Genomic DNA, 454,734 nt, shown 5'->3' with positions numbered 1-454,734 from the left:
AAAAACGGGGCCCCGCCAGCGCAACGGTGCGCAGACGCCTTTGCGCGATGATCGAAAGTCTTGCGCGATCACCGCGCAAATTCGGATGCCCCTGGGCATAATCGACCCATGAGCACAGCCCCCCCTCCCATGGCGAAAGCCGATTTCATCGAAGGCATGCCAAGGGCATGGCGGTGCTGGAGAGCTTCGACACCGAGCGCCAGCGTCTCAACGCCACCCAGGCCGCTGAGCGCGCGGGTCTCACGCGCGCTGCGGCGCGCCGGCACCTGCTGACCCTGGCGCACCTCGGTTACCTGGAGTCCGACGGCAGCCACTACTGGCTCTCGCCCAAGGTGCTGCGCTTCTCGGGCAGCTACCTGGCTTCTGCGCGCCTGCCGCGCCTGCTGCAGCCCACCTTGAACCGGCTCGCGGCGCAGACGCGCGAGTCGTACTCGGCCGCCGTGCTCGACGGCGACCAGGTCGTGATCGTGGCGCGCAATGTTTCGCTGGGGTGCGCAGCGGCTCATGGCCTATGGCTTGCACCTCGGTGCGCGCCTGCCCGCGCACGCCACCTCCACCGGCCGCGTGCTGCTCGCGGGCCTGCCGCGCGCCGAGTTCGCCGCCTGGCTCAAGGGCCGCGAGCTGCCCCGGCTGACGCCGCACACCACCGTGGAACACAAGGCCTTTCGCGCCGTCATCGCGCAAGTGCGCAGCGATGACATCGCCATTGCGCGAGAGGAGCACGAGTTGGGTGTGTTCGCGCTGGCCGTGCCGCTGCGCAACATGCAGGGCCGCACGGTCGCGGCGCTCAACGTGGTGGCCGCGCCCGATCGTTTCGAGGGACCGGTGTTCCAGAAGGACTTGCTGCCGCTGTTGCTGGACGCGGCGCGCGAGCTGCGGCCCTTGCTCTGAGCGCGCCCACCATGCCCCTGTCCGGGTGGGACTTCACGCGCGGCTCGAGCCGCTGAGGTCCAGGTCCCACAGCATGTCCTCGCCCAGCGGCAGGGTGCGCGTGGGCGGGCGGGGGCAGTCGGCCATCACGTCGTGCGCGGGCGCGCGCAGGCCGCGCCGGCCCTGGCCGATCAGCACGGGCGCGATGATGAGGTGCAGGCGGCTGAGCACACCAGCCGTGAAGAAGCGCGACACGGTCATGCCGCCGCCTTCGACGAACAGCACGCGCTGGCCGCGCGCGGCCAGCGCCCGCGCGACGAGCGCGGGGCGGTAGCCCTCACCGCTGTCGTCGAGCAGGCCGTCCACCGCCAGCACCTCGGCGGGGGCGCTGCCCAGGCGCTCGCGGGCCAGCGCGGCGTGCCGCGCGTCGCAGACCCAGAGGGACGGGGCCTGCGCATCGCGGAACACGCGCGACTGGCCGTCCAGCCGCACGGCCGGGTCCACCACCACGCGCACCGGCTGCGGGCCGGGCACGCGGCGCGTGGTGAGCTGCGGGTTGTCGATGGCGACCGTGCCGGCACCGACCAGCACCGCGTCGCACAGCGCGCGCAGGCGGTGCAGGTGCAGCAGGCAGTGCGGGCCGTTCACGTAGTAGGAGTCGCCGGTGACGGTGGCGACGAAACCGTCCAGGCTCTGGCCGAGCTGGGCCACGGCCCAGGGCGCGCCGCCCCCGGCCTGGCGCGCATCGAGCAAGGGCTTGTAGAGCGTGAACAGCTCGGCGCTTCGCGCGTCGCCCACTGGCGCCAGTTGCCAGCCTTGCTGCGCGCACCAGCGCAGCGGCGGCGCGGCCTGGCCCGTGGTGCGGGCCTGCAGCATCTGTTGCCAGAGCGCGGGCCAGTCGGCGGGGATGTCCTGGGCGGTCGTGGCGTCCGTGGGTGATGGCATGGCGGCCATCATCGCATTGAGCGCGGGGTCCCGGGGCGTGGGGTCATTTCCACTGCGGGGTGTAGTAGAGGTCGTCGGTGGCGGTGTCGGCGGCCCCGGCGTTCCACGGCGCCATGGGCAGGGCGGCCGCGATCCACAGCGCGGCCAGCAACTGGGGCAGCAGGGCGGCCGGTGCCATCCACAGCCCGGACGAGGGCCGCCACCACGACCACAGGCCCGGCACGGCGGTGGTCACCGCCACCATCAGCGCCAGCTGGGCCAGCAGCAGCGATCCCCCGAGCCCCGCCGCCGCCGCCAGCCCCAGGCAGGCCACGGTGAGCACGGCGGCCAGGGCGATGCCGCGCCACCAGGGGCGCGGGGTGGGCAGACCCCGGGCCGCTCGCCACAGGAGCAGCGCCGCGATCACCGTGCCCGCGAGCGCGACCCAGGGCAGCTTCTGCGCGCGCGCGGTGGCCGGCCAGTCGAAACCGGGAAACCAGGCCAGCGCCACCAGCAGGCCCAGGGCGGCGCCGAGCGCGGCCCGGTTCGGCCGGTGGTGCGCAGCAGGGCCGCCACGCCGCCGATGCACAGCAGCAGGGGCAGCACAAGACTTTGAAAGGCGGGGTGGTTCAGGAGGTCCATGGCGGTATGGCAGTGGTCAGGGCTGCCCCAGGTAGAAGTAGGCCGCGTGGCGGCGGTGGTCGCCGCGCCCCAGGGCCAGGTAAACCGGGCCCAGGGGGGTGTCCATGGCGAGGTAGACGGCGAAGCCGTAGCGGCTCTTCTCGCGTTGCGGGCCGAACGCCGTGTCGCCGATGCGCGCGGCTTCCAGCGAGACGCCGGCATAGGCGCCTTCCAGGAAGCCCACGTTGGTGAGTCGGTGGCTGTAGTTCACGCGGCCGAGCACGAATTCGTTGCCGAAGACCTCGTTGGTCTTGTAGCCCGAGAGGCGCTGGAAGCCGCCCAGGAAGGAGGTCTCGTAGGCGGGCAGGGTGCCGCCGCTGGCTTTCACGCCCTGCGCGGAGAACTCCAGCGCGTGCCGGCCGAAGCCCACCGCCGTGCGGAACGCGGCGGAGAGTTTGCGGTAGTCGTCGCTCGCGCCCCAGCGCGGTTGCGACTGGTGCAGCTTCACGTCCAGCGCGTAGCCCGCGCGCGGAAAGCGCACGTTGTCCAGCGTGTCCAGTTGCAGGCGCAGCATCAGGGCGGCGGTGTCGGCGTCGGCCTCGAACAGGCCGGGCGGCAGCAGGCTGGTGTCGTTCTGCAGGCGCACGCGGCCGCGCTGCACACCGAGGCGCAGTTGCCCCTGCGTGCCGAGCTGCAGGCCCAGGTCGGCGCCGTAGCCGTAGTGCTCCAGCCGGAAGCGCGCCACGCGCACGCCCTCGTCGCTGAACAGCTCGAAGGGGCTGCGCTCGCCGCCCAGGTGGGCCGCCGCGAAAAACCGTTGCGTGGGATGCAGGGGTTGGAACCACTCGGTGCGCAGGCGGTCGGTCTGGCCGATCTGGATGTCGTTGCGCCATTCGGCGCCCAGGCGGTTGAGCCAGGTGGCGCGGTGGGTGCGCCAGCAGGTTGAAGAAGGAGCCGCCGGCGAAGTCGGACGAGAGGCCCAGGCCGAAGCGCAGGTAGTGCGGGCCCCAGGACTTTTCGGTGACGCGGGCGGTGAGCACGCGGCCCTGGCCGGGTTCTTCGCTGAAGGTGTAGCTCACCGCCTCGAAGTCGCCCCAGCCGTACAGGCGTTGCAGGTCCTGGTCCACGCGGTTCGCGTCGAACGGCTGGCCGGCCTGGGTCTGCATGCCGTCGAGCACGGCCTGCGGGTTCACGCGCTGCGTGCCGCTGACCTGGATGGCGTCGATGCGCTGCCCGCCGGGATCCTGCGCCGCCTCGCGCGCTGCCAGCAGCGCGCTGAATTCGGCCGGGCTCAGGCCGTGGGCGGCCAGGGTCGCGCTGGCCGCGCGCGCGGCGGCCTCGCCGGCCCGGGCGGCGTCGGAGAGGTGGTCGAAGTCGCTGCTGCTCACGCGGCTGAGGTCGGGCGTGATGAGCACGTCGCGCGGGCCCAACTCCTTGAGCGACTGCGCGACGTTGGTCGTGGTGAGGATGCGCAGCATCTGCTCGGAGGCCGAGAGCAGGGAGGTGATGTCCTCCCGGCGCAGCAGCGGCGTGCCGATGTTGACCGCGATCACGATGTCCGCGCCCATGCGGCGCGCCACGTCCACCGGCAGGTTGCGCGTGACGCCACCGTCCACCAGCAGGCGGCCGTCGAGCTCCACCGGGCTGATGACGGCCGGGATTGCGCATGCTCGCGCGCACGGCCTGGGTGAGGCTGCCGTGGTCGAGCTCCACCATCTCGGAGGTGGCGAGGTCGGTGGCGATGGCCCGGAAGGGCACCGGGAAGTGGTTGAAGTTCACGCTGCGCTGGCGCGCCGTGAGGCGGCGCAGCACGGCCTCCAGCGCCACGCCGGCCACCGCGCCCTTGGGCAGCGAGAGGCCATGCGGGCCCAGGCCCATCTCGGGGCCGACGTAGTTGGCCGCGTCGTCGGCCTTGCGCCGCATCGGCAGGTTGTCGCGCACCACGTCGTGGAACAGCGTGGCCGTGCTCAGGCCCTTCATTTCTTCTTCGATGGTGGCGCAGCGGCAGCCCGGTGGCGTAGGCCGCGCCCACGATGGCGCCGGCGCTGGTGCCCACGACCATGTCGACCGGCACCCGCAGTTCTTCCAGCACCTTGAGCACCCCGATGTGCGCGCCGCCCCGGGCGCCGCCGCCCGAGAGCACCAGAGCGATGCGGGGGCGCTGCGCGGCCGGGCCGCTGCCCGGGGCCACGGGGCTGCCGGTCTGGGCCGTGGCGTTCAGACAGGCGAGGGACCACACCAGTGCGAAGGCGATGCGCAGGGTCATGCACGGATGATAGGAGCGAGCGTGGCGAAAGCGAACCGGCGTTACAGTGATCTGTTCCCACAAGAGGCCGCCCCATGTACCTGCCCCCCCAGTTCGCTGCCAAGGACCCCGCCATCGCCCTGGAGCTGATGCGCGCGCACCCGTTCGCCAGCCTGATCTCCACCGACGACGAGGGCCTGCCCTTCGTCACCCACCTGCCGCTGCACCTGCTGGAGGAAGACGGTGGCCTCACGCTGCTGGGCCACTGCGCCAAGCCGAACCCGCACGGGCGCTACCTGGCGGCGCGCCCGCAGGCGGTGGTGACTTTTCTCGGGCCGCATGCCTACATGACGCCGCGCGTCTACCCGGATCTGGCCCGCGTGCCGACCTGGAACTACCTGGCGGTGCACGCCACGGTGCAGGCGCGTGTGCTGGACGGCTTCGACCACAAGGACCGCCTGCTCAAGCACCTGATCCACGACCACGACCCGGCCTACGCGGACCAGTGGCGCGGGCTGGAAGAGGACTTCCAGCACAAGCTGATGCAGGGCATCACCGCTTTCGAACTGCGGGTGACGAAGCTTCAGTGCAAGGTCAAGCTCAACCAGCACCGGCCCGAGTCGCACGCCGCCATGCTGGCGGCCTACCAGGCCGGCAATGCCGACGAGCAGGCGCTGGCCGGCTGGATGCGCCGGCTGGGCATGGCGGCCTGAGCCGTCAGCGCCGCGCGGCGGTCTGGCGCAGCGCGGTGCTGGCCGCCGCGAACTGCTGGGTCGCCTGGCGCAGCAGCGACTGGTCGGACGAGACCACGAAGCAGTCGATGCCGCGCGCGCGGAACGCGAGGGCCTCGGCCTCGTTGGGCACGAACATGGCCGCGCTCACGCCGGCCGCCTTCGCCGCCCCGATGATGCGATCGCAGGCCTCGGACACGGCTGGCGCGCGGTTGTCGTCCAGGCCCATCGACAGCGCGAGGTCGGCACGGCCGATGAAGAGGCCGTCCACGCCCGGGGTGGAGGCGATGTCGAAGGCCTCGGTGACGCCGTCGGGGCTTTCGATCTGGCACAGGATCAGCGTCTGGTCGCCCGCGTCCAGCGCATCGGCCATGCGCATCGTGCCGTAGCCGGCGCAACGCGGCGAGATGGAAAAGCCCCGGCTGCCCTGGCGGTAGCGGGCGCGCGAGACCACTTCGCGGGCCTGCGCCGCGCTGTCCACGCGCGGCACCAGCAGGCCGGCGGCGCCCAGGTCGAGCACGGACTGGATGGTGGCGGGCGCGGTGTCGGGGATGCGCACCAGCACCGGGATGCCGCCGGCGCGCCCGGCCATCATGTGGCGGTCCAGCGCGAGGCGGTCGAAGGGCGCGTGCTCGGCGTCCACCACGACGAAGTCGAGGTCGGTGGTGCCCAGGATCTCGGTGATCTGGGGGGAGTCGGTTTTCACGAACGTGCCCAGTGTGAGTTCGCGCTGGCGGATGTGGCCCCGTGTTTTCATCGAGCGGTGTTTCCTGTGGATGGCGGGCGTTGTTGCCCAAGCCGCCATGGTCATGGTGCCGGTCCGGCGCGGCAAGCGCCGCGGCGCGACTTTCCGCAGGTCAGAAAGGCGCGCCGGTGTCCGGGCTGGGCGGCAGCCGCGTGGCGTAGGCCTCGCTCACGGCGGCGGCGGCCGCCTGCAGTTGCGGCGCGTACTGCGTCACCGTGGCCGGTGTCATGAGGTTGCCGAAGGTGGTCATGCCCATGAGGCCCACGACTTCGGTGCGGTGCATCACCGGCGTGGCCAGGGTGGCGGTGCGCCGCTGCGGATTGGGCTGGCGCACGGCGTAGCCATGTTGCCGGATGGCCGCGAGTTCCTGCAGCAGCAGTTCCTCGTGGCCGAGCTGGCTGCCGCCGGGCGCGGCGCGCAGCATGTCGAACAGGATCTCGCGCTCCACTTCCGGGCAGAACGCCAGGTAGGCGCGGCCCATGGCGGTGTCGGCCAGGCCCAGGCGCCGGCCGATGGTGGTGGAGTGCGCGGCGATCGGGCTGTAGGGCATGCCGCTGTAGCGCACCACGATGGCGTCGCCGTCGAGCACGCCCAGCGCCACCGGCCACTTGATGGCCTTGGTCAGGCGCAGCGCCAGCGGCGAGCCGACCTCGACAAGCAGCGACTTCTCGGTGAAGCCGCCGCTCATCTCCAGGATTTTCTCGGTGAGCCGGTAGACGCCCACGCCGCCCTCCAGCCGCACATAGCCTTCGAGCTGCAGCGTGTGCAGGATGCGGAAGATGGTGGACTTGGGCAGCGCGGTCTGCAGGTGCAGGCTGTGCAGGCTCCAGGTCGGCTGCGTGTTCATGATCCGCAGGATCTGCAGCGCGCGCGAGATGGCCCGGATCGATCCGCTGGGGTGGTCGTCGGAGGCGTCGGGGTCGTCGGCCATGGGCATCGTCGTCGGTCCGCTCCCGCAGGGGCGGGAGGGGGGAGCGGATCATACCCTTGAGCTCCATGGCGCGGCCCCGGCTCAGTACCACAGCGCCTTGTCGACGCGGTTGACGAGCGCCTGCCCGGCGAGGAAGCGTTCGCAGTTGTCGCGCAGGATCTCGTAGCGGCGCTCGTTGTAATAGGGCCCCCACATCGCCACGTGCGGCGTGATGAACACGCCGGGCTGCGTCCACAGCGGGTGGCCGGCGGGCAGGGGTTCCTGCTCGAACACGTCCAGCCCGGCGCCGCCCACCTCGCCGGCCTGCAGCGCGGCGAGCAGGTCGTCCAGCCGCGTGGTCATGCCGCGCCCGATGTTGATGAAGAAGGCGCCGCGCTTCATGCGCTGCAAGCGCGCGCGGTCGAACAGGCCTTCGGTCTCGGGCGTGTGCGGCACGGTGACGATGACGAAATCGGCGCGCGGCAGCAACCCGTCCAGCGCCTGCGCCGGGTGCAGCTCGGCCATGCCCTCGGGCGGTGAGGTGCGCTGCGCGTCGGTGCCGATCACGCGCACGCCGAAGGCCGCGAGCAGGCGCGCGGTTTCCGCGCCGATCCCGCCCACGCCCACGATCAGCGCGGTGGCCTCGGGCAGGTAGACCGTGCCCTCGTAGCGCGGCGGCTGCAGCCATTCGCCGCGCTGCTGCTGCGGGATGAAGCGGTGCAGCGCGCGCGAGAAAGCCAGCACGAAGGACAGGATGTGCGCGCTGATGTGGTCGTTGAAGATGCCGCGCACGTTGGTCACGGTCAGGCTGTGGTCGACCAGCTCGGGGAAGAAATAGCCGGTGGGCGGTGCGGCCAGCGGCGAGTGCAGCCAGCGCAGGCGCGGCGCGGCCGCCAGCAGCGCGGGCGTGAGCGTGCCCACGGCGGCGTCGGCCTGGGCGATGGCCGCCAGGGCCTCGTCGTGGGTCTCGGCGACGACGATCTTCAGCTCGGGCAAAGCCGCGCCCAGCCGCTGCGCCCAGTCGCGGGTGGCGGGGATCTGGGGCGGAAGCATCAACAGGGTGGTCGGCATGTCGGCTTACTCCAGCTTGATGCCGGCCTGCTTGATCACCTTGCCCCACTTGTCGTTCTCCTGGCGCAGGAAGGCGGCGTAGCCGTCGGGCGTGCCGCCCACGGGCGAGACGCCGCTGGCGGCCATGCGGTCCAGCAGTTCCTTGCTCTTGAGCGCGGTGTTCATCGCGGCGTTGAGCTTGTCGATGCGCGCCTGCGGCGTGCCCTTGGCGACGTGCAGGCCGACCTGCGTGGTGGCTTCGTAGCCGGGGTAGCCGGACTCGGCGATGGTGGGCACGTCGGGGTAGGCGGAGACGCGCTTGGGGCCGGTGAGCGCGAGGATGCGCAGCTTGCCCGACTTGACCTGTGGGTCGGCGAAGGAGACCGAGGCCACCATGAAGTCGATCTGGCCGGTGAGCAGGTCCAGCACGGCGGCGGACTCGCCCTTGTAGTGCACGGTGCCGATGTCCAGCCCGGCCGCGATCTTGAACAGCTCGCCGGCCAGGTGGTTGGAGGTGCCGTTGCCCGGCGTGCCGTAGAACATGCCGCCCGGCTTGCCCTTGGCCTTGCCGACCAGCGCGGCCAGGTTGGGCGCGCCTTTTTCGGCGTTGACGAGGATGGTCTGCTCGATGCGCAGCACGTGGCCCACGGGCGGCAGGTCGGTGGCGACCTTGTAGGGCAGCTTGGCGTCCATCAGCGGCAGGATCACGGTGCTGCCGGTGGCGCAGAAGCAGATCGAATAACCGTCGGGCGCGGAGCGCGCCACGTTGCCGGTGGCGATGGAGCCGCCGGCGCCGGGCATGTTTTCCACCACCACCGTCTGGCCCAGGGCCTTGCCGATTTCACCGCCCACGAGGCGGCCGAACAGGTCCATGGTGCCGCCCGCGGCGAAGGGCACCACGAGGCGCACGGGCTTGTTGGGGAAGTCGTCCGCCTGGGCGTGCGCGGTGGCGGTGCCCAGCGCGAGGGCGGCGCCGGCCAGCGCGCCGAGCAGGGAACGTTGAACTGATGTCATGAATGTCTCCGGGTCTCGATGGAAGAAAGGGGAATGGATCGATGATTCCCGAGTGGCTCCAGGGGTGTCAACGAAACTCGGCCCGCTTTCCGGCAGGCAGAAAACGGCCGCGTTCGCATTGCCTCGCGGGTGCGGACCGGGTGATGATCACCGCATTCCCGATCCATTCCACGCACCCTTCATGCCATCCACGCCCGCTCCTTCGTCCCCCGGTGTCCGTCCGCGCAGCTTCGCGGCCTTTCTCGACCATCCCGCGCTCACTGTCGCGGGCAACCGCCACCGGCGCATGCGCGCGCAGAACCTCATCGTGGAGTGGATCGAGGCAGGCACCGAGCCCTTCGACGTCGAGAGCACGGCCGAGATGCTGCTGGTCTTTCCCGATGCGGGCGCGGTCATCTCGCCAGCCGGGCAGGGGCCCAGCGTGGTGGTGCCCAACGCGGGCAGCGTGTGCGTGCTGGCCGCCGGCCGCTCCAGCGTGCGGCTCGCCGCGCCCGGCACCTGCGCGGTGATCGCCTCGAACCGTCCCGACATCGAGCCCGCCACGGTGCTCAACGAGGCTGCGTATGCCGAGCCGGACGCGCGCATCAAGCCCACCGGCCGCCCCTTCCGCCGCAAGCCCGGCGCGCCGCTGGTGCAGGTGTTCGACATGGCCCAGGTGCCGGCACCGGCCGACAACCCGCGCCTGAAGATGCTGCAGACCGACACGCTGAGCATCAACTGGGTGTCGTACCACGGCGTGCGCGACCGCAAGGCCTTGAGCCCGCACAGCCACGGCGACCTGGAGCAAGGCTCGCTCGCGCTGGCGGGGAATTTCGTCCACCACCTGCGGGTGACCTGGGGCAAGGACGCCAACCTCTGGCGCGACGACGAGCACCTGGCTGCGCCATCGCCCTCGCTGGTGGTGGTGCCGGTGGACCTGGTGCACACCACCGAGGGTGTGGGCGACGGCCACCACCTGCTGCTCGACCTGTTCAGCCCGCCGCGCGAGGACTTCATCGCGCGCGGCTGGGTGCACAACGCCGGCGACTACAGCGCCAGCGCGGCGTCCGCGTGAACGCGCACCACGGTTGGCGGCGCGACACGCGCGAGCCGGCGGTGGCGCTGCCGCCGCTGTCGTGCGACTGCGCGGTCCACGTCTTCGACCCCGCGCGCGTGGACCTGCTGCTGCCCGGCCGCCGCTACGAGCCGCCGGTGGCCTGGCTCGACGAGCTGCGCACACTGCACGAGCGGCTGGGCGTGCAGCGCGCGGTGCTGGTGCAGCCCTCGGTGTACGGCAACGACCACGCGGTGCTGCTCACCGCCTTGCGCGCGGACCCGGCGCGCTACCGGGGCGTGGCCCTGCTCGACGACAGCGTGTCCGACGCGGCCTGCGAAGAGCTGCATGTGGCGGGTGTGCGCAGCGCGCGCTTCAACATCCTCTCGCGCTTCGGCGCGGCCTTCGACACCACGGCCTTCCGCCGCCAGGTGCGCCGGGCCGAGGCCCTGGGCTGGAGCATCTCGCTGCACGCCTCCGCCGACGAACTGGCAGCGCACGCGCGCCTGCTGCTGGACATCCGCGCCGAGGTGGTGGTGGACCACCTGGCCTACCTGAACCCGGGCGACCTCGACGGCGAGGGCTTCCGCTTCCTGCGCGAGGCCGTCACGCGCGGCCACTGGTGGGTGAAGGTTTCGCGCGTGGACCACCGCTTCGCACCGCCTTACGACGATGCGGTGGAGTTGATCCGCCGGGTGGTCGCCCTCAACCCCTGGCGCATGCTGTGGGCCACCGACTGGCCGCACCCGCTGTACGACGTCGCCACGACCACCATGCCCAACGACGCCGACCTGGTCGAGCTGCTCGCGCGCGCCGTGCCCGACGCGGCCCTGCGCGAGCAGATCCTGGTCCACAACCCCGCCCGCGTGTTCGGTTTCCCCGACGCCTGATCCCCCTTCCCGAGAAGACCCCGCCTGATGAACGCCCAACGAAACGAACCCGTCCTGATCTGGGAACGCGTGATGCCCGACGACCCCAGCATTCCCTGGCTGCGCGAGCAAGGCTTCGACGTGCGCCTGGGCAAGCCCAACCACGACCCCGGCTACCGCCGCCACCTGGAGGCCGACTTCATCGCCGACGCCCAGGGGTGCCGGGGCGTGCTGATTTCCGGCGGCATCCGCGTCACGCGCGAGGTGATGGCCGCCTTGCCCGGCCTCCAGGTGATCAGCAAGATCGGCGTCGGTGTGGACACGGTGGACGTGGCGGCCGCGAGCGACCTGGGCATTGCCGTCTGCAACACGCCCGGCGGCAACGACTCCGTGGCGGTGGCCGAGCACGCCATGACCCTGCTGCTGGCGCTGCGCAAGCAGCTGCATGTGTGGACCCGCGGCCACCTGCAGGGCGGCGGCTGGCGCAGCCCCCAGGTGTTCGCCGGCGGGCTGGACGGCAGCACGCTGGGCATCGTGGGCTTTGGCCGCATCGGCCGCGCGCTGGCGCAGCGCGTGGCGGGCTGGAACGTGCGCGTGCTGGTGCACGACCCGCTGGCCCGCGACCTGCCCGCGGGCGTGCAAGCCGTGGGCATGGACGAGCTGTTGGCGCAGAGCGACGCGGTGTCGCTGCATTGCCCGGCCTTGCCCGGCGACCGCCCGCTGCTCGATGCGGCGGCGCTGGCGCGCCTGAAGCCCGGCGCCGTGCTGATCAACACGGCGCGCGCCACGCTGGTGGATGCGCCGGCGCTGATCGCCGCGCTGGATGCCGGCGGCCTGGCCGGCGCGGCCTTCGACGTGTTCGACCCCGAACCCCCGGCGCGCGACGACCCCTTGCTCGCCCACCCGCGCGTGCTGAACACGCCGCACGTGGCCTCGTGGACCTGGGAGGGCTTCTTCGGCCGCCGCCAGCAGGCTGCCGACAACCTCGCGAAGGTGGTGCGCGGTGAAGCGGGCGCCGCCATCGTCAACGCCACGCCCTGACTCTTTTCCCGGAATTCTTCTGACATGTACATCGACCTCGACACCGCGACCGACTTCAAGCGCTCCCTCTTCAACGCCATCGTCGCGCCCCGGCCCATCGGCTGGATCAGCACCGTGAGCGCGGACGGCCGCGTCAACCTCGCGCCGTTCTCGCACTTCAACCTGGTGTCCACCGCGCCACCGGTGGTCATGTTCTCGTGCAACGCGCCCGACGACCGCGAGGTGAAGGACACCATCGCCAACGTGCGCGCCACGGGCGAGTTCGTCACCAACCTCGTGACCTGGGACCTGCGCGAGCAGATGAACCTGTCCTCGTTCAACGCGCCTCACGGCACCGACGAGTTCGAGATAGCCGGCCTCGAGAAGGCCGCCAGCCACAAGGTGCGGCCACCGCGCGTGGCGGCCTCGCCCGCCTGCATGGAATGCCAGCTGCTGCAGATCGTGAACATCGAGCCCGTCGGCCCCGGCGACACCTTCAGCAACGTGGTGTTCGGCCGCGTGGTGGCGCTGCACCTGGACGACCAGTTCATCGAGCCCAGCGGGCGCTTCGACGTGGTGCGCACCCGCCCGCTCACGCGCCTGGGCGGCAACCAGTACGCCTCCACCGGGCCCATCGTCGAGCTGGGCCGGCCCAACCCGCCCCGGGCCTGAGGCCTCAGCGCACCGCCACGCGGTGCACCGCGACGCGGGTGGCCGGCAGGGGCCGCGTGGGCACGATGTCGGCCAGCGTGACGCCGTCGAGCCGCGCCAGGAAATCCTGCAGGGCGCTGTGCAACACGCCGTTCAGGGCGCAATCGCCCGTGCGCACGCAGGTGTTGCCGCTGGAGAAACACTCGACGAGGTGGAAGTCGGGCTCCATGTCGCGCACCACCTCGCCCAGGCCGATCTCGTGCGGGGCGCGGGCCAGCCGCATGCCGCCGCCCTTGCCGCGCACGGTCTCGATCCAGCCCAGCAGACCGAGGTGGTGCGTGACCTTCATGAGGTGGGCTTCGGAGATGCCATGGGCCTGCGCGGCCTCGGCGATGGTGCACAGGCGATCCGGCTGCTGCGCGAGGTACATCAGCAGCCGCAGGGCGTAGTCGGTCATGGTGGTCAGGCGCACGGCGGGCCTCCGTCGAGCACGAGGTCGGCGGGCACCTCGTCCGGGCTGTTGCTCAGCTGGTAGCCGTACCAGAGGCTTTGCGCGATGCGCTGCGCCATGGCGAAGGCCTGCTCGCCCATGGCGCGGTTGGGCAGGGCGCCGGTGGTCTCGTGAAAGAGGGCCAGCCAGCGCTGGAACAGGGCCGGGGTGAGGCCGGGCAGGGCCGCGTGGCGCGGCATGGGCGCGCCGGTGAAGCGGCCGGTGCGGCGCAGGATGGAGGACCAGAAGTCCACCAGCTGCGCGAGGTGGTTGTCCCAGTCGTGGATGTGGGCGTTGAAGATGGGGCCGAGCACCTCGTCGCGCCGCACCCGCGCGTAGAACGCATGGACCATGCTCGAAACCTCTTCCTCGGTGCAGACCGCCATGACGCCCATGATGTTTCCCGTGCACGGACCCCGCACCCTCGGCGCGCAAAAAGATCCATCTAGAATCAATCTTATGGGAGATCGGACACCCCCGCGTGCGCCAGGGCCGCCAAAGCGGCGCTTCCTTGATCCATCTCAAGACTTCCGGAGACCCGATTGAACCCCGATGGCCAGCCTCCCGTCGCGCGCTTCGAAGGCGCCACCCGTTTCCTCGCGGCGTTCTGGCCGGCGCCGGTGCGCGTCGATGCCCATGAGCGCTGGCGCAGCGTGGCCGGGGCGGGCCTGGGCATCCTGTTCACGGCCCTGGTGAGCCGATGGTGGGCGGGGGCGAATGCCATGGGCCCCTGGCTGGTGGCGCCGCTGGGTGCCAGTGCGGTGCTGGTGTTCGCGCTGCCCGCGAGCCCGATGGCGCAGCCCTGGTCGGTGGTGGGCGGCAACACGCTCTCGGCGCTGGTGGGCGCGGCCTGCGCCATGCTGGTGCCCGACCCGGCCTGGGCGGCGGCGCTGGCCGTGGCGGCGGCGATCGCGCTCATGTTCGCGCTGCGCTGCCTGCACCCGCCGGGCGGCGCGACCGCGCTGCTGACCTCCTTGGGCGCGGTGGGCTTTCATTTCGCGGTTTTCCCGATGTTCGTGAACTCGCTGCTGCTGGTGGTGGCGGGCGTGGTCTACAACAGCCTGAGCGGGCGGCGCTACCCGCACGCCCAGGTGCGGGCCACGCACGAGCCGACCGCCGCGCCGGCCCGCTTCAGCGCGGCCGACCTGGACGCGGCCCTGGCGCACTACAACCAGGTGCTGGACGTGAGCCGCGACGACCTGGAGGAGCTGCTGCACCACGCCGAGTCGGCGGCCTACCAGCGCAACTTCGGCAGCCTGCGCTGCGGCGACATCATGACGCCCGAGCCGATCGCGGTGTCCTTCGGCACCCCGTTGCGCGAGGCCTGGGGCCTGATGCGCCAGCACCGCATCAAGGCGCTGCCGGTGGTGGATCGGGCGCGGCGCATCGTGGGCATCGTGACGGTGTCGGACTTCATGCGGCACGCCGAGCTGGACCGGCACGAGGGCATCGGCGACCGCTTCCGCGCGCTGATGCGGCGCAGCGGCACGGTGCATTCGGACAAACCGGAGGTGGTGGGCCAGTTGATGACGCGCGAGGTGCGTGTGGCAGCATCCACCGGCACGTGAGCGAGCTGGTGCCGCTGTTCTCGGAAGGCGGGCACCACCACATTCCCATCATCGACACCGAGCGCCGGCTGGCCGGCATCATCACCGAGTCGGACCTGGTCAGGGCGCTGCACCAGGTGGCGCGGCCGGCGGACTGAGCATCAGCGCGGCGGCGTGCCGCGCGGCGATCCATTCCTCGTTGGTCGGCTCGACGGCCACCGCCACCGCGCTGCCGGGTGCGGAGATGAGCGCGGCGTTGGCTTCGTTGGCCGCCTCGTCCAGGGCCAGACCCAGGAAGCCCAGGTCGCGGCAGATGCGGCGGCGCATCTCGGCGCTGTGCTCGCCCACGCCGGCCGTGAACACCAGCAGATCCAAGCCGCCGAGCACGGCCACCAGCGCGCCGATCTCGCGCACGATGCGCCGCACGTAGAGCGCCAGCGCGGCGCGCACGCGTTCGCCGGTGGGGTCGTCGCGGCCTTCCTCGGCGAACAGGCGGCGCGGCTCGGACGACACGCCCGACACGCCGAGCAGGCCCGACTCGTGGTACAGCACGCGGCCCACGTCTTCCAGACTGAGCTTCTCGATCTCCATCAGGTAGATCACCGCGCCGGGATCGAGCGAGCCGGTGCGCGTGCCCATCATCAGGCCGTCCAGCGCCGAGAAGCCCATGGTGGTGGCCAGGCTGCGCAGGCCTTGCAGCCCGCACAGGCTCGCGCCGCTGCCCAGGTGCGCGGCGATCACCCGGCCCTTCGCCAGCTCGCCATACCGCTCGGGCAGCGCCACCGAGAGGTACTCGTAGGACAGGCCGTGAAAGCCATAGCGCCGCAGACCCCGTTCCCAGGCCGCGTAGGGCAGGGGCAGCATCTGCTCGACCTGGGGCAGGGTGTGGTGGAAGGCGGTGTCGAAGCAGGCCACCTGCGGCAGCCGCGGGTCGCTGGCCAGCAGCACCTGGATCGCGTCGAGCGCGAAGGGCTGGTGCAGCGGCGCCAGCGGGATGTAGCTTTGAAGATCGGCCAGCACGGCCGCGTCCACGCGCACCGGGTCGAAGTACTGGCGGCCGCCGTGCACCACGCGGTGCGCCACCGCGCGCAGTGGCGTGGCGCCCAGGTGGGCGCGCACGCGGCGCAGGATGTGCGCCAGGGCCTCGTGGTAGGGCTGTGCGGGGTCCAGTGCCAGCGCGGTCTCGGGGGTGTCGGTGTCGGCGGTGGTGGGCCGCGGCCCGCCGATGCCGCGCACCTGGCCTTTCCAGGCCGGCTCGCGCGGCACGGTGGGGCCGCTGGCGTCGAAGATGGCGAACTTGATGCTGGACGAACCCGCGTTGAGCACGAGCACCATGCCGCTCATGGTCGGCTGACCCGGTAGCGGTGCGCCAGCAGCACGGCGATGGCGCACGAGGCCAGGCGCGTGGCGCGCGAATCGGCGCGGCTGGTGAGCACGATGGGCACGCGCGCGCCGATGGCGATGCCGGCGCTGGCCGCATGGCCCATGAACTCGAGCTGCTTGGCGAGCATGTTGCCGCTTTCCAGGTCGGGCACGACCAGCACGTCGGCGCGGCCGGCCACGGGCGAATCGATGCCTTTGACGCGCGCGGCCTCGGGCGAGATGGCGTTGTCGAAGGCCAGCGGGCCATCGAGCAGGGCGCCGGTGATCTGGCGGCGGTCGGCCATCTTGCACAGGGCGGCGGCGTCCAGCGTGGCGGGCATGCGCGGGTTGATGGTCTCCACCGCGGCGAGGATGCGCCACGCGTGGCAGGTCGATGCCGATGGTGTGGGCGAGTTCGATCGCGTTGCGCACGATGTCGGCCTTTTCCTCCAGGGTGGGCGCGATGTGGATGGCCGCGTCGGTGATGATGAAGGGCCGGGGGTAGGCGGGCGTCTGCATCAGGTAGCAGTGGCTCAGGCGGCGCTTGGTGCGCAGGCCGGCCGAGGCGGGCAGCACGGCACCGAGCAGTTCGTCGGTGTGCGAAACTGCCCTTCATGAGCGCCTCGACCTCGCCGCGCCCGGCCAGTTCGGCGGCGCGCGCGGCCGCCGCGTGGCTGTGCGGCACGTCCTCGATGCCCAGGCCCGAGAGGTCCAGGCCGGCTTGCGCGGCCAGCTCTTCCAGCCGCGCTCGCGGCGCGACCAGCACCGGCTCGATCAGGCCGGCGTCTCGCGCATCGAGCGCGCCTCGCAGGCTGAGTTCGTCGCAGGGGTGCACCACCGCGACGCGGATGGCACCGAGCGCGCCGGCCTGTGCCAGCAGGCGGGGCAGGCCTTCGGGGGTGAGTTGCACGCCGTGGGCTGGCGGGGTGTCGGGGAGCTTCATGTCGGGCGGGTCCTGGTGCGGGAAGGCGGGGCCATGGCGATGATGGCATGCGCTCCCGCCATGGAGGCACCTCCCTAATGCCACCCGAGGGCATCGAGGCCGCCAGCGGGGTGGCTGTGGTATGTTCGTTTCGCCGCCTGGGTGGGGTGTTCTCGCAGGGAACAACGGGCGGCACCGGTACTTTCTACAGCCAGTCCAACATGCCTTCATCGCTGCGAAATGTCCCGATGACCAAGCCTTTTTCACGCCACTGGCGGAGCCTTGTTTCCGTGGCCGCTCTGCTCGCGCTGAGCGCACCGGCCTTGGCGCAGGGGCTGGACTACGCGCAGGCCCTGCAACAGGCGCAAGAGGCGTCCGGCCAGGTGCGCAACGCGCGCATGGACGTGCAGGCCAAAGACCTCAAGGCCGAGGCCCTGGCCCACCTGGGGGGCCCGGCCCTGTCGCTCTCGGGCTTTTCGGGCCGGGTCGCCACCACCTTCAACCTCGACACCTCGCCGCTGGCCAATGCCGCGGGCTCGCTGGGGTCGGTCGTGCCCGGCGGCCTGTCCATTCCGCCCATTCCCAACGCGGTGTCGGTGAACCGCACCTTCAACCTGCATTCCCTGGGCCTGAGCGCCAACTGGCCGATCTACACCGGCGGCCGGCTCGAAGCCATCCATGGGCTGGAAGCGGGCAAGGCCGACGAGGCCCGGGCCGAGGCCCGGGACGTCGAAGACAAGATGTCGACCACCGTCGCCCAGCGGTATTTCTCGCTGCAGCTCGCCACGCACGCGGTGCAGTTGCGCAGCGCGGCGGCCAAGGGCATCGCCGACCACCAGCGCGCCGCGCAGCGCCTGGAGGCGACCGGCCTGATCGCGACCGCCGAGCGGCTCAAGGCCGACGTGGCGCTCGACGGCGCGCGGCGCGACCTGGCCAGGTCGCAGAGCGACCTCGAGATCGCGCAGGTGGCGTTGACGCGCCTGCTGGGCGCGGCCTCGCCCGCGCCGCTGACCACGCCGCTGTTCGTCAACTCGGCATCGGTGGGCACGCTGCAGTCCTTCATCGACGCGGGGCTCTCCCACAACCCCGCCTGGGACAAGATCGCGAGCAAGCGGACCCAGGCCGACCAGGCCCTGAAGCTGCAGACCGGCGGCCAGCTGCCGACGGTGCTGGCGATCGGCAACTACAACTTCAACCGCAGCAGCGACAAGCTGGTGCAGCCCAACTGGGCGGTGGGCATCCTGGTGTCGGTGCCACTGATCGACCGCATCGACCGGGGCAAGATGAAAGAGGCCGCCATCCTCGATCAACAGCGCGTGAGCGCCCTGGAGGAGCAGGCGCAGCGCGACGTGCCGACCCTGATCGAGAGCCAGTGGCGGGCCCTGCAGAATGCGCGCGCGCAGTTCCTGTCCATGGACTCGACCATCCGCCTGGCCCGCGAGAACCTGCGCCTGCAGACGGTGTCGTTCCAGCAGAGCCAGAGCACCTCGCTGGACCTGACCGATGCGCGCCTGAACCTGCTCAAGGTGGACACCGAGCGCGTGCAGGCCGCCTACGACTACGTCATGGCCCTGGCCCGCCTGCTGGAGGCCAGCGGCCAACCCCAGCGCCTGGCCGAATTCGCGCAGAACGCCGACATCAAGATCGCTCCCCCAGCCGAGTAAGCCCATGCCCATGCCCTCCCAAGTCCAGCGCGTCCTTCTCGCCATCCTCGGTGTGGCCGTCGTCGCCTTCCTCGCGTGGGGGCTGTGGAAGGCCTTCACGCCGCAGCCGCTGCCGCTGCAGGGCCAGATCGAGGCGCAGGAGATCAATGTGTCGTCCAAGGTGCCTGGCCGCGTCGGCACGGTGCATGTGCACCTGGGGCAGACCGTGAAGGCCGGCGATCTGCTGTTCGAACTCGACAGCCCGGAAGTGGCCGCCAAGATCGCCCAGGCGCGCGCCGCCGAGGCGGCGGCCTCGGCCGTGGCCGCCAAGGCCAATGCCGGTGCGCGGCCGGAGGAGGTCGAGGCCGCGCGCCTGAACTGGGAGCGCGCCAAGACCGGCGCGCAACTGGCCAAGACCACCCACGACCGGGTGCAGACCATGTTCGCCGAGGGCATCCTGTCCGGGCAGAAGCGCGACGAAGCCCTGGCCCAGTGGCGGGCGGCCCAGCAGCAGGCCGATGCGGCGCGGGCGCAGTACGAGATGGCGCGCAAGGGCGCGCGCCCGGAAGACAAGGCGGCCGCCCAGTACCAGGCCCAGCAGGTCGGCGGCGTGCTGTCGGAAGCGGAGGTGGCGCTGGCCGAGACGCGCATCACGGCGCCCGCCGCCGGTGACGTGAGCAAGATCCAGATCCAGCCCGGCGAGATCGCACCTCAGGGCTTCCCGGTGATCACCCTGGTCAACCTGCAGGACGTGTGGGCGGTGCTGCAGGTGCGCGAGGACGCGATGGCGGACTATGCGGTGGGCAGCCGGCACACCGCCGAGGTGCCGGCGCTGCGTCGCAGCATCGAACTGGTGGTGGCGTCGGTCGGCGTGCTGCCCGACTTCGCCACCTGGCGCGCCGCGCGACCGGGTGGGACCGATCTGCGCACCTTCGAGATCCGGCTGCGCCCAGCCAGTCCGGTGGCGCAGCTGCGACCGGGCATGAGCGTGGTCTTCCCCGCACCCTGAGCCCGCCCGTGGAGACCACCGCCAACGCGACCGGCTTCGGCCCCGTGGTCCGGCGCGAGTGGCAACGCTTGCGGCGCGACGCCTGGGACCTGGGCATGCTCACCTGGATACCGCTGGGCGTGTGCCTGCTCATCTGGTGGATGTTCGCCGCCGGCATCGCGCGCGACCTGCCGATCGTCGTGATCGACCGGGACCAGTCGAGCCTGTCGCGCTCGCTGCTGCGCCTGGTGGACGGGTCGCCGGGGGTGCGTGTGGCGGCGGCGGTCGGGAGCGAAGCCGAGGCCACGGCCTGGCTGCGCGAGCGCCGCGCCTATGGGCTGCTGGTCGTGCCGGCCTCGTTCCAGCACGACATCGGGGCCGGGCGCTCGGCCACCGTGTCCTGGTTCTACAACGGGCAGTTCTCGGTGCACGCGGGCGGCCTGACCCGCGACGTGCGCACCGCCGTCTCCACGCTGAGCGCCGGCATCGAGATCACGGCGCGCGGCAAGCGCGGCGCCTCGGCGGCGCAGGCCGCGGAGCAGTTCGAGCCGATCCGCCTGCGGCTGGGCACGCTGTACAACGAGAACGCGAACTACGAGTCCTTCCTGGTGCTCGCGCTGATCCCGTCCATGCTGCAGATCTTCGTGGCGCTCGCGGCCATCACCGCGGTCGGCCGCGAGCTGCGCGCGGGCAGCGTGCCGCAGTGGCTGGAGAGCGCGGGAGGCCGCTGGGGCACGGCGGTGGCCGGCAAGCTGGTGATCCCCGCGCTGGCTTTTGCCGTGCAGGCGGTGTTGTTCGTGGTGTTTTTCGGCTTCGTGCGCGGGTGGGCGATCGAAGGCAGCGGCGCGATGATCGTCGTCGGCCTGTGGCTGCTGATCGCCGCCTACCTCGGTCTGGGCCTGCTCATGATCGCGGTCACCCTCACGCTGCGCAACGCCTTGTCGGCGGCGGCCTTCGTCACCGCGCCGGCCTTTGCCTTCTCGGGCCAGGGCTATCCCCTGAGCGCCATGCCGCCGCTGGCGCGCGCCTGGGCCGAAGCGCTGCCCCTGACCCACTACCTGCAGCTGCAGGGCAAACACTGGCTGGCCGGCGCGCCCTGGACCTATGGCGTGGGCGATGCCCTGGTCCTGCTCGGCTTTGCGGTGGTGGCCGGCGGCGCCGGGCTGCTGATCCTGAAGCAGCGGGCGGGCCAGCCCTCGGCCTGGGGGCGCACATGAGCGGCCATCCATCGCCGGGGCCCGCCAGCCTGATCGGCAGTTTCGTGGCGACCTGGCGCGCCATGCTCGGCGATGTCGGCGCCATCATGCTGCTGTTCGTGGGCGGCATCGTCTACTCGTTTTTCTATCCGCTGCCTTATTCGCGCGAGAGCGTGCAGCAGGTGCCGGTCGCGGTGGTCGACCAGGACCTCAGCGCGATCTCCCGCCAGATCACCCGTTACGTCGCGGCGCACCCCGCCGTGGACATTCGACGGGTCACGCCCGACCTTCGCGAAGCGCAGGACCTGCTCTGGAAGAACGAGATCGCCGGTGTGCTGATGATCCCGCCCGGGCTGGAGAGCAAGGTCCTGAGCGGTCGCCGGGCGGAGGTCGACATCAGCGGCAACGGCGTGTACATGATGATGAACAAGGTGGCGCTCAACGGCCTGGCCGAGGCCGTGGGCACGGTCTCGGCCGGCATCGAACTCAAGCGGCTGGCGGCCAGCACGCCCTCGGCCGCCCAGGCCATGGCCCAGCGGCAACCGGTCAACGTCAATGCGGTGGCTCTTTTCAACGTGCGCGAAGGCTATGGCGCCTACATCGTGCCTGGTGTGGCGGTGCTGATCATCCAGCAGACGCTGCTGCTGGCGATCACGCTGCTGTTCGGCACCTGGCGCGAGCGCGGCGCCTTCCCGGTCCGACGCAGCAGCGCCGCCTACTTCGGCATGCTGCTGGCCTTCGCCACCGTGGCCTTTGCCAACAGCCTGTACTTTTTCGGCTTCGTGCTGTGGTGGCAGGACTACCCCCGGGCGGGCAATTTCGGCGGCCTGCTGCTGTTCGCGGCCCTGTTCGCGCTCTGTGTCGCGGCGCTGGGCATGCTGCTGGGCAGCCTCTTTCGCACGCGCGAGCGCAGCGTGCAACTGCTGCTGTGCACGGCCTTGCCGTTCATGTTCCTCACCGGCCTGTCGTGGCCGGTGGAAGCCCTGCCACCGGCGTTGCAGGCCTTGCGCTGGCTCGTGCCCTCGACCGCTGGCGTGCAGGGCTTCATCGCGCTGAACCAGCTGGGCGCGGGCCTGGCCCAGGTGGCGGCGGAGGCCGCCGCGCTGGCCGCCGTGTGCCTGGTGTCGACGGCGGCGGGCCTGTGGCGCTGGCGCGCCGAGGACCGTTTGGTATCTTCCAAGGTCTGAACCGACGGCCCGCTCCGCGTGCCGGTCACCTTGAAAGGAGCTTTCGCGTGAGCACACCCGCCACCCCGCGCCACATCCTGCTGGCCACCGACCTGAGCAGCCGCAGCGACCGCGCCCTGGACCGCGCCGTGCGCCTGGCGCGCGAGTGGGACGCGCGCCTGGTCGCGCTGACGGTGGTCGAGCCCGAGCCGGCCGAGGCGCCCACCTCGGTGCTGTCGCGCGCATCGGGCCTGAGCGGCGGCACCGCGCGCCGGGCGATGGTGGAGCAGCGGCTGCGCGCCGACCTCGCGGGCGAGGACGGTGACCTGCCGCTGGTGCCCCGGGTGGAGCAGGGCGCCGTGACCGACACCGTGCTCACCGTTGCGCACGGCCGAGGGCAGTGGCCTGATCGTGACCGGTGTGGCGCGCAACGAGGCGCTCAGCCGCGTGGTGCTGGGCTCGACGGTGGATGCCCTGGCGCGCCGCTCGCCCGTGCCTTTGCTCGTGGTGCGCAACCGGCCGCGCGCGACCTACAGCCACGTGATCGTGGCCAGCGATTTTTCGCCCGCGTCGCGCCACACCCTGCGCACCGCCGCCGCGCTCTTTCCCCAGGCGGAGCTCACGCTGTTCCACGCGTTCGACAACCCGTACCCCGCGATCGGCGGCGTGGACACCACCAAGGTGCGCGCCGACGGCCTGGCCCAGGCCGAACGCGAGGCCGAGGCCTTCATCCAGTCGTGCGAACTGCCCGGCGATGTGGGCCTGCGCCTGCGCACCTGGCTGGAGCATGGCGACACGGGCCTGCTGCTGCACGCCCATGGGCTGGCGCACCCGGCGGACCTGGTGGTGCTGGGCACGCAGCAGCGCCGTGGAGTGCTCGGCCTGCTGCTGGGCAGCGTGGCGCAGCGCGTGCTGGAAATGGCCGAAAACGACGTGCTGGTGGTGCCACCAGAGGCCGCCTGAGTCCAGCGGCTCCGACGAACGGGCCCGTCTGGGGCGTCAGGACAACAGTTCGGGGCGTCCGGGTGGACCGGCCCGATACCGATATTTACACTGGTGGTGTCTGAACTTTCCGCGCGCGGTGCTGTCCATTCTGCGCCCCCACCACTCCCTGACCGCCTTGCACCCATTGCCCCACCGTTCATTGCGCTTCTCGCTGCCGCTGCAACTGGCCCTGGCCGGTGCGCTGGGCATCGGCTCCCTGGCCATCGCGCAGGCCGAAACACCCCCGCCTTCCCTGGCCCCGGCGACCCAGCAGCTGGCGGTGGCCGCGCCCGCGAGCCCGACCGTGGTGGTTCCCCCGGTCGCCCAGCAGTTGGCGGCGATCGACCCGCGCTGGAGTTCGAGTTTCGAGGCCTTCGCCGCCGCCGACCTGAAGCAGGCGCCGCAACCGGGCGGCGTGGTCTTCGTGGGCAGTTCGTCGATCCGCCTTTGGAACGACCTGGAGACCAGCTTTGCCGACCAGCCCGTGGTCATCAAGCGCGGTTTCGGTGGCTCGCAGCTGCTCGACTGTGTGAAGCTGGTGAACCGGCTGGTGCTGCCCTACAAGCCCCGCATGGTGGTGGTGTACGCGGGCGAGAACGACCTGTCCGAAGGCGCCACGCCGCGCGACGTGCTGGAGCGTTTCACGGCCTTCGTGCGCGCGGTCAAGGCCGAGCTGCCCGAGAGCCGCATCGCCTTCGTCTCCATCAAGCCCAGCCCGTCGCGCGCGGGCCTGATGGCGTCGGTGCGCGAGACCAATGAGCTCATCAAGGCCTACAGCGTGACCGAGCCGCAGCTGGACTTCATCGATGTGTTCTCTTCCATGCTCGGCACCGACGGCCAGCCCCGCCCGGAGCTGTTCCTGGGCGACCGCCTGCACCTCAATGCCGAAGGTTATGCGCTGTGGCAGCGCATCATCGCCCTGCACCTGAAGGGCTGACGAGGCGGGCCGCGTTTTTCGCGGCGCGGCGATCCCGGCCGAGCGACACGCGGGCCACCACCCACAAGGCGTAGAAGCCCACGAACAGGATCAGCAGGTCCACCGACCAGGGCCTGGCGGGGTTCGTGGCGCCGAACACGGCCAGCGCCAGCAGGGCCACCACCAGGTGGGCGCAGAACACCGGCAAGGCCGCCTTGCCCAGGGTTTCCAGGGGCCGCCAGCGCGGCAGGTGCCGCTTGAGCCAGGGGCCGAAATGCATCACCAGCACCAGCAGGGCCAGCAGGTTGATCAGGCGCAATGGGCCGAGGTGCCATTTGTCGAACATCAGGTTGACCACCGAGCCATCGGGCATCGGCGTCTGTCCCACGGCGTGGCGCCAGAGGAAGGCGCAGGCCGCCAGGGCCAGGGCGGTGCGCACCATCCAGCGCGGAAAGCGCGTGGGGGTGTGGTCCGGGCGGCTGTGCTCGGTGCCCATCCACAGGCCCATGGTCCACAGGAACTGCCAGGCGAAGATTTCGAAGGCACCCATGTCGCGGTAGCGCACCGGCATGTCGAACCAGCCGAAGACCATCTGGTAGAGCGCCGGGCCCAGGCCGAACTGGGCGCCGAACCACAGCGCGAGGCTCAGCGCCATCACCGCGCGCCAGCCGTGCTCCCGACCGTGCAGCAGCACCAGCGGGCTGAGCAGCATGAAGACGATGTAGATCGGCAGGATGTCCAGCAGCGCCGGGCTGTACAGCAGCAGGCCGGCGCTCAGGGTGGCGACCACCGGCCGCTCCAGGAAGAAGGCGAGCAGGTCGGTCACGGCCCCTTCGCGCAGCGCCAGGCCCAGGCCGGCGATGGCGGTGAAGGCGAACAGCACCAGGGCCAGCTGGCAGGCGTAGAGCTTGAGCGCGCGATTGAAGAAGGCGTTTTTCATCGCCTGCGCGCCCTGCGTGTCGGCCTTGGTGGAATACACACGGCCGGCCATGTAGGCCGACAGCAGCACGAAGCCTTCGGCGGCCGACACATAGCCGAGCGGCTGACCCAACGGGTCCGCGAGCTTCGTGGGCAGGTGGGTGAGGGTCATCAGCACGAGCATCAAGCCGCGCATGGCGTCCAGTTCCCACTGGCGATCGTCCTGGCTCATGGCGGTGGTGCGGGGGCAGGTGGCGTGCCTGCCAGGTGACTCGATCCCTGATCGGGGCCGCAAAGCCTCGCAAAGTTCCCCGGTATGGGGAGGCGCGTCACTGCGCCTGGGAACGCGCGCGCCAGAACACGCCGGGTCGCCGGCCGGCGCGCTCGCGCGCCTCCACCAGCATGCGCACCGCGAACAGGCCCGCGAACGCGGCCAGCAGCAGAGCGACGTCCGTGGTCCAGGGGCGCACCACCTGGGTCGAACCGAAGAAGGCGAGGGTGAACAGCGCGATCACGATGTGGGCGCAGAAGACCGACAGGGAGTGCCGCCCCAGCAGCTCCAGCGCGTGCGGGCGCGGCAGCACGCGCACCAGCCAGGGGCCGGCGGCCATGAGCAGCACGAAGACGCTGGCGAAGTTCAGCACGCGCATGGGCCCGAGCGACCATTTGTCGAGCAGCAGGCCCACGGCGGGCAGCCAGGGCAGCGGGTCCTGGCCCGCGATGTGGCGCCACGCCAGCATGGCCCCGGCGTACACGGCCGCCGGCGCCAGCACCCAGCCCGGCAGGCGCGGCCAGGGCTGTTCGCGCGCGCCCAGCCACAGGCCCGCGACCCACAGGGCCTGCCAGGCCAGCCAGTGGAAGGCGCCCATGTCCTTGTACGGGATGGGCAGGCCGGTCAGCGCCACGACCAGGTCGTGCACGCCCCGGCCCAGGCCCCACTGTTCGCCCAGCCAGAGCAGGCCGCTGACGGCCAGCACGCCGAGCCAGCCGTGTCGCAGGCCGCGGCGCAGCAGCCAGGGGCTGGCCAGCATCATGAAGATGTAGAGCGGCAGGATGTCCAGCAGCGGCGGGTTGTGCAGCAGCAAGGCGGCACCGACCACGGCGGCCTGCGGGTCGATGAAGAAAAATTCGAGCAGGCCGGTGACGCCGCCCTGCCGGTTGAACACCCCGAGCCAGGCGATGAGGGTGAAGGCCAGCAGCAGCAGGCCCAGCTGGCAGAGGTAGAGCTTGAGCGCCCGTTCATGGAAGGCGGCCTGCATGGCGGGCAGGCCATCGCGCCGGGCGCGGCGGCCGTAGACGCGGCCGGCCATGAAGGCCGAGAGGAACACGAAACCCTCGGCCGCCGAGACAAAGCCGAACGGCTGGCCCGATGGCAACGAGTACATCGTCGGCATGTGGGTCAGCGTCATCAGGACGAGCATCAAGCCCCGCAGGGCGTCGAGCTCCCAGCGGCGTTGCGGGGCGTGTGGCATCAGGGAAAACCAGTAGAACCCGCGATCATGCCAGAGGGGCGCTGCGGCGGGCCCGCCAGGCCTGCAGAAAACCCCAGGACAGGCCGAGCACGGCCGCCAGCAGCGAGGCCAGCAGCACGCCCAGCTTGGCGGCGCCGAGCAACTGGGCATCGTCGAAGGCCAGCGTGGCGATGAAGATGGACATGGTGAAGCCAATGCCCGCCAGCAGGCCGACCAGGCCAACGCCGGACCAGGTCACGCCGTCGGGCAGGCGGCACAGGCCCAGGCGCACGGCCAGCCAGCTGGCGCCGAGCACGCCGAGCGGCTTGCCGAGCACCAGGGCCAGCACCACGCCCAGGGTGACGGCTTGCGCGCTGCCGGAGGCGAGGTCCACGCCGTCGAGCGTCACGCCCGCATTGCGCAGGGCGAACAGGGGCATCACAGCGTAGGCCACCCAAGGGTGCAGCGCCCTTTGCACGCGGGTCACCGGGGCCTCGCCGCGCAGGCGCACCGGCAGCACGGGTGTCATGAGGCCCAGCACCACGCCCGCCAGCGTGGGGTGCGCGCCGGTCTGCAGCAGGCCCAGCCAGAGCACGGCGCCGGGCACGACGTAGGCCCAGGCCGAGCCGATGCCGATGCGCTGCAGGCCCAGCACCATGAAGATGCCCAGGCCGGCCACCAACAGGCCGCTGAAGTCCAGCCCGCCCGAATAGAAGACCGCGATGATGAGCACCGCCACGATGTCGTCGATGATGGCCAGGGCCAGCAGCAGCACGCGCACGTTGCCTGGAATGGAGCGGCCGAGCAGGGCCAGCACGCCGACGGCGAACGCGATGTCGGTGGCGGTGGGCACGGCCCAGCCGCGCAGCGTGGTGGGGTCGGTGTTCAACGCGACATAGATCAGCGCTGGCACCAGCACCCCGCCCAGCGCGGCGGCCAGGGGCAGGGCGGCGAGCGGGAGGCTGGCGAGCGCGCCTTCGTGGATCTCGCGCCGGATCTCCATGCCCACGACCAGGAAGAACACCGCCATCAGGGCATCGTTGATCCAGAAGTGCAGCGATTGCACCGACACGTAGGGGCCGATGCCGAAGGTCAGGGGCGCATGCCAGAGCGCGTGGTAGCTGGCGGCGGCGGGCGAGTTGGCCCAGATCAGGGCGATGGCCGCCGCGAGCAGCAACACGACACCACTGACGGCTTCGATGTGGAGAAAACGGGAGAGGGCGGCGAATGCGCGGTCGGCAACAAGTTGGGCGCGCGGCAGGGTCTGCCGGGAAGGGGCTCGATTCATGGACGTATCAACTCCGCGCGGCGGCCCGACCAGCGCTTGAACCTGTTTCGCTGCGACAGGCAGCGCGAACACCCAGCCCTGTATTTTACCCGATGGGGTATGGGCCCTGGCCTACACTCGCCGCATGCCCGACACGCCCGTTTTCGACGACGCCCGCTTCATGCGCCTGGCGCTGGCCGAAGCCCAAGCCGCGGCCCAGGCCGGTGAGGTGCCGGTGGGGGCGGTGGTGGTGAAGGACGGCCGCGTGATCGCCACCGGCCGCAACGCCCCCATCGACGGCCACGACCCTACCGCGCACGCCGAAATCGTCGCCTTGCGCGCCGCCGCGCAGGCGCTGGGCAACTACCGGCTCGATGGCTGTTCGCTCTACGTGACGCTGGAGCCGTGCGCCATGTGCAGCGGTGCCATGCTGCACGCGCGCCTGGCCCGCGTGGTGTTCGGCGCGACCGATCCCAAGACCGGCGCGGCGGGCTCGGTGCTCGATCTGTTCGGGCATGCCCGGATCAACCACCAGACCATCGTGCAAGGCGGTGTGCTGGCCGAGGAAGGCGCGCAACTGTTGCGCGGTTTTTTCAAGGAGCGCCGAGTGAACCTCCACCCCCTGCGCGACGATGCCCTGCGCACGCCCGACGAGCGTTTTCAGAACCTGCCGGGCTACCCCTGGGCGCCGCAGTATGTGAGCGATCTGCCCGCGCTCGGTGGCCTGCGCCTGCACTATCTCGACGAAGGGCCGAAGGACGCGCCGATGACTTGGCTCTGCCTGCACGGCAACCCGGCCTGGAGCTACCTCTACCGCCACATGATCCCGGCGTTCCTGGCCAGCGGTGCGCGCGTGGTCGCGCCCGACCTGATCGGTTTCGGCCGCAGCGACAAGCCCAAGAAGGACGGCGCGCACTCGTTCACCTGGCACCGCCAGGTGCTGCTGGAATTCGTCGAGCGCCTCGACTTGCACAACGTGGTGCTGGTGGTGCAGGACTGGGGCGGGCTGCTGGGCCTGACCCTGCCCATGGCCGCGCCGCGGCGCTACCGGGGGCTGCTGGTGATGAACACCACACTGGCCACCGGCGAGGTGCCGCTGTCGCCCGGCTTCGTGGCCTGGCGCAACATGTGCGCGCAGAACCCCGAGTTCGACGTGGCGCGCCTGTTCGCGCGCGGCAACCCGCAGATGAGCGCGCAAGAGTGCGCGGCCTACAACGCGCCGTTCCCCGACCGGGGCCACCGCGCCGCGCTGCGCGCCTTCCCTCCCATGGTGCCCGAGCACGCCGACGACGAGGGCGCGGCCCTCAGCCGGCAGGCGAGGGACTTCTGGTCCACCGAATGGCAGGGGCAGAGCCTGATGGCCATCGGCCTGCAGGACCCGGTGCTGGGCGAGCCCGTCATGCAGGCCCTGCACGCGCAGATCCGCCATTGCCCCGAACCCCTTCGGCTGCCGCAGGCCGGTCACTTTGTGCAGGAGCATGGCCTGTCCATCGCCCAGGCCGCGGTGCGCCATTTCGCGGCGGCCGCACCCGGATAATCGAGCCCTTTTTCGCCCAACACCATGAGCCACGGTCATACGCACACGCCCGCCTGCAGCCCCGATTGCAACCACAGCCACCACCACGGCACCAAGCACATCTACATCTACTCGCCCTCCAGCGCGGTGCGCGACAAGGCCGCGTTCCGCCGTGGCGTTGCGCGGCTCAAGGCGCTGGGCCACGAGGTCGAGATCGACGAGGCGGCGCTGAGCAGCCACATGCGCTTCGCGGGCGACGACGCCACGCGCCTGGCCGCCATCGAGCGCGCCACCGCCAGCGGCGCGAACGTGGCGCTGATTTCGCGCGGGGGGTATGGGCTCACGCGCATCGTGGGCGACCTGCCTTTCAAGAAGATCGCCAAGGCGATCGAGCGCGGCACCCAGTTCGTGGGCCTGAGCGACTTCACGGCGCTGCAGATGGCGGTGCTGGCCAAGACTGGTGCCGTCACCTGGGGCGGCCCGGCACTGGGCGAGGACTTCGGCGCCGAAGTGCCGGACGACATCATGGAAGCCTGCTTCGACGACCTGCTCGTGGGCCACGGTGAAGGCTCGGGCTGGCGGCTGCCGGTGTCGGACGCGAAGGCGGCCCCGCGCAAGGACGGCGAGGCAGCGCCGGTGTTCCGGCTGCGCGGCGCCACGCTGTGGGGCGGCAACCTCAACGTGATCTGCGCGCTCGTGGGCACGCCTTACCTGCCTCAGGTCAAAGGCGGCATCCTGTTCCTGGAGGACGCGAACGAACACCCGTACCGCATCGAGCGCCAACTCACGCAGTTGCTCAACGCGGGGATCATCGGCCAGCAGAAGGCGGTGCTGATGGGCTCGTTCAACCGCTTCAAGCTGGTGCCGGGTTACGACCGAGGCTTCAAGCTGCAGACGGTGATCGACTGGATGCGCACGCGCACGAAGACGCCGGTGTTCACGGGCCTGCCCTTCGGGCACGTGCCGACCAAGGTGTTGCTGCCCGTGGGGCGCAAGGTGGATCTGATGGTGGAAGGGCGCGATGCCCTGATCTACTGGGGCTGAAGGCCTTGCGGGGAGATCAGGACCTGCGCGAGCGGCCAGCGTCGATCAGGCTCTTGGGCACCAGGCCCTGGAACACCGGCGAGAGGCTTTGCACGCGGTGCACCGCGAGCGCCTCGCCGTGCAACTGGCTCAGCACGGCCACCATCTCGGCGCGTGCGAACCACAGGGCGTGAGCATCGTGCAGGTACTTCAGCTTGCGCGTGAGCTGTGGGTTGGCCTTGGCGCCTTCTTCGCCCAGCACCGCGAGCATGGCTTCGCGCACCGGCTCCAGGGACTCGGGCGAGTCCTTGCGCGTCTCGGGGCTGAGAAGGGCGGAAATGCTGTTGCGGATACCGGGTTTGAACCAGCGCATGGAAGTGGCCTCAACGACTTTGTACTAATTGGATACAGGATACGTCGCGAGCGCGGGGATGTGCAATCGGGAATGTTTGACAACACTCAAAAAACAACAAATAAATCATATGTTTATCGTCGGTTTTTGATTGACTCCATGAGGTGTGTAATACCTTCTTACGCATTCGTTAACAATTTGCATCGACGTAGCGCCATCGAGCAGGCCGGGTCGGGTGCACTTTTTTTCAACCGCCAGGGCCCGCTTTCGAGGGCTCGAAACGGCGGTTTTCCGACACGCCTTCATACATTGGGTGGTGTGTTGTAATCCAGCCGATATGTCTTCTCTCCTATGGCCGAACTGACAATTGCTTTCGTGGATCTGACGGGTAGCGTCTCGGTGTTTGAAACACTGGGCAACGACCGCGCCACCAAGGCCGTCACCAAGCTGACCCAGTGGATTGGCTCCATGGGCGTGGAGAACGGGGGCACGGTGGTCAAGATGCTGGGCGACGGCGTGCTGATGTCGTTCGCCAACAACCGCAACGCGGTCGATGCGATGGTGCTGATCCAGCAGGAGCACGCCAAGCGCGTCATGCAGTGGCCCGACCGCCTCAAGCTCATGATGCAGATCGGCATGGCGCGCGGCCAGGTCGTGGTGGTCGATGGCGATTGTTTCGGCGACGCGGTCAATGTGGCCTCGCGCCTGAGCGACCTGGCCGGCCCCGAACAGATCATGCCACCGACACCGTGATCCGCAAACTCGGCCCCCGCCATGGCGTGCGCAGCCGCAGCCTGGGGCCGATGCGCATCAAGGGCCGGGTGGAGCCCTGCGAGGTGTTCCGCGTCGAGTGGCAGCCCGAGATGCTGTCCGAGTTCCTCACGCTGCCGGCCGACCTGCACGCCCTGAGTCCGATGAAGGAGTCCGTGTTCGGAGGCTTCGAGCTGGCCTGGCTCGACACCACGCAGGCCTTCAGCCTGACCGACCTGCCGATGAAGATCGGCCGCGTGCCGGAGGCCGATTTCGTGGTGAGCGACCCGCGCGTCTCGCGCATGCACGCCAGCATCGACATCCGCTCGGGCAACTACGTGCTCGAAGACATCAGCAGCTACGGCACCTGGGTGCGTTTCGGCGCGGGCGACAACGTGATCGCCCTGCGGCGCCAGGAGTGCCTGCTGCACAGCGACGGCGAGATCGCCATGGGCGCGCCCTTCAGCGATTTCAGCGCGCCCACGGTGCGCTTCCGGCTGGTCGACGGCCAGATGTCGATCGGGCCGATCGGCATCGAGAAATAAGCAGGCGCGGCAGGGAAGGCCGCAAGGCGGCGCACGGGACACCCGCGTGCCGTCGGGATCACAACAATGAGTGGGGACATTTCGTGCGCTGGATCAAACGACTCTTTGCCTTGCTGTCGCTGCTGGTGGTGCTCGCCGCCGCGCTGGCCGCCTTCTATGCCTGGCGCAGCCTGCCGAAAACCGAGGGCAGCCTCAACCTGGGTGGGCTGTCCGCGCCGGTGAAGGTGCACCGCGACGCGAGCGACGTCACGCACATCCTGGCCGGCAAGCCGCACGACGCCTGGATTGCCATGGGCTACGTGCACGCGCAGGAGCGCGGCTGGCAACTGGAATTCAACCGCCGCATCATGCGCGGCACCTTGTCCGAGGTGCTGGGCCCGACCACGCTGGAGACCGACAAGCTCATGCGCACGCTGGGCATCCGGCAGGCCGCGCGCCAGCAACTGGAAACCCTGCCAGCCGAGGCCCGCGAAGCCCTGCAGGCCTACAGCGACGGCGTGAACGCCTTCTTCGCCCACAGCGAACAACTGCCTTCGCCCGAGTTCCTGCTGCTGGGCATCAGCCCGCGCGAAGAAGCGGCCGCGGGGCGCTACTGGGACCCGGTCGACTGCGTGGCCTGGTCGCTCATGATGGCGCTGGACCTGGGCGGCAACTGGGGCAACGAGTTCGCCCGGTTCACCGCGCTGGAGGCGATCGACACCCAGGCCCTGTGGGAGCTGTTCCCGCCGTACCCGGGCGAGCAGCCAGCGGCCACGGCCGACCTCGCCAAGCTCTACCGCGAACTAGGCGTCTACCGGGGCAAGCCGGTCACGACCTCGAAGGCCGAGGTGCCGGCCGCGTCCGGCATCGTCGCCTCGGCGCGCGGGCAGATCGGCGCGGACCTGCAGCGCTGGGCCGACGAGCTGGGCAACATCGAGGGCAAGGGCTCGAACAACTGGGTGGTCAACGGCTCGCGCACCGCCTCGGGCATGCCCTTGCTGCGCAACGACCCGCACCTGGGCCTGAGCGCGCCCGCCATCTGGTACTTCGCGCGGCTGCAGGCGCCCGATGCCGACGGCATCAAGGGCATGGACGTGATGGGCGCCACGCTGCCCGGCACGCCCTTCGTGGTGCTCGGCCGCACGCAGCAGGTGGCCTGGGGTTTCACCAACACCGGCCCGGATGTGCAGGACCTCTACCTCGAGCAGATCAACCCCGCCAACCCCGCGCAGTACCGCGTGCCGTCCCCCTCCGGGGAACCGGCCTGGGCCAACTTCGGCCTGCGCATGGAGACCATCCGGGTCAAGGGACAGCCCGACGTGAGCCACATGGTGCGCAGCACCCGCCACGGCCCGGTGCTGAGCGATGCGCAGGCGCGCCATGGCGAGGTGATGGACACCAGCCGCTTCGTGCTCGCGCTGCGCTGGACCGCGCTGGACGCCGACAACCGCAACGTGGTCGCCACCCTGGAGTCGAACCGCGCGCAATCGGTCGACGAACTCCAGAAGGCGTTCCGCGATTTCCATTCACCGATGCAGAGCGTGGTGATGGCCGACCGCACGGGGCGCATCGCCTACAAGGCCGCGGGCCGCGTGCCCCTGCGCGCGCCGGAGAACGACATCCGCGGCGTCGCACCGGCGCCGGGCTGGGACTTGCGCTACGACTGGGCCGGCTGGCTGCCCTACGAAGAGACGCCGCAGGACGATGGCGCGCGCGGCTGGATCGCCACCGCCAACCAGCGCATCCACGCCGCGGACTACCCGCATTTCCTGACCCAGGACTGGGCCGCGCCCTACCGCCAGGAGCGCATCGAAGCGATGCTGGCGCAGACCCCGAAGCACACGCTGGACTCGTTCCGCGCCATGCACGCCGACCAGCAATCGGCCGCCACGGTGCGCCTGCTGCCGTTCCTGCAGAAAGCCGCGTCGGACCACCCGCTGGCGGCGGCCGCGCAGGCCGCGCTGCGCGATTTCAAGGGCGAGATGCGCGCCGATGCCGCCGCGCCGCTGATCTACAGCGCCTGGGTTGATGCCTTCACGCGCCGCGTGGTGGGCGAGCGCGTGGGCCAGGCGCGCTTCGAAGGCATGTACGGCAAGCGCCTGTTCCGCAACGCGGTGGAAGGCATTCTGGAGCGCGACGACGCGAGCTGGTGCGGCGCGGCGGGTTGCGCGGCGGCCAGCGGCCTGGCCCTGACGGACGCCTTGAACAAGCTGCAGGCCGTGCACGGCAGCGACGTGGCCGCCTGGCGCTGGGGCGATGCCCACCCGGCGATCTCGGCCCACCGCCCGTTCGGCAACGTGAAGCCGCTGGCGGCGCTCTTCGACGTGCGCACGCCCACAGGGGGCGATCCCTTCACCGTCAACGTGGGGCAGTACCACCTGGACAAGGCCGATGCACCCTATGCCAACCGCCATGCGGCCAGCCTGCGCGCGGTCTACGATCTCGCGGACCTGGACAACTCGCGCTTCATCTACCAGACCGGGCAGAGCGGCAACGTGTTCTCGGGCCGCTACCGCGACATGAGCGACACCTGGGTGGCGGTGCAGTACCGCGTGCTGACGATGAAGCCGGCGCAGTGGCGCAGCACGCTGGAACTGCGGCCACCGGCCGCGCCCTGAGCCTCTTACTTCAGGTTGCCCGAGAGGAACTGCGCGAGCCGTTCGCTCTTGGGCCGGGCCAGCACCTCCTTGGGCACGCCCTGTTCCTCGATGCAGCCCTTGTGCAGAAAGATGAGGTGCGAGGACACCTCGCGCGCGAAGCCCATTTCGTGCGTCACCACCACCATGGTGCGGCCTTCCTCGGCCAGCAGCTTCATCACGCGCAGCACCTCGCCCACGAGTTCGGGGTCGAGCGCGCTGGTGGGTTCGTCGAACAGCATCACGTCCGGCTCCACCGCAAGCGCGCGGGCGATCGCCACGCGCTGCTGCTGCGCCACCGCTCATGTGCGAGGGGTAGCGGTCTTCCACGCCTTTGAGGCCCACGCGCTCCAGGTAGCGGCGCGCGGTCTCCACCGCTTTTTCTTTCGGGATGCCCAGCACGTTGACCGGCGCCTCGATGATGTTCTGCAACACCGTCATGTGGGCCCAGAGGTTGAAGTGCTGGAACACCATGGCCAGCTTGGTGCGCAGGCGCTGCAGCTGCGCGGCGTTGACCGCGCGCAGTTCGCCGTGGCGGTCGGCCTTGAGCTGCAGCTCTTCACCACCGAGCACGATGCGCCCGCTGTTGGGGTGCTCCAGCAGGTTGATGCAGCGCAGCAGCGTGCTCTTGCCCGAGCCCGAGCTGCCGATCAGGCTGATCACGTCGCCCGCATTGGCTTGCAGGGAGACGCCCTTGAGCACTTCGTTGGCGCCGAAGCGCTTGTGGATGTCCTGCACCTCCAGAAGAGGGCGGCCGGGCGTTCGGTTGGCGGTGGGTTCTGCAGTCATGTTCGATGCCCGATGAAAAGAAAAACTCAGGCGCCCAGCAGGTCGCCCGAGCGGAACGGCGTCTCGCCAGCGATCTTGCCGACCTCGCCGCCCGAAACCACATAACGTTCGCGCACGGCGGCGTACAGCACACCGGCCACCTCGGCGCGCACTTCGTGCACGCGCGCGGCCGCCGGGGCGGTGGGGTCGATGACCTCGGCCACCACGTCGCCCACCGCCAGGGTGGCGCCGGGCTGCACGAGAAAGACCAGCACACCGGGCACGGGCGAGCGCAGCGTCTGCGAACCCGCCAGCGGCGTGGGCTGGCAGGCCAGGGGCGGCAGCGTCGCCGGTGCGCCGGCATGCAGGACACCAGCGTGCGCCAGGAAGGCGAGGATGGCTTGCGCATCCTGGCGCGCGTGGTCGTGCGAGACATCCGCTTCGCCGCGCAGCTCCACCGTCGTGCTCGCGCAGGCCTGGGGCAGGGGAGCTTTGACGCCCGCGGCTTGCAAGGCGGCGGCCAGTTGCCACCAGAGACCGGAGAGGCGTTCGTCGAACGGCCCGCCGCCCGACTCTTTCGCCAGCAGCACGGCCTGGCAGCCCAGCAGGCGCGCCAGCGGTTCGAAGGGCGGCCAGCAGGCCTCCTCGCTGTACAGGTGCATGACGGCTTCGGTGTCGCAATGCAGGTCGAGCACCAGGTCGGCGTCGTGCGAGAGCAGCAGCAGCTGCCGGCGCTGGCTGTCGAGTTCGCTGGTCGCTTGCCACTGGTTCAGCCACTGGCCGACCAGCTGGCGCACGGTGCGCACATTGGCCTTCGCGTCCGCGCCCATGCGGGGGATGGCGTCGGTCAGCACGGCGGCGGCCATGTCGGGATAGTGCCGGTTGAAGTTCTGCGCGGTGTCGAACTCGAAGCGGCCCAGGGGCCGATGGTTCAGCCGCTGGCTCAGGCCGATCGGGTTGGCCGCCGGCACCAGAATCACCTCTCCCCGCAGCGGCCCGGCCTTCTCGGCGGCTTCCAGCTGCTGGCGCAGGTGGTGGGCGACCAGCATGCCGGGCAGTTCCTCGGCGTGCAGGCTGGCCTGGATGTAGACCTTGGGCCGGGCACCGGGCGTGCCGAAGTGGAACCCCACAAGGGTCTTCTGGCTGCCCAGGCTGGGGCTCAGCAGGGGGTACTCGATGCGTTGCATGGGGCGGCCTGGTTCTCGGCGCTCAATGCCCGCGCGGGGCCAGATGGGCCAGGAAACGCCTTTCGGCCAGCTTGAACATGCCCACCAGGCTGAACGTGATGGTGAGGTAGATCGCGGCCGCGAAGATGTAGGCCTCGAACGGCAGGTAGTAGTCGGAATAGATGCGGCTGGCGGCGGCGGTCACGTCCAGCATGGCCGGCACCGTGCTGGCCAGGCTGGTGGCGTGCAGCATCATCACCACCTCGTTGCTGTAGGCGGGCAGCGTGCGGCGCATGGCGCTGGGCAGGACGATGCGGCGCATCGCCATGGCCGGGCTCATGCCCATGGCCTGGGCGGCCTCGATCTCGCCCGCGGCGGTTTCGCGGATGGCGCCCGCCAGCATCTCGGCGGTGTAGCCCGCCGTGTTCAGGCTGAAGGCCAGCAGGGCGCAGAAGAACGGTTCCTTGAAATGCGTCCAGGGCCAGACGTCGTTCCAGCGCGCCTGGATCCAGTCCAGCTGCGCCAGGCCGTAGTAGATGAGGTAGAGCTGGATCAGCAGCGGCGTCCCGCGGATCACATAGGTGTAGGCGCCGACGACCCAGCGCAGCGGCGCGATGGAACTGGTGAGGGCCAGCGCGAACAGCAGGGCGAGCACCGCGCCCACGCCCAGCGAGGACAGCAGCAGCCACAAGGTGGTGATCAGGCCCTCGCCGTACATGGCGAGGTTGGCGGGCTGGAAGATGACTTCCCACTTCATGTGCGGGTGTCCATCAGGTGTGGGCGCGTTTCACGCCGAGGCTGAAGCGCCGTTCCAGCCGGCGCAGCGCCCAGAGCGACACCGAGGTGTAGATCAGGAACAGCGCGGCGGCGAACAGGAAGAAGGTGAAGGGCTCGCGGGTGGCCGCGCTGGCCTGCTTGGCCAGGTAGGTCATTTCCTTCAGGCCGATCAGGCTGATCAGCGCGGTGGCCTTGATCAGCACCAGCCAGTTGTTGGTGAAGCCGGGCAGGGCGTAGCGCACCATCTGCGGCGCGGTGATGCGCAGGAAGGTGCGCACCGGCCCCATGCCGAAGGCCCAGGCGGCTTCCATCTGGCCCTTCGGAATCGAAAGGATGGCGCCCCGGAAGGTCTCGGTCATGTAGGCGCCGTAGATGAACCCGATGGTGAGCACACCGGCGAGGAAGGGATTGATGTCCACCGACCCCTTGCTGCCCGACGCAGCCAGCAGGTGGTTGAGACCGATGGTGCCGCCGTAGAAGATCAGCAGCATCAGCACCAGCTCGGGGATGCCCCGAACCAGCGTGGTGTAGACGGTGGCCAGCCCCACCAGGAGGGGGCGGCCGGAGAGCTTCGCCACCGCGCCCAGCAGGCCCAGCAGGATGCCACCAGCAAGGCGGCCAGGGAAACGCCCACCGTGAGGAGGGCGCCCTGCAGGATCGAGGCGAAGTAGCCGGACAAAACGGGGACGGCTTAGTTGCCGTACACGTCGAAGTCGAAGTACTTCTTGGCGACCGTGTCGTAGACGCCGTTGGAGCGGATGGCCTTGATGGCCGCGTTGAGTTCGTCCTTGAGCGCGGTCTCGCCCTTGCGCAGCGCCACGCCCACGCCGGTGCCGTAGTACTTGGCCTCGTTCAGCACGGGGCCGACGAAGCCGTAACCCGCGCCTTCGGGCTTGCGCAGGAAACCGCCATTGACTTCCACCTGGTCGGCCACGGTGCCATCCAGGCGGCCGGACTTGATGTCGAGGTAGACCTGGTCCTGGGCTTCGTAGGGGACGATGCTCACGCCCGCGGGCTTGAGTTCACCCATGGCGTACTTCTCTTGCGTGCTGCCCTTGAGCACGCCGATCTTCTTGCCCTTGAGCGAAGCCGGGTCGGTGTAGGCCGTGCCGGTCTTGACCACGATGCGGCTGGGGGTGAAGTAGTACTTGTCCGTGAAGTCCACGACCTGCAGGCGCTCTTCGGTGATGGACATGGAGCTGATGATCGCGTCGTACTTCTTGGCTTGCAGGCCGGGAATCATGCTGTCCCACACCTGTTCGACGTACACGCACTTGCGCTTGATCTGGTTGCACAGTGCTTCGGCGATGTCGACGTCGAAGCCCGTGGGCTTGCCGTCGGCGGTCTTGAAGGTGAAGGGTTCGTAGGTCGGGTCGATCGCCACCTTGAGTTCCGGCATCTCGGCCGGGGCGGGAGCGGCGGCGGGTGCCGCAGCGGGAGCTGCCGGGGCGGCTTCGGGCGCCGGCGTTTCGGATTTTCCGCAACCAACCAAGGCGGCGGCGCCAATCAGGCTCAGGGAAAGGAAGAGGTTCTTCATGAAATGTCTTTCGTTTGAACGCCGCTGAATGCGGCAGTGACGGGCTTTCACATTGTAAATCTGGGCCCATCGGCAGACGGACGGGCGATCCCGGTGTTTCCCCGTATAGCCATAGCAACAACCGAGCCGGCCCATGTTGGTGCGTCCGGATCCTGCATCAGCGCGCAGTTTATTTTTTATAAATGAGAATCAGTCGCATTTATGGGGTACACTGCATGCACTGACCACCCAGGAGCCGATGCCATGCAGACTTTGTCGATCACCCGTCCGCTGTTGCGCGTGCCGCGACGTGTTGCCGCCGTGTCCGCTGTCGATGCGGACGAGGCGCAGACCCAGGTCGCGCCGAGCGTGCTCGATGGGCTTTCGAGCATCGACAGCCTGTCGCTGCTGCAGGGTGGCAAGTGCGTGCAGATCGCGCACAACGGATCGATGTACAAGCTGCAATCCACCAAGCTGGGCAAGCTGATCCTGACCAAATAGTTTTTTTCGTGGGGCGACCCTGGGGCTTGGTTCTCAGGTGTCGTTTTTGCTAGCCATCGGTGATGCCGGCCAGCCATGCATTTTTTCCCCCGCTGAGTTCAAGCAGAATCCGGATGTCCCGCCCCAAGACATCCGAGGAACCATGACAGATTCCACTGCTTCCTTTCTGGCCGCTCGCGATTTCCTGCTCACCCACCGACTGGACTACGAGCGCGCCTACCGCGATTTCCAGTGGCCCGTGCTGGGCGAGTTCAACTGGGCGCTGGACCACTTCGACGCGATGGCGCGCGGCAACGGCGCCACCGCCCTGCACATCGTGGGCGACGACGGCAGCGAGGTGAAACGATCCTTCTCTCAGATGGCCGAGCGCTCCTCGCAGGTCGCCGACCACCTGCGCGCCATCGGCGTGCAGCGGGGCGACCGCATCCTGCTCATGCTTGGCAACGAGCTGGCGCTGTGGGAGGTGATGCTCGCGGCGATGAAACTGGGTGCCGTGCTGATCCCGGCCACCGCCTTGCTGACCGCCCACGACCTGCGCGACCGGCTGGAGCGCGGCCAGGTGCGGCACGTGGTCGCGGCCAGCGCGCAGACGGGCAAGTTCGACGGCCTCGCGGGCGACTACACGCGCATCAGCGTGGGGGAGGGCGTGGCCGGTTGGCTGCGCTTCGAGGACGCGGCGCAGGCCGCCACGGCCTTCACGCCCGATGGCCCCACGCGCGCCACCGACCCGCTGCTGCTGTACTTCACCTCCGGCACCACGTCCAAGCCCAAGCTGGTGCTGCACACGCACCAGAGTTACCCCGTCGGGCACCTGGCCACCATGTACTGGATCGGCCTGCTGCCGGGTGACGTGCACCTGAACATCTCGTCGCCGGGCTGGGCCAAGCACGCCTGGAGCTGCTTCTTCGCGCCCTGGAACGCCGGGGCCTGCATCTTCATCTTCAACTACGCGCGCTTCGACGCCCCCGGCCTGCTGTCCGTGCTGGAACGCCACCGCGTGACCAGCCTGTGCGCGCCGCCGACGGTGTGGCGCATGCTGATCCAGGAAGACCTGGCGGCGCGGCGCGAGCGCCTGAGCCTGCGCGAACTCATTGGCGCCGGCGAGCCGCTCAACCCCGAGATCATCGAACAGGTGCGCGCCGCGTGGGGCCTGGACCTGCGCGACGGCTATCGCCAGACCGAAACCACGGCGCAGGTGGGCAACCCGCCGGGCCAGTTGCTCAAGCCGGGCTCCATGGGGCGGCCTCTGCCTGGTTACCGCATCGAGCTGCTCGACGTGGACGGACAAGCCGCGAGCGAAGGCGAGGTGTCGCTGCCGCTGGCGCAGCGACCGCTGGGCCTGATGGCGGGTTACCAGGGCAGCGAGTCGCAGAACAGCAGCGCGATGCGCGACGGTCACTACCACACGGGCGACATCGCCCAGCGCGATGCCGACGGCTACATCACCTTCGTGGGCCGCGCCGACGACGTGTTCAAGGCCTCGGACTACCGCATCAGCCCCTTCGAGCTGGAAAGCGCCTTGATGGAGCACGAGGCGGTGATGGAGGTGGCCGTGGTGCCCAGCCCCGATCCGGTGCGACTCGCGGTGCCCAAGGCCTACCTGATCCTGCGGCCCGGGGTGGTGGCGCAGCCCGGAACTGGCGCAGGCCCTCTTTGCGTTCTCGCGCGAGCACCTCGCGCCGTACAAGCGCATCCGGCGGCTGGAGTTCGTGCAGGAACTGCCCAAGACCGTGTCGGGCAAGATCCGGCGCGTGCAGTTGCGCACCGAAGAGGCCCAGCGGGTGGCCGCGGGCTCGCGCGGCGGGCAGGCCTTTCAGGAAGACGATTTCCCGGCGCGCGCCCAGCGCTGACCCTCAATGCCGGCGCGAATGGGCCGGCAGCAGGTGGAGTTCGGTCGTGGCGTCCTGCGCCAGCACCACCGTGTAGCTGCGGCGGTTCTCGCCGGTCAGCGCGGTGACGTGGTAGGTGCCCGTCGGCAGCACCATGTCGATCAGAGGGGCGCCCGCGTTGGTGAGGGTGAGCAGACGGCGCCCCGGCAGATCGTGGATTTCCAGCGTGGGCAGGGCCCGGTCAGCGGGCGGCGCGCCGCGCACCCGCGCCAGCATGCGCCGCCACAGGACGGGCACGGACCAGCGGGTCTCGTCGGCACAGGCATGGATCAGCAGCCGCGATCGGGTGTCCTGGCCTTCTGCGAGGGTGTCGGCATCCATCATGGGCGCATCTTGGTCCTTGGGCTGCCGAGCCATGTGTCGCGGTCCGGGTGCTTGTGTGCCATCTGACACAAAGGCGGACAGACCCGCCCGTCAGGGGATCAGTTCGGCGAGGGTGCGAGCGAGTTCGTCGCGCCGCAGGGGTTTCATCAGAACGCGGGTCACGCCCGAGTCGCTGGCGCGGCGGGCCAGCAACGCCCCGCCGTAGCCACTGACGAGCACCACCGGCAGTTGCAGCGAGCGCGCCCGCAAGGTGCTGGCGAACTGTGTGCCGCTCAGGCCGGGCATGCGTTCATCGGTGATCACGGCGGCATACCGCTGCGGCGCCTCGGTCACCGCCTGCAGCGCGTCGCCGGCATCGTCAAAGCACACGGGCTCGTAACCCAGGCCCGTCAGCATCTCCTGGGCCAGCGCCAGCAGCCCCGGCTCGTCGTCCACCACCAGCAGGCGTTGGCCGGCGCCGGCGGGCACGGGCGTGGAAGCCGCGGTCGATTCGGGAACGGCGTCGGTGCATTCGGGCAGGTAGAGCGTGAAGCGCGCACCCTGGCCCGGCAGGCTGTCGACGTCGATCCCGCCGCCGAACTCCGCCACCACGCCGAAGACCACCGCCAGGCCCAGCCCCGTGCCGCCCTGGGTGCCGCGCGCGGAAAAGAAAGGCTCGAACAGGTGCTCCATGACCTCGGGCGTGATGCCCACGCCCTGGTCGGTCACGCCCAGCGCCAGGTAGTCGCCAGCGGGCAGCGGCGAGTGGGACAGCACCTGGGGCGTGGTGACCTGCCGGCGCTCGAGCTGGACGCTGAGCATGCCGCCATCGGGCATGGCCTGCATGGCGTTGGTGCACAGGTTCATGACCGCCTCGAAGACCTGTGTCGCGTCGCCGCGCAGCCGCGCGCCGGGCGCGGCGAGCATCCGTTCCAGCACCACCCCCGGACGCAGCGAGGCGGTCAGCAGCGTCAGCACCTCCTCGACCACCGGCTCCAGCTCGAAGACGGCCGAGGTGCGCGCGCCGCCCCGGCTGAACGAGAGGATGCGTTCGATCAGCAACTGGCCGCGCTGGGCGGCCTGCAGCACCTTGTCCAGGTGCCGGGCCTGGTCGCTGCCGGGCGCGGCGGCGTCCTGCGCCATTTCCCCGTACCCGACGATGCCGGCCAGCACGTTGTTGAAGTCGTGCGAGACGCCGCCGGCCAGGGCGCCCAGGGCCTCGAGCCGGCTGGTGCGGGCCAGTTGCACCTGAAGGGCTTGCTGCGCCGCCAGCCGCTGCCGTTCGGACCGCGTCACGAAGTGCACCGCTGCTGCCATGGTGACCAGCAGGAAGGCCAGCGCGGCGATGGCCAGCTGCAGCGCGCCACGCCAGCCCTGAAGCACGGCGGCGAGTTCCCGGGACACCACGACATCCAGGCCGTAGCGCGGCACCCGGTGCGAGCCGACCAGGTGCTCGCTGCCATCGCTGAAGCGCTGCCTGGCCAGGCGAGGGCGCTGCGCCAGTCCGGCCTCATCGGCTCGCAGCAGCCCGACGTTGACCCCCGCGAGCAGCGCGCCATCGCGGCGGAAGATGGCCATGCGCGCGTCGGCCGCGGGCAGGGCCACGCCAAAGGCGCCCAGCAACTGGTTGGCCGGCATGGCGGCGACGATCCAGCCGCCCGGGTGGCCGTGCACGGCGCCCACGCGAAACGCCAGCGCGACCTGCGCCTGCGACCCCCCGGCCGGCACGAAGGGCTGGCTCAGGGCGGTGGCCCCTTCGGCGAGCGAGTCCAGCCGTGGCAGGAAGGTCTGCAGGTCCGGCGGGGCCGTGGCCTCGGACGAGGCGATCGGCGCCTGGTCCTTGTCCAGCAGCCAGAGCGTGGTCACCAGCGGCATCAGGGCCGCTCGCGTCTGCAGCGCCTGGACGGTCTGGCTGTCCACCGTGGGCAGTCGGCGCCGGCCGAGTTCCAGGGCCAATGCCTGCAAACCCTCTTCGGCGCCCTGCAAGCCGCGATCGAGTTCGTCGGTCAGCGCCAGGGAGAGCAGGGCCATTTCCCGTCCCTGGCTCTCCAGTGCGCTGCGGTGCAACTGCCAGAGCGCCAGCGAGGTGACCGCCACCAGCAGCAACCACAGCGCCAGTGCGAACAGCCACGGGAGGCCCGAGGCTCGCGGTCGGAAGGTGGTGTCAGGGGTCGATCGGTTCAACGAGGCACCTGTGCGCATGGGTGTCCAGTATGCGCCGCCGCGTGTCCCGAGCGGTGGCTTGCGCTACATTGGGCGCCACACGATGAGCACCACCACCGTTCCCCACATTCTCGTGATCGACGATGACGCGGACGTGCGCGACCTGGTGGTCGAGTACCTCAGCAAGAACGACATGCGCGTGAGCGCCGGGTGTTCGGGGGCGGAGATGTTCGCGCTGTTCGACCGCGAGGCCATCGACCTCGTGTTGCTGGACCTCAGGTTGCCCGGCGAGGACGGCATGCTGCTGGCCCGCGCCTTGCGCGAACGGGCCACCGTGCCCATCGTGTTGTTGACCGGGCGCAGCGAGGAGGCCGATCGCGTCATGGGCCTGGAGCTGGGCGCGGACGACTACGTCACCAAACCGTTCAGCCCCCGCGAGCTGCTCGCTCGCGTGCGCGCGGTGCTGCGCCGCTACCAGGTGCAGGCCACGCTGCCCGAGCGCGACAACACGCGGCGCGCCTACCGCTTTTCGGGCTGGGAGCTGAACCTGCGCACCCGCCGCCTGGTGTCGCCGGCGGGCCAGTCGGTGGAGCTGTCCAACGGCGAATTCAGCCTGCTCAACGCGCTGTGCCGGGCGCCGCGGCGCGTGCTGAGCCGCGATCAGTTGTTGTCGATGTCGCGCCTGCATGAAGCCGAGGTCTACGACCGCACGATCGACGTGCAGATCCGCCGCCTGCGCCTCAAGATCGAAGCCGACGCCACCAACCCCACGCTGATCCTCACCGAGCGCGGCGCGGGCTACCTGCTGGCCAGCGAGGTCGAGACGCTGTTCTGATTCACGCGGGTGCGTCGTCGTCGCCGATCACGAGTTGCGTGGCGCTCGCGTAGCGGTGCGGCGGCACCTCGAGGTTGCTCGGTGCCGGCTTGTTCTTGAACACCCGTCCCGCGCCATCGAAGGTCGAGCCGTGGCAGGGGCAGAAGAAACCACCGGGCCAGTCGGCGGGCAGGCCGGGATTGCCGGTGCCTGCCGGCACCGAGGTGGGCGAGCAGCCCAGGTGGGTGCAGATGCCCACGGCGACGAAGAACTCGGGCTTGATCGAACGGGCCGGATTCCGGGCATAGGCGGGCTGCTGGTTGCGGTTCGACTGCGGGTCGGCCAGCTCGGCGTCGTGGCCCTGCAGCGCGGCCACCATCTCGGCCGTGCGGTGCACGACCCACACCGGTTTGCCCCGCCACTCGACGATGGTGGTGGCCCCGGGAGCCAGGGTCGAGACATCGACCTCCACCGGCCCGCCGGCCGCCTTGGCCCGCTCGCTCGGGGCGAACGACGCGGCGAACGGGTAGGCCGCGACCACCGCCGCCGCGCCACCCAGGCTGGCGGTGGTCACCATCCAGATGCGCCGTTGGGGGTCGGTGGGCATGGTGGGGTTCCTCGGGGTTCCAGGAGGGAGCCTGGACATGAGGGGATACTGCGCTTGCCCGGCCTGGGCGGTATTGCATGGAGCGCAAAGGCAGATGACAAGTGACATGTTGCCCAGCCATTGGCTGACACTGCACGGCCTCGCCGTCTCGTTGGCGGTCCTGGTCTACGTCTTCAGCTCGCACGCGATGCGCCAGCGCAGGCCGCCCGCGTCGGCGATCGCCTGGGTCCTGTTCATCGTGCTGCTGCCCTATGTGGCCCTGCCGGCGTTCCTTCTGCTCGGTTCGCGCAAGCTCGCCCGACCGGCCTCCCTCGCGGGCACCGCGCCGCGCCCACTGGCCTCGGGCGATGGCTGGGCGGCCGGCACCATCGTCTCGCTCGGACAGCCCGCACCCGCCGCCTACCGCGACCTGCGGCTGCACCGCGATGGCCGCCAAGCCCAGGAGGCCTTGATGCGCACGATCGACGGCGCGCAGGCCACCCTCGATCTGTGCACCTTCATCCTGGGGCGTGAGGGGCCGGGGCAGGCGGTGGTCGACCGCTTGACGGCCAAGGCCGGGCAGGGCGTTCGCGTGCGCCTGCTGCTCGACGGCATGGGCAGCCTGATGCAGCGTCCCCCGAGCCTCGACCGCCTGACCCGCGCGGGGGCCGAGTTCGTGCGCTTCGTGCCGCCGCTGCGCTCGCCGATCCGGGGGCGCACCAACCTGCGCGACCACCGCAAGATGCTGATCGCCGACGCGGGCCTGCCCTCGGCCCGCCTGTGGTGCGGTGGCCGCAACCTGGCCGCCGAGTACTTCATGGGTTCAGCCGGGCAGGCGCCCTGGCGCGATCTGAGCTTCGACCTGGGCGGTGCGCTGGTGCAGCAGGCGAGCGAGCTGTTCGAACACGACTGGCGCTTCGCCCGGGGCCTGCCGTCCCTTCCGCGCGAAGTCCTCCACGCCAGCGCGCAGGCCGGGGAAGGTGCCCAGCTCGTCGCCTCGGGGCCGGACCAGGCGGACGACACCGTGCTGGCGCTGCTGCTGACGGCGGCCTACCGGGCGAAGGCCCGCATCGCCCTGGCACACCGTACTTCGTGCCCGACGCGGCGCTGCTGATGGCGCTGTGCCTGGCCGCGCGGCGCGGTGTGGTGGTCGACCTGCTGGTGCCCGCCCGCTCCAACCACCGGCTCTCGGACATGGCGCGGGGCCGGGCCTTGCGCTCGCTGGCCCAGGCCGGCGGCCGGATCTGGCTCGCGCCCGGGATGATGCACGCCAAGCTCGCGGTGTTCGATCAGACGCTGGCCCTGTGCGGCTCGGCCAATCTGGACAGCCGCAGCCTGTTGCTGAACTACGAGCTGATGTGCGCCTTCCACCCGCCGGCCGACGTGCAGCGGTTCGCCGACTGGTTCGACCAGGAGCGCGGCACGGCACAGCCCTACGTGGCCACCGCACCCGGGCTCGCGCGCGACATCGCCGAAGGCATGCTGCTGTGGCTGGGGTTCCAGCTCTGATCCCCGCGATTGCAAGTGAAATGTGCCAACGGGTGGATTGACACCGGCGAAGCACACCGGGCCACCAGCATCGGAACCGTGGTTGACGAAACGCAGCATCGACCGCAATCCAAGACCGCTGCGAACCTGGAGCTTCGAATGAAATTACGTACCGTCCTCATCACCGCCGCGATTGCCGCCATGGGGGCCAGCGCTTTTGCGCAAAGCACCATGGACAGTTCGCCCAAACCCGCCATGCCAAGCCCGGCGGCCGCCCCCGCGACCACCGCGATGCCCAAGACCATGCCGGCCGAAAAGCACAAGGCCGCCAAGGCCCCGCACAAGAAGCACGTCGCCAAGAAGGCGACACACAAGCAGAAGGCCATGCCGACCGAGCAGAAAGCCGCGGGCTGACGCACGCAACGGGGTGGGGCGCCGGCAGCGCCCCGCCGCGCCCCACCATGCCACGGCGCCGCAAATGACATTTGTCATCTGCGGCGTTGTCGTTTGCAACCTCCCGTTCCCACGCCCGCCGCAGAGTGAACCTCATCCCAACCACCGACCAGAAAGGCCGAACATGTCCAACAACCTCCCCGCGCTCCTGCTCGTTGATGCGATGGTCGGCGCCACAGCCTACACCCCCCCGCTGCACGAGTCGGGTGCTGTGCCGCTGTCGATGCAAGCCATGGACCATGTCCGGCGGGCGCAGGTCGACGTCTATTGCAGCCACGACAGCCTGGCCATCTCGGCCATCCGCGAGGCCCGCCGCGCGCTGCATGCCACGTCCGCCGTGGGTGTGGCCGATGCCCTGGTCGCGCTGGACGAGGCGTCCTGGTTCATCCGCCACCACGAGTTCCTGCGCGCGGAGGAGGCCCTGGAAACGGCGCTGGACCTCATGCGAGCCCTGTCAGGCCGGGTCTCATGAACCCGACGACCGAGCCGTCCGCAGGCGGCGGCGATCCACGCCAGGCCCCGAATGGCAGGGCCATCCCGGAGCTGGTCGCCGAGGTGTACGACACCGCGCTGCCGGCCGAACGCGGCCACATGCTGGAACAGTTGCTGCGCCCTCTGGGCGTGCTGTCGCTGGTGGCGATCGCCGACGGCGTCTTCGCGAAGATCCGTTTTCGCGGTGGCTGGCAGGAGTTCCACGTGCGGCTGGAGGACATCCCCAACGTGCAATCCGCCGACATCGTGGCGCTGGTCGATCACGCACAGCAGGTCAGCGTCGAAGCGGTCGATGGCCTGGCGCGGCTGGTGCTCATGTCTCCCGGCCTTTCGGGTTCGGCCGCGGCCATGGTGCTCGTGGGCCTGCTGCTGCAGCGCTCGCGCCAACGCCGCGTGGAAGGTGCCCGCGACCAAGCCGGGCCAGAACGAGACGCCTAGGGCCTCGCCTGTTCTATAAATAATCAGACGCGGCGGTTTATTATTGGGATTCGACCCCCAATGAAAGACCGCCATGAATGTGCTGATCGTCTATGCCCACCCGGAACCCCGGTCCTTCGGAAAGGCGCTGCTCGACCGCTCCGTCCAGACCTTGCAGGCCTGCGGGCACCAGGTCGTCGTGTCCGACCTGTACGCGATGGGTTTCAACCCCGTGGCGACGGGCGATGACTTCACCGAGCGGCGCTTCCCCGATGCCTTGCAGTACGACCGCGAGCAGAAGCAGTCCTCGCAGCGCCAGACCTTCACGCCCGACATCCAGGCCGAGCTCGACAAGCTGCTGGCCTGCGACCTGTTGATCCTGCAGTTCCCGCTGTGGTGGTTCTCGGTGCCCGCGATCCTCAAGGGCTGGATCGACCGCGTGTTCGTCAACGGCACCGTGTACGGTGCGGGCGGCAAACGCTTCGACAACGGCGGGCTCAAGGGGCGCAAGGCCATGCTGGCCTTCACCACCGGCTGCTTCCCCGACATGATGGAGGCCGACGGCCTGCTGGGGCAGCGCGACGTGATCCTGTGGCACCTGCAGCACGGCACCTTCGGCTACGGCGGCCTGCAGGTGCTACCGCCCTTCGTGGGCTTCTCCATCCAGTACACCGACGAGGCCCAGCGGCACGCCCACCTCGACGCCTACGAGGCACGGTTGCGCGGCATCGAGCATGAAGAGGTGATGCCCTCGCACCCCCTGGCCGACTTCGGCCCCGACTGGCGGCTCAAACCCGGGATCGCTCCGCGCACGGCCGGGCACCGCCGACTGTCCACGGAGGCCTGACCCATGCCACAGGCCACCTGGAGCGATCTCGACATCGAAGCCTTGCTGACGCTGGACCGTCTGGGCGAAGGGCGCTGGCGCAGCCGCCACGGCGACGCCAACCTCAACGGCCGTTCGTACGGCGGCCAGCTGCTCGGGCAGGCCATGATGGCCGCGCTGATGGACGTGCCCGCCGGCCGCGAGGCGACCATGATGCAGTTCCTCTTCCTGCAAGGCGCGATGCCCCATGAGCCGGTGGACTTCGGCGTGACCGTGCTGCAGGAAGGCAAGCGCTTCAGCTCGCGCCACGTGCGCGCCGCGCAGGGCAATGGCCGCACGGTGCTGGACGCGCAGGTCACCTGCGCGCTGCCGCTGGACGCGCCGACCCACGCCAGCCCGAGCACCGCGCCCCTGGGCGAGCGGCCGGAGGATCTGCCCCGGTTCGACGAGGTGGACCGCGCGCTGATCGGCGACCTGACGCGGCTCGGTGGTTACTCGCAGGACCGCAAGCCCAGCATCGACTTCCGCGTGCCCGACCCCACGCGCCAGCTCGCCGAGACCCACATGAACGGGCGCTTCCGCTTCTGGATGCGCGCGATCCAGCCGCTGCCGGACGATGCGCGCTTCCAGGCCGCCGCCTTCGCCTACCTCTCCGACTGGTGGCTCAACTTCGCCGCGCTGGGCCTGCACCTGCGCGACCTCCACGGCCGGCCGCTCTACATCTCCAGCCTGAACCACGCGCTGTGGCTGCACCGCCCGGTGCGCGCCGACCAGTGGCTGCACGTGGACTGCACCAGCCCGTGCGCGCAGGCCGGGCGCGGCCTGTCCATCGGCTCGGTGCACGACCAGCAAGGCCGCCAGCTGGCGTCGATGACGCAGGAATGCCTGATGGCTTATGTGAGCCAGCCTGTCGATGCCCAGGCAGCCATCACCGCCGAGCGTGTTGCGCCACGTAGTCCTTGAGCACACCGTCCATGCGGGCCTGCCAGCCGGCACCGGTGCTGCGGAAGTAGTCGAGGACCTCGGGGCTGTAGCGCACGGAAACCAGCACTTTGGTGAAAGAGGCCTTGGGGCGACCGCCTTTGTTGATCGTGGCGCGCTCCAGCATGTCTTCTGTCAGTTCGGGCAGTTCCTCGTACTCCGAGGCCTGCAGTCGGTGGGCATCGACCTTTTTCAGATCAGATTTCAAGGAGCGGGCCGATGCGGTCTTTTTCGCGGTCATTGGCTTTCCTCATGCTGAAGATGTGGCGATCCGCGCCACGCGGCGTGTAATCCACCACCACCATGCGGCCTGCCAGCAGGCCATAACAAATGATGCGGATCTCACCGTAGTCCTTGCGCGTGTCTTCCATCTCGAGCGTGGTGCCCTCGAACACGAGGGCGGCATCGGAAAAATCCAGTCCACGCTCCAGAAGTGTTCGGTCCCGTTTGGCGGCATCGAAGGTGACACGCATGTTATTGTAGCTACACAAACCCGTTTTGGCGACCGCGTCGTTCGGCAAGGGCGCTTGCACGACGTTCGCGTGCAGTCTAAGAGTGTGAAGAGCAGGGTTCCCCCACCCGTATCGGTGGAGGATGAGGCGGGCCGCGAGAGTCCGAATGGCTCGCTGTTCAGACCTGCTCGGCCGGCAGGTGCACCACGATGCCGTCGAGCGCCGGGCTCATGCGCAGCTGGCAGCACAGCCGGCTGGTCTCGCGTGGCTCGGGCACGCCTTCGAGCATGAAGGCCTCGGTCTCGGAAATGGGCGGCAGGTGCGGCGCCCACTCGCTGCCGATGTAGCCGTGGCAGGTGGCGCAGCTGCAGGAGCCGCCGCAATCGCCGAGGATGCCGGGCACGCCGTTGTCCACCGCGATCTGCATCAGGCTGCGCTGGTTGGGGGCGTCGATGCGGCGGGCGGTGCCGTCGTGTTCGATGAAAGTGACGATGGGCATGGGAGCGATTTCCTTTTCGGTGGACCGGTGGACGATGGCTTGACATAGTCCGTCTCGTCGGACTATTATTGCACCATCGGAAACGGACAACAAGCCCGATCCGCCCCCGACACCACGGAGATGACACCTTGAGCAACTGCGCCCATGTGATTCCCATTGCGCCCGCTGCCGCGACCGGCCCGGCCGTTCGCTGGGACGACCTCGTCCGCGACGACCACGTGCACGGCTCCCTCTACACCGACCCCGCGATCTACCAGGCCGAGCTGCAGAAGATCTGGTACCGCACCTGGGTCTATGTGGGCCACGAGAGCGAGGTGCCCAACGCCAACGACTACGTGATGAAGTCGATCGGCCCCGAGCCCATCCTCATGACGCGCGACAAGTCCGGCCAGATCCATCTGCTGCACAACCGCTGCCCGCACCGCGGCAACCGCGTCTGCATGACGGAGAAGGGCAACGCGCGCTCCTTCACCTGCCCGTACCACGGCTGGACCTTCGCCAACGACGGCGCGCTGCGCGGCTACCCGTTTCCCTCGGGCTACGAGGGCGCCGACCGCTCCCAGCTCGGCCTGGGCAAGGTGGCGCGCGTGGCCTCGCACCGGGGTTTCGTGTTCGGCTCGTTCGCGCAGGAGGGCGAGTCGCTGCTGGAGCACCTGGGCGCGGCCGCCGGCGCGATCGACGCGCTGTGCATGAACTCGCCCGAGGGCGAGGTCGAGGTCACGGCGGGTTACCTCAAGCACAAGGTCAAGGCCAACTGGAAGTTCCTGGTCGAGAACGAGACCGACGGTTATCACCCCTCGTTCGTGCACGCCTCCATCTTCGAGGTGGCGCAGAGCGGCATCGGCACGCTGTACGACAGCGACTCCACCGCCGTTTCGCGCGACTTCGGCAAGGGCCACACCGAAAACGACCTGCGGCCCGAGTTCCGCAAGCGCGATGTGCCCATGGGCTGGTTCGGCACCACGGCCGACCGGCTGCCGGCCTACGTCGCGCAGATGGAAGCGGCCTACGGCAAGGACAAGGCGCGCGAAATCATGATCGACGGCACGCCGCACATCATGATCTTCCCCAACCTGTTCATCGCGGAGATTCAGCTGTTCGTGCTGCAGCCGCTGTCGGTGGACCACACGGTGCAGCACGTCACCGCCATCCAGTTCAAGGGCGCGCCCGACATCAACCGCCGCCTGCGCCAGCAGACCATGGGCTCGGTGGGCCCGGCCGGTTTCCTGCTGGCCGACGACGCCGCCATGTACGAGCGCACGCAGCTCGGTGTGCAGTCCAGCAACCCCGAGTGGCTCTACCTGGGCCGGGGCCGCCACCGCGAGCGCCTGGATGAAAACGGCTACCGCATCAGCGACAACACCGACGAAACCCCTTCGCGCGGCATCTGGCGCCACTACAAATCCATGATGGAGGCTGCATGAACGCAGTGCCGGGCCGTTCCCAAACAAGTTCGCACCGCAGCCCGCAGGGCGGAGGTATTCCTATGAGCTCCCTGGCACTCGATGCCCGTTCCCTGCTCGACGAGGTCACGCAGTTCATCTACCGCGAAGCGCGCTACCAGGACGACCACGCCTACGACGACTGGGAAGCCCTGTGGACGGACGACGGCGTCTACTGGATCCCGGCCAACGGCGAGGGCGGCGACCCGGAAAAGGAAATGTCCATCATCTACGACAACCGCTCGCGCATTGCCTTGCGCATCCGCCAGTTCCACACCGGCAAGCGCTACAGCCAGACGCCGCAGTCGCGCCTGCGCCGCGTGGTCTCGAATGTGGAGATCCTGAAAACACGAGGGCGAGGAACTGCTGGTCACCTCCAACGCCATGGTGTTCGAGTCGTCCCCGGCGCGGGGCGACACCCTCTGGGCCTCGCGCAACGAATACACCCTGCGCCGCGAAGGCGATGCCCTGCGCATGGCGCGCAAGAAAGTCGTGCTGGTCAACAACGAGACCGCGCTGTACTCGATGGCCTTCCTCATCTAGCGCACCCCAGGAGACACACCCATGGCACCACAAGACAAGAAAACGCCAACCCCCGAGGTGCTGATCGGCGAAGGCCCGGCGCTGCTGGCGCTGCATGCCGACGGCGTGGCCCACATCCGCCTGAACCGGCCCGAGGCCGCCAACGGCCTGGACATCGCATGCTCAAGGGCCTGCACGAGGTGATGACGGCGGTGCACGGCGACAGCCGCGTGCGCGCCGTGCTGATCACCGGCGAGGGCAAGAACTTCTGCGCCGGTGGCGACGTGCACACCTTCCTCTCCAAGGGCGAGGCGCTGCCGGACTACATCCGCATCGCCACGTCCTACCTGCAGATCGTTGCCTCCATGATGATGCGGCTCAACGCGCCGGTGGTCAGCGCCGTGCACGGCTTCGCGGCCGGCGGCGGCGGCATGGGCCTGGTGTGCTCGTCCGACTTCGTGGTCGCCGGTGCCTCGGCGAAATTCCTGGCCGGCGCCACGCGCGTGGCGATGGTGCCCGACGCGGGGGTCTCCGTCACGCTCACCCAGCTGGTGGGCCTGCGCAAGGCGATGGAGATCCTGATGCTCAACCCGGTGATCACCGCGCCGCAGGCCCTGGCCATGGGCCTGATCACCCGCGTGGTGGACGACGAACAACTGCAGAGCGAAGCCTTCGCGCTGGCGCGCCAGCTCGCCGCCGGCGCGCCGGCCGCGCTCGCGGGCACCAAGCGCCTGCTGTGGAACGGCCTGGGCTCCGGCGTGGACGCCTGCATGCCCGAAGAGAACCGCATGCAGGCTGACCTCTCGGGCATGGCCGACGCGCGCGAGGGCCTGGCCGCCGTGATCGAGAAACGCGCGCCCACCTTCACGGGCCGCTGAACATGGCCGCCCCCAACCCCCTCGCGGGCCGCAAGGCCTTCGTCACCGGTGGCGCCAAGGGCATCGGCGCGGCCATCGCACGGCGCCTCGCGGCCGACGGCGCGCTCGTGACCATCGCCGACCTGGACATGGAGGCCGCGCAGGCCTTGGCCAACGGCATCTGGGCGCGCGCCGTGCGGCTCGACGTGGCCGACCTCGCGCAGGTCGCCGAGGTGATGGCCGAACACGGCCCGGTGGACATCCTGGTGAACAACGCCGGGGTGGACCAGCACGCCTTCTTCACCCGCACCACGCCGGAAGACTGGCGCCGCCTGATCGCGATCAACCTCGAATCGGTGTTCGCCACCACGCACGCGGCCTTGCCGGCCATGCGGGCGGCGGGCCACGGGCGCATCATCAACATCGCCTCCGAAGCCGGCCGCCTGGGCTCGCGCGGCGGCGCGGTGTACGCCGCCGCCAAGGGCGGTGTGATCGCCTTCACGCGCTCCATCGCGCGCGAGAACGGCGACAAGGGCATCACCGCGAACGTGATCGCGCCCGGCCCCATCGACACGCCGCTGCTGCGCCAGGCGGTGGCGCAGGGCGGCGACAAGCTGCTGGAGGCCATGACCGGCGCCACGCTGGCCGGCCGCCTGGGCACGCCCGACGAGGTGGCCGCCGCCGTGGCTTTCCTGGCCTCGGCGGACGCGGGCTTCATCACCGGCGAGGTGCTGGGCGTTTCCGGCGGCATGGGGTGCGGCGCATGAGCGCCGCTGTGGAGCAAGTGATCGAGCGCGTGCGCCAGGTCTATGGCAGCTGGAAGCGCGACACCACGGTGGCGCAGATGCGCCAGGACTGGGACACGCTGTTTGGCGGCGTGCCCGTGGACGCCACCCTCGAAGACGTGAACGCCGGCGGCGTGAAGGCCCAGTGGGTCGGCGCGCCCGGGGCCGATGCGCAGCGCGTGCTGCTGTACTTTCACGGTGGCGGTTTCCAGGTCGGCTCGCTGGTCTCGCACCGCGAGCTGATGGCCCAGCTCTCCGCCGCCGCGCGTTGCCGCGTGCTGGGCGTGGACTACCGCCTCGCCCCCGAACACCGTTACCCCGCCGCGCTCGACGACGCGTCGGCGGCGTGGCAGTGGTTGATCGGCCAGGGCTTCGAGCCCAGGCACATCGCCCTCGCGGGCGACTCCGCCGGGGGTGGCCTCGCGCTGAGCCTGCTGCTGCGCCTGCGCGACGCGGGCCGGCCGCTGCCCGCCGCCGCCGTGCTCATGTCGGCGTGGACCGACCTCACGGCCTCGGGCGCGAGCTACGGCACGCGCGCCGACAGCGACCCCATCCACCAGCGGCCCATGATCGTGGCCATGGCCCGCAACTACCTGGGCAAGGAAGGCAACCCCGCCGACCCGCTGGTCTCGCCCCTGTTCGCCGACCTCAAGGGCCTGCCGCCGCTGCTCGCCCAGGTGGGCGACCGCGAGACCGTGCTCGACGACTCGCGCGACTTCGTGGCGCGCGCCAAGGAGGCCGGTGTGGACGCCACCCTGCAGGTGTGGGACCACATGATCCACGTGTTCCAGCAATTCCCCGCGCAGCTGCCCGAAGCGCGCGCGGCCATTCAAGACCTGGGCCGCTTCCTGCGGTGGCATCTGGCTCACCCCCGCGCCGCTTCGCGTCACCCCCTCAAGGGGGCGATACCAGCCGACCGGCAGAGCCGGATCGGCGGTACCTCTGGTTCGATACCGATCACCCCCACTCACGGAGACCGACACACATGACCGCAGGCATCACCGGATACGGCAGCTACATCCCGCGGCTGCGCCTGAGCCGCCAGGCCGTGGCCCAGGCCAACGCCTGGTACGCGCCGCAGTTCGCGGGCCGCAAGGGCACGCGTTCCATGGCGAACTGGGACGAAGACAGCCTCACCATGGCCGTGGCCGCCGCGCGCGACTGCCTGGGCGCGGACGACGAGCGCGGCCACATCGGCAGCGTGCAGCTGGTCTCCAGCACGCTGCCGTTCGCCGAGCGGCTCAACGCCGGCGTGGTCTGCGAGGCGCTCACGCTGGAGGAGGGCGTGGAAGCCCTGGACATGGGCGGCTCGCCCAGCGCCGCGCTCAGCGCCGTGCTCGGCGCGCTGGACCGCGTGAACGCGCGCGGCGGGAATGCCCTGGTGATCGCCACCGACCACCGCAAGACCCGCGCGGCCAGCTCGCAGGAGCTCGACTACGGCGACGGCGCGGCCGCGCTCACCCTCGGCCGCGAGAACGTGATCGCCGAGGTGCTCGGCAGCGCCACGCTCACGGTCGACTTCGTGGACCACTTCCGCAGGGCCGGCGAAGACATCGACTACCACTGGGAAGAACGCTGGGTGCGCGACGAAGGCATCGGCAAGCTCGGGCCGCGCGCCATCGCCAGCGCCCTGCAGAAGGCCGGCGTGGATGCGATCGCGGTGGACCACTTCATCTTCCCCACCACCTTCGCCAAGATGGACGCGCAACTCGCCAAGGCCTGCGGCATCCGCGCCGAGGCCGTGGCCGATTCGCTGGCCGCCACTGTGGGCGAGACCGGCACGCCGCACGCGCTGCTCATGCTCGCGGCCGTGCTGGAGCGCGCGCAGCCGGGCCAGCACATCCTGCTGGCGCAGTTCGGCGGCGGCGCGCAGGCCGTGGTGCTGCGCGTGACGCCGGCCATCGCCGCCTTCCGCCCGGCGCGCGGCGTCTCGGGCTGGCTTGCGCGCGGCGTGGAAGAGAAGAACTACACCAAGTTCCTCTCGTTCCGCGAACAGCTGCGCCTGGAGCGCGGCATGCGCGGCGAGCAGGACCGCAAGACCGCGCTGAGCACCGCCTACCGCCACCGCACGGCCATCCTGGGCCTGGTGGCCGGGCGCTGCGAGGTCACGGGCCAGGTGCATTTCCCGCCCTCGCGCATTTCCTACGACCAGGGCAAGCCGCTGCAGGACACGCAGAAACCCCACAAGCTCGCCGAGCGGCGCGGCCAGGTGCTGAGCTGGTCGGCCGAGTCGCTCTCGTTCCACCGAGCGCCGCCACACCAGTACGGCCAGGTCGATTTCGAGGGCGGCGGCCGCATCCTCATGGAGTTCACCGACGTCGCCAAGGGCGACGTCGCTTCGGGCACCGAGGTCGAGATGAGCTTCCGCATCAAGGACATCGACGAGCTGCGCGGCTTCACGCGCTATTTCTGGAAGGCCACGCCCGTGGCCTCCGGCGTCGACACCACCGCAGCATCCAAGGAGTAAGCCATGCCCATCGGCATCAAGGACAAAGTCGCCATTCTGGGCATGGGTTGCAGCAAGTTCGGCGAGCGCTGGGACGCCAGCCCCGAAGACCTCATGGTCGAGGCCTACAACGAAGCCATGGCCGACGCCGGCATCGCGCCCGAGCAGCTCGACGCGGCCTGGTTCTCCACCCACATGGACGACGTGGGCACCGGCCGGGGCGGCACGCCCATGGGCATCGCGCTGCGCCTGCCCAACATCGGCGTGACGCGCGTCGAGAACTTCTGCGCCGGCGGCTCCGAAGCCATCCGCGCGGCGGTGTACGCCGTGGCCGCGGGCGCCTGCGACATCGCCATCGCGCTCGGTGTGGAGAAGCTGAAAGACACCGGCTACGGCGGCCTGCCGGTTTCGGCCGTCGGCACCTACATCCCGCAGTGGTACCCCAACGCCGTGGCGCCGGCCAACTTCGCGCAGCTGGCCTCGGCCTACCAGCGCAAGCACAACGTGGACCCGGCGCTGCTCAAGCGCGCCATCGCGCGCGTGTCGATCAAGAGCCACGCCAACGGCGCGAAGAACCCCAAGGCGCATTTCCGCCAGGCCGTGACGGAGGAGCAGGTGCTCAAGGCGCCCATCATCGCGGAGCCGCTGGGCCTGTACGACTGCGCGGGCGTGTCCGACGGCGCGGCGGCGGTCATCGTCACGACGCCGGAGATCGCGCGCTCGCTGGGCAAGCGCGACCTGATCACCTTCAAGGCGCTGCAGGTCGCGGTGTCCAACGGCTGGGAGATGCACTCCAACGAGTGGGACGGCAGCTACGTGCACACCGCGCGCATCGCCGCGCGCAAGGCCTACGCCGAAGCCGGCATCGCGAACCCCGGGAAGGAAGTGAGCATGACCGAGGTGCATGACTGCTTCTCCATCACCGAACTCGTGACCATGGAAGACCTGGGCCTGTCGGGCGAGGGCGAGGCGGTGCGCGATGTGCTGGACGGCAAATTCGACGCCGACGGCGCCATCCCCTGCCAGATCGACGGTGGCCTCAAGTGCTTCGGCCACCCCATCGGCGCCAGCGGCATCCGCATGCTCTACGAGATGTACCTGCAGCTGCAGGGCCGCGCCGGCCCGCGCCAGCTGAAAGACCCGAAGATCGGCCTCACCCACAACCTGGGCGGCCAGCCCTCGCAGAACGTGTGTTCGGTCTCCATCGTCGGCCGCGAGGGCGTGTGATGAGCGCCACCCCCGTGGTTCTGGTGGACCGCCCCGCGCCGCACGTGGCGCGGCTGCTCATCAACCGCCCCGACAAGCGCAACGCCATCGATCACGGTGTGCGCCAGCAGCTCACCGAGGCGCTGGCCGCGCTGCTGGGCGATGACACCGTGCGCGCCATCGTCTTCGGCGGCGCGCAGGGCGTGTTCTCCGCCGGGGGCGACGTGCCCAGCATGGTGGGCCTCACCGAAGCGCAGGCGCGCGAGCGCATGCGGCACATCCACCGCCTGTGCCAGCTCATCGCCGAGGCCGGCGTGCCGGTGGTCAGCGCCATCGAAGGCATCGGCGCGGGCGCGGCCGTGGGCCTGGCCCTGATGGGCGACCGCATCGTGGTCGGCGAGGGCACGAAGATCCTGTTTCCCTTTCTCAAGCTCGGCCTGGTGCCCGACTGGGGTCAGCTGCTCACGCTGCCCCGGCGCGTGGGCCTGCCGGTGGCGCGCCGCATCCTGACCGAGGGTGTGCCGGTGAGCGGCGCCGAGGCGCACCGCATCGGCCTGGCCGACACGCTGGTGGCCGACGCCCAGGTGATTGCGCACCGCCGTGGCACAGGCCGCCGAGCTGGCGCTGCTGCCGCGCGAGGCCTTCGCGCGCATGAAGGCGCGGCTGAACCACCCGTCCACCTCGCTGGCCGAGGAGCTGGCGCGCGAGGAAAACGACCAGGCCGTCTGCCTGCTCGGCGAGGACTTCGTCGAAGGGCACGACGCCTATGTGAACAAGCGCGCCGCCGATTTCGTGGCGCGACCGGGGGTGAAGCGATGAGCAGCGAAGAAGCCGTGCTGTTGCGCCGCGAAGGCGCCGTGGGCACCGTGGTGCTCAACCGGCCGGAGAAGCGCAACGCGCTCGACCTCACGATGCGCGCCGCGATCGCACAGGCGGTGCGAACCCTCGACGCCGATGACAGCGTGCGCGCGATCGTGATCACGGGCGGGGAGGGCGTGTTCGCCGCCGGCGCCGACCTGAACCTGCTGGTGGACAAGGGCGCGCAGGACGTGGCCGAGATCGACCTGGGCCAGTACTGGGCGCCGGTGGCCGGCTGTGGCAAGCCCACCATCGCGGCGGTGAGCGGCTTCGCGCTGGGCGCGGGCTGCGAGCTGGCCATGATGTGCGACTTCATCGTGGCCGACGCCAGCGCGCGTTTCGGCCAGCCCGAACTGGCCGTGGGCATCATGCCCGGCGCGGGCGGCACGCAGCGCCTGGTGCGCACGCTGGGCAAGCAGGTGGCCTCGCTCATGCTGCTCACCGGCGAGATGATCACCGGCGAACGCGCCTGCCAGCTGGGCCTGGTGGCCGAACTGGCCGCCGACGGGAAAGCGCTGGAACGCGCCGCCGAGCTGGCGCGCAAGGCCGCGCGCATGCCGCCCAAGGCCGTGAAGGCCACGCGCCATGTGCTGCGCCAGGGCGCCGATCTGCCGCTGGACGCCGCGCTCTCGCTGGAGAACCGCGAGTTCCTGCTCCTGTTCGACACCGCCGACAAGACCGAAGGCATGCGCGCCTTCCTCGACAAACGAAAACCCGAATTCAAGGGTCGATGACCACATGACTTCCAACAACGTGAAACCGCTCACCCTGGGCGTGGTGGGTGCCGGCGCCATGGGGCGCGGCATCGTCCAGCTGTTCGCGCAGGCGGGCCACCGCGTGCGCTGTTTCGACGCGGCGCCTGGCGCGGCCGCCAAGGCCGTCGAGTTCGCGCTCGGCATGATCGGGCGCGGCGTGGACAAGGGCCGCCTCAGCGCCGAGGCCTTCGAGACCATTCGCGCGAGCGTCTCGGCCTGCGTCGACATGGCCGGGCTCGCCGGTTGCGACGTGGTGATCGAAGCCATCGTGGAAGACCTGGCCGTCAAGCGCCAGCTGTTCGGTGCGCTGGAGGCCGTGGTGGCCGAGACCACGGTGCTCGCGAGCAACACGTCTTCGCTCACCGTGGCCGACATCGCCGCCGCCTGCCGCCACCCGGCGCGCGTGGCCGGCCTGCATTTCTTCAACCCGGTGCCGCTGATGAAGGTGGCCGAGGTGATCGCCGCGCTGCGCACCTCGCCGCAGACGGTGCAGACCCTGAGCGAGCTGGTGAGCGGCGCCGGCCACCGCGCGGTGGTCACGGCCGACCAGCCCGGCTTTCTCGTGAACCACGCGGGGCGCGGCCTCTACACCGAAGGCCTGCGTGTGCTCGAAGAGCAGGCCGCAACGCCTGCCGACGTGGACGACGTGCTGCGCGAGGGCGTGGGTTTTCGCATGGGTCCGTTCGAGCTGCTGGACCTCACCGGCCTGGATGTGTCGAGCAAGGTCATGGCCTCGATCTACGAGCAGTTCCAGCACGAGCCGCGCTTCCGGCCCTCGTCGCTGGTGGCGCCGCGCGTGGCCGCCGGCCTGTTCGGCCGCAAGACGGGGGAGGGCTGGTACGTCTACGACGGCGACACCCGCCGCGCCGCGCCCGCGCGCCCCGTGCCGCCGCCACGCGCCGGGGTGGCGGTGTGGATCGACCCGCAGGCCAGCGGCCGTGCCGAACTGATTGCCCTGCTGAGCGGCGCGGGCGCGCGGCTCACCGACGGCGCGGCGCAGGCCGAGGTCTGCGTCGTGCAGCCCTGGGGCGGCGACGCCAGCCACGCGGCCGCCGCGCTCGGCCTGGACGCCGCGCGCACCGTCGCCGTCGACCCCATGGTGCCGCTGGCCCTGCGCCGCACGCTCATGCTCAGCGCGCTCACCTCGGCCGCCGCGCGCGACGCCGCCTGGGGCCTGCTGGCGGCCGACGGCGTGCCGGTCACCGTCATCAACGACAGCCCGGGCTTCATCGCCCAGCGCGTGCTCGCCACCATCGTCAACATCGCGGCGCAGATCGCGCAGCGCGGCATCGCCAGCGTGGCCGACATCGAGGACGCCGTGAAGCTGGGCCTGGGTTACCCGCACGGTCCGCTGGCCTGGGGCGACCGCATCGGCGGTGCGCGCATCCTGGAGATCCTGCGCACCCTGCAGGCACAAACCGGCGACCCGCGCTACCGGCCCAGCCCCTGGCTGGTGCGGCGCGTGGCGCTGGGCGTGTCCCTGCTCACGCCGGAGGCACCTCGCTCATGAGCATCGACATTCAACACCTGCGCGAATGGGTCGGCCGCGAGCAAGTGGCCGAACAGACACTGGAGCCCTTTCCCGCCGTCGCCCTGAGCGGCCTGCTGGACCGCGCCGCGCCGCCGGCTATGGGCGAGGCGCTGCCGCTGCCCTGGCACTGGCTGTATTTCCTGGAGACGCCCGCGCGCGCCGCCACCGGCGTCGACGGGCATCCGCAGCGCGGCGGTTTCCTGCCGCCGGTGCCGCTGCCGCGCCGCATGTGGGCCGCCGGTTCGCTGCAATGCGAAAGCCCGCTGCGCCTGGGCGCACCCGCGCGCAAGACCTCCACCGTGCGCAGCGTGGACCTGAAGGAAGGCCGCAGCGGCCCGCTGGTCTTCGTGACGGTGGACCACCTGCTGGCGCAGGGTGGCCGCGTCTGCATCCGCGAAGAGCAGAACATCGTCTACCGCGAAGCACCCACCGGCCCCGCACCCCTGCCGGCGGGCGAGCAGGCCACGAAAGCCGCGCAATGGTCGGCCGTGCTGCAGCCGGACCCGGCGCTGCTGTTCCGGTTTTCCGCGCTCACCTACAACGGCCACCGCATCCACTACGACCGCGACTACGCGGTGCGCGAGGAGTTCTACCCCGCGCTGGTGGTGCACGGCCCGCTGCTGGCCACCGCGCTGCTGGACCTGCTGGCGCGCGGCCGGCCCGGCGTGCCGGTGCGGTCCTTTTCGTTCCGCGCCCTGCGCCCCGCCTTCGACACCGACACGCTGCAGCTTTGCGCCGCCGCCGAGGGCGACACGGTCGAGCTCTGGACGCAGGACGCGCACGGCCAGGTGGGCATGACGGCCCGCGCCACGCTGGGTTGAACGCCGCCATGCGCCATCACCCGATCTGGCGATCCATGCTGTTCGTGCCGGCGCACGTGCCGCGCTTCGTCGAGCGCGCTCACGAGCGCGGCGCCGACGCCTGCGTGCTCGACCTCGAAGACAGCGTGCCGCTGGCGCAGAAGGCGCAGGCGCGCGCCGCCGTGCCGCAGGCCGCCGCCGCCATCGCGGCCCACGGCACGCCCGTGCTGGTGCGCGTGAACCAGCCCTGGGAACTCGCCGCGCCCGACATCGACGCCGCCATCGGCCCGGCCGTGAGCGCGCTGGTGCTGCCCAAGGTGAACGACGACGCCACCGTGCGCGAGGTGGCGCGGCGCATCGACCGCGCGGAGGCGCAGCGCGGCCTGCCCGCCGGCCACACGCGGCTGATCGCGCTGATCGAGGACGTGCAGGCCCTGTCCGAGCTCGACGCCATCGCGCGTTGCTCGCCGCGCATGCTGGGCATGATGCTCGGCCCCGAGGATTTTTCCGCCTCCGCCGGCATGGCGCCAGTGCGCGAGGCGCTGCTGCTGCCCAACCAGCTGGTGCTGTTCGCCTGCCGGCGCGCCGGCATCCTGCCGTTCGGTTTTCCCGGCTCCATCGCCGACTACGGCGACGCCGAAGCCTTCGCGCAGACCATCCGCCTGGCGCGCCAGCTCGGCTTCGTCGGCGGCCTGTGCATCCACCCCACGCAGGTGGCGGTGATGAACGCCGGTTTCTCGCCTTCGACGGAAGACATCGAACACGCGCGCGGCGCCATCGAAGCCTTCGAGGCCGCCGCGCGCGAAGGCCGCGGCGCGGCCGAGTACCGCTCGAAGATGGTCGATCTGCCCGTGGTGGCGCGCGCGCGGGAAATCCTGCGCCGCGCCGCCGCACCGGCCCCCCTTTCCACCCAACAGGAGACACACCCATGAACACCCACCCCACCGTGTACGACGCGGTCGTGATCGGCGCCGGCGCCGGCGGCCTCAGCGCGGCGGCGCGCCTCGTGGCCGCCCGCCGCAAGGTGCTGGTCGTCGAGAGCCTGGGCCGCGTCGGCGGCCGCGCATCGAGCGAACAGATCGACGGCTTCACCGTCAACATCGGCGCCATCGCCATCGAGCGCGGCGGCGTGTTCGAGGAAACCTTCGGCCTGCTCAACGTGCCGTTGGACATCCGCGAACCCAGCCCGGCCACCGTGTTCCTGATCGACGGCAAGGTCATCAACGTCGCCAAGGGCGGCTGGGGCATGCTGCTGGGCACTTTCACCAAGCAGGCCGCCAAGATCGGCACCAAGTTCGCCGACGCGCGCGCGGGCGACCTGCCCGAGGCCAAGATGAGCACCAAGGAGTGGCTCAGCCAGTACACGAAGAACGAGACCGTGCACGCGATCTTCCGCAACCTGTGCGCGGCCATCTTCGCCGCCAACGACGACGAGGTGCCCGCGCGCGCCTTCCTGACCTACTTCGCGGTCAAGGGCGCGTTCAAGCGCTTCGGCTTCTGCCCGCGTGGCACCGTGGGCCTGTGGAACGACCTGGCCGACGGCATCCGCCAGGCCGGCGGCGAGATCTGGCTCGACGCGCCGGTGACCCAGCTGCACACGCAGGACGGCCTGGCCAGCGGCGTGACCGTGATGAAGGACGGCGTTGCGCAGCGCGCATCCAGGCCCGCACCGTGATCAGCAACATCGGCCCGCGCGCCACGGTGGACCTGCCCGGCGGCGAGGCCTTCGGCGGCGACTACATCCGGCTCGCGCACACCGCGCCCAAGCCCTCGGCCAACATCGTCATCAACTTCGCCACGCAGCAGCGCCTGGTGGACGTGCCCGGCCTGGTCACCTTCGGCAAGACGCGCCGCCTGTGCAACATGGGCGAACTCACCGCCACCTGCCCCGAGCTCGCGCCGGCCGGCTGGCACCAGTACGTGGCCTACGCCGTGCCGCGCCCGGCCATCGGTGACTTCGACGAGAAGACCGAGATCGAGGCCTCGCTGCAGGACCTGCGCGACGAGTTCCCCGGCTTCGCGCAGGCCAAGATGCTCTCGATGCGCGTGATGCGCGACGGCTGGCCGGCCCAGCGCTCCTGCGCCGGCTTCGACCTGCCGCAGACCACGCCGCTGGCGCAACCTCTGGCACGTGGGCGACGCGGTGAAGGACTATGGCGACGGTGGCACCCAGGCCTGCGCCTACACCGGCCGCGAGGCCGCGCGCCAGGCCGAAGCCCACCTGGACGGTGCCCGCGTGGCGGCGGCGGCGTGATGGCCGTTGCCGAGCTTCAAGCGCAGGTGGACCAGGCGCGCGCGCTGCTGGCGCGGTTGCGCCCGCTGTTCGAGCACGGCGTGGCCGCGCTCGCCAGGGCCTGCGCCCCGGGCGGCCAGCTCGACGGCGCGAAGCTGGACGAGCAACAGGTCGCGACCTTCGAGATCGCCTGGGCCAGCGCCGACCTGCTGGCCGCCGAGACCACGCTGGCGCGGCTCAACGGCGATCCGCTGCAGTCGCAACTGGCCCTGATCTTCGCGGTGGACGCCATCGCCGCGCTGCTGCCGCGCCTGGAGGCGCTCTGCATCGAGCTGGGCCTGCCACTCGCGCCCCTGCAGCAACTCGGTGCCGACGCCGACTGGGCCGCGCTGCGCGGCGCGGCGGGCGGCGCGCAGGCGCTCACGGCGGCCGGCCGCGCCCTCGTGGCCGCCGGTGACGCGGTGGAGCTGGGCAGCGTGGCGCTGCAAGACCCGGTGGTGATGGCGCAGGACGCGTTCCGCCGCTTCGCCGCCGATGTGGTGGCGCCCCAGGCCGAGCATATCCACCGGCACGATACGACCGTGCCCGAATCGCTGCTGCAGCCCATGCGCGACATGGGCGTGTTCGGCCTGTCCATCCCCGAGTCGCACGGCGGCACCGGGCCCGACGAGGGCGAGGACGCGACCATGATGGTGGTCGTCACCGAGGCCTTGTCCGAAGCTTCGCTGGCGGCGGCCGGCAGCCTGATCACGCGCCCCGAGATCCTGAGCCGCGCGCTCATCAGCGGCGGCACCGACGAACAGAAGGCCACCTGGCTGCCGCGCATCGCGGCGGGCGATCCGCTGTGCGCCATCGCCATCACCGAGCCCGACTACGGCTCGGATGTGGCCAGCCTGGCCCTGAAGGGCACGCGCACCGAGGGCGGCTGGCTGCTCAACGGCGCCAAGACCTGGTGCACCTTCGCCGGCAAGGCCGGTCTGCTGATGGTGGTCACGCGCACCGACCCCGACCGCTCGGCCGGTTACCGGGGCCTGAGCGTGCTGCTGGTGGAAAAGCCGTCCTACGACGGCCACGCCTTCGACTTCCAGCAGCCCGGCGGCGGGCGCCTGAGCGGCAAGGCGATTCCCACCATCGGCTACCGGGGCATGCACTCGTTCGATCTCGCCTTCGACCAGTTCTTCGTGCCCGACGCCAACGTGATCGGCGGCGCGGGCGGCCTGGGCAAGGGCTTCTACTTCACCATGGCCGGCATGGTGGGCGGGCGCATGCAGACCTCGGCGCGCGCCTGCGGCGTGATGCGCGCGGCGCTGCGCGCCTCGATGCGCTACACGGCCGACCGCAAGGTGTTCGGCGCGCCGCTGCAGGCCTACGCGCTCACCCTGGCCAAGCTCGCGCGCATGGCCGCGCGCCTGGCGGCCTGCCGCACGCTGGCCTACGCCATCGCCGAGCAGCTCAACGCCGGCGGCGGCCGCATGGAGGCCAGCCTGGTCAAGCTGCTGGCCTGCCGATCGGCCGAGATGGTCACGCGCGAAGCGCTGCAGCTGCACGGCGGCATGGGTTACGCTGAGGAAAGCGCCGTGAGCCGCTACTTCGTGGATGCGCGCGTGCTCTCGATCTTCGAGGGCGCGGAGGAAACGCTGGCGCTCAAGGTCATCGGTCGCAGCCTGTTGGAAGACGCACTCAAACCATGAAACCCATCCTCTGCGGCATGCGGGTGGTCGAAGCCGCCGCCTTCGTCGCCGCGCCCCTGGGCGGCATGACGCTCGCGCAGATGGGCGCCGACGTGATCCGCATCGACACCCTGGGTGGCGGGCTGGATTACAAGCGCTGGCCCGTGACCCGGGACGACGTGAGCCTGTTCTGGTGCGGCCTCAACAAGTCCAAGCGCTCGGTCGCGCTGGACCTGAGCAAGCCCGAAGCCCGCGAGATCGCCATGGCGCTGATCACCGCGCCGGGCGAGGACGCGGGCATCCTGCTCACCAACTTTCCGCCGCGCGGCTGGCTGGACCACGACAAGCTGAAAGAGAGGCGCGCCGACCTGATCCAGCTCACCGTGCAGGGCGACCGGCACGGCGGCTCGGCGGTGGACTACACCATCAACTCGCGCGTCGGCATCCCCTACATCACGGGCGACGAGCGCGGCGCGGCCACGAACGAGGCCGTCAACCACGTGCTGCCGGCCTGGGACCTCGTCACCGGCCAGATGGCGGCCGTGGGCCTGCTGGCCGCCGAACGCCACCGCCTCAAGACCGGCCAGGGCCAGCACGTGAAGCTGCCACTGGAAGACGTGGCCCTCGCGGCCGTGAGTCACCTCGGCCTGATCGCCGAAGCGCAACTCGGCCAGCAACGCGAGCGCCACGGCAACGAGTTGTTCGGCGCCTTCGGCCGCGACTTCAAGACGGCGGACGGCGAGCGCGTGATCGTCGTCGGCCTGACCTTGAAACAATGGCAGGCCATCTGCGAGGCCATGGGCCTGAATGAGGCCGTGAAGGCGCTGGGCGACCGCCTGGGCCTGGACCTGGACCTGGAAGGCCACCGCTTTCGCGCGCGCAAGGAACTGGGCGCGCTGGTGGAGGCCTGGGTGTCGCGGCACAGCCTGGCCGAGGTGGCGGCCGCGCTGACGAAGCAGAGCGCCTGCTGGGGCAAGTACCAGACGCTCACGCAACTGGTGACGCAGGACGGGGCCTGCTCGCCAGCCAACCCGATGTTCCGCACCATCGACCAGCCTGGCGTGGGGCCGCACCTGGCGGCCGGGCTGCCGCTGAACTTCTCGGGCATGGATCGCATCCCCGCGGGAACCGCGCCCACGCTGGGCCAGCACACGGGCGAGGTGCTGTTTGAACTCCTGGGGGTATCCCAGGCGCAATTCGGTGATCTTCGCGACAGGGGCGTGGTCTAGTTGGGTCAGAATAGCCGCCTCAAAACTTGAGCGGAACACGATGACCCGATCGCTTGCAAGGAACCACGACGACAAACGCCAGAGGATCCTCGACGTCGCAGCCGCGCTCTTCGCGAGCACGAGCTACGAGAGTGCCCGGCTGCAGGACATCGCGGCGGCGTGCAGCATGTCGAAGTCCGCGCTGTACCACTACTTCCCTGGCAAGGAAGTGCTGCTGCTCGAGATCATCACCGAGCACATCATGAGCTCGGTGGCCGAGCTCGAGGCCATCGCGCAGGGCCCGGGCACGAGCCGGGAACGGCTGACGAACCTGGTGCGGGCCATGGTGACGCGGGCCGCGGAAAAGCGCCACGAGCACACGGTGCTGACCAACGACCTCAAGTTCCTGCCGACGCTGCAGCAGCAGGGGATCAAGCTGGCGCAGGCCAAGGCGCTGGACTTCGTGATCGATCTGCTCACCGACATCAACCCCCACCTCATGCGGCGGCGTCGCGAGAGCGCGTCCTACGCGCTGTTCCTCTACGGCTCGATGATCTCGACCGCGACCTGGTACCGCCGGGGCGGCGGCATGACGCCGCACGAGCTGGCCGACCGCCTGACCGAGGTCTACCTCAAGGGCTTCGACGGCGGGGACCATCCGCCGGGTTACAGCTGAACTGCGTGGCCGCCACGCCCACGCCGGCCATCATCGCGCCGGCGATCTTCAGGGCGCTGAAGGTCTCGCCCAGCGCCAGCCACGAGATCAGGCCCGCCACCGGCGGCAGCAGGTAGAGCAGGGGCGCCGTGCGCGCCACGCCCAGGTGGTCGTTGAGCCAGCCCCAGGCCAGCCAGCCCGCGAACGACGCCACCGCCAGCGACCACAGCAGGGCGCCCCAGACGGCCGCGCCCAGGCTGGCCCACGGCACCTGCAAGGCCTGCGGCGCGTTGATGAGGAGCATGGGCACCATCGCCAGCAGCGTGGTGTAGGCCATCACCAAGGTGACGCCATGGCGGGCGAACAGCCGGCTGGCGGCCACCGTGTGGGCCGAGAAGAGCAGGGCGGCGAGCAGCAGCAGCAGGTCGCCCAGGCCCTGCGTGCGCATGAGCGCGACCTTGTCCGACAGGAACACCAGCACGCCCGCCATCGGCCAGCGCCACACCGCCCACCTGCAGGCGCGTGAAGCGCTGGCTGTGCAGCACGCGCACCAGCAGCAGCGTGAACATGGGGCCGAGCGCGGAGATGAGCGCGCTGGAGAACGCGGTGGACAGGTGCATGGCCTGCGTCATCACGTTGACGTGAGCGATGTGGCCGAGCAGGGCAAGGCCCGCCAGGCCCAGCCAGTCGCGCCGTTCCAGCCGCGGCCAGTGCCAACCGTGGCGCCACAGCAGCAGGGCGATGGCGCAGGCCGGCGTGACGAGGTAGCGCGCGAAGACCAGGGCGCCCGGCCCGATCTGCGCCATCACCGCCTTCTGCACGCTGTAGTTGCTGCCCCACAGCAGCATCAGGGCCAGCGCCACCACCAGCGCCCACCGGCGGCGGACCGTGCCGGAAACCGGCGGATGGTTGGGGTTGATGCCCATTAAAACCGTCCCATGAGTCATATTTGCAATCGATCCAGCGGCAGAAGATTCATCTGAACCGGCCTTTGATACGGGAAATCCCTAGGGATTTTTTTTGACCAATTGTTTTGTTAAACCGTCCCGTCGGTCTATTATACGGGCTGCCAGCGTTTGGTCGTTCTCACGTCAATCCACCCAGGAGACAAGCATGCGTTTTTCCCTTCCCAGGCTCACCGCAGCCCTCGCTTTGGCCAGTGCCTTCGCCGCCAGCGCGCCCGCCATGGCGCAGACCACCGTCATCAAGTACTCCAACTGGCTGCCGCCGGGGCAGGCCATGCGCGTGGAGGTGGTGGAGCCCTGGATCGCCGAGGTCGAGAAGGCCACGCAGGGCCGCGTGAAGATCGACACCGCGCCCAAGGTTGTGGGCACGCTGCCGGCCCAGTTCGACGTGGCGCGCGACGGCCAGGCCGATCTGGTGATCTTCATTCCGGGCTACACGCCCAACCGCTTCGACCTGCTCGAGGTGCTGCAACTGCCGTTCGTGAGTGACAACCCCGAGGTGTACGCGCCGCTGGCCGACCGCTTCTACCGCAAGCACCTGGCCTCGCACAACGAGTTCAAGGGCGTGCACCCGCTGTCGGTCTACGTGGTCTCGCCCGGCCAGATCTTCAACTCCAAGCGCCCGCTGCGCAGCGTGGCCGACTTCAAGGGCCTGAAGATGCGCAGTCCGCAGACCAGCGCCACGCAGGCGCTCACGCTGCTGGGCGCGGTGCCGATCTCCAAGCCGGTGAGCGAAACCTACGAGCTGCTGTCCTCCGGCGTGATCGACGGCACCTTCATGCCGCCCGAGTCGATTCCCGCCTTCAAGCTGACCGAGCTCGTGCCCTACGCCACCATCGTGCCGGGCGCGGTCTACAACACCGTGCTGGTGCTGGGCATCAACGAGGACAAGTGGAAGTCGCTGCGCGCCGAGGACCGCGAGGCGATCACCCGCATCTCGGGCGACGTGTTCGCGCGAAACATCGGCCGCGCCTACGCCAACGGCGACAAGGCCGCCTTCGAGACCATGCGCAAGGCGGGCAAGCCGGCCGAGGTGTTCCCGGCCCCGGCGCTGGCGGAGATGAAGAAGGTGCTGCTGCCGATCGAGCGCGAGTGGATCGAGAAGGCGAAGAAGAAGGGCATGGCCGATCCGCAGAAGGTGCTGGACCAGCTGCGCGCCGACATCGCCGTCGCCAAATAAGCCGCCATGACCGCACAAGCCACCGGCGGACGCACCGTCCGCGTCCTGGAAGCGATCGGCGCGGTCGCGCTGCTGATCCTGATGGTCACCGTCTTCATCGACGTGGTGGGGCGCAACCTCTTCAACACGCCGCTGCCCTGGGGCACGGAGCTGCTGGAGATGGTGCTGGCCCTGATGATCTTCGCGATCTATCCCTTGCTGGCGCTCGGTTTCGGCCACATCACCGTGGACCTGATCCAGCTGCCGGCCAGCCTGCACAAGGTACAGCGCGTGCTCAGCGGCGCGATCGGCGCCGTGGTGTTCGCGCTGATCACCTGGTGCATGGTCCGCCAGGCGTTGCGTGCCGCCAGCTATGGCGAGGCCACGCCGCTGCTGGGCGTGCCGCTGTCCTGGGTGCTCGGCGGCATCGGCGCCATGGCCGCCATCAGCACGCTCGCGTTCCTGCTGGCCGCCGCGCGGTCCTTTCGCCATCCCGGCGCGCCTGCCGCGCCACACGCCACCGAGGTGATCTGATGCTCGCTGCCTGTCTGGGTTTTCTCGTGGCGTTCGCGTTCATCCTGTTCCAGGTGCCCATCGCCACCGCGCTGGCCCTCGCCGGTTTCGGCGGTTACGTGGTGCTCAATGGCCTCACGCCCGCGCTGAGCATGGTGGCCACCGTCACCAAGGACAGCACGCTGGTGTACTCGCTGATCGTGCTGCCGCTGTTCGTGCTGATGGGCAACCTCGTGGCCGGTGCCGGCATCTCGGGCGATCTGTTCCGCGCGGCGCAGGCCTTCATCGGCCGGCGCCGGGGCGGCCTGGCAATCGCCACCGTGGTGGCCTGCGGTGGTTTCGGCGCCATCTGCGGCTCCAGCGTGGCCACGGCAGCCACCATGGGCAAGGTGGCGATCCCCTCCATGCGCAAGCTCGGCTATGGCGACTCGCTCTCGTCGGCCGCGGTCGCCGCGGGCGGCACGCTGGGCATCCTGATCCCGCCCAGCGTGATCATGGTGGTGTACGGCGCTGCGCACGCAGACGCACATCGGCATGCTGTTCGCCGCCGGCATCGTGCCCGGCCTGATCGCCATCGGCGGCTACATGGCGGCGGTGAAGTGGTCGGTCTGGCGCCAGCCGGAACTCGCGCCGCTGGCCGAGGACAACGAACAGGTCAACAAGCTGGCGCTGCTGCGCGCGCTGTGGCCCGTGGCGCTGATCTTCGGCGTGGTCATGGGCGGCATCTACGGCGGTTTCTTCACCTCCATCGAGGCCTCGGGCATCGGTGCGACGGCGGCCCTGGTGTTCGCGCTGACGCACCACTCGCTCAGGCTCAAGGACATCTACGCGATCCTGGTCGACACCGCGCGCACCTCGGCCATGATGTTTGCCATCATCCTGGGCGCCGCGCTGTTCGGCGAGTTCGTGAACCTCACCGGCGTGCACGAAGGCCTGCTGCATGTGGTGCAGGAGAGCGGCCTGCCGCCGTTCGGGATCATCCTGCTGATGATCGTGCTGTACATCCTGCTCGGCACGGTGCTGGAAAGCCTGTCGATGATCCTGCTGACCGTGCCGATCTTCTTCCCGATCATCCTGGCCCTGGGCTACGACCCGGTGTGGTTCGGCATCCTGGTCGTGATGGTGGTGGAAATCGGGCTGATCACGCCTCCCATCGGCGTGAACCTGTTCGTGATCCGCTCGGTCATGCCCGACATCCCCATGATGACCGTGGTGCGTGGCGTGATTCCGTTCATCGTGGCCGACGTGCTGCGCATCCTGCTCATCGCCGCCGTGCCGGCCCTGTCCCTCTGGTTGCCCAACCTGCTGTTCAAGGCAGCCGCCTGACACCGTGAACCCTGTCTTCGACCCCGCGGCGCCCGAACTGCCGGCGCGCCTTCAATCGTGGCTGTCCCAACGCTGGCGCAAGCCGGTCCAGGTGAGCGGGCTGAGCCGCTTTCCGGCCGGCATGTCCTGGGTGACCCTGGGCTTCACCGCCGAGTCACCGGGTGAGGCGCCGCTGGACCTCATCCTGCGCGTGGGCGACCCGGGCGGCCTGTTCTCGCCCTACAGCTCGCGGCCCGAGTACGAGGCGCTGGCCGCGCTGGCCAGCGTGCCCGACCTGCCCATCCCCCAGGCCTATGAGCACAGCGACGATCCGGCCATCCTCGGCGCGCCCTTCGTGATCACGCAGCGCGTGGCCGGCGACACGCCCACGCCCTGGCGCGGCGCGGACGAACGCGGCGAAGCGGCCAACCAGTCGCTCGGTCACGACTTCGCCGATGCGCTCGGCGCCATCCACGCCTTCGACTGGACCACCACCCCGCTGGCCGCCTGGGCGCAGGAGGGTCCCATCACGCCGCGGACCACCGCGCTGCACGAGACGCGCTACTGGACGCGGCATGCCCAGCTGGGGACCGGTCCCACGCCGCCGCAGATGCACTACGCCATGCGCTGGCTGGAGGCGCACGCGCCCGAGGCCGAGCGCATCACCATCGTGCACGGCGACTACCGGGTGGGCAACTTCCTGCAGCAGGACGGCCGCATCACCGCCATCCTCGACTGGGAGCTGGTGCACCTGGGCGACCCGCACGCCGACCTGGCCTGGGCCGGGCTGCGCACCTTCGCCGCCGGCACCTCGCGCATCGGCGGGCTGATCGAGCGCGAGGTCTTCTACCAGCGCTGGCAGGCGAAGACCGGCCTGCGCGTGCGGCCCGAGGTGGTGCGCTACTACGAGGTGATGGTGCAGTTCAAGATGGCCGCGATGCTGATGGGCGCCATGATCCGCGTGCAGACCGGCCGCTCGCGCGACGTGCGCATGGCCGCGATGGGCTTCCAGCTCACCTCCACGCTGATGGAACTCAACAAGCTGATCGCGGAGGCCGCATGAACCAGTCGCTCGAAGCCCTGATGGGCAGCATCTGCCGCGCGCTGCGCGACGAGATCGCGCCGGAACTGCAGAGCGACCACGCGCGCTCGCAGCTGGCCGGCGTGCTGGACGTGCTGGGCAAGGTGGAGCGCATGGTGGTCTGGTCGCCGGACGTGACGCGCGAACAGCTCGAACTGCTCGACGCCTGCCTGGCGCGGGTGGCGGCCCGCCTGGCCGCGGCGGGGCAGACCGCGCCGCCCGGCCTGGCGCCCGCGTCCACCGCCCGGCCCGAAACCCAGGCCGCATTGCAGGCCGCCTTGGCGGACGCCGAGCGGCGCTTCGCCCGTTTCACCGACTGGCTGTTCTCGCCGCCGGACGGGCTGCCCGCGCCCCTGGCGGGCGAACTGCACGACCAGCTTCGCACGGCGCTTCGCCTCACGCTCAAGGCCCAGCGCCGCCTGGTGCCGAGCGCCGACTTTTCATCGATGACCGCGCCGAGCCCCGCGGCCGACGCCCAAGGAGTTTTCAAATGATGTCTGCCCAGGACGACCTGATCGGCCACCAGGCCCCCGCGCCCTTCGCGCAACGCGCCGGCCAAGGCGACCCCCGCTTCACCGAGCGCTACTGGTACACGCTGCACCCGATCACCGGCACGGTGGACGGCGTGCCCATGATCCTCGACATTGGCATGGGCTACTACCCCAACAAGGGCGTGATGGACGTGTTCGCCGGCATCACCGTGGGCCGCCGGCAGCACAACTTTCGCGCCTCGCGCGCGCTGGGCGCCACGCCGCTCGAAGCCGGCGCGGGGCCGCTGCGTTTCGAGGTGGTGGAGGGCATGAAGCGGCACCGCCTCACGCTCACCGACAACGCCTCGGGCTTGAGCTTCGCGCTGGACTTCGAGGCCAGCTTTCCCGCCGCGCAGGAGAAGCAGAACTTCCGCGAGCGCAAGGGCGTGGTCGAAGAGGACATGGTGCGCATCTCGCAGTTCGGCCGCTGGCGCGGCTGGTTCGCCCTCGGTGGGCAACGCCACGAGGTGACGCCGTCCACCTGGTGGGGTCAGCGCGACCACTCGTGGGGCATCCGCTCCGAGATGCGCACCGACGAGGCCGCGCCCCCGGTGCAGCAGCACAGCGGCTTCTTCTGGACCTGGTCCATGTTCCAGTTCGAGGACCTGGGTTTTTCCATCTTCCTGAAAGAGCGCGAGCCGGGCAAGCCGCACTACCTCTCGGCCACCGAATTCGTGCGCGAGGCCGACGGCCGCATGGCGCACCGCGAGGCCATCAGCGTCATGCACGAACTCGAATGGGCCGACGACCCGCTGGGACAGACCATCTCAGCCGGCACCTTCACCTTGCAGTTCGCCGAAGGTCCGCCGCGCACCGTGCGCATGGAAGGGCTGGAAGCCCGCTTCTACCTGAAGGGCGGCCTGTACGGCGGCTTCCAGGGCTGGAACCACGGCGACCCTAAGGGCGACTACCACGCCGAGCACGACGTGTGGGACCTCGACGACCCGGCCACGCGCGCGGCCGCCCGCACTCTGGGCGACCACGTGGTGCGCGCCACCTGCGAGGGCCGCACCGGCATCGGCATCAGCGAATACGGCGTGGCGCAAGGCTATGCTCGCTACCCCGGGCCGCAGCAGCACCCCGCGCTCTGAAGCCGCCAAGAACACGCAGGAGACGTATCCACCATGCAGATGACCCAGGCCCTGGCACGCGCCGTGCAGACCCGGCGCCACCACACCGCCACGATTTTCGCGGGCCGACAACGCAGCTGGGCCCAGGTCGGCGAGCGCGTGCCGCGCGCCGCCGCCGCCTTGCGCGCCCTGGGCCTGCGGCCCGGCGACCGGCTCGGCATCCTCGCGCTCAACAGCGACAACTACATCGAGATCTTCTTCGCCGCCGCCTGGGCCAACGTGGTGCTGGTGCCGCTGAACACGCGCTGGGCCGTGCCCGAGAACATCTACACCCTGGGCGACGCGCAGTGCCAGGCCTTGATCGTGGACGACGCCTTCGTGGCCCAGGTGCCGCAGCTGCTCGCGGGCCACGCGATGGCGCACGTGATCCACGCGGGGGAGGGCGCCACGCCCGAGGGCATGCAGGGCTACGAAGCCCTGATCGCGGCCACGCCGCCCATGGCCGACGAGTGCGGCCAGGGCGACGAGCTCTGCGGCATCTACTACACCGGCGGCACCACCGGCCACCCCAAGGGCGTGATGCTCTCGCACAAGAACTTCATCTCGGCCTCGGTGAACTGGATCGCCACGCTGCACTTCAGCGAGGACACGGTCTACATGCACTCGGCTGGCCTGTTCCACCTGGCGGGCTGCTCGCCGGCCATCGCGCTCACGCTGGCCGGCGGCACCCACGTGTGCCTGCCCAAGTTCGACGCCGTGCTGGCCTTCGAGGCCATCCAGACGCACCAGGTGAACTACTGCCTGTTCGTGCCGACCATGGTGAACATGATGATCAACCACCCGGACTTCGCCCGCTACGACCTCACCAGCGTGCGCTACTGCGAGTACGGCGCCTCGCCCATGCCGGTGCCGGTGCTGGCCGCCGCCATGGAGAAGCTGCCCACGTGGGAGTTCATCCAGGGCTATGGCATGACCGAGTCGGCCGCGCTCACCGTGAGCCTGCCCTGGCGCTACCACTTCGACCAGCCCGGCATGCCCAGCAAGCGCCTGGCCGCCGGCCGCGCCGCCTACGGGGTGGACGTGCGCATTGTGGACGAGGACGGCCAGGAAGTCCCGCGCGGCACCCACGGCGAAATCGCGGTGCGCGGCGCGCAGGTGATGATCGGCTACTGGCGCAAGCCCGAGGCCACCGCCGCCGCGCTGCGCCAAGGCTGGCTGCACACCGGTGACGCGGCCTACATGGACGAGGATGGTTTCGTCTACATCGTCGACCGTGTGAAGGACATGATCATCAGCGGCGGCGAGAACATCTACTCGCGCGAGGTCGAGAACGCGGTGCACGCGCACCCGGCGGTGCGCGACTGCGCCGTGATCGGCATCCCCAACGCGGAGTGGGGCGAGTCGGTGCACGCGGTGGTGGTGCTCAAGGACGGGCAGAGCGCCAGCGCGAAGGAGATCATCGACCACTGCCGCACGCTGATCGCGGGCTACAAGGTGCCGCGCTCGGTGGACTTCAGCGACGCGCTGCCGCTCTCGGGCGCGGGCAAGATCATGAAGAACGTGCTGCGCGAGCCGTTCTGGCGCGGCAAGAGCAAGTCGGTGAACTGAGTGAGCGGGCGGCTTCAGCCGCCGCCGCAGCGAAAGCCGTCGAGGAACAGGGCCGAGATGCGCTCGGCCAGCTCGGCGGGCGTGATCGGGCCGTCGCGCTCGTACCAGGTGAAGGTCCAGATCACCATGCCGAACAGCAGCAGGGCGTAGGGCGAGTTCACCTCGGCGCGCGCCATGCGGGCGGGGTTGATCTCGCGCAGCAGGCCAACCATCAGCTGCATCAGTTCCTGCTCCAGCTTGCGCACGTCCTCGCGCTGCACCGGCGGCAGGAACTTGATGTCGTTCATCAGCACCAGGTGGTGGTGGCGCGACTTCGCCCCTTCCTGCACGAACGAGGCCACGAAGCGCTGGAAGCGCTCCGCCGCCGGGCGCGGCTCGCGCGCGATGGCCGAGAGCTCGGCCACCTGTCCGGTGATGTGCTCCTTCACGATCGCGTAGAGCAGGTCTTCCTTGCTCGCGAAGTAGTGGTACAGGTGCGATTTCGAGGCGCCGCACGCGGCGGCCACGTCGCTCATGGTCGCGTGGTCGAAGCCTTTCTGCGCGATCAGCGCGACCGCGCTGTCGAGGATGACCTGCTTCTTCAGCTCGTAGTCGTTGGCCCGCACGCGCGTCATCTGGAATGCCCCCTGGGCCGGGTGGTGACCTGTTGCATGTTCCTCTGTTCCCTTTTATATTTAGACCGACGAGACGGACTATAAGCCCAATGCCCCAGACACACCATAGGGAAAGCATGGATCACACAGAAGAGACATTGATCGTCATCGGCGCGGGCCACGCCGGTGTGGAACTGGCCTTCGCCGCGCGCCAGCAGGGCTGGGCCGGCCCCATCGTGCTGCTGGGCGAAGAGCCGCACCTGCCGTACCACCGGCCGCCGCTCTCCAAGGCCTTTCTCTGCGGCACGGCCGACGCGGCCTCGCTCGCGCTGCGCCAGGCCACGGCCTTCGACACGGCGGCCATCACGCTGCGGCTGGGCACGAAGGTGCGCGCCATTCACCGCGCCGCGCACGAGGTGCTTCTGGCCGACGGCAGCGCGCTGGCCTACAGCAGGCTCGCGCTGTGCACCGGCGGCCGGGCGCGCGCGCTCGAGGTGCCGGGCCTGGAGGGCGCGCCGCCGCCCAACCTGTTCAGCCTGCGCACGCAGGCCGATGCGCTGGCGATCGCCGGGGCGGTGCGCGAAGGCGCGCGCGTGGTCATCGTCGGCGCGGGTTATGTGGGCCTGGAGGTCGCGGCCTCGGCGCGCAAGCTCGGCGCGGGCGTGACGGTGCTCGAATCGCAGCCGCGCGTGCTCGCGCGGGTGACCGGCGCCACGCTCTCCAGCTTCTACGAATCGGTGCACCGCGAGGCCGGCGTGGACCTGCGCACCAATGCCTCGGTGCGCGCGATCGAGCGCGATGCCACCGGCGCGGTGAGCGCCGTGCTCTGCGGCGACGACGAACGCCTGCCGGCCGACGTGGTGATCGTGGGCATCGGCATGTTGGCCGACACGGCATTGGCCGAAGCGGCGGGCCTGCGCGTGGAGGGAGGCATCGTGGTGGACGCGCACTCGGTCACCTCCGATCCTCACATCGTCGCGGCCGGCGACTGCACGGTGCACGACAGCGCGCTCTACGGCCGGCGCGTGCGCCTGGAGTCGGTGCCCAACGCGCTGGAGCAGGCGCGCTCGGCTGCCGGCTGGCTGTGCGGCAAGCCCCGGCCCAACCACGCGGTGCCGTGGTTCTGGTCCGACCAGTACGACCTGAAACTGCAGATGACCGGCCTGGCCGACGGGCACGACCAGTGCGTGGTGCGCGGCTCCTTCGTGGACCACAGCTTCTGCGCTTTCTACCTGCGCGAGGGCCGCCTGATCGCGGTCGACGCCGTCAACCGGCCGGCCGATTTCATGCTCGCCAAGAAGGCCGTGGCGGCCGGCGTGCTGGCCGATCCCCTGGCCCTGGCCGACACCGGCATCCCCCTGAAAGAGCTGCTGGCGACCGCCGCGCCGGCCTAGGGTTTGTCCTAGGGCGCGCGACAGGTCACCACCCCATAATCGCCCCAATCAAAGACCGACGCGACGGACTAATTATCAAATCCCGACCGCCTTCGCCGATACCGCAACGACCTCGAGACACACACAGCCCCATGTCGCTTCCATCCACCGCCGCCGCCCCGCCCCCGGGGACGGCGCCCGCCCAGGCCTCCGTGCTGGCGGTTCACAACATCCAGATCGTCTATGGCGGCGCCATCGAGGCGGTGCGCGACGTCTCGCTGGAAGTGCAGGCCGGCCAGATCGTGGCGCTGCTCGGTTCCAACGGCGCGGGCAAGTCGACCGTGCTCAAGGCCATCTCGGCCGTGCTCGATGCCGAGGACGGCGAGATCGAGAAGGGCTCGATCCAGCTCTTCGGCCAGCACATCGAAAAAGCCGCCGCGCCCGAGATCGTGCGCCGGGGCCTTGTGCAGGTGCCCGAAGGCCGGCGCCTGTTCGCCACGCTCACGGTGGAAGAAAACCTGCTGGTCGGCGCGCACCTGCAGAGCCGCCAGGTGCTGGACGAGGAGCGCGAGAACGTGTTCCGCCTGTTCCCGCGCCTGCTGGAAAAACGCGGTGTGATCGCGGGCTACCTCTCGGGTGGCGAGCAGCAGATGGTGGCCATCGGGCGCGCGCTCATGAGCCGGCCCAAGGTGCTCGCGCTCGACGAACCCTCGCTGGGCCTGGCGCCGCTGATCGTCTCCGAGATCTTCTCGGCCATCGAAACCCTGCGCGACCAGAACGGCCTGACCATCCTGCTGGTGGAGCAGAACGCCACGCGCGCGCTGGCGATCGCCGACTACGCCTACATCATGGAAAACGGCCGCGTGGTGCTCGACGGCACCAGCGAGGCCCTGCGCCGCAACGCCGACGTGCGCGAGTTCTACCTCGGCCTGAGCGCGGCCCAGGGCCGCACCAGCATGCGCGATGTCAAACACTACAAGCGCCGCAAGAGGTGGCTGTCATGAGCGATCCCATTCTCGACGTGCGCGGCGCGACGAAAAAATTCGGCGGCGTCACCGCGGTCAACAACGTGAGCCTGCGCGTGATGCCGGGCGAGATCGTCAGCCTGATCGGCCCCAACGGCGCGGGCAAGACCACCACCTTCAACCTGATCAGCGGCGTGCTCGACCTCAGCGCCGGCCAGGTGTTCTTCCAGGGCCAGGACACGGCGCGCCTGCGCTCGTCCGACTACGCGCGCGCCGGCATCGGCCGCACCTTCCAGAACCTGGCGCTGTTCAAGCACGGCACGGTGGTGGAGAACCTGCTCACCGGCCGCCATGTGCACTTCAACTACACGGTGCTGGAGTCGCTGATGTTCTGGGGCCGGCCCCGCCGCGAGGAAATCGCGGCGCGGCGCAAGGTCGAGGAAATCATCGAGTTCCTGGAGATCGAGGAATTGCGCGACAAGCCGGTCTCGCAACTGGCCTACGGCCAGCAGAAGCGCGTGGAGCTCGGGCGGGCGCTGGCCTGCGAGCCCAGCCTGCTGCTGCTCGACGAGATCGTCGCGGGCATGAACCGCGAGGAGAAAGAGGACATCGCGCGTTTCACGCTCGACATCCGGGACGAATTCGGGGTGGCGGTGCTGATGATCGAACACGACATGCAGGTGGTGATGGACCTGTCGGACCGCGTCTACGTGCTGGACTTCGGCATGCTGATCGCCGAAGGCACACCGGCCGAGGTGGCCGCCAACCCGGCGGTGCTGCAGGCCTACCTGGGCGGGGAGGCGGCACATGCTTGACCACAACCAGCTCATTCGCGGCGAGACCACGCTGCCCGGCCTGCTGCGCCAGCGCGCGCAGGAGCGCGGCGCCCAGGTGGCGCTGCGCGAGAAGATCCACGGCATCTGGCAGGGCCGCACCTGGCTCGAGTACTACCAGGCCGCGCGCCGCGTCGCGCACGGCCTCACCAAGCTCGGCTTGCAACGCGGCGACCGCATCATCATCGCGGCCGAGGACGTGCCCGAGTGGTTCTACGCCGACCTGGGCGCGCAGATGATCGGCGTGCAGGTGGTCGGCATCTACCCCACCAACCCCTGGGCCGAGGTGCAGTACATCGCCGGCCACTGCCAGGCGAAACTGGCCGTGACGGGCGACCAGGAGCAGACCGACAAGGTGCTCGACGCGATGCGCGAAGGCCCCGGCCTGCCGCACCTGCGGCACATCTTCTGCGTCGACATGAAGGGCCTGCGCCGCTACGAGCCCGGCCGCCCGCACGCGTTCACGCACCTGCTCGAACTCGGCGATCAGCTGGTGGCCGAAGACCCGCTGGCCGAGCAGCGGCTGGACGGGCAGATCGACGCCCTGGTGCCCGACGACGTCAACATCCTGGTCTACACCTCCGGCACCACCGGCCCGCCCAAGGGCGCGATGCTCACGCACCGCAACTTCGTCTACGGCGCCTACGCCTACATGGTGGCGCGCCAGATGGCGGACAAGCCCTTCGAGTCGGTCTGCTACCTGCCGCTGTGCCACGTGGCCGAGCGCACCTACTCCACGGTGCAGCACCTGATCTCGGGCGGCTGCATCAACTTCGCGGAGTCGGTCGACACCGTCGCGACCAACATCCGCGAGATCGGCCCGACCTTTTTCCTGGGCGTGCCGCGCATCTGGGAAAAGCTGCAGCAGGGCTTCGAGTTCCGCATGAAGGACAGCGGGCGCGCGCAGCGCTGGCTCTACCGGGTGGGCATGAAGCGCGGGCGCGCGCTGTCGGACCGCCGGGCCGAACACGGCCACCTCCAGGGCCTGGGCGACCGGCTCGAGTTCGGCTTCTGGTACCTGCTGCTGTTCCGCAACATGCAGCGCCACATGGGCCTGAACCGCACGCACACCCGCATGTGCGGCGGTGCCTCGGTCTCGCCCGAGACGCTGAAGTTCTTCGACATCATCGGCCTGCCAGTGGGGCAGGGCTACGGCCTCACCGAGGCCGGCGGCCTGGCCTTCGTGCAAGTGCCGGGGCGGCCCTTCATCCGGGGCAGCTGCGGCCCGGCCATGGAAGGCGTGGAGTGGCGGCTGGGTGACGACAAGGAAGTCTTCGTGCGCTCGCCCGGCGTGTTCAAGGGCTACCTGTTCGACGACAAGGGCACGGCCGACATCCTCTCGGCCGACGGCTGGATCGCCACCGGCGACATCGTGGAGCAACACGGCGAGGGCGAGATCGCGGTGGTGGACCGCAAGAAGGCCATCATCATCACCAGCGGCGGCAAGAACATCGCGCCCTCGGAGATCGAGAACGCGATCAAGGACAGCCCTTACGTGCGCGAAGCCATCGTGGTGGGGGAGGGCAAGAAGTTCCTCGGCGGCCTGCTGCAGATCGACTTCGACACCGTGGGCCGCTGGGCCGCCGAGCGCGACCTGCAGTACACGACCTACAAGTCGCTCACCCTGCTGCCCGAGGTCATCGAGCTGGTGCAGGGCGTGATCGACGAGGTCAACTCGCGCTTCGCCCGCGTGGAGAACGTGCGCAGGTTCGTGCTGCTCGAAAAGGAGCTCGACCACGACGACGGCGAACTCACCGCGACGCAGAAGGTGCGCCGGGGCCTCATCAACAAGAAGTTCGCTCGCGAGCTCGAGATCATCTATGGGAGCGCGCCATGAACTACTTCATTGAACTGCTGGTCTCCGGCCTCGCGGTCGGCGCGATCTACGGCCTGGTGCGCCATGGGCTTCGCCGTGATCTACAAGGCCACCGGCATCGTCAACTTCGCCCAGGGCGAGATGGGCATGCTCAGCGCCTACACCACCTGGTCGCTCGCGACCATGCTGGGCACCGGCAGCCTGGCCACGGTGGCGCTGGCCATCGTGGTCGGCGCGGTGCTGGGCCTGCTGTGCGAGCGCCTGATCATGCGGCCCATGCTGGGCGAGCCGGTGCTCTCGGTGGTGCTGGTCACGGTCGGTCTGGCGGTGGTGCTGCGCTCCATCGTCACCATCGTCTGGGGCGCCTCGCCGCACAAGTTCGAGGTGGCGGGCGCGGACGACCTCGTGAGCCTGGGCGGCATCGGCCTGCGCGTGAGCCAGCTCGGCGTGCTCGGTGCCCTGGTGCTGGCGGTGGCGGGCTTCTGGTACTTCCTGGGCCACAGCCGCTTCGGCGTGGCGATGCGCGCCGTGGCCGCCGACGAGAAGACGGCGCGCCTCATGGGCGTGTCCACCGCGCGCGTGCAGGCCGTGGCCTGGGCTTCGGCATCGGCGCTGGCGGGCCTGGCCGGCGCGCTGTTCGCGGTGATCTACGGCCTCACGCCCACGATCTACGAACTCGGCCTCAAGGCCTTCCCGGCCACGGTGCTGGGCGGCTTCGACTCGGTGCTGGGCTCGGGCGTGAGCGGTCTGATCATCGGCGTGCTCGAGAACATGACGGGTGGCTACCTGTCGAGTTCCCTCAAGGAGATCGCGGGCTTCATGCTGATCCTCGTGGTGCTCATGGTGCGGCCCTTCGGGCTGTTTGGCGAAAAACGAATCGAGAGAGTCTGATGCGCAGCGGATACTTCAAGGAGCACTACAGCGGGCTGGTCGTCCTGACGGACTCGCCCGTGGTGAAGGCGTGGGTCGCGGTCCTGATGGTGGCGCTGATCGCGGCGCCCTTCCTGCTCGGCAACTTCGCGCTCTCGCACGTGACCATCATCCTGTTCACCCTGATCGGGGTGCTGGGCCTGACGGTGCTCACCGGGTTCGCGGGTCTGATCTCGCTCGGCCACGTGGGCTTTCTGATGCTGGGGGCGTACTCGTACGCCATCGGCGTCACGCGCCTGGGCCTGCCACCCGAGCTGGCGCTGCTGGCGGCGGCGGTGGTGCCGGCCTTCTTCGGCCTGCTGGTGGGTCTGCCCTCGCTGCGCCTGCACGGCCTGTACCTGGCGATCACCACGCTGGCCTTCAGCCACATCGTGGCCACCGGCATCCTGGCCGGCGGCAAGTTCACCGGGGCAGGGCGGGGCATCATGGTGATGCGGCCGACGATGTTCGGCTTCGACCTCTCCAGCGACCGCGCCTTCTACTGGTTCTGCCTCTTCATGTGCACGCTGGCCGTGCTGGTCACGCTCAACCTGCGCCGCTCGGTGCTGGGCCGGGCGCTGGTGGCGCTGCGCGACAACGACATCGCCGCGCGCACCATGGGCATCAACCTGGTGCGCTACAAGCTGCTGGCCTTCCTGATCAGTGCCGCGCTCACTGGCGTGGCCGGCGCCATCATGGGCATGTACCTGAGCATCGTCAGCGTCGAAGCGTTCCCCTTCCTGCTGTCCATCGAGGCGCTGGCCATCATCATCGTCGGCGGCCTGGGCTCGGTGCTCGGCGCGGTGCTGGGCACGGTCTTCATCGTGACGCTGCCCGAGGTCTTCAGCTCGCTGGTGCAACTGCTCGGCGGGCGCCTGCAGGACGTGATGACCACCAGCGCGCACGAGGTCAAGAGCGTGCTCTACGGCCTGGCCATCATCGGTTTTCTGCGCTTCGACCCACGCGGCCTGCGCGGCATCTGGCACGACATCCGCCACACCTGGGTGTTCTGGCCCTTGCGTTACTGACCTGACCCTCTCACCCCAACCACCGGAGACAACACCATGATGAAAAAGCACAGCCTCACCCAACTCGCGGCGCTTGCGCTGCTCACCGCTGGCGCCTGCGCCACCGCGCAGGCCCAACAGCAGGGCGTGACCGACACCGAGATCGTGCTCGGCGACATCCTGCCGTTGACCGGCCCACCCGCGCTGCTGGGCGTGGCGCACAACCTGGGCGTGAAGGCGGCCATCGCCGAAGCCAACGCCGCCGGCGGCATCCACGGCCGCAAGCTGCGCCTGATCTCCGAAGACGACGGTTACGTGCCCTCGCGCACCATCCAGGGTGTGCGCAAGCTGATCAACAGCGACAAGGTGTTCGCGCTGACCTCGGTTTCCGGCACGGCCCAGGCCCAGGCCGCGATGCCGCTGATCCAGCAGGCCGGCCTGCCGGCGATGGCGCCCATCACCACCTACGAAGGCCTGTACAAGCCGACGATCAAGAACGTGTTCGCGGTCGGTTACGACATGTCCAACGCGGTGGAAGAGCTGGCCGCCCGCATGGCCGACCGGTACCCGGGCAAGAAGTGGGCCCTGATCTCGCAGGACGACGACTACGGCGAGAACGTGCGCGACGGTTTCGAGCGCGCGACCAAGGCGAAGAAGCTGCAGGTGGTGTCGACCCAGATCTACAAGAAGGGCCAGACCGATTTTTCGTCGGAGATCCTGAAGGTGAAGCAGTCCGGTGCCGAGATCCTGCTGGCCGGTGGTGTGCTGGGTGAGAACGTGACGATGGTGAAGGAGCTGGAGCGCATCAACCACAAGATTCCGGTGGGTGTGACGTATGTGTCGCGTGTGCCGGCGAGTGCGAAGTTGATGGGGGCCGCGGCGGAAAATGTGTACACGGTGGACTATGTGTACCTGGAGAGTTCGCCGCAGGGCAAGGCGTTCACCGACAAGATCAGCAAGCACCTGAGTCCGGAGGAGATGGGCCGCGTGAATCGCTACACCTACACCGGCTATTCGGCCACGCGGGCTTTGTTCGATGCGATGGGGCGTTGTGGCAAGGCGCTGACCTGGGATTGCACGAATGCCGAGTTGGCCAAGGTGAACAACCTGGATACCGGGGCGATGACGCCCATCGGGTTTACTGCGACCAACCACCTGGCGGCGCCCAAGCTCTTTCTGCTGAAGGCTGATCCGGCCGCTTCTACCTACAAGGCTGTCGAGTAATTTTTCTCGCCTGGGTTGCTCACCTGGGTTTGCTCGGGGCCGCTGGTGCGGGTGACCGTTCTCCGGCGCTGCTCGCGGGCGACTGCCCGGGCGCGCTCATACCCCCGCGTGAACACGGGGCGGGCTCGCCCACTCTGTGGCAACCGCGAATGGGCGCCTGCGCCCGGCCACCCGCACCATCGACCCAGTGGCATGGTGGTGGCGCAGGGCAATTCAAGTGGTTGAATTCAAGTTTCACTTGAATGGCATGCCATTCCCTCCCTCTCGACGGATGGTGGGGTTCGCGGGCGCAGGCGCCCATTCGCGGTTGCCACGGAGGGTGAGTGAGGGGGTGGTGTTGACGAAGAGGTGAAGGCGGACCCGTGCAGACGCCCGCGAGCAGCGCCGGAGAACGCGGACCACGCCAGCCGTCAGCGCGAGGTCCAACCCAGCAACCACCGAGCACCAAAAAACGGATTCGTCGGATAGGACGATATTCCGAAGCCCTGCGTTTCCTACGATCCATGCAACTCCCGCACAGCACAAGAGCGGGCCCACAACGATGCCCCGCGTGCGCAGACAAAAAAGCACAGCAGGGCCGCCGACGGAGACCCAGTTGCTCATCCTTCAAATCCTCGTCGCAGGCATCGCGCTAGGCTGCGTCTACGGCCTCATCGCCCTCGGCTTCGTCCTCATCTACAAAGCCACCGAAACCGTCAACTTCGCCCAAGGCGAACTCATGATGCTCGGCGCCTTCATCTGCCTCGCGTGCATGGGCCCCCTCGGCATGCCCTTCTGGCTCGCCGCCATAACAGCAGTGAGCGCGATGGCCCTCGTCGGCCTGGGCCTCGAACGCGCCGTCATCCGCCCCGTGCTCGGCCAACCCGCCTTCTCCATCGTCATGCTCACCATCGGCGTCGGCTACGTCGCGCGCGGCGGCGTCACCATGATCCCCGGCATCGGCACCGACACCCACACCCTCGACGCCCCCTACAAAGGCGAAGCCCTCGAACTCGGCGGCCTCGTGCTCGCCGGCGAACAAGTCCTCATCATCGCCGCCACCGCCGCCCTCTGCGCCGGCCTCTGGCTGCTGTTCCGCTTCACCCGCGTCGGCATCGCCATGCAGGCCTCCTCGCAGAACCAGCTCGCCGCCTACTACATGGGCATCCCGGTGCAGAAACTCAACGGCCTCGTCTGGGCCCTCGCCGCCGCCGTCGCCACCGTCGCCGGCATCCTGCTCGCGCCCATCACCTTCGTGCACGTCAACATGGGCTTCATCGGCCTCAAGGCCTTTCCCGCCGCCATCATCGGCGGCTTCAGCAGCCTGCCCGGCGCCATCGTCGGCGGCCTCGTCATCGGCGTGGTGGAAGCGCTCTCGGGCTTCTTCCTGCCCGAAGGCTTCAAGGACGTGATGCCCTACGTGGTCGTGCTGATCATGCTCGCCGTGCGCCCCACCGGCCTGTTCGGCGAACGCGCCAGAAAAAAAGTCTGAGGCCGGCCCCATGCGTTTCATCTTCAAGACCTCCTACAACCAGGACATCGACCTGGTTCGCCACGAAGGCCAGCGCTTCTGGTACGGCCTGCTGTTCGTGGCCCTGCTGGCCGCGCCCTGGCTGCTGCCCGACTACTGGCTCGCGCAGCTCACCTTCGTCTTCATCTACGCCATCGTCGCCGTCGGCCTCATGCTGCTGGCCGGCTTCACCGGGCAGTTCTCCATCGGCCACGCCGCCTTCATGGGCGTGGGCGCCTACACCGAGGCCTGGCTGGCCGCGCGCGGCTGGCCTTTCCCGGTCTCGCTGGCCTGCGCCATGGGCCTGTCGGCGGCGGTGGGCGTGATCGTCGGCCTGCCGGCGCTGCGCGTCAAAGGCATGTACCTCGGCATCGCCACGCTGTCCTTCGGCTTCATCGTCGAAGAGGTGCTGGCGCGCTGGGAGTCGGTCACCGGCGGCAGCGCGGGCCAGAGCGTCAAGCCCATGGCCCTGTTCGGCTGGACCTTCGACTCGGACCGCGCCTTCTACTTCGTCTGCCTGGTCTGCATGGTGCTCAGCACGCTGGCCGTTCTCAACCTGCTGCGCGCGCCCACCGGCCGCGCTTTCGTGGCGATCCGCGACTCCGAGGTCTCGGCGCAGAGCATGGGCATCCACCTGGCGCGCTACAAGTCGCTCTCCTTCGCCATCTCGGCCGCGCTCGCCGGCCTGGGCGGCGCGCTGTACGCGCACAAGATGACCTTCATCTCGCCCGACCAGTTCAACCTCGTGCAGTCCATCGACCTGCTGCTCATGGTGGTCATCGGCGGCCTGGGCTCGATGCACGGGGCCTTCTTCGGCGCCATCTTCCTGATCGGCGCGCCGCAGGTGATCGCGCTGTTCAAGGACCTGCTGCCGCCCGCCATCGGTCAGGCCACCGGCCTGCAGGCCGTGGTCTACGGCCTGGTGCTGATCGCCTTCGTGATGTTCGAGCCCATGGGCATCCACGGCCGCTGGCTGAAGATCCGCACCTGGCTGGAGCTGTACCCGTTCTACCGGCGCGGCATGTTCAAGCGCCAGAAGAGCTTCCAGAAATCGGAGCGGCTGAAATGAGCGACAACGAGTTCCTGCTGTCGGCCCGCAATCTGAGCGTGCGCTTCGGCGGCGTGCTGGCGGTGAACAACGTGAGCTTCGATGTGAAGCGCGGCGAGGTCTTCACGCTGATCGGCCCCAACGGCGCCGGCAAGACCACGGTGTTCAACCTGATCAGCCGCATCTACACCCCCACCACGGGCACGCTGGCCTTCGACGGCCAGGCGCTGAATGCGGTGCCGCCGCACGAGGTGGCCCTGCTGGGCATCGCGCGCACCTTCCAGAACATCGAGCTGTTCGAGCACGCGACCGTGTTGCAGAACCTGCTGATCGGCCGCCACATCCGCCGCCGCACCTCTGTCTGGCGCGAAGCGCTGTTCGGCCCCGGCGTGCGCGCGGCCGAGCGGGAGACCCGTGCCAAGGTGGAGGAGGTGATCGAGATGCTGGACCTGCAGCACCACCGGGACTCGCTGGTGGCGGGCCTGCCCTACGGCGTGCGCAAGGTGGTCGAGCTGGCGCGCGCGCTGTGCATGTCGCCGAAGCTGCTGCTGCTGGACGAACCCTCGTCGGGCCTGAACAGCGAGGAAACCGGCGACATGGCGTTCTGGATCCAGGACATCGTGCGCGACCTGGGCATCACCGTGCTGATGGTCGAGCACGACATGGGCCTGGTCTCGCGCGTGTCCGACCGGGTGCTCGCGATGAACCAGGGCGAGGTGATCGCGCTGGGCGCGCCGGCCGAGGTGCAGTCGCACCCGGCGGTGGTGGAGGCCTACCTCGGCAGCGTGGGCGACGTGGCCTCGCTGCGCCGGCCGGCGGAGGTGTCGGCATGAGCGAACCCGTGCTCACCCTGAACAACGTGGAAAGCGCCTACGGCCCGGTGAAGGCGGTGCGCGGCGTGAGCCTGAGCGTGCACGCCGGGCGCATCGTCACCGTGCTGGGCTCCAACGGCGCGGGCAAGACCACCATCCTCAAGACCATCAGCGGCATCCTCGATCCGCGCAAGGGCAGCATCCGCTTCGAGGGCGAGGACATCACCGCCGCCGATCCCACGCACGTGGTGCGCAAGGGATTGGTGCACGTGCCCGAGGGGCGCGAGGTGTTCCCGCTGCTCTCGGTGCGCGACAACCTGCTGATGGGCGCCTACACCCGCAGCGACCGCGACGGCATCGCGCGCGACATGGAGACCGTGTTCGGCTACTTCCCGATCCTCAAGGACCGCGCCGCGCAGGACGCCGGCCTGCTTTCCGGCGGCCAGCAGCAGATGCTGGCGATCGCGCGCGCCATCCTCGCCGGCCCCAAGCTCATCCTGCTCGACGAACCCAGCCTGGGCCTGAGCCCGAAGCTCACCAAGGACATCTTCGAGATCGTGGTGCGCATCAACCGCGAGCGCGGCACCACCATCCTGCTGGTGGAGCAGAACGCCAACATGGCCCTCAACGTGGCCGACCACGGCTTCGTGCTGGAGAACGGCCGCATCGTGATGGACGACAGCTGCGAGAACCTGCGCGAGAAGGACGACATCAAGGAGTTCTACCTCGGCATGAAGGAAACCGGTGCGCGCGGCGAGCGGCGCTGGAAGAAAAAGAAGAACTGGCGGTAACCCATGGCACAACTCTGGAACCTCGAATCCCTGCGGCCGCGCCAGCGCGAGCCGCTGCCCGGCGAGACCATCCCCGCCATGTTCTGGGCCGGCGTGGCGCGCCGCGCCGATCGCGTGCTCATGCGGCAGAAGACGCTGGGCATCTGGCGCGAGTGGACCTGGCGCGAGGTGGGCGACACCGTGCGCGAGATCGCCCTGGGCCTGGTGGACCTGGGCCTGCGCCCGGGCGACACCGCGTCCATCCTCTCCAACACGCGGGTGGAATGGGTCTGGTGCGACCTCGCCGTGCTCAGCGCGGGCGGCGTGTCCAACGGCATCTACCCGACCGACGCGGCCGGCCAGGTGCGCTACCTGTGCGAGGACTCGGCCACCAGCGTGCTGTTCGTGGAGGACGAGGAACAGCTGGACAAGGCGCTGGAGGCGCGCGCCCACCTGCCGCGCCTGGCCTGGATCGTGGTCATCGACCCCAAGGGGCTGGAGCATTTCAGCGACCCGGGTGTGATCACGCTGGACGAACTTCGGCGGCGCGGCGCGGCCCAGCCCGACACCCTGGCGCAGCGGGCCGGCGCGCGCCAGGCCGGCGACCTCGCGATCCTGATCTACACCTCGGGCACCACCGGGCGGCCCAAGGGCGCGATGCATTCGCACGCCAGCCTGCTGCGCACCGTGCGCGGGCTGGACGGCATCCAGCCGCAGGACGAGAACGACGAGCGCATGTGCTTCCTGCCGCTGTGCCATGTGGCCGAGCGCGTGATCGGGCTGTACGCCTCGTTCTACAGCGGCACGCGCATGAACTTCGTGGAGAACCCCGACACCGTGCCCGAGAACGTGCGCGAGATCGCGCCCACCGTGTTCGGCGGCGTGCCCCGGCTGTGGGAGAAGTTCTATTCGGCCGTGACCATCTCGGTGCAGGAGGCCGGCCGGGTGCAGCAGGCCCTGTACGCCTGGGGCATCGGCGTCGGCCACGAGGTCTCTGCCGCCGTGCTGGCGGGTCGGCCCGTGGGGCCCTGGCTGCGGCTGAAGTACCGGCTCGCGGGCCTGGCCTCGCTGGACCACGTGCGGCGCTTCATCGGCATTCACCGTTGCCGCTTCCTCATCACCGGCGCGGCGCCGATCTCGCCCGACCTGATCCGCTGGTACCTCGCGCTGGGCGTGCCCATGCTGGAGGCCTGGGGCCAGACCGAGTCGGGTGGCATTTCCACCATCATGCCGGCGCAGGCCATGCGCCCGGGCAGCATCGGCCGCGCCGCGCCCTGCAACGAGGTGCGCGTGGACCCGCAGACCGGCGAGCTGCTGGTGCGCGGCGCCAACGTGTTCATGGGCTACCTGAACCAGCCCGAGAAGACCGCCGAGGCGATCGACGCCGACGGCTGGCTGCGCACCGGCGACGTGGGCGTGGCCGACGAGGGCGGCTACTTCCGCATCACCGACCGCATGAAGGACATCATCATCACCGCCGGCGGCAAGAACATCACGCCCAGCGAATGGGAGAACGAGCTCAAGTTCTCCCCCTACGTGACCGACGCCGTCGTCATCGGCGACCGGCGCGCCTACCTCACGGCCATCGTGATGATCGAACAGGAGAACGTCGAGAAGTTCGCGCAGGACCACGACGTGCCCTTCAGCAACTACGCCAGCCTGGCGCGCTCGCCCGAGGTGCAGGCGCTGATCCGCGGCGAGATCGACAAGGTGAACGCCAAGTTCGCCCGCGTCGAACAGATCAAGAAGTTCTTCCTGCTCGAAACCCGCCTGGGCGCGGAGGACGAGGAGCTCACCCCCACGATGAAGCTCAAGCGCAAGCTGGTGCAGACCAAGTACGCCGAGCAGATCGAGGCCATGTACCGCTGACCCCACCCCACCTGAAAGGACCGCTTCATGAAGACGTATTCCCTCCTGGCCGCCGCCGCGCTGCTGGCGCTCTGCGGCACGGCCTCGGCCCAGTCGCTGGGCGTGAGCAAGGACGAGATCCGCATCGCCACCATCCCCGATCTCTCGGGGCCGCTCGCCGGCTACGGCAAGGACATCCGCAACGGCATGCAGCTGCGCGTGGCCGAGATCAACGAGCAGGGCGGGGTGCACGGCCGCAAGATCACCCTGCTGGTGGAAGACGCCGGCTACGACCCCAAGCGCACCGTGCTGGCCGCGCAGAAGCTGGTCAACCAGGACAAGGTGTTCGCGATCGTGAGCACCTTCGGCACCGCGCACGCCAACGCGGCCATGCCCATCATGTTCTCCAAGCACGTGCTCAGCCTGTTCCCGCTCTCGCTCTCGCGCGACATGTACGAGCCCTTGCACAAGTACAAGTACGCGCTGATCGCCTCCTACTTCGACCAGATGGCCGTCGTGGTGCCCAAGCTGTACCGGGAGAAGGGGGCGAAGAAGGCCTGCGCCATCTACCAGGACGACGACTTCGGCGCCGAGGTGCTCAAGGGGGCCGAGGCCGGCCTGCAGAAGGTCAACGCCAGGCTGGAAGAGAAAGCCAGCTTCAAGCGCGGCGCGACCGACTTTTCTTCGCAGGTGGCGCGGCTGAAGGCCGCGGGTTGTGACTTCATCGTCATGGGCACGCTGATCCGCGAATCGGTGGGCACCATCGCCGAGGCGCGCAAACTGCAGTTCAACCCGGTGTTCGTCGCCACGTCCTCCGCCTACACCGACCTGATCCCGCGCCTGGGTGGCAAGGGCATGGACGGCTTCTACGCCGCCACCACCGCGCAGCACCCCTACCTGGACGACGCCTCGCAGCCGCTGCGCTTCTGGGCCAACAAGTACCAGACGCGTTTCAACGAAGCGCCGACCACCTTCTCGACCTATGGCTACACCATGATCGACCTGTTCGCCCGCGCGGCGCAGAAGGCCGGCCCGGCACTCACGACCGAATCCTTCGTCAAGGCGATGGAAGGCATGGGCAACATCCCGGGCGACCTGTTCGGCAACCCGCCGATGTCGTTCTCGCCCACCAAGCACCTGGCGTCGGACGCCTCGCGGCTCTCGCAGATCCAGGACGGGCGCTGGAAGGTGGTGTACGACTACGCGCAGATGAAGTGAGCCCCATGAGCCGCCATGTGTTTGTGACGGGCGTGGGCATGGTGCCTTTCACCAAGCCCGGCGCCGGCGACCCCTACCCGCTGCTGGGCGCGGCGGCCATCAAGGCCGCGCTGGCCGACGCGGGGGTGGACTACCAGTCGGTCGACCAGCTCTGCGCCGGCTTCGTCTACGGCGACTCCTGCTGCGGCCAGGCGGCGGCCTACCACGTGGGCCTGACCGGCATCCCCGTCGTCAACGTCAACAACAACGGCGCCACCGGCTCCACCGCGCTCTGGCTCGGCCGCCAGGCCATCGCCAGCGGCGAGGCCGAGTGCGTGCTGGTGGTGGGCTTCGAGCAGATGCAGCGCGGCGCCATCGCGGCGCACTTCACCGACCGGCCCGACCCCTCGCAGCGCCTGCTCGACGTGATGGCCGACACCCAGGGCCGCGACGAGGCCGCGCCCATCGCCGCGCAGCTCTTCGGCGGCGCGGGCCGCATGCACATGCAGCTCTACGGCACGCGGGCCGACACCTTCGCGCGCATCGCGGTGAAGGCGCGCCGGCACGCGGCGAACAACCCCAACGCCATCTTCCGCGACCCGCTCACGCTGGACGAGGTGCTGGCCTCGCCCTCGGTGTTCGACCCCCTGACCCGGCTGCAATGCTGCCCGCCGAGCTGCGGCGGCGCGGCGGCGGTGCTGTGCTCCGAGGCCTTCGCGAAAAAGCACGGGCTCAGCCGCCAGGTGCGCATCGCGGGGCAGGCGCTGGTGACGGACGGCAACAGCAGCTTCGACGAGAACGACATGCGCAAGCTGGTCGGCTTCGACATGACGCGCCGCGCGGCCCAGCGCGTGTACGAACAGGCCGGCATCGGCCCCGGCGACGTGCCGGTGGTCGAGCTGCACGACTGCTTCACCAGCAACGAGCTCATCACCTACGAGGCCCTGGGCCTGGTGGAAGAGGGCGGGGCCGAGCGCTTCATCCTGGACGGCGACAACACCTACGGCGGCCGTGTGGTCACCAACCCCTCGGGCGGCCTGCTGTCCAAGGGGCATCCGCTGGGCGCGACCGGGCTGGCGCAGTGCGCCGAGCTGGTGTGGCAGCTGCGTGGGCAGGCCGGCGCGCGCCAGGTGGACGGCGCCAAGGTCGCGCTTCAACACAACCTCGGGCTCGGCGGCGCCTGCGTCGTTACGATGTACACGAAGGCGGGATGACATGGCAACCGAAGGCGCGCGACTGAGACTGGTGAGCACGGCGACCGAGGCCGTGGACGAGGCCGCGCGCGGCTCGCCGCTGGCGGCCAAGCTCAACCCCCCGTTGCCCACGGCCTTCGAGATCGTGCGCGCCGAGGTCGGCGAGAAGATCTTCAGCGCCGGGTCGGCCCGGCTGGTGCTGCTGCGCGCCCCGGCGGGCTTCGGCAAGACCACGGTGATGCTGCAGGTGCGCCACCGCTTCGAGGAAGCCGGCCTGCCCACCGCCTGGCTCACGCTGGACCGGGCGGACAACGACGTGGGCCGCTTCCTCACCGTGCTGGCCGCCGCGCTCGAACCGCTGGTGCCCGGCCTGGCGCGCGCGCGCGGCGCGCCCGTGGGCAACCTGGAGGAACTGGCCTTCTCGGTGATCGACCACGTGGCGGCGCACCCCGCGCCGTTCGCGCTCTTCCTCGACGACTTCGAGGCCTTGCAGAACCCGGTGGCGCTGGGCCTGGTGAACGAACTCATCGACCAGCTGCCGCGCGGCGCCCAGCTCATCGTCGGCTCGCGCGGCGCGCCCGAGCTGAGCCTGGGGCGGTTGCGCGCGCGCGGGCCGCCTGCTGGAGATCGACCCGGCGCAGCTGCGCTTCTCGGTCAGCGAGACCGAGGGTTTTCTGCGCGAGCGGCGCGGCCTGGTGCTGGAGAGCGAAGACATCGTGCGCCTGCACCGCAGCACCGAGGGCTGGGCGGCGGCGCTGTGGCTGGCCTCGGTGTCGCTCGAGCACCGCGACCACCCGGGCCAATTCATCGCCGGCTTCACCGGCTCCAACGCCGCCGTGGTGGACTACCTGGTGGAAGACGTGCTGGCGCGCCAGACCGAGGACGTGCGCGGTTTCCTGCTGCGCTCCAGCGTGCTCGCCGTGCTCAACGCCTCGCTGTGCAACCTGATCTGCGGGCGCGAGGACAGCGCCGCCATGCTGCGCTCGCTGGAGCAGTCGCACCTGTTCCTGATTCCGCTGCAGCCCGAGGGCAGCGGCTACCGCTACCACGGCATGTTCGCCGAGTTCCTGCGCGCGCAGCTGCTGCGCCAGTACCCGGACGAGGTGCCCGGCCTGCACCGCGCGGCGGCGCGCTGGTTCCTCGGCCAGGGCCGGCCGGTGCCCGCCATCGAACACGCGCTGGCCGCCGGCGACGTGCGCACCGCGCTGCCGCTGCTGAACCAGCACGCGCAGGCCCTGCTGGACCAGGGCCGCATGCGCCTGCTCTCGCGCTGGCTGGACCCGCTGCTGGAGCGCGGCCTGCTCGACGAACACCCCATGCTGCAGGTGGTGCACGCCTGGGCCGTGTGTTTCGCGCGCGGCCCGCTGGCGGCCGCGCCCCTGCTGGAGCGCCTGGAGCGCCGCGCCGACCCGGACGAGGAGGTGAGGGCGCACCGGCTCGCGATGAAACCGCTCTTCATGGTGCTGACCGACCGCACCGACGAGGCGACCGAACTGGCCTCGGCCCTGCTGGGCGCGCTGCCCAGCCACGTGAGCTTCGTGCGCGGTTTCCTGGAGATCATCCTGGCCAACCTGGCGATGATCGCGGGCCGCTACCACGAGGCGCTGCGCTACGCCGACGCCGCGCGCAGCCGCCAGCCCGAGCACCGCAGCAGCTTCAACTTCACGCTCTCCGAAGCCGCCGAGGCGGCGGTGGACCTCACGCAGGGCCGGCTGCGCAAGGCGCTCGCGCGCCTGCGGCTGGCCGTCAACGCCGGCACGCACGACGCGGGCCGCACCACCAACGGCAACGCCATGGCCGGCGTGCTGCTGGCCGAGGCCCTGTTCGAGGCCGACCAGCTCGACCAGGCCGAGCGCCTGCTGGCGGTCTACATCCCGCTGATCCGCCATGTGGGCATTCCGGACCAGCTGATCCTGGCCCACGTGGTGATGGCGCGCATCGCGCAGGACCAGGGCGATGCCGACCACGCGCTGCAGTTGCTGGCCGAACTGGAACACCTGGGCCACCGCGACGGCCTGCCGCGCGTGGTGGCCGGCGCGCGGCTGGAGCGCGTGCGCATGTTGGTGACCGAGGGCCGGCTGGGCCGCGCGCGCGCCGAGATCGACCACTGTGGCGACAAGGCGCTGTGGGCGCGCGTGAGCCGCTCGTCCTTGCGCGCCAACGAGGTCGAGACGCTGGCGCTGGCGCACGCGCGCTGGGCCGTGCAGGCCGGGCACGCGGCCGAGGTGGTGGCCGAACTGCGCGCCGAGGTGGACGCGGCCGAACGCGCCCAGCGCGAGCGCCGCGCCATGACGCTGCGCCTGGTGCTGGCGCAGGCCCAGTACAAGCTGGGCGAGCGCAACCGCGCCATGCGCGTGCTGGCCAAGGCCGTGTGCTTCGGTGCCGCCGAGGGCTATGTGCGCGCCTTCCTGGTGGAAGGGCCGCTGCTGCTGGTGATGCTGCAGGAACTTCGCAGCGGGCCGACCGATTTGCTCGACGCGGATGGCGGCGCGCCCATCGCCTTCCTGGACCGCCTGCTGCGCGCGCCCGTGGCGCCGCTGCCGCCGCCCGCCGTGGCCGGCGCGGCGACGCCCTCGGCCAGCGCCATCGACGCGCTGACCAAAAAAGAACTGCAGGTGCTGCGCCTGGTGGCCGAAGGCTTGTCCAACGACCAGATCGGCGAGCGCATGTTCGTGGCCGAAACCACCATCCGCACCCACCTGCGCAACATCAACGTGAAACTCGACACCCGCAACCGCATGGAGGCCGTGCAGGTCGCCCGGCGCGCGGGCTGGCTGGCCTGAGAAAGTTCTTACTCCCATGATGCAACGCGAGATCTTCCAACCCGAACACGAACTCTTCCGCGAGACGGTGCGCCGCTTCCTGCAGGCCGAGGTGGCGCCGAAGATCGAACACTGGGAAGCGCGCGGCGGCTTCGAACACGGCTTCTTCGAGGCGGCCGGCGCGGCCGGCCTGCTGTGTCCCACCGTGCCCGAGTCGCTCGGTGGGCCGGGCGCGGACCTGCTGTACTCCGCCGTGCTGCTGGAGGAGGCCGCGCCGTACAGCAACTTCGGCCTCTCGCTCACCATGCACTCGGAGATCGTCACCAACTACCTGCTGCACTTCGCGGGCGAACACCTTCAGCAGCGCTGGCTGCCGCGCATGGTGACGGGCGAGGTGATCGGTGCGCTCGCCATGACCGAACCCGGCGCGGGCTCGGACGTGAAGGCCGTGCGCACGGCGGCGGTGCGCGAGGGCGATGGGTTCGTGCTCAACGGCTCCAAGACCTTCATCTCCAACGCCACGGTGTGCGACCTGGTGATCGTGGTCGCCAAGACCGACCCGGCCGCCGGCGCCAAGGGCGTGAGCCTGCTGGCGGTGGACACCAGCTTGCCCGGCGTGCGCAAGGGCCAGCCGCTGAAGAAGATGGGCCTGAAGTCGCAGGACACGGGCGAGCTGTTCTTCGAGAATGTGCGCGTGCCGGCCGACGCCCTGCTGGGCGAGGAGAACCAGGGCTTCGCCTACCTCATGCGCGAGCTGCCCTGGGAGCGGCTGCAGATCGCGATCTCGGCGATCGCCGCCGCCGAAGCGGCCTACCGCTGGACGCTGGACTACGTGCGCGAGCGCAAGGCCTTCGGGCAGGCGGTGGCCGATTTCCAGCACACGCGCTTCGTGCTGGCCGAGCTCAAGACCGAGATCCAGATCGGCCGCACCTTCGTGGACCACTGCCTGGCGCTGCTGCTGCGCGGCACGCTGGACGCGCAGGCCGCCTCCATGGCCAAGTACTGGACGACCGACCTGCAGGGCAAGGTGGTGGACGCCTGCGTGCAGCTGCACGGCGGCTACGGCTTCATGGCCGAGTACCCGATCGCGCGCGCCTACGTGGACGCGCGGGCGCAGCGCATCTACGGCGGCACCAACGAGATCATGAAAGAGCTGATCGCCCGCGACCTGTGAGGCCCTCGAAGGCGGGTTTTCCGGGCTTGCCTGCCGGGGCGCGGGCGTGCCATGCTTGGCGCCATGAACACCCCGCTGCGCCGCTGGAGCACCGAGGCCGCTTCCCACGGGCGGTCCCTGGACTACTGGGTGGACGCGGTCTGCGAAGGCTTTCTGGCGATGGACGTGCGCAGCCGCGCGCCGCAGCGCTTCGAGGCCGCGCTGACCTCGGTCGCGCTGGGCGAGCTGCAGCTCAACCGCGTCGAGGGCAGCGCGCAGGACGTCTACCGCACGCCCCGGCACCTGTCGCGGGGCGGGCCCAACTACTTCTACCTGCTCTGCAAGAGCGATGAGCCCTGGGCCGGCGCCCAGGAGGCGCGCGGCACGCGGCTGGCGCCGGGCGACTGCCTGCTGGTCGATTCGCGCCGCCGGTACGAATTCCACTTCGACACCCGTTGCGACACCATCTCCCTGCAACTGCCCTCGGACTGGGTCGAGCGCTGGCTGCCCGACCCGGCGGCCGCCTGTGGGCGCGCGCTGGATGGCCGAAGCGGCTTCGGCGCCGCGCTCTCGGCCTTCGCGCGCCAGCTGCAGCCCGAGCTGGCGCTGGCGCCACCGCTGCCACCGGCGCTGCTGGCCGATCAGCTCGGTGCGTTGCTGGCGCTGGCCGCCGGCACCGAGGCGCCGCCGGCCCGCCCCGGCCTGGCCGCGCGCATCGCCGACGCGGTGCGCGAGCGCCACGCCGAGCCCGGGCTCACCGCCGCCGCCGTGGCCGCCGGCCTGGGCATCGGCGAGCGCAGCCTGCACCGCGCGCTGGCCGCGCACCGGCACACGTTCGCCCAGCAACTCATGGCCTGCCGCATGGACAGCGCGCGCCGCCTGCTGGCCGATCCGCGCTTCGACCGCCTCACGGTCGCCGAAATCGGCCGCCGCGTGGGCCTGCTCGACCCCTCGCATTTCGTGCGCGCGTTCCGCCACGCCACGGGGCACACGCCGGGCGCCCTGCGCCGCCAGCGCTGAGGCCTTCGCGGGCCGTCAGCGGCCATGGGCCTGGCGGGCAGCGGCCATCCACCGCCGCGGGCGCGGCCTACAGTGCGCTGCACTTTCACAGGAGACCCCCATGTCCGATACCTACGTCCTCGTCCATGGCGCCTGGCACACCGGCGCCGAACTCGAAGCCACCGCCGGGCACCTGCGCGCGGCCGGCCACACCGTGCACTGCCCCACGCTGGCCGGCAACCGGCCGGGCGACGACCGCGCCGCCGTGGGCCTGGCCGAGGCGGTGGCCTCGCTGGTGAGCGACATCGAAAGCCGCGACCTGAAAGAGGTGCGCCTGGTCGGCCACAGCTACGGCGGCATGGTCATATCCGGCGCGGCCGAGCGGCTGCTGCCGCGCCTGGCGCGCCTGGTCTACGTGAACGCTTTCGTGCCGCAGCCGGGCGAGTGCCTCAACGACCTGGTGCCGCCGCACTACAAGGCGCTGTTCGACCAGATCGCCGGTGCGAACGGGCAGGCCGTGATGCTGCCGTTCGAGATCTGGCGCGAGGCCTTCATCAACGATGCCGACCTGGCGCTGGCCCAGGCCGCCTACGCCAAGCTCAATCCCCACCCCTACCGCACCTTCACCGAGCCCTCGGCCCTCAGCCAGCCTTTGGCCGCGCTGCCGGTCGGCAAGTCGTACCTGAACTGCGTGCTGGACGTGGCGCTGCCGGCCAGCCTGCCGTGGCACCCCCGGCTGTCGGAGCGGCTGGGCCTGTTCCGCTATCTCGAGGCGCCCGGCAGCCATGAGGCCTGGTTCACGCGCCCGGCGGAACTGGCGCAGGCGATCATCGCGGCCGGTCGCGACTAGTCGAATCGTCCGAGGCGACGATATTCCGGGCCGGCCCCGCTGGCAGAGTGGCGGGCATGTCAACCGCCACCGCCATCCGGCCCGCCACGGGCATCACCCTGCGCACCGAAGGCGCCGTCGCCACCCTGGTGCTGGACCTCGCGCAACCCAAGAACACCTTCCGCACCGCCGACGTGCAACGCCTGGGCGCGCTGCTGGACGAGGCGCTCGCCAGCGGCGCGCGCTGCCTGGTGATCCAGGGCGCCGGCCCGGTGTTTTCCGCCGGCTGGGACATCGGCTCCATCGACCCGGCGGCCGACGACCCCATGGCCCTGATCGCGGACGTGGTCGGCCCGTTCTGCCGCCGCCTGCGCGAGCTGCCCGTGCCCACCATCTCTGCCGTGACCGGCCCGGCGCTGGGCTTCGGCTTCGGGCTGGCGCTGTGCTGCGACCTGTGTTTCGCCGAGGACGGGGCACTGTTCGGCAGCCCGTTCCGCCACATCGGCATGGTGCCCGACAGCGGCACCCACCACTTCTTGCTGAGCCGCCTGGGCCACGCGCTGGCGGCCGAGCTGATCTACACCGGCCGCCTGCTCAGCGGCACCGAGGCCGCGCGACTGGGCCTGATCAACCGCGCGCTGCCGCGCGAGCAGCTCGCCGCCGAGGTGGCGAAGACCGCGTTGGCCATCGCCGCCGGGCCGACGCAGGCGCTGCGCCTGTCGAAAGAGATCCTGCTGCAGGGCGGTGACTTCGACGCCATGTTCGCCCACGAGGGCCGCCAACTGGCCCAGGTATTCGCCACCGCCGACCTGAAGGAGGGCATCGCCGCCTTCCAGCAGCGCCGCCCACCCGTGTTCCAGGGGCGCTGAAGCGCGCCATTCCCCAACCATCCCTTTCAATATGACGGAAGCCTACATTCTTGACGCCGTGCGCACCCCGCGCGGTCGGGGCCGCGCCAGCGGCGGTCTGCACGAGGTGCCTTCGGCGCGCCTGGCCGGGGGCCTGCTGGGCGCGCTGCGCGACCGGCACGGCCTGGACACCTCGCAAGTGAACGACGTGATCCTGGGCTGCGTCGAGCCGGTGCAGGAGCAGGCGGCCGACATCGCCAAGAGCGCGGTGTTCGCCGCCGGCTACGACCAGGCGGTGCCCGGCATCCAGATCAACCGCTTCTGCGGCTCGGGCCTGGAGGCCTGCAACTTCGCGTCCGCGCTGGTGAAGTCCGGGCAGGCCGAACTGGTCATCGGCGGCGGCGTGGAGAGCATGTCGCGCGTGCCCATGTTCACCTCGGGCGGCCCCTGGATCACCGACCCGCAGCTCACCATCCCCAACCGCATCGTGCCCCAGGGCATCTCGGCCGACCTGATCTCCACGCTCTACGGCTACAGCCGCCAGGACGCGGACGCCTACGCGGTCGAGAGCCAGCGCCGCGCGGCCCAGGCCTGGCGCGAGGGTTACTTCGACCGGTCCGTGGTGCCGGTGCGCGACCTCAACGGCCTGGTGATCCTGGCGCGCGACGAGCACGTGCGCGGCGACACCACGATGGAGACGCTGGCCAAGCTGGAACCTTCGTTCACCGCGCAGGGCGAGAAGATGGGCTTCGACGCGCTGGCGCTGCACCGCTACCCGCAGCTCGGCGGCATCGAACACATCCACCACGCGGGCAACTCCTCGGGCATCGTGGACGGCGCCTCGGCCGTGCTCATCGGCACGAAGGAAGCGGCGGCCGCGCAGGGCCTGAAAGCCCGCGCCCGCGTGCGCGCCTTCGGCACCGTGTCCACCGAGCCCACCATCATGCTCACCGGCCCGGCGCCGGCCGCGCAGGCCGCGCTCAAGCGCGCCGGCATGAACGCGCGCGACGTGGACCTGTTCGAGTGCAACGAGGCCTTTGCCTCCGTCGTGCTGCGCTTCATGGAGGTGCTGGACGTGCCGCACGACCGCGTGAACGTCAATGGCGGCGCGATCGCCATGGGCCACCCGCTGGGCGCCACCGGCGGCATGCTGCTCGGCACCCTGCTCGACGAGCTGGAGCGGCGCGACCTGAGCACCGGCGTGGTCACGATGTGCGTGGGCGGCGGCATGGGGTCCGTCATGGTCATCGAGCGCGTCTGAGCGCCACAACAACAAGCAACTGGAGCGAAACAATGGTGGATTACACGGTGGACGCGGACGGCATCGCGACCCTGACGTGGAACGTGGCGGACCGGCCGATGAACGTGCTGAACACGGACTCGATCGCGGCCTTCGGCGCGGCGGTGAACCGCGCGGTGGCGGACGCGGCCGTGCGCGGAGTGATCGTGACTTCGGCGCGGCCCGAGTTCCTGGCCGGCGGTGATCTGGAATTCATCCGCACCATCTCGAGCGCGCAGCAGTCCATGGACATCACCGGGCCGCTGAGCGCCACGCTGCGCCGCATCGAGACCTCGGGCAAGCCCTTCGTGGCCGCCATCAACGGCACGGCGCTGGGCGGCGGGTTGGAGGTCTGCCTGGCCTGCCACCGCCGCATCGCCGTGGACGATCCCAAGCTGCAGCTCGGCGTGCCCGAGGTGACGCTGGGCCTGCTGCCCGCCGCTGGCGGCACGCAGCGCCTGCCGCGCATGATCGGTATCAAGGCCGCGCTGCCCTACCTGCTCGAAGGCCGCAAGGTCGGGCCGCAGAAGGCGCTGGAGGCGGGCATCGTGGACGAGGTGGTGCCGGCGGCCGAGCTGCTGGCGCGCGCGAAACACTGGCTGCTGAACGAGGGCGCGAGCGCCACCGTCAAACCCTGGGACGCCAAGGGCTACAAATTCCCCGGCGGCACACCGCAGTCGCCCGGGCCCACGCAGGTGTTCTTCGGCGTGTCCGGCCACCTGCTGAGCAAGACGCAGGCGCTGTACCCGGCGCCCGAGGCCATTCTGGCGGCCGTGTACGACGGCTGCCAGGTCGACATCGACACCGGCCTGCGCATCGAGCAGCGCCAGTTCGCGCGCCTGGCGACCTCGCCCGAGACCAAGAACATGATCCGCACGCTGTTCTACGCCATGGGCGACGCGAACCGGCTCGCGGGCCGGCCCCAGGGCGTGCCGCCGCGCAAGTTCGGCAAGGTGGCGGTGCTGGGCGCCGGCATGATGGGCGCGGGCCTGGCCCATGTGTGCTCGGTGGCCGGGCTGGAGACGGTGCTGCTGGACGTGAGCCTGGAGGCCGCCGAGAAAGGCAAGGCCTACGGCGCGAAGATCCTCGACGGCCAGGTGCGCCAAGGGCCGGCTGGACGCCGCGCAACGAGACCAGACCCTGGCGCGCGTGAAGACCACCACCGACATGGCCGAGCTCGCGGGCTGCGGCATCGTGATCGAGGCGGTGTTCGAGGACCGCGCGGTCAAGGCCGACGTGACGCGCCGCGCCGAGGCCGCGATGGACGCCGACGCCATCTTCGCCACCAACACCTCCACGCTGGCCATCACCGGCCTGGCCGAGGTGTCTTCGCGCCCCGCGTCCTTCGTGGGCCTGCACTTCTTCTCGCCGGTGGAGAAGATGCCGCTGGTGGAAGTCATCCGTGGCGGGAAGACCGGCGAGGCCGCCGTGGCGCACGCCATGGACTTCGTCAAGCGCATCCGCAAGACGCCCATCGTGGTCAACGACTGCCCGGCCTTCTACGCCAACCGCGCCTTCGGCATGTACCCCTTCGAGGCCATGACCATGCTGGCCGAGGGCGTGAACCCGAACCTGATCGAGAACGCCGGGCGCCTGGCCGGCATGCCCATGCCGCCGCTGGCGCTGATCGACGAGTTCTCGGTCGAGCTGCTGCACAAGGCCATGAAGCAGGGCCGCCTGGACCAGGGCGCGGCCTACCGCGAGCAGCCGCAGGACGAGGTGCTGGTCGCCATGGTGGACGAGCTGGGCCGCCCGGGCCGCAAGGCCGGCAAGGGCTTCTACGACCACCCCGCCGAGGGTGGCAGGACGCTCTGGCCGGGCCTGGCGCGGCGCTTCCCGCTGGCGGAAGAACAACCGAGCCTGGACGAGGTGCGCCAGCGCCTCATGTACTCGCAGTCGCTCGAGGCGGCGCGCTGCGTGGCCGAGGGCATCGTGAGCACGCGCGATGCGGATGTGGGCTCGCTGCTGGGCTGGGGTTTCCCGTCCGTGCTCGGCGGCGCCATCAGCCACATCGACATGGTGGGCGCGGCCCGCTTCGTCGAGGCCTGCGACCGCCTGGCCCAACGCCACGGCCCGCGCTTCGAGGCGCCGCAGGCGCTGCGCGACATGGCCGCGTCGGGCGGCCGTTACCACCCCGTCTGATCCACCCACCGAAGGAGACCGACATGAAGCACCGCAGCACCCTGATCCCATGGGCCGCCCTGTCCCTGGCGGCGCTGGCCTGGCCCGCGCTGGCCCAGCAGCAGGGCGTGAGCAAGGACCAGTTGCTCATCGGCTCCATCCTCGACCTCTCCGGCCCGCTCGCGGGCTACGGCAAGGACCTGCGCAACGGCATGAACCTGCGCATCGCCGAGGTGAACGAGCAGGGCGGGGTGCACGGCCGCAAGCTGGTGCTGCGCGTGGAGGACAACGGCTACGACCCCAAGCGCGCCGTGCTCGCCGCGCAGAAGCTGGTGAATCAGGACAAGGTGTTCGTGATGGTCGGCATGCTGGGCGCGGCGAGTGCCAACGCGGCCATGCCCACGCTGGCGCAGAAGAACGTGATGAACTTCTTCCCCATGGCCCTGGCCAAGGACATGTACGAGCCGGTGGACAAGCTCAAGTTCGCTTTCGTCTCGTCCTACATCGAGCAGATGACGCGCGCCACGCCGCGCCTGTACAAGGAAAAGAACGCCACCAAGGCCTGCACCCTGTACCAGGACGATGACTATGGCCAGGAGGTGATGAAGGGCGCGGAGATCGGCCTGAAGAGCATCCACGTGGAATTCGCCGAGCGCACCACCTACAAGCGCGGCGCGACGGACTTTTCATCGCAGGTGGCGCGCCTGCGCGCGGCGAATTGCGACTTCGTGGTGCTGGGCACGGTGATCCGCGAGACCGTGGGCGCCATCGCCGAGTCGCGCAAGCTGGGCTACAACCCGACCTTCCTGACCTCGGTGGGCGCCTACACCGACCTGATTCCGCGCCTGGGCGGCAAGGGCATGGACGGCCTGTATTCGACCATGATGGCGCAGGTGCCCTACGAGGACGATGCTTCGCAGCCGCTGCGCTTCTGGGCCAACAAGTACAAGACCGCCTACAACGAGAACCCCACCGTGTTCTCGACCTACGGCTACGTGATCATCGACCGGCTGGCGACCGCGCTGCAGAAGAACGGGCCCAACGTGAGCACCGATGCGCTGGCGAAGACGCTGGAATCGCTCAAGGTGCCGAGCGACATGTTCGGCATGCCGGCCATGAGCTGGTCGCCCACCAGCCACCTGGCCACCAGTGAGGCGCGGCTCTCGCAGATCCAGAACGGGCGCTGGAAGGTCGTGCTCGACTACGACCAGATGATGAAATGAACCGAGGGCCGGGGCCTACTTCTCGGCCATGAAACCGAGCAGGAACAGGCGCGTGATGCGCTCGCAGAGTTCGTCGGACTTCATCGGGCCGCCGGGCCGGTACCAGTAGTCGGTCCAGTTCAGCATGCCCAGCAGCATCATCGCGTAGGGCTTGTAGACGCCGTCTTCCAGCCCGGGGTGGAGTTCGCGCAGCAGGTCGGCCACCTGGTCGGTCACCTTCTTCTCCAGCTGGCGCAGCGGCGTCTGCATGGCCTTGGGCAGGAACTTCACGTCGTTCATTGCGATGACGTGGCGGCGGCGCGATTGCGCCGACTTCTGCGCGTAGGTCTGCACGAAGGCGGCGAAACGCTCCTTCACCGGCCGGTCGCCGGCCACGGCCTCGTCCACGCTGGCGATCACCCGTTCCAGGTGCTCCGTCAGCATGGCGCTGAGCAGGTCGTCCTTGGTCGGGAAGTAGTGGTAGAGCATGGACTTGGTCGCGCCGCAGGCCTGCGCGATGTCCTGCATCTTGGCGTTGGGGTAGCCCACCTTCGCAAAAAGCGCGGCGGCGCTGTCCATGATGGATTGGCTCTTGGCGTCGTAGTCGTCGGATCGCACGCGTGGCATGTCTGTTTCCTCTCAGAGGCCTGAGAGTGTACCCCGTTGAATTTGCCCGCCCGCCTTGCGCCCAGGGCTTTAAATAACCCGACGTGTCGGTCTATAATAGTGGCAGAACCCTTTGGAGACCGTTTCCATGACCCTGCCTTACTTCAGCGAACCCGACATCGTCGACGAGGACCTGCGCATGGTGCGCGAGCAGCTGCGCCGCTATGTGGACGAGGTGATCGTGCCCCATGGCGACGCCTGGGAAGCCAGCGGCGAGATCCCGCGCCACGTCTTCACCGACCTGGGCGCGATGGGCTTCCTGGGCATGCGCCACCCGGTCGAATATGGCGGCGGCGGGCTGGGGGCCCTGTCCTCGCTGGTGCTGGGCGAGGAGCTCTCGCGCTCGACCTACGGCGGCGTGGCTTCCGCGCTCACGGTGCACAGCGACATGTCGCTCTCGCACATCGCGCACCGCGGCACGCACGAGCAGAAGCAGCGCTACCTGCCGGCGGCTTGCGCGGGCGAGAAGGTGGGCGTGATCTGCGTGACCGAGGCGCACGCCGGCTCCGACGTGGCGGGCCTGAAGACGCGCGCCGAACGCACCGACGGCGGCTGGGTGATCAACGGCTCCAAGATGTTCATCACCAACGCGGTGTTCGGCGACATCTACATCGTGGCCGCGCGCACCGACCCACACGCCAAGGGCAGCAAGGGCCTGTCGCTGTTCATCGTGGAGAAGGGCAACCCGGGCCTGAAGATCGCGCGCAAGCTGGACAAGCACGGCTGGCGCTCGTCCGACACGGCCGAGCTCTACCTGGAAGACCTGCACGTGCCGCACGACGCGCTGCTGGGCGAGGAGGGCAAGGGCTTCTACTACATCATGAGCACCTTCCAGAACGAGCGCTTGGTGATCGGCGCGCTCAGTTCGGGCACGGCCTCGCGCGCCATCGAGCTGACGGTGGAGTACGTGAAGCAGCGCCAGGCCTTCGGCAAGTCGCTGTGGGACCAGCAGGTGGTGCGCAACAAGCTGGCCTGGATGGCCTCGAAGACGGCGGCCGTGCGCTCGCTCACCTACCAGTGCGCGCAGATGATCGACGAGGGCAAGGACATCGTGCGCGAGGTCTCCATGCTCAAGTGCTTCGCCGCCGAGACCCTGCAGGAGGTGGTGCACACCTGCCTGCAGCTGCACGGCGGCACCGGCTACATGATCGGCACGCCGGTGGAGCGCATGGCGCGCGACGCGCGCATCCTCACCATCGGGGGCGGCGCCACCGAGGTGATGCTCGAAGAAGTCGCCAAGCGCATGTGAGCGGGGGCCACGCACCATGAGCGGACCTCTGCACGGCGTCACCGTCATCGAACTCGCGGGCATCGGCCCCGGCCCCTTCGCCGGCATGATGCTGGCCGACATGGGGGCCGAGGTGATCCGGATCGACCGCATGCCCCCGCCCGGCGGCGGCAGCGCGCTCGAGGCGCTGATGCGCAACGACAGCGTGGTGGACCGGGGGCGCCGCTCCATCGCGCTCAACATGAAAGACCCGCGCGCGGTGGAGACCGTGCTGCGGCTCGTGGACAAGGCCGACATCCTGATCGAGGGCTTTCGCCCGGGCGTGACCGAAAAACTCGGCGTCGGCCCGAAGGACTGCCTGGCGCGCAACCCGAAGCTGGTCTATGGCCGCATGACGGGCTGGGGCCAGACCGGGCCGCTGGCCCAGGCCGCCGGCCACGACCTGAACTACATCGCGCTCTCGGGCGCGGTGCACGCCATGGGCCCGGCCGACCGGCCACCCGCCGTGCCGCTGAACCTGGTGGGCGACTACGGCGGTGGCGGCATGCTGCTGGCGCTCGGCGTGGTCGCCGCGCTCTATGAAGCGCAGCGCTCGGGCCAGGGCCAGGTGGTGGACGCGGCCATCACCGACGGCGCCGCCGTGTTGATGGCCGCGCAGTATGGCCTGCAGGCCAAGGGCTTCTGGCACGAGGAGCGGGCGAGCAACTTCCTCGACGGCTCGGCGCATTTCTACGGCAACTACCTTTGTGCGGACGGGCGCTACCTGTCGGTCGGCGCGATCGAGCCGCAGTTCTACCGGCTGCTGCTGGAGAAGTGCGGCATCACGGATGCTCACTTCGCGCGGCAGTGGGAGCGCGCCGAGTGGCCCGCGCTGCGCGAGAAGCTGGCGGCGCTGTTCCTGCAGAAGAGCCGCGACGCCTGGTGCGAACTGCTCGAAGGCAGCGACGCCTGCGTGGCGCCCGTGCTCAGCATGGCCGAGGCGCCGGCGCACCCGCACAACCGCGCTCGCGGCACCTTCGTGGAGCAGGGCGGGGCGGTGCAACCCGCGCCCGCGCCGCGCTTCGACCGCACGCCCAGCGAGCTGCCGGCTGCCGCGCCCGCGATCGGCCGCGACAGCCGGGACATCCTGCGCTCGCTCGGGCGCAGCGACGCCGAGATCGACGCGCTGGTGGCCGCCGGTGTGGTGCACGGGGCGCCGGACTGAGATGGCCGGCACGCCGCCGCCCCCGGTGACGCGCCGCCAGGTGCACCTGCGGCGCATCCACTGCGAAGGCTTCGAGCGCGACGACGGGCTCTTCGACATCGTGGGCACGCTGATCGACACCAAGCCGTTCCCGATCGAGCTGGAAGAAAAGAGCGTGGGGGAGAACCAGCCCATCCACCACATGAGCCTGTGCCTGACCATCGACCGCGACCGGCTGATCCACGGCGTGGAGGCGCACACGGTGGAGGGGCCGCACGCCGTGTGCGGCGCCATCACCGAGAGCTACCGCCGCCTGATCGGGCAGCGCATCCAGCCCGGCTTCATCCTGGTGCCAAGCGCCTGTTCCGGGCCGAGCTGGGCTGCACCCACATGACCGAGCTGCTGCCGCCCATCGCCACCACCGCCTTCCAGATGCTGTGGAGCGGCGCGGACGACGTGACCGACCGCGAGCAGCCCGAGCACCGCAACTCGCCCCTGGGCGGCTGCCACGCGCTGAAGACCGACGGCGAGATCGTGCGCCTGCATTTCCCCGAGCAATACACCGGCAAGGCCGGAGGAGACCCTACATGAGTGGCGCACCCGCCGTGCTGTTCGAGGTGGCCGATGGCATCGCCACCCTGACCCTCAACGAAGCCGCGCAGATGAACCCCATCAGCCTGGGCATGCGGCAGGGCTGCCTGCAGGCGCTGGAGCGGGTGCGCGAGGAGGCTTCCGTGCGCGCGCTGATCCTCACCGGCAGCGGCAAGGCCTTTTGCTCGGGCGCCAAGCTGTCCGACTTCGATCCCGACCGCCCGACCCATGGCGGCACCAGCGCGGGTGGTGCGATCGGCGACATGATGGCCGACGCGGGCAATCCGATCGTGACGGGCCTGCGCGCGCTGCGCGTGCCGGTGGTGTGCGCGGTCAACGGCGCGGCGGCCGGCGGCGGTGTGGGCCTGGCGCTGGCGGCCGACATCGTGATCGCGGCGCGCTCCGCGTTTTTCTACCTGCCGTTCGCCCCGGCGCTGGGCCTGGTGCCGGACCTGGGCGCGAGCTGGACGCTGCCCCGCGCGGTGGGCCGCGCCCGCGCGCTCGGGCTGACGCTGCTGGGCGATCGGCTCTCGGCCCAGGACGCGGCGCAATGGGGACTGATCTGGGCCTGCGTGGACGACGCGGAGCTGCCCGCCCAGAGCCTGCGGCTCGCGCAGCGGCTCGCCCGCCTGCCCGCCCATGCCGTGCACGAGGTGCGCGGGCTCTACGAACAGGGCGGCAGCCACAGCTTCGAACAGCAGGTGGCCCTGGAGCGCGAGCGCCAGATGGAACTGGCGGATCGGCCTGCCTTTGCCGAAGGCGTGCGCGCCTTTCTGGAGAAGCGCGCCCCCCGGTTCTGAGCGCGAGAAGACCAGAAGAAGAAAAAGGGGAGGGAACCGCCGCCGTGTGACGGCCACCCTGAGGAGACAGACAGCATGAAGACAGCGGGGCGCAACGACCCTTGCCCGTGCCTGAGCGGAAAGAAGCACAAGCATTGCTGCCTGGCGGGTGGCGGCGGTGTGCCTGCGCCGCAGGCGGATGCGCTGCACCGGATGGGCCTGTGGGCTCTGGAGGCGGGTGACGCCGCGGCCGCGCTGGACCACCTCACGCGCGCCACGCTGGCCCGGCCCCGGTTTCCCGAAGCCCACTACCACCTCGGCCTGCTTCACATGCAACAGGGCCTGCTCGACCAGGCCGCGGTGCACTACCGCCAGGCGATCGCGATCGCGCCCGGTTTTCTGCAGGCGCATGCCAACCTCGGCGTCGTGTTCAACCGCCAGGGGCAGCCGCTGCAGGCGCTCGATTGTTTCCTTCAGGCGCTGTCGATCCACGAGGCCGTGGAAGTGAAGATCGGCGTGGCCGAATGCCTGCAGCGCCTGCCTCTCCAGGCCTTGCAGCGCCACCTGCGGCCGGTGCTCGCGCGCGCGATCGCCGAAGCCTGGCGGCGCCCCGAGGAGCTGGCGCGCGCGGCCAGCGCGCTGATCCTGTGCGAGCCGCACCTGCAAGGCGCCATCGGGCAGGAAGGCCCGATGACGGTGCAGGCCCTGGCGCCCTGGCGCGAGGACCGCCTGCTGCTGGCCCTGCTGGAGAGCGCCACGGTGTGTGACGTGGTGCTGGAGCGTTGCCTGACCCAGGCGCGCGCGGCGCTGCTGGCCGAAGCGCTGGCGCCCGTTGCCCCTGAGGAAGGTCTGTGGGCCTTGCGGGGCGCGCTCGCGCGGCAGTGCTTCATCAACGAATACGCGTGGGTCCGCAGCGCGCCCGAAACCGGGCAGCTGGCGCAGCTCCAGGCCCGGATCAACGCCACGCTGGACACGGGTGGCCTGCCGCAGGCGCACGAGCTGCTGGCGCTGGCCAGCTACCGGCCGCTGCACACCCTGGCCCACGCCGACGCGCTGTCGGCCCGGCCGTGGCCCGAGGCGCTGCGGGCCGTGATGCGGCAGCAGATCGACGACGTGCGGGAGGAAGAACGCCTGCGCGAGCGCCTGCCGCGCCTGACCACCATCGGCGAAAACACCTCGTGTCGCGTGCGGCGGCAGTACGAGGAGAACCCTTACCCGCGCTGGACGCGCCCTTCGCTGTTCCCCGCGCCCTTGTCGCTCGACGACCGCTTGCGCGGGCAGGTCCCTCAGGCGCGCTTCCAGCCCCTGGGCGAGCGCCGCAGCATCGACATCCTGGTCGCGGGCTGCGGCACCGGGCGCCACTCGACCGAGACCGCGAACCACTACCGGGGCGCGCAGGTGCTCGCGATCGACCTGAGCGCCCGCAGCCTGGCGTATGCGATGCGCCAGGCGCGGGCGCTGGGCCTGGCGCGCATCGAATACGCGCAGGCCGACCTCCTGCAGCTCGGTGCGATCGATCGGCGGTTCGACCTGATCGAATCGGTCGGCGTGCTGCACCACCTGGCCGAGCCCGAAGCGGGCTGGCGCGCCCTGTTGCCGCTGCTGCGGCCGGGCGGCCTGATGCTGATCGGGCTCTACAGCGAACTGGCGCGCGCGCCGGTGGTGGCGGCGCGCCGCTTCATCGCCGAGCGCGGTTTCCCGGCCACGGCCGACGGCATCCGCGATGCCCGCGCCGCGCTGATGGCCTGCGATGGCCCCGAAGCCCTCCGACGGCTGACCACCTTTGGCGACTTCTTCGGCCTCAGTGCCTGCCGGGACCTGCTGTTCCACGAGCAGGAGCACCGCACCACGCTGCCCGCCATCCAGGCGCTGCTGCGCCGGCTGGGCCTGGACTTCGTGGGCCTGCACGTGGAGCCCACGGTGCGCCAGCGGTTCCGCGCGCGCTTCCCCGACGAAGGCGCGGCGCACGACCTGGGCCTGTGGCACCGGTACGAAACCGAGCACCCCGAGACCTTCGTCGGCATGTACCAGTTCTGGGTGCAGAAGCGCGCGTGAGCCGGCGTTGATCAGCCCATGAGGCGAGGCCAGGTGCTCTTGAAGATGTCGCAGAACCGCTCGGCCAGGCGCGAGAGAGGGCGCTCGCCGTGGTGCATCAGGCGCGCTTCCAGTTGCGCCTCGCAGCGGTAGGGCAGCGACACCAGGCCCGGGAACGCCTTGCCGGCGACGGCGGTCGCATCGACCACGGCGATGCCCGCGCCCGCCAGGCAGTACCAGCAGGCGGCCTGGCCTGAGCGCACTTCCACGGAGGCGCGGATTTCCTCCGCGTACTCGCCGTACAGGTCGCGCGGCGAGATGCCGTAGCTCAAGGACTGTGGGAACGAGATGATCTGCTGCCCCCGCAGGTCGGCGGCGCGGATGGAGCGCCGCGACGACAGCGGGTGGCCCTTGGGCATGACGCAGACGAGGCCGCAAGGGTACCGGGACAGAAGCTCGAGGCTCGGATGGGGCTGGACGCCCATCGTGACGCCGATGTCGGTGGTGCCGTCGAGCAGCGATTGCACCAGCAGATGCGGCACCAGTTGCTCGATGCGCACCACCGCCAGCGGTGTCATGCGGATCAGCTCCTGAACGACGGTGGGCACCACCGTGGCGCCCAGGCTCGCCGACACCCCGACCACCAGCGTGCCCCCACTGGGATTCGAGAGCTCGTGGGACAGATCGCGCACGCGTTCGACGCGCTCCCAGAGCCGCTCGACCTCGGCATACAGCCGGTGCGCTTCGGGCGTGGGCACCAGGCGGTTCTTGACGCGCGCGAAGAGCTGCAGCGCGTTGCGGCGCTCGGCCCCGGCCAGCAGCTTGCTCACGGCCGGCTGGCTGATGTGCAGCAGTTCGGCCGCGCCCTTGATCGATCCGGTCTGCATGACGTGGCGAAAAACTTCCATCTGGCGCAGGTTCATGGCATCGACGAGAGATTAACCAAAGGTTATCAGCGTACACCAAGAATTCAATTTACCCAGCGCGCGCGCCGCCCAACAATGGCCTGGCGTTCGATACATCCCAGGAGACAAACATGATCCGTTCCACGTTCCGCGCGACCGCCGGCGCGCTGCTGTTGGCGCTGGCGGCCGGCCATGCGCACGCCCAGCTCGCCGACGCCGAGAAGTACCCGAACAAGCCGATCCGCTTCGTGGTGGCCTTCGCCGCCGGCAGCGCCACCGACACCGTGGCCCGTTTCGTGGGCGCCCACATCACCAAGGTCACGGGGCAGCCGGTGGTGATCGAAAACAAGCCAGGCGGCAATGGCTTCCTGGCGGCGAGCTTTGTCGCCAAGGCGCCGCGCGACGGCTACACGGCCCTGGTCACCACCCAGACCACGCACGCCGCCAACCCCGCGTTGTTCAAGCGCTTGCCCTACGACCCCGTCAAGGACTTCACGCCCATCGCCACCGTCAGCAAGGGCGCCACGGTCCTGCTGGCCCGCAAGGACTTCCCCGCCAACAACGTGCGGGAGCTGACCGAGCTCGCGAAGAAGAGCCCAGGCAGCCTGACCTTCGCCAGTTCCAGTGCCTCCGCCCGCGCCGGTGGCGAGCTCTACAAGCTGCTGGCCGGTGTGGACCTGCTGCACGTGCCGTACCAGAGCCCCTCGCAGATCATGACGGACATCGCCGGTGGGCGCGTGGACCTCACCTGGTCGGACGGGCTGAACGCGATGACCAACATCCGCAGCGGCAAGATGAAAGCCCTGCGCAGCCACCGGCGCGGAGCGCATGAGCAGCACGCCCGACATTCCCACCTTCGCCGAACAGGGCCTGACCGACTACCAGCTGTACGCCTGGACCGCCGTCTACCTGCCGGCGCAGGCGCCGGAGGCCGTGGCGCGGCGCCTGAACGAACTGGTGCGCGAGGCCATCGTCAGCGACCCCAGCTACTTCCGCCAGAGCGGCAGCGAACCCAATCCCTTGACGCTCGAGCAGTTCGCCCGCTTCCAGGAGAAGGAGATCGCGCTCTGGGCCCGCATCGTCAAGGCCGCGGGCATGGAGCAGGAGTGACACGGCATGGCCGATGAAAATGTGCTGCTGGCTTCGCGCGACGGGCATGTGCTGCTCCTGAAGCTGAACCGGCCGGAACGCCGCAATGCGCTGTCGAAGGCCCTGATCCACGCGCTGTCCGAGGCGGTGCTGGCGGCGGGCGAAGACGGGGTCACGCGCTGTGTGGTCCTGACGGGCGAAGGTCCGGTGTTCTGCTCGGGCGCCGACCTGAAGGAGATGGGTCAGCAGGACGAACGCGCCAGCGAAGGCGAGGCCCCGCCGTGGCGCGGTCCGAACGCGCGCATCGAGCGCACGGTGTTCGAGGTCCTGCTGGACTGCCCGGTGCCCGTGGTGGCCGCGCTCAACGGAAGCGCGATGGCCGGTGGTTTCGAGTTGGCGCTGGCCTGCGACATCCGCCTGTCCCACTGGGGTGCGCGCTTCGGCTTGCCGGAGGCCAGGATCGGCCTGGGCGCGAACTTCGGCTCCGTCATGCTGGCCCGCCGCGTGGCGCCCGCGCTCGCGATGGAGCTGCTGTGCACGGGCGACGCCATGGACGCCGGGCGCGCATGGCACAGCGGCCTGCTCAACGCCCTGGTGGAAGAAGACCAGGTGCTCGCCAGCAGCATGGCGCTGGCGCAGCGGATCGCGTCGAACGCGCCGCTGTCCGTGCGGCGCATGAAGGCCAACGCCCTGAAGACGCTGGACATGCCGGTGGCCGCCGCGCTGCGCATGGAGATCGGCCCCAGCCCCTACACCAGCGAGGACCGCCGCGAAGGCGTGCGGGCCTTTCTCGAGAAGCGCGCGCCGGTGTGGCGCGGCCGCTGATCCCCACCTTCCGCCAACGACCGAACCCGATGACCCAACCGAGACCCGGTGGCGTGCCGCCACGCCTTTTCAATCCGCGCAGCATCGCCATCGTCGGTGCTTCCGCCGACCCGCTCAAGCTGAGCCACAGACCCCTGGAGTACCTGCGCCACGGCGGGTACGCGGGCGAGATCTTCGTGGTCAACGCGCGCGCCGACGAAGTGGCCGGCCTGCGTAGCTACGCCCGCATGGCCGATCTGCCGGCCGTGCCCGATGTCGCGTTCCTGGTGGTCCCCGGTGCGCAGGCCCTGCAGGCGGCGACGGAATGCGCCAAGCTCGGCGTGGGCTCGGCCGTGGTCGCGTCCACGGGCTTCGCGGAGGCGGGCGAGGAGGGCGCCGCGCGCCAGCTCGCGTTGACGGCGCTCACCCGGGAATGGGGCATCCGCTTCGTCGGGCCCAACACCAACGGCCTGTACGCCACCCACCAGCGCCTTTCGCTGGGCTACAACGCGGCGCACGCGCAGGTGCTCGCCGAAGGGCCGGTCTCCATCGTCTCGCACAGCGGCGCGCTGTTTTCCACCTTGTCCGCCCGCATGAACACGGGTGGCGTGGGTCTGTCCAAGTTCGTGGCGGTGGGCAACGAGGCGGACCTGGACATGCTCGACTTCTTCGAGTACCTGGTGAACGACCCGCAGACGCAGGTGATCCTGCTGGTGCTGGAGGCCTTGCGCGACGGCACCCGTTTCCTGGACATCGCCGCGCGCGCCCAGGCCGCGGGCAAGCCGGTGGCCGTGCTCAAGCTGGGCATGACACAGGCGGGCGCGGCGTCCACCAATGCGCATTCGAGCCGCCTGGCGGGCAGCGCGCGCGCCTACCGCGCCTTGCTGGACGCCGCGGGCGTGGCCCAGGTGAGTTCCGTCGAGGCGCTGGTGGCCTTCGCGCGCCTGGTGCAGAGCCAGCCGCCCGGTTGGCAGCCACGAGGCCTCGGGCTGGGGGTGCTCACCGCCTCGGGCGGCGGTGGCACGCTGATCGCCGATGCGGCGGTGGCCCAGGGACTCGAGGTCGCCGCCCTGAGCGACGCGGCGACCCAGGCCCTGACCCGCATCAAGGGATCGCCCGGCCTGCTGAACCCGCTGGACGTCACCAGCGTCGGCGGGACGCCCAGCAGCGGCGCGACGGCGGCCCTGCTGGCGGGCGATGGGCCGGTGGACGCCGTGGTCGCGTTCCTGCACACCTTGCCGTCGGCCGTGGGCCGGGAAACCTTCGCGCGCGCCATTGGCGATGCCCGGCGCGGCAGTGGAAAGCCGCACCTGGTCATCGCACCGGGCACGCTGCCCGCCGAGCAGGCGGCGCTGCTGGCATCCCAGGACGTGCCCGTCTTCACCGACAGCGCCAGCGCCATGGAAGCCCTGGCGGCTTTCATGAAAGCCGCGCGCAGCCGGCGATCGCGTGGGCCGGCAGACCCTGAGGTGAACCTGAGTGCCCTGCCGGCGGGCGCCGCCGGTCAGGCGCGCGCGCTCAACGAAATCGCCGCCATGCGCTTGTTCACCGAGGTCGGCATCCGCTGCGTGGCGCGCGCCATCGTGGCGGATGCCGCGGCGGCGAAGGCCTTCGCGGCGCAATGCGGCACCCCCATCGTGCTCAAGGGCGTGGTCGACGGGATCGAACACAAGTCGGACGTGGGGCTGGTGCAGCTCCATCTGGACACGCCCGACAAGGTGGCGCAGGCCTTCGAGCGCATCGGGCGCGCGATGGCGGGCTTGCCGGTGCCGGGCCACGTCTGCGCGCAGCAGATGATGCGGGGCGAACTCGAGCTCATCGTGGGTGTCGTGCACGAGGCCCCGCTGGGTCGCTTCCTGTTGATGGGCCTGGGCGGCCGGTACGCCGAAGCGATCGACGACGTGCAGCTGCTGCGCATGCCGGTGAGCCGCGACGAGATGCGGGCCTTCGTCCTGAAGGGCACCGTGGGGCGCGTCGTGACGGCCGCCCGATCGCCACGCGCCAGCACGCTGGAGGACCTCGTGGACGTGCTCGAGCGCCTGCAAACCCTGACCGCCAACCTTGGCCCCACCTTGCAGGCCATGGAAATCAACCCCTTGCTCATCGGCGACGCGGCACCCGTGGCGCTCGATGCCCTGATTGTTCTGACCACCGAAGGAGACCACCCGTGAGATTGGGCACCCTGCTGCGCGAAGGCGAGCACCACACCGTCCTGAAGCTGGACGACGACACCATCGTCGATCTGCACCTGGCCTTGCCGCTGCTTCAGCGCGAAGGCCAACTGAAGTGGCTTGCGCCTGGCGCGACCACCGACATCGTGCAACTGATCGCGCTGGATGAACGGGCGCTCGAGCTGGCCCAGGCGGTCGCGCAGGCCTTGCCCGGGCTCGGCGCCGCGCGGATCGCGCCCGATGCCTTGCGCCTGGCCGCGCCGATCCCGCGCACGCGCAAGAACGTCTTCTGCCTGGGGCGCAACTACGCCGAGCACATCCAGGAGGACAACACCTCGCGCGACAAGGCCACGCCCCTGCCCGAAGCGCCACAGTTCTTCACCAAACCCGCCACCTCGATCACCGGGCCGGACACCGACATCGAGCTGGACAGCGCGGTCACGCGGCGGCTGGACTACGAAGTGGAACTGGCCTTCGTCATCGGCCGGGGCGGCCGCGACATCCAGGCCAAGGACGCCTGGCGGCACGTCTTTGGCTACACCATCGTGAACGACGTGACCGCGCGCGACCTGCAGCGCCGCCACGACCAGTGGTTCAAGGGCAAGGGGCTGGACACCTTTTGCCCGATGGGGCCATGGATCGTGCACGCCAGCCAGATTCCCGACCCCCACGCCCTGCGCATTCAGCTGGACGTGAACGGCGAGCGCCGGCAGGACGCCAGCACCGCGGACATGATCTTCAGGATCCCGGCCATCATCGAGTCGCTGTCGGCCGGCCTGACGCTGGAGCCGGGCGACGTCATCGCCACCGGCACGCCCTCGGGCGTGGGTTACGCCATGAATCCGCGCTGCTTCCTGGCCGACGGGGATGTCGTCACCTGCCGCATCGAGGGCCTGGGCGAGTTGTCCAACCGGGTGCGGGCCCGCCCCGGGGCGGGCGTGTCCTGACTAGTTGGGCTGCGCGCCGGTCTCCTTGACCACCCGGGCCCACTTGGCCAGCTCCTTGTGCAGGTAGTCGCGCGATTCGGCGACGCTGCCGCCCAGGGGCTCGAAGCCGGTGGCGGCGAGCCTGGCCAGGAAGTCCGGGTCCTGCTGCAGGCGCGCCACCTCGCGGTTGACGCGCTGCAGGATGGCGTCGGGTGTCCTGGCGGGCGCGAACACGCCGACCCAGGTCACGTCCTCGAAGCCGGGGAAGCCCGATTCGGCCACGGTGGGCACGTCCGGCAGCGCGGCGGAGCGCTTGGAGCCGGTGACCACCAGGCCGCGCACCCGGCCGGACTTGACCAGCTCCACGGCCGCCGGCAGCGCCACGCTGGCCAGCTGGGTCTGCGCGCCCATGATGGAGTTGAGCGCCGGCCCCGCGCCCTGGAACGGCACGTGCGTGACCGGCACCTTGCCCAGCACCTTGAAGAGGTACTCGGCCGTCAGGTGCGGCGTGGTGCCCGCGCCGGCGGTGCCGTAGTTGTAGGTGCCGCCCTTGGCCTCTTCCATCACCTCCTTGAGGTTGCGCGGCTTGAGCGAAGGCGCGATCGCGATCAGGTTCGGGCTGGAGGCGACCAGGGTGCGCCAGCGTCAGGTCTTTCTCGGCGTCGAAGCCGAGGTTGCGCTGCATCGACGGGTTCACCGCGTACGAGCTGGTGTTGATGAGCAGCGTGTAGCCGTCGGGCTCGGCGCGCGCCACCAGGGCCGAGGCCACGCTGCCGCCCGCGCCCGGGCGGTTGTCCACCACCACGCTCTGGCCGAACACCTCGCCCAGCTTCTGGCCCAGCAGGCGGGCGATGATGTCCGCCGGCCCCGCGGGCGCGAAGGCGACGACGAGGCGCACCGGCTTGGTGGGCCAGGGGGCAGAGGAGGCCGGCTGCTGGGCCAGGCCGAGCGCTGGGGCGGCCAGCAGGGCGGCCGCCAACAGGGTCCGCGCAAGGGATCGACGTTGCATGGTGGTTTGTCTCCTTTTGTTGTGAGGGGGATGCGCGCGCCGTCAGACCGTCTTCAGCACATGGCGCGCCATTTCTTCCCGGGTGCAGATCCAGACGTCGTCCGCGGCTTTGACGCGCGCCATGATTTCGTCGTAGACCCAGGCGCCGGACGGCCGGCCCATGACGTGCGTGTGCGCGGTGACGTCCAGCATCAGCGGCGCGCGCTCGGCGCGCATCGCGGCGAAGGTGTCGTCGAAGGTGTCGAGCATGTGGCGCGGGCCCTGGCCGTAGCGGATGCAGGTGGGCAGGTCGTTCACATCCATGGTCAGCGGGATGCCGACGATGCGCTGGCCGCCGAAATCCATCACGTAGGGGCGGTCGTCGTCGTTCACGTCGCCGTGGTGCAGGTAACCGGCCTCGGCCAGCAGGCGCGAGCTGATCGGGCTGCCCGTGCCGCGCGGGCTGATCCAGCCCGTGGGCGCGACGCCGGCCGTCTTGGTGAGCAGGTCGTGGTTGCGCCGCAGGTTGGCGCGCTCGCCGGCCTCGTCGAAGTACACCGGGATCACGTCCATGCCCCACGAGTGGTTGATGACCTCATGGCCCAACTCGGCGAGCTGGCGCACCGTGGCCGGATCGCGCTCGCAGATCACGCCGTTGACCATGATGCTGGTCTTGACGGCGTGCTTTTCGGCGATGGCCAGCAGGCGGTGGATGCCGCGCGTCAGGCCGAACGAGGCCCACGAATGCGCGTTGGTGTCGAAGAAGCCGGGCTTGAGCACGTTGCCCATGGGGCCGATGCCCGGCGCCTGGCCATCGGACCAGGCTTCGTAGGCGATGTTGAAGATGACGGCCAGCTGGCGGCCTCCGGGCCAGCGGAAGTCGTCGGGCAGTCGGGTCACGCGGGGTTCCATCAATGGTTCTCCTGGGCAATGGGGTTGGACAGCAGGCCGACGCCGTCGATCTCGATCTCGATGCGGTCGCCGGGCTGCATCCACACGGGGGGCTTGCGCGCATAACCGACGCCGGCCGGCGTGCCCATGGCGATCACGTCGCCGGGCTCCAGCGTGAGCACTTCCGAGAGCAGCACCAGCGCCTGGGCCACCGTCACCACCATGTGGCCGGTGTTGTCGCTCTGCATCACGCGGCCGTTCAGGCGCGACTCGATCTTCAGCCCGGTGGCGCCCGGCGGCAGGTCAGCCGCAGGCACCAGCCAGGGGCCGAACGCGCCGGTGCCGTCGAAGTTCTTGCCGATGGTCCATTGCGGCGTGCGGCGCTGGTAGTCGCGCAGCGTGCCGTCGTTGAAGCAGGCGTAACCGGCGACCGCCTGCAGCGCGTTGGCCTCGGTGAGGTGGCGCGCGCGCTGCCCGATCACCACGGCCAGTTCGGCCTCGAAGTCCAGCTTGTCGGAGACGCGGGGCCGCACCAGCGGCGCCTGGTGCGCGATCAGCGAGGTGGCGCCGCGCATGAAGAAGGCCGGGTACTCGGGTGCCGCGTTGCCGCCCTCGGCCGCGTGGGCGGCGTAGTTCAGGCCCAGGCAGATCACCTTGCCGGGCCGAGGCACGGGCGTGAGCCACTGGACGCGGGCGGCATCCAGGCGTTCGCCACGGGCCAGCGCCGCCGCACTGGCGCCGCCCGCCAGCCGTTGCAGCCAGGCGGCGGGGTCGTCACCCGCTGGCGCGGGGCCCAGATCGATGAGGTCGTCGCCCTGCTGGACGGCCCAATGGGCAGGCCCACCCGCAAGCGTTGCAATGCGCGCAAACTTTGGCATGATGTCGATAAATCCTTCGATACGTTGTTTTGTCGATAAAAATTATGCAACCGTTGTTGTTGTCGATAATTAAGTGAAAACCCTATGCAGACCGATGCCCCACCCGAGATTTCGACGCCCACGCTGACCCGCACCACCTACGACCGGCTGCGGGCCGACGTGCTGTCCGGCCGCTGGCAACCCGGCCGCAAGCTGTTGATGCATGAATTGCGCGAGCGCTACCAGGTGGGCGCGAGCCCGCTGCGCGAGGCGCTCAACCGCCTGGCCAGCGAGGAATGGGTGGTGCACAGCGACCAGCGCGGCTTCAGCGTGGCGCAGGCCACGCAGGCGCAGCTGGACGACCTGGTGTCCACGCGCATCGCCGTCGAGTCGATGGCCCTGGCGCAGGCCTTCGCGAAGCGCTCGGCGGCCTGGGAGGAAAAGGTGGTGCTGGCCTTCCACCGCCTGTCGCGAACGCCGCGCTCGGTGGGCGAGGCCGACTACGAGGAGAACCCGGAATGGGAGCGGCTTCACCGGGCGTTTCACGTCTCCCTGCTCGAAGGCTGCGGCTCCCCCCTGTTGCTGGGCTTCTGCGAACAGCTGTACGACCAGGCCTATCGCTACCGGCAGCTCGCGGCGCGCAAGGCCTACAAGCGCCGCAACGAGCTCGATGAGCACCGCGCCATCTTCGACGCGGTGATGGGCTCGCAGCTGGAAGAGGCGCAGCGCCTCATGGCCGAGCACTACCGGCGCACGGCGGGGATCTTCTTCGACGCCAGCGCCTAGGCCGGGGCGGGCGGCGCACCTGAACCGGCGGGGGAGCGGCAGGAAAATAATTCAACCGCAAGGAGCGGAGTGTCGGGAAGAGGGCGGGTTCCTAGACTCACTCCACCCTTTCGACACCAAGCGCCATGGCCATGCAGACCCGTTCCCTTTTCTGTTCCACCGACGACAGCACCGCGAAGCCCGACGCCAGCGGCTGGGCAGGCATGGCGCAGCGGCTGGACGCGCAGGGACATGCCGTGCTGCCTGGCCTCCTGACGGCGGCGCAATGCGAGGCACTGGCCGCGCTCTACCCGCAGGACAAGGGCTATCGCTCGCGGATCGTCATGGCCCGCCACGGATTCGGGCGCGGCGAATACAAGTACTTCGCGTACCCCTTGCCGGCGCTGATCGACCAGCTGCGCCATGCGCTGTACCCTCGGCTGGCACCGATCGCCAACCGCTGGAACCGGCAGCTGGGGATCGCGGTGCAATACCCCGACGAGCTGGATGATTTCCTTCACCGGTGCCACCAGGCCGGCCAGACCCGCCCCACGCCGCTGATCCTTCAATACGGCGAAGGCGACTACAACTGCCTCCACCAGGATCTGTATGGCGAGCACGTCTTTCCGCTGCAGGTGGCGATCCTGCTCTCGGAGCCGGGCCGGGACTTCGCCGGCGGCGAGTTCGTGATGACCGAGCTGTCCACCCGGGGCCAACGCGCGGAGGTCGTCGGGCTGCGCCAAGGGGATGCGGTGGTGTTCACCGTCCATCAACGGCCCGCGATGGGGCAGCGCGGCATCCGCAAGCTGGCCATGCGGCACGGCGTCAGCCGCGTCCGCAGCGGTCGGCGCCACACCGTCGGCCTGATCTTTCACGACGCGAGGTGAACATGCCATCGCTCGACCTTTTCGAGGCCACGGCGCAAGACGAGCGCCAGCGCCTGGGGCCCGCCGCGGTGGTGTTGCGCGGCTTCGCCTTGCCGTGCGTGCGTGAGCTGCTGCCCGCCATCGACGCCATCGAGGCCATCTCGCCGTTCCGGCACATGGTGACGCCCGGTGGCTTCACCATGTCGGTGGCATTGACCAACTGCGGCGCGCTGGGATGGACCACCGACCGGCGCGGCTACCGCTACAGCGCGGTCGATCCGGACACCGGCGCCCCCTGGCCGGCCATGCCGGCGGTGTTGGCCCGGCTGGCCGACCCAGGCGGCGGCCGCGGCGGGATTCGACGGCTTCGAGCCCGATGCCTGCCTCGTCAATCGCTACCGGCCCGGCAGCCGGCTTTCGCTGCACCAGGACCGGAACGAGCGCGACGACACCGCGCCCATCGTCTCCGTGTCGCTGGGCATGTCGGCCACGTTCCTGTTCGGTGCCAGGCGCGCACCGACCCCGTGCTCAAGGTGCCGCTGCACCATGGCGATGTGGTGGTGTGGGGCGGTGCCGATCGCCTGCGCTACCACGGCGTGATGCCGCTCAAGGAGGCGCCGCATGCGCTGCTCGGCAGCCAACGCCTCAATCTCACGTTCCGCAAAGCGGGATGACACCCGCCGACACCGAGTTTCTGCCATGAACACGACCCTTGCTTACGACACCGAAGACACCCGCTGGGCCGCCGTGCAGGCGCGGGACGTCGCCGCCGACGGCCATTTCGTCTACGCCGTGCGCACCACCGGCGTGTACTGCCCACCGAGTTCGATGGCGCGCAGTCCCAAGCGCGAGAACGTCGAGTTCTTCGACAGCGCCGAAGCCGCCGAGGCCGCGGGTTACCGCCCCAGCCGCCGCGCCCGCGCCGACCAGACCAGCGCCGCGGCCGAGCGCGCCGCGCTGGTGGCGCGCGCCTGCCGCGTGATCGAGGCATCGCAGACGCCTCCGTCGCTCGATGACCTGGCGCAGGAGGTGGGCATGAGCCCGTTCCACTTCCACCGCGTGTTCAAGGCCGAAACCGGGCTGACACCCAAGGCGTACAGCTCGGCCTACCGCGCCCGCAAGCTGCGTGGGGAACTGAGCAGCCCGCAGGCCTCGATCACCGATGCCATCTATGGCGCGGGCTTCAATTCCAACAGCCGGTTCTATGAAGCCGCTGACGATCTGCTGGGCATGCGCGCGCGCGACTACCGGGCAGGCGGTGCCGGCGCCGTCATCCGCTTCGCGGTGGGCCAGTGCTCGCTGGGCGCCATACTGGTGGCCCAGAGCCAGCGCGGCATCTGCGCGATCCTGCTGGGCGATGACCCCGAGCGGCTGGTGCGCGACCTGCAAGACCAGTTCCCCAAGGCCGAGATCATCGGGTGCGACGGTGAATTCGAAGACTGGATCGCCCAGGTGGTGGGGTTGATCGAAGCGCCAGCGGTCGGCCTGCACCTGCCTCTGGATGTGCAGGGAACGGCGTTCCAGGAACGCGTCTGGCGTGCGCTGCGCGAAATCCCGCCGGGCACGACCGCGAGCTACACGGAGATCGCCCGGCGCATCGGTGCTCCCAAGGCCGTGCGCGCCGTGGCGCAGGCCTGCGCGACGAACCCCATTGCCGTTGCGCATTCCCTGCCATCGCGTCGTGCGCCGCGATGGCGAACTGGCCGGCTACCGCTGGGGCGTGGACCGCAAGCGCGAGTTGCTGCGCCGTGAGCTCGAGGCGTGACAGGGATTTTCATGACGTCACCCGACACCCTCATCGACCGCCTGGACTGGGCCGGCATCGGCGCACAGCTCGATGCCGAAGGCTGTTGCCTGTTGCCAGGCCTGCTGGGCGCCGAGGCTGCCCGGCGCCTGGCACGGAGGATGCCGGCAGCGGCAGACGGGGAGGGCGCATCGCGGCGCGGGGCCGATCCGGGCAACGCCGAGGTGTTCTATTTCGACGCGGCGCTGCCGGCGCCACTGGACGCCTGGCGCACGGCGTTCTACGGTCATCTGGCCGTGATCGCCAATCGCTGGAACGACACACTGGGCATGGACGACCGTTATCCCGCGACCTTGGGCGATTTCCTGCGGCGCAACCGCAAGGCGGGTCAGGCGCGAGGGCAGTCCTACCTGAGCCGGCTTGGCGTGGAAGACCATGTGCCGCTGCACCAGCGCAACGCCGGCGAACAGGTGTTTCCGTTGCAGCTCGTGGCATTGCTGTCCGAGCCGGGCACCGATTTCCAGGGCGGCGAATTCGTGATGACGGAACAACGTCCCCGCACGCAGTCGCGCCCGATGGTGCTGCCGCTTGGGCTCGGGGACGCGGCCCTCATCGCCACGGCGCAGCGCCCGTTCAAGGGAAGCAAGGGGCACTACCAGGTCAACCTCAAGCACGCCATCGGCCGCGTGCGCCAGGGGGAGCGCATCGGTCTGGAGTTGTCGTTCCACGATGCCCCGTAGAGCGGGGACTCCGGCGGCCGATCAGCCGCGCCGTTCGATCTTGTTCTTCAGCAGGTCGACCAGGGTGTCCGTGGGTGTCACGTCGGCGTACTTGCTCGCCATGTCGAACAGGTTGACCGCGTGCGAGGTTTGCGAGCGGTCGTAAACGGCGTCCTGTGGCACGACCACCTTGAAGTTGAGCGCGCAGGCGTCCACCACCGTGGCGCGCACGCAGCCGCTGGTGGTGCAGCCGGTGACCACGACGGTGTCGACGCCGAGGCTCACCAGGTAGCTCGTGAGGGCCGTGCCGTGGAAAGCGCTGGCCTGGAACTTCGGGATGGTGATGTCGCCTTCGCGGGGGGCGACCTCGGCGACGAAGGCATACGCCTGCTCCGGAACGTCCATCACCCCGGGCACCTTGGTCTCGAACTGGCCGCGGTTGTGCGCCGACTTGTGCGCCACGTACGGATACAGGATGGGTGCGTTGAGTTGGCGGAACGTCTCGACCAGCCGCGCGATGTGCGGCACCGCCCGCCAGCCGTACTCGCCGCAGCTGGTGGGCAGGGTGAGAATGGCCTCCTGGATCGGCAAGGGCTGTTCACCCATGGATCGGTATTGCACATCAATCACCAGCAGGGCCGGTCGTCGTCCGATGCCGCTGGGCATGCCCCAACCGGACTGCCGGTAGATGGCCTGCTCTTCAGGAGGGATGACCCCGTCCCAAGGGCGCGCTTGAGGATCTGCAGCGCTCATCTTCAGATCTCCACCGTGGTCGCGTCGTAGGACACCAGCCAGTCGTAGCGCTCGCGCACGGCCTGGGGCGCCCAGGCCTTCTGAATGTAGGGGCGCGCGGTCTCGATGCTTTCCAGCGCCGGGCTGTGGAACACGTGCAGCATGTCGAGCGAACTGGCCTTGGTCTGGTTGGCGCGCGAAACACGGGCGGTGTCGTAGCGCTTCAGTGCGCTCGCCACGTCATTTGGCGATTCGGAGAGGCAGCGCGCCAGCACATAGGCGTCTTCCATGGTCACGTTGACCCCCATGCCCAGGTAAGGCGTCATCGAGTGGCAGGCGTCGCCGACCAGCGTGACGTGTCCCTTGGACCAGGCCTCCAGCGGATCGCGCACGAAGAGACCCCAGCGGAACAGGTTCTCCGATTGGATGAACAGGTCCAGGATGTCCTGGTGCCAGCCCTCGAAATCCTTGAGCGCGTCGGCGAGCTCGCCGCGCTCCGACCACGATTCGGTCTGCCACAGGTCGCTGTCGACCTGCGCCGAGAAGCTCACGAACTGCTCGCCGTTGCGCTGCACAGGGTAGGTGGTCACGTGCGCGGTCGGTCCGACCCAGGTCGAGGCCAGGGGCCTGCGGTGTTGCGGTTTGAGCCGCGACATCGCCGCGAGGCCGCGCCAGGCATTGGCACCGGTGTAGCGCGCCGGCGCCTCGCCGAAGAGGGACTGGCGAACGCGCGAATGCGCGCCGTCGCAACCGACCACCACATCACCCTCGACGAAACCTCCACCATCGAGCAACAGCCGCGCACGGCCATCGACCGTGTCCGCGCCCAGCGAGCGCACACCGAAGTGCACCGCATCCGGCTTGAGCGCGATCACGGCCTCGAACAGCACGCGCTGCAGCTCGGCGCGCAGCACCTGGATCAGCGTGTGATCGGCCTTGGAGGAGGGGGCATCGCGGTTGTAGACCGAGTGTTCCTCGCCGGTCTTCCAATAGCGCACGACACGGTCCTGGGGCGGGAGGTTGATGGCTTCGACCGTCTTCTTCAGGCCCAGCGTGTCGAGCACCTTGCCTCCGTTGGCCGAGATCCACAAGCCGGCCCCCACCTCGCGCAGCTCCGACGACTGTTCGTAGACGTCGACATCCATGCCCATCTTCAGCAGCGCCACGGCGAGCGTGAGCCCGCCCATGCCAGCGCCCGCGATGATCACGTGGGGGCGCTTATCTCCTTGTACCTTGTCTGTCATTGTTGCTCCGATGAAAAACGTTCTGGGTTGTGGGCGAGGTCCAGAATGGCCTCGATGATCTTGACGTAGCCGGTGCATCGGCAGAGGTTGCCGCGCAGGTAATGTCGAACGGTGTCCTCCGTCGGCCGGGGGTCGACGGCGAGCAGCGACTTCACGGCCAGGATCATTCCCGGCGTGCAGAAGCCGCATTGCAGTGCGCCATGGGCGATGAAGGCCCGCTGCACAGGGTCCAGCCGCCCGCCGGCGGCGACCCCTTCGATGGTGGTCACACTGCGCTCGTGCACATCGCTGCACAGCGTGGTGCAGCTGGAGGCGGGCATGCCGTCCACCAGCACGGTGCAAGCGCCGCACACCTGCACGTCGCAGGAACGCTTGGTGCCCTTGAGGCGCAAGCGGTCGCGCAACACATCGATCAGCATGTCGCGCGGCTCGACGTCGACCGAGGTCGGCCGTCCGTTGAGCGTCATGTCCACGCGCGTGAGGGGGAATTCGGGGGAACTCGAATCGTTCATGTCAGGCAGGCCTCGATGGCGCGCTGGGCCAGCACCTGGACCAGATGGCGCTTGTAGTCCGCACCGCCGTGCAGATCGTCGTGTGCAGGAATGCGGGTCGCTTCGGCGGCCAGCACCGGCGCCAGGCGATTCCAGATCTCGGTCGGCGGCAGGTCGGCGGGGAGGGTGTTCGCCGCGGCCTGCGTCTCGGGCAGGGGGATGGGCACACCGGTGATGGCGCCGGCCCACAGCGACAAGCGCTGCGGCCCTTTGCGGGACCAGACAGCGGCCACGCCCACGGCGGGGCGTTCGGTGTGCCCGAAGCAGCGGTAGGCCGAGCGCGCACCGGGCGGCTGCGGTGGCACTTCGATCGCCACCAGGATTTCGTTTTCCTCGCGCGCCGTGGTGAACTCCCCCAGGTGGAATTCGCGCGACGGCAAGGTTCGCGCCGACCCGTGGCTCGCCAGCGCCATGCGCGCATCCAGCGCGCACAGCATGGTGGGTGCATCGGCATGCGGCTCGGCGAAGCACAGGACCCCGCCCAGGGTGCCGGCCACACGCACCCGGATGTTGGCCACGTTGTCGCTCAGCTCGGCGTAGCCCGGCAAGAGCCGCTGCACGAGCGGATCGCGCGCGATGGCATGGTGGGTGGAGAGCGCGCCGATCACCAGCGTGCCGTCCTCGCGCAGGTGGATGCGGCGCAGCTCCGGCACTTGCTTGAGGTCGATCACGTGGTCGTAGTGCAGCACGCGCGCCTTCAGCGCCACCAGCAGCTCCGTGCCGCCGGCGTGAAACGTGGATTCATCGCCGTACACGGCCTTGAATGCCAGGGCATCCTCCAGGCTCGTGGGGCGATGAAGTTCGAAACGGGCGGGGCGCATCAGTCCTCCTTCTGACCCAGTCCGGCCGCCACGCCCAGCAGGGGCGCCACCAGCCACCACCAGGGTGCCTGGCCCAGCAGGTGGGCGACATGCGCCACCGCAAAAGCGACCCCGACGCTCACGCCCACGCGGGGCCAGACCAACACCAGTTCGACGCGGCGTGGTCGGGTCCGTGTCGCTGCGGTCGGCGCGGCCGGTGCCGCACCGGGTCGCGGTGCGACGGCGGTTCGCGCTTCGGGCTTGTGGGCGCTTGCCGCAGGCGCCTGGGCCGCGGAGGGTGCCCGAGCGACCCCGAATGACGCCAGCTCGTCGCGCAGGCGTTGCTCGAATTCGGCGAACAACTCGTCGGATCGCTTTTTCACGACCGGGTAACCCAGCGCGGCCAATCGGCCCGCCACCTGCATCTGCGCGTCCACCGCGAGCCGGCATTGGCGCGGCTGCGTATCACTCAGCTCTTCCAGATCCACCTTCATGCGCACGTCGATCGTGGTGCCGGTGAATTTGTCGCGACCGCTGGCGCTGAGCTCGACGTGCTTTTCCAGGGTGTGCGATTCGAGAACGATGCGCGTGGGCACCTCGAGTTTGAACGGGCCGATCTTCTGCTTCATCACCGCGGAGAATTCCTTGAGCGGCTCGACCTCGGTGACGTTCTCGCAGCCGGGGATCAACCCGGCGACACGCTGCACATCAAAGAAGATGGCCCAGAGTTGAGCGGCCGTCGCGGGCAGGGTGGCGTCGATCTTGAAATCCATGCAAGTCTCTCATTGGTTGTTGGTTTCGGCCTTGGCAGCCTGCAGTGCGCGCCAGACGCGCTCCGGCGTCAGCGGCAGCTCCTTGATGCGCACGCCCCAGCCTTGGAAGAGCGCGTTGGCCACGGCTGGGGCCACCGGAAGGATGGCGCCTTCGCCGCCGCCGCGCGCGCCGAAGGGCCCGGGGCCGTCGCCGCTTTCGATCAGCGTGGTGGCCACGTGCCGCGGCGCGTCTTCCATCGTCGGGACCTTGTAGTCGAACAGGGTGCCGTTGACGACCTGGCCGTCCTCGTAGACGTACTCTTCGGACAGCGTGTGTCCCAGGCCCATGACCATGGCGCCTTCATCCTGGCCTTCGGCCGCCTTCCGGTTGATCACATGCCCCAGATCGGCCGCGCCACCCACGCGCATCACTCGGATGGCGCCGGTGCCTTCGTCGACCTCGATCTCGCAGGCGCCCGCGCCGGTTTCCCAGAACAGGGGCGCGAGCTTGAAATCGCCGTTGTGGGTGTTCGAGTTCACGCGGCCCACGCCCAGAAACTCGCCAGCGGCCATGCCGTTGAAGCGGCGCAGCAGGTCGAGGATGGACAGCGGCCCGCCCGGCCCTTCAACGCAACTCTCGCCCAGCTGGTACGCCTGCGGCGATCCGCCCAGCACCTGGGCGGCCGTTTCCTGCACCTGGCGCACGATGTCTTCGCAGGCCATCTGCACGGCCAGGCCGATGATGACCGTCGAACGGCTGGCGCCGGTGCCCCAGTCGTAGGGCGCCTGAAGCGTGTCCGGCTCGGCCACGGCGATCCTGCGCAGCGGCTGCCCGAGTGCCTTGTGCGCGATGATGCGCAGCACGCCTCGACTGCCCTGGCCGATCTCCACGGTGTTGGCCGACACGTTGATCGAGCCGTCGGCACGCAAGCGCACGATGGCGCCGCCGACCGGGACGATGCCGGGATCGCTCACTCCCACCGCCACGCCTCGGCCGCGGCGGCGCGCGTCCGTGGGCTCCGGCAGGCTCTCGAGCGCGGCCACGGCTTTGCGCAGCGAGTTGCGCATGTCGACATCCAGCGGGCGCAGGTCGGGCTTGATCGTCTGGCCCTTGTCGGCCATGTTGGCCAGGCGGAATTCGACCGGATCGCGACCGAGCGCCGAGGCCATGATGTCCATCTGCGACTCCGTGGCCCACACCGCCTGTGGCCCGCCGATGGATCGGAACGCCGCGCCGGGCACGGTGTTGGTGTACACCCCGACGGCCTCGAGCCGCAGGTTCGGGATGTGGTACGGCCCGATGGCGCGGATGGCCGCCTTGATGGCAATGGCCGGGCCCGTGTCGGCGTAGGCCCCGCCATTGAGAACGGCGCGGATCGACTTGCGCAGCGATGCGGCCCGTGCCATCGACCGCGGTCTTGAGCGAAATCTCGGCGTCGAGTCGACGGCAGGTCAGCATGGACTCGGCGATGGTGAGGCACACGCGCACCGGCGCGCGCGCCTTCCACGACAAGGCGGCCACCAAGGGGTCGATCTTCACGGAGGCCTTGCCGCCAAAGCCGCCGCCGACATAGGGCGAGTGCACGCGCACGCAGGCCAGCGGCACGCCGAGAATCTCGGAACACACGCGCTGAATGGCGGTGGGCGTCTGGCCCCCGCTCCAGATCTCCAGCGATCCGGGTTTCCAGTGCGCCACGCACACATGGGGTTCCATCGCGTAATGGAACACCATGGGGAAGGTGAAGGTGTCTTCAAAAACCCTCGCCGCGCTCGAAAAGGCCTGGTCGACATCCCCGCAGGCGTACTGCCATTGCTGGAAGATGTTGGTGCCCTCCACGGGCGCTGCTTCGCCGCGGAAGTAATAGTCCTTGAGCCGGTCCATGTCGTCATGCACCAGCGCCGCACCTTCGGCCATCGCCTCCTGCGCGGTGGTGGCATAGGGCAGGGTGTCGTAGTCGACGGTGATGGCGTCGAGCGCTTCCTCCGCCGTGCCTTCGTCCACCGCCGCCACGGCGGCCACCGGATCGCCCACATAGCGGACCTTGTCCAGCGCGATCACGGGCCGATCGCGCAGCGACAGACCCCAACGGATCTCGGTGCCGGGCAGGTCCTTCAGGTCGTCGCCGGTGAGCACCGCCACCACGCCGGGCATCGCCAAGGCAGCGCTGACGTCGATGCGGCGGATGCGCGCGTGGGGCACGGTGCTGCGCAGGATTTTCCCGTGCAGCATGCCGGGCACTTCCACGTCACTGGCGTAGACCGCCGTGCCGGTGACCTTCTGCAGGTAGTCGGCGCGGGGTTCTTCGTGAAGCGTGAGAGGGAGAGGGGCGTGCATGGCGGCGTGAATCAATCCAGCGTGATGTCGGCGCGCGTGATCACCTCTTTCCACATCGTCGTCTCGCTCGACTGGCGCTTGCTCAGTTCCTCCGGCGAGCTGGAGGCGGGTTCGACGCCGACGGCGTGCAAGCGCTCCTTGACTTCGGCCGAAGCCATGGTCTTCGCGATTTGCGGCACCAGCTTGGCGACCACGCTCTTGGGCATGCCGGAGGGACCGTAGAGGGCAAACCACGTCACCGCCTCGAAGCCGGGGAGCACCGTTTCGGCCAGGGTGGGCACGTTGGGCAAGGCCTGGGCGCGCCTGGCGGTGGTCACCGCCAGCGCCTTGAGCTTGCCGGACTTGATGCTGCGCAAGCACCGCCGGACCTTGTTCGATGGCCATCACGGTGCGGCCACTGATCAAGTCCACCACCATCGGGCCGCTGCCCTTGTAGTGAACGCTGAACGTGTCGACACCGGCGCGCTGCTTGAACAGCTCCATGAACACGTGCTGCGAGGTGCCTTTGCCGGCCGAGCCGTAGCCGAACTTGCCGGGGTTGGCCTTGAGATAGGCGATCAGATCCTGGATGGTGTCCACCGGCAGCGTGGTGGGCACCACGACATACGAGGGGTTCAGGCCCAGCAGCGAAATCGGCTCAACACGTTGCGAGACCTCTTTCATCCGCTCGTTCAGCTGGGGGAGCACGGAGAACATCGACGACGCGCCGATCAGCAGCGTGTGGCCGTCGGCCGGCTGACGAGACACATGGTCCGCGCCGATCATCCCGGACGCCCCCGCCTTGTTGTCGACCACCGTGGGCTGGCCCCACTCGGCCAGGCCGTTGGCCACCGAACGCGCATACAGGTCGGTGGCGCCGCCGGGCGGGTAGGGTGCCACGATCGTGATGAGCTTGTTGGGGTATGCCTGGGCTTGAACGCCCGTGGCGGCGAGGGCGAGGCCGGCACCACAGAGGGCCAGCGCGATTTTTTTCCATGGGGACATGCGGAAACTCCTGAAAGGTTGAGGCCAAGAAGTCTTCGATATTCTGTTTGAGGGAACATCGTTCTGCTGAAGAGAACCTCATTTTGTACAGCAGCACGGCATAATGTCAAGCAGAATGTTTGCCAATCCCCTTGCTCGTCCATGACCAAAGACCCAGAGAGTGATCCGAAGCCGGGTGGTGTCGCTGCTGTCGAGCGCGCATTCGCCATCCTCAATGCCTTTCAACCGGGCGACGCTTCGCTGCCGCTGAACGAACTCGCGCGGCGCACGGGGATGTACAAGAGCACGATCCTGAGGCTGATCGCCACGCTGGTGCAGGAGCACTGCATCGTGCGACTGGACGACGGCAGCTACCAGCTCGGCTCCATGCTGCTGCACTGGGGTGGTCTGTACCAGGCGGCGCTTCGCCTGGACGACCATGTGCCGCCCATCCTGCGCCGGCTCGCTCAGGAAACCGGCGAGGGTGCATCGTTCTTCACCCGCGAAGGATCGCTGCGCGTGTGCCTGTTCCGCGTGGATTCTTCGCGCTCCGTTCGCGACCACGTGCACACCGGTGATTTGCTGCCGCTGGACAAAGGGGCCGCGGGCCGTGTGCTGGCCGGCTTCGACCGCGCGCTGGTGGATCCGTCCCAGTTCCCGTCTCAGCCCTTGATCGCGACCGTGGGTGAGCGCGAGCCCGACATCGCGGCCATTGCCGCGCCGGTCTTCGGGCCCCAGGGCAGCCTGCGCGGCGCCTTGGCCATCTCCGGACCGGCCATGCGCTTTTCCATCGACCTCGTGCCCGGCATGTCGCAGGCCCTGCTCAAGGCGGCATCGGAGCTGACGCGCCGCCTGGGCGGCGACTCGACCCTGCTGGACCGGGCCGAGTCGATCAACATGATCTCCCGGCCGGCCCCTTGAGCCTGTCCGCGCGGGGCCCCGTCAGGCCCCGCCGCTGTCGACGCGCATCGCAGGATGGATGACGTCACCTTCGCTCAGGATCTGAACGTCGTCCAGCCACAGGCTGCAGCGGCGCAGTGGAAGATCGAGGTGGCAGGCGGTGTCGTTGGTGCCACCGAGTTCGAGATTCGGGCCCAGCGAGAACAGCACGTTGCCGTAGAAGGACAGCGCGTTCATCACATGCTCCAGCGGCAACTGGCGAGTCACGGAGAACTGGTACCAGCGCGCCTTCTCGTTCAATCCCCAGCCGATGTGGGAGACGGCATAGGCACGGGAATCGTGGAAGCTGTCGATGTAGCTCTTGATCAATTGCGCGTCCATGCCGTCGCCCTGGATGTCCACCACCATCCCCTGGCGAATCTCCAGCGTGACCGGGGACTGCACATACTGCTTGAACGCGCACAGGATGTCGCCCGGCTGCAGCACCACGCGGCCGTCCACCGCGCCGTCGTTGCCCTGCGTGAATGCAAAGCCCGAAGGGAAATGGTCCCAGCGGCCAGGCTCGTGGGTATAGCCGTACTCCGAAATCACGGGGTATTGCCCCAGGTGGTACGTGACATCGGTCCCCGCATCCGACGTGATGCGCATGCGCGTGGCTTTTTCCAGCAGGCCCTTGGCGTGCTCCACGCGGCGCGCCAGGTCTTCCGTGGGAAACATCTGTTTGAGCACGTGAAACGGCTCCATCACACGCAGAATGCGCACGCCCGCGGCCTGGATCTCGGCTTGCTCGCGCGAGAACAGCAGACCCACCATGTCGATCACCATGCTGGCCGACTTCAGCGTTTGCATCGCAAGGGCGTTGCCCACCAGGGGGTGACGGCCTTGAACCCCGACCGCGTTGCGCTGCCCCCGCCGAACGTTGAGGTTGAAGGTGCTGGCACCCAAGGTTTCCGCCGCCGCCATGAAGGCCTGGGCGTGGTCCTTCCATTCGTCCTCCGCCGTCAGCACCACGACGGTTTCACCGGGTTTGACCGCGCAAAGTGTGAGCTCGCGCGTGAACAGCTCCAGCATTTCGACATCCAACATCAATGTTCTCTCCTTGTGATCACGATCGATCGTGGCGTTCCAGGGTTTCACTCAGCAGGTGGCAGAAAGCCTCCGGGCTCTCGGCCTGCATCTGGTGACCGACGCCCTCGAGGCGCACGGCGTGAAGGTCGGGGCGCCGGCTGCGCATGTCGTCCACATCGGCATCGGCGACCACACCGCCTTCGCCCGCGCAGATCAGCGAGATGGGCAGGTCGGTTCGGGCGAGGTCGGCGAACATGTCCTGGCCATGGAAATCCTCGCTGGCGACGAAGACCGCGCGCTCGTCGCAGGTGGACAGCCACTCGGCACGCAGTTGCTGCAGCGCTTCGGGCCAGGGCGTCGCCGTGCTCGCGCGCAATGCCGCGGCCGCTTCACCGCGCTGCGCCGCACGGAGCAGCGCCAGCGTGCGCGCCAGCGGCACGGGGTAGGGGCGGCGGCCAGGGCCGCTGGTGGGGGGGTCCAGAAGGACCAGGGAATGCAGCCGCCCGGCGGCCAGTGCGGCGGCCCGCAAAGCGATGCGCGCGCCCATCGAGTGGCCTATGACGATGGGTTCTGGCGTCAGGCCGAGCGCTTCCACGAAAGCAATCAAATCCTGTGCGCACGCACCCACGCCATAGTCCAGATGCGCGCCGGACTCGGACAGGCCGCGACCTCGCACGTCCAGCACGTGGCAGTCGAAACGCGGCGCCAGCCGCTCAGCCACGTGTGTCCAGAGCACGGCGGGGCTCACGATGCCGGGCACGATGACGACCGGCCGCCCTTCACCCGGAAAGTGCAGGTAGTGCTGGCGGATGCCGTTGGCTCTGACGTGTCCGCCGCTTGCGGGGCTGATGGGCTTTCCGATGCGTGAATGGGATGGCATTCAATTCTGCTTGAAAGAATATCGTTTTGTCAAACAGAACCATCGAGCGCGACAACAGGCATCCCGCTCTGGCTTCGTGCTCACGGTGCCTGCCGGGCACCCCGTTTGCCCCGTTCACCCGATGCGCCGAGCGCAGTGCTGCCCTCACCCTTGCGACCAACTCCCGAGCTGTCCACCATCCTCATGATCCGCGCCCCCCTCTTCGAAGCCGAACTCCAGCGGGTCTTCCGCGACGCGGCCGGCCAGCCGGTCGCGGAGATCGCCAGTGAGGCCATGCGCATGGCGCAGGTGCTCGTGCCTGCGGTCCAGGGCGGCAGCCCGGTTCACCAGCTGATCCAGCAGCAGATTCAGTTGATGGCGCAGCAGTTGGCACTGCTGTCGGGCAGCGTGGCCCCCATGGTCGTGCCTACCCTCGCGTCCGCGGCCCCGGTCGTCACCGCCAACGAAGGCAGCCCGCCCGCGGCCACCGAGGCCGCGCGCGTCGACGCGGTGCAACGCGCCATGGTGGACCGCCCGGTCGTGGTGCGCGGCCAACGCCTCGAGCTGGAAGACCCGCGCGCGACCCATGTGGGCTTTGCCGTGCCAGCGAACGCCACCGAGCTGGCGATCGCCGCCGTCTGGGCGCGCCTGCTGAACATCGAGCGGGTCGGGCGCAACGACAACTTCTTCAACCTCGGCGGCCACTCGCTGCTCGCCCTGCGCGCCGTCCAGGGGATGCAGCACATCACCGGCGAGAAGATCGCGATCAGCCGCCTGATCTTTGAATCGCTCAGCCAGATCGCCGCTGGTATCGCGATCGAATCGGCCGCTGCCGCGCCCGACGCTTCCCCTGCGGCCGAAGTGCAGGCCGGGTCGCACGCCGAGAACGGGGAGGGCATGACCACCCTGCGCTTTGGTCACCCTGCGTCGTCCCTTTATGGCGTCTTCCATCCCAGTGGCGTGCGCGGTGCGCGCCCTCGCGCCGTGCTCTTCTGCAATCCCTTTGGCCAGGAAGCGGTGCGCATTCATCGTTTTTTCTGCGTGCTGGCCGATCGCCTGGCGCGCGCCGGCGTGGCCTGCCTTCGGTTCGACTACCACGCCAGTGGGGAATCGCTGGGCGAGGACCACGAAGCCGATCTCGATCGATGGGTCCAGGATGTGGTGGCCGCCGACGCAATGCTGCGCCAGCGAGCTGACGTGCACGAAGTGGACTGGGTTGCACCGCGCCTGGCCAGCGCCCTGGCGGTGCGGGCCTCGGCGCTGGCGCCGCAGGCACCGCGGCAACTCGTGCTCTGGGAGCCGGTCATCTCCGGAGCGCGCTATGTCGAGCACCTGCAGGCTGTGCATGCGTCGACGGTCGCCAACCTGCCAGACGGCGGCGCGCTCGCGGGCGATGAAGAGATCCTGGGCTTTGGCGTGAGTCGGCGCCTGTTGGAGCAGTTGCGCGCCGTGGAGCCCGCCGACTACGAGCGTGCGCGGGCCCGCCGCGTCGTGGTGGTCGCGCCGGGGCGGCAAACCGCTGGCGCCGGCGGGTGGGCCGCCGTCCTGCAGGGCAGGGGGGTCGACGTGCAGCGCCAGGCGTTAAGCCTCAACTTCGACTGGACCTCGGAGGAGGCCTTCAACACCGCGCTGGTTCCCGCCGACGCGCTGAACCTTCTTGCCGCGCTGCTCAGGGGAGGCCCATTTGAATGAAGTCTCCTTCAGCTACGGTTCCCGGCGGCACCTGAGCGCCACGCTGACGCTGCCCCCTGGCGAACGGCCTGCGCGCATGGGCGTCGTGCTGCTCAATGTCGGCATCATTCACCGCATGGGCCCGCACCGCTTCAACGCCAAGCTTGCCCGAGCGCTCGCCAGGGAGGGCTGGGCCACTTTGCGCATGGACCTCTCGGGTCAGGGCGACAGCGGCACGCCGGACGAAGCCCTGCCTTATGAACAACAGGCCGTAACGGACCTTCAGGCGACCATGGACCATTTCCAGCGCCTTTGCAAGGTCGAGAAATTCGCCATTGCGGGCATTTGCTCCGGTGCCTACAACGGCCTGGCGGCGGCCCTGGCGGACCACCGGGTGGCGGCCCTCTGGATGCTCGACGGTTACGCCTATCCCACGGCCAGGACAAGGTGGAATCGCTACACCGGCCAGCTGCGCGAGGCGCCGCTGCGCGCCCTCCGATCGTGGACGCGAAAGCTCGTCAGGCGCGCCGCGCGGGCCTTCAGAAACGTGGCCGACCAATCGATGACGCAGGAGTTGTGGGACTTTGGCCGAGACCCTCCGCCGCGTGAAGTCTTCGCCCTCGACGTCCAGGCGCTTGTCGATCGCGGTGTGGCTGTGTGTGTCGTTTACTCCGGCAGCATGCGCTGGCACTTCAACTACCCGGCGCAATGGCGCGACGCCTTCAGCGAGTTCGACTTCGTCGAACGCGTGCGGTGCGAGTACCTGCCGCAGGCCGATCACACCGCCACGACACTGGCGGCTCAGCAGCATTTGATCCACAGCCTGGCCGATTGGCTCCGTGGCCTTGATGCTGACTGAGACGCTGCAGCCGTGCGTCAGGCCGTGCTCGACGGCACTGCGTCTTTCGGGGTGTAGGCCAAGAGGGCTGTCTCGATCTTTTTAATTTGACATAATATACATCGTGGAAGATCAACCCACCACCTAGGAAACGGCCCTGCAGCCCTGAAGCCCGCATGGAACAAGCCCTCCGCTTCAAGGCCATGTACAGCCAGCTCGGGTTTTCTGTGGCCGACGCTGCGCACTTTCTGCAGGTCAGCACGCGCACGGTTCACCAGTGGATCTCTGGCCGTGTGCGTATCCCGTTCGCGGCCTACAAGCTGCTGCGCGTCCAGCTGCACTACGAGCTGCCCGGCGACGCCTGGAACGGCTGGCACCTGAGCGCTGGCCGGTTGTACACCCCTGAAGGCCATGAATTGCGCCCACAGGACTTCGTTTGGTGGGGTCTGCTGGTGCGGCAAGCCCGGTCGTTCAAAACGCTCTATGAGGCGAATACGGCCCTCCGTGCTGCCGCAGGGCCGGACGGAGACCGGGCAGCGGCTTGCCGCGACCGAGGCTCCGACCGGCCCGGAGGGCGTGACGTGCTAGTAACACGTCACTTTAGTCTCATGGATGACACTGCAAAACAGGCGTGTCGCTGGTGCCGAAGCAAGCAACGGCGCGGGTTCCGGGCCGATCAGGGGGGCAAATGGCCAAGCTAATAACTGTTGCAAGAACTGTTGCACCCGAAATCCTGAGTTCCATGGGGTCTCAGGCCCGGCTCTCGGTGACCTCGGTGGGCGCCCTCCTCGGGGTCTCCAGGCAGCGTGCGTCAAAGCTCCTGCGCGATGGCCGTATTGAGGGCGCTCACCCTGCCCAGGACAGCACCTGGTGGATTCCGACGCCTGTGCGGCTCAAGCCCGGCGCGCGCGGGCCGGTCTCTGGCTATGCCAGGGCCGGCTACTCGCCTAGGCGGCCGCGCCGCCTGGGCACTGTCTTGAAAGGTGGTCAGTGATGGCCATTCGTGAGCCCATGACAGAGCAACAGCGCCGAGCTCGAAACCGCGCTTACGTCGCGCGCTCGCGTGCCAATCGCGGCCGTGCTGACCAGGAAGATGCGGGGTTCGTGTACGGCCCAGCATGGCCGGTGCCTGTGCCTGCATTTGCGCCCGGCGCCTATGAGGCGCTGCAGCAGGTCTTCGGCGGGAGGTCTACCAAAGCCCTCTCGTAGGCGTTCACAAGCGAGAACGCCCAGGCAGGCAGGCCCGGGCGTCTCTGACCAAACCGAACTGAAATGGAGTTACGAAATGGCTATGGCCGATGTTATTACCAAAGCGGGTAACCAATTTGAAGAGTCCCTGCGTGAATTGGTGCAGTTGATCAAGTTGTGCCGAACCCTCGATGTTGAGGAAGAGCAGGCATGGCTCCTGACTGTGGGGCGTCTTGTTGACAGGGTTGAGCTTGAGGCTCACGCGTACATGAGCGAGGTCCACGTCACTGCGCTGCCCTATCTGCGCGATCTCGATTCGTTCGCAGCAAAAGGGGGTATGGGGGCCGTGGCCCCCATGGCGACAAGGGTGCTTGATCGCCAATCCGACCAGTCGCGGACGTAACTCAGTTACCGCCAATTAAGTCCCTCGCGGCTTGATAAGCGGTATTTATTTGCCTCCCGATTGCAGGAAATTCGCTATCATGACCAAATCAATTAGCTCGCGATATACATCGTGGAAGATCAACCCACCACCTAGGAAACGGCCCTGCAGCCCTGAAGCCCGCATGGAACAAGCCCTCCGCTTCAAGGCCATGTACAGCCAGCTCGGGTTTTCTGTGGCCGACGCTGCGCACTTTCTGCAGGTCAGCACGCGCACGGTTCACCAGTGGATCTCTGGCCGTGTGCGTATCCCGTTCGCGGCCTACAAGCTGCTGCGCGTCCAGCTGCACTACGAGCTGCCCGGCGACGCCTGGAACGGCTGGCACCTGAGCGCTGGCCGGTTGTACACCCCTGAAGGCCATGAATTGCGCCCACAGGACTTCGTTTGGTGGGGTCTGCTGGTGCGGCAAGCCCGGTCGTTCAAAACGCTCTATGAGGCGAATACGGCCCTCCGTGCTGCCGCAGGGCCGGACGGAGACCGGGCAGCGGCTTGCCGCGACCGAGGCTCCGACCGGCCCGGAGGGCGTGACGTGCTAGTAACACGTCACTTTAGTCTCATGGATGACACTGCAAAACAGGCGTGTCGCTGGTGCCGAAGCAAGCAACGGCGCGGGTTCCGGGCCGATCAGGGGGGCAAATGCCAAGCTAATAACTGTTGCAAGAACTGTTGCACCCGAAATCCTGAGTTCCATGGGGTCTCAGGCCCGGCTCTCGGTGACCTCGGTGGGCGCCCTCCTCGGGGTCTCCAGGCAGCGTGCGTCAAAGCTCCTGCGCGATGGCCGTATTGAGGGCGCTCACCCTGCCCAGGACAGCACCTGGTGGATTCCGACGCCTGTGCGGCTCAAGCCCGGCGCGCGCGGGCCGGTCTCTGGCTATGCCAGGGCCGGCTACTCGCCTAGGCGGCCGCGCCGCCTGGGCACTGTCTTGAAAGGTGGTCAGTGATGGCCATTCGTGAGCCCATGACAGAGCAACAGCGCCGAGCTCGAAACCGCGCTTACGTCGCGCGCTCGCGTGCCAATCGCGGCCGTGCTGACCAGGAAGATGCGGGGTTCGTGTACGGCCCAGCATGGCCGGTGCCTGTGCCTGCATTTGCGCCCGGCGCCTATGAGGCGCTGCAGCAGGTCTTCGGCGGGAGGTCTACCAAAGCCCTCTCGTAGGCGTTCACAAGCGAGAACGCCCAGGCAGGCAGGCCCGGGCGTCTCTGACCAAACCGAACTGAAATGGAGTTACGAAATGGCTATGGCCGATGTTATTACCAAAGCGGGTAACCAATTTGAAGAGTCCCTGCGTGAATTGGTGCAGTTGATCAAGTTGTGCCGAACCCTCGATGTTGAGGAAGAGCAGGCATGGCTCCTGACTGTGGGGCGTCTTGTTGACAGGGTTGAGCTTGAGGCTCACGCGTACATGAGCGAGGTCCACGTCACTGCGCTGCCCTATCTGCGCGATCTCGATTCGTTCGCAGCAAAAGGGGGTATGGGGGCCGTGGCCCCCATGGCGACAAGGGTGCTTGATCGCCAATCCGACCAGTCGCGGACGTAACTCAGTTACCGCCAATTAAGTCCCTCGCGGCTTGATAAGCGGTATTTATTTGCCTCCCGATTGCAGGAAATTCGCTATCATGACCAAATCAATTAGCTCGCGATATACATCGTGGAAGATCAACCCACCACCTAGGAAACGGCCCTGCAGCCCTGAAGCCCGCATGGAACAAGCCCTCCGCTTCAAGGCCATGTACAGCCAGCTCGGGTTTTCTGTGGCCGACGCTGCGCACTTTCTGCAGGTCAGCACGCGCACGGTTCACCAGTGGATCTCTGGCCGTGTGCGTATCCCGTTCGCGGCCTACAAGCTGCTGCGCGTCCAGCTGCACTACGAGCTGCCCGGCGACGCCTGGAACGGCTGGCACCTGAGCGCTGGCCGGTTGTACACCCCTGAAGGCCATGAATTGCGCCCACAGGACTTCGTTTGGTGGGGTCTGCTGGTGCGGCAAGCCCGGTCGTTCAAAACGCTCTATGAGGCGAATACGGCCCTCCGTGCTGCCGCAGGGCCGGACGGAGACCGGGCAGCGGCTTGCCGCGACCGAGGCTCCGACCGGCCCGGAGGGCGTGACGTGCTAGTAACACGTCACTTTAGTCTCATGGATGACACTGCAAAACAGGCGTGTCGCTGGTGCCGAAGCAAGCAACGGCGCGGGTTCCGGGCCGATCAGGGGGGCAAATGGCCAAGCTAATAACTGTTGCAAGAACTGTTGCACCCGAAATCCTGAGTTCCATGGGGTCTCAGGCCCGGCTCTCGGTGACCTCGGTGGGCGCCCTCCTCGGGGTCTCCAGGCAGCGTGCGTCAAAGCTCCTGCGCGATGGCCGTATTGAGGGCGCTCACCCTGCCCAGGACAGCACCTGGTGGATTCCGACGCCTGTGCGGCTCAAGCCCGGCGCGCGCGGGCCGGTCTCTGGCTATGCCAGGGCCGGCTACTCGCCTAGGCGGCCGCGCCGCCTGGGCACTGTCTTGAAAGGTGGTCAGTGATGGCCGATTCGTGAGCCCATGACAGAGCAACAGCGCCGAGCTCGAAACCGCGCTTACGTCGCGCGCTCGCGTGCCAATCGCGGCCGTGCTGACCAGGAAGATGCGGGGTTCGTGTACGGCCCAGCATGGCCGGTGCCTGTGCCTGCATTTGCGCCCGGCGCCTATGAGGCGCTGCAGCAGGTCTTCGGCGGGAGGTCTACCAAAGCCCTCTCGTAGGCGTTCACAAGCGAGAACGCCCAGGCAGGCAGGCCCGGGCGTCTCTGACCAAACCGAACTGAAATGGAGTTACGAAATGGCTATGGCCGATGTTATTACCAAAGCGGGTAACCAATTTGAAGAGTCCCTGCGTGAATTGGTGCAGTTGATCAAGTTGTGCCGAACCCTCGATGTTGAGGAAGAGCAGGCATGGCTCCTGACTGTGGGGCGTCTTGTTGACAGGGTTGAGCTTGAGGCTCACGCGTACATGAGCGAGGTCCACGTCACTGCGCTGCCCTATCTGCGCGATCTCGATTCGTTCGCAGCAAAAGGGGGTATGGGGGCCGTGGCCCCCATGGCGACAAGGGTGCTTGATCGCCAATCCGACCAGTCGCGGACGTAACTCAGTTACCGCCAATTAAGTCCCTCGCGGCTTGATAAGCGGTATTTATTTGCCTCCCGATTGCAGGAAATTCGCTATCATGACCAAATCAATTAGCTCGCGATATACATCGTAGAATGTGTAAAGGATATCTGAAACCCAGCGTCTCAGGTCCCCCGAGGACTCTGTCTCGGGCTGAAAACGGTCCCGCCCCGAGCTCAGCTCGCGACAGCCAGAATCACATCCGACGCTTTCACCAGCGCCGTTGCGGAGGCGCCTGGTGTCAGCGCAAGTTCGGCGACAGCGCCTTGCGTGACGATCGCCACGACCTCCAGGCCATCCTCGGTCTTGAGAGTGACTTCCGCGTTCACCGCGCCCGGCGTCAGCGCGTGCAACTTGCCTTCGATGCGGTTGCGCGCCGAAATCTTGGCGCCTTGCAGGTCGGTGGCCAGCAGCACAGACGATGCTTTCACCAGCGCGATCACCGCCTGCTCGGTCTTGAGTCCCAGGGCTTGTGTGCTTTCCCGGGTGATGATGGCCGCGAGCCGCTGTCCACCAGGCAAGGTCACTTCGACCTCATCGTTGACCGCGCCCGAGCGCACGGCCGTGACTTTTCCCATCCATTGGTTGCGCGCGCTGGTCTTCATGTTCAGTACCTTCAAAAGGGAGAATTCCTGATCCAGGTCCATCGAGCCCTGGTCCAGAAGTTCGACAAAACGTTGGTGAATGGCGTCTACCTGTTCATAGCGCTCGATCAACTTCCGGCCATGCTCGGTCAAGTGAGTGGACCCACCTCCTCTGCCCCCGACGGCGCGCTCGATCAGGGGCGTTCGAGACAGCGCGTTCATCTTGTTGATGGCATCCCAGGCGGCCTTGTAGCTCATGCCGAAGGCCTTGGCGGCCTGTGTGATGGAGCCGTGCTGGTCGACGGCGCGCAGCAAGGCCACCCGCCCATGCCCACCCAGGCTGTCTCCACCGACCGAGATCCAGATCGATCCGCGGACATCCAGCCGATCGCCGCCTTTGCGCCTTCTTGTCACCATGCCCGTTCCCGCTTGTTGTCCGCCGTCTTGACCAGATTTTGAGCATAGCAGTCACAGGCGCGGCTACTCGCGCAGTTCCGGTGGCGTTCCGGGGCTCTCGACGACTTTGCCCCCGTCGATGCAGATCACCTGCTCCGCCAGGCAGTTCACGTCGTCGTCGTCGTGGGTGATCAGCAGCATCGGCAGCTGGATCTGCATCTGCAGCGCCTTGAGTTCGTCTCTCAGGCGCCGCCGAAGTCCCTTGTCCAGGGCCGCGAACGGTTCGTCCAGCAGCAAGGCGCGCGGGTTGGTGACCAAGGCCCGGGCCAGCGCGGTGCGCTGTCGCTGCCCGCCGGAAATCTGGTGGGGATAGTGACCCGCCACCGATTCCAGGTGGAACGTCGAAATCCAGCGCTGCACGCTTTCGTCCGCGATGGCCTTGTTCGGGTTCTTCCAACCCCGGCGCAAGGCGAAGGCCACGTTCTGGACGACGGTCAGGTGGGGAAAGAGTGCGTATTCCTGGAACACGTAGGCGAGATGCCGTTCCTGTGGCGTGGCGACCATGCCCCGGGCGGTGTCGCAGAGCACCTGCCCAGCCACCACCACCCTCGCCTCGTCCGGTGTTCCAAGGCCCGCGATCATGCGCAGCGTCTGGGTTTTGCCGGCCCCCGATGGGCCAAAAATCACCACGCGCTGGGCCGAGGTCTGGAAGCTCACATCGAGCTCGAACTGCGAGCCTCCTTGCCGCAGGAGCTTGCGCAGCCTCACATCCCAGACCATGGCCGGAGCCTTTGCATCGGTATCGCCATCCATGCGAGAGGATGCCATGGCCAGAGGAAGCGTGTTGTCCCGGTACATCTCAAGCCCGCGCGGCCACGCGGCCCGGCACCAGGCGGCCCGCGCTCAGCAGCACCACCATGCAGGTGATCGAGGTCACCGCCACGAGGAAGTTCGCGGTGTGATCCTGGCCGGCCTGCACCGCTTCGTAGACGGCGATGGACAGGGTCTGCGTCTTGCCCGCGATGCTGCCGGCCACCATCAGCGTGGCGCCGAACTCACCCAGCGCCCGGGCGAACGACAGCAGCAGGCCCGCGAGAATGCCGCGCCACGCCAGAGGCAACGACACCCGGAAGAACACCGCCCACTCGTTGATGCCGAGGGTGCGGGCCGCATCCTCCAGTTGCGGGTCCACCGTTTCGAAAGCCGCGCGCGCGGCCTTGAACACCAGGGGGAAAGACACGATGGTGGCCGCGATGATGGCGGCCGGCACCGTGAAGATGAGACGCAGGCCGAAGTGTTCGAGCAGCCAGGTACCCAGCACGCCGTGGGTGCCGATGACCACCAGCAGGTAGTAGCCCAGCACCGTCGGTGGCATCACCATGGGCAGCGTCAGCGCGGCGTCCACCACCTCACGGCCGGGGAAGCGCCAGCGCGCCAGCGCGTAGCCGACACCGACACCGAGCAGCAGGTTGATGGCGGTGGCCCAGCCCGCCACCTTGAGGGTGAGTGCGAGGGGTATCCAGGCTTCGGCCACGGGGCGTTCCGGTTCTCGAAATCAGGGCTTGCCGAAGCCGTACTTGCTGAGGATGGCCTGGGCCGGCGGGGTGAACAGGAAGTCGACGAACTTCTCACCCTGCGCGGCATTGGGGCCGGCGGGCAGTGGTGCCACGGGGTACAGGATCGGCTTGGGGGTCGGCACCGTGAGCGCGACCTTCACCTTGTCCAACATGATGGCGGCGTCCGTCGAATAGACGAAGCCGGCATCGACCTCCCCTCGCGCCACGTAGTCCAGGGCCTGGCGCACGTTGGTGGCGCCGATCATCTTGGGCTCGATCGCGCCCCAGAGGTTGGCGCCTTCCAGCACGCTCTTGGTGTAGCGGCCCACCGGCACGCTGGCGGGAAGGCCGATGGCGATGCGGGCATAGGCCGGCTGGGTGAGATCGTTGGTCGATTTCGGCACGTTGGCGCTGGCGCTGGGCACGATGACCACCAGGGCGTTGGACACGAAGTTGCGGCGCTGGGCTTCCTTCACCAGACCCTGGGTTTGGGCCTGGTCCATGGTTTCCTGGTCGGCGCTGGCAAAGACATCGGCCGGCGCGCCCTTGGCGATTTGCTGCAGCAAGGCGCCCGAAGCGGCGAAGTTGAGTTGCACCTTGGTGCCCGGATTCGCCGATTCGAACAGGGGCGCGATTTCGCGGAAGGCGTTAGTCAGGCTGGCCGCGGCCGAGACCGTGACGTCGGCCGCGTGCGAGGCGAAGGCAAAGCCGGCGGCCAGAGCGAAGGCCAGAGAGCGGGTGGCGAAGGTTTTCATGGGCATCTCATGGAAGGTGGTGGATCGCAATATCAAAGTATATACAGCGATGCGCATATTTTTCTGCATGAGTTTGATTTTCAAAGGAAATATGACGAGCCTATCGAAGTATCAACATCTACCTTTCGAACGAAGATCAAGGCGAAAAAAAGCCCGGGCCACTTTGCAGCGGCCCGGGCTTGGTGAAGAGATTGGGCGCGCGATGCGCCCGGCGCTTCAGTCCTCGACGAAGGCTTCTTCGCGTTTTTTCTTGATCGATGGCAGCAGCACGATGAGCAGCAAGGCCACGGCCACGGCCAGCAAGGAGGCGGAGATCGGGCGGGTCACGAAGACCGACCAGTCGCCACGCGAGATCAGCAGGGCGCGGCGCAGGTACTCCTCCATCATCGGGCCCAGGATGAAGCCGAGCAGCAAGGGCGCCGGCTCGCAACCGAGCTTGATGAAGATGTAGCCGATCACGCCGAACAGCGCCACCATCCAGATGTCGAAGCTGTTGTTGTTGGTCGAGTACACACCGATCGCGCAGAACAGCACGATGGCCGGGAACAGCCAGCGGTAAGGCACGGCCAGCAGCTTGATCCACATGCCGATCAGCGGCAGGTTCAAGATGATCAGCATGGCGTTGCCGATCCACATGGAAGCGATCAGACCCCAGAACAGTTCCGGGTTGCTGGTCATGACCTGCGGGCCCGGCTGGATGTTGTGAATGGTCATGGCACCGACCATCAGCGCCATCACGGCGTTGGGCGGAATGCCCAGCGTGAGCAGCGGGATGAACGAGGTCTGCGCGCCGGCGTTGTTGGCGGACTCGGGGCCGGCCACGCCACGGATGTTGCCCTTGCCGAACGGGATCTCACCGGGCTTGAGCTTGACCTTCTTCTCGATCGTGTAGGCGGCGAAAGCCGACAGCAGCGCACCACCGCCAGGCAGGATGCCCAGCGCGGAACCCAGGGCCGTGCCACGCAAAACGGCCGGCAGCATGTGCTTGAAGTCTTCCTTGGTGGGCATCAGGCCGTGCACCTTGTCGGTGAACACCTGGCGCTCGCCTTCGGGGTGGGACAGGTTGTGGATGATTTCGCCGTAGCCGAACACGCCCATGGCGATCACGACGAAGCTGATGCCGTCGGTGAGTTCAGGCACGTCGAAGCTGAAGCGGGCCACGCCCGAGTTCACGTCGGTGCCCACCAAGCCCAGCAGCAGGCCCAGCACGATCATGGCCAGCGCCTTGACGAGCGAACCCGAAGCCAGCACCACGGCGCCGATCAGACCCACGATCATGAGCGAGAAGTACTCGGCGGGGCCGAAGCTCAGGGCCACCTCGGTCAGCGGCGGCGCGAACGCGGCCAGCACCAAGGTGCCGACGCAACCCGCGAAGAACGAACCCAGACCAGCGGCGGCCAGCGCGGGGCCTGCCCGGCCCTTCTTCGCCATCTGGTGGCCGTCGATCACGGTCACCACCGAAGACGACTCGCCCGGCAGGTTGACCAGAATGGCCGTGGTGGAGCCGCCGTACTGCGCGCCGTAGTAGATACCGGCCAGCATGATCAGTGCGGCCACGGGCGGCAGGCCGTAGGTGGCGGGCAGCAGCATGGCGATGGTGGCGACCGGGCCGATGCCGGGCAGCACGCCGATCAGGGTGCCCAGCAGGCAACCCACCAGGGCGTAGAGGATGTTCTGGAAAGTGAAGGCGACGCCGAAGCCCAGCGCCAGATGGTCAAAAAGTTCCATGAAAAGAGTCTCCGGATCAGGCGGTCAGGAACGCAGGCCACACCGGGAACTGCAGATTCAATGCGTAGACAAAGGCGCCGTAGCTGCCAACGGCAAGGATGGTCGCGAGGATCACCGACTCCTTGAGGCTGGAGTTGGGGCGCGCGTAGCCGGCGATGAGGACCAGTGCGTAGATCGCGACGATCAGGCCGAAGGCGGGAAGGCCCACGCTTGGCAGGCCGACGAGCAGGATGCCGAAAGCCAGGTTGGCGCCGATGATGAAGCCCAGGGGGCGCCAGGCAATGCTGCCGATGGGGTCACCATCGATGGCCTTGCTCTTGAATGACTGCAGCGTCACGATCACTCCCAGCCCCGCCAGGACGATGCCTAGCAACAGTGGGAAGTAGCCTGGGCCCATGCGCGCCGCGCTGCCAACCGTGAAGTTGGTCGCTCCGATGGCAAACGTGATGCCAACGATGGTGAACATGAGTCCAGAGAAAAAGTCCTTTTGGCTTGCCAATTTCACGGCGTCTCCTCAATTTGTGGGTGTCGGGGGCGATTTTGATGCGGCCGCGCCATTTGGCGCATGTGGGTTACACCTACTCCAGGCCAGTTCGACCAGAGGCCTGCGGGTCGCAGGCCTGGCTTCACCACTTGCCTTTGGGCTGCTGGGCGCGCACAAAGGCCGCAATGATATCGGCGGAAGCCTGCCGATTCGCCTGCCGCGCGAAATCAATCGCGGTCAGTCCCCGTTCGTTCCTGAGCAGGGGGTCGGCGCCCTCCTCCAGCAACAGCTTGACCACGCCCGCGCTGCCGTATTGGGCGGCCATCATGAGGGGCGTGGTCTTGTTGGGCGACTCGGCGTCGATGTAGGCGTGGTGTTCGAGCAGCAGGCGCACCATGGCCGCGCTGTTGTCGCCGCCGTGGCTGGCGGCGTAGTGCAAGGGCGTCCAGCCCGGCTTGTTGACCTCGGCCTTGCGCGCGATCAGCCGTTTGGCCAGATCCAGCTGGCCCTTGATCGCCGCGATCATCAGGGGGCTCTCGTCCTTGCTGGTGCGAGCTTCCACGTCCACCTTGTTCTGGCTCAGCAGAAAGTCGGTCACCTGCGGCGCGTCGCCGCGAATCGCAAGGTACAAGGCGTGTTCGCCCGCGGCGTTGCGGGTGTTCAGGTCGAAACCCCGCTGCCCGAGCTGCCGCACGGTCGCGACGTCGTCTTTCGCGATGGCGATGAAGAAGTCGTCGAACGAGTTGGCCCAGGCCGAACCCGTGCATGCCAGGATCAAGCCAGCGATCCATTTAAAAACAAGGTGTTTTTTAATATTTCTCATGTATTGGATGAGGATTTTTATGCCAATGGCGTGGCGGTCACCTGGTCAAACAGCTGCTCGAAATTGCGGCTGGTGGCTTCGGCCACGGCCTCCACGCTGAGTCCCTTGAGCTCGGCGACCTGCTTGGCGACCCAGGGCACGTAAGCCGGCGTGTTCGTCTTGCCGCGGTAGGGCACGGGTGCGAGGTAGGGGCTGTCGGTCTCGATGAGGGTGCGGTCCAGCGGCACATAGGCGGCCACCTCGCGCAGATCGGCCGCGGTGCGAAACGTCAGGATGCCGGAGAAAGAAATGAAGAAGCCAAGGTCGAGCGCGGCACGGGCCACCGACATGCTTTCGGTGAAGCAGTGAAAGACCCCCTTTGCCGGCGCCAGCCCGGCGGCGGTGTCGGAGGCGAAACCGCCCTCCTCGCGCAGGATCGCCACTGTGTCGTCGGACGCGCTGCGGGTGTGGATCACCAAGGGCAGCGCGGTCTGGCGGGCGGCGCGGATGTGGACGCGAAACCGCTCGCGCTGCCACTCCATGTCGGCCACCGTGCGGTCGCCCAGGCGGTAGTAGTCCAGCCCGGTTTCACCGATGCCCACCACCCGCGGGCGGGCCGCGCGTTCCAGCAGGTCCTCGAGCGTGGGCTCCTGCACTTCGTCGCTGTCGGGATGCACGCCCACGGTGGACCAGAGGTGGTCGTGGTCGCGGGCGAGGCTGTAGACGTCTTCGAATTCTTCCAGCGTGGTGCAGATGCACAGGGCCCGGTCGACCTGGGCTTGCGACATGGCGTCGAGGATGCCGGGCAGTTGGGCCCGGAGCTCGGGAAAGCTGAGGTGGCAGTGGGAGTCGGTGAACATACGGAAAAGGTGCCGGCACGAAAAAGCCGATGGGCACCGCATTGTGCGCCGCATCGGCTGACCGGGAATCGGGGTGTCAGAGTGTCTGGGTGGCGCGGTCGGAACCGAGGCTGGAGCCCAGGATCTCCTCGATCTTCAATTTGAGCTGGCGCGACTTCTCGTCGGCCGGGAACCGGATGCCCACGCCCTGCGTGCGGGCCCCCTGGGCCTTGGCGGGAGTGACCCAGGCCACCTTGCCCGCGACCGGGTAACGCTGCGGGTCGTCGGGCAGGCTGAGCAGCACGTACACGTCATCGCCCAGCCGGTATTCGCGCGAAGAAGGGATGAAGATGCCGCCATCGGCGAACAAGGGGATGTAAGCGGCGTACAGCGCCGCCTTTTCCTTGATGGAGAGCTGGATCACGCTCGGCCGCGCCGCCGCGGCCGATGGAGGGGGGGAGGTGCTCATGGTTGGCGAGTTTAGCGGCAATACCCTGCCGCGCGGGTGGTTTTAAGGCCGTGTGTCAGCCCTTGCGCCCCGCCCCGCCGGCCAGCACCTGCCGGGTGCGCGCCGCCCAGGCTTCCTGCATCAGGCCGGCGTTGTAGGGGTGCTCGACCGAGCGCGCGGCGCTCATGAGCTCGCGCGACCACTGCGCCAGCGCGCCCCAGCGGGGTGCGGGGGGCAGTTGATCGGTCTGGAAAAAGCGCGCGGGCGCGCCCGCGGCCCGGGCCATGAGGTCGTGGCACAGCTTCTGCAGCACGGCGAGTTGCTGGGCCGGCGGCCAGCCATTGAGGGTGCCCCAATCGCCTCGGGCCAACGCCTGGGGCAGTTGCGCCCAGGTCGCGCCCTGCAAACCGGTGGCCGCCCAGGCCAGGGCATCGTCGGGCCGGCCACCGGCGGCCTGCAGCCACACGGCGGCCTGCGCGCGGTCCACCGCCTTGTTGCCGTCGGTGGCCTGTTGCACCAGCCAGTCCAGCGCCTCGGCCTCCTCGGGCCACACCATGCTGTGGGTCTGGCAGCGGCTGCGGATGGTGGGCAGCAGCTGGTGCGCGGCTTCGGTGGAGAGCACGAAGCGCACTTCCCCCCACCGGTTCTTCCAGCGTCTTGAGCAAGGTGTTGGCCGACTCGATGTTCATGCGCTCGGCCGGGTGCACCAGGATCACCTTGGTGCGGCCGCGCGAGCGCGTGAACTGCGTGAAGCCCACCGCCTCGCGCGCCGCCTCCACGCGGATGAGCTTGCTGGCCTTGCGCTTCTTGTCGTCGATTTCTTTCTGCGCGCCCTCGTCCAGCGGCCAGCCGAGTTCCAGGCTCAGGGTCTCAGGCATAAGCGCGCACAGGTCGGCATGGGTGCGCACGTCGATCGCATGGCAGCTGCCACAGACACCGCAGGCCCCATCGGGGGGTCGGCTGCTCGCACAGCCAGGCGCGGGCCAGTGCCAGCGCGAGGTCGTACTGGCCCAGGCCCGACGGGCCGGACAGCAGCAGGGCGTGGCCGCGCTGGGCCAGCAGGCCGCGCAGCTGTTTCTGCAGCCAGGGTGCGAGCGGGCTCATGCGCGGGCCTCGGTGGGTTGAAGCCAGCCACGCTGTTCGAACGCCTGGCGCACCTGCTGCCAGACCTCGGCCTTGGGCTGGTCGGACGCGATGCGGGCAAAGCGCTCGGGCGCGCCTTCCATGCGCTGGGCGTAGCCCGTCGCCACCCGCTCGAAGAACGCCTGCGGTTGCGACTCGAAACGGTCGGGCACGCGGGCGGAGGCCAGGCGCTGCGCGGCCACGGCGGGCGGCAGGTCGAACCACACCGTGAGGTCGGGGTGGCGCAGCGCGTCCGTGCCAGGCTGCGCCTGAACCCAGCGCTCCAGCTGCCGCAGGACCTCGAGGTCGAACCCACGGCCGCTGCCTTGGTAGGCGAAGGTGGCGTCGGTGAACCGGTCGCACAGCACCACCTCACCCCGCGCCAGGGCGGGTTCGATGACCTGTTGCAGGTGATCGCGGCGCGCCGCGAACATCAACAGGGCCTCGCTCAGCGGGTCCATGGCGTCGTTCAGCACCAGTTCGCGGAGCTTTTCCGCCAGCGGGGTGCCACCGGGCTCGCGGGTGAGCGAGACGCTGCGGCCCGCCGCCCGGAAGGCGTCGGCCAGCGAGGCGATGTGGGTGGACTTGCCCGCGCCGTCGATGCCTTCGAAGGTGATGAAGAGTCCGGCCGGATGCATGTGCGGAAGTGGGGTGGGCGCCTGCACGGGATCAGCGGCGCAGGATGTAGCGCTGGACCGCGGCATTGTGCTCTTCGAGGGTGGCGCTGAACTGGCTGGAGCCGTCGCCGCGCGAGACGAAATAGATGGCGTTGGTGGGCTGGGGACGCACCGCCGCCAGCAGCGAGGCCATGCCCGGAATGGCGATGGGCGTGGGCGGCAGGCCGGCGCGGGTGTAGGTGTTGTAGGCGGTGTCGGTCTGCAGGTCGACCCGGCGCAGGTTGCCGTCAAAACGTTCGCCCAGGCCGTAGATCACCGCCGGATCGGTCTGCAGCCGCATGCCGATGCGCAGGCGGTTGGAGAACACCCCCGCGACGCGCCGGCGGTCGCTCTCGAGGCCGGTTTCCTTTTCGACGATGCTGGCCAGGATGAGCGCTTCATCGGGCGTGCGCAGCGGCGATGCCGGGTCGCGCTGCTCCCACACCTGGGTCAGGCGCTGCTCCATGGCCTGCGCGGCCTGGCGCAGCACGCTGGAGGCCGGCGCGCGCGTGACCACGCGGTAGGTGTCCGGGAAGAAGCGCCCTTCGGGATGCCGGCCCGGGTAACCGATGAGCGCCATGATGTCGTTCTGGCTCATGCCCTCGATGTCCTGCGTGAGGTCGGGCGAGGTGCGCACGGCCTGCAGCACCTGGCGGATGTTCCAGCCTTCCAGCAGGGTGATGCTGCGCAGCGCCTGTTCGCCGCGCACCAGCTTGGACAGCAGCGCCCGAGGCGTGGTGCCGGGTGCGATTTCGTAGGTGCCGGCCTTGATGTCGCGGGCCTGGCCGGAAAAGCGGAACCACGCATACAGCAACTGCGAGGGTGTGTTCACGCCGGAGGCCTGCAGGGTGTCGGCCACCGACTGGGCCGAGGCCCCGGGCTCGATCGTGACGAGCAGCGGGTTCTGTGCCGAGGTGCTTGCCGCCAGGGGCAGCGGTTGCTGCAGCCACCACATGCCGCCCGCGGCCAGCAGCATGCCCAGCAGCAGGGACACAACCAGCAACATTTTCAGGAGACGGATCACAGGCTTGGGCTCGGCAGGGACAAGGCGTGGAGGGGCGGCGGGGAACCGGGCCGGCCATGATAATCGACGCCATGAGCACCTCGACGATCCCCTCCAGCATCCCCGACGGCCTGCGCAGCAAGCGGCGTTGCCCCGCTGCCGCACCTGGGTGTGATCCGGGTGGAAGGCGAAGACGCCGCGAAGTTCCTGCAGGGTCAGCTCACGCAGGATTTCGCCGTGCTCGGCCAGTCCGAGGCCCGCCTGGCCGCGTTCTGCTCGGCCAAGGGCCGCATGCAGGCCAGCTTCGTGGGCTTCAAGCGCGGCCCCGACGAGATCCTGCTGGTCTGCAGCCGCGACCTGCTGGCCACCACGCTCAAGCGCCTGTCCATGTTCGTGCTGCGCGCCAAGGCCAGACTCAGTGACGCCAGCGAGGCCTACGCCCTCTTCGGCCTGGTGGGCAGCGCCGTGCCGCCGGCCCTGCCGCCCACCTTGTGGAGCCAGTGGCGCGATGGTGAGGCCAGCGTGGTGCGCCTGTACCCGGCCGAGGGCCTGGCGAGAGCCCTGTGGGTTGCGCCCGTGCAAACCGAGGCGCCGGCGGGGGGCGCCATGGCCGAGCCGCTGTGGCAATGGCTGGACGTTCGCAGCGGCGCTGCGCACCTTGAGCCAGCCGGTGTTCGAGGCCTTTGTGCCGCAGATGCTGAACTACGAATCGGTCGGCGGCGTGAACTTCAAGAAGGGCTGCTACCCCGGCCAGGAGGTGGTGGCCCGCAGCCAGTTCCGCGGCACGCTCAAGCGCCGCGCCTATCTGGTGCATCGCCAGACACCCATGGCGGCCGGCCAGGATGTGTTCCATGACGGCGACGCCGAACAACCCTGCGGCACCGTGGTGCAGGCGGCGGCCCATCCTTCGGGTGGTTTCGATGCCATCGTCTCGCTGCAGACCAGCGCGGCCGCGCAAGGCAGCCTGCACATCGGCGGCGCGCAGGGCCCGGCGCTGCAACTGCTGCCCCTGCCCTACCCCTTGCTGGACGACATCTGAGCAACGCGGCGGGTGCGACATGTGTCTGATCGCCTTTGCCCTGCACGCCGACCCGGGCTGTCCCCTGCTCATCGCGGCCAACCGCGACGAGTTCCTGGACCGGCCGACCGAAGCCCTGCACCGCTGGACCCTGGCCGACGGCACCGAGATCGTGGCCGGGCGCGACCTGCGCGACGGCGGCACCTGGCTCGGTTTGAGCCCTCGTGGCCGGGTCGCCATGCTCACCAATGTGCGGCAGACGCAGGCCGGCCCGGGCCCGTGCAGCCGGGGTGAGCTGGTCACGCGCTGGCTGCAGGGCCAGGGCGACGACCACGACGTGGACCAACTCGCCACCACGATCGATCCTGGCGCCTACGGCGGCTTCAATCTGGTGGTGGGCGATTTCCACCGCCACCGTTGGACCTGGCTGAGCAACCGCCATCCCGATGCACCGCACGAAGCGCGCTCGCCCGGGCTGTACCGCAAGGCGCTGGAGGCGGGTGTCTATGGCCTCTCCAACGCCAGCCTGGACACGCCCTGGCCCAAGACCCAGCGCCTCAAGCGGGCCGTGGCCGACGCGCTGGTGGGCCTGCACCAGCGCTCCGCCTCGGACGACTGGCTGCAGCCGCTGGCGCGCACGCTCACCGACCGCGCGCAGGCCGAAGTGCGCGAACTGCCGCACACCGGTGTGCCCGACGACATGGAGCGCGCGCTCTCCAGCCCCTTCGTGCACATGCCCGACCGCGCCTACGGCACCCGCAGCAGCCTGGTGGTGAGCGCGCGGCCCGGTGCCGACCAGGGCTGGGAGGTGCGCATGGACGAGTGGACGCACGACCACGCGGCACTGGGCGGCCCGTTCGAGGCCGTGCCCCACCGGCGCGAAACGCTGGTGTGGTGAAGGCCCGCCCGGATCAGAGTTTCGCGACCATTTCCTGGTGCGAGATGCCGGCCTCTTCGAAGGCCTCACCCCGGCGGTAGAAGCCCAGCCGGGTGTAGAAGCCCTCGGCGCTGCGCTGGGCGTGCAGCATCACTTCGGTGTCGCCGCGCTCGCGGGCCGCGCCCATCAATGCGTGCAGCACGTCCCGCCCCAACCGCCCGCCCCGCAACGAACGCTCTACCGCCATGCGGCCGACGCGCGCCACGCCCGGTTCGTGCGGCAGCATGCGCCCCGTGCGCACCGCGCGGCCCAGGCGGTTGTAGGCCACGGCGTGCAATGCAACCGCATCGGCTTCGTCCCATTCGAGTTCCTTGGGGATGCGCTGCTCCTCCACGAACACCGCCGTGCGCAGGCGCTGCGCGTCGGGGCCGAGTTCGCTCCAGGGTCCCACGCGCACCGAGCTGATCGGTTCGCCGGCCTCATAGCCGTTGAGGGCCTCGCGCAGCGCGGGCGGCACCGGGCGGGACTTCTGCGTGGCGGGGTCGGCGAACACGTAGATCAGCTCGCCGCTGATCAGGTGCTCGTCACCGCGAAAGATCGCGCCGGTGAAGCTGAGCGAGGAGGTGCCGATGCGGCTGCACTTCATCGCCACGTCGATCTGGTCGTCCACCCGCGCCGAGGCATGGAACTCCACGGTGGCTTTCACCACGTACAGATCGCCTTCGAGCTGCTCCATCGTCTCGTGGTACGGCAGGGCCAGGGCGCGCCAGTAATCGGTGATGGCGGTGTCGAAGTACATCAGGTAGTGCGCGTTGAACACGATTTTCTGCATGTCCACCTCGGCCCAGCGCACGCGCAGGCGGTGGAAGAAGCGGAAGTCGGATCGGGTCAAGCTCATCTCAAGCGGCTCCAAAAGCGTTGCGCAGCGCCAGGGCCGCGTGTTGGTGGGCGGTCCTGGCCTGGGGAATGGCACGACCGAAGTTGATGAAGCCGTGGACCACGCCGGCGTAGATCTCCAGGTCCACCGCCACGCCGGCATGGCGCAGGCGGTCGGCGTACATCACGCCCTCGTCGGTGAGGGCGTCGCATTCGGCCAGGCCGATCCAGGCCGGCGCCACGTCGTCGAGATCGCGCGGGTGGCCGCTTTCGTCGACCCCGTCCAGCGGGGCAAAGCGCCAGTCGTCCCGGTCGGCCGCGTCGCGCAGGTAGTGACCGAAGAAATAGCGGATGTCCGCTTCCTCGAGCAGGAAGCCTTGGGCGAAGGTCTTGTGGCTGGCCGTGTCCTGGTGGCCCGCACAACCGGGGTAGAACAGGCATTGCAAGGCCAGCGGCCAGCCCGCGTCGCGCGCGGCGATCGCCGTCACCGCCGCCAGCGTGCCGCCCGCGCTGTCGCCGCCCACCGCGATGCGGGTGCCATCCAGCCCGAGTGCGCTGGCGTGTTCACGCAGCCAGGCCAGGCTGTCCCAGGCATCGTGCACCGCGGTCGGAAATTTCGCCTCGGGCGCGAGCCGGTAGTCCACCGAGAGCACGGCACAGCCCGCGAGATGGGCGAGCTGTCGACACAGCGGCCCGTGGGTGGCGACACTGCCCACCGTGAAGCCTCCGCCGTGAAAGTACAGCAGCACCGGCAGCGGGCTCCCTGACTCGGGCGCGAAGAGGCGCGCCGGCAGGTCGGCGCCATCGCGCGCGGGGATGCGCAGGTCTTCCACGCGGGCCATGGGGTGTGAGGGCACCTCCAGCACGCCGGCACCGGCCTCGTAGGCCGCCTTGGCCTGTTCCGGCGGCAGCGCGTGCAACGGCGGGTGCCCGGCGCGGGCGATGCGGTCGAGCACACCACGCATCATGGGCGTCAGCAGGTCGCGGGGATCGGGTGCGTTCGACATGGCATGCGATTGTGGCTGTCTTTTGCGCGACCCGTGCAGGCCCAGCGCCATAGGCAAGGCCCCGGGTCAACCGTATAGTTTTCCTCGCACCACGGAGACCCACATGGCCCAGATTCTTTACGTCACCAACATCCTGATCGATTTCGGCGCCCTCGCGCAATTGAAAGCGGAGTGCGAGCGCGTCGGCATCACCCGCCCGCTCATCGTCACCGACGCGGGCGTGAAGGCCGCGGGCCTGCTCGACAAGGCCCTGGCCGCCCTGCCCGGCCTGCAGCCGGCGGTGTTCGATCAGACGCCATCCAACCCGACCGAAGCGGCCGTGCGCGCCGCCGTCGAGGTGTACCGCCAGGTGGGCTGCGACGGCCTGATCGCGCTCGGCGGCGGCAGCGCCATCGACTGCGCCAAGGGCGTGGCCATCGCCTCCACGCACGAAGGCCCGCTCAAGACCTACGCCACCATCGAAGGCGGCTCACCGAAGATCACCGACCGCGTGCCGCCGCTGATCGCCGTGCCCACCACCGCCGGCACCGGCAGCGAAGTGGCGCGCGGCGCCATCGTGATCGTGGACGACGGCCGCAAGCTCGGTTTCCACAGCTGGCACCTGGTGCCCAGGACCGCCCTGCTCGACCCCGAACTCACGCTGGGCCTGCCGCCCATGCTCACCGCCGCCACCGGCATGGACGCCATCGCCCACTGCATGGAAACCTTCATGGCACCCGCCTTCAACCCGCCGGCCGATGGCATCGGCCTCGACGGCCTGCAGCGCGGCTGGGCGCACATCGAGCGCGCCACCAAGGAGGGCCAGGACCGCGAGGCCCGCCTGAACATGATGAGCGCGTCCATGCAGGGCGCGATGGCGTTCCAGAAGGGGCTGGGCTGTGTGCATTCGCTCAGCCACAGCCTGGGCGGCGTGAACCCGCGCCTGCACCACGGCACGCTCAATGCGGTGTTCCTGCCCGCCGTCATCCGTTTCAACGCCGAAGCCGAGTCGATGAAGAAGGACCACCGCCTGCAACGCATGGCCCACGCCATGGGCCTCGCCAGCGGCAGCGACGTGCCCGAGGCCGTCAAGGACATGAGCGCTCGCCTGGGCCTGCCCAGTGGCCTGGCGGCCATGGGCGTCACGCCCGACCTGTTCGACCGCGTGATCGAAGGCGCGCTGGCCGACCACTGCCACAAGACCAACCCGCGCCTGGCCAGCGCGAACGACTACCGCGCCATGCTCGCCGATTCGCTCTGAGGCCCGCGCGGCACCGAGTCCCGCTGCGCGGCGATCTCGCCCAGGCGCTGTGCATCGATCACCCGCACCCCGCCATAGTCCAGCTCGACCGCGCCTTTCGCCACCAGTTGCTGCAGGGCCGCGTTGATGCGCTGGCGCGGGATGCCGATCAGGTACGACAGCTCCTGCTGCGTGATCTGGAAGAACGGATCGACCGCCGGATACAGCACCGGGTTGAACAGCGCGAGCAGGCTGCGCGCCACCCGGATTTCGGGATTGCGCAGGCGGTCGGTCACGCGCGCCGCCATGAACTGGCCCAGGCGCTCGTTGATCTGCGCCATGAGGTACTGGTTGAACTCCAGCGACCCTTCCAGCAAGCGATGAAACGCCGCCACCGGCAGGCAGCCCACCGTGCTGGCGCGAATGGCCGATACCGTGTACCGGTAAGGCTCCAGCTTGATCACCGTACCCTCGCCAAACCACCCGCTGGTGGGCAGGCCGGCGTAGGTGATCGGCCAGGCCGTCGCGCCGGTCGTTGCCCAGCTTGAGCAGGCCCTTCATCGTGCCGTACCAGTGCGTGGGCAGGCTGCCGAACTGGCACAGATGCTCCTGCGCGCGCAGTTGCAGAACCTGGATCTCCGCGCTCACCCAGCGCCGGTCTTCCGGTGCGAGCCGCTGCAGCCAGTGGATCTGGGCCAATTCTTCGGGAGAGGCGGACCGGCGTCGGGGCGGAGAAACGGGGGCGGGCATGTCGAGTGGGTGGACATCGAAAGGTGAAGAAGCCCTCCACGGTAGGTCAGCCTCGGGTGGTTTTTTGTCCGTCCCATCACAATTCTCGGGTCTTCCCTAGGTGGATGTCGGCGCGACGGCTCGGGCTCAGTGCTCCACGGTCAGGTCAACGAGCTTTTGCGCGTCCAGGACGCGCAGCGTGCGGTACTCCGCCCGGAGCACCCCTCGGCTTTCCAGCCGCGCAAGCGCCCGGTTGACACGCTGGCGTGAGATGCCGATCAGGTTGGAGAGGTCCTGCTGCGTGATCGACAGCACGTTGCCTGCGGAGGGAAACAGCACCGGGTTGCGGAGCCAGAGCAGGCTGCAGGCCAGGCGCTGCTCGTCGTCGACCATGCGTTCGATTTCCCGGGCCGCGATGAATTGCGCCAGGCGCTCATTGAGTTGCCCCATGGCATGGCGGTTGAAGGCAATCGAACGCCGCGCCAGCAGGTGGAAGTCGGCCGCGGCCAGGCTGCGCCACCACGCTTTTGCGCAGGGCCTGCACGCTGAACATGAACGCGTGGCCTTTGAGCAAAGTGCCTTCGCCGAACCAGCCGCCCGCTGGGATGCCGCTGAACATGAGGTGATCCTCGTCGCCATGCGGGTGCTCCACCCGCAGCATGCCTTCAAGCACGCCCCTCCAGTGGGTGGATGGATCGCCCGCCCGCACCACGAAGCGACCGGCCTCCCATTCGCGCACCCGCAAACGGGGCACCACCCACGCACGGTCCTCGCCCGAGAGCACGGCCACCCAGGGAATGCGGTCGAGCTCGCGCCCCGTGGCCGGCCGTTCGTTTTCTGCTTCTGCACACATCCGGGCAATGGTAATTCGCGCGAGGCATTAGGTGACTTCCCTAGGAATGGTGTGTCACGGACAAACTGGGCGAGAGACCCTCCCTAGCATCGGCCCAGCTCAAAACGACCCCTTGAAGGAACCGATCGATGGGAAACACCTTTCCGCTGATGCTGCTGCACCATGCGCTTGAGCGCGGCGATGCGCCGGCCATGCGCGAGAAGGAATACGGCATCTGGCAGACCACGACCTGGGCCGAACTGGCCCGACTCGTGGAGCACATCGCCTGCGGCCTGTATTGCGCGGGCCTGCGGCGGGGTGAACACCTGGCGCTGGTCAGTGGCAACCGCCCTTTCCTCTACGCCACCATGCTGGCCGCGCAGTCGCTGGGTGCCATCCCGGTGCCGCTGTACCAGGACGCGGTGCGCACCGAATGCGTCTTCCCGATCAACAACGCCGAGGTGCGCTTCTGCGTGGTGGAAGACCAGGAGCAGGTCGACAAGATGCTGGAGATCCGCGAGCGCTGCCCGCAGCTCAGCCACATCTACTACGACGACCCGCGCGGCCTGCGCAACTACGAGCACCCTGGCCTCGTGCCGCTGGTCTCGCTCATCAAGATCGGCCGGGCCTTTGCCCACAGCCACACCCAGTTCTTCCGCACCGAAATCGGCAAGACCCATGCCCACGACGTGGCCGCCATGTTCTTCACCAGCGGCACCACCGGCAACCCCAAGGGCGTGGTGCACACGCACCACACGCTGCTCAACCGGGCGCGGGCGGGCGCCCTCTTCGACAGCCTGACCGACCACGAGGAAGTTCTTGCCTACCTGCCTCCCGCCTGGATCGGCCAGAACATCTTCAGCTACGCGCAGTGGCTGGCCTGTGGCTACGTGGTGAACTGCCCGGAGTCGGCCTCCACGGTCACGATCGACCTCAAGGAAGTCGGCCCGACCTATTACTTCGCGCCGCCACGCATCTTCGAAGGCCTGCTCACCAGCGTGATGATCCGCATGGAAGACGCCGGCGCGATCAAGCGCGGCATGTTCCACCGCTTCATGGCGCTGGCCCGCCGCGTGGGCCCGGACCGCATGGACGGCAAACCGATCGGCCTGATCGACTCGATCAAGTACCGCCTGGGCGACTGGCTGGTCTACGGCCCGCTGCGCAACAACCTGGGCATGAGCCGCGTGCGCGTGGCCTACACCGCGGGCGAAGCCATCGGGCCCGACCTCTTCAGCTTCTACCGCTCCATCGGCATCAACATGAAGCAGCTCTACGGCTCCACCGAGACGGCCGTGTTCGTCTGCCTGCAGCCCGACCACGAGGCCCGCGCCGACACCGTGGGCGTGCCCTGCGAAGGGGTGGAGATCAGGCTCTCCGAGACCGGCGAGATCCTGGTCAAGTCCCCCGGCCTGCTCAAGGGCTACTACAAGAACCCGCAGGCCACGGCCGAGGTCCTGACGTCCGACGGCTGGTACCACACCAGCGACGCGGGCTTCATCGACGCCTCGGGGCACCTGAAGATCATCGACCGCGTCAAGGACGTGGGGCGGCTGAAGGGCGGCGCGCACGACGGCGCCATGTTCGCGCCCAAGTACGTGGAGAACAAGCTCAAGTTCTTCTCCCACATCAAGGAGGCCGTGGCCTACGGCGATCAGCGCGAGCGGGTCTGCGTGATGGTCAACATCGACTTCGAGGCGGTGGGCAACTGGGCCGAGCGGCGCAACCTGCCCTACGCCGGCTACACCGACCTGGCGCAGAAGCCCGAGGTGTACGAACTCATCCGCGAGTGCGTGGAGAAGGTCAACGCCGACCTCAGCCGCGACGAGCTGCTCGCGGGCAGCCAGATCAGCCGCTTCCTGGTGCTGCACAAGGAGCTGGACGCCGACGACGGCGAGCTCACCCGCACCAACAAGGTGCGCCGCGGGCTTCATCGCCGAGAAGTACGGCGTGCTGGTCGAGGCACTGTACGGCGGCAAGGCCGAGCAGTACATCCAGACGCAGGTGAAGTTCGAGGACGGGCGCACCGGCTCGGTCAGCGCCACGCTCAAGCTGAGCGACGCCAAGACCTTCACCCCCGTCAAGGCCGCAGCCTGAGCCGCCGCCCGAGCCCGAACACCCCACACCCGACCATGACACAGAAGAAGATCGGCGACGTCGTCCTCAACGTCCAGAACATCAGCCTGCGCTTTGGCGGCGTCAAGGCGCTGACCGACATCAGCTTTGACGTGCGCGAGCACGAGGTGCGCGCCATCATCGGGCCCAACGGCGCGGGCAAGAGCTCCATGCTCAACTGCATCAACGGGGTGTACCAGCCCCAGGAGGGCTCGATCAGCTTTCGCGGCCGCACCTTCAGGCACATGAACAGCCGCCAGGTGGCCGAGATGGGCATCGCGCGCACCTTCCAGAACCTGGCGCTCTTCAAGGGCATGAGCGTGATCGACAACCTCATGACCGGGCGCAACCTGCGCATCAGGAGCGGGCTGCTCGCGCAGGCCTTCCGCAACCCCTTCGGCATCGGCGGCGCTCAGAAGGAAGAAGAAGCGCACCGCGAGTTCGTCGAACACATCATCGACTTCCTGGAGATCCAGGCCTACCGCAAGACGCCGGTGGGGCAGCTGCCCTACGGGCTGCAGAAGCGCGTGGACCTGGGCCGAGCGCTGGCCATGGAGCCGCAGGTGCTGCTGCTGGACGAGCCGATGGCGGGCATGAACCTGGAGGAGAAGCAGGACATGAGCCGCTTCATCCTGGACGTGAACGACGAGTTCGGCACCACCATCGTGCTGATCGAGCACGACATGGGCGTGGTGATGGACATCTCCGACCGCGTGGTGGTGCTGGACTACGGCAAGAAGATCGGCGACGGCACCCCCGAAGAGGTCCGCCGCAACGAGGAGGTCATCAGCGCCTACCTCGGCACGAGTCACTGAACGAGAACGACACCATGGCATTTTTTCTTGAGACTCTCTTCGGCGGCCTGATGGTGGGCATGCTGTATTCCCTGGTCGCGCTGGGCTTCGTGCTGATCTTCAAGGCCTCGGGCGTCTTCAACTTCGCCCAGGGCGCCATGGTGCTCTTCGCCGCCCTGGCCATGGCCCGCTTCTCCGAGTGGATCCCCCTGTGGCTGGGCATCGAGAGCAAGTGGCTGGGCAATCTGTTGGCCTTCGCACCGTCGTGCTGCTGATGGTGGTCGTGGCGCAACTCATCGAGATGGGCGTCTTGCGCCATCTCGTCAACCAGGACGGCATCACCTTGCTGATGGCCACGCTCGGCATCAGCTACTTCCTGGATGGCCTGGCCCAGCTGGTGTTCGGCAGCAGCACCTACAAGATCGATGTCGGCATGCCCAAGGATCCGATCATCGTGCTCGAGAGCACCTTCCAGGGCGGGCTGTTGCTGAGCCTGGAAGACCTGTATGCCGCCGCCATTGCCGCCATGCTGGTGGCCTTGCTCACCCTGTTCTTCCAGAAGACGGGCACCGGCCGGGCCCTGCGCGCCGTGGCCGACGACCATCAGGCCGCGCAGTCCATCGGCATCCCGCTCAACCGCATCTGGGTCATCGTCTGGTCGGTGGGCGGCCTCGTGGCGCTGGTGGCCGGGATCATCTGGGGCTCCAAGCTCGGTGTGCAGTACTCCATCTCGCTGGTGGCGCTCAAGGCCTTGCCGGTGGTGATCCTGGGCGGCCTCACCTCCGTGCCCGGCGCCATCGTGGGCGGTTTGATCATCGGTGTGGGCGAGAAGCTCTCGGAGATCTACATCGGCCCCATGGTGGGTGGCGGGATCGAGAACTGGTTCGCCTACGTGCTGGCGCTGCTCTTCCTGCTGGTCCGCCCCCAGGGCCTCTTCGGCGACAAGATCATCGATCGCGTCTGACCCCTTCCCCCGACACACGCACAAGGACACGCACCATGTTTTACCGGGAGAACGGTCAGTTCAAGACCTCCTACCGCGCCGATCAGCAGATCTTCACGGTGGCACAGGACCGGCTCGCCATCGGTCTGCTCGCCGTGCTCGCTTTTGCTGGCCATCCCCCTGCTGGCCAGCGACTACGCCTTCCGCGCCGTGCTCATACCCTTCCTGATCCTCTCGCTCGCGGCCTTGGGCGTGAACATCCTGGTCGGTTACTGCGGCCAGATCTCGCTGGGCACGGGGGCCTTCATGGCGGTGGGGGCCTATGCGGCGTACAACCTCCAGGTCCGCATCGAAGGCCTGCCCCTGTTGCTCGCGCTGATCGGCGGTGGGCTGTGCGCCATGGCCCTGGGCATCGTGTTCGGCATCCCCAGCCTTCGCATCCGTGGCCTGTACCTGGCCGTGCGCAGCGCTGGCGGCCCAGTTCTTCGTGGACTGGTTCGTCAACCGCGCGGCCTGGGTCACCAACCACTCGACATCGGGACTGGTGAGCATCCGGTCCCTCGATTTTCTCGGCATGGCGCTGGACACGCCCGCCCGCAAGTACCTGCTCTGCCTCACGTTGCTGGTGGTGCTCGGCCTGATGGCCAAGAACCTGGTGCGCAGCGCCAAGGGCCGCGAGTGGATGGCGATCCGCGACATGGACGTGGCCGCCGCCGTCATCGGCATCCGGCCGGTGAGCGCCAAGCTCAGCGCGTTCGCGGTCAGCAGCTTCATCGTCGGTGTGGCCGGCGCGCTCTGGGGATTCGTCCATCTGGGGGCCTGGGAACCCGCGGCTTTCGGCATCGACAAGTCGTTCCAGCTGCTCTTCATGGTGATCATCGGCGGCCTGGGCTCCATCGTCGGCGCCCCCATGGGCGCGGCCTTCATCGTCCTGCTGCCGCTGGTCCTCGACCATGTGCCCCATTGGCTGGGATTGCCGATTTCCACCGGCACCGCCGCCTTCCTGGAACACATGATTTTTGGCGCGCTGATTGTCGTTTTCCTCATCGCCGAACCCCATGGGCTGGCCCGCCTGTGGTCGACCGCGCGCCAGAAGCTGCGGCTGTGGCCCTTTCCTCATTGACCGCGCAACGCCCTCGCCTTCTTCCGTTCCCCAACCCCTTGAACCTTTCAGGAGACCAGCCATGAAGACCCACACCCCTTCTTCGTTCGCCCGCGTCGCCGCCCTGGCGGCCATGAGTCTAACGTCCTTCTTGCCGCTCGCGGCAAGCGCACAGGCGTCCGAACAATTCATCCCATTGCTCGTCTACCGCACCGGCCAGTTCGCGCCGCTCGGCATCCCATGGGCCGACGGCAAGCAGGACTACCTCAAGCTGATCAACGCCCGCGATGGGGGTGTCAACGGCGTGAAACTCGTGTTCGAGGAGTGCGAAACCGCCTACGACGCGGCCAAAGGCGTGGAATGCTACGACCGCCTGAAGGCCAAGGGCTCCGGCGCTTCCGGCTTCGACCCTCAGTCCACCGGCATCACCTTCGCCGTCACGGACAAGGCCCTCACCGACAAAGTCGCCATCCAGACCATGGGCTACGGGCTCTCGCAATCGGTGGACGGCACGGTGTTCGAGTGGAACTTCCCTCTGCTGGGCACCTACTGGACGGCCACCGACATCATCCTGCAGGACATCGCCCGCAAGGAAAAAGGCAACCTCAAAGGCAAGAAGATCGCCCTGGTCTACCACGACTCGCCCTATGGCAAGGAGCCGATCCCGCTGCTGCAGAAGCTGGCCGCCCAGGACGGCTTCGACCTCTCCCTCTTCCCCGTCACGCCGCCCGGCGTCGAACAGAAGTCCGCCTGGCTGCAGATCCGCCAGCAGCGTCCCGATTACGTTCTGTTCTGGAGCGCGGGGGTCATGACGCCGGCCGGCATCCGCGAGGCCCAGGCCAGCGGGTTCCCACGCGACAAGTTGTATGGCGTCTGGTGGGCCGGCTCCGACCACGATGTCAAGGACATCGGCGAAGGCGCCAAGGGCTACAACGCCGTCACCATCCACAACAGCGCGGCACGGGACAAGGTCCACGATGAGCTCAAGAAACTCGTCTACGACAAGGGCATGGGCACCGCGAAGGACGATGGTGAGGTGGGCGTCATGGCGCACACGCGCGGCATGATGATCGCGATGCTTCAGGTCGAGGCCATCCGCGCCGCCCAGGAGAAGTTCGGCAAGGGCAAGACCATGACACCCGAGCAGGTGCGCTGGGGCTTTGAAAACCTGGATCTCACCGAGGCCAGGCTCAAGACGCTCGGCTTCGGCGAGATCATGCGGCCCGTCAAGACCTCTTGCAGCAACCACATGGGCGCCGCCTGGGGACGCATCGCCCAATGGGATGGCGCCAAGTGGGCCGTGAAATCCGACTGGTACGAAGCTCGCAAGGCCAATCTGGACCCCTTGGTGAAGGAGCACGCCGCCAAGTACGCCAAGGACAAGAACATCACGCCCCGCAGTTGCAACTGAACACCGCTTCAGCGACCAAGACATGCGCCCTTCCGACTCCACCCGCGCCGGGCCTCAGGCCACCGCATCCGTCGATGCGGTGGTGCTCAACGTCAACGGCATCGAGGTCATCTACAACCACGTCATCCTGGTGCTCAAGGGCGTCTCGCTGCAGGTGCCCCAGGGCCAGATCGCAGCCATCCTGGGCGGCAACGGCGCGGGCAAGACCACCACGCTGCGCGCCATCTCCAACCTGCTCAAGGGCGAGCGCGGCGAGGTCACCAAGGGCAGCATCGAGCTGCGCGGCGAGCGCATCGAGAACCTCTCGCCCGCCGACCTCGTGCAGCGCGGCGTGGTCCAGGTCATGGAGGGGCGCCACTGCTTCGCCCACCTCACCATCGAGGAGAACCTCATGACCGGCTCCTACACCCGCAAGAGCAAGGCCGAGGTCGCGGCCAACCTGGAGAAGGTCTACACCTACTTCCCGCGCCTGAAGACCCGGCGCACCAGCCAGGCCGCCTACACCTCGGGCGGCGAGCAGCAGATGTGCGCAATCGGCCGCGCCCTCATGACCAACCCCAGCGTGATGCTGCTCGACGAACCCTCCATGGGCCTGGCCCCGCAGATCGTCGAAGAGGTCTTCGAGATCGTCAAGGACCTCAACCAGAAGGAGAAGGTCACCTTCCTGCTGGCCGAGCAGAACACCAACATGGCGCTGAAGTACGCCGACTACGGCTACATCATGGAGAGCGGGCGCATCGTGATGGACGGCGTGGCCAGCGAGCTGCGCAACAACGAGGACGTCAAGGAGTTCTACCTCGGCATGGGCGGGGGCGAGCGCAAGTCCTTCAAGGACATCAAGAGCTACAAGCGGCGCAAGCGCTGGCTGGCGTAGGAGATACCACCATGAGCGAGCATTTCGATCACTTGGAGACCCGCTCGCAGGCCGAGCGGGAGGCCTATCTGATGAAGGCCTTGGCGCGGCAGGTCGAGCACGCCAGACGGCACACCACCGCCTATGCCGACATCCTCAAGGATGTCGACCCCGCGGCCATCAACACGCGCGAAGCGCTGGCGCAATTGCCCGTCACCCGAAAGCACGAACTGATCGCGCTGCAACGCCAAGGGCGCGCGCTGCATGGGGGCCCTTTTGGTGGCTTCTGCAGCATCGGCTACGGGCCCGGCATGTCCCGGGTCTTCGCCAGCCCGGGACCGATCTACGAACCCGAGGGCGAAGGCCGGGGCAGTTGGCGCGTCGCGCGCGCCATGCACGCCGCCGGTTTCCGGCGCGGCGACCTGATCCACAACGCCTTCAGCTACCACCTCACGCCCGCTGGCGCCATCATGGAGTCCAGCGCCATCAGCCTGGGCTGCACCGTGCTGCCCGCCGGCACCGGGCAGACAGAGCTGCAGGTGCAGACCATGGCCGATCTGGGGCCGCAGGCGTACGTGGGCACCCCGAGCTTCCTGAAGATCGTTCTGGAGCGGGCCGCCGACATGGGCGTGCCCCTGTCTTCGCTCAAGCGCGCCCTTTTCAGTGGCGAGGCCTGCTCGCAGAGCCTGCGGGGCTGGTTCCAGGAACAGGGCATTTCGGCCTTCCAGGCCTACGCCACGGCCGATCTGGGCCTGATCGCCTACGAGACCCAGGCGCTGGAGGGCATGGTGCTGGACGAAAACCTGGTTCTGGAAATCGTGCGGCCCGGCACCGGCGAGCCGGTGGCCGTGGGTGAAATCGGCGAGGTGGTCGTCACCACCTTCAACCCCACCTACCCGTTGATCCGCTTTGCCACGGGCGACCTGTCGGCCTTCCTGCCCGGCCAATGCCCCACCGGCAGGACCAATCTGCGCATCGAGGGCTGGCTGGGCCGCGCGGATCAGACCACCAAGGTGCGCGGCATGTTCGTGCACCCGACCCAGGTGGCATCGATCTCCGAGCGCTTTTCAGAGATACGGCGTGCCAAGCTGGTCGTCAGCGGCGAAATGGGCACGGACCACATGCTCTTCCAGGTCGAGGTGTCGAGACCTTCCGAAGAACTCGAGCAGCGCATCCAGGAGGCGATCCGCGAAGTCACCAAGCTGCGGGCCGAGGTGGCGCTGCTGGTGCCCGGAGCGCTTCCCGAGGACGGCAAGACCATCGAAGACCTGAGGCGCCACCGCTAGGGTCAGGCATGCGGCTCGGGCTGGCCCTCCGCACCGCCGCCTTGCCCGTCCATGCGCGCCCCCACGTGCACCTCGCCGCGCGCTTCGGCCAGCTCCACCTGGCGCTGGCGCTCCGCGAGGCGGGCTTTCTCTTCCGGGCTGCGCTGGTCGTGGCAATGGGCACAGCTCACGCCCTTGACGTAGTGGGGTGAGGCCTTTTCCTCGGGGCTCAGTGGCCAGCGGCACGAACGGCAGAGCTCGTGCGGGCCGGGCGCCAGGCCGTGGCCCACGCTCACGCGCTCGTCGAACACGAAGCAGTCGCCCTGCCAGGTGCTTTGCTCGGGCGGCACCTCTTCCAGGTACTTGAGGATGCCGCCTTCCAGGTGATAGACCTCGTCGAAGCCTCGCATCTTCATGAGGGCGGTCGACTTCTCGCAGCGGATCCCGCCGGTGCAGAACATCGCCACTTTGGGTTTCCTGCCCTCACCCTGCAAGGCCGGCTGGGCATCCAGCCAGGCCGGCAGTTCGGTGAAGGTCTTGATGTTCGGGTTGATCGCGCCCTGGAAGGTGCCGATGGCCACTTCGTAATCATTGCGCGTGTCGATCAGCACCACGTCCGGATCGGCCAGCAAGGCGTTCCAGTCCTGCGGTTTCACGTACTGGCCCACGGTCTGGTTCGGGTCCAGCCCGGGCACCCGCAGGGTGACGATCTCTTTCTTCAACCGCACCTTCATGCGGTGGAACGGCGGATGATCGCTCCAGGAGGTCTTGTGCGGCAACTGAGCCAGGCGCGGGTCGGCGCGCAGGTGGGCAAGCACCGCCAGCACCCCCTCTTCCGGCCCCGCGATGGTGCCGTTGATGCCTTCGCGCGCCAGCAGCAACGTGCCCTTGACGCCGTGGGCCTCGCAGCAGGCCAGAAGGGGTTCGCGCAGGTCGGCGTGGTCCGGCAGATCGACGAACTGGTACAGGGCGGCGGTGAGAAAGGCGGGCATGGGGGGATTATCCCGCGCCCTACAGCGGCTCGACGCGCGAGAGGTCGGGCTTCTCCAGCCACCGGGCGAACTCGTCGGCCAGCTGGCGCGCGGCGCTGGTGGCGCCGTTCCAGGCCTTCATGCGCGCCGGCAGGTCCTGCCCGTAGCGGCTGAAGTCGTCCCGGTCGGGCAGCTTGCTGTTGGGCAACTGCTTGACCCACTCCGGATCGGGCGCGATCACCAGCATGGTGTCCAGCGCCGGGCTGCTGCGGTGCCGGCCCTTCCAGGCCTTGTCGAGCCAGCCGGGCACCACGGCTTTCTGGAAGTGGGGGTACAGCACGATGGGCGATGCCGTCGGCGGCTGGTACTGCAGGTGCAGGTGGTAGTCGGTGAGACCGCCGTCCCAGTAGGTGCCCGGTGGCGCGCCCGCGATGTTGCGCACCGGGCGCAGCATGAAGGGAATCGAGCAGCTCGCCTGCAACGCGTCCATGAAGTTGTCGGCGAACATCGGTACCTGCCGCGTGCGGTAGTCGAGCGTGGCGAAAGGCAGCGGGCTCACCCCGCCCGAGCCGGACGGCACGGACGAGAACACCACCCGCTCCAGCCAGGCGCCCAACGCCTTGCGGTGCAGCGCATTGGCGGTGAAGGCGCCGAGGTAACCCAGCGGCGTGCGCAGGTGGCCTTCGTGCCGCAGCAGCAGGCGCCCCCGCGAGGTGACGATGTGCAGGCGGTAGCGGGGGTTGTGAAGGGCTTCCTCCACCCGTCCGCCGTAGAACAGCTGAAGGTTTTCACCGAAGCGCTGGCTGATCTGGCTGGCCGTGGGGCGCTTTTGCCCGGCGGGCAGGTCGTAGTGCTGGGCGATGTAGTCCCGCTCCAGCCGTTCGAAGGCTTCCACGGGGTTGTCCAGGCAGGCCGTGGCGATGCGCCAGGCGCCGATGGACGCACCGACCAGGTGCACGGCCTGATCGCTGCGCGGCAGCCACTCGCCGAACAGGAAACGATCGAGGGGGCCGAGGATCAGGCCCTTGGGGCCGCCCGCCGCCGCGGGGATGATGCCGACGTCGTGGGGACGCAGGCCATGTTGTTCGATATGCCGCCGGGCCGTGGGGCCGGCGTAGAGACGGAGCGCGGACATAGGGCTGCGATTGTCGCGCAGCCCCGGAGGTTCAAAAAGATCAGTTCGGTTCGGACGCCTCGGTGACTTCCGAATGGCGCGAAATCGACGGAATCTCTTCGGCCACCACGGTGTCGGGATCGATGCCGAGCACCAGCCCCACGGGATCCGGGTAGGTGTTGATCAGCAGCTCCGAGCGCATCTGCTGCTCTTCGGCGCGAGCGCGCCAGGAGCCGATGTGGATCACGCCGGCAATGGGCTCGTACACATCGTTGTCGAACGGCGCGGTCTGGTGGAGGATCGCGTTGATCATGCGCTTGGGGAAATGCCAGTCGCGCGCCAGCGCCGCGCCCACTTCGGCGTAGCTGTAGCCGAACAGGCCGCGCTCGGCCTTGGCGCGCTTGAGATCGAGCATGGGTACGCTGCGGTCGAGGTCGATCATGGCCTCGGGCATGCCCACGTGCATGACGAGTTCGCCGATGCCATGGATCAGGCCGGCCGTGAACGCGGTGTTCTCGTCCATCTTGATCGGCAGCGCGATGTAGCGCGAGAGGTTGGCCGTGTTGAGGCTGTAGCGCCAGAACTGATTGAGGTTGACCCCACCCACGGTGTGGAAGCCTTCGCCCAGCGAGGCGGCAATCACCAGCGCGCGCACCTTGATGAGGCCCAGCACATTGATCGCGTCGCGCGCATTGCACACCGAGCGGTGCAACCCGAAGAAGGCGGAATTGGCGGTCTTGAGCAGCTTGGCGGTCAGCACCGGATCGTCTTCGATCAACGAGGCCGCCAGCATGGCGTCGACATCTTCCTTGTCGAAGGTCTCGATCAGCTTGCGCACGACCTTGGGCGCAGACGGAAGTGCATTCGGTTGCTTGAGGAGCTTTTCGAGTTGCATGATGACCTGCCTTTGCTGAGACGTGACTGCAAGAAAGTTGTCCCTTTGTCATCGTCGCAAAGGCGACGCACTTTAGAACTTTTCAGTCAATGAATGCGCTGAGGGCCTGGCTGAATGACCATTCCGTGGGATCCTTGCCCAGCACGCTGTCCAGGTCCAGGCCCAGCGTGAGGCCGATCATGTCGGGGAAGGTGGCCACGAGGCCGGCTTCGTCGAGCTGGATTTCCTCGGCACGGGCGCGCCAGGAGGCCAGGTGCAGCACGCCGCCGAGCGTGTCGTACACCTCGCCGTCGAACGGCGCGGTCTGGTGCTTGAGGGCGGAGACGATGGTGGTGGGGAACTGCCACTTTTCGGCCATGCCGGCGCCGACCTCGGCGTAGGTGTAGCCCAGCACCGAGCGCTCCACCTCGGCGCGGCGCAGGTCCAGCGGCGGCGTGCCCATGTCGATGGGCCCGATCACGTCGGGCATGGCGATGTGCATGATCAGGTCGCCGATGGCGTGCACCAGGCCGGCGGTGAAGGCATTGCCCTCGTTCTGGCGCAGCAGGCTGGAGAGCGAGCGCGAGATATCGGCCACCCGCAGGCTGTAGCGCCAGAACTGGACCATGTCCACGCCCGGCACGTTCTTGAAGCTTGAGCCCAGCGCCGCGGCCATCACCAGCGAGCGCACATGGGTCATGCCCAGCAGGGCCACCGCCTCTTCGGCGCTGCCGATCTGGCGGCTGACGCGGAAAAAGGCCGAGTTCGACAGGCGCAGCACGCGGGTGGTGAGCGCGGGATCGTGCGCCACCAGGCTGGCGACGCGTTTGGGGCTGGGGTCTTCCTTGTTCATCTCGGCCAGCAGGTCCGAGACGGTGCGCGACATCGCGGGCAAGGCGCGCGGGTAGTTCAGGAGGGCTTCGAGTTCCATGGGGTGGTGAAGGCCGTGCGTGCAGAAGGATTTCCGATTTCCCTCCTTATCGGCGATTCAACCGAAGACTTGAGGCCGGTGGGCCTCAAGTCTGTCGCCCCTGCCCGGCCGGGCCCCGGCGCAGGCTCAGGCGCCTTTTTTCAGCTTGGCGAAGGCCGAGGCCATGGCCGATGGCGCCGGTGGCGAGGCCGGGCCGCTGGAGCGGCCGTGTCCGCGCGAGGCTTCGAAGCGGTTGTCGCGCGGCCCATCGCGCCGGGCCGGCGCGGCGTCGAGCTTCATGGACAGGCCGATGCGCTTGCGCGCCACGTCCACTTCCATCACCTTGACCTTGACGATGTCGCCGGTCTTGACGATCTCGCGCGCGTCGTTCACGAACTTGTGCGACAGCTGGCTCACATGCACCAGGCCGTCCTGGTGCACGCCGAGGTCCACGAAAGCGCCGAACTGGGCCACGTTGCTCACCGTGCCTTCGAGGACCATGCCCTCGCGCAGGTCGCTGATGTCGTCCACGCCTTCGTTGAAACGCGCCACCTGGAAGTCCGGGCGCGGGTCGCGGCCGGGCTTTTCCAGCTCGCCCAGGATGTCCTTGACCGTGATGACACCGAAGCGCTCGTTGGCGAACAGTTCGGGCCGCAGGGTCTTGAGCATGTCGGCGCGGCCCATCAGCTCGCCCACGGGCTTGCCGGTCTTCTCCATGATCTGCTCGACCACGGCGTAGGTTTCGGGGTGCACGCCGGTCATGTCCAGCGGGTTCTCGCCGCCGCGGATGCGCAGGAAGCCCGCGCTCTGCTCGAAGGTCTTGGCGCCCAGGCCGGCCACGTCCATCAGCTGCTGGCGGCTCTTGAACGCGCCATGCGTCTCGCGCCAGCGCACCACGGCCTTGCGCGACGCTGCCCGAAAGGCCGGAGACGCGCGAGAGCAGCGGCACGCTGGCGGTGTTCAGGTCCACGCCCACGCCGTTCACGCAGTCTTCCACCACGGCGTCGAGGGTGCGCGCGAGCTCGCTCTGGTTCACGTCGTGCTGGTACTGGCCCACGCCGATGCTCTTGGGGTCGATCTTCACCAGCTCGGCCAGCGGGTCCTGCAGGCGGCGCGCGATGCTGGCCGCGCCGCGCAGGCTCACGTCCACGTCGGGCATTTCCTGCGAGGCGAATTCGCTCGCGGAATAGACCGAAGCGCCCGCCTCGCTGACCACGACCTTCTGCACACCGGTCAGGTTGGCCTTCTCCAGCAGCTTGATGAGGTCGGCGGCGAGCTTGTCGGTCTCGCGGCTGGCGGTGCCGTTGCCGATGGCGACCAGGTTCACGCCGTGCTTGCGGCCCAGCAGCGCCAGGGTGTGCAGAGCGCCGTCCCAGTCGCGCCGGGGTTCGTGCGGGTACACCGTGGCGGTGTCGACGAGTTTGCCGGTGGCATCGACCACCGCCACCTTCACGCCGGTGCGGATGCCCGGGTCCAGGCCCATCACCACCTTGGGGCCGGCCGGCGCGGCCAGCAGCAGGTCGCGCAGGTTGTCGGCGAAGACCTTGATCGCCACCGCCTCGGCGCTCTCGCGCAGGCGGGCGAACAGGTCGCGCTCGCTGGAGAGCGAGAGCTTGACGCGCCAGGTCCAGGCCACGCACTTGCGCAGCAGGTCGTCGGCGGCGCGGCCCTTGTGGCTCCAGCCCAGGTGCAGGGCGATGCGGCCTTCGGCCAGCGAGACCACGGGCGCGGCCTTGCCGGTGGTGGCGGGCACCACCTCGGGCTCGGGCAGCACCAGCTTGGCGTCCAGGATCTCCAGCGCGCGGCCGCGGAACACGGCCAGCGCCCGGTGCGACGGCACGCGGGCGATCGGCTCGTCGTAGTCGAAATAGTCGCGGAACTTCGCCACCTCGGGCGCGTTCTCGTCCTTGCCGTTCACCAGCGTGCTCTTGAGCAGGCCTTCGGTCCAGAGCCATTCGCGCAGGTTCTGCAGCAAGGTGGCGTCTTCGGCCCAGCGCTCGCTCAGGATGTCGCGCACACCGTCGAGCACGGCCGGCACGGTGGAGAAATCGGCGCCGGGCTTGCCGTCGTCCAGCACTTCTGGCGGGCGGGTGAACGCGGCGGCTTCGGCCGCCGGGTCCAGCGTGGGGTCGGCGAACAGCTTGTCGGCCAGCGGTTCGATGCCGAATTCCCGCGCGATCTGGCCCTTGGTGCGGCGCTTCTGCTTGAACGGCAGGTAGAGGTCTTCGAGTTCCTGTTTGGTCGGCGCGGCGGCGATGGCGGCGCGCAGCGCGTCGGTGAGCTTGCCCTGTTCGTCGATGCTCTTGAGCACCGAGGCACGGCGGTCTTCGAGTTCGCGCAGGTAGTCCAGGCGGTAGGACAGCTCGCGCAGCTGGATGTCGTCCAGGCCGCCCGTGGCTTCCTTGCGGTAGCGCGCGACGAAGGGCACCGTGGCTCCCCCATCCAGCAGCTCGACCGCTGCGAGCACTTGTCGTTCTTCAACCCTGATTTCTGTGGCGATCTGCCGGATGATCTGCTGCATGCACCGTCGATGTGAAAACGAGAAGCGCGCGAGTTTGCCACAGCCGTTGGGGCTACCATGGGCGCTGTTTGTGGTAGGCGCCTGACCCGTTTCCACCATGCAAGACGACCTCTTCGGCGACCCGCCTCCTCCCCCCGCGCCCCCGGCGCCCTCACCCGCCCCGGCCGCGCGCAAAAGCCTGGCCCGGGTGAATCCCGCGCCGCCCGATCCGGTGCTGCAGGCGCTGGCCGCCGCCCTGCCCGCTCGCGTGCGGCTGGGCAGCTCGTCCTGGACCTACCCCGGTTGGGCCGGCCTGGTGTGGGACACCGAATACCCCGACGCCCTGTTGTCGAAAGAAGGCCTGCGCGCCTATCGCCAGCACCCGCTGATGCGCTCGGTCAGCGTGGACCGCAGCTTCTACCGCCCGCTCACGCAGGACCAGTACGCGCGCTACGCCGCCCAGGTGCCGGACGACTTCCGCTTCGTGGTGAAAGCGCCCAGCCACGTCACCGACGCGCTGGTGCGCGGCGAGGACGGCCGGGGCGTGCAGCCCAACCCGGCGTTCCTCGACCCGGCGCTGGCGACGCAGGACTTCGTGGCGCCCGCGCTCGCGGGCCTGGGCCACAAGGTCGGCGCGCTGGTGTTCCAGCTCAGCCCGCTGCCCCGGCACCTGCTGCACAACCTGCCGCTGGTGCTGCAACGCCTGCGCAAGCTCCTGCTGGCCCAGCCGCCGCTGGCGCCCACCGCGCCCGACGGCGTGCTGGCCGTGGAGGTGCGCGACCCGCAGTGGCTGGACGAACCCTTCGTGCACGAGCTGGCCGCCGTGCTGCGCGAGGCCGGTGCCACCTGGTGCCTGTGCCTGCACGCCAAGATGCCGCGCCTGCGCGACCAGTTGCCCCTGCTGCGGGCGCTCTGGCCCGGCCCCATGGTCTGCCGCTGGAACCTCAACCCGCTGCACGGCGCCTACGGTTACGAAGACGCCCAGCGCGAGTACAGCCCCTACGACCGCATCCACGACGTGGACCAGGACACGCGCGAGCTGCTGGTGCGCACCATGGCGGGCATCGCGGGCGCCGGCCAGAACGTCTTTGTCACCATCAGCAACAAGGCCGAGGGCTGCGCGCCGCTGTCGGTGCGGGCCCTGGCCGAGGGCTTAGCGGGTGGCCCTCACCCGAAGTGAGCTGCTCAGCCCTGCCAACAGCGCGCAACCCGCCGCCAGACACAGCGCGATCGTCTCGGCCCGGCCGTCGTGCTGGTTCCAGACCGCGAAGATCGCCGCCAGGATCACCGCGCCCAGCGTCTGTCCCGTGAGCCGCGCCGTGCCCAGCATGCCGCTGGCCGCGCCGCTGCGGTGCACCGGCGCGGTGGTCACGATGGTGTGGTTGTTGGGCGACTGGAACAGCGCGAAACCCGCGCCGCACAAGGCCAGGCGCCAGCCCATCTCGAAGCTGGTGGCGTGCTCGGGCCGCAGGCCCACCAGCAGCAGGCCGGTGGCGAACACCACCATGCCGATGCCGCCCAGCCAGCCCGCAGGGTAGCGGCCGATCAGGCGGCCGGCGATCGGCGCCACGACCACGGTGGCCAGCGGCCAGGCCGTCATGATCAGGCCGGCGTCCATGTGCGAGCGGCCCTGCACTTCCAGCAGCAGGAACGGCAGGCTGAGGAAGGCCAGCATCTGCGCGCAGAAGGCCCCGAGCGACGAGCCCATGGACAGCGCGAACACGGGAATGCGCAGCAAATCCAGCGGGAACAGGGGCGCCGTCAGCCGCCGCTGGCGGCGCAGGTAGACCACCCCCACCGCCACCCCGGCGGCCAGCAAGGCCCAGCCCAGCACCGGGGCGCTGTGCGCCGCGCCACTGCGCACACCCAGGTAATCGGCGCCGACGAAGACCAGCGTGAACATGAGCACGTTGAGCGCCACGTCGATCAGCGAGAACTGGGGCGCGGCCTCGGCGCGCGTGGGGTTGTAGGGCAGCGCGCGCCGCCCCATCCACAGCGTGAGCAGGCCCAGCGGCAGGTTCAGCGCGAACAGCCAGGGCCACGACGCCACCGACAGGATGGCCGCCGCCACCGCCGGGCCGGCCATGGTGGAGGTGCGCACCACCATCGAATTGAGCGCGATGCCGCGCCCCAGGCGCGAACTCGGGTAGACCAGGCGCACGAGCGCGGTGTTCACGCTCATGATGCCGGCCGCGCCCAGCCCCTGCAGCGCCCGCGCGGCGGTGAGCATGGCCAGCGAATCCGCCAGCATGGCGGCCACCGAGGACAGCACGAACAGCAGCATGCCCACCAGGTAGACGCGGCGGTAGCCCAGCCGGTCGCCCAGCGCGGCCAGGGGCAGCAGCATCACCAGCGAAGCGATCTGGTAGGCATTGACCACCCAGATCGCCTGCGAGGCCTCGGCCTGGAGCTGGCGCGCGATGCCGGGCAACGCGAGGTTGACGATGCTGCCGTCCATCACCGACATGGCGATGCCGAGCACGATCACCAGCACGGCCTTGCCGCGCTGGGGAGACGGCAGACCGTCCTGCGCCGTCACCCGCGCGCCTCGGCGGCCAGGTGCCTCGTGGGGTCGCCCGAGAGCGTGATCCAGGTCAACGCCACGCCGATCAGCGCGCCCGTGGCCATGCCCACCACCATGGGCAGGGGCTTGCCGGTGGCGAACAGGCTCACGATGCCCATGGCGGCCGCGCCGCCCAGCATCTGCAGGGTGCCCAGCAGCGCCGAGGCGGTGCCAGCGATGGCGCCGTGTTTCTCCAGCGCGAGCACCGAGGTGGTGGGAATGACCAGGCCCATGAAGGCGCTGGCGATGAAATACAGAATGATCAGCACCACGAGCTGGTCGCCGCCCGCGAGGTAGTAGGCCAGCATCAGCGCCATGGTCAGGCCCGAGGCGGTGGCCGCCACCTTCACCAGCCGCACCAGGCCGAAGCGCTGGCCGAGCACGCCGGTGAACTGCGAGGCGCCGATGAAGGCGATGGCGTTCAGCGAGAACGCCAGGCTGTACTGCGTGGGCGTAAGGCCGTAGTGGTTGATCAGCACGAAGGGCGAGCCGGCCAGGTAGACGAAAAACCCGGCCATGGCCGTGGCGCCGATGCCCACCAGGCCCAGGTAGTGCCAGTCGCGCAGCAGCAAGGCGTAGGCGCGCAGGGCGCTGCCCAGGCTGCTTTCCACGCGCTCGGCTTCGGTGCGGGTCTCCTGCAGCGTGCCGTAGACCAGGGCCAGCCCGGCCACGGAAGCCAGGGCCACGGCCCAGAACACGCCGCGCCAGCCGGTCAGCGCGATCACGCCGCTGCCCGCCAGCGGGGCCAGGATGGGCGAGACGCTGAACACCAGCATCAGCAGCGACATCAGGCGCGCGGCATCGGCGCCGGTGTGCAGGTCGCGCACCACGGCGCGCGGGATCGCCATGCCGGCGGCCGCGCCCAGGCCCTGCAGGAAGCGCAGCGCCACCAGGGTCTGGATGTCGGTGCGCCAGCGCGCAGCCGATGCTGGCCAGGGTGAACAGGCCCAGGCCGAAGTACAGCGGCGGCTTGCGGCCCACCATGTCGGACACCGGGCCGTAGAGCAGCTGTCCCACGCCCAGGGACAGGAAAAACGCGGTCAGGCTGAACTGCACGGCACCGACCTCGGCGCCCAGGCTGCTCCCGATGTCGGGCAGCGCGGGCAGGTACATGTCGATGGCGAAGGGGCCGATGGCGGAGAGCAGGCCCAGAATCAGGGCCATCTTGAGATAACGGGTGAAGAACATCCCCTATTGTCGCCAGGGCGCGAAGGCTTTGCCGGGGCACGGTTGGACCGTTCTGGTGTAAGGGCGGTCCAGGTGCGTCACAATTTCGCATCCCACCCCCCTACTTTCCCCCGGAGAACCCCACCATGGCCGTTGAAGGCAGCGCAGGCGACCTGCTCAAAGTCGTGACCCTGCTGGGCGCAGCGGTGGTCGCCGTGCCCCTGTTCAAGCGCATCGGCCTGGGCTCGGTGCTGGGTTACCTGGCCGCGGGCCTGGCGATCGGGCCGTTCGGCATGGGCCTGATCAGCGACCCGGCCACCATCCTGCACACGGCCGAGCTCGGGGTGGTGATGTACCTCTTCGTGATCGGCCTGGAGATGCAGCCCTCGCACCTCTGGAGCCTGCGCAAGGCCATCTTCGGCCTGGGCAGCCTGCAGGTGGTGGTGTGCGGCTTTCTGCTCACCGGCGTCGGCCTGGCCTTCGGTTTCCCGCTGGGCGTGTCCTTCGTGAGCGCCATGGGCTTCGTGCTGACCTCCACCGCCGTGGTGATGCAGCTGCTGGGCGAGCGCGGCGACATGGCCCAGCCGCGCGGCCAGAAGATCGTCGCCATCCTGCTGTTCGAGGACCTGCTGATCGTGCCGCTGCTGGCGGTGGTGGCCTTCCTGGCGCCGCCCGACATCGGCGGGCCGGTGGCCGCCAACTCGTCGCGCTGGGGCGCGATCGGCCTGGGCCTGGGCTCGCTGGTGGCGCTCGTGGCCGCAGGCGTGTGGCTGCTCAACCCCCTCTTCCGCATCCTGGCCAACGCCAAGGCGCGCGAGGTGATGACCGCCGCCGCCCTACTGGTGGTGCTGGGCGCGGCCCTGCTGATGCAGGTCGGTGGCCTGTCCATGGCCATGGGCGCCTTCCTGGCCGGCGTGCTGCTGTCCGAATCCACCTTCCGCCACCAGCTGGAGGCCGACATCGAGCCCTTCCGCGGCCTGCTGCTGGGCCTGTTCTTCCTGAGCGTGGGCATGTCGCTGGACCTGGCGGCCGTGGCGAGCAACTGGCCCATCATCGTGGCCGGCGTGGTGGCGATGATGCTGGTCAAGGCCCTGTGCATCTACGGCGTGGCGCGCTTCGCCCGCAGCTCGCACGCCGACGCGCTGGACCGCGCCGTGCTCATGGCGCAGGGCGGCGAGTTCGCCTTCGTGCTGTTCGCCGCCGCGCTGGGCGCCAAGGTGATCGACCCGGTGGTCAACGCCAACATGACCGCCATCGTGGTCCTGTCCATGGCGCTCACCCCGCTGGTGGTGCTGGTGCACCGGCGCTTCGCGGCCAAGGACACCGGCGTGTCCATGGACGGCATCGAGACCGTGGCCGACCGGGCCGCGAGCGTGCTGGTGATCGGCTTCGGCCGTTTCGGCCAGATCGCCAGCCAGGGCGTGATCGCCCGGGGCGCGAGCATCACCATCATCGACAACAACGTGCAGATGATCCGCGACGCCGAAGCCTACGGTTTCAAGGTCTATTACGGCGACGGTTGCCGCGCCGACGTGCTGCATGCGGCCGGCGCCCACGCGGCGCAGGCCATCCTGGTCTGCCTGGACAACAAGGAAGCCGCCACTCGCATCGCCGAGCTGGCCAAGACCGAGTTCCCGCACGCCGAGCTGCTGGTGCGCGCGTTCGACCGCGAACACGTGCTCGAGCTGCGCAAGGCCGACGTGGGCTACCTCGTGCGCGAGACCTTCGAGTCGGCCATGGCCATGGGCCGCCAGGCGGTGCTCACGCTCGGGGCCGCCGAGGAGGAAGCCGACGAGGTGATGGAGCACCTGCGCCGGCGCGACGCCGAGCGCATGGACCTCGAAGCCGCCGGCGGCCTGTTCGCCGGCCGCCAGCTGGTGCTGGGCAACCAGGTGAAGAAACAGCAGGCCGAGGGCCAGGACGCGCAGGCCCCGGCCTGAACCCTCACGGGCAGACGGCTTCGACGTTGTTGCCGTCGGGATCGATCAGGAAGGCCGCGTAGTAGGTCGGGCTGTAGTCGGGCCGCGCGCCGGGGCCGCCGTTGTCGCGCGCGCCGGCCTTCAGGCCCGCTTTGTAGAAGGCGTCCACCGCCCGGTGGTCGGAGGCGCGAAACGCGACGTGCGTGCCCGGGCCCTGGTGGCCCGGCGCCGCGTAGAGCCACAGCGCGGGGGCGTCTTTCGGCCCCAGGCCGGCATAACTGTCGTCGTGGGAGCCCAGCACGTGGCCGAGCGGCGCGAGCGCGGCTTCGTAGAAGCGGGTGCTCTTGGCGAGGTCGTTGACTTTCAGTCCGAGGTGGTCGTACATGGCGAAGGTTTCCTGCTCGATGGGTGGATGAGGCGTTCATCTTCGAGCAGGGTCGCCAGGCGGTCTTGGAGAATCTTGCGGTCTTGGGGAAGACCGTTGCGGGCGGCGCGCCGGAAGCCGCGCGGGGACAGGCCGGCCGCGCGGTGGAAGCTGCGCACGAAGTTGCTGAGGTCGGCGAAGCCCACCTCCAGCGCCACCTCGGTCACCGGGCGATCGTCCTCGGCGAGCAGCCGGGCCGCGTGCCGCAGGCGCGAGCGCACCAGGTACTGGTGCGGCGTGACGCCCAGCACCCGCGAGAACACCCGCAGGAAATGGAACGGACTCAGGGCCGCTTCGCCCGCCGCCCGGTCCAGGTCGACGGCCTCGTTCGAATGGGCCGCGATCCACGTCGCGGCCTCGACCGCGCGGCGCCGGTCGCGTTCGGCCACCGGCGCGGGCCTGAGCTCGCGGCCGCTCACCACGTCCACGAAGCGCGACGCGAACCACAGGCCCACCTCGTCCAGGCCGGCGTCGCCCTGGCCGCTGGCGCACGGCCTGCGCGAGCTCGCCCAGCACCATGAGCCCGGGCAAGGGCGGCAGGCCGCCGGTGCGCCAGGTGCGGCGGTCGCCACCGACCAGTTCGACGAAGCCGGGCGAGAGGTGAAAGGCCAGGCACTCGTCGCCGCAGACCGCGTGGTCGTGCGTGCACATGAATTCGTCGCCCGGGTGGCCCACCAGCACCGAGCCGGCCACCAGCTCGTAGGCATCGCCGCCCACCCGGTAGCCGAAGGTGCCCTTGCGCACATAGGACACCGAATGGCCCTGGTGCACCTCCGTGAACGGCCGCTCGGCCGGGCCTGTGCCGCAGCGGTAGTCCACCACGCGCACCGGGCCGGCCTGCAGCTCGGTGGCGGTGATCACGGCGGCTCTCCGTCGAACAGGCCGGGCTCGTTGCCGATGCGGGCGCGCTCGATCTGCAGCATGCGCAGCTTGGTCGGCACGCCGCTGCCGCCCGAGAAACCACCCGAGCGCCCGCCCGCCGCGAGCACGCGGTGGCAAGGCACGATGGGCGCGAACGGGTTGTGGCCCATGGCCTGCCCCACCGCCCGGGCCAGGCCGGCGTCGCCCAAGGCCTCGGCCAGTTCGCCATAGGTGCGCGTTTCGCCGGGCGGTATCGCGCGGGCCAGGGCATAGACCTCGCGCTGGAACGGGGTGAGTCCGCTCATGTCGAGCGCGATCTCGCGCAGATCGCTGCGCGAGGCGCCCGCCAGCAAGGCCTGGACGCCGTCGATGGCGGCCTGCACCGGCGCGGGCGGGTGCGCGTCTTCCGGCAGCGGCGGCAGGCCCTTCAGCAGCCGCGCCCGGGTGCGCGTGGCGTCCGCTTCGGGCAACTGCACCGCCACCACGCCGTGCGGCCCCCAGGCGATGCCGATGGCACCGATGGCGGTGTCGAACAGCGTGTGGCCGCCGTCCATCGCGGTCTCACACCGCGCGCAGCGCCGCGCGCAAACCCGCACCGATCTCGGGCCGTTCGAGGAACGGGTCGGCCGGGTTGGTCTGGTTGACGATGCCTTCCATGCGCGCGCGCACATTGCCCAGCGCGCGCGGGTGGCTGAAGATGTAGAAGCGGTCGGCGCTGATGGCGTCGAACACCAGCTGGGCCACCTCGGCGGCCGAGACCTTGCCCGAGCCCACGGCCTTGTCGGTCATGGCCTGACCGATCAGCTGGCTTTGCGTGGCTTTTTCGTCGGCCATCTCGGCCGGGCGGTTGCGGTGGCTCTGGTTGATGCCGGTGGGCACGAAGTACGGGCACAGCACGCTGGTGCTGAGCTGATCGCTCACCAGCTTCAGATCCTGGTAGAGCGTCTCGGTCAGGCTCACCAAGGCGTGTTTGCTCACGTTGTAGATGCCCATGTTGGGCGGCGTGAGCAGGCCGGCCATGCTGGCGGTGTTGACGATGTGGCCGCGCCAGTTCGGGTCTTTCCTGGCGGCGGCCAGCATCATGGGGGTGAACAGGCGCACGCCGTGGATCACGCCCCAGAGGTTCACGCCCAGCACCCATTCCCAGTCGCGCACCGAGTTTTCCCACACCAGGCCGGCCGAGCCCACGCCCGCGTTGTTGAAGACGAAGTGCGGAGCGCCGAAGCGCTGTTCGACCGCCTTGGCCAGGGCTTCCATCTGTTCCTGGCTGGAGACGTCGACCTTGCGCGAGAGCACCTGCACGCCGGTGGCCTCGATCTCGGCCGTGGCCTTGTCCAGCGCGTCCTGCTGCACGTCCACCAGCACCAGATTCATGCCCAGCTTCGCGCCGATGCGCGCGCATTCGAGGCCGAAGCCCGAGCCGGCGCCGGTGAGCACCGCCGTTTTGCCCTTGAAATCCTGAATCATGGATGTCTCCTGTGTGTGAAAGAACTCAGGCGGCCCGAACCATCTCGATGTGGTCGATGCCGTCTTCGATGTAGATCTCGCTGGCCGGTTCGAAGCCGTGCTGGCGGTAGAAGGCCTCCAATCTGGCCTGCGCGCCGATGCGGATGGGCTGCACGCCCCACAGGCCGTGCAAGGCCCGCACCGCTTCGCGCATGAGCACATGGCCCTGCGCCACCGCCGCGCGCGGCCGGCAGCGTGACCACGCGGCCGATGCTGGCCTCGGTGAATTTCAGGCCGGCCGGCACCAGGCGGGCGTAGGCCGCCAGCGTGCCGTCGGTGCGTTCACCGAGCAGGTGGAAACATCGGGCGTCGGCGCCGTCCATGTCCTGGAACACGCAGTTCTGTTCCATCACGAACACCTCGGTGCGCAGTTGCAGCAGGGCATACAGGTTGCGGGCATGCAGGGCATCAAAAGGCAGGCAGCGCCAGGTCAGGTTCGGGGTCGGGGAGCTCAAGCGCGCACTTCCCTCAACACATAACCGATGCGCGGGAAGTGCACGTGCAGGCGCCCGGCGCGCTCGTCGTTGCGTTCCAGCGTGTAGCGGGTGCGCGTGGCCGCGCGCAGGATGCCTTCGGTGGGCTCGGGGCCGAAGGACTCGGCGGTCACGGTCACGCGGCTGCCCAGGGCGATGCCGTGTTCGTCCTGGAACACGTCGTCGGTCAGCGGCGCGGGCTCGGCGGCGGCCGCGATGGCGATCGCCTCGGTGGACGTCATCTTGTGCGACGTGCCGTGGCCGATGGCGGCCATGCGGTCCAGCCACTCGATCACGTGGGGCGTGGCGTCCAGGATGCCGGCCATCGCGGGGTTGACCACGCGGCTGAACCACAGCGGGTGGTAGGCGGCGAAGTCGGCCACGCAGGGCGCGCCGCCCAGCAGGAAGGGCTGTTCCTCGACCATGGTGGAGAGGCGGCGCAGGTAGCTGCGGTAGGCGGCGGTGGCGTCGCCCGGGCGCAGGCTGGTCATGCCGCCGCGCATCGCGCCGCGGTCGGCCGCGAAGGCCTGGGCCGCTTCGGGCGGCTGGCCGGCGAACAGCGCGGCCGCGCCCTTCGGGCTGAGGCTGTAGGCCATGGCGGCCCAGAACAGCGTGGTGTCGGCCCATTGAGCCAGCACGCGCGCCACGCCCTTGTGGTGCTCGTGGTAGAGCGCGGGCTGGGGCTGGCGGTGCTCCAGCACGTCGCAGATCAGCGCGGTGTCGCAGTAGATGTCGGCGCCGACCTGCAGGATGGGCGTGCGGCGGTAGCCGCCGGTGAGCGCGACCACGTCGGGCTTGGGCATGATGCGCGGGATGTTCACGCTCTGCCAGGCAAGGCCCTTGTGGCCCAGCATCAGGCGCGCTTTCTCGGAAAACGGCGACGTGGCGTAGTGGTGAAGGATGAGGTCGGACATATCGGGGGGGCCTTGTGGGAATGTTCAGCGCGGCATGGCTCGGGCAATGATGGCATCGAAATCGGTGCCCGCACCCAGCGACCCGAAGCTGTAACCCCACTGCCCGGCCAGGCGCGACTCGCAGAAGGCGCCGAACACGGCCGAAGGCGCGGTCTGCGCCAGCAGCGCGGCCTGCACGGCCAGGGCCACGTCCTGCGCCAGGCGGCGGGCTTCCATCTCGGTGGCCATCTCTTCCACGCGAGCCGGCAGGCGATCGGCCAGGTGATCCAGCGCGGCGTGCATGCCGCGCGCGGGCGCGAGTTCCTGGGCCAGCGCGGCGGCGGCATCGGCCTTGCGCAAGGCGCGCAGCAGGTCCAGCGCCATGATGTTGCCCGCGCCCTCCCAGATCGAGTTGAGCGGCATTTCGCGGTAGATGCGCGCCATGACGCCCTCGCCGCCCTCCTCCACGTAGCCGTTGCCGCCCAGGCATTCCATGGCTTCCTGCGCGAAGTGGCTGCCGCGCTTGCAGATCCAGAACTTGGCCACCGGGGTGAGCAGGCGCGTCATCACCTGCTCGTGCGGGTCGGCCGCGCGGTCGAAGCTGCGCGCCAGGCGCAGGGCCAGCGCGGTGGACGCCTCGGACTCCAGCGCCAGGTCGGCCAGCACGTTCTTCATCAGCGGCTGGTCGATCAGCGCCTTGCCGAAGGCCTTGCGCTGCGTGGTGTGGTTCAGCGCGATGGACAGCGCCTGGCGCATCAGGCCGCTGGTGCCCAGCGCGCAGTCCAGCCGCGTCATGGTGCCCATGGCCAGGATCTGCGGCACGCCGCGCCCCTCCTCGCCCACCAGCCAGGCGCTGGCGCCCACGAACTCCACCTCGGAGCTCGCGTTGGCCTTGTTGCCCAGCTTGTCCTTCAGGCGCTGGATGAACAGCTGGTTGAGCGTGCCGTCGGGCAGCACGCGCGGCAGGAACAGGCACGAGAGCCCGCTGGCCGTCTGCGCCAGGATCAGGAAGGCGTCGCACATCGGTGCCGAGAAGAACCACTTGTGGCCGGTGACGCTGTAGCGCTGGCCCCAGGCGTCGCTGCCGGCGGGCTCGGCGCGCGTGGTGTTTGCGCGCACGTCGGAGCCACCCTGCTTCTCCGTCATGCCCATGCCCATGGTCAGGCCGGGCTTGTCGCGCCAGACCGTGAGCGCCGGGTCGTAGGCGCGGCTGGTGAGGCCGGGCGCCCAGTCCCGGTAGATGGCCGGGTTGTCCTTGAGCGCGGGCGCCACCGCGTAGCTCATGGAGATGGGGCACAGGATGGAGGGTTCCAGCTCGGTGAAGAGCATGAAACCGGCGGCGCGCAGCTGGTGGGCGTGGCCGGTGGCCTGCTGCTCGGCCGAGAACGCGGTGCCGTGCAGGCCCGCGCCCACCGCGGCCGTCATCAGCGCGTGGTAGCTCGGGTGGAACTCCACCTGGTCGATGCGGTGGCCGAAGCGGCTGTGCGTCTTGAGCTGCGGCGTGTGCACGTTCGCCAGGCGCGCGTGCGTCTGCATCTCGCCGTTGCCCACCGTGGCGCCCAGCGCCTGCAGCGGCGCGGTGTCCAGCGCGGGCGCGTTGAATTTCAACGCCGCCTGCATCGGCCGGTTGCCGTCGAACAGGTTCACATCCACCAGCGGCTCGGGCTGGTTGAAAACGTCATGCGTGGCGGGCATCTCGGGGTCTCCTCGGGGCAAAGATCCGGGTCCAGGTGTCGCTCAGGTCGCGCACCTCGGCGGCGTCCAGCGCGCCCTTGTCGCGCAGCAGCCGGTGCAGGCGCGGCAGGTGGTAGTGCGGCACGGCCGGGTACAGGTGGTGTTCCAGGTGGTAGTTCACGTGGTGCGGGAACAGCAGCGCGCGGCCCAGCCAATTGGCCAGCGAGCCGCTGGTGCGGTTGCAGCGCGCCGCGGTCAGCGGCGAGGACAGGTCGGTCACCGCGCCGTGCTCGCAGATCGCACGCAGGCGCAAGATGGGCTGCAGCACCGTGACCAGGGGCAACAGCCACAGCACCGCGTACATCAGCAGGCCTTGCGCACCACCCCAGGCGAAGGCCGCCAGCGGCGCGGTCAGCTGGAAGGCCAGCACCAGCCAGCGGTCCTGCCGCGCGGCGGCGCGCAAGGCGGGCGAGGTGTCGTCCAGCGGGCGGATCTCGCGCCGCGTGTCGTCGTTGATGGCGGGCGCACCGAAGAAGTAGGCGTAGGTCTTCCAGGCGTTGAGGCCCAGCAGGTCTTCACCCAGCTTGCGCAACAGGTACAGGCGACCGCGCGGGTAGCCGCCGTGGATGGCGGTGTCCGGGTCTTCCTCGGTGTAGAGGTGGTTGTGGTGCAGGCGGTGCGTGACGCGGTAGGTGCACATCGACAGGCCCACGGCCATGCCCATCAGCCGGCCCAGGCCGTCGTTGGCCCAGCGCGCGGCGAACAGGCGGTAGTGGGCGGCCTCGTGGATCAGGATGAAGACGGCGTGCTGCGCCACACCGAGCACCAGCACGCTGAGCACCAGCCACGGGCTGGGCCAGGTAAGCACCGCCAGCGCCACGGCCGCGGCGATCCAGCCCAGGGTCTGCGCGATCGCCAGCAGGGAGCGCGCCGTGGACAGCCGCGTCAGCGGCGCCAGCTCGGCCGTGCTGAGCAGGCGGCGCGCCTGCGCGTTGCGCGCGCCGGGTGCCCGCAGGTCCTGGCGGAACTCTTCACCTTGCTGCTGGCCCGGCGTGTCCACGCGCGACCCCGGTGGCTCAGACCAGCTTGACGAGCTGCTTGCCGAAGTTCTTGCCCTTGAGCAGGCCCATGAAGGCCTCGGGCGCGGCGGCCAGGCCCTGCGCCACCGTTTCGCGCGGGCGCAGCTTGCCGGTGCCCACCAGCGTGCCCAGCTCGGTCAGGGCCTCGGGCCAGACTTCCATGTGCTCGCTGACGATGAAGCCCTCGACCTTGAGGCGGTTCACCAGGATCAGCGCGGGGTTGGCCAGCGGCAGCGGCTGGCCGTCGTAGCCGGCGATCATGCCGCACACCGCGATGCGGCCGAAGGCGTTCATGCGCAGCAGCACCGCGTCGAGCACCATGCCGCCCACGTTTTCGAAGTAGCCGTCGATGCCCTTGGGACAGACTTCCTTCAAGGCCTTGGCCAGCGAGTACATGTCCTTGTGGACCTTGTAGTCGATACAGGCGTCGAAGCCCAGCTCTTCCACCGCGTACTTGCACTTGTCCGGGCCACCGGCGATGCCAACCGCGCGGCAGCCGCGCGCCTTGGCCAAAGCACCGAAGGCGCTGCCCACCGCGCCCGTGGCGGCGCTCACCACCACGGTGTCGCCGGCCTTGGGGTTGATGATCTTCACCAGGCCGTACCAGGCGGTCACGCCCGGCATGCCGACCGCGCCCAGGTAGTGCGACAGCGGCACGTGGGTGGTGTCCACCTTGCGCAGCGCGCCGGGCTGGCCGGCATCGACCACGCTGTATTCCTGCCAGCCGCCCATGCCCACGACCTTGTCGCCGGGCTGGAACTTGGGGTGCTTCGATTCAGCGACCTCGCCCACGGTGCCACCGATCATCACCTCGCCCAGCGGCTGCGAGGCGGCGTAGCTCTTGCTGTCGTTCATGCGGCCGCGCATGTAGGGGTCCAGGCTCAGGAAGTGGTGGCGCACCAGCACCTGGCCGTCGGCCAGCGCGGGCGTCTGGGTGGTGACGAGCTTGAAGTTGTGGACGGTGGCTTCACCGTCGGGGCGGTTGTCGAGCAGGATCTGTTGGTTGGCGGGCATGGTGTTTCTCCGTTGGGCGACAAGGACCGTCAGTCGGTCCGGATGCGGTTGAGGGGCTGCGCGCTGCTGGCGCCGGTGGCCAGGCGCGGCATGAGCTTGAAGGTGCCGGTGGCGTGGGCGCAGAGCTTGCCGGCGGCGTCGTGAATGTGGCCTTCGGTGAAGACCATCGTGGCGGTGCGGTGCAGCGTGCGGCCCGTGGCCCGCAGCGGCCCCTTGGCGGCGCGCATGAAACTGGTCTTCATCTCGATGGTGACCGCGCCCATGTCGGGCTCGGTGGAGCGCGCGGCGTGGGCCATGACCACGTCGAGCAGCGTCATGCTGGCGCCGCCGTGCACCACGTCGAACGAGTTCAGGTGGTCGGGCCCCGGGTCGAAGCGAAGCTCCGCCTCCCCGCCTTCGAACCGGTGCAGTTCGAAGCCCAGCAGCTCGACGAAAGGGATGCGGACGGAAAACTCCATGAAACGCTCAGCCTCCGGTGATCACGCTGACGCCACCGTCCACCGCCAGCCACTGGCCCGTGATGTGCTTGCCGGCGTCGGAGGCGTAGAGCACGGTCAGGCCCTTGAGGTCTTCGTCGTCGCCCAGGCGGCGCAGCGGTGCGTGCGAAGCGAGTTTTTCCTCGCCCATGGTCTTGAGCGTGCCCACGGTCATCTTGCTCGGGAAGAAGCCCGGGCAGATCGCGTTGACGGTGATGCCGTACTTGCCCCACTCGGCGGCCAGCGCGCGGGTGAAGTTGATCACCGCGCCCTTGGAGGTGTTGTAGGCGATGGTGTTCATGCCCGAGGGGTTGCCGCCCAGGCCGGCGATGGACGCGGTGTTGATGATGCGGCCCGACTTGCGCGCGATCATGCTGCGCCGGGCGATCACCTGGCTCAGGATGAAGTAGCTGCGCACGTTGAGGTTCATCACCTTGTCCCAGGCCTCCACCGGGTGGTCTTCGGCCGGCGCGCCCCAGGCGGCGCCCGCGTTGTTCACCAGGATGTCGATGTCGCCCAGGCGCTGCAGACTCTCGTCGGCCAGGCGGTGGATGTCTTCTTCCTTCGAGCAGTCGGCCGCGATCCAGCGCGCGTCGATGCCGGCGGCCTGCAGTTCGGCGGTGGCGCTCTCCAGGTCCTCGGCCTTGCGCGAACTCACCAGCACGCGCGCGCCGGCCTCGCCCAGGGCGTGGGCCATCTGCAGGCCCAGGCCGCGCGAGCCACCGGTGATCAGGGCGGTCCGGCCCTTGAGGTCGAAGAGTTGGGGAATGGTTCGGGTCATGTGGTCTCCTGTGGTGTCTGTGAAGAATCAGGTCTCGTAGTCCATGCACTGCCGCTGCTCCACCACCAGGCGCATGAACGGCTTGAGGGCGGTGTGCGAGGGATGGTTCTGGTACGCGGCGAGCGCGTCGCGGCCGGTGAAGCTGCTGTTGAGCACCAGATCGTAGGTGCATTCCAGGTCGCCGCCGGCGGTGGCGACCTCGAAGCGAACGATGCCGGGCACCAGCTTGGCACAGGCATCGAGCAAGGCCTTGGCCTTGGCGATGTTGGCCTCGTGGCTGCTGCCGTCGGCCGTGGCCTTGATCTTCCACATGACGATGTGATGCAACATCAGAAGGCCTCCTCGGGCAGGGCCGCGCAGGTCTGGTCGCGGCTGCTCACCACCTGCAGCCACGCGCCGATCTTGGGCAGCTCGTAGTGGAAGAAGAAGCGCATGGCGGCCAGGCGGCCGGTGCGGGCGTTCGATTCGGGTGCCACGTGCGCGGCGAGCGCCACGTCCAGCCAGACCCAGGCCAGCACCGTGTGGCCGAAGGCCTGCAGGTAGGGCACGGCATTGGCCAGCGCGTCGGTGGGTTCGCCGGTGGCCCAGGCGGCCTTGGTGGCGGCGCCCACCTGCGCGAGCGCCTGGCCCAGCGCATTCGCGTGGGCGGCCAGTTCGGGCACGTGGATGGCGCGCTGGATGGTGTCGTTGATGCGCCCGGCCAGCAGGCTCAGGCCCTTGCCACCTTCCATCAGCACCTTGCGGCCCAGCAGGTCCATGGCCTGGATGCCGTGCGTGCCTTCGTGGATCATGTTCAGGCGGTTGTCGCGCCAGTACTGCTCCACCGGGAAATCGCGCGTGTAGCCGTAACCGCCATGGATCTGGATCGCCAGGCTGTTGGCCTCCAGGCACCACTCGCTGGGCCAGCTCTTGGCGATGGGCGTGAGCACCTCCAGCAGCAGGCGCGCGTCGTCAGCCGTGGCGGCGTTGGCCGTGTGCTGCTCGTCCACCAGGCGCGCGCAATACAGCTCCAGCGCGAGCGCGCCTTCGCAATACGCCTTCTGCGCCAGCAGCATGCGCTTGACGTCCGCGTGTTCGATGATGCGCACCGGCGGCTGCGCCGGGTCCTTGCCGGCCGGGCCCATGGGGCGGCCCTGCGGGCGGTTCTTCGCGTAGTCCAGGCTGGCAAGGTAGCCCGCCATGCCCAGCATGGTGGCGGCCATGCCCACGCCGATGCGGGCCTCGTTCATCATGTGGAACATGCAGTGCAGGCCTTTGCCCGCCTGCCCCACCAGATACCCCACCGCGCCCGCTTCGCCCTGCACCGGGTACTTGCCCTCGCCGAAGTTGAGCAGCGTGTTGGTGGTGCCGCGCCAGCCGCACTTGTGGTTCAGGCCCGCGAGCGCCACGTCGTTGCGTTCGCCCGTCAATTCCCCGGCGGGGTTCACGATCTTCTTGGGCACGATGAAAAGCGAGATGCCGCGCGTGCCGGGCACCAGCTTGCCGTTTTCGTCCGGGATCTTGGCCAGCACCAGGTGGATGATGTTCTCGGTCAGCTCGTGCTCGCCGGCCGAGATCCACATCTTGTTGCCCTTGAGGCGGTAGCGCGGCCCGAGCGGGTCGCTCTCGAAGCCGGCGCCATCGGGCACGGCGCGGGTCGTCACGTCGCTCAGCGACGAACCGGCCTGCGGTTCGGACAGGCACATGGTGCCGGAGAACCGGCCCGAGAACTCGTTGAGCGCGAACACGTTCTTCTGCGCCTCGGTGCCGTGCACCATGAGCAGGTTGGCGTTGCCGGTGGTGAGCATGCCGCTGCCGATGCTCACCGAGGCCATGGCGAAGAAGGCGTTGGCCGCGGCCTCCACCGTGTAGGGCAGCTGCATGCCGCCCACCTCGTAATCCTGCGCGGCGCTGAGCATGCCGCTCTCGGCGTAGGCCTTCTGCGCGTCGTGCGTGGCCTGGGGCAGGATCACCTTCTCACCGTCGAAATGCGGTTCCTGCGTGTCCACCACGCGGTTGAACGGCGCGTACTTCTCGCGCGCGATGCGCTCGCAGGTGTCGAGCACGGCGTCGAAGGTCTCGCGGCTGTGGTCGGCGAAGCGCTCGCGCCCGCTCAGCGCGGGCGCATCGAGCCAGTCGTAAAGCAGGAAATCGACGGTGGGGCGCAGGCTCATGGATGTCTCTTCTTCAGTTCTTGGGTGGCAGCGCGGCGATGGTGCCCTGCGACACCGCGCAGAGTTTCTCCACCCCATCTTTGACCACGAAGACGTCGCAGCGGCAGACCGATTGCGTCCTGCCGGTGTGCACGGCGTCGGCCCGGGCGATCAGGCGCTCACCAATCGCAGGCCGCAAATAGTTGATCTTGAACTCAGCCGTGACCACCGGCAAGCCCAGGGCACTGCCACCGGCGTAGGTAAGCGCGTTGTCGGCGGCGTAGCTCAGCACGCCGCCGTGGACGAAGCCGTGCTGCTGCTTCACCGATTCGCCGATGGGCACGTGCAGCTCGCAATGCCCCTTGGAAAACGCGGCCAGCTCGGCGCCGATGAGGCGCGAGAACGGCTGCGCGGCCAGCACCTCGCGCCCCATCGCCAGAAACACCTCGGGGCTGACGCTGGCCTCGGCCATGGTGCCGGCCCTCAGAGGACTTCGAACACGCCGGCGGCGCCCATGCCACCGCCAATGCACATGGTCACGCAGACGCGCTTGGCGCCACGGCGCTTGCCTTCGAGCAGCGCGTGGCCGGTCAGGCGCTGGCCCGACACGCCGTAGGGGTGGCCCACGGCGATCGCGCCGCCGTTCACGTTGAGGCGGTCGCCGGGGATGCCCAGCTTGTCGCGGCAGTAGATCACCTGCACCGCGAAGGCTTCGTTGAGCTCCCACAGATCGATGTCGCTCACCTTCAGGCCCAGGCGCGCGAGCACCTTGGGAATGGCGAAGACCGGGCCGATGCCCATTTCATCGGGCTCGCAGCCGGCCACCGCGAAGCCAAGGAAACGGCCCAGGGGTTTGAGGCCGCGCTTCTCGGCGAGGGTCTCGTTCATCAGCACGCAGGCACCGCCGCCGTCGCTGAACTGGCTGGCGTTGCCGGCCGAGATCACGCCTCCGGGAATCGCCGGGCGGATGCCGCTGATGCCTTCCTTGGTGGTGCCGGCGCGGATGCCTTCGTCGTTCTCCACCGTCACCTGTTTGGTGCTCAGGCCCATGACCTTGTCGACCACGCCGGCGGTCACGGTGATGGGGGCGATCTCGGCCTTGAAGAGACCCGCTTCCAGCGCGGCCGTGGCCCGCTGCTGGCTGGCGGCGCCGTACTCGTCCATGGCGTCGCGCGAGATGTTGTAGCGCTTGCGCAGCCTGCTCGGCGGTCTGCAGCATGTTCCAGTAGATCTCGGGCTTGTTCTTCACCAGCCAGGGGTCGGCCAGCATGTGGGTGTTCATTTCCTGCTGCACGCAGGAAATGCTCTCCACACCGCCGGCCACGTACACGTCGCCCTCGCCCGCGATGATGCGTTGCGCGGCCATGGCAATGGTCTGCAGGCCGGACGAGCAGAACCGGTTCACCGTCATGCCCGAGGTGGTGATGGGCAGGCCGGCGCGCAGCGCGATCTGGCGCGCGATGTTGGCGCCGGTGGCGCCTTCGGGGTTGGCGCAGCCCATGATGACGTCGTCCACTTCAGCGGCTTCGATGCCGGCGCGCTGCACGGCGTGCTGCACCGCGTGGCCGCCGAGCGTGGCGCCATGGGTCATGTTGAAAGCGCCCTTCCAGCTCTTGGCCAGGGGGGTGCGGGCGGTGGAAACGATGACGGCGTTGGTCATGAAATGTTCTCCTAGTGTGGGGTTCGTGGGCTCAGGCGTTGAAGGTCTTGCCTTCGGCCACGAGTCGCGCCAGCAGCGGTGCCGGCTCCCAGAATTTCGCGTCGTCCAGCGGGTTCTTGGCGAAGCGCTTCATGCTCTGCACCACGTTGAACAGGCCCACCGTGTCGGCGTAGATCATCGGACCGCCGCGGTGGATCGGGAAGCCATAGCCGAAGATGTAGACCACGTCGATGTCGCTGGCCTTGTTGGCGATGCCCTCTTCCAGGATGTGCGCGGCCTCGTTCACCAGCGAGTACACCAGGCGCTGCACGATCTCCTCGTCGGAGATCTTGCGCGGCGTGATGCCGAGCGACTTGCGGTGGTCCTCGATCATCTTCACGACCTCGGCGTTCGGGATCGCGTCGCGCTTGCCCGGCACGTAGTCGTACCAGCCGGCACCGGTCTTCTGGCCGAAACGGCCCTTCTCGCACAGCAGGTCGGCCGTCTTGCTGTACTTCATGTCCGGCTTTTCCTGGTAGCGGCGCTTGCGGATCGCCCAGCCGATGTCGTTGCCGGCCAGGTCGCCCATGCGGAACGGGCCCATGGCCGATGCCGAACTTCTCCATCGCCTTGTCCACCTGTTCGGGCGTGCAGCCCTCGTCCAGCAGGAAACCGCCCTGGCGGCCGTACTGCTCGATCATGCGGTTGCCGATGAAGCCGTCGCACACGCCGGAGACCACCGCCGTCTTCTTGATCTTCTTGGCCACGGCCATCACGGTGGCCATGACGTCCTTGGCGGTCTTCTCGCCGCGCACCACTTCCAGCAGCTTCATCACGTTGGCCGGGCTGAAGAAGTGCAGGCCCACCACGTCCTGCGGGCGCTGGGTGAAATTGGCGATCTGGTTCACGTCCAGCGTGGAGGTGTTGGAGGCCAGGATCGCGCCGGGCTTCATCACGCGGTCGAGTTCCTTGAACACCTTTTCCTTCACGCCGATCTCTTCGAACACGGCCTCGATCACGAGGTCGGCCGAGCCGATGTCGTCGTAGCTCAGTGTGGTGCTCAGCAGCGCCATGCGCTGCTCGTACTTGTCCTGCTTGAGCTTGCCCTTCTTCACCTGGGCTTCGTAGTTCTTGCGGATGGTCGCGATGCCGCGGTCCAGCGCCTCCTGCTTCATCTCCAGCATCTTCACCGGAATGCCGGCGTTGAGGAAGTTCATGGAGATGCCGCCGCCCATGGTGCCGGCGCCGATGACGGCCACCGAGGCGATCTCGCGCTTGGGCGTGTCTTCCGGCACATCGGGAATCTTGCTCGCGGCGCGCTCGGCCGTGAACAGGTGGCGCAGCGCGCGGCACTCGGGCGTCCACATCAGGTTGATGAAGATCTCGCGCTCGAAGGCCATGCCGTCGTCGAACTTCTTCTTGGTGGCGGCTTCCACCGCGTCCACGCACTTGGCCGGCGCCGGGAAGTTCTTGGACATGCCCTTGACCATGTTGCGCGCGAACTGGAAGTACGCGTCGCCCTTGGGGTGCTTGCAGGGCAGGTCACGCACCCGGGGCAGCGCGCTGCCGTCGGCGTGTTTCGCGGCCATCTCGCGGGCCAGGGCCAGGGCTTCCTCGGCCAGGCTCTCGGGCGAGGCCGACAGCTTGTTGAACAGCATCTGGCCGGGCACCTGCGCCAGCATCTCGCTCTTGACGGCCTCGCCGCTCACGATCATGTTGAGCGCGGGCTCCACGCCCAGCGCGCGCGGCAGGCGCTGCGTGCCGCCGGCGCCGGGAATCAGGCCCAGCTTCACTTCGGGCAACGCCACGTTGGTGCCGGGCGCGGCGATGCGGTAGTGGCAGCCCAGGGCCAGCTCCAGGCCGCCGCCCATGGCGACGGAGTGGATCGCGGCGATGACCGGCTTGGAGGCGTTTTCCACCGCCAGGATCACCGACAGCAGGTTCGGCTCGGCCAGCGCCTTGGGCGAGCCGAACTCGCGGATGTCCGCCCCACCCGAAAACGCCTTGCCGGCACCCGTCAGCACGATGGCCTTCACGGCCGGATCGGCCTCGGCCTTGGCCAGCCCGTCGGTGATGCCCTGGCGGGTGGACAGCCCCAGGCCGTTGACCGGCGGGTTGTTCATGGTGATGACGGCCACATCGCCGTGGACCTGGTACTCAGCGGTCATGAAAAAGCTCCTTCGTTGTATGTCGGACAGTGCCTGAGGGCGTTGACTGTGACGCTCTTCTTTAAAAAGAACGATCGTTCGATTCTAGAAAGATTGTGCAACGCCGCAAGACCCGGGTGTCGCCGGCTTGTCTCAGGGAGGCGAAAAAAGGAATTGGCTCCGGAGGGCGTGCCCGCAACCAGGATGCCGTGGGTCCGGCTCCGCCGGCCCACAGGCATCGCCCCCCAGTGGGGGGTGCCGCCGCAGGCGGCGCGGGGGAGTCCCGGCGCCGGGCCGCCCCAAGCCGGGAAAGCCCCCTTGGGGGGCAGCGACCCGCGCAGCGGCGGAGCGTGGGGGCCACACCTAAACCTCCAGCCACTCCTTGCGGGTGTAAGGATCGGCGCGCAGGCTCTCCGGCGTGCCCTGGAACACGATGCTGCCGTGCCCCATGACCAGCGCGCGATCCGAAATCGCCATGGCAATCGTCAGCTTCTGCTCGATCAGCAGCACCGAGATCCCGCGCGACTTGAGCGTCTGCAGGTACTGGCCGACCAGCTCCACGATCTTGGGCGCCAGGCCCTCGGTGGGCTCGTCGATGATGATGAGGTCGGGGTCGCCCATGAGGGCGCGGCACAGCGTGAGCATCTGCTGCTCGCCGCCCGAGAGCACGCCCGCTTCGGTGTGCTGGCGCTCGCGCAGGCGCGGGAACATGCCGTACATGTCCTCGAAGCTCCAGCGCGAGCCCTTGCCGCGGCCCTTCTGCCCCAGCATCAGGTTCTGGTGCACGGTGAGCGTGGGGAAGATGTCGCGGTTCTCCGGCACGTAGCCCAGGCCCAGGTGGGCCACCTCATAGGCCTTCTTGCCCATGATCTGCTGGCCCTTCCAGTGGATGCTGCCCTGGCATTCCACCAGGCCCATGACGGCCTTGGCGGTGGTGGAGCGGCCCGAGCCGTTGCGGCCCAGCAGCGCGACGATCTCGCCGGGCTGCACGTCGAAGCTCACGCCGTGCAGGACGTGGCTCTTGCCGTAGTAGGCGTGGAGGTTTTCGATTTTCAACATCAGTGTGCCGCTCCCTGCGCGTCTGCCACGTGCGAGCCCAGGTAGGCCTCCTGCACGCGCTGGTTGGCCCGGACGGCGGCGGGTGTGTCGAAGGCGAGCACCTCGCCATAGACGACCACGGCGATGCGGTCGGCCAGGCCGAACACCACGCCCATGTCGTGCTCCACCGTGAGCAGGGTCTTGCCCACGGTCACTTCCTTGATGAGGCTGATGAAGCGGCTGGTTTCGCTCTTGCTCATGCCGGCGGTGGGCTCGTCGAGCAGGATCACGTTGGCGCCGCCGGCGATGGTGATGCCGATCTCCAGCGCGCGCTGCTCGGCGTAGGTCAGGTTCATGGCCAGCGTGTCGCGCTTGCGGTCGAGTTTGATCATCTCCATGAGCTGCTCGGCGCGCTCGTTGGCGTCGTCCAGGTCGGCCAGGAACTTCAGGAAGGTGTACTTGTAGCCCAGGCTCCAGAGCACGCCGCAGCGCAGGTTCTCGAACACGCTGAGCTTGGGGAAGATGTTGGTGATCTGGAAGCTGCGCGAGAGCCCGGCGCGGTTGATCTCGAACGGCTTCTTGCCGTCGATGCGCTGGCCGTTGAGCAGCACCTGGCCGCTGCTGGGCGCGAAGCGCCCGCTGATGAGGTTGAACAGCGTGGACTTGCCCGCGCCGTTGGGGCCAATGATGCCCACGCGCTCGCCCGCCTTCACAGCCAGGTTCACGCCCCGGATGATCTCGGTCTTGCCGAAGCTCTTGCGCAGGTCCTTGAGTTCCAGCGCGTAGGTTGATGGTGCGTTCATGCTCACAGCGCCTCCCGCCGCTTGATTTCTTTTTCGATGTATTCCTGGATCTCGCCCCATTCGCGCAGGAAGGCGCGGCGCGTGAGTTCGAACAGGCCCAGGCCGGTGAGCATGACCATGCCCGCGCCGAACCAGCTGTTGATGCCCTTGGCGTCCAGTGGCACGCCGAGGAAGCGCAGTTCGGAGCCCAGGGTGGTGTTGAGCTGCAGGTGGTAGACCATCTCGATCATGGCCGCCGCGCCCACCAGCATCACCAGGGCGGTGCCGGCCAGCGCGAGGTAGCTCACCCAGAGTTCGCGCAGGCGCCCGAAGGCCGCCACGCGCAGGTTCATCATGATCAGGCTGGCGATGCCGCCGGGGGCGTACATCACCATGAACAGGAAGATCAGGCCCAGGTAGAGCAGCCAGGCCTTGGTGAACTCCGAGAGCAGCACGAAGGCCAGCACCATGAGGATGCCGCCGATGATGGGCCCGAAGAAGAAGGTGGCGCCACCCAGGAAGGTGAACAGCAGGTAGGCGCCCGAGCGCGCCGCGCCCACCACCTCGGCGGTGACGATCTCGAAGTTCAAGGCCCCCAGGCCGCCCGAGATGCCGGCGAAGAAGCCGGCGATGATGAAGGCCATGTAGCGCACGCGCTGGGTGTCGTAGCCCACGAACTCCACGCGCTCGGGGTTGTCGCGCACGGCGTTGAGCATGCGGCCCAGCGGCGTGCGGGTGAAGGCGAACATGAGCCCGACCGAGATGAAGGTGTAGACGGCGATCAGGTAGTACACCTGCACCTGCGGCCCGTAGGTGATGCCCATGAAGGGCTTGCCGGCCATGCGGTCGCCCGAGACGCCGCCTTCGCCACCGAAGAACTCGGGGATCATGAGCGAGAGCGCGAACACGAGTTCGCCCAGGCCCAGCGTGATCATGGCGAAGGTGGTGCCCGACTTGCGGGTGGTCACGTAGCCGAACAGCACCGCGAAGCCCACGCCCGCGAGGCCGCCCACGATGGGGATCAGCGACACCGGCAGCGGCAGCGAGCCGGAGGTCACGCTGTTGAGCGCGTGGATCGCCAGAAAGGAGCCCAGGCCGGTGTAGACCGCGTGCCCGAAGCTGAGCATGCCGCCCTGCCCCAGCAGGATGTTGTAGGACAGGCAGGCGATGATGGCGATGCCCATCTGCGAGAGCACCGTCATCGCCAGGCCGCTGGTGAAGATCCTCGGCGCCACGATGAGCAGCAGCGCGAAGAGGCCCCAGGTCAGCCAGCGCCCGACGTTGAGCGGCTTGAATGCGTAGTGTTTGGAGGTCATCGCTCAGCCCTCCCGTTTGCCGAGCAGGCCACGCGGCCGGAAGATCAGGATCAGCACCAGGAACAGGTACGGCAGGATGGGCGCGACCTGGGACAGCGTGAGCTTGACGTACGAGTTGTTGCGCCACGGCGTCCGACAGCGGCAGGCCGATCTGCTGGGCCAGCGTCGCCAGCGAGTACTCGAAGGCCACGGCGAAGGTCTGGATGACACCGATGAGGATGGAGGCGACGAAGGCACCCGAGAGCGAGCCCATGCCACCGACCACCACCACCACGAAGATCACCGAGCCCACCGTGGCGGCCATGGCCGGTTCGGTGAGGAAGGTGCTGCCACCGATGACGCCGGCCAGGCCGGCCAGCGCGGAGCCCGCGCCGAACACCAGCATGAAGACGCGCGGCACGTTGTGGCCCAGCGACTCGACGGCTTCGGGGTGGGTGAGCGCGGCCTGGATCACCAGGCCGATGCGGGTGCGCGTGAGCAGCAGCCAGACCGAGGCCAGCATCACCACCGCCACCAGCATCATGAAACCGCGTGTGGCCGGGAACGGCGAGCAGACCACGCGGATGGCCGCGTCGGCGGCGCTGCACAGCTCGGGCGGCGCGGCGCCCCAGACCATGCGCAGGCCTTCGACGGAGTTGTTGATCAGGGTGAAGACCGGACCGCGCAGCTCTTCGGGCGGGCGGAACTCGACCGCGATGCGGCCCCAGACGAGCTGCACCAGCTCGACGATGACGTAGGACAGGCCGAAAGTCACCAGCAGTTCAGGCACGTGGCCGTACTTGTGCACCTTGCGCAGGCACTGGCGTTCGAACGCCGCACCCAGCAGGCCCACCACGATCGGCGCGATCAGCAGCGCGGGCCAGAAGCCCACGAACTGCGCCACCGTGTAACCCACGTAGGCCCCCAGCATGTAGAAGCTGGCGTGCGCGAAGTTGAGCACGCCCATCATGCTGAAGATCAGCGTGAGACCCGAACTCAGCATGAACAGCAGGAGCCCGTAGCTCAGCCCGTTCAGCATCGAGATGATGAAAAACTCCATTCCCTCAAACCTTCCTCATCGATGAATGAAAAAGAGCCCGATACGGCAACCCGCTCGGGCTCTTTGGATGGGTGTGGTGGTTTACCCGGGGCGCTTCATCTGGCAGCTCGTCGGCGTGCTCGACACGTAGTTGGGGTACTCCGCCACCGGCGCCAGCGTCATGCCGGTCTTCTCGGGGCTGTAGGGGTACTTGGCATCGGCCTTCTGCCAGACCGACATGTACAGCGGCTGCTGCAGCTGGTGGTCGTTCTTGCGCATCTGCACTTCGCCGTTGAAGCTCTTGACGGTGAGGCCTTCCATGGCGGCGGCCACCTTCACGGGGTCGGTGGACTTGGCCTTGGCCATGGCCGCGCCGAGGAACTCGAAGATGCGGATGGTGGAGCCGGTGTAGAAGTCGTCGTTGTACTTCTGGTTGAACTCCTTCATCCAGGCGTCCATCTGCCCACCCATGTTGTAGTGGTTGTAGGCGATCTGGTAGACCCGGCCGGCGCCGTTGGAGCCCAGCGCGGTGGGCGTGCCGGTGACGCCGGCGTAGTAGGTGAAGAACTTGCCGGTGTAGCCGTTCTCGTTGGCCGCCTTGATCAGCAGCGAGAGGTCGGAACCCCAGTTGCCGGTGATCACGGTGTCGGCGCCCGAGGCCTTGATCTTGGCGATGTAGGGGGCGAAGTCGCGCGTCTGGGCCAGCGGGTGCAGGTCTTCACCGACGAACTGGATGTCCGGGCGCTTGCGCGTGAGGGCTTCCTTGCCGAACTTCACGACCTGGTGGCCGTGCGAGTAGTTCTGGTTCAGGAAGTACACCTTCTTGATGTCGGGCTGCTTGGCGATGAAGCTGGCCATGGCTTCCATCTTCATGGAGGTGTCGGCATCGAAGCGGAAGTGCCAGTAGCTGCACTTGCTGTTGGTCAGGTCCGGGTCCACGGCGGAGTCGTTGAGGTACAGGACTTCCTTGCCAGGGTTGCGGGCGTTGTGCTTCTCGACCGCGTCGGCCAGTGCCAGCGCGACGGAGGAGCCATTGCCCTGGATGATGTAGCGCGCGCCCTGGTCGATCGCGGCCTTGAGCGCGTTCAGGCTTTCGGCCGGGCTCAGCTTGTTGTCGATCGGGGTGACTTCGAACTTCACGCCGGCCGGGTTGCCCTTGCCGCTGAACTTTTCGGCGAAGAACTGGTAGCCCTTGATCTGGCTCACGCCCACGGGACCGAGCAGGCCGGTCAGCGGGTCGATCCGGATCATCTTGACGGTTTCACCCGCCTGGGCAAACGACGCACCGGCGGCCACCAGCATGGCGGCGCCTGCAATCATCTTCACGGTCAGTTTCATACCTATGTCTCCTTGTTGTTGACGAATCGAATAGGCGCAGCGTAAGGGCTTCTGGTGCGGTGCAGCGTAGGGGATTGCCCGGGCTTCTATCACGCAGGCGACAAGGTGCCTTGCGATGGTGCGCCCGGGCCCCTTTTCACACGCCCGGCAGCACGTAGTCCTTGAGCTGCTCGCGCAGGGTCATCTTCTGCATCTTGCCGGTGGCGCCCAGCGGGATCGCCTCGACGAACACCACGTCGTCCGGGATCTGCCATTTGGCGATCTTGCCTTCGTAGAAGGCCAGCAATTCCTCGCGGCTGAGTTCGGTGCCGGGTTTCTTCACCACCACCACGATGGGGCGCTCGTCCCACTTGGGGTGCTTCATGCCCACGCAGGCCGCCATGCGCAGCGGACGGGTGCGCCATCGCGATGTTTTCCACGTCGATCGAGCTGATCCACTCGCCGCCGGACTTGATCACGTCCTTGCTGCGGTCGGTGATCTGCATGAAACCGTCGGCGTCGATGGTGCGCGACGTCGCCGGTGGGGAACCAGCCGTGCCCCTGCGCGTCGTAGCGCAGCGGGTCGCCGCCCTCGCCCTTGAAGTAGCTGGCGATGATCCAGGGGCCGCGCACCAGCAGGTCGCCGTAGGCCTTGCCGTCCCAGGGCAGCTCTTCGCCGGCCTCGTTGACGATCTTCATGTCGGCGCCGAAGATGGCGCGGCCTTGCTTGAGGCGAACCTTGAGCTGCTCGGCCGGCGACAGCGCCAGCTGTGCGTTCTTCAGCGTGCAGACCGTGCCCAGCGGCGACATCTCGGTCATGCCCCAGGCGTGCAGCACGTCCACGCCGTACACGTCGTTGAAGGCGCTGATCATGGCCGGCGGGCAGGCCGAGCCGCCGATGACGGTGCGGTTGAGCGTGCTGAACTTGAGGTTGTTGGCCTGCAGGTGGCCCAGCAGCATCTGCCAGACGGTGGGCACGCCGGCGGCCATGGTGACCTTCTCGGCCTCGATCAGTTCGTAGACCGATTTGCCGTCCAGCGCCGCACCGGGGAACACCAGCTTGCAGCCGACGGCCGCCGCCGCGTAAGGCAGGCCCCAGGCGTTGACGTGGAACATGGGCACCACGGGCAGCACACTGTCGCGCGCCGAGAGGCACATGGCGTCGGGAAGCGCCGCGCCGAATGCGTGCAGCAGCGTGGAGCGATGCGAGTACAGCGCGGCCTTGGGGTTGCCGGTGGTGCCGCTCGTGTAGCACATGCTCGAGGCGGAGTTCTCGTCGAAGGTCGGCCAGTCGTAGGTCGTGGGCTGTTGGCCCATCCAGGCCTCGTAGCTCCGCAGGCCGGGAATGCCGCTGTCGGCCGGCAGCTTGTCCGCGTCGCACAGCGCGATCCAGTGCTTCACCGTCGGGCACTTGGCCGCCACCGCCTTGACCAGCGGCAGGAAGGTCATGTCGAAACAGACCGCCTTGTCTTCCGCGTGGTTGACGATCCAGACCAGTTGCTCGGGGTGCAGGCGCGGGTTGAGGGTGTGCAGCACGCGGCCGGTGCCGCTCACGCCGAAATACAGTTCCAGATGGCGATAACCGTTCCAGGCCAGCGTGCGCAGCGCGGTCGCCCTGGGGCAGGTCCAGGCCGTCCAGCGCATTCGCGACCTGGCGCGAGCGGCTCGCGATCTGGCCCCAGGTGCTGCGGTGGATGTCGCCTTCCACACGGCGGGACACGATTTCGCCACTCGAGTGGTGCCGCTCGGCATGCACGATCAGCGAGGAAATCAAAAGGGGTTGGCTCTGCATCTGGCCCAGCATGGGGAGTCTCCTGTCGATGAGGGGGTTGGAATCGGCGTTCATCGTAGCGGGTTGCCCCGCACGGCTGCCCCGGGGATATCCAGGGGGAATGCCCTCGGTGTCCGTTGCGGGACACGATACCTCGGCCTTCATCAACATGGTGTTGCGTCGAATGGGGTGAATGGCGGTGGCTTGATCTGCCTCAAGGCACGGCGCTGATCTGCGCGGCCGTGAGCGAGGCGTTGAAATGCAGCTGACCGGGCCAGGCCGGCCAGGTGGCGCCCAGTGTGGCGTGGTTGGGGTTGCCGGTGCGGGCGAACTGGCCGACGCTGGCCATCATGTGGCCCGACAGCGCCTCGCGCCCTGCCCGGTTGGCGTTGCCGCCGATGGCGTTGGCGAACAGCGAAGGGCCGAAGTTGCCGAACACGAACGGCAGGTCGAAGGCGTGCGCGGCGCCATACACCGTGTTCCACGGCGCGGGTTGCTGCGCCCAGTCGAACCGGTAGTGCCAGATGTCGGCCTGCTGCGTGCGCAGCGTGTTGAGCACGTTGTCGCGGCCAACGCCGAAGGACGCCGCCGTGAGTTGCGCGGCCCGCGCGGTCCAGCCGGTCACGGCCGCGTTGGACGGCAGGTACGCGGCGTTGAGGAAGTCGCCCTCGGTCAGCAGCGTCGGCGCATTCGGGTCGAAGCCGAACAGCAGGTTGAAGAGCTGGGCGTCGGTCACGATGAAGCCGGCGGGCCCGCCCAGCAGCGTGAGGAAGCTGGGGAACAGCTTGCCCTCTTCCGCCGTGGTGCCGGCCAGAACGGGGACCTTGTTGTAACGGCCCGCCGCGAACTCGTTGATCGGGTTCAGCGGCAACACCGTGCCGTCGGGAATCGGGCCCGAACCCGTGAGGTTGTTGGCCAGCAAGGTGGTGAGCACGGTGCCGCCGGCCTTGCCGCGCAGGTAGTCCGCCACCTGCGGCGCCGACTGCGTGGCGATGTAGGCCTGCGCCGTTGGCAGGTCGACGGCCAGGCCATCGGCGATCACCAGCCGGGCCAGCAGCGCATTGCCCTGCGCCAGCGAGGCCGCTGCGTCGTTCAGCGAGGGGATGGTGCCCACCGGCAGGTTGCTCGCCAGCGAAATGCCGCCCGAGATCGGCACGGCCTTGTGGAACAGGCCCGCGCCCAGCGGCGAGGCGACCAGCGACCAGACGTTGGTCGCGCCGGCCGATTGCCCCATCAGCGTCACGTTGGCCGCGTTGCCACCGAAGACGGCGGCGTTCTGCTGCACGAACTTGAGGCCCTGCACGATGTCGAGCAGGGCGAAGTTGCCCGAATCCTCCGCGCTGTCGAGCCCGGTCTTGAGCTGCGGCAGGTTCATGAAGCCCAGCACGCCCAGGCGGTAGTTGAGCGTGACCACCACCGCATTGGCGCTGCGCGCCAGGGCCGCGCCGTCGTAGATGGGGTCGGCGGTGTAGCCGGTGATGTTGCTGCCGCCGTGCACGAAGACGATCACGGGCAGCCCGGTGGTGGCGCTGGCCGGCCGCCACACATTGAGGAACAGGCAGTCCTCGCTGCCCACCGGCGTGTTCAGCGTCGCGCCGATCGTGGCGTCGAAACGGTTGTTGGCGCCCGGCCCGTAGAGGCGGCCGTTCTGCAGACAGGCCGCGCCGAACTGGGTGGTGTCGCGTGTGCCGCTCCAGGCCGCCACCGCCGCGGGCGCCTTCCAGCGCCGCGCGCCCACCGGCGGCTGGGCGAACGGAATGCCCTTCCAGGCGTAGGTGCCGTTGGAGGCCGCGTCGTTGCGGCCCTTGATCGTGCCCTGGGCGATCTGCCGGACCTCCGGCCCCGGGACGGGCGGCGTCTCGCCGGACCCGCCGCCGCCGCAGGCCATCAAAGTCAGGCAGGCTGCGCCCGCCACCCACCACCGTGTGTTGCTGCCCATGTCTTGTCTCCTGTGATTCTTTGAAGCGATAACCCGCTTGCGCCAGCGCCTGAAATCCTTTTGAATTCCAGCTTCCCGCCGATGCCCACCGTCCTCGGAAATTCTAGGAACGGGTGCCCGATACGCCGCTATCGCAACACGACCAATCGAGTGACTTCACGACGCCACCACCCCAGCCGAAGAAGCAGTTCCGCCCTCTGGGTCAAATGCCTCGCCGACATGTTTGCCTCCCGGGGCCTGGACGCGCCGCGCCTGCTGGCCGGCGCGCGCATCGACGACGCCCTGCTGCAGGACCCGGACGGGCGGGTCGAAGTCGATGACATCACCCGCCTGTGGGAACTGGCCGTCGCCTGGTCTGGCAACCCGGCCCTGGGCATGGACCGCGAGCTGCCGGCGCGGCATGTCAACTTCGACATGGTGGGTTACGTGATGCTGGCCAGCCCGACCCTCAAGGCCGGGCTGATCAACCTCTCGCGCTACTACGCCGTGATCTCGGACGCGATCACGCTCGACCTCGAACCCGACGGCAGCAACCACTGGATGGTGCTGGGCCTGATCGGCAACACCCGGCCGCTGCCGCGCCAGCGCCTGGAATACAGCCTGCTCACGGTGGCGCACGCTGTGCCGCTGGATCACGCGGCGCGACGTGCAGCCCCAGGCCGTGGAGTTCGTCGACCCCGAGCCGGCGGATGCCCGGCCCTATGTGGCGGCGTTCGGCTGCCCGGTGCGCTTCGGCCAGCCGCGCAACCGGCTGCTGCTGACCAACCGGGACCTGGAGATGCCGCTGCTCTCCAGCGACCCGGTGCTGTTCGACATGCACCAGCGCGTGATCGAGTCGCGCCTGGTGCGGCTGGGCCATGCCAGCACCGGCCAGCGCGTGACCGAGGAAATCATCCACCGCCTGCACCTCGGCGAGCCGCGCCGCGAAGACATCGCCAGCAGCCTGGCCATGGCCGACCGCACCCTGCAGCGCCGCCTGCGCGAGGAAGACACCAACTTCCAGCAGCTGCTGGACGACGCCCGGCGCGACCTGGCGCAGAAGTACCTGGCCGAAGACCGCTACACCCTGGGCTAGGTGGCCGACTTGCTGGGTTTTGCCGACCAGAGCAACTTCTTCCGCGCCAACAAGCGCTGGTTTGGCGTGTCGCCGGGGCAGTACCGCGCCCGCCTGGCCGAGAGCGAGCCGCTGGCCGCGTCGCTGAACGCGTCGGATTGACCCTGCGCCCCGCCATGTCGGCCCCGATGCGGACAATGGTGGACATGAACCGACCCGTCGACATGGCCGCCAGCCTGGCGCTTGGCCTGGCCTGGCACAACCGATTCGCCAGCCTGGGCGAAGCCTTCTACACCCTCAGAGCCCCCACCCCCCTGCCCTCGCCCCACTGGGTGGGCACGAGCCCGGCCGTGGCCGATCTGCTGGGCCTGGACCGGACCTGGCTGTCCTCACCCGCCGCGCTCGACGCCTTCACCGGCAACCTGCCCATCGCGGGCACACAGCCGCTGGCCAGCGTGTACAGCGGCCACCAGTTCGGCCAATGGGCCGGCCAGCTGGGCGACGGCCGCGCCATCCTGCTGGGCGAGGTGGACACGCCTGCCGGCCCGCAGGAGGTGCAGCTCAAGGGCGCCGGCCTCACGCCGTATTCGCGCATGGGCGACGGCCGCGCGGTGCTGCGCAGCTCGATTCGCGAGTTCCTCTGCAGCGAGGCCATGCACGCCCTGGGCATTCCCACCAGCCGCGCGCTGTGCGTCACGGGCTCGCCCGCGCCGGTGCGCCGCGAGGAGATCGAGACCGCCGCCGTGGTCACGCGTGTGGCGCCCAGCTTCATCCGCTTCGGCCACTTCGAGCACTTTTCGCACCACGGCCTGCACGGCGAGCTGCGCCAGCTGGCCGACTTCGTGATCGACCGCTTCTACCCCGCCTGCCGCGAAGCACCGGGCAGCCCCTACGCGGCCCTGCTGGAGGCCGTGAGCGCGCGCACCGCCGAAATGGTGGCGCAGTGGCAAGCCGTGGGCTTCTGCCACGGGGTGATGAACACCGACAACATGAGCATCCTGGGTCTGACCATCGACTACGGGCCGTTCCAGTTTCTCGACGCCTTCAACCCCGGCCACGTCTGCAACCACTCGGACACCGGCGGGCGCTACGCCTACAACCGCCAGCCCAACATCGCCTACTGGAACCTGTTCGCGCTGGGCCAGGCGCTGTTGCCGTTGATGGACGACCAGCAGCAGGCGTTGGACGCGCTGGAGCCCTACAAGGCGCTGATGCCGGCCGCGCTGCAGCGCCGCATGAACGCCAAGCTGGGCCTGGGCCGCGCGGAAGATGGCGACGCCGAGCTCACCGAATCGCTGATGAAGCTGATGGCGGCCGACGCGGTGGACTTCACCATCTTCTGGCGCCGCCTGAGCCACGCCGTGGCCGGCCCGCTCGACCCGGTGCGCGACCTGTTCCTGCAGCGCGAGGCCTTCGATGCCTGGGCCATTCGCTGGCAGGAGCGCCTGCGGACCGAGCCCGGTTTCGATGCCGCCGCCACGCAGGCCCTCATGCTGCGCACCAACCCGCAGGTGGTGCTGCGCAACCACCTCGGCGAAATCGCCATCCAGCGCGCCAAGCAGGGCGACTTCAGCGAGCTTGCCCGGTTGCAAAACGCGCTGGAGCACCCATTTGAGGAAGCCCCTGGCCAGGAAGACCTGGCGGCCTTCCCGCCCGACTGGGCCAGCCAGATCGAAATCAGTTGCTCGTCCTAGGAGACCTCCCGATGAACTTCCCCGTCCAGAAAACCGAAGCCGAATGGCGCGAGCTGCTGGCCGCCAAAGGCGCCGAGCCGCGCGCCTTCGACGTGACCCGCCATGCCCACACCGAACGCCCGTTCACCGGCAAGTTCGAGCAGGTCTGGGCCGACGGCAGCTACCACTGCATCTGCTGCGGCAACAAGCTGTTCGACGCCGACACCAAGTTCGACGCCGGCTGCGGCTGGCCCAGCTTCTCGCTGGCCGTGCCGGGCGCCATCACCGAGATCACCGACCGCAGCCACGGCATGGTGCGCGTGGAGACCGTGTGCAGCCAGTGCGGCGCGCACCTGGGCCACGTGTTCGAAGACGGCCCCTCCCCCACCGGCCTGCGCTATTGCATGAACTCCGCCTCGCTGGAGCACCAACCGAAGAAGGACACGCCATGAAAGCCCAGAACATTCTCGACACCATCGGCCGCACCCCGCACATCCGCGTGCAGCGCCTGTTCGGCGACGCGAGCCAGCAGGTCTGGATCAAGTCCGAGCGCAGCAACCCGGGCGGCTCCATCAAGGACCGCATCGCCCTGTCCATGGTGGAAGACGCCGAGCGCTCGGGCGCGCTCCAGCCCGGCGGCACCATCGTCGAGCCCACCTCGGGCAACACCGGCATCGGCCTGGCCATGGTCGCCGCCGTCAAGGGCTACAAGCTGATCCTGGTGATGCCCGACAGCATGTCGGTCGAGCGCCGCCGCCTGATGCTGGCCTACGGCGCCAGCTTCGACCTCACCCCGCGCGAGAAGGGCATGAAGGGCTCGATCGCGCGCGCCGAGGAGATCGTGGCCGCCACGCCGGGCGCGTGGATGCCGCAGCAGTTCAACAACCCGGCCAACGTGGACGTGCACGTGCGCACCACGGCCGAAGAGATCGCGGCCGACTTCCCCGACGGCATCGACGTGCTCATCACCGGCGTGGGCACGGGCGGCCACATCACGGGCGTGGCGCGCGTGCTCAAGGCGCGCTGGCCCCAGCTCAAGGTGTTCGCGGTGGAGCCGTCGGCCTCGCCCGTCATCTCCGGCGGCAACCCCTCGCCCCACCCCATCCAGGGCATCGGCGCGGGCTTCATCCCCAACAACCTCGACACCAGCCTGCTCGACGGCGTGATCCAGGTCGACGCCGAACCCGCGCGCGACATGGCGCGGCGCAGCGCACGCGAAGAAGGCATCCTGGTCGGCATTTCCTCGGGTGCCACCTTGGCGGCGATCGCGCAGAAGCTGCCCGAATTGCCGGCCAAGGCCGTGGTGCTCGGTTTCAACTACGACACCGGCGAGCGGTATCTCTCCATCGAAGGCTTCCTCCCGGCATGAAAAACCTCTCCGACATCCGCCTGTCCATGCTCGACCTGGTGGCCGTGCGCGAAGGCGGCACCGTGGCCGACGCGCTGGCCGTGGCCCTGCGCACCGCGCAGCACGCCGAGTCGCTCGGCTTCACGCGCTACTGGCTGGCCGAGCACCACAACATGAGCGGCATCGCCAGCTCGGCCACGGCCGTGCTGATCGGCCACATCGCGGGCGGCACGAAGCGCATGCGCATCGGCTCGGGCGGCGTCATGCTGCCCAACCACGCGCCGCTGGTGGTGGCCGAGGCCTTCGGCACCCTGGCAGAGCTCTACCCGGGCCGCATCGACCTCGGCCTGGGCCGCGCGCCCGGCACCGACCCGCACACCATGCGCGCGCTGCGGCGCGACCGCGTGGAGACCGAGGCCGACTTCCCGCGCGACGTGGCCGAGCTGCAGCACCTGCTGGGCCCCGCCTCGCCCGGCCAGCGGCTCATCGCCAACCCCGGTGCGGGCACCAACGTGCCGATCTGGCTGCTGGGTTCGAGCCTGTTTTCCGCGCAGCTGGCGGCCGAGCGCGGCCTGCCTTATGCGTTTGCCTCGCACTTCGCGCCGCGCCTGCTGCTGCAGGCGCTGGATGTCTACCGCACGCGCTTCCAGCCCTCGCCCACGCTGGCCGAGCCCTACGCCGTCGTGGGCGTGCCGCTGGTGGCCGCGCCCACCGACGAAGAGGCCGAGTACCTCGCGAGCAGCACCTACCAGCGCGTGCTGGGCATCCTCACCGGCAAGCGCGGCCAGCTGCCGCCACCGGTGAAGGGCTTCATGCAAGGCCTGCACGCGCAGGAACAGGCGGCGATCGCCGATTTCCTGGCCGCCGCCGTGATCGGCGGGCCCGAGACCGTGCGCGCGGGCCTGCAGTCGCTGGCCCAGGTGACCCAGGCCGACGAGTTCATGATCGTGAGCGACCTGTTCGACCCCGCGCTGCGCCTGCGCTCGCTGAGCATCGCCGCCGAGGCGATGGCCACGCAGCAGCCGGTCGCCGCCTCCGCTTGACCAGAGCACCCGCGGAACCGGCTTTGCCGGGCCGCTGGGTGCGCCCCCTCGAGGGGGGAGACGCCGAAGGCGGCGCAGGGGTGCTTCTCGTCTATACCCCGCCGCGCACCATCTGCATCACCTGACCTGCATCCAGGGTCGCGGCTTTTTGCTGGATCTGCGGCAGGTACTGCGCCTGCATCTGCTTGGCCGGGCCCAGCAGGTCCTGGAAGCTCTGCTTGAGCAGCTCGGTGCTCATCACACGCCCGCCCGCGTAGTAGCGCCGGGCCACCTGGCCCAGCGCGTAGGTGGTGGCGAACGAAAACGCCATGCCGGTGGCCGCGCCGCCCAGGCGGCCCACGGTGCGCCCGGCGGCCTTGCCGAGCAGGCCGCCGAGCAGCTTGCGGCCGAACTGCTCCAGGTACTGCGAGGTCAGGCCCACGCCCACCGCCGCGATGAACTCGCGGATGTGGCCCTGGTCCAGCTCCACGCCGTGCGCCTTGCCGATCGCGTAGACCATCTTCACCTGCAGCGGGATGATGGCGATCGAGGCCCAGGACTGCGGCAGCAGCTCCAGCGCGCCGTTGAGCAGCGCGTAGTTCAGGATGGACTTGTCGAGGTCCACGCCCGGCGCCACGCTGGCGGCGACCACCGGGGGCGCCACGGGCACGGCGACCGGCACCGCCTTCTCCGCCGCGTCCAGGACGGCATCCGCCTCGCGCTCGAAGGCGGCGGCCTCGCCCGCGTCCAGCTTCAGGCGGGCCTTGAGATCGCTCAGGAAAGCCGCCTCGGCCGGGCTTTGCCGTCCGTCGGCGTCGCACACACAGACCGCCATTTCGTAGGCGAGCTGCCGTTGCCCGGCGTCCGGCAGGCCGGCCACCGCATCGGCCAGCGACACGCGCTTGAGCAGCACGTCCTGGTACAGGCGCACCAGCACGGTGCCGCCCGATTCGTGCGGCAGCGATTCGGCCATGCGCCGGATCGCTTCGCGCTCGGCGTCGGCTTTGTTGCCGTCGGCGAACGCGGCCAGCAAGGCGATGGAGAGGATGGACTGCTGTTCCTGTGGGGTCATGCGCGCGAGGCTCCTGGAGAAAGGGTGAATCGGGACCGGGGACACGATAGAGAGCCTCTGCCGGGCCGCAAGTTCCGCTCGGCCGCCGCGCCCAAAGCCCCGCTTAAGGATGCGTCATATCCAAGCCCGATAATCGCCGCATGCGTTTTCTCATCGATTTTTTCCCCATCGGCCTTTTCGTCGTGGCCTACAAGATGGCCGACATCTACACCGCCACCGGTGTGCTGATGGCCGCCACCCTGGTCCAGACCGCCCTCATCTACGCGCTCGACCGCAAGCTGCAGACCCTGCACAAGGTCACGCTGGTGCTGGTGCTGGTGTTCGGTGCGCTCACGCTGTTCCTTCAGGACGAGCGCTTCATCAAATGGAAGCCCACCGTGCTGTACGCGAGCATGCGCGTCGTGCTGGCGGCCGCCCTGTGGATCTGGAAGAAGAATTTCCTGCAGATCCTGCTGGGCAGCCAGCTCAACCTCCCCACGAACGTGTGGGCCCGGCTCACCGTGGCCTGGGTCGGCTACTTCCTGTTCATGGCGGGCATCAACGCCTATGTGGCGGCCTACTACTCGACCGAAGACTGGGTGAACTTCAAGCTCTGGGGCTATGTGTTCCCGGTGGTCTTCATCGTGGGCCAGGGCCTGTACATCGCGCGTTACCTCAAGGACGACGACGCCGTGGAGAAGAAGCCATGAGCTCCCGCCCGGCCGCTCCGAAGGGGGCTCGCACCGCAGCCCGCAGGGTGGAGGTACTCCAATGAGCGACACCGCCGTGGTCCCCACCGCCGCCGCGATCGAGGCGCGCCTGCGCGAAGCCCTCACCCCCACCGTGCTCGAAGTGCTGGACGAAAGCGCGGCCCACGCCGGCCATGCGGGCGCCAATGGCCTGGGCTATGGCACGCATTTCCGTGTGCGCATCGGCGGGCCCGCGTTCGTTGGCCGCACGCGGGTGGCGCAGCACCGCCTTGTGTATGATGCGCTGCAAAAATTCACCGAGGCGGGGCTGCATGCCCTGGCCATCGAAATCAAGGCCTGAAGGCCGACCACACCCCATTCAGCCGCTACGTTCTGATACCTGATTGCTGAAACCCTGCCCCTGGCGGCGGCTCCAACCCCCTTTTATCCCGAGGAACACCATGAAATTCTCCCTGACGGCCCTCACCGCGGCTGCCCTCATCACGGCAGCGCCCTGGGCCCTGGCACAGAACGTGGCCATCGTCAACGGCAAGCCCGTTCCCACGGCGCGCCTGACGGTGCTGGAGCAGCAGATCGCCGCCTCCGGCCGCCCGGTGGACGACAACGTGCGCGCCCAGCTCAAGGAAGAAGTGGTGCTGCGCGAGGTCTTCATGCAGGAAGCGCAGAAGCGCGGCATCGCCGCCACCGAGGAATACAAGAACCAGATGGAACTGGCGCGCCAGACCATCATGATCCGAGCCCTCTTCACCGACTACCAGAAGAAGAACCCGGTGACCGACGTCGACGTCAAGGCCGAGTACGACAAGTTCGTGGCGGCCAACGGCGGCAAGGAATACCGCGCGCGCCACATCCTGGTGGAGAAGGAAGACGAAGCCAAGGCCATCATCGCCAGCCTCAAGAAGGGCGGCAAGTTCGAAGAGATCGCCAAGAAGCAGTCGAAGGACCCGGGATCCGGCGCCAACGGGGGTGACCTGGACTGGGCGGCCGCGGCCAGCTACGTGCCGGAGTTCTCCGAAGCCATGGTCAAGCTCGAAAAGGGCCAGCTGACGCAGGAGCCGGTGAAGACGCAGTTCGGCTGGCACATCATCCGCGTGGACGACGTGCGCACCGCCGAACTGCCCAAGCTGGAGGACATCAAGCCGCAGATCGAGCAGCAGATGCAGCAACAGAAGCTGGCCGAGTTCCAGAAGACGCTGCGCGAAAAGGCCAAGATCCAGTAAAGCGTTTCGCCTCTTACACGAAAAAGCGCGGCCGGTCCGCGCTTTTTTGTGCCCGGCGCTCGTCCGCTCAGCGCATCTGGGCGGCGACCCAGACCAGGCCCAGCAGCACCGGCTGGTGCAGCAGGTAATAAGACAGGCTCCAGCGCCCCAGCGTCACCAGGCCCCTTCGCACACCGGTGGCCGCCGCGTCGGCCGTGCCCAGCCAGTGCGGCCGGTGCCACAGGGCCCACTGGCCGGCCGCCATGCCCCACCACATCACGCCCAGCCAGGGCGCCAGCGGCACATAGTCTTCGGTGATCGGCTTGCGGTTGATCAGGCCCAGCCAGTTGAGGGCCGGGGTGTTGAGCACGTCCAGCGCCGGCCAGGTGGCGATGGCGTGTGGCGCCGCGAACTTGAACGCGATGACCAGCGCGCCCAGCCACCACAGCCAGGCGCCCCACCCCGCCGTGAGCCGCACGATGATCAGCATGGCCGCGATGCCGTGCAGCACGCCGAAGTAGATGAAGCTGTTCGGGAACATGGCCACCGAGCCCGCCGTGACAAGCAGCGCCGCCCCGGCCACCTGCAGCCAGCGCCGCCAGAAGCGCGCCCAGGTCTGCCCCTGGTGCAGGGCCACGGCCTGGGACAGGCCGGCGGTGAACAGGAACAGGCTGACGATGGCGGTGCGTTGCCCGGTCCAGACCGGGTCGCGGTAGAAGTCTTCGTTGATGAAGCCGAAGAAATCCAGGTCGAAGCAGAAATGGAACGCGGTCATCCACAGCATGGCCGCCGCGCGCAGCAGGTCGATGCGGTCCAGGCGCTGTGCCACGGCGGTGCTTTCAGGCGGCGGAAGCGCGGTGGATGCCCAGCAGCATCTCGGCCAGGGCCTGCGGTTCGCTCACCATCGGGTCGTGCCCGGTGGCCAACTCCAGCACCTGCCAGCCGGGTTCGCGGCGCACGCGCTCGCGCGCGGGAGCGATGGTGGCCAGCGCGGGCGAGGTGCAGTCGATGAAGGTGCGGGGCACGGCATTCACGAGCGCGGCGTCAAAATCCAGCGGTTGCTGGTAGAGCCGGTAAGGCTGGGGGGTCTGGCGGCGGTTCACCCAATCGCGGTCTGAACCCTCCAGCCCGAACAGCTTGGCGTCGGGCGGCGGAAAGCTCAGGCCGCCGCTGGGTTTCGCGGCATCGGCGCGGGCCTGTTTGGTTTCGGCCGAATGGTGGCTGCTCCAGCTGTCGCCGGGATACGGCACGGCCGCGTCCAGGTAGACCAGGTGCGCCAGGCAGCCGGGGCGCTCGCGCTGCAGGCGGTCGGCGACGCCGGTGACCACCACGCCCGCGTAGCTGTGGCCCACCAGCACGATGCGCTGCAGTTCCTCGGCCTCGACCAGGCCGAACACGTCCTGGATGTGGGTGTGCAGGTCCACGGCCAGGCTGAGCAGGTGGGCGCGTTCGCCCACGCCGGTGAGGGTGACGGCGTGCGCCTCCACGCCCGCGCCGCGCAGCAGCGGCAGCACGCGGCGCCAGCACCAGGCGCCGTGCCAGGCCCCGTGGACCAGCACGACAGCGGTTTTTGGGGTGTCGGGGCTTGGGGACATGGACGTTCTCCTGGACAATATCGGGCTGTTTTTCCTGGCCCGATTCTGCCCGCTCCACGACCGACCGCCATGCTGCCCCACCAGATTGAACTGCTCTCCCCCGCCCGCGACGCCGAGATCGGCATCGAGGCGGTGAACCACGGCGCCGATGCGATCTACATCGGCGGGCCCTCGTTCGGCGCGCGCACCAGCGCCGACAACCGCGTGCAGGACATCGCGCGCGTGGCCCGGCACGCGCACCGCTTCGGCAGCCGCGTCTACGTGACCATGAACACCATCCTGCGCGACGACGAGCTGGAGGGCGCGCGCAAGCTGGCCTGGCAGCTGTACGACGCGGGCGTGGACGCGCTGATCGTGCAGGACATGGGCCTGCTGGAGATCGACCTGCCCCCGATCCAGCTGCACGCGAGCACGCAGACCGACATCCGCACGCCCGAGAAGGCGCGTTTCCTGCAGGACGCGGGCCTGTCCAAGCTGGTGCTGGCGCGGGAACTCACGCTGCCGCAGATCGCCGCGATCCGTGACGTGCTGGATGCCGAGCGCTGCCAGATCGAGTTCTTCATCCACGGCGCGCTGTGTGTGGCCTACAGCGGCCAGTGCTACGTGAGCCATGCCCACACCGGGCGCAGCGCCAACCGCGGCGACTGCTCGCAGGCCTGCCGCCTGCCCTACGAGGTGAAGGACAGCCAGGGCCGCATCGTCGCGCACGACAAGCACGTGCTCTCGATGAAGGACAACAACCAGAGCGACAACCTGCGCGAGCTCATCGACGCGGGCGCGCGCAGCTTCAAGATCGAAGGCCGCTACAAGGACATGGGCTACGTCAAGAACATCACGGCGCACTACCGCCGCCTGTTCGATCAGATCCTGGACGAGCGGCCCGAGCTGGGCCGGGCCTCGAGCGGCCGCTGCACCTTCGGCTTCACCCCCGACCCCGGCCAGAACTTCAACCGCGAGTTCACCGACTACTTCGTGCAGGGCCGCCAGGAGGACATCGGTGCCTTCGACACGCCCAAGAACCCGGGCCGGCCCATCGGCTGGGTGAGCAAGGTCGGGCCCAACTTCGTCGAGATCGAAACCGACGACCCAGCCACCGTGGTGCACAACGGCGACGGCCTGTGTTACCTCGACCTGCACAAGGAACTGGTGGGCCTGCAGATCAACCGCGCCGAACCCACGGGCACGCCGGGCCAGTGGCGCGTGTTCCCCAAGGACGCGATGGAGGGCCTGCGCCACCTCAAGCGCGGCACGGTGGTCAACCGCAACCGCGACGTGGACTGGGTGCGCACGCTGGAGAAAAAATCGGCCGACCGCCGCATCGGCGTCTGGCTGCGGCTGGACGACACGGCCGAGGGCTTGACGCTCACCGCCACCGACGAAGACGGCCACTGCGCCGCTGCCACCCTGCCCGGCGCGCTGGAGCCGGCCAAGGACGCCGCCCAGGCCGAGGCCCGGCTGCGCGAAGGGCTCTCTCGCCTGGGTGAGACGGTGTTCGAGCCGATCGACGTGTCGCTGCAGCTCTCGCAACCCTGGTTCGTGCCGGCCTCGCTGCTCAACCCGCTGCGGCGCGACGCCATCGCCGCGCTGGAAGCCGCGCGCGCCTCGGCCTGGCAGCGCCTGCCCCGCGCCACCCCGGTGGAGCCACCGGTGAGCTACCCGGAAGACACCCTGACCTACCTGGCCAACGTGTTCAACCACAAGGCGCGCGACTTCTACGCGAAACACGGCGTGAAGGTGATCGCCTCGGCCTACGAGAGCCACGAGGAAGAAGGCGAAGTGAGCCTGATGATCACCAAACACTGCGTGCGCTTCTCGCTCAGCCTGTGCCCCAAGCAGGCCAAGGGCGTCACCGGTGTGCAGGGCACGATCCGCGCCGAGCCCATGAGCATCACGCACGGCAGCGAGAAACTCACGCTGCGCTTCGACTGCAAGCCCTGCGAGATGCACGTGGTCGGGCGCATCAAGCCCGCCGTGATGCAGGCCGTGCCGGCCAGCCCGCTGAAGTTCTACCGCACGCGGCCTGCCACGACCGCCTGAGGCACTCAGGCGGTCTTCGCGCCGCCGCGCAGGCGCTTGCCCAGGCTCACCAGGGCCAGCACCACCCCACCGGCGACCAGGCCCGCGAGCGCGCCCGCCAGGCTGGAAGCGAGCGAGCCGATCCAGCCCAGCGTGGCGGCGAAGGCCTCGATGCCATGGCCCAGCGCTGGGATGCCATGCACCAGGATGCCACCGCCGACCAGGAACATGGCGGCGGTGCCGACCACCGACAGCGTTTTCATCAGCCAGGGCGCGGCCGCGAGGATGCCGCGGCCCAGGGACTGTTTCCAGGCCGCGGCCTGCTGGTTGAGGTGCAGGCCCAGGTCGTCGAGCTTGACGATGCCCGCCACCAGGCCGTAGACGCCGATGGTCATGATCAGCGAGATGCCCACCAGCACGGCGATGCGCTGGCCCATGCCGACGGCGGCCACCGTGCCCAGGGTGATCACGATGATCTCGGCCGACAGGATGAAGTCGGTGCGCACCGCGCCCTTGATCTTCTGCTGCTCGAACGCCACCAGATCGACGCTTTCGTTGGCCGCGGCCTCCACCAGCGCTTCGCGGTTCGCCGCGTCTTCCGCCTGGTGCGGGCCGAAGGCGTGCCACAGCTTCTCGGCGCCCTCGAAGCACAGGAACAGGCCGCCGAGCATCAGCAGCGGCGTGATGGCCCAGGGGGCGATCACGCTGATGACCAGCGCGCTGGGCACCAGGATGGCCTTGTTGAGGAGCGAGCCCTTGGCCACGGCCCAGACCACGGGCAGCTCGCGGTCGGCCTTCACGCCGGTGACCTGCTGGGCGTTGAGCGCGAGGTCGTCGCCCAGCACGCCGGCGGTCTTCTTGGCCGCCAGCTGGGTCATGGCAGCCACGTCGTCCGCCACGGCCGCGCTCTTGCGCGCCGCCACCTTGGTCATCAGGGCCACATCGTCGAGGATGGTGGCGATGTCGTCGATCAGCGCGAGCAGGCTGGTTCCGGCCATGGGGCGGCCCTTTCAGGAGTGGGTGTTGTCGTGGGAGGGCCAGACGGGCGGAAACAGGGGATCGTCGAGCTCGGCGCCATCGGCCATGCGCTCGGCTAGGCCGGGAAACGGCGGCGAGGTGCGCCAGGGCCGGGGTGCATGGCGCGCGTCTTCGCCCAGGTAGCGGGCCGAGAACACGCGACGGCGCTGCCCCGGGCCCACGCCGCTGGAGGCGTGCAGCGCGAGCATGTGGAAGGCCACGCAGTCGCCGGGCTCGAGTGCCCAGGCCAACTGGCGGAAACGGTCGGGCTCGGCGTCGATGGCCGGCAGCTCGGCCAGCGTGCCTTCGGGGAACCAGCGGGCCTGCTGGTCGCGGAAGGTGCGCGGCATGTACCAGGTGCCGGCATGCGAGCCGGCCACGAAAACGCAGCGTGCTGGCCAGCGGCACCGGGTCCACGGGAATCCAGAAGCTCACGTTCTGGCGGCCACTGACGTTGTAGTACGGCTGGTCCTGGTGCCAGGGCGTGGGCTGGCGCGTGCCAGGCTCCTTGACCAGCAAATGATCGTGGTAGATCCGGGCCGTGCGGCTGTGCATGAGCTGGGTGGCGATGTGCGGCAGGGCCGAATCGCGCAGGATGCGCTGGTACGACGGGTTGTCCTGCCAGGTGCAGAAGTCCTCGACGAAACGGCCCGGGTCGTCGGGTTCGCTCGCCACCAGCGCCAGCGGGCTCAGATGCGCCAGGTTGTGCTCGATGCCGCGTTCGAGCAGGGCCAGTTCGTCGGCATTGAACACCCCGCGCAGCACCACGGCGCCGTCGGTGGCGAAATCGGTGGCGGTGCCCTCAGGCAGAAAGAGTTCTCGGGCCATGCGTCATCTCCCCTTGGCGGGTTTCTCCCGCTTGCGCCAGTAGGTGAAAGCGTCCTCGTGCACTTCGATGTCGAGCTCCGCCACGCGCGCCTGCAGGCGTTCCTGCACATCGGCCACGGCCTGGTTGTAAACCGCGGGCGCGATCTCCTCCAGGAAAAAGCCCAGCAGGCCACCGGCGGCGATGTTGCCGATGCGCTCGTCCATGTTCGCGTCGAAGTAACGCTGGATCGAGGCGATCGCCTCGTCGCGGGTGGCTTTGGGCAGTTCGATGGCGTGGGATGCGTCCGGTCAGCCGACCCACTTGCGCGCGTTGCGCCACAGGCGCATCCAGGCGCTGAAAGCGGCCGGGTCCTGGTCGGTCCAGCTCATCTGGATGTTGCGGAACACGCGCTCGGGGTGCGGCATCATGGCCGTGAAGCGGCCGTCGGCCGTGGTCACCGCCGTCAGGCCGCCCGGGCTGCCGTTGGGGTTGAACGGGTAGGCCTCGGTGGCCGCGCCGCCGTGGTCGGTGAAGCGCATCGCGGCGATGGCCTTGCTGGCGTCGCCCCGGTGGCGGAAGTTGGCGTAACCCTCGCCATGCGCCACCGCGATGGGCAGGCGGCTGCCGGCCATGCCCTGCAGGAACAGGCTGGGCGAGTCCAGCACCTCCACCAGGGACAGGCGCGCCTCGAAGCGCTCGCTCTGGTTGGTGGTGAAGCGCGGCCAGGCCTCGGCACCGGGAATGATGTCGGCCAGCTCGGCGAACATCTGGCAGCCATTGCACACGCCCAGGCCGAAGGTGTCGTCGCGGCCGAAGAAGGCCTGGAACTGCTCGGACAGACCGGGGTTGAAGGTGATGCTGCGCGCCCAGCCGATGCCCGCGCCCAGCGTGTCGCCGTAGCTGAAGCCGCCGCAGGCCACCACGCCCTTGAAGTCGGCCAGCTTCGCACGGCCGGTCTGCAGGTCGGTCATGTGCACGTCGAAGGCCTCGAAACCGGCCTGGGTGAAGGCGTAGGCCATCTCCACGTGCGAGTTCACGCCCTGCTCGCGCAGGATCGCGACCTTGGGCCGGGCCAGGTTGAGGTACGGCGCGGCCACGTTGTCGGTGGCGTCGAACGTCAGCTTCGTGTGCAGGCCGGCGTCGTCGGGCCGGCCGGCGGCCGCGTGTTCGGCATCGGCGCCCGCCGGGTTGTCGCGCTGCTGGTTGATCTTCCAGCTCACGCTGTCCCAGACCTGTTGCAGGTCGAACAGGCTGGCCGAGAACACGGCCTTGGTGTCGCGCCAGACCTGCAGCTGGCCCTTGCCGGCGTCCATGGTGGACGAGGCCGGGCGGGTCTTGCCGACGAAGTGGCTGTGTTTGGACAGGCCGTGCTCGCGCAGGGTCTGCATCACGGCGTTGCGGTCCTCGGTGCGCACCTGCAGCAGCACGCCCAGCTCTTCGCTGAACAAGGCCTTGAGCGTGAGTTCCTCGCGGCGCGCGCTGACCTGGCCGGCCCAGTTCTTGGCGTCGCCCATCTCGGCGCGGCTGTCGCTGATGCCATCGCCTTCGGTCACGAGCAGGTCCACGTTGAGCGCCACGCCCACGTGGCCGGCGAAGGCCATTTCGGCGGCCGCCGCCAGCAGGCCCCCGTCGCTGCGGTCGTGGTAGGCCAGGATCTGGCCCTGGGCCCGCAGCGCGTTCACCGCGTTGACCAGGCTCACCAGGTCCTGGGCGTCGTCCAGGTCGGGCACCTCGCCCCCGCCCTGCCCCAGCACCTGGGCCAGCACGCTGCCGCCCATGCGGTGGCGGCCCTTGCCGAGGTCGATCAGCACCAGCGTGGTGTCTTCGAGCGCATTGTTGAGTTGCGGCGTGAGCGTGCCGCGCACGTCGGCCAGCGTGGCGAAGGCGCTCACGATCAGGCTGACCGGCGAAGTCACTTTCTTCGTCTCGCCGCCTTCGCTCCATTGGGTGCGCATGGACAGGCTGTCCTTGCCCACCGGGATGGAAATGCCCAGCGCCGGGCAGAGTTCCAGGCCCACGGCCTTGACGGTCTCGTACAGCGCGGCGTCTTCGCCCGGTTCGCCGCAGGCGGCCATCCAGTTGGCGGAGAGCTTCACGCGCGGCAGCTCGATGGGCGCGGCCAGCAGGTTGGTGATGGCCTCGGCCACCGCCATGCGGCCCGACGCGGCGGCGTCGAGCGCGGCCAGCGGCGTGCGCTCGCCCATGCTCATGGCCTCGCCCGCGAAGCCCTTGTAGTCGGCCAGCGTCACGGCGCAGTCCGCCACCGGCACCTGCCAGGGGCCGACCATCTGGTCGCGGTGCGACAGGCCGCCCACGGTGCGGTCGCCGATGGTGATGAGGAAACGCTTGGAGGCCACAGTCGGGTGGCTGAGCACGTCGATCACGGCCTGCTGCAGGTTCACACCGGTGAGCGCCAGCGGGGCCGCCTGGCGCGCCACGCTTTTCACGTCGCGGTGCATCTTGGGCGGTTTGCCCAGCAGCACGTTCATCGGCATGTCCACAGGGCTCGGCGCGCCCTCATCGGCCAGCACCAGCTGGCGCTCTTCGGTCGCCACACCGATCACGGCGAACGGGCAGCGCTCGCGCTCGCAGAAGGCCTGGAACGTCGCCAGCGATTCGGGAGCGATCGCCAGCACGTAGCGCTCCTGGCTCTCGTTGCACCAGATTTCCTTGGGCGCCAGGCCGCTTTCTTCCAGCGGCACGGCACGCAGGTCGAAGCGCGCGCCCCGGCCGGCGTCGTTGGTGAGTTCGGGGAAGGCGTTGGAGAGGCCGCCCGCGCCCACGTCGTGGATCGCCAGGATGGGGTTGTTCTCGCCCTGCTGCCAGCAGTGGTTGATGACCTCCTGCGCGCGGCGCTCGATCTCGGGGTTGCCGCGCTGCACGGAGTCGAAGTCCAGCGAGGCGGCGTTGGTGCCGGTGCGATGGAACTGGCCGCGCTGCCGCCCATGCCGATCTTCATGCCCGGGCCGCCGAGCTGGATGAGCAGCGAGCCGGCCGGGAATTCGATCTTCTTCGTCTGGATGGCGTCGATCACGCCGACACCGCCGGCGATCATGATGGGCTTGTGGTAGCCGCGCTGCACGCCGTCCACCGCCAGCTCGTACTCGCGGAAGTAGCCCAGCAGGTTGGGCCGGCCGAACTCGTTGTTGAAGGCCGCGCCGCCCAGGGGGCCCTCGGTCATGATCTGCAGCGGGCTGGCGATGTGCTCGGGCTTGCCGCCCGGCTGGTCGGAGAGGCCGCCCCAGAGCTTGCCAACGGTGAAGCCGGTCAGGCCGGCCTTGGGCTTGGAACCCCGGCCGGTGGCGCCCTCGTCGCGGATTTCGCCGCCCGCGCCGGTGGAGGCGCCCGGGAACGGGGAAATGGCGGTCGGGTGGTTGTGGGTCTCCACCTTCATCAGCACGTGGTGCGTGGCGGTTTCGGCGGCGTAGGCCGGCGAGACGTCGCCGCCGGCGCGGGCCACGAAACGCTCGACCACGCTGCCTTCCATGATGGAGGCGTTGTCCGAGTAGGCCACCACGGTGTGCTGCGGCGCCTGCTGGTGGGTGTGGCGGATCATGCCGAACAGGCTCTTGTCCTGCGCCACGCCGTCGATGGTGAACTGCGCGTTGAAGATCTTGTGGCGGCAGTGCTCGCTGTTGGCCTGCGCGAACATCATCAGTTCGACGTCGGTCGGGTTGCGATTGAGGCCGTTGAAGGCGTTGACGAGGTAGTCGATCTCGTCGTCGGCCAGGGCCAGGCCCCAGTCGGCGTTGGCGCGCTCCAGCGCGGTGCGACCACCGCCGAGCACGTCCACCTGCTCCATGGGCGCGGGGTGCAGCTCGGTGAACAGGGCCTGGGCCTGGCTGCGGTCGAGCGAGACGTTTTCCGTCATGCGGTCGTGCAGCAGGTCGGCCACGGCGCGCAGCTGCTCTTCGGACAGGCTGGCCTTCTTGCCCAGCAGGCCGGACTTGAGGCCGACCCGGTACTCGACCAGGCGCTCCACCCGGTGCAGGCTCAGCCCGCAGTTGTGGGCGATGTCGGTCGCCTTGGAGGCCCAGGGCGAGACCGTCCCCAGGCGCGGCATCACCAGCAGGGCCGGCGCGCCGGCCGTTTCCAGCTGGGCGTGCGCCGGGGTGCCAGGTTCGCCGTAGGTCAGCAGCTCGCCCACGCGCTGCAGCGTGGCCGCGTCGGGCTCGCCGTCGAAGCTCGCCAGGTGCACGAAGCGGGCCGAAAGGCCGTTGATCTTGTCGGAAATGCCCGCGAGGCGGGGCAGGAGCTGCTGGACTTTGAAGTCGCTGACGGCGTTGCCGCCTTCAAAAAAGCGCAGGTGCAGGGACACGTTGGGAGCCTGAGGTGCGTTGACCCGCCGGCGGCAGGTGGAAAACCCGGAATTTTACCCGGCCGCCCCCATGGCCTTGCCTTGCCGAGGGCCCTCCAGACGGGGTCAGATGGGATAATCGCACCCCATGAGCATCACCTACAAAGACGAAGCCGGCATCGCGGGCATGCGCACGGCCTGCCGCCTGGCGTCCGAAGTGCTGGACTACCTCACGCCGCTGATCCAGCCGGGCATCACCACGCTGGAAATCGACCGCCTGGCGGCCGAGTACATGAAGCAGCAGGGCACCGTCTCGGCCACCATCGGCTACCAGCCCAGCGGCTACCCGCCCTACCCGGGCCACCTGTGCACGTCCATCAACCACGTGGTCTGCCACGGCATCCCGAACGAAAAACCGCTCAAGAAGGGCGACATCCTCAACGTCGACGTGACGGTGATCAAGGACGGCTGGTTCGGCGACAACAGCCGCATGTTCCTGATCGGCGGCGAGGCCGCCTGCTCGGTGCAGGCGCGCCGGCTCTGCCAGGTGACCTACGAGGCGATGTGGAAGGGCATCGTGATGGTGCGCCCCGGCATCCGCCTGGGCGACATCGGCCACGCGATCCAGACCTTTGCCGAGGGCAACGGTTTCTCGGTGGTGCGCGAGTTCTGCGGCCACGGCATCGGCCAGCGCTTCCACGAAGACCCGCAGGTGCTGCACTACGGCCGCCCCGGCACGCTGGACGAGCTCAAGCCCGGCATGACCTTCACCATCGAGCCCATGATCAACGCCGGCAAGCGCGACATCAAGGAAATGGGCGACGGCTGGACCATCGTCACGCGCGACCGCTCGCTCTCGGCCCAGTGGGAACACACCGTGCTGGTCACCGAGACCGGCTACGAGGTGCTCACCCTGTCGGCCGGCAGCCTGCCCGCGCCCGCCTTCGTGACACCGGCGCCCGCCCTTGCCTGAGGCCATGGCGCCCGCGCCGGTGCCCGCCGCGCCCGACCTCGGCACCCTGCGGCAGCAATACCGCACGGACAAGGCCGCCCTGCTCGACCAGCTGGGCGTGCAGGGCTCGTCCACCCGGGGCGTGCGCAAGGCGCTGCAGCAACTCTCCCGCCTGACCGACCAGACCCTGCGCGAGCTGTGGTCCCTGGCGGGCTTCGGGCCCGGTTTCTCGCTCATCGCCGTGGGCGGTTTCGGGCGCGGCGAGCTGTTTCCCCATTCCGACGTGGACGTGCTGGTGCTGCTGCCCGACGGCAGCCGGCCCGACGACGACGCCGCGCTCAAGGCCCGCCTGGAAGGCTTCATCGGCGCCTGCTGGGACCTGGGCCTGGAGATCGGCTCCAGCGTGCGCACCATCGCCGACTGCGTGGACGAGGCGGCGAAAGACGTGACGGTGCAGACCTCGCTGCTCGAATGCCGGCTCATCGCGGGCAGCAAGAACGCCTTTTCCACCCTGGTGAACCAGCTGGCCGAGGCCATGGACCCCAAGGCCTTCTTCGTGGCAAGACGCTGGAAATGCGCCAGCGCCACACCAAGTTCGAGAACACGCCCTACTCCCTGGAGCCCAACTGCAAGGAGTCGCCCGGTGGCCTGCGCGACCTGCAGATCATCCTGTGGGTGCGCAAGGCCGCCGGCCTGGGCCGCAGCTGGGACGAACTGGCCCGCAAGGGCCTGGCGCACGCCCCTGGAGGCGCGGCAGATCAAGGCCAACGAGGCCCTGCTGAGCCTGATCCGCGCGCGCCTGCACCTGCTGGCCCACCGCCGCGAAGACCGGCTGGTGTTCGACCTGCAGAACGCCGTGGCCGAGTCCTTCGGCTTCAAGGCCCAGGTGCCGGCCGGCATCGCCAGCAGCGCCAAGGGCACGCGCCGCGCCAGCGAGGCGCTGATGAAGCGCTACTACTGGGCGGCCAAGGCCGTGACCCAGCTGAACCAGATCCTGCTGCTCAACATCCAGGAGCGGCTGCAGAGTGACGTGGCCGGCGTGGACCGCCTGCGCCCGCTCAACGAACGTTTCTTCGACAAGGGCGGCATGCTCGAGGTGGCGAGCGACAACCTGTACGTGCAGCAGCCGCACGCCATCCTGGAAACCTTCCACCTCTACCAGACCACCGTGGGCATCAAGGGCCTGTCGGCGCGCACCCTGCGCGCGCTGTACAACGCCCGCCCGGTGATGAACGCGCGCTTTCGCGCCGACCCGGTCAACCGCGCGCAGTTCCTGCAGATCCTGAAGGAGCCCGAGGGCATCACGCACGCCATGCGGCTGATGAACCAGACTTCCGTGCTCGGGCGCTACCTCTGGGTGTTCCGTCACATCGTGGGGCAGATGCAGCACGACCTGTTCCACGTCTACACGGTGGACCAGCACATCCTGATGGTGCTGCGCAACGTGCGCCGCTTCTTCATCGCCGAGCACTCGCACGAGTACCCGTTCTGCTCGCAGCTCGCGGCCGGCTGGGACAAGCCCTGGATCCTCTACGTGGCGGCGCTGTTCCACGACATTGCCAAAGGCCGGGGCGGTGACCATTCCGACCTGGGCGCGCGCGACGTGCGCACCTTCTGCCACCAGCACGGCATCGACCGCGAAGACACGAAGCTGATCCAGTACCTGGTGGCCGAGCACCTCACCATGAGCCGCATGGCGCAGAAGGAGGATCTGAGCGACCCCGACGTGATCGCCGCCTTCGCCGGGCGCGTGGGCAACGAGCGTTACCTCACGGCGCTGTACCTGCTCACGGTGGCCGACATCCGGGGCACCAGCCCCAAGGTGTGGAACGCCTGGAAGGGCAAGCTGCTCGAAGACCTGTACCGCTACACCTTGCGCGCGCTGGGTGGCCGGGCGCCCGACCCCGGGGCGGTGATCGAAGGCCGCAAGCGCGAGGCGCTGTCCATGCTGGCCTTGCACGCCCTGCCCCACCAGGCGCACAAGGCGCTGTGGGACACGCTGGACGTGAGCTACTTCATGCGCCACCAGGCCGACGAGATCGCGTGGCACACGCGGGTGCTCTCTCGCCAGATCGCGCAGGCGGCGGCCAAGCCCGCGGCCAAGCTGGAAGAAGGGGCCGAGAAGCCGATTGACAAGTGCATCGTGCGCGCGCGCATCTCGCCCGAGGGTGAGGGCCTGCAGGTGCTGGTGTATGCGCCCGACCAGCCCGATTTGTTCGTGCGCATCTGCGGTTATTTCGACAGTTCGCACTTCAGCATCCTGGACGCGCGCGTGCACACCACGCTGACCGGCCATGCGCTGGACACCTTCCAGGTGGTGGCACCGACGATGTCGGAGCACTACCGCGAGCTGATCGCGATGGTGGAGAACAACCTGGCGCAGACGATCGACGAACGCGGCCCCTTGCCCGCGCCGACCAAGGGCCGGCTTTCGCGCCGTGTGAAGAGTTTTCCGATCACGCCGCGGGTGGATCTGCGGCCGGACGAGAAGGCGCAGCGCTGGCTGCTGTCGGTCTCGGCGAGTGACCGCGCTGGGCTGCTTTATGGCATCACGCGGGTGCTGGCGCGCTACGACATCAACGTGCAGCTCGCCAAGGTGACCACCCTGGGGGAACGGGTGGAAGATACCTTCCTGATCAGTGGCGCGCAGTTGCAGATGAACAAGCGGCAGATCGAGATCGAGACGGAGCTTCTGGAGACGCTTGAGGGCTGACTTGGTTGGCGGCCCGCGAGGGCGGGTGCCCTGCTCCGCGGGTGTCCCCCGGCGGCTGGTGCCGCCTCCTCCTTTACCCCGCTGCGCAGAACACCCACCCTCGCGGGCTTGGAAGTGCTCTTGGCACACCACCGACCATGGGCCAACCCGTCGGCAGGATCAGGGGGGACGGCGGTGCGTTCAGCGCAGCGAAGTAAAGGAGGAGAGGCGGCGAAGCCGACTCGGGGGACATTCGCGGAGCTGAGCGCACCGCCGTCCCCCTGATCCCCCAACGGACTAGGCGCGAAGGGTCCCCGTCTCCACAGGGTCATGCCCATCGGCCGCCGGCTTGCGCCGGAACAAGCCGGCGAACCACAGCGACACATCGTCCACGATGGTGAACACCGCCGGAATCACCAACAGGCTCAGGAAGGTCGAGGTGATCAGGCCGCCGATCACCGCCACCGCCATCGGTGAACGGAAGCTGCCATCGGCCGCGCCCCAGCCAATCGCGATCGGCAACATGCCCGCGCCCATGGCAATGGTCGTCATCACGATCGGCCGGGCCCGCTTGTGGCAGGCGTCCAGGATCGCGTCGAGCCGGCTCAACCCGTGCTCGCGCCGCGCCTCGATCGCGTACTCCACCAGCAGGATCGAGTTCTTCGTCGCCACCCCCATCAGCATGATCAGACCGATCAGCGAAGGCATGGAAAAACTCTTGTTCGCCAGCAGAAGCGCCACGAAAGCCCCACCCAGCGACAACGGCAGCGCCGCCAGGATGGTCACCGGGTGCAGGAACGCCTTGAACAGCAGCACCAGCACGATGTAGATGCACAACACGCCGGTCAGCATCGCCAGGCCGAAGCTGGCGAACAGCTCGCCCTGCACTTCCGCGTCGCCGATCTCCAGCACCGACACTCCCGGTGGCAGGTTGCGCAGGCTGGGCAGCTTTTCCACCGCCATCTTCATGTCGCCCAGCGCGATGCCCGCGAGCTCCACCTCGAAGTTGATGTTGCGCGCGCGGTCGTAGCGGTCGATCACCGCCGGCCCGCCGCCGAAGTCGAGCTGGGCCACCTGCCCCAGCATCACCGGGCCCTTGCTGCCGGGCACCGCGAGGCGGTTGAGCACCTCGAGGTCGTGCCGCGCGCCCACGTCCAGCTTGACCACGATGGGGATCTGCCGCTCGGGCAGGTTCATCTTGGGCAAGGCGTTGTCGTAGTCGCCCACGGTGGCGATGCGCAGCGTTTCGGCGATGGCCGAGCTCGTGACGCCGAGTTCGGCGGCGCGCGCGAGGTCGGGCGTGACGATGATTTCCGTGCGCACCAGCGCGGCCGTGGACTGGATGCTGCCCACCCCCTGGATGGTGCGCAGGTCGCGCTCGATGGCGCGCGCCGCGGTGCTCAGCGCATGGGCATCGCTGCCGGTGAGCGTGAGGATGTATTTCTCGCCCGAGCCGCCCAGGCCCACCTTGCTGCGCACGCCCGGCAGGTTCGACATCGCCTCGCGCAGCTGGTTTTCAATGCCCTGCTTGCGCGGCCGTTCGCCGCGCGGGTCGAGCTGGATGGTCAGCGCGGCCTTGCGCGACTCGGCCGCGCCCTGCGGCGCGAACGGGTCGGTGCCGGCCGTGCCCGAGCCGATGGTGGTGTAGACCGAGCGCACGTGCGGCACCGCCGCCACCAGCACCCGCGCGCGCTCGGCCGTGGCGATGGTCTGTTCCAGCGTCGCGCCGGGAGACAGCTCCAGGAACACCTGGGTCTGCGAGTTGTCGTCGGGCGGGATGAAGCCCTGCGGCAGCAGCGGGATCAGCAGCAGCGAGCCGACGAAGAACAGGCCCGCGCCGATGCTGGTGATCCAGCGGTGGCGGATGCACCAGCGCGCCCAGTTCTGGTAGGTGTTGAGCCAGCCGGGCTCCTCCTGGTTGTTGACCCAGCGCCAGGCCGCGGCGGTGACGGGGTTGGACGCCGCCCAGCGCGGCATCTCCCGGGACACGAAGGGCTTGAGGATGTAGGCCGCCATCATCGGCGTGAGCGCGCGCGCCACCACCAGCGAGGCGAACACCGCGAGCGCGGCGGTCCAGCCGAACTGCTTGAAGAACTTGCCCGGAATGCCCGCCATGAAGGCCGTGGGCAGGAACACCGCGATCAGGGTGAAGGTGGTGGCGATCACCGCCAGGCCGATCTCGTCGGCCGCCTCCATCGCGGCCTGGTACGGTGACTTGCCCATGCGCATGTGGCGCACGATGTTCTCCACCTCCACGATGGCGTCGTCCACCAGAATGCCGATCACCAGCGAGAGCGCCAGCAGCGTCACCACGTTGATGGTGAAGCCCATGTAGTACATGCCGATGAAGGCCGGGATGGCCGACAGCGGCAGGGCCACGGCCGAGACGATGGTGGCGCGGATGTCGCGCAGGAAGAGCCACACCACCAGCACGGCGAGCAAGGCGCCCTCGTAGAGCAGCGTCATGGAGGCGTCGAACTCTTCTTTCACCGGCGTCACGAAGTCGAACGATTCGGTGATCTTCAGGTCGGGCCGCGCCGTCTGCAGGTCCTTGAGGCGCGCGCGCACCCCGTCGCCCACCTCGATCTCGCTCGCGCCCCGGCTGCGCGCGACCTCGAAGCCCACCACCGGCTTGCCGTCCAGGAAGGCGGCGGCGGTCGGTTCGGCCACGGTGTCGCGCACCTCGGCGATCTGGTCCAGGCGGATGCGGCGGCCATCGCTGAGCGCGATTTCCATCTTCGACAGCGCCTCGGCCGAGGCCAGTTGCGACAAGGTGCGCAGCGGCTGCTGGCTGCCGCCCAAATCCACCCGGCCGCCCGCGCTCTCGATCTGCACGCGCGCCAGCTGGCGCGACACGTCGGTGGCGGTGGTGCCCAGCGACTGCAGCTTGAGCGGGTCGAGCAGCACCTGCACCTCGCGGTCCACGCCACCGACGCGGCTGACAGCGCCCACGCCGGTCACCGACAGCAGCTGCTTGGACACGTCGTTGTCAACGAACCAGGACAGGGCCTCGGCGTCCATCTTGTCGGAGGACACCGTGTAGGCCAGCACCGCGCCGCCGGCCAGCTCCACCTTGTTGACGATGGGATCGCGCAGGTCGGTGGGCAGCTCGCTGCGCACCTTGCGCACCGCCGAGCGCACGTCGTCCAGCGCTTCCTGGGTGTTCTTCTCGATGCGGAACTCGACCGTGAGCGAGACCGTGCCGTCCTGCACCTTGGTGTAGATGTGCTTGAGGCCCTGCAGCGAGGCCAGGCTGTTTTCGATGATGCGGGCGACGTCGTTTTCGAGCTGGTTGGGCGAGGCGCCCGGCAGCGCCGCCACCACGGTGATGGTGGGCAGGTCCAGGTCGGGGAAGTTCTGCACCTTCATCTGCTTGAAGGAGAACAGGCCCGCCAGCGTGAGCATGACGAACAGCATCGCCGCCGGGATGGGGTTCTTGATGGACCAGGCGGAGACGTTCATGGCCGCGCCCTCACTGAACGACCTTGACCAGGTCGGCTTCGTTCAGGAAGCCCGCACCCTGCACCGCCACCGCCTCGTCCGCCTTGAGGCCTTCGAGCACCTCGACGCGCTCCTCCACCCGCCGCCCGGTCTGCACCTTGCGCTGGTTGGCCTTGCTCTGCGCGTCGACCACGAACACGTAGTTGCTGCCGTCGCGCACCACGATGGCCTGGCTGGGCACGGTGAGCGCCTCGCTCTGCCCGAGGTCGAAGCTGCCCTTGGCGAAGGTGCCGGCCTTGAGTTCGGCGTGGCGCGGCAGGTCCACGAAGACCAGGATGTTGCGCGTCTGCGGGTCGGCGCTGGGCGCGATGGCGCGCACCTGGCCGTTGATCTCCAGGCCGGTGGCCCCCGTGACCTGCACCTTCTGGCCGACGCGGATGCGGCCCACCTCGTTGGGCGTGACCTCGCCGCGCCATTCCATGCGGCTCTGGCGCACCATGCGGAACAGCTCCTGACCGGCGCCCACCACCGCGCCTACGGTGGCGGTGCGCGCGGAGATCACGCCGTCGTCGGGCGCGAGCACGCGCGTGTTGCCCAGTCGCACCTCGGTCGCGCCGAAGGCGGCCTTGGCGGCCTCGAACTGCGCGCGGGCCACCCGTTCCTGCGTGAGGTACTGCGCCACCTGCGATTTCGACAGCGCACCGGTGTCCTGGATCGAGCGCGCGCGGTCGGCGTCGGCCTTGGCGTTCTCGAAGCTGGCCTCGGCCTGCGCCAGGCTGGCCTGGCTCTGCAGGCTGTCGGCCTTGGTGGTTTCGTTGGCGAACACGGCCAGCACCTGGCCCTTGCGCACCACGTCGCCCACGTTCACGTTCACCGAGGCCAGGCGCAGGCCGTTGACCTCGGCACCCACGCTGGCTTCCTGCCAGGCCGTGATGTTGCCGTTGGCCTGCAGGCGGATCGGCAGGTTGCCGCGCGTGGGCTTGGCCACGGTGACGGTGAGCGAGGGCCTTGGTGCGGCTTCGGCGGCGGGCGTGGGCGCGTCGGCGTTGCCCGGCTTCTTGATGAAGACCCAGAACACGCCCAGAAGGACGACGGCCAGGGCGATGGCCAGCCAGAGCCAGCGTTTGCGCGATTGCGGAGGAACGGCGTTCATGATGGGTCTTTGAGAGCGTCGGGGTTGTTCACGGGGTCGAAGCCGCCACCGAGGGCGACGTACAACTGGATCCAGGCGTTGATGCGTTCCTGCTGCAGGGCCACGGCGCTGCTGTCGGCCGCGAGCTTGAGGCGGCGCGCCTCTTCCAGCTCGTTCAGGCTGGCCAGGCCCACGCGGTAGCGCGCCTCGGTGGCCTGGAAGGACTGGCCGTAGCCGGCCACGGCGGTGTCGGTGGAGGCCACGCGCTCGCGCAGGCTGGAGATGCTCACCAGCGCCTGCTCCACCTCGGCCACGGCCTGGCGCAAGGTGCCGGCGTAGGCGATGGCGGCGGCTTCGTAGCGCGCCTGGGCGCTGTCGGTGTTGGCGCGCAGGGCATCGCGCCCGAGCAGCGGCATGCTCAGCGTGAGCGGGCCGACCGACCAGGTGTTGAAGGTGCCCTCGGTGCCGCCGCCCGAAAAGCGGTTGCGCAGCAGGCTGCCCGAGAGCGACAGGCTGGGCAGCAAGGCGGCGCGGGCCACGCCCACATCTTCGCTCGCCGCCACGAGGTCGCGCTGGGCGCGGTACACGTCGGGGCGCTGGCGGATCACCTCGGCCGGCACGGCGTTCACCGACAGCAACTGGTCCATGCGCGGGGATTGCAGCAGTGCCTGCAGGTCGGGCGCGGCGGTCAGCCGCTGCCGCACGTCGGGCTCGGGCACGCCGGTGAGCGCGGTGAGCGACTTCACCTGGCGCTCGCAGACTTCGTCCTGTTGCCGGAAGCGCGCGGAGCCCTCGGCACCGCTGGCGCGCGCCAGCGCGGCCACGGCCGGCGCCGTGAGGCCGGCGCGTTCGGAGACCGCGTTGTTCTCGGCTGTCACGGCGCGCGAGTCGCGGTCGCGCGCGGCCACCGCCAGTTGCTCGCGGCACAGGCGCTGGGCGAAGTACAGCTGCGCGAGTTCCGAGGCCACCAGCACGCGGGCCTGGTGCCAGCCGGCGCCGGCCGCTTCCTGTTGCGCCTCGGCGCTGCCCCGGCGGGCCTCGTTGCCGCCCCACAGGTCGATCGCCCATGAGGCCTGCAGGCCGGCATTCAACGAGGTGCCCAGCGGCTGGGTCGGATCGGTGCGGCCGCGGCTGGCGTTCGCCACCGCGTTGAGCTGCGGGCCGGTCTCGGCCTCCACACCCAGGCGTGCCGCGCGGGCGGCGAACACCTGTGCGCGTGCCGATGCGGCGGAAGGGCTTTGGGCCTGCGCGCGCGCCACCCAGTCGGTCAGCACCGGGTCATCGAACCGGCTCCACCAGGCGGTGAGCTGTTCGGTGCTGCCCTGGTGTGCCAGCGGCGGTGCGTACCAGGTGGACGGCAAGTCCACCGGCACAGTGGCGGGCGGCTTGGTCACGCTGCAGGCGCTCAGTACGGCCGCGCTGGCCGCCACGACAAGCATTCGCTTCATGGAAAGGGAGTCCCTGTTCGGTTGTTATGCCGGGGACTGACTCTAGTCGATTTCGCTGACTGGATATTTCAATACGTTTCAACTGCGGCGCGGTTTGTAACAGCCGTTTGGAGGCGGTTTTTCAGTCGTCTTCGGCGGCCGCCAGACCGGGGAACAGCACCTCGGTGAAGCCGAAGCGGCGGAAGTCGCGCACCCGCATCGGGTACAGCGTGCCCCAGAGGTGGTCGCATTCGTGCTGCACCACGCGGGCGTGAAAGCCTTCGGCTTCGCGGTCGATCGAACGGCCCTGCACGTCAAAGCCCTGGTAGCGGATGCGCCGCCAGCGCGGCACCACGCCACGCATGCCCGGCACCGACAGGCAACCTTCCCAGTCTTCCTCCTCTTCGTCCCCCAGCGGCGTGATCACGGGGTTGATCAGCACCGTGCGCGGCACCGGCGGCGCATCGGGGTAGCGGGGGTTGGGCAGGCCGCTGCCGAACAGCGCCACCTGCAGATCAACCCCGATCTGCGGCGCGGCCAGGCCGGCGCCGTGGGCCGCGGCCATGGTGTCCTGCAGGTCGACCACGAGCTGGTGCAGCTCGGGGGTGTCGAACGAGGTGACGGGCTGGGCGTGCCGCAGCAGGCGCGGATCCCCCCATTTTGAGGATGGTCTGGATGCTCATGTCGCTCCGATGTGGAATTGGAAGTGGGAATGGGTGATGCCGCTGCCGTGTCAAAAGTCGCGGGACATTGGGATTTCTGCCGCTCGTTCAAATTTGACCAATTGGAAAATCATTCTATGGAAATTGAAATGAAAGACAGATTGCCCTGTTGAATAAAGTTTGCATTTCCCGTTGCAATACAGCTTTCCCTTCGTCAAAGGGCCCCATGCCGTCCGGATGCAGCGAGATTGAGCCGCTCTTTCTGAGCAAGTAAACCCTGCTGCGAATTGCAACAACAGTCTCTAGACTGGTCGCGGGAGTCAGCCATTTCGCACCGGATGTCCGCACCGGGAATTAATTCCGAGGCAAGGTGAAACAAATTAATGTTGTTTCCCGACCCGTCGATGAATTGCTGGCAACCGCCCCCGGAATTGGCCGGGGGTGTCTGCACTTGCTTTATTTTTTACCAGGAGGATATCCATGAAAAGGATTATCGATCGTTCCCACGGCCCGGCTCGGGCCGGCTTGACCGTGCTCGCTGCGGCCCTGCTGGTCCTTGGCGGGTGCTCTGGCACGGGTTCACTCAACACCGCCGGCGACGGCGCGGCCGTTTCCTCGGGCGGAGGCTCGGGTGGTGGTGGTGGTGGCGGCAATGGCGGTGGGGGAAGCGGTGGTGGCACCAGCAGCTCCCCGCTGGCCGCGGTCGTGCGCGAGCAAGGCAACACGGTCACCGACCTGGGCCAGGCCGTCTCCGGCCTGGGCGGCACGGTGTCCAACGTGGTCAAACCCCTGGTGGGCGGTGCCTCGGCGCAAGGCGTGGATGGCGTGGTCGGCCACACCGGCGGCGTGGTCAGCGCCTTGGGTTCGGCGGTGCGCAAACGGCGTCGGCCAGATCGGCAAGGTCGACAACCCCCTGGGCGTCACCGCGGCCGGCCTGGGCGGCGCGGTGGATCAGGCGGGCAACGCGGTGTCCAGCGCGGGTGACGTCGTCACCGGCCTGGGCCAGAACCCGGCCACTTCGGCCCTGCGTCCGGTGACCAACGTCGCGGGCCAGGCCGTGGATCAGGCCGGCCAGGTGGTCAGCCGCGTGGGGCAGGGTCTGGAAACGCAGTTGGGCACGGGCCCGGCCAACCAGTTGCTGGGCGGCGCCAGCAAGGTGGTGGAGACGGTGGTGAACACCGGCGTGGGCGCCACGCAGACCGTGGGCAAGGCCACGGGCCTGGGTCCCGTGGTGGACCGCGTCATCGACCCCGTTTCAGCGGCCGTGGGCCAGGCGGGCGGGAAGCTCGCAGGCAGCAACACGCCGCTCACCCGGGATGTGGGCGAGGTCCTCGGCGACACCTCGCGCACGCTCGGCCACACGGGTGACCTGGTGAGCGGGCCCGCCAACGGCGGCGCCGTCAGCCCGGTCGAACAGGTGGGCCGCGCGATCAACACCGCGATCGTGCCCATCACCACCGGTGTGACGCAAGTGGCGACCCGGGTGAACGATGCCACCGGCGTCGGCACACCCGTCGGCAACCTGCTGGTGACCACCGGCGGCGCGGTGCAACAGCTGGGTGTGGGTGTGCAGGGCAACGGCAGCCAACCCGTGGTCAACAGCCTGGGTGAGGTGGTCAACCAGACCGGCGGCCTGGTCGCCCACATCGGCGGCGCCGTGGGCGGCACCACGGGCGGTGGCGGCGGCGCGGGGGGCGTGCTGGCACCCGTCGTCGGTGCCGTGAGCGGCCTGACCGGCGGCGCCGTCGGCGGCGGCAGCACGGGCGGTGCGGTCAACGTGCTCGCGCCCGTGGTCAACACCGTCGGCGCGCTGACCGGAGGCATCACCGCCACCGTGGGTGGCGGCGCCGCTGCCGGCGGTGGAACCACCACCCCGCTGACGACCACCCTGACCAACACCCTCGGTGGCATCACCGGTGGCCTGACCGGCGCGCTGCGCCGCTGACGCACGGAGGGCGGGAGCACATGCCAAGCCAGTTCACGCGACCACTGCTGCTGGCGGGGGCCGCCTGGTGGGTGCGCACGGGTGCGGGGGCGCAAGCCCTCGCCCCGGTCGGCAGCCCGCTGGACACCCTGCCCCGCCCCGCGCTGCCCACGCAGCCGGGCGCGGATGTGCGGGTGGACGTGGATGTGCAGGCCCCCGCCCCACCAGGCGCCGAGGTGTTGAACGCGCGGCTCACACCGCGCAAGTTCGACATCGAGGGCGTGCAGTCGATTCCCTTCGAGACGGTGGCCGCGCTGTTCGCGCCGCTGGCCGGGCAGTCGGTCACGGTGGGCGACATCGTGGCGCGCGCCCAGCAGGCGACCACGCTGTACCAGCAGCGCGGCTACGCGCTCTCGTTCTTCTTCGTGCCCAAGCAGGACTTCCAGCACGGCGTGGTGCGCGTGGTGGCCGTGGAAGGCCATGTGCAGACGGTGCGCATCGAAGGCCACCCCGGCAAGGCCGAGGCCCGGTTGCGCGAGATCGCCGAGCACATCCGCCATGAGAAGCCGCTGCGCACGGCCACTTTCGAACACTTCACCGCCCTGCTCGGCCGCCTGCCGGGCATGGGCATCCAGGCGCAGGTGCAACTGCCCACGAGCACCGACGGGGCCAGCACACTGGTCATCCAGGCGAACCAGAAGCCCTATGACGTCGCCGTGGGCCTGGAGACGCGCAAGCCGAATCCGCGCGCCGTGGTCACCGGCGTGCTGAACGATCCCCTCGTGGCCGGCAGCCAGCTCGGTGTCTCCACCCTGTTGTCCACGGCGGACAACGACCGGTACAACGCCCTGCACTACGAGCAAGTCCTCGGCAGCCGGGGATGGTCGGTCAGAGGGTCGCTTTCGCATTACCGGGGCGATCCCGACGAGCAACTCGGGGTGAGCAACCCGCTGCAGCGAAGAACCGAGGTCGAGCGGGCCGAACTCACGGCCAGCCTGCCGTTGAAACTGTCACGGGAAACCAGCTGGGTGGCCAGCACCGGGCTGTACGGCGTGAACACGCGCGACAGCCTCGCCAACCCCGCCAACGGCGCACAGCTGACCGACGACACCCAGGTGCGCGCCGTGTTCGGCCAGTTGAGCTACACCGCGCAGAAGCCCAACGACAGCGTGCAGCTCAACCTGCGGCTGACCCATGGCCTCTCGGGCCTCGGCGCCGACGCGGGCATCACCAGCAACGTGCCCGGGCTCTCAGGCCCCAGCGCGGTGAAGCTGGACTTCGCGCGCCTGCAGGCCGAGGCCAGCCACCAGCACCGCTTCGCCAACCGCTTCGGCACCGCGGTGTCCTTCGCCATGCAATACAGCCCGCACAACCTGCCCAGCAGCGAGAAGCTGTCCTTCGGCGGCAACCGTTTCGCGCGCGGCTACGGCGCCGGTGAAGCGGTGGGCGACTCGGGTTGGGGTCTGGGCCTGGAGCTCAACCGCGTGTTCGCGGTCGATGGCACCTGGTTGCGGCAGTGGCAACCCTACGTGCTGCTGGAGGCCGCCCGTGTGTACGCCCGCCTGGCGACGCCGGCACCTGCGCAGCTGAGTTCGGTCAGCCTGGGCCTGAGGCTGACCAACCACCGGCAGTACAACCTCGATCTGGCCGTGTCGAAGCCGACCGGGGACATGCCGCTGGAGAACACGCAGCGCCACTGGCGCGCGAACCTCACGCTGAGCTACCGGCTGGGCGAGTGAAGCGTCAGGCCTCGGTGCCCAGCATCGCCAGCATGGCCGCTTCGTCGATCACCGCCACGCCCAGCGTCTGCGCTTTCTCCAGCTTGCTGCCGGCTTCGGTGCCGGCCACCACGTAGTCGGTCTTCTTGCTCACCGAGCCGGCCACCTTGGCGCCCGCGGCTTCGAGCAGGTCCTTGGCCTGGTCTCGGCTGAGCGTGGGGAAGGTGCCGGTGAGCACGAAGGTCTTGCCGGCCAGGGGTTGCGGCGCGCGCGCGGCGGGCTCGCCCTCTTCCCAGCTCAGGCCGCAGGCGCGCAGCTGCTCCACCACTTCGCGGTTGTGCGGCTGTTCGAAGAAGGTGTGGATGCTCTGCGCCACCACCGGGCCCACGTCGTTGACCTCCGAGAGGGCTTCGACGCTGGCGTCCATGATGCGGTCGAGCTGGCCGAAGTGGCGCGCCAGTTCCTTGGCCGTGGCCTCGCCCACGTGGCGGATGCCCAGGCCGAAGAGGAAACGCGGCAGCGTGGTGCGCTTGGATTTCTCGAGCGCGGCCACGATGTTGTTGGCGGACTTCTCGGCCATGCGGTCCAGCCCGGCCAGGGCGGTGAAACCGAGTTTGTAGAGATCGGGCAGCGTCTTGATCAGGCCACTGTCGACCAGTTGCTCCACCAGCTTGTCGCCCAGGCCCTCGATCTCGACGGCCCGGCGGTGCGCGAAGTGCAGGATGGCCTCTTTGCGCTGCGCGGCACAGAACAGGCCCCCGGTGCAGCGGTGGTCGGCCTCGCCCTCTTCCCGCACCGCGTCGCTGCCGCACACCGGGCATTGGGCGGGCATGGTGAACGGCGGAGGATCGCCGACGCGCTTGTCGGTCAGCACCGAGACGACCTCGGGAATCACATCGCCCGCGCGGCGCACGATCACCGTGTCGCCCACGCGCACGTCCTTGCGGCGCGCCTCCATCTCGTTGTGCAAGGTGGCGTTCGTCACCGTGACACCACCCACGAACACGGGTGCCAGCTTCGCCACCGGCGTGAGCTTGCCGGTGCGGCCGACCTGCACGTCGATGGCCTGGACGGTGGTCAATTGTTCTTGCGCCGGGTACTTGTGCGCCACGGCCCAGCGCGGCTCGCGCGTGACAAAGCCCATCTGCTTCTGCCGCGCCAGGGAATCGACCTTGTAGACCACGCCGTCGATGTCGAACGGCAGCGTGTCGCGCAGTTCGCCGATGCGGCGGTGAAAGGCCACGAGCTCATCGGCACCGCGGCAGCGCGTGGTCTGTTCGGCGACCGGGAACCCCCAGGCCTTCAGGCGCATGAGCCAGTCGTACTGCGTCGCAGGCGGCTCGGCATCGCCCAGCACCTCGCCCCAGGAATAGGCGAAGAAGCTCAGGGGACGGTCGCGCGTGATCTTCGAGTCGAGTTGCCGCACGGCCCCGGCGGCGGCGTTGCGCGGATTGACGAAGGTCTTCTCGCCCTTCGCGCCACTGGCGATCTTCTCGCGCTGGCGTTCGTTGAGCCGCTCGAACTGGTCGCGGCGCATGTACACCTCGCCACGCACCTCGAGCACCTCCGGCACGCCCTCGGGCAGGCGCAGCGGGATCTGCCCGATGGTGCGCACGTTGTGGGTCACGTCCTCGCCGGTCTCGCCGTCACCGCGCGTGGCGGCCCGCACCAGCACGCCCTGCTCGTAGCGCAGGCTCATGGCCAGCCCGTCGAACTTCAGTTCGGCCAGGTAGTCGACGGGTGGATCGGTTTCGCTCAGCTTGAGCTCGCGCCGCACGCGCGCGTCGAAGGCCACCGCGCCCGTGGCTTCGGTGTCGGTCTCGGTGCGGATACTGAGCATCGGCACCGCGTGGCGCACGGGCACCAGTTCCTTCAGGATCGCACCGCCCACGCGCTGGGTCGGCGAGTCGGGCATGAGCAGTTCGGGGTGCGCGGCCTCGATGGCCTGCAGCTCGCGGAACAGCCTGTCGTACTCGGCGTCGGGGATCTCCGGTTCGTCGAGCGTGTAGTAGCGGTGGGCGTGGTGGTGCAGTTGCGCGCGCAATTCGGCGGCGCGCGCGGCCGGCGACGGCGGCTCGGCAAACAGGTCAGCGGTCATTTAGGAGAAGAGTCGGCGCGCCTGCGGGGAACCGGCGGACAGGTCGCGGCTGTCGAGCGCGTCGTACAGGCTTTCGAGGTCGGCACCGATGCGGTCCATGGTGTCGGTGGACAGCGGCTGGCCGCCGTCGTCGGTGACGACGCCTTCCATGGCCTCGGCCAGCGCCGTGGCGGCCTGGCGCATGCGCACAAAGGGTTGTTCGCTGCGCGGCACGTGCGTGACTTCGAGCGAGAGCGCGATCTCGCGCAGGGCGGTCTGTTCGGGGTCTTCGGCCATGGCGGCCTGCGGGTCGAACATGAGGCTGAGGATCGGTGCCTGGCCGCTCTGGCTGCCCGAGAGCACCATGCGCCCGGGCAGGGCCCCCGCGACGAAGCCGAGCTTGGACGCGTGCTGCGCGACATAGCCCGGGCTCCAGGCAGTGCGGCGCGCGCGCAGCGTGAAGCCCAGCTGGGCATCGTGCCCACTGGCGAAGGCATCCAGCTCGCGGGCCCGGGCCACCTCGGCGCGCATGTCGGGGAAATCGGGCGAGGCGCCGACCGCGTCGGCGAAGGCCTGGGCCTTCACCACGAATTCGGAGAACTCGATGTCGTTGAGCGGCCCCGAGCGGTTGCGCCAGTTGCACGCCGGCCTGCAGCGCGCGGTAGCGCTGGCCCAGGCGGGGGCTTTCCCATTCGCCGGTGGTCTCGCTCTGGCCTTCCACGGCAAACGGTTTGCTGCCCACGCGCCGCGTGCCCGGCAGAGCCGCCAGCAAGGCGTCGCCAGAGACCTCGTGCTCCAGCAGCAGCGGCGCGATGATGTCGATCAGCGCGTCCAGGCCCGGGCGCTTCTCGAGCGGCTGGGTCATCAGGGGGTTGAGGCTCACCGCCGCGGCCGCTTGCGCGATCGCCGCCGGATCGGGCGGCGCGGGGGCACCTGGCATGTCGCCGAGCACCGGGTCGATGCGCTGGATCTCGTGCTCGGAGAGGTCGGCCGGCGTGTAAGGCAGGGTCTCGTCGCCAGCCACTTCGTCGCGCGGCGCCTCGCTGCGTTCGCGGGCCGTGCGCGGCGCGCTGCGGCTGGTCGTCCAGGCGTTGTAGGCCACCAGGCCCGCCAGTACGAGACCGCCCATGATCGCCAGACCGATTTGCAATGTGCTCATGGTGTGGAGTGTGATCAGGTGGGTTCGAGCATGCCGGCGGCCGATTCCATGTCCACCGCCACGATGCGGGAGACGCCCTGCTCCTGCATGGTCACGCCGATCAACTGCTCGGCCATTTCCATGGCGATCTTGTTGTGGCTGATGAACAGGAACTGGGTTTCCTTGGCCATGGCGGTCACCAGTTTCGCATAGCGTTCGGTGTTGGCGTCGTCCAGCGGCGCGTCCACCTCGTCCAGCAGACAGAACGGCGCGGGGTTGAGCTGGAAGATGGCGAACACCAGCGCGATGGCGGTCAGCGCCTTCTCGCCGCCCGAGAGCAGGTGGATGGTCTGGTTCTTCTTGCCGGGCGGCTGCGCCATCACCTGCACGCCGGCATCGAGGATCTCCTCACCGGTCATCACCAGCCTGGCGTTGCCGCCCCCGAACAGCTCGGGGAACATTCGGCCGAAGTGGCCGTTGACGGTCTCGAAGGTGCTGCCCAGCAGTTCGCGGGTTTCGTTGTCGATCTTCTTGATCGCGTCTTCCAGCGTGTTCATGGCCTCGACCAGGTCGGCCGATTGCGCGTCGAGGAAGGTCTTGCGCTCGCGCGCCGCGGTGAGTTCATCGAGCGCGGCGAGGTTGACCGCGCCGAGCGACTGGATCTCGCGGTGCAGGCGGTCGATCTCGCCCTGCAGGCCAGCGAGCCGCACATTGCCTTCGGTGATGCTTTGCGCCACCGCCGCCAGATCGGCCTGGGCCTCTTCGAGCAACTGGCTGTACTGCTCCACGCCCAGGCGGGCGGCCTGCTCCTTGAGCTGGAAATCGGTGATGCGGTTGCGCAGCGGTTCGAGTTCGCGTTCCAGCTGCAGGCGGCGCTCGTCGCTGGCGCGCAGCTTGGCGGTAAGTTCGTCGTACTGGCTGCGCAGCGCCCCCAGGGCCTGCTCGCGCTCCAGCTTCATCGCCAGGGCGTTCTGCAGACCGGCCTGGGCCGCCGCGTCGTTCAGCCGGGCGAGTTCGTCGCTGGCGCGCTGCTGCTCGTCCGCCAGCGATTTTTCCTGGGTGGCCGCGGTTTCCATGGCGCGCTGCAGCTCGCTCTGGCGCGCCTGCAGACTGCGCAGCGCGAAGACGGCTTCCTGCGCGGTGCGCTCCAGCGAGCGCTGCTGCTCGCGCGCCTGGTTCAGCGCGCGCTCGGCTTCGATCACCTTGTCGTCGAACTGTGCGTGGCGCTCCTGGCTGTCGGCCAGCTGCATGTCCAGCTCTTCGAAGCGGGCCTCGGCCGTCACGCGGCGCTCCTGCAGCTCGTCGAGCTGGGCGTCCACTTCGGCCAGGTCGGCGCCGATCTGCTCGCTGCGCGCGCGGGTCTGTTCGGCCAGCTGTGTCAGGCGCAGGGCTTCCACCTGCAGCTCGTGCGCTCGGCTGCGCGACTCGGCGGCGTCGCGGCGCGCGCTCACCAGGCGCTGCGAAGCGTCGGTGTAGGCCGCCTCGGCGCGGATCAGGGATGAGCGCGCCTGCTCGGCGATCAGCACCTGGGCCTTGAGCTGCTTGTCGATGTTCTCGATTTCCTGGGCCCGCGCCAGCAGGCCGGCCTGCTCGCTGTCGGGCGCGTAGAAGCTCACGCTGTGCGCCGTGACGGCGTGGCCGCTGGCGACGAAGATCAACTCGCCGGCCTGCAGCTGCGCGCGCTGGGCCAGCGCCTCTTCCAGGCTGGACGCCGTCAGGCAGCCGTGCAGCCACTCGGCCAACAGCGCCTGTTGGCCGGCGTCGTTCAGGCGCAGCCATTGCACCAGGGGTTTGAGGCCGGTGGCGCTGCTGCTCGCGGCCGCACCAGGCGGTGGGCTGTAGAAGGCCAGCTTGGCCGGTGGCGCGTCGTTGCCGAAGGCGCGCACCATGTCCAGGCGAGACACCTCCAGCGCACTCAGGCGTTCGCGCAGCGCGGCTTCCAGGGCGTTTTCCCAGCCGGTTTCGATGTGGATGCGGCTCCACAAACCCTGCAGGCTGTCCAGGCCGTGCTTGGCCAGCCAGGGCTTCAACTTGCCGTCGGTCTTGACCTTGTCCTGCAGCGCCTTGAGCGCCTCCATGCGGGCCGACAGGTCGGCCTGCTTCGCGGACTCCTGGTTCACCGCCTGCTGCGCGGCGCGGCGCGCCTCGTCGAGCTGGGGCACGCTGTCCTGCAGCTCGTGCAGCACGGCGTCGTTGAGTTCGGCGGTCTCCTGCGCGCTGCGCCAGCTGGGTCTGGGCACTGAGCAGGCGCGCCTCGTCGGGCGCGGCCAGGGCATTGCGGTCGGCCACCAGGCGCTCGCGGCGCTGGTTGAGCGTGCGGCTCTGTTCTTCGACGTTGCGCTGCTCGGCGGCCAGCACCTGGATCTGCTGCTGCACCTGCGTGACGCTGGCGCGCTGCTCGTTGGCCCGGGTCTGGGCCTGGCGCAGGTGGTCTTCCAGCGCGGGCAAGGCGCCCGACTGCTCTTCGCCCTGCGCGGCCAGCACGATCGACTGGTCCTCGGCCTGCACCATGGACTCGGCGAGCTGCTCCAGCTCCACCGCCGCGTCCTGGCTGCGCGTGGCCCAGGAGCCCATCTGTTCTTTCAGCTGCACCAGGCGCTGTTCGACGCGCTGGCGACCCTCGACCACGAAGCGGATCTCGGCCTCGAGCTTGCCGACCTCGGCACTGGCCTCGTACAGCTTGCCCTGGGCCTGGTTCACCTGGTCACCGGCCGCGTAATGGGCCTGGCGGATGGTTTCGAGCTCGGATTCGATGCGGCGCAGGTCGGCGGTGCGCGATTCGAGGTCGTTGACCGCCTGGGCGGCATCGGTCTTCACCTTGACCTGGTCCGACTCGGCCTCGCTGCGCTTGAGGAACCACAGCTGCTGCTGCTTGAGCGTGGCGCTGGCCTGCAGGTGGTTGTAGCGCGCGGCCACCTCGGCCTGTTTCTCCAGCTTGTCGAGGTTGGCGTTGAGCTCGCGCAGGATGTCTTCCACCCGCGTGAGGTTTTCGCGCGTGTCGGCCAGGCGGTGCGCGGTCTCGCGGCGGCGTTCCTTGTACTTGGAAACCCCGGCGGCTTCCTCCAGGAACAGGCGCAATTCTTCGGGCTTGCTCTCGATGATGCGGCTGATGGTGCCTTGGCCAATGATGGCGTAGGCGCGCGGGCCCAGGCCGGTGCCCAGGAACACGTCCTGCACGTCGCGGCGGCGCACCGGCTGGTTGTTGATGTAGTAGCTGCTGGTGCCGTCGCGCGTGAGCACGCGCTTGACCGCGATCTCGCCGAACTGGCCCCACTGGCCGCCCGCACGGTGGTCGCTGTTGTCGAACACCAGTTCGACGCTGGAACGGCTGGCGGGCTTGCGCGAGGTCGTGCCGTTGAAGATCACGTCCTGCATGGATTCGCCGCGCAGCTCGGAGGCCTTGGACTCGCCCAGCACCCAGCGCACCGCGTCCATGATGTTGGACTTGCCGCAGCCGTTGGGCCCGACCACACCCACGAGCTGGCCCGGGAGCATGAAGTTGGTGGGTTCGGCGAAGGACTTGAAGCCGGAGAGCTTGATCGAGTTGAGACGCACGCTGGGAGGCCCCCTGGCATAGCCAAGTGTTTGATTTCAAAGGCATTTCCTCCATCGCAGGCGCGATGGAGGGGTGGCTGATGATACCGTGCATGCGCCCCGGGGTACGGTACGGTGCACCCTTTGCGCCAAGCCCGATAATCGTCGGCCATGAACCCCTTGCTCTCGCGCCTGCAGCCCTACCCCTTCGAGCGGCTGCGCAAGCTCTTTGCCGACATCACCCCCAACCCCGCCCTGCGCCCCATCAGCCTGGGCATCGGCGAGCCCAAGCACGCCGCGCCCGATTTCCTGAAACAGGCCCTGGCCGCCTCGCTCGACACCGGATTGAGCAGCTACCCCGCCACGGCGGGCACGCCGGCGCTGCGCGAGGCCTGTGCCGCCTGGGTGCAGCGGCGCTACGGCGTGGCGCTGGACGCGGCCACCCAGGTGCTGCCCGTCAATGGCTCGCGCGAGGCGCTGTTCGCGTTCGCGCAGACCGTGATCGACCCGACGCGCCCGGGCGCCACCGTGGTGATGCCCAACCCGTTCTATCAAATCTACGAAGGCGCGGCCTTCCTGGGCGGTGCCGAGCCGCACTACGTGGCCTGCGACCCCGCGCGCAACTTCGCGGCCGACTGGGACAGCGTGCCCGAGGCGGTCTGGGCGCGCACGCAACTGCTGTTCGTGTGCTCGCCCGGCAACCCCGCTGGGGCCGTGATGCCGCTGGACGAATGGCAGCGCCTGTTCGAGCTGAGCGACCGCCACGGCTTCGTGATCGCCTCCGACGAGTGCTACAGCGAGATCTACTTCCGCGACGACGCCCCGCTGGGCGGCCTGGAAGCCGCGCAACGCCTGGGCCGCACCGACTTCCGCCGCCTGATGATGTTCACCAGCCTGTCCAAGCGCAGCAACGTGCCGGGCCTGCGCAGCGGCTTCGTGGCGGGCGACGCCTCGCTGATCAAGCCCTTCCTGCTCTACCGCACCTACCACGGTGGCGCCATGAGCCCGGTGGTGCAGGCGGCCAGCGTGGCGGCCTGGGGCGATGAAGACCACGTCGTGGACAACCGGCGCCAGTACCGCGAGAAATTCGCCCAGGTCACGCCGCTGCTGGCCCAGGTGCTCGACGTGGCCCTGCCCGACGCCTCCTTTTACCTGTGGGCCGCCGTGCCAGCCTCGTTTGCCGACGCCGCGGCCGGCCTCAGCGCCGACGAGGCTTTCGCCCGCGAGCTGCTGGCTCAATACAATGTGACGGTGCTGCCCGGCAGCTACCTGGCCCGCGAGGTCGGCGGCGTGAACCCGGGCACCGGCCGCGTGCGCATGGCCCTGGTGGCCGAACCCGCCGAATGCCTGGAAGCCGCCGGGCGCATCCAGGCCTTCCTGTCGCGCCGCGCCTGACGCGGCGCCCTCCCGCTTTCTCTCCTTTTCTTCACCCTTGCTCCTCTGAGACCATGACCCAACAACTGCAAACCCTGATCGACAACGCCTGGGACAACCGTGCCGAACTCTCCCCCGCCTCCGCTCCCAAGGAAGTGGTGGACGCGGTGGAGCATGTGATCTCCGAGCTCAACAACGGCAAGCTGCGCGTGCGCACGCGCGAAGGCGTGGGCCAGTGGACGGTGCACCAGTGGATCAAGAAGGCCGTGCTGCTCTCCTTCCGCCTGAAGGACAACGAAGTCATGCGCGCCGGCGACCTCGGCTTCTTCGACAAGGTCAAGACCAAGTTCGCCCACCTGAGCGAAGCCGAGATGAAGGCCACCGGCGTGCGTGTGGTGCCGCCGGCCGTGGCCCGCCGCGGCAGCTACATCGCCAAGGGCGCGATCCTCATGCCCAGCTACGTGAACATCGGCGCCTACGTGGACGAGAACACCATGGTCGACACCTGGGCCACGGTGGGCTCCTGCGCGCAGATCGGCAAGAACGTGCACCTCTCGGGCGGCGTGGGCATCGGCGGCGTGCTGGAGCCGCTGCAGGCCGGCCCCACCATCATCGAAGACAACTGCTTCATCGGCGCCCGCTCCGAAGTCGTCGAAGGCGTGGTGATCGAGGAGAACTCGGTCATCTCCATGGGCGTGTACATCGGCCAGAGCACCCCGATCTACGACCGCGCCACGGGCGAGGTGAGCTACGGCCGCGTGCCGGCCGGCTCGGTCGTGATCAGCGGCAACCTGCCCAAGGACGGCGGCAAGTACAGCCTGTACGCGGCGATCATCGTCAAGCGCGTGGATGCGCAGACCCGCGCCAAGACCAGCCTGAACGACCTCCTGCGCGATTGAGGCGGCAGCGGCGGCCCGGAGCAACCCACAGGGAGATGGCATGAGCAGCGGAACGATGGAGCGCATCCTGCGCCTGATGGCCGACAAGAAGGCCTCGGACGTGTACCTGACGGCGCACGCGCCGGCCATGATCAAGATCAACGGCCAGACCATCCCCGTCAACAGCCAGGTGCTGCCGCCGGAGGCGCCGCGCAACCTGCTGGCCGAGATCGTGCCGCCCACCCGCATGGAAGAGCTGCAGGAAACCGGCGAGCTCAACATGGCCGTGCCGCTGGAGAACCTGGGCAACTTCCGCGTCAGCGCGTTCCGCCAGCGCGGCCACGTCGCGGTGGTGATCCGCTTCGTGTCGAGCGAGATCCCCCCGCTGGACTCGCTCAACGTGGCGCCGGTGCTGGCCGATCTCATCATGGAAAAACGCGGGCTCATGCTCATGGTCGGCGCCACCGGCGCGGGCAAGAGCACCACGCTGGCGGCCATGATCGACCACCGCAACGAGCGCGCCACGGGCCACATCCTGACGATCGAAGACCCGATCGAATACGTCTACCGCAACAAGAAGTCGGTGGTGAACCAGCGCGAGATCGGGCCTGACACCGCCTCGCTCCAGGTCGCCCTGAAGAACGCCTTGCGCCAGGCGCCGGACGTGATCCTGATCGGCGAGATCCGCGACCGCGAGACCATGTCGGCCGCCATTTCCTACGCGCAGTCAGGCCACCTGTGCCTGGCGACGCTGCACGCCAGCAACAGCTACCAGGCGCTCAACCGCATCCTGAGCTTCTACCCGGTCGAGGTGCGCCCCACGTTGTTGGGCGACCTGGCCGCCGCGCTGCGTGCCATCGTCTCGCAACGCCTGCTGCGCACCCACACCGGTGGGCGCGTGCCGGCGACGGAGGTGATGCTCAACACCTCGCTGATTGCCGACCTGATCCAGAAGGCCGACTTTTCGGGTGTGCGCGAAGCCATGGAGAAGTCGCTGGCCGAAGGCTCGCAAAGCTTCGAGCAGGACCTGGCCCGCCTGATCAACGATGGCCTGGTCGCGCGCAACGAGGGCCTGGCCCACGCCGATTCGCCCAACAACCTGCTCTGGCGCCTGCAGAACGACTTCAACGCCACCAAGGCGAGCGAAGCCGCGCAGGCCAGCGAAGAGGACGGGGGCGACAGCGCCACCTTCACCGAGTTCACGCTCGACGTCAAATTCTGATCCGATGACCGATACCCTGCGCCTGACCGAAGCCCTGATCGCCTGCCCCTCCGTCACCCCCCGCGACGAAGGTTGCCAGGCGCTGATCGGCGCGCGGCTGGCGCGGCTGGGCTTCGCGTGCGAGACCATCGAGAGCGGCCCGGCCGACTTTCGTGTGACCAACCTCTGGGCCCGCCTGGGCCAGGGCCGGCGGCCCACCCTGGTGTTCGCCGGCCACACCGACGTGGTGCCCACCGGCCCGCTGACCGCCTGGGCCAGCGACCCCTTCGTGCCCAGCCACCGCGACGGCAAGCTGTTCGGCCGGGGCACGGCCGACATGAAGACCTCGCTGGCGGCCATGGTTGTGGCCTGCGAAGAGTTCGTGGCCGCGAACCCGGCGCCCGCCATCGACGTGGCCTTCCTGCTCACCAGCGACGAGGAAGGCCCGGCGCTGGACGGCACGGTGATCGTCTGCAATGCCCTCCAACAGCGCGGCGAGCGGCTGGACTGGTGCATCGTGGGTGAGCCGACCTCGGTCGAGCGCACCGGCGACATGATCAAGAACGGGCGCCGCGGGACCATGAGCGGCAAGCTCACCGTCAAGGGCATCCAGGGCCACATCGCCTACCCCCACCTGGCGAAGAACCCGATCCACCTCGCCGCCCCCGCGCTGGCCGAACTCGCGGCCACCGTGTGGGACGGTGGCAATGAATTCTTCCCGCCCACCAGCTGGCAGATCAGCAACATCCATGGCGGCACCGGCGCGAGCAATGTGATCCCGGGCACGGTGGTGATCGATTTCAATTTCCGTTTCTCCACCGAGTCCACGCCCGAGGGCCTTCAGCAGCGGGTCGGCGAGCTGCTGCAGCGCCACGGCCTGCAGCCCGGCGCCGACTTCGACCTCGACTGGACGCTCGGAGGCCGGCCCTTCCTCACGCCACCGGGCACGCTGGTCGATGCGGTGCGCGCGGCCATCCACGACGAGGTCGGCGTGCGCACCACGCTGTCCACCACCGGCGGCACCAGCGATGGCCGCTTCATCGCGCAGGTCTGCCCGCAGGTGATCGAGCTGGGCCCGCCCAATGCCACCATCCACAAGATCGACGAGCACGTGGCCGTGGCCGACATCGAACCGCTCAAGAACATCTACCGCCGCACGCTGGAGCATCTCGACGCCCAGGCCCGTGCGCCTGCTTGAGCCCACCGTGAACCTGAACGAACTCCTCATCCAAGCCCGTCAACGCCTGGAGGCCGCGCAGCTGGCCTATGGCCATGGCACGACCAACGCCCAGGACGAGGCCGCCTGGCTGGTGCTCTGGCAACTCGGCCTGCCGCTGGACAGCGACCTGGAAACCCTGGCCAGGCGCCGCGTGACGGCCGAAGAACAATCCGCCGTGCTGGCCCTGATCCAGCGCCGCATCGACACGCGCGAACCCGCGGCCTACCTCACCGGCGAGGCCTGGCTGCAGGGCGTGCCGTTCTACGTGGACCGGCGGGCCATCGTGCCACGCAGCTTCATCGCCGAACTGCTGGCCGAAGGGTCGATCGACCCCTGGCTGGACGAGCGGTCCCGCGATGTGCTCGACCTGTGCACCGGCAACGGCAGCCTGGCCGTGCTCGCCGCCATGGCCTACCCCGATGTGCGCGTCACCGGCGCCGACATTTCGCCCGATGCGCTGGCCGTGGCCCGCATCAACGTCGATCGGCATGGGCTGCAGCACCGCATCCGGCTGGTCGAGTCCGATGGGCTGGCCGCCTGCCGCGGCCCCTGGGACCTGATCCTGTGCAACCCACCCTACGTGAGCGCGCAGAGCATCGCCACGCTGCCGCCCGAGTACCTGGCCGAGCCCGGTCTGGCGCTCGACGGCAACACGGCCGGCAGCCGCGACGGCATGGACTTCGTGCGCGCCCTGCTGCGCGGCGCGGCCCGCTGCCTGAAACCCGACGGTGTGCTGGTGCTTGAGATCGGCAACGAACGCGAGCACTTCGAAGCGGCCTTCCCTCAGCTCGAAGCCATCTGGCTCGAAACCAGCGCAGGCGACGACCAGGTCCTGCTGCTCACCCTTGAATCCCTTTTGGCGCTGCCCATCTCGCAGGCGCCCGCTCCATGATCACTTTGAAGAATGTTGTCCTTCGCCGCGGGGCGAAGGTCTTGCTCGATGGCGCCTCCTGCACCATCAACCCGGGAGAAAAAGTCGGCCTGGTGGGCCGCAACGGCGCCGGCAAGTCCAGCCTGTTCCGCCTGCTCGATGGCACGCTGCACGAAGACAAGGGGGACTTCGTACGTGCCCCCGCAATGGCGCATGGCGCAGGTCGCGCAGGACATGCCCGAGACCGACATGTCCGCCACGCAGTTCGTCATCGAAGGCGACTCCACGCTGCTGAAAGCCCAGCAGGAAGTGACTGCCGCCGAAGACAGCGGTGACGGCGAGCGCATGGCCCACGCCTACATGGCCTTGCACGATGCCGGCGCGCACGACGCGCCCGCGCGCGCGCAGGCCCTGATCCTCGGCCTGGGTTTTCGCACCGACGAACTCGAGCGCCCGGTCGACAGCTTCTCCGGCGGCTGGCGCATGCGCCTGCAGCTCGCGCGCGCCCTCATGTGCCCCAGCGAGCTGCTGCTGCTCGACGAACCCACCAACCACCTGGACCTCGATGCCCTGGTCTGGCTCGAAGCCTGGCTCAAGCGCTACGACGGCACCCTGCTCGTGATCAGCCACGACCGCGAGTTCCTCGACGCCATCACCAACGTCACCGTGCACATCGAGCGCGCGCTGCTCAACCGCTATGGCGGCAACTACAGCCGCTTCGAGGACATGCGCGCCGAGCAGATGGCGCTGCAGGCCACGTCGTACGCGCGCCAGCAGGAGAAGATGGCCCACCTGCAGAAGTTCATCGACCGCTTCAAGGCCAAGGCCAGCAAGGCCAAGCAGGCGCAGAGCCGGGTCAAGGCGCTGGAGCGCATGGAGAAGATCGGGCCGGTGCTGGCCGAGGCCGACTTCAACTTCGAGTTCAGCGAACCGCAGAACCTGCCCAACCCCATGCTGGCCATGGAAGGCGTCACCTTCGGCTACCCGCCGCGCGAGCCCGGCGGCGAGCCGGTGGCCATCGTGCGCGGCATCAGCCGCTCGGTGCTGGCCGGCCAGCGCATCGGCATCCTGGGCGCCAACGGCCAGGGCAAGTCCACGGTGGTCAAGACCATCGCCCGCGATCTGCAGGCGCTGGCGGGCCAGATCACCGAAGGCAAGGGCCTCAACATCGGCTACTTCGCCCAGCAGGAACTCGACGTGCTGCGCCCCGCCGACACCCCGCTGGAGCACATGATCCGCCTGGTGCGCGACTGCACCGCGCAAGGGCGCCTGAGCGGACAGCCCACGCGCGAGCAGGACCTGCGCAGCTTCCTGGGCAACTTCAACTTCACGGGCGACCAGGTCAAGCAGAGCGTGGGCAGCATGAGCGGCGGCGAGAAGGCGCGGCTGGTGCTGTGCATGATCGTCTGGCAGCGCCCCAACCTGCTGCTGCTCGACGAGCCCACCAACCACCTGGACCTGGCCACACGCGAAGCCCTGTCCGTGGCGCTCAATGAGTTCGAAGGCACCGTCATGCTGGTCAGCCACGATCGTGCCCTGCTGCGCGCCGTGTGCGACGAGTTCTGGCTGGTCTCGCGCGGAGGCATCGAACCCTTCGATGGCGACCTCGACGACTACCAGCGCTACCTGCTCGACGTCGCCAAACAATCGCGCGAGGCGCAACGCCAGGAGCAGCGTGGGCAGTCGCGCAGCCCCGCGCCGCCGCCCGCAGCCGCTCCGGTGGCTGCCCCCAAGGCGTCCGAGCCCGCTCGCACGCCGGAACAGAAGCGCCAGGACGCGCAGCGCCGCCAGCAGGTGGCCGAAAAGACCAAGCCCTTGAAGAAGGAGCTCGAACAGACCGAGAAGCGCATGGCGCAACTCGCCCAGGAGAAAACGCGCCTGGAAGCCGCCATGAGCCAGCCCGCCAGCCCGACCGACATCGCCGAATCGGGCCGCCGCCTCAAGGCCGTGAACGACGAGAACGACACGCTGGAGGCGCGCTGGCTGGAACTGCACGAGGCGATCGAGGCGGCGGCAGGCGCCTGAGCCGGGCGGGACAACCCTGTAGACCCTGGCGGGAGGCCCTGGAGTATCCTGTGCAGGCCGGTCAAGCGGACCGGCCTTTCTCACACAAACCAGGAGGGTCCCTCAACATGATGTCCATTCTCGGCACGCTTTTCATCGGTCTCATTGCCGGCTTCATTGCCCGCGCGCTCAAGCCCGGCGACGATGGCATGGGCTGGATCATGACCGCCATCCTCGGTGTGGCAGGCGCCTTCGTCGCCGGCTACCTGGGCTCCGCGCTCGGCTTCTACCAACAGGGCGAACCGGTAGGCTTCATCGCCTCCGTCATCGGTGCGATCCTGCTGCTGGTGATCTACGGCCTCTTCAAGAAGAAGTGAACCTCACCGGCCCATCGCGGCTGGCATGCCCCCCCACGTCTCCACCACCGGATCTGGCACGGTCGTCGGGTGTGGAGGCCGTGGCTGGGAGACTCAAAAGTGCGTTTGGGCCATGAAAACAAGCGCCTGAATCCCGAATAGGAGCGCTTCATTCTCCTGTGACTGCTGTGCGCATGGCCTGCGATATGGTTCGCAGCCATTCGCCCCATGCCCCAGCGTCCAGTGCCCCTCCTCCTCGCCGCTCCCACCCCGTTTCCCCGTTCCATCCCCGTTTCCACTTTCGCCCGCGGCCTACGACTGGCACTCGTGCTCGCCGGCATCTGGGCTGTCTTGCAGGGCCCTGCCTGGGCCCAGCAGCCCCCTTCTCCCCCAGCTGAGAACACCGACGCCTGGCGCACCGTGCAACTGCCTTTGCGGCAGCTCACGGGCAACCGCCTGACGCTTCGGGGCGCGCACAGCGAGCAACGCATCCATCTGGGCGTGCGGCTCGATGAAATGGTGGTGCGCGCCCGCCTGAACCTCGCAGTCACGCCCTCCCCGGCCCTGCTGCCCACCCTGTCCACCTTCAGGTCCGCCTCAACGACAAGCTGTTGTCCGTCGTTCCCATTCGCGCGGACCACGCGGGTGAGCGGATCGTGCGGACCATCGAGCTCGACCCGCGTCTGTTCGTGGACGACAACTGGCTCAGCCTGCGCCTGGTCGGGCACTACACCCTGGCGTGCGAAGACCCGCTGCACAACAGCCTGTGGGCCGAAGTGGATGTGGACGCGACGGGCTTCGAACTCGCGATCCGACCGCTCGCCCTGGAAGACGAGCTGGCCCTGTTTCCCGCGCCCTGGTTCGATCGCCGTGGCGCCGGCCGTGTCGAGGTGCCCATGGTTCTCGGGCCCCAGCCGGGCCACGACCGCCTGAGCACCGCGTCCATCATCGCCTCGTGGCTGGGCTCGCTCGCGGGGGAGCGCGGCGCGGTCTTCCCGGTGCGGCGCGACCGCCTGCCCAATCGCCATGCCATCGTGCTGGTCAGCCCGCAACAACCAGGCCCCGAAGGCCTTGAACTGCCCGAGGCACTGGGCCCCACGGTGCGGCTGATGCGCCATCCGAAACTGCCCCACGTCAAACTGCTGGTGCTGCAAGGGCGCAACGAGCAGGAGCTCCGCACGGCGGCCCTGGGCCTGATCCTCGGCCGCCAGGCCATGAGCGGGAGCACGGCCCTGGTTCACGAGCTGGCGCCGATCCCCGTCCGCCCGCCCTATGACGCGCCCAACTGGGTCGCCACGGACAAGCCCGTGCGCCTGGGGGAGCTGGTGCCGGAGCGCGCCGCGCTCCAGCTCCAGGGCGCCCATCCCGACGCCGTGCGGGTGCGCTGGCGCACGCCGCCGGATCTCTGGCAAGGCCCCGGCCGCAGCGCGCTGCTGAACCTGCGCTACCACACCGCCGTGCCCGCGCCAACGGACAACGCGCTCATGAGCCTGGCGCTCAACGACAGCTTCGTGCGCGCCTGGCGCCTGGCCGCCGCTTCTTCCTCAGACGCCCTGGGCGGGCTGGGCCGATGGCTGGGCAACGCGGACGAGGCGTCGGGGTCGGTGCGCGTGAAGCTGCCCGAGTTCCAGCCACGACAAAGCAACACGCTCGAAGTGCAACTGCCACTGGGCATGAAGCCCCAGGCCGGCGACTGCGCCTGGCGCGCCGAGTCCACCCGGGCCTCGGTGGACGCCGAGTCCACGCTGGATTTCTCGGCACTGCCGCATTTTCTGCAGATGCCCGATCTGGCGGCTTTCGCGGGATCGGGCTTTCCCTTCACGCGGTACGCGGATCTGGCACAAACCGCCATCGTGCTGCCCTCACAACCCGACGACCACGAGATCGAGACCCTGCTGGCGGTGATGGGCAGTTTCGGCCGCTGGACCGGCACGCCCGCCTGGCACTTCGAGATCACCACGCCCGACAGGCTTGAACAGGTCCATGACCGCGACCTCCTGCTGATCGGTGGGCCGCAGTTGCACACCTTGCTCAAGCGTTGGCAGAAGGGCCCGATGCTTGCGCTCGACGCCCATCGCAGGGACACGCGCGGTCCGGCCACTCAGGTGGCCGGCTGGCGATCCTGGCTGCACCCTGCCCGCGAAGGCGCCGACACGCCGGCGAGCCCATCGCTGGCCCCACTCCAGGTGGAGGCACCTGGCAGCCTGGCGGTGATCGCCGGCTTTGAGTCGCCCCTGCAGGCCGGCCGATCGGTGGTGGCCTTGAGCAGCGACCAGACCCGGGGCCTGAACTGGATATCGGCCGCCCTGCTCGAGTCCGCGCAAGCGGCACAGATTCAGGGGGGCTCACCGTGGTTCGCGAGCAGGAGGTGCGGTCCTATGAGGGTGCGTCCGTCTATCACACCGGCCAGCTTCCCTGGGCGGCACGCATGTCCCTGTTCCTGTCCATGCATCCGTGGCTGGCGGCCGCGGCCCTGGCCCTGGCATTGGGCCTGCTGGTATGGGCGGCCCGCATCCGCCTCAAGCTGTACGCCGCGCGGCGCCTCAAGACCACCAGGGTGACACCGACCGAGCCATGACACCACCGACATGGCCCATCCGGCTTCTCCGATTCACCCGCTGGGGCCGCGGCGCAACAGGCGCCCTGGCCTTGGCGATCGCGGGCCTTCCCGGGATGTCGCAGGCCGCCCCCTGTGCCGACTGGCCCTTGTGGGAGTCCTTTCGCAAGACGCTACATCAGCCTGGATGCGCGGGTGCAGGACCTTGACTTGCCACACAAGCCCACGGTCTCGGAAGGACAGGCGTACGCGCTGTTCTTCGCCCTGGTCGCGGGTGACCGACAGCAGTTCTCGAGCTTGCTCGAGTGGACCCGGAACAACCTGGCCCGAGGCAACCTGCACCAGTTCGCCCCCGGCTGGCATTGGGGACGGTCGGCCTCGGGCCAGTGGGAGCTGCTGGACAGCAACCCCGCCAGCGACGCCGACCTGTGGCTGGCCTACACCCTGCTGGCGGCAGGCCGGCTCTGGCACGACGAGGCCTACACGCGGCTGGGACAAAGCCTCGCCGCCCGCCTGCTGCGGGACGCCAGCGCCGTGTTGCCCGCCTTGGGGCGCAGCCTGCTGCCCGCTCCGATCGGTTTTCAACTTGGACCCGACCGATGGCGCCTCAACCCAAGCTACGCCCCGGTGCCCTTGCTCCGGGGCCTGTCCGCCCTCACGGGCCAGCACGAATGGTTGGAGATGGTCGAACCCACCCTGCGCCTGATGGTGGAATCCGCGCCGCACGGCATCTCGCCCGAATGGGCGATCTGGGATGCGCGCAGCGGGTGGCACGCCGACGCACAAACCGACGGGATGGGCAGCTACAACGCGATCCGCACGTACCTCTGGACGGGCCTGTCCCGCAACGACCCCGCTTTCGAACGGCTCGCGCTGGCATTCCTTCCCTGGTTGCATTGGGTGGGTCAAAACGGCCATGCCCCGGAAGCACTCAACGCGGCCACCGGCGTCAGCACGGAACAGACGCCCCGGGAGGGTCCTGCGGGGTTCGATGTCGCGGCGCTGGTGTTGGCCGACAGCCTGGGCTTCACCACCCTGAAGCGGCACTTGCAGACGAGGATCGACGCCAGCCTGTCGCGCCAGTCGCCCGGCTACTACAGCCATGCGCTGGCCCTCTTCGGGCTGGGCTGGATGGAGGGTCGCTACCGGTTCACGCCCCAAGGAGCATTGCTCCTGCCCGACAGCGCATGCGAGCCACGGGGGCGGTGATGCGTGTGGCCCTCGTCCTGCTGGTGTGGGGCCTGTGGCTGCCTGGATCTCACGCGAAAGCAACGGCCGATGCGCCCGAGGTGCGGCAGTTGCTCGAGAGCGCCCAGTATTGGGCCGAACGCCAGCGGCCGGACCTGGTTCGCCAGCTGATGCGCAAGCTGCTGGCCATCCAGCCGCGCCACCCCAAGGCGCTGGAGACCCTGGGCTTGGCGGCCAACCCTGGCTCACCACCGCGAAGCGGCGCGCTGGCGCCCGCCAACTCACCGGTGCCAACGCCTTCCACCCGAGCCAGAACGACACGGCCCGCGCCATCAGCGCTCGCACTGGCAAGGGCCGCGCGAACACCCATCGCGCAGCCTGCACAAGCCGTGGTCGCCGATGTGCCGCCTGCCGCCCTGCCCGAGGCGCCCGCCGACGCAGGTATTCCCCGGGTCGAGGTGGGTGAAGCATGGGTGGAAGAAGAACCGCCCGCCCGCGCTGAACCGGACCTTCAAGCGGTGTGGGAGGCCCTGGACCAGCGCCGCGCCGCGGACGGGGTGCGGCTCGGACGGGCGCTCAGCGAACGGTATCCCGAACGCCCCGATGTCTCCCGCGCCCTCGCCTTGGCGCTGCGGGATGCAGGCTTGCGCGGCGAGGCGCGCCTGGGCCTCGAACAGGCCGTGCGGCAATCGCTGGAGGCACCGGCCTCTCTCCAATGGGTGGCCCGGGAATCCCGAAACGCCTTGCAGGCATTGGACGCACGCCGACAACCCGAAGTGCGCAGCGGGACTGACCTGGGTGTACAAGCCCGGCGATGAGGCCGTCTCGCGCCTGGACTCCCGGGTCGCGAGCCTGCGGGTGCGCCAGCCTTGGGGCGATCACGGCCATTGGTTCGGGCAGCTTGACTCGATCCGGCTGGAAGCCGGACGGGCGGACGCCGCACAGCTCATCCGCTCGGGCGACTGGGGCAGCGCCGCCTTGCGGCAACCACCGAGTCCAGGCAGAACTCCCATGCACGCCCATGCCCAGGGCCGCGCCCTGACGGTCGGCTACGACGCCGACCGGTGGCGCGCCGACATCGGCACCACGCCGCTCGGCTTTGAGTTCGCCGGCCTTGCCGCGGGCCTGGACCTGAAGGGCCGCGTGGGCTCGGCGGACTGGGGCGTCTCGCTGGCCCACCGCCCCGTCACGGGAAGCCTGCTGTCCTACGGCGGCCAACGCGACCTGTTTTCGGGCATCCGCTGGGGTGCGGTGCGCCGAACGTCGGCGCTTCTGCAATTCGCGACCACCTGGAGGGGGCTGGAGCCTTTTGCCCAACTCGAATGGGCGACCTACCGCGGGCACGAGGTTCTGCCCAACCGCGAGCAAGCGGCCGCCATGGGCGTGGACTGGGCCCTGAGCCGTGGCGCGGACCACTACCTGGCCGTGGGTCCGGTGCTTCGCCTGCGCGCCTTCGACAACAACCAGAACCACTACAGCGTGGGTCATGGTGGCTACTACAGCCCCCAACGCAGCACCACGGTGAGCGTTCCGGTGCAGGCGGCGATGCGCGGCACCGATCTTTCCTGGGTGGTTCGCGTGGCGCCGTCCTGGAGCCAGTCGAGCACCACGAGCGCGCCGCGCTTCCCCACGCGAGCCGACCTTCAGGCCCAGGCCGCCGCACAGGGCCAAGGCACGTATGGCGGCAGCCGTGGGCCGGGTGCCGGCTGGGCATTGCAAAGCACATGGGAGTACCGCATGAACGCACACTGGACAACCGGTTTTCGGGTGGCGGCCGAGCGCTCACCCGACTACGCCAAAGAGCAGGTTCACCTCTACCTGCGATGGCACGAGAAACCCCAGCGCGGTCCCGTGCCCCTGTGGCCTTCAACGGTGATGCCCCATGCTGGCGTTTGAACCTTTTCCCCGCGCCGCCCATCGTCTGCCCACCCACTGGCGCCTGAGCCTGTGGGTGCTGCGTCCCCGGGCTCTCGCGGCCCTGCTGCGCTGGACCGGCGCCATGTTGTCGGGGCCCGAGCGTGCCGCGCTGAAAGCGCTGCAGGAGCCCAGCAAGCCCGTGACCGGGTACCAGCCTGCGCGCCTGGCTGCCGCGCGCAGGCGCCTCCCAGCCGGCCGCAAGGCCGCCGAGCACCCCTGGATGGCCCATCCGCCCGAGCTGGCCTGGCGGGCCGCGACCTGCCTGGGGCTGCTCATCCTGATGGCGATGGTGCTCACACCCACCTCGAACGCGCAGCAATGCCTGCTGGGGGGTGCCTTGCTGGCCGTGGCCGGGCTGTGCGCCAGCGCGCCCAGGGGTTCCGATGACCGCTCACAGGTGCTGCTTCTCATGGGGATTTCCGTGCTGCTCGCGGGCCGATACGCCTGGTGGCGGGTCACGCAAACCCTGCAGTTCAATGGTGTCGCGGAAACCGTGATCGGCCTGTTGCTGCTCATGGCCGAGGTCTACTACTGGCTGGTGCTGCTGCTCAGCCACGCGCAGGCGGCTTGGCCCCTCCGGCGCGCGAAAGCACCGGTCCACCGGCCCGCGGCCGAACTGCCGCATGTGGACGTCTTCATCCCCACCTACAACGAGCCGCTGCACGTGGTGCGTCCCACCTTGCTGGCGGCTCAGAACCTGGACTGGCCGGCCGACAAGCTGCACATCCACCTGCTCGACGACGGCCGGCGCGACGAATTCGCGGCCTTCGCCCGCGCCGTGGGCGTGAACTACGTGCGCCGCACGGACAACCGCCATGCCAAAGCCGGCAACATCAACCACGCACTGGGGCGGACATCGGGCGAATTCGTCGCCATCTTCGACTGCGACCACATCCCGGTGCGGGACTTCCTGCGCGCCACCATGGGTTGGCTGGTCGACAAGCCCGACTGCGCCATGGTGCAGACGCCGCATCACCTGTTCTCACAAGACCCCATGGAGCGCAACACGCGCCTGGAACGTGGCATCCCCAACGAAGGAAAACTCTTCTACGGACCCGTGCAGAGCGGCAATGACCTCTGGAACGCCACCTTCTTCTGCGGGTCGTGCGCGGTCCTGCGCCGCAGCGCCCTGGAGGCCATCGGCGGGATCGCGGTGGAGACCGTCACCGAAGACGCGCACACCGCGCTGAAACTGCATCGCCTGGGCTACACGACCACCTACCTCCCGCGCATCCTCGCCGCAGGGCTCGCCACGGAGAGTCTCGCCGGCCACATCGGACAGCGCATCCGCTGGGCGCGGGGCATGGCCCAGATATTCCGGCTCGACAACCCCCTGCGAGGCAGGGGGCTCACCCTGATGCAGCGCCTGTGCTACTGCAACGCCATGCTGCAGTTCTTCAATGGATTGCCTCGTCTGATCCTGTTGACCGCACCCATCGCCTACCTCGTGTTCGGCCTGCAGTTGCTCGATGCCGCCGTGCCGACCCTGATGGCCTACCTGCTGCCGCACCTGTTGATGGGAAAGATCTTCGAGAAGCGGGTGATGGGACCGTTTCGCGCCTCCTCCTGGGGCAGCGTGTACGAAACCGTGCTCGCCTGGTACATCATGCGCCCCACCCTTGTGGCGCTCATCGCGCCGCGCCTGGGCCGCTTCAATGTCACGGCCAAAGGCGGCCGCATCGAACACGAGTTCTTCGACTGGCACATCGCCACGCCCTACGTCGTTCTCATCTCGGTCAACCTGCTCGCCTTGCTGTTCGGCGTGGCCAGCCTGATGCAGAGCGCCCGGCTCGACAGCACCGCGGTGTCCCTGAACATGGGGTGGGCGGTGTTCAACCTCCTGCTGCTGGGCGTCGCGGTGCGCGTGGCCACCGAGACCCGCCAGGTCCGAAGCGCACCACGGATCCGGCTCGCCCACCGCCTGCCGGCCCGTTTGCAGGTGAACGGCGCTTCGCCACTCCACGCCAGCCTGGTCGATTTCTCGCTCGAAGGCGTGGGACTGGAGATCTTGGCCGCTCTGCCCTGTCAACCGGGCCAGGCTTGCCATGTGCACCTGCACGACGGACGGGCCTGGCACGCATTCCCCGCGATCATTTCCCGCCTTCGCGGCACCTCGCTGGGCGTCCAGATCGATCCGCTCGACGTCGCCGAGCAACGCAAGCTCATGGCCTGCACCTTCTCGCGCCCCGACCTTTGGCGCCGACAGTCCGCGCTGCGCCACCGCGACCGTCCCGGGTGGGAGCTGTGGCAGTTGCTGCGCACCGGCGTGAACGGCTACGCCCCGCTGCACGGCCGCTCCAGCAAGACGCTGCTGCAACTGGCGGACCGCGCGATGTACCACGCCAAGAACTCCGCAAGGGCTCCGTGCACGAGTTCATCCAGCAGCACCCTCAAGTCCCCTTGCGCTTCGACACCGGGTTCGACGTGCTTCCTTCCGAGGATTGAGGCATGAGCACCCAGCCCTGCTCACCCGAAATCCTGTGGGTGGACCCGACGCCATTGCCACATGCGATGCACGCGGAGGGCTGGCCTGTCCGTGTCGCGCGTGACGAAGACGAGGCCTTGCAGCTCCTGCGCCGCCCGAGCCTTGGCCTGGCGGTGATCGCGGCCGACCACCGCATGCTGCGGCGCATGGCGTCCAGGCTGTCGCACAACGACCAGACGCGCCATGGCCATCTGGTCCGTCTGCTGATCACCGATGGGCATGACCCACGAGCCGATTTCGCGGCAATCAACGAGACATCGGTGTTCCGAATCCTGCAAAAGCCCCTGGAGCCCCACACAACGGACCAACACCTTCGTGCGGCGATGGACCTGTACACCAGACGGCGTCTGGAATCGCTGCGATGCGAGGACGGTGGTACGGGCTTGCGCGATGCACTCGCCTTCCTTGCCCACGAAATCAACACCCCGCTGTCCCTGATCCAGGGCTACACCCATGCGATGACCCATCGCTTGGGCGCCTTCTCCACGGAACCGGCTCCCACGGGCGCCGTGAGACAGGCGCTGGAAGTCACCGAACGAAGTGCAAGGCATTGCCAGTCCCTGATGACGTGGCTCGCGGAAACGGCCCAAAACGCGTGTATCCGTGGGGAATCGGCCCCCAGCTCGGCCTCCGGGCGGGTGTGGGTGATGCTGGAAGGCTATCCCTTTGTGGGCGAGGAGCGCGACTGGATCTCGATCGACGTCGGGCACGATTTCCCGCTTCCTTCGAAGGCCGGGTTGTTGCATCTGGTGCTCTGCACCCTGATGCGCACGGCGCTGAGCGCCTTGCAGGGCATGGCACAGCCACGCCTGCGAATCACCGTGGGTCTTCACGAAGGCGAGGCCTGCATTCGCCTATCGCACAACGGAAGGCGTCCACCCGCCGAGGCCCTGGATGCGCTGGCCGCCAGCCGCTCCCAGGGTTCGGGAGGTCTTGGCATGGGCCTGGTGCTCTGTCAACGCGTGATGCGAAGCCTGCAGGGCGACTTCCGGATCACCCTGGCGCCCAACGAAGACACCACGGCCATCTTGCACTTCGATGAGACGGCGACCGATCGCGCGGAGACAAGAAAAAGGGGCTTAGCCCTGCGGCTAAGCCCCTAGATCTTTGGTAGGACGTGGCAGGCTCGAACTGCCGACCAACGGATTAAAAGTCCGCTGCTCTACCAACTGAGCTAACGTCCCATCAAAAATGGTCTGGCTGCCGTGGGGCAACCGCTGAAAAACGGTGGTGGGGCGTGAGTGACTCGAACACTCGACCTACGGATTAAGAGTCCGCTGCTCTACCAACTGAGCTAACGCCCCCGAAGGGATTCTGCGTGAATGCCAGTGACCTGCACTGGATTCGAGTCTTGTCGACTGCTGCGCCAAGCCTCAAATTATAGCGTGGTTGTTACGGGTCTTTGAAGATGCCGCGTTTTTTTTGCGTCAGCGGCCAGTGTATTCATCACCCAGCCTGCGGCGCACAGGCCAAATGTGGCGGTCACGCTCACGGCCGAACCATAGCCGTGGCAATTGAGCGAGCCATCGTTGTCGTCCAGCCCGCAGGATGCATCCGGCGGTGCCACCGCCTCCCGGCTGAACACGCAGGCCACTCCCATCCGGCCGGTGCGTGAGCCGCCATGTTGCTTGCGCAACCGGTAGCGCAGCTGGGCCAGCAAGGGGTCGTGCGTGGTGTCGGCCAGGTCGGCCACCTCCACGGCCTGGGCCAGGCGTTTGCCCCCCGCAGCGCCCACCGTCACGAAGGGCACACCCTGAGACACCGACCAATCCGCCAGCGTGGTCTTGGCGCGCACCTGGTCGCAGGCATCGATCAGCGCGGACAGTTGCCCCGCGCCCTGAGGCAGTGCCTCCAGCAGGCCGGGCCAGTTGTCCGGTGTCACGAACTCGTCGATCACATCGACCACACAGTCGGGGTGGAAGAGCGCGATGCGTTCGCGCATGGCGTCGGCCTTGGCTTGCCCCAGCGTGGGCTCCAGCGCGTGGATCTGGCGGTTGATGTTGGACTCGGACACGTGGTCCAGGTCGATCAGCGTGAGCCGCCGGACGCCGCTGCGCGCCAGTGCTTCGACCGCCCAGGACCCCACCCCGCCGATGCCGACCACCGCCACATGGGCATCGAAGATGCGCTGCGCGCCTTCAACGCCATACAGGCGCCGAAGCCCGCCGAAGCGGCGTTCGAACACCTCGGGCGTGAGGGCGCTCACTCGCGGTCCAGCAGCCACATCTGGAAGCGGAAACCGCCGATGGCGCCGAGCACGATGCCGGTGACGGCGATCATGCTGAGGAAGCTCAGGGTGGACAGGCCTGACAGACCCTGCCCCACGGTACAGCCCAGGGCGGTCACGCCACCCACCCCCATGCAGGCCGCGCCCGCGATGTGCAATGCGGTGTCCTGCGTGCTGCGAAAGCCTTCCCAGCGGAAGCTGCCTTCGATCAAGGCACAGGCGAGCGAGCCCACGACCACGCCCGCGACGGTGACCACGCCGAAGGTGAGCAACTTGGACGTGTCGCTGAAGAAGATGATCCAGTCCAGCGTGTAGGCCATCGGCGCGGTGAAGGTGAGCGACTCCATGCGCCCCGAGTTGGAGGCCAGGTAGACCGCATCGAGCGTCTCGGGGTGTTCGGCCACGAAGCCCAGGTGGCCGCTGACCCACCACATGGCCACGATCACCAGGCCAATGCCCAGGCCCCCCAGCACATTGTTGAAGCTGCGGAACTCGGTGCCGAGCAGCGCCCACACCACCAGCGCGCCCCCCACCAGCACCGCCAGCAACAGGCCGGCGAGCGCGGGCTCCATGCCCAGCCCGCTGGACACCCACATGGGAATGGCGCCACCGGCAGGGATGTCGAAAGCCACCTTGTCCACCGTGTTGACGCGCAGCACGGCCAGCACCCCCCGCAGGGTCGCGAAGGCGGCAAAACCCATCACGAAGAAGACGACCAGGGACTTCAGGCTGCCCGCGCCAATGCGCACCAGCGTCTTGCTGCCGCATCCCGAGGCCAGCACCATGCCGAAACCGAACAGCGCGCCGCCCACCAGGGCCGAGAGCCAGATGATCCGGCCGGAGGTGTAGATGGATTTGCCCGCGTCGATCCAGCCCAGCCACGCCATGCCGTAGAAGCCGAGCACGGCCACGCCGACGGCCATGCCCCACATGCGCATGCGGGTCCAATCGCCCATGTTGACGATGTCGCTGATCGCGCCCATGGTGCAGAAATGGGTGCGCTGGGCGATGAAGCCAAAGGCCACGGCCACGGCGAAGGCAGCCCAGAGAACCTGGGTCTGCAGTTTGAGAAAGTCGGCAATTTCCATGGCCGCCATTGTAGGAGGCGGCCAACTCCCTCACCCGGCGAAGGCCACGGCACCGCGCTGGTGCCGTGTGCCCTGCGCCTCAGCGCAGGCGCGCGAGGCGTTCGCGGCCAGCCGCGGCGGCTTCCGAGTTCGGATGCGCCTTCACCAGATCCTCGAGCGTCTTGCGCGAGCCCTTGGTGTCCTTGAGTTCGATCTGGCTGTTGGCCATGGCCAGCATGGCTTCGGGCGTGCGCATGTGGGTCGGGAACTCGGTCACCAGGCGGCGGTGGGTGTCCACCGCTTCCTTGTAGGCACGGCTCGCGTACTGCGCGTTGCCCAGCCAGTACAGCACCGAAGGCCGGTAGCCGCTGGCGGGATAGCGCACCAGGAAGGCGTTGTACGCGCTCGCCGCCGGGCCGAACTCGGATTTGCGCAGCAGGTCCATGGCGGCATCGAAGTCGCGCTTTTCGTTGGGTGCGACCGTGAAGCTCTGGCCATCGTGATCGATGCGCAGCGGCTCCACCTTGCGCAAGCGCTCGTCCACGCCCGCCTGCACGTCCTTCTGCTGGCGCTGCAACTCCGACACTTCGCGGGCCAGTTGCTCGTTCTGCCCGCGCATGCGGGCGAGCTCGGCGCGCAACTGCTCGATCTGGTTGGAGAGTTCGAGCAGGCTGCGGCGGGTGGCCGCGTTGCTTTCGCGAGCCTCGGTTTTGGCGGCTTCGTCGGCCTGCTGGTTGGCATCGACCTTCTGGCGCAATTCGATGATGGCCCGGCGGGCTTCATCGTCGCCAAACAGGGCGTGTGCCTGCAGCGGCCACAACGCGGCCGCCGCCAGGGAGCCCGCACCCAGCAGGCTGGAGGCAAAACGCAAGCGGGTCACCATGGGGCTCAACGGTAGGTCAGTTCAACGCGGCGGTTCTTGCTGAACGCCGCTTCGTCAAAACCGGTCTGAGCGGGCTTCTCTTCGCCGAAGCTCACGGCTTCCATCTGGGTCTCGGGCACGCCCAGCAGCGACAGGGCGCGGCGCACGGATTCGGCGCGCTTCTGACCCAGGGCCAGGTTGTACTCACGGCCGCCGCGCTCGTCGGTGTGGCCTTCGAGGTTCACGCGGCGCGTGCGGTTGGCGTTGAGGTAGCGCGCATTGGCTTCCAGCGTGGCGGCCGACTCGGCCTTCACTTCGAAGCTGTCGTAGTCGAAGTAGATCACGCGGCTCAGGGCGTTCGGCTGGGCCGAGTCCGCACCATTGACCGACACGCCCGAAACACCACGCGGATCCACCGCGCCCGATTGGCCCCCCGTGCCACCGGCACCGGCGGCCGAACCCGTGCGGTCTTCCACCGGCACGTTGTCGAGCTTCACGCCGGAGCTGCAGGCCGCCAGGGCTGCCACCAGGCTGATACCGGCGATCAGGCGCAGCCAGCGGCCCGAGGTGCGAGGAAACGAGTTGGCGGAAGTGTTGTTGTTGGACATGGGAAATTCCTTTGGGAGATAGAAAAGAAGCTGGATGGACGATAGCGGACGCGGCTCAGACTCGCTGTGCGCTGCCGCTCATTTGAGGAAGGGGCCCCATTCGGGTTCGCGGATGTCGCCCTGGGCACCAGCCAGCCGGGTCTTGATGCGACCGTCGACGGTGGTGGTCATGAGCGCTTCCTGGCCCTTGTCGCGGGTGGCGTAGATGATCATGCGGCTGTTGGCCGCGAAGCTCGGGCTTTCGTCGCCGCTGGACTCGCTCAGGGCGGTGACGGTGCCACTGCCCAGGTCCATCACGTGCAGACGGAAGGCGCCGTTGATGCGGGAGATGAAGGCGAGCCAGCGGCCGTCCGGGCTCGGCGCGGGCGAGATGTTGTAGTTGCCGGTGAACGTGAGGCGCTGGGCATTGCCGCCCTGCGCACCCATGCGGTAGACCTGCGGGGAGCCGCCCCGGTCGCTCACGAAATAGATGCTCTTGCCATCCGGACTGAACACGGGCTCGGTGTCGATGCTGGCCGACTGGCTCAGGCGCCGGGGCTCACCGCCGTTGGCGTCCATGGTGTAGATCTGGGCGTTGCCCGAGATCGAGAGCGTTGCGCACCACCGAGCGGCCGTCGGGCGACCAGGACGGCGCGCTGTTGGAGCCCTTGAAGTTGGCCAGCAGGCGGCGCTTGCCGGTGGCGACGTCGTGCGCGTAGATCACCGGCTTGCGGGCCTCGAACGACACATAGGCCAGTTGGCCGCCTCCAGGCGCCCAGCTCGGCGAGATGATGGGCTCGGGGCTGGTGAGCGCGGCGCGCGCGTTCTCGCCGTCGGCATCGGCCACCCAGAGGTTGTAGCGCTGGCCGGCCTTGGTGACGTAGGCGATGCGGGTGGAGAACACGCCCTTGACGCCGGTGATCTTCTCGAACACATGGTCGGCGATGCGGTGGGCTGCCAGGCGCAGGTCGGTGGCGCCCACGGGGTAGCTCAGGCCGCCGAGGTCCTGCCCGCGCACCACGTCCCAAAGGCGGAAGCGCACGTCGAAGCGGCCGTCGGCCAGGCGGGTGACGCTGCCGGTCAACAGCGAATCCGAACCGCGTTCGCGCCAGGGGCCGAGGTCGGGGCGCGAGGTTTCGTCCAGACCACCGGACACCGGATCGACAAAACGGAACTGGCCGCTGCGCTCCAGGTCGGCGCGCACGATGGCGGCGATGTTTTCGCTGGCGACGTCGTTGCCGCGGAATCCGACCACGGAAAACGGGAACTGCGTCAGGCCCACACCCGCCACTTCCACCCGGAACTGGGCGTGAGCGGACGACAGCGGCCAGGTCAGCAGGGGTAAGGAGGAAACGAGCCCGAGAACGGATCGCCTGGGAAGGGGGGCCTGCATGTCGTGTCGAGTCAAATCCAGCATCCTGTGTGTGTCGCCTGTGCCTTGGGTTGCGGCGCTGAGAATGCGTCGCAGCCAACCAACTGATAATAACGGAGGGCACTGGGCCTTCCGTGACAAGATGTGTGCACGCCGCTGCCTGCCCGGCATGCATCCGATGCTTGATTCCCGTGGCGCCACATTGTTCCGCCGATCTGCAAGATTTCCTGAAGCGACCTGCCCTTGACCGATACCGCCCAACCGCAAAAGCCCCTGGACGGCACCCTCACGCAGCGCCTGTTGCGCCTGTGGCCCTACTTCCGCTCGGCCAAGACCGGCATTGTCCTCGCGGCCGTCGCGGCCCTGATCGGGGCGCTGACCGAGCCCCTGATCCCCGCCCTGCTGAAGACCCTGCTGGACCGCGGCTTCGCCCAGGGCAATGTCGAGCTGTGGATGGTGCCGGTGGCGCTGATGGGGCTGTTCGGCATTCGGGGCGTGGCCGGCTTCACCGCCCAGTACGCGCTGTCGTACACGGCCAGCCTGGGCCTGCTGAACCTGCGCCGCGCCATGTTCGTCAAGCTCAACGACGCCCAGATGACCCTGTTTGCACGGCAAAACGCCAGCAAGCTCTCCAACACCCTGGTGTACGAGGTGCAGACCGGCTCGCAGTTGCTGGTGACGGCCTTCCTCACGCTCACCAAGGACAGCCTGGCCGTGGTGGCCCTCATGGGCTACCTGCTCTACCTGAACTGGAAACTCACGCTCATCGTGCTGATGGTCTTTCCAGGTCTGATCCTGATCATGCGGGTGCTCTCGCGCCGCTTCTACAAGCTGACCCGCGACAGCCAGCAGGCCACCGACGAACTGGCGTATGTGGTGGAAGAAAACGTGCTCGCCCACCGCATGGTGCGCCTGCACGGCGCCCAGGCACGGCAGAGCCAGCGGTTCGACCGCCTGAGCATGGCCCTGCGGCGCCTGGCGCTCAAGTCCACCATCTCCTCGGCCGCCATGACCCCCCTGACCCAGCTGCTGGCGTCTGCCGCGCTGTCGGCCGTGATCGCGGTGGCGCTCTGGCAGAGCAGCACCAGCGGCGTGACGGTGGGCAACTTCGTGGCCTTCGTCACCGCGATGCTGATGCTGATCACCCCCATCCGGCACCTCGCCGAGATCGCCGCGCCCATCACGCGCGGGCTGGCCGCGCTCGAACGGGGCCTGGAACTCATCGAGCACACGCCCGAGCAGACCGGTGGCAGGCACGCCGCCGACCGGGTCTCGGGCTCGATTTCGCTGCGCGACGTCTGGGTGCGTTACCCCGCGAAAGACGGCGGCCCCGCCCGTGGGGACGACGACAGCCTGATCGCCCTCAGGGGGGTGTCGCTGGACATCCGGCCCGGCGAGGTGGTGGCCTTCGTGGGCCCCTCGGGTTCGGGCAAGACCACGCTGGTGAACCTGCTGCCGCGCTTCGTCGAAATCGAGCGCGGCGAGGTGCTGCTCGACGGCGTGCCGCTTCCCGAATGGGAGCTGCGCAGCCTGCGCCGCCAGTACGCCATGGTGAGCCAGGACGTGGTGATGCTCAACGACACGCTGGCCGCCAACGTGGCGCTGGGGGCGGCGGACGATCAGATCGATGAAATGCGCGTGCGCGCGGCGCTCGTCTCGGCCAACCTCGGCGAGCTCATCCAGCGCCTGCCCCAGGGCATCCACAGCACCGTGGGCCACAACGCGGCCGAGCTCTCGGGCGGCCAGCGCCAGCGCCTGGCGATCGCCCGCGCGATCTACAAGGACGCGCCCGTGCTGATCCTGGACGAAGCCACCTCGGCACTGGACAACGAGTCGGAACGGCTGGTGCAGGACGCCCTGGCCCGCCTCATGAAGGGCCGCACCACCCTGGTGATCGCGCACCGCCTCTCCACCATCGAGCACGCGGACCGCGTGATCGTGCTGGCCGACGGCCGCATCCGGGAACAGGGCTCGCACCGCGAGCTGCTGCAGGCCGACGGGCTGTACGCGCGCCTGCACGCGCAAAGTTTTCGGCCAGAGGTGTAGGCCGGAGAAAGCCCCCCTTCCAGAAACACCGCGGAACCGGCTTTGCCGGGCCGCAGGTGTTGCCCCCTGGGGGGTGACGCCGAAGGCGGCGCAGGGGGATTCCTATAGCAGCACGATGTCGTACTGCTCCTGCGTCATCGAGCTCTCGCTCTGCAGGGAGATCGGCTTGCCGATGAAGTCCGACAGGCCCGCCAGGTGGGCACGCTCCTCGTCCAGGAACAGCTCGATCACCTTGGGCGATCCCACCACCCGGAATTCGCGCGGGTTGAAGGCACGCGCCTCGCGCAGGATCTCGCGCAGGATGTCGTAGCAGACGCTGCGCGCCGTCTTCACCGCGCCCCGCCCGCTGCAGGCCTCGCAGGACTCGCTCAGCATGTGGGCCAGGGATTCGCGCGTGCGCTTGCGCGTCATCTCCACCAGGCCGAGCTGAGAAAACCCCCCTGTCATGGTCTTCACGCGGTCGCGCGCGAGTTGCTTGCGAAACTCGGTGAGGACCGCCTCGCGGTGGTCGTCGCGCACCATGTCGATGAAATCCACGATCACGATGCCGCCCAGGTTGCGCAGGCGCAGCTGGCGCGCGATGGCCTGGGCCGCTTCCAGGTTGGTGCGGAACACGGTGTCGTCGAAATTGCGCGCGCCCACGAAACCACCGGTGTTCACGTCCACCGTGGTCAGGGCCTCGGTCTGGTCGATCACCAGGTAGCCGCCCGACTTCAGGTCCACCCGGCGGCTGAGCGCGCGGGCGATGTCCTCGTCGATGCTGAACAGGTCGAAGATCGGGCGCTCGCCGCTGTAGTGCTGCAGCTTGCCGACGGTATCGGGCATGAACTCGGCCGCGAAACCCACCAGCAGCCCGTGCTGCTCGCGCGAATCGATGCGAATCGATTGCGTCTCGGCGCCCACCAGGTCGCGCAGCACGCGCTGCATCAGGTTCAGGTCCTCGTGCAGCAAGGTGGCCGGCGGCTGGCGCGTGGCGGCTTCCTTGATGCGCAGCCAGGTCTTGCGCAGGTAGGCGGTGTCGTCCACCAGTTCCTCGTCGGTGGCGTCCTCGGCGTTGGTGCGCAGGATGAAGCCGCCCGCTGGGCTGCCGTCGGCGGTGGCGGTCAACCGCACGAGCCGCTGGCGCAAGGCCTCGCGCTGGGCGGGCGGGATCTTCTGCGACACACCGATGTGGTTGTCCTGCGGCAGGAACACCAGCAGGCGGCCGGCGATGCTGATCTGGGCCGTGAGGCGCGCGCCCTTGGTGCCGATCGGGTCCTTGAGCACCTGCACCATCAGGGCCTGGCCCTCGAAGATCTGGCGCTCGATGGGCAGCACGGGATTGGGCGCGAGCAGCTTGGCGCCGGCATTGACGGGAGGTGCCCCGGCTGCCGCCGGATCCACCTCGCTGGTCGACGGCGTCAGGGGACGTTCGCGCGGCGTGGCGTGTTTGGCCGCGATGTTGGGCATCAGATCGGCCACATGGAGAAAGGCCGCCCGGTCCAGGCCGATGTCGATGAAGGCCGACTGCATGCCGGGCAGCACGCGCGACACCTTGCCCAGGTAGATGTTGCCCACGAGGCCGCGTTCCAGGGTGCGCTCCAGGTGCACCTCCTGCACGGCCCCCTGCTCCACCACGGCCACGCGCGTCTCCTGGGGAGACCAATTGATCAGAATGTCCTGGCTCATGAAGCCCTTCTCCGTGGCGTGTGGTGTCTCAGATCAACCGCACGCCCGCGGCGTGCAGCACCTGCGCTGTCTCGTGCGCAGGCAAGCCCATGATGCCCGAATAACTGCCGCTGATGTGGCTGACCCACAAACCCGCGCGCCCCTGGATGCCGTAGGCGCCGGCCTTGCCCATGGGCTCGCCGGTCGCGACGTAGCGGCGGATCTGCGCGGCGCTCAGCGGTTCGAACGTGACCCGGGACGTGGACAAGGCCGCCCAGGTGCGATCGCCCCGGGCACCCGACTTGCCCACGGCGACCGCCGTCAGCACCCGGTGCTGCTGGCCCGCCAGATCGGCCAGCATGCGGGCGGCCTCGGCTTCATCGGCGGGTTTGCCAAGGATGCGGCGGCCCAGCGCCACGGTGGTGTCCGCGCACAGCACGGGCGCATTCGGCAGGCGGCGGCGCTTCAGACGCGCCAGAGAGGCTTCCAGCTTGAGCGCGGTGACCCGCTGCACATAGGCGGTGGGTGCTTCACCGGGCAGCACGGCTTCCAGCGTCTCCACGTCTTCCTCGGCATCGGGCAACAGCAGCTCGCAGCGCACGCCCCACTGTTCCAGCAGCTGCCGGCGGCGCGGGCTCTGGGACGCCAGGTAGATGAAATCGGTCATTCGCGGTGATAGGGATGGTTGGCGTTGACCGACCAGGCCCGGTACAGCTGCTCGATCAGCAGCACCCGCACCATGGCGTGCGGCAGGGTCAGGTCGGACAGTCGGATGCGCTGGTGGGCCGCGGCGCGGAAAGCCGGCTCCAGGCCGTCGGGCCCACCGATCACCAGGGCAACGTCGTCGCCCTCCAGCTGCCACTGCTGCAGTTGTTGCGCCAGGGCCTTGGTGGTGAGCGTGGTGCCGCGTTCATCGAGCGCGACCACGCGGCTGCCACGGGGAATGGCGGCCTCGATGCGCTCGCGCTCGGCCGCGAGCAGCGTCTCCAGGGTCTTGGAGCCGCGCGGCTCGGTCTTGACGGACTTGAGTTCCACCCGCAGCTCGGGTGGAAAGCGTTTGGCGTAATCGTCGTAGGCGGTCTGGGCCCAGTCAGGCACCCGCTGCCCGACCGCGACGATCAGCAGCCTCATGCCTTCTTCTTGGCGGCCGGTTGGCTGGTTTTCCTGGCCGCGGGTTTGCGCAGCCGACTTGGCGGCGGGTTTCGCGGTCTTCTTGGCCACGGGTTTGCCGACCACCACCTTGGGCAGGGGCGCCTTCTTGGCAGCGGTGGCGCCGCGCTTGGGTGCGGCGGCCTTGCTGGTGCTGGCCGGGCTCTTCTTCGCGGGCGCAGGCGGCGCGGCCTTGGCGGCCGTCTTGCGCACCACCTTCCTGGCCGCAACGGGGGCGGCCTCAGGCGCCTTGGCGGCCTTCTTCTTCGCGGCGGGCTTGGCCGGCGCGGCAGGCTTTTCCGTGCCGTGCTTGAGGCGCACGGGCTTGGCGCCCCAGATCTCTTCCAGGCGGTAGTACTGGCGGATCACGGGCTGCATCACGTGCGCCACGGCGGCGCCGCAGTCCACGATGATCCATTCGCCGTTGTCTTCGCCCTCGATGCGCGGCTTGTCGAAACCCGCTTCACGCACGGCATCGCGCACGCTGGCGGCGAGTGCCTTGGTCTGGCGGTTGGACGTGCCGCTGGCCACGATGACCCGCTCGAACAAGGGGGAGAGGTGCTCGGTGTTGAAAACCACGATGTCCTGACCCTTGACGTCCTCGAGCCCATCGACGATGGCCCTCTGGAGTCGCTGGATGTCTTTCTTGGCTGTGGTTTCGCTGGTCATGTAGGAGGCTGGTAGAGGTGGTGTTGTGAAATATAGCGTGCGACGGGCTCGGGCACCAGAACATCCAGCGCGCCGGTGCTCTGCGCGGGTTGGCCCACGCGGGCGCGCACGGCCGTCGCGCTGATGTTCTTCAGGGGCATGTTGAGCAGCTCGAAGGGAAGATCGACGCTGGAGAGGTCGGTTTCGGTGGCCTGGTCCAGGGGGGCGTCGGCACCGATGTTGGTGGCCCGGTTCGCCACGGCCAGCGTGGCCAGATCGAGCACCTCCTGCCAGCGCACCCAGTTCTTGAACGCCAGCAACTGGTCGGCGCCGAGGATCAGGAACAGCTGGGCCTGCGGGTACTCGCGCTTGAGTTCGCGCAAGGTGTCGGCGGTGTAGCTCGGGCCTTCGCGGTGGATTTCGCGCTGGTCCAGCTGCACGTGCGGCAGATCGCCAAAGGCGAGTTCGCACATCGCCACGCGGTCATCGGCGGGCGACAGCACGCGCGACTTGTGCCAGGCATGGCCCGTGGGCAGGATGTGCAGCGCATCGAGGCCAAGTTGGTTGAGCGCGGTTTCGGCCAGCGCACGGTGCGCCCAATGCGGGGGGTCGAACGCCCCACCGAACATGCCCACGCGCCGGGGTGGCGAGGTAGAAGCCATCAGATCCAGTCCTTGCGCACCAGGAACTCCTTGTACAACCGGTCTTCCGGCGTGCCTTTTTTCGTCTTGCGGTTGTAGGCCCAGCTCACCAGCGGCGGCATGGACAGCAGGATCGATTCGGCCCGTCCGCCGGACTGCAGCCCGAAATGCGTGCCCCGATCCCAGACGAGGTTGAACTCCACGTAGCGGCCGCGCCGGTACAGCTGGAAGCTGCGCTCGCGCTCGCCGTAGGGCGTGTTCTTGCGGCGGTCGACGATGGGCAGATAGGCGTCCAGGAAGGCGTCACCCACCGAACTCATCATGGCGAAGCTGCCATCGAAGCCCAACTCGGAGAAATCGTCGAAGAACACCCCGCCGATGCCGCGCTGCTCATCGCGGTGCTTGAGATAGAAATACTCGTCGCACCAGGTCTTGAAGCGCGGGTACTTGTCCACGCCGAAGGGATCGAGCGCGTTTTTCGCCGAGCGATGGAAATGCACCGCGTCCTCTTCAAAACCGTAGTACGGCGTCAGGTCCATCCCGCCGCCGAACCAGCACACGGGCTCGCCACCCTCGGGCGTGGCAGCGATCATGCGCACGTTCATGTGCACCGTGGGCACATAAGGATTGCGCGGGTGGAACACCAGCGAAACACCCATGGCCTCGAAGGGTGCACCGCTCAGCTCGGGCCGGTGCTGCGTGGCCGAAGGTGGCAGGCGGGGCCCGGTGACATGGGAAAAACCGCAGCCCGCGCGCTCGAAGACGGCACCGTCCTCGAGGATCTGCGTGACCCCACTGCCCTGCAGCGGCTCGCCGGCCGGCTTGGTCCAGCGGTCCACCACGAAACTGCCCCCATCGACCAGCGCCACGGTGGAGACGATGCGGTCCTGCAGGTCGGTGAGGTACTCACGCACAAAGGACGTGGGGGTCTGTTGCATGCTCATGCCGGATCGACGGAAAGGGGCCTGGACAAAGGTTGCACGGGGCTGGCGAGTTCGGGATGCAGGCCGCGCACGCTCTCGTACGACGCGGCCATGCGGGCGTAGTCCGCCGCCTCGTCGCCGCTCAGGCGAATGAAGTCGGTGACGTTCACCTGCTTGCGACTGTAATCGAGCTGGATCAGGGCCACGGGCACGTCCGCCCCCACCGCCACCTGGTAGAAGCCGCTGCGCCATCCTGGCGCGCGCCGGCGCGTGCCTTCGGGCGAGAGCGCCAGCCACAGCAGGCGTCCCTCCTGCCGATGCCGGGTCATCAAGGCGACCATCTCCCCCACCACGCCGCGAGGCGACTGGCGATCGAGCGGGATGCCACCCAGCCACCGCATCCAGGCACCCAGCACGGGCACGCGGAACAGCGTGTCCTTGCCCCAGAAGCGCGCCGGCACGCCAATGGCCCACTTGGCCAGCAGCATCACGACGAAGTCCCAGTTGCTGGTGTGGGGATAGACGATCGCCACGCCCTGCAGGCGCGGAAAACCATCAAAGCGCAGCTGCCAACCCAGACGGGACAGCAGCCAGCGCGACAGCGAAGAACCACGAAACCGGACCGCGTGCGGCCCGGGGTAGTCGGCGGAGGGGTTCAAAGTGCGCGGTACCCGATGTCGCGGCGGCACTGCATGCCGTCGAAGTGGATGGCGTCCACCACCTCGTAGGCGCGTTGCCGGGCATCGGCCACGGAGCCCGCCAGCGCCGTCACGCAGAGCACGCGCCCGCCCGACACCTGCACCGCGCCCGGCGCGCCGCTGGTGCCGGCATGGAAGACCATGCGATCGGCTTCGTCGGCCGGCAGGCCGGTGATGGCATCGCCCTTGCGCGGGCTCAGCGGGTAACCGGCGGCGGCCAGCACCACGCCCAGCGCCACCCGTGGGTCCCAGTCCAGCGCCACATGATCGAGCTCGCCACGGGTGGCGGACAACAGGACCTGGGCCAGGTTGCTGCGCAGCCGCATCATGATGGGCTGCGTCTCCGGGTCGCCCATGCGGCAGTTGAACTCCAGCGTCTTGACCTGCCCGTCGGGCGTGATCATCAGACCCGCGTAGAGGAAACCTGTGTAGGGAATGCCATCGGCCTTCATGCCCCGCAGCGTGGGCAGGATCACCTCGTTCATGGCGCGCTCGTGCACCGCCGGCGTGACCACCGGTGCGGGGGAGTACGCCCCCATGCCACCGGTGTTGGGGCCCTGGTCGGCGTCCATCAGGCGCTTGTGGTCCTGGCTGGTCGCCAGGGCCAAGGCGTGCTCGCCGTCGCACAGCACGATGAAGCTGGCTTCCTCACCCACGAGGAATTCCTCGATCACGACGCGCGCGCCACCCTCGTTGTGGGCCACGCCCAGGGTGTTGTCGACCAGCATGAAGTCGATCGCCTCGTGCGCCTCGGCCGCCGTCATCGCCACCACCACGCCCTTGCCGGCGGCCAGGCCATCGGCCTTGATCACGATGGGCGCGCCCTCGGTGTCCACGTAGGCGTGCGCGGCGGCCGGATCGGTGAAGGTCTGGTACTTCGCCGTGGGAATGCCATGGCGCTGCATGAAGGCCTTGGAGAACGCCTTGGAGCTCTCCAGCTGCGCGGCGGCCTTGGTCGGGCCGAAGATCGGCATGCCATGGGCGCGGAATTCATCCACCACGCCAGCCGCCAGGGGCGCCTCCGGGCCCACCACCGTGAGGGCGACGCCCTGCCCTTGCGCCCAGGCACGCAGCGCCGCCTTGTCGGTGATATCGAGGTTCGTCAGCGCCGGGTCGCGCGCGGTGCCGGCATTGCCGGGCGCCACGAAAACCTGTTGCACACCTTCGGCCTGGGCCAGCTTCCAGGCCAGCGCATGTTCGCGGCCACCGCCGCCAATCACGAGTACTTTCATCCGGGCCGACCTTTATTCGCCGATTTCGGCGTTGTGGAACACGTCCTGCACGTCGTCCAGGTCCTCCAGCACGTCCAGCAGCTTCTGCATGCGCGCGGCGTCGTCGCCCGTCAGCTCGATGGTGTTTTCGGCCCGCATCGTGACCTCCGCCACCTCGGGCTTGAGGCCGGCGGCTTCCAGCGCGTTGCGGACCGCCTCGAACGTCACCGGCGAGGTCAGCACCTCGATGGCGCCGTCGCCGTCGCTGATCACGTCGTCGGCACCCGCCTCCAGCGCGATTTCCATGACCCTGTCCTCGGAGGTGCCGGGCGCGAACACCAGCTGGCCGCAGTGCTTGAACTGGAACGACACCGAGCCATCGGTGCCAAGGTTGCCGCCGTACTTGCTGAAAGCGTGACGCACCTCGGCCACCGTGCGCACGCGGTTGTCGGTCATGGTGTCGACGATCACGGCCGCACCGCCGATGCCGTAGCCTTCGTAGCGGATTTCTTCCAGGGCCTGGCCTTCCAGGTTGCCCGAGGCCTTGTCCACGTTGTACTTGATGCGGTCGGCCGGCATGTTGGCGGCCTTGGCCTTGTCGATGGCCAGCCGCAGGCGCGGGTTCATCGCCGGGTCCCCGCCGCCCTGGCGGGCCGCCACGGTGATCTCGCGGATCACGCGCGTCCAGATCTTTCCGCGCTTTTCATCCTGGCGACCCTTGCGGTGCTGAATATTTGCCCATTTGCTGTGTCCGGCCACGAAATTGTCCTTTTGCCCGTTCTGGCTTTGATCTAATAAGCCTGCGATTTTACGTTTTCACCCGAACCGCCTTCCCTGAGGAACCCTTGCCATGGCCGAACCGATGCTGATCGCCCAGAACGCCACCACCACCTGCCAGCTGTTGCCCGGGCTCGCGAACCGCCATGGCCTGATCACCGGCGCCACCGGCACGGGCAAGACCGTGACTCTGCAGACGCTGGCCGAGCAGTTCTCGAACATCGGCGTGCCGGTGTTCATGGCCGACGTCAAGGGCGACCTCTCCGGCATCAGCCAGCCAGGCAGCTTCGGCGAGAAGATGAGCGCCATCCTGAAAGACCGGGGCATCACGCCACCCGCCTCCCACGCCTGCCCCACCACGCTGTGGGACGTGTTCGGCGAGCTGGGCCACCCGGTGCGCGCCACCATCAGCGACATGGGTCCGCTGCTGCTCGCGCGCATGCTCAACCTCAACGACACCCAGGCCGGCGTGCTCAACCTGGTGTTCAAGATCGCCGACGACAACGGCCTGCTGCTGCTCGACATGAAAGACCTGCGGGCCATGCTGCAGCACATCGGCGACAACGCCAAGCAGTTCACCACCGAATACGGCAACATCAGCGCCGCCAGCATCGGCGCCATCCAGCGCGGGCTGATGCAGGTGGAGCAGCAAGGGGGCGACAAGTTCTTCGGCGAGCCCATGCTCGACATCACCGACTTCATGCAGACGGTGGACGGCAAGGGCGTGATCAACGTGCTGGCGGCCGACAAGCTGATGAACGCGCCGCGCCTGTACGCCACCTTCCTGCTGTGGATGCTGTCCGAGCTGTTCGAGACCCTGCCGGAGATTGGCGACCCGGACAAGCCCAAGCTGGTCTTCTTCTTCGACGAGGCCCACCTGCTGTTCAACGAAGCACCCAAGGTGCTGATCGAGCGCATCGAGCTCGTGGTGCGGCTGGTGCGCTCCAAGGGTGTGGGGGTCTATTTCGTCACACAGAACCCGCTGGACATCCCCGACAGCGTGCTCGGCCAGCTGGGCAACCGCGTGCAGCACGCGCTGCGCGCCTTCACGCCCCGCGACCAGAAGGCCGTGAAATCCACCGCCCAGACGATGCGCCCCAAGGCGGGGCTGGACATCGAAGCCGCGATCACTGAGCTGGCCGTGGGCGAAGCCCTGGTCAGCCTGCTCGACCCCAAGGGCCGCCCGACCGAGACCGAGCGCGTCTTCGTGGTGCCGCCAGGCAGCCAGCTGGGCCCCATCACCGACGCCCAGCGCCAGCAACTGCGCCAGAACTCGCTGGTGGCGGGCGTGTACGAAAAGGTGGTGGACCGCGAAAGCGCCTACGAGATGTTTGCCAACCACGCCGGAAAACGCGGCGCGGAGGAACCCACCGAAGCGTCCTCGGCCGCGAAGACGCCCCGCATTCCGGGCGCGGACAAGCAGCAGGCACCGGCCGAGAGCGGCGGCTTCGGCAACATGGTCAACGAAGCGCTGTTCGGCCGCACCGGCCCCCGTGGCGGGCAATACGACGGCCTGGTGCAGACGATCGCGCAAAACCGCGGCCCGCAGCGCTGCGCCAGTGGCCTGGGCCGCCAGATCGTGCGCGGCATGCTCGGGGGCCTGCTGGGCGGCAGCAAGAAGCGCTGATCCGGCGATCGCCCAAGAAAAAAGGCCCGGTCATACCGGGCCTTTTTCATTCAGACGTCGACGGAACTCAGCCCGCCGTGGCTTCCTCGGGCTTGGCCTTGCCTTCCTTCTTCGACAAAGGCTGGATGTCGAGCATGACTTCCTGCGTTTCCTTGCCCGCTTCGTCCTGCTTGGTCTCGATGTCCACCGTCAGGCGCCCACCTTCGGTGAGGCGACCGAACAGCAGTTCGTCGGCCAGGGCACGGCGGATCGTGTCCTGAATCAGGCGCTGCATCGGACGCGCGCCCATCAGCGGGTCGAAGCCCTTCTTCGCCAGGTGCTTGCGCAGCCCGTCGGTGAACGTGACCTCGACCTTCTTCTCGGCCAGTTGCGTTTCCAGCTGGAGCAGGAACTTGTCGACCACGCGCATGATGATGTTCTCATCCAGCGCCTTGAAGCTGACGGTCGCATCCAGGCGGTTGCGGAACTCGGGCGTGAACAGGCGCTTGATGTCGGCCATCTCGTCACCCGCTTCGCGCGGGTTCGTGAAGCCGATGGTCGCCTTGTTCATGGTCTCGGCACCCGCGTTCGTCGTCATGATGATGATGACGTTGCGGAAGTCGGCCTTGCGCCCGTTGTTGTCGGTCAGGGTGCCGTGGTCCATCACCTGCAGCAACACGTTGAAGATGTCCGGGTGCGCCTTCTCGATCTCGTCGAGCAGCAGCACGCAGTGCGGCTTCTTGGTGATCGCCTCGGTCAGCAGGCCACCCTGGTCGAAGCCCACATAGCCCGGAGGCGCGCCGATCAGGCGGCTCACGGCATGGCGCTCCATGTACTCCGACATGTCGAAGCGGATCAGGTCGATGCCCATGATGTAGGCCAGCTGCTTGGCGGCTTCGGTCTTGCCCACGCCGGTGGGGCCGCTGAACAGGAAGGCACCAATCGGCTTGTCCGCCTTGCCCAGGCCCGAACGCGCCATCTTGACCGACGATGCCAGCACTTCCAGTGCCTTGTCCTGGCCGAACACCACGCTCTTGAGGTCGCGCTCCAGCGTCTGCAGCTTGCTGCGGTCGTCGTTGGACACGTTCGCCGGGGGAATGCGGGCGATCTTGGCCACGATTTCCTCGACCTCGGCCTTGCTGATGGTCTTCTTGCGCTTGGACACCGGCAGGATGCGCTGGGCGGCGCCGGCCTCGTCGATCACGTCGATGGCCTTGTCGGGCAGGTGGCGGTCGTTGATGTACTTCGCGCTGAGCTCGGCGGCGGCCTGCAGGGCGGCCACGGCGTATTTCACGCCATGGTGCTCTTCAAAGCGCGACTTCAGCCCCTTGAGGATGTCCACCGTCTCGGCCACCGTCGGCTCGACCACGTCCACCTTCTGGAAACGGCGCGACAAGGCCGCGTCTTTTTCGAAAATGCCGCGGTACTCGCTGAAGGTGGTGGCGCCGATGCACTTGAGCTGGCCGCTGGAGAGCGCCGGCTTGAGCAGGTTGGACGCGTCCAGCGTGCCACCCGAGGCGGCACCCGCACCGATCAGCGTGTGGATCTCGTCGATGAACAGGATGGCGTTGGGCTTGTCCTTGAGCGACTTGAGCACGCCCTTGAGGCGTTGTTCGAAATCACCGCGGTACTTGGTACCGGCCAGCAAAGCGCCCATGTCGAGCGAGTAGACGGCCGACTCGGCGAGGATCTCGGGCACGTCGCCCTGGGTGATGCGCCAGGCCAGGCCCTCGGCGATGGCGGTCTTGCCCACACCGGCTTCACCCACCAGCAGCGGGTTGTTCTTGCGGCGGCGGCACAGGATCTGGATCACGCGCTCGACCTCGTACTCGCGGCCGATCAGCGGATCGATCTTGCCGTCCTTGGCGATCTGGTTCAGGTTCTGGGTGAACTGCTCCAGGGGCGAGGCTTTCTCATTCCCCTTGGCTTCGCTGGCTTCCTCGTTCTCGGCCGCGCTTTCGCCCGACTTGGTGGGCTCCGGCGGGTCGCTCTTGCGGATGCCGTGGGCGATGAAGTTCACCACATCCAGGCGCGTCACACCCTGCTGGTGCAGGTAGTACACGGCATGCGAGTCCTTCTCGCCAAAGATCGCCACCAGCACGTTGGCGCCGGTGACTTCCTTCTTGCCGTTGCCGGTGGACTGCACGTGCATGATGGCGCGCTGGATGACGCGCTGGAAGCCCAGCGTGGGCTGGGTGTCCACCTCGTCGGTGCCGGCCACCTGCGGGGTGTTGTCCTTGATGAAGTTCGTCAAGGATTTGCGAAGGTCGTCGATGTTGGCCGAGCAGGCGCGCAACACCTCGGCGGCGCTGGGGTTGTCCAGCAGCGCGAGCAACAGGTGCTCCACCGTGATGAATTCGTGCCGCTGCTGCCGGGCCTCGACAAAGGCCATATGCAAGCTGACTTCAAGTTCCTGGGCAATCATTGGGCACGTCCTTTGGGCTGGGTGATCGAAGAGGCAATCGTCTGGTTCAAAAAGGTCAAAAGGGGCTGACTAGGGCTCAGATGGGGTGGATTCGGATTTATTCAACCGGTTCACTCAGACATTGCAATGGATGCCCCGCCGCCCGGGCGGCCTGGAGCACCTGATCCACTTTGGTGCTGGCGACATCGCGCGAATACACGCCGCAGATGCCTTTTCCTTCCAGATGGATCTTGAGCATGATCTGGGTGGCGGTCTCCCGGTCCTTGCTGAAAAACTCCTGGATGACGTGCACCACGAATTCCATTGGCGTGAAATCGTCGTTGAGCAGCACCACCTGGAACATCTGGGGGGGTTGGGTGCGTTGCGCGCGCCGCTCCAGCACCACCGAGTCGTCGCTGCCCGTGCTGGGGGGCGAGACGACAGGGTTGGGCGGTTTCTTGGGGTTCTGGGTGGGCAGTGAAAATGATTCTAGCGGTGCGCATTGCACCGCCGCATCGTGCGGGAATACAACAGCCTTCCAACGGCCCGAAACAGCATTGCCTTCGGGTCGGCGGGGGGTGTGGCAACCTGCATCAGCCATGCCTCATTGTGAAGCGAAAGCTGGCTTGAAAACCACCGAGTTGGGCGGCATTCGTGCGCTTCTTCCCACCGCACGCCCGGGCGAGGGAATGGATTTGGCCGCCCGGGCGCGATTTACATGCTCTCGATCATCACGTCGCCAAAACCGGAGCAGCTGACCTGGGTGGCGCCGGACATCAGCCGGGCGAAGTCGTGGGTGACCTGCTTGCTGCCGATGGCGCTGCGCAGGGCGGAGATGACCACGTCGGCGGCCTCCTTCCAGCCCAGGTGCCGAAGCATCATCTCGGCGGCGAGGATTTCGGCGCATGGGTTGGCGTAGTCCTTGCCTGCGAACCTGGGCACGGGGCCGTGGGTGGGCTCGAAGCACGCCAGGGAATCGGACAGGTTGGCACCCGGCGCGATGCCGATGCCGCCCACCTGCGCCGCCAGCGCGTCGGCGATGTAGTCGCCGTTGAGGTTGAGCGTCGCGCACCACCGAGAAGTCCAGCGGGCGCAGCAGGATCTGCTGAAGGAAGTCGTCGGCGAAACAATCCTTGATGAGGATGTCCCGGCCGGTCTTCGGGTTGCGGAACTGGCACCACGGCCCGCCGTCGAGCAAGGCCGCACCGAATTCCTTCTGGGCCAGCGCGTAGGCCCAGTCGCGGAAGCCGCCTTCCGTGTAGCGCATGATGTTGCCCTTGTGCACGATGGTCACACTGGGCTTGTCGTGGTCGATGGCGTACTGGATCGCCTTGCGCATCAGGCGCTCGGTGCCCTCCTTGGACACCGTCTTGATGCCGATGCCCGACGTGGCCGGGAAACGGATGGTGGTCACGCCCATTTCGACCTGAAGCAGGCGGATCAGGCTTTGCGCCTGGGGAGAGCCCGCCTCGTACTCGATCCCCGCATAGATGTCTTCCGAGTTCTCTCGGAACACCACCATGTTGGTTTTCTCGGGCTCCTTCAGCGGCGACGGAACGCCCTCGAAGTACTGCACAGGACGCAGGCAGACATAGAGGTCGAGCGCCTGGCGCAGCGCCACGTTCAGCGAGCGGAACGGCCCACCGGCAGGCGTGGACAAGGGCCCTTTGATGGACACCACGTGGGCGCGCAAGGCGTCCAGGGTTTCCTCCGGCAGCCAGACGTCCGGCCCGTAGACCTGGGTGGCCTTCTGGCCGACATAGACCTCCATCCAGTGGATTTTCCGGCGGCCACCATAGGCCTTGGCCACGGCGGCGTCCACCACCTTGAGCATCACCGGCGTGATGTCCAGGCCGGTGCCGTCGCCTTCGATGTAAGGCACGATGGGTTCGTCAGGCACCTGGAGCGACATGTCGGCATTGACGGCGATCTTCTGACCTTGGGCGGGCACGCGGATGTGCTGGTACATGTCGATGGGAATCCAGAGGGCTGAGGAAGGGAACAAGAGCGCGAATTCTAGACTCGGAGCTTCAGCCCCCGCCCGGCCGTGCCACGATGGCGGACAATGCGGGCCTGACCCGACTCACCCGCCTCACCGCATGAAACGCCTGCTCACGCCCCTGATCTGCCTGTTCTTCCTGCTGTCGGGGCCAGCCTGGTCCCAGGAAGGTCCTCAGCTTCAGCTGCCGCGCGTCGGCCTGTCGGCCGGCATGCACCTGATCCAGGCCCAGGTGGCCGCCACCCCTCAGGAACGTGCCGTGGGCCTCATGTTCCGCAAGGACATGCCGGTCAACGAGGGCATGCTGTTCGTGTTTGAACAGCCCTCCGGTCAGTGCTTCTGGATGAAGAACACGCTGCTGCCGCTGACCGCCGCCTTCGTGGCCGACGACGGCACCATCGTCAACCTGGCGAACATGCAGCCCCAGAGCCTGGACTCGCACTGCTCGGCCAAGCCGGTGCGCTACGTGCTCGAGATGCACCAGGGCTGGTTCGACAAGCGCGGCATCAAGGCCGGCTCGCGCCTGAGCGGCGCCCCGTTCATCAAGTAACCCCCGAAAAGAAAAAGGCCACCGTTTCCGGTGGCCTTTTTTGCGTCAGGACTTCAGCAAAGCCAGCGCCGCGTTGAACGTCTTGCTGGGGCGCATGATGGCTTCCAGCTTGGCGAAATCGGGCTTGTAGTAGCCGCCGATGTCGACCGGCTTGCCCTGCACGTCGGCCAGTTCCTTGACGATGGTCTTCTCGTTGTCGGCCAGCGCCTTGGCCAGCGGTGCGAACTTCTCCGCCAGCGCCTTGTCCTCGGTCTGCGCAGCCAGCTCCTGCGCCCAGTACAGCGCCAGGTAAAACTGGCTGCCGCGGTTGTCGAGCTGACCGGTCTTGGGCGACGGGTTCTTGTTGTTGTCCAGCAGCTTGCCGGTGGCCGCGTCCAGGGTCTTGGCCAGCAGTTTGGCCTGGGCATTGTTGTTCTTGAGGCCCAGGTCTTCGAAGCTCACGGCCAGGGCCAGGAACTCACCCAGCGAATCCCAGCGCAGGTGGTTCTCTTCCACCAGCTGTTGCACGTGCTTGGGCGCGGAGCCGCCGGCACCGGTCTCGTACATGCCGCCACCGGCCATCAGGGGCACGATGGACAGCATCTTGGCGCTGGTGCCCAGTTCCATGATGGGGAACAGGTCGGTCAGGTAGTCGCGCAGGATGTTGCCGGTGGCGCTGATGGTGTCCTGCCCGCGGATCACGCGCTCCAGCGTGTAGCGCATGGCGCGCACCTGGCTCATGATCTGGATGTCCAGACCTGCCGTGTTGTGCTCGTGCAGGTACATCTTGACCTTGGTGATCAGCTGGGCTTCGTGCGGGCGGTAGGCGTCGAGCCAGAACACCACGGGCATGCCCGAGTTGCGCGCGCGGGTCACGGCCAGCTTGACCCAGTCGCGGATGGCAGCGTCCTTGACCTGGCACATGCGCCAGATGTCGCCCTGCTCCACGTCCTGGCTCATCAGCACCTCGCCGGTGGCCAGGTCGGTGATGTTGGCCACGCCGTCTTCGGGGATCTCGAAGGTCTTGTCGTGCGAACCGTACTCCTCGGCCTGCTGGGCCATCAGGCCCACGTTGGGCACGGTACCCATGGTCTTGGGATCGAACGCGCCGTGCCACTTGCAGAAGTTGATCATCTCCTGGTAGATGCGGGCGAAGGTCGATTCGGGCATCACGGCCTTGACGTCCTTCAGGCGGCCATCAGCGCCCCACATCTTGCCGCTGTTGCGGATCATCGCCGGCATGGAAGCGTCGACGATCACGTCGTTGGGCGAATGGAAGTTGGTGATGCCCTTGGCCGAATCGACCATGGCCAGCTCGGGGCGGCCTTCGTGGCAGGCGTGCAGGTCGCGCTTGATCTCGTCCTGCTTGCTCTGCGGCAGCGTGGCGATCTTGTTGTACAGATCCACCATGCCGTTGTTGACGTTCACGCCCAGTTCATCGAACAGCTTGCCGTGTTTCTCGAAGGCGTCGCGGTAGAAGATGCGCACGCAATGGCCGAACACGATGGGGTGCGACACCTTCATCATGGTGGCCTTGACGTGCAGCGAGAACATCACGCCGGTCTTGCGCGCGTCCTCGATCTCCTTTTCGTAGAAGGCCAGCAGCGCCTTCTTGCTCATGAACATCGAGTCGATCACCTCGCGATCCAGCAGCGAGACCTTGGGCTTGAGCACGATGGTCTTGCCGCTCTTGGTGATCAGCTCCATCTTGACGTCGCGCGCCTTGTCCAGGGTCATGGACTTCTCACCGTGGTAGAAGTCGCCGTGGTGCATGTGCGAGACGTGCGAGCGTGAAGCCTGGCTCCACTCACCCATGCTGTGCGGGTTCTTGCGGGCGTATTCCTTCACCGCGCGGGGGGCGCGCCGGTCCGAGTTGCCTTCGCGCAGCACCGGGTTCACTGCGCTGCCGGTGCACTTGGAGTAGCGCGCGCGGATGTCCTTTTCTTCGTCGGTCTTGGGATTCTCGGGGTAGTCCGGAATCTTGTAGCCCTTGGCCTGCAGCTCCTTGATGCACGACATGAGCTGGGCCACCGACGCGCTGATGTTGGGCAGCTTGATGATGTTGGCCTCGGGCTTGAGCGTGAGCTTGCCCAGCGCGGCGAGGTCGTCGCTGACGCGCTGTTCCTCGGTCAGGCACTCAGGGAAAGCCGCCAGCACGCGCCCCGCCACGGAGATGTCGGCGGTGGTGACGTTGATGCCTGCGGGCGCTGCGAAGGTGCGGATGACAGGGAGAAACGCACTGGTGGCCAGCAAGGGGGCCTCGTCCGTCAGGGTGTAGATGATGGTGGGTTGCTGGCTGCTCATTGCTTATCTCCAGAGGTTGTAGGGTGCGATGCCGATCGGCATCCAGGCCGGTGGCGCGGACACGGTGACCGGTATCCCGTGATTGTGCTTTCAGCGCAAGGGCCAGGCCTTCGTTTTTGGGATCACATTCCCACAATACAAAACACGCGCAAAAAAATTTGCATGCTTTCATGCCGCCAGACAGCAAAAAGGGCCCGAAGGTCACCCTCCGAGCCCTTGATGCTGGCGCATGCGATCAGGCGAAGTTGGCTTCGGCGAACGACCAGTTCACCAGTTTGTCGAGGAAGGTCTCGACGAACTTGGGACGCAGGTTGCGGTAGTCGATGTAGTAGGCGTGTTCCCACACGTCCACGGTCAGCAGGGCCTTGTCGCCCGTGGTCAGCGGGGTGCCGGCGGCGCCCATGTTGACGATGTCGACCGAGCCGTCAGCCTTCTTCACCAGCCAGGTCCAGCCCGAGCCGAAGTTGCCCACGGCGGACTTGACGAAGGCTTCCTTGAAGGCGGCATAGCTGCCCCACTTGGCCGTGATGGCCGCGGCCAGCGCGCCGGAAGGCTCACCGCCACCGTTGGGCTTCATGCAGTTCCAGAAGAAGGTGTGGTTCCAGATCTGGGCCGAGTTGTTGTAGATGCCGCCGCTGGACTTCTTGATGATGGACTCGAGGTCCATGTTCTCGAACTCCGTGCCCTTTTGCAGGTTGTTCAGGTTGACCACATACGCGTTGTGGTGCTTGCCGTGGTGGTACTCGAGCGTCTCGCGGCTGTAGTGCGGGGCCAGGGCGTCCAGGTCGTAAGGCAGTTTGGGCAGGGTGTGTTCCATGGGGTTCCTCTTGCGTTGGTGTTGTGAAATGGCGCGCTTGGCCGCGGGAAGCGGAGCACAAGGCAATCGGGCCTCCGCATTGTAGGCAAGGCCAGTGACGGCAGAGCGATCAGGGTTTCTCGGCCCTCAGGGATTCAGCCTTCCACCCTCACGTCCAGCGAGCCATCGGCCAGCGTCGCGCGCAGCGGCTGCCCGGGCCGGGCCTGAGCGGCGCGCGTGAGCGCAGCACCATGCTCGTCGGTGAGAAAGGCATAGCCCCGCTGCAGCACGAGTTGCGGATCGAGCAGGCCCAGCGCGGTCTGGCCGCGCTGCAACCGCTGCCGCTGCGCTTGCAGCGCGCGCTGCAAGGATGGCGGCAACTGGGTCTGCAAGGTCTGCAGGCGGTTGTGCTGGCGCTGGATCGCCAGCGAACCACTGCGCTGCAAGCCGTGCTCCAGACTGGCCAGGTGCCGCAGGCTGTCGTGGATGCGCCCGGAGGGCCGCCCCAGGCGCTGGGCCAGGCGGTCAAGCCGCTGACCGCGCTGATCGATGTCCGAATAGGCGCCATCGTTCAGGCGCTCCTGCAGGTAGGCCAGTTCGCCTAGGCGCTGCACTTTCGTGGGTGCGCACAGCTCGGCCGCCGCGGTCGGCGTGGGCGCGCGCAGGTCGGCCACGAAATCGGCCAAAGTGAAGTCGGTCTCGTGTCCGACGCCGCACACCACGGGCATCGGGGCCTGCGCGATGGTGCGCACCAGCACCGGGTCGTTGAACGACCACAGGTCTTCCAGCGACCCGCCTCCGCGCACGAGCAGCAGCACCTCGCTCTCGCCGGTGTCCGCATGCCGCTGGTAAGCGGTTTGCAGCGCGGCGCACAGCTCGGCAGGCGCCTGCGCGCCCTGCACGGCCGCCGGGTAGATGACCACCGGAATATGGGGCACCCGCCGCTTCAACGCCGTGACCACATCGCGCAAGGCCGCCGCACCCAGGGACGTGACGATGCCGATGCTGCGCGGCTGCACGGGCAGCGGACGTTTGCGGGCCTCCTCGAACAGGCCCTCGGCCTCCAGCTGGGCCTTGAGCTTGAGGAATTGTTCGAACAGCGCGCCCTGCCCCGCGGGCTGCAGCGACTCGACAATGAGCTGCAGATCGCCGCGCGCACCGTAGACATCGAGCTTGCCACGCGCCTCGACCAGCTGGCCATCGCGCGGGGCAAAACTGAACTGCTCGGCCGAGCGCCTGAACATGGCGCAACGCACCTGGCCGATCTCGTCCTTGAGCGAAAAATAACAATGGCCGCTGGCCGCCCTCGAAAAGCCCGAAAGCTCCCCCCGAACCGCCACCGGATTGAATCGGGCCGAGACGGTGTCGGCCACGGCTCGCATCAGCGGGCCAACTGCCCACACACGCCGCGCGGACGGCTGATCGGCATCGAACAAGGATTCAGCCACGCGCATCTCCGGGGCAAATGTGTCCACAAGCCGCGCCGTTGCTGGCGATGCTGAAACACCCTTCAATGGCGCCGCGCGATGCCGCCAAGAGCCTTGATTCCAAAGACATTTGCAGTGCCTGTTTTGTGATCGACGTGTCGCCGGCCCTTCCAGGCCGGGGTTTCGTGCGCATCGCGGGTGAGTTTTTCACAAAGTTATCCACAGAATTTGTGCATCAGGGAGAGGAATCGGGCCCGACTGGCTGGACGGCATGGGCAGGGGCCGAATGGTCGGTCCCTTCAGAGGGCCGCACATGGGCCTGAGACATAATCGTTCGCACCCTCAAGGCCACCCGCGTCCGGTGGCACTAGCCTGGAGTTCTGATTTGTTTTCCATCATACAAGCCGCTGGCTGGCCCATCTGGCCCCTGATCGCCTGTTCCGTGCTCGGCATGGCCCTGGTCATCGAACGCTTCGTCAGCCTCAAAACGCGCAAGATCTTCCCGCCCAAGCTGCTCGACGAAGCCATCATGGTCTCGCGCAACGGCATCCCGGGCCCGGACGTGGTCAAGCAGCTTGAACAGAACTCCGTGCTGGGCACGGTGCTCGCCACCGGTTTCCGCACCTACAACGTCAACCCGCGCGCCACCGAAGACGACCTGCGCGCCAGCCTGGAAGGCGCGGGCCGCGAGGCCGCCGCCAAGCTGCAGCGCTACCTGGGCGCGCTGGCCACGATCGCGTCGGCCGCGCCCCTGCTGGGCCTGCTTGGCACCGTCATCGGCATGATCGAGATCTTCGGCTCGCAGGCGGTGGACACCGTTGGCGCCGTGCCCGGCATGGGCAACCCCGGCCAGCTCGCGCACGGCATCTCGATCGCCCTCTACAACACCGCGTTCGGCCTGATCATCGCCATCCCCGCGCTGATCTTCTGGCGCTACTTCCGCGCCCGGGTGGACAGCTACCTGCTGTCCATGGAACTCGCGGCGGAGCGCTTCGCCCGGCACCTGCTGAGCCTGCGGAAGCCCACGCTATGAACTTCCGCACCGGTGAGCACGATGAGCCCGAGATCAACCTGATCCCGTTCATCGACATCCTGCTGGTGGTGCTGATCTTCCTGATGCTCACCACCACCTACAGCAAGTTCACCGAACTGAAGGTGAACCTTCCCGTGGCCGACGCGCAGGCGCCCAAGCAGAACCCGCGCGAGATCGTGGTGGCGGTGGGCAGCGACGGCCGCTACTCCATCAACCGGCAGGTGCTCGAGGGCGCGGGCGTCGAGGTCCTCACGCGCGTGCTCTCGGAAGCCTCGCAGGACAACCGCGACACAGTCATCGTCATCAGCGCGGACGCCGCCGCCACCCACCAGTCGGTCATCAATGTGATGGACGCCGCCCGCCGGGCCGGCCTGGTGCAGATCACGTTCGCCACCCAGCAGACGGGTGCCCCCGCCCGCGGCAAACCCTGACGCGCCACGGGTGCCCGCCATGAGCCAGGCCCAGGGGCAGACGCGGGAAGCCGCCTGGCTGCGGCGCGCCCAGCAACGCGGCCCGCTGTCCTGCCTGCTCTGGCCCGTCTCCCTGCTGTACCGCTCGCTCATGGCCCTGCGCCGCTGGCTGTATGCCCGTGGGCTGCTGAAGGTTCACCAGATGGATGTGCCGGTCGTCGTGGTCGGCAACGTGGTGGTCGGCGGTGCGGGCAAGACACCCTGCACCATCGCGCTGGTCAAGCACCTTCAGGCGCAGGGCTGGCATCCCGGTGTGGTCTCGCGGGGTCATGGCCGGCACGCCATCGGCGTGACCCATGTGCACGCCGACACGCCAGCCAGCGAAGCCGGGGACGAGCCCCTCTTGATCCACCAGCGCACCGGCGTCCCCGTCTGCGTGGCGGCTCGCCGGGTCGATGCCGCGCGCGCGCTGCGCGCCACCCACCCCGACGTGGATGTGCTGGTGTGCGACGACGGGCTGCAGCACCTCGCGTTGGCGAGGCAACTGGCCATCGCGGTGTTTGACGATCGCGGCGTGGGCAACGGTTGGCTGCTGCCCGCCGGCCTGCTGCGCGAACCCTGGCCGCCCGCGCGCCACGCGCCGTTCAGGCCCGACCTTCTCCTGCGGCAAGGCCGCGCGGGTGCACCGGCCGCCACGGGTGTGGCGGCGCCGGACATGCCCGCGTTCGGGGCGGTGCGCCAACTGGCCTCCCATGCCACCGGCCCCCGGGGCCAGCGCATCGAACTGTCGCAATTGAAGGGCGCGCCGCTGACTGCGGTGGCCGGCATCGCCCGGCCCGAGGTGTTCTTTGACATGCTGCGGGAGGCCGGCGTCGTCCCCACGCAGCAGGTGGCCCTGCCGGATCACGCCGACCCGGCGGCCTACGCCGAGCTGGTGCACGGCGCGCGGCACCCTTTGGTCTGCACCGAGAAGGACGCGACCAAACTCTTTGCCCTTTTGCCGGCAAACGGCTCCGTGCAAGCCTGGGCCGTCCCGCTCGAACTCACGCCCGACCCGGCATTTTTCGAGGCGGTCGACGCCCATCTGGCCGCCTGGCGCCCAGAGCCTTGAAACCCGGATCCAGCCGGCGCGACTATCATTCCGCCATGGACACCAAACTGCTCGAACTGCTGGTCTGCCCGGTCACCAAGGGCCCTCTGATCTTCGACCGCGACAAGCAGGAACTGCTCTCGCGCAGCGCGCGCCTGGCCTACCCGGTGCGCGACGGCATTCCCATCCTGCTCGAACACGAGGCCCGCACGATCAGCGAAGAGGAAGCGGCGCGCCCATCGGCCCCCGCCCCGCTCGCATGAGCCTGCCCACCGCGGCGGCCGACTTCACCGTCCTCATTCCCGCCCGACTGGCCTCCACCCGCCTGCCCGACAAACCCCTGGCCGACATCGTCGGCGTGCCCATGGTGGTGCGCGTGGCGCAGCGCGCCATGCAGAGCGGCGCCTCGCGCTGCGTGGTGGCGGCCGACGATCCGCGCATCGTCGACGCCTGCGCCGCCCACGGCGTGCAAGCCCTGCTCACGCGAACCGACCACCGCTCCGGCAGCGACCGCCTGGCCGAAGCCTGCGCCCTGCTCGGCCTGGCGGATGAGGCATTGGTGGTCAATGTGCAAGGCGACGAACCTCTGATCGAGCCGACGCTGATCGACGCCGTGGCGGCCGAACTGCGGCGCCGCGACGATTGCGTGATGAGCACCGCCGCCCACGCCCTCGACAGCACGAGCGACTTCCTCAATCCCAACGTGGTGAAGGTGGTGCTCGACCGCATGGGCACCGCGCTGTACTTCAGCCGCGCACCCATCGCCTGGTGGCGCGATGGCATGGCACCCGGCCAGCCCATGAGCGCGCTGCCGACCCCTGCGCCACTGCGCCACGTCGGCATCTACGCCTATCGCGCCGGCTTCCTGCGGCAGTTTCCCCAGCTGGAGCCTTCGTCGCTGGAAGCAATCGAGTCGCTGGAGCAATTGCGCGTGCTCTGGCACGGCCACCGCATCGCGGTGCACGTGACGGCCCATGCACCGGGCCCCGGCGTGGACACGCCGCAAGATCTTCAACGGGTGCGCGAGCTGCTCGCCAAGGCCTGAATTACGGGCCTTGCGGTGGGCGTCGGAGCCCTTTTCCTGTCAGCCAGAGCGAAGGGTGCCCGTGCTATCCTCGACCGGTCGCCCCGGCTCCCACGCCCTGGGGCCGCCGCTCGAGACAAGCGGCCACGCCATTGAAACTCTGAAAAAAGGAAAGCGATGAGACTGATTCTGTTGGGCGCCCCGGGTGCCGGCAAAGGAACGCAAGCCACGTTCATTTGCCAAAAATACGGCATCCCCCAGATCTCCACCGGCGACATGCTGCGCGCGGCGGTGAAGGCCGGCACCCCCCTGGGGCTGCAAGCCAAGGCCGTGATGGAATCCGGCGGTCTGGTCAGCGACGACCTCATCATCAACCTGGTCAAGGAACGCATTGCCCAGTCCGATTGCGCCAACGGCTTCCTGTTCGACGGCTTCCCGCGCACCATTCCGCAGGCCGATGCCATGAAGTCCGCCGGCGTGAAGCTGGACTACGTGCTGGAAATTGACGTGCCGTTCGACGCCATCATCGAACGCATGAGCGGCCGCCGTTCGCACCCCGCCTCGGGCCGCACCTACCACGTCAAGTTCAACCCGCCCAAGGTGGAAGGCAAGGACGACGTGACCGGCGAGCCGTTGATCCAGCGCGAAGACGACAAGGAAGAGACCGTGAAGAAGCGGCTCGAGGTCTACAGCGCACAGACCCGTCCCCTCGTGGACTACTACAGCAGCTGGGCGCGCTCGGACGCGGCCGCCGCGCCCAAGTACCGCGCCATCAGCGGCATGGGCTCGGTCGAGGACATCACGGCGCGCGCCTTCGAGGCGCTGTCGAAGTAAGCCACCCCGGCTTCCCGCAGAACACCCGGCCACGTGCCGGGTGTTCCGCTTTCAGGAGGGCTCAAGCCGGGCTGGAGCGCAGGCCGTAGGCCTTGCCCTCCAGAAACACGTACTCGGCGCGCAGGATCGCTTCGCCCTTCTCGTCCTTGAACGTGAAGCCCACGGTGGACAGGGAGGCCCCGGTCTTGACCTCAGGCATCTGCCATTGCCCCAACCGGAACAGCGGCGCCAGTTCGATCTCCCAGCGCCGGTCGCGGCGCGTGGGCAACACGGTCTTGGCGCAGCAGCGCGGGCCCGTCGATGCCCGCCGTCTGGGCGGGCAAAGGGCGTTGGCCGAGGTCGGCCGGCAGGCGCAGGGCCTCGGGCAGCTCCAGCACCAGCTCGGCGTGCGGGTTGCGCCACTTCACCTCGACCACCCGCCCCTCCAGGTAGAGCGGACGGTCCTGGTCGAAGCTGCTCCAGCCATGGTGGGCCAGCGCCCCACCGCCCCAACCCCCCAGGCCCAGCCAGGCCCCGGTCCGAATCACATCACGTCGTTGCATGGAGATCTCCTTCCCATCACACGTAACCGATCCAACGGCCGCAGGTCAGCACCAGCAGCCACAAGGCCGACGACAGCAGCATCAAGAGGCGCGCAGTGCGGTCCTGGCGCTGCAGCGATCGGCGGGCGTGGAACCAGCCGGCGTTGCACCCCGCCAGCATGATCAACACCATCTTGGCTGTGAACACGCGATTCGCCAGCAGTTCCCCGGCCTGGGTACCGAACATCAGGAGGCCCGACACGGCGGCCAGTGCGAAACCCACCGCCACCAGGCCCAGGCTCAGTTTCGCCAGGGGCTCCACAGGCAGGCTCTGGCCCCAGCCGAACACCCGCAGTTCCAGCAGCGTCAGGTTGCCGAGCAACAGCGCCACGCCCAGCAGATGGGCCACTTCCAGCATGGGGTACGCCCAGGCGTGGGCACCGAGCGCGGCGAACATCGCGTCATTCCATCAGCAGGTCCAGCGCCAGCGCCAACCGGGCCTTGACCGGCGAGAGCCCGGCCGAGTGCGCGAATGGCAGGCCAGCGTGCGGCACCACCCTTCCGCGCGCACAACGCGTCGCCAGCACCACCCGCACCCGTTGTGCCTGCGCGGCATTCAGCGCATCGGTCAGCGCCTGGTGAACGGTACCGTTGCCCGTGCCGGCCACCACGATGCCCCGCAAGGGACGGGCGGCGCCTGGCGCCATCAAGGCCCGCACCAGGCTGCCGTCCGCGTCGGCATGGCTGGTCACCAGTTCGACCCGAGGCAGGGCGTCGGCCGCCAGGAAGCGGGCCAGCGGGGCTGGATCGTGGGAAGCAACGGAGGCGCCCCGGGATCGGAAACGGCGCACCTCCCCTCCTCCACACAAGCCAGCGGCCCCGCGTCTCCAGAGTCAAAAGCGTCCAGGCGGTAGGTGTGCTCCTTCGCCACCTCCAGCGCGCCGTGCACCTGTCCGGCACACACCACCACCACGCCGGCCTCCCCATGCCGCACCACGGCCAGCGCGTCGGCAAGGTTCTGCGGCCCATCCGGCACCAGCGCGGAAGCCGGGCGCATCGCGCAGGTCAGCACCACAGGCTTGGTGGGTTGGAGCAGGCGCTGCAGCACGAACGCCGTTTCCTCCAGGGTGTCGGTGCCGTGCGTCACGATCACCGCCGACACCTGGGGATCGTCCAGATGCGCCTGGAGCCGTGCCGCCAGGGCCTGCCACACCGGCAGGCCCATGTCCTTGCTGTCGATCTGGGCGACCTGCTCCACCTCCAACGGCACGCCGGCCAAAGCCGGAACGGCCGCCACCAGATCGGCCACGCCGACCTGCCCCGCCACGTAGCCCACGTTGTCGCCCGCCTGCGCCGCACGCCCGGCGATGGTGCCGCCCGTGCCCAGGATCACGAGCCGCCGGCCCTGATTTGTGTCCACCACTTGCCAATCCTTGAAAACTGGTTAAAAATACAGATACTGGATAAGAAAACAGGTATCAGCCACTTCCCGCATTGTTCCTGTCTTCCCAGATGGCGTTCCCCTTGCGCACCACGTTCACGACGAGGTCCTCATGCTCGACATGCCCCATACCGCACCGAAGCTCACCGCCCGGCAGCAACAGATTCTGGAATTGATCCAGACGGCGATCGCACGCACCGGCGCACCGCCCACCCGTGCCGAAATCGCCAGCGAACTCGGGTTCAAGTCGGCCAATGCCGCCGAAGAGCATCTGCAAGCGTTGGCACGCAAGGGCGTGATCGAACTGGTCAGTGGCACTTCGCGAGGCATCCGCCTGCGCAGCGAAGACCTGCAGTCCATCAACGATTCGCGCGGGCGCCAGCTTACACTGCCGATCCCCAGCCTGGCCCAGCTGGTGCTCCCCCTGATCGGTCGCGTCGCAGCCGGTTCGCCCATCTTGGCGCAGGAGCATGTGGACCAGACCTACCAGGTCGAGCGCAGCCTGTTCCAGCGCACGCCCGACTACCTGCTCAAGGTGCGTGGCATGTCCATGCGCGACATCGGCATCATGGACGGCGATCTGCTCGCCGTGCAGGCCACGAAGGAAGCCAAGAACGGCCAGATCGTGGTGGCCCGCCTGGGTGACGACGTCACCGTCAAACGCTTCATGCGGCGCCAGCACCTGATTGAATTGCACGCGGAAAACCCCGACTACAAGACCATCGTCGTCGAACCGGGCGAGCCATTCGAAATCGAAGGACTCGCCGTGGGCCTGATCCGCAACAGCTTCCAGCTCTGACCGATCCCGGTCCGTGTCGCCTCAGCAGGTGGCGGGCGTTTGGTCCCGGTGGGTGCACAACCCACCACAAGGACACATCCCTGCGAAGGCGTTTGATTTTGCAATCCTGCCTGTGTTCAACCCCACCCAATGGAGTTTCGCATGGGAAAAATTTTCAACACCAACACGTGGCGCGCCCCTTTGCAGTTGATCGACTGCTGGTTGCCCTCTCCCGCCCTTCGCCGGGCAACGGCCGCCAACGAGCCCGTGCGCAGCGCAGGTTGTACAGCGCTTTGCGCGTGCCGGGTGGCTCAAGCGCGCCAGCACGGCCCGCAGTCCACTTGTCTTGCGGGCCGTGCCACCGGCAGCGGACCCTGTGCCTCGCGTGCGCGTGCTGCAGCAGACCGGCCCCGCGGCGGCGCACCGGGCCGGTGTCAGGCTGGTGATCTCGGGCCGCATCAACGATGTGTGCGCCGAACTCGATCGACTGGCCGACCAGGAACGCCAGCTGTCCACGCGCGCGGCCTGAACTCGGCCGCCGCCAGCGAGCACACGGCCATCCTCCAGGCTCCCGGCGCGCCGTGCCTGCTTGTAACCAGGGGTCAGCGGCCCGGAAGGCCTGGGAGGTGAAGGCACAATAGGGTCATGAATATTGTGATCCTTGATGACTATCAGGACGCTGTGCGCAAACTGCGGTGTGCCGAGAAACTGGAGCCTTACCCGGCCAAAGTCTTCACCAACACGGTCAAGGGCGTGGGCCAGCTGTCCATCCGATTGCGCGATGCCGATGTGCTGGTCCTGATCCGGGAACGCACCGCCATCACCCGTCAACTGGTTGAAAAACTCCCCCGGCTCAAACTCATCGCCCAGACCGGGCGCGTGGGCGGGCATGTGGACGTCAATGCCTGCACCGAGCGTGGCATCGCGGTGGCCGAGGGCGTGGGTTCACCCGTCTCCACCGCCGAGCTCACCTGGGCCCTGATGCTTGCGGCCATGCGCCGCATCCCGCAATACGTCTCCAACCTCAAGCATGGCGCCTGGCAACAGGCCGGGCTGAAGGCTGCTGCCATGCCCGCCAATTTCGGCGTGGGCATGGTGTTGCGTGGCAAGACGCTGGGCATCTGGAGCTACGGCCGCATCGGGCAGATGGTGGCAGGTTACGGGCGGGCCTTCGGCATGCGCGTGATCGTGTGGGGCAGCGAAGAAAGCTGTGCCCGCGCCGCGTCCGATGGTTTCGATGTGGCCCCCAGCAAGGCAGCCCTGTTTGAAACGGCCGACGTGCTGAGCCTGCACTTGCGGCTGAGCGAGAGCAACGCGGGCTGTGTGACACCCGAAGACCTCGCCGCCATGAAGACCTCCGCGCTGTTGGTCAACACCTCCCGCGCCGAGCTCATCCAGCCCGAGGCGCTGATCGCCGCGCTGAACCGGGGTCGCCCGGGCATGGCCGCGATCGACGTGTTCGAATCCGAGCCCATCCTGCAAGGCCATGCCCTGCTGCGGCTCGAAAACTGCATCTGCACGCCCCACATCGGCTATGTCGAGCAGGACAGCTACGAGATGTACTTCTCCTCTGCGTTCGACAACGTGGTCAACTACATCAAGGGCACACCGACCAATATCGTCAATCCAGGCGCGCTGCAGGTTCGACGCTGATGGCTGCGATCGACCTCACCCCAGAAAAAACGCCGGTTGTCACCGGCGTTTTTTCTGGGTACCAAGGGCGTCAGCGTTTGCCATCCGGCTTCGAGCCTGGCTCGTCGTCCGGCGGCATGAAGTCCAACACCTCGAAATCGATCAGGTTGCTCAGCGGCAGGTCCTGGGCGTCACCTGCCTTGGCGGTCGGCTCCACGGGCGGCGACACCTCTGGCAACAAGGCCTCGAAGGCAGAGAACTCGGAGAGGTCGTTCAGGTTGATGTCCAGGCCCAGGTGGGACGACGCAGGCACCAGCACACCCAGGTCCATCGGCTGGGTGTTGCGACCGCCAGCAGGCTCTTCAGCGACGGGGGGCTTCTTGCCGGCTGGCGCGCTCGGACGCCGGCCGTCGGCTTTCAGCGGTTGCATGTTCGTGTGCCGGAATTCGCTGTGCTTTGCCGCGGACGGCTCGTCTCGCTTGATCAGCTCCTTGGCCATCGCGTGCAACAGCAAGAGCTCGCGGTACGCCTCGAGATCGAACACCTCGACTTCGTCGTCGCTGGCGTCCCGGAAGATCGACTCCTCGATCAGGTCCAGCACCCGGGGCTCCGGCCACAGCGACTGAATGCGGCTGAAGGCCGTTTCGTAGGCTTCAAGGCCTCGACCACCGTCGGTGTAGCGGTTGAAGGGCGGCGCGCCGGCATTGAAGACGTGGTTGAACTCGTCGCGCAGGGCGTCGTAGTCTTCGCGGCGCCCCAGGCGGTGATAGAGCTTGAACAGATCCAGGTAAGCCAGGGGGCTGGGCTCATGGCTCTCGGCCAGGTGGTTGCGCAGCACTTGGATGGCCTGCTCGTCTTCACCCAGCGACACGAAAAAGTCGGCCTGCTGCTGAATGTCGAACAACTCTTCCGTGCGCACCGAACGGGAGATGCCCAAGGCGCTCGGTGAAAAATCCCGACGGTCGCGCGATGGCAGCGCAACCGCCGACTCCGACTGTGGATCGCTCTCGCGCGCAGCGGCGCCATCCAGGGCCTGCAAATCGTCCAGCGACGAATCCTGATCCAGGTGGAGATCGAGTTCCACGCCGCCGGGCGCGGGGGCCGCCACCATCGGGGCGCCCTGGCGCACGGGCTTGCGGAGCTGTGCCGGCATGGTTTTGTCTTCAGGCGTCGAGGACCACCACGCACGGGACGCCTCGGACCCGGCCTGCGCTGGACGGCGGCGCGACGCCATCAGCAGCGCCAGAAGCGTCAGCAACAGCAGTGCGCCCAGCAGGTACACCAGCCAGTTGCGGTAGCGCTGGTCACGCGCCTCATTCAGTTGGGCGTTCAGCTCGCCAATGCTGTTCTGGCTCTGGGCCCGGGCGTTGCGCAGTTGCTCGGCTTCCGCCTCCAGCGCCGCGAGTTTCTGGGCGTCCCGCAGGATGTCTTCCGGCGACGCGCTGAGAGACTTCCAGAGCAGGCCGGCGGCGGCGCGGGCTTCTTCGGAGGTGGCGGGCTCACTCAGCAAGAAGGGCGAGAGCTTGAGCGTCGGATCGCGCTCGATGCCCGCATCCAGATCGATCGGGTCCAGCTGCAGGCGGGGCGCCGCAGGGGGTGCCGGTGGACGGCGCACCACACTGCTCGCACGGGGCGAGGCGGTGGCACCCGGTTTCGCGGCGGGCTTGGGCGCAGGCCGTGCCGATGGCGAAGCCACAGGGCCAGCCGCAACGGGCGGCCGAGCGCTGGCGGTGCCACTCTCTACCAGGCTGCCGCCCGCGACACCGGGACCCGCAGGCGTGGAAGGCGCCTGCGCCACCGCCGGGGGCGCCACGGCCACCGGGTTGTTGGATCGGTCGACCGGCGCCATCGGCTCGTTGAGCGGGTCGGCCAGCAGCACGAAGCGGCGGGTGAACGCGGTGCCGCAGCCGGCGCGCACGTACAAGGTGACGATGGGTTCGTTGATGGGCTGCCGAGTCTGGATGCGCACCGAGGACTCGGCCTCGGCTTTCTGGGGCGTGCTGCGAACCAGACCGGGCGACACTTGCGTATCGCCAAAAAAGACATCCGCATTGAGGCACTGGTTGGTGAGATCCTCACCCGGAGCGAGAAGAACCTGAACCCGGACATCGAGAGGTTGTCCGATGACAGCTGCACCACTGTGCCGCCCCAGCGTGGCCGCCGAACTGCCCAGCGCAGTTAATAGCAAAATACAGCCTGTCCATGTCTGGCGCACGTTGGAAGCCCTTCGTTCTTTCGTTGGATCATTTTGTCATAGCTCCAGGCACCCTCATTCCAAATACAACACACTTATGCAACCCATATTTCTTCATACGGGCATCGTCGGGACCGGTGCCATGGGCCGCGGCATTGCCCAGATGGCGGCCCAGGCCGGCAGCCAGGTCTGGCTCTTCGACGTGCAGGCCGGCGCGGCGGAGGCCGCCCGCGCCGCCCTTCAAGGCACCTGGCAGACGCTGGTGGGCAAGAACCGCATGGAGGCCAGCCAGATGGAAGACTGCCTGGCACGGGTGCATTTGGCCGGCGCGCTGACCGACCTCGCGCCCTGCGATCTGGTGGTGGAAGCCATCGTCGAACGGCTCGACGTCAAGCAACGCCTGTTTGCCGATCTCGAAGCCATCGTCCAACCCGATGCGGTGCTGGCCACCAACACCTCGTCGCTCTCGGTCACCTCGATCGGTGCCGCGCTCAAGCGCCCGGCCCAACTCGCTGGCTACCACTTCTTCAACCCGGTGCCCCTGATGAAGGTGGTCGAGGTCATTGCCGGCCTCAAGACCAGCGCCACGGTCTGCCAGCGCCTGACGGACTACACCCGCCAGTTCGGCCACACGCCGGTCTCGGCACAGGACACGCCGGGCTTCATCGTCAACCACGCCGGCCGCGGCTACGGCACCGAAGCCCTGCGCGTGGTGGGCGAACGCGTGGCCGATTTCGCCACCATCGACCGCATCCTCAAGGACCAGATGGGCTTCAAGCTCGGCCCGTTCGAGCTGATGGACCTGACGGCGCTGGACGTCTCGCACCCCGTGATGGAGTCGATCTACCACCAGTATTTCGAGGAGCCGCGCTACCGCCCCAGCGTGATCACCGCCCAGCGCCTGGCTGGGGGCGTGGTGGGCAAGAAGGTCGGTGAAGGTTTCTATGCCTACGACAAGGGCGTGGCCCAGGTGCCGGCCGACGTGGCCGCGCCGACCGTCGCGGAGCTGCCACCGGTCTGGGTCTCGCCCAAGGCAGCCCGCCGGGCCGAGCTCTATCAGTTGCTCAAGGACCTGGGCGCGCACATCGAGACCGCCGCCGCACCGTCGGCCGCCGCGCTCATTCTGGTGGCGCCGCTGGGTCTGGACGTGACCACGCTGGCCGCCGTGGAACGCCTGGATGCGTCGCGCACCGTGGGCATCGACATGATGCTCGACGACGCCTCCACCCGCCGCCGCGTGCTGGCGCACCAACCCCGCCACCCGGGCCGACATGCGCGACGCCGCTCACGCCCTGTTCGCCAGCGACGGCAAGGCCGTGAGCGTGGTGCGCGACAGCGGTGGTTTCGTCACGCAGCGCGTGGTGCGCGGCCCATCGTCAACATCGCGACCGACATGTGCCAGCAGGGCATCTGCTCGCCGGCCGACCTGGACGTGGCGGTCACCCTCGGCCTGGGCTACCCGATGGGGCCGCTGGCCATGGGCGACCGCATCGGTCCCACCAACCTGCTGGAGATCCTGTTCAACCTGCAGACGGTGTACGGCGACCCGCGTTACCGCCCTTCCCCCTGGCTGCGCCGCCGTGGCGCGCTGGGCCTGAGCCTGACGCACGAAGAAGCCTGATTCCCGACCGCAAGGACCGACACCGCATGACCGCCAGCCTCAAGAGCCACAGCCATGGTCAGACCATGGTGCTGACCATCAGCAACCCGGAACACCGCAACGCCCTCGGCCCCGACATGTACGCCGCTGGCGTGGAAGCGCTCAACGTGGCCGAAAGCAGCCCCGAAGTGCGCAGCGTGGTGCTCACGGGCGAAGGCGCGCACTTCTGTGCCGGCGGCAACCTGCAGCGGCTGCTGGCCAACCGGCAGCAGCCGCCCGAGGTGCAGGCGCAGAGCATCGAGGGTTTGCACAACTGGATCGAGACCATCCGCGCCTTCCCCAAGCCCGTGGTGGCGGCCGTGGAAGGCGCGTGCGCCGGTGCCGGTTTTTCGCTGGCGCTGGCTTGCGACCTGGTGATCGCCGCGCAGAACAGCGTGTTCGCGATGTCGTACAGCAGCGTGGGCCTGTCGCCCGACGGCGGGGCCACCTGGAGCCTGATGCGCGCCCTGCCCCGGGCCACGGCGCTGCAGTTGCTGTTGTGCGGTGAACGCATCGGCGCCGAGCGGCTGCAGCAACTGGGCGTCATCACCCAGACCAGCACGCCGGGAGAAGCGCTGCACGACGCGCTGACGCTGTGCGAACGCCTCAATGCGCGCGCGCCCAACGCGCTCAGCAGCATCAAGGAACTCGCCAACGACGCCCCGACGGTCACACTGCACGCGCAGCTGTCGGCCGAGCGCGATCATTTCGTGCGCAACCTGCATCACGCCAACGCGGGCGAAGGTATCACGGCCTTCATGGAAAAGCGGGCCGCCAACTACCGTTGACGCGGTCTGCGCGCATACCCTGATCTGTCCGCCGCGTCCCAGTGGCGACAATGAAGGCCACCCTCAGTCACTCAAAAGACAGCCCATGGACGAACCGATTCTGACAATGGAAGAACGCGAGGCGATCAACAACGGTCGCTGGTTCAGCAGCCTTTCACCTTCCCTGCGTCACGACATCCTCCGATGCGCCCACGTCAAGCGATTCAAGGACGGCGACCTCATCGTCGCACGCGGCGACCCACCGACCGAATGGTCGGCGGTCGCCCGTGGGGCGGTGCGCGTGAGCTCGACCTCGCTCTCGGGCAAGCAGATCACGCTGACCTATGTGGAGCCCGGGGTGTGGTTCGGCGATGTGGCGATGTTCGACGGCGACCAGCGCACGCACGATGCCTACGCGCATGGCGCCACCACCTTGCTGTGCGTGGCGCGCACCGATTTCCAGAAGATCCTGGCCTCGCACGTGGAGTTGTACGAAGCGCTCATGCGACTGCAGGCACGGCGCATCCGCACGCTGTTCGGCCTGGTGGAAGACCTCAACACCCTGCCCCTGCGCGCGCGGCTGGCCAGAACAGCTGCTGCACCTGGTGCGCAGCTACGGCGTGCCCTGCCTGGCCGACGGCAGCGAAATGCGCATCGGCCTGCAGCTCGCGCAGGAGGAACTGGCGCAGCTGCTGGGCGCGTCGCGGCAGCGCGTGAACCAGGAGCTCAAGTCGATGGAGCGCGAGGACGCGATCCGCATCGAACAAGGCGGTGTGGTGGTGCGCAACCGCGACATGCTCATGCGCATCGCCGAAGCCGAGTCCTGACCCCGGCGTTGTCGCCACTGCTGCTTCAGGCCCGTCAACCCACAACGGCCTTGAGCCGCACACCATGAGCGACACCCAGAATTTCGTCGGCACCCGGCCCGTTGCGGCACAACACACCTTCGACATCCCGGCCCTCGAACGCTGGCTGACAGACCGGCTGCCGGGCTTCGCCGGCCCGCTCTCGGTGGAGATGTTCAAGGGCGGCCAGTCCAACCCCACCTACAAGCTCATCACGCCGCAACGCGCCTACGTGATGCGGGCCAAGCCCGGGCCCGTGGCCAAGCTGCTGCCCTCGGCCCATGCGATCGAGCGTGAGTTCCGTGTGATGAGCGCGCTGCACGGCACGGGTGTGCCGGTGGCGCGGATGCACGTGCTGTGCGAAGACGAATCGGTGATCGGCCGGGCCTTCTATGTCATGGAGTGCGTGGATGGGCGCGTGCTCTGGGAACAGTCGCTGCCCGGCATGGACCGCGCGCAACGCGCTGCCCTCTACGACGAGATGAACCGCGTCATGGCGGCGCTGCACACCGTCAAGCCCGACGCGATCGGCCTGACCGACTATGGCAAGCCCGGCAACTATTTCGAGCGCCAGATCGGCCGCTGGAGCAAGCAGTACCAGGCCTCCATCACGCAGCCCATCCCGGAGATGGACCGCCTCATGGAATGGCTGCCGCAGAACATCCCGGCCATGGCGCGCGACGAGTCCATGGTGTCGGTGGTACATGGCGACTTCCGCCTCGACAACCTGATGTTCCACGCCACCGAGCCGCGCGTGCTCGCCGTGCTCGACTGGGAACTCTCGACGCTGGGCCACCCGCTGGCCGATTTCAGCTACCACTGCATGTCCTGGCACATCCCGCCCGGCATGTTCCGCGGCATCCAGGGACTGGACCTGGCCGAGCTGGGCATCCCTTCCGAAGACGCCTACATCTCGCGCTACTGCGAACGCACCGGCATCGCCAGCCCCGAGCAACTCAAAGCGGACTGGAACTTCTACCTCGCCTACAACATGTTCCGCCTCGCGGCCATCCTGCAGGGCATTGCCAAGCGGGTGGAAACCGGCACCGCGTCCAACGAACAGGCGGTGAAATCCGCCGCCGGCGCCCGCCCCCTGGCCGAGATGGCCTGGGGCTTCGCCAGCGCCCGCTGACCCTCTTCACACCCACACCCTTTTTCCACTGGAGCCAAGATGAATTTCGACTACACCGACAAGGTCAAGGACATGCGCGAGCGTTTGCTGGCGTTCATGGACGAGCACATCTACCCCAACGAAGCGCGCTTCTTCGCCGAGATCGCCGCCAACCGCGCCAAGGGCAACCCCTGGCTGCCCACCACGATCATCGAGGAACTCAAGCCCAAGGCGCTCAAGGCCGGCCTGTGGAACCTGTTCCTGCCGCGCAGCCCGCGCGCGCCGCAGGGTCTGTCCAACCTCGAGTACGCACCCATGTGCGAAATCATGGGCCGCGTGCCGTTCGCGGCCGAGGTCTTCAACTGCTCGGCCCCCGACACCGGCAACATGGAAACCTTCGAGCGCTACGCCAGCGAGGAACTCAAGGACGAGTGGCTCGAGCCGCTGCTGCGCGGCGAGATCCGCTCGGCCTTCCTGATGACCGAACCCGAGGTCGCCTCGTCGGACGCCACCAACATCCAGTGCCGCATCGAGCGCGACGGCGACCACTACGTCATCAACGGCCGCAAGTGGTGGTCCTCCGGCGCCGGTGACCCGCGCTGCGCGGTCTACATCGTGATGGGCAAGACCAACCCCGATGCGCCGCGCCACTCGCAGCAGTCCATGATCATCGTGCCAGCCAACAGCAAGGGCATCACCGTGGTGCGACCGCTGTCGGTGTTCGGCTACGACGACGCGCCGCACGGCCACATGGAAGTGGTGCTCAAGGACGTGCGCGTGCCGGTGGGCAACATCCTGCTCGGCGAAGGCCGGGGGTTCGAGATCGCGCAGGGCCGCTTGGGCCCGGGCCGCATCCACCACTGCATGCGTTCCATCGGCGCGGCCGAGCGCGCGCTGGAGTTGATGTGCAAGCGCCTGAACAGCCGCGTGGCCTTCGGCAAGCCGGTGTCGGCCCAATCGGTCTGGCACGAGCGCATCGCCGATGCGCGCTGCCGCATCGAGATGGCGCGCCTGCTCACGCTCAAGGCGGCCTACATGATGGACACCGTCGGCAACAAGGTCGCCAAGGCCGAGATCGCCATGATCAAGGTGGTGGCACCCAACATGGCCTGCGACATCATCGACATCGCATTCAGGCCCATGGCGGCGGCGGCGTGAGCGACGATTTCCCACTGGCCTACGCCTATGCTGGCCAGCGCACCCTGCGCCTGGCCGACGGCCCCGACGAGGTGCACCGCCAGTCCATCGCCAAGCTGGAACTGCGCAAGCACATGCTGGTGAAGACCGAGGTGGACATGCCCGTCACGCGCGGCTTCTGAGCCGGCATGCCGGGAGGGTGAGCACGGGTTTTTGAATTCCCGTAGAGTGGCCTGCTCCTCAGCCACCCTCCCGCAAGAAAGGCAAGTCCCATGATCGACGTCCACTCCTGCGAACCCCCAATGGACACAAGGTCCACATCATGCTGGAGGAGTGTGGACTGCGGCTCGGCCGGGACTGGCGGGTCCATCCCGTCAACATCGGCAAGGGCGATCAGTTCGAACCGGCCTTTCTCAAGATCAGCCCGAACAACAAGATTCCGGCACTGGTCGACCCCGACGGTCCCGACGGCCAGCCCATCAGCCTGTTCGAGTCGGGCGCGATCCTGCTCTACCTCGCGGCCAAGACCGGCAAGTTCCTGCCCAAGAGCGACCGCGCCAAGTTCAAGGTGCTGGAGTGGCTGATGTTCCAGATGGGCGGCGTGGGCCCCATGCTCGGCCAGAACCACCACTTCCGGCAGTACGCGCCCGAGAAGATCGGCTATGCCATCGATCGCTACACCAACGAAGCCAGGCGGCTCTACGGCGTCATGGACCGGCAACTCGAGGCGCAGAAGTTCATCGCGGGCAACCAGTACAGCATCGCCGACATCGCGATCTTCCCCTGGCTGCGCAACTGGCAGAACCAGGGCATCGACTGGGCCGACTTCCCGCACCTGAAACAGTGGTTCGACACCATTGCCGCCCGCCCCGCGGTGCAACGCGGCGTGGCGGTGCTGGCCGACGCGCGCAAACCGATCACCGATGACAAGTCGCGCGAAGTGCTGTTTGGCAAGACGCAGTACGAAAAACGCTGACCCCGGCCGGAACACCTCATTTCAGCAGGTACAATTCGCCGCTTAGTCGGAGCGTAGCGCAGCCTGGTAGCGCATCTGCTTTGGGAGCAGAGGGTCGCGAGTTCGAATCCCGCCGCTCCGACCATTCATCAAGAACAAAAAGGCCCACAGTGTGGGCCTTTTTTGCATCGCCAGTCGCCCTGTCTGCCCGTAGCTCAACCGGATAGAGCAGCTGCCTTCTAAGCAGCAGGTCGGGGGTTCGAGTCCCTCCGGGCAGGCCACCCAAGGGGCCACGCGACCCAGCGCATCAACGAGGGTTTACCCGATGATTCATCGGGAATTCATGAAGTATATTGCAGCTTCTGAATCATGAACCCACCCTCCAGACTCCTCATCCTCGTTGGCACGATGACCAACACCGCAGAGTACGTGGCTCAGGCCATCGAGATGGATTGCGCCGACCTGATCCCCGAGATCGAGGTGCGCATGATGGACGGATTGGACATCCGAGTTTTTGACGGGGATGCACTATATCTCATATGTACATCCACCTACGGCTCGGGTGACGTGCCGGACAACGCCCGGGCGCTGTACGAATCCCTGGGCAACGAGCCCAAGTTTCTGGGCCACGTGCGCTACGGCGTGATCGCACTGGGCGACCACGGCACCCATCCGCAGACGTTCTGCCAGGGTGGTCGGCGGTTCGACGAGCGTCTCGCCGATCTGGGCGCCGTGCGTGTGGGAGACGTGTTCTGCCATGACGCGTCGGCGGGCACCGAGGCCGAGGTGGTCGGCGCGGCTTGGTGCCGCGAGTGGCTCGCGCTGGCCATGCAACCCGCCTCTTAAATTCAGACATAAATGTTTTAGACCTCAAGTACGGGTAATTCTGGATCGTCAATCCCCTACCCCGCGTCTACAGTGAACCGCATTCCGGCAACCACCCACAGGAGAACTCCATGACCACCCGCCGAATCGTCCTGACCCGCAGCGCCGCCGTGATCGGCGCCGCATCCACCGGCCTGCTGCTGCCCGAGTTGGCACGTGCGCAGTCGGACAAGGTGCGCGTGGGTTTCATGCTGCCGTACACCGGCACCTTCGCCCAGCTCGGCGTGGCGATCGAGAACGGTTTCCGCATGGCCCTCAACGAGCAAGGCGGCAAGCTCGGTGGCCGTGAAGTCGAGTACTTCAAGGTGGACGACGAATCCAACCCGGCCAAGGGCATCGAGAACGCGACCCGCCTGGTGCAGCGCGACAAGGTGGACGTGCTCGTGGGCACCGTGCACTCGGGCGTGCAGATGGGCATCCACAAGGTGGCGCGCGACACCGGCGTGCTCAACCTGATCCCCAACGCAGGCGTGCACGTGGCGCACCCGCGCCCAGTGCGCCCCCAACGTGTTCCGCACCTCGTTCACCAACTCTCAGCCCACGCTGGCGCTGGGCAAGGCCATGGTGGCGCAACGGCCACAAGAAGGCGGTGTGGATCACCTGGAACTACGCGGCCGGCGACGAAGCCTTCGAAGGCTTCGAGCAGAGCTACACCGCGGCCGGCGGCACCATCATGAAGAAGCTGGGCCTGCCCTTCCCGAACGTGGAATTCCAGGCGCTGCTGACCGAGATCGCCTCGCTCAAGCCCGATGCCGTGGCCTGCTTCTTCGCCGGCGGCGGCGCGGCCAAGTTCATGAGCGACTACGCCGCGGCGGGCCTGAACAAGACCATCCAGCTCTACGGCTCGGGCTTCCTGACCGAGGGCGTGCTGGAAGCGGCCGGTCCTGCGGCCAACGGCGTGCTCACCACCATGCACTACGGCGACTCGCTGAACACGCCGCGCGACAAGCAGTTCCGCCTGGAGTACGCCAAGGCCTTCCGCCTTCAGCCCGACGTGTACGCCGTGCAGGGCTACGACACCGGCCTGCTGCTGATCAAGGGCGCCAACGCCGTCAAGGGCGACCTCAACAACAAGAAGGCGCTGTACGCCGCCATGGAAGGCGCCACCATCGACAGCCCGCGCGGCAAGTGGACCATGAGCAAGGCCCACAACCCGATCCAGGACATCTACATGCGCAAGGTCGAGAACAAGGAAAACAAGGTGATCGGCATCGCGCAGAAAGCCGTGGCCGACCCGGCCACCGGCTGCCGCATGGGCTGATCGCCCCCGCCTCACTCGTGCCTCCACAGACCGGCGCCCACAGGCGCTGGTCTGGTTTTTGCTCGCCTTCCTGGCCTGATCCTCACCGCCCCGCTTCATGGACTTCGCCAACTTCCTGATCCAGTTGCTCAACAGCCTGCAGTACGGCCTGTTGCTGTTCATGCTGGCGGCCGGGCTCACCCTGATCTTCGGCATCATGGGCGTGGTCAACCTCGCGCATGGCAGCTTCTACATGCTGGGCGCCTACCTGGCCTGGTTCCTGGTGTCGCAGCTCGACAGCCTGGTGCTGGCCATCGTGCTGGGCTCGGTCATCGCCGTCGTGCTGGGCTGGCTGCTCGAATGGCTGCTGTTCCGCCACTTCTACCGCCGCGACCACCTGGACCAGGTGCTGCTGACCTTCGGCCTGATCTACATCTTCGAGGAAGTGCGCTCCATTCTCTGGGGCGACGACGTGCACTCGGTGCAGGTGCCGGAGATGCTGAACTGGTCGATCCCGCTCACGGACAACCTGTCCTACCCGGTCTACCGGCTGGTGATGTCGGGCGTGTGCATCGCGCTCGCCCTCGGCCTGTACCTGCTCATCTCCAGGACCCGCCTGGGCATGAAGATCCGCGCGGGCGCCTTCAACCGCGAGATGACCGAGTCGCTCGGCATCAACATCCGGCTCATCCATGGCGTGGTGTTCGCGCTGGGCGTGGCCCTGGCGGCCATCGCCGGCATGATCGCCTCGCCCGTTTCCAGCGTGTACCCCGGCATGGGCAGCTCGGTGCTGATCATGTGCTTCGTGGTGGTCGTCATCGGTGGCATCGGCTCGGTGCGCGGGGCCCTCGTGGCCGCGCTGCTGGTGGGCCTGGTCGACACCTTCGGCAAGGTGCTGGTGCCGCAGATCGCCGGCATGGCCGTCTACATGCTCATGGCCGCCGTGCTGCTTTACAAGCCTGAAGGGCTGTTCAAACAATGAGTTCGCCCAAAGCCCAGCTGGAAAAGCTGCCGCGCAGCATGCAGGTGATCCTGCTGCTGGGCGCCATCGCCCTCGCCGCCTTCCCGCTCATGCCCCTGACGGGTGTCGACTTCTACCTGCAGATGCTCTCGCAGATGATGATCCTGGCCATCTTCGCGATGAGCCTCGATCTGCTGCAGGGCGTGACCGGCCTGGTCTCGCTCGGCCACGCCGCCTACTTCGGTCTGGCGGGTTACGCCCTGGCCTTCCTCACACCGGCCGACACGCCCATCAGCCTGTGGTGGGCGCTGCCCGTCTCGGCCCTGGGCGCGGGCCTGGCGGCGCTGATCATCGGCTTCTTCGTGGTGCGCACGCACGGCATCTACTTCATCATGGTCACCATGGCCTTCGCGCAGATGGTGTTCTTCCTGTTCTTCGACAACAAGGCGCTCGGCGGCTCCGACGGCCTGTACGTGAACTTCCGGCCCGACGCCTCGCTGTTCGGCTGGGCCGGCATCGACCTGGACAACAAAACCACCTTCTATTACTTCACCCTGCTGCTGCTGGTGCTGGTCTATGCCTTCCTGCGGCGCCTGCTGTTCTCGCCCTTCGGCCGCGTGCTCGCCGGCATCCGCGTGAACGAGCACCGCATGCGCGCGGTGGGCTACGGCACCTTCGGCTACAAGCTCGCCGCCTTCACCCTGGCCGGCGCGCTGGCCGGCGTGGCGGGGTTCCTGTGGGCCGCGCAGACCGGCTACGTGAACCCCGAACTCATGGGCTTTCACATGAGCGCGCACGCCATCATGATGGTCATCCTCGGCGGCATGGGCAACTTCGCGGGCGCCATCGTGGGGGCCTTCGCGTTCGAGTACGTCATGCACTTCTTCAAGGACCTCACCAAGCACTGGCAGTTGCTGATGGGCAGCTTCATCGTGCTGATCGTGGTGTTCGCGCCGCGCGGCTTGCTGGGCCTGGTGGCGCAGTTCTCCCGCAAGCGGGGTGCCCCATGAGCGAGCTCCTGCTCTCGGCGAAAAGCCTCACCAAGCGCTTCGGCGGCCTGGCCGCCGTCAACGACGTGTCGGTGGATCTGCACCGCGACCGCATCCACGCGGTGATCGGCCCCAACGGCGCGGGCAAGTCCACCTTGACCAACCTGCTCTCGGGCGACCTGCCCCCCACCTCCGGCCGCATCACGCTCAACGGCACCGAAACGGCCGGCAAGAACCCCGAACGCATCTCGCGCCTGGGCCTGGGCCGCAGCTACCAGAAGACCAACATCTTCCTGCCCTTCAGCGTGTGGGACAACGTGCGCCTGGCCGCCCAGTCGCGTGAACGGCATGGCCCGTGGAACCCGCTGCGCTGGCTCTCGGCGGCCAGTGCGATGACCGAAGTCAACCGCCGCTGCGAACGCGCCATCGAACTCGCCGGCCTCACGGCCCGCGTGGGCACCATCGCGGGCACCACCAGCCACGGCGAGCAGCGCCAGCTGGAGATTGCCATGACCCTGGCCACCGAACCCACCGTGCTGCTGCTCGACGAGCCTCTGGCCGGCATGGGCCACGCCGAGGCCGAGCGCATGGTCGAGCTGCTGCTCAAAATCAAGAAGGACCACGCCATGATGCTCGTGGAGCACGACATGGATGCCGTGTTCACCCTGGCCGACCGGCTCACCGTCATGGTCAACGGCCAGGTGATCGCCAGCGGCACGCCGGCCGAAGTCCGCGCCGACGCAGGCGTGCAGGCGGCCTACCTCGGCGAGGAGCACGAATGAGCGCGCTGATCCAGGCCAGAGGCCTTCACACCCACTACGGCGCCAGCCACATCCTGCGCGGCGTGGACTTCACCGTCGACAAGGGCCAGACCATCGGCCTGATGGGCCGCAACGGCATGGGCAAGACGACCTTGCTCAAGTCGATCATGGGCATCGTCAAACCCAGCGGTGGCAAGGTGCATGTGAAGGGCCAGGACATGACCGGCGCCCCCACCTTCGAGATCGCCCGCCTGGGCATCGCCTATGTGCCCGAAGGCCGCGGCATCTTCGGCAACCTGAGCGTGCGCGAGAACCTGGTGATGTCGGCGCGCGCCGGCACACAGGGCCAGCGCGACTGGACCTACGAGCGTGTGCTCGACACCTTCCCGCGCCTGGCCGAGCGCCTGAACCACGGCGGGCAGCAGCTCAGCGGCGGCGAGCAGCAGATGCTCACCATCGGCCGCGCGCTCATGACCAACCCCGACCTGCTCATCCTCGACGAGGCCACCGAGGGCCTGGCGCCCCTGATCGCGCGCGAGATCTGGCGCATCTGCGGCCTGATCCGGGAGAGCGGCATCAGCAGCGTGATCGTGGACAAGAACTGGAAGCACGTCACCCAGATCACCGACCGCAACGTGATCCTCGTCAAAGGTGAGGTGGTCTTCGAAGGCAGCTCGGAACAGCTGCACGCGCAGCCGGAGTTGCTGGAACAGTACCTGGGTGTCTGAGACGCGGCAACGACCCGGCCCTATTCATCGTCCGGGCTCGCCGCGCGCCGGTAGACATAACGGCCGTGCTGGCAGGGATCGCAGAAGGCCCATCGGCTGGCCTGCCATTTGAGCGCAGCCTGGCTCAACACAAAGACCGCCATCCCACCGACCCACCAGGGCCACAGCGGCACGCCGGCCAGGGACAGCCCAACGGCAACGGCGGCCAGGACCGCGGCGAATGCCAGGAACTGCCGGCACCGCCGCAGCTCCTCCTGTCTGGTGGGCGTGAAAGAAACTGGCCGCTGGCAGCGGCTGCACGACAAGCGCTTCATGTGGGCCCGGTGGGCGCCACGTCAGCGGCAGCGACCTGGTGTTCGACCCAGGGGTCCGAGGGAGCGTCCCGGTGCCAGCAGCGCCAGCCATGGGTGTAGGCGTGCTGAATGTAGGGTCCTCGCAGCACCCGAGGGACGTCTTCCCTCGCCTGCTCGACGCCCAGGAGGTGGACGGCGCCGGCCCAGTTTTCAACCACCTGCGATGGTCGCCTGGCCAACTCGGCGTCGGCCAGGCTGGCCGCCTGCTCCACCGAGCCGGCGCGAACGAGGAAGCAGGTGTCGGGGCCGTTGGGACCGCCGGTGAAGACGTCGTCCGAGTCGTTGCCCCAGCGGATGACTTCGTAGAGGTTCATCATGCAGCGCGTCGATCCCTCATCAACGCGAAGGCCGCGACCCCATCGCCGTGAGCACGCCCAGGCCGATGAAGGACGTGCCGGCGAGCCGGTTGCCCCAGACACCGTGCCGTGCCGCGCGGCCCAGGCGCGGCGCGACCAGGCTGGCGGTGAGCACGTAGAGGATGTCGGTACAGCACGCGATCGCCACGAACACGCCGCCGAGCGCCAGGGTCTGCAGCAAGGGGTTGGCGCCGTGCGCGTCCATGAACTGCGGCAGGAAGGCGGCGAAGAACAGGGTGGTTTTCGGGTTCAGCAGCGCCACCAGGAAGCCATCGCGGAAGACGCGCCGCAAGGACTGCGCCGGCACCTGGGGCGCGGCGCCGTCGGCCAGTGGCGACGCCGCCATCCACAGGCGGATGCCCAGGTACACGAGGTAGGCCGCGCCGGCCCACTTCACCACCGTGAAGGCCACCGACGACACGGCGAACAAGGCGGCCAACCCGAGCGCGGCGCCGAGGGCGTTGGCGAGGTTGCCGAGGGCCACGCCCAGCACGGACGAAAGACCGCAGGCGCGCCCTTGCGCCAGGGTGCGGGCCACGATGTAGACGACGGCGGGACCGGGGGTCAGGGCCAGCACCAGGCTGGCGCCCACGAAAGCCAGAAGCAGAGGCGTGTCGGGAAGCATGGGAACTCCAGAAATCGGGATCGCCAGTATCGCCGCAGCCCGGAAAAAACTCGAGGATGTCGATGGACGCCGGCCTCGAACGTCGGGACCGTGAAAGCAGAAAACTTTCTCATGGACCCCACCATCACCGCTTTTGAACGCTCGCCCGATCGAGGCCAGGGGCTCGCGCGCGCAGCGGCGGGTTGAGGGCCGGTCAGGGCAAGGCGAGCAGGTCCACATGGCCCACGCGCAGGCTGCCCGCAGTGGCATTCGCGTGCCGCCGTTGCCGCCACGCTTCCAGCGCGGCGAGGGACGCGGGCTCCTGCTCGCACGCGGCGTGGGCGATGCCGTCGACCAGCGCGTGGTGCAGCGCGCCGGCCTGTGCGCTTTCCAGGCTGTGGATGCGCCAGTCGCTGGCCGCGCTGAACACGCGGTAGCCGCTGCCCTGCAGCGCGCGGCGCAAGGCCGGCAAGGCAGCCGCACCGAGCGCGGGGCCAAAGCCCTTGTCGCGCCGCTGGTGCCGGGCGAAGAGCCGGCCCACGGTCGAGTCCAGCGGGTCGCCGGGCTCCCAGTCGTGGCGGCCGTCCACGCTGAGCGTGAAGAGCATGGCCGCGCGCGCGGCCACGGCGTGCGACACCAGCCGTTGCAGCCAGTCGGCGCTCACGAGATCAAGCAAGGCCGACGCGGTGACGAGATGGGCCGCGTGCCAGGGCAGCGTGTCCAGATGCCGCGCGAGGTCCAGCTGCCGGCAGACAATGGACGCCTCGAAACCCGGGCCGCTGGCGCCGGGTTGCCAGCCGCGCAGCAGTGCGGCGTCGTGGTCCACCACCAGCCATTGCTGCGGTCCGCCCAGCCGGGGCGCGAGCCAGCGCTGGTTCGCGCCGGTGCCGCAGCCCAGGTCGATCACGCGCCAGGGTGTGCCCGCCGGTGGGGCCATGGCATGGAACCGCGCGGCCAGTTGCAGGTGCCTGGCGGCCTCGTCGCGCGCCGCGGTGTCGAAGGGTTCGCGCTGTTGCAGCCAGTCGGCGCTGAAGTGGGCGCCGCTCACGGGTGTACCTTCGGCTTCGCCTGCGGTGCGAGCTTGCTGGGGCGGCCCGGCGCGGCGCTCATGCCATGGCCTCCAGCACGGCCGCGTAGCGCGCGGCCTGCTGCGGCCAGGTGGGCAGCGCAGCGGCGGCTTCGCGCGCGCCAGCGCCCAGGCGCTCGCGCAGCCCGGCATCGGCCAGCACGCGCTCCAGCGCAGCCTGCAGCGCGGCCACATCACCGGCGGGCACCTGCAGACCAGCGCCGGGCGGCAGCGTGTGGGCCAGCGCCCCGCCGTCGGTGGTGACCACCGGCAGGCCGTGGGCGATGGCCTCGGCGATCACCATGCCGTAGCCCTCGTAGAGCGAGGGCAGCACGAACACATCGGCCGCCAGGTAGTGCGCGCGCAGCGCTGGGCCCGGCAGCTCGCCGTGCCAGACGACGCGCTCGCCCAGCGGCGTCGCCAGGGCCTGCAGGCGCGCGGCGGTGCCGGGGTCGCGCTCGGCGCTGCCCACCAGGTGCAGCACCCACGGCAGTTGCGTGAGGCTGGCAAGCGCCTGCAACAGCAGGGCATGGCCCTTGCGCGGCGTGAGCGTTGCGCACGCAGAGCAGTTGCACCGGGCCGTCGCGCCGGGGGGTCGGCGGTGGTGGAAGCGACGGGTCGGTGCCCGGCTCCACCACGGCGATGCGCTCGGGCGGGACGCCCAGGGCGGCCACGTCGTCGAGCGTGCGGCGGCTGGGCACCACCACCTGCCGCACCAGTTGCAGGGCTTGCGCCTCGGCCGTGCGCAGGTGTGCGCTGTCCGCAGCGCTCAGGCCCGTTTCCAGGTGCAGCGGATGGTGCACATGGGCAACCCAGCGCAGGCGCTGGGCATGCGGCCGCACCACGCGCGCCAGGGCGCCGAAGGCCAGGCCGTCGGCGATCACCAGCGCGCCATCGGGCAGGGCCGCGATGCGGGCCAGGGCGGCCGAGAGGTCGCTGTCGTCGGGCCAGGGCCAGGCGCCTTCCAGCACCTCAGGCAGCACCGTCCACCCCTGCTCGCGCAGGGCGAGCGAGAGCCGGCGGTCGTAGGTGTAGCCGCCCGTGGGGATGTGCCAGTCGCCCGGCAGCAGGAAGTGGCAGACGCGCTGGCCGGGCATGGCTCAGACCGGCAGCGGGCCTTCGTACGAGGCCCAGGCCACGTGCGATTCGTGCAGGGTCACCTTCATCTGCCGCAGGCCGGCCGACTGCGCGGTGGGCAGCGCCTGCGCACCGAGCGCGCCGGCCGCGATGCGCACGGCGATGTGGTCGAAGATCACGCGCGCCAGGAACTCGGTGGTGGTGTTGCGGCCCTTGAACTCGGGCATCTCGTCCAGGTTCTGGAAGTTGAGCACGGCCAGGGTCTCGCGCAGCACCTGCGTGGCCAGGCCGATGTCGACCACGATGCCGTCGGCATCCAGCGCCTCGCGGCGCAGTTCGAGGTCCACCACGTAGGTGGCGCCGTGCATGCGTTGGGCCGGCCCGAACACCGCGCCCTGGAAGCTGTGGGCGATCATGAAATGGTCTCTGACGTTGACGGCGTACATCGGTCGGGGGTCCTTTGAAAGGCGGGAAGGATCACGCAGGGTAGTCGATGCGCTGGCACAGGGTGTCGGGCGCATCGGGGCCGGCCAGCCGCGCGAGCACCTGAGGCAGCTCGGCGAAGGGTGCGCTGTGGGTGACCAGCGCGTCCAGCGCCGGCTCGGTGAGCAGCGAGAGCGCGAGTTCCAGGCGCTGGCGGTGGCTCCAGCGGTCGCGCTGGCGCTTGGCGACATGGCCTACCTGCGAGCTCTTGAGCGTGAGCCGCTGCGAATGGAAGGCCTCGCCCAGCGGCACGCTGACCGGGCGGCTGCCGTACCAGCTGAGTTCGAGCACCGTGGCCTCGAAGGCCGCAAGCCGCAGCGCGGTGGCGCAGCCCGGCCGACTGGCCGCTGGTGTGGATGACCAGATCGGCCTGGGCTTGCGCCGCTTCGGGCAGGGCAAAACCGGCACCGAGCGTGGCCGCGATGCCCGCGCGCGCGGGGTTCGTGTCCACCACCTGCACGCTGCCTTGGGGCAGGCGCGCCGCGAGCCAGGCCACCAGCAGGCCAAGCGTGCCCCCGCCCACCACGGCGATGTGCTCGCCTGGGTTGGGCTGGCCGTCCCACAGGGCGTTGATGGCGGTTTCCAGGTTCGCGGCCAGCACGGCGCGCGCGGCGGGCACCCCGGCGGGCAGCGGCACCAGCACGGACGCGGGCACCTGGAACACCGTCTGGTGCGGATAGAGGCAGAACACCTCGCGCCCGAGCAGCTCGGGCGGCCCGGCTTCGACCACACCCACGTTCACGTAACCGTATTTCACCGGGCCGGGGAAATCGCCCGCCTGGAACGGCGCGCGCATGCGCTGCGCCTCGCTGGCGGGCACCTCGCCCCGGAACACCAGGCCCTCGGTGCCCCGGCTCACGCCGGTGTGCAGGGTGCGCACGCGGGCGAAGCCTTCGGGAAGCGGTGGCAGGGTTTCGTCGCGGATCTCGGCGAGGCCGGGGCTGACCACCCAGCAAGCCTGGGCGGAAACGGCGGCGGACGGATCGGAGGCGATGGGCATGGGCGAAGGGCGGAACGCGGTGTCGGCGGGGTGGGCGTAGTGTGACCCATGGCCAATATTTCCACATTAATCGAAATATCGTATGATCTGATGCATGAACGAAACCGATGTCGTCCGCGCGCTCGGCGCCCTGGCCCACCCCCTTCGCTTGCGGGTGTTCCGCGCCCTGGTGGTCAATGGGCAGGCAGGCCTCACACCCGGCGTGATGAGCGAGGCCCTGGAGATCCCCAACACCACCCTGTCGTTCCACTTGAAGGAGCTGGCTTCGGCGGGCCTGGTGACGCAGGAGCGGTCCAGCCGGCACCTGGTCTATCGCGCCGCCTACGAGCAGATGAACGGGCTGCTCGGTTACCTCACCGACAACTGCTGCCAAGGTACGGAATGCGCCGTGGACAGCCCCTCCTCTTGCCAATGCTGACCCTTGAGTGCCCTCCAACATGACCACCCAAACGCCCCTGAACGTGCTCTTCCTGTGCACCCACAACTCGGCCCGCAGCATCCTGGCCGAAGCCACGCTGAACCACCTGGGCCGAGGCCGCTTCAAAGCCTTCTCCGCCGGCAGCAGCCCGCGCGAGAACCAGCAGCCCCACCCGCTCGCTCTGGAGGTGTTGCAGCGCGCCGGCATGTCCACCGATGGACTGCGCAGCAAGAACTGGGACGAATTCGGCCGGCCAGACGCGCCCCACATGGACCTGGTCATCACGGTGTGCGACAACGCTGCCGGTGAGACCTGCCCCTACTGGCCCGGCCAGCCCGCCACGGCCCATTGGGGCTATGCCGACCCGTCCGAGGTCAAGGGCACGCCCGAGCAACAGCTGGAGGCTTTCCGCGAAACCCTGCTCGCCATCCGCCGGCGCCTGGAGTTCCTGGTCAGCCTGCCACCGACCAGCGTGGACCGGCTGGCGCTCCAGAACACGGCACGCGAACTGGCCCAGCGCTGAGCCGGCATGTTCGCGGCCTTCCTGATTTTTGCGTTCACGCTGCTGCTCGTCATCTGGCAACCCCGGGGGCTGGGGATCGGCTGGAGCGCGCTGCTTGGCGCGGTGGTGGCACTGCTGGCGGGTGTGGTCCAGCTGTCCGACATCCCGGTGGTCTGGCACATCGTCTGGAACGCCACCGCCACCTTCGTGGCGGTCATCGTCATCAGTCTGGTGCTGGACGAGGCGGGCTTTTTCGAATGGGCCGCCCTGCACTTCGCGCGCTGGGGCCGTGGCCACGGCCACCGGTTGTTCGCCCTCATCGTGCTGCTGGGGGCGGTGGTGGCCGCGCTCTTCGCCAACGACGGGGCGGCCCTCATCCTCACGCCCATCGTCATGGCCGATGCTGATCGCGCTGGGCTTCTCGCCCGCCACCACGCTGGCCTTCGTCATGGCGGCGGGCTTCATCGCCGACACCGCCAGCCTGCCCCTGGTGGTGTCCAACCTCGTGAACATCGTCTCGGCCGATTTCTTCGGCATCGGCTTCAACCGCTACGCCGCCGTCATGGTGCCGGTGAACCTCGCGTCCGTGGCCGCCAGCCTGGTGGTGCTCTACCTGTACTTCCGCCGCGACCTGCCGGCGACCTACGATCTGCGCCAGCTGAAGGCACCCGCCGCCGCCATCCGCGACCTGAACACGTTCCGCGCCGGCTGGGGGGTGCTGGGCCTGCTGCTGGTGGGCTTCTTCGGGTTGGAGCCGCTGGGCGTTCCCGTGAGCGCGGTGGCGGCGGCGGGCGCGGCCCTGCTCCTCGCCGTCGCGGCCCGGGGCCACGTCATCGGCACCCGCAAGGTGCTGAAAGAAGCGCCCTGGCAGATCGTGGTCTTCTCGCTGGGCATGTACCTGGTGGTCTACGGCCTGCGCAACGCGGGGTTGACGGGCCACCTCGCCGCGTTGCTGGACAGGTTCGCCCAGGGCGGCGTCTGGGGCGCGGCCATGGGCACGGGTTTCCTGGCAGCCGCGCTGTCGTCGGTGATGAACAACATGCCCACGGTGCTGGTCGGTGCGCTGTCGATCGAGCAGTCCACGGCCACCGGCGTGGTGAAGGAGGCCATGGTCTACGCCAACCTCATTGGCTGCGACCTGGGCCCCAAGATCACGCCCATCGGCAGCCTTGCTACGCTGCTGTGGCTTCACGTGCTGGCCCGCAAGGGCACCACCATCGCCTGGGGCTATTACTTCCGGGTCGGCGTCGTGCTGACGCTGCCCGTTCTCGCGGTCACGCTGGCGGCCTTGGCCCTCCGCCTGGGCGCAAGCTGACAACCGGCCTTATCACATGACCCTCGAAAGCGATCTGCCCCAGCTCGACCCTGCCGCGTTTCAGCCCCTGGATGTCGAGCGCCTGTTTCCCAGGAAGCGGGCGACCCATGCGCCGCGCATCCTGCTGCTGTACGGCTCGCTCCGAGAGCGGTCCTACAGCCGCCTGCTCACCGAGGAAGCCGCCCGCCTCCTGCAAGCCATGGGCGCCGACACGCGCATCTTCGACCCCAGGGACTTGCCGCTGCCCGACGCGGCGCCGGAGGACCACCCGAAGGTGCGCGAGCTGCGCGAACTGGCCCGATGGTCCGAGGGCATGGTCTGGTGTTCGCCGGAACGCCACGGTGCCATGACCGGCATCCTGAAAGCGCAAATCGACTGGATTCCGCTGTCGGAGGGCTCGGTGCGGCCGACACAGGGCAAGACCCTGGCGGTGATGCAGGTCTCAGGCGGCTCGCAGTCCTTCAACGCGGTGAACCAGCTGCGCGTGTTGGGCCGCTGGATGCGCATGCTGACGATTCCGAACCAGTCTTCGGTGGCGCAAGGCCTACCAGGAGTTCGAGGAGAACGGCCGGATGAAGCCGTCGTCGTACCACGAGCGCGTCGTGGACGTGATGGAGGAGCTGGTGAAGTTCACCGTGCTCACGCGCGACAGCGCGCCCTATCTGGTGGACCGCTACAGCGAGCGGCGGGAGAACGCCGAAGCCCTGTCCCGGCGGGTGCAGCTGCGCAGCATCTGAAAGCGGCCGCCCGGCCCGGGTGAACGAATCGGCGAATGTGGTGTCGGAAGGAGGCGCGTGCCATGATCGCCAGAACCGCCCACCATGAAGACCACCGGAGCCTCCCTCTCCTCAGCCCCGGGCCTTGCAGTCCTGCGGCGTGACGCCGCGCGCGATCTGGCGGTGGTGGCGGCCCTGGTGGGCGTGCTCGCCAGCGCGCTGGGCGCGGCGGGCGGGCTGGGCCTGGACTACATGGTCAAGACCTGGCTGGTGTATGGCCTGGGCGCCTGGCTGGTGTGGCGCGCCCTGGCCCACCACCCGCATCCGCGTTTCGGCCCCGCCAATCGCGTGACCCTGGTGCGGCTGGGCTCAATGGCCCTGCTCGCGGCCCTGGTGGGCGAGGCCCTGCCCCGCCCGCCCCTGGCTTCAATGGCCCCAGCGGCCTGGTGGCTGGTGGTGATCGCCACCACCACGGCCCTGCTCGATGCGGTGGACGGCGCGCTGGCCCGGCGCAGCGGCCTGGCCAGCGCCTTCGGCGCCCGTTTCGACATGGAGACCGACGCGGCGTTCACCCTGGTGCTGTGCGCGCTGGTGCTGCAGGCCGGCCAGGCCGGGCCCTGGGTGCTGGCGTCGGGGTTGATGCGCTATGCCTTCGTGGGCGCCTCGAAGCCCTGGCCCTGGCTGGCCGGCGCCCTGCCGCCGAGCAAGCGCCGCCAGACGGTGTGCGTGGTGCAGATCACCGCGCTCATCATCTGCCTGGGGCCCATCGTGCCACCCTGGCTGGCGGCCTCGCTGGCCGCTTTCAGCCTGGCCTTGCTGAGCCTTTCGTTCGCCGTCGACATCCGGACCCTGGCGCGGCAGCGCCCCACCCTCACGGAGACCTGAGCCATGCGCACTTCTGCTTTCTCCTTTTCTTCCCTCCTCCTGCCACTGGCGCTGTGCGCCCAGCTGCTGGCCGCCGCGCCCGCGCACGCCCAGGCGGCCAAGTACGAGCTGGACCCGGACCACATCACCATCGCGTTCCTGGTGGACCACATCGGCTACGCCAAGGTGCTGGGCATGTTCCGCTCGGCGCGCGGCAGCTACCGCTTCGACGAGGCCACGGCCACGTTGTCGGACGTGCGCATCGAGGTGGAGACGGCCAGCGTCTTCAGCAACCAGCGCAAGCGCGACGAGCATCTGAAGGGCCCCGACTTCCTGAACAGCGGCGAGTTCCCGCGCATGGTGTTCACCGCCAGCAGCGCCAAACGCACCAGCGAGCGCAACTTCGAGATCAGCGGCCAACTGGAGCTGCTGGGCAAGTCGCAACCCCTCACGCTGCAGGCCACCTGGAACAAGAGCGCCGAGTCGCCCATGGGCGGCCCGCTGCGCAAGCCCTACACCATGGGCGTGTCCGCGCGCGGCAGCTTCAAGCGCAGCGCCTACGGCATGAACTACGCGGTGTCCAACGGCTGGGTCGGTGACGAGGTGCCGCTGATCATCGAGTTCGAAGCGGTGCGCCAGTGAGCGGCGCGCGCGCCGCGCCGCCGCGGTGGTTGCCGTGGCTGCTGCGCTTCGGCCTGGCGTTCGCGCTGCTCAACGCGCTGTGGACCTTCGAGAACCGCTGGCCGGGTTTCGGCGTGCGCACCATGCCGCGCCTGTCGTTCGAGCTGTGCCTGGCCGTGGTGGCGCTGATGGGCTGGGTGCTCTGGCGCGGCCGGCTCTCGGCGCGCGCGGCCACCGCGTTGTCCCTTGGCTTCGTCTTCCTGGTGCTGGTGCGTTACGCGGACGTGACGGCCCCGGCCGTGCTGGGCCGACCGGTCAATGTGTATTGGGACGGGCGCCACGCCGCCGAACTGCTGCGGCTGGCCGCCCAGACCCTGCCCGCTTGGCAGCTGCTGGGCCTGGCGCTGGCGCTGCTGCTGGGCGCGGTGCTGCTGGTGGGCCTGGTGCGCCACGCGATCTTGGTGCTGGCGCGGTGCCTGGCTTGGGAGCGCCCCCGGCCCTGGCTGCTGGCCGCCGTGGCCGCGTGCACGCTCAGTTTCGCCGCCTACGTGCCCGGTGAGCGCGACACCCGCTGGTTCTTCTCGCTGCCGCTCACACCCACGCTCGTGCACCAGAGCCAGTTGCTGGCGCGCGTGGCCCGGCCGGCCTCGGCCGAGTCGGTGCTGGGCGCGGGCCCGGCCTTCGACGGCGATCTCTCCGGCCTGATGGGGCCACGCGGCCCGGCGGACGTGCTGCTGGTGTTCGCCGAGTCCTATGGCACGGTGAGCTTCGACCGGCCCGAGCAGGCCGCCGGGCTGGTGGCGGCGCGCGCAGCGCTGGACGGAGCCATCCACGCCGGCGGCCGCACCGTGGTCAGCGCGCGCGTCACCGCGCCCACCTTCGGCGGTGCCTCGTGGCTGTCGCACGCCGCGCTGCTGGCCGGCGTGGACACCAGCGACCCGGGCGACCACGACCTGCTGCTCGCCAGCGACCGGCCCACGCTGGTGCGCCATTTCGCGCGCCATGGCTACCGCACCGTGGGCTGGATGCCCGGCCTCAAGCGCCCCTGGCCCGAGGGCGCCTTCTACGGCTTCGACCGCCTCGCGAAGGACGCCGACATGGGCTACACCGGGCCCGACTTCGGCTACTGGCGCATTCCCGACCAGGCGGCGCTGGCGCTGCTGCACACGCAGGAACTCGCGCCCACCACGGATCGCGCGCCGCGCTTCGTGGTGTTTCCGACCACCAGCACGCACGCGCCGTTTCACCCGCTCGCGCCCTTCGTGCCGGGCGGCTCGCTGCGCACCGGCCCCCAGACCTACGGCGCAGCGCAGGCCCTGGCCGCGCAGGCGGCGCCGCTGGCGGTGCGCGAGCCCCTGCCGCCCTACCTGGAGAGCCTGCGCTACCAGCACGCCTGGCTGGCGGACTACCTGAAGCAGCGCTCGGCGCGACCGCTGGTGATGGTGGTGGTGGGCGACCACCAGCCGCCCGCGCTGGTGAGCGGGCCCGCGGTGTCGTGGGACGTGCCAGTGCACGTGATCAGCGAGGACCGCGCCCTGCTGCAGCGCCTGCTGGGCAACGGCTTCGCGCCCGGCCTCACGCCGCCGGCGGAGGCGCTGGGGCCGATGCAGCGGCTGACCGAGGTGCTGCTGGCGGTGTTCAACGCGCCCGGGGCACACGAGGTGCAAGGCTTCGAGCACGTGGGCGCGCCCGCGAGCAGCGCGCCGCACACCGGGTCCTGAGGCGGCTCAGGCCACGAGCCAGGCGTGCACGTCGCCCGAGGGCGCGTCCGCCGGCAAGGCGCACAGCCAGCCGCGCATCGCCTCGGCAACCTCGCCTTCGGGCAGGAGCAGGTGCTGCCGCTCGCCCAGCGACACCGCATAACGGTAGCGCCCGGGCCCGGCCAGGGCTTCGAGCCGGTCGATGCAGCCCAGCGCCACGTCGCGCACGGCCGGCACGAACTCGAAGGACAGCGCCGGCAGGGGCTGGCTCAGGCCCATGAGCACCTCCAGCTCGAAACCCTCTACATCGATCTTCACGAAATCGGGCCGCCCGTGCGTGGCGATCAGCGCGTCCAGCGTGGTCACGGGCACGAGTGGCCCGGCTTCCCAGCGCACACCGCGGAACGACGGTGCCGCGCCCGCGCGCCGCACGAAATCGGTGGAGAGCGTGGCGCACGGTGGGCGTGCGCGGGCTGGCCATCAGGCGGGCTTCGCCGGGCGCGCGACCCCAGGGCCTGCGGCAGCAGCGCCACCTGCGCATCGTGACCGAAGCGGCGCCCGAGCAGCCGCACGAAATCGGGCTGCGGCTCCAGCGCGACCACGCGCGCGCCGAGCTGGCGGAACGCCGCCACGCGGTTGCCGGCATGGGCGCCGACGTCGAACGCCAGGCCACCCACCGGCAGGAAGCGGCGGTAGAAGCGCCGCAGCTGCGCGCCGCGCCAGGGGATGGCGCGGTATACGAGGAAGGAGCGCAGCAGGCCGAGCGGACGGTCGATCGCGCGGCTCATCGCGGGCGCTGGGGGGGCAAGGGGATGAGGATCATCTGGACGGTCCGGTTGGCCGGGTTCTCGGTGTCCTGCGCCGTCAGCGCCGGAAGGTCCTTCTTCGCCAGCGGGGCCACGAAGATGCGGGCCGCGCCAATGCCGCCCTGCTCGCGCAGCAGCTCGGCCACGCTGCGGGCGCGGCGCATCGCGAGCGCGTCGTTGAGCGCATCGCCCCCGACCGTGTCGGTGTGGGCCACGATCAGGACACCCACGTCGGGGTGCGCACGCAGGTGGTCGCGGGCCTTGTCGATGTCCGCCACGGCCTGCCGCGAGAGCTCGGCCTTGCCGGTCGCGAAGAGCACCGGCGGCAGCACCGGCAAGGGGTCGGCCGCCCCCACCGGCGAGGGGCTCGACGGCAGCACCACGTAGACCGTGGGCGCGCTGGCCGCCTCCTTCTTCGGCGCGTTGGAGGCCACCGCGAACACGGCGATGGAGATGATCGCCGCCAGGCCGGCCCAGAAGACGGTATCGATGCCTCTGGACACGCGCACATGCAGGCGCGTGAACGCGCTCCAGTGGTTGACGGCCGCCAGCGCGTCGGCCAGGCGGTCGTACTCCTCCTTGCGATCGACCTTCGTGGTGTCGGCCTGGTAGTGCTCCCAGGCCATGCGCTTCTCTTCGATCAGGCGGCTCACCGAATCGATGCGCGGGCTGTTCGGGTCGTTGGGGTTGCGCTTGGGCAGCAGCTCGTCCTTGCGCCGCGCGAACTCGGCCTGCACGGCGAGGATCTCGGGGTCCTGGGTGGTGTCGATCAGCAGGTTGGTGTACGCCAGATCGGGCGTGAGCACGAACAGCAGGCGGCGCACGGACCAGCCCAGCAGCAGCAACGACACGAGCAAGGCCAGCGAGGCCACGATCCAGCGCGGGCTGAACAGTTCGAGCGAGCCGTAGCCGGAAAACGGCGCACCGGCCAGCAGCACGCCGGCGATGCCGCCGAACACAGCGATCAGCGTCTTGACGTTGTCGCGCAGGCTGGCCTTGGCGACGACATAGGGATCGGCGGCGGCCATGGCGCCCTACTCCAGCGGATCGTTGTGCCAGAAGCGCAGCACGTCCAGGCCCAGGTCCGGCTCCTTCAGCAGCTTCTGCAGCCGGCCCAGTTCATGGCTGGCGTCGGGCGACGACAGGGTGCCGACGTCCACGTCCAGCACCGTGATCGCGCCGAAGCGCAGGGGCTTCACGCGCGTCACCCGCTGGCGCACCAGGCGCTGCAGGCTCTCCGGGTCCAGGCCCTTGAATTCGGCAAGCTTCCAGCGCTCGATGCCGGCGACCTCGACCACGAAGAGTTCGCGGGCGTCAAACGGCTCTTGCGTGCTGGATTCGATGAACATCACCCCCGGCGGCGTGGCCGGTTCGGGCGCGGGCGGTCGGGGCGGTGGTGGCGAGGGGGATGCCACCGGCGAGGGCGCGGGGGCCGGGCTGGCGGCAGGGCTGGGTTTGGCGCTGCCCCCGCCATCGCCGCCACCGGGGAGCTTCACTTCGATCCAGTCCTGTCCACACTGGATCTGGATCGTGCCGTACGGTGTGAAGGTGTATTCGATCGACATTCCGCGTCCCTCCTCAGGCACTGGAAGTCACGGGGATCCCGGCCGCCGGGGTCCCCTGACACAGCCTGTCGCAGAATATCACCTTCGTTTGCAAATGCCCATCCAGGGCGGGCGGCGGCCCCAGGCCAACCGAAGCGGGTTCTCGACCGTTACAGGGGCTTCACGCGCGCGGCCTGGGCCAGGGCCTGCAACTTCACGGTGTCGGCCGCGTAGAAGCGCGCGGCCTCCGGCAGCGACATGCGGGGTGGCACACGCCCGCCGACGGCCCGCACGGCCTGGCCCACGTCCGCGCTGCCCAGCGCCTCCACGACGACGCGGTGCAGGCGCGCGCTGAGGTCTTCATCCATCGCGGCGGGCACGAGCACGCCCACCCAGATGCTGGGATGGCCCACGTCGGGCGCCAGCCGGCTCTCGTCGAAGGTCGCGGCGGTGGGGAACCGGTCCAGCCGCTGCGCGGACAACACACCCAGCACCTTCATGCGGCCATCGGCCACCAGGCTGCCCAGCAAGGCGTCCACGGGCAGCACCGTGAAATCGATGGCGCCGCTGCGCAGATCGGCCAGCATGGGCATGCCGCCGCGGTAAGGCACGTGCGTGGCCTGGATGCCAGCGCTGGACAACAGCCGCTCCGTCACGAGGTGGAACAGCGAGCCCTGCCCCGTGCTGCCATAGCTCATGGGCCGCTCGCCACCCTGGCGCGCCAGGGCCACGAGCTCGTCCAGGTTGCTGGCCGGCAGGTCGGTGCGCGCGTACAGCGCCAGCGGCGAATCGTTGACCAGGCCCAGCAGGCGAAAGTCCGAAGGCTTGTAGCGGACGGCGCGCAGCGTGAGCGGCGCCAGCACGGTCTCGGAGGGCGACCCGATGAAGAGCGTGGAGCCGTCGCGCGCGGCCGCCAGCAGGCGGTTGGCGGCGATGGAGCCACTGGCGCCGGTGACGTTCTCCACCACCGCGGCGCGCCCTAGCCCCCGGCCCAGCGCGGGGGCCACGGCGCGGGCGAAGGCATCGGTCACGCCGCCGGCGGGTTGCGCCACCAGCACGGAGAGCGGGTGCGCGCGCGCCTGAGCCACCCCGCGCGGCATCGCGGCGAGCGAAGCCGCGCCCATGCCCGAAAGAGCGAATGCGCGGCGCGAAAGGTTCATGGGAATGGCGTGCAAAAATGGCTACGAGCATTATGGATGGCAACCCAACATGAAGAAGCCCAAGAACGGCCCGTCAGCGCCTGCGGCTCCCCAGAAACGGCCGACGCAGCGCGACATTGCGCAGGCCACCGGCCTGTCGCAAACCTCCGTGTCCCTGGTGCTCAACGGCGTGGAGCCGTCCACCGTGTCGGCGGAGGCGCGCGAACGCATCCAGGAAGCGGCCAGGCGGCTCGGCTACGTGCCCAACCGCATGGCCCGCAACCTGCAGTCCGCGCGCACGCTCACGCTGGCCTGCATCGTTCCCGACATCACGAACCCGACCTATCCAGCCCTGATCCGCGGCTTCCAGTCCGCCGCCGATGCGGCGGGCTACGACACCATGATCTTCGACACCGACGGCACGCCCGAGCGCGAGCAGCGGGCGCTGCAATGGCTGTCGCAGGGGCATGTGGACGGCGTGATGGCAGTGTTCTTCCACGTGCAGGAAACCGAGCTGCTGAAGGCCACGCGGGGACGCCTGGCCGTGGTGCAGATCGAAAGCCAGGCGCACAAACCATCGCGCACCATCGACAAGCTCTACATCAACAACGCGGCGGCGGCGCAGGCCATGACGCAGACCCTGATCGACAAGGGCCACCGGCGCATCGCCCTGCTGTCCGCCCCGCTGGGCCCGGGCGCGCAGCGGCAGCGCGGCTTTCGGGCCGCCATGCGGCAGGCGGGGCTGACGGCCCGCACCATCGCCGCCGACGACTTCACCCAGGCCGCCGGTGCGCGCGCGATGGTGGCCGAACTGGCGGGCGGCGACTTCCGCTGCAGCGCCGTCTTCGCCGCCAACGACCTGCTGGCCATCGGCGCCATGTCGGCCCTGCGCGCGGCGGGGCGGCGCATTCCCGAGGACGTGGCCGTGGCGGGCTTCGATGACATTCCCGCGGCCCAGTTGCTGCAGCCGCCCTTGACCACGGTGCGCCGATCCGAGCTGTCGATCGGCCGCATGGCCGCCGAGCTGCTCATCGGCCGGCTGAACGGTGCCGAGGCGGCCGAGGGGGGCCGCAATGTCGAATTGCCTTTCGAACTCGTGCTGCGCGACTCGGCCTGAGGCCGGCATCAACCACGAGGAAATTTCTGCAGATCGGCCACCATCAGGCCCGTGAACTCTTCGGTCATCCGAGAGCGGCTGACGTGCTGCGGGTAAGCCATGAGCACCTGCACAGGGCAACGCGGCGCGAGGGGCGCCACGTGCAAGTCCCGCGCGAACACCGAAGCCACATAGGGGTTCACGATGCCGATGCCCGCCCCCTCGGCGGCCATCAGGCAGATGGTGAACGAGTAGCTGGTGCGCACCCGCGCGGCGACGTCCACCCCGTGCGCCTGCAGCAGGCGCTGGACCTGGACCTGCGATTCGTCGTCGGCGTTCAGGGTGAGCAAGGATTGCCCTTTCAGGTCGCGCACATGCACGCGCGGCCGCTGGGCCAGCGCATGGCCCGGCGGCATCACGCACACCATCGGGGCCTGATGCAGCACGGTGCCGTCCAGCTCGGGGTGGGCCTGGGCGGCCGTGGACAGCACGGCATCGAAATTCCCGTGCAGCAGGCCCTCGCGCAGCTGGTGGGCGCTGGTGGTCTGCAGGTCCACATGCGCGTGCGGGTGGCGCCGGCAGAACTCGCCGATGACGCGCGGCAGAACGCTGAGGCCCAGCGCGGGCGTGCAGCCGATGCGCAGCGAACCGGAGCCGGACTTGCGCAGCTGGGCCACATGCTGCTCCACCCGGTCCAGGCCCAGGAACTGGCGCTGCACGAAGTCGAACAGCTCCCTCGCCTCCTTGGTGGGCACCAGCCGGCCCTTGGTGTGGTCGAACAGCTTGAGGCCGGTGGCCATGCCGACCTGGGACAACAGGCGGCTGACCGAGGGCTGGGTGGTGTTGAGCACGGCGGCCGCGGCCGTGGTGGTGCCGGTCTGCATGACGGCGCGGAAGGCTTCGATTTCGCGGAAATTGAGGGGTCTTGGCATGGCGGGGCGTCAGATCCACCCTATACCAGCAGTGCATAGGGTGCTCGCAAGAATGAATTATTCGGAATGATGCCCGATCCCTAGACTTTCTCCCAGGCCCCACCCCGAGGGCCCTCACAGGAGCACCATCCATGACCACCCGCATTCCCCGCCGCACCCTCGCCGCCGCCGGCCTGGCGGCCCTGGCCCTCGGCCCGCTGGCCGGCACCGCCGGGGCACAGGACTTCCCGAACCGCCCCATCCGCATCATCGTGCCGTTCACGGCCGGCGGCAGTTCCGACGTGCAGGGGCGGCTGCTCGCCGACCACCTGGGCAAGCTCTACAAGCAGTCCGTGGTCGTGGAAAACCGGCCCGGTGCCGGCGGACACATCGGCGGCAAGGCGGTGGTCGACGCTTCCCCCGATGGCTACACGCTGATGCTCGGCTCCATTGGCCTGCATGCCACCTATGGCGTGTACAGGAAGCTGCCCTACAACCCCGCCACCGACTTCAAGGTGCTGACCATCCTGGCGGAAATGCCGCATGTGGTGGTGGCGCAACGAGGCGCTGGCCGTGACGGACCTGAAGTCGCTGATCGCCCTGGGCCGCAAGTCGCCCGACGCGCTGAACTTCGGCTCGGCGGGCGTGGGGTCGTCCGTGCACATGATCGGCGAGCTGTTCAAGGCCTCGGCCGAGGTGCCCATGACCCACGTCGCCTACAAGGGGAGTTCCGCCGCGTTGAACGACCTGATGGGCGGGCAGATCCAGCTCATGTTCGAAAACCCGCCCACCGTGCTGGCCCATGTGCGCAACGGCCGGCTGAAGGCGCTGGCCGTCACGGGCAAGACCCGTTCCCCGGCCCTGCCTGACGTGCCCACCGTGGCGGAAGCCGCCATCCCGGGGTTTCTCGCGACCTCCTGGACCACGGTGGCCGTCGGTGCCCAGGTGCCGGATGCGCTGGCGAACAAGCTGAGCAACGACATCCGGGCCATCGTCTCCTCGCCGGCGTTCACGCAGGCGCTGGCCGCGCAAGGCATGACGCCCGCTGCGCAACACCCGCGAGGCGGCCACCCGCTTCGTCGCGGCCGAGAAACAGCGCTGGGACGGCATCATCGACAAAGCGAAGCTGGTGGCCGAATGACGAGCCATCCGCAGGCACCCTGCGCGGTGCGCCGGGTCGGATCGACCGACCAGCATTACTTTTTCGGCTACTACAACAAGAGCAACTGGCACCGCGGCGGCCGCTACCTGCTGGCGCAGCAGGTGCCGTTCAAGGACGCACCGCTCACGCCCACGCTGGAGGCCGGGATCGGCTATTTCGATCTGCAGGAGGGGGCGCGATTCCGCGAGCTCGATCGCACCCGCGCCTGGAACTGGCAGATGGGCAGCCAGCTGCAATGGCTGGATGGCCTGGGCGGGCGCCAGCTGATCTACAACGTGAGGACCACCGAGGCCGAGGCCCGCTACCCCCACTTCGGCGCCATCATCCTCGATGCCGACACCGGCGAGCGGCGCAGCCTGCCGCTGCCGGTCTACGTCGTGGCGCCGGACAGCCGCTACGCCCTGTGCGTGGACTACCGCCGGCTCTACCTCACCCACGAGACCATCGGCTACAGCGAGCCGGGCGCCCCCTTCGAACTGCCACGGGCTCCGGCCGAGGATGGCATCCACCGCATGGATCTGGCGACGGGCGAATCGCGCCTGCTGGTGAGCTACCGTCAGCTGCGCGACTTCCATCCGAAGCCATCGATGGACAAGGCCATCCACTGGGTCAGCCACATCGAGGTCAATCCCTCGTCCACGCGCGTGCTCTTCTTGCACCGCTGGACCGAGCGGATCAAGGACGAGACCTGCTTCCTCCACCGCCTGATCACCATGAACCCCGACGGCAGCGGCATGCGGCTGCTGGAGTGCTCGGACCACCCGCTGCCGCAACTGGACGAAGCCTTCGACCCCAGCGCCGTGGGCACCTTCGACTACGAGAAGTCCGAGTACCAGATCTCGCACCCGCTGTGGCGCAACGACCGCCAGGTCATCGTGTGGGGGCCGCATGCCGGCGAGATCCACTACCACCTGTACGACGACGCCGAGGGCGGTGCGGTGCAGGTGGTCGGGCGCGACGTGCTGACGGAGAACGGCCACATGACCTTCTCGCCGGTGGACGACCGCTGGTTGTTGAGCGACACCTACCCGGACGCGCGCACGCACGAGCGGATCCTGTTCCTCTACGACATGCAGACCGGCGCGCGCCACGACCTGGGCTCGTTCCACGCGGACCCGGCCCTGAGCAAGGAGAACCGCTGCGACCTGCATCCGCGCTGGAGCCGGGACGGCCGCCAGGTCTGCATCGACTCGGTGCACGGGGAAGGTCGGCAGATGTACATCGTGGACGTCGGTCACCTGACGGGGGTGGGCCCAGACCGGTGAGGGTGTGCCTTGTGTCCGATCCGTGTCCGGACAATAATATACGACGTATAAATAAGGACACCGAATGACCACCGCACACGTTTTCATCGCCACCAGCCTGGACGGCTTCATCGCGCGCCAGGACGGCGACATCGACTGGCTGCTGCAACGCGACGATCCCGCCGAGGACCACGGCTACACCGCGTTCATCGCCGACAAGGAGATGATCGTGATGGGCCGGGGCAGCTTCGAAAAGGCACTGAGCTTCGACACCTGGCCCTACGACCGGCCCGTCATGGTGCTCTCCAGGCAGTTGGCCGACGCGCCCGTGCCCGAAGCGCTGAAGGGCAAGGTCCGCTTCTCCAGCCTCGCGCCCCGGGACGCGATGGAGCACCTGGCCGAACAGAACGTGCGCCGGGTCTATGTGGATGGAGGGCAGGTGGTGCAGTCCTTCCTGCGCGAGGGTTTGATCGCCGACATGGTGGTCACCACGGTCCCTGTGCTGATCGGGTCGGGAAGGCCGCTGTTCGGCGCGTTGGCACAGGACGTGGCCTGGCGCCTGGTCGCGCAGCCGCAGCTTTCCTTCCGGCCTGGTGCAATCCACCTACCGGCTCGCCCCATGAACCGACCACGGGGGCGCCCGGCCCAGGGGACGGGGGTGGCCCGCGACGACATCCTGACGGCGGCGCTGGCGCTGCTGGATGAAAGCGGTGGGCAAGGCTTGACGATGCGCGCCCTGGCCACGCGGCTGGGCGTCACGCCGATGAGCCTCTACCACCACGTGGAGAACCACGCCGGGCTGCTGCGGGCGCTGTCGGATCGCGTGTATGCCGAGGTGCTGGAGGGTGCGCCAGGGCTGGCCGCCCCTCGGGCAGACCTGCAGGCGATCCTGACCCGCTACCACGGCGCCGTGGGCCGCCATCCGCAACTGACGCTGGCCATCTTCGCCACGCCGGAGGCCTTCGCCGGGGTGACGCGCCAGATCACCGATCGCCTGGGCCTGCTGCTGGCGCAGATCACGGCCGAGCCCGACCTGTGGCGCGACGTGCTGGTGGACCATGCCCACGGCAGCGGCCTGGCCCTGGCCTCGGCCCACGGCGATCCGAAGCGGGCCCAGGCCCTGCAGGCGGACTACCGACTGGCCCTCGACCGCCTGCTGGACCGTTTGACGGCGCCCTGACGGCGCCGGGCTCAATCGAAGGTCACCGTCGCCCTCAGCTCGTCCCTGGCTTCCCGGATCGCGGCCAGGTGCGCGGCCCGAAAGGCTTCCATCGACATCCGCTCCGCGCGCACCGACAGGCTCACCGCGGCGATCGTCTTGTCCGAGTTGCTGGAGATCGGCACCGCGATGGAGCGCACGCCCAGCTCCAGCTCTTCGTCGCACTCGGCCCATCCGAAGGTCCGGCAATGCTCCACCTGGCCCGTCGCGGAGGCGATGTCCTGCACCGTCTTCGGCGTCCAGGGGTCCAGGGGGGTGGTCGCGAGGTAGCTCACCACGTCCTCGCGGGGCAGCGTCGACAGCACCGCCCGGCCCAGCGCGGAGCAGAAAGCCGGCAGGCGCGACCCGATGCCCAGCCCGGTCGACAGCGTGCGCCGGCCCGTGGACCTGGCAATGATGAGGACCTCGTGGTCCAGCAGCAAGCCCAGCGAGGCGGACTGGCGCGTGCGATCGGCCAGCTTGTCGAGCACCGGCTGCGCCACCTGGGGCGCCGGTCTCGACATGAGGTACGACCTGGCCAGCAGCAAGGTGCGCGGCGCCACCCAGAAGCGTTTGCCATCGCTGTGCAGGTAGTCGAGTTCGTGCAGCGTCAGCAGAAGCCGGCGCGCCGTGGCCGGTGTGTAACCCGTCAGGCGCGCCACTTCGGACAGGTTCAGCTTGGCGTGCTTGCGCTCGAAGCAGAGCAGGACCTTCAGCCCCTTCTCCAGGGACGCGATGAAATCGCGCGGGTGCGATCGTTGGGCGTCGATCATGGTCGCATTATTGCGCAATGCGCAAAACCGCATTGCTTCAGAACGACCCTGTCGACAGAATTCGCTGGCTGTTCCGATGCCTCGCCCGACCAGGTGGGCACCGGGCAGGCTCCCCCAACTTTCAGAGCGCCCAACCATGATCAAGAGACGACAACTTCTAGGCATCGCACCGCTGCTGGCGGTCCCCCTCCTCGCGCGTGCGAACGACTATCCCCGCATGCCCATCAACCTGGTGACGCCGCTGGCCGCGGGCGATGCGGCGGACCGGGCCGCGCGCCTGATGGGGCAGGAGCTTTCGAGGTTGCTGGGCACCGCCGTGACGGTGGCGAACCGCCCCGGTGCCGGTGGCTCCCTGGGCACCCAATCCGTCATCCGCGCGCCCAAGGACGGCTACACCCTGCTCTACGCGCAGAACAGCCCGCTGACCATCCGGCGCGTGATCGAACCGGATGCCGCCAACTACGATCCCTTGAAGGACCTCGTGCCTCTGGCCTTGACCACCCGAAGCCCTTCGGTGCTGGTGACCTACAAGGACGCGCCCTTCAAGACCGTGAAGGAAATGATCGAGCAGGCGCCCAAGAGCGCCCACGGCATCCGCATCGGCAACGCCGGTCCCGGCTCCGTCGGCGAAATCAGCGTGCAGTTGATGAACGCGGCCACCGGCGCCTCGTTGAGCTCCGTGAACTACAAGGGCGCGGCACCCGCCGTCACCGACCTGCTCGGCGGCCACATCGATGCCGTCGTTCTCGCGCTGGGGGCGGTCAGCGCCCACATGCGCACCGGCGCGTTGCGCGCCCTGGCCATCTCTTCGCCCTTCCCCGAGTTCCCCAACGTGCCCACGCTGCGCCAGGCGGGCTACAAGGCCGACCTTCTGGGCGTGTGGTTCGGCTTCTTCATGCCCGCCGGTGTTCCCAAGGACGTGCTCGACAAGATCGTCCCCGCCCTGGAAGAGGTCGCCCGCAACGCCAGCATCTCGGCGCAGCTGCTGCCGGCGGGGATCGTGCAGGAATGGGGCTCCGCCAGGGCCCTTTCCGAAGAAATCACCAACGAGTACCGGGCCGTCAGCGAGTTGCTCGGCCCGGCGTCCAAGAACACCAAATGAAAGCGGTTGTGATGTCAAAGGGTATTCATGTGGCCATCGTGGGCGGTGGCATCGGCGGTCTCGCCGCCGCGGTCGCGTTGCGCCATCGGGGGATCAGCGTCGCGGTGTACGAACAGTCGGGCGTGTTGCGAGAGGTCGGTGCGGGCATCTTCGTCTACCCCAACAGCCTGAGGCAACTGGAGCGCATGGGCCTGGGCGATGCCCTCGCCCGCGTGGGCGCCAAGGTCGGCGCCGGGTCCGAGTACTACCGCATGGACGGCACGGTCGTGGGCAAGATCCTGACCACCGACTCCAGTGGCTGGAGCGGCATGTACGGCATGCACAGGGCCGACATCCTGAAGGTGCTGGCGGACGCGCTCCCACCCAGCTCGATCCACACCGGCCATCGGTGCGTCGACTTCAGCCAGGACGAGCACGGCGCCCGCCTGGTCTTCGAGAACGGCCATGTGGCGAACGCCGATGTGGTGATCGCCGCCGACGGCATCAACTCGGTCTTGCAGAAGCACGTCGTCGAGCCGTCCGCCCCAGAGTACGCCGGCTTCCGGGCGTACCGGGGCCTGATCTCCGCGGACAAGCTCCCCGAGTGGCGGCGCGAGGCGCACCAGGTCTGGATGGGCGATGGCAAGCACTTCATGGTGTTTCCCGTCCGCGGTGGCGAACTGGTGAACTACGTCGGCTTCGTGCCGACGACCAGCGAGACCGCCGAGTCCTGGTCCGCCATCGGCGACCGCGACGAACTCGCCGCCTCGTTCACCGGCTGGGATCCCCGCGTGACCGGCCTGCTGGACAAGGTGGAGACCTGCTTCTGGTGGGGCCTCTACGACCGCAAGCCGCTAGGCCAATGGGTGAACGGACGCCTGGCACTGCTGGGCGATGCCGCCCACCCCATGCTGCCCCACCTGGGCCAGGGCGCGAACCAGGCCATCGAAGACGGCACGGCCTTGGCCGTTCTGCTGCAGACCTGCGCCGAAGGCCGCTCCGTGAAGGACGCGCTCAAGCGCTACGAGGCGCTGCGCCGCCCGCGCACGTCCATGGTGCAGGCGGAGGCCCGCAAGAACGGCATGCGCTACGACTCCAAGTACGCGGACCTGGGCCAGCGCGATCGGGAGATCGCGAACTCCGCCACGCTGCGCAAATCGCTCTACGACCACGACATCGAGAAGGAAGCCCTCGAGTCCCTGAGCCTCGATGGGGTGTCGGCCTGAGCACCCAGGCGTCGCATCGCCGCCTCCATTCGGGGGCGGCGTTGGCGACGACGCTTACTCCCACTCGATGGTCGCTGGCGGTTTGGAGCTCACGTCGTAGGTCACGCGGTTGATGCCGCGCACCTCGTTGATGATGCGGCCGCTGACCTTCTTGAGCAGCGCGTAGGGCAGCTCGGCCCAGTCGGCGGTCATGAAGTCGCTGGTCTGCACCGCGCGCAGCGCCACCACGTAGTCGTAGGTGCGGCCATCGCCCATCACGCCCACGCTCTTGACCGGCAGGAACACGGTGAAGGCCTGGCTGGTGAGCTCGTACCAGGTCTTGCCGCTGTGCGGGTCGACGGTGGAGCGCAGTTCCTCGATGAAGATGGCGTCGGCCCGGCGCAGCAGGTCGGCGTAATCCTTCTTGACTTCGCCCAGGATGCGCACGCCCAGGCCCGGCCCCGGGAACGGGTGGCGGTAGACCATGTCGTGCGGCAGGCCCAGCGCCACGCCCAATTCGCGCACCTCGTCCTTGAACAGGTCGCGCAGGGGTTCGAGCAGTTTCAGGCCCAGTTGCTCGGGCAGGCCACCCACGTTGTGGTGGCTCTTGATGGTCACGGCCTTCTTGCTCTTGGCCCCACCGGATTCGATCACATCCGGGTAAATAGTGCCTTGTGCCAACCACTTGGCGCCTTTTGTTGAAGCACCACTTGAAATGAGTTTGGCGGCTTCCGCCTTGAACACCTCGACGAATTCGCGGCCGATGATCTTGCGCTTGGCCTCCGGATCGCTCACGCCGGCGAGGTGGCCGAGGAACTGGTCGGCCGCGTCCACCCGGATCACCTTGGCGTGCAGCTTGCCGACGAACATGTCCATCACCATGTCCCCTTCGTTCAGGCGCAGCAGGCCGTGGTCGACGAAGACGCAGGTGAGCTGGTCGCCGATGGCGCGGTGGATCAGCGCAGCCGCCACGGAGGAATCGACGCCGCCGGACAGGCCCAGAATGACCTCTTCGTCGCCCACCTGCTGGCGGATTTTCTCCACCGCCTCGGCGATGTGGTCGCGCATCACCCAGTCGGGGTTGGTGCCGCAGATCTCGAGCACGAAGCGCTCCAGCAGCGCCCGGCCCTGCACGGTGTGCGTGACCTCGGGGTGGAACTGCACCGCGTAGAAGCGGCGCTCCTCGTCGGCCATGCCGGCGATCGGGCAGCTCGCCGTGCTGGCCATGAGCTTGAAGCCCGGGGGCAGCTCGGTGACCTTGTCGCCGTGGCTCATCCACACCTTGAGCATGCCGTGGCCTTCGGGGGTGGTGAAGTCGGCGATGTTCTTGAGCAGCGCCGTGTGGCCCCGGGCGCGCACTTCGGCGTAGCCGAACTCGCGCGTGTGCGAGCCTTCCACCTTGCCACCCAGCTGCTGCGCCATGGTCTGCATGCCGTAGCAGATGCCCAGCACGGGAATGCCCAGCTCGTACACCGCCTCGGGCGCCTTGTCGTCCACCTCGTACACGCTGGCGTGGCTGCCGGAGAGGATCACGCCCTTGAGCTGGCCGTCGGCGGCGAACTCGCGCACCCACTCGCTGCTGACGTCGCAGGGGTGCACTTCGCAGTACACGTGGGCTTCGCGCACGCGGCGGGCAATCAGCTGGGTGACCTGGGAACCGAAATCGAGGATGAGGATTTTCTGGTGCTGCATGGGGTGTAAGTGGGTGCGGCGAGAAAAGAAAAAGGCCGTCTCGCTGGACGGCCTGCTGGGGCGGTGGGTTTCACTCCGCCCGGTAGTTCGGGGCTTCCTTGGTGATCTGCACGTCGTGCACGTGGCTTTCGCGGATGCCGGCCGAGGTGATCTCGACGAATTCGGCCTTGTCGCGCATGTCCTCGATGCTCGGGCAACCGCAGTAGCCCATGGCCGCGCGCAGGCCGCCGGCCATCTGGAAGATGATGGAGACCACCGAGCCCTTGTAGGGCACACGGCCTTCGATGCCCTCGGGCACCAGCTTGTCGGCATTGGGGTTGCCGGTGCTGCTTTCCTGGAAGTAGCGGTCGGCGCTGCCCTGCTGCATGGCGCCGATCGAGCCCATGCCTCGGTAGCTCTTGTAGCTGCGGCCCTGGTACAGCACGATCTCGCCCGGCGCCTCTTCGGTGCCGGCGAACATGCCGCCCATCATCACGGTGTTGGCGCCGGCCGCGATGGCCTTGGCGATGTCACCGCTGTAGCGGATGCCGCCGTCGGCGATCATCGGCACGCCGGTGCCCCGCAACGCGGTGGCCACGTTGTCGATCGCCATGATCTGCGGCACGCCCACGCCGGCCACGATGCGGGTAGTGCAGATCGAGCCCGGGCCGATGCCGACCTTGACCGCGTCGGCACCGGCTTCCACCAGGGCCAGCGCGGCGGCGCCGGTGGCGATGTTGCCGCCGATCACGTCGATCTGCGGGTAGTTCTGCTTGACCCAGCGCACGCGGTCGAGCACGCCCTTGCTGTGGCCGTGGGCGGTGTCGACCACGATGGCGTCCACGCCGGCCTTGACCAGCGCTTCCACACGTTCCTCGGTGCCCTCGCCCACGCCCACCGCCGCGCCCACGCGCAGGCGGCCGGCGGCGTCGCGCGCGGCGTTGGGGAAGTTGAGCTGCTTGGTGATGTCCTTCACCGTGATCAGGCCCTTGAGCTCGAAGGCGTCGTTCACCAGCAGCAGGCGTTCCAGCTTGTGCTTGTTGAGCAGTTTCTTGGCCTCGGCGGGCGTGGTGCCGTCGGGCATGGTGACCAGGCGCTCGCGCGGCGTCATGATCTCGCTCACCGGCAGGTCGTAGCGGGTCTCGAAGCGCAGGTCACGGCCGGTGACGATGCCCACCACCTTGCCGGCGTCGACCACCGGGAAGCCGGAGACGCCCAGGTCGTCCGAGAGCTTCATGACCTGGCGGATCGTGGTCTGGGGAGAAATCACCACCGGGTCGCGCAGCACGCCCGATTCGTAGCGCTTGACCTTGGCCACGTGGGCCGCCTGTTCCTGCGCCGTGAGGTTCTTGTGCACGATGCCGATGCCGCCTTCCTGGGCGATCGCGATCGCCAGACGGGCTTCGGTGACGGTGTCCATGGCCGCGGAGACCAGGGGCAGGTTCAGCTGGATGTTGCGGGAGAACTGGGTGGCAAGCGAGGCGTCCTTGGGCAGGACCTGGGAGTACGCTGGCACCAGCAACACGTCGTCGAAGGTGAGCGCTTTGCCGAGGAGGCGCATGGGTAAAGCTCCAAAAGCGTCGATTGTAGCCGGCCGACCTTCGGGCAAACCCGCACACCCCGTCCCACCCCGGGTACCGCTCAGGCTCGAAAAGCTACCGCTCCTGCGGCTTGTGGCCGATAAAACCGCAGATGCCACCATGCGCGCAGGGGCCCGCCGCTAAACTCCGCCAATGCCTCAAAAACGCCCTTCGAAGCCGTCCTGGCGAGCCCCTCTGGCGGCGGGATTCCTGCTGCTGGCCTGCTCGATCGCCTCCGCGCAATGGGTCTGGAAGGAAGGTGATCGCAAGGTGTTCAGCGACACCGCGCCCCCCGCCAGCGTGCCCGACAAGAACATCCTCAAGCGCCCCGGCGGCGGCAGCGCCCCGATGCCCGCGCCGGCCGCGGTCGCGCCCGCCAGCACCGAGACCGGCGCAGCGTCCCCCGCGGGTGCGGCGCCTCAGGCGGCAGCCCCTCAACTGCCCACGGTCGACAAGGAACTCGAGGCCAAGAAGAAACAGACCGAACAGACCGAGGCCGCTCGCCAGAAGGCCGAGGAGCAGCGCGTCGCGCAGGCGCGCACCGAGAGTTGCAACCGCGCCAAACAGGCCAAGGCCACCCTGGATTCCGGCGTGCGCCTGGCCACCACCAACGCCAAGGGCGAGCGCGAGATCATGGACGACAAGGCCCGCACCGCCGAGGCCAAGCGGCTGGATGACGTGATGCGCGGCAACTGCGGGCCGATGCCCAAGTCCGGCCCTCAGTAACCGGCCTTCGACCCCGGGCGCCGGCGGGCGAACAGCCCCGTGGAGCGCGCGCCCTGCCCCATGAAGCGTTCGCGGCGCGCCACCTTCGGGTCCACCCGCAACCCACGCACCACCTCCACCCGATCACCCTCGCGCAACATCCGGTCCCAACCGGCCTTGCGCCCCCAGATGCCGAGCGCCAGCGGTTCGGCCTCGATGTCGGGAAAGCGCCGCAGCCAACCCGCCTGATCGAGCGCCTGGCGCAGCGTGCACCCCTCGGGCACATCGAGCACCTCTTCCACCACCTCGCGGGGTGCCGGAGCGTGCATCAGTGTGATCTTCATGGGGTGGTGATCAGTCCGCGCCGTACACCTGGTCGGCCCGCTTCACGAAAGCGTCCACCAGGCTGCCGGCGATCTTGTCGAACACCGGGCCGACCAGGGCCGCCAGGGCCGAACTGGCGAAGCCGTAGCTCAGCTTGAAATCGACCTTGCAGGCACGCTGGTCACCCTCACCCAGAGGGGTGAACTCCCACACGCCATCAAGCTGGGAGAATGGCCCGTCGACCAGCTCCATGTGCACCCTGCGGTCGGCCTCGTGCGTGTTGCGGGTGGTGAAGCTCTGGCGCAGGCCGCTGATGGCGATGCCCACGCGGGCCACCATGCCCGCCTCGTTTTTTTCCAGCACCTGGCCCTGATCGCACCAGGGCAGGAACTCGGGGTAACGCTCGATGTCGGTGACCAGCGCGAACATTTCGTGTGCGCTGTGCCAGAGCAAAACGGACTTGTGAATGGTTTTCATACAATCCAACTCATTGTATTGGCCTGAAACGGCCGCACCTTCCGCTTCATGTCCACCAAAAGCAGCAAAGAATCTTCCACCAAAGGCGTTGACAGCCGCATCGCCGAGAACCGCAAGGCGCTCTTCAACTACGCGATCGAAGAACGCTTCGAAGCGGGCATGGTGCTGGAAGGCTGGGAGGTCAAGGCCCTGCGCGAGGGCAAGGTGCAGCTCACCGACGGTTATGTGGTGATCCGCGAGGGCGAGATGTTCCTCATCGGCTGCCAGATCAACCCGCTGCACACCGCCTCCTCCCACGTGAGCCCGGACGCGGTGCGGACCAAGAAGCTGCTGCTGCACAAGGAGCAGATCCGCCGCCTGGTCGGCAAGGTCGAACAGAAGGGCTATGCCCTGGTGCCGTTGAACCTGCACTGGAAGACCGGCAAGGTGAAATGCGAGATCGCGCTGGGCAGGGGCAAGGCCGAACACGACAAACGCGACACCATCAAGGACCGCGAAGGCAAGCGCGAGGTCGAGCGTGCGATGAAGTCGCGCAGCCGCTGAGGTTTTTTCGTGGCGCGGGAATAAACCCGCCACAGCCGGCGTTCATCCCTGTGCAGAGCCTGTCTGCCCATACCTTCAACGGAGAACGCCATGAAATTCCTGATTCCCCTGACCCTGGCAGCGGCCCTGCTGGGTGGCTGCGCCTCGATGTCGTCCGCCCCGGCCCCTGCCATGGCCAGCGATGGCGTGCTGGTCGGCCCCAACCGCATGACCCTCTACACCTTCGACCGCGACGTGGCGGGCAGTGGCAAGTCGGTCTGCAACGGGCCCTGCGCCACCAACTGGCCGCCGCTGATGGCCGGTGGAAACGACAAGGGCAACGGCGACTACACCGTCATCACGCGCGACGACGGCCAGAAGCAGTGGGCCCTGAAGGGCAAGCCGCTGTACTACTGGGCCAAGGACACCAAGCCCGGCGACAAGACCGGTGACGGCTTCAACAACGTCTGGCGCGTCGCGCAAGCCCTGAGCCGCCCCCAGCCCACCACGGCCACTGCCACGCCGAGACATGAGACGCGCCGAGCTGATCGACCAGATTCCCGGTCTGCGCCGCTATGCGCGCGCGCTCACCGGCGACCCCTGGGCGGCCGATGACCTGGTGCAGGACACGCTGGAGCGGGCCTGCGCCAAGTGGCGGCTCTGGACGGCCGGTACGGATCTGCGGGCCTGGCTCTTCACGCTCATGCACAACCTGCACGTCAGCGGCCTGCGCCGGGTGCAACGCCGCGAAGGCAGCGGCCTGCCGGTGGACCCGGACGACGTGGCGGCCGAGCTGGTGGCGCCCGACGCCGCGCAGGACCTGGCCATGGACCTGCAGCGCTGCCTGCTGCGCCTGCCCGAAGAACAGCGCGTGGTGTTGCTGCTGGTGAGCCTGGAGGACATGAGCTACGAGCAGGTGGCCCGCATCACCGGGAGCCCGATCGGCACCGTCATGTCGCGGCTCTCGCGCGCCCGCACCCGCCTGCAGGCGCTGATGAACGCGGCGGCCCAGAGCGTGCCGCCCGATGCCTACGCTCTTCCCCATCTGAGGCGGCTGAAATAGCACCGCCCGCAAAGCCATGGACACCCCCCTCACCCAGCCGCTGACCGACGCCGAGATCAATCGCCTGCTCGATGGCGAGGTGCAGGGTGCCGAGCGGGACGCGCTGTTGCAACGGCTGCAGGGCGATCCGCACGGCCGCGAGCGCCTGGCCCACTGGCAGACCCAGCGCGACGCCATCCGACAGTTGCATACCGACCTGCTGCAGGCACCCGTGCCGCCCGGCATGCGGGAAGCCGCGCACCGCGCCAGCGATGCACAGGCCCGCGTGTCAGGCTGGTGGCGCTGGGGCGGCATGGCGGCCGGCATCGTGCTGGCCTTCGGCGTCGGTCGTTTGTCGAACCACGAATGGCCGAGCGGGCCCGCGCCAGGTTCTGCCCCCTGCGCACCCTGCCCGCCTTCGCGCGCGACGCATCGGTCGCCCACGCGGTGTACTCCCCCGAGAAGCGGCACCCTGTGGAGGTGGGCGCGGTGGATCAGGAGCACCTGGTGCAATGGCTGTCGCGCCGCACCGGCAAGGCGCTCAAGGTGCCGCGCCTCGATGCCTTGGGCTACGAACTCGTGGGTGGCCGCCTGCTGCCGGGCGACGTGGGTGCGCGCGCGCAGTTCATGTTCCAGAACGCCCAGGGCGTGCGCATCACCTTGTATCTTGGCGCCCTCGCCCCCACCACGGAACCTGCCGAGGCCAGCGGCGAAACCGCCTTCCGCTTCGCGCAGGAGGGCCCGGTGCCCGGCTTCTACTGGGTGGACCAGGGGTTCGGCTACGCCCTGAGTGGGCCGCTGAGCCGCGACGCACTCATGGCCTTGGCCGAGGCGGTGTACCGCCAGCTCTAAGCTGCGGCCTCAGCCCAACCGCCGCAGCGGGTGCTCGTCCACCGGCCAGGGGCTCTCGAAGAAAGCCGCGACCTCCGCTGGCGTCACGTCTTCGATGCGGGCCGGGTTCCACCGAGGCGCATGGTCCTTGTCCACCGCCAGGGCGCGGATGCCTTCCACCGTTTCGCTGGCGGCGCCGGGGCGCAGGTGGAAACAGCGATGCACCATGTCGCGCTCCATGCGCAGGTCGTCGGCCAGGCCCATGCCACGCGCGCGTCGGATCTGGTCGAGCACCACGTGCAGCATCAAGGGCGAGCGCTGGCGCAGGGTGGTGGCGGTCTGGCGGGCCCAGTCGCTGTCGGTCGCTTCGAGCGCGGCGATGATCTTCGGGACATCGGGCAGGCCGAAGATCCGGTCCACCTCTTTCGCCGGCCACGGGGCGGGCGCTGCGGTGGTGCTGAGGTGGCTCGTGCACCAGCGTTCCACCGACGCGCCGTTTTCGAACGGCGTGCGCTCGAGCGAGGCCCACAGGCCGGGCAAGCGGCCGGCGTCGATGAAGCCATCGGCCAGGCCCGCCGTGATGGCCTCGCGGCCGGTCAGCACCAGGCCCGTGAGCGCCAGGTACTCGCCCAGGCGGCCCGCGCAGCGGCTCAGGAAGTAGCCCCCGCCCACATCAGGAAACAGGCCGATGTTGGTTTCGGGCATGGCCAGCTTGCTGCGCTCGGTGACGATGCGCAGGCTCGCGCCCTGGCTGATGCCCATGCCACCGCCCATCACGATGCCGTCCATCAGCGCGATGTAGGGCTTGGGGTAGGTGTGGATCAGGTGGTTGAGCGCGTACTCCTCGGTGAAGAAGTCTTCCAGCGCTGCATCACCGGCCAGGGCCGCCTGGTGGAAGAAGCGGATGTCGCCGCCCGCGCAGAACGCGCCGAACGGGCCTTCCTTGTTGACCCCGCGCACCACCACCGCGAGCACCGCGTCATCGTCGCGCCAGGCCTGCAAGGTCTGCGTGAGGCTGCGAAGCATGTCGAGCGAGAGCGCGTTGAGGGCCTTGGGGCGGTTCAGGGTGATGCAGCCCACGCGCCCCCGGATTTCGGCAACGACATGGGTTTCGGGTGTCAGAGAAGTCATCTTTGTTCTTCCGGTCAGTCGATCATTGTGGCTGTTTGTCCACCGTCTGGATACGCGGGGTGCCAGCGCGCGAACGCCAGCCAAGCAGTTCGTTGAGCACCAGCGCGCCAATGACCAGCGAGCCGCCGGTCAGCACCTCCGGGCCGGGCACTTCGCCCGCGCCGGCCCAGGCCAGCAGGATGCCGAAGATCACCTCCAGCAGCGCGAGCAACGACACCTCGGGCGCCTTGAGCGAACGGGCGCACACAACGGCCAGCGCGCAGGGAATGGCCAGCTGCACCAGGCCAAGCAGGGCCAGCCAGGCCACGTCGGTGCCCGTGGCCTCGAATGGCAGCGCCAGGGGCAGCGTCGCCAGCGAGGACAGGAGGCCACCCAGCAGCACCGAGGGCACGAGGTCGATCTTTTCGCCATGGGTCTGGCCGCGTTGCACCACGGTCCAGTTGATGGCAGCGGCCACCGGCACGCACAGTGCCGCCAGCGAGCCGGCCACCAGGCCACCGGTCTGCGTGGCGGGGTCGCTGAAGGCTTGCAGGAACTGGCTGCCGTACATGTACACGATGCCCGCGCCGGCCGCCACGATGGCCAGCCAGGTGCGCAGCGCGAGCCGCTGGCCGAGCACCGCGCGCGCCACCAGCGCGGTGAACAGCGGGCCCACCGACATGATGATGAGCACGTTGGCCACGGTGGTGAAGGTCAGCGCCAGCATGAAGGCGGTGAACATCACGCTCCAGCAGACGCCCGAAATCCAGAACGCCTTGGAGCGCGCCAGCACGCCCCAATGGCGCTCGAGCATTCCCTGCCCGGGGTCGTCGGCGATCTGCCCCGCCGCGCGGTCGGCGGCGCGCCACCAGGGCAGGATCACCAGCAGCGACAGCGTGGTGAAGGCGCTGCGCCAGAACGTGACCTCGAAGCGCGCCGCCGATTCGAGCTGGCGCGAGACCACCCCCGCGATCGACCACATCAGGGTCACCACGATCATCATGAACACCGCCTGGGTGTGCGTCAGGCGACTGAGGGCACGAAAGGGCATGGTCTGTTCGTAAAAAAGGCCGCGTCCCGGGAGACAACGGCCTGTGCGGAGCGATCAGCCTTCGCGGCTGGCGCGCTTGCGGTCGTGCTCCTTCAGGTGGCGCTTGCGCAGGCGGATGCTCTTGGGCGTGATCTCCACCAGCTCGTCGTCCTCGATGAACTCCACGCCGTACTCCAGCGTGCACTCGATGGGCGGCGTGATCTTGATCGCGTCTTCCTTGCCGCTGACACGGAAGTTGGTCAGCTGCTTGGTGCGCGTGGCATTCACCACCAGGTCGTTGTCGCGGTTGTGGATGCCGACGATCATGCCTTCGTACACCGGGTCGCCAGCGCGCACGAACATGCGGCCGCGGTCGTCCAGCTTGCCCAGGGCGTAGGTGAAGATTTCACCGTCGTCCATGGAGATCAGCACGCCGTTCTTGCGGCTGGCGATGTCGCCCTTGTGCGGCTCGTAGCCGTCGAAGATGTTGGCGATCAGGCCCGAACCGCGCGTCAGGTTCAGGAACTCGTTGGTGAAACCGATCAGGCCACGGGCCGGGATGCGGTACTCCAGGCGCACGCGGCCGCGGCCATCGGGTTCCATGTTCACCAGCTCGCCCTTGCGCTCGCCCAGGGCCTGCATCACGCCGCCCTGGTGCTGCTCTTCGATGTCGGCCGTCACCATTTCGATCGGCTCGTGGCGCTCGCCGTTGATCTCGCGGAACACCACGCGCGGCTTGGACACGGCCAGTTCGTAGCCTTCGCGGCGCATGTTCTCCAGCAGGATGGTCAGGTGCAGTTCGCCCCGGCCCATCACTTCGAAAATGCCGTCTTCGCTGGTTTCCTTGACGCGCAGCGCGACGTTGCTTTGCAGTTCCTTCTGCAGGCGGTCCCAGACCTGGCGGCTGGTCACGTACTTGCCTTCGCGGCCGGCCAGCGGGCTGGTGTTGACGCAGAAGTTCATGGTCAGCGTCGGCTCGTCGATCTTGAGCATGGGCAGCGGCGCCGGGTTGAGCGGGTCGGTGATGGTCACGCCGATGCCGATGTCGGCAATGCCGTTGATCAGCACGATGTCGCCCGGGCCGGCTTCGGTCACCTGCACGCGGTCCAGACCCTGGAAGGTCAGCACCTGGTTGACGCGGCCCTTGATGGTCTTGCCATCGGGGCCTTCCATCACCGCCACGTCCATGCCGGGCTTGACGATACCGGCGCTGACGCGGCCCACGCCGATGCGGCCCACGAAGGTCGAGAAGTCGAGTGCGGAAATCTGCAGCTGCAGCGGTGCGCTCGGGTCACCCTTCTGCGACGGCACGTGCTTGAGCACGGTGTTGAACAGGGCCGACATGTCCGGGCCCCACTGCTCGCCGGGCGCGCCCTCGACCAGCGAGGTCCAGCCGTTGATGCCCGAGGCGTAGACCACGGGGAAGTCGAGCTGCTCGTCGTTGGCGCCCAGCTTGTCGAACAGGTCGAAGGCGGCGTTGATCACCTTGTCGGGGTTGGCACCCGGCTTGTCCACCTTGTTGACCACCACGATGGGCTTGAGGCCCAGGGCCAGCGCTTTCTTGGTCACGAAGCGCGTCTGCGGCATCGGGCCTTCCTGCGCGTCGATCAGCAGCACCACACCGTCCACCATGGACAGGGCGCGCTCCACCTCACCACCGAAGTCCGCGTGGCCGGGGGTGTCGACGATGTTGATGTGCGTGCCTTCCCAGCTCACCGCGCAGTTCTTGGCCAGGATGGTGATGCCGCGCTCGCGCTCGATGGCGTTGTTGTCCATCACCGTGTCGACCACCTTCTCGTGCTCGGCGAAGGTGCCCGACTGGCGCAGCAGTTGGTCCACCATGGTGGTCTTGCCATGGTCAACGTGGGCAATGATGGCGATGTTGCGGATTTGTTTGCTCATGATGTGAGTTCCGGTGAGGTTTCCAGGATTTGCTGTATTTCGGAGGGGCTCAGCAGTCGCCCCGGGATCAACTCCCCGGCCTGGGTGTGGGCACTGCCCAGCAGCACGGAAGATGGGAGGGAGGATGGGTCGGAAGTCGTGTGGGGCACGGGACCGAAGACCGCCACGCGGGCGCTGTCAGCCCACCCGCCCCGGCGGCGCACGCCGCTGAGAAAGCGCCCGGCATCGTCGGCGCCGAGCGTGACAGGGTCATGACCTTCCAGCAGGGACTGCACCGGCAGCAGCCGCGCCAGCCGGTCCTCTTCGCTCAAGGCTTCCAGCGCATCCAGTGCGATGCACTGCGAGACGTCGAATGGGCCGGTGGCGATGCGCCGCAGCGCGATGAGATGGCCGCCGCAACCCAGGGCTTCGCCAATGTCTTCACCCAAGGTGCGGATGTAGGTGCCCTTGCTGCAGCGCACCCGCAGGCGCAATTGCGGGGCCTCGCCCTGCAGCTGCATGTCCAGCAGCTCCAGATCGCGGATGACGACGTGGCGCGCTTCGCGCTCCACCGTCTCGCCGTCCCGCGCGTACTCGTAGAGCGCCTTGCCATCCTTCTTCAAGGCACTGTGCATGGGCGGCACCTGGGCAATGGGGCCGGTGAAGCGGTCGAGCACCTCGACCACCTGCCCCGCCGTGCACGTCACGGGGCGCGACTCGATGACGTCGCCCTCGGCATCGCCGGTGCGGGTCTTCACGCCCAGGCGCACGGTGGTCTCGTAGGTCTTGTCCGCGTCCAGGTGGATCTGGCTGAATTTGGTGGCGGCACCGAAACACAGCGGCAACACCCCGCTGGCCAGCGGGTCGAGCGTGCCGGTGTGGCCCGCTTTTTCCGCGCGCAGCAACCACTTGGCCTTCTGCAAAGCCTGGTTGCTGGAGAGACCCAGCGGTTTGTCGAGCAGCAGCACCCCATGCACAGGGCGCCGCTGCACCCGTGTGCGTGGCGCGTGCATGCTCATTCTTCCTTTGAACGAGAAGAAACGGCCTTGGAAATCAAGGCGTTCATGTCGGCCGCGCGCTCGGTGGTGCGGTCGAACACGAAATGCAGCGTCGGCACGGTGTGGATGTGCAGGCGCTTGAACAGGCCATTGCGCAGGAAACCGGCCGCCGCGTTGAGGCCTTGCAGGGTCTCATCGGGGTTGCCGGTCAACAGGCTGAAGAACACCTTGGCGTGCGCGTAGTCGGGCGTGACCTCCACCGCATTGATCGTGACCATGCCCACCCGCGGGTCCTTGAGCTCGCGCGCGATCAGCTCGGCCAGATCCCGCTGGATCTGGTCGGCCACGCGGAAACCGCGGTTGGGGGTGGATGATGCTTTGCGGGGCATGGTTTACAGCGTGCGAGCCACTTCCTTGACTTCGAAGAATTCGAGCTGGTCGCCTTCCTTGATGTCGTTGTAGTTCTTCAGCTTGATACCGCACTCGAAGCCTTCCTTGACTTCGCGCACATCGTCCTTGAGGCGCTTGAGCGTGTCGATCTCGCCGGTGTAGACCACCACGTTGTCGCGCAGCAGGCGGAAATGCGCGCTGCGGGTGACCATGCCGGAAGTGACCATACAGCCAGCGACCGTGCCGATCTTGGAGGCCACGAACACGGTGCGGATCTCGGCCGAGCCGATGACCTCTTCGCGCTTCTCGGGCGCCAGCATGCCGGACATGGCCGCCTTCAGATCGTCCACGGCGTCGTAGATGATGTTGTAGTAGCGCAGGTCCACGTCGTTGCCTTCGGCCAGCTTGCGCGCGCCCACGTCGGCACGCACGTTGAAGCCGATGATCACCGCCTTGGAGGCGATGGCCAGGTTGACGTCCGATTCGCTGATGCCACCGACCCCGGCGAACACCAGCTGCACCTTGACCTCTTCGGTCGAGAGCTTGAGCAGCGAGGCCGACAGCGCTTCCTGCGAACCCTGCACATCGGCCTTGACGATGATGGGCAGCAGCTTGACCTCGCCCGCCGTCATGTCGGAGAACATGTTCTCCAGCTTGGCGGCCTGTTGCTTGGCCAGCTTGGTGTTGCGGAACTTGCCGGCGCGGTAGGTGGCGATTTCGCGCGCACGGCGCTCGTCGGTCATCACCATGAAGTCGTCGCCAGCCTGAGGCACTTCGGACAGGCCCTGGATTTCCACCGGAATCGACGGGCCGGCCGCCTTGATGGGCTTGCCGTTCTCGTCGAGCATGGCGCGCACGCGGCCCGAGGTCTGACCGACCAGGATCACGTCGCCGGTCTTGAGCGTGCCGCTCTGCACCAGCACCGTGCGCCACCGCGCCGCGGCCCTTGTCCAGGCGCGCTTCGATCACCAGGCCCTTGGCGATGGTGTCCACCGGCGCCTTGAGCTCCAGCACTTCAGCCTGCAACAGCACCTGTTCAAGCAGCGCGTCCACGCCCGCACCGGTCTTGGCCGACACGCCCACGAACGGCGTGTCACCGCCAAACTCTTCCGGCACCACTTCTTCGGCGATCAGTTCCGAGCGCACCTTCTCGAGGTTGATGCCCGGCTTGTCGATCTTGGTCAAGGCCACGACCATCGGCACACCCGCCGCTTTCGCGTGCTTGATGGCTTCCTTGGTCTGCGGCATGACGCCGTCGTCGGCCGCGCAGACCAGGATCACGATGTCGGTGGCCTGGGCACCACGGGCACGCATGGCGGTGAACGCCTCGTGGCCCGGGGTGTCGAGGAACGAGATCATGCCGCGCTCGGTTTCCACGTGGTACGCACCAATGTGCTGCGTGATACCGCCGGCTTCGCCCGCAGCCACCTTCGCACGGCGGATGTAGTCGAGCAGCGAGGTCTTGCCGTGGTCGACGTGGCCCATGACGGTGACCACCGGCGCGCGAGGCAAGGCCTCGGCGTCCTGTTGCGTGGCTTCCTCGTCGGTGAAGGCCTCGGGGTCGTCCAACGCGGCCACGACGGCCTTGTGACCCAGCTCTTCCACCACGATCATGGCGGTGTCCTGATCCAGCGGCTGGTTGATGGTGACCATCTGGCCCAGCTTCATCAACTGCTTGATGACCTCGGACGACTTCAGGCTCATCTTGTGCGCGAGCTCGGCCACGGTGATGGTCTCGGGCACGTGCACTTCGATCACCTTGAACTCGGTCGGTGCCACGAAGCTGCTCTGGCCGGCATCGCGCGAATCGCGGTCGTTGCGGCGGCCACGCGGGCCGCCACGCCAGTTGGAACGCCCGGCGCTGGTGTCGCCACGGGTCTTGATTTCCTTCTTCTTGGCCGCGTCGTCCTTCCAGGTGGAGGACAGGTTCTCGGACTTGACTTCCTTCTTGCCCGCGGCACCGCCCGGAGCGGCCGCCGTGGCGCCGGCCGTGGCGGGTGCCTTGCCCGGCGTGCCGGCTGGCTTGTGCAGCGTGCCCTTGATGCCCGCCTTCGGGTCGGCGACAGGCGCCGGCTCCGGCTTCTTGCCACCAGGGTCCTGGCGGGAGCGGACATCATCGCGCGGATGTTCGCGGCTTCGGCCTCGGCCTTGCGGCGGCGCTCCAGCAAATCTTGTGCGCGCAGTTCCTCGGCCTTCTTGGCCTCGGCGTTCTTGTCGGCCAGCACGCGGGCAGCGGACTCGCGCTCCAGCGAAGCCGTCTTGGCCTGGGCGTCCTTGCTCGCCTTGGCGGCGGCAGCCTCGTCCACCGACACCGGCGCGGCGGCCTCGGCGGCGACGCGCGCGGCCGCCTCAGCGGCTTCGGCCGCGGCGGCACGCTCCTGCTCGGCCTTGGCCTGGCGGGCTTCCTCGGCCTCGCGGGCCTGGCGCTTCTGCGTCAGTTCTTCTTCCTGGCGGCGCAGCAACTCGGCCTGGCGGCGCGCGTCTTCCTCGCGCCGGGCCAGTTCCTCGGTGTCGATCGCGGGTGCGGCCGGCGCGGCTTCGGCCACGGCCTCGGGCACCGCGACCTCGTCGTCGCGCTTGATGAAGGTGCGCTTCTTGCGCACTTCCACCTGGATGGTGCGGGCGCGCCCGGTCGCATCGGCCTGCTTGATCTCGGAGGTCGATTTCTTGACGAGGGTGATCTTCTTGCGTTCACCGCCCGCCGTGCCGTGGCTGGCCTTGAGGTGGCCGAGCAGCGACTGCTTGTCGGATTCGGTGACCGCATCGGTCCCGGAAGTCTTGGGCACTCCGGCTGCTGTGAGTTGCTCCAGCAGGACGGAAGTGGGCTTGTTCAGCTCGGCAGCCAATTCGGCGACGGTGGTACTGGTCATGGGTTCTTTTCTCCGCTGGGGCCTCCGCTGGTCAGTTCGTGGATTGCGCTTCGTCACCGGTGAACCAGTGCGCGCGTGCCAGCATGATCAGCGCCGTGGCCTCTTCAGGCGTCTGTGCGGTGATGTCGGTGAGTTCGTCGGTGGCCAGGTCGGCCAGCTCGTCGCGGGTGTGGACACCGGCGTCGGCCAACTTGGCGATCAGCTCGGGCGTCACGCCTTCGAGGTCGCGCAGGTCCTGCGAGACTTCCTCGACGCTTTCTTCCCGCGCGATTTCCATCGTCAGCAGGGCGTCCTTGGCGCGCGTGCGCAACTCGTTGACGGTGTCTTCGTCGAAAGATTCGATCTCAAGCATTTCCTGCAGCGGCACGTAGGCCACTTCCTCGAGGCTGGTGAAACCTTCCTCGATCAGGATGTCGGCAATTTCCTGGTCCACGTCCAGCTTGGCCATGAACACCTTGCGGATGCCGTCGGCCTCTTCGGCCTGCTTTTGCGCCGATTCGTCGGCGGTCATGATGTTGATGCGCCAGCCGGTCAGTTCCGAAGCCAGGCGCACGTTCTGGCCGCCACGGCCGATCGCGATCGCGAGGTTTTCCTCGTCGACCACCACGTCCATCGCGTGGCGCTCTTCGTCCACCACGATAGAGACCACGTTGGCCGGGGCCAGCGCGCCGATCACGAACTGCGCCGGGTCTTCCGACCACAGCACGATGTCCACGCGCTCGCCGGCGAGCTCGTTGGTCACGCCGTTGACGCGCGAACCGCGCACACCGACGCAGGTGCCGATGGGGTCGATGCGCTTGTCGAAGCTGTGCACGGCGATCTTGGCGCGCGAACCCGGGTCGCGGGCGCAGGTCTTGATCTCCAGCAGGCCTTGCTCGATCTCGGGCACTTCCTGGCGGAAGAGCTCGATCATGAAGGAAGGTGCCGAGCGCGACAGCAGGATGGGCGCGCCGCGCAGCGTCAGGTCCACTTCCATGATCATGGCGCGCACGCGGTCGCCGGTGCGGAAGTTTTCCTTGGGGATCATCTCGCCGCGCTTGAGGCGGCCTTCAACCCGGCCGCTCTCGACGATCAGGTCGCCCTTGTCCATGCGCTTGACGGTGCCCACGAAGATCTTGTCGCCGCGCGACATGAAGTCGTTGAGCAGCATCTCGCGCTCGGCGTCGCGGATCTTCTGCAGGATCACCTGCTTGGCGGCCATTGCGCCGATGCGTCCGATCGGCACGCTTTCCACCGGCTTCTCGATGTAGTCGCCCTCCTCGATGTCGGCGAGTTCATCGCGCGCATCGCTGAGCATTTCTTCGGCATCCGGGTTCTGCAGGCCGGCCTCATCGGGCACGACCAGCCAGCGGCGGAAAGTTTCGTAGGCGCCGGTGTCCGGGTCCATCGCGACGCGGATGTCGACATCGCCTTTGTAGAGTTTCTTGGTGGCCGAGGCCAGTGCGAGCTCCACGGCGCCGAGCACCACGTCGCGCTCGACGTTCTTCTCGCGGGAGATCGCATCGATCAGCATCAACATTTCGCGGTTCATTTCACTCGCCCACCTTTCCGAATAGCTTTTCCGTAATCACAACGTTTTCTCTCATTCATCGCCCGGCGCAGCGGCCGCGCCAGGGGCCTGCCGGCCCTTGAAATTCACCGATCGGCGCGAGCCGCGCCTGCTGGACATCCGCCAGCCCAAAAGCCAGGGCCTGCAGCGGCACGGGCGCGCGCTTCTTGCTCACGCGCTGCCCCGGCTTGGGTTCGGGCGCATCGCTCCAGACCACCTGCCACTGCACACCGTCGTCGGCACGTTCGAGCGTGCCGCGAAATTTCTTGCGGTTCGCCGCCACATCGGTCCCCGTGGCGCCGATCGGCGCCTTTAGGGTCAGGTCCACCACGTGGCCTTCAAACCGCACGTAATCGATCTCGCGCTTGAGCGGGCGATCGATGCCCGGCGAACCCACTTCGAGGCGCCGGTACTCCAGACCTTCCACTTCCAGCAGGTACTGCAGCTGGCGCGTGACCTTCTCGCAATCTTCCACCGTCACAAAGCGCTCGGCGGGCATCGGCTGCCCCTCCACGGGCGCCTGCCAGGGCCAGTCGATCGTCACGCGCAACAGACCGCCAGCGGAGCGTTCGAGTTCCACCAGGTCAAAGCCCAGTCCGGTGACGGTCTGCTCTACGGTGTCTTGCCAAGCCATTGCGTGTGGTGTCTGCCCAGGGTTCGCCCCCCGGCGGTCCGTGGGGCCAAAAGCGTTCGGCCAAAAAAAATGGGCCGGTAGTTACCCGCCCATTTGGTCGTGAAGCCAGCATTGTAACGCTTCTGTGCGCTATCTGGCAACCTCGCTCAGATGCCCAGCACCCATTGGATGAGGTTCTTCGCAGAAAGCCCAACATGCCGAAAGAAAGCACCAGGAAGAGGACAAAAGTACCAAATTTCCCCGCCTTGGACTCGCGCGCGAGGTTGAGCACGATGAACAGCATGTAGAGGATGAAGGCACCGACACCGAAGGTCAGCCCGAACTGCGCGATCTGGCCCTCGGTGAAGCCCAGGACGGTGGCTTCCATCGCTCAGCCCTGCCCGTCCCCGGCGGTCAGATCGCGGTAGGCGTGCCAGCTGGCGTGGCCCATCAGTGGAATGAGCACGATCAGGCCCAGCAGGCCCGACGCCATGCCCAGGCCGGCGAGCAGCGCGATGCACACCGCCCACAGCGTGGCCGGGCCCGGGTGGCTGGCGCACGGCGCGCCAGCTGCGGAACACCGCCGCGCTCACCGCCACCGGCCGATCCACCAGCATGGGCAGCGCCACCAGGGTGGACGCGAAGACCGGGGCGGCCAGCAGCGCGCCCAGCAGCAGCCAGACCTCGAACAGGCCGATCTCGCGCACCAGCACCACGTGGCGCAGAAAATCCATCGGCTTGTGAATGGGCACGGGCGACCACAGGGTGATCAGCGCCGCCGAGGTCAGCACCCAGCCGGTGCCCGCCAGCCCCAGCAGCAGACCAAAGCGCACCAGCCGGGCGTCGCCCGAGCGCCAGAGCGCCCACACCTCGGCCATGCCGATGCGCTGCCCGCGTTCCAGCCCCCGGCTGACCGCGTACAGGCCGGTGGCCAGGATGGGCGCGACGATGAGAAAACCCGAGAAGGCGCCGGCCAGCAGCCAGAAGCGATCGCGCGCGATCCACAGCAGCCAGGCGCCGAAGGCGGTGACCAGCAGGCCATGCACCAGACCCGGCACGGGGTTGCGACAGAGGTCGGCCCAGCCCGCCGCCACCCAGCGCGCGGGCGAGGTCAGCGTGACTGGCGACGAAGGCATGCGATCCACATCCATTGAGCGCGTTATAGCCTCAGCGCCCGCGCCAGCGACTGACGCAGATCAAGAACGGTGTGGGTTCAGGCGGCGGCCTGCACCAGTGCGCGCGTGTAGGGGTGCTCGGGCGCCTGCAGGACCCGGTCCACCGGCCCATGCTCCACCACCACACCGTCCTTCATCACCATCACGTCGTGCGCCATGGCGTGGATCACGTCCACGTCGTGGGTGATCAGCAGGTAGCTCAGGCCCCGCTCTCGCTGCAGGCGCTGCAGCAGCGACAGCACCTGCTTCTGCACCGTCACGTCGAGTGCGCTGGTGGGCTCGTCGAGCACCAGCAGTTGCGGATCGACGATCAAGGCACGGGCGATCGCCAGCCGCTGCCGCTGACCGCCCGAGAACTCGTGCGGGTACCGCTGCAGCCAGTCGCTGCCGTGCTCGGGGTCGTCAACCAGTCCTACGTCGGCCAGCGCGGTCACCACCCGCTCGCGCCGCTGAGCCACCGACAGCCCCGGCTGGTGCACCTGCAGGCCCTCGCCCACGATCTGCTCGACGGTCAGGCGCGGCGAGAGCGAGGAAAACGGGTCCTGGAACACCACCTGGACGCGCTGGCGCAGGGCGCGGTCCCGGCCGGCCTTTTTCGCCTGCGTCCAGTCGGTGCCATCGATCTGCAGGCTGCCCTGGTGCGGCAGCAAGCCGAGCGCGGCCAGCGCCAGGGTGGACTTGCCCGAGCCGGACTCGCCGATCACACCCAGCGTCTGCCCCGGGGCGATCACCATGTCGGCGCCGTGCACCGCCACGAACTCGCCCTTTCTGAACCACCCCTTGAAACCTGGCAGCCGCACGGGATAGCTCACGCGCAGACGCTGGGACTTCAACACAGGCGCCGCATCGGCCCGCACCACCGGCTCGGCCACGTCGCGCTCGGGCTTGCTGGCCAGCAGCTTGCGCGTGTAGGGGTGCTGGGGCGCGGCGAACACGTCGCCCACCCCGCCCTGCTCCACCAGGTGCGCAGCGTTCCATCACGGCCACGCGGTCGGCGAAGCGGCGCACGAGGTTCAGGTCGTGCGTGATCAGCAGCACCGCCATGCCGTGCTGCCGCTGCAGGTCCGCGAGCAGGTCGAGGATCTGCACGCGCAGGGTCACGTCCAGCGCGGTGGTGGGTTCGTCGGCCAGCAGCAGCTTGGGCGCGCTGGCCAGGGCCATGGCGATCATGGCGCGCTGGCGCTGGCCGCCGCTGAGCTGGTGCGGAAAGGCGTTGGCGCGGCGCGCCGGCTCGGGAATGCCGGTGGAGGCCAGCAGCTCGTGGGACGCCACCACCGCCTGGCGGAGCGTGAGGCCCTTCTTGAGCTGCAGCACCTCGCGGATCTGATCGCCCACGGTGTAGAGCGGGTTGAGCGCGCTCATCGGCTCCTGGAACACGACCGCCACCTCGTCGCCCCGAACGCCACGCAGCTGGCGCTCGGTCATGGCGAGCAGGTCCTTGCCCTGCAGCAGCGCACGGCCGGACACGTCCGCGTTGTGCACCAATCGCAGCAGCGAGAGCGCCGACACCGTCTTGCCAGAACCCGATTCGCCCACCAGCGCGAGCTTCTCGCCGGCCCGGATCGAGAAATCGATGCCATGCACGACCTCCTGGCCGGCGAACGCCACGCGCAGATCCCTGACTTCGAGCAGCATGGGCGCCGTCATTTGTCGGCCTTTCGGGGGTCCAGCGCGTCGCGCAGCGCATCGCCCATGAAGGTGAGCAGCAGCAGCGTGATCACCAGCACGGCGAACGTGGAAAGGGAAATCCACCAGGCGTCGATGCTGTTCTTGCCCTGGCTGAGCAACTCGCCCAGTGACGGCGTGCCCGGCGGCACCCCCAGGCCGAGGAAGTCCAGCGAGGTCAGCGCCAGGATGGCCGCGCTCATGCGGAACGGCAGGAAGGTGACCACGGGCGTCAGGCTGTTGGGCAGCACGTGGCGCCAGATGATCTGCCCGTTCGACAGGCCCATGGCGCGCGCCGCGCGCACGTAGTCGAGCTGGCGGTTGCGCAGGAACTCAGCGCGCACGTAGTCGGACAGGCCCATCCAGCCGAACAGGCTGAGCAGGATCAGCAGCAAGCCCAGGCTGGGCGAGAACACGGCCGAGAAGATGATGAGCAGGTACAGCTCCGGCATGGAGCTCCAGATCTCGATGAAGCGCTGGAAGGCCAGGTCGGTCTTGCCACCAAAGAAGCCCTGGATCGCGCCGGTGATGACGCCCAGCACCACGCCGATGGCTGTGAGCGCCAGCGCGAACAGCACGCTCACGCGAAAGCCGTAGATCAGCTGCGCCAGCAGGTCGCGCCCCCGGTCGTCGGTGCCCAGCCAGTTGTCCCACGTGGGCGCCGACGGATTGGGCGATTTGGCGAAGTAGTTGATGGTTTGCGCACCATAGGGGTTGGGTGCGTAGAGGGCCCAGTTGTCGCCCCGGGTGATCTGCTCGCGGATGAAGGGGTCGAGGTAGTCGGTGGGCGTCTCGAAGTCGCCCCCGAAGACGGTCTCCGCATGGTCCTGCACCACCGGGAAATAGGTCTTGCCCTCGTAGCGCACGATCAGCGGCCGGTCGTTGGACAGCACCTCGGCGAAGAGGCTGCGCCACCACCAGCGCACAGAAAATCACCAGGCTCCAGTAGCCGAGCCGGTTGCGCTTGAAGCGCAGCCAGGCGCGCCGGCTGGGGCTCATGGACACCGTGGCCATCAGTCGAACTTCACGCGGGGGTCCACCCACACGTAGCAAAGGTCGGAGATCAGCTTGGTGACCAGTCCGATCAGGGTGAACAGGAACAGCGTGCCCATGACGACCGGGTAGTCGCGCCGGATCACGCTCTCGTAGCTCAGCAGACCCAGGCCATCCAGCGAGAACAGGGTTTCAATGAGCAGCGCCCCCGTGAAGAAGGCGCCGATGAAGGCCGCCGGAAAACCGGTGACGATGGGGATGAGCGCGTTGCGGAACACGTGTTTCCACAACACCTGCCGCTCCGACAGCCCCTTGGCCAGCGCCGTCATCACGTACTGTTTGCGGATTTCCTCCAGGAAGGCGTTCTTCGTCAGCATGGACGTGACGGCGAAGCTGCCCAGCACCATGGCCGTGACGGGCAGCGTGATGTGCCAGAGGTAGTCGATGATGCGCGCGCCCCAGCTCAGCTCCTCCCAGTTGGCGGAGGTAAGCCCACGCAGCGGGAACCACTGCAGCTGCCCGCCGAAGATCACCAGCAGCGCGACGCCCAGCACGAAGCCCGGGATGGCATAGCCCACGAGCACGAGCAAGGTGCTGACCAGATCGAAGCGCGTGCCGGCCCGCACGGCCTTGGCGCACGCCCAGCGGCACGGCCACGCCGTAGCTGATGAGAAAGGTCCACAAACCCAGGCTGATGGACACCGGCAGCTTCTCGGCAATGAGCTGGCTCACCGGCTTGTTCTGGAAGAAGCTGTTGCCCAGGTCGAAGCGCGCGAAACGGCCCAGCATCTCGACGAAACGCGTGTGCGCGGGTTTGTCGAAACCGTAGAGCGCCTTGATCTGCTCCAGGCGCTGCGGGTCCACGCCCTGCGCGCCCCGGTAGGTCATGCCGCTGCCCTCCGCGCCGCCGGGCCCGCCCGCCGCGCGCGCGTCGGCCAGGTACTGTTCCACCGGGCCACCGGGCACGAACTGGATCACCACAAACGTCAGCAGCAGCACGCCGAACAACGTGGGCAGCATGAGCAGCAGGCGTTTGAGGATGTAAGACAACATAGGGCGTCAGCGGAAGGTCATTTTCTGGCCCACCAGGTGGTCATGGCCCAGGTCTCGGCCTGGGTGTAGGGCGGCATGCTGGCCGGCTTGTCCAGCCGCGTGGCGTTGTAGGCCATGCGGTGTTCGTTGACCGTCCATTGCGGGATCAGGTAGTGGCTGTGCGCGATCACGCGCTCCAGCGCATGGCAGGCCGGCAGCAGCTCGGCCTTGGTCCTGGAACTGGTCATGCGGCGCAACAGGGCATCGACCGCCGGGCTCTTGACGCCCGCGAAATTGCCCGAACTCGGCATGTCTGCCGCCTTGCTGCCGAAGATCTCGACGTACTCCTGCCCCGGGTTGTTGGTGCCGGGAAAGGCGATCGAAATCATCTCGTACTCGAAACGATCGACCCGTTGCTGGTAGAGGGCGTAGTCCACGGAACGGAAGTTCAGGCGAATGCCCAATTTCTCCAGGTTGCGGATCCACGGGCCGACAGTGCGCACGCCGCCCTCGCGGCTGTCCAGGTACTCCAGCACCATGGGCTCGCCCTTGGCATTGCGCAGCGCGCCGTCGCGCACCTCCCAGCCCGCCTCGCTCAGGAGGGTGCGGGCCTTGCGCAGGTTCGCCCGCAGCGAGGAGTCCCCATCGGTGCGCGGGGGCACGGTCATGGGGCCGAAGACCGCGTCAGGCACCTTGCCGCGCCAGGGCTCCAGCAGCGCCAGTTCCTCCGCCGTGGGCAGGCCCGTGGTTTCGCAATCGGTGTTGCCGAACAAGCCATTCACACGGTGGTACGAGCTGTAGAACATCTGGCGGTTCATCCACTCGTAGTCAATGGCCAGGCCCAGCGCCTCGCGCACCCGCACATCGGCCAGCTTGGGGTTGCGCGTGTTGAGCACGTAGCTCTGGAAACCCGAGGGCAGCCGATGGGCGAATTCGCCCTTGACCAGCTCACCGCTGTCAAAGCGGCGCCCGTTCACGCGGCGGGCCCAGTCTCCCGCGGAAAACACCTGCAGCAGGTCGTATTCGCCTGCCTTGAAGCCCTCGAGGCGGGCCGTGTTGTCCTTGTAGATCTTGACCGTGATGCGGTCGAAGTTGTCCGTGCCGCGCTTGACGTTGAGATCGCGGGCCCAGTAGTTCGGGTCGCGCACGTAGGTGATGTCGCGCCCGAACACCACGGGGCCGATCTTGTAGCGCCCGCTGCCGATCGGCACGTCCATGACCACCTGATCGAACGGCTTGGCCTTGCCGTCCACCATGCCCCACTTGCGGCTGAAGACGGGAATGGTGCCCACCGTCAGCGGCAGTTCGCGGTTCGGCCGCTTGAAGCGGAAGCGCACCGTGCGTTCGTCGATCACGTCCAGCCCCGCCACCTCCTCCAGCAGCGTCTTGTAGGCCGGCATGGTCTGCGGGCTCATCAGCGTGTCGTAGCTGTGGCGCACGTCGGCGGCCAGCACGGGGTCGCCGTTGTGAAAGCGCGCCTCGGCACGCAGCTTGAACGTGGCCGACAGGCCATCGTCGGCCACCGAGACATCGCTGGCGAGCAGCCCGTAGGCCGACGCGGTCTCGTCCAGCGAGGGTGTGAGCAAGGTGTCGAACACCAAGGCGGCGAGGTAGGCCGGTGCCGAACCCCGGATGGTGAACGGGTTGTACTTGTCGAAGGTGGACACCCGCTGGTTGCTCACCAGCCGCAGCTCGCCACCCTGCGGCGCGTTCGGGTTCACGTAGTCGAAGTTCGTGAAACCCGCCGGGTACTTCAGGTCGCCCCACAGCGCATAGCCATGGGCCGCCCAACTGGCCGGGCTCCACGCCACCAGGGCCACGGCCGCGCACAGCGTCGCGAGACGGCTGTGGAGGCAAGGGGCGGAACGACGCATGAGACAATTCTGAAGGATTTTTCTCTGGAGACTGAAAAATGGGTTTTCTCGCTGGCAAGAAACTGCTGATCACGGGCGTGCTGTCCAACCGATCCATCGCCTACGGCATTGCCAAGGCCTGCCACCAACAAGGCGCCGAGCTGGCGTTCAGCTACGTCGGTGACCGTTTCAAGGACCGCATCACCGAGTTCGCGGCCGACTTCGATTCCAAGCTCATCTTCGATTGCGACGTGAGCGACGACGCCCAGATCGACAAGATGTTCGCCGACCTGTCGCAGGCCTGGCCCAAGTTCGACGGCTTCGTGCACAGCATCGGCTTCGCCCCGCGCGAGGCCATCACCGGCGACTTCCTCGAAGGCCTCTCGCGCGAAGCCTTCCGCATCGCTCACGACATCAGCGCCTACAGCTTCCCCGGCATCGGCCAAGGCGGCCCTGCCCTACCTGAACGACAAGGCCTCGCTGCTCACGCTGAGCTACATGGGCGCGATCCGCGCGGTGCCCAACTACAACACCATGGGCCTGGCCAAGGCCAGCCTGGAAGCATCCGTGCGCTACCTCGCCGAATCGCTCGGCCCCAAGGGCATGCGCGTCAACGGCATCAGCGCCGGCCCGATCAAGACGCTGGCGGCCAGCGGCATCAAGGACTTCGGCAAGCTGCTCAACCTGGTGGCTTCCGCCGCGCCGATTCGCCGCAACATCACCATCGAGGAAGTGGGCAACGTGGCCGCATTCCTGCTCTCCGACCTCGCCTCCGGCGTGTCGGCGGAGATCACCTACGTGGATGGCGGCTACGCCCAGACCACGGGCGTGAGCCGCGACAGCCAGGCCATGCTCTGAAATGGAAAACGCCCCGCGCCACTGACGTGGCCGGGGCGCTTGGCGGCACGGAAGCCCGCAGGCCTCAGGCCTTCACGCAGTCCGCGAAATAGCTCTTGCGGCCGTCGTCGCCCACCACTTCCACTAGGCCGTGGATGTCGGTCTCGAAGCCCGGGCACTGCAGGTTGAACTCGCGCGCGAACTTCAGGTAGTCCACGATCTTCTTGTTGAACACCTCACCCGGGATCAGCAGCGGGATGCCCGGCGGGTACGGCGTCACCAGGCTGGTGGTGATGCGGCCTTCCAGCGCGTCGATCGGCACCCGCTCGGTGGTGCGTTGCGCGATGTGCGCGAAGGCATCGGTGGGCTTCATCGCCGGCGTGAGGTCGCTCAGGTACATCTCGGTCGTGAGGCGCGCGATGTCGTAGCGGGCGTACAGCTCGTGCACGTGCTGGCACAGGTCGCGCAGGCCCATCTGCTCGTAGCGCGGGTGCTTCTGGCAGAACTCCGGCAGGATGCGCCACATCGGCTGGTTCTTGGCGTAGTCGTCCTTGAACTGCTGCAGCGCGGTCAGCAGCGTGTTCCAGCGGCCCTTGGTGATGCCGATGGTGAACATGATGAAGAAGCTGTACAGGCCCGTCTTCTCCACCACCACGCCGTGCTCGGCCAGGAACTTGGTGACGATGGACGCCGGAATGCCGTTGGTTTCGAAACGGCCGTCCAGGTTCAGGCCCGGGGTGACGATGGTCGCCTTGATCGGGTCCAGCATGTTGAAGCCAGGCGCCATGTCGCCGAAGCCGTGCCAGTCCTTCTCGCTGAAAGACACGTCCTTCTGCTTGAGCACCCAGTCGCCGGTCTCGCCCATGCCTTCGTCGGCCAGGTCGTCCGGCCCCCCAGACCTTGAACCACCAGTCGTCCTCACCGAACTCGGCTTCCACCTTGCGCATGGCGCGGCGGAAATCGAGCGCTTCGAAGATGCTCTCTTCCACCAGCGCACGGCCGCCGGGCGGCTCCATCATGGCCGCAGCCACGTCGCAACTCGCGATGATCGCGTACTGCGGGCTGGTGCTGGTGTGCATCAGGTAAGCCTCGTTGAAGAGGTGGCGGTCCAGCTTGACGTTCTGCGAATCCTGCACGAGCACGTGGCTGGCCTGGCTGATGCCGGCAAGCAGCTTGTGAATGGACTGCGTCGCGTACACCACCGACTCCATCGGCCGCGCGCGCTTTTTGCCCATGGCGTGGAAGTTGCCGTAGAACGGGTGGAAGGCCGCGTGCGGCAGCCAGGCTTCGTCGAAATGCAGGTTCGCCACGTAGCCGTCCAGCATCTGCTTGATGGCCTCGGTGTTGTAGAGCACGCCGTCGTAGGTGGACTGCGTCAGCGTGAGCACGCGCGGCTTCACGGTGGCGGCGTCCACGCCGGCCAGCAGCGGGTTGGCGCGGATCTTGGCCTGGATCGCCTCGATCTCGAATTCGCTCTGCGGGATCGGGCCGATGATGCCGTAGTGGTTGCGCGTGGGCTTGAGGAAGACGGGGATCGCGCCCGTCATGATGATGCTGTGCAGGATGGACTTGTGGCAATTGCGGTCCACCACCACCACGTCGCCCGGCGCCACCGTGTGGTGCCACACCATCTTGTTGGAGGTGGACGTGCCGTTGGTGACAAAGAAGCAGTGGTCGGCATTGAAGATGCGCGCCGCATTGCGCTCGCTCGCGCCGATGGCGCCGTTGTGGTCCAGCAGCTGGCCCAGCTCCTCCACCGCGTTGCACACGTCGGCGCGCAGCATGTTCTCGCCGAAGAACTGGTGGAACATCTGGCCCACGGGGCTCTTCAGGAAGGCCACGCCACCCGAGTGCCCCGGGCAGTGCCACGAATAGGAACCGTCTTCCGCGTAGTCCAGCAAGGCCTTGAAGAACGGCGGCTGGATGCCTTCGAGGTAGCTCTTGGCCTCGCGGATGATGTGGCGCGCCACGAACTCCGGCGTGTCCTCGAACATGTGGATGAAGCCATGCAGCTCGCGCAGCACGTCGTTGGGCAGGTGCCGGCTGGTCTTGGTCTCGCCGTAGATGTAGATCGGCACGTCGGCGTTCTTGCGGCGCACCTCGTCGATGAAGCTGCGCAGGTTCAGCACCACGGGGTCGATGTCGTCGCCGTGGCTGAACTCCTCGTCGTCGATCGACAGGATGAAGGCACTCGCCCGGCTCTGCTGCTGCGCGAACTGGCTCATGTCGCCATAGCTCGTCACGCCCACCACCTCGAAGCCTTCGACTTCGATGGCCTGTGCCAGCGCGCGGATGCCCAGGCCCGAAGTGTTCTCCGAGCGGAAGTCCTCATCGATGATGACGATGGGAAAGCGGAATTTCATGTGAGATTCTCCAGCCGTGTTCAGCCGGCTACGGGGGAAGGGCACCATCGGCGGGGACCCCAACGGTGGCAAAGCAGGCGCGAAGTGTACGGAAATCGCGTGTCTCCCTGCGGAACGCGCCGGCCTTTTGTCGCAGAATGTGGCGCAAGCCAGACATTCCTTCTGGCCAGACCCTTGGGCCGCGCCCGGGTTCCCTTGGCATTCTGAAGACAGGAGTATTCATGTCGGACTCAACCGTGTGGTGGCTGCTGGCCGGCGCTGCTGTCGCGCTGGAGCTTTTCACAGGCACCTTTTACCTGCTGATGCTCGCCGTGGGCCTGGCCGCCGGCGCGCTCGCGGCACACGCAGGCCTGGGCACCACCATGGAGCTGATCGCGGCGGCGGTGGTCGGCTCTGCCGCCGTGGTGGGCTGGTACTTCATCAAGAAACGCGGTGCCGGCGACCCCTCGGTGCGCGCCATGCGCAGCGTCAACCTCGACATCGGCGAGGTGCTGCAGATCGACGAATGGCACGCCGACGGCACCGCGAGCGTGAAATACCGTGGCGCGCAATGGACCGTGATCCAGCGCCCGGGCAACCCGCCCACCCCAGGCGCCTACCGCGTGGCCGAGCTCGTGGGCAACCGCCTGCTGGTCGACAAGGTCTGAGCGCGAACACGCATGCGCTACCCTCGCCCCTCCTGAAACCTTTCTGAGAAGCCATTGCCATGGAAATTGCCATCCTCCTCTTCATCATCGCCGTCATCTTCATCACACGGTCCATCAAGGTCGTGCCGCAGCAGAACGCGTGGGTGGTGGAGCGCCTGGGCAAGTACCACTCTTCGCTCGCGCCGGGCCTGAACTTCCTGGTGCCCTTCGTCGACAAGGTGGCCTACAAGCACAGCCTGAAGGAAATTCCGCTGGACGTGCCCAGCCAGGTCTGCATCACGCGCGACAACACCCAGCTGCAAGTGGACGGCATCCTGTACTTCCAGGTCACCGACCCGATGCGCGCGAGCTACGGCTCGTCCAACTACATCGTGGCCGTGACCCAGCTGGCACAGACCTCGCTGCGCTCGGTCATCGGCAAGCTGGAACTCGACAAGACCTTCGAAGAGCGCGACGTGATCAATGCGCAGGTGGTCTCGGCCATCGACGAAGCCGCGCTGAACTGGGGCGTGAAGGTGCTGCGCTACGAAATCAAGGACCTCACGCCGCCCGAGGCCATCCTGCGCGCCATGCAGTCGCAGATCACCGCCGAGCGCGAGAAGCGCGCGCTGATCGCGGCGTCCGAAGGCCGCCGCCAGGAACAGATCAACATCGCCACCGGCGAGCGCGAAGCCTTCATTGCCCGCTCCGAAGGCGAAAAGCAGGCCGAGATCAACAACGCGCAAGGTGAAGCCGCCGCCATCCTCGCGGTGGCCGAGGCCAACGCCGAAGCCATTCGCAAGGTGGCCGAAGCCATCCGCCAGCCGGGCGGCCAGGAAGCCGTGCAGCTCAAGGTGGCCGAGAAAGCCGTGGAGGCCTACGGCAAGGTCGCCGCCGACGCCACCACCACGCTCATCGTGCCCAGCAACATGACCGAGGTGTCGGCGCTCATCACCTCGGCCATGAAGATGGTGGGTGTGGGCGGCAAGACCAACGCCTGACGCAACACCAGCCTCACCACGGAGCCGCCACCATGACCTTGTCGCGCAACGTGCTGGGCGGCCCGCTGGTGCCCTGCTCCTACGACCCGCTCACCGGCTTCTACCGCGACGGCTGCTGCGAGACCGACGCCGAAGACCATGGCACACACGTGGTGTGCGCCCGTGTCACGGCGGCGTTTCTGGACTTCTCGCGAGAGAACGGCAACGACCTGAGCACCCCGCGCCCGCAATGGCGCTTCGCCGGCCTCCAGCCCGGCGACCGCTGGTGCCTCTGCGTGCAACGCTGGCTGGAAGCCCTGCAGGCGGGCGTGGCGCCACCGGTGGTGCTGGACAGCACCCACGCGGCGGCCCTGGAATATGTGTCGCTGGACGTGTTGCTGCAGCACGCTTGGCACAACAAGACCGCCGACGGCAGCCGGGCGGGATAAAGGGCGCAACGGCCTGCTACAATCGCAGGCTTCGCGGAGAGGTGGATGAGTGGTTTAAGTCGCACGCCTGGAAAGCGTGTGTGGGCTAATCCCCACCGCGGGTTCGAATCCCGCCCTCTCCGCCATTAATGAGTCTCGGACCCTTTCAAAGGATCTCAGACAACACCCTAAAAGCCCCGTTCTTCATTGGAGATCGGGGCTTTTTTGTCTATGCAGTTTTCATGACGTTTACTGCTATCTCTGGTTTTTAGAAACACTTTTTGTTGAATTTCACTGATCTCTGACCCGAGATTTCCATCGAATACTGACCCACCCGTTGTGTGAGCAAAGAAGCTCACGGTGTGGATAAGTGCTTCGTTTTCTCCTTTTCAGATCTAGGGTGTGTGGAGCTGCAGCAAAGTGCGCCGCTGTTTGCGCGACTTTGTTGCCTCGATCGACAGCCATGTTGAAAGTTTGTCGGCGAATGGATCGAGCTTGCTGGAGCTCGCACGCCTGGCGTAGCGGGGCTCTTCATCGCCCGCCCGCAGGTACTTCTTAACGGTGTTGCGAGCCAGGCCTGTACGCCTGGAGATCTCGCGGATGGACATCTGCTCGCGCAGTGCCCAGCGTCTTATGACACTCAGTGTCGCCACGTCTATCACTCCTGAAATCTCCTGCTGCCAAAAGCAGCAGGATAGGGTTCTTACGTGGGTCAGCTTTCAATGGAAATTGATGCTCTAACTGGGTCAGTTTTCAGTGGAAGACAACAGCCCGGTGGCACCAGCGAGGCGGCCACGAGGGATGCCACGCCGAAATAGGTGCCGTGCGGCATGCCGGCCATGAAGCGCAGCAGGTTCAGGCTCCAATAACCGGGGGCCGCCGCGCTGGCCAGGTTGCCGAGGGCGAACAGCACCATCAGCACGACGAGCAGCATGCGCCGGGGCCAATGGGCGGTGAGCACGGCCAGCAAAGGCGCCCCGACAACCACACCCAGCGCGTAGGCGCTGATCACATGGCCGGCCTGCGGGATGCTGACCTGCAGCGTGGTGCGCGCTTCGGGCAGCAGGCCCATGATGACGAACTCGCCGGTGCCAATGGCAAAACCGCCGAGCCCGAGGGCCCAAACGGTGGAGCGGAAAGCAGGATGGGTGGCGGGGTCGCCCGTGGGGGCCTGGGAGGATGTGGCGGACATTCCCTCGATCTTGCTGCAACGCAGCATTCCACGCAGGCTGGGGGTTTTACCCCTTCGGGATCAGGCCACCACGTCACGCATCCGGTCGAGGTCGGACCGGTACTGCGCGGCCAGGCTGACTTTTTGCCTGTCGCTCAGGATCTTGCCGGAGAGCTGGAAGAACTTGCGCTCTTCTTCCCGCAGGTGGTGGTGCACTTCGTGGGACAGCTTCTTCGCCAGCTCCGGCCAGGCCTCGGGCTTGTTTCGCGCCTCTTCCAGGGCTTCGACACATTCATCGATCTCATGGTGCTCGTGCAAAGCGTGGCGCGACGAATCCAGCCCCATGTCGTCAAACAGGATCTGGGCGTACAGATAGCGCTCTTCGGCGGCCGCGTGGGCGGCCAGTTCGATGCGCAGCGCCTTGAAAATCTCTTGGGCGCGGGGATCCTCGGGCTTGGTGCGCACCAGCCGCCGGCACAGCGTGCGCTGCGTCTCGTGGCTTTCGCGGAGGGCTTCGTAGATGTTGTCCATGGGGATCTCCTGCATAAAAAACCCGGCCGAGGCCGGGCATTCCTCGTCTCAGCCGATCAACCACGTTGCGGGTTGTTGCTGCCTTGCTGCTTGCGCGACGGATCGTTGTTGTCCGCCTGGTTGCCGCCTTGCTGCGGCGACTTGCGGTTGTCATCGCGGCCGGGTTGTGCCTGTTGCTGCTGGCCCGGCTTGTTCTGGCTGCCGGGTTGCTGCTGATTGGGGTTCGGCTGCTGTTGCTGCTGATTGGGGTTGTTCTGGCTGCCAGGCTGTTGCTGGTTCGGGTTCTGCTGTTGCTGCTGGTTGGACTTGCCTTGGTTGCTCATGCGAAATCTCCAGAAAAGAAACGGGTTGCGGGCAGGATCGCCACGCACAACCAGTCTAAAAATCCCCGTGCGGCCCGGGTGTCGGCTGAGGCCCCCCTTCCCTGTAGGACTGCACCCACGCCGGGCGCAGACGAAAAAAAGCCACCGCATGCGGTGGCTTTTTGTCACAGGAGGCCTCCGAAGAGGCCGTCCCGTCCGGGGCACTGGCCGATCAGCGGATCACGGCCAAGGTGGTGCGGTTGCCGCCCTTGTAGGTCATGAGCGTCAGGGCACCGTTCTTGATGTCGCCCTTTTCGTCGAAGGCGATGTTGCCGGTCACGCCCTTGTAGTTGGTGGCCTTGAGCGCGGGCAGGTAGACCTTGGGGTCGGCCGAGCCGGCGGTGACCATGGCGTTGACCAGCACCTTCGTGGCGTCGTACACGTACGGGGCATAGACCTGCACGTCGGCGTTGAACTTGGCCTTGAAGTCGGCGCGGAACTTCTCCATGCCTTCCTTCTGTTCGCCTTCCACACCACCGGCTTCAGCGCAGAACACCTGGTCGTCGGCCAGGCCGTCGGCGGCCAGCTTCGGCAGCTCGGTCGAGCAGATGCCGTCGCCACCCATGAACTTGGCGTTGATGCCGAGCTGCTTCATCTGCTTGAGCATCGGGCCGGCCACGGCGTCCATGCCGCCGAAGAACACCACGTCGGGCTTCTTGGCCTTCAGGGTGGTCAGGATGGCGTTGAAGTCGGTCGCCTTGTCGTTGGTGAACTCACGGCCCACCACCTTGCCGCCCGCAGCAGCCACGCCCTTTTCGAACTCGTCGGCCACACCCTGGCCATACGCGGTGCGGTCGTCGATCACGGCCACGCTCTTGGCCTTGAGCGATTCCACGGCGTACTTGCCCAGCGTGCCACCCAGGTGCACGTCGTCAGCCACCACGCGGAACGCGCCAGCGTAACCCTGGCGGGTGTACTTGGGGTTGGTGGCGGAGGGAGAGATCTGGGGAATGCCAGCGTCGTTGTAGATCTGCGAGGCCGGGATGGTCGTGCCGGAGTTCAGGTGGCCGATCACGCCAGCGACCTTGGCATCCACCAGCTTGGTGGCGGCGGCGGTGCCTTGCTTCGGATCTGCTGCGTCGTCTTCCGCCAGCAGTTCGAACTTGACCGGGTTGCCACCGATGGTCAGGCCAGCGGCGTTGAGCTCCTCGATCGCCATGCGGGCGCCGTTCTCGTTGTCCTTGCCGAGGTGGGCGATGGCGCCGCTGGTGGGACCAACGTGACCGATCTTGATGACCTGAGCGGCGGCAGCGGGGGCAGCGGCAGGAGCGGCTGCGGGTGCGGCCTCTTCTTTTTTGCCGCAAGCGGCAAGTGCGACAGCCGCCGCGATGACGGCCAGTTTGGTGTTCAGTTGCATGGTTTTCCTCGGAAAAGGATGGAAGTTGGAATGCGGAGGGAACTTTTTTTCTCCACGCCCATAAAGATACTCCAAAAAACCAGCGGATTTCGCATCGCGCAGCGCCTGTGGGAAGGAACGAGGGTTTTCCCAAAGTCGCATCACGCCGTTGAATGGCCCATAAGGCCGGCGCATGCTGCTCTGGCGCAGGTGCGCGGGCGTCAGTCCTGGGGCGCCAGCTGGAGATCGTGCCGCTGGGGCTCGATGCCCTGCGCCTTGTAAAGCTTCCAGCGGTCGCGCGCGTGTCCGCGGTCTTCCTGATCCCCGGTCACCACCTCGATGACGCGCGCAAAGCCTTCGTAGCCGGCCGGCATGCCCAGGCGCAGGTTCACCAGCACCGTGGCCCCGTTGGCGGCCGAGACCTCGCTGGCGAGGTGGATGGGCGAGCGGGACTTCACATGCGCGGGGTCCATCGGCCCGCTGTGGGGGATGAACTCGCCGTTGGCCATGGTCCAGAGCGCCACATCCAGCGCCGCCCGCTCCCGCTCTTCCACGAGCACCATCACCCGCGCGCCACGCAGGTAGGCCTTGCGCAGCAGGCGACAGGCGTAACCCAGCTTGTCGGGTGCGTTGAAATGGAAGGCCACCTCGGTCATGCTGCGCGCCGTGTTCAGGCCTTGCGGGTTCTGGGGGCCTTCTTCGGCGCCACCGCCGCGGCCTGGTCGATCAGGTACTGCAACAGCAGCGGCACCGGCCGCCCCGTGGAGCCCTTGGCCGCCCCGCTCTTCCACGCGGTGCCGGCGATGTCCAGGTGGGCCCAGGGCAGCTCGGCGGTGAACTTCTGCAGGAACTTGGCGGCGGTGATGGCGCCACCCGCGCGCCCGGCCACGTTGCCCATGTCGGCGAAGTTCGATTTGAGGCCTTCGGCGTACTCATCGTCCAGCGGCAGGCGCCAGCACAGGTCCTGCGCGGTGTCGCCGGCCTTCTGCAGGGCCTGGGCCAGGTCGTCGCGGGTCGAGAACAACCCCGAGCGCACGCCCCCGAGGGCGATCACGCAGGCACCGGTGAGGGTGGCGATGTCGATCACGCTGTGGGGCTTGAAACGCGCGGCGTAGGTGAGCGCATCGCAAAGGATCAGGCGGCCTTCCGCATCGGTGTTGAGGATCTCGATGGTCTGCCCGCTCATGCTGGTGACCACGTCGCCCGGTTTCACGGCCATGCCGTCGGGCATGTTCTCGCAGCTGGGGATGAGGCCCACCACATTGATGGCGGGCTTGAGCTCGGCCAGGGCGGCGAAGGTGCCGAGCACGCTGGCCGCGCCTCCCATGTCGAACTTCATTTCGTCCATCTCCGCCGCCGGCTTGATGGAGATGCCGCCGGTGTCGAAGGTGATGCCTTTGCCCACCAGCACCACGGGGGCGCTGGTCTTGGCCGCACCGTTGTAGTGCAGGACGATGAAGCGCAGCGGTTCGGCCGAGCCCTTGGCGACGGCGAGAAAGGAGCCCATGCCCAAGGCTTCGACCTGTTTCGGGCCGAGCACATCCACCTTGAGGCCGGGCTTGCGGCCCAGCTTGCGGGCCGCCTCGGCCAACATGGTGGGCGTGGCGTGGTTGGCCGGGCGGTTGGCCCATTCCTTGGCGAACTCCACCCCGGTCACCAGCGCGCGGCCGGTCTCGAAACCACCGCGCACGGCCGCCGCGTTCTCCACACCCACGACCACCTGTTGCACCGTGCGGGCCTTGGCCGAGGGCTTGGTGGTGGTGTAGGTGTAGGTCGCGTCCGCACAGGTCTGCACGGCGGCGCGCACGGCGTCGTCGTTCGCATCGAACAGGCTGAGCACCAGGCCCAGCTTCTTGATGCCGGGCTGCTTGAGCGAGCCCATGCCCGCGCCCACGGCCTTGCGCACCGAGGCGGCCGAACCGTCGCCCACCCGCACCAGCACCACCCGCGGGGCCTTGATGCCCACAGGGCGGTAGCAGGCCAGTTGCTTGCGCGGCACCCGCGTCCAGGTCGCCCAGTTTCGTGGCGCTGGCCACGAGCTCCTGCAGGGCGCCGCCGGCAGCCTTGCCGGGGGCCGCGGTGTCGGGCACCAGCACCAGCAGCGCGTCGGCGCTCAGTTGGGCGGCCTGGGTGGGCGAAAGGGATTTGAGTTCGAAGTCCATAATCGTGTTTTCCTGTTCTCGATCGATGTTATTCCATTCTTCCATCCGCAAAGAGCTGGCACGCAGCTTCGGGGCCACGCTGGTGGTGCTGTTCACCATCGTGTTGACGATGTTGCTGATCCGCACGCTGGGCCTGGCCTCGAAAGGCAGCGTCGACCCGCAGGAGATCGCGCTGGTGCTGGGCTACACCGTCATCGGCCGCATGCCCACCATCCTCACGCTGGCGCTCTTCATCGCCATCGTCTTCACGCTCTCGCGCATGTACCGCGACAGCGAAATGATCATCTGGTTCTCCAGTGGCCGCTCGCTCGGGGGCTTTCTGCGGCCGGTGATGCGCTTCTCGTGGCCGATCCTGGTGGTCATCACGCTGATGGTGTTCTTCGTCTGGCCCTGGGCCAATGCGCAGACCGACCAGTTGCGCGACCGCTTCGAGCGCCGGGGTGACCTGGAGCGCGTGGCGCCCGGACAGTTCCAGGAATCGTCGAGCGGGCGCCGCGTGTTCTTCATCGACAAGGACACGGCGGACGGCACCGAGGGCCGCAACATCTTCATCTCCAGCACCGAAAACGACGGCCGCGAGACCGTGACCTCGGCGCGTTCGGGCCGCATCGAGTGGCTCAACGAACAGCAGATCCTGATGCTCAACAACGGCCAGCGCCTGGAAACGCCGGCCGACCAGAGCAGCCTGAAAGTGAGCGAGTTCGAGGAATACGGCACCCAGATCGGCTCCTCCGCCATCAGCCAGCGCGGCGAAGCCCTCAAGGCCCGCAACAGCTGGGACCTGATCCGCGACCCCACCCGCGCCAACCTCGGCGAACTGGGCTGGCGCATCGGCATGGCCTTGACCGCCATGAACTTCGTGCTGATCGCCGTCGCCACCACCACCGGCAACCCGCGCGCCGGTCGCGGCGGCAACCTGTTCTTCACCCTGTTCGCCTTCGTGTTCTATTACAACCTGCTCAACCTGGGCCAGAGCTGGGTGGCCAGCGGCCTCTTCAGCCTGGGCGGCTACATGGTCGGCCTGCATGGCGGCGTGTTCGTGCTGACCGTGCTGTGGTTCTTCAAACGCCACTACAACCTGAGCGTGCGCGGCTGGCTCAGCGCCCGGCGCACGGCGCGCAGCGCCGCCGTGGGAGCGGGCGCATGAAAACCATCCGCCGTCTCATCTATGGCGAAGTGTTCGCGGCCGTGACTTTCGTGCTGCTGGCTTTCCTCTCGCTGTTCTTCTTCTTCGACTTCGTCGACGAGTTGCCCGCGCTGGGCAAGCCCTCGGCGCTCGACCCCTCGCTGGTCTACGAAGTGCCGCATGCCCTGCTCTACGTGGGGTTGCTCATGCCCAGCCGGATCTACGAGCTGCTGCCGATTGCCGTGTTGATCGGCTCCGTCTTCGTGCTCGCGCGCCTGGCCCAGGGCTCGGAATACACCATCCTGCGCACCAGCGGACTGGGCCCGTGGCGGGCACTGCGGATGCTGCTGGGCCTGGGCGCGGTGTTTGTGGTGCTCACCTTCGCCATCGGCGACTACCTGGCGCCGCTTTCGGACAAGACGGCCCAGCTGCTCAAGGCGCGTTACCAAGGCAACATCAGCCTGGGCCAGACCGGCGCCTGGCTCAAGGAAAAGCAGCCCTACAGCAACTTCTCGGTCAATGTGGGCTCCATGTCGCCGCAGGGCGAGCTGGGCAATGTGCGCATCTTCGAGTTCAACAACCAGGGCTTCCTGGTCTCCACGCTGCACGCCCAGACCGGGCAGATCGAGGTGGACGACTCCTGGACCCTGCGGCAGGTGCAGCGCCGCGAATTCGACACCGCCGGGCAGGCCTCCGGCCGCATCCAGCGCGAAGCGCTCGAGACCCTGCGCTGGCCCAGCGGCATCAACGCCGAGATGGTGTCCGTGGCGCTGCTTAAGCCCGAGCGCATGCGCACGGCCGACCTGTTCGGCTATATCCGCCACCTGGAGGCCAACGGTCAGACGGCACAGCGCTACGAGATCGAGTTCTGGCGCAAGGTGTTCTACCCCTTGAGCTGTCTGGTGATGGTGGTGCTCGCGCTGCCCTTCGCCTACCTGCACTTCCGCTCGGGCAGCATCACCGGCTACGTCTTCGGCGGCGTGATGATCGGCATCAGCTTCTTCCTGCTGAACAACGTGTTCGGCTACATCGGCAACCTCAACCAGTGGCAACCCTGGCTGGCCGCGGCCTCGCCGGCCTTGATCTACTCCGTGTTCTCGCTCGGCGCCTTCGGGTGGCTGGTGCTTCGGAGGTAGCGGCCATGCTCGGTGTGATTGTTTTCGCCCATGGGTCGCGCGACCCCCTGTGGCGCCAGCCGGTCGAGTCGGTGGCGCAGCAGATCGCGCGCCGCGATGCTTCGGCCGTGGTGTCCTGCGCCTACCTCGAACTCAGCGAACCCGACATCGCCACGGCGGCGCGCCAGCTGGTGGCCCAGGGTGTGACGCGGGTGCGCGTGCTGCCCCTCTTCTTCGGCATGGGCAAGCACGCCCGTGAAGACCTGCCGGTGCTGATGGCCCAGCTGGCCGCCACACACCCCGCCGTGACCTTCGAACAATTGCCCGCCGCTGGCGAAGACCCCCGTCTGACCGCCCTGCTCGCCCAAATCGCGCTGGAGACCGCCGCATGAACCTGCACCAGTTCCGTTTCGTGCAGGAGGCGGTGCGCCGCAACCTGAACCTCACCGAGGCCGCCAAGGCCCTGCACACCTCGCAGCCCGGCGTCTCCAAGGCCATCATCGAGCTGGAAGACGAGCTCGGCATCGAGATCTTCGCGCGCCACGGCAAGCGCATCAAACGCGTGACCGAGCCGGGCCAGCAGGTGCTCAAGAGCATCGACATCATCCTGCGCGAGGTCAACAACCTCAAGCGCATCGGCGAGCAGTACTCGGCCCAGGACAGCGGCACGCTGTCCATCGCCACCACCCACACCCAGGCGCGCTACGTGCTGCCCGGGCCGGTGGCCGCGCTGCGCCAGGCCTACCCCAAGGTCGGCATCAGCCTGCACCAGGGCTCGCCCGACCAGGTGGCCAAGATGCTGATGGAGGAAGTGGCCGAGATCGGCATGCGCACCGAATCGCTGGTGAACTACCCCGAGCTGGTCACGCTGCCCTGCTACGAGTGGCAGCACGTGCTGGTGCTGCCGTTCGACCACCCCTTGCTGGAGCGCGAGCGCATCACGCTCGACGACCTGGCCCAGGTGCCGCTGGTGACCTACCACCCCAGCTTCACCGGCCGCACCCGGATCGACCAGGCCTTCGCCCTGCGCCACCTGCAACCCAACATCGTGCTCGAGGCGATCGACTCGGACGTGATCAAGACCTATGTGAAGCTGGGCATGGGCGTGGGCATCGTGGCCGAGATGGCCATGCAGGGCGAGAACCAGACCCCCGACCTGGTGGCCCGCCCCGCCGCGCAACTGTTTCGCCACAACCTCGCGCGCGTGGCCTTCAAGCGCGGCACCTACCTGCGCCACTTCGTGCTGCGCTTCGCCGAACTGCTGAGCGACCGCCTCTCGCGCGACCTCATCCTGCGCGCCATGAGCGGCACCCCGGACGACTACGAGCTGTGACCCCATGAGTTCCCTCCCGCCCCGCACCCCCGCCCTCGCCTCCCGCCTGCCCAAGGTCGGCACCACCATCTTCACCGTCATGTCCTCGCTCGCCGCCGAGCACGGCGCGGTGAACCTGGGCCAGGGCTTCCCCCGATTTCGACTGCGACCCAGCCCTGGTGGAAGCGGTCACGCGGGCCATGCAGGCCGGCCACAACCAGTACCCGCCCATGCCTGGCGCGCTCGCGCTGCGCCAGGCCATGGCCGCCAAGATGCAGGCCCTCTACGGCCTGGCCTGCGACCCGGCCACCGAGATCACCGTGACGGCGGGCGCCACGCAGGCCATCCTGACCGCCATCCTCGCCGTGGTGCAACCCGGCGACGAAGTGATCGTGCTCGAACCCTGCTACGACAGCTACGTGCCCAACATCGAGCTGGCCGGCGGCGTCGCGGTGCGCGTGCCGCTCACGCCCGGCACCTTCCGGCCCGACTTCGACCGCATCGCTGCCGCCATCACGCCGCGCACGCGCGCCCTGATCATCAACAGCCCGCACAACCCCAGCGGCATGGTCTGGAGCGAGGCCGACATGCAGCGCCTGCAGGCGCTTCTCGCGCCCACCGACGTGCTGCTGATCAGCGACGAGGTGTACGAGCACATGGTGTTCGATCGCCAGGCGCACCAGAGCGCGGCGCGCTTCCCCGGCCTGGCCGCGCGCGCCTTCATCGTCAGCAGCTTCGGCAAGACCTACCACGTGACCGGCTGGAAGGTCGGCACGGTGGTGGCCCCAGCCGCGCTCACGGCCGAGTTCCGCAAGGTGCACCAGTTCAACGTGTTCACGGTGAACACCCCGGTGCAGCACGCGCTGCGCACCTACATGGGCAACCCGGCGCCCTATCTGGAGCTGGCCGCGTTCTACCAGCGCAAGCGCGACCTGTTCCGCGAAGGCCTGGCCGCCACGCGCTTTCGCCTGTTGCCTGGTGAAGGCACCTACTTCCAGTGCGTGGACATTTCGGCCCTGGCCGTGCCAGAGCGCGACCTGCCCGAGGGCGACTTCTGCCAGTGGCTCACGAAGGAGATCGGCGTGGCCGCCATCCCGCTCTCGGCCTTCTATGGCGACGGTTTCGACCAGCGCGTGGTGCGTTTCTGCTTCGCGAAGAAGGACGACACCTTGCGCGAAGCCCTCACACGCCTGGCGCGCCTGTAAGGCTCAGCACCGCACGGGGTTGCGGCAGTAGCGCTCCAGTTCGACCACCGTGGCCTGGCGGGCCACGGCCTGCTTCGCGTTCGGCCCCACCTCCAGGCTGAGCTTCATCTCGTACTTCTTGAAGAAGTCGTCGAACAGTTCGCCGCCCAGAGTGCCGGTGGCGGTGAGCGTGTCGCTCTTCGCATCGTGCTCGATCAGCACCGCGCACAGGGGTTGTTCGGCCGGGCCGTTGAGCACCTGGGCGCCACGCGCCGGGTCGTACTGGCTGTGGTCGGCGCAGCAGTGGATCAGGTCGTTGCCCTTGCTCGGCGTCTGCGGATTCGTGGCCGCGCCCTTGCGGAAGCTGATGAAGCTCAGGTCCTTGGTCGGGTACACCAGCTTGTGCGCGCAGATGGCCGAGAACGCGACCAGGCTCCTGCGCGGGCCGATGCCCCCCGGCCACTGGTAGCTCTGCTTGTCGCGGGTCTGCAGCTGGGTCGCCGCCGCCGGTTTGCCCAGGTCGAGCAGGAACACCGGTGTCGCTTCGAAGGGGTAGTGAAAAACGTAGTTGGTCTGTGGTTTCAGGTTCGACGCCTTGAGCGGTTTGCCCACATCGTCGAGCAATTGAACCCGGCCGTACGAACGCGGTCTGGCATCCGCGGCCCAGGCGGTCTGCGCCAACGCCGCCGCCAGCGAGCCACCGCCGAGCGCGCACACTTCCACGAATTCGCGTCGATCCATCGCCCATCTCCGATGAAAGGCCGTTGTGCCGGCCACCTTGGGGCAGTGAAACGCATGCATCCGCCGGTGTCAACCCGTGTTTTTCTCACATGCCGGCGTCAAGAAGTGCATCCGGCACGCCGATATGGACGTAACTTGGGACACCGAGCGGCCTGTCGGACAGGCTTTTTTTTCGCGCATCGCTGAAGGACCTTTCCCCGTGACCCCCCTCCACCCTTTCCATCGCCTCAAGAACCTGAGCCGCCGTGCGGTGCTTTGGCAGGCCTGCGCCGCTGTCGCCTGGGGCTTGAGCAGCCCGGCCCACGCCACCCCCAGCACGACCGTGGTCGAAGCCGTTCAACTGCCCGCCTGGGTGGAGCGCAACGGCCAGCGCCGCCCGGCCGAGCCCGGGGCCCAACTGCGCGCCAACGACAAGGCCATCACCGCCAACGGCTCGCGCATGCTGCTGCGCATGGACGACCGCAGCACCATCAAGCTGGGGGAGCAGACCGAGTTCCTGATCCAGTCGCTGGACACCAGCCGCAGCAGCGCCACGGCGCCCAGCGAGCAGAAGAGCGCCTTCAAACTCGTGAGCGGCGTGTTCCGCTACGCCACCGACTACACCAGCAAGGCCCTGGGCAACAAACGCGAACTCAACGTCGAGCTGGCCACGGCCACGGTGGGCATCCGCGGCACCGACTTCTGGACCATGACCGATGCGGCCCACGACGCCGTGTGTGTGTTCGAGGGTAAGGTCGAGGTGGTGCGCGAGGCCAAGCCGGGCATCGAGCTCGACAAGCCCGGCGCATTCTGGGTGGTGTTTACCGGCCAGCCGGAAAAACCGGCCGACCAGGCCACGCCGGCCCAGCTGGCCAAATTCATCGGCCAGGCCGAAATGCAGCCCGGCAGCGGTGTGCTGCTGCAAGGCGGGCGCTGGCGCACCGTGGCGGCCACCTTCAACAGCGCGGCCGATGCCGCCGCGCTGCGCACCCGGCTGCAGACCGCGGGCTACCCGGCGCAAACCCTGGCCAAGGATGGGCGCCACGAGGTGCGCATCAACCAGTTCGCCACGCGCGAGGACGCCGAAGCCGTCTTGCAGCGGCTGCGCGCCGACACCGCCCTGGGCGTGAGCGAAGGCCGCGTGGCGCTCACCGCGAACTGAGCCGTTCGCCCGAGGCCCAGGCTCAGGCGTTGAGCTGGGTCCAGGCCTTCTCCAGCCGCTTCACGCTCACCGGCTGGGGGGTGCGCAGCTCCTGCGCGAAGAAACTCACCCGCAGTTCCTCCAGCAGCCAGCGCAGCTCCTGGAGGCGGGCGTCCTGCACGCCCTTGCGCTCGGCCACCAACCGCCAGAAGCGCTGATCCTGCGGCCGCAGCTCGGCCAGCTTGGCGGCGTCGCGCGCCGGATCGGCGCGCAGCTTGTCCAGCCGCAACTGCACCGCCTTGAGATACCGCGGCAGGTGCTGCAACTGCGCGTACGGCGTCTGCAGGAGAAAGCGCTTGGGCACCAGGCGTTGCAGCTGCTGCGCGATGTCGGTGGCCACGTCCGCCGGCGGTTTGCTGTCCTTGAGCTTGCGCGCGGCGGCGGCGTACTCCGTGAGCACGGTGCCGGCCGTGCGGGCGATCTCGTTGGCGATCAGCGTGAGGCGCCCCCGCCCCTCTTCCACGCGCCGCTTGAAGGCAGCTTCGTCGGTGGGCAGCGGGTCGCCGAGGAAGGCGCGGTCCAGCGCGAGTTCCAGGATCTGCGAGCGCAACTCTTCCAGCGTGCCACCACCGCCCGCTTCCTTGCCCACCTGCATGTAGGCCACGCCCATGGCCTGCAGGCCGGGCAGGTTCTTCTCCAGGTACTTCAGCGCGTCGCGGATCTGCAGCGCGCACAGGCGGCGCAGGCCTTCGCGGTGCCGCGCCTGGGCCACCTCGGGTTCGTCGAACACCTCGATGCGCACCGCCTCGCCGTCGTCCACCAGCGCCGGGAAGCCAATCAGGGTCTGCTGGCCCTGGCGGATTTCCATCAGCTCGGGCAGCTCGCCGAAATCCCAGGCGGTATGGCGCTGGGCCGCGCTCACGGCCGGGGCCTTGGCGGCGGCCGCCTTGGCCGCCACCGGCGCCGGGCCGCCCTTGACGGGCGCGGCGGGCGCAGGCGCCGCGCGCAACCCTTCCATCTTGAGCGAGGCCAGGGCCTGGAAGGCACCGCGCGCCTGCGCGCCCAGCTCGGCCTTGAGCGCCGCCAGGTTGCGGCCCTGGCCCAACTGGCGGCCGTGTTCGTCGACCACGCGCAGGTGCATGAAGTGGTGCGCGCTGAGCATGTCGACCTTGATGTCGTTGCGCTGGATATCGAGCTGCGTGGCCTCGCGCACCAGCTTGAGCACCGCGTCCATCAGGTTGCCGGCGCCGAAGGTGGCGGGCTCGCACAGCGCCTGCGCGAAACGCTCGGCGGTCGCCGGCAAGGGCACCAGGCGCGAGCGCGGGCGCTGGTGCAGGGTCTTGAGCAGGGCCAGCACCTTTTCCTTGAGCATGCCGGGCACCAGCCAGTCGCAGCGGTCTTCGCTGGCCTGGTTGAGCGCGAAGATCGGCAGCGTGACCGACAGGCCGTCGCGCGGGTCGCCAGGCTCGTGCAGGTAGCTGCAGGCGCAGTCCACGCCGCCCAGGCGCAGTGTCTTGGGGAAGGTCTGCGTGGTGATGCCGGCGGCCTCGTGCCGCATCAGTTCCTCGCGCGTGAGCAGCAGGAGCTTGGGGTTCTCGCGCACGGCGTCGCGGTACCAGCGCTCCATGGCCGCGCCGTTGCAGATGTGCGCGGGCAGTTGCTGGTCGTAGAAGGCGTAGATCAGCTCGTCGTCCACCAGCACGTCCTGCCGGCGCGACTTGTGCTCCAGCTCGGCCACCTGGCGCACCAGCTTCTGGTTGGCCGCCAGGAACGGCAGGCGCGTCTCCCACTCGCCGGCCACCAGCGCCTCGCGAATGAAGATCTCGCGCGCGCCGGCCGGGTCCACCTTGCCGTAGTCGGTGCGGCGGTTGCTGTAGATCACCAGACCGTAGAGCGTGGCGCGCTCCAGCGCCGTGACCTGCGCGGCTTTTTTCTCCCAGTGCGGGTCGAGCAGCTGTTTCTTGATCAGGTGCCCACCCACCTGCTCCAGCCACAGCGGCTCGATGCCGGCGATGCCGCGCCCGAACAGGCGTGTGGTCTCTACCAGTTCGGCACACACGATCCAGCGCCCCGGGCGCTTGCTCAGGTTCGCGCCCGGGTGGCGGTGGAACTTGATGCCGCGCGCGCCCAGGTACCAGTCTTCGGTTTCGTGCTTCTGGCCCACGTTGCCCAGCAGCCCGGCCAGCATGGCCAGGTGCAGTTGCTCGTAGCTGGCGGGCTTGTCGTTGAGCCTCCACTGGTGCTCGGCCACCACGGTGTGCAGCTGGCTGTGGATGTCGCGCCACTCGCGCACGCGCCGCACATTGACGAAGTTCTCGCGCAGCACGCTCTCGTACTGCCGGTGGCTGAGCTTGTGGTCCTTGCCGTGGCGCACCCTTGGTGTCCTCCAGCCATTTCCAGAGCTTGAGCGTGCCGCTGAATTCGCTCTTCTCGTCGTCGAACTTGGCGTGCGCCTGGTCCGCCTGCGCCTGTTTGTCCAGCGGGCGGTCGCGCACATCCTGCACGCTCAGGGCCGAGGCGATCACCAGCACCTCGTCGAGCGCACCGCGCTGCTGCGCCTCCAGAATCATGCGGCCCACGCGCGGGTCCAGCGGGAGGCGCGAGAGCGTCTGACCGATGGGTGTGAGCTCGTTGGCCTCGTCCACCGCGTTGAGTTCGGCCAGCAACTGGTAGCCGTCGACGATGGCGCGCTTCTGCGGCGCCTCGATGAAGGCGAAGTCTTCCACCGCGCCCAGGCGCAAGGCCTTCATGCGCAGGATCACGCCCGCGAGCGAGCTGCGCAGGATCTCGGGGTCGGTGAACGCTGGGCGCGCGCCGAAGCCGGCTTCGTCGTAGAGCCGGATCGCGATGCCGTCGGCCACGCGGCCGCAGCGGCCGGCGCGCTGGTTGGCCGCGGCCTGGCTGATGGGCTCCACCATGAGCTGCTCCACCTTCTGGCGGAAGCTGTAGCGCTTCACGCGGGCGGTGCCGGCATCGATCACGAAGCGGATGCCGGGCACCGTGAGCGAGGTCTCGGCCACGTTGGTCGAGAGCACGATGCGCCGCCCGCTGTGGTCCTGGAAGATGCGGTCCTGCTCGGCCTGCGACAGGCGCGCGAACAGCGGCAGCACCTCGGCGTTGCGCAGCGTGGGAATGTGGCTCAGGTGTTTGCGCAGGTGGTCGGCCGCCTCGCGGATCTCGCGCTCGCCCGGCAGGAACACCAGGATGTCGCCGCCGGCCGGGCCGCGCCAGAGTTCGTCCACCGCGTCGGCGATGGCGTTGTTCAGGTCGTAGTCGCGGCTTTCCTCGAACGGGCGCCAGCGCACCTCCACCGGAAAGGTGCGGCCCGAGACCATGAGCACCGGCGCCGGGCCCTTGGCCGAGGCGAAGTAGCGCGCGAAACGGTCGGCGTCGATGGTGGCGGAGGTCACCACCACCTTGAGGTCGGGCCGGCGCGGCAGCAGCTGGCGCAGGTAGCCGAGCAGGAAGTCGATGTTGAGGCTGCGCTCGTGCGCCTCGTCGATGATGATGGTGTCGTAGGCGCGCAGGTCGGGATCGGTCTGCGTTTCGGCGAGCAGGATGCCGTCGGTCATCAGCTTGACGGAGGCGTCCTTGGACAGGCGGTCCTGGAAGCGCACCTTGTAGCCCACCACATCGCCCAGCGGTGTCTTGAGTTCCTCGGCGATGCGCTTGCGCAGCGCTGGAGGCGGCGATGCGCCGCGGCTGGGTGTGGCCGATCAGCTGGCCGCGCTGGCCCGGTTTCGCGTTGCACTTGCCCCGCCCCATCGCCAGCGCGATCTTGGGCAGCTGCGTGGTCTTGCCCGAGCCTGTTTCGCCGCAGACGATGACGACCTGGTGGTCGCGCATCGCGGCCTCGATCTCATGGCGGCGCGCAGAGACGGGCAGGCTTTCCGGGAATTCGATGTGCAGCGGCGTGGAGGACAAGTGGGAACTTCGGTCAAAATCGGGCAACCGGCCATTATCCGCGCCCGGCCCCATGCCCGCCTGACCACCGCCCCATGTCCACTGTCTTCAACTTCACCTTCGTCCCCTGGTTCCGCTCGGTCGCGCCTTACATCCACAAGCACCGAGGCAACACCATCGTGGTCGGCATCGCGGGCGAGGCCATCGCGGCCGGCAAGCTGGAGAAGCTGGCGCAGGACCTGGCGCTGATCCAGAGCATGGGCGTGGACATCGTGCTGGTGCACGGCTTCCGGCCGCAGGTGAACGAACAGCTGCGGCTCAAGGGCCATGAGGCGAAGTACTCGCACGGCATGCGCATCACCGACGAGGTGGCGCTGGACTGCGCCCAGGAAGCCGCCGGCCAGCTGCGCTACGAGATCGAGGCCGCCTTCAGCCAGGGCCTGCCCAACACGCCCATGGCGGGCGCCACGGTGCGCGTGATCTCCGGCAACTTCATCACCGCGCGGCCCGTGGGCCTGATCGACGGCGTGGACTTCATCCACTCGGGCCTGGTGCGCAAGGTGGACACCGACGGCATCCAGCGCACGCTCGACATGGGCGCGATGGTGCTGCTCTCGCCCTTCGGCTTCTCGCCCACCGGCGAGGCCTTCAACCTCACCATGGAAGACGTGGCGACCTCGGTGGCCGTCGCGCTGCAGGCCGACAAGCTGATGTTCCTGACCGAGGTGCCGGGCATCCGCGTCGATCAGGCCGACCCGGAAAGCGACATCGACACCGAACTGCCGCTGGCCGACGCGAAGAAGATGCTGGCCGCCCTGCCCCCGGCCACCCAGCCCACCGACACCGCGTTCTATCTGCAGCACTGCATCCGCGCCTGCGAAGGCGGCGTGGACCGCAGCCACATCCTGCCGTTCTCGGTGGACGGAGCGCTGCTGCTGGAGATCTACACCCACGACGGCATCGGCACCATGGTGGTGGACGAAAAACTCGAGAGCGTGCGCGAGGCCACCATGGACGACGTGAGCGGCATCGTGGCGCTGATCGAGCCGTTCGAGAAGGACGGCACCCTGGTCAAGCGCGACCGCACCGAGATCGAACGCGACGCGGGCAACTACACCATCATCGAGCACGACGGCGTGATCTTCGGCTGCGCGGCGCTCTACCCCTACCCGGAAGAGCGCACCGGCGAAATGGCCGCGCTCACTGTCTCACCTCACACGCAGAGCCAGGGCGACGGCGAACGGCTGCTCAAGCGCATCGAGGCCCGGGCCAAGGCGCAAGGCCTGCAAAGCATCTTCGTGCTCACCACGCGCACCATGCACTGGTTCGTCAAGCGCGGCTTCGTGCAGGTCAGCGCGGACTGGCTGCCGGAGGCGCGCAAGCGCAAGTACAACTGGGACCGCAAGAGCCAGGTGCTGGTGAAGAAGCTGAGCTGAGGGCCGGCGCCGGCCCGGACGGCCTCAGGCGGCCGGGCGCTTCACCCAGAGGGCCACGGCCAGCGCGACGATGGCCGAGAAGCACAGGAAGGACCAGTTCGCGATCGACAGGCCGAGGAAGGTCCAGTCGATCACCGAGCAGTCGCCGCTGCCGCGAAAGATCATGGGAATGGCCCTGCGCAGCGGGAAGGCTTCGATCATGCCGAAGAAGTCGCGCCCGCAGCTCATGATCTCGGGTGGGTTCCATTGCAGCCAGCTCTGGCGCGCGGCCGTGAAAGCACCGAAGACCGCGAGCAGGCCCATCAGCGCGATGCCGGCCTGCCGCGCCGCGCGGCCCTTCAACAGGGCCGAGACGCCGGCCACCAGCGCCACCGCCACCAGGGCGTAGCGCTGCACGATGCACATGGGGCAAGGCTCCAGGCCCACGACGTGCTGCAGGTACAGGCCGAAGGCCAGCATGGCGGCGCAAGCGGCGGCCACCAGCCCCAGGATGCGGCGGGGGTGCTGGGTCAGGGGAGACGGTTCGCCAGGGGAAAGGATGGCGATCAAGGGAAATCCTGAAGTTGGGAGAAGGCGGCCGCCGGGCGGGACAGATCACTGAGCCCGGCGATCCACCGCAAGTTCCCCCGCTTCAGCTCACGAAGGCGCGTTCGATGACGAAATCGCCCGGCGTCGTGGTGTTGCCTTCCTTGAAGCCGCGCTTCTCGCACAGGGCCTTGAGGTCGCGCAGCATCTCGGGGCTGCCGCAGATCATCACACGGTCTTCGGCCGGGTTCAGGGGCGGAATACCCAGGTCCTTGGCGATCACGCCGTCGCCCAGCAGCTGAGGAATGCGGCCCTGGTGCATGAAGGGCTCGCGCGTGACGGTGGGGTAGTACAGCAGCTTCTGCTGCACGGCTTCGCCCAGGAACTCGTCCTGCTTGAGCTGCTCGGTGATCAGTTCGCGGTAGGCCAGTTCCTTGACCTGGCGCACGCCGTGCACCAGCACGACCTGCTCGAAGCGCTCGTAGGTTTCCGGATCGCGGATGACGCTCATGAAGGGCGCCAGGCCGGTGCCCGTGCCCAGCAGGTACAGGCGCTTGGCCGGCAACAGGTAGTCGATCAGCAGGGTGCCCGTGGGCTTGCGGCCGACGACGATGCTGTCGCCCACCTGGATGTGCTGCAGGCGCGAGGTCAGCGGGCCGTCCTGCACCTTGATGCTGAGGAACTCGAGGTGGTCGGCCCAGTTCGGGCTGACGATGCTGTAGGCGCGCAGCAGGGGCTTGTCGTTCACCCGCAGGCCGATCATGGTGAAGTGGCCGTTGGAAAACCGCAGCGAGGTGTCGCGCGTGGTGGTGAAGCTGAACAGCCGGTCGGTCCAATGGTGAACGCTGAGCACGCGCTCTTCCAGAAATGCACTCATGAGAGATCCTGATGGGGTCGAACCCCGTATTGTAAAAAGTCGGGCCGGCCGTGCGGCTGGCGGGGTGATCGGCCGGCCCCACTCGCGGGACGGACACCGAAACCTTGCTACAGTGACGGGCTGCCCGGGATACCCGGGGCCTTGCGCCCACCACGGCGAACTGCGCCGACGAACAAAGAGTCCCGGATCATGCCGACGATTGGCCTGTCCGGGAACGAATTATTTCTTCAGTTCGTTATAACCAATCCATCTAACCCACACCTCCTAGGACGTTTCTCATGGCACGCACCGTTCATTGCATCAAGCTCGGCAAGGAAGCCGAAGGCCTGGACTTTCCGCCCTACCCGGGCGAAATGGGCAAGCGCCTGTACGAGAACGTGAGCAAGGAGGCCTGGGCCGCCTGGCTCAAGCACCAGACCATGCTGCTCAACGAAAACCGCCTGAACCTGGCCGACGCGCGCGCGCGCCAGTACCTCGCGCGCCAGATGGAAAAGCACTTCTTCGGCGAGGGCGCCGACGCCGCCGCCGGTTTCGTGCCGCCGCCGCCCGAAGGCAACTGACCGCCGCCCGGGCCGTGCCCCCACCCCCAGCCCGCCATGCCGTGGTGATCGGCGCCGGCCTGGCGGGCGCCGCGGTCTGCGCGGTGCTGGCGCGGCGCGGCTGGCGGCTCACGCTGGTCGATGCCGCCAGCGGCCCGGCGCAAGGCGCCTCGGCCCTGCCGGTGGGCATGCTGAGCCCCCATGTCACCCGCGCGCCCACTCCGCTGTCGCGGCTGTCCGCACTGGGCGTGGCGACCACCCTGGCCGAGCTGCAGCGGCTGGTTCCACCAGGCCAGGGCTGGCAAGCCTGCGAGGTGGACAACCTGGGACACGATCCGGGCCGCTGGCCCGCCGCGCTGGTGCGCCCGGCCGCCCTGGTGCGGGCCTGGCTCGACGAAGCGGCGAACCTGGGCACGTTGGCGTGCGTGTGGCAAACCCCGGTGCAGACGCTGGCCTCCTCCGCCGTGGGCTGGCAGGCGCTGGATGCCCAGGGCCGCTGCGTGGCCGAAGCCCCAATGGCCGTGGTCGCCGCGGCCTATGGCAGCCATGCCCTGCTGACCGGCCCCGCCAGTTGGATGGACGCCGACGCCCTGCCCCTGCGCCCGGTCAAGGGCCAGATGAGCCTGGCCGCCCAGAGCGGCGACCCGCTGGCCGAGCGGCCGCAACGCGACAACGGCGTGTACGTGCCCCTCTATGAAGACACCGGGTTGCCGCCCGCCTGGCCGGCGCGCGTCTGGGCCATGGGCTCCACCTACGAACGCGGCGAGAACAGCACGCAGCTGAGCGAGCAGGCGCACGAGCGCAACGCCGAGAGCCTGGAGGCCATCTGCCCGAGCGCGGCGCTGGACCTGCGGCAGGTCTGGCAGCGAGGCGAGCTGCTGGGTTGGGCGCAGGTGCGCTGCGCCTCATTGGACCGCCTGCCGCTGGTGGGTGCGGTGCCCGACGGCGAGGCGCTGAAGGCCCATATGGCGGCGGCCGGTGTCCGGCGGGGCCGTGTGCCCTTGGCGGACACCCCTCGCCGGCCTGGGCTCTACCTGCTGGCCGCGCTGGGCTCGCGCGGCATCACCTTGGCCGCCTGGTGCGCGAACCAGCTGGCCGCCCAGATGGAGGGTGAGGCCACGCCCGACGTGGAAGAGGACCTGCTGCGGGCGATCGATCCCGCGCGCTTCGCCTGGAAACAGGCGCGCCGTCAGTAGCTCAGATCAGGTCCAGCCACTCGGACACCTGGCGCGGCTGGAACGGCCGCTCCAGCAGGGCCGTGATGCCCACGCGGTGCGCGTCGCGCCGCACCCTGCGGCGGCGCCACCAACCCGCCAGCGGGCCGGCCAGCTCGGTCGTCGCCAAGGTCAGCGCCTGGGGATTGCGGGCGACGAAGTGGCGCATCAGCGCCCACACGTCGATGCGATGGTCGTCCAGGTTGAACACGCCGCACACATAGCGGTTGCGCTCCATGAGTTCCAGCGCGGTCTCGGTGTCGACCACCTCGTCCACATGGCCCACGCCCGCCAGGGCCAGGCGGGTGCGCAGGTAGGTGCCTTCCTGATCCTCGGCCCCCACCACCAGGGCGCGCCGGGTCATGTCGGTGGGTTCGCCGGTGTCCATCTCGAGGTCGATGTCCAGCGGCGCCGGCGCGGTCACGTCCAGATCGAGCAGGCCCGAATCGGCCTGCCGGGCGGCGAACACCAGATCCAGGTCGTGCAGCACGGCGGCCCATTCGATCGGCCGGTCCAGCACCCGCCAGGCGTGATCGGGGGCGTCCGGGCCGACCCAGATCAGGCGCTGCCCGGGTGGCATCTCCTTGGCGTGCGACAGCACGGCCTCCAGGCTTTCGCCATCCACCAAGGCCACCTGGGCCACGCCGGAAGGGATCACCGCGCCCGGCGGCGCCATGGGCACCCAGGGGGCGTAAGACAGCTCGCGTTCCTGCGACAGCCGGAACACGGTGTTCAGCGCATGGCGTTCCACGTCGGAAAAACCGACCACGCTGACCAGGATGCGCTGCTTTTGCATGGCGCGGATGTTACGCCCAGCAGACCGATGTGCGGTCGGAGTTGTACGACGAGCGGCCATCTCGTGTGCGATTCGGCACATCGCTCATTTGTTTATTCCAGGGTGGCATATACCCATGAACAAAAAATCGTTTGGGATATATCGATGTCTCTCTACAGTCTCGCCCATGCCTAACATCGCCATCATCCTGGCCGGATTCGCCGTGGGACTCATCGTGGGTCTCACGGGGGTAGGTGGCGGCTCGCTCATGACGCCCATCCTGATCTTCTTTTTCGGCGTCAAACCGTACCTGGCGGTCGGCACCGACCTGCTGTTCGCCGCCTTCACCAAGATGGGCGGCACGGTCAGCCTGGCGCGGCAGAAGCTGGTGCCGTGGCGGGTGGTCGGCCAGCTGAGCGCCGGCAGCCTGCCGGCGGCGCTGTTGACGTTGCTGGTGCTGCGCCAGCTCGGCCCCACGAGCGCAACGGTGCAATCGCTGATGACGAACACCCTGGGCGTGGCGCTGTTGCTGACGGCAGTGGCGATGCTCTACAAGGCGGCGCGCGGCAAACAGCTGCCCCGCCAATTGCCCGAAGGCCAGCTGGCCCAGGCCACGCATGCGCGCCACTGGAGCCTGCCGGTGCTGTTCGGTGCGGTGATCGGCACCCTCGTCACGCTCACCTCGGTCGGTGCGGGCGCCATCGGTGTCTCCGTGCTGCTGTTGCTGTTTCCCCTGTTGCCGCTGCCCCGCATCGTGGCCGCCGACATCGCTTACGCCGTGCCGCTCACGCTGGTCGCCGGCCTGGGCCACGCGAGCCTGGGCTCGGTCGACTGGCCGCTGCTGGCCAAGCTGCTCGCCGGTTCGCTGCCCGGCATCTGGCTGGGCACGCGTCTGATGCGCCACACCCCTGAGCGCCTGGTGCGCTCGGCGCTGTCGCTGCTGCTGGCCTATGCCGGCACGAAGCTGATCGCTTTTTGATTCCTGAAGACCCACGAAGACGATGTACCAATATTCCGACTTTGACCGCCAGTTCGTGCACCTGCGCGCCGCCCAGTACCGGGACCAGCTGACCCGCTGGCAAGCCGGCACGCTGGGCGACGACGAGTTCAAGCCGCTGCGCCTGCAGAACGGCTGGTACGTGCAGCGCTTCGCGCCCATGCTGCGCGTGGCCGTGCCCTACGGCGAGATCTCCGCGCCGCAGCTGCGCGTGCTGGCAAAGATCGCGCGCGACTTCGACCACAAGGAAGAGCACGACGTCAGCAAGGCCAACGCCGGCCTGTCCGAAGTGCCCACGCTGCCCGACCGCTGCGGCCACTTCACCACGCGCCAGAACGTGCAGTACAACTGGATCCCGCTCTCGCGCTCGGCCGATGTGATGGACCTGCTGGCCAGCGTGGGCCTGCACGGCATCCAGACCAGCGGCAACTGCATCCGCAACATCACCACCGACGCGCTTGCCGGCATCGCGATCGACGAGGTGGCCGATCCGCGGCCCTTCGCCGAAATCCTGCGCCAGTGGAGCACGCTGCACCCCGAGTTCGCCTTCCTGCCGCGCAAGTTCAAGGTTGCGCATCACCGGCGCGCGCGAAGACCGCGCCGCCACCCCCTGGCACGACGTGGGCCTGCGCCTGCTGCGCAACGTCGACGGCGACCTGGGCTTCCAGGTGCGCGTGGGCGGTGGCATGGGCCGCACGCCCATCATCGGCAGCGTGATCCGCGAGTTCCTGCCCTGGAACCAGATCCTCAACTACCTCGAAGCCGTGGTGCGCGCCTACAACCGCTTCGGCCGCCGCGACAACATCTACAAGGCCCGCATCAAGATCCTGGTGAAGGCCGAAGGCCAGGCCTTCACCGACCAGGTGGAAGCCGAGTACCAGGACATCCTCGAGAAGGACGGCGCGCCGCACACCATCAGCCAGGCCGAACTGGACCGCGTGAGCGCCTTCTTCGTGCCGCCGCAACTCAACTGCGACCGCAAGAGCGCCGACGCCAAGATCGCGCACATCCTCAAGGCCGCGGCCGAGGACGACCTGGAATTCAGCCGCTGGCTGCAGCAGAACGTGAAGCCGCACCAGAACCCCGACCTGCGCGCCGTCACACTGTCCTTCAAGCGCTTCGGCCAGGCCCCCGGCGATGCCACGGCCGAACAGCTCGAGCGCGCCGCCGAACTGGCCGAGCGCTTCTCGGCCGGCGAAGCCCGCGTGACGCACGAACAGAACCTGCTGCTGCCCTGGGTGCGCTGCGACCAGTTGCCCGAGCTGTGGCGCGAGGCGCGCCGCCTGGGCCTGGCCAAGCCCAACATCGGCCTGCTCACCGACATGATCGCCTGCCCCGGCGGCGACTTCTGCGACCTCGCCAACGCGCGCTCGCTGCCGCTGGCACAGGCCATCCTGGGCCGCTACAAGGACCTCGACGAGCTGCACGACCTGGGCGAGATCGACCTGCACATCAGCGGCTGCATCAACTCCTGCGGCCACCACCACAGCGGCCACATCGGCATCCTGGGCGTCGACAAGGACGGCCAGGAGTGGTACCAGGTCACGCTCGGCGGCTCGGACGGCACGCGCCTCTCCGGCGACGCCACGCCGGGCAAGGTGATCGGCCCGTCCTTCGCCGCCAGCGAAGTGCCCGACGTGATCGAAGCCCTGCTCGACACCTACCGCGCCCAGCGCACGGGCCAGGAGACCTTCGTGAACACCCTGCGCCGCACCGGTGCCGACCCGTTCAAGACCGCCGCCAACGCGGTGCGCACGAGCACGGCCCGCGCCGCCGCCTGAGGAGAGACCGCATGAGCCAGAACCTTCAACTCTTCAGCGCCGACACCTTCGCTGCCACCGAAGCCGAGGCACAACGCCTCTCGATCGCCAACGACGCCGATCCCCGCGAGGCCGACCTGAGCGGCATTGGCGTGGTGGAACTGCACTTCCCCAAGTTCAGCGACGGCCGAGCCTTCAGCCAGGCCTTCCTGCTGCGCCGCCGCCTGGGCTTCACGGGCCAGATCCGCGCCACGGGCGACGTACTGATCGACCAGCTGGTGCAGATGCAGCGCAGCGGCTTCAGCCAGGCCGTGCTGCGCGCCGACCAGAACCTCGCCCATGGTGAAGCGCTGTTGAAGCACTACCCCGCCTTCTACCAGGGCGATGCGGTGCACACCGCGCCGCATTTCGCCGCCACCGCCTGAGCGTCTCACAGCCACCGCCATGACCGCCATCGCTCTCTACAACCGCCCCTCGCCCGACTTCGCCGCCAAGGTCGAGCGCAGCATCGCACTGCTGCGCGAGACGGCCGCCAACCACCCCAGGCTCACGCAAGCCTCCAGCCTGGGCGCGGAAGACATGGTGGTCACGCACCTGATGCACCTGGCCGGCATCGAGGCCAGCGTCTTCGTGTTGGAGACCGGCAAGCTGCACGCCGAGACGCTCGCGCTGATCCCGAAGATCGAGCAGCGTTACGGCATCAGCGTGCAGGTGTTCCGGCCCAGGCAGGAATCGGTCATCCACTTCGTGCGCAAGAACGGCGAAGAGGCGATGTACCAGAGCATCGAACTGCGCAAGGCCTGCTGCGACATCCGCAAGATGGAGCCTCTGGCGCGCGCCCTGGCCGGCCAGGACGGCTGGATCACCGGCCTGCGCCGCGAACAATCCAACGCGCGCGCCGAAGTGGGCGAGATCGTGCAGGAGCCCGAGCGCATCAAGGTCAGCCCCATCGTCGAATGGACCTGGGGCGATGTCTGGCACTTCATTGCCGAACACCAGCTCGACTACAACGCGCTGCACGACCAGTTCTTCCCCAGCATCGGCTGCGCGCCCTGCACGCGCGCCATCAGCGTCGGCGAGGACTTCCGCGCCGGCCGCTGGTGGTGGGAGCAGGAAAGCGCCAAGGAATGCGGCCTGCATGTGCAGCCCGCCGCCGAACCCCTCGTATCGCCTCTCGAACGGACCCACGCATGAACGCCCGCACCGAAACCGCCGTGATCCAGACCGCGCTGCAACACGCCAGCGATCACCACCTGAGCAACGCCCACCTGGATGCCCTGGAAGAGGAAACCATCTTCATCCTGCGCGAGGTGGCTGCCGCCTTCGAGCGCCCCGCGCTGCTGTTCTCGGGTGGCAAGGACTCGCTGGTCATGCTCAAGTGCGCCGAGAAGGCCTTCGGCGCCGGCCGCATCCCCTACCCGCTGCTGATGATCGACACCGGCCACAACTTCCCAGAAGTGACCGATTTCCGCGACCTGCGCGCCAAGGAACTCGGCGCCGAACTGATCGTGCGCAGCGTCGAGGACTCGATGGCGCGTGGCACCGTGCGCCTGGCCCATCCAGGCGAGAGCCGCAACGTGCACCAGTCGGTCACGCTGCTGGAAGCCATCGAGGAATTCCGCTTCGATGCGCTGATCGGCGGCGCACGGCGCGACGAGGAGAAGGCCCGCGCCAAGGAGCGCATCTTCAGCCACCGCGACAGCTTCGGCCAGTGGCAACCCAAGGCGCAACGCCCCGAACTCTGGACGCTGTTCAACACCCGGATCCAGCCCGGCGAGCACTTCCGCGTGTTCCCCATCAGCAACTGGACCGAGCTGGACGTGTGGCAGTACATCGCGCGCGAAAACATCGCCCTGCCCTCGATCTACTACACGCACCAGCGCGAAGTGGTGGACCGCCGCGGCCTGCTCGTGCCGGTGACCGAACTCACGCCGCCGCGCGACGGCGAAACCGTGGAAGTGCGCGACGTGCGCTTCCGCACCGTGGGCGACATCACCTGCACCTGCCCGGTGGAGAGCCTGGCCGCCACGGCCGACGACATCGTGATCGAGACGCTGGCCGCCGAGGTCAGCGAACGCGGCGCCACGCGCATGGACGACAAGACGTCCGACGCCTCGATGGAGAAGCGCAAGAAAGACGGGTACTTTTGACGCCCCCGCGCCGCGCCCGTGGCGCGTCACCCCCACTGGGGGCGGTGTCTGCGGGCCGGCGAAGCCGGACCCGCGACACCCTTGAACAGATATCTCTCGCAGAAAGATCGCCATGACCACCGCTGAACTCGCTCCCATTGCCCAAGACACCCGCTCCGCCCTGCGCCTCATCACCTGCGGCAGCGTGGACGATGGCAAGAGCACGCTGATCGGCCGCCTGCTGGTCGACAGCAAGGCCGTGCTGCAGGACCACCTGGCCGGCGTGCAGCGCCACGGCCAGACCGACCTCGCCCTGCTGACCGACGGCCTGTCGGCCGAGCGCGAACAAGGCATCACCATCGACGTGGCCTACCGCTACTTCAGCACCGAAGCGCGCAAGTTCATCATCGGCGACGCCCCGGGCCATGAGCAGTACACGCGCAACATGGTCACGGCGGCCTCCAGCGCCGACGCGGCCGTGGTGCTGGTGGACGCCACCAAGCTGAACTGGGCCGACGCCGCGCTGCAACTGCTCCCGCAGACCCGCCGCCACAGCCTGCTGCTCAAGCTGCTGCGCGTGCCCTCGGTGGTGTTCGCCATCAACAAGCTCGACGCCGTCGAGGACAGCCGCACGGCCTTCGCCCACATCGCCGCGGCGCTGCGGCAGTTCGCCGCGCAGGCCGGCATCCCGGTCACGGCCACCGTGCCGGTGTCGGCTCTCAAGGGCTGGAACGTGGTGGACGCCAGCGAGCAGGCCGGCTGGTGCGGCTACAGCGGCCCGACGCTGCTGGAGATCCTCGAAGGCCTGCCCGTCACGCCGGCCGACAACACGCTGCCCTTCGCCTTCGCCGTGCAATGGGTGGAGAAATTCAGCAGCTCGTCCGACACCTCGCAAGGCCGCCGCGTCTTCTGGGGCCGTGCTGCCACGGGTGGCGTGCAGCCGGGTCAGGCGGTGCGCATCATGCCCAACGGTCAGACCGCCGTGGTCGCGCAGGTGCTCAACCACGTGCGCCAGCCCCAGGCCGTGCTGGCCGGCCACAGCGCCGGCATCGTGCTCGACCGCGAGGTCGATGTCTCGCGCGGCGACTGGCTGCTGGCCGTCGAGGATGGTGAAGCGCAGGACACCCTGACCGGCAGCCGCGAGATCCGCGCCACCGTGGCCTGGCTCGACGACGAGACCCTGGTGCCCGGCCGCGTGTACTGGGCGCTGCATGCGCCACCGCTGGGTCAAGGCCAAGATCAAGCGCATCGTGCACCGCCTGGACATCCACACACTGGCCGAGGAAGAGGCCAGCCAGCTCGAGCCCAACGCCATCGGCCACATCGAGCTGGCGCTGCAGGAACCGCTGCGCACCCTGCCCTTCGAGCGCTCGCGCACCCTCGGGTCCCTGGTGCTGGTGGACACCGCCAGCCACCGCACCTCGGGCGCCTTGCTGGTGCTCTGAAAGACCCTCCGTCCTTAACGCGTACCCAGGCAAGGGGCTTGCGCCTGCCTGGGGTTCAGGGAAACCCTAAAATCCGGGGTTCTACCGATTCCCATCATCACCATGACCCACGTTGTCACCGAAGCCTGCATCCGCTGCAAATACACCGATTGTGTGGACGTCTGTCCCGTGGACTGTTTCCGCGAAGGCCCGAACTTCCTGACGATCGACCCGGATGAATGCATCGACTGCGCGGTGTGCATTCCCGAATGCCCGGTGAGCGCGATCTACGCCGAGGAAGACCTGCCCAAGGACCAGCAGCACATGACCGAGCTCAACGCCGAGCTCGCCCGCCTGCCGGGCTGGAAGAGCATCACCAAGCGCAAGGATCCCTTGCCCGACCACGACGAGTGGAAAGACCGCAGCGACAAGTTGTCGGAGCTGATTCGCTGAACCTGGCATGACCTTCGCCAACACGCCCGACGGCCCCATCGAAACCGATGCCGTCATCGTGGGCGCGGGCCCGGTCGGCCTCTTTCAGGTTTTTGAACTGGGCCTGCTGGAGATCAAGGCGCACGTGATCGACTCACTCGCCTACCCCGGCGGTCAGCCGGTCGAGCTGTACCCGGACAAGCCCATCTACGACATCCCCGCCATCCCGGTGTGCACCGGGCAGGAGCTCGTGGATCGCCTGCTCTCGCAGATCAAGCCTTTCGGTGCCAGCTTCCACCTTGGCCAGGAAGTCACCAGCGTGCAACAGCAGGCGGATGGCCGCTTCTTCGTCGCCACCTCCAAGGGCGCGCGGTTCCTCACCAAGACCTTGTTCATCGCCGCTGGCGTGGGCGCTTTCCAGCCGCGCAAGCTCAATGTCGAGGGGCTGGACCGATTCGAGGACACCCAGCTGTTCTACCGGGTCAGGAGCCCGGCCGATTTCGCGGGCAGGCACCTGGTCATCATTGGTGGAGGTGATTCGGCGCTCGACTGGGCCCTGACCTTCGCGGCCGAGGGCCCGCACCGGGCCGCCAGCGTGATCCTCATCCACCGCCGCGACGGCTTTCAAGCCGCGCCCGCGAACGTGGCAAAGATGCGCGAACTCTGCGAACGCCACGAGATGCAGTTCATCGTCGGCCAGACCACCGGCTTCGAGGAAAGCGATGGCCGCCTCACAGGCCTGAAAGTCACCGGCCCCGACGCCGTGACCCGAGTCGTGCCTCTGGACGCCTTGCTGGTGTTCTTCGGTCTCTCGCCCAAGCTCGGCCCGATCGCAGACTGGGGCCTGGACATCGAACGCAAGCAGCTGGTGGTCGACACCGAAAAGTTCTCCACCAGCGTGCCAGGCATCTTCGCGGTGGGTGACATCAACACCTACCCGGGCAAGAAGAAGCTCATCCTCTCCGGTTTCCATGAGTGCGCCTTGGCCGCCTTCGGCGCCGCGCCCTTCATCTTTCCCGACAAGAAGGTGACGCTGCAATACACCACCAGCAGCACCAAGCTGCACAAGGTGTTGGGCGTGGACTCGCCGGTGCTGGATTGAGCCAGGCCGTGTTGTGCGCAGTGACAAGACGCAGAAAAGACAAAGGCCTTCCGAAGAAGGCCTTTGTCTTTTGTCTGTCTGGCTCCCCGACCTGGACTCGAACCAGGGACCTGCGGATTAACAGTCCGTCGCTCTACCGACTGAGCTATCAGGGAACAGCCTCGAATTATAGCGTCGTTTTTCGCGTTTTTCCATGACCCGCTTCATCTTCATCATCAAACCGCTTTTCTGGCTCAGTGTCGCGGTGCTCACCGTCGCCTCGCTCGTGCCCGTGGTCCTGCTTCCACCCCAGAGCCTCGACATATGGGACAAGGCCCAGCACGCGTTCGGATTCGCCTGGCTGGCGTTCCTGGGCCTGCTCGCCTATCCACGTCGGCCCAACGCGGTGGCTGCGTCTCTGCTGGCCTATGGCGGCGCCATCGAACTGGCCCAGGCGGCCACGGGGTGGCGCTACGGCGAATGGTCGGATCTCGCGGCCGATGGCGTGGGCATCCTGCTGGGCGCCCTGGCCTGGTGGCTTCTTCGTCGGATCGCCCGCCCCGCCGCTTGAAACCGCGGGGCCGCCGCGCACAATAGTGGCATGTCACACACCCCGCCCAACCGAGCATTGCCGTGGCTCGAGCCCGGCCAAGCGTTTCCGTCCGTGGAAACGGCCTGGAGTGCCACGGACCCCGCGCCCGGTCTGCTCGCCGCAGGCGGGGTGCTGGATGTGCCGACACTGGTCGCCGCGTACTCCCGTGGCATCTTCCCCTGGTACAGCGCGGGCCAACCCATCCTGTGGTGGAGCACCGACCCTCGCATGGTGCTGGAGACCCGCCAGTTCCGCCTGCACCGCTCGCTGCGCAAGACACTCACCCGGCTGCTGCGCGAGCAGCGGCTGGAAGTGCGCTTCGACCACGACTTCGAACGTGTCATCCGCGCCTGCGCGCACACGCCGCGCGACGGCCAGACTGGCACCTGGATCCTGCCCGCCATGGTGGAAGCTTACGTCCGACTCCATCACGCAGGCCTCGCACACAGTGTGGAGGCCTGGTTCGACGGCGAGCTGGCCGGTGGGCTGTATTGCGTCAATCTCGGCGCCATGGTGTACGGCGAGTCGATGTTCAGCCGCCGCAGCGATGCCTCCAAGATCGCCCTGGCGGCGCTGATCGCCTTCTGCCGCGCCCACGCCATGCCCCTGATCGACTGCCAGCAGAACACCACGCACCTGGCATCGCTGGGCGGCCAGCTCATGGCCCGCGACGAGTTCTGCCGACACGTTCGAATGGCCCTGCCCCACCCTGCCCCACGCTGGGAATTCGAGCCCGTATACTGGCAGCACATCCTCTCTGACGACGGTCCTCGCGCGTGACCCACCTCAAAGAACTCCCGCTTCAGGCGCTGCAGTTTTACGCCACGGCACCTTACCCGTGCAGCTACCTGCCGGACCGTCAGGCGCGCTCGCAAGTCGCCACCCCCAGCCACCTCATCCACAACGATGCTTACTCGGATCTGGTCACGCACGGCTTCCGCCGCAGTGGCATGTTCACCTACCGCCCGTATTGCGATGGCTGCCAGGCCTGCGTGCCGCTGCGCGTGCCGGTCGCTTCGTTCACACCCAACCGGAGCCAGCGGCGATCGGCGAAGCAGCACGGCATGCTGCAGACGCGCGTGCTCAAGCTCTGCTTCATCCCCGAGCACTACCAGCTCTACCTGCGCTACCAGAACAGCCGCCACGCCGGCGGCGGCATGGACCACGACAGCATCGACCAATACACGCAGTTCCTTCTGCAGAGCCGGGTCAATTCGCGGCTGGTGGAGTTCCATCAGCCCGGCACCGACGGTGGCCCTTCCCGGCTCAAGATGGTCTCGATCGTCGACGTGCTGAACGATGGCCTCTCGGCGGTCTACACCTTCTACGAACCCGATGAAAAGGCCAGCTACGGCACGTACAGCGTGCTCTGGCAGATCGATCAGGCCCGCGCGCTGGAGTTGCCCCATGTGTACCTGGGCTACTGGATCGGGCAGAGCAGCAAGATGAACTACAAGGCGGGCTTCCAGCCGCACGAGTTGCTGCTCGAGGGCCGCTGGATCACGGCGCCCTGAGGCGTGGCCTGACCGAGGGCGGCGTTCGCTGCCAGCGTGTTCCGGCACCGGTTGGAGGAAGTGGATTTCATCTTGTAAAATCAAGAACAACCTCTGACCTCTCATGACCAAACGCTCCGAGACCCTTCCCAGCACGCCCACTGTCCAGGTGATCGAACGCATGTTCAACCTGCTGGAAGTGCTAGCATCGCGCGAGGAACCGGTGTCGCTGAAGGAAATCAGCGAGAAGACCGGCCTGCATCCCTCGACCGCGCACCGCATCCTCAACGACCTGACCATCGGCCGGTTTGTCGATCGGCCCGAGGCAGGCAGCTACCGGCTCGGCATGCGGTTGCTGGAACTGGGCAACTTGGTCAAGGCACGGCTGAGCGTGCGGGATGCCGCCCTGCTGCCCATGCGCGAGCTGCACAAGATGATCCAGCAGCCAGTCAACCTGAGCGTGCGCCAGGGCGACGAAATCGTCTATGTGGAGCGGGCGTACAGCGAACGCTCCGGCATGCAAGTGGTGCGCGCCATTGGTGGCCGCGCGCCCCTGCACCTCACCTCGGTGGGCAAGCTCTTCCTGGCCGATGACGAGCCGCAACGGGTGCGCGCCTACGCCACCCGCACCGGGCTGGCCGGCAACACGCGCAACAGCCTGACCCAGCTCGCCACCCTGGAACGCGAACTGGCGCAGTGCCGTCAAGCCGGCCTCGCACGGGACAACGAGGAATTGGAGCTGGGCGTGAGGTGCATGGCCGCCGGCATCTACGACGACCAGAGCAAGCTGGTGGCTGGGCTGTCGATCTCCGCCCCCGCGGACCGCATCGACGAGAGCTGGGTGCCCAAGCTGCGCTCCACCGCTGCCGAGATTTCATCCGCGCTGGGCTGCCCCAAGGTGCCGATGCCGGCATCCGCCCGCTGAGCGCGTCACCCCCATGAAAAACGGCCCTGACGGGCCGTTTTTCATGGGGGCTGGGAAAGGGTCAGCCTTGAGGGCGAGGCATCACGCGCGCATCGGTCTGCACTTCGACCCAGCGCCGCACGCGTTCGGCGTCCTGCATGCGCCCCACTTTGCCCGTGGCGTCCAGAAACACCATGATCAACTGGCGGCCCGCCACCTTGGCCTGCATGACGAGGCAACGGCCGGCTTCGGAGATGTAGCCCGTCTTCTGAAGGCCGATGTCCCACGACGGGTTCTTGATCAGGCCATTCGAGTTGTTGTAGTGCAGCGTGCGACGACCGAGGTCGACCTCGTAACTGGGCGACGTGGACAAATCGCGCAGGATGGGGCGCTGGTAGGCCACGGACACCAGGGTCGCGAGATCGCGCGCGCTCGACTGGTTGGAGCTGGACAGGCCGGTGGGCTCGACGTAACGGGTGTCCGCCATGCCCAGTTCCAGCGCCTTCTTGTTCATCAGGCGCACGAACTCGGCAAGACCGCCCGGGTAGGTGCGACCGAGTGCATGGGCGGCCCGGTTTTCGCTGGACATCAGCGCCAGGTGCATCAGCTCGCCACGGCTGAGCGTGGTGCCCACGGCCAGGCGCGAACTGCTGCCCTTGTAGGTGTCCACGTCGTCCTGCGTGATGGTGATCATTTCCTGCATGTTCAGGTGGGCGTCTGCCACCACCAGGCCGGTCATGAGCTTGGTCAGCGAGGCGATCGGCAGCACGGCCGCGTCGTTCTTGCTGAACAGCACTTCGTTGGTTTCCTGATCGATCACCAGGGCCACGCTGGAATTGAGTTCGAGCGGATCGTCCATCGAACGCAGGCCCAGGCGCGAGCCTTCGGAAAGACGGGGCGCCACGGCCGCGCGCATCACCGCCTGGGTGGCTGCGGGTTTGCGTTGAACGGCCACCTTGTGCAGCGAGGTCGTCTTGCCCGCCGCCATCTGAACCTTCACACGGCCCTGGGGCTTGCTGGCCACGCGAACGGTCTTGCGTGCCGGGGCCTGCGCCACCTTGGGTTGGGCCTTCTTGGAGGTCGCACCGTGCGCTTGGGAGTGGCCTTGGCCGTCACCGTCTTCTTGGCGGTTTTCGCGTTGCTGGCGGCCTGGGCTTGCAAGGGCGCGAAGGAAAGCGCTACCCAACCGGCAACAGCCGCAACCAGCAAAATTTTGCGAAAACGATCGACGCCGATGACCATGACTCCACTCCAGCAACAGGAACTGCGCAGGGGTGAAGTATAGGCATTCGGAAAAAAACTAGCAATATCAAAAGCTTGGGAAACTGTCTTCAGTGATCGGTAGAACAAGTGCTACTTTTGGTGTCTTTTCTGCGTCTCACGAAACACAATTCATCAAGCCTTTGATTTCATTGGGGTTTTATCCCTGCGCGGCGACCCGGTCCGATTTGCTGTGCAGTTTGTTCAAGGCACTCAGGTACGCCTTGGCCGAGGCCACGACGATGTCTGGGTCGGCACCCACGCCGTTGACGACGCGGCCACCGTGTTGAAGGCGCACCGTCACCTCACCCTGGCTCTCGGTGGAACCGCTGGTGATGGCGTTGACCGAATACAGCAGCAACTCGGCGCCGCTCTTCACGTGGTTCTCGATCGCTTTCAGGGACGCGTCCACGGGGCCGTTGCCGTCGCTCTCGCCCTGAATTTCCTTGCCGTCCACGGTGAACACCACGCTGGCGTGCGGGCGCTCGCCGGTCTCGCTGCGCTGCTTCAGCGAGACCAGGCCGTACTGCTCCTTCTCGGCGGTCACGCTTTCGTCGCTGCACAGGGCCAGGATGTCCTCGTCGAAGATCTCGCTCTTGCGGTCGGCCAGTTCCTTGAACGCCGCAAACGCGGTGTTGATCTCGCTCTCGGACTCCATCTCGATGCCCAGATCCTGCAAGCGCTGCTTGAACGCATTGCGGCCGCTGAGCTTGCCCAGCACGATCTTGTTGGCACTCCAGCCCACGTCCTCCGCGCGCATGATTTCATAGGTGTCGCGCGCCTTGAGAACGCCGTCCTGGTGAATCCCGCTGGCATGGGCAAACGCGTTGGCACCCACCACCGCCTTGTTGGGCTGCACCACGAACCCGGTGGTCTGGCTCACCATGCGGCTGGCCGGCACGATCTGCGTGGCGTCCACGCCCACGTCCAGGCCGAAGTAGTCGCGCCGTGTGCGCACCGCCATCACGATCTCTTCCAGCGAGCAGTTGCCCGCGCGCTCGCCCAGGCCGTTGATGGTGCACTCCACCTGGCGCGCGCCACCGATCTTCACGCCGGCCAGCGAGTTCGCCACGGCCATGCCGAGGTCGTTGTGGCAATGCACTGACCAGATGGCCTTGTCGGAGTTGGGCACGCGCTCGCGCAGCGTGCGGATGAAATCGCCGTAGAGCTCCGGGATCGCGTAGCCCACCGTGTCCGGGATGTTCAGCGTCGTCGCGCCTTCCTTGATCACGGCCTCCAGCACGCGGCAGAGGAAATCAACGTCGCTGCGGTAGCCGTCTTCCGGGCTGAACTCGATGTCGTCCACCAGGTTGCGGGCGAAGCGCACCGATTGCACTGCCTGCTCCAGCACCTGCTCGGGCGTCATGCGCAGCTTCTTCTCCATGTGCAGGGCACTGGTTGCGATGAAGGTGTGGATGCGCGCGCGCTGAGCGCCCTTGAGGGCTTCCGCAGCCCGCGCGATGTCCCGGTCGTTGGCCCGCGCCAGCGAGCACACCGTGGACTCCTTGATGGTGTTGGCGATGGCCTGCACGCAGTCGAAGTCCCCGTTCGAGCTGGCCGCAAAGCCGGCCTCGATCACATCCACCTTCAGGCGCTCCAGCTGGCGCGCAATGCGCAGCTTCTCGTCCTTGGTCATGGACGCACCGGGCGATTGCTCACCGTCGCGCAGGGTGGTGTCGAAAATGATCAGTTTGTCGCTCATGGGGAAACTCCATTCAAAGTTGTTTTTATCCACCCAGGTCGGGATCAGACCGCCTGGGCTTCGGATTCGCTGGTGTGGGGCCTCGTCACCCGGTGCAGGCCGGACAGGATGGCCTTGAAGGACGCAGAGACAATGTTGGCGTCGATGCCCACCCCGAACACCGTGCGCGTCTCGTCGATGCGCATCTCCACATAGGCCACTGCGCGCGCCTGCGCGCCCGAGCCGATGGCGTGCTCGTGGTAGTCAAGCACCCGCACCTGGCGGTCGATCGCTGCGTTGAGGCCGTTGACGAAGGCGTCGATGGGGCCGTTGCCCTGCCCGTCCACCACCACCGGCTCACCGCCGATCTCCACCTGGGCCGCCACGCGCACGCTCTGGCCCGAGATGTCCTCCATCACGGGCTGCAGCGGCGCGCGGGCCTGGGACAGGCCGTACTCGCGCTCGAAGATGTCCCACAGGTCGGCGGCGGCCAGCTCCTTGCCGTTGGCATCCATGACCTCCTGCACCACCTGGCTGAACTCGATCTGCAAGCGGCGCGGCAATTCCAGGCCGTATTCGTTTTCCAGCAGGTAGGCGATGCCGCCTTTGCCTGACTGGCTGTTGACGCGGATCACAGCCTCATAGCTGCGCCCCAGATCCTTGGGGTCCACAGGCAGGTAGGGGATGTTCCAGGCGTCGTCTTCCCGGCGCGCGGCAAATGCCTTGCGGATCGCGTCCTGGTGAGAGCCGGAGAACGAGGTGTAGACCAGATCGCCTACGTAAGGATGGCGTGGGTGCACCGGCAACTGGTTGCAGTGCTCGACGGTGCGTCGGATCTCGTCGATGTCGGAGAAGTCCAGGCCGGGCGAGACACCTTGTGTGTAGAGGTTGAGCGCCACGTTGACCAGATCGAGGTTGCCAGTGCGCTCGCCGTTGCCGAACAGACAGCCTTCGATGCGATCGGCGCCCGCCATCAAGGCGAACTCACCCGCAGCCGTTCCGGTGCCGCGGTCGTTGTGCGGATGCACGGACAGCACGATCGCATCGCGCCGCGCGAGATGGCGGTGCATCCACTCGATCATGTCGGCAAAGATGTTGGGCGTGCTGTGCTCCACCGTGGACGGCAGGTTGATGATGCACTTGTGTTCGGCCGTCGGCTGCCAGACCTCGGTGACGGCATCCACCACGCGCTTGGAGAAGGCGAGCTCGGTGCCGGAGAACATTTCGGGCGAGTACTGGAAAGTCCACTGAGTGGCAGGCTGCAAGGCGGCGAGCTCGCTGAAAAGGCGGGCCTGTGAGGTGGCCAGTTCGACGATCTCGTCTTCGTTCATGCCAAGCACCACGCGCCGCATGACGGGGGCCACGGCGTTGTAGAGATGCACGATGGCGCGCGGCGCGCCCTGCAAGGCCTCGAAGGTGCGCCGGATCAGCGGTTCGCGCGCCTGGGTCAGCACCTGGATGGTGACGTCCTCGGGAATGAGGCGCTCGTCAATCAGGCGACGCAGGAAATCGAATTCGGTCTGCGAAGCCGATGGGAATCCGACCTCGATCTCCTTGAAGCCGATCTTCACCAGCAACTCGAACATGCGCAGCTTGCGCTCCACATCCATGGGCTCGATCAGGGCCTGGTTGCCGTCGCGCAGGTCGGTGCTCAGCCAGATGGGGGCCTGGGTGAGGACGGCGTCGGGCCAGGTGCGGTCCTTGAGACCGATCGGCTTGAAGGCAGGGTACTTGCTGGCAGGGTGTTTCAACATGGTGCTCTTTCGATGTTACTGAAACCCGCAGCCCCAAAACACAAACGGCCCGCTGCAGGTGCAAACGGGCCGTTTTGAATGGAATGCGCGTGCGCTACCAAGCCTGCCCGTGTCGGACATCCAGTAGTAGGGCGAAAGCGCGAAAAATCATGGCTCAAACTGTATCACAAAGCTCAATCGTCGTGCAGGCCGCGCTCGTCGGGCTCGTCGGTGGAGGTGCTGATCACGCTGGTCGGTCGGCCCTTGGCCTTGCGCCAGAAGTACACCGCATACCCGGACAGCCCGTACACGACGAAGAGCGCGAACAGCACGGTCGGTGGGTGGATGTTGATGACCGCGATGCCCAGGGCCACCAGCACGATGGCCGCGAACGGCACGCTCTTCTTCAGGCTCAGGTCCTTGAAGCTGTAGAAAGGCACGTTGGTCACCATGGTCAGGCCCGTGTAGAGCGTGATGACGAACATGGGCCAGGTCACGTCCTGCGCGGGAATCTCCAACTCGGTCATGAGCCAGATGAACCCCGCCACCAACGCGGCGGCTGCGGGAGACGGCAGGCCCTGGAAATAGCGCTTGTCGACCACGGCGGTGTTGACGTTGAAACGCGCCAGCCTCAAGGCCGCACACGCGCAGTACACGAAGGCCGCGATCCAGCCCCAGCGGCCGATGTCGCGCAAGGTCCATTCGTAGGCGATGAGCGCCGGGGCCGCACCAAAGGACACCATGTCGGACAGCGAGTCCATCTGCTCACCGAACGCGCTCTGCGTGTTCGTGAGGCGCGCGACGCGGCCATCCAGGCTGTCCAGCACCATCGCCACGAAGATGCCCACGGTGGCCAGATCGTAGCGGCCGTTCATGGCGATGACGACCGAGTAGAAGCCGCCGAACAGGGCCGCAAGCGTGATCATGTTGGGCACCATGTAGATGCCCTTGGGGCGCCTGGGGCGTTCGTCGCTTGGCGTCATAGTGGTTTCGGTTCCGTCGTGCATTCGGGCCTCCGTGCGTCGCTGCGCCCAGAAACCCTCGGTTCCTGGAGCAGACCTCCTGCACAGAATGCCCCAGTGTAAAGCAGTGTGTCTGTAGGAAAAGACGACAAAGGCCACCGAAGTGGCCTTTGCGGTCGATGCGCGCCGGCAGGCGGCGCGGCTGGACGATCAGTTGCGGGTCTGGTCCACCAGCTTGTTCTTGGCGATCCAGGGCATCATGGCGCGCAGCTGGGCACCCACCACTTCGATGCTGTGGTCGGCGGTGTTGCGGCGGCGAGCCGTCATCGACGGGTAGTTCAGGCGGCCTTCCTGAATGAACATCTTGGCGTAGTCGCCGTTCTGGATGCGCTTGAGCGCGTTGCGCATCGCCACGCGCGACTGCTCGTTGATCACTTCCGGACCGGTCACGTACTCGCCATATTCGGCGTTGTTCGAGATCGAGTAGTTCATGTTGGCGATGCCGCCTTCGTAGATCAGGTCCACGATGAGCTTGAGCTCGTGCAGGCATTCGAAGTAGGCCATCTCGGGCGCGTAGCCGGCTTCGACCAGGGTTTCGTAGCCCATCTTGATCAGCTCGACGGCACCGCCGCACAGCACGGCCTGTTCACCGAACAGGTCGGTCTCGGTCTCTTCCTTGAAGTTGGTCTCGATGATGCCGGCCTTGCCGCCACCGTTGGCCATGGCGTAGCTCAGCGCCAGATCACGCGCCTTGCCGCTCTTGTCCTGGTGCACAGCCACGAGGTGAGGCACGCCGCCACCCTGGGTGTAGGTGTTGCGCACGGTGTGGCCGGGGGCCTTTGGCGCCACCATCCACACGTCCAGATCCGCGCGGGGCACGACCTGGTTGTAGTGCACGTTGAAACCGTGGGCGAAGGCCAGCGAGCCGCCTTGCTTGATGTTGGGTTCGACGTTGTTCTTGTAGACCTCGCCGATCTGCTCGTCGGGCAGAAGGATCATGACCACGTCGGCGGCCTTGACCGCCTCGTTCACTTCCAGGACGTTCAGGCCGGCCTTGCCGACCTTGTCCCAGGAAGCACCGCCCTTGCGCAGGCCAACCACGACCTTCACGCCGCTGTCGTTGAGGTTCTGTGCGTGTGCGTGGCCCTGGCTGCCGTAGCCGATGATGGCCACGGTCTTGCCCTTGATCAGGGACAGGTCACAGTCTTTGTCGTAGAAAACTTTCATGCTTTGCTCCAATGGATTTGATGGGTTGTGCCGTTCTTCGCGAGCCTGTCGAAGGGCTCTCGGTACCCCGGCCCGCCACAAAGGCGGGCCCGGGCTTCGACAGGCTCAGCGCGAACGGGCAAATGGCTGAGCCCCGAAACAGTCAGACGCGCAGGATTCTCTCACCCCGGCCGATGCCGCTGGCGCCCGTGCGCACGGTCTCCAGAATGGACGAGCGATCGATCGCCTCCAGGAAGGCGTCGTTCTTGCCCTGGTCGCCGGTGAGTTCGATGGTGTAGCTCTTCTCGGTCACATCGATGATGCGGCCGCGGAAGATGTCGGCCATGCGCTTCATTTCCTCGCGCTCCTTGCCCACCGCGCGGACCTTCACCATCATGAGCTCGCGCTCGGTGTAGGCCCCCTCGGTGAGGTCGACCACCTTGACGACCTCGATGAGGCGGTTCAGGTGCTTGGTGATTTGCTCGATGACGTCGTCCGACCCTGTGGTCTGGATCGTCATGCGCGAGAGGCTGGGGTCCTCGGTGGGCGCCACCGTGAGCGATTCGATGTTGTAGCCACGGGCCGAGAACAGGCCCACCACGCGCGAGAGGGCGCCGGGTTCGTTTTCCAGCAGGACAGCGATGATGTGTTTCATGTGCGATTCCTCTTTTCGCCGCCCTCCCCTGCGCACGGTAATGCGCAGGCTTGGCGGACAATAGATTCGTCTGAGGGGATGAAGCGGCGAAGGCTTTTCGCCGCCTCGCTTCGGGGATTACAGGTCTTCGGAACCCAGCAGCATCTCGGTGATGCCCTTGCCGGCCTGAACCATCGGGAACACGTTCTCGGTGGGGTCGGTGCGGAAGTCCATGAAGACCGTGCGGTCCTTGAGCTTGCGCGCTTCGCGCAACGCCGGTTCGACGTCCTCGGGACGCTCGATCAGCATGCCCACGTGGCCATAGGCCTCGGCAAGCTTGACGAAGTTCGGCAACGCGTCCATGTAGCTGTGGCTGTAGCGACCTTCATAGTCGATCTCCTGCCACTGCCGGACCATGCCCAGGTAGCGGTTGTTCAAGGCCACGACCTTGATGGGCGTGTTGTACTGCAGGCAGGTGGACAGCTCCTGGATGCACATCTGCACCGAGCCTTCACCCGTCACGCAGAACACCTCGCTGTCGGGCTTGGCCAGCTTGATGCCCATGGCATAGGGAATGCCCACACCCATGGTGCCCAGGCCACCGGAGTTGATCCAGCGGCGCGGCTCGTCGAAGCGATAGTACTGGGCCGCCCACATCTGGTGCTGCCCCACGTCCGACGTGATGTAGGTGTCGGCATCCTTGGTCATGTTCCACAGCGTTTCCAGCACGTACTGCGGCTTGATCACGTCCTTGTTGCCACGGTCGTACTTCAGGCAGTCGCGCGAACGCCAAGCCTCGATGGTCTTCCACCACTCGGCCAGGGCCTTGTCATCGGGCCGCGCGGTGCTCTCGCGCACCATACTGATCAGCTCGGTCAGCACGTCCTTGACGTCGCCCACGATGGGAATGTCGACCTTGACGCGCTTGGAGATGCTCGACGGGTCGATGTCGATGTGGATGATCTTGCGTTCGTTCTGCGCGAAGTGCTTGGGGTTGCCGATCACGCGGTCGTCGAAACGTGCCCCCACGGCCAGCAGCACGTCGCAGTTCTGCATGGCGTTGTTGGCCTCGATCGTGCCGTGCATGCCCAGCATGCCCAGGAACTTGCGGTCGGAAGCCGGGTAGGCGCCCAGGCCCATCAGCGTGTTGGTGACCGGGTAGCCCAGCATGTCCACCAGCGTGCGCAGCTCGTTGGTGGCGTTGCCCAGCAGCACGCCGCCACCGGTGTAGATGTAGGGCCGCTTGGCCGTCATCAGCAGTTGCAGCGCCTTGCGGATCTGGCCGCCATGGCCCTTGCGCACCGGGTTGTAGGAACGCATCTCCACCGAGTCGGGGTAGCCGTTGTAGGGCACCTTGTTGAAGGACACGTCCTTCGGGATGTCCACCACCACCGGGCCGGGCCGGCCGCTGCGGGCGATGTGGAAGGCCTTCTTCATGACCATCGCCATGTCGCGCGCGTCCTTGACCAGGAAGTTGTGCTTGACGATGGGGCGGGTGATGCCCACGGTGTCGCACTCCTGGAAGGCGTCCAGGCCGATCGCAGCGGTGGGCACCTGACCGGTCACGATGACCATGGGAATGCTGTCCATGTAGGCCGTGGCGATGCCCGTGATGGCATTGGTCACGCCCGGCCCGGAGGTGACCAGGGCCACGCCCACGTCACCGGTGGCGCGCGCGTAGCCGTCGGCCGCGTGCACGGCGGCCTGCTCATGGCGCACCAGCACATGCTGGATCGTGTTCTGCTTGTAGAAAGCGTCGTAGATGTGCAGCACAGCACCGCCGGGGTAGCCCCAGACGTACTTCACACCTTCGGCCTGGAGGGCCTTGATGAGGATTTCTGCGCCGCGGAGGTCTTGAGGGGCTGCGCCTTTGGCGGCGGCAGCCGAGGCCAGTTCGGCCTTGCTGATTTCCATGATGAACCTTTCGAGAATTTCTCTGACGAAAAACCTTGGGTGCCTCTTGACTCACTCTTGTGGAGCGGTTTCGAGACTTGAGACCAATGGCCATGAGCGGGCACATACCCCGCCGGACCCTGATCCGTTTGCCTTGTTTTGAATTGCAGCCGGCATTATCGCACCGCAACAAGGTTTTTCCAGCCGGGGCGTCGGAAGCTACCCCGAAAAAGGCGCCCGCATGTGCCGCAATGCGACAATTCCCGTCTTCCTTGCCGCCTTCGCGCCCGCCGCCTGCCTCATGCCCGCTTCCCCGCCTGCCTCGACCACGCCCCCTTCCAGCGCCGAACCCAACCTGATGGCGCCCTCGCTGCGCCGCCGCATGGCCTGCTGGCTGTATGAGGGCATGCTGATGTTCGGCGTCGTGTTCCTCGCCGGTTACCTGTTTTCCACGCTCACCCAAACCCGGCACGCTCTGGACAACCGGCATGCCCAGCAGGCTTTCCTGTTCGTGGTGTTCGGCATCTACTTCGCCTGGTTCTGGGCCAAGGGCCAGACGCTGGCCATGAAGACCTGGCACATCCGCGTCGTGGACCGCCATGGGCGCGCGCTCACCCAGGCTCGCGCCCTGCTGCGCTACCTGTTGTCCTGGCTGTGGTTGCTGCCACCGCTGGCGGTCTCTGGCCTCATGGGCTTGCCTGGGGGCGAGTTGGCGGTGCTGCTGTGCGGCTGGATCGTCGTCTGGGCCCTGCTCTCGCGCTTCCATCCGCAGCGCCAGTTTCTGCACGATGCGCTCGCCGGCACCCGCCTCGTGCGCCAGGCCCCGCCCCCAACACCGCCACGTGCCAAGCGCTGAAAACCAGTCTCCAATGAACAACCAAGAACCCGTTGACGCCCAGAAGCGCCGCACCGGCCTCACGCGCATGGCTCATGCGTTCCGCTATTCCCTGGCCGGCCTGCGCGCCGGCTGGGGCGAAACGGCTTTTCGCCAGGAAGCCCTGGCCGCCCTGGTGATGATTCCCGCAGCGTTCTGGCTCGGCCGAAACTGGGTCGAGACGGCCCTGCTCGCCGCCTCGGTGTTGCTGGTGATGGTGGTCGAACTCCTCAACACCGGCATCGAAACCGCCATTGACCGCATCGGTCCCGAATGGCACGACCTGTCCAAACGCGCCAAGGACATGGGCAGCGCGGCGGTGCTGCTGAGCCTGCTGCTGTGCGCCGGCATCTGGATCGCCGCCCTGTGGACCCGCTGGGCCTGACCATTTTTTCCTCACCCTCATGACTTCTCCCACCTTCTCCCTCTGCGTCTACTGCGGCTCGCGCCCCGGCGCGCACCCAGCCTTCACCGACACCGCCCGCGCCGTGGGCGAATGGATCGGCAGCCGGGGCGGCCAACTCGTCTACGGGGGTGGCCGCAACGGCCTGATGGGCGTGGTCGCCGAAGCCACGCTCGCCGCCGGGGGCCGCGTGGTGGGCATCATCCCGAAGGCCCTGGTGGAAAAGGAATGGGCGCACCACGGCTGCACCGAGCTGCACGTGGTGGACACCATGCACGAGCGCAAGCGCATGATGGCCGAACGCGCCGATGCCTTCGTGGCTCTGCCGGGTGGCATCGGTACCTTCGAGGAGTTCTTCGAGGTCTGGACCTGGCGCCAGCTGGGTTACCACGACAAGCCCGTGGGCCTGCTCAACGTGGGTGGCTACTACGACGGCCTGGAAACCTTTTTGCGCACCGGCGTCGAGCAGCAGTTCATGAACGCCTGGCAGATGGACCTGATCCGCGTGGGCCGCGATCCGGCCAGCCTGCTGCCTGAACTGGTGCAGTCCGCCGGGCTGGCGCCCGAGCCGCGCATCGAGGCCATCTGAGCCTCGCGGAACCGGGTCTCAGACCGCGGTTTCGTCCTCTTCGCCGGTGCGGATGCGCACCACGCGCTCGACCGAGGTCACGAAGATCTTGCCGTCACCGATCTTGCCGGTGCGGGCGGCGCGGATGATCGCGTCCACACAGCGATCGACGTCGTCGGTCTTGACCACGACTTCCACCTTGACCTTGGGCAGGAAGTCCACCACGTACTCGGCACCGCGGTAGAGCTCGGTGTGGCCCTTCTGCCGGCCAAATCCTTTCACCTCGGTCACGGTCAAGCCGGTCACGCCCTGCTCGGCCAGGGCCTCGCGCACTTCCTCGAGCTTGAACGGTTTGATGACGGCGGTGATTTGTTTCATTCGGAGGCTCCGGGGGCGTTGCGGGAAAAGCTTGTCTGCATTTCATTATGCCCAACGCATCGCGCAACGTTCGTACACTGCGGGCTCAACCCTTCTCGCGCCACCATGTCCGCACACGCCCTGCCCCGACACGTTCCCCTCACCGTGGCCTACCGGGGAGGCCATCCCGAGAACGTCCACCACGGCTCCATGGCGGTGGTGGATGCGCAGGGCAGGCTGCTGGCGGCCGTGGGCGACGTGGCGTCCCCGATGTTCACGCGCTCTTCGCTCAAGCCATTCCAGGCCATGCCCTTGATCGCCCAGGCCGCGGAGCGCTACCGGCTGAGCGACACCGACATTGCGCTGCTCTGCGCCAGCCACAGCGGCGAATCCCTGCACGTCGACGGTGTCGCCGCGCTGCTGGGCAAGCTGGGCGCAGACGAATCGGCGCTGGCCTGCGGCACCCACGTGCCCTTCTTCTTCGGGGCCACGGGCGCCACGCCGGCACCGGGCGCGCGCTTCACCCGGCTGCACCACAACTGCTCGGGCAAGCACACCGGCATGCTGTTGCTCGCCCACGCGCTCGGCGCCTCGTCCGGCAACTACCTTGACATCGACCACCCGGTGCAACAGCAGATTGCGGCCAGCGTGAGCCATTTTTCCGGCGTGCCCGTCGACCAACTGGTGCGCGGCACCGATGGCTGCAGCGCGCCCAACTACGCCCTGCCCTTGCGCTCGCTGGCGCACGCGTTTGCCCGCCTGACGCTGGCCGAGCCCGACCCGATCTATCGCCAGGCACCACAGCGCATCGCCCGCGCCATGAGCCGCCACCCCGAACGCGTGAGCGGGCAAGGCCGCAACGACCTGGCCCTGATGCAGGCAGGCCGCGGCGACTGGGTGAGCAAGGTCGGCGCCGACGGCGTTCAGGCCTTGGCGAGTTTCAGCCGCGGCATCGGCATCGCCGCCAAAGTCGGCGATGGTCAGTTGGCCCCGTTGATGGTGGCCTTCGTGTCGGCCCTGGAACAACTCGGCTGGCTCGACGAATCCAGCCGGGCCGCCCTCGCCAGCCTGATTCCCCCGCCATTGAAGAACGCGGCGGGCATCGAGGTGGGTGAGATGCGCGCGGTGCTGGCGCTGCGCAGCGTTTAAGCGCGGTACTTGCTGGTGATCGGGTAGCGCCAGTCCTTGCCGAAGCTGCGGTGGGTCACGCGGATGCCCACGGGTGCCTGGCGGCGCTTGTATTCGTTGATGCGGATCAGGCGCACCACCTTGTCCACGTCGGCCCGCTCGAAGCCGGCGGCCACGATGCTCTCGGGGCTCTGGTCGTTCTCCATGTAGCGCTCGATGATCGCGTCCAGGACCGGGTATTCCGGCAGGCTGTCCTGGTCCTTCTGATCGGGTCGCAGCTCGGCGCTGGGTGGGCGCGTGATGATGCGTTCCGGGATCGGGTTCGCACCCGTGCCGTAGGGATCGTGCGCGTTGCGCCAGCGGGCCAGCTTGAAGACCATGGTTTTGCGCAGCGTCCTTGATGACGGCAAAACCGCCGGCCATGTCGCCATACAGCGTGCAATAGCCCGTGGCCATCTCGCTCTTGTTGCCGGTGGTCAGCACGATGCTGCCGAACTTGTTGGACAAGGCCATGAGCAGGGTGCCGCGGATGCGCGCCTGCAGGTTCTCTTCCGTCGTGTCTTCGGACAGGCCGGCGAACTCGCTGGCCAGGCTGGCCTTGAAGGCTTCGAACTGGGGCGCAATGGCGATCTCGTCGTAGCGCACGCCCATGCGCGCAGCCATGTCGCGCGCATCGATCCAGGAAATGTCGGCCGTGTACGGCGACGGCATCATCACCGTGCGCACACGGTCCTTGCCCAGCGCGTCGACCGCGATGGCCAGCACCAGCGCCGAGTCGATGCCGCCCGACAGGCCCAGGATGGCGCCTGGGAATCCGTTCTTGCCCAGGTAGTCGCGCACGCCCAGCACCAGCGCATGCCACAGGTCGGCCTCCGGGCTGTGGGCGCGGTCGGTCTCGGCGGTGATCTGCCAGCCAGCTCCATCCCGCGTGAAGGCCACATCGAACAGCGTCTCCTCGAAGCTCACCGCGCGACCAGCCAGGGCGCCGTCGGCACCGAGCACGAAGCTGCGCCCCTCGAAGACGATCTCGTCCTGTCCGCCCACCAGGTGCGCGTAGACCAGCGGCAGACCGGTGGAGCGCACCCGCTCGCGCATGGTGGCTTCGCGCTCGCCGCCCTTGCCGGCATGGAACGGCGAAGCATTGATGACGGCCAGCAGGTCGGCGCCGGCGGCCCGGGCGTCGGCGGCAGGGGCGTCGAACCAGGCGTCTTCACAGATCAGCAGGCCCACGCGCACGCCTTCCACCTCGATCACGCAGGGCGCGTGGCCCGGCACGAAGTAGCGGCGCTCATCGAACACCTGGTAGTTGGGCAGCTCGCGCTTGGCGTAGGTGTGGGTCACCAGGCCCTCGCGCAACACGCTCGCCGCGTTGTGCAGGTAAGCCACGGCCACGCTGCGTTCGCGCCGTTCGATCGTGGCCCCAGGCGCCCGCGCCGGATGTCCCACCACGATGTGCAGGCCTTTGAGGTGGGTCGTCCCGGCCGCGATGACTTTGAGGGCATCATCACACGCATCGATGAACGCCGGCCGCAGGAAAAGGTCCTCGGCCGCGTAACCGCAGAGGGCCAACTCGGGCGTGAGCAGCAGGCGCGCGCCACGGGCATGGGCCTGGGTGGCGGCGTCGACGATTTTCCGGGCGTTGCCCACCATGTCGCCCACCACGAAGTTGAGCTGGGCCACGCAAATGGAGAGAGTCATGGGGTCTGGAAACCTTGCTGGAGAGACCGCGAAAACGCGGTGGGCGGGAGCCGTGTTTGTCTGAAATCGATTATGTCACCCGGGTCTTTGCCTCGCCGCAGGCGATCGATGCCGGCGCCTGGAACGCGTTGCTGGACAACGAGCCCGACCCCAGCCCCTTCATGCGCCATGAGTACCTGTCGGCGCTGCACGAAAGCGGCAGCGCGCGAGAGGCCACCGGCTGGCAAGCCCAGTTCGTGACGCTGTGGCGCGGCGATGTGCTGCACGCGGCCTGCCCGATGTACCTGAAGAGCCACTCCTACGGCGAGTACGTGTTCGACTGGGCCTGGGCCAATGCATACGCTCAGCATGGGCTGGACTACTACCCCAAGGCACTGGTGGCCGTGCCGTTCACCCCGGTGCCGGGCGCGCGCCTGCTGGCCCGCGACCCGGCCTCGCGCGCGGCGCTGGTAGAGGCCTTGATCGCGCACACCCGAGAGGAACAGCTGTCGTCGCTGCACCTGCTCTTCGCGCAACCCCACGACATCGACGCGTGCCATGCCGCCGGCCTGATGCTCAGGCACACCGTCCAGTTCCATTGGAGCAATCAGGATGCGAGGGGCCAGCCCTTTGACGATTTCGAACATTTCCTGGCCAGCCTGCAGCAGGAAAAACGCAAGAAAATCCGGCAGGAGCGGCGCAAGGTGGCCGATGCGGGCGTGCGCTTCCGCTGGTCGCGCGGCGCCGACATTTCGGAGGCCGACTGGGACTTCTTCTACCGCTGCTACGAGCGCACCTACCTCGAGCACGGCAACGCGCCCTACCTGAGCCGGGATTTTTCCGCCGCATGGCGACCACCATGCCGCAACACTGGCTGCTGTTCATCGCCGAACGCGAAGGCCGGCCCATGGCCTGCAGCCTGATCGGCATCGACGACCACACCCGCGTGGCCTACGGGCGCTACTGGGGTGCACTGGAGCGCGTGGACTGCCTGCACTTCGAGGCCTGCTACTACCAGCCATTGGCCTGGTGCATGTCACACGGCTTCGTCCGTTTTGAAGGGGGCGCCCAGGGCGAACACAAGATGGCGCGCGCCCTGCTGCCGGTGAAGACGACCAGCGCCCACTGGCTGGCACATCCCGCGTTCGCGGACGCGGTGGAACGCTTCCTGGAACGCGAAGGCCAGGGGATCGGGGAGTACCTCGATCACCTGGCCCTGCGAAATCCGCTCAAGGCAGCGCCTTGAGCCTGGGTTGATCAGGCCTGCTTGGCCTTGTTGTAGTTCGCGATACCGTCCAGGATTTCCTGGTGGGCGGCGTCCTTGCCTTCCCAGCCGATCACCTTCACCCACTTGCCGGGCTCCAGGTCCTTGTAGTGCTCGAAGAAGTGCTGGATGGTGTTCAGGCGCATCGGGTTCAGGTCTTCGGGCTTCTGCCACTGGGTGTAGATCGACAGGATCTTGTCGGTCGGCACGGCCAGCACCTTGCCGTCTTCGCCGGCCTCGTCCTGCATCTTCAGGATGCCGATCGCGCGGCAGGGCACGACCACACCGGGAATGAGGGGCACGGGCGTGATCACGAGCACGTCGACCGGGTCGCCATCGCCAGAGATCGTCTGCGGCACATAACCGTAGTTGGTCGGGTAGTGCATGGCCGTGCTCATGAAGCGGTCCACGAAGATCGCGCCGGTTTCCTTGTCCACCTCGTACTTGATCGGGTCGGCGTTCATCGGGATCTCGATGATCACGTTGAACGATTCGGGAACGTTTTTGCCTGGGGTGACGTTGTCAAGGGACATGTTGATAAGGTCGTGGTTTGAAAAGGGGCTTTTCGGTCCGGCAGGCCTGCCGGCGAACAAAGGCGCGCCCGGATTCGGCCCGGCGCGCCTAGGATTTACCCTGATTTTACCGACTCCAGGCTGACAAACCTGGCCACAAGGAGTCGCAAGTGGCATTTCCCCGCTAAATTCAAGGGGTTCGCCAATCGCCCTGTTTCAACGCTGTGCAACGCAGCGCAAACCGGCAGCGAGGAAGCAACGCAGCGGGGGCAGCCCCGGAGGCGTTGCCCCCTCCAAGTCGAAACAAGCAGGAGTAATTCTCATGGTTGGACAATCTGCGCTGATCTTTGCGTTGGTCTGCGGGCTGGTGGCCGTCATCTACGGCTTCTGGTCCCGCAGCTGGATTCTTTCTCAGGACGCGGGCAACGCCCGCATGCAGGAAATCGCCGGGGCCATTCAGACCGGCGCCGCGGCCTACCTCGCGCGGCAGTACAAGACGATCGGCATCGTCGGGGTGGTGCTGGCGATCCTCATCGGCGTCTTCCTCGACGGCCCCACCGCCATCGGCTTCGTGCTCGGTGCCGTGCTCTCGGGCGCCTGCGGCTTCATCGGCATGAACATCTCGGTGCGCGCCAACGTGCGCACCGCGCAAGCGGCCACCAAGGGCATCGGCCCGGCGCTGGACGTGGCCTTCCGCGGCGGCGCCATCACCGGCATGCTGGTCGTGGGCCTGGGCCTGCTGGGCGTGTCCGGCTTCTTCTGGTTCCTGGTCGGCAACGGCAACCTCACGCCAGCGGCCGATCTGGCCAAGCTGCTGAACCCGCTGATCGGCTTTGCCTTCGGCTCCTCGCTGATCTCCATCTTCGCGCGCCTGGGCGGCGGCATCTTCACCAAAGGTGCCGACGTGGGCGCCGATCTGGTGGGCAAGGTCGAGGCTGGCATTCCGGAAGACGACCCGCGCAACCCGGCGGTGATCGCCGACAACGTGGGCGACAACGTGGGCGACTGCGCCGGCATGGCAGCCGACCTGTTCGAGACCTACGCGGTCACGCTGATCGCCACCATGGTGCTGGGCGCCCTCATGGTCGCGGCCGCGCCCATGCAGGCCGTGCTCTATCCGCTGGTGCTCGGTGGCGTATCCATCCTGGCGTCCATCGTCGGCTGCTTCTTCGTGAAGGCCAGCCCGGGCATGAAGAACGTGATGCCCGCGCTGTACAAGGGCCTGGCGATCGCAGGCGTGCTCTCGCTGATCGCCTTCTGGTTCGTCACCGCCTGGATCATGCCGGACAACGCCATCACCGCCACAGGCAGCCAGCTGCGCCTCTTCGGTGCCTGCGCCGTGGGCCTGGTGCTGACCGCCGCGCTGGTCTGGATCACCGAGTTCTACACCGGCACGCAGTACTCGCCGGTCAAGCACATCGCGCAAGCCTCGACCACCGGCCACGGCACCAACATCATTGCCGGCCTGGGCGTGTCCATGCGCTCCACCGCCTGGCCGGTGCTGTTCGTCTGCGTCGGCATCGTGGCCTCCTACACGCTGGCGGGCCTGTACGGCATCGCCATCGCCGCCACCGCCATGCTGAGCATGGCCGGCATCGTGGTCGCGCTGGACGCGTACGGTCCCATCACCGACAACGCCGGCGGCATCGCCGAAATGGCCGAGCTGCCCAGCAGCGTGCGCGACATCACCGACCCGCTGGACGCGGTGGGCAACACCACCAAGGCCGTGACCAAGGGCTACGCCATCGGCTCCGCCGGCCTGGCCGCGCTGGTGCTTTTCGCCGACTACACCCACAAGCTGGAAACCTACGGCCACCAGATCAAGTTCGACCTGAGCGACCCGATGGTGATCATCGGCCTGTTCATCGGCGGCATGATCCCCTACCTCTTCGGTGCCATGGCGATGGAGGCCGTGGGCCGTGCCGCCGGTTCGGTGGTTGTGGAGGTGCGCCGGCAGTTCAAGGAGATCCCCGGCATCATGGAAGGCACGGCCAAGCCCGAGTACGGCAAGGCGGTCGACATGTTGACCACGGCGGCCATCAAGGAGATGGTGATCCCCTCGCTGCTGCCGGTGGTGGTCCCCATCCTGGTGGGCGTGTTCCTGGGCCCGAAAGCGCTGGGCGGCCTGCTGATGGGCACCATCGTCACCGGCCTGTTCGTGCGCCATCTCCATGTGCACCGGCGGTGGGGCCTGGGACAACGCCAAGAAGTACATCGAAGACGGCCACCATGGCGGCAAGGGCAGCGAGGCGCACAAGGCCGCCGTGACCGGCGACACCGTGGGCGACCCCTACAAGGACACGGCAGGCCCTGCCGTCAACCCGCTGATCAAGATCATCAACATCGTGGCGCTGCTGATCGTGCCGCTGCTGCCGCTGGCGGCCTGATCCCGTTCTCGAAGGTTCAAAGGGCCCGCTTCGGCGGGCCTTTTTTCTGGGCCGCCCCCGCCAGTAGGCGGACCACCGCGCTGGCACTGGGGGTGAGGCGATCGAGCTGGGCCGCCTCGCCCCGCTCGATCGCTTGCAGCACCAGCTCCTGGATGCCGCCCACGGCCGCCACCGCCATGGTGGGCGTGAGCACCTCACGCTCGGCGTTGATGGTCTCGAGCATGAAGTCGGCCAGGTGCTGCATCACCTCGCGGCGCACCAGGGCACCGGCTGGCCCGAGATGGTGGATTTCCACGAACAGCATGCGGATCAGCTGCGGCCCGCTGGCCAGGTGCGCCAGGTACGCACCCAAGGCATGTTCGACCTGGTCCTGCCAGGGGCGTTCGGGCTGCACGGCCTCGCGCAGGGTGCGCAGCGCGGAGGCGCTGGCCGCCCGGTACAGCTCGAGAAAGCAGGCGTCCTTGTCCGCGAAATGCTCGTAGAACGTGCGTTTGGACACCCCCGCCTCGGCCACCACGGCCGCGATCGACGTGGCCGCCAGACCCTGGGCCGCAGCGACCGTGGCATGGCTTGCAGCAGGCGACCACGGTGTTCGTTCGGCACGGTGGCGTCGGCGCTGCGGGTGTTTTTCGGCTTCATGGACGGGCATCTTAGGGCCTGCACCCCATTCTTCTCCGCTTGACAGGGCGAATCGAAACACGCACCATCACGACTTGGTACGACACGGTACCAATCCGTTTTTCCACCCACGCCCCACCATGACCGAACTCGTTGTCCGCCGCCTGCTGATCGATCTGGAACAACCCGTGGCCCGCCACTGGTGCGGCGGCGACGCCTTTCTGACCGCGTGGTTCAACGCGCTGTCGATGAGCTTTCCCATCGGCGAGCAGTTCTTCATCGACTCGGTGCGCAACGGCTTCAAGGCCCTGCCGCCCGAGCGCCAAGCCGAGCTGCAAGCCGAAGTCCAGGGTTTCGTGGGCCAGGAAGCCACCCACCGGCGCATCCACGCGCTGTTCAACGCGCAGATCGAGAAACACGGCCTGGTGAACGACTGGGAACCCCGCGCACGTGACCGCCTCCAACTGCTGGAGGGCACGGACCCGCGCCACGGCCTGGCCATCACCGCCGCCAACGAACATTTCACCGCCCTCTTCGCCGAGTGGATGCTGTCTCACCCCCAACTGCTGGACGGCAGCGAGCCGCGATTGAAAACCCTTTGGCTCTGGCACAGCGCCGAAGAGGCCGAGCACAAGTGCACCGCTTTCGACCTGTACCAGGCACTGGGCGGCAGCCACACCTGGCGCACGACCTGGATGCGCCGCATCACGCTGGTCTTTCTCACCGACACCTTGCGCCAGACGGTGAACAACCTCAGGCGCGATGGCACGCTCTGGCGCTGGAGCACGTGGCGCAGCGCCGCCCGCCACATGCTTGGCCGCGACGGCCTGCTGCGCCAGACCTTCAAGCCCTGGCGCGCCTACTTCCGCCGCGACTTCCACCCGGATCAGCAGTCCAGCGAGCTCTCCGCCCAATGGCTGCGCGACAACGCCACGCAATACACCCGGGTGGGCCGCGCCGAGCCGGCCTGACCCGGCCCGCTCAGGCGGAAATGCCCTCGCGGCAACACCGGTACCCCCGGGTGTTCCCGTGCGGTCCGGCGGTCACTCGCCCATAATCGGCCCATGTCCGAACGCGTCATTCCCCTGATCGACCAGCGCCTGGTCTCCGTGGCCGCGCGCGTCCCTCAGGTCGGCACGGCCCCGACCGGCCTGCTCGGCGACGCGCTGGGCCGCCCGCTGCGCGATCTGCGCATCAGCGTGACCGACCGTTGCAACTTCCGCTGCAGCTATTGCATGCCGAAGGACATCTTCGACAAGGACTACCCCTACCTGCCGCACAGCTCGCTGCTGACCTTCGAGGAAATCACGCGCGTGGCGCGCCAGTTCGTCGCGCACGGGGTGCAGAAGATCCGCCTCACCGGCGGCGAGCCGCTGCTGCGCAAGAACCTCGAAATCCTGATCGAACAGCTGGCCGCGCTGCGCACGGTGGAAGGCCAGCCGCTGGACATCACGCTGACCACCAACGGCTCGCTGCTCGCGCGCAAGGCGCACGCCCTCAAGGCCGCCGGCCTGCAACGTGTCACGGTCAGCCTGGACGGCCTGGACGACACCATCTTCCGCGCCATGAACGACGTGGACTTCCCCGTGGCCGATGTGCTCGACGGCATTGCCGCAGCGCAGGCCGCGGGACTGGGCCCGATCAAGGTCAACATGGTGGTCAAGCGCGGCACCAACGACCACGAGATCCTGCCCATGGCGCGCCACTTCAAGGGCACGGGCATCGTGCTGCGCTTCATCGAGTACATGGACGTGGGCGCCACCAACGGCTGGCGCATGGACGAGGTGCTGCCCAGCGCGGAGGTGGTGCAACGCATCCACCGCGAACTGCCGCTGGTGCAACTCGGCGCATCGGCCCCCGGCGAAACCGCCGAGCGCTGGGCCTATGCCGACGGCTCGGGCGAGATCGGCGTGATCAGCAGCGTGACGCAGGCCTTCTGCAGCGACTGCAACCGCGCCCGTCTGTCCACCGAAGGCCAGCTCTACCTCTGCCTCTTCGCCAGCCAGGGCCACGACCTGCGCCACCTGATCCGCGGCGATGCCACCGACGAGCAGCTCGCCAGCGCGATCGCGGCGATCTGGCAAGGCCGCAGCGACCGGTACTCCGAACTGCGCGCCAGCCTTCCGCCCGAAGCCGGTGCAGGCGCACGTCGCGTCGAGATGAGCTACATCGGCGGTTAAGCAAAACAGATGATCCATTCCCATCAAATCACGGGCCTCGTGCTCGCCGGCGGCCGCGGCTCGCGCATGGGCGGCGTCGACAAGGGCCTGCAGAACTTCAACGGCACGCCGCTGGCGCTGCACGCCTTGCTGCGCCTGCAGATGCAGGAAGGCGGGCTGGTCGGCGGTCAGATGGTCAACGCCAACCGCAATCTGGCGGCCTACGAGGCCTTCGGCGTGCCGGTGTGGCCCGACACCCTGGACGGCTACGCGGGTCCCCTGGCCGGCTTCATGACCGGCCTGGAGCGCTGCGAAACGCCCTACCTGCTCACGGTGCCCTGCGACACGCCCCTCTTCCCGCTCGACCTCGCCCAGCGGCTGGCTCAGGCGTTCGAAGACGAGACCACCGAAATCGCCATGGCCGGCGCCCTGGAGGAAGACGGCCAGTTGCGGCCCCAGCCGGTGTTCTGCCTCATTCGGGTGGAGCTCATGGAAAGCCTGCTGGTCTTCACCCAGGCCGGCGGGCGCAAGATCGACCGCTGGACCGACCAGCACCGCACGGTGATCGTGCCCTTCGACCGGCCGGGCGACGACCCCAAGGCCTTCTTCAACACCAACACCCTGGCCGAACTGCACGCCCTCGAAAAGGGCTGAGCGCTCGGCCCTCCGTTCGTTTGTCCATGAAATCCATCGAGCAGATCGCGGCCGAATTGCAGGGCTACGACCCGCAGGCCATCAGCGCCGAACGCGTCAACGACTTCCTCGCCCGCCTGGTCGAGCCGGTCACCGCCACCGAAGACCTGGGCGTGTTCGACGCGCTGGGCCGCGTGCTGGCGCAGGACGTGGTCTCGCCCATCAGCGTGCCGCCGCACGACAACTCCGCCATGGACGGCTTCGCCTTCGACAGCGGGCAGCTGCGCCCGGGCGAGCCGCTGGGCCTGCGCGTGACGGGCACGGCCTTCGCGGGCAAGGCCTGGGCCGGCACCGTGGGCGCGGGCGAGTGCCTGAAGATCATGACGGGCGCCATCATGCCGCCCGGGCTGGACACCGTGGTGCCGCTCGAATTCGTGAAAGCAGAAGGTGATCGCGTCGTGGTGCCACCCAACGTGGTGAGCGCGGGCGACAACCGCCGCCTGCTGGGCGAAGACCTCATGGCCGGCGAAGCCGCTCTGCACCAAGGCCAGACACTCGGCCCGGCGGCGCTGGGCCTGCTGGCCAGCCTGGGCCTGCCCACCGTGAAGGTGTTCCGCCGCGTGAAGGTGGCGTACTTCTCCACCGGCGACGAGATCCTGAGCCTGGGCGAAACGCCGCGCGAAGGCGCGGTGTACGACAGCAACCGCTACACCATCTTCGGCCTGCTCACGCGCCTGGGCGTGGAGGTGGTCGACATGGGCGTGGTGCGCGACGAGCCCGCCGAGCTGGAAGCGGCCTTCCGCACCGCCGCCCTCAAGGCCGACGCCATCATCACCAGCGGTGGTGTGAGCATGGGCGAGGCCGACCACACCAAGGCCATGATGAAGCAGCTCGGCGACGTGGCCTTCTGGCGCATCGCGATGCGCCCGGGCCGCCCCATGGCGGTGGGCCGCATCGACGAGGCCGGCAAGAGCGCCGTGCTGTTCGGGCTGCCAGGCAACCCGGTGGCGGTGATGGTCACCTTCCTGGCCTTCGTGCGCCCGGCCCTGCAGCGCCTTATGGGCGCTTCACCCAGCGAACCCGTGCTGCTGCAAGCCCACAGCGGCGAAGCCCTGCGCAAGAAGCCGGGCCGCACCGAGTACCAGCGCGGCATCGTCACCCGCACGCCCGACGGCGCGCTCAGCGTGCGCACCACGGGCAACCAGGGTTCGGGCGTGCTCAGCTCGATGGTGGAGGCCAACGGCCTGATCGTGCTGCACCACCGCCAGGGCAACGTGGCCGCGGGCGACCCGGTGGACGTGATGATGTTCGACGGCGCGATCTGACCCGGCTCACTTGGCCGGGATGGCGGCGTCCGCGTGGCCGCCCTCGTGCTGCGCGGCCTTCGCCTTCGAATGGGACTTGTCGCGCGAGAGCAGCGTGTACATGGTGGGCACCACGAAGATGGTCAGCAGCGTGCCCACGCTCATGCCGCCCACGATCACCCAGCCGATCTGCTGCCGGCTCTCGGCCCCCGCGCCAGATGCCAGCGCCAGCGGAATGGCGCCCAGCACCATGGCGCCCGTGGTCATCAGGATGGGCCGCAGGCGCAGCGCGGCCGACTGTCTGACGGCCTCGAACTTCTCCAGGCCCTGGTCGCGCAGCTGGTTGGAGAACTCCACGATCAAAATGCCGTGCTTGGTGATCAGCCCCACCAGCGTGATGAGCCCGATCTGGCTGAACACGTTGATGGTGCCGCCCGTCAGCTTGAGCGCCAGCAGCGCGCCCATCATGGACAGCGGCACGCTGAGCATGATGATGAACGGATCGACAAAGCTCTCGAACTGCGCCGCGAGCACGAGGTAGATGAACAGCAGCGAGAGCGCGAAGACGATGGCCAGCGAGCCCGAGGCGTTGCGGAACTCGCGGCTCTGGCCGTTCAGGTCGGTGGTGTAGCCGGCGGGCAGCACCTCGCGCGCGGTCTTGTCCATGAACTGCAGGGCCTCGCCCAGCGAGTAGTCGGGCGCCAGGTTGGCGGTGAGGGACGCGCTGCGGCGCTGGCCGAAGTGGTTGAGCTCGCGCGGCACCACCACCTCGCTGATCTTGACCAGCGAGGCCAGGGGAATCATGGCGTCGTTGCGGCCGCGCACGAACAGGCGGTCGATGTCCTCGGGCGTGCTGCGGTTGCCCGAGACGGTCTGTACCACCACGTCGTACTGTTCACCGTCGCGCTTGTAGCGCGTGACGATGCGGCCGCCCAGCATGGTCTCGACGGTGCGCGCGATGGCATCCACGTTCACACCCATGTCGGCCGCGCGCTCGCGGTCCACGTCCATGCGGATCTCGGGCTTGTTCAGGCGCAGGTCGGTGTCGATCTGCACCAGGCCCGGGTTCTTGCTCAGCTCGTCCTGGAAGCGGCGCACGGTTTGCGCCAGGTTCTCGTAGCTGTCGGAGGTGACGATCACGTAGTTGATCGGGCGCTCGCGAAAGCCCTGCCCGAGCGAGGGCGGCGTGATGGGAAAGGCGCTGATGCCCGGCAGCGACGCCAGGCGCGGCGTGATCTCGCGCGCGATGCGCTGCGTGGAGCGCTCGCGCTCTTCCCAGGGCAGCGCGCGCATGAACACCACGCCCTGCGCCACCGAGGGGTTGCCCACGTTGACGAAGATGCGGTCGAATTCGGGGTAGTCCTGGGCGATGTTCTCGATCGCCTCCGCGTACTTGCGGGTGTAGGCCAGCGTGGCGCCATCCGGGCCGTTGATGTTGGCCAGGATCACGCCGCGGTCCTCGATCGGCGCGAGCTCCTGGCGCATGGTCTGCAGCATCCACGCGCTGGCCAGCGCGCTGCCGGCCATGACCGCCACCACCAGCCAGCGAACCCGCAGCGAGGCGCCCAGCACCCGGCTGAAGCCGCGCGTGACCGCATTGAGCACGCGCTCCATGCCGCGGTCGAACCGGCCCGGGTTGGGGTTGTGCCGCAGCAGCTTGGAGCACAGCATGGGCGAAAGCGTGAGCGCCACGAAGCCGGAAACCACCACCGCCCCGGCCAGCGCCAGCGCGAACTCGGCGAACAGACGGCCGGTGCGGCCGGGCGTGAAGGCCAGCGGCGCATACACCGCCGCCAGCGTGAGCGTCATCGCCACGATGGCAAAGCCGATTTCGCGCGCGCCCTGGATCGCCGCGTCGAAGGGCTTCATGCCCTCCTCGATGTGCCGGTAGATGTTCTCCAGCATCACGATGGCGTCGTCCACCACCAGGCCGATGGCCAGCACCAGGGCCAGCAGCGTGAGCGTGTTGATGGAGAAACCGAACATCGCCATCAGCGCGAACGCGCCGATCAGGCTGACCGGGATGGTCATGAGCGGAATGATCGAGGCGCGCAGCGTGCGCAGGAACACGAAGATGACCAGCGCCACCAGCACCACGGCTTCGGCGATGGTGGTGTAGACCGCCTTGATCGAGCGGTCGATGAAGACCGAGTTGTCGTTGGCGATGTCCACGTTCACGCCGGCGGGCAGGTCCTGCTTGACCTTCTCCAGCATCTGCCGCACGGCGGCCGAGAGCTCCAGCGGGTTGGCGGTCGCCTGCCGGATCACGCCGAGCGAGACCGCGTCGCGGCCATTGAGCCGCACCGAGGTGCGTTCGTCCTGCGGCGCCTGCACCACGCGCGCGACGTCGGCGATGCGGATGGTCTGGCCGTTGACGTTGCGGATCGCCACCGCCGAAAACTGCTCGGGCGTCTGCAGGTCGGTGGCGGCGGTCACGTTGAACTCGCGCAGCGTGCTCTCGATGCGGCCGGCCGGCACTTCCAGGTTGGAGCGGCGCAGGGCGTCTTCCACGTCCTGCACGGTCAGCGCGTAGGCGGCCAGGCGGTCCGGGTCCATCCAGATGCGCATGGAATAGCGGCGCTCGCCGTACACGCGCACCTCGGCCGCGCCGGGCGCCGTTTGCAGCACGGGCTTGGCCAGGCGGTTGGCGAAATCGCTGAGCTGCAGCGCGCTGTGGGTGTCGGAGGTAAGGGCCAGCCAGATCACGGGCGAGGCGTCGGCCTCCACCTTGGCGATCACCGGCTCGTCCACGTCCTGCGGCAGACGCTGGCGCACGCGGCTGACCTTGTCGCGCACATCGGCGGCGGCCGAGTCGGGGTCGCGCTCGAGCTTGAAGCGCACCGTGATCTGGCTCTGTTCCTGGCGGCTGATCGAGGTGATCACGTCCAGCCCCTCGATGCCCGCGAGCGAGTCTTCCAGCGGCTTGGTGACCTGCGACTCGATCACCTCGCTGGACGCCCCGCCGAAGCGCGTGGAGACCGTGACGGTGGGCTCATCGATCTTGGGGTACTCGCGCACCGTCAGGCCGTTGAACGACACGATGCCCACCAGCAGGATGAGCAGGGACAGCACCGAGGCGAACACCGGGCGCCGGATCGAGATCTCAGGCAGTTGCATGCGAGTTCCTGAGGGTTCAGCGCGCCGGCGCCGGGGCCGTTTCAGCGGCGGCAGGCGCAGCCATGTTCACGACCCGCACCGCGGTGCCATCGCGCTGCAGCCGCTGCTGGCCGGCGATCACCACGGTGTCGCCCTGCCGCAGGCCGCTGACCACCTCGACATCCGAACCCCGGCGCGCGCCCAGGGCCACTTCCACCCGGCGCGAGTGGCGCTTCTTCGCGTCGCCCTCGCCCTGTTCGTCGAGCACGTAGGCGTACTGCTTGCCGGCCTGGGGCACCAGGGCTTCCTCGGGCACCACCAACGCGCGCTCGTTGACCGAGAAGACGATCAGCACGCGCGCGAACATGCCGGGACGCAACACGTTGTCGGCCGCAGGGGGCATGACGGCCCGCACGGAGATGGAGCGGCCATTGGCGTCGAGCAGCGGGTCCACGGCCAGCACCTTGGCTTCGAACGAGCGGTTCGGCAAGGCATCGAGCTGCACCTGCACCACCTGGCCCGGGGCGAGCTGGGTCTGGTAGCGCTCCGGCAAGCGGAAGTCCACCGTGAGCATGGACGTGTCCTCGAGGTTCACGAGGTTGTCGCCGTCCTTCACGTAGGCCCCCAGGTTGATGCTGCGCAGGCCCACGGTGCCCGCGAACGGGGCGGTGATGCGCATGCGCTGCAGCCGCGCGTCGGCCAGCGCCACCTGGGCTTCGGCCACCTGCAGGTTGGCCTGGCTTTCCTCCACCACGCGCTGGGCCACGAAGTTCTGCGCCACCAGATCCTGGTTGCGCTTGAGGTTGGCGCGCGCGATGGACAGCTGGGCCTGGGCCTGGCTCAATTCGGCGCGCTGCAAGGTGTCGTCGAGTTGCACCAGCAACTGGCCCGCCTTGACCCGGGCGCCGTCCGCGAAGACGATCCGGGCCACCCGGCCACTGGTCTCGGGCTTGAGCGTCACGCTCTGGCGGGAGCGCAGGGTGCCCACGGCCTGGGCGTCGTCCTGCAGCCGGATGGCCTTCACCCGCGTCACCTCCACACCGGGTGCGCCACCGGCCGCTGCACCGGAAGCGCCCGGTCCGGTGCCGGCCACCGGCGGGGTGATGGCATCCCGGTTCTGCAGCCACCAGGCTGCACCGGAGGCCAGACCGATGCCAACGACGGCCACCACCACGTAAAGCGCTTTGTTCGCCATGGATTCCACTGCCGGGGAAAAGGACGCCCTACCCCCGTGGGGCATGGCACAGATCGATGAAACGAAATGTAGCAGTGGGTGGGAGCCGCCGGTGACGGGATTTCCCCTGTAGGACTCAGGCCGGCACGCCCCGGTTCGCCAGGGCGTCGGCCCGTTCGTTGCCAGGGTCGCCGGCGTGACCTTTGACCCAGTGCCATTCGATCTGGTGGGGCCCGGCGTGCACCAGGCCATCGAGCTTGCGCCAGAGGTCGGCGTTCTTCACCGGCTGCTTGGCCGCCGTGACCCAGCCCTTGCGCTTCCAGCCGTGGATCCACTCGGTGATGCCCTGGCGCACGTACTGGCTGTCGAGGTACAGCGAGACCCGGCAGGGGCGCTTGAGCGCGGCCAGGCCTTCGATCACCGCGGTGAGTTCCATGCGGTTGTTGGTGGTTTCGCGCTCGCCGCCCCACAACTCCTTCTCGAAACCCTCTGACTTGAGGTAAACGCCCCAGCCGCCAGGCCCAGGGTTGCCCTTGCAGGCACCGTCGGTGTAGATCACCACATGGTTCAAAAAAAGCTCCTGAATACAAAAAGGGAGAGGCGCGGCGGCGTTCAGTGCCGGTGGGTCACCGACACCGGGGCGGCCGAAGTGGCGCGCCTGGGCTTCCAGGCCGGGCCCAGCAGGCGCATGCCGCGCACGCGCTTGACCGCCACCACGAAATACACCGCGCCAAAGATGGGCCACCAGCGGGCACCGGCGCGGTCCAGCCAGGCGTAGCGCTGCAACCAGGTGTCGGTGCGCATCGCCGGGCGGTAGCAGCCAAAGCGGTCCGACTCTACTTCAAAACTGAGCAGCCTCAGCCAGTCGCGCAGGCGCCAGGGACCGATGAAATCCCCTGCTTCAGGCAGGTACAGGCTGGAGGCACCGAAGGCGTTGAGGCCCACCCGGGCGCAGAACCGGCCGCGCCCCTGGCGCAGGCCCCACAGGCTCGTGGGGTTGAAGCCCGAGATCACCACCCGGCCTTCGGGCACCAGCACGCGCTCGACCTCGCGCAGCACGTGGTGCGGGTCGGCGCTGAACTCCAGCGTGTGGGGCAGCACCACCAGGTCCAGGCTGGCCTCGGGGAACGGCAGGGCGGCCGCGTCGGTGATCAGGGCCACGCGCGGGGCGCGGCCCTCGGCCCTGGCCGGCAGCACCTCGGGCAGCGCCAGCCAGCGGTGCGGCATGCGGTTGGCCTGCAGGCCCTCCAGCTCGGGCAAACCGAGCTGCAAGGCGTTGTAGCCAAAGAGGTCGGCCACCGCCAGGTCGAACTGGGCCTGCTCCCACGCCAGCAGGTACTGGCCGGGCGCGGTCGAAAACCAATCGGTCAACCCTATAATTTTTGCGGTCATGTGCGGTGGGGCCGAAGCCGGTTCCGGCAGGAAGTCTGCGACACTGCAAACCACCGGGAAGGCCAGCCCCGCACTCTACACGCCCTACCCGACATCCGTCCCATGCACCTCATTCCGATCCCGGCCTTCAGCGACAACTACATCTGGGCCCTGCACGACGGCGCCCAGGCGCTGGTCGTGGACCCTGGCGAAGCCGCGGGCGTGGCCCGGTGGCTGGTACAGGAAGGCCTGCGGCTGGACACCATCCTGATCACCCACCACCACGCCGACCACACCGGCGGCGTGGCCGAACTGCGCGAGGCCACTGGCGCGCGCGTGATCGGCCCGGCCTTCGAGCCCATGCCCGAGCCGCTGCAGCGCGTCGGCGAAGGCGAGTCGGTGGAGGTGCTCGGCCTGCGCTTCGAGGTGATCGAGGTGCCGGGGCACACCGCCGGCCACATCGCCTACTACACGCCCGCCCTGGACGGCGCCCCGCTGCTGTTCTGTGGCGACACGCTGTTCTCCGGCGGCTGCGGCCGCCTGTTCGAGGGCACGCCGGCCCAGATGCTGGACTCGCTCACCCGGCTGGCCGCCCTGCCCGCCTCCACCCGCGTGTGCTGCACCCACGAGTACACGCTGTCCAATCTCAAGTTCGCGCAGGCGGTGGAGCCCGGCAATGCCGAGCTGGCGGCCTACACCGCCCACTGCCAGGCGCAACGCGCGCAGAACTTTCCCACGCTGCCCAGCTCCATCGGGCTGGAAAAACAGATCAATCCTTTCTTGCGCACCGGCGAAACCGCCGTCGTGCGCTCCGCCCAGGCCCACGAGCCGGGCATTGCCACCGATGCCGTGTCGGTTTTCGCCACGCTTCGCGAATGGAAAAACGTTTTCAGATGACCCCTGCCTTCCCGACCGCCCTTCCCGCTCCCGCCTTTGCTCCCCTGTCCACCGGTCCCGCCCGCCGCTGGCTGACGCTGGCCGGCACGGCCCTGGTGCTGCTGGTGTCCGGCTGCGCCACCACGGCGCTGCCCGAGGCCGGCAGCGGCGCCACCGGCGCGCCCAACGCCACGCCACCCGTCGCCGCCAACGCGCCGCGCCTGCCCTCGTACCGCCTGCCCAGCGATGTGCCCCTGAGCACCATCGGCACGGCCGAAACCGCGCTCTCCAGCGTGACGACGCTGGACGCCCCCGCCGACCTCTGGGACCGCATCCGCCGTGGCTTCGCCATGCCCGACCTCGAAGGCGACCTGGTGCGCGACCGCGAGCAGTGGTACGCCACCCGGCCCGACTACATGCAGCGCATGACGGAGCGCTCCAGCCGCTATCTGTTCCACATCGTGGAGGAGATCGAGCGCCGCAACATGCCCATGGAGCTGGCCCTGCTGCCCTTCATCGAAAGCGCCTTCAACCCACAGGCCGTCTCCAGCGCGCGCGCCGCAGGCATGTGGCAGTTCATGCCCGCCACCGGCCAGTCGTTCGACCTCAAGCAGAACGCCTTCCGCGACGATCGGCGCGACGTGCTCGCCTCCACGCGGGCCGCGCTCGACTACCTGCAGCAGCTGTACGGTCGCTTCGGGGACTGGCACCTCGCGCTGGCGGCGTACAACTGGGGCCAGGGCAACGTCAACCGCGCCATCACCAACAACCAGCGCCTGGGCAAGCCCACCGGTTACACCGACCTCAACATGCCGGCGGAAACGCGCCTGTACGTGCCCAAGCTGCAGGCGGTGGAGAACATCCTGGCGCGGCCCGAGGCCTACAACACCACCCTGCCCCTGATCGGCAACCACCCCTTCTTCGACACCGTCGCGCTGGAGCGCGACATGGATGTCGCCCTCATCGCCCGCCTGGCCGAGGTGGCGGAAAAAGACTTCCGCGCGCTCAACCCCTCGCTGCGCCAGCCCATCGTGATGGCCGCCGGCACGCCGCATGTGCTGCTGCCCTGGGACAACGCGTTGATCTTCCAGCGCAACCTGCAATCCCACACCGGCCCCCTGGCCAGCTGGACGGCCTGGGTCGTGCCCACCACCATGTCCGTGGCCCAGGCCGCCGACCGGGCGGGCATGAGCGAAGCCGAGTTGCGCGCGGTCAACAACATTCCGCCTCGCATGCAGGTGCGCGCCGGCTCCAGCCTGCTCGTGCCACGCACCGACAAGCGCAACGGCGACGTGCCGGTGCACGTGGCCGACAACGGCCAGATCAGCTTCCAGCCGGAGGTCATCCTCAAGCGCACCACCGTCAAGGCGCGCAAGGGCGAGAACCTGACGCGCCTGGCCCAGCGCTATGGCGTGAGCCCGGTGAGCGTGGCGGGCTGGAACAAGCTGGCCGTGAACGCGGCGCTCAAACCGGGCCAGCGCATCACGCTCATGCTGCCGCAGCGGGTCGCGGTCGCCAAGGCCGCCCCGCCGAGCAAGGCCCCGGCCAAGAAGTCGGCCACGGCCACACCGGCGCGCAAGGCCTCGCCCACCGCGAGCAAGCCGGTGAAGACCAAGTCCAAGACCGCCACCAGCGCGAGCAAGACGCGCGTGGCGTCCAGCGGCAAGTCCGACAAGAAGAACTGAGCGACCGGGCGCTCGCGCCAGAATCAGGCCCGGAACCGGGCCTTGGCCTTGCGTGCGAAGTCGTTGGTGAAGGTAAGCGCCAGATCCACACGCTGCAGCGAGCCGGGCTCCTCGAACTGCGCCAACATGCGCGCCGCCGTGGCCGGCCCGGTCTCGGGCATCATGCCGTCGACCGTCCAGGCCTCGCGCACGCGGGCGAAGGCCGCCAGGTACAGCGCGCGGTCACCCTGAAAGTAGCGCTCGGGCACCACCTTGATGATGTCGGATGGGCCCGCCGTCTGCAGCCATTTGAGCGCGTGCACCATCGCATCGGCCATCGCCTGGCTGGCCTTGGGGTACTGCGTCAGAAAGCTCCCCGGCGCGCACAGACAGCCGGAGGGCAAAGGACCGCCAAAGACCTCGGCCGTGCCGCGCGTGCTGCGCGTGTCGGCCACCACCTTGAGCGCACCCATCTGCTCCAGTTGCGTCACGGTCGGGTCGGTGTAGCTGATCGCATCGAGCTCACCGCGGCGAAACGCCTGAACCGCCGCCGCGGCATTCGCCAACGGCACGTAGCGCACATCGGCGGCGCGCAGCCCGACCTTGCCCAGCACCAGGCTCGCCACGCGGTGCGAGGCGGCACTCGTGGCCATCACCCCCACGCGGCGGCCGCGCAGGTCGGCCACCCCGCCGTTGTGGCCCATGGTCTCCAGCGACACCCCCACCACCACCTGCGGCGCTCGCCCCTGCAACACGAAGGACTGGAGGTTCTGGCCGCGCGCCTGCAGTGCGATCGTGTTCGGGTACGGGCCGGACAGCACATGGGCCGCACCGCTCTGCAAGGCGTGCAGCGACTGCGCCACATCGGGAAACTCGCGCACCTCCACATCGATGCCTTCCTGGGCAAAGTACCCGAGGCGTTCCGCGATGGTCAGTGGGAGGTAGCAGAACGAGGAGCGGCTATCGACCGCAATCGCCAGTTTGGGCGCACCGGGTCGAGGTGTGGGTGGCGCCGCAGAGGCCGGCGCCGGCTGCGCGCGCAAGGACGGTACGGCGACCGACGCCACGCTCAACGCACAGACACGTCCCCAGTTTCGGCGACTCCACATGACCCGGTTTCCTCTCTCGGCACATTCTTTGGATGAGCCTTGAGACTAGGGGGCGGGCCGCAAACCCGCATCAGGACCAATCCCGAGCGGGTTTGTACCGAGCACTTGCAAGCTGATGTAACGGCGTCGAACGCAAGCGCGCGTCAAACGAAAAGGATCGCGAGATTGACGATCAGTGCCAGGGTCCACGCGAGGCTGCGCGCCGTGGCGAGGTTGGCCACGTACATCATGATGTAAAGCACCCGCAGCACGACAAACAGAAAGGCGAGAACGTCCAGGCGAACCTGTGAAGCGCCGAGCTGGTGCGCGATGATCACGGCGCCAATGAAGAACGGCAGCGCCTCGAAACTGTTGGCCTGCGCGGCGTTCGCGCGGGCCCGCCAGTCGCTCTGGCGCGCCAGCCATTCGCGCGGGTGCTGGTTGTCGAAACCACCATCGCGGCGCGGCTTGGAGAACGTGCCCGATTTGGCGAGCCACGCGCAGCCGATCGGCAACAGCGAAGCCACCACCACCGCCCAATACGCCACGGTCAATCCTGCCAGTTTCATGATGAAGCGCTTTCGAGAAGAAATGGCGCCGGTCAGCGCCGGTCCACCAGGGCATGGGCGATCGTGCCCAGGTCCACGTACTCCAGCTCGCTGCCTACCGGCACACCCCGGGCCAGGCGGGTCACCTGCACGTCCGTGCGGCCCTTGAGCGCCTGCGCGATCACGTGGGCCGTGGTCTCACCTTCGGCGGTGAAGTTCGTGGCCAGGATGACTTCCCGCACCTCGGGCTCCCCTTGTTCGGCCGGCGCGCTGATGCGGTCAAAGAGTTTCTGCAGACCGATGTCGCGCGGGCCCACGCCATCGAGCGGGCTGAGCTTGCCCATGAGCACGAAGAACAGGCCTTTGTAGGCACCGGTGCGCTCCATCGCTGCCTGATCGGCGGGTGTCTCCACCACGCAGAGCTGGCTGCGGTCGCGCCGGGGATCGCGGCAGGTGGGGCAGATGTCGTCTTCGGTGAAGGTGTGGCACAGGCTGCAGTGCTTCACCGAGCTGGCCGCGTGCTCCAGCGCGCGGGCAAGCTGCACGGCGCCGTCGCGGTCATGCTGCAGCAGATGGAAGGCCATGCGCTGTGCCGACTTCACCCCCACGCCAGGCAGGCGGCGCAGCGCCTGCACCAGCAGTTCGAGCGAGTGGTTTTCAGCCATCGATGAGCGAAGGAGCCCGCGCGATGGGGATCAGAACGGGAACTTCATGCCGCCCGGCAGGCCGGGCATGCCGGCCGTGAGCTTGCCCATTTTCTCGGCCGAGGTTTCTTCGGCCTTGCGCACCGCGGCGTTGAACGCGGCGGCCACGAGGTCTTCCAGCATGTCCTTGTCGTCGGCCAGCAGGCTGGGGTCGATGGTGACGCGCTTGACGTCGTGCTTGCAGGTCATAAGCACCTTCACCAGGCCCGCGCCCGATTCGCCCGTGACCTCGATGAAGGCCAGCTCGTCCTGGGCTTTCTTCAGGTTGTCCTGCATGGCCTGGGCCTGCTTCATGAGGCCGGCGAGTTGTCCTTTGTTGAACATGGTCTTCCTAACGTTCCGAGTGAAAAAAGAAAAGAGGCTCAGGCCGTGGTGATGGCCTTGAGGGTACCGGGCACGATTTTGCCGCCAAAGTCGCGCATCATGGTCTGGACAAAGGGGTCGTTCAGGATGTGCGCCTCAGCCTCGCGCTGGCGGCGCGCCGCTTCCGCTGCCACGCGGCGCGCGGGCGAGTCCGAAACGCTGCCAATCTCCACCGAGAGGCGCACCTCGTGGCCGATGGTCTTCAGCGCCGTGGCCAGGCGTTCGCGCGTATTGCCCTGGTTGAGCGAGCTGCGCTCCACGCGCAGCATCCACTGGTCCGTGTCGCGCGCGATCAGTTGCGATTGCAAGCCCAGCTCGCGCACCAGCGCGGTGATGGCTTCCGCGCGCACGAGCTGCATCACGGTCTCGAACCAGAAATCGCCTTCGACGCTGCCACCGGGCGCGGCGGGCAACACCGTTTGTGTGCCGTGTTCGTCGCGGGCCTGAGGCTGATCCGCCGGGCCGGGTTCACCGGCATCGCGCACCGGGATGCGCCATGACACGGGGTGGCGCCGGTTCGGCCTCTTCCCAGGGAGGGCCATCGTCCTCGGGCCAGGGCGCATCGTCCACCGGCTCGGCGGGCATCTGCGGCGCGGCGGCGGGTGCCGACACAGCCACCGCGGAGGGCTGCGGCGCCCTCACGGGCGCGGGTGGAGCGACGGCCGGCGGCGGGTTCACCACCGGCAAACGCACCATCGGCACCGGCGTGGGCGCCAACGCAGCCGCGGGTGCGGCCACCTCCGCAACAGGCGCTTCAGCCGTTTTCAGTGTTTTTTTTTCCGCCGCGGCGCTGACAGCGGCCGTGTTGGCGGGTTTGAAGGCCATCAGCCGCAGCAGCACCATGGTGAGCGCGGCGTACTCGTCGGGGGCCAGGCCCAGCTCGCCGCGCCCATGCAGGCACAGGCTGTAGAGCAGTTGCGTCTCGTCGGCCGGCAGGCTTTGCGCCAGCCGCGCGATCTGCGCTTCATCGGGGTCGTCCAGGCCTTCGGCCTGGGCGCGGTCGGGCACGGCCTGCAGCACGGCCATGCGCTGCAGCACGCCGGTCATCTCTTCCAGCGTCGACGCGGCGTTCAGGCCATTCACGCGCAGCGCGTCCACGGTATCGACCACCGTGGCGCCATCGGCGCGGGCCAGCGCATCGATCAGGCGCAGCACATAGGAGCGGTCCACCGCGCCCAACATCTGGCGCACCGTGGCCTCCTGCAACTGGCCGCCGCCAAAACGCAATCGCCTGGTCGGTGAGCGAAAGCGCGTCGCGCATGGAGCCGCGAGCGGCGCGCGACAGCAGGCGCAGCGCCTGCACCTCGGCAGGCACGTTTTCGGCTTGCAACACCTGTTGCAAATGCTCCAGCACGGTCTCGGGCGCCATGGGCCGCAGGTTGAACTGCAGGCAGCGCGACAGCACGGTCACCGGCACCTTCTGCGGATCCGTCGTGGCCAGCACGAACTTGAGGTACTCGGGCGGCTCTTCCAGCGTCTTCAACATGGCGTTGAACGCCGTGTTGGTCAGCATGTGCACCTCGTCGATCATGAAGACCTTGAAGCGCCCCTGCACCGGCTTGTAGACCGCCTGCTCCAGCAGGGCCTGAACTTCGTCCACGCCCCGGTTGGAAGCGGCATCGAGCTCGGTGTAATCGACGAAACGGCCACTGTCGATGTCGGTGCAGGCCTGGCACACGCCGCAAGGCTCGGCGGTGATGCCGCCCTGCCCGTCGGCACCCAGGCAGTTGAGTGACTTGGCCAGGATGCGCGAGACCGTGGTCTTGCCCACGCCACGTGTCCCGGTGAACAGGTAGGCGTGGTGCAGGCGCTGGGTCGTCAAGGCATTCGAGAGCGCTTGCACCACATGGCCCTGCCCCACCATTTCGGTGAAATTGCGCGGGCGGTATTTGCGGGCCAGGACGACATAGGACATGGCGACGATTCTAAGCGGCGGGGTATTGCAAGGTGATCCGACATCGACACACCCCATCGCCTACAATCGACCTCGACGGGCCTTCCCGCATGGTGAAGCGGCCAACCGGGTCAGGTGGGGAACCAAGCAGCCCTAACTGTGAATCCAGTGCCGGGGTCAAGGCTCGTCACCTTCTTCTCATCCCACCATGTCCGTGCGCGATCCCGCCTCCATTGCCAGCTGGCATGCCCACGTGTACTTTGGTACGGACACGCGCGATGCCGCCTGGGCTTTGCGCGAAGTCATCGCCGCCGAACTCGCCGCCCACGTGCAGATCGGGCGGTTCCACGAAAAACCGGTCGGGCCGCATCCGGCCTGGACCTACCAGGTGGCTTTCGATGCCCCCGAGTTCGCTCACGTGGTGAGCTGGCTCGCCCTGAACCACGCTGCGCTGGATGTGCTCATCCACCCCAACACCGGCGACGCGCTGAGCGATCACCGCGACGGCGCGCTGTGGCTGGGCAAGTCCTATCCCTTGAACCTGCAGGCCCTGGTGGACTGAACGGCCGGCGATGAACCCCTGGATCCTGCTCGGGCTGCGCAGTTGCCGCCGAAGTCGTCGGCACCTCCGCCCTGAAAGCCAGCGAGGGCTTCAGCAAGCTCTGGCCTTCGGCGATCGTCGTGGTGTCCTACGGCGCGGCGTTCTACCTGCTGTCGCTGACCCTGCGCACCATTCCCGTGGGCATCGCCTACGCCGTCTGGTCGGGCGTGGGCGTGGTGCTCATCGCATTGATCGGCTGGCTGGCGTTCGGCCAGAAGCTCGATGCCGCCGGCATGCTGGGCATGGGCCTGATCGTGGCGGGCGTCCTGGTGCTCAACCTGCTCTCGAAAAGCTCGGCCCACTGAATCAGGTGGCCAGCCAGCGGCGCACGCCCTCACCGGCCGCCACCCCACTGGCCAGGCAGGCCGTCAGCAGATAGCCCCCGGTGGGCGCTTCCCAGTCGAGCATTTCACCCGCACAGAACAGGCCCGGTCGCGACCGCACCATCAGGCCATCGTCCAGCCCCTCCCAGCGCACGCCACCGGCGCTGCTGATGGCTTCGTCGATGGGTCGCGCGGCGGCCAGCGTGATGGGCAAGGCCTTGAGCGCGGCGGCCAGTCGGGCGGGCTCGTGCATCGCGTCCTTGCTCAACATTTCATTGACGATGGCATCTTGATGCCCTCCAAGCCGAGCCGGCTCTTGAGGTGGCTCGAGAGGCTGCGCGAACCGCGCGGATGCGCCACCTGGGCCAGCACCTGTTCGGCCGTGCGGTCGGGCAGCAGGTCCAGTTCGAACGTGGCCCGGCCCTCGCGCGCGATCTGATCGCGCAACAGGCCCGACACGGCATAGATCAGGCTGCCTTCGACACCGGTGGCCGTGGCGACGAATTCGCCCTTGCGCTGAAAACCGTTCCCCAGGCTGTCCGTGAACCGCACGGCCACCGACTTGAAAGGCTGGCCCGCGAAACGCTCCAGGAAGAAAGGGCTCCAGCCGCCCGCCACGTCGAAGCCGCAGTTGCTGGGCTGCAGCGGCGCCACGTCAACGCCCTCGGCTTGCAGCCGGGGCACCCAGGCACCGTCGGAGCCCAGGCGCGCCCAGCTCGCGCCGCCCAGCGCAAGCACGGTGGCGCGGGACTGCACCCGCAGCGGCCCCTGCGGCGTGTCGAACACCAGGGCTGTGCCGTCCCAGCCCGTCCAGCGGTGGCGCATGTGGAAGCCCACCGGCGTGCCACCGGACTCGGGATGGCGCAGCCGGTGCAGCCAGGCCCGAAGCAGCGGCGCGGCCTTCATGTCGGTGGGAAAGACGCGCTGCGAGCTGCCCACGAACGTGCTGATGCCCAGGCCGGTGGCCCAGTCGCGCACGGCCTGCGGCCCGAAGGTCTCGAGCAGCGGGCGCAGGTGGTCTGCCTGCGCGCCGTAGCGGCCCACGAAGGCCGGCAGCGTTTCGGCGTGCGTGAGGTTCATGCCGCCCTTGCCCGCGAGCAGGAACTTGCGGCCCACCGAAGGCATGGCGTCGAACAGGTGCACGTTGAGGCCGGCGCGGCCCATGACTTCGGCGGCCATCAGGCCGGCGGGGCCGCCGCCGATGACAGCCACATCGACAGGCAGAAAAGAACTCGAATCGGTCATGAAGAACTTGATGCAGCGACCAGCTCGATGAGCCGGCCCTGAGCGTTGATGAAGGCGAGCCGCACGGCTTCACCCGGCCGGGCCTGCGCCATGGCCTGGCGGTAGCCCTCCATCTGCGCGAGCAGTTCGGGCTGGCGCTCGGGATGGGCAGCGCTCTTGTAGTCCAGCACCCACCAGTCGCCGCTGTCGCGGCGGCGCACCAGGCGGTCCAGCCGCAGCAGCTCCCCCTGGTGGAAAAGCTCGACCTCGTTGCCCCAGTGGTTGAGCGCCTCCGCGTCCCAGGCCCAGGCGGCCTCGCCGCTCACGATGCGTTGGGCCATGGCGAGCACATCGCGCGCCTGGGCCGGGTCGAGCGCGAACTCGCGCGCCACGGCCTGCGTGTGTTCGGGTGCCCAATCGAAACCCTGGGCCGGCGTGGGCCGCCATTCCAGCAGGCGGTGCAGCGCCAGGCCGATGCGGTTGGCGGTGTCGTCCACGGGCGGTGCGACTTCCGCATTCACCACGGAGGCGGTCTCCACAGTCAGAGGAGGCAAGCTCGGCAAGTGGAAGACCTGGGCTTGCACCGAAGGGGGGCCATCGGCATCGGCCGCGGGCAACGGTGCCTCCAGCGGCGCGGCCAGCGGCTGCAAGCGTGCGTACCAGGTGGTGGTGCCGCGCTTGTGCGGTTCGAAGCTGGAGATCACCAGCCGCGACTCGGCGCGCGTCAGGGCCACATAGAGGGCGTTGAGTTCCTCCAGCGAGCGCGCCTGCTGCTCCTGCTGTAAGGCGTCCACCGCGCAGTCGGGTGGCGATTTTTCGCTGGCCAGAAACACGAAGCGGCGCGGCAGCGGGTCTTCGCCCGGCCAGTCCACCAGCACGCCCATGCTCTCGGGCCGGGCGGAGCCGGAATCGGTGTCGAGCATGAGCACGGTGTGGGCTTCCAGGCCCTTGGCCCCGTGGATGGTGAGCAGGCGCACAGCGCCGGGCGTCTGCACCGCCGTGGCCTTGATGCCACCCGCCTTGAGCGCGCGCACGAAGCGGTACGGGGTGAGGAAGCGGCCGCCATCCTGCGCGAGCGACTGGGTCAGCAGGTCGCGCAGTTGGGCGAGCACGGCGGCGCGCTGGCTCGCGGGCACGGCTTGCGCGAAGCGCGCGAGCACGTCCCCATGGTCGTAGAGGGCGGACAGCGCATCGTGCGGCGGCAAGCTGAGCAGCCAACCCCGGTAGAGCGCGAGGCGCTGCGCGGTGTCCTGGAACTGCGCAGCCTGCGCCGGGGTGGAGGCGGCCGCCGCTTGTTCATCGGAGGGCAAGGCGCCGAAACGCTGCAGCACCTCCCACCACGAAGGCCGAGGGGTTGGTGAGCTCGCGCCATCGGTGCGCGGCGGCGTCCAGCGCTGGCGCAGGCGCGCGAGCTGGGCCAGGTCGTCGTCGCTCCAGCCACACAGCGGCGACTTGAGGGCCCGCGCCAGGCTCAGGTCGTGCCGGGTCGAGACCAGGGCGTCCAGCAACGCCACCACGTCCTGCACCGCGGGCGCTTCGCCGAGCTCCAACTTTTCGGGTTGTTCGCTGGCCAGGCCGCGGTCGAGCAGCGCCTCGTGCATCCGGGCCAGGCGCTCGCGGCGGCGCGACAGCACCATGATGTCGTCGGGCAGCAGGCGCCCGTCGGCCACCTCGGTGGCGATCCAGTCGGCGGCCTGCCCGGCTTCCAGCGCGGCCAGGCTGTCTTCGGGCAGCACGCGCGGCGTGGTCAGGCTGTCGCGCCACACGGGCTCGCCATCGTTCCCCGATTGGCTTCGCTCCAGCAGGCTGCGTGGCAGCTGCGGCAGACACAACACCTCGCCTTGCGCGGTGCTTTCGGTGGTGTGGGGACGGTAGTCGCTGCCGTATTCGCCGGCCTGCACCGCCGCCCCCATGGCGGCGTTGAGCGCGTCCACCACCGCAGGCGCACAGCGGCGCGTGTGATCGCAACTGAGCAGCGCACCGGCCAGGCCTTGCACCACGAAGGCCTGCGCCGCCTTGAACACCTGCGGCTCGGCACGGCGAAAGCGGTAGATCGATTGCTTGGGGTCGCCGACCAGGAACACGCAGGGCGCCTCGCCCGGGCCTGCGCCCGCATAGGCCGAGAGCCAGCCGTAGAGGGCCTGCCATTGCAGCGGGTTGGTGTCCTGGAATTCGTCGATCAGCACGTGGCGCACGCGCGCGTCCAGCCGCTGCTGGAGCCAACCCGAGAGCTCGGCATCGCCCAGCAGGCGACGCGCCGCACCCTCCACGTCGTTCATGTCGACCCAGCCGCGTTCGCGCTTGAAAGCGGCAAAGCTCATGAGCAACACGCGGGCCAGGCGCGAGAGGCGCTGGTGGTGCAACCAGGCGCGGTGCTGGCGCATGGCTTCGAGCGTTCGCAGCGCCAGTTGCTGCGCGGCGCGCACGGCCTCGATGCCGGTGAGCTTGTCGCTGAACTTGCGCGGCTCGTCCTTCTGCGTGAGCAAGGCCGTGAGCACCCCCGTGCCATCGGCCTGGCCCAGCGCCTGCTCCAGCTCGACGCCCTTGGCGGAGAAGGTCGGCGCGCTCGCGCGCCCCAGGGCGTGAGCGGCTTCGCGCAGCAGCGTGACGGCGCGGGCGTCCTGCACCAGCCATTGCGCCGGCTCGTCGAAACCCGCGAACTCCGGGTAGCGCTGCGCCATCGGCTCGACCGATGCCTCGACCACACCCGCCGCATCGGCCAGCGCGAACTCCACGCGCTTGTCGAGGGTCTTCTTCAGCGCCACCAGTGTCTGGTGGCGGCCATGTTCGGCCACGCTGGCCATGAAGTCCTCTCGCTCGACGGGACTGGCGGCGAGCGCCGCGTAGAAACGCGGCCAGACCTGGGCCACCGCGCGCGCGTCGTCTTCGAGCAACTCGTACTGCACCGGCAACTGCAGTTCCTGCAGCACCGACAGCGGTGCTCCGCGCAGCAACGCGGCGAACCAGCTGTGGAAGGTGCGCACCTGAACGGGACGACCGATGGCGGTGACGCGCGCATGCAGGCCTCGGGCCTCGGGCACGCGCCGCCGGGCATCGGTCTCGCTCAGACCACGCGCGCGCAACTCATTGGCCAAGGCGTCGTCGGCCAGCGTGGCCCAACGGCGCAGCTCGGCGTTGAGCCGGTCGCGCATTTCACCGGCCGCCTTCTTGGTGAAAGTGATCGCGAGGATGTCCTGCGGCGCACAGCCGTCGAGCATCGCGCGCAGGATGCGCGAGACCAGCATCCAGGTCTTGCCCGCGCCGGCACAGGCTTCCACGGCAATGCTGCGCGCGGGATCGCAGGCCAGCGCATAGAAGGCTTCGCGCGCGGCGGGCGCGCCGTTGATGCGGTAGGCGGGTGCCGTCATGCGGGCGTCCAGAAATCTTTGCGGCACAGGCCCCGTGCGGCGCAGAAGTCGCACACGCGGCCTTCGCCGAGCGCCGGCATGGGCTGGCCGGCGGCCACGCGCGCCATGTCGTGTGCAAGGCCGGCCTGCAGGTGCTCACGCGCCATCAGCACGTCCGGTTGCTCCACGAGCCAGGTGGGGCCGTCCTTGCCACCGTCGCCGCGTTTGTCGGTGATGCTGAGGTAGGCGGCGCGCAGGTTGTCGTCGGGCAGCAGGGCCGCGTAGAAGGCCAGCTGGGTGTCTTCCAGTGGCTCTTTCACGCGGTCGTGGGTCTTGCTGCGGCTTTCGGTCTTGTAGTCGATCACGAAGGGAATCGGTCCTTCGGGGCTGTGCTGCGCATCGATGCGGTCCAGCTTGCCGTAGAGCTTCCAGGGCCCTGCGTTCGCGACGCGTTCGGCCTCGGCCTGGACGAAGCGCGGGCCCGGCCGGTCGTCGGTGGCTTCGAAACCGGCCAGCCAGTCCAGATAGCCCTCGCGCAGCGCGGGCCACACCGCCTGGTAAGGCAGGAAACCGGCCCCACCCTCGCCCGCGTTCAAGCCCATGGCGGTGGCGGTCTCGTCGGCCAGCCGGTCAAGCCAGGCCTGGTCCACGTCGCGTCCCGGGCGGGCGTCGCCGCGCTGCTCATGGAAGGCGCGCAACACCGCGTGCAACCAGTTGCCCATGTCGCGCTGATCCGGCTCGGCTTCGAGCTCGGCGGCCTCGACCAGGCGCAGCTGGCGCAGCGCGAAGAAACGGTAGGGGCAATCGCGCAAGTCCTGGTAGGCGCTGGCCGAGAGCGACTCGGGCAACACATCGCTGGCGGAAGGCGTGGGCCTCGGTTGGGTCGCTGGCGTGAGCGGGCGCAGGTCACGTGGATCCACCCCTGGTTGCACCGGCAACGCCTGTACCCAGGCACTCGGCAGCACGGCCTCGCCGCGCTCCTGCGTGCGCCACAGCAGATCCAGATGCGGCAAGGCGAGCGTGGCCCGCCAGGCACTGGCCGAGGCCTGGGCCAAGGCCTCGCGGGACGACAGGCCCAGCAACTCGCGCTGCGCCGTCGTCCAGTCGCCGGGTGGCTCTGGGCTGGGACTCAGGTGCGTCTCGTCGCAACCCGGCACCACGGTGGCGGCGAAAGGCCGCCCCAGCAGCTGCGCCATGGGCAGAACCACCACGGCCGCGTCGCCCGCGCTGCGGGGCATGAAGCTCGCCCCCTCCAGCACATCGCGCACCCAGGCGGTGAAGGCGCTGAGGGACAGGCGCGCACCACCGCGCGTGGACCCTTCCACCGCCTGGGTCACGCCGGCCAGCTCCATGGCCGCGCCTTCGCCCAGACGCAAGGTCTGCACCAGTTGTTGTCCGGCGGGATCGCTCTCGAACGAGGTCCACAGGCCACAGGCCTTGAGCGCCGCGGCCAGGTCGCCCAGCCACATCGTCAAGGGTCTTCCCACCTGCAAGCCCTCGAGCCAGGCGGGCAGGCCTTCGGGAATCACCGCGGCAAGCCGCTCGTGCTGCAGCGCTGCCTTCCAGCGCGACACACCCGCTTCGCGCGCGAGCTGTTCCAGTTGCTGCACCTGCGCCTCGGGCCAGGCCTTGGCCTGCTTGAGCAGGTCCAGCACATCGTCCATCGAGGCGCGCGCATCGACCGCGCGCAGCACGCTCATGAGTTGTGCGGCCGCGTGGGTGGTGGAGAGCTTCCAACCGGTCTCGTCGCGCACCGACACACCCACACGGTGCAGCATGGCGCTGACGCGCCGGGTGAGCAGTCGGTCGTTCGCGACCAGCGCCACCGGCACGTGTCCGTGGTTGACCTGCGCGATCACACAGGCCGCGGCGCGCTGGGCTTCGTCTTCCGCGTCGCCGCAGGCGTGCAGACCCGGCACACCGCTGGCGCCATCGTCCATTTCGCCGAGCGACAACACCAGCGATTGTTCACCCCAACGCGCGGCCAAGGCCATGGCCAACGGGTCTTCCTGAAAGCCCTGCAGCACCACCAACAGATCGGCGTGGACGCCGGGCTGCGCCATCGGTGCCCACAGCACATCGGTGGCATAGGCGGAGGCGCTCACCCAGGTCAGCGCCAGCGTGGCGAACAGCCCCTCCCAGTACAACGAGGAAGCGGCGGGCGCCAGCGACGCGCGCAGCGGTTCAGCCCAGGCCAGCCTTTCCTCGGGCGGCAACGCGGCGGCCAAAGGGGCCAGCTGTCGCGCGGCCTCCACGAGGCGGCCCACCATGATGGCGCGCAAGGCGGCATCGGCACGCGCGGGTGCCACGCGTTCGATCAGGGCCGCGGCCATCAGGCTGTCGCGTGCCATGTCCATGCTCAGATCGCCCGGACCCGGCAGGAAGGGCCGCAGGCTGGCGGCCCAGTTGCGGCTGGATTCGAAACGCGGGGCAAACCCGCTCGGGTGCGACGCCGCCCAGGCCTTGCGCCCGGCGTCCATCAATTGGGCATAGGGCACCAGCACCACCACACGGCTGGCGGGCACGGCACGGTCCTGCATGGCCTGATCGATGTGCGCGATCCAGCGCGCCCATTGGCGCATCGATGGATGGCCCTCTCCCGCGGCCGGCGAACCGGCCTCTCGGATCGAGCTTACAGGCGTCATGGAAATGGGTGTTTCTGTCACAATGATGCGGACCGTGCGCTCAGAGGGTGTGAGAACACCTTGAACTGCTGGCATGTGACCCAAACTGTAACCCCTCCCCGTTCAACGACTTTTAGGATGAATCATCGCCAGCGACCTGATCAAACACGTTTCCGATGCCAGCTTCCAGGCTGATGTGCTGGAGGCCGGAGCGCCGGTGCTGGTGGACTTCTGGGCCGAATGGTGCGGCCCTTGCAAGATGATTGCGCCGATCCTCGATGAAGTGGCCGGCTCGTACAACGGCAAGCTCAAGATCGCCAAGCTCAACGTGGACGACAACCGCGACGTGCCCGCCAAGTTCGGCATCCGCGGCATCCCCACGCTGATGCTGTTCAAGGATGGCCAGCTGGCCGCCACCAAGGTCGGCGCCGTGAGCAAGGCGCAGCTCACCGCCTTCATCGACCAGCAACTGGCCTGATGCCTTGCTGAAGGGTGCCCGGGTGCAACGCCCGGGCACGGTTTCCCCGGCCCCCTATTTCCTGTCATAATTTGCTTCAGCGGGCCTGACAGACGCCCGCCCTTCTTTCCGCGCACCGTCCGCCATCCGGACGCCGGCGCCCCCTCCCCCGGTTTTGACTCAACTCCCTTTCGGAGTGAATTCCATGCACCTTAACGAACTCAAGGCACTGCACGTGTCTGAAGTCCTCAAGCAGGCCGAAGCGCTTGAGATCGAAAACCCTGGCCGCATGCGCAAGCAGGAGCTGATGTTCGCCATCATCAAGAAGCGCGCCAAGGGCGGTGAACTGGTGTATGCGGACGGCGTGCTGGAAGTGCTGCCCGACGGTTTCGGCTTCCTGCGGGCCCCGGACACCAGCTACACGGCGAGCACCGACGACATCTACATCTCGCCCAGCCAGATCCGCCGCTTCAACCTGCACACCGGCGACATGATCGAGGGCGAGGTGCGCATCCCCAAGGACGGCGAACGCTACTTCGCCCTCAACAAGCTCGACAAGATCAACAGCCTGCCCCCCGAGGACAACAAGCACAAGATCATGTTCGAGAACCTGACGCCCCTGTTCCCCAAGGAACAGATGCGACTGGAACGCGACATCAAGAGCGAAGAGAACATCACCGGCCGCGTGATCGACATCATCGCCCCCATCGGCCGCGGCCAGCGCGCGCTGATCGTGGCGCCGCCCAAGAGCGGCAAGACGGTGATGATGCAGCACCTGTGCCACGCCATCACGGCCAACCACCCCGAGGTGGTGCTCATGGTGCTGCTGGTCGACGAGCGCCCCGAGGAAGTGACCGAGATGCAGCGCACCGTGCGCGGCGAGGTCATTGCCTCCACGTTCGACGAACCGGCGGCCCGCCACGTGCACGTGGCCGAGATGGTGATCGAGCGCGCCAAGCGCCTGGTGGAGCTGGGCAAGGACGTCGTGATCATGCTCGACTCCATCACCCGCCTGGCCCGTGCCTACAACAACGTGCTGCCCTCCAGCGGCAAGGTGCTCACCGGCGGCGTGGACGCCAACGCCCTGCAGCGGCCTAAGCGCTTCTTCGGCGCGGCCCGCAAGATCGAAGAAGGTGGTTCGCTGACCATCATCGCCACGGCCCTGGTCGACACCGGCAGCCGGATGGACGAAGTGATCTTTGAAGAATTCAAGGGCACCGGCAACTGCGAAATCCACCTGGACCGCCGCCTGTACGAAAAACGCGTGTTCCCCTCGATCCAGCTCAACCGCAGCGGCACGCGCCGCGAGGAATTGCTGCTTCAGCCCGAAATTCTGCAAAAAACCCGCATCCTGCGTCAATTCATGTACAACATGGACGAAATCGAGGCGATGGAGATGGTGCTCAAGAGCATGAAATCGACCAAGAACAACTCCGAATTCTTCGACATGATGCGTCGGGGCGGTTAAGGCTATAATCCAAGGCTTTGCTAATTGCGGCAAGTACAACGAAACGGTTTCGTTGCGGCTGCGGCACCTGAACTGAAAGAAACGCCATGAAAGACGGTATCCACCCCAACTACCGCGAAGTCTGCTTCCAGGACCTCTCCAACGGTTTCAAATTCGTGACCCGCTCCTGCGCGAACACGAAAGAGACCATCAAGATGGAAGACGGCCGCGAGCTGCCGCTGTACAAGCTGGACACCTCCAGCGAATCGCACCCCTTCTACACCGGCACGCAAAAAAGCGTGGACAACATGGGTGGCCGCGTCGAGCGCTTCCGCAACCGTTACGCCAAGACCGCCAAGTAAGCGGCGTGTGCCCGGGCTTTTCCCGGGTGTCCGCACCTTGCTCAGAAAAGCAGCCCGATCCGGCTGCTTTTTTTTCGCCCCTGTATATTCGCCGCAGTGAACCAGCCCACCCCCGCCATCGTCACCCAGTCGGCCGTGCGCCGTCTGCCGCGGCTCGCGCTCATTCTGTTCTGCGTGGCCTATGTGCTGCCCGGTTTCCTCGGCCGCGAGCCCTGGAAGAACGCCGACGTATCCGCATTTGGCGTGATGCTGGAAATGGCCGCCGGCCACAGCGGCTGGTGGAGTCCCCAGGTGCTGGGTCTGGCGGTCGAAGAAGCCGGTCCCCTGCCCTACTGGCTGGGCGCGGCCTTCATCCGGCTGCTGCCCTTCGTCTCACCCGATTTCGCGGTCCGCATCCCGTTTGCCTTGCTGCTGGCCCTCACGTTGATCTGCACCTGGTACACGGTGTACCACCTGGCACGCCAACCCGCCGCGCAACCGGTGGCCTTCGCCTTCGGTGGCGAAGCACAACCCACCGACTACGCGCGCGCCTTGGCCGATGCAGGCCTGCTGGCACTCATGGCCTGCCTCGGCCTGGCCCAGCTTTCGCACGAAACCACGCCCGACCTGGCTCGCCTGGCCTGGGTGTCGCTGCTGCTGTTCGCCGCGTCGCGGCTCGCGCACGCGGGCAGCCGCCGGCCGCTGCGCAGCGTGTTCGCCTGGGGGGTCGCGGTGCTCGGGCTGGTCTTCAGCGGTGCTCCCTGGATCGCCGTGCTGCTGGCCAGTGGATTGCTCCTGATCCTGTGGCTCTCGCGCCGCGCGCCCCTCTCATCCGTTCCGCAGACCGATTGGTTGCTGGAGACGCCTGCCTCGGGGCGCGACCCGTTGCTGTCGGCTGCGCTGTTGCTGGTGGTGGTGTTCGCTGTGGCGATTTACCTCGGTCAAGTGCCCGCCCCTGCCCTGCAAACGCCTTGGGCCGAAGTGCAGTGGCGCAGCTGGGGCAAGCTGCTGGTGTGGTTCACCTGGCCCGCCTGGCCGCTCGTGCTCTGGACCTTGTGGCGCTGGCGCCATCAGTTGCTGCGGCCCCATGTGGCGCTGCCGCTGTGGGCGGCGCTGGTGAGCGTCGCGGACAGCGCGCTGTCGGACGAACGCGACCGCGCCCTGCTGCTGGGCCTTCCTGCGCTGGCTTCGCTGGCCGCCTTCGCCCTGCCCACCCTGCGCCGCAGCGTGGCCGCGCTGGTGGACTGGTTCACGCTGGTGTTCTTCTCGGGCTGTGCGCTGGTGATCTGGGTGATCTGGCTGGCCATGCAGACCGGCGTTCCCGCCAAGCCCGCCGCCAACGTCGCCCGCCTGGCGCCCGGGTTCGTGCCCGAGTTCTCCTTCCTGCTTTTCGCCGCCGGTGCGATCGCGACGGCCGCCTGGCTCTGGCTCGTGGCCTGGCGCGTCGGCCGTCACCGCCAGGCGCTGTGGAAGAGCCTGGTGCTGCCCGCGGCCGGCAGCACGTTGTGCTGGCTGTTGTTGATGACGCTCTGGCTGCCTCTGCTGGATTTCGGCCGCAGCTACGGCCCGATCTCGCGGAGCATCGCGCGCCTGGTCTCGCCCCAGAGTTGTGTGCTGGTCGATGGCCTGAGTCAGGCGCAGATCGCGGCCTTGCAGTACCACGGCCGCCTGGAGTTGGTGCGCACAGGTGCCTCGGATGAAAACCGGTGCCGCAGCCTGGTGGTGGATCCCGAGAACCAACGCTCACTGGACCAGCGCGTCGACCTCACACAATGGGCTTTCAAGGCCACGGTGCGTCGGCTGACCGACAACAAGGAAAGCCTGCTGGTCTACCAGCGCGTCAGCCGCTGACGCGCTCGCGCACCCGCGAAGGGGGCAAGGCAATCGCGAAAGTCGAGCCTTCACCCAGGACACTCTGCACCTCGATGTGGCCGCCATGGCGCTGCGCCACGTGCTTGACGATGGCCAGCCCCAGGCCGGTGCCGCCGGTTTCCCTCGAACGGCTGCGGTCCACACGGTAGAAGCGCTCGGTCAGGCGCGGCAGGTGTTCTGCGGCCACGCCCGGCCCCGTGTCGTTGACGAAGAACTCCACCCAACCGTCTGCACGCCGCCGCCAGCCCGAGCGGATGCGTCCGCCGCCCGGCGTGTAGCGCACCGCATTGCTCATCAGGTTCGACATCGCGCTCAGCAACTCCGTGCGGGCACCCGAGACCCAGAGATCGGGGCCATCCAACGGTTCGATGTCGTGCGGCGTGGCGGCAATCGCGTGCGTCAGCCCCCTCGCCTCGGCCACCACGTGGTTCAGCAGCTCGTCGGCATCGATCCACTCGCCCGGCCCGGGTGCGGGACTGCCTTCGAGCCGGGAGAGGGTCAGCAAATCGCTCACCAGGGTCTGCATGCGGTGGGCCTGCTGGCTCATGAGATCGAGGTAACGCGTGCGGTCCGCCTCTTCCAGCGGGATGCTCTGCATGGTCTCCACGAAGCCGCTGAGCACCGTGAGCGGCGTGCGGATCTCGTGCGACACGTTCGCCACGAAGTCGCGCCGCATCGTCTCGGCCAGCTGCACGGCGGTCACATCGCGCGTGATCATCAGCTTGCGCTTCTTGCCATAGGGGTGGATCTGCAGCGAAATCTTGGTGGGCTGCGACGGCCGTGGGCCAGGCCCGTCGATCTGGATCTCGTGGCCGAAATCGCCCCCCGCCAAGTAAGCGGTGAAGGCCGGGTTGCGCACCAGATTCCTCACGTACTGCCCGAGATCGCGCTGGGGGTCGAAGCCGAGGTGGTTGGCGGCGGTGAGGTTGGACCACTCGATGCGTCCGGAAGAATCGAGCAGCACCACGCCATTGGGCGAAGCCTGGATGGCGGCCAGGAAATCTTCCAGGCGCGCGTCGCTGCTCTGCGCCTTTTTCTCCAGCTTCTTGATGACCTTGCGGCAGCGCTCCACGAGCTCGCCCCATGCGCCGCTGAGATTGGGGGCCCGGGTCGCCTCGCCCTTGTTGAGCCAGCGCATCACGCGCCGTGCCCTCAGGCCATCCACGAAAGACCACACCAGAGCGCCCACGAGGCCGCCAGCGAAGGTGATACCGGGCGACTCATGGGCCCAGCCCCAGACCGCTCCCAGGGCGACCAGGAGCAGCAATTCAATGGCACGACGGGTCATGCGGCCGGGATCGGGGCGCCTTGAGCCGGTTTTCCGGTGTGATTCATCGCCGTGAGGCGGTAGCCCGCGCCGCGCACCGTTTCCACCATGCCGGACGCTTCACCCAATGACTCTCTCAATCGCTTGACGTGCACGTCCACGGTACGCTCCTCGATGAACACATGGTCTCCCCAGACCTTGTCGAGCAGCGTACCACGGGTGTGCACCCGCTCGGCGTGTTTCATCAGATAGTGCAGCAGCTTGAATTCCGTGGGCCCGACCTTGAGTTCCACACCCCGGAAGGTCACGCGGTAGGTGGCGGCATCCAGCGCCAGTTCACCCACCTGCACCGAGTCGTTCACGATCTCGGGGGCCCGGCGGCGCAGCACGGCGCGGATGCGCGCGAGCAGCTCCTGGGTGGAGAAGGGCTTGGTGATGTAGTCATCGGCACCGGCATCCAGGCCCTGCACCTTGTCGCTCTCGTCGCTGCGCGCGGTGAGCATGAGGATGGGCACGGTCTTGGTGCGTTCGTTCTTGCGCCACTGGCGCGCCAGCACGGCGCCGCTTTCGCCAGGCAACATCCAGTCGAGCAGGATCACGTCGGGCAGCACCGCATCCACCTCGCGCTGGGCAGCGGCGCCATCGAACACCACAGTGGGCGCGAACCCGTTGTGGCGCAGGTTGACCGCGATCAGTTCGGCGATGGAGGGTTCGTCCTCGACCACGAGAACGCGTGGCAGCTTTCTCATCCGACCACCGACTCCACGGCCGACATGGGCACGTGCCGCACGTCTTCACCCTTGACGATGAAGATGATCTGTTCCGCGATGTTCTTGGCATGGTCGCCCACACGCTCGATCGACTTGGCCAGGAACAGCAGATCCAGGCTGGGCGAGATGGTGCGGGGGTCTTCCATCATGTAGGTGATGAGCTTGCGCAGGAAGCCGTTGTACTCGTGGTCGATCGCGTCGTCGCCCTTGATGATGGCCACCGCCATGGCGGTGTCGAGGCGCGCGAACGAATCGAGCGACTTGCGCAGCAGCGCGGCGGCCAGGTCGGCGGCCATGCGCAGCTCCGAGCTTGGCAGGTTGCGCGGCGAGCCATTCTGGATGATGGACTTGACCATGCGGGCGATGCGGGCCACCTCGTCACCGGCACGCTCCAGGTTCTGCGTGGTGCGGGAAATGGCGATCAGGAAACGCAGGTCGCGGGCGGTGGGCTGGCGACGGCCGATGGTGGAGATGATCTCGTGATCGATCTGCACTTCCATCTGGTTGATGCGGTTTTCGTTCTCCATCACCTGCTCGGCCGATTCCAGGCTCATGTGGATCAGCGCATAGACCGCCTGGTGCAGCTGGGACTCGACCAGGCCGCCCATTTCGAGCACGTGCGTGGAAATGGAGTTCAGCTCGGCGTCGAACTGGCTGGAGATGTGTTTGTCGGTCATGTAGGGCCTCCTTGGGTCGCTGAATGAGCGGGCTCAGCCGAAACGGCCCGTGATGTAGTCTTCCGTCTCCGTCTTGTTCGGCTTGAAGAAGATCTGCTCGGTCGAACCGAATTCGATCAGCTCGCCCAGGTACATGTAGGCGGTGTAATCGCTGCAGCGGGCAGCCTGCTGCATGTTGTGCGTGACGATGGCGATGGTGTAGTCCTGCTTGAGCTCGTGCACCAATTCTTCCACCTTGCCGGTGGAGATCGGATCCAGCGCGGACGTGGGTTCGTCGAGCAGCAGCACCGAGGGCTTCACGGCCACGCTGCGCGCGATGCACAGGCGTTGCTGCTGGCCGCCGGAGAGCGACAGGCCGCTCTGGTTGAGCTTGTCCTTGACCTCGTTCCAAAGGGCCGCCTTGGACAGCGCCCATTCCACCCGATCGTCCATCTCGCCGCGGCTGAGATCTTCGTACAGCTTCACGCCGAAGGCGATGTTGTCGTAGATCGACATCGGGAACGGCGTGGGCTTCTGGAACACCATGCCGATGCGCGCGCGCAGCAGGTTGATGTCCTGCTTGGAGTCCAGGATGTTCTGGCCGTAGAAATTGATTTCGCCCTCGGCGCGCTGGCCGGGGTACAGGCTGTACATGCGGTTGAGCGTGCGCAGCAGCGTGGACTTGCCGCAACCCGAGGGGCCGATGAAGGCGGTGACCTTGCGCTCCTCGATGTTCATGTTGACGTTCTTCAGGCCCTGGAACTTGCCGTAGAAGAAGTTCAGGTTGCGCAGCTCCAGCGCATTCTTGGCGGTGGCCGTGGCGGCCGAGGCAGTGGCGGTGTTGGGCATGGTCGGTTCCGTGTCGGGTATTCGGTTGTGCGGGGACGGGGCTCAGCCCGCCTTCTTTTCGCGCAGGAAGACCCGCGCCACGATGTTGAGGGCCAGCACCGAGAGGGTGATCAGCAACGCGCCCCCCCAGGCCAGTCGAATCCAGTTGTCGTAAGGGCTCAGGGCGAACTGGAAGATCACCACTGGCAGGTCGGCCATGGGCGCACCCATATCGGTGCTGAAGAACTGGTTGTTCAGGGCGGTGAACAGCAGCGGCGCGGTTTCGCCGCTGATGCGGGCCACGGCCAGCAACAAACCGGTCATCACGCCGCTCTTGGCCGCGCGCAGCGTCACCAGCGTGCGCACTTTCCAGCGCGGCGCGCCCAGGGCGAAAGCCGCTTCGCGCAGGCTGCCCGGCACCAGGCGCAGCATGTTCTCGGTGGTGCGAACCACCACAGGCACCGCGATCAGCGACAGCGCCAGGCTGCCGGCCCAGCCGGAGAAGTTGCCCAGCGTGCGCACGGCGATGGCGTACACGAACAAGCCCAGCACGATGGAAGGGGCCGACAGCATGATGTCGGTCACGAAACGCGTGAGCTCGGCGGTCTTGCTGGTATCGCCGTACTCGGCCAGGTACACGCCGGCAAAGATGCCGATGGGCGTGGAAACCAGCACCGAGAAGCCCACCATCATCAGGCTGCCGACGATGGCGTTGGCCAGGCCGCCGCCATCCGTGCCCGGCGCCGGCGTGGACTGGGTGAACATGTTCCAGTCCAGCGCGGCCAGGCCGTTGCTGAACAGCACGCTGAGGATCCAGAGCAGCACGAACAGGCCCAGCACCATGGCGCCCATGGACAGGGTCAGGCCGATGGCATTGGCGCGCTGGCGGCGCTTGTAGAGGCGGTGGTTGAATTCCATGGTGTGGTGTCTCAGAGACCTTTGGCCTTTTCAGCGCGCAGCAGCATGATCTTGGCAGCTGACAGCACGATGAAGGTGATGACGAAGAGCAGGAAACCGAGGGCGAACAGGGTAGAGAGGTGGAAGTCGGCCGCTTCACCGAACTCGTTGGCCAGCGTCGAGGCGATCGAGGTGCCGGGCGAGAACAGCGAAGTCGGTAGGCGGTTGGCGTTGCCGATCACGAAGGTCACGGCCATGGTCTCCCCCAGTGCGCGGCCCAGGCCCAGCATGATCCCGCCGATCACGCCTTTTTGCGTGTAGGGCAGCACCACGCGGCGCACCACCTCCCAGGTCGTGCAACCCAGGCCATAGGCCGATTCACGCAGGATGGGCGGCACGATCTCGAACACGTCGCGCATCACCGCGGCAATGAAGGGCAGCACCATGAAGGCCAGCACGATGCCGGCGGCCAGGATGCCGATGCCGTTGGTGGCACCACCGAACAGGGGCCCGATCAGCGGCATCGAGCCCAGCAGGCCTTGCATGCCGGGCTGCACGTAGTCGGCGAACAGGGGTGCGAAGACGAACAGACCGAACATGCCGTAGATGATGGACGGCACGGCCGCCAGCAGCTCAACGGCCGTGCCCAGGGGGCGGCGCAGCCAGACGGGGCAGTTTTCGGTCAGGAAAAGCGCGATGCCGAAGGCCAGGGGAACGGCAATCAGCAAGGCGATGCCGGCGCTGGCCAGCGTGCCCACGATGGCGATCGCGGCGCCGAACTCCTCGTTGACGACGTCCCATTCGACACGCCAGACGAAACCCAGGCCGAACTTCTGGAAAGCCGGCCAGGCATTGACAAACAGGGAAATGATGATGCCCATCAGGGCCACCAGCACCAGCAGCGAGAAGCCCTGGGTGACCCGGTGAAAGAAGATGTCTTCGATGCGTTGCCGTTTGGCAATCGACACCATGCTGGGGTTGCCGGACGCTGCCGGCGCAGATTTCGAACTCATGGTTGTTCCCACGCTCATGTTGACTCCGTATTGTGATCCTGAGAACAACGGGATCCGCCGGCCAGCCCTTTCCAGCCGGCGGATGTCATCGGACAAGTCGGTTGCTGATTACTTCTGGATCTGCGACCAGACCTTGGAACGGATCTCGTTCGTCAGGCTGTCGGGCAGGGCCACGTAGTCCAGGTCGGCGGCCATCTGCTTGCCGCTCTTGAAGGACCAGTCGAAGAACTTCAGCACTTCGGCGGACTGGGCCTTGTCGGTCGGCTGCTTGTACATCAGGATGAACGAGGCGGTGCTGATGGGCCAGCTGTCGGCGCCCTTGGCATCGACCATGGACACGCCCATGCCCGGCACGCTGAACCAGTTCACGCCAGCAGCCGCGGCGGCGAACGACTTGTCGTCCGGGCTCACGTACTTGCCGTCCTTGTTCTGCAGTTGCAGGAAAGGCATGTTGTTCTTCTTGGTGTACGCGTATTCCACGTAACCCAGCGAACCCTTCACACGGGTCACGTTGGCGGCCACGCCTTCGTTGCCCTTGCCGCCGACGGAGGAAGCGGCCGGCCATTTCACGGCGGCGCCCTTGCCCACCTTGTCGGCCCAGTCCTTGCTGACGGTGGACAGGTAGTCGGTGAAGTTGAAGGTGGTGCCCGAGCCGTCCGAGCGGTGGATGACGGTGATGGCCTGGTCAGGCAGCGCTTTGCCGGGGTTCAGGGCGGCCAGCTTGGGGTCGTTCCACTTGGTGATGGTGCCCAGGAACATGTCGGCCAGCACGGGGCCGGTCACGCGCAGTTCGCCCGGCTTGAAGCCTTCGAGGTTGATCACGGGCACCGTGCCACCAATGATGGCGGGGAATTGCACCATGCCGTCTTTGTCGAGGTCTTCACCGGAGACAGGGGCATCGGTAGCACCAAAGGCCACAGTTTTGGCCTTGATCTGGCGGATGCCACCCGAAGAACCGATGGACTGGTAGTTCAGGCCAACGTTGGTTTCCTTCTTGTAGGCCTCAGCCCACTTGCCATAGATCGGGTAGGGGAAAGAAGCGCCTGCGCCGGTGATGTCGGCGGCCAGTGCGGAACCCATGCCAGCGGTCGCCATGGCGGCTGCGGCCACGGTCTTGAGGAAAATTCGTTTGTTGATCATGAAGTGACTCCTAGCGGTTGGGGATTCAGAACAAGGAGGACTTTAGGCAGGCAATATGACATCCATGTGACATCGAACGCTTGTCACACAACAGGCGATCATTCCTGAGACCACCGACAGGCGGCGCTTCACGGCCATGCGTCACAATCCGGGTTTTCCCGCTCAATCCAGCCCCTGGGGCCACCCCTCGGCCCCGCGCCGTCGTCTCGCATGCAAAACGGAACCCTCCTCGCCGCCATCGACCTCGGCTCCAACAGTTTCCGGCTGGAGATCGGCCGTTACCACTCGGGCCACATCGAGCGCATCGAATACCTGAAGGAAACCGTGCGCCAGGGCACCGGGCTGGACGAGGAAAAGAACCTCAGCCAGGCCGCCATGGAGCGCGGCTGGGAGTGCCTGGCACGGTTCGCCGAGCGGCTGCACGGCTTCAAGAAACAGCAGGTCCGGGCCGTCGCGACTCAGACCCTGCGCGAAGCGAAAAACCGCGACGAGTTCCTGCGCAACGCCCAGGCCATCCTGGGGTTCTCGATCGACGTGGTGTCGGGCCATGAAGAAGCCCGCCTGATCTACCAGGGCGTGTCCCGCCTGCTGCCCCACTCGGACGAAAAGCGCCTGGTGGTGGACATCGGCGGGCGCTCGACCGAGATGATCCTGGGCCAGGGCTACACGGCGCGCGCCATGGAGTCGTACCGGCTGGGCAGCGTGGCCTGGTCCACGCGTTATTTTCCGCGCGGCCAGTTCACCGCATCGGCCTTCAAGACCGCTGAAGTGGCGGCCAAGGCCGTGATCGACGAGGCGCTGGACAAATTCCCCCCGCCCGAATGGACCATCGCCTACGGCTCCTCGGGCACCGTGGGGGCGGTGGCCGACATGCTCGCGGCCAATGGCTGGGCCTCCGGCGTGGTCACGCGCGCCGGGCTGGACTGGCTGACCGAGCGGATGATCAAGGCCGGCAGCGCCGACCAGTTGCGCCTGGAGGGCCTGAAAGACGACCGCCGCCCGGTGATCGGTGGCGGCGTGAGCGTGCTGCGCGCCATCTTCGACCTCTTCGGCATCGAGCAGATGGTGCCGGCCCAGGGCGCGCTGCGCCACGGTGCGCTCTACGACCTGATTGATCGCGACACCGACGGCGGCGACGTGCGCGAGCGCACCGTGCGCTGGCTGGCCCACCGTTTCTCGGCCGACGATGTGCAGGCCCAGCGGGTCAGCGAGGTCAGCACCGCCCTCTTCGCCCAGATCGCGGCGCTCGACGCACAGAACGAGCGCTACTCGCAGAAACTGGCGTGGGCGGCACGCCTGCACGAGATCGGCACGCACATCTCGCACGAACGCTCCCACCACCACGGCGCGTACATCCTGGACAACATGGATGCCCCGGGCTTTTCCCTGCCCGAACTGCACCGCATGAGCCAGCTGGTGATGGGCCAACGCGGCAAGCTGCGCAAACTCGAAGACGCCCTGATGGACGAGCTGTTCGCCAAGCAGCTCATGGCGCTGCGCCTGGCCGTGCTGCTCTGCCACGCGCGCCAGATGCCGGAGTACCAATCGGTCAAGCTGAGCTACAAGTCGCGCGCCTTCAAGCTCTCGACCAACCCGGGATGGGCCAAACGCTACCCGCAGTCGGCCTGGCTGCTGGGGGAAGAGGTGGTGGCCTGGCAGAAGTCGGCCTGGAAGTTCACGGCGGACATCCGGTAGCGCCCACACTGTCACACAGCTGTCACTGTTCCGAGGTAGACGGGAAACGGTATATACGGTTTATACTCCGGCCCCTTTTGTCATCCCCGGAGTGCATTCATGGCCAGTCAGAGCAACAAAACCAGCCCCAAGAAACCCAAGCTGGTGCGCGACAGCTTCACCATCCCCAAGACCGAGTTCGCCGCCATCGACCAGCTCAAGACCCGTGCGATCGCACTGGGCTCCAGCGTCAAGAAAAGCGAACTGCTGCGCGCTGGGTTGATGGTGTTGCAAGGCCTGAACGACGCGGCCTACAAGGTGGCCCTCGCTGCCGTGCCCACGCTCAAGACGGGCCGCCCGACGGTGACCGACAAGCCGGCCGCCACCAAGCCCGCGGCAAAGCCCACCGCCAAAAAGGCCGCGAAACCCGCGACCAAGGCGATTGCCAAGCCGGCCGCACCCGCCGTCGCCCAGCCTGCGGCCAAGGCGGCATCCCCTGCCGCCAAGCCCGTGCGCCAAGAAAGCAAGCGCAAAAAAATCGGCCCCCGCACCCAAGGCCGCCGTCAAGCGCCCGGTGGTCCGCCGCGCGGCACCCGCCAAAAAAGCCGTCTGATCAGATCAGCTCGGGCGTCTGCACCGTGACCACCACGGTCTGGCCCACGCCATCGCGCTCGCGGTGGCGCAGCCACCACACGGCGCCCTTCTTCACCGAACAGGCCTCTTCGGTCAGGCCCAGCAGGCGGGCCACCACGCGCCCCAGCGTGGGCTGATGGCCGACCACCACCACCGGCGACTTGCCGTAGGGCCATTGCACCAGCTCCAGCAAGGCCAGCGGGTCGCCGTCGGGTGAGAGGTCGTCGCGCAGCTTGTACTTGCGGCCCAGCGCCAGCACCGTCTCTTCACAGCGCACCGCCGGGCTGCTCCAGATGCGGGCGCCATCGGGCAGTTGCCGATCCAGCCAGGCGGCCATGCGGGTGGCCTGTTTTTCGCCGCGCGGGGTCAGCCGGCGCGCCAGATCCTGGGGATCACCGGGTCGCCCGGTCAATGGCTCGGGGTGGTCGTGCGCCTCGGCATGCCGCCACAGAATCAGGTCCATGGTCCGGTTTTCCATGTCGTCAGCCTTTGCTGCCATACAGGGCCATCAGGCTGGCCTGCGCCGAATGCAAGGTGATGCGGCCCCGGCCGTTGCCGTTGGCCCCGGCCGGCACGTAGCTGCCGTCCGGCCGCAGCAGCCAGGCGTCCTTGGTGTCGTGCAGGTAGGCCTGCAGGCACTCGTCGATGATGCGATGGCGCAGCGCGCTGTCGGTCACGGGCCACGCGAGTTCGATGCGCCGCAGCATGTTGCGGTTCATCCAGTCGGCGCTGGAGAGCCAGAGCTCCTCCACCTCGCCGGTGCGGAAGTAGAACACCCGGGAATGCTCCAGCAGGCGCCCGATCACCGAGCGCACGTGCACGTTGTCGGTGAAGCCCGGCACCTGCGCGGGCAGGATGCAGGCGCCGCGCACGATCAGGTCGATCTTCACACCCTGCTGGGAGGCCACGGCCAACGCACGCGCCATCGGCTCGTCGGTCAGGGCGTTCATCTTCAGAACGATGCGCGCGTCCTGCCCGGCCTTGGCGGCGGCACCTGCGGCCTCCACCTTGTCGAGCATGGCCTTGTGAAGATGGAACGGCGCGATCAGGGCCTTGTTGAGCTTGGGCAGGCGGTTCTGGCTCGCCAGGTGCAGAAAGATCTGCTCCAGGTCGGCGGTGAGCGCGTCATCGGCCGTGAGGTAGCTCAGGTCGGTGTAGAGGCGCGCCGTGCCGGGGTTGTAGTTGCCGGTGGACAGGTGCGCGTAGCGGCGCAGGCCCGTGGCCTCGCGGCGCGTGACCAGCAGCATCTTGGCGTGCGTCTTGAGGCCCACCACGCCATAGACCACCTGGGCACCCACCGACTCCAGCCGTTCGGCGTAGTTGATGTTGGCCTCTTCGTCGAAGCGCGCCTTGAGTTCCACCACCGCCGTCACTTCCTTGCCACGGCGCACGGCTTCGCGCAGCAGGTTCATCAGCTCCGACTTGGCGCCCGTGCGGTAGATGGTCTGCTTGATGGCCAGCACGTCGGGGTCTTCCACCGCTTCGCGCAGGAAGCCCAGCACCGCATCGAAACTCTCGAAGGGCTGGTGGATGAGCACGTCGCCCTGCCGCAGGCGCTCGAAGTACGACTGCCCGGGTGTGAGCTGGGCCGGCCAGCCCGCGCTGTAGGTCTCGAAGCGCAGCGCGGGTGCTTCGACCTGGTCGATCAGCTGGTTCAGCCGCACGAGGTTGACCGGGCCGGGCACGCGGTACAGCGCCCGCTCGGTCAGCGCGAACTGCTCCAGCAGGAAGTTGGAGAGGTGGATCGAGCAGCCGGCCGAGACCTCCAGCCGCAGGGCCTGGCATAGTGGCGCTGCTGCAAGCCCTTGCGCAAAGCGGTGCGCAGGTTCTTCACTTCTTCCTCGTCCACCGCCAGATCGGAATGGCGGGTGACACGGAACTGGGAAAACTCGGTGACCTGGCGCCCGGGAAACAGGTCGTTCAGGTGCGAACGGATCAGGCTGGAGATGGAGACGAAGTGCGTCTGCTTGGAGCCCTTGACCGGAGGCATGCGGAAGAAGCGCGGCAGGATGCGCGGCACCTTCACGATGGCGATCTCGTTCTCGCGGCCGAAAGCGTCCTTGCCCGTGAGGCGCACGATGAAGTTGAGCGACTTGTTCGCCACCTGCGGGAACGGATGGGCCGGGTCCAGCCCCACCGGCATCAGCAGCGGCTGCACTTCCTTGATGAAGAACTCCTTGACCCAGCGGCGCTGGCGCGGATTGCGCTCGCCGTGCGAGATCAGCTTGATGCCCTTCTTCTCCAGCAGCGGCAGCAACTCGTCGTTGTAGATGGCGTATTGCTGGGCGACCAGCGAATGCACCTTGTCCGAGAGCTGTTCGTAGGACAGCGAGGTGAAGGGGCCGCGCTGTTCGTTGGCCCGGGCCGCCGTCAGGTGGGGCGCCACGCGGACTTCGAAGAACTCGTCCAGGTTGCTGGAGACGATGCTCAAGTAGCGCAGGCGCTCCAGCAACGGCACGTCGGCCCGGCGCGCCCAGTCCATCACGCGTTCGTTGAAGGCGAGGATGCTGTGATCGCGATCGAGGAGGGGTAGCTTCTGATGCAGGGTGTTGCCGCTCATGGATGCCGCTGGAATCGAAGGGTTCGCCTGCTGCCCGCCGCTCCCGGCCGGTGATCCCTGGCGCACCATGTGTCGATTATTCAACGATTGGATGACGTTTGTGTGACAGTACCGTGCCATCCACCTCCTTCATGGCGCGAACCGCGGACCTCGGTCGGCGGGGCCGGGGCAGGACGCTGAGGTGGGACACGAACAGCGTCGCCGCCCGCCCCCATCCGAACTGGAGGGCGCGATCCCGCGCTTCGTGGCGTTTGACCTTGAGCGCGTCCTTCCAGGCCTCGCGCAGATCGTCGCGCAGGGCACCGGCCCCGCTGTTGCCAATCACCTGCAGGGGGCCGTCCACCGGGTAGGCGGCCACCGGCACGCCACAAGCCATGGCCTCGAGCATCACCAGGCCAAAGGTCTCGCTGCGACTGGGAAACACGAACACGTCCGCCGCGGCGTACACCTGCGCCAGCTCATGGCGGGGCAGCACCCCGAGCCAATGCACATTCGGGTAGCGCTGGCGCAACGCCGAGGTCAACGGCCCCACACCGCACACCACCTTGCTGCCCGGCAGGTCCATGCGCAGGAAGGCATCGATGTTCTTCTCGTAGGACAGGCGGCCCACGAACAGGCTGACGGGGTGCGCCAGCGGCCCCAGCGGCGCATAGCTGGTGGGAGGGTCCGTCAGCGAAAAAAGGCGCGTGTCCACGCCGTGCGTCCAGGCGCGCAATTCGCGAAAACCCCGCGCCTTGAGCATGTCGAGCACGCCCTGCGTGGGCACCATCACGCCGCTGCTGGGGCGGTGAAAGCGGCGACACAGCGCGTACCCCCACGACACGGGGACGCCCAGGGCCGCGTGCAGGATCTCGGGAAACTTGGTGTGGAAGGCGGTGGTGAACGCCAGTTTGCGCCGCAGGCAGTGGCGCCGCGCGGCCCAGCCCAGCGGGCCTTCGGTGGCGATGTGGATCGCGTCCGGTTCGGCCGCGTTGATCAATTCGCGCATGCGGCGGCCGGGAAACAGCGCGACGTCGATGCCTGCATAACCAGGGCAAGGCCGCGTGCGGAACTGGCCCGGGTGGATCACCACCACCTCGTGGTCGCTGGCCTGCAGCTGCCGCGCCAGTTCCACAAGCGTGGTCACCACGCCGTTGACCTGGGGTTGCCAGGCGTCGGTCACGATCAGGATTTTCATGCGATGCGTCTCCCCCTGGCGCAAGCCGACTCAGGACGGTTGGCCCTCGGTCTGCGGTTCTGGCGACCGCTCCTCGTGGGACAGCGGCGTTGTGGCCTGCTCGCTCCAGTGCACCAGCTCGAGGCGGCCATCCAGATGCTCCACCAGCGCGGTCAGGCTCTCCACCCAGTCACCGTCGTTGCAGTACAGCGTGCCGTCGATGTGCCGCATTTCCGCCCGGTGGATGTGGCCGCAGACGACGCCCTGGTAGCCGCGCGAGCGGGCTTCGGCCGCCACCGCGCGCTCGAAGTCGGTCACGTAGTTCAGCGCGCTCTTGACCTTGTGCTTGAGGTACTGCGAGAGCGACCAGTAGGGCAGGCCCAGGCGCGCGCGCAGCGAATTGAGGTGGCGGTTCAGGCGCAGCGTGAGTTCGTAGGCGTTGTCGCCCAGGTAGGCCAGCCACTTGGCGCACTGGATCACGCCGTCGAAGTGGTCACCGTGCACCACCCACAGGCGCTGGCCGTCGGCCGTGGTGTGAACCGCCTCGTTCGCGACCTCGATGCCGCCGAAGTTGTGGCCATCGAACTGGCGCGCGAATTCGTCGTGGTTGCCCGGCACGAACACCACCCGGCAGCCCTTGCGCGAGCGCCGCAGCAGCTTCTGCACCACGTCGTTGTGCGCCTGCGGCCAATACCATTTGCGGCGCAGTTGCCAGCCGTCGATGATGTCGCCCACCAGATACAGGGTGTGGCTGGGGTGGTGCTTGAGGAAATCGAGCAGAGGCCGCGCCTGGCAACCCGCGGTGCCCAGGTGCAGGTCGGAAATGAAAACGGCCCGGTAGCGGGCACGTTCGGAAGGCTCCTGAGCGTCGTCGTCGCTGCCGCCACCGGCGGCCCAGACGCCGCCCGCCTGCGGCAGGCCGGACTTCACCGCCCAACCGCCCAGAACGTCGAGCGCGGCTCGCATCAGGCCCCCAGGAAATGCTTGCGGTAGCGCGCCGGCAGGTCCGAGATGCGCATCAGCATGGGCAGATCGGCCGCGTTGAAGTCCGGGTCCCAGGCTGGAGGGCCCAGCACCTTGGCGCCCAGGCGCAGGTAGCCCTTGATCAGCGCGGGCGGCTCCACGTCGAGTGTGTCGTCGAGCTGCTCGATCGGCAGTGGCAGGCGGGGCCGCACGTGGCAGTCGATGGGGGCCAGGTGCGTCGCCTTCACCTGCCGCCAGATGCTGGCCGCCGCATGGCCCCCGCCCACCATGCCGTGCGGGCCTTCGTGCTGCATCGGGATGCTGGCGCAGCCGATCATGGTGTCGAGCTGGTTGCGCACCATGAACTCGGCCAGCGCGCCCCACAGCGCCATGATCACGCCACCGTGGCGGTGATCGGGGTGCACGCAGCTGCGGCCCAGTTCGACCATGCGCTCGCGCACGGCGCGCAGGCGGGTCAGGTCGAATTCGGTGTCGCTGTAGGTGCTGCCCACGCGCTTGGCCTGGGCCGGGGTCAGCACGCGGTAGGTGCCGATCACGCGCTGGGTGGTGGCATCGCGCACCAGCAGGTGTTCGCAGAAATCGTCGAACAGGTCCACGTCGTGGCCGGGCACCTGCTGCGGCAGGCGCGCGCCCATCTCGGTGGCGAACACGTCGAACCTCAGCCTTTGCGCTTCACGAACCTCGTCCAGATGCCGCGCCCAGGAGACGGCGATGCCACCGCTGACGGGCTGCGGCGCTGGCGAGAAAAGCGGGCGGGGATGAAGTGACCCCCGTGGCAACGAGACCGGCGAAAGGTCCAGCGTGGGGGTGGGCAGTTCTTTCATGGCGGGCTCCTGGGTCAGTGCGCCCACCAGGGGCGCGGAGTTGAGTGAAGCTGTGGTCATGAACAGGCAGTGTGCGAACCACGGGTGTCTCCCGCATGGCAATCGCATGAAGTTTTGGTGACAACGGCCCACCCCCAGAGGGCCTGCCAGAATACCGGAGCTGTGAACCCCAACCCCGCCCCCCTCCGTGCGCAGTTGCGCTGCCACCCCGCCACGCCCAGTGGTGTGGTGCTGACGGTGTCGGTGGAGGTCCGCGTCCACGCCGATGGCTTGCGGCTGCGCTACGCGCTGCGGGGGGACACCACGGCCTTGCGCATCCC

Annotated in this window: 376 protein-coding genes, 6 tRNA genes, 1 other RNA gene and 74 pseudogenes (1 of these 457 only partly in view); 238 read left to right on the top strand and 219 right to left on the bottom strand. The window is 68.2% G+C overall.

Going from position 1 to position 454,734, the window contains the following annotated elements; all coding sequences use genetic code 11:
* Positions 1-108 precede the first annotated feature (108 nt).
* A pseudogene (locus ACFJGX_RS18240) lies at positions 109-891 on the top strand (IclR family transcriptional regulator C-terminal domain-containing protein).
* A gap of 33 nt (positions 892-924) precedes the next feature.
* Here the strand turns inward: ACFJGX_RS18240 and ACFJGX_RS18235 are convergent.
* The 5 genes and pseudogenes from ACFJGX_RS18235 to ACFJGX_RS18215 form a co-directional block, all read right to left on the bottom strand.
* Positions 925-1,815 carry a RibD family protein gene (locus ACFJGX_RS18235; RefSeq protein WP_382324646.1) on the bottom strand — a complete coding sequence of 297 codons (891 nt, stop codon included), beginning with the start codon at positions 1,813-1,815 and terminating at the stop codon, positions 925-927.
* A gap of 43 nt (positions 1,816-1,858) precedes the next feature.
* The gene (locus ACFJGX_RS18230) at positions 1,859-2,383 is read right to left on the bottom strand and encodes a hypothetical protein (protein ID WP_382326728.1); all 525 of its coding nucleotides are present in this window, start codon (positions 2,381-2,383) and stop codon (positions 1,859-1,861) included.
* A 69-nt stretch (positions 2,384-2,452) separates the two neighbouring features.
* Positions 2,453-3,166, bottom strand: coding sequence for a BamA/TamA family outer membrane protein (locus ACFJGX_RS18225; RefSeq protein WP_382326726.1), 714 nt, complete (start codon positions 3,164-3,166; stop codon positions 2,453-2,455).
* 325 nt (positions 3,167-3,491) lie between these two features.
* A pseudogene (locus ACFJGX_RS18220) lies at positions 3,492-4,055 on the bottom strand (POTRA domain-containing protein); the annotation flags it as partial.
* Positions 3,965-4,681, bottom strand: coding sequence for a patatin-like phospholipase family protein (locus tag ACFJGX_RS18215; RefSeq protein ID WP_382326724.1), 717 nt, complete (start codon positions 4,679-4,681; stop codon positions 3,965-3,967). The pseudogene ACFJGX_RS18220 and the gene ACFJGX_RS18215, both read right to left, overlap by 91 nt.
* Before the next feature lie 74 nt (positions 4,682-4,755).
* Between ACFJGX_RS18215 and ACFJGX_RS18210 the strand changes: the two genes are divergently transcribed.
* Positions 4,756-5,373, top strand: coding sequence for an FMN-binding negative transcriptional regulator (locus ACFJGX_RS18210; protein WP_382324652.1), 618 nt, complete (start codon positions 4,756-4,758; stop codon positions 5,371-5,373).
* Positions 5,374-5,377: 4 nt separating this feature from the next.
* Here ACFJGX_RS18210 and ACFJGX_RS18205 read toward each other — a convergent pair whose 3' ends face one another.
* The 4 genes from ACFJGX_RS18205 to ACFJGX_RS18190 all read right to left on the bottom strand — a co-directional run bounded on the left by ACFJGX_RS18205 (position 5,378) and on the right by ACFJGX_RS18190 (position 9,110).
* Complete coding sequence (locus ACFJGX_RS18205; RefSeq protein WP_382324654.1) at positions 5,378-6,148, bottom strand: HpcH/HpaI aldolase/citrate lyase family protein; 771 nt, start codon at positions 6,146-6,148, stop codon at positions 5,378-5,380.
* A gap of 100 nt (positions 6,149-6,248) precedes the next feature.
* Positions 6,249-7,067, bottom strand: a complete 819-nt coding sequence (locus tag ACFJGX_RS18200; protein WP_382324656.1) for an IclR family transcriptional regulator C-terminal domain-containing protein — start codon at positions 7,065-7,067, stop codon at positions 6,249-6,251.
* 81 nt (positions 7,068-7,148) lie between these two features.
* Positions 7,149-8,117, bottom strand: coding sequence for a D-2-hydroxyacid dehydrogenase (locus ACFJGX_RS18195; protein ID WP_382324658.1), 969 nt, complete (start codon positions 8,115-8,117; stop codon positions 7,149-7,151).
* Between the two features lie 6 nt (positions 8,118-8,123).
* Positions 8,124-9,110, bottom strand: a complete 987-nt coding sequence (locus tag ACFJGX_RS18190; protein WP_382326722.1) for a Bug family tripartite tricarboxylate transporter substrate binding protein — start codon at positions 9,108-9,110, stop codon at positions 8,124-8,126.
* A 181-nt stretch (positions 9,111-9,291) separates the two neighbouring features.
* Between ACFJGX_RS18190 and ACFJGX_RS18185 the strand changes: the two genes are divergently transcribed.
* Genes ACFJGX_RS18185 through ACFJGX_RS18170 form a run of 4 tightly spaced genes read left to right on the top strand, consistent with a single transcriptional unit; the run spans position 9,292 to position 12,704 of the window.
* Positions 9,292-10,164 (top strand): hypothetical protein, encoded by an 873-nt coding sequence (locus ACFJGX_RS18185; protein ID WP_382324662.1) that lies wholly within the window; start codon positions 9,292-9,294, stop codon positions 10,162-10,164.
* Positions 10,161-11,033, top strand: a complete 873-nt coding sequence (locus ACFJGX_RS18180) for an amidohydrolase family protein (protein WP_382324664.1) — start codon at positions 10,161-10,163, stop codon at positions 11,031-11,033. Before ACFJGX_RS18185 ends, ACFJGX_RS18180 begins: the two co-directional genes overlap by 4 nt.
* A 27-nt stretch (positions 11,034-11,060) precedes the next feature.
* A complete protein-coding gene (locus tag ACFJGX_RS18175; RefSeq protein WP_382324666.1) occupies positions 11,061-12,053 on the top strand; it encodes a 2-hydroxyacid dehydrogenase in 993 nt (330 codons plus the stop codon).
* A 24-nt stretch (positions 12,054-12,077) separates the two neighbouring features.
* Positions 12,078-12,704, top strand: coding sequence for a flavin reductase family protein (locus tag ACFJGX_RS18170; protein WP_382158155.1), 627 nt, complete (start codon positions 12,078-12,080; stop codon positions 12,702-12,704).
* 4 nt (positions 12,705-12,708) lie between these two features.
* Here the strand turns inward: ACFJGX_RS18170 and ACFJGX_RS18165 are convergent, their stop codons facing one another.
* Both ACFJGX_RS18165 and ACFJGX_RS18160 read right to left on the bottom strand, forming a co-directional pair.
* Complete coding sequence (locus ACFJGX_RS18165) at positions 12,709-13,155, bottom strand: RrF2 family transcriptional regulator (RefSeq protein WP_382324670.1); 447 nt, start codon at positions 13,153-13,155, stop codon at positions 12,709-12,711.
* A complete protein-coding gene (locus ACFJGX_RS18160; protein WP_382324672.1) occupies positions 13,146-13,568 on the bottom strand; it encodes a group III truncated hemoglobin in 423 nt (140 codons plus the stop codon). Before ACFJGX_RS18160 ends, ACFJGX_RS18165 begins: the two co-directional genes overlap by 10 nt.
* 123 nt (positions 13,569-13,691) lie before the next feature.
* On the opposite strand from ACFJGX_RS18160, the pseudogene ACFJGX_RS18155 reads away from it, so the two are divergent.
* Positions 13,692-14,878 (top strand): annotated as a pseudogene (locus tag ACFJGX_RS18155) (HPP family protein).
* Here ACFJGX_RS18155 and ACFJGX_RS18150 read toward each other — a convergent pair.
* Positions 14,841-16,064, bottom strand: coding sequence for an acetate/propionate family kinase (locus tag ACFJGX_RS18150; protein WP_382324676.1), 1,224 nt, complete (start codon positions 16,062-16,064; stop codon positions 14,841-14,843). The pseudogene ACFJGX_RS18155 and the gene ACFJGX_RS18150 overlap by 38 nt on opposite strands.
* Positions 16,061-16,977 (bottom strand): annotated as a pseudogene (locus tag ACFJGX_RS18145) (bifunctional enoyl-CoA hydratase/phosphate acetyltransferase); the annotation flags it as partial. The pseudogene ACFJGX_RS18145 and the gene ACFJGX_RS18150, both read right to left, overlap by 4 nt.
* Before the next feature lie 317 nt (positions 16,978-17,294).
* On the opposite strand from ACFJGX_RS18145, the gene ACFJGX_RS18140 reads away from it, so the two are divergent.
* From ACFJGX_RS18140 to ACFJGX_RS18110, 7 genes and pseudogenes are all read left to right on the top strand, one after another.
* Positions 17,295-18,668 carry a TolC family protein gene (locus ACFJGX_RS18140; protein ID WP_382324678.1) on the top strand — a complete coding sequence of 458 codons (1,374 nt, stop codon included), beginning with the start codon at positions 17,295-17,297 and terminating at the stop codon, positions 18,666-18,668.
* Between the two features lie 10 nt (positions 18,669-18,678).
* Entirely contained in the window at positions 18,679-19,656 is a 978-nt protein-coding gene (locus ACFJGX_RS18135) for an HlyD family secretion protein (RefSeq protein WP_382326720.1), read from the top strand.
* 8 nt (positions 19,657-19,664) lie between these two features.
* Positions 19,665-20,852, top strand: coding sequence for an ABC transporter permease (locus ACFJGX_RS18130; RefSeq protein ID WP_382324682.1), 1,188 nt, complete (start codon positions 19,665-19,667; stop codon positions 20,850-20,852).
* Entirely contained in the window at positions 20,849-22,018 is a 1,170-nt protein-coding gene (locus ACFJGX_RS18125) for an ABC transporter permease (RefSeq protein ID WP_382324684.1), read from the top strand. The genes ACFJGX_RS18130 and ACFJGX_RS18125 overlap by 4 nt, the downstream gene beginning before the upstream one ends.
* Positions 21,946-22,308 (top strand): annotated as a pseudogene (locus ACFJGX_RS18120) (universal stress protein); the annotation flags it as partial. The gene ACFJGX_RS18125 and the pseudogene ACFJGX_RS18120, both read left to right, overlap by 73 nt.
* A 70-nt stretch (positions 22,309-22,378) precedes the next feature.
* Positions 22,379-22,960, top strand: a complete 582-nt coding sequence (locus ACFJGX_RS18115) for a universal stress protein (RefSeq protein ID WP_382326718.1) — start codon at positions 22,379-22,381, stop codon at positions 22,958-22,960.
* Positions 22,961-23,117: 157 nt separating this feature from the next.
* On the top strand, positions 23,118-23,918 hold the full coding sequence (locus tag ACFJGX_RS18110; protein WP_382324688.1) for an SGNH/GDSL hydrolase family protein: 801 nt from the start codon (positions 23,118-23,120) through the stop codon (positions 23,916-23,918).
* On the opposite strand, the gene opgC (ACFJGX_RS18105) is transcribed toward ACFJGX_RS18110, so the two are convergent.
* The 3 genes from opgC (ACFJGX_RS18105) to nhaA all read right to left on the bottom strand — a co-directional run bounded on the left by opgC (ACFJGX_RS18105) (position 23,893) and on the right by nhaA (position 27,554).
* Positions 23,893-25,047: an OpgC domain-containing protein gene (gene opgC, locus ACFJGX_RS18105; RefSeq protein WP_382324690.1), complete on the bottom strand. Its 1,155-nt coding sequence runs from the start codon at positions 25,045-25,047 to the stop codon at positions 23,893-23,895. The two genes, ACFJGX_RS18110 and opgC (ACFJGX_RS18105), sit on opposite strands and share 26 nt — an antisense overlap.
* Before the next feature lie 97 nt (positions 25,048-25,144).
* Positions 25,145-26,287 (bottom strand): OpgC domain-containing protein, encoded by a 1,143-nt coding sequence (gene opgC / locus ACFJGX_RS18100; RefSeq protein ID WP_382326716.1) that lies wholly within the window; start codon positions 26,285-26,287, stop codon positions 25,145-25,147.
* A 25-nt stretch (positions 26,288-26,312) separates the two neighbouring features.
* Entirely contained in the window at positions 26,313-27,554 is a 1,242-nt protein-coding gene (gene nhaA / locus ACFJGX_RS18095) for a Na+/H+ antiporter NhaA (protein ID WP_382324694.1), read from the bottom strand.
* 124 nt (positions 27,555-27,678) lie between these two features.
* Between nhaA and tadA the strand changes: the two genes are divergently transcribed.
* Together tadA and ACFJGX_RS18085 are read left to right on the top strand one after the other, a co-directional pair.
* Complete coding sequence (gene tadA, locus ACFJGX_RS18090) at positions 27,679-29,070, top strand: tRNA adenosine(34) deaminase TadA (RefSeq protein ID WP_382324696.1); 1,392 nt, start codon at positions 27,679-27,681, stop codon at positions 29,068-29,070.
* A 24-nt stretch (positions 29,071-29,094) separates the two neighbouring features.
* Positions 29,095-30,093, top strand: a complete 999-nt coding sequence (locus ACFJGX_RS18085) for an LD-carboxypeptidase (RefSeq protein ID WP_382324698.1) — start codon at positions 29,095-29,097, stop codon at positions 30,091-30,093.
* Between the two features lie 16 nt (positions 30,094-30,109).
* On the opposite strand, the gene ACFJGX_RS18080 is transcribed toward ACFJGX_RS18085, so the two are convergent.
* A complete protein-coding gene (locus tag ACFJGX_RS18080; RefSeq protein ID WP_382158123.1) occupies positions 30,110-30,445 on the bottom strand; it encodes a hypothetical protein in 336 nt (111 codons plus the stop codon).
* A 354-nt stretch (positions 30,446-30,799) separates the two neighbouring features.
* Between ACFJGX_RS18080 and ACFJGX_RS18075 the strand changes: the two genes are divergently transcribed.
* From ACFJGX_RS18075 to ACFJGX_RS18065, 3 genes are all read left to right on the top strand, one after another.
* Complete coding sequence (locus ACFJGX_RS18075; protein WP_382326714.1) at positions 30,800-31,177, top strand: adenylate/guanylate cyclase domain-containing protein; 378 nt, start codon at positions 30,800-30,802, stop codon at positions 31,175-31,177.
* Entirely contained in the window at positions 31,174-31,719 is a 546-nt protein-coding gene (locus tag ACFJGX_RS18070; protein WP_382326712.1) for an FHA domain-containing protein, read from the top strand. The genes ACFJGX_RS18075 and ACFJGX_RS18070 overlap by 4 nt, the downstream gene beginning before the upstream one ends.
* Positions 31,720-31,802: 83 nt before the next feature.
* Positions 31,803-34,316, top strand: a complete 2,514-nt coding sequence (locus ACFJGX_RS18065) for a penicillin acylase family protein (RefSeq protein WP_382326711.1) — start codon at positions 31,803-31,805, stop codon at positions 34,314-34,316.
* 5 nt (positions 34,317-34,321) lie between these two features.
* Here ACFJGX_RS18065 and ACFJGX_RS18060 read toward each other — a convergent pair.
* From ACFJGX_RS18060 to ACFJGX_RS18040, 5 genes and pseudogenes are all read right to left on the bottom strand, one after another.
* Positions 34,322-35,123, bottom strand: a pseudogene (locus tag ACFJGX_RS18060) (ABC transporter ATP-binding protein).
* A gap of 26 nt (positions 35,124-35,149) precedes the next feature.
* Positions 35,150-36,289, bottom strand: a complete 1,140-nt coding sequence (locus ACFJGX_RS18055; protein WP_382326709.1) for a succinylglutamate desuccinylase/aspartoacylase family protein — start codon at positions 36,287-36,289, stop codon at positions 35,150-35,152.
* Positions 36,290-36,311: 22 nt separating this feature from the next.
* Positions 36,312-37,025, bottom strand: a complete 714-nt coding sequence (locus ACFJGX_RS18050) for an ABC transporter permease (protein WP_291118681.1) — start codon at positions 37,023-37,025, stop codon at positions 36,312-36,314.
* 13 nt (positions 37,026-37,038) lie between these two features.
* Positions 37,039-37,623, bottom strand: a complete 585-nt coding sequence (locus ACFJGX_RS18045) for an ABC transporter permease (protein WP_382326707.1) — start codon at positions 37,621-37,623, stop codon at positions 37,039-37,041.
* A 113-nt stretch (positions 37,624-37,736) separates the two neighbouring features.
* Positions 37,737-38,444 (bottom strand): ABC transporter substrate-binding protein, encoded by a 708-nt coding sequence (locus tag ACFJGX_RS18040; protein ID WP_382163982.1) that lies wholly within the window; start codon positions 38,442-38,444, stop codon positions 37,737-37,739.
* A gap of 381 nt (positions 38,445-38,825) precedes the next feature.
* Between ACFJGX_RS18040 and hemP the strand changes: the two genes are divergently transcribed.
* Together hemP and ACFJGX_RS18030 are read left to right on the top strand one after the other, a co-directional pair.
* On the top strand, positions 38,826-39,062 hold the full coding sequence (gene hemP / locus ACFJGX_RS18035) for a hemin uptake protein HemP (protein WP_382324706.1): 237 nt from the start codon (positions 38,826-38,828) through the stop codon (positions 39,060-39,062).
* A 142-nt stretch (positions 39,063-39,204) separates the two neighbouring features.
* Positions 39,205-40,912, top strand: a pseudogene (locus ACFJGX_RS18030) (AMP-binding protein).
* Between the two features lie 3 nt (positions 40,913-40,915).
* On the opposite strand, the gene ACFJGX_RS18025 reads toward ACFJGX_RS18030, so the two are convergent.
* Positions 40,916-41,275 carry a hypothetical protein gene (locus ACFJGX_RS18025; RefSeq protein WP_382324709.1) on the bottom strand — a complete coding sequence of 120 codons (360 nt, stop codon included), beginning with the start codon at positions 41,273-41,275 and terminating at the stop codon, positions 40,916-40,918.
* 90 nt (positions 41,276-41,365) lie between these two features.
* Complete coding sequence (locus ACFJGX_RS18020; protein WP_382324711.1) at positions 41,366-43,438, bottom strand: ATP-binding protein; 2,073 nt, start codon at positions 43,436-43,438, stop codon at positions 41,366-41,368.
* A gap of 82 nt (positions 43,439-43,520) precedes the next feature.
* Between ACFJGX_RS18020 and ACFJGX_RS18015 the strand changes: the two genes are divergently transcribed.
* Positions 43,521-44,252 (top strand): response regulator, encoded by a 732-nt coding sequence (locus tag ACFJGX_RS18015; protein ID WP_382324713.1) that lies wholly within the window; start codon positions 43,521-43,523, stop codon positions 44,250-44,252.
* A gap of 1 nt (position 44,253) precedes the next feature.
* On the opposite strand, the gene petA is transcribed toward ACFJGX_RS18015, so the two are convergent.
* Positions 44,254-44,838 (bottom strand): ubiquinol-cytochrome c reductase iron-sulfur subunit, encoded by a 585-nt coding sequence (gene petA, locus ACFJGX_RS18010; RefSeq protein WP_382324715.1) that lies wholly within the window; start codon positions 44,836-44,838, stop codon positions 44,254-44,256.
* 106 nt (positions 44,839-44,944) lie between these two features.
* Between petA and ACFJGX_RS18005 the strand changes: the two genes are divergently transcribed.
* The 7 genes from ACFJGX_RS18005 (at position 44,945) to ACFJGX_RS17975 (ending at position 49,456) form a co-directional block, all read left to right on the top strand.
* Positions 44,945-45,931 carry a phospholipase D-like domain-containing protein gene (locus tag ACFJGX_RS18005; RefSeq protein ID WP_382326705.1) on the top strand — a complete coding sequence of 329 codons (987 nt, stop codon included), beginning with the start codon at positions 44,945-44,947 and terminating at the stop codon, positions 45,929-45,931.
* Positions 45,910-46,326 (top strand): phospholipase D-like domain-containing protein, encoded by a 417-nt coding sequence (locus ACFJGX_RS18000; RefSeq protein ID WP_382326703.1) that lies wholly within the window; start codon positions 45,910-45,912, stop codon positions 46,324-46,326. The genes ACFJGX_RS18005 and ACFJGX_RS18000 overlap by 22 nt, the downstream gene beginning before the upstream one ends.
* 78 nt (positions 46,327-46,404) lie before the next feature.
* Positions 46,405-46,719 (top strand): hypothetical protein, encoded by a 315-nt coding sequence (locus ACFJGX_RS17995; protein ID WP_382324718.1) that lies wholly within the window; start codon positions 46,405-46,407, stop codon positions 46,717-46,719.
* A 163-nt stretch (positions 46,720-46,882) separates the two neighbouring features.
* Positions 46,883-47,230 carry a hypothetical protein gene (locus ACFJGX_RS17990; protein WP_382158100.1) on the top strand — a complete coding sequence of 116 codons (348 nt, stop codon included), beginning with the start codon at positions 46,883-46,885 and terminating at the stop codon, positions 47,228-47,230.
* Positions 47,227-47,688, top strand: a complete 462-nt coding sequence (locus ACFJGX_RS17985; RefSeq protein WP_382324720.1) for a hypothetical protein — start codon at positions 47,227-47,229, stop codon at positions 47,686-47,688. The genes ACFJGX_RS17990 and ACFJGX_RS17985 overlap by 4 nt, the downstream gene beginning before the upstream one ends.
* 73 nt (positions 47,689-47,761) lie before the next feature.
* A complete protein-coding gene (locus ACFJGX_RS17980) occupies positions 47,762-48,514 on the top strand; it encodes an NAD(P)H-dependent oxidoreductase (RefSeq protein ID WP_382324722.1) in 753 nt (250 codons plus the stop codon).
* Positions 48,515-48,517: 3 nt separating this feature from the next.
* Positions 48,518-49,456 carry an acyl-CoA thioesterase gene (locus ACFJGX_RS17975; protein WP_382324724.1) on the top strand — a complete coding sequence of 313 codons (939 nt, stop codon included), beginning with the start codon at positions 48,518-48,520 and terminating at the stop codon, positions 49,454-49,456.
* On the opposite strand, the gene ACFJGX_RS17970 is transcribed toward ACFJGX_RS17975, so the two are convergent.
* The 3 genes from ACFJGX_RS17970 to ACFJGX_RS17960 all read right to left on the bottom strand — a co-directional run bounded on the left by ACFJGX_RS17970 (position 49,422) and on the right by ACFJGX_RS17960 (position 50,425).
* Positions 49,422-49,682: a BrnA antitoxin family protein gene (locus ACFJGX_RS17970; protein ID WP_382324726.1), complete on the bottom strand. Its 261-nt coding sequence runs from the start codon at positions 49,680-49,682 to the stop codon at positions 49,422-49,424. The two genes, ACFJGX_RS17975 and ACFJGX_RS17970, sit on opposite strands and share 35 nt — an antisense overlap.
* Positions 49,672-49,947 (bottom strand): BrnT family toxin, encoded by a 276-nt coding sequence (locus ACFJGX_RS17965; protein WP_382324728.1) that lies wholly within the window; start codon positions 49,945-49,947, stop codon positions 49,672-49,674. Before ACFJGX_RS17965 ends, ACFJGX_RS17970 begins: the two co-directional genes overlap by 11 nt.
* 157 nt (positions 49,948-50,104) lie before the next feature.
* Positions 50,105-50,425, bottom strand: a complete 321-nt coding sequence (locus tag ACFJGX_RS17960; RefSeq protein WP_382324730.1) for a 2Fe-2S iron-sulfur cluster-binding protein — start codon at positions 50,423-50,425, stop codon at positions 50,105-50,107.
* Between the two features lie 128 nt (positions 50,426-50,553).
* Between ACFJGX_RS17960 and ACFJGX_RS17955 the strand changes: the two genes are divergently transcribed.
* From ACFJGX_RS17955 to ACFJGX_RS17875, 17 genes and pseudogenes are all read left to right on the top strand, one after another.
* Positions 50,554-51,849: an aromatic ring-hydroxylating dioxygenase subunit alpha gene (locus tag ACFJGX_RS17955; RefSeq protein WP_382158089.1), complete on the top strand. Its 1,296-nt coding sequence runs from the start codon at positions 50,554-50,556 to the stop codon at positions 51,847-51,849.
* Positions 51,846-52,160 (top strand): annotated as a pseudogene (locus tag ACFJGX_RS17950) (aromatic-ring-hydroxylating dioxygenase subunit beta); the annotation flags it as partial. The gene ACFJGX_RS17955 and the pseudogene ACFJGX_RS17950, both read left to right, overlap by 4 nt.
* Before the next feature lie 91 nt (positions 52,161-52,251).
* Complete coding sequence (locus ACFJGX_RS17945) at positions 52,252-52,410, top strand: hypothetical protein (RefSeq protein WP_382328850.1); 159 nt, start codon at positions 52,252-52,254, stop codon at positions 52,408-52,410.
* A 21-nt stretch (positions 52,411-52,431) separates the two neighbouring features.
* A complete protein-coding gene (locus tag ACFJGX_RS17940) occupies positions 52,432-52,593 on the top strand; it encodes a hypothetical protein (protein WP_382328848.1) in 162 nt (53 codons plus the stop codon).
* Positions 52,569-53,267, top strand: a complete 699-nt coding sequence (locus ACFJGX_RS17935) for an enoyl-CoA hydratase/isomerase family protein (protein WP_382324734.1) — start codon at positions 52,569-52,571, stop codon at positions 53,265-53,267. The genes ACFJGX_RS17940 and ACFJGX_RS17935 overlap by 25 nt, the downstream gene beginning before the upstream one ends.
* A 2-nt stretch (positions 53,268-53,269) precedes the next feature.
* Entirely contained in the window at positions 53,270-54,013 is a 744-nt protein-coding gene (locus ACFJGX_RS17930; protein ID WP_382158083.1) for an SDR family NAD(P)-dependent oxidoreductase, read from the top strand.
* Positions 54,010-55,020 (top strand): alpha/beta hydrolase, encoded by a 1,011-nt coding sequence (locus ACFJGX_RS17925; RefSeq protein WP_382324736.1) that lies wholly within the window; start codon positions 54,010-54,012, stop codon positions 55,018-55,020. Before ACFJGX_RS17930 ends, ACFJGX_RS17925 begins: the two co-directional genes overlap by 4 nt.
* Positions 55,017-56,498, top strand: a complete 1,482-nt coding sequence (locus tag ACFJGX_RS17920; protein ID WP_382324738.1) for a hydroxymethylglutaryl-CoA synthase family protein — start codon at positions 55,017-55,019, stop codon at positions 56,496-56,498. The genes ACFJGX_RS17925 and ACFJGX_RS17920 overlap by 4 nt, the downstream gene beginning before the upstream one ends.
* A gap of 3 nt (positions 56,499-56,501) precedes the next feature.
* Positions 56,502-57,704 carry an acetyl-CoA acetyltransferase gene (locus ACFJGX_RS17915; RefSeq protein WP_382324739.1) on the top strand — a complete coding sequence of 401 codons (1,203 nt, stop codon included), beginning with the start codon at positions 56,502-56,504 and terminating at the stop codon, positions 57,702-57,704.
* Positions 57,704-59,275, top strand: coding sequence for an enoyl-CoA hydratase/isomerase family protein (locus ACFJGX_RS17910; protein ID WP_382326701.1), 1,572 nt, complete (start codon positions 57,704-57,706; stop codon positions 59,273-59,275). Before ACFJGX_RS17915 ends, ACFJGX_RS17910 begins: the two co-directional genes overlap by 1 nt.
* 4 nt (positions 59,276-59,279) lie before the next feature.
* Positions 59,280-60,806 carry a 3-hydroxyacyl-CoA dehydrogenase gene (locus ACFJGX_RS17905; RefSeq protein WP_382324745.1) on the top strand — a complete coding sequence of 509 codons (1,527 nt, stop codon included), beginning with the start codon at positions 59,280-59,282 and terminating at the stop codon, positions 60,804-60,806.
* Positions 60,803-61,648, top strand: a complete 846-nt coding sequence (locus ACFJGX_RS17900) for an acyl-CoA dehydrogenase (protein WP_382324747.1) — start codon at positions 60,803-60,805, stop codon at positions 61,646-61,648. Before ACFJGX_RS17905 ends, ACFJGX_RS17900 begins: the two co-directional genes overlap by 4 nt.
* Before the next feature lie 35 nt (positions 61,649-61,683).
* On the top strand, positions 61,684-62,559 hold the full coding sequence (locus ACFJGX_RS17895; protein ID WP_382324749.1) for an HpcH/HpaI aldolase/citrate lyase family protein: 876 nt from the start codon (positions 61,684-61,686) through the stop codon (positions 62,557-62,559).
* Positions 62,556-63,302, top strand: a complete 747-nt coding sequence (locus ACFJGX_RS17890) for an FAD-dependent oxidoreductase (protein ID WP_382326699.1) — start codon at positions 62,556-62,558, stop codon at positions 63,300-63,302. Before ACFJGX_RS17895 ends, ACFJGX_RS17890 begins: the two co-directional genes overlap by 4 nt.
* Positions 63,299-65,551: an acyl-CoA dehydrogenase family protein gene (locus tag ACFJGX_RS17885; protein WP_382326697.1), complete on the top strand. Its 2,253-nt coding sequence runs from the start codon at positions 63,299-63,301 to the stop codon at positions 65,549-65,551. Before ACFJGX_RS17890 ends, ACFJGX_RS17885 begins: the two co-directional genes overlap by 4 nt.
* Positions 65,548-66,759 carry a CoA transferase gene (locus ACFJGX_RS17880; protein ID WP_382324755.1) on the top strand — a complete coding sequence of 404 codons (1,212 nt, stop codon included), beginning with the start codon at positions 65,548-65,550 and terminating at the stop codon, positions 66,757-66,759. The genes ACFJGX_RS17885 and ACFJGX_RS17880 overlap by 4 nt, the downstream gene beginning before the upstream one ends.
* A gap of 40 nt (positions 66,760-66,799) precedes the next feature.
* A complete protein-coding gene (locus ACFJGX_RS17875) occupies positions 66,800-67,414 on the top strand; it encodes a TetR/AcrR family transcriptional regulator (protein ID WP_382158059.1) in 615 nt (204 codons plus the stop codon).
* On the opposite strand, the gene ACFJGX_RS17870 is transcribed toward ACFJGX_RS17875, so the two are convergent.
* On the bottom strand, positions 67,371-67,898 hold the full coding sequence (locus ACFJGX_RS17870) for a DMT family transporter (protein WP_382326695.1): 528 nt from the start codon (positions 67,896-67,898) through the stop codon (positions 67,371-67,373). The genes ACFJGX_RS17875 and ACFJGX_RS17870 overlap by 44 nt on opposite strands.
* 46 nt (positions 67,899-67,944) lie before the next feature.
* A pseudogene (locus ACFJGX_RS17865) lies at positions 67,945-68,241 on the bottom strand (EamA family transporter); the annotation flags it as partial.
* 265 nt (positions 68,242-68,506) lie between these two features.
* Between ACFJGX_RS17865 and ACFJGX_RS17860 the strand changes: the two are divergent.
* The 7 genes and pseudogenes from ACFJGX_RS17860 to ACFJGX_RS17830 all read left to right on the top strand — a co-directional run bounded on the left by ACFJGX_RS17860 (position 68,507) and on the right by ACFJGX_RS17830 (position 75,624).
* Complete coding sequence (locus ACFJGX_RS17860; RefSeq protein ID WP_382324759.1) at positions 68,507-69,538, top strand: TRAP transporter substrate-binding protein; 1,032 nt, start codon at positions 68,507-68,509, stop codon at positions 69,536-69,538.
* A 6-nt stretch (positions 69,539-69,544) separates the two neighbouring features.
* Complete coding sequence (locus ACFJGX_RS17855; protein WP_382324761.1) at positions 69,545-70,051, top strand: TRAP transporter small permease; 507 nt, start codon at positions 69,545-69,547, stop codon at positions 70,049-70,051.
* A pseudogene (locus ACFJGX_RS17850) lies at positions 70,051-71,356 on the top strand (TRAP transporter large permease). The gene ACFJGX_RS17855 and the pseudogene ACFJGX_RS17850 overlap by 1 nt, the downstream one beginning before the upstream one ends.
* A gap of 4 nt (positions 71,357-71,360) precedes the next feature.
* A complete protein-coding gene (locus tag ACFJGX_RS17845; protein ID WP_382324767.1) occupies positions 71,361-72,398 on the top strand; it encodes a phosphotransferase family protein in 1,038 nt (345 codons plus the stop codon).
* The gene (locus ACFJGX_RS17840; protein ID WP_382324769.1) at positions 72,395-72,910 is read left to right on the top strand and encodes a hypothetical protein; all 516 of its coding nucleotides are present in this window, start codon (positions 72,395-72,397) and stop codon (positions 72,908-72,910) included. The genes ACFJGX_RS17845 and ACFJGX_RS17840 overlap by 4 nt, the downstream gene beginning before the upstream one ends.
* The gene (locus ACFJGX_RS17835; RefSeq protein WP_382324771.1) at positions 72,907-74,037 is read left to right on the top strand and encodes a hypothetical protein; all 1,131 of its coding nucleotides are present in this window, start codon (positions 72,907-72,909) and stop codon (positions 74,035-74,037) included. Before ACFJGX_RS17840 ends, ACFJGX_RS17835 begins: the two co-directional genes overlap by 4 nt.
* Positions 74,038-74,070: 33 nt before the next feature.
* Positions 74,071-75,624: a long-chain fatty acid--CoA ligase gene (locus ACFJGX_RS17830; protein ID WP_382324773.1), complete on the top strand. Its 1,554-nt coding sequence runs from the start codon at positions 74,071-74,073 to the stop codon at positions 75,622-75,624.
* A gap of 14 nt (positions 75,625-75,638) precedes the next feature.
* Here the strand turns inward: ACFJGX_RS17830 and ACFJGX_RS17825 are convergent, their stop codons facing one another.
* Positions 75,639-76,238, bottom strand: a complete 600-nt coding sequence (locus ACFJGX_RS17825; RefSeq protein ID WP_382324775.1) for a TetR/AcrR family transcriptional regulator — start codon at positions 76,236-76,238, stop codon at positions 75,639-75,641.
* Between the two features lie 116 nt (positions 76,239-76,354).
* Between ACFJGX_RS17825 and ACFJGX_RS17820 the strand changes: the two genes are divergently transcribed.
* The 14 genes from ACFJGX_RS17820 (at position 76,355) to ACFJGX_RS17755 (ending at position 92,722) form a co-directional block, all read left to right on the top strand.
* A complete protein-coding gene (locus tag ACFJGX_RS17820; RefSeq protein ID WP_382324777.1) occupies positions 76,355-77,611 on the top strand; it encodes an NAD(P)/FAD-dependent oxidoreductase in 1,257 nt (418 codons plus the stop codon).
* 131 nt (positions 77,612-77,742) lie between these two features.
* Complete coding sequence (locus ACFJGX_RS17815; RefSeq protein ID WP_382326693.1) at positions 77,743-78,594, top strand: ABC transporter ATP-binding protein; 852 nt, start codon at positions 77,743-77,745, stop codon at positions 78,592-78,594.
* Positions 78,591-79,370, top strand: coding sequence for an ABC transporter ATP-binding protein (locus tag ACFJGX_RS17810; RefSeq protein ID WP_382325598.1), 780 nt, complete (start codon positions 78,591-78,593; stop codon positions 79,368-79,370). The genes ACFJGX_RS17815 and ACFJGX_RS17810 overlap by 4 nt, the downstream gene beginning before the upstream one ends.
* A complete protein-coding gene (locus ACFJGX_RS17805) occupies positions 79,363-81,225 on the top strand; it encodes an AMP-dependent synthetase/ligase (RefSeq protein ID WP_382326691.1) in 1,863 nt (620 codons plus the stop codon). The genes ACFJGX_RS17810 and ACFJGX_RS17805 overlap by 8 nt, the downstream gene beginning before the upstream one ends.
* A 63-nt stretch (positions 81,226-81,288) precedes the next feature.
* Positions 81,289-82,095 (top strand): branched-chain amino acid ABC transporter permease, encoded by an 807-nt coding sequence (locus ACFJGX_RS17800; protein WP_382326689.1) that lies wholly within the window; start codon positions 81,289-81,291, stop codon positions 82,093-82,095.
* On the top strand, positions 82,095-83,141 hold the full coding sequence (locus ACFJGX_RS17795; protein ID WP_382326687.1) for a branched-chain amino acid ABC transporter permease: 1,047 nt from the start codon (positions 82,095-82,097) through the stop codon (positions 83,139-83,141). Before ACFJGX_RS17800 ends, ACFJGX_RS17795 begins: the two co-directional genes overlap by 1 nt.
* A 36-nt stretch (positions 83,142-83,177) precedes the next feature.
* A complete protein-coding gene (locus ACFJGX_RS17790; RefSeq protein ID WP_382324785.1) occupies positions 83,178-84,344 on the top strand; it encodes an ABC transporter substrate-binding protein in 1,167 nt (388 codons plus the stop codon).
* A 595-nt stretch (positions 84,345-84,939) separates the two neighbouring features.
* Entirely contained in the window at positions 84,940-85,815 is an 876-nt protein-coding gene (locus ACFJGX_RS17785) for a branched-chain amino acid ABC transporter permease (RefSeq protein WP_382158026.1), read from the top strand.
* 10 nt (positions 85,816-85,825) lie between these two features.
* On the top strand, positions 85,826-86,902 hold the full coding sequence (locus ACFJGX_RS17780) for a branched-chain amino acid ABC transporter permease (RefSeq protein ID WP_382324787.1): 1,077 nt from the start codon (positions 85,826-85,828) through the stop codon (positions 86,900-86,902).
* Entirely contained in the window at positions 86,899-87,714 is an 816-nt protein-coding gene (locus ACFJGX_RS17775) for an ABC transporter ATP-binding protein (protein ID WP_382324789.1), read from the top strand. Before ACFJGX_RS17780 ends, ACFJGX_RS17775 begins: the two co-directional genes overlap by 4 nt.
* Positions 87,711-88,484, top strand: a complete 774-nt coding sequence (locus ACFJGX_RS17770; RefSeq protein ID WP_382158020.1) for an ABC transporter ATP-binding protein — start codon at positions 87,711-87,713, stop codon at positions 88,482-88,484. Before ACFJGX_RS17775 ends, ACFJGX_RS17770 begins: the two co-directional genes overlap by 4 nt.
* A 3-nt stretch (positions 88,485-88,487) precedes the next feature.
* Positions 88,488-90,332 (top strand): AMP-dependent synthetase/ligase, encoded by a 1,845-nt coding sequence (locus ACFJGX_RS17765; RefSeq protein ID WP_382326685.1) that lies wholly within the window; start codon positions 88,488-88,490, stop codon positions 90,330-90,332.
* 27 nt (positions 90,333-90,359) lie between these two features.
* Positions 90,360-91,529 carry an ABC transporter substrate-binding protein gene (locus ACFJGX_RS17760; protein ID WP_382324793.1) on the top strand — a complete coding sequence of 390 codons (1,170 nt, stop codon included), beginning with the start codon at positions 90,360-90,362 and terminating at the stop codon, positions 91,527-91,529.
* A gap of 5 nt (positions 91,530-91,534) precedes the next feature.
* Positions 91,535-92,722 (top strand): lipid-transfer protein, encoded by a 1,188-nt coding sequence (locus tag ACFJGX_RS17755; protein ID WP_382324795.1) that lies wholly within the window; start codon positions 91,535-91,537, stop codon positions 92,720-92,722.
* Here the strand turns inward: ACFJGX_RS17755 and ACFJGX_RS17750 are convergent.
* Positions 92,697-93,416 (bottom strand): hypothetical protein, encoded by a 720-nt coding sequence (locus tag ACFJGX_RS17750; RefSeq protein WP_382326683.1) that lies wholly within the window; start codon positions 93,414-93,416, stop codon positions 92,697-92,699. The two genes, ACFJGX_RS17755 and ACFJGX_RS17750, sit on opposite strands and share 26 nt — an antisense overlap.
* Here ACFJGX_RS17750 and ACFJGX_RS17745 point away from each other — a divergent pair.
* The 8 genes and pseudogenes from ACFJGX_RS17745 (at position 93,397) to ACFJGX_RS17710 (ending at position 103,915) form a co-directional block, all read left to right on the top strand.
* The gene (locus tag ACFJGX_RS17745; protein ID WP_382326681.1) at positions 93,397-95,484 is read left to right on the top strand and encodes a LuxR C-terminal-related transcriptional regulator; all 2,088 of its coding nucleotides are present in this window, start codon (positions 93,397-93,399) and stop codon (positions 95,482-95,484) included. The genes ACFJGX_RS17750 and ACFJGX_RS17745 overlap by 20 nt on opposite strands.
* 16 nt (positions 95,485-95,500) lie before the next feature.
* Complete coding sequence (locus ACFJGX_RS17740; RefSeq protein ID WP_382324797.1) at positions 95,501-96,637, top strand: acyl-CoA dehydrogenase family protein; 1,137 nt, start codon at positions 95,501-95,503, stop codon at positions 96,635-96,637.
* Between the two features lie 63 nt (positions 96,638-96,700).
* Positions 96,701-97,636: a helix-turn-helix domain-containing protein gene (locus ACFJGX_RS17735; RefSeq protein WP_382324799.1), complete on the top strand. Its 936-nt coding sequence runs from the start codon at positions 96,701-96,703 to the stop codon at positions 97,634-97,636.
* Between the two features lie 100 nt (positions 97,637-97,736).
* Positions 97,737-98,465 carry an alpha/beta hydrolase gene (locus ACFJGX_RS17730; RefSeq protein ID WP_382158006.1) on the top strand — a complete coding sequence of 243 codons (729 nt, stop codon included), beginning with the start codon at positions 97,737-97,739 and terminating at the stop codon, positions 98,463-98,465.
* A gap of 56 nt (positions 98,466-98,521) precedes the next feature.
* On the top strand, positions 98,522-99,313 hold the full coding sequence (locus tag ACFJGX_RS17725; protein WP_382324801.1) for an enoyl-CoA hydratase/isomerase family protein: 792 nt from the start codon (positions 98,522-98,524) through the stop codon (positions 99,311-99,313).
* A 31-nt stretch (positions 99,314-99,344) separates the two neighbouring features.
* A complete protein-coding gene (locus ACFJGX_RS17720; RefSeq protein ID WP_382324803.1) occupies positions 99,345-100,553 on the top strand; it encodes an acetyl-CoA C-acetyltransferase in 1,209 nt (402 codons plus the stop codon).
* A 32-nt stretch (positions 100,554-100,585) separates the two neighbouring features.
* Positions 100,586-102,713: pseudogene (locus ACFJGX_RS17715) on the top strand (3-hydroxyacyl-CoA dehydrogenase NAD-binding domain-containing protein).
* A gap of 23 nt (positions 102,714-102,736) precedes the next feature.
* On the top strand, positions 102,737-103,915 hold the full coding sequence (locus ACFJGX_RS17710) for an ABC transporter substrate-binding protein (protein ID WP_382324807.1): 1,179 nt from the start codon (positions 102,737-102,739) through the stop codon (positions 103,913-103,915).
* 15 nt (positions 103,916-103,930) lie between these two features.
* On the opposite strand, the gene ACFJGX_RS17705 is transcribed toward ACFJGX_RS17710, so the two are convergent.
* Positions 103,931-104,521 (bottom strand): TetR/AcrR family transcriptional regulator, encoded by a 591-nt coding sequence (locus ACFJGX_RS17705; RefSeq protein WP_382157993.1) that lies wholly within the window; start codon positions 104,519-104,521, stop codon positions 103,931-103,933.
* A gap of 127 nt (positions 104,522-104,648) precedes the next feature.
* Between ACFJGX_RS17705 and ACFJGX_RS17700 the strand changes: the two genes are divergently transcribed.
* From ACFJGX_RS17700 to ACFJGX_RS17675, 6 genes are all read left to right on the top strand, one after another.
* Positions 104,649-105,809, top strand: a complete 1,161-nt coding sequence (locus ACFJGX_RS17700) for an acyl-CoA dehydrogenase family protein (RefSeq protein WP_382324809.1) — start codon at positions 104,649-104,651, stop codon at positions 105,807-105,809.
* Positions 105,810-105,825: 16 nt separating this feature from the next.
* Positions 105,826-106,992, top strand: a complete 1,167-nt coding sequence (locus ACFJGX_RS17695; protein ID WP_382324811.1) for a CaiB/BaiF CoA transferase family protein — start codon at positions 105,826-105,828, stop codon at positions 106,990-106,992.
* A gap of 1 nt (position 106,993) precedes the next feature.
* Positions 106,994-107,365, top strand: a complete 372-nt coding sequence (locus tag ACFJGX_RS17690) for a DUF2889 domain-containing protein (protein ID WP_382326679.1) — start codon at positions 106,994-106,996, stop codon at positions 107,363-107,365.
* Positions 107,362-107,562: a hypothetical protein gene (locus tag ACFJGX_RS17685; RefSeq protein ID WP_382326677.1), complete on the top strand. Its 201-nt coding sequence runs from the start codon at positions 107,362-107,364 to the stop codon at positions 107,560-107,562. The genes ACFJGX_RS17690 and ACFJGX_RS17685 overlap by 4 nt, the downstream gene beginning before the upstream one ends.
* Complete coding sequence (locus ACFJGX_RS17680; protein WP_382324815.1) at positions 107,559-108,362, top strand: enoyl-CoA hydratase-related protein; 804 nt, start codon at positions 107,559-107,561, stop codon at positions 108,360-108,362. Before ACFJGX_RS17685 ends, ACFJGX_RS17680 begins: the two co-directional genes overlap by 4 nt.
* Positions 108,363-108,437: 75 nt before the next feature.
* Positions 108,438-110,396: a methyltransferase domain-containing protein gene (locus ACFJGX_RS17675; RefSeq protein WP_382324817.1), complete on the top strand. Its 1,959-nt coding sequence runs from the start codon at positions 108,438-108,440 to the stop codon at positions 110,394-110,396.
* 11 nt (positions 110,397-110,407) lie between these two features.
* Here the strand turns inward: ACFJGX_RS17675 and ACFJGX_RS17670 are convergent, their stop codons facing one another.
* Positions 110,408-111,298 (bottom strand): LysR family transcriptional regulator, encoded by an 891-nt coding sequence (locus ACFJGX_RS17670; protein ID WP_382157981.1) that lies wholly within the window; start codon positions 111,296-111,298, stop codon positions 110,408-110,410.
* A 113-nt stretch (positions 111,299-111,411) separates the two neighbouring features.
* Here ACFJGX_RS17670 and ACFJGX_RS17665 point away from each other — a divergent pair.
* The 5 genes and pseudogenes from ACFJGX_RS17665 to ACFJGX_RS17645 form a co-directional block, all read left to right on the top strand.
* Positions 111,412-112,035: pseudogene (locus ACFJGX_RS17665) on the top strand (Bug family tripartite tricarboxylate transporter substrate binding protein); the annotation flags it as partial.
* Positions 112,036-112,108: 73 nt separating this feature from the next.
* The gene (locus ACFJGX_RS17660) at positions 112,109-112,390 is read left to right on the top strand and encodes a tripartite tricarboxylate transporter substrate-binding protein (protein WP_382325602.1); all 282 of its coding nucleotides are present in this window, start codon (positions 112,109-112,111) and stop codon (positions 112,388-112,390) included.
* A 6-nt stretch (positions 112,391-112,396) separates the two neighbouring features.
* The gene (locus tag ACFJGX_RS17655) at positions 112,397-113,194 is read left to right on the top strand and encodes an enoyl-CoA hydratase/isomerase family protein (RefSeq protein WP_382324819.1); all 798 of its coding nucleotides are present in this window, start codon (positions 112,397-112,399) and stop codon (positions 113,192-113,194) included.
* A gap of 29 nt (positions 113,195-113,223) precedes the next feature.
* The gene (locus ACFJGX_RS17650) at positions 113,224-115,344 is read left to right on the top strand and encodes an acetate--CoA ligase family protein (RefSeq protein ID WP_382326675.1); all 2,121 of its coding nucleotides are present in this window, start codon (positions 113,224-113,226) and stop codon (positions 115,342-115,344) included.
* Positions 115,341-116,291 carry a fumarylacetoacetate hydrolase family protein gene (locus ACFJGX_RS17645; RefSeq protein WP_382324823.1) on the top strand — a complete coding sequence of 317 codons (951 nt, stop codon included), beginning with the start codon at positions 115,341-115,343 and terminating at the stop codon, positions 116,289-116,291. Before ACFJGX_RS17650 ends, ACFJGX_RS17645 begins: the two co-directional genes overlap by 4 nt.
* Here ACFJGX_RS17645 and ACFJGX_RS17640 read toward each other — a convergent pair whose 3' ends face one another.
* The 4 genes and pseudogenes from ACFJGX_RS17640 to ACFJGX_RS17625 all read right to left on the bottom strand — a co-directional run bounded on the left by ACFJGX_RS17640 (position 116,292) and on the right by ACFJGX_RS17625 (position 119,027).
* Entirely contained in the window at positions 116,292-116,834 is a 543-nt protein-coding gene (locus ACFJGX_RS17640; RefSeq protein ID WP_382326673.1) for a tripartite tricarboxylate transporter substrate-binding protein, read from the bottom strand. It lies immediately after the preceding gene.
* Positions 116,835-116,925: 91 nt separating this feature from the next.
* A pseudogene (locus tag ACFJGX_RS17635) lies at positions 116,926-117,279 on the bottom strand (tripartite tricarboxylate transporter substrate-binding protein); the annotation flags it as partial.
* Positions 117,280-117,321: 42 nt separating this feature from the next.
* A complete protein-coding gene (locus ACFJGX_RS17630; protein ID WP_382324827.1) occupies positions 117,322-118,158 on the bottom strand; it encodes a polysaccharide deacetylase family protein in 837 nt (278 codons plus the stop codon).
* A gap of 11 nt (positions 118,159-118,169) precedes the next feature.
* Positions 118,170-119,027, bottom strand: coding sequence for a fumarylacetoacetate hydrolase family protein (locus ACFJGX_RS17625; protein ID WP_382157966.1), 858 nt, complete (start codon positions 119,025-119,027; stop codon positions 118,170-118,172).
* Between the two features lie 84 nt (positions 119,028-119,111).
* Here ACFJGX_RS17625 and ACFJGX_RS17620 point away from each other — a divergent pair, with 84 nt between their 5' ends.
* From ACFJGX_RS17620 to ACFJGX_RS17595, 6 genes and pseudogenes are all read left to right on the top strand, one after another.
* Entirely contained in the window at positions 119,112-119,792 is a 681-nt protein-coding gene (locus tag ACFJGX_RS17620) for a GntR family transcriptional regulator (RefSeq protein WP_382324829.1), read from the top strand.
* 203 nt (positions 119,793-119,995) lie between these two features.
* Positions 119,996-120,658, top strand: coding sequence for a 2OG-Fe(II) oxygenase (locus ACFJGX_RS17615; RefSeq protein WP_382325606.1), 663 nt, complete (start codon positions 119,996-119,998; stop codon positions 120,656-120,658).
* Between the two features lie 2 nt (positions 120,659-120,660).
* Positions 120,661-120,909 (top strand): annotated as a pseudogene (locus ACFJGX_RS17610) (alpha-ketoglutarate-dependent dioxygenase AlkB); the annotation flags it as partial.
* A gap of 4 nt (positions 120,910-120,913) precedes the next feature.
* Positions 120,914-121,311 (top strand): annotated as a pseudogene (locus ACFJGX_RS17605) (alpha-ketoglutarate-dependent dioxygenase AlkB).
* 25 nt (positions 121,312-121,336) lie between these two features.
* Positions 121,337-122,402: pseudogene (gene ada, locus ACFJGX_RS17600) on the top strand (bifunctional DNA-binding transcriptional regulator/O6-methylguanine-DNA methyltransferase Ada).
* 11 nt (positions 122,403-122,413) lie between these two features.
* A complete protein-coding gene (locus ACFJGX_RS17595) occupies positions 122,414-123,121 on the top strand; it encodes a 2OG-Fe(II) oxygenase (protein ID WP_382324833.1) in 708 nt (235 codons plus the stop codon).
* A gap of 21 nt (positions 123,122-123,142) precedes the next feature.
* Here ACFJGX_RS17595 and ACFJGX_RS17590 read toward each other — a convergent pair whose 3' ends face one another.
* The 9 genes and pseudogenes from ACFJGX_RS17590 to ACFJGX_RS17550 all read right to left on the bottom strand — a co-directional run.
* Entirely contained in the window at positions 123,143-123,853 is a 711-nt protein-coding gene (locus ACFJGX_RS17590) for an isochorismatase family protein (protein ID WP_382157956.1), read from the bottom strand.
* Between the two features lie 2 nt (positions 123,854-123,855).
* Positions 123,856-125,040, bottom strand: a complete 1,185-nt coding sequence (locus ACFJGX_RS17585; protein ID WP_382324835.1) for an FAD-dependent oxidoreductase — start codon at positions 125,038-125,040, stop codon at positions 123,856-123,858.
* Between the two features lie 32 nt (positions 125,041-125,072).
* Entirely contained in the window at positions 125,073-125,588 is a 516-nt protein-coding gene (locus tag ACFJGX_RS17580; RefSeq protein ID WP_382324836.1) for a (2Fe-2S)-binding protein, read from the bottom strand.
* Positions 125,585-126,448 carry an FAD binding domain-containing protein gene (locus tag ACFJGX_RS17575; protein ID WP_382324838.1) on the bottom strand — a complete coding sequence of 288 codons (864 nt, stop codon included), beginning with the start codon at positions 126,446-126,448 and terminating at the stop codon, positions 125,585-125,587. Before ACFJGX_RS17575 ends, ACFJGX_RS17580 begins: the two co-directional genes overlap by 4 nt.
* Positions 126,448-127,200, bottom strand: a complete 753-nt coding sequence (locus ACFJGX_RS17570) for a CoxG family protein (RefSeq protein ID WP_382324840.1) — start codon at positions 127,198-127,200, stop codon at positions 126,448-126,450. Before ACFJGX_RS17570 ends, ACFJGX_RS17575 begins: the two co-directional genes overlap by 1 nt.
* 9 nt (positions 127,201-127,209) lie before the next feature.
* Positions 127,210-128,586, bottom strand: coding sequence for a xanthine dehydrogenase family protein molybdopterin-binding subunit (locus ACFJGX_RS17565; RefSeq protein ID WP_382326670.1), 1,377 nt, complete (start codon positions 128,584-128,586; stop codon positions 127,210-127,212).
* Between the two features lie 37 nt (positions 128,587-128,623).
* Positions 128,624-129,409, bottom strand: a pseudogene (locus ACFJGX_RS17560) (xanthine dehydrogenase family protein molybdopterin-binding subunit); the annotation flags it as partial.
* Between the two features lie 116 nt (positions 129,410-129,525).
* On the bottom strand, positions 129,526-129,870 hold the full coding sequence (locus ACFJGX_RS17555) for a Bug family tripartite tricarboxylate transporter substrate binding protein (protein WP_382326668.1): 345 nt from the start codon (positions 129,868-129,870) through the stop codon (positions 129,526-129,528).
* Positions 129,871-129,928: 58 nt separating this feature from the next.
* Positions 129,929-130,498, bottom strand: a pseudogene (locus ACFJGX_RS17550) (Bug family tripartite tricarboxylate transporter substrate binding protein); the annotation flags it as partial.
* 141 nt (positions 130,499-130,639) lie between these two features.
* On the opposite strand from ACFJGX_RS17550, the gene ACFJGX_RS17545 reads away from it, so the two are divergent.
* Positions 130,640-131,398 carry an IclR family transcriptional regulator gene (locus ACFJGX_RS17545; RefSeq protein WP_382157941.1) on the top strand — a complete coding sequence of 253 codons (759 nt, stop codon included), beginning with the start codon at positions 130,640-130,642 and terminating at the stop codon, positions 131,396-131,398.
* A 21-nt stretch (positions 131,399-131,419) separates the two neighbouring features.
* Here the strand turns inward: ACFJGX_RS17545 and ACFJGX_RS17540 are convergent, their stop codons facing one another.
* Entirely contained in the window at positions 131,420-132,463 is a 1,044-nt protein-coding gene (locus ACFJGX_RS17540) for a leucyl aminopeptidase (protein WP_382324846.1), read from the bottom strand.
* Between the two features lie 19 nt (positions 132,464-132,482).
* Positions 132,483-133,205: an alpha/beta fold hydrolase gene (locus ACFJGX_RS17535; protein WP_382324848.1), complete on the bottom strand. Its 723-nt coding sequence runs from the start codon at positions 133,203-133,205 to the stop codon at positions 132,483-132,485.
* A gap of 303 nt (positions 133,206-133,508) precedes the next feature.
* Here ACFJGX_RS17535 and ACFJGX_RS17530 point away from each other — a divergent pair, with 303 nt between their 5' ends.
* The 8 genes from ACFJGX_RS17530 to ACFJGX_RS17495 all read left to right on the top strand — a co-directional run bounded on the left by ACFJGX_RS17530 (position 133,509) and on the right by ACFJGX_RS17495 (position 140,560).
* Positions 133,509-134,996 carry a phosphopantetheine-binding protein gene (locus tag ACFJGX_RS17530; RefSeq protein WP_382324850.1) on the top strand — a complete coding sequence of 496 codons (1,488 nt, stop codon included), beginning with the start codon at positions 133,509-133,511 and terminating at the stop codon, positions 134,994-134,996.
* Complete coding sequence (locus tag ACFJGX_RS17525) at positions 134,989-135,834, top strand: alpha/beta fold hydrolase (protein WP_382324852.1); 846 nt, start codon at positions 134,989-134,991, stop codon at positions 135,832-135,834. Before ACFJGX_RS17530 ends, ACFJGX_RS17525 begins: the two co-directional genes overlap by 8 nt.
* Positions 135,835-135,989: 155 nt before the next feature.
* Entirely contained in the window at positions 135,990-136,514 is a 525-nt protein-coding gene (locus ACFJGX_RS17520) for a VC1465 family Xer recombination activation factor (RefSeq protein WP_382324858.1), read from the top strand.
* A gap of 584 nt (positions 136,515-137,098) precedes the next feature.
* Entirely contained in the window at positions 137,099-137,404 is a 306-nt protein-coding gene (locus ACFJGX_RS17515) for a hypothetical protein (protein ID WP_382324856.1), read from the top strand.
* Positions 137,405-137,483: 79 nt separating this feature from the next.
* Positions 137,484-138,230, top strand: a complete 747-nt coding sequence (locus ACFJGX_RS17510) for a VC1465 family Xer recombination activation factor (RefSeq protein ID WP_382326666.1) — start codon at positions 137,484-137,486, stop codon at positions 138,228-138,230.
* Between the two features lie 445 nt (positions 138,231-138,675).
* Positions 138,676-138,981, top strand: coding sequence for a hypothetical protein (locus ACFJGX_RS17505; protein ID WP_382324856.1), 306 nt, complete (start codon positions 138,676-138,678; stop codon positions 138,979-138,981).
* A 163-nt stretch (positions 138,982-139,144) separates the two neighbouring features.
* Positions 139,145-139,669 carry a VC1465 family Xer recombination activation factor gene (locus tag ACFJGX_RS17500; protein WP_382324858.1) on the top strand — a complete coding sequence of 175 codons (525 nt, stop codon included), beginning with the start codon at positions 139,145-139,147 and terminating at the stop codon, positions 139,667-139,669.
* 585 nt (positions 139,670-140,254) lie between these two features.
* Entirely contained in the window at positions 140,255-140,560 is a 306-nt protein-coding gene (locus ACFJGX_RS17495) for a hypothetical protein (RefSeq protein ID WP_382324856.1), read from the top strand.
* A 197-nt stretch (positions 140,561-140,757) separates the two neighbouring features.
* Here the strand turns inward: ACFJGX_RS17495 and ACFJGX_RS17490 are convergent, their stop codons facing one another.
* The 12 genes and pseudogenes from ACFJGX_RS17490 to mltG form a co-directional block, all read right to left on the bottom strand.
* Positions 140,758-141,582, bottom strand: a complete 825-nt coding sequence (locus tag ACFJGX_RS17490; RefSeq protein ID WP_382324859.1) for a TOBE domain-containing protein — start codon at positions 141,580-141,582, stop codon at positions 140,758-140,760.
* Positions 141,583-141,645: 63 nt separating this feature from the next.
* Positions 141,646-142,341 carry an ABC transporter ATP-binding protein gene (locus tag ACFJGX_RS17485; RefSeq protein ID WP_382325608.1) on the bottom strand — a complete coding sequence of 232 codons (696 nt, stop codon included), beginning with the start codon at positions 142,339-142,341 and terminating at the stop codon, positions 141,646-141,648.
* A gap of 79 nt (positions 142,342-142,420) precedes the next feature.
* Entirely contained in the window at positions 142,421-143,095 is a 675-nt protein-coding gene (gene modB, locus ACFJGX_RS17480) for a molybdate ABC transporter permease subunit (protein WP_382324861.1), read from the bottom strand.
* A gap of 21 nt (positions 143,096-143,116) precedes the next feature.
* Positions 143,117-143,872 carry a molybdate ABC transporter substrate-binding protein gene (modA, locus tag ACFJGX_RS17475; RefSeq protein ID WP_382324863.1) on the bottom strand — a complete coding sequence of 252 codons (756 nt, stop codon included), beginning with the start codon at positions 143,870-143,872 and terminating at the stop codon, positions 143,117-143,119.
* A 216-nt stretch (positions 143,873-144,088) separates the two neighbouring features.
* Complete coding sequence (locus ACFJGX_RS17470) at positions 144,089-145,600, bottom strand: tripartite tricarboxylate transporter permease (protein ID WP_297394260.1); 1,512 nt, start codon at positions 145,598-145,600, stop codon at positions 144,089-144,091.
* A gap of 16 nt (positions 145,601-145,616) precedes the next feature.
* Positions 145,617-146,105, bottom strand: coding sequence for a tripartite tricarboxylate transporter TctB family protein (locus ACFJGX_RS17465; RefSeq protein WP_382157876.1), 489 nt, complete (start codon positions 146,103-146,105; stop codon positions 145,617-145,619).
* A 121-nt stretch (positions 146,106-146,226) separates the two neighbouring features.
* Entirely contained in the window at positions 146,227-146,862 is a 636-nt protein-coding gene (locus tag ACFJGX_RS17460; RefSeq protein WP_382324866.1) for an ankyrin repeat domain-containing protein, read from the bottom strand.
* A gap of 62 nt (positions 146,863-146,924) precedes the next feature.
* Positions 146,925-147,746 (bottom strand): TatD family hydrolase, encoded by an 822-nt coding sequence (locus ACFJGX_RS17455; protein WP_382324868.1) that lies wholly within the window; start codon positions 147,744-147,746, stop codon positions 146,925-146,927.
* Positions 147,747-147,822: 76 nt separating this feature from the next.
* Positions 147,823-148,194, bottom strand: coding sequence for a PilZ domain-containing protein (locus ACFJGX_RS17450; RefSeq protein ID WP_291119507.1), 372 nt, complete (start codon positions 148,192-148,194; stop codon positions 147,823-147,825).
* Between the two features lie 55 nt (positions 148,195-148,249).
* Positions 148,250-149,277, bottom strand: a pseudogene (locus ACFJGX_RS17445) (DNA polymerase III subunit delta').
* On the bottom strand, positions 149,274-149,933 hold the full coding sequence (gene tmk, locus ACFJGX_RS17440) for a dTMP kinase (protein ID WP_382324872.1): 660 nt from the start codon (positions 149,931-149,933) through the stop codon (positions 149,274-149,276). The pseudogene ACFJGX_RS17445 and the gene tmk overlap by 4 nt, the downstream one beginning before the upstream one ends.
* 31 nt (positions 149,934-149,964) lie before the next feature.
* A complete protein-coding gene (gene mltG / locus ACFJGX_RS17435; RefSeq protein WP_291119500.1) occupies positions 149,965-150,957 on the bottom strand; it encodes an endolytic transglycosylase MltG in 993 nt (330 codons plus the stop codon).
* 153 nt (positions 150,958-151,110) lie between these two features.
* Between mltG and ACFJGX_RS17430 the strand changes: the two are divergent.
* Positions 151,111-151,993: pseudogene (locus ACFJGX_RS17430) on the top strand (YgfZ/GcvT domain-containing protein).
* A 19-nt stretch (positions 151,994-152,012) separates the two neighbouring features.
* Positions 152,013-152,870, top strand: a complete 858-nt coding sequence (locus tag ACFJGX_RS17425; RefSeq protein ID WP_382324874.1) for an NRDE family protein — start codon at positions 152,013-152,015, stop codon at positions 152,868-152,870.
* Between the two features lie 13 nt (positions 152,871-152,883).
* Here ACFJGX_RS17425 and ACFJGX_RS17420 read toward each other — a convergent pair whose 3' ends face one another.
* Both ACFJGX_RS17420 and ACFJGX_RS17415 read right to left on the bottom strand, forming a co-directional pair.
* Positions 152,884-153,747, bottom strand: coding sequence for a YbgC/FadM family acyl-CoA thioesterase (locus ACFJGX_RS17420; RefSeq protein WP_382326664.1), 864 nt, complete (start codon positions 153,745-153,747; stop codon positions 152,884-152,886).
* Between the two features lies 1 nt (position 153,748).
* The gene (locus tag ACFJGX_RS17415; RefSeq protein WP_382324876.1) at positions 153,749-154,732 is read right to left on the bottom strand and encodes an alpha/beta hydrolase; all 984 of its coding nucleotides are present in this window, start codon (positions 154,730-154,732) and stop codon (positions 153,749-153,751) included.
* Positions 154,733-154,835: 103 nt separating this feature from the next.
* Here ACFJGX_RS17415 and ACFJGX_RS17410 point away from each other — a divergent pair, with 103 nt between their 5' ends.
* Positions 154,836-155,972, top strand: a complete 1,137-nt coding sequence (locus ACFJGX_RS17410) for an iron-containing alcohol dehydrogenase (RefSeq protein WP_382324878.1) — start codon at positions 154,836-154,838, stop codon at positions 155,970-155,972.
* On the opposite strand, the gene ACFJGX_RS17405 is transcribed toward ACFJGX_RS17410, so the two are convergent.
* The 3 genes from ACFJGX_RS17405 to ACFJGX_RS17395 all read right to left on the bottom strand — a co-directional run bounded on the left by ACFJGX_RS17405 (position 155,942) and on the right by ACFJGX_RS17395 (position 157,533).
* A complete protein-coding gene (locus ACFJGX_RS17405; RefSeq protein ID WP_382326662.1) occupies positions 155,942-156,415 on the bottom strand; it encodes a Crp/Fnr family transcriptional regulator in 474 nt (157 codons plus the stop codon). The genes ACFJGX_RS17410 and ACFJGX_RS17405 overlap by 31 nt on opposite strands.
* A 412-nt stretch (positions 156,416-156,827) precedes the next feature.
* Positions 156,828-157,130 carry a Crp/Fnr family transcriptional regulator gene (locus ACFJGX_RS17400; protein WP_382326660.1) on the bottom strand — a complete coding sequence of 101 codons (303 nt, stop codon included), beginning with the start codon at positions 157,128-157,130 and terminating at the stop codon, positions 156,828-156,830.
* Entirely contained in the window at positions 157,114-157,533 is a 420-nt protein-coding gene (locus tag ACFJGX_RS17395) for a Crp/Fnr family transcriptional regulator (RefSeq protein ID WP_382326658.1), read from the bottom strand. The genes ACFJGX_RS17400 and ACFJGX_RS17395 overlap by 17 nt, the downstream gene beginning before the upstream one ends.
* 128 nt (positions 157,534-157,661) lie before the next feature.
* On the opposite strand from ACFJGX_RS17395, the pseudogene ACFJGX_RS17390 reads away from it, so the two are divergent.
* From ACFJGX_RS17390 to ACFJGX_RS17360, 7 genes and pseudogenes are all read left to right on the top strand, one after another.
* A pseudogene (locus tag ACFJGX_RS17390) lies at positions 157,662-159,609 on the top strand (AMP-dependent synthetase/ligase).
* Positions 159,610-159,644: 35 nt separating this feature from the next.
* Complete coding sequence (locus tag ACFJGX_RS17385; RefSeq protein ID WP_382322018.1) at positions 159,645-160,442, top strand: ABC transporter ATP-binding protein; 798 nt, start codon at positions 159,645-159,647, stop codon at positions 160,440-160,442.
* Positions 160,443-160,456: 14 nt separating this feature from the next.
* Positions 160,457-161,385: pseudogene (locus ACFJGX_RS17380) on the top strand (branched-chain amino acid ABC transporter permease).
* A 35-nt stretch (positions 161,386-161,420) separates the two neighbouring features.
* Positions 161,421-162,487, top strand: a pseudogene (locus tag ACFJGX_RS17375) (branched-chain amino acid ABC transporter permease).
* Between the two features lie 112 nt (positions 162,488-162,599).
* Positions 162,600-163,877: an ABC transporter substrate-binding protein gene (locus ACFJGX_RS17370; RefSeq protein WP_382325610.1), complete on the top strand. Its 1,278-nt coding sequence runs from the start codon at positions 162,600-162,602 to the stop codon at positions 163,875-163,877.
* A gap of 22 nt (positions 163,878-163,899) precedes the next feature.
* Positions 163,900-164,751 (top strand): ABC transporter ATP-binding protein, encoded by an 852-nt coding sequence (locus tag ACFJGX_RS17365; RefSeq protein WP_382324884.1) that lies wholly within the window; start codon positions 163,900-163,902, stop codon positions 164,749-164,751.
* An 11-nt stretch (positions 164,752-164,762) separates the two neighbouring features.
* Positions 164,763-166,016: a phenylacetate--CoA ligase family protein gene (locus ACFJGX_RS17360; protein ID WP_382324886.1), complete on the top strand. Its 1,254-nt coding sequence runs from the start codon at positions 164,763-164,765 to the stop codon at positions 166,014-166,016.
* Positions 166,017-166,018: 2 nt separating this feature from the next.
* Here ACFJGX_RS17360 and ACFJGX_RS17355 read toward each other — a convergent pair whose 3' ends face one another.
* From ACFJGX_RS17355 to ACFJGX_RS17335, 5 genes and pseudogenes are all read right to left on the bottom strand, one after another.
* Positions 166,019-166,987 (bottom strand): rhodanese-related sulfurtransferase, encoded by a 969-nt coding sequence (locus ACFJGX_RS17355; protein ID WP_382157845.1) that lies wholly within the window; start codon positions 166,985-166,987, stop codon positions 166,019-166,021.
* Between the two features lie 19 nt (positions 166,988-167,006).
* Positions 167,007-168,101, bottom strand: a complete 1,095-nt coding sequence (locus ACFJGX_RS17350; protein WP_382324888.1) for a patatin-like phospholipase family protein — start codon at positions 168,099-168,101, stop codon at positions 167,007-167,009.
* A 40-nt stretch (positions 168,102-168,141) separates the two neighbouring features.
* The gene (locus ACFJGX_RS17345; RefSeq protein WP_382324890.1) at positions 168,142-168,975 is read right to left on the bottom strand and encodes an HDOD domain-containing protein; all 834 of its coding nucleotides are present in this window, start codon (positions 168,973-168,975) and stop codon (positions 168,142-168,144) included.
* Positions 168,976-169,057: 82 nt separating this feature from the next.
* A complete protein-coding gene (locus tag ACFJGX_RS17340) occupies positions 169,058-169,885 on the bottom strand; it encodes an HDOD domain-containing protein (protein WP_382157839.1) in 828 nt (275 codons plus the stop codon).
* Positions 169,886-170,011: 126 nt separating this feature from the next.
* Positions 170,012-172,385 (bottom strand): annotated as a pseudogene (locus ACFJGX_RS17335) (Tex family protein).
* A gap of 97 nt (positions 172,386-172,482) precedes the next feature.
* Here ACFJGX_RS17335 and ACFJGX_RS17330 point away from each other — a divergent pair.
* Complete coding sequence (locus tag ACFJGX_RS17330) at positions 172,483-173,544, top strand: DUF72 domain-containing protein (protein WP_382324894.1); 1,062 nt, start codon at positions 172,483-172,485, stop codon at positions 173,542-173,544.
* Here the strand turns inward: ACFJGX_RS17330 and ACFJGX_RS17325 are convergent.
* Together ACFJGX_RS17325 and ACFJGX_RS17320 are read right to left on the bottom strand one after the other, a co-directional pair.
* Positions 173,518-174,903: an MFS transporter gene (locus ACFJGX_RS17325; RefSeq protein WP_382326656.1), complete on the bottom strand. Its 1,386-nt coding sequence runs from the start codon at positions 174,901-174,903 to the stop codon at positions 173,518-173,520. The two genes, ACFJGX_RS17330 and ACFJGX_RS17325, sit on opposite strands and share 27 nt — an antisense overlap.
* Positions 174,900-176,115: pseudogene (locus ACFJGX_RS17320) on the bottom strand (multidrug effflux MFS transporter). The gene ACFJGX_RS17325 and the pseudogene ACFJGX_RS17320 overlap by 4 nt, the downstream one beginning before the upstream one ends.
* A gap of 125 nt (positions 176,116-176,240) precedes the next feature.
* On the opposite strand from ACFJGX_RS17320, the gene ACFJGX_RS17315 reads away from it, so the two are divergent.
* Positions 176,241-178,034 (top strand): monovalent cation:proton antiporter-2 (CPA2) family protein, encoded by a 1,794-nt coding sequence (locus tag ACFJGX_RS17315; protein ID WP_382326654.1) that lies wholly within the window; start codon positions 176,241-176,243, stop codon positions 178,032-178,034.
* A gap of 4 nt (positions 178,035-178,038) precedes the next feature.
* Here ACFJGX_RS17315 and ACFJGX_RS17310 read toward each other — a convergent pair whose 3' ends face one another.
* From ACFJGX_RS17310 to ACFJGX_RS17290, 5 genes are all read right to left on the bottom strand, one after another.
* Positions 178,039-178,398, bottom strand: coding sequence for a VOC family protein (locus ACFJGX_RS17310; protein WP_382324898.1), 360 nt, complete (start codon positions 178,396-178,398; stop codon positions 178,039-178,041).
* On the bottom strand, positions 178,377-179,009 hold the full coding sequence (locus tag ACFJGX_RS17305; protein ID WP_382326652.1) for a helix-turn-helix domain-containing protein: 633 nt from the start codon (positions 179,007-179,009) through the stop codon (positions 178,377-178,379). The genes ACFJGX_RS17310 and ACFJGX_RS17305 overlap by 22 nt, the downstream gene beginning before the upstream one ends.
* Positions 179,010-179,294: 285 nt before the next feature.
* Positions 179,295-179,852, bottom strand: a complete 558-nt coding sequence (locus ACFJGX_RS17300) for a methylated-DNA--[protein]-cysteine S-methyltransferase (protein ID WP_382157822.1) — start codon at positions 179,850-179,852, stop codon at positions 179,295-179,297.
* A gap of 7 nt (positions 179,853-179,859) precedes the next feature.
* On the bottom strand, positions 179,860-180,765 hold the full coding sequence (locus ACFJGX_RS17295) for an SDR family oxidoreductase (protein WP_382324902.1): 906 nt from the start codon (positions 180,763-180,765) through the stop codon (positions 179,860-179,862).
* 25 nt (positions 180,766-180,790) lie between these two features.
* On the bottom strand, positions 180,791-180,958 hold the full coding sequence (locus ACFJGX_RS17290; protein ID WP_382326651.1) for a hypothetical protein: 168 nt from the start codon (positions 180,956-180,958) through the stop codon (positions 180,791-180,793).
* Here ACFJGX_RS17290 and ACFJGX_RS17285 point away from each other — a divergent pair.
* Positions 180,957-181,283 carry a hypothetical protein gene (locus tag ACFJGX_RS17285; protein WP_382326649.1) on the top strand — a complete coding sequence of 109 codons (327 nt, stop codon included), beginning with the start codon at positions 180,957-180,959 and terminating at the stop codon, positions 181,281-181,283. The genes ACFJGX_RS17290 and ACFJGX_RS17285 overlap by 2 nt on opposite strands.
* Here the strand turns inward: ACFJGX_RS17285 and ACFJGX_RS17280 are convergent.
* The 18 genes and pseudogenes from ACFJGX_RS17280 to ACFJGX_RS17195 all read right to left on the bottom strand — a co-directional run bounded on the left by ACFJGX_RS17280 (position 181,256) and on the right by ACFJGX_RS17195 (position 202,293).
* The gene (locus ACFJGX_RS17280) at positions 181,256-182,191 is read right to left on the bottom strand and encodes a glutathione S-transferase family protein (RefSeq protein WP_382324906.1); all 936 of its coding nucleotides are present in this window, start codon (positions 182,189-182,191) and stop codon (positions 181,256-181,258) included. The two genes, ACFJGX_RS17285 and ACFJGX_RS17280, sit on opposite strands and share 28 nt — an antisense overlap.
* Positions 182,192-182,215: 24 nt before the next feature.
* Positions 182,216-183,865, bottom strand: coding sequence for an isovaleryl-CoA dehydrogenase (locus tag ACFJGX_RS17275; RefSeq protein ID WP_382326647.1), 1,650 nt, complete (start codon positions 183,863-183,865; stop codon positions 182,216-182,218).
* On the bottom strand, positions 183,849-184,904 hold the full coding sequence (locus tag ACFJGX_RS17270) for a fatty acid desaturase family protein (protein ID WP_382324910.1): 1,056 nt from the start codon (positions 184,902-184,904) through the stop codon (positions 183,849-183,851). The genes ACFJGX_RS17275 and ACFJGX_RS17270 overlap by 17 nt, the downstream gene beginning before the upstream one ends.
* A 16-nt stretch (positions 184,905-184,920) precedes the next feature.
* Positions 184,921-185,937 carry an NADP-dependent oxidoreductase gene (locus tag ACFJGX_RS17265; protein ID WP_382157810.1) on the bottom strand — a complete coding sequence of 339 codons (1,017 nt, stop codon included), beginning with the start codon at positions 185,935-185,937 and terminating at the stop codon, positions 184,921-184,923.
* A gap of 29 nt (positions 185,938-185,966) precedes the next feature.
* On the bottom strand, positions 185,967-186,395 hold the full coding sequence (locus ACFJGX_RS17260) for a PaaI family thioesterase (protein WP_382157808.1): 429 nt from the start codon (positions 186,393-186,395) through the stop codon (positions 185,967-185,969).
* Between the two features lie 7 nt (positions 186,396-186,402).
* Positions 186,403-187,194 carry an SDR family oxidoreductase gene (locus ACFJGX_RS17255; protein ID WP_291119432.1) on the bottom strand — a complete coding sequence of 264 codons (792 nt, stop codon included), beginning with the start codon at positions 187,192-187,194 and terminating at the stop codon, positions 186,403-186,405.
* A gap of 27 nt (positions 187,195-187,221) precedes the next feature.
* Positions 187,222-187,524 carry a Dabb family protein gene (locus ACFJGX_RS17250; RefSeq protein WP_382324912.1) on the bottom strand — a complete coding sequence of 101 codons (303 nt, stop codon included), beginning with the start codon at positions 187,522-187,524 and terminating at the stop codon, positions 187,222-187,224.
* Entirely contained in the window at positions 187,524-189,347 is a 1,824-nt protein-coding gene (locus tag ACFJGX_RS17245) for an acyl-CoA dehydrogenase (protein ID WP_382326645.1), read from the bottom strand. Before ACFJGX_RS17245 ends, ACFJGX_RS17250 begins: the two co-directional genes overlap by 1 nt.
* Before the next feature lie 13 nt (positions 189,348-189,360).
* Positions 189,361-189,798, bottom strand: coding sequence for a PaaI family thioesterase (locus tag ACFJGX_RS17240; protein ID WP_382324914.1), 438 nt, complete (start codon positions 189,796-189,798; stop codon positions 189,361-189,363).
* Between the two features lie 11 nt (positions 189,799-189,809).
* Positions 189,810-190,986 (bottom strand): annotated as a pseudogene (locus ACFJGX_RS17235) (acetyl-CoA C-acyltransferase).
* 31 nt (positions 190,987-191,017) lie between these two features.
* Positions 191,018-193,133: pseudogene (locus ACFJGX_RS17230) on the bottom strand (3-hydroxyacyl-CoA dehydrogenase NAD-binding domain-containing protein).
* Between the two features lie 342 nt (positions 193,134-193,475).
* Positions 193,476-194,171, bottom strand: coding sequence for an ABC transporter ATP-binding protein (locus ACFJGX_RS17225; protein ID WP_382157796.1), 696 nt, complete (start codon positions 194,169-194,171; stop codon positions 193,476-193,478).
* Positions 194,171-194,953: an ABC transporter ATP-binding protein gene (locus ACFJGX_RS17220; RefSeq protein ID WP_382324916.1), complete on the bottom strand. Its 783-nt coding sequence runs from the start codon at positions 194,951-194,953 to the stop codon at positions 194,171-194,173. The genes ACFJGX_RS17225 and ACFJGX_RS17220 overlap by 1 nt, the downstream gene beginning before the upstream one ends.
* A 2-nt stretch (positions 194,954-194,955) precedes the next feature.
* Positions 194,956-196,248 carry a branched-chain amino acid ABC transporter permease gene (locus ACFJGX_RS17215; RefSeq protein ID WP_382324918.1) on the bottom strand — a complete coding sequence of 431 codons (1,293 nt, stop codon included), beginning with the start codon at positions 196,246-196,248 and terminating at the stop codon, positions 194,956-194,958.
* Positions 196,249-196,251: 3 nt separating this feature from the next.
* Positions 196,252-197,287 (bottom strand): annotated as a pseudogene (locus tag ACFJGX_RS17210) (branched-chain amino acid ABC transporter permease).
* 81 nt (positions 197,288-197,368) lie between these two features.
* On the bottom strand, positions 197,369-198,604 hold the full coding sequence (locus tag ACFJGX_RS17205) for a branched-chain amino acid ABC transporter substrate-binding protein (protein WP_382157788.1): 1,236 nt from the start codon (positions 198,602-198,604) through the stop codon (positions 197,369-197,371).
* Between the two features lie 136 nt (positions 198,605-198,740).
* Positions 198,741-200,387 (bottom strand): annotated as a pseudogene (locus ACFJGX_RS17200) (3-(methylthio)propionyl-CoA ligase).
* A 181-nt stretch (positions 200,388-200,568) separates the two neighbouring features.
* Positions 200,569-202,293 (bottom strand): carboxylesterase/lipase family protein, encoded by a 1,725-nt coding sequence (locus tag ACFJGX_RS17195; RefSeq protein WP_382324922.1) that lies wholly within the window; start codon positions 202,291-202,293, stop codon positions 200,569-200,571.
* Positions 202,294-202,374: 81 nt separating this feature from the next.
* On the opposite strand from ACFJGX_RS17195, the pseudogene ACFJGX_RS17190 reads away from it, so the two are divergent.
* From ACFJGX_RS17190 to ACFJGX_RS17160, 7 genes and pseudogenes are all read left to right on the top strand, one after another.
* A pseudogene (locus ACFJGX_RS17190) lies at positions 202,375-202,848 on the top strand (AraC family transcriptional regulator ligand-binding domain-containing protein); the annotation flags it as partial.
* Positions 202,849-202,939: 91 nt separating this feature from the next.
* Positions 202,940-203,368, top strand: coding sequence for an AraC family transcriptional regulator ligand-binding domain-containing protein (locus ACFJGX_RS17185; RefSeq protein ID WP_382326643.1), 429 nt, complete (start codon positions 202,940-202,942; stop codon positions 203,366-203,368).
* Positions 203,369-203,509 (top strand): helix-turn-helix domain-containing protein, encoded by a 141-nt coding sequence (locus tag ACFJGX_RS17180; protein ID WP_382324926.1) that lies wholly within the window; start codon positions 203,369-203,371, stop codon positions 203,507-203,509.
* A 44-nt stretch (positions 203,510-203,553) separates the two neighbouring features.
* The gene (locus tag ACFJGX_RS17175; protein WP_382325612.1) at positions 203,554-205,041 is read left to right on the top strand and encodes a YdiU family protein; all 1,488 of its coding nucleotides are present in this window, start codon (positions 203,554-203,556) and stop codon (positions 205,039-205,041) included.
* Between the two features lie 11 nt (positions 205,042-205,052).
* The gene (gene msrB / locus ACFJGX_RS17170) at positions 205,053-205,472 is read left to right on the top strand and encodes a peptide-methionine (R)-S-oxide reductase MsrB (RefSeq protein WP_382324928.1); all 420 of its coding nucleotides are present in this window, start codon (positions 205,053-205,055) and stop codon (positions 205,470-205,472) included.
* Complete coding sequence (cysK, locus tag ACFJGX_RS17165; protein WP_382324931.1) at positions 205,469-206,389, top strand: cysteine synthase A; 921 nt, start codon at positions 205,469-205,471, stop codon at positions 206,387-206,389. Before msrB ends, cysK begins: the two co-directional genes overlap by 4 nt.
* A complete protein-coding gene (locus ACFJGX_RS17160; protein WP_382324933.1) occupies positions 206,386-207,411 on the top strand; it encodes an LLM class flavin-dependent oxidoreductase in 1,026 nt (341 codons plus the stop codon). The genes cysK and ACFJGX_RS17160 overlap by 4 nt, the downstream gene beginning before the upstream one ends.
* A gap of 91 nt (positions 207,412-207,502) precedes the next feature.
* Here ACFJGX_RS17160 and ACFJGX_RS17155 read toward each other — a convergent pair whose 3' ends face one another.
* Entirely contained in the window at positions 207,503-208,462 is a 960-nt protein-coding gene (locus ACFJGX_RS17155; protein ID WP_382326640.1) for a YcjF family protein, read from the bottom strand.
* Between the two features lie 140 nt (positions 208,463-208,602).
* Here ACFJGX_RS17155 and ACFJGX_RS17150 point away from each other — a divergent pair, with 140 nt between their 5' ends.
* The 3 genes from ACFJGX_RS17150 (at position 208,603) to ACFJGX_RS17140 (ending at position 210,371) form a co-directional block, all read left to right on the top strand.
* Positions 208,603-209,151 carry a septation protein A gene (locus ACFJGX_RS17150; RefSeq protein ID WP_382326638.1) on the top strand — a complete coding sequence of 183 codons (549 nt, stop codon included), beginning with the start codon at positions 208,603-208,605 and terminating at the stop codon, positions 209,149-209,151.
* Between the two features lie 61 nt (positions 209,152-209,212).
* Complete coding sequence (locus tag ACFJGX_RS17145; RefSeq protein WP_382324937.1) at positions 209,213-209,491, top strand: BolA family protein; 279 nt, start codon at positions 209,213-209,215, stop codon at positions 209,489-209,491.
* Between the two features lie 100 nt (positions 209,492-209,591).
* Entirely contained in the window at positions 209,592-210,371 is a 780-nt protein-coding gene (locus tag ACFJGX_RS17140) for a peptidylprolyl isomerase (RefSeq protein ID WP_382324939.1), read from the top strand.
* Positions 210,372-210,438: 67 nt separating this feature from the next.
* Here ACFJGX_RS17140 and ACFJGX_RS17135 read toward each other — a convergent pair whose 3' ends face one another.
* Positions 210,439-211,134 carry a heparan-alpha-glucosaminide N-acetyltransferase gene (locus tag ACFJGX_RS17135; RefSeq protein WP_382325614.1) on the bottom strand — a complete coding sequence of 232 codons (696 nt, stop codon included), beginning with the start codon at positions 211,132-211,134 and terminating at the stop codon, positions 210,439-210,441.
* Positions 211,135-211,189: 55 nt separating this feature from the next.
* A complete protein-coding gene (locus tag ACFJGX_RS17130) occupies positions 211,190-211,945 on the bottom strand; it encodes an alpha/beta fold hydrolase (protein ID WP_382326637.1) in 756 nt (251 codons plus the stop codon).
* Between the two features lie 69 nt (positions 211,946-212,014).
* Between ACFJGX_RS17130 and ACFJGX_RS17125 the strand changes: the two genes are divergently transcribed.
* Positions 212,015-213,982 carry a U32 family peptidase gene (locus ACFJGX_RS17125; protein ID WP_382326635.1) on the top strand — a complete coding sequence of 656 codons (1,968 nt, stop codon included), beginning with the start codon at positions 212,015-212,017 and terminating at the stop codon, positions 213,980-213,982.
* A 5-nt stretch (positions 213,983-213,987) separates the two neighbouring features.
* Here ACFJGX_RS17125 and ACFJGX_RS17120 read toward each other — a convergent pair whose 3' ends face one another.
* The 4 genes and pseudogenes from ACFJGX_RS17120 to purL form a co-directional block, all read right to left on the bottom strand.
* The gene (locus ACFJGX_RS17120) at positions 213,988-214,959 is read right to left on the bottom strand and encodes a DUF808 domain-containing protein (RefSeq protein WP_382326633.1); all 972 of its coding nucleotides are present in this window, start codon (positions 214,957-214,959) and stop codon (positions 213,988-213,990) included.
* 12 nt (positions 214,960-214,971) lie between these two features.
* A pseudogene (locus ACFJGX_RS17115) lies at positions 214,972-215,806 on the bottom strand (phytanoyl-CoA dioxygenase family protein).
* A gap of 3 nt (positions 215,807-215,809) precedes the next feature.
* Positions 215,810-216,076 carry a DUF2164 domain-containing protein gene (locus ACFJGX_RS17110; RefSeq protein WP_382328734.1) on the bottom strand — a complete coding sequence of 89 codons (267 nt, stop codon included), beginning with the start codon at positions 216,074-216,076 and terminating at the stop codon, positions 215,810-215,812.
* An 18-nt stretch (positions 216,077-216,094) separates the two neighbouring features.
* Positions 216,095-220,104: pseudogene (gene purL, locus ACFJGX_RS17105) on the bottom strand (phosphoribosylformylglycinamidine synthase).
* 127 nt (positions 220,105-220,231) lie between these two features.
* Between purL and map the strand changes: the two are divergent.
* Both map and ACFJGX_RS17095 read left to right on the top strand, forming a co-directional pair.
* Positions 220,232-221,056 (top strand): type I methionyl aminopeptidase, encoded by an 825-nt coding sequence (gene map, locus ACFJGX_RS17100; RefSeq protein WP_382157755.1) that lies wholly within the window; start codon positions 220,232-220,234, stop codon positions 221,054-221,056.
* 4 nt (positions 221,057-221,060) lie between these two features.
* Positions 221,061-223,748 (top strand): annotated as a pseudogene (locus tag ACFJGX_RS17095) ([protein-PII] uridylyltransferase).
* A gap of 276 nt (positions 223,749-224,024) precedes the next feature.
* Here ACFJGX_RS17095 and ACFJGX_RS17090 read toward each other — a convergent pair.
* The 4 genes and pseudogenes from ACFJGX_RS17090 to def form a co-directional block, all read right to left on the bottom strand.
* A complete protein-coding gene (locus ACFJGX_RS17090) occupies positions 224,025-227,189 on the bottom strand; it encodes an efflux RND transporter permease subunit (protein WP_382326631.1) in 3,165 nt (1,054 codons plus the stop codon).
* Between the two features lie 10 nt (positions 227,190-227,199).
* Positions 227,200-228,321, bottom strand: coding sequence for an efflux RND transporter periplasmic adaptor subunit (locus tag ACFJGX_RS17085; RefSeq protein ID WP_382326629.1), 1,122 nt, complete (start codon positions 228,319-228,321; stop codon positions 227,200-227,202).
* Positions 228,318-229,748, bottom strand: a complete 1,431-nt coding sequence (locus tag ACFJGX_RS17080) for an efflux transporter outer membrane subunit (protein ID WP_382326627.1) — start codon at positions 229,746-229,748, stop codon at positions 228,318-228,320. Before ACFJGX_RS17080 ends, ACFJGX_RS17085 begins: the two co-directional genes overlap by 4 nt.
* Before the next feature lie 121 nt (positions 229,749-229,869).
* A pseudogene (gene def, locus ACFJGX_RS17075) lies at positions 229,870-230,410 on the bottom strand (peptide deformylase).
* A 459-nt stretch (positions 230,411-230,869) separates the two neighbouring features.
* Here def and ACFJGX_RS17070 point away from each other — a divergent pair.
* The 3 genes from ACFJGX_RS17070 to ACFJGX_RS17060 are packed head-to-tail and all read left to right on the top strand — an operon-like array spanning position 230,870 to position 234,052.
* Positions 230,870-231,373, top strand: coding sequence for a hypothetical protein (locus ACFJGX_RS17070; protein WP_382324953.1), 504 nt, complete (start codon positions 230,870-230,872; stop codon positions 231,371-231,373).
* A complete protein-coding gene (locus ACFJGX_RS17065; protein ID WP_382328732.1) occupies positions 231,282-232,334 on the top strand; it encodes a collagen-like triple helix repeat-containing protein in 1,053 nt (350 codons plus the stop codon). The genes ACFJGX_RS17070 and ACFJGX_RS17065 overlap by 92 nt, the downstream gene beginning before the upstream one ends.
* Before the next feature lie 20 nt (positions 232,335-232,354).
* Positions 232,355-234,052: a ShlB/FhaC/HecB family hemolysin secretion/activation protein gene (locus ACFJGX_RS17060; protein WP_382326625.1), complete on the top strand. Its 1,698-nt coding sequence runs from the start codon at positions 232,355-232,357 to the stop codon at positions 234,050-234,052.
* 4 nt (positions 234,053-234,056) lie between these two features.
* On the opposite strand, the gene ligA is transcribed toward ACFJGX_RS17060, so the two are convergent.
* The 3 genes and pseudogenes from ligA to smc all read right to left on the bottom strand — a co-directional run bounded on the left by ligA (position 234,057) and on the right by smc (position 240,801).
* Positions 234,057-236,129, bottom strand: coding sequence for an NAD-dependent DNA ligase LigA (gene ligA / locus ACFJGX_RS17055; RefSeq protein WP_382324957.1), 2,073 nt, complete (start codon positions 236,127-236,129; stop codon positions 234,057-234,059).
* Positions 236,130-237,267: pseudogene (locus tag ACFJGX_RS17050) on the bottom strand (cell division protein ZipA C-terminal FtsZ-binding domain-containing protein). It abuts the gene before it with no gap.
* A 14-nt stretch (positions 237,268-237,281) separates the two neighbouring features.
* Positions 237,282-240,801, bottom strand: a pseudogene (smc, locus tag ACFJGX_RS17045) (chromosome segregation protein SMC).
* Between the two features lie 150 nt (positions 240,802-240,951).
* Here smc and dapC point away from each other — a divergent pair.
* The 13 genes and pseudogenes from dapC to ACFJGX_RS16980 all read left to right on the top strand — a co-directional run bounded on the left by dapC (position 240,952) and on the right by ACFJGX_RS16980 (position 257,933).
* Positions 240,952-242,175, top strand: a complete 1,224-nt coding sequence (gene dapC, locus ACFJGX_RS17040; RefSeq protein WP_382324963.1) for a succinyldiaminopimelate transaminase — start codon at positions 240,952-240,954, stop codon at positions 242,173-242,175.
* Positions 242,176-242,228: 53 nt separating this feature from the next.
* Positions 242,229-243,053 carry a 2,3,4,5-tetrahydropyridine-2,6-dicarboxylate N-succinyltransferase gene (dapD, locus tag ACFJGX_RS17035; RefSeq protein ID WP_382324965.1) on the top strand — a complete coding sequence of 275 codons (825 nt, stop codon included), beginning with the start codon at positions 242,229-242,231 and terminating at the stop codon, positions 243,051-243,053.
* Positions 243,054-243,093: 40 nt separating this feature from the next.
* Positions 243,094-244,254, top strand: a complete 1,161-nt coding sequence (locus ACFJGX_RS17030; protein WP_291121522.1) for a PilT/PilU family type 4a pilus ATPase — start codon at positions 243,094-243,096, stop codon at positions 244,252-244,254.
* A gap of 4 nt (positions 244,255-244,258) precedes the next feature.
* Positions 244,259-245,431, top strand: coding sequence for a succinyl-diaminopimelate desuccinylase (gene dapE / locus ACFJGX_RS17025; RefSeq protein WP_382326622.1), 1,173 nt, complete (start codon positions 244,259-244,261; stop codon positions 245,429-245,431).
* A gap of 7 nt (positions 245,432-245,438) precedes the next feature.
* Entirely contained in the window at positions 245,439-246,344 is a 906-nt protein-coding gene (gene prmB / locus ACFJGX_RS17020) for a 50S ribosomal protein L3 N(5)-glutamine methyltransferase (RefSeq protein ID WP_382326620.1), read from the top strand.
* Positions 246,341-248,348 (top strand): annotated as a pseudogene (locus tag ACFJGX_RS17015) (ABC-F family ATP-binding cassette domain-containing protein). The gene prmB and the pseudogene ACFJGX_RS17015 overlap by 4 nt, the downstream one beginning before the upstream one ends.
* Positions 248,349-248,455: 107 nt before the next feature.
* Entirely contained in the window at positions 248,456-248,704 is a 249-nt protein-coding gene (locus ACFJGX_RS17010; RefSeq protein ID WP_382157725.1) for a GlsB/YeaQ/YmgE family stress response membrane protein, read from the top strand.
* A 207-nt stretch (positions 248,705-248,911) separates the two neighbouring features.
* A pseudogene (gene bcsB, locus ACFJGX_RS17005) lies at positions 248,912-251,244 on the top strand (cellulose biosynthesis cyclic di-GMP-binding regulatory protein BcsB).
* A gap of 206 nt (positions 251,245-251,450) precedes the next feature.
* Positions 251,451-252,449 carry a cellulose synthase complex periplasmic endoglucanase BcsZ gene (bcsZ, locus tag ACFJGX_RS17000; RefSeq protein ID WP_382326618.1) on the top strand — a complete coding sequence of 333 codons (999 nt, stop codon included), beginning with the start codon at positions 251,451-251,453 and terminating at the stop codon, positions 252,447-252,449.
* 89 nt (positions 252,450-252,538) lie between these two features.
* The gene (locus ACFJGX_RS16995) at positions 252,539-253,246 is read left to right on the top strand and encodes a hypothetical protein (RefSeq protein WP_382326616.1); all 708 of its coding nucleotides are present in this window, start codon (positions 252,539-252,541) and stop codon (positions 253,244-253,246) included.
* Positions 253,227-254,324, top strand: a complete 1,098-nt coding sequence (locus tag ACFJGX_RS16990; protein ID WP_382326614.1) for a cellulose synthase subunit BcsC-related outer membrane protein — start codon at positions 253,227-253,229, stop codon at positions 254,322-254,324. Before ACFJGX_RS16995 ends, ACFJGX_RS16990 begins: the two co-directional genes overlap by 20 nt.
* On the top strand, positions 254,311-256,797 hold the full coding sequence (gene bcsA, locus ACFJGX_RS16985) for a UDP-forming cellulose synthase catalytic subunit (RefSeq protein ID WP_382326612.1): 2,487 nt from the start codon (positions 254,311-254,313) through the stop codon (positions 256,795-256,797). The genes ACFJGX_RS16990 and bcsA overlap by 14 nt, the downstream gene beginning before the upstream one ends.
* The gene (locus tag ACFJGX_RS16980; protein ID WP_382324977.1) at positions 256,794-257,933 is read left to right on the top strand and encodes an ATP-binding protein; all 1,140 of its coding nucleotides are present in this window, start codon (positions 256,794-256,796) and stop codon (positions 257,931-257,933) included. The genes bcsA and ACFJGX_RS16980 overlap by 4 nt, the downstream gene beginning before the upstream one ends.
* Before the next feature lie 5 nt (positions 257,934-257,938).
* On the opposite strand, the gene ACFJGX_RS16975 is transcribed toward ACFJGX_RS16980, so the two are convergent.
* The 7 genes and pseudogenes from ACFJGX_RS16975 to tolB form a co-directional block, all read right to left on the bottom strand.
* Positions 257,939-258,014: transfer RNA gene (locus ACFJGX_RS16975), tRNA-Lys, on the bottom strand.
* Between the two features lie 44 nt (positions 258,015-258,058).
* Positions 258,059-258,134, bottom strand: a tRNA-Lys gene (locus ACFJGX_RS16970).
* 74 nt (positions 258,135-258,208) lie between these two features.
* Entirely contained in the window at positions 258,209-259,036 is an 828-nt protein-coding gene (locus ACFJGX_RS16965; RefSeq protein WP_382324979.1) for a ThiF family adenylyltransferase, read from the bottom strand.
* The gene (locus ACFJGX_RS16960; RefSeq protein WP_382324981.1) at positions 259,033-260,145 is read right to left on the bottom strand and encodes a YeeE/YedE family protein; all 1,113 of its coding nucleotides are present in this window, start codon (positions 260,143-260,145) and stop codon (positions 259,033-259,035) included. Before ACFJGX_RS16960 ends, ACFJGX_RS16965 begins: the two co-directional genes overlap by 4 nt.
* 79 nt (positions 260,146-260,224) lie before the next feature.
* Positions 260,225-261,007 (bottom strand): tol-pal system protein YbgF, encoded by a 783-nt coding sequence (gene ybgF, locus ACFJGX_RS16955; RefSeq protein WP_382157718.1) that lies wholly within the window; start codon positions 261,005-261,007, stop codon positions 260,225-260,227.
* Positions 261,008-261,012: 5 nt separating this feature from the next.
* Positions 261,013-261,594, bottom strand: a complete 582-nt coding sequence (gene pal / locus ACFJGX_RS16950) for a peptidoglycan-associated lipoprotein Pal (protein WP_382324985.1) — start codon at positions 261,592-261,594, stop codon at positions 261,013-261,015.
* Positions 261,595-261,672: 78 nt separating this feature from the next.
* Positions 261,673-262,966 (bottom strand): annotated as a pseudogene (tolB, locus tag ACFJGX_RS16945) (Tol-Pal system beta propeller repeat protein TolB).
* A gap of 216 nt (positions 262,967-263,182) precedes the next feature.
* Between tolB and msbA the strand changes: the two are divergent.
* Positions 263,183-264,991: a lipid A export permease/ATP-binding protein MsbA gene (gene msbA / locus ACFJGX_RS16940; protein ID WP_382328730.1), complete on the top strand. Its 1,809-nt coding sequence runs from the start codon at positions 263,183-263,185 to the stop codon at positions 264,989-264,991.
* Between the two features lie 102 nt (positions 264,992-265,093).
* Here msbA and ACFJGX_RS16935 read toward each other — a convergent pair whose 3' ends face one another.
* The 9 genes and pseudogenes from ACFJGX_RS16935 to ACFJGX_RS16895 form a co-directional block, all read right to left on the bottom strand.
* Positions 265,094-266,659, bottom strand: a complete 1,566-nt coding sequence (locus ACFJGX_RS16935) for a ribonuclease E/G (protein ID WP_382324987.1) — start codon at positions 266,657-266,659, stop codon at positions 265,094-265,096.
* Between the two features lie 28 nt (positions 266,660-266,687).
* Positions 266,688-267,305: a Maf family protein gene (locus tag ACFJGX_RS16930; protein WP_382157712.1), complete on the bottom strand. Its 618-nt coding sequence runs from the start codon at positions 267,303-267,305 to the stop codon at positions 266,688-266,690.
* Positions 267,302-267,769, bottom strand: a complete 468-nt coding sequence (rlmH, locus tag ACFJGX_RS16925) for a 23S rRNA (pseudouridine(1915)-N(3))-methyltransferase RlmH (RefSeq protein WP_291117046.1) — start codon at positions 267,767-267,769, stop codon at positions 267,302-267,304. Before rlmH ends, ACFJGX_RS16930 begins: the two co-directional genes overlap by 4 nt.
* 411 nt (positions 267,770-268,180) lie before the next feature.
* Positions 268,181-268,456 (bottom strand): annotated as a pseudogene (gene rsfS, locus ACFJGX_RS16920) (ribosome silencing factor); the annotation flags it as partial.
* Positions 268,453-269,097, bottom strand: a complete 645-nt coding sequence (nadD, locus tag ACFJGX_RS16915; protein WP_382157706.1) for a nicotinate (nicotinamide) nucleotide adenylyltransferase — start codon at positions 269,095-269,097, stop codon at positions 268,453-268,455. The pseudogene rsfS and the gene nadD, both read right to left, overlap by 4 nt.
* The gene (hemF, locus tag ACFJGX_RS16910; protein WP_382325624.1) at positions 269,097-270,014 is read right to left on the bottom strand and encodes an oxygen-dependent coproporphyrinogen oxidase; all 918 of its coding nucleotides are present in this window, start codon (positions 270,012-270,014) and stop codon (positions 269,097-269,099) included. Before hemF ends, nadD begins: the two co-directional genes overlap by 1 nt.
* Positions 270,015-270,016: 2 nt before the next feature.
* The gene (locus ACFJGX_RS16905; protein ID WP_382326610.1) at positions 270,017-270,658 is read right to left on the bottom strand and encodes a 1-acyl-sn-glycerol-3-phosphate acyltransferase; all 642 of its coding nucleotides are present in this window, start codon (positions 270,656-270,658) and stop codon (positions 270,017-270,019) included.
* Entirely contained in the window at positions 270,655-271,929 is a 1,275-nt protein-coding gene (gene purD, locus ACFJGX_RS16900; protein ID WP_382324993.1) for a phosphoribosylamine--glycine ligase, read from the bottom strand. The genes ACFJGX_RS16905 and purD overlap by 4 nt, the downstream gene beginning before the upstream one ends.
* Positions 271,930-271,941: 12 nt before the next feature.
* The gene (locus ACFJGX_RS16895) at positions 271,942-272,667 is read right to left on the bottom strand and encodes a YebC/PmpR family DNA-binding transcriptional regulator (RefSeq protein ID WP_382324995.1); all 726 of its coding nucleotides are present in this window, start codon (positions 272,665-272,667) and stop codon (positions 271,942-271,944) included.
* Between the two features lie 91 nt (positions 272,668-272,758).
* Here ACFJGX_RS16895 and ACFJGX_RS16890 point away from each other — a divergent pair, with 91 nt between their 5' ends.
* The gene (locus ACFJGX_RS16890) at positions 272,759-274,312 is read left to right on the top strand and encodes a helicase HerA-like domain-containing protein (RefSeq protein ID WP_382326608.1); all 1,554 of its coding nucleotides are present in this window, start codon (positions 272,759-272,761) and stop codon (positions 274,310-274,312) included.
* A gap of 67 nt (positions 274,313-274,379) precedes the next feature.
* Here the strand turns inward: ACFJGX_RS16890 and clpA are convergent, their stop codons facing one another.
* The 3 genes and pseudogenes from clpA to icd form a co-directional block, all read right to left on the bottom strand.
* Positions 274,380-276,716, bottom strand: a complete 2,337-nt coding sequence (gene clpA, locus ACFJGX_RS16885) for an ATP-dependent Clp protease ATP-binding subunit ClpA (protein ID WP_382326606.1) — start codon at positions 276,714-276,716, stop codon at positions 274,380-274,382.
* A 97-nt stretch (positions 276,717-276,813) separates the two neighbouring features.
* Entirely contained in the window at positions 276,814-277,173 is a 360-nt protein-coding gene (gene clpS, locus ACFJGX_RS16880) for an ATP-dependent Clp protease adapter ClpS (protein ID WP_382328728.1), read from the bottom strand.
* A gap of 236 nt (positions 277,174-277,409) precedes the next feature.
* Positions 277,410-278,664: pseudogene (gene icd, locus ACFJGX_RS16875) on the bottom strand (NADP-dependent isocitrate dehydrogenase).
* A 130-nt stretch (positions 278,665-278,794) separates the two neighbouring features.
* On the opposite strand from icd, the gene ACFJGX_RS16870 reads away from it, so the two are divergent.
* Positions 278,795-279,244: a DUF192 domain-containing protein gene (locus tag ACFJGX_RS16870; protein ID WP_382325001.1), complete on the top strand. Its 450-nt coding sequence runs from the start codon at positions 278,795-278,797 to the stop codon at positions 279,242-279,244.
* 45 nt (positions 279,245-279,289) lie between these two features.
* Here ACFJGX_RS16870 and ACFJGX_RS16865 read toward each other — a convergent pair whose 3' ends face one another.
* From ACFJGX_RS16865 to xseA, 3 genes are all read right to left on the bottom strand, one after another.
* Complete coding sequence (locus ACFJGX_RS16865; protein ID WP_382326604.1) at positions 279,290-281,527, bottom strand: NADP-dependent isocitrate dehydrogenase; 2,238 nt, start codon at positions 281,525-281,527, stop codon at positions 279,290-279,292.
* Between the two features lie 235 nt (positions 281,528-281,762).
* Positions 281,763-282,344, bottom strand: coding sequence for a superoxide dismutase (locus ACFJGX_RS16860; RefSeq protein WP_291117076.1), 582 nt, complete (start codon positions 282,342-282,344; stop codon positions 281,763-281,765).
* A 134-nt stretch (positions 282,345-282,478) separates the two neighbouring features.
* Positions 282,479-283,777, bottom strand: coding sequence for an exodeoxyribonuclease VII large subunit (gene xseA / locus ACFJGX_RS16855; protein WP_382325005.1), 1,299 nt, complete (start codon positions 283,775-283,777; stop codon positions 282,479-282,481).
* Positions 283,778-283,809: 32 nt separating this feature from the next.
* Here xseA and ACFJGX_RS16850 point away from each other — a divergent pair, with 32 nt between their 5' ends.
* The 7 genes from ACFJGX_RS16850 (at position 283,810) to adk (ending at position 288,141) form a co-directional block, all read left to right on the top strand.
* Positions 283,810-284,073 carry a hypothetical protein gene (locus ACFJGX_RS16850; RefSeq protein WP_382325007.1) on the top strand — a complete coding sequence of 88 codons (264 nt, stop codon included), beginning with the start codon at positions 283,810-283,812 and terminating at the stop codon, positions 284,071-284,073.
* 62 nt (positions 284,074-284,135) lie between these two features.
* Entirely contained in the window at positions 284,136-284,783 is a 648-nt protein-coding gene (locus tag ACFJGX_RS16845) for a MotA/TolQ/ExbB proton channel family protein (protein WP_382157694.1), read from the top strand.
* The gene (locus ACFJGX_RS16840) at positions 284,780-285,214 is read left to right on the top strand and encodes a biopolymer transporter ExbD (RefSeq protein ID WP_291117082.1); all 435 of its coding nucleotides are present in this window, start codon (positions 284,780-284,782) and stop codon (positions 285,212-285,214) included. The genes ACFJGX_RS16845 and ACFJGX_RS16840 overlap by 4 nt, the downstream gene beginning before the upstream one ends.
* 19 nt (positions 285,215-285,233) lie before the next feature.
* A complete protein-coding gene (lpxK, locus tag ACFJGX_RS16835; RefSeq protein ID WP_382325009.1) occupies positions 285,234-286,304 on the top strand; it encodes a tetraacyldisaccharide 4'-kinase in 1,071 nt (356 codons plus the stop codon).
* A 35-nt stretch (positions 286,305-286,339) separates the two neighbouring features.
* Positions 286,340-286,546, top strand: coding sequence for a Trm112 family protein (locus ACFJGX_RS16830; RefSeq protein ID WP_291117088.1), 207 nt, complete (start codon positions 286,340-286,342; stop codon positions 286,544-286,546).
* The gene (kdsB, locus tag ACFJGX_RS16825; RefSeq protein WP_382325011.1) at positions 286,543-287,328 is read left to right on the top strand and encodes a 3-deoxy-manno-octulosonate cytidylyltransferase; all 786 of its coding nucleotides are present in this window, start codon (positions 286,543-286,545) and stop codon (positions 287,326-287,328) included. The genes ACFJGX_RS16830 and kdsB overlap by 4 nt, the downstream gene beginning before the upstream one ends.
* Positions 287,329-287,484: 156 nt before the next feature.
* A complete protein-coding gene (gene adk / locus ACFJGX_RS16820; protein WP_382157688.1) occupies positions 287,485-288,141 on the top strand; it encodes an adenylate kinase in 657 nt (218 codons plus the stop codon).
* Positions 288,142-288,202: 61 nt separating this feature from the next.
* On the opposite strand, the gene ACFJGX_RS16815 is transcribed toward adk, so the two are convergent.
* The 4 genes and pseudogenes from ACFJGX_RS16815 to ACFJGX_RS16800 all read right to left on the bottom strand — a co-directional run bounded on the left by ACFJGX_RS16815 (position 288,203) and on the right by ACFJGX_RS16800 (position 290,082).
* Positions 288,203-288,340 carry a hypothetical protein gene (locus ACFJGX_RS16815; protein WP_382326602.1) on the bottom strand — a complete coding sequence of 46 codons (138 nt, stop codon included), beginning with the start codon at positions 288,338-288,340 and terminating at the stop codon, positions 288,203-288,205.
* Positions 288,333-288,683, bottom strand: coding sequence for a DUF6152 family protein (locus ACFJGX_RS16810; protein WP_382326600.1), 351 nt, complete (start codon positions 288,681-288,683; stop codon positions 288,333-288,335). The genes ACFJGX_RS16815 and ACFJGX_RS16810 overlap by 8 nt, the downstream gene beginning before the upstream one ends.
* Positions 288,684-288,699: 16 nt before the next feature.
* Positions 288,700-289,119 carry a hypothetical protein gene (locus tag ACFJGX_RS16805; protein ID WP_382325015.1) on the bottom strand — a complete coding sequence of 140 codons (420 nt, stop codon included), beginning with the start codon at positions 289,117-289,119 and terminating at the stop codon, positions 288,700-288,702.
* Between the two features lie 4 nt (positions 289,120-289,123).
* A pseudogene (locus ACFJGX_RS16800) lies at positions 289,124-290,082 on the bottom strand (asparaginase).
* 142 nt (positions 290,083-290,224) lie between these two features.
* Here ACFJGX_RS16800 and lexA point away from each other — a divergent pair.
* The 3 genes from lexA (at position 290,225) to ACFJGX_RS16785 (ending at position 292,534) form a co-directional block, all read left to right on the top strand.
* Positions 290,225-290,902, top strand: a complete 678-nt coding sequence (lexA, locus tag ACFJGX_RS16795) for a transcriptional repressor LexA (protein ID WP_382163966.1) — start codon at positions 290,225-290,227, stop codon at positions 290,900-290,902.
* 364 nt (positions 290,903-291,266) lie between these two features.
* A complete protein-coding gene (locus ACFJGX_RS16790) occupies positions 291,267-291,410 on the top strand; it encodes a hypothetical protein (protein WP_382326598.1) in 144 nt (47 codons plus the stop codon).
* A 116-nt stretch (positions 291,411-291,526) separates the two neighbouring features.
* Positions 291,527-292,534: a D-2-hydroxyacid dehydrogenase family protein gene (locus tag ACFJGX_RS16785; protein WP_382325021.1), complete on the top strand. Its 1,008-nt coding sequence runs from the start codon at positions 291,527-291,529 to the stop codon at positions 292,532-292,534.
* 70 nt (positions 292,535-292,604) lie between these two features.
* Here ACFJGX_RS16785 and ACFJGX_RS16780 read toward each other — a convergent pair whose 3' ends face one another.
* Positions 292,605-294,728, bottom strand: a complete 2,124-nt coding sequence (locus ACFJGX_RS16780; RefSeq protein ID WP_382325023.1) for a FimV family protein — start codon at positions 294,726-294,728, stop codon at positions 292,605-292,607.
* A 121-nt stretch (positions 294,729-294,849) separates the two neighbouring features.
* On the opposite strand from ACFJGX_RS16780, the gene ACFJGX_RS16775 reads away from it, so the two are divergent.
* The 14 genes and pseudogenes from ACFJGX_RS16775 to ACFJGX_RS16710 all read left to right on the top strand — a co-directional run bounded on the left by ACFJGX_RS16775 (position 294,850) and on the right by ACFJGX_RS16710 (position 306,725).
* Positions 294,850-296,328: a 3-hydroxyacyl-CoA dehydrogenase gene (locus tag ACFJGX_RS16775; protein WP_382326596.1), complete on the top strand. Its 1,479-nt coding sequence runs from the start codon at positions 294,850-294,852 to the stop codon at positions 296,326-296,328.
* 26 nt (positions 296,329-296,354) lie between these two features.
* Positions 296,355-297,134 carry an oxepin-CoA hydrolase, alternative type gene (locus ACFJGX_RS16770; RefSeq protein ID WP_382157672.1) on the top strand — a complete coding sequence of 260 codons (780 nt, stop codon included), beginning with the start codon at positions 296,355-296,357 and terminating at the stop codon, positions 297,132-297,134.
* Positions 297,135-297,219: 85 nt separating this feature from the next.
* A pseudogene (locus tag ACFJGX_RS16765) lies at positions 297,220-297,940 on the top strand (Crp/Fnr family transcriptional regulator).
* 64 nt (positions 297,941-298,004) lie between these two features.
* A complete protein-coding gene (locus tag ACFJGX_RS16760; protein ID WP_382325025.1) occupies positions 298,005-299,090 on the top strand; it encodes a phosphotransferase family protein in 1,086 nt (361 codons plus the stop codon).
* A 39-nt stretch (positions 299,091-299,129) separates the two neighbouring features.
* Positions 299,130-300,388 (top strand): annotated as a pseudogene (locus tag ACFJGX_RS16755) (acyl-CoA dehydrogenase family protein).
* Between the two features lie 90 nt (positions 300,389-300,478).
* A pseudogene (locus ACFJGX_RS16750) lies at positions 300,479-301,182 on the top strand (glutathione binding-like protein).
* A gap of 47 nt (positions 301,183-301,229) precedes the next feature.
* Positions 301,230-301,306 (top strand) — tRNA-Pro (locus tag ACFJGX_RS16745).
* 59 nt (positions 301,307-301,365) lie between these two features.
* Positions 301,366-301,442, top strand: a tRNA-Arg gene (locus tag ACFJGX_RS16740).
* Positions 301,443-301,569: 127 nt separating this feature from the next.
* Positions 301,570-302,007: a flavodoxin domain-containing protein gene (locus tag ACFJGX_RS16735; protein WP_382326594.1), complete on the top strand. Its 438-nt coding sequence runs from the start codon at positions 301,570-301,572 to the stop codon at positions 302,005-302,007.
* 110 nt (positions 302,008-302,117) lie between these two features.
* Positions 302,118-303,307 (top strand): annotated as a pseudogene (locus ACFJGX_RS16730) (ABC transporter substrate-binding protein).
* A gap of 97 nt (positions 303,308-303,404) precedes the next feature.
* Positions 303,405-304,268 carry a branched-chain amino acid ABC transporter permease gene (locus ACFJGX_RS16725; RefSeq protein WP_382325029.1) on the top strand — a complete coding sequence of 288 codons (864 nt, stop codon included), beginning with the start codon at positions 303,405-303,407 and terminating at the stop codon, positions 304,266-304,268.
* A complete protein-coding gene (locus ACFJGX_RS16720) occupies positions 304,265-305,257 on the top strand; it encodes a branched-chain amino acid ABC transporter permease (RefSeq protein ID WP_382325031.1) in 993 nt (330 codons plus the stop codon). The genes ACFJGX_RS16725 and ACFJGX_RS16720 overlap by 4 nt, the downstream gene beginning before the upstream one ends.
* On the top strand, positions 305,254-306,018 hold the full coding sequence (locus ACFJGX_RS16715; RefSeq protein WP_382157653.1) for an ABC transporter ATP-binding protein: 765 nt from the start codon (positions 305,254-305,256) through the stop codon (positions 306,016-306,018). Before ACFJGX_RS16720 ends, ACFJGX_RS16715 begins: the two co-directional genes overlap by 4 nt.
* Positions 306,015-306,725: an ABC transporter ATP-binding protein gene (locus tag ACFJGX_RS16710; protein ID WP_382325033.1), complete on the top strand. Its 711-nt coding sequence runs from the start codon at positions 306,015-306,017 to the stop codon at positions 306,723-306,725. The genes ACFJGX_RS16715 and ACFJGX_RS16710 overlap by 4 nt, the downstream gene beginning before the upstream one ends.
* A 20-nt stretch (positions 306,726-306,745) precedes the next feature.
* Here ACFJGX_RS16710 and ACFJGX_RS16705 read toward each other — a convergent pair whose 3' ends face one another.
* The 8 genes and pseudogenes from ACFJGX_RS16705 to ACFJGX_RS16670 all read right to left on the bottom strand — a co-directional run bounded on the left by ACFJGX_RS16705 (position 306,746) and on the right by ACFJGX_RS16670 (position 310,955).
* Positions 306,746-307,039 (bottom strand): hypothetical protein, encoded by a 294-nt coding sequence (locus ACFJGX_RS16705; protein WP_382325035.1) that lies wholly within the window; start codon positions 307,037-307,039, stop codon positions 306,746-306,748.
* Complete coding sequence (locus ACFJGX_RS16700; protein ID WP_382326592.1) at positions 307,036-307,392, bottom strand: hypothetical protein; 357 nt, start codon at positions 307,390-307,392, stop codon at positions 307,036-307,038. The genes ACFJGX_RS16705 and ACFJGX_RS16700 overlap by 4 nt, the downstream gene beginning before the upstream one ends.
* A gap of 22 nt (positions 307,393-307,414) precedes the next feature.
* Positions 307,415-308,059: a LysE family translocator gene (locus tag ACFJGX_RS16695; protein WP_382325038.1), complete on the bottom strand. Its 645-nt coding sequence runs from the start codon at positions 308,057-308,059 to the stop codon at positions 307,415-307,417.
* A 193-nt stretch (positions 308,060-308,252) separates the two neighbouring features.
* Positions 308,253-309,086 carry a class I SAM-dependent methyltransferase gene (locus ACFJGX_RS16690; protein WP_382326590.1) on the bottom strand — a complete coding sequence of 278 codons (834 nt, stop codon included), beginning with the start codon at positions 309,084-309,086 and terminating at the stop codon, positions 308,253-308,255.
* 58 nt (positions 309,087-309,144) lie between these two features.
* A complete protein-coding gene (locus ACFJGX_RS16685) occupies positions 309,145-309,870 on the bottom strand; it encodes a glycosyltransferase family 4 protein (protein ID WP_382328726.1) in 726 nt (241 codons plus the stop codon).
* Positions 309,776-310,201, bottom strand: a pseudogene (locus ACFJGX_RS16680) (hypothetical protein); the annotation flags it as partial. The gene ACFJGX_RS16685 and the pseudogene ACFJGX_RS16680, both read right to left, overlap by 95 nt.
* A gap of 3 nt (positions 310,202-310,204) precedes the next feature.
* On the bottom strand, positions 310,205-310,597 hold the full coding sequence (locus ACFJGX_RS16675) for a 6-pyruvoyl tetrahydropterin synthase family protein (protein ID WP_382326588.1): 393 nt from the start codon (positions 310,595-310,597) through the stop codon (positions 310,205-310,207).
* 61 nt (positions 310,598-310,658) lie between these two features.
* A complete protein-coding gene (locus tag ACFJGX_RS16670) occupies positions 310,659-310,955 on the bottom strand; it encodes a hypothetical protein (RefSeq protein WP_382326586.1) in 297 nt (98 codons plus the stop codon).
* Between the two features lies 1 nt (position 310,956).
* Here ACFJGX_RS16670 and ACFJGX_RS16665 point away from each other — a divergent pair, with 1 nt between their 5' ends.
* From ACFJGX_RS16665 to ACFJGX_RS16630, 8 genes and pseudogenes are all read left to right on the top strand, one after another.
* On the top strand, positions 310,957-311,709 hold the full coding sequence (locus ACFJGX_RS16665) for a hypothetical protein (protein WP_382326584.1): 753 nt from the start codon (positions 310,957-310,959) through the stop codon (positions 311,707-311,709).
* Positions 311,710-311,758: 49 nt separating this feature from the next.
* Positions 311,759-312,082, top strand: a complete 324-nt coding sequence (locus ACFJGX_RS16660; protein WP_382325045.1) for an ArsR/SmtB family transcription factor — start codon at positions 311,759-311,761, stop codon at positions 312,080-312,082.
* A 19-nt stretch (positions 312,083-312,101) separates the two neighbouring features.
* A complete protein-coding gene (locus ACFJGX_RS16655) occupies positions 312,102-312,605 on the top strand; it encodes an arsenate reductase ArsC (protein WP_382325047.1) in 504 nt (167 codons plus the stop codon).
* 6 nt (positions 312,606-312,611) lie between these two features.
* Positions 312,612-313,899, top strand: a pseudogene (locus ACFJGX_RS16650) (arsenic transporter).
* A 16-nt stretch (positions 313,900-313,915) separates the two neighbouring features.
* Positions 313,916-314,636 (top strand): annotated as a pseudogene (gene arsH, locus ACFJGX_RS16645) (arsenical resistance protein ArsH).
* Between the two features lie 84 nt (positions 314,637-314,720).
* Positions 314,721-315,500 carry a CDP-alcohol phosphatidyltransferase family protein gene (locus ACFJGX_RS16640; protein WP_382325051.1) on the top strand — a complete coding sequence of 260 codons (780 nt, stop codon included), beginning with the start codon at positions 314,721-314,723 and terminating at the stop codon, positions 315,498-315,500.
* Positions 315,501-315,503: 3 nt separating this feature from the next.
* A complete protein-coding gene (locus ACFJGX_RS16635) occupies positions 315,504-316,121 on the top strand; it encodes a YceI family protein (RefSeq protein WP_291117172.1) in 618 nt (205 codons plus the stop codon).
* Positions 316,122-316,150: 29 nt separating this feature from the next.
* Entirely contained in the window at positions 316,151-317,821 is a 1,671-nt protein-coding gene (locus ACFJGX_RS16630) for a sulfatase-like hydrolase/transferase (protein WP_382325053.1), read from the top strand.
* A 6-nt stretch (positions 317,822-317,827) separates the two neighbouring features.
* Here the strand turns inward: ACFJGX_RS16630 and ACFJGX_RS16625 are convergent, their stop codons facing one another.
* The 5 genes from ACFJGX_RS16625 to ACFJGX_RS16605 form a co-directional block, all read right to left on the bottom strand.
* Complete coding sequence (locus tag ACFJGX_RS16625; protein WP_382326581.1) at positions 317,828-318,166, bottom strand: FkbM family methyltransferase; 339 nt, start codon at positions 318,164-318,166, stop codon at positions 317,828-317,830.
* A complete protein-coding gene (locus tag ACFJGX_RS16620) occupies positions 318,163-318,588 on the bottom strand; it encodes a hypothetical protein (protein WP_382326579.1) in 426 nt (141 codons plus the stop codon). The genes ACFJGX_RS16625 and ACFJGX_RS16620 overlap by 4 nt, the downstream gene beginning before the upstream one ends.
* Positions 318,585-319,634 (bottom strand): OmpA family protein, encoded by a 1,050-nt coding sequence (locus tag ACFJGX_RS16615; protein WP_291117181.1) that lies wholly within the window; start codon positions 319,632-319,634, stop codon positions 318,585-318,587. Before ACFJGX_RS16615 ends, ACFJGX_RS16620 begins: the two co-directional genes overlap by 4 nt.
* A gap of 6 nt (positions 319,635-319,640) precedes the next feature.
* Positions 319,641-320,171, bottom strand: a complete 531-nt coding sequence (locus ACFJGX_RS16610; RefSeq protein ID WP_382325058.1) for a hypothetical protein — start codon at positions 320,169-320,171, stop codon at positions 319,641-319,643.
* A gap of 149 nt (positions 320,172-320,320) precedes the next feature.
* Positions 320,321-321,310: a Bug family tripartite tricarboxylate transporter substrate binding protein gene (locus ACFJGX_RS16605; RefSeq protein ID WP_382325060.1), complete on the bottom strand. Its 990-nt coding sequence runs from the start codon at positions 321,308-321,310 to the stop codon at positions 320,321-320,323.
* A 49-nt stretch (positions 321,311-321,359) separates the two neighbouring features.
* On the opposite strand from ACFJGX_RS16605, the gene ACFJGX_RS16600 reads away from it, so the two are divergent.
* Complete coding sequence (locus ACFJGX_RS16600) at positions 321,360-322,406, top strand: LacI family DNA-binding transcriptional regulator (protein WP_382325062.1); 1,047 nt, start codon at positions 321,360-321,362, stop codon at positions 322,404-322,406.
* A gap of 8 nt (positions 322,407-322,414) precedes the next feature.
* On the opposite strand, the gene ACFJGX_RS16595 is transcribed toward ACFJGX_RS16600, so the two are convergent.
* Positions 322,415-323,317, bottom strand: a complete 903-nt coding sequence (locus ACFJGX_RS16595; protein ID WP_382325064.1) for a LysR substrate-binding domain-containing protein — start codon at positions 323,315-323,317, stop codon at positions 322,415-322,417.
* Between the two features lie 131 nt (positions 323,318-323,448).
* On the opposite strand from ACFJGX_RS16595, the pseudogene ACFJGX_RS16590 reads away from it, so the two are divergent.
* The 4 genes and pseudogenes from ACFJGX_RS16590 (at position 323,449) to ACFJGX_RS16575 (ending at position 326,882) form a co-directional block, all read left to right on the top strand.
* Positions 323,449-324,437: pseudogene (locus ACFJGX_RS16590) on the top strand (Bug family tripartite tricarboxylate transporter substrate binding protein).
* Positions 324,434-325,723: a hypothetical protein gene (locus tag ACFJGX_RS16585; protein ID WP_382325066.1), complete on the top strand. Its 1,290-nt coding sequence runs from the start codon at positions 324,434-324,436 to the stop codon at positions 325,721-325,723. Before ACFJGX_RS16590 ends, ACFJGX_RS16585 begins: the two are co-directional and overlap by 4 nt.
* A gap of 64 nt (positions 325,724-325,787) precedes the next feature.
* A pseudogene (locus tag ACFJGX_RS16580) lies at positions 325,788-326,325 on the top strand (dihydrofolate reductase family protein).
* Positions 326,322-326,882, top strand: a complete 561-nt coding sequence (locus ACFJGX_RS16575) for a TetR/AcrR family transcriptional regulator (RefSeq protein WP_382325068.1) — start codon at positions 326,322-326,324, stop codon at positions 326,880-326,882. The pseudogene ACFJGX_RS16580 and the gene ACFJGX_RS16575 overlap by 4 nt, the downstream one beginning before the upstream one ends.
* An 11-nt stretch (positions 326,883-326,893) precedes the next feature.
* Here the strand turns inward: ACFJGX_RS16575 and ACFJGX_RS16570 are convergent, their stop codons facing one another.
* A complete protein-coding gene (locus tag ACFJGX_RS16570; RefSeq protein ID WP_382325070.1) occupies positions 326,894-327,673 on the bottom strand; it encodes an IclR family transcriptional regulator C-terminal domain-containing protein in 780 nt (259 codons plus the stop codon).
* Positions 327,674-327,890: 217 nt separating this feature from the next.
* Here ACFJGX_RS16570 and ACFJGX_RS16565 point away from each other — a divergent pair, with 217 nt between their 5' ends.
* Both ACFJGX_RS16565 and ACFJGX_RS16560 read left to right on the top strand, forming a co-directional pair.
* The gene (locus tag ACFJGX_RS16565; RefSeq protein ID WP_382157593.1) at positions 327,891-328,775 is read left to right on the top strand and encodes a tripartite tricarboxylate transporter substrate binding protein; all 885 of its coding nucleotides are present in this window, start codon (positions 327,891-327,893) and stop codon (positions 328,773-328,775) included.
* Positions 328,776-328,786: 11 nt separating this feature from the next.
* Entirely contained in the window at positions 328,787-329,980 is a 1,194-nt protein-coding gene (locus ACFJGX_RS16560; protein ID WP_382325072.1) for an FAD-dependent monooxygenase, read from the top strand.
* A gap of 54 nt (positions 329,981-330,034) precedes the next feature.
* Here ACFJGX_RS16560 and guaA read toward each other — a convergent pair whose 3' ends face one another.
* Together guaA and guaB are read right to left on the bottom strand one after the other, a co-directional pair.
* Entirely contained in the window at positions 330,035-331,651 is a 1,617-nt protein-coding gene (guaA, locus tag ACFJGX_RS16555; RefSeq protein WP_382157590.1) for a glutamine-hydrolyzing GMP synthase, read from the bottom strand.
* Positions 331,652-331,721: 70 nt separating this feature from the next.
* Positions 331,722-333,191: an IMP dehydrogenase gene (gene guaB / locus ACFJGX_RS16550; RefSeq protein ID WP_291115661.1), complete on the bottom strand. Its 1,470-nt coding sequence runs from the start codon at positions 333,189-333,191 to the stop codon at positions 331,722-331,724.
* A 172-nt stretch (positions 333,192-333,363) separates the two neighbouring features.
* Between guaB and ACFJGX_RS16545 the strand changes: the two genes are divergently transcribed.
* A complete protein-coding gene (locus ACFJGX_RS16545; RefSeq protein ID WP_382325074.1) occupies positions 333,364-333,936 on the top strand; it encodes a DUF4124 domain-containing protein in 573 nt (190 codons plus the stop codon).
* Here the strand turns inward: ACFJGX_RS16545 and ACFJGX_RS16540 are convergent.
* Together ACFJGX_RS16540 and ACFJGX_RS16535 are read right to left on the bottom strand one after the other, a co-directional pair.
* Positions 333,930-334,259, bottom strand: coding sequence for an RnfH family protein (locus ACFJGX_RS16540; RefSeq protein ID WP_382325076.1), 330 nt, complete (start codon positions 334,257-334,259; stop codon positions 333,930-333,932). The genes ACFJGX_RS16545 and ACFJGX_RS16540 overlap by 7 nt on opposite strands.
* Positions 334,260-334,269: 10 nt before the next feature.
* The gene (locus ACFJGX_RS16535) at positions 334,270-334,716 is read right to left on the bottom strand and encodes a type II toxin-antitoxin system RatA family toxin (protein ID WP_382325078.1); all 447 of its coding nucleotides are present in this window, start codon (positions 334,714-334,716) and stop codon (positions 334,270-334,272) included.
* 48 nt (positions 334,717-334,764) lie between these two features.
* On the opposite strand from ACFJGX_RS16535, the gene smpB reads away from it, so the two are divergent.
* The 4 genes and pseudogenes from smpB (at position 334,765) to ACFJGX_RS16515 (ending at position 337,132) form a co-directional block, all read left to right on the top strand.
* Entirely contained in the window at positions 334,765-335,259 is a 495-nt protein-coding gene (gene smpB, locus ACFJGX_RS16530; RefSeq protein WP_382325080.1) for an SsrA-binding protein SmpB, read from the top strand.
* Positions 335,260-335,349: 90 nt separating this feature from the next.
* A pseudogene (locus ACFJGX_RS16525) lies at positions 335,350-335,721 on the top strand (hypothetical protein); the annotation flags it as partial.
* Positions 335,722-335,767: 46 nt separating this feature from the next.
* Positions 335,768-336,301, top strand: a complete 534-nt coding sequence (locus tag ACFJGX_RS16520) for a sigma-70 family RNA polymerase sigma factor (protein ID WP_382325082.1) — start codon at positions 335,768-335,770, stop codon at positions 336,299-336,301.
* Between the two features lie 345 nt (positions 336,302-336,646).
* Positions 336,647-337,132: an anti-sigma factor family protein gene (locus tag ACFJGX_RS16515; RefSeq protein WP_382326577.1), complete on the top strand. Its 486-nt coding sequence runs from the start codon at positions 336,647-336,649 to the stop codon at positions 337,130-337,132.
* A 9-nt stretch (positions 337,133-337,141) separates the two neighbouring features.
* Here the strand turns inward: ACFJGX_RS16515 and ACFJGX_RS16510 are convergent, their stop codons facing one another.
* The 14 genes and pseudogenes from ACFJGX_RS16510 to ACFJGX_RS16445 form a co-directional block, all read right to left on the bottom strand.
* Positions 337,142-338,242, bottom strand: coding sequence for an enoyl-CoA hydratase/isomerase family protein (locus ACFJGX_RS16510; protein WP_382325086.1), 1,101 nt, complete (start codon positions 338,240-338,242; stop codon positions 337,142-337,144).
* Between the two features lie 22 nt (positions 338,243-338,264).
* The gene (locus tag ACFJGX_RS16505; protein ID WP_382325088.1) at positions 338,265-339,272 is read right to left on the bottom strand and encodes a DMT family transporter; all 1,008 of its coding nucleotides are present in this window, start codon (positions 339,270-339,272) and stop codon (positions 338,265-338,267) included.
* A gap of 54 nt (positions 339,273-339,326) precedes the next feature.
* Positions 339,327-341,153, bottom strand: a complete 1,827-nt coding sequence (typA, locus tag ACFJGX_RS16500) for a translational GTPase TypA (protein WP_382157572.1) — start codon at positions 341,151-341,153, stop codon at positions 339,327-339,329.
* Complete coding sequence (gene truB / locus ACFJGX_RS16495; protein WP_382325090.1) at positions 341,150-342,145, bottom strand: tRNA pseudouridine(55) synthase TruB; 996 nt, start codon at positions 342,143-342,145, stop codon at positions 341,150-341,152. The genes typA and truB overlap by 4 nt, the downstream gene beginning before the upstream one ends.
* Before the next feature lie 2 nt (positions 342,146-342,147).
* Positions 342,148-342,519 (bottom strand): 30S ribosome-binding factor RbfA, encoded by a 372-nt coding sequence (gene rbfA, locus ACFJGX_RS16490; protein ID WP_291115695.1) that lies wholly within the window; start codon positions 342,517-342,519, stop codon positions 342,148-342,150.
* Between the two features lie 3 nt (positions 342,520-342,522).
* Positions 342,523-345,390: pseudogene (gene infB / locus ACFJGX_RS16485) on the bottom strand (translation initiation factor IF-2).
* Between the two features lie 31 nt (positions 345,391-345,421).
* Positions 345,422-346,921: a transcription termination factor NusA gene (nusA, locus tag ACFJGX_RS16480; protein WP_382157565.1), complete on the bottom strand. Its 1,500-nt coding sequence runs from the start codon at positions 346,919-346,921 to the stop codon at positions 345,422-345,424.
* Between the two features lie 55 nt (positions 346,922-346,976).
* Positions 346,977-347,573: a ribosome maturation factor RimP gene (rimP, locus tag ACFJGX_RS16475; RefSeq protein WP_382326575.1), complete on the bottom strand. Its 597-nt coding sequence runs from the start codon at positions 347,571-347,573 to the stop codon at positions 346,977-346,979.
* Positions 347,574-347,719: 146 nt separating this feature from the next.
* Positions 347,720-347,940, bottom strand: a pseudogene (locus ACFJGX_RS16470) (DUF2788 domain-containing protein).
* Between the two features lie 277 nt (positions 347,941-348,217).
* Positions 348,218-348,688 (bottom strand): annotated as a pseudogene (locus tag ACFJGX_RS16465) (DUF2189 domain-containing protein); the annotation flags it as partial.
* Positions 348,689-348,765: 77 nt separating this feature from the next.
* Positions 348,766-350,374, bottom strand: a pseudogene (locus ACFJGX_RS16460) (ABC transporter ATP-binding protein).
* Positions 350,371-351,406, bottom strand: a pseudogene (locus ACFJGX_RS16455) (ABC transporter permease). Before ACFJGX_RS16455 ends, ACFJGX_RS16460 begins: the two co-directional pseudogenes overlap by 4 nt.
* Positions 351,406-352,438 (bottom strand): annotated as a pseudogene (locus ACFJGX_RS16450) (microcin C ABC transporter permease YejB). Before ACFJGX_RS16450 ends, ACFJGX_RS16455 begins: the two co-directional pseudogenes overlap by 1 nt.
* Before the next feature lie 17 nt (positions 352,439-352,455).
* The gene (locus ACFJGX_RS16445) at positions 352,456-354,291 is read right to left on the bottom strand and encodes an extracellular solute-binding protein (protein WP_382325106.1); all 1,836 of its coding nucleotides are present in this window, start codon (positions 354,289-354,291) and stop codon (positions 352,456-352,458) included.
* Between the two features lie 38 nt (positions 354,292-354,329).
* Between ACFJGX_RS16445 and fabI the strand changes: the two are divergent.
* Positions 354,330-355,128 (top strand): annotated as a pseudogene (gene fabI, locus ACFJGX_RS16440) (enoyl-ACP reductase FabI).
* 64 nt (positions 355,129-355,192) lie between these two features.
* On the opposite strand, the pseudogene ACFJGX_RS16435 reads toward fabI, so the two are convergent.
* Positions 355,193-357,470, bottom strand: a pseudogene (locus ACFJGX_RS16435) (Orn/Lys/Arg decarboxylase N-terminal domain-containing protein).
* 221 nt (positions 357,471-357,691) lie between these two features.
* On the opposite strand from ACFJGX_RS16435, the gene ACFJGX_RS16430 reads away from it, so the two are divergent.
* The 4 genes from ACFJGX_RS16430 (at position 357,692) to ACFJGX_RS16415 (ending at position 359,650) form a co-directional block, all read left to right on the top strand.
* The gene (locus tag ACFJGX_RS16430; protein WP_382325107.1) at positions 357,692-358,117 is read left to right on the top strand and encodes an NfeD family protein; all 426 of its coding nucleotides are present in this window, start codon (positions 357,692-357,694) and stop codon (positions 358,115-358,117) included.
* A gap of 59 nt (positions 358,118-358,176) precedes the next feature.
* On the top strand, positions 358,177-359,097 hold the full coding sequence (locus ACFJGX_RS16425) for an SPFH domain-containing protein (RefSeq protein ID WP_382325108.1): 921 nt from the start codon (positions 358,177-358,179) through the stop codon (positions 359,095-359,097).
* 32 nt (positions 359,098-359,129) lie between these two features.
* Positions 359,130-359,525, top strand: coding sequence for a DUF2237 family protein (locus ACFJGX_RS16420; RefSeq protein ID WP_382325109.1), 396 nt, complete (start codon positions 359,130-359,132; stop codon positions 359,523-359,525).
* A gap of 35 nt (positions 359,526-359,560) precedes the next feature.
* Positions 359,561-359,650, top strand: a tRNA-Ser gene (locus ACFJGX_RS16415).
* Between the two features lie 258 nt (positions 359,651-359,908).
* Here ACFJGX_RS16415 and ACFJGX_RS16410 read toward each other — a convergent pair.
* The 7 genes and pseudogenes from ACFJGX_RS16410 to ACFJGX_RS16380 all read right to left on the bottom strand — a co-directional run.
* Positions 359,909-360,166 (bottom strand): annotated as a pseudogene (locus tag ACFJGX_RS16410) (IS21 family transposase); the annotation flags it as partial.
* A 107-nt stretch (positions 360,167-360,273) separates the two neighbouring features.
* Positions 360,274-360,723, bottom strand: a pseudogene (locus tag ACFJGX_RS16405) (MFS transporter); the annotation flags it as partial.
* A gap of 33 nt (positions 360,724-360,756) precedes the next feature.
* Positions 360,757-361,206 (bottom strand): hemerythrin domain-containing protein, encoded by a 450-nt coding sequence (locus tag ACFJGX_RS16400; RefSeq protein ID WP_382325111.1) that lies wholly within the window; start codon positions 361,204-361,206, stop codon positions 360,757-360,759.
* A gap of 56 nt (positions 361,207-361,262) precedes the next feature.
* Positions 361,263-361,529, bottom strand: a complete 267-nt coding sequence (locus tag ACFJGX_RS16395) for a hypothetical protein (RefSeq protein ID WP_291119007.1) — start codon at positions 361,527-361,529, stop codon at positions 361,263-361,265.
* 211 nt (positions 361,530-361,740) lie between these two features.
* Positions 361,741-362,925, bottom strand: coding sequence for a branched-chain amino acid ABC transporter substrate-binding protein (locus ACFJGX_RS16390; protein WP_382157523.1), 1,185 nt, complete (start codon positions 362,923-362,925; stop codon positions 361,741-361,743).
* 200 nt (positions 362,926-363,125) lie between these two features.
* Positions 363,126-363,560, bottom strand: a complete 435-nt coding sequence (locus ACFJGX_RS16385; protein WP_382325113.1) for a DNA polymerase III subunit chi — start codon at positions 363,558-363,560, stop codon at positions 363,126-363,128.
* 14 nt (positions 363,561-363,574) lie between these two features.
* A pseudogene (locus tag ACFJGX_RS16380) lies at positions 363,575-365,066 on the bottom strand (leucyl aminopeptidase).
* A gap of 25 nt (positions 365,067-365,091) precedes the next feature.
* Between ACFJGX_RS16380 and lptF the strand changes: the two are divergent.
* The 5 genes and pseudogenes from lptF to ACFJGX_RS16355 all read left to right on the top strand — a co-directional run bounded on the left by lptF (position 365,092) and on the right by ACFJGX_RS16355 (position 369,824).
* Complete coding sequence (gene lptF, locus ACFJGX_RS16375) at positions 365,092-366,213, top strand: LPS export ABC transporter permease LptF (protein ID WP_382157517.1); 1,122 nt, start codon at positions 365,092-365,094, stop codon at positions 366,211-366,213.
* The gene (gene lptG, locus ACFJGX_RS16370) at positions 366,210-367,328 is read left to right on the top strand and encodes an LPS export ABC transporter permease LptG (RefSeq protein WP_382157515.1); all 1,119 of its coding nucleotides are present in this window, start codon (positions 366,210-366,212) and stop codon (positions 367,326-367,328) included. Before lptF ends, lptG begins: the two co-directional genes overlap by 4 nt.
* Positions 367,329-367,333: 5 nt before the next feature.
* A complete protein-coding gene (locus tag ACFJGX_RS16365) occupies positions 367,334-367,699 on the top strand; it encodes a sirohydrochlorin chelatase (RefSeq protein WP_382157513.1) in 366 nt (121 codons plus the stop codon).
* Positions 367,696-368,640, top strand: a complete 945-nt coding sequence (locus ACFJGX_RS16360; protein ID WP_382326573.1) for a CysB family HTH-type transcriptional regulator — start codon at positions 367,696-367,698, stop codon at positions 368,638-368,640. The genes ACFJGX_RS16365 and ACFJGX_RS16360 overlap by 4 nt, the downstream gene beginning before the upstream one ends.
* Positions 368,641-368,644: 4 nt before the next feature.
* Positions 368,645-369,824, top strand: a pseudogene (locus tag ACFJGX_RS16355) (pyridoxal phosphate-dependent aminotransferase).
* A gap of 3 nt (positions 369,825-369,827) precedes the next feature.
* Here the strand turns inward: ACFJGX_RS16355 and ACFJGX_RS16350 are convergent.
* Positions 369,828-370,544, bottom strand: coding sequence for a (2Fe-2S)-binding protein (locus ACFJGX_RS16350; protein ID WP_382325116.1), 717 nt, complete (start codon positions 370,542-370,544; stop codon positions 369,828-369,830).
* A 199-nt stretch (positions 370,545-370,743) separates the two neighbouring features.
* Between ACFJGX_RS16350 and ACFJGX_RS16345 the strand changes: the two genes are divergently transcribed.
* Entirely contained in the window at positions 370,744-371,685 is a 942-nt protein-coding gene (locus ACFJGX_RS16345; RefSeq protein ID WP_382325118.1) for a FecR domain-containing protein, read from the top strand.
* Positions 371,686-371,707: 22 nt separating this feature from the next.
* Here the strand turns inward: ACFJGX_RS16345 and hrpA are convergent.
* Positions 371,708-375,642 (bottom strand): annotated as a pseudogene (hrpA, locus tag ACFJGX_RS16340) (ATP-dependent RNA helicase HrpA).
* A gap of 20 nt (positions 375,643-375,662) precedes the next feature.
* Between hrpA and argA the strand changes: the two are divergent.
* Positions 375,663-377,003: an amino-acid N-acetyltransferase gene (gene argA / locus ACFJGX_RS16335; protein ID WP_382325123.1), complete on the top strand. Its 1,341-nt coding sequence runs from the start codon at positions 375,663-375,665 to the stop codon at positions 377,001-377,003.
* A gap of 24 nt (positions 377,004-377,027) precedes the next feature.
* On the opposite strand, the gene ACFJGX_RS16330 is transcribed toward argA, so the two are convergent.
* Positions 377,028-377,543 (bottom strand): disulfide bond formation protein B, encoded by a 516-nt coding sequence (locus ACFJGX_RS16330; protein WP_382328724.1) that lies wholly within the window; start codon positions 377,541-377,543, stop codon positions 377,028-377,030.
* 91 nt (positions 377,544-377,634) lie between these two features.
* Entirely contained in the window at positions 377,635-378,405 is a 771-nt protein-coding gene (locus tag ACFJGX_RS16325) for a ferredoxin--NADP reductase (RefSeq protein WP_291118977.1), read from the bottom strand.
* 278 nt (positions 378,406-378,683) lie between these two features.
* Here ACFJGX_RS16325 and ACFJGX_RS16320 point away from each other — a divergent pair, with 278 nt between their 5' ends.
* Together ACFJGX_RS16320 and ACFJGX_RS16315 are read left to right on the top strand one after the other, a co-directional pair.
* Positions 378,684-378,965, top strand: a complete 282-nt coding sequence (locus ACFJGX_RS16320) for an oxidative damage protection protein (RefSeq protein WP_291118974.1) — start codon at positions 378,684-378,686, stop codon at positions 378,963-378,965.
* Between the two features lie 14 nt (positions 378,966-378,979).
* The gene (locus ACFJGX_RS16315) at positions 378,980-380,140 is read left to right on the top strand and encodes an FAD-dependent oxidoreductase (protein ID WP_382326571.1); all 1,161 of its coding nucleotides are present in this window, start codon (positions 378,980-378,982) and stop codon (positions 380,138-380,140) included.
* Between the two features lies 1 nt (position 380,141).
* On the opposite strand, the gene ACFJGX_RS16310 is transcribed toward ACFJGX_RS16315, so the two are convergent.
* Positions 380,142-380,954: a hypothetical protein gene (locus ACFJGX_RS16310; RefSeq protein ID WP_382325127.1), complete on the bottom strand. Its 813-nt coding sequence runs from the start codon at positions 380,952-380,954 to the stop codon at positions 380,142-380,144.
* 166 nt (positions 380,955-381,120) lie between these two features.
* Here ACFJGX_RS16310 and ACFJGX_RS16305 point away from each other — a divergent pair, with 166 nt between their 5' ends.
* The 8 genes and pseudogenes from ACFJGX_RS16305 to ACFJGX_RS16270 all read left to right on the top strand — a co-directional run bounded on the left by ACFJGX_RS16305 (position 381,121) and on the right by ACFJGX_RS16270 (position 388,777).
* Entirely contained in the window at positions 381,121-381,912 is a 792-nt protein-coding gene (locus ACFJGX_RS16305) for a sulfite exporter TauE/SafE family protein (protein WP_382326569.1), read from the top strand.
* A gap of 22 nt (positions 381,913-381,934) precedes the next feature.
* A pseudogene (locus tag ACFJGX_RS16300) lies at positions 381,935-383,711 on the top strand (nitrite/sulfite reductase).
* A gap of 11 nt (positions 383,712-383,722) precedes the next feature.
* Positions 383,723-384,115 carry a DUF934 domain-containing protein gene (locus tag ACFJGX_RS16295; RefSeq protein ID WP_382325129.1) on the top strand — a complete coding sequence of 131 codons (393 nt, stop codon included), beginning with the start codon at positions 383,723-383,725 and terminating at the stop codon, positions 384,113-384,115.
* 19 nt (positions 384,116-384,134) lie between these two features.
* Positions 384,135-384,884 carry a phosphoadenylyl-sulfate reductase gene (locus tag ACFJGX_RS16290; RefSeq protein WP_382325130.1) on the top strand — a complete coding sequence of 250 codons (750 nt, stop codon included), beginning with the start codon at positions 384,135-384,137 and terminating at the stop codon, positions 384,882-384,884.
* Positions 384,881-385,840, top strand: coding sequence for a sulfate adenylyltransferase subunit CysD (gene cysD / locus ACFJGX_RS16285; protein WP_382325132.1), 960 nt, complete (start codon positions 384,881-384,883; stop codon positions 385,838-385,840). The genes ACFJGX_RS16290 and cysD overlap by 4 nt, the downstream gene beginning before the upstream one ends.
* 112 nt (positions 385,841-385,952) lie before the next feature.
* Positions 385,953-387,264, top strand: a pseudogene (locus ACFJGX_RS16280) (sulfate adenylyltransferase subunit 1).
* Between the two features lie 102 nt (positions 387,265-387,366).
* On the top strand, positions 387,367-387,696 hold the full coding sequence (fdxA, locus tag ACFJGX_RS16275; RefSeq protein WP_382157485.1) for a ferredoxin FdxA: 330 nt from the start codon (positions 387,367-387,369) through the stop codon (positions 387,694-387,696).
* A gap of 7 nt (positions 387,697-387,703) precedes the next feature.
* Positions 387,704-388,777 carry an NAD(P)/FAD-dependent oxidoreductase gene (locus ACFJGX_RS16270; protein ID WP_382325134.1) on the top strand — a complete coding sequence of 358 codons (1,074 nt, stop codon included), beginning with the start codon at positions 387,704-387,706 and terminating at the stop codon, positions 388,775-388,777.
* A gap of 79 nt (positions 388,778-388,856) precedes the next feature.
* Here ACFJGX_RS16270 and ACFJGX_RS16265 read toward each other — a convergent pair.
* Positions 388,857-388,932 (bottom strand) — tRNA-Asn (locus ACFJGX_RS16265).
* 38 nt (positions 388,933-388,970) lie between these two features.
* Here ACFJGX_RS16265 and ACFJGX_RS16260 point away from each other — a divergent pair.
* The 4 genes from ACFJGX_RS16260 (at position 388,971) to ACFJGX_RS16245 (ending at position 391,766) form a co-directional block, all read left to right on the top strand.
* Positions 388,971-389,327: a VanZ family protein gene (locus ACFJGX_RS16260; RefSeq protein WP_382325136.1), complete on the top strand. Its 357-nt coding sequence runs from the start codon at positions 388,971-388,973 to the stop codon at positions 389,325-389,327.
* A 30-nt stretch (positions 389,328-389,357) separates the two neighbouring features.
* Positions 389,358-390,128: a leucyl/phenylalanyl-tRNA--protein transferase gene (gene aat, locus ACFJGX_RS16255; RefSeq protein WP_382325138.1), complete on the top strand. Its 771-nt coding sequence runs from the start codon at positions 389,358-389,360 to the stop codon at positions 390,126-390,128.
* Entirely contained in the window at positions 390,125-390,862 is a 738-nt protein-coding gene (locus tag ACFJGX_RS16250; protein WP_382157477.1) for an arginyltransferase, read from the top strand. The genes aat and ACFJGX_RS16250 overlap by 4 nt, the downstream gene beginning before the upstream one ends.
* Positions 390,863-390,965: 103 nt before the next feature.
* Positions 390,966-391,766 (top strand): IclR family transcriptional regulator, encoded by an 801-nt coding sequence (locus ACFJGX_RS16245; protein WP_382157475.1) that lies wholly within the window; start codon positions 390,966-390,968, stop codon positions 391,764-391,766.
* 61 nt (positions 391,767-391,827) lie between these two features.
* Here the strand turns inward: ACFJGX_RS16245 and ACFJGX_RS16240 are convergent, their stop codons facing one another.
* The 7 genes from ACFJGX_RS16240 to ACFJGX_RS16210 form a co-directional block, all read right to left on the bottom strand.
* Positions 391,828-392,931: a serine hydrolase gene (locus ACFJGX_RS16240; protein ID WP_382326567.1), complete on the bottom strand. Its 1,104-nt coding sequence runs from the start codon at positions 392,929-392,931 to the stop codon at positions 391,828-391,830.
* Positions 392,932-393,165: 234 nt separating this feature from the next.
* Entirely contained in the window at positions 393,166-394,707 is a 1,542-nt protein-coding gene (locus ACFJGX_RS16235; protein WP_382157471.1) for a 2-isopropylmalate synthase, read from the bottom strand.
* A 44-nt stretch (positions 394,708-394,751) separates the two neighbouring features.
* Positions 394,752-396,440, bottom strand: a complete 1,689-nt coding sequence (gene leuA / locus ACFJGX_RS16230) for a 2-isopropylmalate synthase (RefSeq protein WP_382325139.1) — start codon at positions 396,438-396,440, stop codon at positions 394,752-394,754.
* Positions 396,441-396,613: 173 nt separating this feature from the next.
* Positions 396,614-397,426, bottom strand: a complete 813-nt coding sequence (pssA, locus tag ACFJGX_RS16225) for a CDP-diacylglycerol--serine O-phosphatidyltransferase (RefSeq protein WP_382326565.1) — start codon at positions 397,424-397,426, stop codon at positions 396,614-396,616.
* A gap of 165 nt (positions 397,427-397,591) precedes the next feature.
* The gene (gene ilvC / locus ACFJGX_RS16220; RefSeq protein ID WP_291118923.1) at positions 397,592-398,608 is read right to left on the bottom strand and encodes a ketol-acid reductoisomerase; all 1,017 of its coding nucleotides are present in this window, start codon (positions 398,606-398,608) and stop codon (positions 397,592-397,594) included.
* Between the two features lie 142 nt (positions 398,609-398,750).
* Positions 398,751-399,242, bottom strand: coding sequence for an acetolactate synthase small subunit (gene ilvN, locus ACFJGX_RS16215; protein WP_291118919.1), 492 nt, complete (start codon positions 399,240-399,242; stop codon positions 398,751-398,753).
* Between the two features lie 117 nt (positions 399,243-399,359).
* Complete coding sequence (locus tag ACFJGX_RS16210; RefSeq protein ID WP_291118916.1) at positions 399,360-401,135, bottom strand: acetolactate synthase 3 catalytic subunit; 1,776 nt, start codon at positions 401,133-401,135, stop codon at positions 399,360-399,362.
* A gap of 280 nt (positions 401,136-401,415) precedes the next feature.
* Here ACFJGX_RS16210 and ACFJGX_RS16205 point away from each other — a divergent pair, with 280 nt between their 5' ends.
* The 3 genes from ACFJGX_RS16205 to ACFJGX_RS16195 are packed head-to-tail and all read left to right on the top strand — an operon-like array spanning position 401,416 to position 402,980.
* Positions 401,416-401,970: an RDD family protein gene (locus ACFJGX_RS16205; protein ID WP_382325140.1), complete on the top strand. Its 555-nt coding sequence runs from the start codon at positions 401,416-401,418 to the stop codon at positions 401,968-401,970.
* 13 nt (positions 401,971-401,983) lie between these two features.
* Positions 401,984-402,373 carry a diacylglycerol kinase gene (locus ACFJGX_RS16200; protein WP_382157461.1) on the top strand — a complete coding sequence of 130 codons (390 nt, stop codon included), beginning with the start codon at positions 401,984-401,986 and terminating at the stop codon, positions 402,371-402,373.
* Positions 402,374-402,392: 19 nt separating this feature from the next.
* Positions 402,393-402,980, top strand: coding sequence for a TIGR00730 family Rossman fold protein (locus ACFJGX_RS16195; RefSeq protein WP_382325142.1), 588 nt, complete (start codon positions 402,393-402,395; stop codon positions 402,978-402,980).
* Between the two features lie 18 nt (positions 402,981-402,998).
* On the opposite strand, the gene ACFJGX_RS16190 is transcribed toward ACFJGX_RS16195, so the two are convergent.
* Positions 402,999-403,337, bottom strand: a complete 339-nt coding sequence (locus tag ACFJGX_RS16190) for a P-II family nitrogen regulator (protein ID WP_066265986.1) — start codon at positions 403,335-403,337, stop codon at positions 402,999-403,001.
* Positions 403,338-403,442: 105 nt separating this feature from the next.
* Between ACFJGX_RS16190 and ACFJGX_RS16185 the strand changes: the two genes are divergently transcribed.
* Positions 403,443-404,465, top strand: a complete 1,023-nt coding sequence (locus ACFJGX_RS16185) for an asparaginase (protein ID WP_382325144.1) — start codon at positions 403,443-403,445, stop codon at positions 404,463-404,465.
* Here the strand turns inward: ACFJGX_RS16185 and ACFJGX_RS16180 are convergent.
* Positions 404,462-406,142, bottom strand: a pseudogene (locus ACFJGX_RS16180) (NAD+ synthase). The gene ACFJGX_RS16185 and the pseudogene ACFJGX_RS16180 overlap by 4 nt on opposite strands.
* 56 nt (positions 406,143-406,198) lie before the next feature.
* Here ACFJGX_RS16180 and ACFJGX_RS16175 point away from each other — a divergent pair.
* Positions 406,199-407,367, top strand: a pseudogene (locus ACFJGX_RS16175) (GNAT family N-acetyltransferase).
* Positions 407,368-407,378: 11 nt separating this feature from the next.
* Here the strand turns inward: ACFJGX_RS16175 and ppa are convergent.
* The gene (ppa, locus tag ACFJGX_RS16170; protein WP_382157451.1) at positions 407,379-407,918 is read right to left on the bottom strand and encodes an inorganic diphosphatase; all 540 of its coding nucleotides are present in this window, start codon (positions 407,916-407,918) and stop codon (positions 407,379-407,381) included.
* Positions 407,919-408,219: 301 nt separating this feature from the next.
* On the opposite strand from ppa, the pseudogene ACFJGX_RS16165 reads away from it, so the two are divergent.
* Positions 408,220-410,284: pseudogene (locus tag ACFJGX_RS16165) on the top strand (sodium-translocating pyrophosphatase).
* Positions 410,285-410,300: 16 nt separating this feature from the next.
* On the opposite strand, the gene ACFJGX_RS16160 reads toward ACFJGX_RS16165, so the two are convergent.
* Positions 410,301-410,933 (bottom strand): TetR/AcrR family transcriptional regulator, encoded by a 633-nt coding sequence (locus ACFJGX_RS16160; RefSeq protein WP_382326563.1) that lies wholly within the window; start codon positions 410,931-410,933, stop codon positions 410,301-410,303.
* A 109-nt stretch (positions 410,934-411,042) separates the two neighbouring features.
* Between ACFJGX_RS16160 and ACFJGX_RS16155 the strand changes: the two genes are divergently transcribed.
* The 4 genes from ACFJGX_RS16155 (at position 411,043) to glp (ending at position 415,019) form a co-directional block, all read left to right on the top strand.
* Positions 411,043-411,873, top strand: a complete 831-nt coding sequence (locus ACFJGX_RS16155; RefSeq protein ID WP_382325152.1) for a metal-dependent hydrolase — start codon at positions 411,043-411,045, stop codon at positions 411,871-411,873.
* Between the two features lie 93 nt (positions 411,874-411,966).
* Entirely contained in the window at positions 411,967-413,082 is a 1,116-nt protein-coding gene (moaA, locus tag ACFJGX_RS16150; RefSeq protein WP_382325154.1) for a GTP 3',8-cyclase MoaA, read from the top strand.
* 9 nt (positions 413,083-413,091) lie between these two features.
* Entirely contained in the window at positions 413,092-413,715 is a 624-nt protein-coding gene (gene mobA, locus ACFJGX_RS16145; RefSeq protein ID WP_291118881.1) for a molybdenum cofactor guanylyltransferase MobA, read from the top strand.
* 26 nt (positions 413,716-413,741) lie between these two features.
* Entirely contained in the window at positions 413,742-415,019 is a 1,278-nt protein-coding gene (gene glp, locus ACFJGX_RS16140) for a gephyrin-like molybdotransferase Glp (RefSeq protein WP_382325156.1), read from the top strand.
* Positions 415,020-415,025: 6 nt separating this feature from the next.
* Here the strand turns inward: glp and ACFJGX_RS16135 are convergent, their stop codons facing one another.
* The 4 genes from ACFJGX_RS16135 to ACFJGX_RS16120 all read right to left on the bottom strand — a co-directional run bounded on the left by ACFJGX_RS16135 (position 415,026) and on the right by ACFJGX_RS16120 (position 420,660).
* Positions 415,026-418,115 carry an efflux RND transporter permease subunit gene (locus ACFJGX_RS16135; protein WP_382325158.1) on the bottom strand — a complete coding sequence of 1,030 codons (3,090 nt, stop codon included), beginning with the start codon at positions 418,113-418,115 and terminating at the stop codon, positions 415,026-415,028.
* A gap of 16 nt (positions 418,116-418,131) precedes the next feature.
* On the bottom strand, positions 418,132-419,289 hold the full coding sequence (locus tag ACFJGX_RS16130) for an efflux RND transporter periplasmic adaptor subunit (RefSeq protein ID WP_382325160.1): 1,158 nt from the start codon (positions 419,287-419,289) through the stop codon (positions 418,132-418,134).
* A 115-nt stretch (positions 419,290-419,404) separates the two neighbouring features.
* Complete coding sequence (rnhA, locus tag ACFJGX_RS16125) at positions 419,405-419,839, bottom strand: ribonuclease HI (protein WP_382157435.1); 435 nt, start codon at positions 419,837-419,839, stop codon at positions 419,405-419,407.
* 41 nt (positions 419,840-419,880) lie between these two features.
* On the bottom strand, positions 419,881-420,660 hold the full coding sequence (locus ACFJGX_RS16120) for a class I SAM-dependent methyltransferase (RefSeq protein ID WP_382325162.1): 780 nt from the start codon (positions 420,658-420,660) through the stop codon (positions 419,881-419,883).
* Positions 420,661-420,762: 102 nt separating this feature from the next.
* Between ACFJGX_RS16120 and gloB the strand changes: the two genes are divergently transcribed.
* Together gloB and ACFJGX_RS16110 are read left to right on the top strand one after the other, a co-directional pair.
* The gene (gloB, locus tag ACFJGX_RS16115) at positions 420,763-421,536 is read left to right on the top strand and encodes a hydroxyacylglutathione hydrolase (protein WP_382325164.1); all 774 of its coding nucleotides are present in this window, start codon (positions 420,763-420,765) and stop codon (positions 421,534-421,536) included.
* A complete protein-coding gene (locus tag ACFJGX_RS16110; protein WP_382325166.1) occupies positions 421,533-423,200 on the top strand; it encodes a transglycosylase SLT domain-containing protein in 1,668 nt (555 codons plus the stop codon). Before gloB ends, ACFJGX_RS16110 begins: the two co-directional genes overlap by 4 nt.
* Positions 423,201-423,223: 23 nt before the next feature.
* On the opposite strand, the gene ACFJGX_RS16105 is transcribed toward ACFJGX_RS16110, so the two are convergent.
* From ACFJGX_RS16105 to dnaX, 5 genes and pseudogenes are all read right to left on the bottom strand, one after another.
* A complete protein-coding gene (locus ACFJGX_RS16105; RefSeq protein ID WP_382157427.1) occupies positions 423,224-424,288 on the bottom strand; it encodes an ABC transporter substrate-binding protein in 1,065 nt (354 codons plus the stop codon).
* A 143-nt stretch (positions 424,289-424,431) separates the two neighbouring features.
* On the bottom strand, positions 424,432-424,836 hold the full coding sequence (locus ACFJGX_RS16100) for an MAPEG family protein (protein WP_291120797.1): 405 nt from the start codon (positions 424,834-424,836) through the stop codon (positions 424,432-424,434).
* A 32-nt stretch (positions 424,837-424,868) separates the two neighbouring features.
* On the bottom strand, positions 424,869-425,480 hold the full coding sequence (gene recR / locus ACFJGX_RS16095) for a recombination mediator RecR (RefSeq protein ID WP_291120795.1): 612 nt from the start codon (positions 425,478-425,480) through the stop codon (positions 424,869-424,871).
* 30 nt (positions 425,481-425,510) lie between these two features.
* Positions 425,511-425,843: a YbaB/EbfC family nucleoid-associated protein gene (locus ACFJGX_RS16090; RefSeq protein WP_066266019.1), complete on the bottom strand. Its 333-nt coding sequence runs from the start codon at positions 425,841-425,843 to the stop codon at positions 425,511-425,513.
* 38 nt (positions 425,844-425,881) lie between these two features.
* A pseudogene (dnaX, locus tag ACFJGX_RS16085) lies at positions 425,882-427,797 on the bottom strand (DNA polymerase III subunit gamma/tau).
* A 74-nt stretch (positions 427,798-427,871) separates the two neighbouring features.
* Here dnaX and ffs point away from each other — a divergent pair.
* The 3 genes and pseudogenes from ffs to ACFJGX_RS16070 all read left to right on the top strand — a co-directional run bounded on the left by ffs (position 427,872) and on the right by ACFJGX_RS16070 (position 428,682).
* Positions 427,872-427,968, top strand: an RNA gene (gene ffs, locus ACFJGX_RS16080) — signal recognition particle sRNA small type.
* Between the two features lie 16 nt (positions 427,969-427,984).
* Complete coding sequence (locus ACFJGX_RS16075; protein ID WP_382325172.1) at positions 427,985-428,338, top strand: DOPA 4,5-dioxygenase family protein; 354 nt, start codon at positions 427,985-427,987, stop codon at positions 428,336-428,338.
* A 10-nt stretch (positions 428,339-428,348) separates the two neighbouring features.
* Positions 428,349-428,682 (top strand): annotated as a pseudogene (locus ACFJGX_RS16070) (SMR family transporter).
* 1 nt (position 428,683) lies between these two features.
* On the opposite strand, the pseudogene ACFJGX_RS16065 reads toward ACFJGX_RS16070, so the two are convergent.
* From ACFJGX_RS16065 to ACFJGX_RS16055, 3 genes and pseudogenes are all read right to left on the bottom strand, one after another.
* A pseudogene (locus ACFJGX_RS16065) lies at positions 428,684-429,945 on the bottom strand (TIGR03862 family flavoprotein).
* The gene (locus tag ACFJGX_RS16060) at positions 429,942-433,292 is read right to left on the bottom strand and encodes a UvrD-helicase domain-containing protein (RefSeq protein WP_382326561.1); all 3,351 of its coding nucleotides are present in this window, start codon (positions 433,290-433,292) and stop codon (positions 429,942-429,944) included. The pseudogene ACFJGX_RS16065 and the gene ACFJGX_RS16060 overlap by 4 nt, the downstream one beginning before the upstream one ends.
* The gene (locus tag ACFJGX_RS16055; protein ID WP_382326559.1) at positions 433,289-435,916 is read right to left on the bottom strand and encodes a PD-(D/E)XK nuclease family protein; all 2,628 of its coding nucleotides are present in this window, start codon (positions 435,914-435,916) and stop codon (positions 433,289-433,291) included. The genes ACFJGX_RS16060 and ACFJGX_RS16055 overlap by 4 nt, the downstream gene beginning before the upstream one ends.
* A 124-nt stretch (positions 435,917-436,040) precedes the next feature.
* Between ACFJGX_RS16055 and trxA the strand changes: the two genes are divergently transcribed.
* From trxA to ACFJGX_RS16035, 4 genes are all read left to right on the top strand, one after another.
* Positions 436,041-436,373, top strand: coding sequence for a thioredoxin TrxA (gene trxA, locus ACFJGX_RS16050; RefSeq protein WP_291120781.1), 333 nt, complete (start codon positions 436,041-436,043; stop codon positions 436,371-436,373).
* A 184-nt stretch (positions 436,374-436,557) separates the two neighbouring features.
* A complete protein-coding gene (gene rho, locus ACFJGX_RS16045) occupies positions 436,558-437,820 on the top strand; it encodes a transcription termination factor Rho (RefSeq protein ID WP_159594444.1) in 1,263 nt (420 codons plus the stop codon).
* An 86-nt stretch (positions 437,821-437,906) separates the two neighbouring features.
* On the top strand, positions 437,907-438,161 hold the full coding sequence (locus ACFJGX_RS16040) for a type B 50S ribosomal protein L31 (RefSeq protein WP_382157412.1): 255 nt from the start codon (positions 437,907-437,909) through the stop codon (positions 438,159-438,161).
* A 96-nt stretch (positions 438,162-438,257) separates the two neighbouring features.
* Entirely contained in the window at positions 438,258-439,991 is a 1,734-nt protein-coding gene (locus ACFJGX_RS16035) for an ArnT family glycosyltransferase (protein WP_382325180.1), read from the top strand.
* Here ACFJGX_RS16035 and phoR read toward each other — a convergent pair.
* The 7 genes from phoR to pstS all read right to left on the bottom strand — a co-directional run bounded on the left by phoR (position 439,981) and on the right by pstS (position 446,583).
* Positions 439,981-441,300 (bottom strand): phosphate regulon sensor histidine kinase PhoR, encoded by a 1,320-nt coding sequence (gene phoR / locus ACFJGX_RS16030; protein WP_382326557.1) that lies wholly within the window; start codon positions 441,298-441,300, stop codon positions 439,981-439,983. The genes ACFJGX_RS16035 and phoR overlap by 11 nt on opposite strands.
* A complete protein-coding gene (gene phoB, locus ACFJGX_RS16025) occupies positions 441,297-442,028 on the bottom strand; it encodes a phosphate regulon transcriptional regulator PhoB (RefSeq protein WP_382157405.1) in 732 nt (243 codons plus the stop codon). The genes phoR and phoB overlap by 4 nt, the downstream gene beginning before the upstream one ends.
* The gene (gene phoU, locus ACFJGX_RS16020) at positions 442,025-442,726 is read right to left on the bottom strand and encodes a phosphate signaling complex protein PhoU (protein WP_382325182.1); all 702 of its coding nucleotides are present in this window, start codon (positions 442,724-442,726) and stop codon (positions 442,025-442,027) included. Before phoU ends, phoB begins: the two co-directional genes overlap by 4 nt.
* Before the next feature lie 33 nt (positions 442,727-442,759).
* A complete protein-coding gene (pstB, locus tag ACFJGX_RS16015; protein ID WP_382157401.1) occupies positions 442,760-443,554 on the bottom strand; it encodes a phosphate ABC transporter ATP-binding protein PstB in 795 nt (264 codons plus the stop codon).
* A gap of 42 nt (positions 443,555-443,596) precedes the next feature.
* A complete protein-coding gene (gene pstA / locus ACFJGX_RS16010) occupies positions 443,597-444,451 on the bottom strand; it encodes a phosphate ABC transporter permease PstA (RefSeq protein WP_382326555.1) in 855 nt (284 codons plus the stop codon).
* A gap of 11 nt (positions 444,452-444,462) precedes the next feature.
* Positions 444,463-445,443, bottom strand: a complete 981-nt coding sequence (gene pstC, locus ACFJGX_RS16005; protein ID WP_382157397.1) for a phosphate ABC transporter permease subunit PstC — start codon at positions 445,441-445,443, stop codon at positions 444,463-444,465.
* Positions 445,444-445,551: 108 nt separating this feature from the next.
* Entirely contained in the window at positions 445,552-446,583 is a 1,032-nt protein-coding gene (gene pstS / locus ACFJGX_RS16000) for a phosphate ABC transporter substrate-binding protein PstS (RefSeq protein WP_382157395.1), read from the bottom strand.
* A gap of 210 nt (positions 446,584-446,793) precedes the next feature.
* Here pstS and ppx point away from each other — a divergent pair, with 210 nt between their 5' ends.
* Together ppx and ACFJGX_RS15990 are read left to right on the top strand one after the other, a co-directional pair.
* On the top strand, positions 446,794-448,278 hold the full coding sequence (ppx, locus tag ACFJGX_RS15995) for an exopolyphosphatase (protein WP_382325184.1): 1,485 nt from the start codon (positions 446,794-446,796) through the stop codon (positions 448,276-448,278).
* 99 nt (positions 448,279-448,377) lie between these two features.
* Entirely contained in the window at positions 448,378-448,899 is a 522-nt protein-coding gene (locus ACFJGX_RS15990) for a hypothetical protein (RefSeq protein WP_382326553.1), read from the top strand.
* On the opposite strand, the gene ACFJGX_RS15985 is transcribed toward ACFJGX_RS15990, so the two are convergent.
* From ACFJGX_RS15985 to ACFJGX_RS15965, 5 genes and pseudogenes are all read right to left on the bottom strand, one after another.
* Entirely contained in the window at positions 448,871-449,353 is a 483-nt protein-coding gene (locus ACFJGX_RS15985; protein ID WP_382325187.1) for a SixA phosphatase family protein, read from the bottom strand. The two genes, ACFJGX_RS15990 and ACFJGX_RS15985, sit on opposite strands and share 29 nt — an antisense overlap.
* Positions 449,354-449,372: 19 nt before the next feature.
* A pseudogene (gene ppk1 / locus ACFJGX_RS15980) lies at positions 449,373-451,450 on the bottom strand (polyphosphate kinase 1).
* Between the two features lie 76 nt (positions 451,451-451,526).
* Positions 451,527-452,627, bottom strand: a complete 1,101-nt coding sequence (locus ACFJGX_RS15975; RefSeq protein ID WP_382325191.1) for a glycosyltransferase family 4 protein — start codon at positions 452,625-452,627, stop codon at positions 451,527-451,529.
* A gap of 30 nt (positions 452,628-452,657) precedes the next feature.
* Positions 452,658-453,572, bottom strand: a complete 915-nt coding sequence (locus tag ACFJGX_RS15970) for a UDP-2,3-diacylglucosamine diphosphatase (protein WP_382157382.1) — start codon at positions 453,570-453,572, stop codon at positions 452,658-452,660.
* Positions 453,572-454,414 carry a GNAT family N-acetyltransferase gene (locus tag ACFJGX_RS15965; RefSeq protein ID WP_382157380.1) on the bottom strand — a complete coding sequence of 281 codons (843 nt, stop codon included), beginning with the start codon at positions 454,412-454,414 and terminating at the stop codon, positions 453,572-453,574. Before ACFJGX_RS15965 ends, ACFJGX_RS15970 begins: the two co-directional genes overlap by 1 nt.
* A 162-nt stretch (positions 454,415-454,576) precedes the next feature.
* Here ACFJGX_RS15965 and ACFJGX_RS15960 point away from each other — a divergent pair, with 162 nt between their 5' ends.
* Positions 454,577-454,734, top strand: partial view of a hypothetical protein gene (locus ACFJGX_RS15960; protein ID WP_382326551.1) — the 5' end (the start) only. Its footprint extends 301 nt past the window's final position; the window shows 158 of its 459 coding nt (coding positions 1-158); the start codon lies at positions 454,577-454,579; its stop codon lies beyond the right edge, outside the window.

The organism is Hydrogenophaga sp. UC242_50, from assembly GCF_042697355.1.
GTDB lineage: Bacteria > Pseudomonadota > Gammaproteobacteria > Burkholderiales > Burkholderiaceae_C > Hydrogenophaga.
Note: the sequence above shows the minus strand (reverse complement) of the source record. Positions and strands in the feature narration are given on the sequence as shown.

Bases quoted from the DNA above. Each gene is read 5' to 3' on its own strand.
- ACFJGX_RS17090 (WP_382326631.1), bottom strand. From the start codon at position 227,189: ATGAACGTCTCCGCCTGGTCCATCAAGAACCCCATCCCGGCGGCGATG.
- ACFJGX_RS16960 (WP_382324981.1), bottom strand. From the start codon at position 260,145: ATGGAAATTGCCGACTTTCTCAAACTGCAGACCCAGGTTCTCTGGGCT.
- ACFJGX_RS16325 (WP_291118977.1), bottom strand. From the start codon at position 378,405: ATGAGTGCATTTCTGGAAGAGCGCGTGCTCAGCGTTCACCATTGGACC.
- clpA (WP_382326606.1), bottom strand. From the start codon at position 276,716: ATGATTGCCCAGGAACTTGAAGTCAGCTTGCATATGGCCTTTGTCGAG.
- ACFJGX_RS16615 (WP_291117181.1), bottom strand. From the start codon at position 319,634: ATGGCCGCCGCCGATCCCTATGTCGTCGCCAAGGCCAGCCTGCGCGAC.
- ACFJGX_RS17770 (WP_382158020.1), top strand. From the start codon at position 87,711: ATGAGCGAACCCGTGCTCACCCTGAACAACGTGGAAAGCGCCTACGGC.
- ACFJGX_RS17070 (WP_382324953.1), top strand. From the start codon at position 230,870: ATGAAAAGGATTATCGATCGTTCCCACGGCCCGGCTCGGGCCGGCTTG.
- ACFJGX_RS16540 (WP_382325076.1), bottom strand. From the start codon at position 334,259: ATGAAGATCACACTGATGCACGCTCCGGCACCCCGCGAGGTGGTGGAA.
- ACFJGX_RS16110 (WP_382325166.1), top strand. From the start codon at position 421,533: ATGACCCCTGCCTTCCCGACCGCCCTTCCCGCTCCCGCCTTTGCTCCC.
- dapC (WP_382324963.1), top strand. From the start codon at position 240,952: ATGAACCCCTTGCTCTCGCGCCTGCAGCCCTACCCCTTCGAGCGGCTG.
- ACFJGX_RS16775 (WP_382326596.1), top strand. From the start codon at position 294,850: ATGGGCCGCGGCATTGCCCAGATGGCGGCCCAGGCCGGCAGCCAGGTC.
- ACFJGX_RS17935 (WP_382324734.1), top strand. From the start codon at position 52,569: ATGCTCAAGGGCCTGCACGAGGTGATGACGGCGGTGCACGGCGACAGC.
- ACFJGX_RS17280 (WP_382324906.1), bottom strand. From the start codon at position 182,191: ATGTCCGACCTCATCCTTCACCACTACGCCACGTCGCCGTTTTCCGAG.
- ACFJGX_RS17160 (WP_382324933.1), top strand. From the start codon at position 206,386: ATGAAAAACCTCTCCGACATCCGCCTGTCCATGCTCGACCTGGTGGCC.
- rlmH (WP_291117046.1), bottom strand. From the start codon at position 267,769: ATGAGGCTGCTGATCGTCGCGGTCGGGCAGCGGGTGCCTGACTGGGCC.
- ACFJGX_RS16865 (WP_382326604.1), bottom strand. From the start codon at position 281,527: ATGAGCAGCCAGCAACCCACCATCATCTACACCCTGACGGACGAGGCC.
- ACFJGX_RS17900 (WP_382324747.1), top strand. From the start codon at position 60,803: ATGAGCATCGACATTCAACACCTGCGCGAATGGGTCGGCCGCGAGCAA.
- hemF (WP_382325624.1), bottom strand. From the start codon at position 270,014: ATGCAACAGACCCCCACGTCCTTTGTGCGTGAGTACCTCACCGACCTG.
- gloB (WP_382325164.1), top strand. From the start codon at position 420,763: ATGCACCTCATTCCGATCCCGGCCTTCAGCGACAACTACATCTGGGCC.
- ACFJGX_RS17410 (WP_382324878.1), top strand. From the start codon at position 154,836: ATGGCCCAGATTCTTTACGTCACCAACATCCTGATCGATTTCGGCGCC.
- phoU (WP_382325182.1), bottom strand. From the start codon at position 442,726: ATGACCGACAAACACATCTCCAGCCAGTTCGACGCCGAGCTGAACTCC.
- ACFJGX_RS17765 (WP_382326685.1), top strand. From the start codon at position 88,488: ATGGCACAACTCTGGAACCTCGAATCCCTGCGGCCGCGCCAGCGCGAG.
- ACFJGX_RS16090 (WP_066266019.1), bottom strand. From the start codon at position 425,843: ATGTTCAACAAAGGACAACTCGCCGGCCTCATGAAGCAGGCCCAGGCC.
- ACFJGX_RS17660 (WP_382325602.1), top strand. From the start codon at position 112,109: ATGAGCAGCACGCCCGACATTCCCACCTTCGCCGAACAGGGCCTGACC.
- ACFJGX_RS17840 (WP_382324769.1), top strand. From the start codon at position 72,395: ATGAACCAGTCGCTCGAAGCCCTGATGGGCAGCATCTGCCGCGCGCTG.
- ACFJGX_RS17205 (WP_382157788.1), bottom strand. From the start codon at position 198,604: ATGAAACTGACCGTGAAGATGATTGCAGGCGCCGCCATGCTGGTGGCC.
- ACFJGX_RS17120 (WP_382326633.1), bottom strand. From the start codon at position 214,959: ATGGCCGGAACCAGCCTGCTCGCGCTGATCGACGACATCGCCACCATC.
- ACFJGX_RS17640 (WP_382326673.1), bottom strand. From the start codon at position 116,834: ATGGAAGAGGCCAAGGGCGGCACCTACAACTACGGCACCGCCGGCGCG.
- ACFJGX_RS16890 (WP_382326608.1), top strand. From the start codon at position 272,759: ATGGCCGAACCGATGCTGATCGCCCAGAACGCCACCACCACCTGCCAG.
- ACFJGX_RS15970 (WP_382157382.1), bottom strand. From the start codon at position 453,572: ATGCGAGCCGCGCTCGACGTTCTGGGCGGTTGGGCGGTGAAGTCCGGC.
- pstB (WP_382157401.1), bottom strand. From the start codon at position 443,554: ATGCCCAACACCGCCACTGCCTCGGCCGCCACGGCCACCGCCAAGAAT.
- ACFJGX_RS17830 (WP_382324773.1), top strand. From the start codon at position 74,071: ATGCAGATGACCCAGGCCCTGGCACGCGCCGTGCAGACCCGGCGCCAC.
- ACFJGX_RS15985 (WP_382325187.1), bottom strand. From the start codon at position 449,353: ATGGACCTGATTCTGTGGCGGCATGCCGAGGCGCACGACCACCCCGAG.
- ACFJGX_RS16565 (WP_382157593.1), top strand. From the start codon at position 327,891: ATGCCCATCAACCTGGTGACGCCGCTGGCCGCGGGCGATGCGGCGGAC.
- ACFJGX_RS16515 (WP_382326577.1), top strand. From the start codon at position 336,647: ATGGCCGAGCGGGCCCGCGCCAGGTTCTGCCCCCTGCGCACCCTGCCC.
- ACFJGX_RS17450 (WP_291119507.1), bottom strand. From the start codon at position 148,194: ATGAGCACCTCCCCCCCTCCATCGGCCGCGGCGGCGCGGCCGAGCGTG.
- ACFJGX_RS17415 (WP_382324876.1), bottom strand. From the start codon at position 154,732: ATGTCGAACGCACCCGATCCCCGCGACCTGCTGACGCCCATGATGCGT.
- ACFJGX_RS17815 (WP_382326693.1), top strand. From the start codon at position 77,743: ATGTCGCTTCCATCCACCGCCGCCGCCCCGCCCCCGGGGACGGCGCCC.
- ACFJGX_RS16620 (WP_382326579.1), bottom strand. From the start codon at position 318,588: ATGAGCCGCGCGATCGACCGTCCGCTCGGCCTGCTGCGCTCCTTCCTC.
- typA (WP_382157572.1), bottom strand. From the start codon at position 341,153: ATGAGCAAACAAATCCGCAACATCGCCATCATTGCCCACGTTGACCAT.
- ACFJGX_RS18170 (WP_382158155.1), top strand. From the start codon at position 12,078: ATGTACATCGACCTCGACACCGCGACCGACTTCAAGCGCTCCCTCTTC.
- ACFJGX_RS17130 (WP_382326637.1), bottom strand. From the start codon at position 211,945: ATGTCCCCAAGCCCCGACACCCCAAAAACCGCTGTCGTGCTGGTCCAC.
- ACFJGX_RS18205 (WP_382324654.1), bottom strand. From the start codon at position 6,148: ATGAAAACACGGGGCCACATCCGCCAGCGCGAACTCACACTGGGCACG.
- ACFJGX_RS17920 (WP_382324738.1), top strand. From the start codon at position 55,017: ATGACCGCAGGCATCACCGGATACGGCAGCTACATCCCGCGGCTGCGC.
- ACFJGX_RS17810 (WP_382325598.1), top strand. From the start codon at position 78,591: ATGAGCGATCCCATTCTCGACGTGCGCGGCGCGACGAAAAAATTCGGC.
- ACFJGX_RS17155 (WP_382326640.1), bottom strand. From the start codon at position 208,462: ATGACCCCACAGGAACAGCAGTCCATCCTCTCCATCGCCTTGCTGGCC.
- ACFJGX_RS16395 (WP_291119007.1), bottom strand. From the start codon at position 361,529: ATGAGCAACCAAGGCAAGTCCAACCAGCAGCAACAGCAGAACCCGAAC.
- ACFJGX_RS16430 (WP_382325107.1), top strand. From the start codon at position 357,692: ATGTCGGACTCAACCGTGTGGTGGCTGCTGGCCGGCGCTGCTGTCGCG.
- ACFJGX_RS17255 (WP_291119432.1), bottom strand. From the start codon at position 187,194: ATGACCCGAACCATTCCCCAACTCTTCGACCTCAAGGGCCGGACCGCC.
- ACFJGX_RS17580 (WP_382324836.1), bottom strand. From the start codon at position 125,588: ATGAACGATTCGAGTTCCCCCGAATTCCCCCTCACGCGCGTGGACATG.
- ACFJGX_RS17940 (WP_382328848.1), top strand. From the start codon at position 52,432: ATGGCACCACAAGACAAGAAAACGCCAACCCCCGAGGTGCTGATCGGC.
- ACFJGX_RS16720 (WP_382325031.1), top strand. From the start codon at position 304,265: ATGAGTTCGCCCAAAGCCCAGCTGGAAAAGCTGCCGCGCAGCATGCAG.
- ACFJGX_RS17720 (WP_382324803.1), top strand. From the start codon at position 99,345: ATGACGGAAGCCTACATTCTTGACGCCGTGCGCACCCCGCGCGGTCGG.
- ACFJGX_RS16310 (WP_382325127.1), bottom strand. From the start codon at position 380,954: ATGCAAAAGCAGCGCATCCTGGTCAGCGTGGTCGGTTTTTCCGACGTG.
- ACFJGX_RS17220 (WP_382324916.1), bottom strand. From the start codon at position 194,953: ATGAACGCACCATCAACCTACGCGCTGGAACTCAAGGACCTGCGCAAG.
- ACFJGX_RS17215 (WP_382324918.1), bottom strand. From the start codon at position 196,248: ATGACCTCCAAACACTACGCATTCAAGCCGCTCAACGTCGGGCGCTGG.
- ACFJGX_RS18080 (WP_382158123.1), bottom strand. From the start codon at position 30,445: ATGCGCTGGTTCAAACCCGGTATCCGCAACAGCATTTCCGCCCTTCTC.
- nhaA (WP_382324694.1), bottom strand. From the start codon at position 27,554: ATGAATCGAGCCCCTTCCCGGCAGACCCTGCCGCGCGCCCAACTTGTT.
- ACFJGX_RS17890 (WP_382326699.1), top strand. From the start codon at position 62,556: ATGAACACCCACCCCACCGTGTACGACGCGGTCGTGATCGGCGCCGGC.
- ACFJGX_RS16075 (WP_382325172.1), top strand. From the start codon at position 427,985: ATGTCCGTGCGCGATCCCGCCTCCATTGCCAGCTGGCATGCCCACGTG.
- lptF (WP_382157517.1), top strand. From the start codon at position 365,092: ATGTTATTCCATTCTTCCATCCGCAAAGAGCTGGCACGCAGCTTCGGG.
- ACFJGX_RS16655 (WP_382325047.1), top strand. From the start codon at position 312,102: ATGACCACCCAAACGCCCCTGAACGTGCTCTTCCTGTGCACCCACAAC.
- ACFJGX_RS16605 (WP_382325060.1), bottom strand. From the start codon at position 321,310: ATGAACCTTTCGCGCCGCGCATTCGCTCTTTCGGGCATGGGCGCGGCT.
- ACFJGX_RS17310 (WP_382324898.1), bottom strand. From the start codon at position 178,398: ATGTACGACCACCTCGGACTGAAAGTCAACGACCTCGCCAAGAGCACC.
- ACFJGX_RS16760 (WP_382325025.1), top strand. From the start codon at position 298,005: ATGAGCGACACCCAGAATTTCGTCGGCACCCGGCCCGTTGCGGCACAA.
- rbfA (WP_291115695.1), bottom strand. From the start codon at position 342,519: ATGCCCCGCAAAGCATCATCCACCCCCAACCGCGGTTTCCGCGTGGCC.
- ACFJGX_RS17370 (WP_382325610.1), top strand. From the start codon at position 162,600: ATGAGTCTAACGTCCTTCTTGCCGCTCGCGGCAAGCGCACAGGCGTCC.
- ACFJGX_RS17330 (WP_382324894.1), top strand. From the start codon at position 172,483: ATGCAAGACGACCTCTTCGGCGACCCGCCTCCTCCCCCCGCGCCCCCG.
- ACFJGX_RS16695 (WP_382325038.1), bottom strand. From the start codon at position 308,059: ATGCTTCCCGACACGCCTCTGCTTCTGGCTTTCGTGGGCGCCAGCCTG.
- ACFJGX_RS17835 (WP_382324771.1), top strand. From the start codon at position 72,907: ATGATGTCTGCCCAGGACGACCTGATCGGCCACCAGGCCCCCGCGCCC.
- ACFJGX_RS16385 (WP_382325113.1), bottom strand. From the start codon at position 363,560: ATGACCGAGGTGGCCTTCCATTTCAACGCACCCGACAAGCTGGGTTAC.
- ACFJGX_RS17085 (WP_382326629.1), bottom strand. From the start codon at position 228,321: ATGAACGCCGTTCCTCCGCAATCGCGCAAACGCTGGCTCTGGCTGGCC.
- smpB (WP_382325080.1), top strand. From the start codon at position 334,765: ATGTCCACCAAAAGCAGCAAAGAATCTTCCACCAAAGGCGTTGACAGC.
- petA (WP_382324715.1), bottom strand. From the start codon at position 44,838: ATGCCCACCGACCCCCAACGGCGCATCTGGATGGTGACCACCGCCAGC.
- ppa (WP_382157451.1), bottom strand. From the start codon at position 407,918: ATGTCCCTTGACAACGTCACCCCAGGCAAAAACGTTCCCGAATCGTTC.
- ACFJGX_RS16535 (WP_382325078.1), bottom strand. From the start codon at position 334,716: ATGAAAACCATTCACAAGTCCGTTTTGCTCTGGCACAGCGCACACGAA.
- adk (WP_382157688.1), top strand. From the start codon at position 287,485: ATGAGACTGATTCTGTTGGGCGCCCCGGGTGCCGGCAAAGGAACGCAA.
- ACFJGX_RS17625 (WP_382157966.1), bottom strand. From the start codon at position 119,027: ATGCCAAAGTTTGCGCGCATTGCAACGCTTGCGGGTGGGCCTGCCCAT.
- ACFJGX_RS17540 (WP_382324846.1), bottom strand. From the start codon at position 132,463: ATGTTGGATGTCGAAATGCTGGAGCTGTTCACGCGCGAGCTCACACTT.
- ACFJGX_RS16705 (WP_382325035.1), bottom strand. From the start codon at position 307,039: ATGAAGCGCTTGTCGTGCAGCCGCTGCCAGCGGCCAGTTTCTTTCACG.
- ACFJGX_RS17245 (WP_382326645.1), bottom strand. From the start codon at position 189,347: ATGAGCCTGCGCCCCACCGTCGATTTCCTGCTTTACGACTGGCTCGAT.
- ACFJGX_RS16185 (WP_382325144.1), top strand. From the start codon at position 403,443: ATGTCCGCACACGCCCTGCCCCGACACGTTCCCCTCACCGTGGCCTAC.
- ACFJGX_RS16505 (WP_382325088.1), bottom strand. From the start codon at position 339,272: ATGCCCTTTCGTGCCCTCAGTCGCCTGACGCACACCCAGGCGGTGTTC.
- pstC (WP_382157397.1), bottom strand. From the start codon at position 445,443: ATGAGTTCGAAATCTGCGCCGGCAGCGTCCGGCAACCCCAGCATGGTG.
- kdsB (WP_382325011.1), top strand. From the start codon at position 286,543: ATGAGCCTGCCCACCGCGGCGGCCGACTTCACCGTCCTCATTCCCGCC.
- ACFJGX_RS16305 (WP_382326569.1), top strand. From the start codon at position 381,121: ATGCCTAACATCGCCATCATCCTGGCCGGATTCGCCGTGGGACTCATC.
- ACFJGX_RS18135 (WP_382326720.1), top strand. From the start codon at position 18,679: ATGCCCTCCCAAGTCCAGCGCGTCCTTCTCGCCATCCTCGGTGTGGCC.
- argA (WP_382325123.1), top strand. From the start codon at position 375,663: ATGTCCACTGTCTTCAACTTCACCTTCGTCCCCTGGTTCCGCTCGGTC.
- ACFJGX_RS16840 (WP_291117082.1), top strand. From the start codon at position 284,780: ATGAACTTCCGCACCGGTGAGCACGATGAGCCCGAGATCAACCTGATC.
- ACFJGX_RS18215 (WP_382326724.1), bottom strand. From the start codon at position 4,681: ATGACCCTGCGCATCGCCTTCGCACTGGTGTGGTCCCTCGCCTGTCTG.
- dapE (WP_382326622.1), top strand. From the start codon at position 244,259: ATGACCGATACCCTGCGCCTGACCGAAGCCCTGATCGCCTGCCCCTCC.
- ACFJGX_RS17875 (WP_382158059.1), top strand. From the start codon at position 66,800: ATGACCCGATCGCTTGCAAGGAACCACGACGACAAACGCCAGAGGATC.
- ACFJGX_RS16575 (WP_382325068.1), top strand. From the start codon at position 326,322: ATGAACCGACCACGGGGGCGCCCGGCCCAGGGGACGGGGGTGGCCCGC.
- ACFJGX_RS17695 (WP_382324811.1), top strand. From the start codon at position 105,826: ATGAGCGGACCTCTGCACGGCGTCACCGTCATCGAACTCGCGGGCATC.
- ACFJGX_RS17615 (WP_382325606.1), top strand. From the start codon at position 119,996: ATGGCGCAGCGGCTGGACGCGCAGGGACATGCCGTGCTGCCTGGCCTC.
- ACFJGX_RS17880 (WP_382324755.1), top strand. From the start codon at position 65,548: ATGAAACCCATCCTCTGCGGCATGCGGGTGGTCGAAGCCGCCGCCTTC.
- ACFJGX_RS17345 (WP_382324890.1), bottom strand. From the start codon at position 168,975: ATGCAACTCGAAAAGCTCCTCAAGCAACCGAATGCACTTCCGTCTGCG.
- ACFJGX_RS17800 (WP_382326689.1), top strand. From the start codon at position 81,289: ATGGGCTTCGCCGTGATCTACAAGGCCACCGGCATCGTCAACTTCGCC.
- ACFJGX_RS16545 (WP_382325074.1), top strand. From the start codon at position 333,364: ATGCCTCAAAAACGCCCTTCGAAGCCGTCCTGGCGAGCCCCTCTGGCG.
- ACFJGX_RS17290 (WP_382326651.1), bottom strand. From the start codon at position 180,958: ATGCGCGAAGCGGTGCGGGCCTTGCACGGCCTGTGGGGCGTGCAGCCC.
- ACFJGX_RS16295 (WP_382325129.1), top strand. From the start codon at position 383,723: ATGAGCCAGAACCTTCAACTCTTCAGCGCCGACACCTTCGCTGCCACC.
- ACFJGX_RS17595 (WP_382324833.1), top strand. From the start codon at position 122,414: ATGACGTCACCCGACACCCTCATCGACCGCCTGGACTGGGCCGGCATC.
- hemP (WP_382324706.1), top strand. From the start codon at position 38,826: ATGCAGACTTTGTCGATCACCCGTCCGCTGTTGCGCGTGCCGCGACGT.
- pstS (WP_382157395.1), bottom strand. From the start codon at position 446,583: ATGATCAACAAACGAATTTTCCTCAAGACCGTGGCCGCAGCCGCCATG.
- ACFJGX_RS16570 (WP_382325070.1), bottom strand. From the start codon at position 327,673: ATGATCGACGCCCAACGATCGCACCCGCGCGATTTCATCGCGTCCCTG.
- ACFJGX_RS18150 (WP_382324676.1), bottom strand. From the start codon at position 16,064: ATGAGCGGCATGGTGCTCGTGCTCAACGCGGGTTCGTCCAGCATCAAG.
- map (WP_382157755.1), top strand. From the start codon at position 220,232: ATGAGCATCACCTACAAAGACGAAGCCGGCATCGCGGGCATGCGCACG.
- opgC (WP_382326716.1), bottom strand. From the start codon at position 26,287: ATGCCACACGCCCCGCAACGCCGCTGGGAGCTCGACGCCCTGCGGGGC.
- tmk (WP_382324872.1), bottom strand. From the start codon at position 149,933: ATGCATCCGGCCGGACTCTTCATCACCTTCGAAGGCATCGACGGCGCG.
- ACFJGX_RS17740 (WP_382324797.1), top strand. From the start codon at position 95,501: ATGATGCAACGCGAGATCTTCCAACCCGAACACGAACTCTTCCGCGAG.
- ACFJGX_RS17725 (WP_382324801.1), top strand. From the start codon at position 98,522: ATGTCAACCGCCACCGCCATCCGGCCCGCCACGGGCATCACCCTGCGC.
- modA (WP_382324863.1), bottom strand. From the start codon at position 143,872: ATGAAAACCTTCGCCACCCGCTCTCTGGCCTTCGCTCTGGCCGCCGGC.
- ACFJGX_RS17760 (WP_382324793.1), top strand. From the start codon at position 90,360: ATGAAGACGTATTCCCTCCTGGCCGCCGCCGCGCTGCTGGCGCTCTGC.
- ACFJGX_RS18085 (WP_382324698.1), top strand. From the start codon at position 29,095: ATGAGCCACGGTCATACGCACACGCCCGCCTGCAGCCCCGATTGCAAC.
- ACFJGX_RS17775 (WP_382324789.1), top strand. From the start codon at position 86,899: ATGAGCGACAACGAGTTCCTGCTGTCGGCCCGCAATCTGAGCGTGCGC.
- ACFJGX_RS16195 (WP_382325142.1), top strand. From the start codon at position 402,393: ATGACTTCTCCCACCTTCTCCCTCTGCGTCTACTGCGGCTCGCGCCCC.
- ACFJGX_RS17735 (WP_382324799.1), top strand. From the start codon at position 96,701: ATGAACACCCCGCTGCGCCGCTGGAGCACCGAGGCCGCTTCCCACGGG.
- ACFJGX_RS17385 (WP_382322018.1), top strand. From the start codon at position 159,645: ATGACACAGAAGAAGATCGGCGACGTCGTCCTCAACGTCCAGAACATC.
- msrB (WP_382324928.1), top strand. From the start codon at position 205,053: ATGAACTTCCCCGTCCAGAAAACCGAAGCCGAATGGCGCGAGCTGCTG.
- ACFJGX_RS16675 (WP_382326588.1), bottom strand. From the start codon at position 310,597: ATGATCGCCCACAGCTTCCAGGGCGCGGTGTTCGGGCCGGCCCAACGC.
- ACFJGX_RS17500 (WP_382324858.1), top strand. From the start codon at position 139,145: ATGGAACAAGCCCTCCGCTTCAAGGCCATGTACAGCCAGCTCGGGTTT.
- ACFJGX_RS17300 (WP_382157822.1), bottom strand. From the start codon at position 179,852: ATGGACGGCGGCCACACGCTGTTCGACACCGCCATCGGTGCCATCGGC.
- ACFJGX_RS18160 (WP_382324672.1), bottom strand. From the start codon at position 13,568: ATGGGCGTCATGGCGGTCTGCACCGAGGAAGAGGTTTCGAGCATGGTC.
- ACFJGX_RS16120 (WP_382325162.1), bottom strand. From the start codon at position 420,660: ATGACCGCAAAAATTATAGGGTTGACCGATTGGTTTTCGACCGCGCCC.
- ACFJGX_RS17990 (WP_382158100.1), top strand. From the start codon at position 46,883: ATGTCCAACAACCTCCCCGCGCTCCTGCTCGTTGATGCGATGGTCGGC.
- ACFJGX_RS16830 (WP_291117088.1), top strand. From the start codon at position 286,340: ATGGACACCAAACTGCTCGAACTGCTGGTCTGCCCGGTCACCAAGGGC.
- ACFJGX_RS17125 (WP_382326635.1), top strand. From the start codon at position 212,015: ATGCTGCCCCACCAGATTGAACTGCTCTCCCCCGCCCGCGACGCCGAG.
- ACFJGX_RS17680 (WP_382324815.1), top strand. From the start codon at position 107,559: ATGAGTGGCGCACCCGCCGTGCTGTTCGAGGTGGCCGATGGCATCGCC.
- ACFJGX_RS17240 (WP_382324914.1), bottom strand. From the start codon at position 189,798: ATGGCCGAGGCCAGCGTCAGCCCCGAGGTGTTTCTGGCGATGGGGCGC.
- ACFJGX_RS17010 (WP_382157725.1), top strand. From the start codon at position 248,456: ATGATGTCCATTCTCGGCACGCTTTTCATCGGTCTCATTGCCGGCTTC.
- ACFJGX_RS17420 (WP_382326664.1), bottom strand. From the start codon at position 153,747: ATGAGCTTGACCCGATCCGACTTCCGCTTCTTCCACCGCCTGCGCGTG.
- cysK (WP_382324931.1), top strand. From the start codon at position 205,469: ATGAAAGCCCAGAACATTCTCGACACCATCGGCCGCACCCCGCACATC.
- ACFJGX_RS16100 (WP_291120797.1), bottom strand. From the start codon at position 424,836: ATGAAACTGGCAGGATTGACCGTGGCGTATTGGGCGGTGGTGGTGGCT.
- ACFJGX_RS17855 (WP_382324761.1), top strand. From the start codon at position 69,545: ATGACCGCACAAGCCACCGGCGGACGCACCGTCCGCGTCCTGGAAGCG.
- ACFJGX_RS17860 (WP_382324759.1), top strand. From the start codon at position 68,507: ATGCGTTTTTCCCTTCCCAGGCTCACCGCAGCCCTCGCTTTGGCCAGT.
- ACFJGX_RS16040 (WP_382157412.1), top strand. From the start codon at position 437,907: ATGAAAGACGGTATCCACCCCAACTACCGCGAAGTCTGCTTCCAGGAC.
- ACFJGX_RS16715 (WP_382157653.1), top strand. From the start codon at position 305,254: ATGAGCGAGCTCCTGCTCTCGGCGAAAAGCCTCACCAAGCGCTTCGGC.
- ACFJGX_RS18125 (WP_382324684.1), top strand. From the start codon at position 20,849: ATGAGCGGCCATCCATCGCCGGGGCCCGCCAGCCTGATCGGCAGTTTC.
- purD (WP_382324993.1), bottom strand. From the start codon at position 271,929: ATGAAAGTACTCGTGATTGGCGGCGGTGGCCGCGAACATGCGCTGGCC.
- ACFJGX_RS16320 (WP_291118974.1), top strand. From the start codon at position 378,684: ATGGCACGCACCGTTCATTGCATCAAGCTCGGCAAGGAAGCCGAAGGC.
- pal (WP_382324985.1), bottom strand. From the start codon at position 261,594: ATGTCCAACAACAACACTTCCGCCAACTCGTTTCCTCGCACCTCGGGC.
- ACFJGX_RS17565 (WP_382326670.1), bottom strand. From the start codon at position 128,586: ATGGCACGGGCCGCATCGCTGCGCAAGTCGATCCGCGCCGTTCTCAAT.
- ACFJGX_RS17705 (WP_382157993.1), bottom strand. From the start codon at position 104,521: ATGCCACGCGTGCGATCCGACGACTACGACGCCAAGAGCCAATCCATC.
- ACFJGX_RS17520 (WP_382324858.1), top strand. From the start codon at position 135,990: ATGGAACAAGCCCTCCGCTTCAAGGCCATGTACAGCCAGCTCGGGTTT.
- ACFJGX_RS17060 (WP_382326625.1), top strand. From the start codon at position 232,355: ATGCCAAGCCAGTTCACGCGACCACTGCTGCTGGCGGGGGCCGCCTGG.
- ACFJGX_RS16130 (WP_382325160.1), bottom strand. From the start codon at position 419,289: ATGGCGAACAAAGCGCTTTACGTGGTGGTGGCCGTCGTTGGCATCGGT.
- ACFJGX_RS16980 (WP_382324977.1), top strand. From the start codon at position 256,794: ATGAGCACCCAGCCCTGCTCACCCGAAATCCTGTGGGTGGACCCGACG.
- ACFJGX_RS18200 (WP_382324656.1), bottom strand. From the start codon at position 7,067: ATGGCCGACGACCCCGACGCCTCCGACGACCACCCCAGCGGATCGATC.
- ACFJGX_RS18025 (WP_382324709.1), bottom strand. From the start codon at position 41,275: ATGATGGATGCCGACACCCTCGCAGAAGGCCAGGACACCCGATCGCGG.
- ACFJGX_RS17975 (WP_382324724.1), top strand. From the start codon at position 48,518: ATGCCACAGGCCACCTGGAGCGATCTCGACATCGAAGCCTTGCTGACG.
- ACFJGX_RS17575 (WP_382324838.1), bottom strand. From the start codon at position 126,448: ATGCGCCCCGCCCGTTTCGAACTTCATCGCCCCACGAGCCTGGAGGAT.
- guaB (WP_291115661.1), bottom strand. From the start codon at position 333,191: ATGCGCCTCCTCGGCAAAGCGCTCACCTTCGACGACGTGTTGCTGGTG.
- opgC (WP_382324690.1), bottom strand. From the start codon at position 25,047: ATGAGCCAGGACGATCGCCAGTGGGAACTGGACGCCATGCGCGGCTTG.
- ACFJGX_RS16805 (WP_382325015.1), bottom strand. From the start codon at position 289,119: ATGTTCGCCGCGCTCGGTGCCCACGCCTGGGCGTACCCCATGCTGGAA.
- ACFJGX_RS17030 (WP_291121522.1), top strand. From the start codon at position 243,094: ATGAGCAGCGGAACGATGGAGCGCATCCTGCGCCTGATGGCCGACAAG.
- ACFJGX_RS17455 (WP_382324868.1), bottom strand. From the start codon at position 147,746: ATGTTCACCGACTCCCACTGCCACCTCAGCTTTCCCGAGCTCCGGGCC.
- ACFJGX_RS18185 (WP_382324662.1), top strand. From the start codon at position 9,292: ATGCCATCCACGCCCGCTCCTTCGTCCCCCGGTGTCCGTCCGCGCAGC.
- pstA (WP_382326555.1), bottom strand. From the start codon at position 444,451: ATGGAATTCAACCACCGCCTCTACAAGCGCCGCCAGCGCGCCAATGCC.
- nusA (WP_382157565.1), bottom strand. From the start codon at position 346,921: ATGAACCGCGAAATGTTGATGCTGATCGATGCGATCTCCCGCGAGAAG.
- ACFJGX_RS16810 (WP_382326600.1), bottom strand. From the start codon at position 288,683: ATGCAACGACGTGATGTGATTCGGACCGGGGCCTGGCTGGGCCTGGGG.
- ACFJGX_RS17225 (WP_382157796.1), bottom strand. From the start codon at position 194,171: ATGTTGAAAATCGAAAACCTCCACGCCTACTACGGCAAGAGCCACGTC.
- pssA (WP_382326565.1), bottom strand. From the start codon at position 397,426: ATGCACGACGGAACCGAAACCACTATGACGCCAAGCGACGAACGCCCC.
- ACFJGX_RS16935 (WP_382324987.1), bottom strand. From the start codon at position 266,659: ATGAGCCAGGACATTCTGATCAATTGGTCTCCCCAGGAGACGCGCGTG.
- ACFJGX_RS16445 (WP_382325106.1), bottom strand. From the start codon at position 354,291: ATGCGTCGTTCCGCCCCTTGCCTCCACAGCCGTCTCGCGACGCTGTGC.
- recR (WP_291120795.1), bottom strand. From the start codon at position 425,480: ATGGCTGAAAACCACTCGCTCGAACTGCTGGTGCAGGCGCTGCGCCGC.
- xseA (WP_382325005.1), bottom strand. From the start codon at position 283,777: ATGCGCGTGGCTGAATCCTTGTTCGATGCCGATCAGCCGTCCGCGCGG.
- ACFJGX_RS17425 (WP_382324874.1), top strand. From the start codon at position 152,013: ATGTGTCTGATCGCCTTTGCCCTGCACGCCGACCCGGGCTGTCCCCTG.
- ACFJGX_RS17690 (WP_382326679.1), top strand. From the start codon at position 106,994: ATGGCCGGCACGCCGCCGCCCCCGGTGACGCGCCGCCAGGTGCACCTG.
- ACFJGX_RS17915 (WP_382324739.1), top strand. From the start codon at position 56,502: ATGCCCATCGGCATCAAGGACAAAGTCGCCATTCTGGGCATGGGTTGC.
- ACFJGX_RS16510 (WP_382325086.1), bottom strand. From the start codon at position 338,242: ATGACTTCTCTGACACCCGAAACCCATGTCGTTGCCGAAATCCGGGGG.
- ACFJGX_RS17395 (WP_382326658.1), bottom strand. From the start codon at position 157,533: ATGTGTGCAGAAGCAGAAAACGAACGGCCGGCCACGGGGCGCGAGCTC.
- ACFJGX_RS16635 (WP_291117172.1), top strand. From the start codon at position 315,504: ATGCGCACTTCTGCTTTCTCCTTTTCTTCCCTCCTCCTGCCACTGGCG.
- ACFJGX_RS17650 (WP_382326675.1), top strand. From the start codon at position 113,224: ATGACCCAACCGAGACCCGGTGGCGTGCCGCCACGCCTTTTCAATCCG.
- moaA (WP_382325154.1), top strand. From the start codon at position 411,967: ATGTCCGAACGCGTCATTCCCCTGATCGACCAGCGCCTGGTCTCCGTG.
- ACFJGX_RS17285 (WP_382326649.1), top strand. From the start codon at position 180,957: ATGAGCACATGGCCCTGCGCCACCGCCGCGCGCGGCCGGCAGCGTGAC.
- ACFJGX_RS16710 (WP_382325033.1), top strand. From the start codon at position 306,015: ATGAGCGCGCTGATCCAGGCCAGAGGCCTTCACACCCACTACGGCGCC.
- ACFJGX_RS16260 (WP_382325136.1), top strand. From the start codon at position 388,971: ATGACCCGCTTCATCTTCATCATCAAACCGCTTTTCTGGCTCAGTGTC.
- ACFJGX_RS17805 (WP_382326691.1), top strand. From the start codon at position 79,363: ATGCTTGACCACAACCAGCTCATTCGCGGCGAGACCACGCTGCCCGGC.
- ACFJGX_RS16770 (WP_382157672.1), top strand. From the start codon at position 296,355: ATGACCGCCAGCCTCAAGAGCCACAGCCATGGTCAGACCATGGTGCTG.
- ACFJGX_RS17490 (WP_382324859.1), bottom strand. From the start codon at position 141,582: ATGGTGACAAGAAGGCGCAAAGGCGGCGATCGGCTGGATGTCCGCGGA.
- ACFJGX_RS18050 (WP_291118681.1), bottom strand. From the start codon at position 37,025: ATGAAGTGGGAAGTCATCTTCCAGCCCGCCAACCTCGCCATGTACGGC.
- ACFJGX_RS17145 (WP_382324937.1), top strand. From the start codon at position 209,213: ATGAGCGACACCGCCGTGGTCCCCACCGCCGCCGCGATCGAGGCGCGC.
- ACFJGX_RS17790 (WP_382324785.1), top strand. From the start codon at position 83,178: ATGATGAAAAAGCACAGCCTCACCCAACTCGCGGCGCTTGCGCTGCTC.
- ACFJGX_RS17910 (WP_382326701.1), top strand. From the start codon at position 57,704: ATGAGCGCCACCCCCGTGGTTCTGGTGGACCGCCCCGCGCCGCACGTG.
- ACFJGX_RS16520 (WP_382325082.1), top strand. From the start codon at position 335,768: ATGAGACGCGCCGAGCTGATCGACCAGATTCCCGGTCTGCGCCGCTAT.
- ACFJGX_RS16420 (WP_382325109.1), top strand. From the start codon at position 359,130: ATGACCTTGTCGCGCAACGTGCTGGGCGGCCCGCTGGTGCCCTGCTCC.
- ACFJGX_RS17960 (WP_382324730.1), bottom strand. From the start codon at position 50,425: ATGCCCATCGTCACTTTCATCGAACACGACGGCACCGCCCGCCGCATC.
- ACFJGX_RS17780 (WP_382324787.1), top strand. From the start codon at position 85,826: ATGCGTTTCATCTTCAAGACCTCCTACAACCAGGACATCGACCTGGTT.
- ACFJGX_RS17495 (WP_382324856.1), top strand. From the start codon at position 140,255: ATGGCTATGGCCGATGTTATTACCAAAGCGGGTAACCAATTTGAAGAG.
- ACFJGX_RS16785 (WP_382325021.1), top strand. From the start codon at position 291,527: ATGAATATTGTGATCCTTGATGACTATCAGGACGCTGTGCGCAAACTG.
- ACFJGX_RS17905 (WP_382324745.1), top strand. From the start codon at position 59,280: ATGACTTCCAACAACGTGAAACCGCTCACCCTGGGCGTGGTGGGTGCC.
- ACFJGX_RS17930 (WP_382158083.1), top strand. From the start codon at position 53,270: ATGGCCGCCCCCAACCCCCTCGCGGGCCGCAAGGCCTTCGTCACCGGT.
- ACFJGX_RS16055 (WP_382326559.1), bottom strand. From the start codon at position 435,916: ATGACGCCTGTAAGCTCGATCCGAGAGGCCGGTTCGCCGGCCGCGGGA.
- ACFJGX_RS16245 (WP_382157475.1), top strand. From the start codon at position 390,966: ATGACCAAACGCTCCGAGACCCTTCCCAGCACGCCCACTGTCCAGGTG.
- ppx (WP_382325184.1), top strand. From the start codon at position 446,794: ATGCAAAACGGAACCCTCCTCGCCGCCATCGACCTCGGCTCCAACAGT.
- ACFJGX_RS16595 (WP_382325064.1), bottom strand. From the start codon at position 323,317: ATGCCAAGACCCCTCAATTTCCGCGAAATCGAAGCCTTCCGCGCCGTC.
- ACFJGX_RS17140 (WP_382324939.1), top strand. From the start codon at position 209,592: ATGAAATTCTCCCTGACGGCCCTCACCGCGGCTGCCCTCATCACGGCA.
- ACFJGX_RS16870 (WP_382325001.1), top strand. From the start codon at position 278,795: ATGAAACGCCTGCTCACGCCCCTGATCTGCCTGTTCTTCCTGCTGTCG.
- ACFJGX_RS16105 (WP_382157427.1), bottom strand. From the start codon at position 424,288: ATGTGGAGTCGCCGAAACTGGGGACGTGTCTGTGCGTTGAGCGTGGCG.
- ACFJGX_RS18235 (WP_382324646.1), bottom strand. From the start codon at position 1,815: ATGCCATCACCCACGGACGCCACGACCGCCCAGGACATCCCCGCCGAC.
- ACFJGX_RS17675 (WP_382324817.1), top strand. From the start codon at position 108,438: ATGAAGACAGCGGGGCGCAACGACCCTTGCCCGTGCCTGAGCGGAAAG.
- ACFJGX_RS17980 (WP_382324722.1), top strand. From the start codon at position 47,762: ATGAATGTGCTGATCGTCTATGCCCACCCGGAACCCCGGTCCTTCGGA.
- ACFJGX_RS16390 (WP_382157523.1), bottom strand. From the start codon at position 362,925: ATGCAACTGAACACCAAACTGGCCGTCATCGCGGCGGCTGTCGCACTT.
- ACFJGX_RS16135 (WP_382325158.1), bottom strand. From the start codon at position 418,115: ATGCAACTGCCTGAGATCTCGATCCGGCGCCCGGTGTTCGCCTCGGTG.
- ACFJGX_RS15965 (WP_382157380.1), bottom strand. From the start codon at position 454,414: ATGAAAGAACTGCCCACCCCCACGCTGGACCTTTCGCCGGTCTCGTTG.
- ACFJGX_RS18175 (WP_382324666.1), top strand. From the start codon at position 11,061: ATGAACGCCCAACGAAACGAACCCGTCCTGATCTGGGAACGCGTGATG.
- ACFJGX_RS17315 (WP_382326654.1), top strand. From the start codon at position 176,241: ATGGCCGTTGAAGGCAGCGCAGGCGACCTGCTCAAAGTCGTGACCCTG.
- ACFJGX_RS16210 (WP_291118916.1), bottom strand. From the start codon at position 401,135: ATGGAAATCAGCAAGGCCGAACTGGCCTCGGCTGCCGCCGCCAAAGGC.
- ACFJGX_RS15975 (WP_382325191.1), bottom strand. From the start codon at position 452,627: ATGAAAATCCTGATCGTGACCGACGCCTGGCAACCCCAGGTCAACGGC.
- lexA (WP_382163966.1), top strand. From the start codon at position 290,225: ATGCCCCATACCGCACCGAAGCTCACCGCCCGGCAGCAACAGATTCTG.
- tadA (WP_382324696.1), top strand. From the start codon at position 27,679: ATGCCCGACACGCCCGTTTTCGACGACGCCCGCTTCATGCGCCTGGCG.
- ACFJGX_RS16155 (WP_382325152.1), top strand. From the start codon at position 411,043: ATGACCGAACTCGTTGTCCGCCGCCTGCTGATCGATCTGGAACAACCC.
- ACFJGX_RS17730 (WP_382158006.1), top strand. From the start codon at position 97,737: ATGTCCGATACCTACGTCCTCGTCCATGGCGCCTGGCACACCGGCGCC.
- ACFJGX_RS17570 (WP_382324840.1), bottom strand. From the start codon at position 127,200: ATGGATTTCAAGATCGACGCCACCCTGCCCGCGACGGCCGCTCAACTC.
- lptG (WP_382157515.1), top strand. From the start codon at position 366,210: ATGAAAACCATCCGCCGTCTCATCTATGGCGAAGTGTTCGCGGCCGTG.
- ACFJGX_RS16640 (WP_382325051.1), top strand. From the start codon at position 314,721: ATGAAGACCACCGGAGCCTCCCTCTCCTCAGCCCCGGGCCTTGCAGTC.
- ligA (WP_382324957.1), bottom strand. From the start codon at position 236,129: ATGACCGCTGACCTGTTTGCCGAGCCGCCGTCGCCGGCCGCGCGCGCC.
- ACFJGX_RS17175 (WP_382325612.1), top strand. From the start codon at position 203,554: ATGAACCGACCCGTCGACATGGCCGCCAGCCTGGCGCTTGGCCTGGCC.
- ACFJGX_RS16860 (WP_291117076.1), bottom strand. From the start codon at position 282,344: ATGGAACACACCCTGCCCAAACTGCCTTACGACCTGGACGCCCTGGCC.
- ACFJGX_RS17825 (WP_382324775.1), bottom strand. From the start codon at position 76,238: ATGACGCGCGTGCGGGCCAACGACTACGAGCTGAAGAAGCAGGTCATC.
- ACFJGX_RS17400 (WP_382326660.1), bottom strand. From the start codon at position 157,130: ATGGGGCAACTCAATGAGCGCCTGGCGCAATTCATCGCGGCCCGGGAA.
- ACFJGX_RS16700 (WP_382326592.1), bottom strand. From the start codon at position 307,392: ATGAACCTCTACGAAGTCATCCGCTGGGGCAACGACTCGGACGACGTC.
- ACFJGX_RS16350 (WP_382325116.1), bottom strand. From the start codon at position 370,544: ATGGATCGACGCGAATTCGTGGAAGTGTGCGCGCTCGGCGGTGGCTCG.
- ACFJGX_RS16930 (WP_382157712.1), bottom strand. From the start codon at position 267,305: ATGACCGATTTCATCTACCTGGCGTCCCAGAGCCCGCGCCGCCGGCAG.
- ACFJGX_RS16425 (WP_382325108.1), top strand. From the start codon at position 358,177: ATGGAAATTGCCATCCTCCTCTTCATCATCGCCGTCATCTTCATCACA.
- ACFJGX_RS17470 (WP_297394260.1), bottom strand. From the start codon at position 145,600: ATGGAACTTTTTGACCATCTGGCGCTGGGCTTCGGCGTCGCCTTCACT.
- ACFJGX_RS16600 (WP_382325062.1), top strand. From the start codon at position 321,360: ATGAAGAAGCCCAAGAACGGCCCGTCAGCGCCTGCGGCTCCCCAGAAA.
- ACFJGX_RS17700 (WP_382324809.1), top strand. From the start codon at position 104,649: ATGACCCTGCCTTACTTCAGCGAACCCGACATCGTCGACGAGGACCTG.
- ACFJGX_RS16815 (WP_382326602.1), bottom strand. From the start codon at position 288,340: ATGCCTGAGGTCAAGACCGGGGCCTCCCTGTCCACCGTGGGCTTCACG.
- ACFJGX_RS16270 (WP_382325134.1), top strand. From the start codon at position 387,704: ATGACCTTCGCCAACACGCCCGACGGCCCCATCGAAACCGATGCCGTC.
- ACFJGX_RS16365 (WP_382157513.1), top strand. From the start codon at position 367,334: ATGCTCGGTGTGATTGTTTTCGCCCATGGGTCGCGCGACCCCCTGTGG.
- ACFJGX_RS17295 (WP_382324902.1), bottom strand. From the start codon at position 180,765: ATGATTCAGGATTTCAAGGGCAAAACGGCGGTGCTCACCGGCGCCGGC.
- ACFJGX_RS16235 (WP_382157471.1), bottom strand. From the start codon at position 394,707: ATGAGCGACAAACTGATCATTTTCGACACCACCCTGCGCGACGGTGAG.
- ACFJGX_RS17195 (WP_382324922.1), bottom strand. From the start codon at position 202,293: ATGGGCAGCAACACACGGTGGTGGGTGGCGGGCGCAGCCTGCCTGACT.
- ACFJGX_RS17510 (WP_382326666.1), top strand. From the start codon at position 137,484: ATGACCAAATCAATTAGCTCGCGATATACATCGTGGAAGATCAACCCA.
- ACFJGX_RS17590 (WP_382157956.1), bottom strand. From the start codon at position 123,853: ATGAGCGCTGCAGATCCTCAAGCGCGCCCTTGGGACGGGGTCATCCCT.
- leuA (WP_382325139.1), bottom strand. From the start codon at position 396,440: ATGTTGAAACACCCTGCCAGCAAGTACCCTGCCTTCAAGCCGATCGGT.
- ACFJGX_RS17355 (WP_382157845.1), bottom strand. From the start codon at position 166,987: ATGCCCGCCTTTCTCACCGCCGCCCTGTACCAGTTCGTCGATCTGCCG.
- ybgF (WP_382157718.1), bottom strand. From the start codon at position 261,007: ATGGTGACCCGCTTGCGTTTTGCCTCCAGCCTGCTGGGTGCGGGCTCC.
- ACFJGX_RS17965 (WP_382324728.1), bottom strand. From the start codon at position 49,947: ATGCGTGTCACCTTCGATGCCGCCAAACGGGACCGAACACTTCTGGAG.
- ACFJGX_RS16735 (WP_382326594.1), top strand. From the start codon at position 301,570: ATGACCAACACCGCAGAGTACGTGGCTCAGGCCATCGAGATGGATTGC.
- phoR (WP_382326557.1), bottom strand. From the start codon at position 441,300: ATGACCCGTCGTGCCATTGAATTGCTGCTCCTGGTCGCCCTGGGAGCG.
- ACFJGX_RS17895 (WP_382324749.1), top strand. From the start codon at position 61,684: ATGCTGTTCGTGCCGGCGCACGTGCCGCGCTTCGTCGAGCGCGCTCAC.
- ACFJGX_RS16200 (WP_382157461.1), top strand. From the start codon at position 401,984: ATGAACAACCAAGAACCCGTTGACGCCCAGAAGCGCCGCACCGGCCTC.
- ACFJGX_RS17260 (WP_382157808.1), bottom strand. From the start codon at position 186,395: ATGGAGTTTTCCGTCCGCATCCCTTTCGTCGAGCTGCTGGGCTTCGAA.
- ACFJGX_RS17150 (WP_382326638.1), top strand. From the start codon at position 208,603: ATGCGTTTTCTCATCGATTTTTTCCCCATCGGCCTTTTCGTCGTGGCC.
- ACFJGX_RS16660 (WP_382325045.1), top strand. From the start codon at position 311,759: ATGAACGAAACCGATGTCGTCCGCGCGCTCGGCGCCCTGGCCCACCCC.
- ACFJGX_RS17655 (WP_382324819.1), top strand. From the start codon at position 112,397: ATGGCCGATGAAAATGTGCTGCTGGCTTCGCGCGACGGGCATGTGCTG.
- ACFJGX_RS18190 (WP_382326722.1), bottom strand. From the start codon at position 9,110: ATGACATCAGTTCAACGTTCCCTGCTCGGCGCGCTGGCCGGCGCCGCC.
- mobA (WP_291118881.1), top strand. From the start codon at position 413,092: ATGATCCATTCCCATCAAATCACGGGCCTCGTGCTCGCCGGCGGCCGC.
- ACFJGX_RS17795 (WP_382326687.1), top strand. From the start codon at position 82,095: ATGCGCAGCGGATACTTCAAGGAGCACTACAGCGGGCTGGTCGTCCTG.
- ACFJGX_RS17925 (WP_382324736.1), top strand. From the start codon at position 54,010: ATGAGCGCCGCTGTGGAGCAAGTGATCGAGCGCGTGCGCCAGGTCTAT.
- rimP (WP_382326575.1), bottom strand. From the start codon at position 347,573: ATGGCTTGGCAAGACACCGTAGAGCAGACCGTCACCGGACTGGGCTTT.
- ACFJGX_RS16160 (WP_382326563.1), bottom strand. From the start codon at position 410,933: ATGCCCGTCCATGAAGCCGAAAAACACCCGCAGCGCCGACGCCACCGT.
- ACFJGX_RS17080 (WP_382326627.1), bottom strand. From the start codon at position 229,748: ATGAAGCGAATGCTTGTCGTGGCGGCCAGCGCGGCCGTACTGAGCGCC.
- ACFJGX_RS16360 (WP_382326573.1), top strand. From the start codon at position 367,696: ATGAACCTGCACCAGTTCCGTTTCGTGCAGGAGGCGGTGCGCCGCAAC.
- ACFJGX_RS17360 (WP_382324886.1), top strand. From the start codon at position 164,763: ATGAGCGAGCATTTCGATCACTTGGAGACCCGCTCGCAGGCCGAGCGG.
- ACFJGX_RS17485 (WP_382325608.1), bottom strand. From the start codon at position 142,341: ATGGTCTGGGATGTGAGGCTGCGCAAGCTCCTGCGGCAAGGAGGCTCG.
- rho (WP_159594444.1), top strand. From the start codon at position 436,558: ATGCACCTTAACGAACTCAAGGCACTGCACGTGTCTGAAGTCCTCAAG.
- ACFJGX_RS15990 (WP_382326553.1), top strand. From the start codon at position 448,378: ATGGCCAGTCAGAGCAACAAAACCAGCCCCAAGAAACCCAAGCTGGTG.
- ACFJGX_RS17365 (WP_382324884.1), top strand. From the start codon at position 163,900: ATGCGCCCTTCCGACTCCACCCGCGCCGGGCCTCAGGCCACCGCATCC.
- cysD (WP_382325132.1), top strand. From the start codon at position 384,881: ATGAACGCCCGCACCGAAACCGCCGTGATCCAGACCGCGCTGCAACAC.
- ACFJGX_RS17985 (WP_382324720.1), top strand. From the start codon at position 47,227: ATGAACCCGACGACCGAGCCGTCCGCAGGCGGCGGCGATCCACGCCAG.
- ACFJGX_RS16585 (WP_382325066.1), top strand. From the start codon at position 324,434: ATGACGAGCCATCCGCAGGCACCCTGCGCGGTGCGCCGGGTCGGATCG.
- ACFJGX_RS17515 (WP_382324856.1), top strand. From the start codon at position 137,099: ATGGCTATGGCCGATGTTATTACCAAAGCGGGTAACCAATTTGAAGAG.
- ACFJGX_RS17755 (WP_382324795.1), top strand. From the start codon at position 91,535: ATGAGCCGCCATGTGTTTGTGACGGGCGTGGGCATGGTGCCTTTCACC.
- ACFJGX_RS16400 (WP_382325111.1), bottom strand. From the start codon at position 361,206: ATGGACAACATCTACGAAGCCCTCCGCGAAAGCCACGAGACGCAGCGC.
- ACFJGX_RS17275 (WP_382326647.1), bottom strand. From the start codon at position 183,865: ATGCCCGCCACGCATGACGTTTTCAACCAGCCCGAGCCGCTGGTGGAT.
- aat (WP_382325138.1), top strand. From the start codon at position 389,358: ATGTCACACACCCCGCCCAACCGAGCATTGCCGTGGCTCGAGCCCGGC.
- ACFJGX_RS18195 (WP_382324658.1), bottom strand. From the start codon at position 8,117: ATGCCGACCACCCTGTTGATGCTTCCGCCCCAGATCCCCGCCACCCGC.
- ACFJGX_RS17710 (WP_382324807.1), top strand. From the start codon at position 102,737: ATGAAGCACCGCAGCACCCTGATCCCATGGGCCGCCCTGTCCCTGGCG.
- ACFJGX_RS17820 (WP_382324777.1), top strand. From the start codon at position 76,355: ATGGATCACACAGAAGAGACATTGATCGTCATCGGCGCGGGCCACGCC.
- ACFJGX_RS17135 (WP_382325614.1), bottom strand. From the start codon at position 211,134: ATGCTGTGGATGACCGCGTTCCATTTCTGCTTCGACCTGGATTTCTTC.
- ACFJGX_RS18005 (WP_382326705.1), top strand. From the start codon at position 44,945: ATGTTGCCCAGCCATTGGCTGACACTGCACGGCCTCGCCGTCTCGTTG.
- ACFJGX_RS17685 (WP_382326677.1), top strand. From the start codon at position 107,362: ATGACCGAGCTGCTGCCGCCCATCGCCACCACCGCCTTCCAGATGCTG.
- ACFJGX_RS16610 (WP_382325058.1), bottom strand. From the start codon at position 320,171: ATGTCGATCGAATACACCTTCACACCGTACGGCACGATCCAGATCCAG.
- ACFJGX_RS17505 (WP_382324856.1), top strand. From the start codon at position 138,676: ATGGCTATGGCCGATGTTATTACCAAAGCGGGTAACCAATTTGAAGAG.
- truB (WP_382325090.1), bottom strand. From the start codon at position 342,145: ATGCACGCGCCACGCACACGGGTGCAGCGGCGCCCTGTGCATGGGGTG.
- ACFJGX_RS16560 (WP_382325072.1), top strand. From the start codon at position 328,787: ATGTCAAAGGGTATTCATGTGGCCATCGTGGGCGGTGGCATCGGCGGT.
- ACFJGX_RS16205 (WP_382325140.1), top strand. From the start codon at position 401,416: ATGCCCGCTTCCCCGCCTGCCTCGACCACGCCCCCTTCCAGCGCCGAA.
- ACFJGX_RS18040 (WP_382163982.1), bottom strand. From the start codon at position 38,444: ATGCCGGAACTCAAGGTGGCGATCGACCCGACCTACGAACCCTTCACC.
- ACFJGX_RS16190 (WP_066265986.1), bottom strand. From the start codon at position 403,337: ATGAAACAAATCACCGCCGTCATCAAACCGTTCAAGCTCGAGGAAGTG.
- glp (WP_382325156.1), top strand. From the start codon at position 413,742: ATGAAATCCATCGAGCAGATCGCGGCCGAATTGCAGGGCTACGACCCG.
- ACFJGX_RS18015 (WP_382324713.1), top strand. From the start codon at position 43,521: ATGAGCACCACCACCGTTCCCCACATTCTCGTGATCGACGATGACGCG.
- guaA (WP_382157590.1), bottom strand. From the start codon at position 331,651: ATGCAGCACCAGAAAATCCTCATCCTCGATTTCGGTTCCCAGGTCACC.
- ACFJGX_RS17250 (WP_382324912.1), bottom strand. From the start codon at position 187,524: ATGTTGCATCACATCGTCATGTGGAAGATCAAGGCCACGGCCGACGGC.
- ACFJGX_RS17530 (WP_382324850.1), top strand. From the start codon at position 133,509: ATGATCCGCGCCCCCCTCTTCGAAGCCGAACTCCAGCGGGTCTTCCGC.
- dapD (WP_382324965.1), top strand. From the start codon at position 242,229: ATGACCCAACAACTGCAAACCCTGATCGACAACGCCTGGGACAACCGT.
- fdxA (WP_382157485.1), top strand. From the start codon at position 387,367: ATGACCCACGTTGTCACCGAAGCCTGCATCCGCTGCAAATACACCGAT.
- ACFJGX_RS17545 (WP_382157941.1), top strand. From the start codon at position 130,640: ATGACCAAAGACCCAGAGAGTGATCCGAAGCCGGGTGGTGTCGCTGCT.
- phoB (WP_382157405.1), bottom strand. From the start codon at position 442,028: ATGAGAAAGCTGCCACGCGTTCTCGTGGTCGAGGACGAACCCTCCATC.
- ACFJGX_RS17750 (WP_382326683.1), bottom strand. From the start codon at position 93,416: ATGTCTTCGCTCTCCAGCACCAGGCCGCGCCGCTCGCGCAGAAAACCC.
- ACFJGX_RS17265 (WP_382157810.1), bottom strand. From the start codon at position 185,937: ATGCCCGCCAACCAACAGATCCTGCTCGACAACCGCCCCGACGGTGAA.
- ACFJGX_RS16725 (WP_382325029.1), top strand. From the start codon at position 303,405: ATGGACTTCGCCAACTTCCTGATCCAGTTGCTCAACAGCCTGCAGTAC.
- ACFJGX_RS17340 (WP_382157839.1), bottom strand. From the start codon at position 169,885: ATGGAACTCGAAGCCCTCCTGAACTACCCGCGCGCCTTGCCCGCGATG.
- ACFJGX_RS18055 (WP_382326709.1), bottom strand. From the start codon at position 36,289: ATGCAACGCATCGAGTACCCCCTGCTGAGCCCCAGCCTGGGCAGCCAG.
- ACFJGX_RS18210 (WP_382324652.1), top strand. From the start codon at position 4,756: ATGTACCTGCCCCCCCAGTTCGCTGCCAAGGACCCCGCCATCGCCCTG.
- ACFJGX_RS16060 (WP_382326561.1), bottom strand. From the start codon at position 433,292: ATGACGGCACCCGCCTACCGCATCAACGGCGCGCCCGCCGCGCGCGAA.
- bcsA (WP_382326612.1), top strand. From the start codon at position 254,311: ATGCTGGCGTTTGAACCTTTTCCCCGCGCCGCCCATCGTCTGCCCACC.
- ACFJGX_RS17670 (WP_382157981.1), bottom strand. From the start codon at position 111,298: ATGAACCTGCGCCAGATGGAAGTTTTTCGCCACGTCATGCAGACCGGA.
- ilvN (WP_291118919.1), bottom strand. From the start codon at position 399,242: ATGAAACACATCATCGCTGTCCTGCTGGAAAACGAACCCGGCGCCCTC.
- ACFJGX_RS17620 (WP_382324829.1), top strand. From the start codon at position 119,112: ATGCAGACCGATGCCCCACCCGAGATTTCGACGCCCACGCTGACCCGC.
- ACFJGX_RS16290 (WP_382325130.1), top strand. From the start codon at position 384,135: ATGACCGCCATCGCTCTCTACAACCGCCCCTCGCCCGACTTCGCCGCC.
- ACFJGX_RS17945 (WP_382328850.1), top strand. From the start codon at position 52,252: ATGGTGTTCGAGTCGTCCCCGGCGCGGGGCGACACCCTCTGGGCCTCG.
- mltG (WP_291119500.1), bottom strand. From the start codon at position 150,957: ATGTTGCTGGTTGTGTCCCTGCTGCTGGGCATGCTGCTGGCCGCGGGC.
- lpxK (WP_382325009.1), top strand. From the start codon at position 285,234: ATGAGCCAGGCCCAGGGGCAGACGCGGGAAGCCGCCTGGCTGCGGCGC.
- nadD (WP_382157706.1), bottom strand. From the start codon at position 269,097: ATGGCTTCTACCTCGCCACCCCGGCGCGTGGGCATGTTCGGTGGGGCG.
- ACFJGX_RS17350 (WP_382324888.1), bottom strand. From the start codon at position 168,101: ATGTCCGCGCTCCGTCTCTACGCCGGCCCCACGGCCCGGCGGCATATC.
- ilvC (WP_291118923.1), bottom strand. From the start codon at position 398,608: ATGAAAGTTTTCTACGACAAAGACTGTGACCTGTCCCTGATCAAGGGC.